The 355,255-nt window shown below is 71.9% G+C and carries 322 protein-coding genes and 5 pseudogenes; 178 read left to right on the top strand and 149 right to left on the bottom strand.

Annotation, left to right across the window (positions count from 1 at the left end; translation table 11 throughout):
* Positions 1-259 precede the first annotated feature (259 nt).
* Positions 260-1,468, bottom strand: coding sequence for an MFS transporter (locus Ari01nite_RS26090; protein WP_203784789.1), 1,209 nt, complete (start codon positions 1,466-1,468; stop codon positions 260-262).
* Positions 1,469-1,792: 324 nt separating this feature from the next.
* Between Ari01nite_RS26090 and Ari01nite_RS26085 the strand changes: the two genes are divergently transcribed.
* On the top strand, positions 1,793-3,133 hold the full coding sequence (locus tag Ari01nite_RS26085) for a carbohydrate-binding protein (RefSeq protein ID WP_239163035.1): 1,341 nt from the start codon (positions 1,793-1,795) through the stop codon (positions 3,131-3,133).
* A gap of 52 nt (positions 3,134-3,185) precedes the next feature.
* Here Ari01nite_RS26085 and Ari01nite_RS26080 read toward each other — a convergent pair whose 3' ends face one another.
* The gene (locus Ari01nite_RS26080) at positions 3,186-4,151 is read right to left on the bottom strand and encodes a helix-turn-helix domain-containing protein (RefSeq protein WP_203784787.1); all 966 of its coding nucleotides are present in this window, start codon (positions 4,149-4,151) and stop codon (positions 3,186-3,188) included.
* Positions 4,152-4,348: 197 nt separating this feature from the next.
* On the opposite strand from Ari01nite_RS26080, the gene Ari01nite_RS26075 reads away from it, so the two are divergent.
* The 4 genes from Ari01nite_RS26075 (at position 4,349) to Ari01nite_RS26060 (ending at position 6,830) form a co-directional block, all read left to right on the top strand.
* Positions 4,349-4,771: an STAS domain-containing protein gene (locus Ari01nite_RS26075; protein WP_203784786.1), complete on the top strand. Its 423-nt coding sequence runs from the start codon at positions 4,349-4,351 to the stop codon at positions 4,769-4,771.
* A gap of 6 nt (positions 4,772-4,777) precedes the next feature.
* Entirely contained in the window at positions 4,778-5,629 is an 852-nt protein-coding gene (locus tag Ari01nite_RS26070; protein ID WP_239163026.1) for a sigma-70 family RNA polymerase sigma factor, read from the top strand.
* Between the two features lie 73 nt (positions 5,630-5,702).
* Positions 5,703-6,071, top strand: a complete 369-nt coding sequence (locus tag Ari01nite_RS26065; protein WP_239163025.1) for a hypothetical protein — start codon at positions 5,703-5,705, stop codon at positions 6,069-6,071.
* A gap of 84 nt (positions 6,072-6,155) precedes the next feature.
* A complete protein-coding gene (locus Ari01nite_RS26060) occupies positions 6,156-6,830 on the top strand; it encodes a DUF6766 family protein (protein ID WP_203784783.1) in 675 nt (224 codons plus the stop codon).
* Positions 6,831-6,833: 3 nt separating this feature from the next.
* Here the strand turns inward: Ari01nite_RS26060 and Ari01nite_RS26055 are convergent, their stop codons facing one another.
* The gene (locus Ari01nite_RS26055; protein ID WP_203784782.1) at positions 6,834-8,240 is read right to left on the bottom strand and encodes an aldehyde dehydrogenase family protein; all 1,407 of its coding nucleotides are present in this window, start codon (positions 8,238-8,240) and stop codon (positions 6,834-6,836) included.
* Between the two features lie 140 nt (positions 8,241-8,380).
* Between Ari01nite_RS26055 and Ari01nite_RS26050 the strand changes: the two genes are divergently transcribed.
* From Ari01nite_RS26050 to Ari01nite_RS25975, 17 genes and pseudogenes are all read left to right on the top strand, one after another.
* On the top strand, positions 8,381-10,012 hold the full coding sequence (locus Ari01nite_RS26050; RefSeq protein WP_203784781.1) for a carbamoyltransferase family protein: 1,632 nt from the start codon (positions 8,381-8,383) through the stop codon (positions 10,010-10,012).
* Positions 10,009-11,208: a glycosyltransferase family 2 protein gene (locus Ari01nite_RS50965; RefSeq protein ID WP_275410872.1), complete on the top strand. Its 1,200-nt coding sequence runs from the start codon at positions 10,009-10,011 to the stop codon at positions 11,206-11,208. The genes Ari01nite_RS26050 and Ari01nite_RS50965 overlap by 4 nt, the downstream gene beginning before the upstream one ends.
* A complete protein-coding gene (locus tag Ari01nite_RS26040) occupies positions 11,205-12,776 on the top strand; it encodes an HAD-IIIA family hydrolase (RefSeq protein WP_203784780.1) in 1,572 nt (523 codons plus the stop codon). Before Ari01nite_RS50965 ends, Ari01nite_RS26040 begins: the two co-directional genes overlap by 4 nt.
* Complete coding sequence (locus Ari01nite_RS26035; RefSeq protein ID WP_203784779.1) at positions 12,773-13,699, top strand: glycosyltransferase; 927 nt, start codon at positions 12,773-12,775, stop codon at positions 13,697-13,699. Before Ari01nite_RS26040 ends, Ari01nite_RS26035 begins: the two co-directional genes overlap by 4 nt.
* Positions 13,684-14,889 (top strand): glycosyltransferase, encoded by a 1,206-nt coding sequence (locus Ari01nite_RS26030; RefSeq protein ID WP_203784778.1) that lies wholly within the window; start codon positions 13,684-13,686, stop codon positions 14,887-14,889. Before Ari01nite_RS26035 ends, Ari01nite_RS26030 begins: the two co-directional genes overlap by 16 nt.
* Positions 14,889-15,455 (top strand): annotated as a pseudogene (locus Ari01nite_RS50045) (D-sedoheptulose-7-phosphate isomerase); the annotation flags it as partial. The gene Ari01nite_RS26030 and the pseudogene Ari01nite_RS50045, both read left to right, overlap by 1 nt.
* A gap of 30 nt (positions 15,456-15,485) precedes the next feature.
* Entirely contained in the window at positions 15,486-16,877 is a 1,392-nt protein-coding gene (locus Ari01nite_RS26025; RefSeq protein WP_438872226.1) for a PfkB family carbohydrate kinase, read from the top strand.
* A 6-nt stretch (positions 16,878-16,883) separates the two neighbouring features.
* A complete protein-coding gene (locus Ari01nite_RS26020) occupies positions 16,884-17,564 on the top strand; it encodes an SDR family oxidoreductase (protein WP_203784776.1) in 681 nt (226 codons plus the stop codon).
* On the top strand, positions 17,561-18,499 hold the full coding sequence (locus Ari01nite_RS26015) for a glycosyltransferase family 9 protein (RefSeq protein WP_203784775.1): 939 nt from the start codon (positions 17,561-17,563) through the stop codon (positions 18,497-18,499). Before Ari01nite_RS26020 ends, Ari01nite_RS26015 begins: the two co-directional genes overlap by 4 nt.
* A 10-nt stretch (positions 18,500-18,509) precedes the next feature.
* A complete protein-coding gene (locus Ari01nite_RS26010; RefSeq protein ID WP_203784774.1) occupies positions 18,510-19,307 on the top strand; it encodes a GNAT family N-acetyltransferase in 798 nt (265 codons plus the stop codon).
* A 40-nt stretch (positions 19,308-19,347) separates the two neighbouring features.
* Positions 19,348-20,175, top strand: a complete 828-nt coding sequence (locus tag Ari01nite_RS26005) for an IucA/IucC family C-terminal-domain containing protein (protein ID WP_203784773.1) — start codon at positions 19,348-19,350, stop codon at positions 20,173-20,175.
* Positions 20,163-20,597, top strand: a complete 435-nt coding sequence (locus Ari01nite_RS26000; protein WP_203784772.1) for an SRPBCC family protein — start codon at positions 20,163-20,165, stop codon at positions 20,595-20,597. The genes Ari01nite_RS26005 and Ari01nite_RS26000 overlap by 13 nt, the downstream gene beginning before the upstream one ends.
* A 2-nt stretch (positions 20,598-20,599) precedes the next feature.
* Complete coding sequence (locus tag Ari01nite_RS25995) at positions 20,600-20,935, top strand: plasmid stabilization protein (protein ID WP_203784771.1); 336 nt, start codon at positions 20,600-20,602, stop codon at positions 20,933-20,935.
* Between the two features lie 121 nt (positions 20,936-21,056).
* Complete coding sequence (locus tag Ari01nite_RS25990; RefSeq protein WP_203784770.1) at positions 21,057-23,561, top strand: carbohydrate-binding protein; 2,505 nt, start codon at positions 21,057-21,059, stop codon at positions 23,559-23,561.
* A 69-nt stretch (positions 23,562-23,630) separates the two neighbouring features.
* Positions 23,631-24,293 carry a maleylpyruvate isomerase family mycothiol-dependent enzyme gene (locus Ari01nite_RS25985; RefSeq protein WP_203784769.1) on the top strand — a complete coding sequence of 221 codons (663 nt, stop codon included), beginning with the start codon at positions 23,631-23,633 and terminating at the stop codon, positions 24,291-24,293.
* Between the two features lie 112 nt (positions 24,294-24,405).
* Positions 24,406-24,816 carry a PRC-barrel domain-containing protein gene (locus tag Ari01nite_RS25980; protein ID WP_203784768.1) on the top strand — a complete coding sequence of 137 codons (411 nt, stop codon included), beginning with the start codon at positions 24,406-24,408 and terminating at the stop codon, positions 24,814-24,816.
* Positions 24,817-25,011: 195 nt separating this feature from the next.
* Entirely contained in the window at positions 25,012-25,425 is a 414-nt protein-coding gene (locus Ari01nite_RS25975; protein ID WP_203784767.1) for a CBS domain-containing protein, read from the top strand.
* On the opposite strand, the gene Ari01nite_RS25970 is transcribed toward Ari01nite_RS25975, so the two are convergent.
* Entirely contained in the window at positions 25,415-25,732 is a 318-nt protein-coding gene (locus Ari01nite_RS25970; protein WP_239163024.1) for an LLM class oxidoreductase, read from the bottom strand. The genes Ari01nite_RS25975 and Ari01nite_RS25970 overlap by 11 nt on opposite strands.
* A 216-nt stretch (positions 25,733-25,948) precedes the next feature.
* Here Ari01nite_RS25970 and Ari01nite_RS25965 point away from each other — a divergent pair, with 216 nt between their 5' ends.
* The 10 genes from Ari01nite_RS25965 (at position 25,949) to Ari01nite_RS25920 (ending at position 38,518) form a co-directional block, all read left to right on the top strand.
* The gene (locus Ari01nite_RS25965; RefSeq protein WP_203784766.1) at positions 25,949-26,245 is read left to right on the top strand and encodes a hypothetical protein; all 297 of its coding nucleotides are present in this window, start codon (positions 25,949-25,951) and stop codon (positions 26,243-26,245) included.
* A 33-nt stretch (positions 26,246-26,278) separates the two neighbouring features.
* A complete protein-coding gene (locus Ari01nite_RS25960) occupies positions 26,279-26,617 on the top strand; it encodes a hypothetical protein (protein WP_203784765.1) in 339 nt (112 codons plus the stop codon).
* A complete protein-coding gene (locus tag Ari01nite_RS25955) occupies positions 26,614-27,267 on the top strand; it encodes a hypothetical protein (RefSeq protein ID WP_203784764.1) in 654 nt (217 codons plus the stop codon). Before Ari01nite_RS25960 ends, Ari01nite_RS25955 begins: the two co-directional genes overlap by 4 nt.
* The gene (locus Ari01nite_RS25950) at positions 27,254-30,556 is read left to right on the top strand and encodes a WD40 repeat domain-containing protein (protein ID WP_203784763.1); all 3,303 of its coding nucleotides are present in this window, start codon (positions 27,254-27,256) and stop codon (positions 30,554-30,556) included. Before Ari01nite_RS25955 ends, Ari01nite_RS25950 begins: the two co-directional genes overlap by 14 nt.
* A 203-nt stretch (positions 30,557-30,759) precedes the next feature.
* Complete coding sequence (gene kdpF, locus Ari01nite_RS25945) at positions 30,760-30,849, top strand: K(+)-transporting ATPase subunit F (protein WP_203784762.1); 90 nt, start codon at positions 30,760-30,762, stop codon at positions 30,847-30,849.
* Positions 30,849-32,507: a potassium-transporting ATPase subunit KdpA gene (gene kdpA / locus Ari01nite_RS25940; protein WP_203784761.1), complete on the top strand. Its 1,659-nt coding sequence runs from the start codon at positions 30,849-30,851 to the stop codon at positions 32,505-32,507. Before kdpF ends, kdpA begins: the two co-directional genes overlap by 1 nt.
* Positions 32,504-34,531, top strand: coding sequence for a potassium-transporting ATPase subunit KdpB (kdpB, locus tag Ari01nite_RS25935; RefSeq protein WP_203784760.1), 2,028 nt, complete (start codon positions 32,504-32,506; stop codon positions 34,529-34,531). The genes kdpA and kdpB overlap by 4 nt, the downstream gene beginning before the upstream one ends.
* Positions 34,532-34,533: 2 nt before the next feature.
* Entirely contained in the window at positions 34,534-35,346 is an 813-nt protein-coding gene (locus Ari01nite_RS25930) for a potassium-transporting ATPase subunit C (RefSeq protein WP_203784759.1), read from the top strand.
* A 14-nt stretch (positions 35,347-35,360) separates the two neighbouring features.
* A complete protein-coding gene (locus Ari01nite_RS25925) occupies positions 35,361-37,850 on the top strand; it encodes a DUF4118 domain-containing protein (RefSeq protein ID WP_203784758.1) in 2,490 nt (829 codons plus the stop codon).
* Positions 37,847-38,518: a response regulator gene (locus Ari01nite_RS25920; RefSeq protein WP_203784757.1), complete on the top strand. Its 672-nt coding sequence runs from the start codon at positions 37,847-37,849 to the stop codon at positions 38,516-38,518. Before Ari01nite_RS25925 ends, Ari01nite_RS25920 begins: the two co-directional genes overlap by 4 nt.
* A gap of 7 nt (positions 38,519-38,525) precedes the next feature.
* Here the strand turns inward: Ari01nite_RS25920 and Ari01nite_RS25915 are convergent, their stop codons facing one another.
* The gene (locus Ari01nite_RS25915; RefSeq protein ID WP_203784756.1) at positions 38,526-39,095 is read right to left on the bottom strand and encodes a hypothetical protein; all 570 of its coding nucleotides are present in this window, start codon (positions 39,093-39,095) and stop codon (positions 38,526-38,528) included.
* A gap of 38 nt (positions 39,096-39,133) precedes the next feature.
* The gene (locus tag Ari01nite_RS25910) at positions 39,134-39,703 is read right to left on the bottom strand and encodes a hypothetical protein (protein ID WP_203784755.1); all 570 of its coding nucleotides are present in this window, start codon (positions 39,701-39,703) and stop codon (positions 39,134-39,136) included.
* A gap of 426 nt (positions 39,704-40,129) precedes the next feature.
* Here Ari01nite_RS25910 and Ari01nite_RS25905 point away from each other — a divergent pair, with 426 nt between their 5' ends.
* The 6 genes from Ari01nite_RS25905 (at position 40,130) to Ari01nite_RS25885 (ending at position 46,011) form a co-directional block, all read left to right on the top strand.
* Entirely contained in the window at positions 40,130-41,710 is a 1,581-nt protein-coding gene (locus Ari01nite_RS25905; RefSeq protein ID WP_203784754.1) for an acyl-CoA synthetase, read from the top strand.
* A 61-nt stretch (positions 41,711-41,771) separates the two neighbouring features.
* Positions 41,772-42,614, top strand: coding sequence for a TrmH family RNA methyltransferase (locus tag Ari01nite_RS25900; RefSeq protein ID WP_203784753.1), 843 nt, complete (start codon positions 41,772-41,774; stop codon positions 42,612-42,614).
* A gap of 134 nt (positions 42,615-42,748) precedes the next feature.
* A complete protein-coding gene (locus Ari01nite_RS50040; RefSeq protein ID WP_239163023.1) occupies positions 42,749-42,943 on the top strand; it encodes a type II toxin-antitoxin system HicB family antitoxin in 195 nt (64 codons plus the stop codon).
* Between the two features lie 88 nt (positions 42,944-43,031).
* Complete coding sequence (locus tag Ari01nite_RS50035) at positions 43,032-43,535, top strand: type II toxin-antitoxin system HicA family toxin (RefSeq protein WP_239163022.1); 504 nt, start codon at positions 43,032-43,034, stop codon at positions 43,533-43,535.
* Positions 43,532-45,178, top strand: a complete 1,647-nt coding sequence (locus Ari01nite_RS25890) for a serine/threonine-protein kinase (protein WP_203784752.1) — start codon at positions 43,532-43,534, stop codon at positions 45,176-45,178. Before Ari01nite_RS50035 ends, Ari01nite_RS25890 begins: the two co-directional genes overlap by 4 nt.
* A 53-nt stretch (positions 45,179-45,231) precedes the next feature.
* Positions 45,232-46,011, top strand: a complete 780-nt coding sequence (locus Ari01nite_RS25885; RefSeq protein WP_239163021.1) for a hypothetical protein — start codon at positions 45,232-45,234, stop codon at positions 46,009-46,011.
* A 189-nt stretch (positions 46,012-46,200) separates the two neighbouring features.
* Here the strand turns inward: Ari01nite_RS25885 and Ari01nite_RS25880 are convergent, their stop codons facing one another.
* A complete protein-coding gene (locus Ari01nite_RS25880; protein ID WP_203784751.1) occupies positions 46,201-46,851 on the bottom strand; it encodes a helix-turn-helix transcriptional regulator in 651 nt (216 codons plus the stop codon).
* 99 nt (positions 46,852-46,950) lie between these two features.
* Between Ari01nite_RS25880 and Ari01nite_RS25875 the strand changes: the two genes are divergently transcribed.
* The 4 genes from Ari01nite_RS25875 to Ari01nite_RS25860 all read left to right on the top strand — a co-directional run bounded on the left by Ari01nite_RS25875 (position 46,951) and on the right by Ari01nite_RS25860 (position 50,306).
* Positions 46,951-47,370, top strand: coding sequence for a hypothetical protein (locus tag Ari01nite_RS25875; RefSeq protein ID WP_203784750.1), 420 nt, complete (start codon positions 46,951-46,953; stop codon positions 47,368-47,370).
* 337 nt (positions 47,371-47,707) lie between these two features.
* Positions 47,708-48,475, top strand: coding sequence for a molybdate ABC transporter substrate-binding protein (gene modA, locus Ari01nite_RS25870; RefSeq protein ID WP_203784749.1), 768 nt, complete (start codon positions 47,708-47,710; stop codon positions 48,473-48,475).
* A complete protein-coding gene (locus Ari01nite_RS25865) occupies positions 48,472-49,263 on the top strand; it encodes an ABC transporter permease (RefSeq protein ID WP_203784748.1) in 792 nt (263 codons plus the stop codon). The genes modA and Ari01nite_RS25865 overlap by 4 nt, the downstream gene beginning before the upstream one ends.
* Complete coding sequence (locus Ari01nite_RS25860) at positions 49,260-50,306, top strand: ABC transporter ATP-binding protein (RefSeq protein WP_203784747.1); 1,047 nt, start codon at positions 49,260-49,262, stop codon at positions 50,304-50,306. Before Ari01nite_RS25865 ends, Ari01nite_RS25860 begins: the two co-directional genes overlap by 4 nt.
* A 16-nt stretch (positions 50,307-50,322) precedes the next feature.
* On the opposite strand, the gene Ari01nite_RS25855 is transcribed toward Ari01nite_RS25860, so the two are convergent.
* From Ari01nite_RS25855 to Ari01nite_RS25845, 3 genes are all read right to left on the bottom strand, one after another.
* Positions 50,323-50,904 carry a universal stress protein gene (locus tag Ari01nite_RS25855; protein ID WP_239163020.1) on the bottom strand — a complete coding sequence of 194 codons (582 nt, stop codon included), beginning with the start codon at positions 50,902-50,904 and terminating at the stop codon, positions 50,323-50,325.
* 128 nt (positions 50,905-51,032) lie between these two features.
* Positions 51,033-52,073 carry a DNA polymerase IV gene (locus Ari01nite_RS25850; RefSeq protein ID WP_203784746.1) on the bottom strand — a complete coding sequence of 347 codons (1,041 nt, stop codon included), beginning with the start codon at positions 52,071-52,073 and terminating at the stop codon, positions 51,033-51,035.
* Between the two features lie 144 nt (positions 52,074-52,217).
* Positions 52,218-52,778, bottom strand: a complete 561-nt coding sequence (locus tag Ari01nite_RS25845) for an HD domain-containing protein (RefSeq protein WP_203784745.1) — start codon at positions 52,776-52,778, stop codon at positions 52,218-52,220.
* Between the two features lie 149 nt (positions 52,779-52,927).
* Here Ari01nite_RS25845 and Ari01nite_RS25840 point away from each other — a divergent pair, with 149 nt between their 5' ends.
* Positions 52,928-54,055: a serine hydrolase domain-containing protein gene (locus tag Ari01nite_RS25840; RefSeq protein ID WP_203784744.1), complete on the top strand. Its 1,128-nt coding sequence runs from the start codon at positions 52,928-52,930 to the stop codon at positions 54,053-54,055.
* 308 nt (positions 54,056-54,363) lie between these two features.
* On the opposite strand, the gene Ari01nite_RS25835 is transcribed toward Ari01nite_RS25840, so the two are convergent.
* On the bottom strand, positions 54,364-55,443 hold the full coding sequence (locus Ari01nite_RS25835) for a LacI family DNA-binding transcriptional regulator (protein ID WP_203784743.1): 1,080 nt from the start codon (positions 55,441-55,443) through the stop codon (positions 54,364-54,366).
* A 157-nt stretch (positions 55,444-55,600) separates the two neighbouring features.
* Here Ari01nite_RS25835 and Ari01nite_RS25830 point away from each other — a divergent pair, with 157 nt between their 5' ends.
* The 5 genes from Ari01nite_RS25830 to Ari01nite_RS25810 all read left to right on the top strand — a co-directional run bounded on the left by Ari01nite_RS25830 (position 55,601) and on the right by Ari01nite_RS25810 (position 63,153).
* Positions 55,601-57,568 (top strand): beta-galactosidase, encoded by a 1,968-nt coding sequence (locus Ari01nite_RS25830; RefSeq protein ID WP_203784742.1) that lies wholly within the window; start codon positions 55,601-55,603, stop codon positions 57,566-57,568.
* Entirely contained in the window at positions 57,565-59,019 is a 1,455-nt protein-coding gene (locus tag Ari01nite_RS25825; protein WP_203784741.1) for a Gfo/Idh/MocA family protein, read from the top strand. Before Ari01nite_RS25830 ends, Ari01nite_RS25825 begins: the two co-directional genes overlap by 4 nt.
* Before the next feature lie 50 nt (positions 59,020-59,069).
* The gene (locus Ari01nite_RS25820) at positions 59,070-61,037 is read left to right on the top strand and encodes a right-handed parallel beta-helix repeat-containing protein (RefSeq protein ID WP_203784740.1); all 1,968 of its coding nucleotides are present in this window, start codon (positions 59,070-59,072) and stop codon (positions 61,035-61,037) included.
* A gap of 74 nt (positions 61,038-61,111) precedes the next feature.
* Entirely contained in the window at positions 61,112-62,083 is a 972-nt protein-coding gene (locus Ari01nite_RS25815; RefSeq protein WP_203784739.1) for an SMP-30/gluconolactonase/LRE family protein, read from the top strand.
* A 17-nt stretch (positions 62,084-62,100) separates the two neighbouring features.
* Positions 62,101-63,153 (top strand): PQQ-dependent sugar dehydrogenase, encoded by a 1,053-nt coding sequence (locus Ari01nite_RS25810; RefSeq protein WP_203784738.1) that lies wholly within the window; start codon positions 62,101-62,103, stop codon positions 63,151-63,153.
* Here the strand turns inward: Ari01nite_RS25810 and Ari01nite_RS25805 are convergent, their stop codons facing one another.
* Positions 63,154-63,615 carry a DUF1707 SHOCT-like domain-containing protein gene (locus Ari01nite_RS25805; RefSeq protein WP_203784737.1) on the bottom strand — a complete coding sequence of 154 codons (462 nt, stop codon included), beginning with the start codon at positions 63,613-63,615 and terminating at the stop codon, positions 63,154-63,156.
* Between the two features lie 172 nt (positions 63,616-63,787).
* Here Ari01nite_RS25805 and Ari01nite_RS50030 point away from each other — a divergent pair, with 172 nt between their 5' ends.
* Both Ari01nite_RS50030 and Ari01nite_RS25790 read left to right on the top strand, forming a co-directional pair.
* A complete protein-coding gene (locus Ari01nite_RS50030) occupies positions 63,788-65,245 on the top strand; it encodes a family 43 glycosylhydrolase (protein ID WP_239163019.1) in 1,458 nt (485 codons plus the stop codon).
* A 14-nt stretch (positions 65,246-65,259) separates the two neighbouring features.
* The gene (locus tag Ari01nite_RS25790; protein ID WP_203784736.1) at positions 65,260-66,711 is read left to right on the top strand and encodes a family 43 glycosylhydrolase; all 1,452 of its coding nucleotides are present in this window, start codon (positions 65,260-65,262) and stop codon (positions 66,709-66,711) included.
* A 70-nt stretch (positions 66,712-66,781) separates the two neighbouring features.
* On the opposite strand, the gene Ari01nite_RS25785 is transcribed toward Ari01nite_RS25790, so the two are convergent.
* The 5 genes from Ari01nite_RS25785 to Ari01nite_RS25765 form a co-directional block, all read right to left on the bottom strand.
* Entirely contained in the window at positions 66,782-69,304 is a 2,523-nt protein-coding gene (locus tag Ari01nite_RS25785) for a M14 family zinc carboxypeptidase (protein WP_203784735.1), read from the bottom strand.
* A 39-nt stretch (positions 69,305-69,343) separates the two neighbouring features.
* Positions 69,344-70,969, bottom strand: a complete 1,626-nt coding sequence (locus Ari01nite_RS25780; protein ID WP_203784734.1) for a GGDEF domain-containing protein — start codon at positions 70,967-70,969, stop codon at positions 69,344-69,346.
* 81 nt (positions 70,970-71,050) lie between these two features.
* Positions 71,051-71,851, bottom strand: coding sequence for an SDR family NAD(P)-dependent oxidoreductase (locus tag Ari01nite_RS25775; protein WP_203784733.1), 801 nt, complete (start codon positions 71,849-71,851; stop codon positions 71,051-71,053).
* Positions 71,852-71,935: 84 nt separating this feature from the next.
* A complete protein-coding gene (locus Ari01nite_RS25770) occupies positions 71,936-72,484 on the bottom strand; it encodes a hypothetical protein (protein ID WP_203784732.1) in 549 nt (182 codons plus the stop codon).
* A complete protein-coding gene (locus tag Ari01nite_RS25765) occupies positions 72,454-73,161 on the bottom strand; it encodes a GntR family transcriptional regulator (RefSeq protein ID WP_203784731.1) in 708 nt (235 codons plus the stop codon). The genes Ari01nite_RS25770 and Ari01nite_RS25765 overlap by 31 nt, the downstream gene beginning before the upstream one ends.
* A gap of 86 nt (positions 73,162-73,247) precedes the next feature.
* Here Ari01nite_RS25765 and Ari01nite_RS25760 point away from each other — a divergent pair, with 86 nt between their 5' ends.
* Genes Ari01nite_RS25760 through Ari01nite_RS25745 form a run of 4 tightly spaced genes read left to right on the top strand, consistent with a single transcriptional unit; the run spans position 73,248 to position 77,886 of the window.
* Complete coding sequence (locus Ari01nite_RS25760) at positions 73,248-74,783, top strand: ABC transporter ATP-binding protein (RefSeq protein ID WP_203784730.1); 1,536 nt, start codon at positions 73,248-73,250, stop codon at positions 74,781-74,783.
* Positions 74,780-75,817 carry an ABC transporter permease gene (locus tag Ari01nite_RS25755; protein ID WP_203784729.1) on the top strand — a complete coding sequence of 346 codons (1,038 nt, stop codon included), beginning with the start codon at positions 74,780-74,782 and terminating at the stop codon, positions 75,815-75,817. Before Ari01nite_RS25760 ends, Ari01nite_RS25755 begins: the two co-directional genes overlap by 4 nt.
* Positions 75,814-76,728, top strand: a complete 915-nt coding sequence (locus Ari01nite_RS25750; protein WP_203784728.1) for an ABC transporter permease — start codon at positions 75,814-75,816, stop codon at positions 76,726-76,728. Before Ari01nite_RS25755 ends, Ari01nite_RS25750 begins: the two co-directional genes overlap by 4 nt.
* Positions 76,729-76,740: 12 nt before the next feature.
* The gene (locus Ari01nite_RS25745; RefSeq protein ID WP_203784727.1) at positions 76,741-77,886 is read left to right on the top strand and encodes a BMP family ABC transporter substrate-binding protein; all 1,146 of its coding nucleotides are present in this window, start codon (positions 76,741-76,743) and stop codon (positions 77,884-77,886) included.
* A 45-nt stretch (positions 77,887-77,931) separates the two neighbouring features.
* Here the strand turns inward: Ari01nite_RS25745 and Ari01nite_RS25740 are convergent, their stop codons facing one another.
* Positions 77,932-78,567: a TetR/AcrR family transcriptional regulator gene (locus Ari01nite_RS25740; RefSeq protein WP_239163018.1), complete on the bottom strand. Its 636-nt coding sequence runs from the start codon at positions 78,565-78,567 to the stop codon at positions 77,932-77,934.
* Positions 78,568-78,710: 143 nt separating this feature from the next.
* Between Ari01nite_RS25740 and Ari01nite_RS25735 the strand changes: the two genes are divergently transcribed.
* The 5 genes from Ari01nite_RS25735 (at position 78,711) to Ari01nite_RS25715 (ending at position 84,272) form a co-directional block, all read left to right on the top strand.
* A complete protein-coding gene (locus Ari01nite_RS25735; protein ID WP_203784725.1) occupies positions 78,711-79,907 on the top strand; it encodes an oxygenase MpaB family protein in 1,197 nt (398 codons plus the stop codon).
* A gap of 253 nt (positions 79,908-80,160) precedes the next feature.
* The gene (locus tag Ari01nite_RS25730) at positions 80,161-81,075 is read left to right on the top strand and encodes an oxygenase MpaB family protein (protein WP_239163017.1); all 915 of its coding nucleotides are present in this window, start codon (positions 80,161-80,163) and stop codon (positions 81,073-81,075) included.
* Positions 81,075-83,288 (top strand): molybdopterin cofactor-binding domain-containing protein, encoded by a 2,214-nt coding sequence (locus Ari01nite_RS25725; protein ID WP_203784724.1) that lies wholly within the window; start codon positions 81,075-81,077, stop codon positions 83,286-83,288. Before Ari01nite_RS25730 ends, Ari01nite_RS25725 begins: the two co-directional genes overlap by 1 nt.
* A 16-nt stretch (positions 83,289-83,304) precedes the next feature.
* Entirely contained in the window at positions 83,305-83,766 is a 462-nt protein-coding gene (locus tag Ari01nite_RS25720) for a (2Fe-2S)-binding protein (RefSeq protein WP_203784723.1), read from the top strand.
* 74 nt (positions 83,767-83,840) lie between these two features.
* The gene (locus Ari01nite_RS25715; protein ID WP_239163016.1) at positions 83,841-84,272 is read left to right on the top strand and encodes a GNAT family N-acetyltransferase; all 432 of its coding nucleotides are present in this window, start codon (positions 83,841-83,843) and stop codon (positions 84,270-84,272) included.
* On the opposite strand, the gene Ari01nite_RS25710 is transcribed toward Ari01nite_RS25715, so the two are convergent.
* The gene (locus Ari01nite_RS25710; protein WP_203784722.1) at positions 84,262-85,860 is read right to left on the bottom strand and encodes a diguanylate cyclase domain-containing protein; all 1,599 of its coding nucleotides are present in this window, start codon (positions 85,858-85,860) and stop codon (positions 84,262-84,264) included. The two genes, Ari01nite_RS25715 and Ari01nite_RS25710, sit on opposite strands and share 11 nt — an antisense overlap.
* Before the next feature lie 67 nt (positions 85,861-85,927).
* Here Ari01nite_RS25710 and Ari01nite_RS25705 point away from each other — a divergent pair, with 67 nt between their 5' ends.
* Both Ari01nite_RS25705 and Ari01nite_RS25700 read left to right on the top strand, forming a co-directional pair.
* Positions 85,928-86,368, top strand: coding sequence for a MarR family winged helix-turn-helix transcriptional regulator (locus tag Ari01nite_RS25705; protein WP_203784721.1), 441 nt, complete (start codon positions 85,928-85,930; stop codon positions 86,366-86,368).
* 45 nt (positions 86,369-86,413) lie between these two features.
* A complete protein-coding gene (locus Ari01nite_RS25700; RefSeq protein ID WP_203784720.1) occupies positions 86,414-87,706 on the top strand; it encodes a BNR-4 repeat-containing protein in 1,293 nt (430 codons plus the stop codon).
* Between the two features lie 469 nt (positions 87,707-88,175).
* Here the strand turns inward: Ari01nite_RS25700 and Ari01nite_RS25695 are convergent, their stop codons facing one another.
* The 12 genes from Ari01nite_RS25695 to Ari01nite_RS25640 all read right to left on the bottom strand — a co-directional run bounded on the left by Ari01nite_RS25695 (position 88,176) and on the right by Ari01nite_RS25640 (position 105,405).
* Complete coding sequence (locus Ari01nite_RS25695; protein ID WP_203784719.1) at positions 88,176-88,709, bottom strand: GNAT family N-acetyltransferase; 534 nt, start codon at positions 88,707-88,709, stop codon at positions 88,176-88,178.
* 40 nt (positions 88,710-88,749) lie between these two features.
* Positions 88,750-90,633 (bottom strand): RiPP maturation radical SAM C-methyltransferase, encoded by a 1,884-nt coding sequence (locus Ari01nite_RS25690; RefSeq protein WP_239163015.1) that lies wholly within the window; start codon positions 90,631-90,633, stop codon positions 88,750-88,752.
* A complete protein-coding gene (locus tag Ari01nite_RS25685; RefSeq protein ID WP_203784718.1) occupies positions 90,630-90,839 on the bottom strand; it encodes a hypothetical protein in 210 nt (69 codons plus the stop codon). Before Ari01nite_RS25685 ends, Ari01nite_RS25690 begins: the two co-directional genes overlap by 4 nt.
* A gap of 6 nt (positions 90,840-90,845) precedes the next feature.
* Positions 90,846-93,716 (bottom strand): AfsR/SARP family transcriptional regulator, encoded by a 2,871-nt coding sequence (locus Ari01nite_RS25680; RefSeq protein ID WP_203784717.1) that lies wholly within the window; start codon positions 93,714-93,716, stop codon positions 90,846-90,848.
* A gap of 193 nt (positions 93,717-93,909) precedes the next feature.
* On the bottom strand, positions 93,910-94,725 hold the full coding sequence (locus tag Ari01nite_RS25675; protein ID WP_203784716.1) for a thioesterase domain-containing protein: 816 nt from the start codon (positions 94,723-94,725) through the stop codon (positions 93,910-93,912).
* Between the two features lie 4 nt (positions 94,726-94,729).
* On the bottom strand, positions 94,730-98,782 hold the full coding sequence (locus Ari01nite_RS25670) for a non-ribosomal peptide synthetase (RefSeq protein WP_203784715.1): 4,053 nt from the start codon (positions 98,780-98,782) through the stop codon (positions 94,730-94,732).
* A 6-nt stretch (positions 98,783-98,788) separates the two neighbouring features.
* On the bottom strand, positions 98,789-100,066 hold the full coding sequence (locus tag Ari01nite_RS25665) for an MFS transporter (protein ID WP_203784714.1): 1,278 nt from the start codon (positions 100,064-100,066) through the stop codon (positions 98,789-98,791).
* A complete protein-coding gene (locus tag Ari01nite_RS25660) occupies positions 100,063-101,250 on the bottom strand; it encodes an aspartate kinase (protein ID WP_203784713.1) in 1,188 nt (395 codons plus the stop codon). The genes Ari01nite_RS25665 and Ari01nite_RS25660 overlap by 4 nt, the downstream gene beginning before the upstream one ends.
* Positions 101,247-102,065: a homoserine O-acetyltransferase/O-succinyltransferase family protein gene (locus Ari01nite_RS25655; protein WP_203784712.1), complete on the bottom strand. Its 819-nt coding sequence runs from the start codon at positions 102,063-102,065 to the stop codon at positions 101,247-101,249. The genes Ari01nite_RS25660 and Ari01nite_RS25655 overlap by 4 nt, the downstream gene beginning before the upstream one ends.
* A complete protein-coding gene (locus Ari01nite_RS25650) occupies positions 102,062-103,441 on the bottom strand; it encodes a diaminobutyrate--2-oxoglutarate transaminase family protein (protein WP_203784711.1) in 1,380 nt (459 codons plus the stop codon). The genes Ari01nite_RS25655 and Ari01nite_RS25650 overlap by 4 nt, the downstream gene beginning before the upstream one ends.
* A 14-nt stretch (positions 103,442-103,455) precedes the next feature.
* Positions 103,456-104,730 (bottom strand): lysine N(6)-hydroxylase/L-ornithine N(5)-oxygenase family protein, encoded by a 1,275-nt coding sequence (locus Ari01nite_RS25645; RefSeq protein WP_203784710.1) that lies wholly within the window; start codon positions 104,728-104,730, stop codon positions 103,456-103,458.
* 186 nt (positions 104,731-104,916) lie between these two features.
* Positions 104,917-105,405: an LURP-one-related/scramblase family protein gene (locus Ari01nite_RS25640; protein WP_203784709.1), complete on the bottom strand. Its 489-nt coding sequence runs from the start codon at positions 105,403-105,405 to the stop codon at positions 104,917-104,919.
* Positions 105,406-105,457: 52 nt separating this feature from the next.
* On the opposite strand from Ari01nite_RS25640, the gene Ari01nite_RS25635 reads away from it, so the two are divergent.
* A complete protein-coding gene (locus Ari01nite_RS25635) occupies positions 105,458-105,793 on the top strand; it encodes a hypothetical protein (protein ID WP_203784708.1) in 336 nt (111 codons plus the stop codon).
* Here Ari01nite_RS25635 and Ari01nite_RS25630 read toward each other — a convergent pair.
* Positions 105,771-106,955: a zinc-dependent alcohol dehydrogenase gene (locus Ari01nite_RS25630; protein WP_203784707.1), complete on the bottom strand. Its 1,185-nt coding sequence runs from the start codon at positions 106,953-106,955 to the stop codon at positions 105,771-105,773. The two genes, Ari01nite_RS25635 and Ari01nite_RS25630, sit on opposite strands and share 23 nt — an antisense overlap.
* A 111-nt stretch (positions 106,956-107,066) precedes the next feature.
* Here Ari01nite_RS25630 and Ari01nite_RS25625 point away from each other — a divergent pair, with 111 nt between their 5' ends.
* Complete coding sequence (locus Ari01nite_RS25625) at positions 107,067-107,978, top strand: acyl-CoA dehydrogenase (protein WP_203784808.1); 912 nt, start codon at positions 107,067-107,069, stop codon at positions 107,976-107,978.
* Positions 107,979-107,988: 10 nt separating this feature from the next.
* Here the strand turns inward: Ari01nite_RS25625 and Ari01nite_RS25620 are convergent, their stop codons facing one another.
* From Ari01nite_RS25620 to Ari01nite_RS25605, 4 genes are read right to left on the bottom strand one after another with little or no spacing between them, the layout of a single operon-like run.
* Complete coding sequence (locus tag Ari01nite_RS25620) at positions 107,989-108,339, bottom strand: hypothetical protein (RefSeq protein ID WP_203784706.1); 351 nt, start codon at positions 108,337-108,339, stop codon at positions 107,989-107,991.
* A 59-nt stretch (positions 108,340-108,398) separates the two neighbouring features.
* Complete coding sequence (locus Ari01nite_RS25615; protein WP_203784705.1) at positions 108,399-109,208, bottom strand: carbohydrate ABC transporter permease; 810 nt, start codon at positions 109,206-109,208, stop codon at positions 108,399-108,401.
* A complete protein-coding gene (locus Ari01nite_RS25610) occupies positions 109,205-110,149 on the bottom strand; it encodes a carbohydrate ABC transporter permease (protein WP_203784704.1) in 945 nt (314 codons plus the stop codon). The genes Ari01nite_RS25615 and Ari01nite_RS25610 overlap by 4 nt, the downstream gene beginning before the upstream one ends.
* The gene (locus tag Ari01nite_RS25605; protein WP_203784703.1) at positions 110,146-111,381 is read right to left on the bottom strand and encodes an ABC transporter substrate-binding protein; all 1,236 of its coding nucleotides are present in this window, start codon (positions 111,379-111,381) and stop codon (positions 110,146-110,148) included. Before Ari01nite_RS25605 ends, Ari01nite_RS25610 begins: the two co-directional genes overlap by 4 nt.
* Before the next feature lie 156 nt (positions 111,382-111,537).
* On the opposite strand from Ari01nite_RS25605, the gene Ari01nite_RS25600 reads away from it, so the two are divergent.
* The 6 genes from Ari01nite_RS25600 to Ari01nite_RS25575 all read left to right on the top strand — a co-directional run bounded on the left by Ari01nite_RS25600 (position 111,538) and on the right by Ari01nite_RS25575 (position 116,088).
* A complete protein-coding gene (locus tag Ari01nite_RS25600; protein ID WP_203784702.1) occupies positions 111,538-112,320 on the top strand; it encodes a hypothetical protein in 783 nt (260 codons plus the stop codon).
* A 428-nt stretch (positions 112,321-112,748) separates the two neighbouring features.
* Positions 112,749-113,681: a DUF3500 domain-containing protein gene (locus tag Ari01nite_RS25595; protein ID WP_239163014.1), complete on the top strand. Its 933-nt coding sequence runs from the start codon at positions 112,749-112,751 to the stop codon at positions 113,679-113,681.
* A gap of 80 nt (positions 113,682-113,761) precedes the next feature.
* On the top strand, positions 113,762-114,169 hold the full coding sequence (locus Ari01nite_RS25590) for a class I SAM-dependent methyltransferase (RefSeq protein ID WP_203784701.1): 408 nt from the start codon (positions 113,762-113,764) through the stop codon (positions 114,167-114,169).
* Between the two features lie 48 nt (positions 114,170-114,217).
* Positions 114,218-114,790 carry a hypothetical protein gene (locus tag Ari01nite_RS25585; RefSeq protein ID WP_203784700.1) on the top strand — a complete coding sequence of 191 codons (573 nt, stop codon included), beginning with the start codon at positions 114,218-114,220 and terminating at the stop codon, positions 114,788-114,790.
* Positions 114,791-114,974: 184 nt separating this feature from the next.
* Positions 114,975-115,511 (top strand): RNA polymerase sigma factor, encoded by a 537-nt coding sequence (locus tag Ari01nite_RS25580; RefSeq protein WP_203784699.1) that lies wholly within the window; start codon positions 114,975-114,977, stop codon positions 115,509-115,511.
* Between the two features lie 235 nt (positions 115,512-115,746).
* Positions 115,747-116,088, top strand: coding sequence for a hypothetical protein (locus Ari01nite_RS25575; protein WP_239163013.1), 342 nt, complete (start codon positions 115,747-115,749; stop codon positions 116,086-116,088).
* On the opposite strand, the gene Ari01nite_RS25570 is transcribed toward Ari01nite_RS25575, so the two are convergent.
* From Ari01nite_RS25570 to Ari01nite_RS25560, 3 genes are all read right to left on the bottom strand, one after another.
* Positions 116,069-117,331, bottom strand: a complete 1,263-nt coding sequence (locus tag Ari01nite_RS25570) for a serine/threonine-protein kinase (protein WP_239163012.1) — start codon at positions 117,329-117,331, stop codon at positions 116,069-116,071. The two genes, Ari01nite_RS25575 and Ari01nite_RS25570, sit on opposite strands and share 20 nt — an antisense overlap.
* 22 nt (positions 117,332-117,353) lie before the next feature.
* Positions 117,354-117,956: a hypothetical protein gene (locus Ari01nite_RS25565; protein WP_203784697.1), complete on the bottom strand. Its 603-nt coding sequence runs from the start codon at positions 117,954-117,956 to the stop codon at positions 117,354-117,356.
* A 69-nt stretch (positions 117,957-118,025) separates the two neighbouring features.
* On the bottom strand, positions 118,026-119,483 hold the full coding sequence (locus tag Ari01nite_RS25560; RefSeq protein ID WP_203784696.1) for a vWA domain-containing protein: 1,458 nt from the start codon (positions 119,481-119,483) through the stop codon (positions 118,026-118,028).
* A gap of 141 nt (positions 119,484-119,624) precedes the next feature.
* Between Ari01nite_RS25560 and Ari01nite_RS25555 the strand changes: the two genes are divergently transcribed.
* Both Ari01nite_RS25555 and Ari01nite_RS25550 read left to right on the top strand, forming a co-directional pair.
* Positions 119,625-120,221 carry a hypothetical protein gene (locus Ari01nite_RS25555; RefSeq protein WP_203784695.1) on the top strand — a complete coding sequence of 199 codons (597 nt, stop codon included), beginning with the start codon at positions 119,625-119,627 and terminating at the stop codon, positions 120,219-120,221.
* A complete protein-coding gene (locus Ari01nite_RS25550) occupies positions 120,222-121,106 on the top strand; it encodes a hypothetical protein (RefSeq protein ID WP_203784694.1) in 885 nt (294 codons plus the stop codon).
* Between the two features lie 2 nt (positions 121,107-121,108).
* Here Ari01nite_RS25550 and Ari01nite_RS25545 read toward each other — a convergent pair whose 3' ends face one another.
* Entirely contained in the window at positions 121,109-121,813 is a 705-nt protein-coding gene (locus Ari01nite_RS25545; RefSeq protein WP_203784693.1) for a hypothetical protein, read from the bottom strand.
* Positions 121,814-122,028: 215 nt separating this feature from the next.
* On the opposite strand from Ari01nite_RS25545, the gene Ari01nite_RS25540 reads away from it, so the two are divergent.
* A complete protein-coding gene (locus Ari01nite_RS25540; protein WP_203784692.1) occupies positions 122,029-122,427 on the top strand; it encodes a DUF6188 family protein in 399 nt (132 codons plus the stop codon).
* On the opposite strand, the gene Ari01nite_RS25535 is transcribed toward Ari01nite_RS25540, so the two are convergent.
* The 5 genes from Ari01nite_RS25535 to Ari01nite_RS25515 form a co-directional block, all read right to left on the bottom strand.
* Complete coding sequence (locus Ari01nite_RS25535; RefSeq protein WP_203784691.1) at positions 122,412-123,029, bottom strand: SRPBCC family protein; 618 nt, start codon at positions 123,027-123,029, stop codon at positions 122,412-122,414. The two genes, Ari01nite_RS25540 and Ari01nite_RS25535, sit on opposite strands and share 16 nt — an antisense overlap.
* Positions 122,987-123,349 (bottom strand): ArsR/SmtB family transcription factor, encoded by a 363-nt coding sequence (locus tag Ari01nite_RS25530; protein ID WP_203784690.1) that lies wholly within the window; start codon positions 123,347-123,349, stop codon positions 122,987-122,989. The genes Ari01nite_RS25535 and Ari01nite_RS25530 overlap by 43 nt, the downstream gene beginning before the upstream one ends.
* A 31-nt stretch (positions 123,350-123,380) precedes the next feature.
* The gene (locus Ari01nite_RS25525) at positions 123,381-124,814 is read right to left on the bottom strand and encodes a hypothetical protein (RefSeq protein WP_203784689.1); all 1,434 of its coding nucleotides are present in this window, start codon (positions 124,812-124,814) and stop codon (positions 123,381-123,383) included.
* Positions 124,815-124,890: 76 nt separating this feature from the next.
* Positions 124,891-125,529, bottom strand: a complete 639-nt coding sequence (locus Ari01nite_RS25520) for an XRE family transcriptional regulator (RefSeq protein WP_203784688.1) — start codon at positions 125,527-125,529, stop codon at positions 124,891-124,893.
* Complete coding sequence (locus Ari01nite_RS25515; RefSeq protein WP_239163011.1) at positions 125,526-126,146, bottom strand: TetR/AcrR family transcriptional regulator; 621 nt, start codon at positions 126,144-126,146, stop codon at positions 125,526-125,528. The genes Ari01nite_RS25520 and Ari01nite_RS25515 overlap by 4 nt, the downstream gene beginning before the upstream one ends.
* Positions 126,147-126,222: 76 nt before the next feature.
* Here Ari01nite_RS25515 and Ari01nite_RS25510 point away from each other — a divergent pair, with 76 nt between their 5' ends.
* From Ari01nite_RS25510 to Ari01nite_RS50025, 10 genes and pseudogenes are all read left to right on the top strand, one after another.
* Positions 126,223-126,906, top strand: coding sequence for an SDR family NAD(P)-dependent oxidoreductase (locus tag Ari01nite_RS25510; RefSeq protein ID WP_203784686.1), 684 nt, complete (start codon positions 126,223-126,225; stop codon positions 126,904-126,906).
* 42 nt (positions 126,907-126,948) lie between these two features.
* Positions 126,949-127,593, top strand: coding sequence for a glyoxalase superfamily protein (locus tag Ari01nite_RS25505; protein ID WP_203784685.1), 645 nt, complete (start codon positions 126,949-126,951; stop codon positions 127,591-127,593).
* 80 nt (positions 127,594-127,673) lie between these two features.
* On the top strand, positions 127,674-130,556 hold the full coding sequence (locus Ari01nite_RS25500; protein WP_203784684.1) for an EAL domain-containing protein: 2,883 nt from the start codon (positions 127,674-127,676) through the stop codon (positions 130,554-130,556).
* 178 nt (positions 130,557-130,734) lie between these two features.
* Positions 130,735-131,292, top strand: coding sequence for a hypothetical protein (locus Ari01nite_RS25495; protein ID WP_203784683.1), 558 nt, complete (start codon positions 130,735-130,737; stop codon positions 131,290-131,292).
* Between the two features lie 61 nt (positions 131,293-131,353).
* On the top strand, positions 131,354-131,815 hold the full coding sequence (locus Ari01nite_RS25490; RefSeq protein WP_239163010.1) for a nitroreductase/quinone reductase family protein: 462 nt from the start codon (positions 131,354-131,356) through the stop codon (positions 131,813-131,815).
* Positions 131,816-131,935: 120 nt separating this feature from the next.
* Positions 131,936-133,966 carry a GDSL-type esterase/lipase family protein gene (locus tag Ari01nite_RS25485; protein WP_203784682.1) on the top strand — a complete coding sequence of 677 codons (2,031 nt, stop codon included), beginning with the start codon at positions 131,936-131,938 and terminating at the stop codon, positions 133,964-133,966.
* Complete coding sequence (locus tag Ari01nite_RS25480) at positions 133,963-135,792, top strand: rhamnogalacturonan lyase (protein WP_203784681.1); 1,830 nt, start codon at positions 133,963-133,965, stop codon at positions 135,790-135,792. Before Ari01nite_RS25485 ends, Ari01nite_RS25480 begins: the two co-directional genes overlap by 4 nt.
* A 900-nt stretch (positions 135,793-136,692) precedes the next feature.
* Positions 136,693-138,078 (top strand): hypothetical protein, encoded by a 1,386-nt coding sequence (locus Ari01nite_RS25475; RefSeq protein WP_203784680.1) that lies wholly within the window; start codon positions 136,693-136,695, stop codon positions 138,076-138,078.
* A 16-nt stretch (positions 138,079-138,094) separates the two neighbouring features.
* A complete protein-coding gene (locus Ari01nite_RS25470) occupies positions 138,095-138,907 on the top strand; it encodes a matrixin family metalloprotease (protein WP_203784679.1) in 813 nt (270 codons plus the stop codon).
* A 70-nt stretch (positions 138,908-138,977) separates the two neighbouring features.
* A pseudogene (locus Ari01nite_RS50025) lies at positions 138,978-139,841 on the top strand (alpha/beta hydrolase); the annotation flags it as partial.
* Here the strand turns inward: Ari01nite_RS50025 and Ari01nite_RS25465 are convergent.
* Genes Ari01nite_RS25465 through Ari01nite_RS25450 form a run of 4 tightly spaced genes read right to left on the bottom strand, consistent with a single transcriptional unit; the run spans position 139,818 to position 149,692 of the window.
* Positions 139,818-141,173, bottom strand: coding sequence for an MFS transporter (locus Ari01nite_RS25465; protein ID WP_275410876.1), 1,356 nt, complete (start codon positions 141,171-141,173; stop codon positions 139,818-139,820). The pseudogene Ari01nite_RS50025 and the gene Ari01nite_RS25465 overlap by 24 nt on opposite strands.
* Positions 141,174-141,198: 25 nt before the next feature.
* Positions 141,199-142,545 (bottom strand): crotonyl-CoA carboxylase/reductase, encoded by a 1,347-nt coding sequence (ccrA, locus tag Ari01nite_RS25460; RefSeq protein ID WP_203784677.1) that lies wholly within the window; start codon positions 142,543-142,545, stop codon positions 141,199-141,201.
* A gap of 12 nt (positions 142,546-142,557) precedes the next feature.
* Complete coding sequence (locus Ari01nite_RS25455; protein ID WP_203784676.1) at positions 142,558-148,023, bottom strand: type I polyketide synthase; 5,466 nt, start codon at positions 148,021-148,023, stop codon at positions 142,558-142,560.
* Entirely contained in the window at positions 148,016-149,692 is a 1,677-nt protein-coding gene (locus tag Ari01nite_RS25450) for a fatty acyl-AMP ligase (RefSeq protein WP_203784675.1), read from the bottom strand. Before Ari01nite_RS25450 ends, Ari01nite_RS25455 begins: the two co-directional genes overlap by 8 nt.
* Before the next feature lie 209 nt (positions 149,693-149,901).
* On the opposite strand from Ari01nite_RS25450, the gene Ari01nite_RS25445 reads away from it, so the two are divergent.
* Entirely contained in the window at positions 149,902-151,107 is a 1,206-nt protein-coding gene (locus tag Ari01nite_RS25445; protein WP_203784674.1) for a PucR-like N-terminal domain-containing protein, read from the top strand.
* Positions 151,108-151,110: 3 nt separating this feature from the next.
* Here the strand turns inward: Ari01nite_RS25445 and Ari01nite_RS25440 are convergent, their stop codons facing one another.
* The 3 genes from Ari01nite_RS25440 to Ari01nite_RS25430 all read right to left on the bottom strand — a co-directional run bounded on the left by Ari01nite_RS25440 (position 151,111) and on the right by Ari01nite_RS25430 (position 154,838).
* Positions 151,111-151,608, bottom strand: a complete 498-nt coding sequence (locus Ari01nite_RS25440) for a hypothetical protein (protein WP_203784673.1) — start codon at positions 151,606-151,608, stop codon at positions 151,111-151,113.
* Positions 151,609-151,645: 37 nt separating this feature from the next.
* Positions 151,646-153,259 (bottom strand): hypothetical protein, encoded by a 1,614-nt coding sequence (locus Ari01nite_RS25435; protein WP_203784672.1) that lies wholly within the window; start codon positions 153,257-153,259, stop codon positions 151,646-151,648.
* 88 nt (positions 153,260-153,347) lie between these two features.
* On the bottom strand, positions 153,348-154,838 hold the full coding sequence (locus Ari01nite_RS25430; protein ID WP_203784671.1) for a GGDEF domain-containing protein: 1,491 nt from the start codon (positions 154,836-154,838) through the stop codon (positions 153,348-153,350).
* Between the two features lie 190 nt (positions 154,839-155,028).
* Here Ari01nite_RS25430 and Ari01nite_RS25425 point away from each other — a divergent pair, with 190 nt between their 5' ends.
* Entirely contained in the window at positions 155,029-158,283 is a 3,255-nt protein-coding gene (locus Ari01nite_RS25425; protein ID WP_203784670.1) for a CARDB domain-containing protein, read from the top strand.
* Positions 158,284-158,313: 30 nt separating this feature from the next.
* Here the strand turns inward: Ari01nite_RS25425 and Ari01nite_RS25420 are convergent, their stop codons facing one another.
* Positions 158,314-159,900: a methyl-accepting chemotaxis protein gene (locus Ari01nite_RS25420; protein WP_203784669.1), complete on the bottom strand. Its 1,587-nt coding sequence runs from the start codon at positions 159,898-159,900 to the stop codon at positions 158,314-158,316.
* Between the two features lie 202 nt (positions 159,901-160,102).
* Here Ari01nite_RS25420 and Ari01nite_RS25415 point away from each other — a divergent pair, with 202 nt between their 5' ends.
* Genes Ari01nite_RS25415 through Ari01nite_RS25400 form a run of 4 tightly spaced genes read left to right on the top strand, consistent with a single transcriptional unit; the run spans position 160,103 to position 163,360 of the window.
* Complete coding sequence (locus tag Ari01nite_RS25415; protein ID WP_203784668.1) at positions 160,103-161,206, top strand: LacI family DNA-binding transcriptional regulator; 1,104 nt, start codon at positions 160,103-160,105, stop codon at positions 161,204-161,206.
* A 37-nt stretch (positions 161,207-161,243) separates the two neighbouring features.
* Positions 161,244-162,851, top strand: coding sequence for a histidine kinase N-terminal 7TM domain-containing diguanylate cyclase (locus tag Ari01nite_RS25410; protein WP_307837785.1), 1,608 nt, complete (start codon positions 161,244-161,246; stop codon positions 162,849-162,851).
* Positions 162,848-163,012, top strand: a complete 165-nt coding sequence (locus Ari01nite_RS25405; RefSeq protein ID WP_203784666.1) for a hypothetical protein — start codon at positions 162,848-162,850, stop codon at positions 163,010-163,012. Before Ari01nite_RS25410 ends, Ari01nite_RS25405 begins: the two co-directional genes overlap by 4 nt.
* A 9-nt stretch (positions 163,013-163,021) precedes the next feature.
* Positions 163,022-163,360, top strand: a complete 339-nt coding sequence (locus tag Ari01nite_RS25400) for a TraR/DksA family transcriptional regulator (protein ID WP_203784665.1) — start codon at positions 163,022-163,024, stop codon at positions 163,358-163,360.
* Here Ari01nite_RS25400 and Ari01nite_RS25395 read toward each other — a convergent pair.
* From Ari01nite_RS25395 to Ari01nite_RS25385, 3 genes are all read right to left on the bottom strand, one after another.
* Positions 163,357-163,941: an SAM-dependent methyltransferase gene (locus Ari01nite_RS25395; protein ID WP_239163009.1), complete on the bottom strand. Its 585-nt coding sequence runs from the start codon at positions 163,939-163,941 to the stop codon at positions 163,357-163,359. The genes Ari01nite_RS25400 and Ari01nite_RS25395 overlap by 4 nt on opposite strands.
* Positions 163,938-164,321, bottom strand: coding sequence for a hypothetical protein (locus Ari01nite_RS25390; protein ID WP_203784664.1), 384 nt, complete (start codon positions 164,319-164,321; stop codon positions 163,938-163,940). The genes Ari01nite_RS25395 and Ari01nite_RS25390 overlap by 4 nt, the downstream gene beginning before the upstream one ends.
* Positions 164,322-164,533: 212 nt before the next feature.
* Positions 164,534-165,118 carry a hypothetical protein gene (locus Ari01nite_RS25385; RefSeq protein WP_203784663.1) on the bottom strand — a complete coding sequence of 195 codons (585 nt, stop codon included), beginning with the start codon at positions 165,116-165,118 and terminating at the stop codon, positions 164,534-164,536.
* 156 nt (positions 165,119-165,274) lie between these two features.
* Here Ari01nite_RS25385 and Ari01nite_RS25380 point away from each other — a divergent pair, with 156 nt between their 5' ends.
* Positions 165,275-166,804, top strand: coding sequence for a GGDEF domain-containing protein (locus tag Ari01nite_RS25380; protein WP_203784662.1), 1,530 nt, complete (start codon positions 165,275-165,277; stop codon positions 166,802-166,804).
* On the opposite strand, the gene Ari01nite_RS25375 is transcribed toward Ari01nite_RS25380, so the two are convergent.
* The 5 genes from Ari01nite_RS25375 to Ari01nite_RS25355 form a co-directional block, all read right to left on the bottom strand.
* Positions 166,788-168,650 (bottom strand): glycoside hydrolase family 127 protein, encoded by a 1,863-nt coding sequence (locus Ari01nite_RS25375; protein WP_203784661.1) that lies wholly within the window; start codon positions 168,648-168,650, stop codon positions 166,788-166,790. The genes Ari01nite_RS25380 and Ari01nite_RS25375 overlap by 17 nt on opposite strands.
* The gene (locus Ari01nite_RS25370; protein ID WP_203784660.1) at positions 168,647-169,531 is read right to left on the bottom strand and encodes a carbohydrate ABC transporter permease; all 885 of its coding nucleotides are present in this window, start codon (positions 169,529-169,531) and stop codon (positions 168,647-168,649) included. Before Ari01nite_RS25370 ends, Ari01nite_RS25375 begins: the two co-directional genes overlap by 4 nt.
* Positions 169,528-170,364: a carbohydrate ABC transporter permease gene (locus tag Ari01nite_RS25365; protein WP_239163008.1), complete on the bottom strand. Its 837-nt coding sequence runs from the start codon at positions 170,362-170,364 to the stop codon at positions 169,528-169,530. Before Ari01nite_RS25365 ends, Ari01nite_RS25370 begins: the two co-directional genes overlap by 4 nt.
* Before the next feature lie 44 nt (positions 170,365-170,408).
* Complete coding sequence (locus Ari01nite_RS25360; RefSeq protein WP_239163007.1) at positions 170,409-171,620, bottom strand: ABC transporter substrate-binding protein; 1,212 nt, start codon at positions 171,618-171,620, stop codon at positions 170,409-170,411.
* Between the two features lie 396 nt (positions 171,621-172,016).
* Positions 172,017-172,706 (bottom strand): hypothetical protein, encoded by a 690-nt coding sequence (locus tag Ari01nite_RS25355; RefSeq protein ID WP_203784657.1) that lies wholly within the window; start codon positions 172,704-172,706, stop codon positions 172,017-172,019.
* Positions 172,707-172,848: 142 nt separating this feature from the next.
* Here Ari01nite_RS25355 and Ari01nite_RS25350 point away from each other — a divergent pair, with 142 nt between their 5' ends.
* The 6 genes from Ari01nite_RS25350 to Ari01nite_RS25325 all read left to right on the top strand — a co-directional run bounded on the left by Ari01nite_RS25350 (position 172,849) and on the right by Ari01nite_RS25325 (position 178,230).
* Positions 172,849-174,816 (top strand): sensor histidine kinase, encoded by a 1,968-nt coding sequence (locus Ari01nite_RS25350; RefSeq protein WP_203784656.1) that lies wholly within the window; start codon positions 172,849-172,851, stop codon positions 174,814-174,816.
* On the top strand, positions 174,804-175,451 hold the full coding sequence (locus tag Ari01nite_RS25345; protein WP_203784655.1) for a response regulator: 648 nt from the start codon (positions 174,804-174,806) through the stop codon (positions 175,449-175,451). Before Ari01nite_RS25350 ends, Ari01nite_RS25345 begins: the two co-directional genes overlap by 13 nt.
* A 129-nt stretch (positions 175,452-175,580) precedes the next feature.
* Positions 175,581-176,381 carry a 5-dehydro-4-deoxy-D-glucuronate isomerase gene (gene kduI, locus Ari01nite_RS25340; RefSeq protein WP_203784654.1) on the top strand — a complete coding sequence of 267 codons (801 nt, stop codon included), beginning with the start codon at positions 175,581-175,583 and terminating at the stop codon, positions 176,379-176,381.
* A complete protein-coding gene (locus Ari01nite_RS25335) occupies positions 176,378-177,136 on the top strand; it encodes an SDR family oxidoreductase (RefSeq protein WP_275410870.1) in 759 nt (252 codons plus the stop codon). The genes kduI and Ari01nite_RS25335 overlap by 4 nt, the downstream gene beginning before the upstream one ends.
* Positions 177,137-177,148: 12 nt before the next feature.
* On the top strand, positions 177,149-177,913 hold the full coding sequence (locus Ari01nite_RS25330) for an IclR family transcriptional regulator (protein ID WP_203784653.1): 765 nt from the start codon (positions 177,149-177,151) through the stop codon (positions 177,911-177,913).
* Positions 177,914-178,044: 131 nt separating this feature from the next.
* Positions 178,045-178,230, top strand: coding sequence for a tautomerase family protein (locus Ari01nite_RS25325; RefSeq protein ID WP_203784652.1), 186 nt, complete (start codon positions 178,045-178,047; stop codon positions 178,228-178,230).
* 58 nt (positions 178,231-178,288) lie between these two features.
* Here the strand turns inward: Ari01nite_RS25325 and Ari01nite_RS25320 are convergent, their stop codons facing one another.
* The 4 genes from Ari01nite_RS25320 to Ari01nite_RS25305 form a co-directional block, all read right to left on the bottom strand.
* Entirely contained in the window at positions 178,289-179,785 is a 1,497-nt protein-coding gene (locus Ari01nite_RS25320) for a sodium:solute symporter family protein (protein ID WP_203784651.1), read from the bottom strand.
* Positions 179,786-179,937: 152 nt separating this feature from the next.
* Positions 179,938-180,546, bottom strand: a complete 609-nt coding sequence (locus Ari01nite_RS25315; protein ID WP_203784650.1) for a carboxypeptidase regulatory-like domain-containing protein — start codon at positions 180,544-180,546, stop codon at positions 179,938-179,940.
* Between the two features lie 164 nt (positions 180,547-180,710).
* On the bottom strand, positions 180,711-181,514 hold the full coding sequence (locus Ari01nite_RS25310) for a class I SAM-dependent methyltransferase (protein WP_203784649.1): 804 nt from the start codon (positions 181,512-181,514) through the stop codon (positions 180,711-180,713).
* Positions 181,507-184,515 (bottom strand): BTAD domain-containing putative transcriptional regulator, encoded by a 3,009-nt coding sequence (locus tag Ari01nite_RS25305; protein WP_203784648.1) that lies wholly within the window; start codon positions 184,513-184,515, stop codon positions 181,507-181,509. Before Ari01nite_RS25305 ends, Ari01nite_RS25310 begins: the two co-directional genes overlap by 8 nt.
* A 307-nt stretch (positions 184,516-184,822) precedes the next feature.
* Between Ari01nite_RS25305 and Ari01nite_RS25300 the strand changes: the two genes are divergently transcribed.
* The gene (locus Ari01nite_RS25300) at positions 184,823-186,178 is read left to right on the top strand and encodes a cellulase family glycosylhydrolase (RefSeq protein WP_203784647.1); all 1,356 of its coding nucleotides are present in this window, start codon (positions 184,823-184,825) and stop codon (positions 186,176-186,178) included.
* 55 nt (positions 186,179-186,233) lie between these two features.
* Here Ari01nite_RS25300 and Ari01nite_RS25295 read toward each other — a convergent pair whose 3' ends face one another.
* On the bottom strand, positions 186,234-186,638 hold the full coding sequence (locus tag Ari01nite_RS25295) for an STAS domain-containing protein (RefSeq protein WP_203784646.1): 405 nt from the start codon (positions 186,636-186,638) through the stop codon (positions 186,234-186,236).
* 131 nt (positions 186,639-186,769) lie between these two features.
* Here Ari01nite_RS25295 and lexA point away from each other — a divergent pair, with 131 nt between their 5' ends.
* The gene (gene lexA / locus Ari01nite_RS25290; protein ID WP_203784645.1) at positions 186,770-187,408 is read left to right on the top strand and encodes a transcriptional repressor LexA; all 639 of its coding nucleotides are present in this window, start codon (positions 186,770-186,772) and stop codon (positions 187,406-187,408) included.
* On the opposite strand, the gene Ari01nite_RS25285 is transcribed toward lexA, so the two are convergent.
* From Ari01nite_RS25285 to Ari01nite_RS25275, 3 genes are all read right to left on the bottom strand, one after another.
* Positions 187,405-188,745 (bottom strand): PQQ-dependent sugar dehydrogenase, encoded by a 1,341-nt coding sequence (locus Ari01nite_RS25285; protein ID WP_203784644.1) that lies wholly within the window; start codon positions 188,743-188,745, stop codon positions 187,405-187,407. The genes lexA and Ari01nite_RS25285 overlap by 4 nt on opposite strands.
* A gap of 19 nt (positions 188,746-188,764) precedes the next feature.
* Positions 188,765-190,456, bottom strand: coding sequence for an MFS transporter (locus Ari01nite_RS25280; protein WP_203784643.1), 1,692 nt, complete (start codon positions 190,454-190,456; stop codon positions 188,765-188,767).
* 72 nt (positions 190,457-190,528) lie between these two features.
* Positions 190,529-191,026, bottom strand: a complete 498-nt coding sequence (locus tag Ari01nite_RS25275; protein WP_203784642.1) for a winged helix-turn-helix domain-containing protein — start codon at positions 191,024-191,026, stop codon at positions 190,529-190,531.
* A gap of 75 nt (positions 191,027-191,101) precedes the next feature.
* On the opposite strand from Ari01nite_RS25275, the gene Ari01nite_RS25270 reads away from it, so the two are divergent.
* Positions 191,102-191,902: a M23 family metallopeptidase gene (locus tag Ari01nite_RS25270; RefSeq protein ID WP_203784641.1), complete on the top strand. Its 801-nt coding sequence runs from the start codon at positions 191,102-191,104 to the stop codon at positions 191,900-191,902.
* 36 nt (positions 191,903-191,938) lie between these two features.
* Here the strand turns inward: Ari01nite_RS25270 and Ari01nite_RS25265 are convergent, their stop codons facing one another.
* Both Ari01nite_RS25265 and Ari01nite_RS25260 read right to left on the bottom strand, forming a co-directional pair.
* Complete coding sequence (locus Ari01nite_RS25265) at positions 191,939-192,595, bottom strand: response regulator (RefSeq protein ID WP_203784640.1); 657 nt, start codon at positions 192,593-192,595, stop codon at positions 191,939-191,941.
* Entirely contained in the window at positions 192,592-193,746 is a 1,155-nt protein-coding gene (locus Ari01nite_RS25260; protein ID WP_203784639.1) for a sensor histidine kinase, read from the bottom strand. The genes Ari01nite_RS25265 and Ari01nite_RS25260 overlap by 4 nt, the downstream gene beginning before the upstream one ends.
* Before the next feature lie 133 nt (positions 193,747-193,879).
* On the opposite strand from Ari01nite_RS25260, the gene Ari01nite_RS25255 reads away from it, so the two are divergent.
* Both Ari01nite_RS25255 and Ari01nite_RS25250 read left to right on the top strand, forming a co-directional pair.
* A complete protein-coding gene (locus tag Ari01nite_RS25255) occupies positions 193,880-194,449 on the top strand; it encodes a hypothetical protein (protein WP_203784638.1) in 570 nt (189 codons plus the stop codon).
* Complete coding sequence (locus Ari01nite_RS25250) at positions 194,418-195,326, top strand: MFS transporter (RefSeq protein ID WP_203784637.1); 909 nt, start codon at positions 194,418-194,420, stop codon at positions 195,324-195,326. Before Ari01nite_RS25255 ends, Ari01nite_RS25250 begins: the two co-directional genes overlap by 32 nt.
* A 22-nt stretch (positions 195,327-195,348) precedes the next feature.
* Here the strand turns inward: Ari01nite_RS25250 and Ari01nite_RS25245 are convergent, their stop codons facing one another.
* Positions 195,349-195,876 carry a pentapeptide repeat-containing protein gene (locus Ari01nite_RS25245; protein WP_203784636.1) on the bottom strand — a complete coding sequence of 176 codons (528 nt, stop codon included), beginning with the start codon at positions 195,874-195,876 and terminating at the stop codon, positions 195,349-195,351.
* Positions 195,866-196,567: a pentapeptide repeat-containing protein gene (locus Ari01nite_RS25240; protein ID WP_203784635.1), complete on the bottom strand. Its 702-nt coding sequence runs from the start codon at positions 196,565-196,567 to the stop codon at positions 195,866-195,868. Before Ari01nite_RS25240 ends, Ari01nite_RS25245 begins: the two co-directional genes overlap by 11 nt.
* Positions 196,568-196,604: 37 nt before the next feature.
* Between Ari01nite_RS25240 and Ari01nite_RS25235 the strand changes: the two genes are divergently transcribed.
* Positions 196,605-197,015 carry an integrase gene (locus Ari01nite_RS25235; protein WP_203784634.1) on the top strand — a complete coding sequence of 137 codons (411 nt, stop codon included), beginning with the start codon at positions 196,605-196,607 and terminating at the stop codon, positions 197,013-197,015.
* 197 nt (positions 197,016-197,212) lie between these two features.
* Here the strand turns inward: Ari01nite_RS25235 and Ari01nite_RS25230 are convergent, their stop codons facing one another.
* The gene (locus Ari01nite_RS25230; protein ID WP_203784633.1) at positions 197,213-200,224 is read right to left on the bottom strand and encodes an AfsR/SARP family transcriptional regulator; all 3,012 of its coding nucleotides are present in this window, start codon (positions 200,222-200,224) and stop codon (positions 197,213-197,215) included.
* A gap of 77 nt (positions 200,225-200,301) precedes the next feature.
* On the opposite strand from Ari01nite_RS25230, the gene Ari01nite_RS25225 reads away from it, so the two are divergent.
* Together Ari01nite_RS25225 and Ari01nite_RS25220 are read left to right on the top strand one after the other, a co-directional pair.
* Positions 200,302-201,153, top strand: coding sequence for a DUF1266 domain-containing protein (locus tag Ari01nite_RS25225; protein WP_203784632.1), 852 nt, complete (start codon positions 200,302-200,304; stop codon positions 201,151-201,153).
* The gene (locus tag Ari01nite_RS25220; RefSeq protein WP_203784631.1) at positions 201,150-202,013 is read left to right on the top strand and encodes a DUF1266 domain-containing protein; all 864 of its coding nucleotides are present in this window, start codon (positions 201,150-201,152) and stop codon (positions 202,011-202,013) included. Before Ari01nite_RS25225 ends, Ari01nite_RS25220 begins: the two co-directional genes overlap by 4 nt.
* Here Ari01nite_RS25220 and Ari01nite_RS25215 read toward each other — a convergent pair.
* On the bottom strand, positions 201,991-205,467 hold the full coding sequence (locus Ari01nite_RS25215) for a glycoside hydrolase family 3 C-terminal domain-containing protein (RefSeq protein ID WP_239163006.1): 3,477 nt from the start codon (positions 205,465-205,467) through the stop codon (positions 201,991-201,993). The genes Ari01nite_RS25220 and Ari01nite_RS25215 overlap by 23 nt on opposite strands.
* Positions 205,468-205,590: 123 nt before the next feature.
* Positions 205,591-206,337, bottom strand: coding sequence for a hypothetical protein (locus Ari01nite_RS25210; RefSeq protein ID WP_203784629.1), 747 nt, complete (start codon positions 206,335-206,337; stop codon positions 205,591-205,593).
* Positions 206,338-206,847: 510 nt separating this feature from the next.
* Between Ari01nite_RS25210 and Ari01nite_RS25205 the strand changes: the two genes are divergently transcribed.
* On the top strand, positions 206,848-207,531 hold the full coding sequence (locus Ari01nite_RS25205) for a S1 family peptidase (RefSeq protein ID WP_239163029.1): 684 nt from the start codon (positions 206,848-206,850) through the stop codon (positions 207,529-207,531).
* A gap of 61 nt (positions 207,532-207,592) precedes the next feature.
* The gene (locus tag Ari01nite_RS25200; RefSeq protein ID WP_203784627.1) at positions 207,593-208,231 is read left to right on the top strand and encodes a class I SAM-dependent methyltransferase; all 639 of its coding nucleotides are present in this window, start codon (positions 207,593-207,595) and stop codon (positions 208,229-208,231) included.
* Here the strand turns inward: Ari01nite_RS25200 and Ari01nite_RS25195 are convergent, their stop codons facing one another.
* On the bottom strand, positions 208,232-208,654 hold the full coding sequence (locus Ari01nite_RS25195) for a GNAT family N-acetyltransferase (protein ID WP_203784626.1): 423 nt from the start codon (positions 208,652-208,654) through the stop codon (positions 208,232-208,234). It lies immediately after the preceding gene.
* Between the two features lie 57 nt (positions 208,655-208,711).
* Here Ari01nite_RS25195 and Ari01nite_RS25190 point away from each other — a divergent pair, with 57 nt between their 5' ends.
* The 3 genes from Ari01nite_RS25190 (at position 208,712) to Ari01nite_RS25175 (ending at position 210,442) form a co-directional block, all read left to right on the top strand.
* A complete protein-coding gene (locus tag Ari01nite_RS25190) occupies positions 208,712-209,047 on the top strand; it encodes an ArsR/SmtB family transcription factor (protein WP_203784625.1) in 336 nt (111 codons plus the stop codon).
* On the top strand, positions 209,044-209,523 hold the full coding sequence (locus Ari01nite_RS25185; RefSeq protein ID WP_203784624.1) for an SRPBCC domain-containing protein: 480 nt from the start codon (positions 209,044-209,046) through the stop codon (positions 209,521-209,523). Before Ari01nite_RS25190 ends, Ari01nite_RS25185 begins: the two co-directional genes overlap by 4 nt.
* 454 nt (positions 209,524-209,977) lie before the next feature.
* Positions 209,978-210,442, top strand: coding sequence for an STAS domain-containing protein (locus Ari01nite_RS25175; RefSeq protein WP_239163005.1), 465 nt, complete (start codon positions 209,978-209,980; stop codon positions 210,440-210,442).
* Here Ari01nite_RS25175 and Ari01nite_RS25170 read toward each other — a convergent pair.
* Entirely contained in the window at positions 210,439-211,113 is a 675-nt protein-coding gene (locus tag Ari01nite_RS25170) for a GAF and ANTAR domain-containing protein (RefSeq protein WP_203784622.1), read from the bottom strand. The genes Ari01nite_RS25175 and Ari01nite_RS25170 overlap by 4 nt on opposite strands.
* A gap of 65 nt (positions 211,114-211,178) precedes the next feature.
* Here Ari01nite_RS25170 and Ari01nite_RS25165 point away from each other — a divergent pair, with 65 nt between their 5' ends.
* Positions 211,179-212,174: a chemotaxis protein CheB gene (locus tag Ari01nite_RS25165; RefSeq protein WP_203784621.1), complete on the top strand. Its 996-nt coding sequence runs from the start codon at positions 211,179-211,181 to the stop codon at positions 212,172-212,174.
* Here the strand turns inward: Ari01nite_RS25165 and Ari01nite_RS25160 are convergent.
* Both Ari01nite_RS25160 and Ari01nite_RS25155 read right to left on the bottom strand, forming a co-directional pair.
* Positions 212,119-212,832, bottom strand: coding sequence for a cytochrome c oxidase assembly protein (locus tag Ari01nite_RS25160; protein ID WP_203784620.1), 714 nt, complete (start codon positions 212,830-212,832; stop codon positions 212,119-212,121). The two genes, Ari01nite_RS25165 and Ari01nite_RS25160, sit on opposite strands and share 56 nt — an antisense overlap.
* Positions 212,829-213,257, bottom strand: a complete 429-nt coding sequence (locus tag Ari01nite_RS25155; RefSeq protein ID WP_203784619.1) for a DUF2243 domain-containing protein — start codon at positions 213,255-213,257, stop codon at positions 212,829-212,831. Before Ari01nite_RS25155 ends, Ari01nite_RS25160 begins: the two co-directional genes overlap by 4 nt.
* 514 nt (positions 213,258-213,771) lie before the next feature.
* Between Ari01nite_RS25155 and Ari01nite_RS25150 the strand changes: the two genes are divergently transcribed.
* Positions 213,772-215,292 (top strand): FAD-dependent oxidoreductase, encoded by a 1,521-nt coding sequence (locus tag Ari01nite_RS25150; RefSeq protein WP_239163004.1) that lies wholly within the window; start codon positions 213,772-213,774, stop codon positions 215,290-215,292.
* Positions 215,293-215,387: 95 nt separating this feature from the next.
* Here the strand turns inward: Ari01nite_RS25150 and Ari01nite_RS25145 are convergent, their stop codons facing one another.
* On the bottom strand, positions 215,388-216,038 hold the full coding sequence (locus Ari01nite_RS25145) for a DUF4360 domain-containing protein (RefSeq protein ID WP_203784618.1): 651 nt from the start codon (positions 216,036-216,038) through the stop codon (positions 215,388-215,390).
* A gap of 353 nt (positions 216,039-216,391) precedes the next feature.
* Between Ari01nite_RS25145 and Ari01nite_RS25140 the strand changes: the two genes are divergently transcribed.
* Positions 216,392-217,054 carry a DUF4360 domain-containing protein gene (locus tag Ari01nite_RS25140; protein WP_203784617.1) on the top strand — a complete coding sequence of 221 codons (663 nt, stop codon included), beginning with the start codon at positions 216,392-216,394 and terminating at the stop codon, positions 217,052-217,054.
* Here Ari01nite_RS25140 and Ari01nite_RS25135 read toward each other — a convergent pair.
* Genes Ari01nite_RS25135 through Ari01nite_RS25125 form a run of 3 tightly spaced genes read right to left on the bottom strand, consistent with a single transcriptional unit; the run spans position 217,011 to position 219,901 of the window.
* Positions 217,011-218,282 (bottom strand): glycosyltransferase 87 family protein, encoded by a 1,272-nt coding sequence (locus tag Ari01nite_RS25135; protein ID WP_203784616.1) that lies wholly within the window; start codon positions 218,280-218,282, stop codon positions 217,011-217,013. The two genes, Ari01nite_RS25140 and Ari01nite_RS25135, sit on opposite strands and share 44 nt — an antisense overlap.
* A 30-nt stretch (positions 218,283-218,312) precedes the next feature.
* Positions 218,313-219,353 carry a hypothetical protein gene (locus Ari01nite_RS25130; protein WP_203784615.1) on the bottom strand — a complete coding sequence of 347 codons (1,041 nt, stop codon included), beginning with the start codon at positions 219,351-219,353 and terminating at the stop codon, positions 218,313-218,315.
* Complete coding sequence (locus tag Ari01nite_RS25125) at positions 219,350-219,901, bottom strand: RNA polymerase sigma factor (RefSeq protein ID WP_203784614.1); 552 nt, start codon at positions 219,899-219,901, stop codon at positions 219,350-219,352. The genes Ari01nite_RS25130 and Ari01nite_RS25125 overlap by 4 nt, the downstream gene beginning before the upstream one ends.
* Positions 219,902-220,016: 115 nt before the next feature.
* Between Ari01nite_RS25125 and Ari01nite_RS25120 the strand changes: the two genes are divergently transcribed.
* The 3 genes from Ari01nite_RS25120 (at position 220,017) to Ari01nite_RS25110 (ending at position 225,100) form a co-directional block, all read left to right on the top strand.
* Positions 220,017-220,601, top strand: coding sequence for a DUF4360 domain-containing protein (locus Ari01nite_RS25120; protein ID WP_203784613.1), 585 nt, complete (start codon positions 220,017-220,019; stop codon positions 220,599-220,601).
* A 93-nt stretch (positions 220,602-220,694) separates the two neighbouring features.
* On the top strand, positions 220,695-224,798 hold the full coding sequence (locus tag Ari01nite_RS25115) for a SpoIIE family protein phosphatase (protein ID WP_203784612.1): 4,104 nt from the start codon (positions 220,695-220,697) through the stop codon (positions 224,796-224,798).
* Positions 224,795-225,100 carry an STAS domain-containing protein gene (locus tag Ari01nite_RS25110; protein WP_203784611.1) on the top strand — a complete coding sequence of 102 codons (306 nt, stop codon included), beginning with the start codon at positions 224,795-224,797 and terminating at the stop codon, positions 225,098-225,100. Before Ari01nite_RS25115 ends, Ari01nite_RS25110 begins: the two co-directional genes overlap by 4 nt.
* A gap of 44 nt (positions 225,101-225,144) precedes the next feature.
* Here the strand turns inward: Ari01nite_RS25110 and Ari01nite_RS25105 are convergent, their stop codons facing one another.
* Together Ari01nite_RS25105 and Ari01nite_RS25100 are read right to left on the bottom strand one after the other, a co-directional pair.
* Positions 225,145-225,435, bottom strand: coding sequence for a hypothetical protein (locus tag Ari01nite_RS25105; protein WP_203784610.1), 291 nt, complete (start codon positions 225,433-225,435; stop codon positions 225,145-225,147).
* 94 nt (positions 225,436-225,529) lie between these two features.
* On the bottom strand, positions 225,530-225,865 hold the full coding sequence (locus tag Ari01nite_RS25100) for a VOC family protein (protein ID WP_203784609.1): 336 nt from the start codon (positions 225,863-225,865) through the stop codon (positions 225,530-225,532).
* Positions 225,866-226,178: 313 nt separating this feature from the next.
* Between Ari01nite_RS25100 and Ari01nite_RS25095 the strand changes: the two genes are divergently transcribed.
* Positions 226,179-227,306: a pentapeptide repeat-containing protein gene (locus Ari01nite_RS25095; protein ID WP_203784608.1), complete on the top strand. Its 1,128-nt coding sequence runs from the start codon at positions 226,179-226,181 to the stop codon at positions 227,304-227,306.
* Positions 227,307-227,325: 19 nt separating this feature from the next.
* On the opposite strand, the gene Ari01nite_RS25090 is transcribed toward Ari01nite_RS25095, so the two are convergent.
* Both Ari01nite_RS25090 and Ari01nite_RS25085 read right to left on the bottom strand, forming a co-directional pair.
* Complete coding sequence (locus Ari01nite_RS25090) at positions 227,326-228,072, bottom strand: hypothetical protein (RefSeq protein WP_203784607.1); 747 nt, start codon at positions 228,070-228,072, stop codon at positions 227,326-227,328.
* A gap of 42 nt (positions 228,073-228,114) precedes the next feature.
* The gene (locus tag Ari01nite_RS25085) at positions 228,115-228,993 is read right to left on the bottom strand and encodes an AfsR/SARP family transcriptional regulator (RefSeq protein ID WP_203784606.1); all 879 of its coding nucleotides are present in this window, start codon (positions 228,991-228,993) and stop codon (positions 228,115-228,117) included.
* A gap of 129 nt (positions 228,994-229,122) precedes the next feature.
* On the opposite strand from Ari01nite_RS25085, the gene Ari01nite_RS25080 reads away from it, so the two are divergent.
* The 3 genes from Ari01nite_RS25080 to Ari01nite_RS25070 all read left to right on the top strand — a co-directional run bounded on the left by Ari01nite_RS25080 (position 229,123) and on the right by Ari01nite_RS25070 (position 231,248).
* Positions 229,123-229,785, top strand: a complete 663-nt coding sequence (locus Ari01nite_RS25080; protein ID WP_203784605.1) for a response regulator transcription factor — start codon at positions 229,123-229,125, stop codon at positions 229,783-229,785.
* A 91-nt stretch (positions 229,786-229,876) separates the two neighbouring features.
* Positions 229,877-230,503 carry a ClpP family protease gene (locus Ari01nite_RS25075; RefSeq protein WP_203784604.1) on the top strand — a complete coding sequence of 209 codons (627 nt, stop codon included), beginning with the start codon at positions 229,877-229,879 and terminating at the stop codon, positions 230,501-230,503.
* Between the two features lie 127 nt (positions 230,504-230,630).
* Entirely contained in the window at positions 230,631-231,248 is a 618-nt protein-coding gene (locus tag Ari01nite_RS25070; RefSeq protein WP_203784603.1) for a ClpP family protease, read from the top strand.
* A 105-nt stretch (positions 231,249-231,353) separates the two neighbouring features.
* Here Ari01nite_RS25070 and Ari01nite_RS25065 read toward each other — a convergent pair.
* Positions 231,354-231,596: pseudogene (locus Ari01nite_RS25065) on the bottom strand (helix-turn-helix domain-containing protein); the annotation flags it as partial.
* Between the two features lie 112 nt (positions 231,597-231,708).
* Here Ari01nite_RS25065 and Ari01nite_RS25060 point away from each other — a divergent pair.
* The gene (locus Ari01nite_RS25060) at positions 231,709-232,071 is read left to right on the top strand and encodes a PRC-barrel domain-containing protein (protein WP_203784601.1); all 363 of its coding nucleotides are present in this window, start codon (positions 231,709-231,711) and stop codon (positions 232,069-232,071) included.
* Between the two features lie 36 nt (positions 232,072-232,107).
* Entirely contained in the window at positions 232,108-232,704 is a 597-nt protein-coding gene (locus Ari01nite_RS25055) for a VOC family protein (protein WP_239163003.1), read from the top strand.
* Here Ari01nite_RS25055 and Ari01nite_RS25050 read toward each other — a convergent pair.
* Entirely contained in the window at positions 232,697-234,778 is a 2,082-nt protein-coding gene (locus Ari01nite_RS25050; RefSeq protein ID WP_203784600.1) for a M4 family metallopeptidase, read from the bottom strand. The genes Ari01nite_RS25055 and Ari01nite_RS25050 overlap by 8 nt on opposite strands.
* A gap of 366 nt (positions 234,779-235,144) precedes the next feature.
* On the opposite strand from Ari01nite_RS25050, the gene Ari01nite_RS25045 reads away from it, so the two are divergent.
* A complete protein-coding gene (locus tag Ari01nite_RS25045) occupies positions 235,145-236,452 on the top strand; it encodes a sensor histidine kinase (protein ID WP_203784599.1) in 1,308 nt (435 codons plus the stop codon).
* Between the two features lie 35 nt (positions 236,453-236,487).
* Here Ari01nite_RS25045 and Ari01nite_RS25040 read toward each other — a convergent pair whose 3' ends face one another.
* The gene (locus Ari01nite_RS25040; protein ID WP_203784598.1) at positions 236,488-237,234 is read right to left on the bottom strand and encodes a phosphotransferase family protein; all 747 of its coding nucleotides are present in this window, start codon (positions 237,232-237,234) and stop codon (positions 236,488-236,490) included.
* Positions 237,235-237,356: 122 nt separating this feature from the next.
* Between Ari01nite_RS25040 and Ari01nite_RS25035 the strand changes: the two genes are divergently transcribed.
* Positions 237,357-237,650, top strand: coding sequence for a hypothetical protein (locus Ari01nite_RS25035; protein ID WP_203784597.1), 294 nt, complete (start codon positions 237,357-237,359; stop codon positions 237,648-237,650).
* A gap of 44 nt (positions 237,651-237,694) precedes the next feature.
* On the opposite strand, the gene Ari01nite_RS25030 is transcribed toward Ari01nite_RS25035, so the two are convergent.
* Complete coding sequence (locus Ari01nite_RS25030) at positions 237,695-238,060, bottom strand: ATP-binding protein (RefSeq protein WP_203784596.1); 366 nt, start codon at positions 238,058-238,060, stop codon at positions 237,695-237,697.
* Positions 238,061-238,086: 26 nt separating this feature from the next.
* Entirely contained in the window at positions 238,087-238,914 is an 828-nt protein-coding gene (gene surE / locus Ari01nite_RS25025; protein ID WP_203784595.1) for a 5'/3'-nucleotidase SurE, read from the bottom strand.
* A gap of 57 nt (positions 238,915-238,971) precedes the next feature.
* Between surE and Ari01nite_RS25020 the strand changes: the two genes are divergently transcribed.
* Entirely contained in the window at positions 238,972-240,777 is a 1,806-nt protein-coding gene (locus Ari01nite_RS25020; RefSeq protein WP_203784594.1) for a glycoside hydrolase family 15 protein, read from the top strand.
* 49 nt (positions 240,778-240,826) lie between these two features.
* On the opposite strand, the gene Ari01nite_RS25015 is transcribed toward Ari01nite_RS25020, so the two are convergent.
* From Ari01nite_RS25015 to Ari01nite_RS25000, 4 genes are read right to left on the bottom strand one after another with little or no spacing between them, the layout of a single operon-like run.
* The gene (locus tag Ari01nite_RS25015; RefSeq protein ID WP_203784593.1) at positions 240,827-241,210 is read right to left on the bottom strand and encodes a VOC family protein; all 384 of its coding nucleotides are present in this window, start codon (positions 241,208-241,210) and stop codon (positions 240,827-240,829) included.
* A complete protein-coding gene (locus Ari01nite_RS25010; protein ID WP_203784592.1) occupies positions 241,207-241,902 on the bottom strand; it encodes an arsenate reductase/protein-tyrosine-phosphatase family protein in 696 nt (231 codons plus the stop codon). Before Ari01nite_RS25010 ends, Ari01nite_RS25015 begins: the two co-directional genes overlap by 4 nt.
* A 40-nt stretch (positions 241,903-241,942) precedes the next feature.
* Complete coding sequence (locus Ari01nite_RS25005) at positions 241,943-242,602, bottom strand: response regulator (RefSeq protein ID WP_203784591.1); 660 nt, start codon at positions 242,600-242,602, stop codon at positions 241,943-241,945.
* A complete protein-coding gene (locus Ari01nite_RS25000) occupies positions 242,599-243,699 on the bottom strand; it encodes a sensor histidine kinase (protein ID WP_203784590.1) in 1,101 nt (366 codons plus the stop codon). The genes Ari01nite_RS25005 and Ari01nite_RS25000 overlap by 4 nt, the downstream gene beginning before the upstream one ends.
* Positions 243,700-243,855: 156 nt before the next feature.
* Here Ari01nite_RS25000 and Ari01nite_RS24995 point away from each other — a divergent pair, with 156 nt between their 5' ends.
* Positions 243,856-244,167, top strand: coding sequence for a DUF6223 family protein (locus Ari01nite_RS24995; RefSeq protein ID WP_203784589.1), 312 nt, complete (start codon positions 243,856-243,858; stop codon positions 244,165-244,167).
* 216 nt (positions 244,168-244,383) lie between these two features.
* Here the strand turns inward: Ari01nite_RS24995 and Ari01nite_RS24990 are convergent, their stop codons facing one another.
* The 3 genes from Ari01nite_RS24990 to Ari01nite_RS24980 are packed head-to-tail and all read right to left on the bottom strand — an operon-like array spanning position 244,384 to position 247,309.
* Positions 244,384-245,847, bottom strand: coding sequence for a S8 family serine peptidase (locus tag Ari01nite_RS24990; protein ID WP_203784588.1), 1,464 nt, complete (start codon positions 245,845-245,847; stop codon positions 244,384-244,386).
* 20 nt (positions 245,848-245,867) lie between these two features.
* Positions 245,868-246,170: a hypothetical protein gene (locus Ari01nite_RS24985; protein WP_203784587.1), complete on the bottom strand. Its 303-nt coding sequence runs from the start codon at positions 246,168-246,170 to the stop codon at positions 245,868-245,870.
* A gap of 50 nt (positions 246,171-246,220) precedes the next feature.
* The gene (locus tag Ari01nite_RS24980; protein WP_203784586.1) at positions 246,221-247,309 is read right to left on the bottom strand and encodes a hypothetical protein; all 1,089 of its coding nucleotides are present in this window, start codon (positions 247,307-247,309) and stop codon (positions 246,221-246,223) included.
* Positions 247,310-247,366: 57 nt separating this feature from the next.
* Here Ari01nite_RS24980 and Ari01nite_RS24975 point away from each other — a divergent pair, with 57 nt between their 5' ends.
* From Ari01nite_RS24975 to Ari01nite_RS24955, 5 genes are all read left to right on the top strand, one after another.
* Entirely contained in the window at positions 247,367-247,831 is a 465-nt protein-coding gene (locus Ari01nite_RS24975) for a MarR family winged helix-turn-helix transcriptional regulator (RefSeq protein ID WP_203784585.1), read from the top strand.
* Between the two features lie 33 nt (positions 247,832-247,864).
* The gene (locus Ari01nite_RS24970) at positions 247,865-248,188 is read left to right on the top strand and encodes an ArsR/SmtB family transcription factor (protein WP_203784584.1); all 324 of its coding nucleotides are present in this window, start codon (positions 247,865-247,867) and stop codon (positions 248,186-248,188) included.
* A gap of 1 nt (position 248,189) precedes the next feature.
* Positions 248,190-249,002, top strand: a complete 813-nt coding sequence (locus tag Ari01nite_RS24965; RefSeq protein ID WP_203784583.1) for a VOC family protein — start codon at positions 248,190-248,192, stop codon at positions 249,000-249,002.
* Between the two features lie 7 nt (positions 249,003-249,009).
* Positions 249,010-249,735, top strand: coding sequence for a class I SAM-dependent methyltransferase (locus Ari01nite_RS24960; protein WP_203784582.1), 726 nt, complete (start codon positions 249,010-249,012; stop codon positions 249,733-249,735).
* 75 nt (positions 249,736-249,810) lie between these two features.
* On the top strand, positions 249,811-250,299 hold the full coding sequence (locus Ari01nite_RS24955) for an SgcJ/EcaC family oxidoreductase (protein ID WP_203784581.1): 489 nt from the start codon (positions 249,811-249,813) through the stop codon (positions 250,297-250,299).
* On the opposite strand, the gene Ari01nite_RS24950 is transcribed toward Ari01nite_RS24955, so the two are convergent.
* Together Ari01nite_RS24950 and Ari01nite_RS24945 are read right to left on the bottom strand one after the other, a co-directional pair.
* The gene (locus Ari01nite_RS24950) at positions 250,268-251,482 is read right to left on the bottom strand and encodes an MFS transporter (RefSeq protein ID WP_203784578.1); all 1,215 of its coding nucleotides are present in this window, start codon (positions 251,480-251,482) and stop codon (positions 250,268-250,270) included. The two genes, Ari01nite_RS24955 and Ari01nite_RS24950, sit on opposite strands and share 32 nt — an antisense overlap.
* Complete coding sequence (locus Ari01nite_RS24945; protein WP_203784562.1) at positions 251,479-252,027, bottom strand: winged helix-turn-helix domain-containing protein; 549 nt, start codon at positions 252,025-252,027, stop codon at positions 251,479-251,481. The genes Ari01nite_RS24950 and Ari01nite_RS24945 overlap by 4 nt, the downstream gene beginning before the upstream one ends.
* Positions 252,028-252,119: 92 nt before the next feature.
* On the opposite strand from Ari01nite_RS24945, the gene Ari01nite_RS24940 reads away from it, so the two are divergent.
* Genes Ari01nite_RS24940 through Ari01nite_RS24925 form a run of 4 tightly spaced genes read left to right on the top strand, consistent with a single transcriptional unit; the run spans position 252,120 to position 257,268 of the window.
* Positions 252,120-253,355, top strand: coding sequence for an SGNH/GDSL hydrolase family protein (locus Ari01nite_RS24940; RefSeq protein WP_203784560.1), 1,236 nt, complete (start codon positions 252,120-252,122; stop codon positions 253,353-253,355).
* A gap of 38 nt (positions 253,356-253,393) precedes the next feature.
* Positions 253,394-253,819, top strand: a complete 426-nt coding sequence (locus Ari01nite_RS24935) for a hypothetical protein (protein WP_203784558.1) — start codon at positions 253,394-253,396, stop codon at positions 253,817-253,819.
* Positions 253,816-254,985: a zinc-dependent alcohol dehydrogenase gene (locus Ari01nite_RS24930; protein ID WP_203784556.1), complete on the top strand. Its 1,170-nt coding sequence runs from the start codon at positions 253,816-253,818 to the stop codon at positions 254,983-254,985. The genes Ari01nite_RS24935 and Ari01nite_RS24930 overlap by 4 nt, the downstream gene beginning before the upstream one ends.
* Before the next feature lie 42 nt (positions 254,986-255,027).
* The gene (locus tag Ari01nite_RS24925; protein ID WP_239163002.1) at positions 255,028-257,268 is read left to right on the top strand and encodes a putative bifunctional diguanylate cyclase/phosphodiesterase; all 2,241 of its coding nucleotides are present in this window, start codon (positions 255,028-255,030) and stop codon (positions 257,266-257,268) included.
* Here Ari01nite_RS24925 and Ari01nite_RS24920 read toward each other — a convergent pair.
* From Ari01nite_RS24920 to Ari01nite_RS24890, 8 genes are read right to left on the bottom strand one after another with little or no spacing between them, the layout of a single operon-like run.
* Positions 257,247-258,812, bottom strand: coding sequence for an MFS transporter (locus Ari01nite_RS24920; RefSeq protein ID WP_203784554.1), 1,566 nt, complete (start codon positions 258,810-258,812; stop codon positions 257,247-257,249). The genes Ari01nite_RS24925 and Ari01nite_RS24920 overlap by 22 nt on opposite strands.
* A complete protein-coding gene (locus tag Ari01nite_RS24915) occupies positions 258,812-259,378 on the bottom strand; it encodes a hemerythrin domain-containing protein (protein ID WP_203784546.1) in 567 nt (188 codons plus the stop codon). Before Ari01nite_RS24915 ends, Ari01nite_RS24920 begins: the two co-directional genes overlap by 1 nt.
* A 52-nt stretch (positions 259,379-259,430) precedes the next feature.
* Complete coding sequence (locus tag Ari01nite_RS50020; protein ID WP_239163001.1) at positions 259,431-259,676, bottom strand: hypothetical protein; 246 nt, start codon at positions 259,674-259,676, stop codon at positions 259,431-259,433.
* A gap of 27 nt (positions 259,677-259,703) precedes the next feature.
* Positions 259,704-260,249 carry a glycosyltransferase family 2 protein gene (locus Ari01nite_RS24910; RefSeq protein WP_239163000.1) on the bottom strand — a complete coding sequence of 182 codons (546 nt, stop codon included), beginning with the start codon at positions 260,247-260,249 and terminating at the stop codon, positions 259,704-259,706.
* A gap of 33 nt (positions 260,250-260,282) precedes the next feature.
* Positions 260,283-261,569, bottom strand: coding sequence for a cation:proton antiporter (locus tag Ari01nite_RS24905; RefSeq protein WP_203784544.1), 1,287 nt, complete (start codon positions 261,567-261,569; stop codon positions 260,283-260,285).
* 49 nt (positions 261,570-261,618) lie between these two features.
* Positions 261,619-262,665, bottom strand: a complete 1,047-nt coding sequence (locus tag Ari01nite_RS24900; protein WP_203784542.1) for a glucose 1-dehydrogenase — start codon at positions 262,663-262,665, stop codon at positions 261,619-261,621.
* Between the two features lie 5 nt (positions 262,666-262,670).
* Entirely contained in the window at positions 262,671-263,069 is a 399-nt protein-coding gene (locus Ari01nite_RS24895) for a ChaB family protein (RefSeq protein WP_203784540.1), read from the bottom strand.
* Positions 263,070-263,096: 27 nt separating this feature from the next.
* Complete coding sequence (locus Ari01nite_RS24890; protein WP_438872225.1) at positions 263,097-263,816, bottom strand: hypothetical protein; 720 nt, start codon at positions 263,814-263,816, stop codon at positions 263,097-263,099.
* 120 nt (positions 263,817-263,936) lie between these two features.
* Between Ari01nite_RS24890 and Ari01nite_RS24885 the strand changes: the two genes are divergently transcribed.
* Positions 263,937-264,671: a Type 1 glutamine amidotransferase-like domain-containing protein gene (locus Ari01nite_RS24885; RefSeq protein WP_203784536.1), complete on the top strand. Its 735-nt coding sequence runs from the start codon at positions 263,937-263,939 to the stop codon at positions 264,669-264,671.
* A 110-nt stretch (positions 264,672-264,781) separates the two neighbouring features.
* On the opposite strand, the gene Ari01nite_RS24880 is transcribed toward Ari01nite_RS24885, so the two are convergent.
* From Ari01nite_RS24880 to Ari01nite_RS24870, 3 genes are all read right to left on the bottom strand, one after another.
* Positions 264,782-265,627 carry a toll/interleukin-1 receptor domain-containing protein gene (locus Ari01nite_RS24880; RefSeq protein ID WP_275410874.1) on the bottom strand — a complete coding sequence of 282 codons (846 nt, stop codon included), beginning with the start codon at positions 265,625-265,627 and terminating at the stop codon, positions 264,782-264,784.
* 71 nt (positions 265,628-265,698) lie between these two features.
* Positions 265,699-267,015: an FtsX-like permease family protein gene (locus Ari01nite_RS24875; RefSeq protein ID WP_203784532.1), complete on the bottom strand. Its 1,317-nt coding sequence runs from the start codon at positions 267,013-267,015 to the stop codon at positions 265,699-265,701.
* Positions 267,012-267,749, bottom strand: coding sequence for an ABC transporter ATP-binding protein (locus Ari01nite_RS24870; RefSeq protein WP_203784530.1), 738 nt, complete (start codon positions 267,747-267,749; stop codon positions 267,012-267,014). The genes Ari01nite_RS24875 and Ari01nite_RS24870 overlap by 4 nt, the downstream gene beginning before the upstream one ends.
* A gap of 127 nt (positions 267,750-267,876) precedes the next feature.
* On the opposite strand from Ari01nite_RS24870, the gene Ari01nite_RS24865 reads away from it, so the two are divergent.
* The 4 genes from Ari01nite_RS24865 (at position 267,877) to Ari01nite_RS24850 (ending at position 270,408) form a co-directional block, all read left to right on the top strand.
* Positions 267,877-268,785: a TetR/AcrR family transcriptional regulator C-terminal domain-containing protein gene (locus Ari01nite_RS24865; RefSeq protein ID WP_203784527.1), complete on the top strand. Its 909-nt coding sequence runs from the start codon at positions 267,877-267,879 to the stop codon at positions 268,783-268,785.
* Between the two features lie 9 nt (positions 268,786-268,794).
* A complete protein-coding gene (locus tag Ari01nite_RS24860; RefSeq protein ID WP_239162999.1) occupies positions 268,795-269,292 on the top strand; it encodes a DUF2975 domain-containing protein in 498 nt (165 codons plus the stop codon).
* Positions 269,292-269,516, top strand: coding sequence for a helix-turn-helix domain-containing protein (locus Ari01nite_RS24855; protein WP_203784525.1), 225 nt, complete (start codon positions 269,292-269,294; stop codon positions 269,514-269,516). The genes Ari01nite_RS24860 and Ari01nite_RS24855 overlap by 1 nt, the downstream gene beginning before the upstream one ends.
* A 577-nt stretch (positions 269,517-270,093) precedes the next feature.
* Complete coding sequence (locus Ari01nite_RS24850) at positions 270,094-270,408, top strand: hypothetical protein (protein ID WP_203784523.1); 315 nt, start codon at positions 270,094-270,096, stop codon at positions 270,406-270,408.
* Positions 270,409-270,726: 318 nt separating this feature from the next.
* Here the strand turns inward: Ari01nite_RS24850 and Ari01nite_RS24845 are convergent, their stop codons facing one another.
* From Ari01nite_RS24845 to Ari01nite_RS24830, 4 genes are all read right to left on the bottom strand, one after another.
* Entirely contained in the window at positions 270,727-271,005 is a 279-nt protein-coding gene (locus tag Ari01nite_RS24845; protein WP_203784521.1) for a hypothetical protein, read from the bottom strand.
* A 65-nt stretch (positions 271,006-271,070) separates the two neighbouring features.
* Entirely contained in the window at positions 271,071-271,235 is a 165-nt protein-coding gene (locus Ari01nite_RS24840; protein ID WP_203784519.1) for a hypothetical protein, read from the bottom strand.
* A gap of 10 nt (positions 271,236-271,245) precedes the next feature.
* Positions 271,246-272,721: a glycoside hydrolase family 43 protein gene (locus Ari01nite_RS24835; RefSeq protein ID WP_203784517.1), complete on the bottom strand. Its 1,476-nt coding sequence runs from the start codon at positions 272,719-272,721 to the stop codon at positions 271,246-271,248.
* Positions 272,718-274,025 (bottom strand): ABC transporter substrate-binding protein, encoded by a 1,308-nt coding sequence (locus Ari01nite_RS24830; protein WP_203784515.1) that lies wholly within the window; start codon positions 274,023-274,025, stop codon positions 272,718-272,720. Before Ari01nite_RS24830 ends, Ari01nite_RS24835 begins: the two co-directional genes overlap by 4 nt.
* 117 nt (positions 274,026-274,142) lie before the next feature.
* On the opposite strand from Ari01nite_RS24830, the gene Ari01nite_RS24825 reads away from it, so the two are divergent.
* The 3 genes from Ari01nite_RS24825 (at position 274,143) to Ari01nite_RS24815 (ending at position 278,218) form a co-directional block, all read left to right on the top strand.
* Positions 274,143-275,150, top strand: coding sequence for a LacI family DNA-binding transcriptional regulator (locus tag Ari01nite_RS24825; RefSeq protein WP_203784506.1), 1,008 nt, complete (start codon positions 274,143-274,145; stop codon positions 275,148-275,150).
* 138 nt (positions 275,151-275,288) lie between these two features.
* Positions 275,289-276,758, top strand: coding sequence for a pectinesterase family protein (locus Ari01nite_RS24820; protein WP_203784504.1), 1,470 nt, complete (start codon positions 275,289-275,291; stop codon positions 276,756-276,758).
* Positions 276,755-278,218, top strand: coding sequence for an RICIN domain-containing protein (locus Ari01nite_RS24815; RefSeq protein WP_239162998.1), 1,464 nt, complete (start codon positions 276,755-276,757; stop codon positions 278,216-278,218). The genes Ari01nite_RS24820 and Ari01nite_RS24815 overlap by 4 nt, the downstream gene beginning before the upstream one ends.
* 50 nt (positions 278,219-278,268) lie before the next feature.
* Here Ari01nite_RS24815 and Ari01nite_RS24810 read toward each other — a convergent pair.
* The 4 genes and pseudogenes from Ari01nite_RS24810 to Ari01nite_RS24795 all read right to left on the bottom strand — a co-directional run.
* A pseudogene (locus tag Ari01nite_RS24810) lies at positions 278,269-278,640 on the bottom strand (YybH family protein); the annotation flags it as partial.
* Positions 278,637-279,572 (bottom strand): sigma-70 family RNA polymerase sigma factor, encoded by a 936-nt coding sequence (locus tag Ari01nite_RS24805; RefSeq protein WP_239162997.1) that lies wholly within the window; start codon positions 279,570-279,572, stop codon positions 278,637-278,639. The pseudogene Ari01nite_RS24810 and the gene Ari01nite_RS24805, both read right to left, overlap by 4 nt.
* Entirely contained in the window at positions 279,557-280,132 is a 576-nt protein-coding gene (locus Ari01nite_RS24800) for a hypothetical protein (RefSeq protein ID WP_203784500.1), read from the bottom strand. Before Ari01nite_RS24800 ends, Ari01nite_RS24805 begins: the two co-directional genes overlap by 16 nt.
* Before the next feature lie 103 nt (positions 280,133-280,235).
* Positions 280,236-281,411 (bottom strand): glycosyltransferase family 4 protein, encoded by a 1,176-nt coding sequence (locus tag Ari01nite_RS24795; RefSeq protein WP_239162996.1) that lies wholly within the window; start codon positions 281,409-281,411, stop codon positions 280,236-280,238.
* Between the two features lie 58 nt (positions 281,412-281,469).
* Between Ari01nite_RS24795 and Ari01nite_RS24790 the strand changes: the two genes are divergently transcribed.
* On the top strand, positions 281,470-281,763 hold the full coding sequence (locus tag Ari01nite_RS24790; RefSeq protein WP_203784498.1) for a hypothetical protein: 294 nt from the start codon (positions 281,470-281,472) through the stop codon (positions 281,761-281,763).
* A gap of 123 nt (positions 281,764-281,886) precedes the next feature.
* A complete protein-coding gene (locus Ari01nite_RS24785) occupies positions 281,887-282,345 on the top strand; it encodes a lamin tail domain-containing protein (protein ID WP_203784497.1) in 459 nt (152 codons plus the stop codon).
* A 21-nt stretch (positions 282,346-282,366) separates the two neighbouring features.
* Here Ari01nite_RS24785 and Ari01nite_RS24780 read toward each other — a convergent pair whose 3' ends face one another.
* Positions 282,367-283,167 (bottom strand): helix-turn-helix domain-containing protein, encoded by an 801-nt coding sequence (locus Ari01nite_RS24780; protein ID WP_203784496.1) that lies wholly within the window; start codon positions 283,165-283,167, stop codon positions 282,367-282,369.
* Positions 283,168-283,237: 70 nt separating this feature from the next.
* Here Ari01nite_RS24780 and Ari01nite_RS24775 point away from each other — a divergent pair, with 70 nt between their 5' ends.
* Entirely contained in the window at positions 283,238-283,660 is a 423-nt protein-coding gene (locus Ari01nite_RS24775; protein WP_203784495.1) for a DUF6157 family protein, read from the top strand.
* Positions 283,661-284,262: 602 nt separating this feature from the next.
* Here Ari01nite_RS24775 and Ari01nite_RS24770 read toward each other — a convergent pair.
* From Ari01nite_RS24770 to Ari01nite_RS24760, 3 genes are read right to left on the bottom strand one after another with little or no spacing between them, the layout of a single operon-like run.
* Positions 284,263-284,730: a DUF4352 domain-containing protein gene (locus Ari01nite_RS24770; protein WP_203784494.1), complete on the bottom strand. Its 468-nt coding sequence runs from the start codon at positions 284,728-284,730 to the stop codon at positions 284,263-284,265.
* A gap of 50 nt (positions 284,731-284,780) precedes the next feature.
* The gene (locus Ari01nite_RS24765; RefSeq protein ID WP_203784493.1) at positions 284,781-285,536 is read right to left on the bottom strand and encodes an NAD-dependent epimerase/dehydratase family protein; all 756 of its coding nucleotides are present in this window, start codon (positions 285,534-285,536) and stop codon (positions 284,781-284,783) included.
* A 33-nt stretch (positions 285,537-285,569) separates the two neighbouring features.
* Positions 285,570-286,451 (bottom strand): alpha/beta hydrolase family protein, encoded by an 882-nt coding sequence (locus Ari01nite_RS24760; RefSeq protein ID WP_203784492.1) that lies wholly within the window; start codon positions 286,449-286,451, stop codon positions 285,570-285,572.
* A 181-nt stretch (positions 286,452-286,632) separates the two neighbouring features.
* On the opposite strand from Ari01nite_RS24760, the gene Ari01nite_RS24755 reads away from it, so the two are divergent.
* Complete coding sequence (locus tag Ari01nite_RS24755; protein WP_203784490.1) at positions 286,633-287,286, top strand: lytic polysaccharide monooxygenase auxiliary activity family 9 protein; 654 nt, start codon at positions 286,633-286,635, stop codon at positions 287,284-287,286.
* A 23-nt stretch (positions 287,287-287,309) separates the two neighbouring features.
* Here the strand turns inward: Ari01nite_RS24755 and Ari01nite_RS24750 are convergent, their stop codons facing one another.
* Positions 287,310-287,456, bottom strand: coding sequence for a hypothetical protein (locus Ari01nite_RS24750; RefSeq protein WP_203784488.1), 147 nt, complete (start codon positions 287,454-287,456; stop codon positions 287,310-287,312).
* A gap of 129 nt (positions 287,457-287,585) precedes the next feature.
* Between Ari01nite_RS24750 and Ari01nite_RS24745 the strand changes: the two genes are divergently transcribed.
* The 5 genes from Ari01nite_RS24745 to Ari01nite_RS24725 all read left to right on the top strand — a co-directional run bounded on the left by Ari01nite_RS24745 (position 287,586) and on the right by Ari01nite_RS24725 (position 290,996).
* Positions 287,586-287,996, top strand: coding sequence for an STAS domain-containing protein (locus tag Ari01nite_RS24745; protein WP_203784486.1), 411 nt, complete (start codon positions 287,586-287,588; stop codon positions 287,994-287,996).
* Positions 287,997-288,027: 31 nt separating this feature from the next.
* Complete coding sequence (locus tag Ari01nite_RS24740) at positions 288,028-289,050, top strand: Ppx/GppA family phosphatase (protein WP_203784484.1); 1,023 nt, start codon at positions 288,028-288,030, stop codon at positions 289,048-289,050.
* 209 nt (positions 289,051-289,259) lie between these two features.
* Positions 289,260-289,760, top strand: coding sequence for a hypothetical protein (locus Ari01nite_RS50015; RefSeq protein ID WP_239162995.1), 501 nt, complete (start codon positions 289,260-289,262; stop codon positions 289,758-289,760).
* Between the two features lie 87 nt (positions 289,761-289,847).
* Positions 289,848-290,723: an endonuclease/exonuclease/phosphatase family protein gene (locus Ari01nite_RS24730; RefSeq protein WP_239162994.1), complete on the top strand. Its 876-nt coding sequence runs from the start codon at positions 289,848-289,850 to the stop codon at positions 290,721-290,723.
* A gap of 3 nt (positions 290,724-290,726) precedes the next feature.
* Positions 290,727-290,996, top strand: a complete 270-nt coding sequence (locus tag Ari01nite_RS24725) for a hypothetical protein (protein WP_203784480.1) — start codon at positions 290,727-290,729, stop codon at positions 290,994-290,996.
* Positions 290,997-291,125: 129 nt separating this feature from the next.
* On the opposite strand, the gene Ari01nite_RS24720 is transcribed toward Ari01nite_RS24725, so the two are convergent.
* Together Ari01nite_RS24720 and Ari01nite_RS24715 are read right to left on the bottom strand one after the other, a co-directional pair.
* Complete coding sequence (locus tag Ari01nite_RS24720) at positions 291,126-291,890, bottom strand: SCO4651 family lipoprotein (protein ID WP_203784478.1); 765 nt, start codon at positions 291,888-291,890, stop codon at positions 291,126-291,128.
* Positions 291,891-292,225: 335 nt separating this feature from the next.
* A complete protein-coding gene (locus tag Ari01nite_RS24715; protein ID WP_203784476.1) occupies positions 292,226-293,434 on the bottom strand; it encodes an FAD binding domain-containing protein in 1,209 nt (402 codons plus the stop codon).
* 89 nt (positions 293,435-293,523) lie between these two features.
* Between Ari01nite_RS24715 and Ari01nite_RS24710 the strand changes: the two genes are divergently transcribed.
* Positions 293,524-295,227 carry a helix-turn-helix domain-containing protein gene (locus Ari01nite_RS24710; protein ID WP_203784474.1) on the top strand — a complete coding sequence of 568 codons (1,704 nt, stop codon included), beginning with the start codon at positions 293,524-293,526 and terminating at the stop codon, positions 295,225-295,227.
* A gap of 12 nt (positions 295,228-295,239) precedes the next feature.
* On the opposite strand, the gene Ari01nite_RS24705 is transcribed toward Ari01nite_RS24710, so the two are convergent.
* The 3 genes from Ari01nite_RS24705 to Ari01nite_RS24695 form a co-directional block, all read right to left on the bottom strand.
* Complete coding sequence (locus Ari01nite_RS24705; RefSeq protein WP_203784472.1) at positions 295,240-295,752, bottom strand: MFS transporter; 513 nt, start codon at positions 295,750-295,752, stop codon at positions 295,240-295,242.
* Positions 295,749-296,990, bottom strand: a complete 1,242-nt coding sequence (locus tag Ari01nite_RS24700; RefSeq protein WP_203784470.1) for a PucR family transcriptional regulator — start codon at positions 296,988-296,990, stop codon at positions 295,749-295,751. The genes Ari01nite_RS24705 and Ari01nite_RS24700 overlap by 4 nt, the downstream gene beginning before the upstream one ends.
* Positions 296,991-297,121: 131 nt before the next feature.
* Positions 297,122-298,168 (bottom strand): LacI family DNA-binding transcriptional regulator, encoded by a 1,047-nt coding sequence (locus Ari01nite_RS24695; protein WP_203784469.1) that lies wholly within the window; start codon positions 298,166-298,168, stop codon positions 297,122-297,124.
* 268 nt (positions 298,169-298,436) lie between these two features.
* On the opposite strand from Ari01nite_RS24695, the gene Ari01nite_RS24690 reads away from it, so the two are divergent.
* Genes Ari01nite_RS24690 through Ari01nite_RS24665 form a run of 6 tightly spaced genes read left to right on the top strand, consistent with a single transcriptional unit; the run spans position 298,437 to position 304,254 of the window.
* A complete protein-coding gene (locus Ari01nite_RS24690; protein ID WP_203784468.1) occupies positions 298,437-299,513 on the top strand; it encodes an ABC transporter substrate-binding protein in 1,077 nt (358 codons plus the stop codon).
* A 13-nt stretch (positions 299,514-299,526) separates the two neighbouring features.
* Positions 299,527-300,384, top strand: a complete 858-nt coding sequence (locus tag Ari01nite_RS24685; RefSeq protein ID WP_203784467.1) for an ABC transporter permease — start codon at positions 299,527-299,529, stop codon at positions 300,382-300,384.
* Positions 300,381-301,205, top strand: coding sequence for an ABC transporter permease (locus Ari01nite_RS24680; protein ID WP_203784466.1), 825 nt, complete (start codon positions 300,381-300,383; stop codon positions 301,203-301,205). The genes Ari01nite_RS24685 and Ari01nite_RS24680 overlap by 4 nt, the downstream gene beginning before the upstream one ends.
* Before the next feature lie 25 nt (positions 301,206-301,230).
* On the top strand, positions 301,231-301,995 hold the full coding sequence (locus tag Ari01nite_RS24675; RefSeq protein WP_203784465.1) for an ABC transporter ATP-binding protein: 765 nt from the start codon (positions 301,231-301,233) through the stop codon (positions 301,993-301,995).
* 1 nt (position 301,996) lies between these two features.
* Entirely contained in the window at positions 301,997-303,253 is a 1,257-nt protein-coding gene (gene hisD / locus Ari01nite_RS24670) for a histidinol dehydrogenase (RefSeq protein WP_203784463.1), read from the top strand.
* An 8-nt stretch (positions 303,254-303,261) separates the two neighbouring features.
* Positions 303,262-304,254: an amidohydrolase family protein gene (locus Ari01nite_RS24665; protein WP_203784461.1), complete on the top strand. Its 993-nt coding sequence runs from the start codon at positions 303,262-303,264 to the stop codon at positions 304,252-304,254.
* Positions 304,255-304,305: 51 nt separating this feature from the next.
* On the opposite strand, the gene Ari01nite_RS24660 is transcribed toward Ari01nite_RS24665, so the two are convergent.
* Genes Ari01nite_RS24660 through Ari01nite_RS24645 form a run of 4 tightly spaced genes read right to left on the bottom strand, consistent with a single transcriptional unit; the run spans position 304,306 to position 319,257 of the window.
* The gene (locus Ari01nite_RS24660) at positions 304,306-305,892 is read right to left on the bottom strand and encodes a GGDEF domain-containing protein (protein WP_239163028.1); all 1,587 of its coding nucleotides are present in this window, start codon (positions 305,890-305,892) and stop codon (positions 304,306-304,308) included.
* On the bottom strand, positions 305,892-311,942 hold the full coding sequence (locus tag Ari01nite_RS24655) for a beta-ketoacyl synthase N-terminal-like domain-containing protein (protein ID WP_203784456.1): 6,051 nt from the start codon (positions 311,940-311,942) through the stop codon (positions 305,892-305,894). The genes Ari01nite_RS24660 and Ari01nite_RS24655 overlap by 1 nt, the downstream gene beginning before the upstream one ends.
* Positions 311,939-317,617: a type I polyketide synthase gene (locus tag Ari01nite_RS24650; protein ID WP_203784455.1), complete on the bottom strand. Its 5,679-nt coding sequence runs from the start codon at positions 317,615-317,617 to the stop codon at positions 311,939-311,941. Before Ari01nite_RS24650 ends, Ari01nite_RS24655 begins: the two co-directional genes overlap by 4 nt.
* Positions 317,618-317,625: 8 nt before the next feature.
* A complete protein-coding gene (locus tag Ari01nite_RS24645) occupies positions 317,626-319,257 on the bottom strand; it encodes a PfaD family polyunsaturated fatty acid/polyketide biosynthesis protein (protein WP_239162993.1) in 1,632 nt (543 codons plus the stop codon).
* A gap of 124 nt (positions 319,258-319,381) precedes the next feature.
* Here Ari01nite_RS24645 and Ari01nite_RS24640 point away from each other — a divergent pair, with 124 nt between their 5' ends.
* The 4 genes from Ari01nite_RS24640 to Ari01nite_RS24625 all read left to right on the top strand — a co-directional run bounded on the left by Ari01nite_RS24640 (position 319,382) and on the right by Ari01nite_RS24625 (position 325,261).
* The gene (locus Ari01nite_RS24640) at positions 319,382-322,729 is read left to right on the top strand and encodes an AMP-binding protein (RefSeq protein WP_203784453.1); all 3,348 of its coding nucleotides are present in this window, start codon (positions 319,382-319,384) and stop codon (positions 322,727-322,729) included.
* Entirely contained in the window at positions 322,726-323,868 is a 1,143-nt protein-coding gene (locus tag Ari01nite_RS24635) for a DUF3419 family protein (RefSeq protein WP_203784452.1), read from the top strand. The genes Ari01nite_RS24640 and Ari01nite_RS24635 overlap by 4 nt, the downstream gene beginning before the upstream one ends.
* Positions 323,865-324,467: a class I SAM-dependent methyltransferase gene (locus tag Ari01nite_RS24630; RefSeq protein WP_203784451.1), complete on the top strand. Its 603-nt coding sequence runs from the start codon at positions 323,865-323,867 to the stop codon at positions 324,465-324,467. Before Ari01nite_RS24635 ends, Ari01nite_RS24630 begins: the two co-directional genes overlap by 4 nt.
* A gap of 74 nt (positions 324,468-324,541) precedes the next feature.
* The gene (locus tag Ari01nite_RS24625) at positions 324,542-325,261 is read left to right on the top strand and encodes an alpha/beta fold hydrolase (protein WP_275410873.1); all 720 of its coding nucleotides are present in this window, start codon (positions 324,542-324,544) and stop codon (positions 325,259-325,261) included.
* On the opposite strand, the gene Ari01nite_RS24620 is transcribed toward Ari01nite_RS24625, so the two are convergent.
* The 3 genes from Ari01nite_RS24620 to Ari01nite_RS24610 all read right to left on the bottom strand — a co-directional run bounded on the left by Ari01nite_RS24620 (position 325,230) and on the right by Ari01nite_RS24610 (position 328,534).
* Positions 325,230-326,936, bottom strand: coding sequence for a methyltransferase (locus tag Ari01nite_RS24620; protein ID WP_203784448.1), 1,707 nt, complete (start codon positions 326,934-326,936; stop codon positions 325,230-325,232). The two genes, Ari01nite_RS24625 and Ari01nite_RS24620, sit on opposite strands and share 32 nt — an antisense overlap.
* 22 nt (positions 326,937-326,958) lie before the next feature.
* Complete coding sequence (locus Ari01nite_RS24615) at positions 326,959-327,708, bottom strand: SDR family NAD(P)-dependent oxidoreductase (RefSeq protein ID WP_203784445.1); 750 nt, start codon at positions 327,706-327,708, stop codon at positions 326,959-326,961.
* 127 nt (positions 327,709-327,835) lie between these two features.
* Positions 327,836-328,534, bottom strand: coding sequence for a cyclase family protein (locus Ari01nite_RS24610; protein ID WP_203784444.1), 699 nt, complete (start codon positions 328,532-328,534; stop codon positions 327,836-327,838).
* 141 nt (positions 328,535-328,675) lie between these two features.
* Here Ari01nite_RS24610 and Ari01nite_RS24605 point away from each other — a divergent pair, with 141 nt between their 5' ends.
* Positions 328,676-329,533 carry an NAD(P)-dependent oxidoreductase gene (locus tag Ari01nite_RS24605; RefSeq protein WP_203784442.1) on the top strand — a complete coding sequence of 286 codons (858 nt, stop codon included), beginning with the start codon at positions 328,676-328,678 and terminating at the stop codon, positions 329,531-329,533.
* Positions 329,530-329,967, top strand: coding sequence for a GlcG/HbpS family heme-binding protein (locus Ari01nite_RS24600; protein ID WP_203784441.1), 438 nt, complete (start codon positions 329,530-329,532; stop codon positions 329,965-329,967). Before Ari01nite_RS24605 ends, Ari01nite_RS24600 begins: the two co-directional genes overlap by 4 nt.
* A gap of 63 nt (positions 329,968-330,030) precedes the next feature.
* On the opposite strand, the gene Ari01nite_RS24595 is transcribed toward Ari01nite_RS24600, so the two are convergent.
* Together Ari01nite_RS24595 and Ari01nite_RS24590 are read right to left on the bottom strand one after the other, a co-directional pair.
* On the bottom strand, positions 330,031-330,729 hold the full coding sequence (locus Ari01nite_RS24595; RefSeq protein ID WP_203784440.1) for an enoyl-CoA hydratase/isomerase family protein: 699 nt from the start codon (positions 330,727-330,729) through the stop codon (positions 330,031-330,033).
* Entirely contained in the window at positions 330,729-332,246 is a 1,518-nt protein-coding gene (locus Ari01nite_RS24590) for an aldehyde dehydrogenase (protein WP_203784439.1), read from the bottom strand. Before Ari01nite_RS24590 ends, Ari01nite_RS24595 begins: the two co-directional genes overlap by 1 nt.
* A gap of 144 nt (positions 332,247-332,390) precedes the next feature.
* On the opposite strand from Ari01nite_RS24590, the gene Ari01nite_RS24585 reads away from it, so the two are divergent.
* Genes Ari01nite_RS24585 through Ari01nite_RS24575 form a run of 3 tightly spaced genes read left to right on the top strand, consistent with a single transcriptional unit; the run spans position 332,391 to position 334,719 of the window.
* Positions 332,391-333,485 (top strand): LLM class flavin-dependent oxidoreductase, encoded by a 1,095-nt coding sequence (locus tag Ari01nite_RS24585; RefSeq protein ID WP_203784438.1) that lies wholly within the window; start codon positions 332,391-332,393, stop codon positions 333,483-333,485.
* Positions 333,482-334,042 (top strand): carboxymuconolactone decarboxylase family protein, encoded by a 561-nt coding sequence (locus tag Ari01nite_RS24580; protein ID WP_203784437.1) that lies wholly within the window; start codon positions 333,482-333,484, stop codon positions 334,040-334,042. The genes Ari01nite_RS24585 and Ari01nite_RS24580 overlap by 4 nt, the downstream gene beginning before the upstream one ends.
* The gene (locus Ari01nite_RS24575) at positions 334,039-334,719 is read left to right on the top strand and encodes an alpha/beta fold hydrolase (protein WP_203784435.1); all 681 of its coding nucleotides are present in this window, start codon (positions 334,039-334,041) and stop codon (positions 334,717-334,719) included. Before Ari01nite_RS24580 ends, Ari01nite_RS24575 begins: the two co-directional genes overlap by 4 nt.
* Here Ari01nite_RS24575 and Ari01nite_RS24570 read toward each other — a convergent pair.
* Entirely contained in the window at positions 334,712-335,704 is a 993-nt protein-coding gene (locus tag Ari01nite_RS24570; RefSeq protein WP_203784434.1) for a Gfo/Idh/MocA family protein, read from the bottom strand. The two genes, Ari01nite_RS24575 and Ari01nite_RS24570, sit on opposite strands and share 8 nt — an antisense overlap.
* Positions 335,705-335,822: 118 nt before the next feature.
* Here Ari01nite_RS24570 and Ari01nite_RS24565 point away from each other — a divergent pair, with 118 nt between their 5' ends.
* Positions 335,823-336,953 carry a flavin reductase gene (locus Ari01nite_RS24565; protein WP_203784433.1) on the top strand — a complete coding sequence of 377 codons (1,131 nt, stop codon included), beginning with the start codon at positions 335,823-335,825 and terminating at the stop codon, positions 336,951-336,953.
* Between the two features lie 139 nt (positions 336,954-337,092).
* Complete coding sequence (locus tag Ari01nite_RS24560; RefSeq protein ID WP_203784794.1) at positions 337,093-337,719, top strand: helix-turn-helix domain-containing protein; 627 nt, start codon at positions 337,093-337,095, stop codon at positions 337,717-337,719.
* On the opposite strand, the gene Ari01nite_RS24555 is transcribed toward Ari01nite_RS24560, so the two are convergent.
* Complete coding sequence (locus Ari01nite_RS24555; protein ID WP_203784428.1) at positions 337,701-338,279, bottom strand: dihydrofolate reductase family protein; 579 nt, start codon at positions 338,277-338,279, stop codon at positions 337,701-337,703. The genes Ari01nite_RS24560 and Ari01nite_RS24555 overlap by 19 nt on opposite strands.
* A gap of 720 nt (positions 338,280-338,999) precedes the next feature.
* Between Ari01nite_RS24555 and Ari01nite_RS24550 the strand changes: the two genes are divergently transcribed.
* The 9 genes from Ari01nite_RS24550 to Ari01nite_RS24510 all read left to right on the top strand — a co-directional run bounded on the left by Ari01nite_RS24550 (position 339,000) and on the right by Ari01nite_RS24510 (position 347,198).
* Entirely contained in the window at positions 339,000-340,016 is a 1,017-nt protein-coding gene (locus Ari01nite_RS24550; protein ID WP_203784426.1) for a zinc-dependent alcohol dehydrogenase family protein, read from the top strand.
* Positions 340,013-340,438 carry a (R)-mandelonitrile lyase gene (locus Ari01nite_RS24545; RefSeq protein ID WP_239162992.1) on the top strand — a complete coding sequence of 142 codons (426 nt, stop codon included), beginning with the start codon at positions 340,013-340,015 and terminating at the stop codon, positions 340,436-340,438. Before Ari01nite_RS24550 ends, Ari01nite_RS24545 begins: the two co-directional genes overlap by 4 nt.
* 76 nt (positions 340,439-340,514) lie before the next feature.
* A complete protein-coding gene (locus Ari01nite_RS24540) occupies positions 340,515-341,534 on the top strand; it encodes an AAA family ATPase (RefSeq protein ID WP_203784424.1) in 1,020 nt (339 codons plus the stop codon).
* Positions 341,535-341,548: 14 nt separating this feature from the next.
* Positions 341,549-342,508, top strand: a complete 960-nt coding sequence (locus tag Ari01nite_RS24535) for a DUF58 domain-containing protein (protein WP_203784792.1) — start codon at positions 341,549-341,551, stop codon at positions 342,506-342,508.
* Positions 342,505-343,455 (top strand): VWA domain-containing protein, encoded by a 951-nt coding sequence (locus Ari01nite_RS24530; protein ID WP_203784422.1) that lies wholly within the window; start codon positions 342,505-342,507, stop codon positions 343,453-343,455. The genes Ari01nite_RS24535 and Ari01nite_RS24530 overlap by 4 nt, the downstream gene beginning before the upstream one ends.
* A gap of 11 nt (positions 343,456-343,466) precedes the next feature.
* The gene (locus tag Ari01nite_RS24525; protein WP_438872224.1) at positions 343,467-344,312 is read left to right on the top strand and encodes a S1C family serine protease; all 846 of its coding nucleotides are present in this window, start codon (positions 343,467-343,469) and stop codon (positions 344,310-344,312) included.
* 7 nt (positions 344,313-344,319) lie between these two features.
* Positions 344,320-344,997, top strand: a complete 678-nt coding sequence (locus Ari01nite_RS24520; RefSeq protein WP_203784420.1) for a response regulator transcription factor — start codon at positions 344,320-344,322, stop codon at positions 344,995-344,997.
* A complete protein-coding gene (locus Ari01nite_RS24515) occupies positions 344,994-346,187 on the top strand; it encodes a sensor histidine kinase (protein WP_203784418.1) in 1,194 nt (397 codons plus the stop codon). Before Ari01nite_RS24520 ends, Ari01nite_RS24515 begins: the two co-directional genes overlap by 4 nt.
* Before the next feature lie 84 nt (positions 346,188-346,271).
* Positions 346,272-347,198 (top strand): AraC family transcriptional regulator, encoded by a 927-nt coding sequence (locus Ari01nite_RS24510; protein ID WP_203784416.1) that lies wholly within the window; start codon positions 346,272-346,274, stop codon positions 347,196-347,198.
* 48 nt (positions 347,199-347,246) lie between these two features.
* Here Ari01nite_RS24510 and Ari01nite_RS24505 read toward each other — a convergent pair whose 3' ends face one another.
* The 3 genes and pseudogenes from Ari01nite_RS24505 to Ari01nite_RS50005 form a co-directional block, all read right to left on the bottom strand.
* Positions 347,247-349,217 carry a SpoIIE family protein phosphatase gene (locus Ari01nite_RS24505; RefSeq protein ID WP_239162991.1) on the bottom strand — a complete coding sequence of 657 codons (1,971 nt, stop codon included), beginning with the start codon at positions 349,215-349,217 and terminating at the stop codon, positions 347,247-347,249.
* A 163-nt stretch (positions 349,218-349,380) separates the two neighbouring features.
* The gene (locus Ari01nite_RS50010) at positions 349,381-349,536 is read right to left on the bottom strand and encodes a hypothetical protein (RefSeq protein WP_239163036.1); all 156 of its coding nucleotides are present in this window, start codon (positions 349,534-349,536) and stop codon (positions 349,381-349,383) included.
* Positions 349,537-349,607: 71 nt separating this feature from the next.
* Positions 349,608-349,775, bottom strand: a pseudogene (locus tag Ari01nite_RS50005) (radical SAM protein); the annotation flags it as partial.
* A 170-nt stretch (positions 349,776-349,945) separates the two neighbouring features.
* On the opposite strand from Ari01nite_RS50005, the gene Ari01nite_RS24495 reads away from it, so the two are divergent.
* Positions 349,946-351,070 carry a SigB/SigF/SigG family RNA polymerase sigma factor gene (locus tag Ari01nite_RS24495; protein ID WP_239162990.1) on the top strand — a complete coding sequence of 375 codons (1,125 nt, stop codon included), beginning with the start codon at positions 349,946-349,948 and terminating at the stop codon, positions 351,068-351,070.
* Here the strand turns inward: Ari01nite_RS24495 and Ari01nite_RS24490 are convergent.
* From Ari01nite_RS24490 to Ari01nite_RS24475, 4 genes are all read right to left on the bottom strand, one after another.
* The gene (locus Ari01nite_RS24490; RefSeq protein ID WP_203784412.1) at positions 351,067-351,786 is read right to left on the bottom strand and encodes an ATP-binding protein; all 720 of its coding nucleotides are present in this window, start codon (positions 351,784-351,786) and stop codon (positions 351,067-351,069) included. The genes Ari01nite_RS24495 and Ari01nite_RS24490 overlap by 4 nt on opposite strands.
* A gap of 49 nt (positions 351,787-351,835) precedes the next feature.
* Entirely contained in the window at positions 351,836-353,698 is a 1,863-nt protein-coding gene (locus Ari01nite_RS24485; protein ID WP_203784410.1) for a CheR family methyltransferase, read from the bottom strand.
* Positions 353,699-353,731: 33 nt separating this feature from the next.
* A complete protein-coding gene (locus Ari01nite_RS24480) occupies positions 353,732-354,772 on the bottom strand; it encodes a chemotaxis protein CheB (RefSeq protein WP_203784408.1) in 1,041 nt (346 codons plus the stop codon).
* A gap of 188 nt (positions 354,773-354,960) precedes the next feature.
* On the bottom strand, positions 354,961-355,149 hold the full coding sequence (locus tag Ari01nite_RS24475) for a hypothetical protein (RefSeq protein ID WP_203784407.1): 189 nt from the start codon (positions 355,147-355,149) through the stop codon (positions 354,961-354,963).
* Positions 355,150-355,255 lie beyond the last annotated feature (106 nt).

Genomic DNA, 355,255 nt, shown 5'->3' with positions numbered 1-355,255 from the left:
CGCCGTGCGTGGACCGCACCACCTTGTCGTGCGCCCAGCGGTCGCGGTAGAACACGTCCGCCTGCCGCCCACCGATCTGGAACAGCGTCCGGTGATCCGCCGACACCTCACCCCGGGTGAAGAACCGCCGCGTGCCGACCAGCGCCTCGGTCAGCGGGTCGTCAAGACTCATCGTGCTCCTCCCACCGCGAGTGCGACCACCCGGTCGTGCTCGCGGGTCAGTTCGTCGATCACGGTGACGGCCTGGCCGCCGCAGTACTCACACATGGGCGGCCGTGCCCTGCCGGCGGCCCACCGCGAAGACGTCCAGCAGCAGGGCGGCCAGCGCCACGATCGCGAGCAGCACCAGGCCGAGCGCGTAGTTGCCCAGCTGGCCGTAGATCACGCCCATCACCAGCGGCGGCACGAACCCGCCCAGGCCGCCGGCCGCGCCGACCACGCCGGTGACCGAGCCGACCTGATGGGCCGGGGCCTCCTGGGCGACCAGCGCGAACGTCGCGCCGCTGCCGGCGCCCAGCGCGGCGGCCATGCCGAGGAACGCCATGGTGCCGACCGGGGCGAGGCCGGGGGTGAACGACTGCGCGACCGCGCCCGCCACCACCGACGCCAGCGACACCGCGAGCACCCGGGCCGGCGCGAACTTGTCGGAGAGCCAGCCGCCGACCGGGCGCATGATCACCGCGAGCACCACGAAGCCGGCCATCCGGTTGGCCGCGTCGGCCTGGGTCAGCCCGTACGCGGTCTTGAGGTAGGACGGCAGGTAGACCGAGAACGCCACATAACCGCCGAACGCGACCGCGTACAGCGCCGACGCCTGCCAGGTGATGCGCAGCCGCAGCGTGGCGGCCAGCCGGGCGGCGAGCGGCGCGGTCGGCACCGTGCGGCCCGGCGCGTCCCGCAGGACCGCGTACGCCACCGCCGCGTAGACGGCCAGCATGATCGCGGTCAGCACGAACGGGGTGGCGGTGCCGTACGCGTCGACCAGCTTCACCGTGGTGAGCGCGCTGATCGCGGTGCCGCCCATGCCGGCGCCGAAGATGCCGATCGCGGTCCCCCGGCGCTCCGGCGGGAACCAGGCGTTCACGAACGGGACGCCGACCGCGAACGCGGAGCCGCCGATGCCCAGGAAGAAGCCGCCGACCAGCAGGGCGGCCAGCGAGTTGTGCCCCCACAGGCCGAGAAACAGCACCGGCGCGATGGTGGTCACCGACACCAGCGGGAACATGATCCGCCCGCCGAACCTGTCGGTGAGCGCGCCCACCGGGATACGTCCCACCGAACCCACGATCACCGGCACCGCCACCAGCAGCGCCTGCTGGACGGAGGTCAGGTCGAGCGCGGTCGCGAACCGTACCGCGAGCGGGCTGAGCAGTGCCCAGGCCCAGAAGTTGACCGCAAAACCGACGGTGGCCAGGGCGAGCATCAACCCCGGGCGTCCGGCCGCCGGCCGCTGCGATGCACTGCTCATCGCCATCCCCAAGATCAGGTCAGCGCCCGGCCAGGCGTGCCGGGTCCCCCCCGTAGAGTCCCTGCCTGGACCGGCCCGCAGTAGGGCCTTTGTACCCATGACTTCCGGCCTCCTGCCACCGTTTTGCCCATTCGGACGGTCCGTGGCCCGGGCAACGGGCAGGGCCACAACGACATGGTTGACATCGCCCTGTAATACGCCGGAAATTTAAGAGAGCGCTCTCCCCCGTGCGCAGCCCGAAGAAGAAGGGCCTCGTTCATGACACTCCGAACCCGCCTCCTCGCCGTCGCCGCCGCGACCGTCACCCTCGGCGGATCGGTGGCCATGGCCGTCTCCGCCGATGCCGCCCTCCCCTCGCCCCCGTCCGGCTGGACCCAGGTCTGGGCCGACGACTTCACCGGTGCCGCCAACACCCTGCCGAACGGCGGCAACTGGATCATCGACCTCGGCACCAGCTACCCCGGCGGCCCACCGAACTGGGGCACCGGCGAGATCCAGAGCTACACGAACAGCACCAGCAACGTGTCCCACGACGGCTCGGGCAACCTGCGGATCACCCCGCTGCGCAACTCGTCCGGAGCCTGGACCTCGGCACGCATCGAGACCCAGCGCACCGACTTCAAGGCGCCGTCCGGCGGCGTGCTGCGGATCGAGGGCCGGATCCAGATGCCGAACGTGACCGGGGCCGCGGCCTCCGGCTACTGGCCGGCGTTCTGGGCACTGGGCGCTCCGTACCGTAACGACCGGTACAGCTGGCCGGCCATCGGCGAGTTCGACGTGATGGAGAACGTGAACGGCATCAACTCGGTCTGGGGCGTGCTGCACTGCGGCGTCAACCCGGGCGGGCCGTGCAACGAGACCCAGGGCATCGGCGCGAGCCGGACCTGCCCGGGTTCGACCTGCCAGTCGGCCTTCCACACGTACGCCTTCGAATGGGATCGCAGCGTCTCGCCGAACCAGCTGCGGTGGTACGTGGACGGCCAGCAGTACCACTCGGTCACCCAGACCCAGATCGGCGAGCCGCACTGGACCAACATGACCTCGCACGCCGGCTACCACATCCTGCTGAACGTGGCGATGGGCGGCGCGTTCCCGAACGGCGTCGCGGGCTCGGCCACCCCGACCGCATCCACCGTGTCCGGCCGGCCCATGCTGGTCGACTACGTGGCGGTCTACACCCGCGGCGGTGGCGGCACCACGAACCCGCCGACCACGCCGCCGACCACCGGGCCGACCACCCCGCCGCCGTCCGGCAACGTCCGGGACGCGTACGCGGTCATGCAGGCCGAGTCGTTCAACGCCCAGTCCGGGGTGATCACCGAGAACTCCAGTGAGGGCGGGCAGAACATCGCCGCCATCGCGAACGGCGACTGGGTGCAGTTCAACAACGTCGAGTTCGGAACGGGCGGCGTGCGCGACTTCGTGGCCCGGGTGGCCTCCGGTGCGGCCGGCGGGGTGAGCGGCCTGGTCGAGGTCCGGGTCGACAGCCGCAGCAACGCGCCGATCGGCAGCTTCGCCCTCGCCAACACCGGCGGCTGGCAGAGCTGGCGCTCGATTCCCGGCAACGTGTCCAACGTGTCCGGCCGGCACACCGTGTTCCTGACCTTCACCAGCGGCCAGCCGAGCGATTTCGTCAACGTCAACTGGATCCAGTTCCGCCGCTAGCCTTCCCCGGTACGGGCCGGGTGCGCCGCGCACCCGGCCCGTCGCCCGCGGGTCAGCGGTGCCGCAGCGTGGCCGAGGGGGCCAGGCCGTACGCGGCCCGGTAGTGCGCGGTGAAGCGGCTGTGGTTGTCGAAGCCCCAGCGGGCGGCCACCTCGCCGACCGTGGTGGCGGCCGGGTCGGCGGTCAGCAGTTCCCGGTGCGCGCGGGCCAGCCGCACCCGGCGCAGGTAGGCCAGCGGCGTGGTGTCGAGGTGCCGCCGGAACGTCAGTTGCAGACTGCGGATGGTGACCCGGGCGGCCGTCGCGATGTCCCTGGGACCGATGTCGCGAAACGCGTTGTCCTCGATGAACGCGACCGCCCGGCGCAGCGTGGCCGGCTGCGCATCGTGGTGGTCGGTGGCGGTGGGCTCGTCCAGGCCGTCGTGCGGGAAGGCGCTCAGCGCGGTGGCGGCCAGCAGCCGCGCCGCGTTCCCGCTGACCAGCGGCTCGCTGGCGACCGGTCCGCCGACGAGGTGGTCGCGGACGTAGTTGTAGGTGTTGGACCACCACGAGGCCGCCTCGGTCGACACCGGACGGCCGCCGGTGAACCGGACCGGGCGGGCGGCCCGGCTCGGCGCCGGGTCGGCCACCTGGGCGACGAGTTCCGGGTCGAGAAAGGCCAGTTCGAGGTCGGCGTCACCCAGAGTGGCCCGGTACGGCTGATCCGGCTGGGCGGCGACGAAGATCTCGCCGGCCCGGTCGTAGGTGCGCTCCCGGCCGCCGGTGCGGCAGGTGACCGAGCCGCCCGCCATCCGGCCGAAGCCCAGCATGCCGAACGGTGTCCCGTCGACGTCGACCGTGGTCCGGGCCGTGATCCGGTGCAGTTGTGCCGCGCCGAGCACGTGCCGGGTGAACCGGACGTGATGCCGCCCGGCCGGCACGGACAGGCGCAGCGGTCCATAGACCCCGCTCAGGAAATCCTGGGCGGCATCGACGTCCGTGGTCTCGAACACGGTGGTCGTCAAGGTGTCGGCTCTCATCAGCGGAACGCGCCGCATACCCCGGAAACGAACGTCCAACCCGGTTGGACGCGCCAAAGTTCGTGCCGATTCCCGTCCGGGCCTTCGCTGAGCGCGTAATCACCGCATACCACTTCGTATCCCGTCCTAGTCCGTTCGGTTGATTGACAACAGGATGGACGGAGGAAAAGCGGCACGTCAGCGCGGACGGGAGGATCATGATCGATTTAGGCGTTGTGGTCGTCACCGCCTCCGACGATCACACCACCCGGCTCCGGGCCAGCGGCGAATTCGACCGGGACAACCGGCACCTGCTGGCCGCCGCGGTGCAGCGTGCCCTGGACGGCGGACATACCACCGTGATCCTCGACTGCCGCCGGGTCACCTTCATCGACGCCGCGGTCGTGTCCGCTCTGCTGACCGAGATGCAACAGGCCGCCGAGCGGGGTTGCCGGCTCCTCCTGATCAACGTCCGGGGCGAAGTCGACCGGGTGCTCCGGCTGACCGGCACCGCGGCGGCCCTCTGCGGCCCGGCAGCGTCCCTCGGCTGGAACGCCTGGGCCCACCCGTTGCTCGGGCGGCTCCGGCGCACCCTCACCGCCCCCCGTCCCCGCCCTGCCCGGCCGCAACTCGAGAGGTAGGTGCACGTGATAACCCAGTCATCCCGCCCGGCGGACGGTGGACCCGAAGCCGATCTGGACGCCATCGCGACCACCTACGCCACCAACGTCGCGTCCGCCACCGCGCGGGAACAGTGCCGGATGCGCGACGAGTTCACCACCTACTGCCTGCCGTTCGCCCGGCGCCTGGCCGGCCGGTACCGCGGCCGCGGCGAGACTCTCGAGGATCTCGAGCAGGTCGCCCGGCTTGGCCTGGTCAAGGCCATCGCCCGGTACGACCCGGCGCGCGGCTCGTTCACCTCGTACGCGCTGACCACCGTGATCGGCGAGCTCAAGCGGCACTTCCGGGACACCACCTGGACCGTGCACGTGAGCCGCCGCCTGCAGGACCTCGGCCTTGAGGTCCGCCGGGCCGGCGGTGCGCTGTCCGCGTCCCTGGCCCGCACCCCGACCACCGAGGAGATCGCCGAGCACCTGCGGGTCCCGGTGGCCGACGTCCGGGACGCGATCCGCTCGTCGGCCTGCTACTGGGTCGCCTCGCTGAACGCCCCGGCCGCCACCGACCAGAAGGCCGAACTCGGCGACCTCATCGGCAGAGCCGACCCGATGCTCGAGACAGTCGACGACCGGATCACGGTCGCCGGTCTGGTCCGCCTGCTGCCGGAGCGGGAGCAGGTCATGATCGCGATGCGGTTCTCCGGCAACTGCAGCCAGTCCGAGATCGCCGCGGTGCTGGGCGTCTCGCAGATGCAGGTGTCCCGGCTGCTCAGCGCCGCGCTGGCCTGGCTGCGCGAGGCCATGCTCAACGACCACCTGCCGCCCCGGCGGGTGTCCACCGGCCGCGCGATCGCCCACATTCCCCTGGCGGCGGCCGCGTAACGCGGAGGAGCCCGCGTGAATCTGCACCGATCGGGGAATGTCACGTGGTGTGAAACGGTTACCGCTACTCCTCGTGTGTCTTGCGGTGCTGCCGGTCGCCGGCTGTGGCTCGGTCGACCGGCGGGCCGACGCGGCGGCCGCGGTGGCGGAGCAGCTCCGGCGGGCGGTCGCGAACGGTGACGGCGTAGCCGCCTGCGCACTGCTCGCGCCCTCGGCCGTGGCCGAACTCGAACCGGCCTGCCCCGAGGCCGTCATCGACGAGGACCTGCCCACCACCGGAGCGGTCCGCGGCGCCGACGTCTACGGTCAGTGGGCGCAGGTCCGGCTGGACGACGACACGGTGTTCCTGGCCGCCTTCGGAGGCGGATGGCGGGTGGTGGCGGCCGGCTGCCGGTCGCGGGGCGAGGCCGAGCCGTACGACTGCACGGTCCAGGGCCGGTGACCCGATGCGTCTGATGTTCATCCTGTTGTTGCTGGTGGTCGGCGGAGGCCTGGCCTACGTCATCACGCTCGGGGTGTTGCACCGATGAGGCGCCGGCTGCGGGACAACGCGCTCGGCCTGGTCTTCGGCCTGCTGTTCCTGGTCGTGCTGGCCGCGCAGGCGCTCGCCGGGCACGCCGACTACAACCAGCAGCAGGTCACCGAGGGCCTGGAGCCGATCTCGCTGGCCCGCTACGTCACCTCCGCCAGCTTCGGCGTCGACGTCGCGGAGAACTGGCAGTCCGAATACCTCCAGTTCTTCCTGTTCATCTACCTCACGGTCTGGCTGCTGCAGCGCGGCTCGCCGGAGTCCAAGCCGCTGGACCGGCCCGGGCGGGAGACCGACAAAGAGCAAAAAGTTGGGCCGTACGCCGACGACGACTCGCCCCGCTGGGCCAAGCTCGGCGGCGTCCGGCTGTGGTTGTTCGCCAACTCGCTCGGGCTGGTGATGGGCCTGATCTTCGTGCTGTCCTGGCTGGCCCAGTCGATCGCCGGGGTGGCCGCGTTCAACGAGGAACAACTCGGCAACCTGCAGGACCCGGTCACCTGGAGCCAGTATCTAGCCGAACCGGACTTCTGGAACCGGACCCTGCAGAACTGGCAGTCCGAACTGCTGGCGGTGGCCTCGATGGTGATTTTGTCGATCTATCTGCGGCAGCGCGGGTCACCACAGTCCAAGCCGGTCGGGACCGCGAACACCGCGACCGGCATCGAGGGCTGACCCTCACCACCCGCCGTACGGGGCCTCGACGTGCACGGCCTTGGTCACGGTCATCTCGTCGAGCAGTTCCGGCCCGTACCCGAAACCCTGCCCGCTGCCCCGGCGTGGATGCGCGGCACCGGCCGGTGCCCCGCCGAACACCGCGTTGACCTTGACGGTGCCGGCCGGCAACTCCCGCCAGGCCCGCTGCGCGTGGCTCATCGAACCGGTCAGCACGGTCGCGGCGAGCCCGTACGGCGAATCGGCGGCCCGCCGCAGTGCCTCGTCGAACGAGTCGACCGCCACCACCGGCGCGACCGGCCCGAACGTCTCGTCGCGCAGCACCGCCATCTCGTCGGTGCAGCCGGCCAGCACGGTGGGCGGGTACCAGGCGCCCGGACCGGCCGGTATCTCGCCGCCGCGGAGCACCCGGGCGCCGTCCTTGCGGGCCCGCCGCACCTGATCGTCGACCAGGTCGCGGTGCCGGCGGTCGACCAGCGGACCGAGCCGCGGCCGCCACTGCTCCGCCTCGGCGGCCAGCGCCTCCAGGAACGGCTCCTCGCTTGTGCGGTCACAGTAGATCCGCTCGACCGCGACGCAGATCTGCCCGGCGTTGGCGAACGCGCCGAGCGCGGCCTGCTCGGCCGCCCAGCACGGGTCCACCCCGGCGTCGACGATCAGCGGGTCGCTGCCGCCGTTCTCCAGCAGCGCCTTGGCGCCGGTGCCGGCGCAGGCCGCCGCGATCGCCCGGCCGGTGGCCGTGGAGCCCACGTGCGCCACCACGTCGACCGGCGCGGCGGCCAGCGCGGCACCCACCTCGCCGTCGCCGTTGAGCAGCCCGAACACGCCGTCCGGAAGATGCGGGGCGAGCATGTCGGCGAGCAGCCAGCCGGTCGCCGGGGTGCGCTCGCTCGGCTTCGTCACCACCGTGTTGCCGGTGACCAGCGCGGCGCCGATCAGGCCGCAGGCCACCGCGACCGGGTCGTTCCACGGGGTGATCACGGCGACCACACCGCGCGGCTGGTAGGCCATCAGGTCGATCGCGTGGTCGTTGCCGGCCAGGGTACGGCCGCGGTGCGCCGGGCCCAGTTCGGCGTACTGCCGCAGCGTGCCGGCCCCGGCCAGAACCGACTCCCGGGCCTCGCCGACCGGCTTGCCCATCTCGGCCGACGCGGCCGCGGCCAGCCGGTCGGCGCCGGCCTCGACCGCGGCGGCGGCCGCGTGCAGTGCCGCCCCGCGCGCGGCGGCGGGGGTGCGTGCCCAGTCCGGGGCCGCCGCGCGGGCGGCCCGGACCGCCATCGCGACGTCGACGGCCGACGACACCGGCACCCGGGTGACCGGCGCGTCGTCGCGCGGGTCCACGACGGTCAGTTCCCGGCCGGCGCCGCCCGGCTGCCGGCGGCCCGCGATGAGTTGCTCAACCTCGTACATGGCGCGACGCGTGCCCCACGACAACGACTTCAAACTCCGCTGTGGAGTAGGTATCAGTGCAGTTCAGCGCGCTCCGTTTTTCTTCGGAGAAGTCGACGATCAAGCGAATACCGGCCGCCGCGAGGGGTATGCGGCGCGCCATGCGAGTGCTGGGAATCAATGCCATCTTCCACGATCCGGCCGCGGCCGTGGTCGTCGACGGCCGGGTGGTGGCGGCGGCCGAGGAGGAGCGGTTCAGCCGTCGTAAACACGGCAAGCGGCCGGTGCCGTTCGCCGCCTGGGAGCTGCCCGAGCTGTCCGCCGCCTGGTGCCTGCGCGCGGCCGGGATCGAGCCCGGCGAGCTGGACGCGGTGGCCTACTCGTTCGACCCCGGGCTGTGCCGGGACGCGGCCGGCCTGGGCCTCGACGACCCCTCCGACCACCTGCGCGTCGACTACGCCCGCCGGGCACCGCAGTTCCTGGCCGCCGCGCTGCCCGGGCTCGACCCGGACCGGGTCCGGTTCGTGCCGCACCACGTGGCGCACGCGGCGTCGGCCGGGCTGTCGGTGGCCGAGGACAACGCGGTGCTGGTGCTGGACGGCCGCGGCGAGGTGGCCAGCCACCTGGCCGGCGCCTACTCCGACGGCGAGCTCGAGGTGTTCCGCACCCAGGAACTGCCGCACTCGCTCGGCCTGCTCTACGAAGACCTGACCCGGCACCTCGGTTTCCTGCACTCCAGCGACGAGTACAAGGTGATGGCCCTCGCCTCCTACGGCCGGCCGGCCTTCCTGGGGCTGCTGCGCGACCTGGTCCGGGCCACCGGTGACGGCGGCTTCACGGTCGAGCGGATCGACTGGGCGGCGCTGGCCAAGGCCCGCCCGGCCGACGGCGAGCTCACCGACGCGCACGCCGACCTGGCGGCCAGCGTGCAGGCGCGGCTCGAGGAGGTGCTGCTCGACCTGGTCCGATGGACGTACGAGGCGGCCGGCGGCCCGGCGACGCTGACCATGGCCGGCGGCACCGCGCTCAACTGCGTGGCCAACGCCCGGATCGCCGCCGAGGGCCCGTTCGAGCGGGTCTGGGTGCAGCCGGCGGCCGGCGACTCCGGCACCGCGCTGGGCGCCGCGCTCGCGGTCACGCCGGAGAAGGTCGCGCCGTTCGGTTCCGCGGCGCTGGGCCGCGGCTGGAGCGACGACGAGCTGGAGGCGGAGCTGCAGCGGGCCGCGCTGCCCTACGAGCGGCCGGCGTCGATCGCCGCGACGGCCGCCGAGGTGCTGGCCGGCAACGGCATCGTCGCCTGGTACCAGGGCCGCTCCGAGTACGGCCCGCGGGCGCTCGGGCACCGCTCGCTACTGGCCCACCCCGGCGACCCGCACACCCAGCGCCGGATGAACGACGTGAAGGGCCGCGAGCAGTTCCGCCCGATCGCGCCGATGGTCCGCGCCGAACGGTTCGCCGAGATCTTCGAGGGCGTCTGCCCCAGCCCGTACATGCTCTTCGTGCACCGGGTCCGGCCGGAGTGGCGCGAGCGCATCCCCGCGGTCGTGCACGTCGACGGCACCGCCCGGGTGCAGACCGTCCACACCGAAACCGAGCCGCTGGTGGCCGAGATGCTCACCGAGTTCGAGCGGCACACCGGCCTGCCGGTGGTCGTCAACACCTCGCTGAACACCGCGGGCCGCCCCATGGTGGACACCCCGCGCGAGGCCATGGAGCTGTTCGGCTCGGCACCGGTGGACCTGCTGGCGCTGGGCCCGTTCGCGGTCCGCCGGTCGAGGACGTTTGCCTCATGATCCCGGTGACGAGCCCGGATCGGATGCCGGTCACGATCCCGGTCACGGTCGTGGTGCCGACGGTCGGCCGGGCCAGCCTCACCCGCCTGCTCGACGTGCTGGAGACGGCGCCGGGCGACGAGATCCTGGTGGTCGACGACCGGCCGGAGCGCGACCGGCCGCTGCCCATCCCGCCCCGCTTCACCGTGCTGCCCGGCACCGGCCGCGGCCCGGCCGCGGCCCGCAACACCGGCTGGCGCGCCGCCCGGCGCGACTGGGTGGTCTTCCTCGACGACGACGTGCTGCCCGAGCCCGGCTGGCGGGCCGCCCTCGAGGCCGATCTGGCCGGCCTGCCGGACGACGTCGGCGGCGTGCAGGGTGACCTGCACGTGCCGCTGCCGGCCGACCGCCGGCCCACCGACTGGGAGCGGGTCACCGCGGGCCTGACCGACGGCGCCTGGATCACCGCGGACATGGCCTTCCGGCGGCTCGCGCTGGCCCACTGCGGCGGATTCGACGAGCGACTGCCGCGCGCCTTCCGCGAAGACGCCGAACTGGCCCACCGGGTGCACCGGGCCGGCTGGCGGCTGCACCGCGGCGACCGCCGCACCGTCCATCCGGTCCGCGCCGAGAGCCCCTGGGTCAGCCTGCGCAACCAGCGCGGCAACGCCGACGACGCGCTGCTGCGCCGCCTCTACGGCCGCTACTGGCGCCTGATGCTGGACATTCCGGCCGGCCGCCGGCACCGGCACGCCGCGGTCACCGCGGCCGGCCTGCTGGCCCTCTGCGCCGCGGCGGCCGGCCACCGCTCGGCGGCCAGGGCGGCCAGTCGGCGCTCGGTAACCGGGGCAGCCGGTCACCGCTCGGCAGCCGAGGCGGCCGGTCACCGCTCGGCAGCCGGGGCGGCCGGTCGGCGCTGGGCGGCCGGGGCAGCCGTGTGGCGCTCGGTGGCCGCGGTCGCCGGCGCCGCGTGGCTCGCCGGCACCGCCGAGTTCGCCACGGCGCGGATCGCCCCCGGCCCGCGCGACCCGCGCGAGGTGGCCACCATGCTGGTCACCAGCGCCGCCATCCCCCCGCTGGCGGTCGCGCACTGGCTGCGCGGCTGGCGCCGGTGGCGCGGCGCCCGCTCCATCCCGGTCCCACCGGTGGCGACGCGTCCCGGATTTTCCCCGGCACCACCCGCGCCGGGCGCCGACAGCACGGTGGCCGTGCGGTGAACCGCCTCTTCGACGCCGTCCTGTTCGACCGGGACGGCACGCTGATCGTCGACGTCCCCTACAACGGCGACCCGGACCGGGTGGTCCCGATGCCCGGCGCCCGCGCCGCCCTAGACCGGCTGCGCGCCGCCGGCCTGCGCCTCGGCGTGGTCACCAACCAGTCCGGCCTGGCCCGCGGCCGCTTCACCGCCGCCGACCTGACCGCGGTCAACCGCCGGGTCGAGGACCTGCTCGGCCCGTTCGACACCTGGCAGATCTGCCCGCACGACGACACGGCCGGCTGCCGGTGCCGCAAGCCCGCCCCCGGCCTGGTCGAGTCGGCCGCCGCCGCGCTCGGCACCACGCCCCGGCGCTGCGCGGTGATCGGCGACATCGGCCGCGACATGACCGCCGCCCTGGCGGCCGGCGCCGCCGGCGTCCTCGTCCCCACTCCCGTCACCAGGGCCGAGGAGATCGCCGCGGCGCCGGTGGTGGCCGGCGACCTCACCCAGGCCGTCGGCCACCTGCTGCACCGCGAGGAACTGATGCGACCCACACCGCGGTCCGGGCGGGCCGGGACCGTGCTCGTGGTGCGCTCCGACTCCGCCGGGGACGTGCTGCTCAGCGGTCCCGCCATCCGGGCCGTGGCGGCCGGGGCCGAGCGGGTGGTGCTGCTCTGCGGGCCGCGCGGGCGGGCCGCGGCCAGTCTCCTGCCCGGCGTGGACGAGATCGTCGAGTGGCGGCTGCCGTGGATCGACCCGCAGCCCGGGGTGGTCGAGCCGGACGACATCACGGCGCTCACCGAACGGCTGCGCGCGACCGGCGCCGACGAGGCCGTCGTGCTGACCTCGTTCCACCAGTCGGCGCTGCCGCTGGCGCTGGTGCTGCGGCTGGCCGGGATCGGCCGGGTCACCGCGATCAGCGAGGACTACCCGGGTTCGCTGCTGGACGTGCGGCACCGCGTACCGGAGAACCTGCCGGAACCCGAACGGGCCCGCAGCGTCGCCGCGGCCGCGGGATTCGCCCTGCCCACGGGCGACGACGGGGCGCTGCGGGTCGGTACGCCGGTCAGCCGGGTCCTGGACGGCCACGTCGTGGTGCACCCCGGCGCCAGCGTCGATGCCCGCGCCTGCCCGCCGCCGACGATGCGCCGGATCGTCGCGGCCCTGATCCTCGCCGGCCACCGGGTGCTGGTTACCGCCGGCCCGGGCGAATCCGGGCTGGCCACCGCGGTCGCCGCCGGCCGGGCCGAGGTGGTGACCCCGGCCGACCTGAGTGAGCTGGCCGCGATCCTGGCCGGCGCCGCCTGCCTGGTGGTCGGCAACACCGGCCCGGCACACCTGGCCGCCGCCGCCGGCACGCCCGTGGTCAGCCTGTACGCCCCGACCGTGCCGTACGGCAAATGGGGTCCCTACCGCGTGCCCGCCGTGCGTCTCGGCGTGCCGGACGCCGCCTGCCGGGACACCCGCGTCACCGCCTGCCCGATCGCCGGTCACCCCTGCCTGTCCACCATCGACCCGGGCGAGGTGGTGGCCGCGGTGCGGACCCTCGGCGCGCCGGTCGCCTCCCGAAACGAGATCGCCGCATGAACATCCTGCTCTGGCACGTGCACGGCTCCTGGACCACGGCTTTCGTCCAGGGCAAACACCGCTATCTGGTGCCGGTCAACGCGGAGCGCGACGAGTGGGGGCGCGGGCGGGCGCAGACCTTCACCTGGCCGGACAGCGTCGAGGAGAAGCCGCTGGCCGAGATCCGGGACGCGGACATTGCGATCGTGCAGCGGCCCGAGGAGCTCGACCGGGTGCCGCCGAGCCTGCCGGTGATCTATGTGGAGCACAATGCGCCGCGCGGGAACGTGCCCTGCACGCGGCACCCGCTGGCCGACCGGGACGACGTGATCATCGCCCACGTCACGCACTTCAACGAGCTGTTCTGGGACACCGGCGGCACCCGGACCACGGTGATCGAGCACGGCATCGTGGAACCCGCAACCCGGTGGATCGGTGAGCTGGACCGGCTCGCGGTGGTCACCAACGAGCCGATCCGGCGCGGCCGGGTCACCGGGACTGACCTGTTCGGCCGGTTCGCCGCGGTGGCGCCGCTGGACGTGTTCGGGATGGGCGTGGCCGGCCTGCGCGGCGACCGGATCGAGGCGTTCGAGGACCCACCGCAGCGGGCCATGCACCAGATGCTCGCCCGGCGCCGCGCCTACCTGCACCTGTGCCGGTGGACCTCGCTCGGGCTGAGCCTCATCGAGGCCATGCAGATGGGCATGCCGGTGATCGCCCTGGCCGGCACCGAGGCGGTGGAGGCCGTGCCGCACGACGCCGGCGTGCTGTCCACCCGGGTGGACACCCTCGTCGACGCCTGCCACTGGCTGCTCGACGACGCGGAGGCCGCCCGCCGGCTGGGCGAACGCGCCCGGCAGGTGGCGCTGGCCCGTTACGGCCTGGACCGGTTCCTCGCGGACTGGGACCGGCTGCTGGAGGAGGAAGCATGCGTATCGCGATGATCTCGGAGCACGCCAGCCCGCTCGCCGTCCTCGGCGGCGTCGACGCCGGCGGCCAGAACATGCACGTGGCCGAGCTGTCCGCGGCGCTGGCCGCGGCCGGGCACGAGATCCGGGTCTACACCCGCCGGGACAGCGCCGACCCGCCCGAGGTGGTGACGCTCACCGGCGGCGTCGAGGTGGTGCACGTGCCGGCCGGACCGCCGGTGCCGCTGCCCAAGGACGACCTGCTGCCGTACATGGGCGCGTTCGCCGAGTGGATGACCGCCGACTGGCAGCGGCATGGTCCACCGGACGTGGCACACGCGCACTTCTGGATGAGCGGCCTGGCCGCGGTCACGGCGGGCGGCCAAGGCGACGTGCCGGTGGTGCAGACCTTCCACGCGCTCGGCTCGGTGAAGCGCCGGCACCAGGGCCGCGCCGACACCAGCCCACCGCGCCGGATCGGGTACGAGCGGGCGCTCGGCCGCACCGTCGACCGGGTGGTGGTGCAGTGCCAGGACGAGATCACCGAACTGCTGCGGCTGGGCGTGCCGCGGGACCGGATGGCGCTGGTGCCGTCGGGGGTCAACACCGGGCGGTTCCGGCCGGACGGTCCGGTGGTGCCGCGCGGCATCAGCGCCCGGCGGATCCTCTCGGTGGCCCGGCTGGTCGAGCGCAAGGGCCTGGAGGACCAGATCCGGGCGCTGGCCAAGCTGCCCGGTACCGAACTGGTGGTGATCGGTGGCCCGCCGGCCGGCCGCCTGGCCTCCGACCCGTACGCCATCCGGCTGCTCGAGACGGCCCGGTCGTGCCGGGTCGACGACCGGGTCCGGCTGGTCGGAGCGGTGCGCGCCGAGGACATGCCGGCCTGGTACCGCTCGGCCGACGTGCTGGCCGCCACGCCCTGGTACGAACCGTTCGGGCTCACCGTGCTGGAGGCGATGGCCTGCGGCATCCCGGTGGTGGCGTCCGCGGTGGGCGGCCTGCTGGACACCGTGGTGGACGGGCTGACCGGCGACCTGGTGGCGCCCCGCGACCCGGACGGCCTGGTCCGGGTGCTGCGCCGGCTGCTGGCCGACGGACCCCGGCGGTTCGGGTACGGCGCGGCCGCGGTGGACCGGGCCGTGCACTCGTACGCGTGGCCCCGGATCGCCGAACGGCTCGCCGCGGTCTATGCCACGGTCGGGCAGCGGGCCGAGGCGGCGGCCTGATGGATCCCCTCGACCAGCATCTCGCCGCGCTCGGCGAGGCGATCGGCCCGTTCCGCCCGGTGGCCGCCCGCCTCGCCGACTGGGGCACCGAACTCGCCCGGCACCTGGGCACCGGCGGCCGGCTGCTGGTGGCCGGCAACGGCGGCAGTGCCGCGGAGGCCCAGCACCTGGTCGCCGAGCTGGTCGGCAAGCTGCGCGCCGACCGGGCGCCGCTGTCGGCCATCGCGCTCACCCCGGACTCCTCGGTGCTCACCGCGCTCAGCAACGACTACGGCTACGACGAGGTCTTCGCTCGGCAGGTCCGCGCCCACGGCCGGCCCGGCGACGTGCTGCTGGTGCTGTCCACCAGCGGCCGCAGCGCCAACCTGCTGGCCGCCGTGCGGGCGGCCCGGGAGTGCGGCATGCGCAGCTGGGCGATGGTCGGCCCGGGCTCGAGCCCGGTCGGCGACGCGTGCGACGAGGCGCTGCGGTGCCCGTCGCCGGAGAGCCAGGTGGTACAGGAGCTGCACCTGGTCGCGGTGCACGTCATGTGCGAGTACATCGACCTCGCCCTGCCCGAGGTGCTCGGCGGCGGGCGGCGGAAGGGGAGGATGGCCATGGACCGTCTGGTGATCGTCGGGGACACCCTGCTGGACCGGGATGTCGAGGGCGTGGTGCGGCGGATCGCGCCGGACGCACCGGCACCGGTGCTCGACGAGCAGCACGTGCACGAGCGCCCCGGCGGCGCCGGGCTGGCCGCGCTGCTGGCCGCCGCCGAGGGCCGGCCGGTCGCGCTGGTCACCGCGCTGGCCGGCGACGCCGGCGGGGCCCGGCTCAGCGCGTTGCTCACCGCGGCCGGCGTCGAGGTGCACGCGCTGCCGCTGCCCGGCGCCACCCCGGAGAAGAACCGGCTGCGCGCGAACGGGCAGGTCCTGCTGCGCCTGGACCGGGGCGGCGACCCGGTCCCGCCCGGCGACGCCCCGCCCGGGGTGCTCGACGTGCTCGGCGACGCCGCCGCCATCCTGGTCAGCGACTACGGCCGGGGCGTGTGCCAGCACCCGGCGGTGCGCGCCGCGCTGGCCGAGGCCACCGCGCCGATCGTCTGGGACCCGCACCCCAACGGCCCGCCGCCGGTGGCCGGTGTCCAGCTCGTCACCCCCAACCTTGCCGAGGTACGTGCGTTGTCCGGCGACGCCGGCAAGGGCTCGACGCTGTCCACCGCGCAGCGGGCCGGCCAGCAGCTGCGCCAGCGCTGGCGGGCCGCCGCGGTCGCGGTCACCTGCGGCGCCGAGGGCGCCGTGCTCTGCCACGCCGGCCCGACCCCGCTGGTCGTCCCGCCGGCCGAGGTCGCGACCGGAGACACCTGCGGGGCCGGCGACCGGTTCGCGGTGACCGCCACGGTGGCGCTCGCCGGCGGTGCGCTGGTGTCCGAGGCGGTGCAGGCCGCGGTGCGGGCGGCCACCGACTACGTCCGGGCCGGCGCGACGGCCGTGCTGGAACCGCCGGTGCCGCCCGCCGAGCCGGGCCGGATCGGCGCCGGGGAGGCCGGCCGGGTGATCGCCGAGGTCCGCGCCCGGGGCGGCACCGTGGTGGCCACCGGCGGCTGCTTCGACCTGCTGCACACCGGGCACCTGGCCACCCTGCGCGCCGCCCGGCAGCTGGGCGACTGCCTGGTGGTGTGCCTCAACAGCGACGCGTCGGTACGCGGGCTCAAGGGCCCGGACCGGCCGCTCACCGGCCAGGACGACCGCGCCCGGCTGCTCGCCGCGCTGGACTGCGTGGACGCGGTCGTGGTCTTCGACGAGCCGACGCCCGAGGCGGTGCTGGCCTGGCTGCGCCCGGACGTCTGGGTCAAGGGCGGCGACTACGCCGACGGCGGACCCGGCCTGCCCGAGGCCGATCTGGTGCGGCACTGGGGCGGCGCGGCCGTCGTGGTGCCCTACCTGGACGGTCACTCCACCACCCGGACCATCGCCGCGGCCCGTGCCACGGCCGACAGCAGGAGGTAATCCCCCATGGACGCAGTACTCGTCACGGGCGGCTCGAGCGGCCTGGGCGCCGCGGTGGTCGACGCGGTCGCCAAGGCCGGCGGCCGGCCGGTGGTCATCGACCGGCAGGCACCGCGGACCGGCGTGCCGTGGGTGGAGTGCGACCTCGCCGACACCCGCGCCGCCGAGGAGGCCACCCGCGAGGCGCTCGCCCTGGCCGGCGGCCCGCTCGGCGGCGTGGTGACGGCGGCCGGGACGGACGTGCCGGGCGCGCTGGCCGACATCCCCGGCGAGATCTGGGACCGGATCGTGGCGGTCGACCTGCTGGCGACCGCCGCGGTGATCCGGGCCGCGCTGCCCGAGCTGGAACGGTCGCACGGCAGCGTGGTCACGGTCGCGTCCACGCTGGGCGTCAAGGCCGTCGGCGACGCCACCGCGTACTGCGCCGCGAAGTTCGGCGTGGTCGGCTTCACCCGGGCGCTGGCCGCCGAACTGGCCGGGAAGGTCAACGTCACCCTGCTCATCCCGGGCGGCATGCGGACCGCGTTCTTCGACGACCGGGACGACCGCTACAAGCCCGGCGCGGACGCGGTCCTCAACGACCCGGCGCACGTGGCCGACGCGGTGGTGTTCGCGCTCACCCAGCCGCCCGGCTGCGCGGTCCGCGAACTGCTGATCGCCGCCGAGACGGAGACCTCGTACCCGTGATCCTCGCGCTGCGCGCCCTCGGCGTGGGTGACCTGGCGACGGCCGTGCCCGCGCTGCGGGCGCTGCAAGCCGCGCGGGACGATGAGCCGCTGGTGCTCGCGGCACCGGCCTGGCTGACGCCGCTGATCGACCTGATCGGCGGCGTCGACCGGGTGCTGGCCACCGACGGGCTGGCCACCGACGGGCTGGCACCGCGCGGCTGGGACCTGCCGCCGCCCCGGCTCGCGGTCAACCTGCACGGCAGCGGCCCCGAGTCGCACCGGCTGCTGCGGGCCGCCGCGCCCGGCGAGATGTGGGCCTTCGCCAACGCCGGGGCCGGCTGCCCGGAGGGACCGCCGTGGCGCGACGACGAGCACGAGGTGCACCGCTGGTGCCGGCTGCTGAGCTGGTACGGCGTGGACGTGGACGAGACGGATCTGGCGCTGGCGGTGCCGCCAGTCGAGGTTCCGAAGGACGTCACGATCATCCACCCGGGCGCGAAGTCGCCGTCCCGCCGCTGGCCGCCGGCACGGTTCGCGGCCGTCGCCCGGCGGCTGCGCGCGGCCGGGCACCGGGTGCTGATCACCGGCTCCCCCGCCGAGCTGGACCTGTGCGTCCGGGTCGCCGACCGGGCCGGGCTGGGCGCGTGGGCGGCGCCGTCCACCACCCTGGCCGAGCTGGCCGGCCTGATCGCGCACGCCCGGCTCGTGATCAGCGGCGACACCGGGGTGGCGCACCTGGCGACCGCGTACCGGACACCGTCGGTCGTTCTGTTCGGCCCGGTGTCGCCGGCTCGCTGGGGGCCGCCGGACCGCCCGTACCATCGCCCGATCTGGCACGGCACCCGGAGTGAGCCGGGTGATCGCCCGGACCCCGGCGTGCATCCGGCCCTGCTCGCGGTGAGCGAGGACGAGGTACTGCAGAATGCCGTCGCCGCGGCGGGGCGCGCTGACTAATCTGCCGGGCATGGGCTCCCTCAAGCGGCACCTCCTGACCCCTGCCGAGACCGGTCCGGCGCTGCGGGCGCTGAGCGAGTGGACACCGGCGGACGCGCCGGGCGGCGCCCTGCATCCCGGCGACGTGGGGTGGCACCTGCGGTTCGACGACGCGGAGTTCCTGCTGTGGACCGACGAGGGCGTGCCGGTGGCCGCCGGTTTCCTCGACGCACACGTGCTGCGGGTGACCACCGCGCCGGACGCCGACCTCGGCCCGCTGGGCGCCGATGCCGACCAGCTGCTCCAACCCGGCGACAACTGGTGCGACGGCCTGCCGATCCCCGGCTGGGAACGCGATCCCGACGACCCCTGGGTGGTGCTGTCCTGGACGCCGCGGCCGGTGGCCAGCCGCGCCGAGCCGGTCGGCGAGTCCGATGCGGCCGACCGGGTGCTGGTGCAGCGGTCCGCGTTCACCGGATCGACGTTCACGCTGGAGCGCTGGCAGACCATGAAGGCGTCACCGGCCGGCGACCTCGCGGTGGAGGCGCTGGTCCGCACGCCCGCCGGTGCGCCGGCGGCCGCGGCGACCGGCTGGTTCGCGGGCGCCGGCCGGTGCGGACTGCTCGAGCCGGTCGGCAGTCATCCGGATCATCGGGGGCACGGGTACGGCCGGGACGCCGTGCTGGGCGTGTGCGCGGCGCTGGCCGGCCGCGGGGCCAGCGCGGTGGCGGTCTGCACACCGGCCGGCAACGAGGCCGCGGTGGCGCTGTACCGCTCGGCCGGGTTCACGATCGTGCGCGAGAGCCACGATTGGGTACGCCCGGGGTAGCCACGGTTTACCGCCGCCGGGCGCCGGGAACGCCTGATCGATGTATCCGCTGGTACCGATCACGGCCCGGCTCGGTGCGCTGTTCGGCACCGCGCACGAGCTGCCCGGCCTGGCTCCGGGCCTGGTCGTCCGCGACGCCGACGGCTGGCGGCCGGCCGGATCGCTCGCGGGTCCCGCCCTGGGGGAACTGCTGCGGTCGGCCGAGCAGCAGTGGAACGCCCGGACCCCGGCGGCCGCGGCGCTCGCCTGGAAGGCGTACACGTACTGGTTGAGCCTGCCGGCCGTGGTGGGGCTGCTCGCCGTACGGCGGGTGCCGGTGCTGCGACCGGAGCACGTGCTGGTGCGGCTGGACTGGCCACAACGGCTGCTGGCGGTCGGGCTGCGGGCCGGCATCCCGGTGGCGGTGCTGCCGGACGACCCCCTGGCGGACACCGGCGACCGCTCGGTGATCGTGGTGCCGGACCAGGCGGCGCTGCGCGAAACGCTGCGGCAGTCGCTGATCGACGAGCACCTGACGCCGCTGATGGCGGCCATCGAGGGGGCGACCCGGCTGAGCCGGCGCACGCTCCTCGGCTCGGTGGCCGCGAACGTGGCCGGCGTCGCCCTGCGCCTGCCCGAGCCCGGCAGCACGCCGTCCGGCGCCGCACCGGCGCCCGAAAGCGCCGCAACCGACCGTGTGGGTCGCCTGCTCGGCGACCTCGGGCTCGCCGACCTGGTCGACCTCACCCCGGCCGGCACCGTCCGCCGGCGCACCTGCTGCCTCGCCTTCACCCTGCCCCGGCCGCGCATCTGCCGCGACTGCTGCATCCCGAAAGACGGTCGTTACCAGCGCCGACAGCCGGGTATTAACCAGTTATGGCGACGGTGACTCGGGACGTCCAAGCGTCCCCGGACCGGGTGTTCGCGGTGCTGGCGAACGGCTGGACCTACAGCGACTGGGTGGTCGGCACCACCCACATCCGCAGCGTCGACACGACCTGGCCGGCGGTCGGCTCCAAGCTGCGCCACAAGGCCGGCCCGTGGCCGATCTCGCTGCACGACGAGTCCACGGTGACCGCCGTGGAGCCCGGCCGGCGACTGACCCTCACGGCCGGCATCTGGCCGCTCGGTGAGGCGAAGGTCGACATCGTGCTGGAGCCGCTCGGCCCCGGCGCCACCCGCCTGACCATGCACGAGGACTTCCAGGCCGGGCCGCTGTACTGGGTCAAGAACAAGGTCAACGACCTGGTGCTGCACGGCCGCAACGAGGAAGCCCTGCGCCGACTGGCTGACATAGCCGAACGGAGGTAACCATGCCCGCAGGTTCGAGTCCCCAGCGGGAACGGCAGTACGAGCACATCAAGGACAGCGTGGAGAGCCGCGGCGGTTCCACCAAGCGGGCCAAGGAGATCGCCGCCCGCACGGTCAACAAGGAACGCGCCCGGTCCGGCGAGTCGAAGACCGCCAGCCGGTCGTCGGTGAAGGACGTGTCCTCGGGGCACCGCGGCGGCAAGCGGTCGCACACCGGCGCCCAGGGCCGCACCAAGGAACAGCTCTACAACGAGGCCAAGAAGCGCAACATCGCGGGCCGTTCCTCGATGAGCAAGGCCGAGCTGGAGAAGGCGCTCTCCCAAGGACGAAACCGGTAACAAAACCGTAACAGAGTTCCAGAGACGTCGATGTGACCGGTCACAATCCTCGGATGTGATCGGTCACATGGCGTTGAAAGGACTCTCCATGCCGACTCCGCTCCGATCTGCCCTGGGTTTGGTGACCGCCGTGATAGTTGCCGTACCGGCGCTCGCCAGCCCCGCACAAGCCGCCGACGCCGAGGCCGAGGTCCTCCGCGTCGACCTCGCCGCCACCACCGGGGAGGTGCGCGGCGGCGCCACCGGCATCCTCTACGGCCTCGGCGACCCGGGCGTGCCGTCCCGCGACCTGATCGCCGGGATGCGCCCGCACGCCGTCTCGCAGAAGGCACCGGACGGCGAACAGCACCCCAACGGCGACGCGCTGGTGGTCGCCGACGAGCTGTTCGACTCCGGCGGCAAGACCGTGCACATCTACGCCCAGGACACCTACAGCCGCTGGCCGTACCAGGACCTCGGGATCGACGACTACCTGAACCGGCTCCGCCCGCAACTCGCCAAGGTGGCCCAGCGCCCGGACCGGGCCCGTTTCGTCTGGACGATCTTCAACGAGCCGGACGGCATCTGGTACCAGGACTGGGCCACCAAGAAGGACAAGTTCCTGGCCGACTGGACCACCGTCTACCGCACGGTCAAGGACGCGATCCCGGAGGCCCGCATCGCCGGACCCGGCGACACCCACTACATCGAGAACCGGATGCGCGACTTCCTGGCCTACGCGAAGGCCAACGACGTGCTGCCGGACATCGTCACCTGGCACGAGCTGAGCGCCGACTCGCTCACCCATTACCGCGGCAATTTCCAGCGCTACCGCGCCCTGGAGCGGGAACTCGGCATCGCGCCGCTGCCCATCGAGATCAACGAGTTCACCAACCGCCGGGACACCTCGGTGCCCGGCCAGATGATCCAGTGGATCACGATGTTCGAGGACACCAAGGTCGACGCGCAGATGGCGTACTGGACCCTCGCCGGCAACCTGAGCGACCACGCGGTCCGCGCGAGCCGGGCCAACGGCGGCTGGTGGCTGACCAAGTGGTACGCGGACCTGACCGGCCGGACCGTCCGGGTCACCCCGCCGCAGCCCAGCGTCCGCGACACGCTGCAGGGCCTGGCCGCCGTCGACCGCTCCCGCAAACAGGCCACGGTGCTGCTCGGCGGCACTGCCGCGCCGGTGCGGGTGGCGGTCTCCGGGGTCGACTCACGCTTGTTCGGGCGCCAGGTCGAGGTGACCGTACGCAAGGCGGCCTGGTCCGGATATGAGGGCGACGCCGGTGCACCTCCCGTGGTCGCGGCCGCCCGCTCCACCGTGGCCGACGGCACGGTCCGGGTCGACCTCCCCGGCGGCGACAAGCTCGCCGCGTACCAGATAATCATCCGACCGGCTGCCGGCGCCCCGCCGAGGCCGGACACCACCTGGTCGGCGAGTTACGAGGCCGAGGCGGGCACCGTGACGGACGCGACCGTCTACCGCCAGGACGACGACAGCTGGAAGTACACGGCCTCCGGCGGCCACGACGTCGGCTCGATGAACCAGGCCGGCTCCCGGGTCACCGTGGACGTCGAGGTCCCGAGAAATGGCAAGTACAAACTCGGGATCACGTACGGCACCAACGCGTTCGTCGGCCAGCAGGCGCTCTACGTGGACGACGCCTACCGTCAGCTGGTCACCTACCCGGCGACGCTCAACTGGTCGTACCGCGGCCGCCTCGACCTGCCCATCGACCTGACCGCGGGCCGGCACACGCTGTCGCTGCGCACCTCCGGCCCGGACGGATTCCTGGGCGGCGTCAGCGACGTCACCCTCGACCGTTTCCAGCTGACCGCCGCCGGGGTGGAACGCGCCGAACACCCCGCCGTCACCGCCCGGCTCACCGCCGGCGCACGCCTCGACCCGCCCTCCGGTGCGGCCGTCCTGCCACGCAACGGCGCGGCGACGTTCTACCTGGCGGCGGCGGAGGACGGCTACTACCGGGTGAGCACCGACCTGGCGGCCTCGGCGCGGGGAACGGTTTCCTTCTCGCTGTCGGACCAGGCGGTCGACGCCTACACGATCCCCCGCCGAGGCGACTGGACCTCCACATCGACGGTCTTCCTGCGGGCCGGCATCACCCGCCTGAAACTGACCAACCGCGGCTCCGCTCCGGTCACCGTGGGCACAGTGAGCCAGCGACGCGACGCCGCCGCTGACAAGGCGGGCACCCTGATCCAGGCCGAAACCGGCACCCTCGCCGGCGGCGCCACCGTCGTCACCGGCCGCTGGGCCACCTACGTGGGCAACCTCGGCAACGGCGGCACGCTGACCGTTCCCCGCCCGGCCGGCCGCCCCGGCCCGCACCAGCTGACCGTCTGGTACGCCCAGGCCGACAAGAACACCGGCCACCCCTACAACACGGACGCCATCACCCGTTTCGCGGACGTGACCGAGGCGGGCTCGACGGCCGGACCCACCCGCCTGCCCTTCCGTCACAACTACACGTGGGACGGCTTCTGGCCGGAGTCCTACCGCCTCGACCTGACCACTGCCGACGGCGCCCTGACCCTGGGCAACGCCACGGCATGGGGCCCGAACATCGACGCGGTCCAGCTCTCCCCCTTGGTCGTCAGCACGGCCGTACACCGGCGCTGACGCTCGCGGGCGCGGCCGTGCGTCAGGCACGGCCGCGACCGCGGTCGCTGCGTGCGTAAGGTGTGGCGGATGGACTACCTCGCCATCCTGCGCCGGGAACTCGACCGATTTCATGGTCACCTGGGTGCGGACCGCACCGCGCCGGTCGCGCACTGCGGCGACTGGACCGTCCGCGACCTCGCCGTTCACCTCGGCCAGGGCAACCTCTGGGCGGCCACCGCCGTGACCGAGCGCCACAGCCGCTACGAGGTCCAGCCGCCGCCGGACGACCTTCCGGCCTGGTTCGCCGACACCTCGCGCGTGCTGATGGAGACCTTGGAGCGGGACCCGGACACCGAGGCGTGGACGTTCGCCGAGCCGCGGACCGTGGCCTTCTGGCGCCGGCGCCGCTGCCACGAGACCGTGGTGCACCGCTGGGACCTCGAGCACGCGCTCGGCCTGGCCAGCGACCTCGACCCCGCCCTGTGCGCCGACGGCGTCGCCGAGGTGGTCGAGATGTTCGTGCCGCGCCAGGTGCGGCTGGGCCGGATGGAGGCGCTCACCGGCGCGGTCCGCCTCACCGCCACCGATGCCGGGCAGTCGTGGCAGCTCGGGCCCGGCGAGCCGGTCACCGACCTGGCCGGACCGGCCGAAACCGTCATGCTGGCGCTCTGGGGCCGGGCCCGGTGGAGCGACCTCGACGGGGATCACGAGGCCGCCGCGCCGGTGCTCCGCGGGCCCCTGGTGCCCTAAGGCTCGCCGAGGTCCTGCCAGCGCTTCGCGGTCATCTCGACGCCGGGGCGTCGTTTCCCGTTAGTGCCGTCCTCATGCCGGGTAGGTAACCGGTAGATCGAAGGAGGACACCATGCAACCGTATGCGTTCAGCCCCTGGATCTGGCGTGACCCGGACGCCATGAGCGGTTACGGTCCGCCCGCCGGCGTCGACGACGAGGTGGCCAGCGACAGCGTGGCCGGTTACCACGTCGAGGCCACCGACGGTCACATCGGCTCGGTGGACGAGGCATCGTACGAGGTCGGAAGCTCCTACATCGTGGTCGACACCGGCCCGTGGATCTTCGGCCGCAAGGTGCTGCTGCCCGCCGGGACGGTTCAGCGGATCGACCGCGACGAGCGGAAGGTCTACGTGGACCGCACCAAGGACCAGATCAAGGACTCGCCCGAGTACGACAAGGACACGTTCGACAACGCGGACTACCGGGAGCAGGTCGGCACGTACTACAGCGACAGCTACCGAACCGCCCCGCCGTCAAGGTAAATCCCGTCAAGGTTGGCCCGGCGCCTGGGCATGCAGGCCGCCGAAGGCGGATGCGCCAGGTCGCCGGGCCGCACACCTTCTGCTGGACCGACCCGGCCGCCTGGTTCGGCGCCGACGATCCGGACCTTCGCCACCCGTGCATGCGCCGACCCGAACGGGGTATGCGCCGCACACGAGCGAAGGAAGGAACACCCGATGACCACCGCACGCGACATCATGACCCCCGACGCGGTCTGCGCCGGCGAGAACGAGAGCCTGACCGACGTCGCCCGCAAGATGACCGACCTGGACGTCGGCTCGCTGCCGATCTGCGGCGAGGACGACCGGCTCAAGGGCATGATCACCGACCGCGACATCGTCACCAAGGCGATCGCCCAGGGCCGCGACCCGGCCTCGGTGCGGGCCGGCGAACTGGCCCAGGGCAAGCCGGTCACGATCGGCGCCGACGACGACGTGACCGAGGTCCTGCGCACCATGGCCGCGCACAAGGTCCGCCGGCTCCCGGTGATCGACGGCCACAAGCTGGCCGGCATCGTGGCGGTCGCCGACGTGGCCCGCGCCCTGCCGGACCGGCCGGTCGGCGACCTCATCGACGCGATCAGCTCCTGAGGAACTCCCGCCGGTACAGCTCGATCATGTCGCGGTAGTGCGGCCCGATGTCGGCCACGTACACCTCGTCGAACCCGGCGTCCTCGTACGCCTTGAGCTGCTCGGCATGCTTGGCCGGGTCGGGACCGCAGGGCAGTGACGCGCGGGTCATCTCCGGGGTGACCAGCTGGGCGGCCTGCTCGAAGTGCCGTGGCGACGGCAGCACCTGGGACAGCTCGCCCGGGACGCCGGACGTGCCCCAGAGTCGATGCGCGGTCTCGACCCCCTCCCACAGCTGCCGCATGACGTCGACGGCCTTCTCGAGCATGTCGAGCCGCTCGTCCGCGAACGGCCACCGCTCCCCCGGTTACCCGGGCGGGGCTAACTCGGGCGGGGCTTACCCGGGCGGGGCTAACTCGGGCGGGGCCTGCATCGGCGTGGCCACCAGTTCCGGGAGCACGGCCTGGCCATCCCTGGCGGATGAAGCCCGCGCCCTCCCCCGGCCGCGACCATCAAGGCCGGAGTGCCCGACAGGAGGACGACCATGGGCTGTCTGTTCGCGCTGTTCGCCGGAATCTTCCCCCGGCTCGGTCTGTTCATCATCTGGATCGCCCGGCCGGCCCTGGTCAACGCGGCCTTCGACACTTTCATCTGGCCACTGCTCGGCATCATCTTCCTGCCGTTCGCCACCCTGATCTACGTCGTTCTCTACACCCCGGGCATCGGCCTGACCGGCTGGGAGTGGTTCTGGGTCGTGGTCGCCGGCCTGCTCGACCTGGGGCACTGGGCGGCCAGCGCGGCGCAGCGCCGGCAGATCCCGGGATATCCCGCCGCGCGGTGACGCCAGTCCGTCCACATAGGTGAGAATGGCGGCATGGACTGGGCGGTCGCGGCGGCACTCGGCATGGTCGGCGGTGGGCTGGTCGAGGCGGTCGCGGTCTGGGGCAACCTGGCCGCCTGGCAGCAGGCCCGGCACGAGGCCCGGCGCCGGGGACGCCGGCTGCCGCCGCTGACCCGATACCTCGATCCGGCCGCCGACTCGCTGGTTGCCGTCACCCGGCTCCTGCTCGGCGCGACGGCCGCCGTCGTGCTGCACACCCAGATCTCCGGTGTGCTGACCGCGATCGCGGTGGGCGCCTCGGCTCCGGCGCTGCTCGCCCAGCTGGGCGCGTCGCGGCCGGCGGTCGCGGCCGAGCGGGAGACGACGCCGTGAGCACGCTCCGGCGCCGCTACCGCGACCGGCTCCTCGGTGTCCGGCCGGCCGCCGAGCGGGCACCGGCGAGCCTGTGGCAGCGCTACTGGATGTCGCTGCTGGGTTTCCGCCGGCCGCCACCGGCCGGCGTCGCCGAGCCGGCCCCGGTCAACCCGCTCACCCGGCCGTCCGCGCACGGCAACCGGCTGCGCCTGCCCCGCTTCGACCGGTCCGGCGTGCGGCTGGCCGCGTCCACCGAGGCCGACCGGGCGGTCGACGAGTGGCGAGCCGGGGGGCGCGAGATCACCGTGCGGCAGTCCGGGCCCGGTGAGATCGAGTTCCTGGTACGGGTGGAGCACGCCGTCCCGGCCGGCACGGTGCTGCCGGTCGAGGTCGCCACCGAACGCGACGACCTGCGCTACTTCCTGGTGTTCGTGCCGGATGCCGGCGGCGGCGCGGTCGCCGCGCTGCGTCTCGGCACCACGGCCGCGTGGTTCGACGTGACGGTCGACGAGCCGGCCGACGTGGCCACCGTCGACCCGCACGACGCCGCGGTCGCCCGGTCCGTGCGGGCGACGCCCGACCCGGCGATGACGGGATGGTGGCAGATCCTCGCGGACCGCCCGGCACACGACCCGCTCGGCCAGGTGATCCGGGATGCCGCCCGCTGAGCCCACGGCCGCCGACCGGTATGCCCTGTGCAGCCGGTTGATGTTCGGCCCCGGCACCTGGTTCGAGCTGTGCCGGGCCGCGGCCGGGAGTCCGGCGGCGACCGCCGGCCTGCTCGCCCGGCTGGCACCGGACGGCGACGCGGCCCTGGCCCTGGCCACCCGCTCGGCCTGGCCCGGCCAGTCCCGCCTCCGACCGCCGTCCACACCGGACACCGGCCCGGCGCTGTCCGCGGCACGCGCGGCCGGCGACCTGCTGTCCCTGCTCTCCGGCATCCCACCGGACGCGGATCGGCGGCTGCGCGCGGCGGCCGGCCATTGGCGCCGGGCGAACGTCCTGCCCACGCTGCCGCTGACCGGTGCCGGCATCGAGGCTCCGCGGGCCGGTGCGGTCGCCCGCCGGCTGGCGGTCCTGACCGACGACGCCGCAGCGCGGGACCGCAGCGCGTACGGCATCCTCTGTCTGGTCCTGCTGGGATTGACGGACGCCTGGCCGGGCCGGCGCCGCGAAGCCGAACTCCCCGTGCTCTTCGACCGCCGCTCCAGCGGCGCGCACGGCATGCTGCGCCTGACCCTGCTGGACGGCGGCCCGCCCGGCCTCTACCCCGATCCGCGCCGGATGCTGTTCCTGGCCGCCGACACCCGCTTCGCCGAGGCGCTGGACGTCGCCTGGCGCACCGGCCCGCTCCACGACCACTGTGTCGTGTGGACGCTCACCACCGACGGCCTGCCGTGCGACGAGGTGGCGGGCGGTTCGCTGGGTGCCGCGTTCGGGGTGGCGCTCGCCGACCTGGCTCGCCGGCCGCCGCCGGCGCTGCGGCTGCGCAACCTCGACCGGCGCTGCGCGATCACGGCCGAGCTCCACCCCGATCGTGGGTTGCGCCCGGTGGGTGGCCTCCGCAACAAGCTTGATGAGGCCGTACGCCAGGGACTGCGCGCGATCCTGGCCACTCCCACCGACCGCGACACGTTGCCGGAGCCGCTGCTGCGCGACGCCCGGGTGCGTTTCGCCGCCGACCTGACCGCCGCGGTCCGGCTGAGCCGTACCCGGATCAATCCGGTCTTCGCCGCGCTGGTCGCCGTGCTGATGCTCGCCACCGGCGGTGCCGTGGCCGCCGTCCGCGAATCCCGGACCGCGCACCAGCGACAGGTCGCCGCCGGACTGCTGCCGGCCGCCGCCACCCTGCGCCCGGCCGACCCGACGAACGCGTTGCTGCTCCAGGCCCTCGCCCTTCGACTGGGCGCGCCGGGCGCCCGGGCCGCGCTGACCCGCGCCCTGCTGACCAACCGCTACGCCGGCGCACTCACCGAGCGGGACGACACCCCGTGCGGCGGCCGGCAGGCCTGGTCGCCGGACGGCACCCGGGTCGTCACCCGGCTGAACGACACGGTCCGGGTCTGGGACACCGCCCGCCGCACCGTCGACCGGACCATCGAGGTCCCCGGCCGGGTCGAGGGGTGCGCCTTCGCCCCGGACGGCCGGACCATCGCGCTGGCCGTCGACGACCGCCTCACCCTGGTGTCGGCCGACCGGGCGACCGCCACCGGCATCCCCGCCCACCACGTCCAGTTCGCGCCCGACGGCCTGCTGGCCACCCTGATGCCGGACCGGCCGATGCGGTTCTGGTCGCTCGCCGATCCGGACCGGCCCCGCGCCCTCGGCACACTCGCCGTCACCCGCCGGGACGTGTCCGGCACGCCCCCGCGACCGCCGCTCGCCTTCTCCGCCGACTCCCGCACGATGGTGGTCGCCGCGAACGGCCGCGTCGTCCTCGCCGACCTGACCCGGCCGGAGCAGCCCCGTATCACCGGCACGATCGAGATCTCGGCGAGCAGCGTCGCGCTGGCACCGGACGGCACCCTCGCGATCGGGCGCACCGACGGGATCGTCGAGCTGTGGAGCGTACGCGACAACGCCGTGCCCCACCGCACCCAGGCCCTCCGCCCGCCGGGTCCGGTCGGCCTCGGTGCCGACTCGGTGGCCTTCACCCCGAACGGGCGGCACCTGGTCACCGCGACCGGCGGCGGCAGCGAGATCTGGCAGCTCGGCGACGGCACCCCGCGGTCGCTTCGCCAGCTGGTGCTGAGCAACCACCAGGTCACCGGCGCCGATCTCGCCCCGGACGGCACGGTCGCGCTGGTCACCGACGGCTCCGGCCCGCCCTCGTTCTGGCGCCTGTCCGACCACACCGTGCCGTCGGCGCTGGCCACGTTGCCCCTTCCGCTCACCAACATCAACGGCCTGGCCTTCCGGCCGGAGGGCTCGCATCTGCTGGTCACGGCCGTCGTGGGTCCATCCCTTTGGGAGGTACGCGACCAGCACGATCCCCGGCGCACCGGGCCGGCCGGATCGGGGCCCTCGGGCAGCGACGCGCACTGGCCGGCCGTGTTCGACGCCGGCGCCCGCCGATACGCCGCGACCGACGATCAGGGTGGTGTCGGCGTGTGGTCGGTCACCCCGGACGGCCGCGTCGAGCGGACCGCCTCGCTCCCCCGGACCGGTCCGGAGGAGTTGCAGCCGCTCGCCCTGTCGCCGGACGGCACCCTGCTCGTCGTGCGCGCCGCCGAGCCGGACTCCTCGGCGTTCCTCTGGGACGTCCGGCACCTTCCCCGGCAGCTGGCCACCCTGCCGTCGAGCCACCCGGCGCCGGCCGTCGCCTTCACCCCCGACGGCCGGACGCTGCTGACGGTGACCGCCCCGAGGGCCGCCGACCCGACGATCATCTGGTGGAACCTCACCGATCCGGCTCGGCCGGCCCGGCTGGCGCAGCGCGGTGTCGCCGACGGCGAGAGCCCGATCGTGGTCGCCGCCGACGGCCGCCGCACCTTCGTGACGGACGGCACCGGCCCGGGCACCACCTGGGACACCGCCGACCCGGCCGGGCCGGCACTGCTGAGCCGGCAGGAGCCACCGGACGGCGCGGACGCCAGCCAGGGCCTGCTGCACGGCAACGCCCTGATCCTGGCCGTGCCGGGCGCCATGAACGTCTGGGACGTCACCGACCCGGCGGCGCCGTACCGGGCCGCCCAGCTCACCACCGGCGACGGCACCGTTTACCACCGGCACGTCGCCATGACAGCCACCGGCCTGGTTGCCGCCACCCACACCCCCGACCTGGTACGCAGCCAGTACACCAACGAATCGGTGGTCCGCCTGCACGACTTCCGCCCGATCCTGGACGTGCTGGCCGACCCGGTGGCGGCCGCCTGCCGCTTCGCCGGCCACGACCTGCCGGCGGAGCTGTGGGACCGGCACGCGCCCGGCATCCCGCGGCGCCCGGTCTGCGGGTGAGACGTCAACAACGCGTGAATATCCGGGCGGTACGCGTACCTAAGCCGTCAACGCCGGTGACAACGGCCGTCCGCGAGAGCTCAGCTGGAAGCGCAACCCCCGCCTTCCGTTGAGGAGTCCTTCGTGGCTGATCTCGTGTTCGTCCTGGTCACGGTGGTGCTGTTCGCAGCGTTGACCGTGCTGATCCGGGCGGTCGAACGCTGGTGAGCGCCGTCAACGCCATCGGCCTGATCCTGGCTGTCGTGCTGACCGGCCTGCTGGTCGCGGCCCTGCTGTTCCCGGAGCGGTTCTGATGAGCCCCACCGCAGCCGGTGTCCTCATGCTGGCCCTCCTGGCCGCCGCCCTGATCGCCGCCTACCGGCCGTTCGGCGACTACCTGTTCCGCGTGGTCTCGGGCACCTCGCCGTCCCGCGTCGAGCGGGGCCTGTACCGGATCGTCGGCGTCGACCCGGCCGCCGAGCAGTCCTGGGGCGTGTACGCGCGCAGCGTCCTGGCCTTCTCAGCGGTCGCCGTCCTCTTCCTCTATCTCTTTCTGCGCGTTCAGGACCGGCTGTGGCTGTCGCTGGGCCGGCCGGCGGTGCCGGACCACGTCGCGTGGAACACCGCGGTCAGCTTCGTGACCAACACCAACTGGCAGGCGTACGCCGGCGAATCGACGATGGGTCATCTGGTGCAGATGGCCGGCCTCGCGGTGCAGAACTTCGTATCCGCCTCGGTCGGTATCGCGGTCGCCGTGGCGCTGGTGCGCGGGTTGGCCTCGGCGCGGGGCGGTCAGCTCGGCAACTTCTGGGTCGACCTGATCCGGATCACGCTGCGGGTGCTGCTGCCGATCGCCGTGCTGGGCACGGTGGTGTTCGTCGCGGCCGGCATGGTGCAGAACCTGTCCGGCGGCACCGACGTCACGACGCTGACCGGCGCGACCCAGCACCTCACCGGCGGACCGGTGGCCTCCCAGGAGGTGATCAAGGAGCTGGGCACGAACGGAGGCGGCTTCTACAACGCCAACTCGGCGCATCCGTTCGAGAACCCGGCGGGCTGGACCAATCTGCTCCAGCTGTTCCTGATCCTGCTGATCCCGGTCAGCCTGCCGCGGGTGTTCGGCCGGATGGCCGGGCAGAACCGGCAGGGATACGCGATCGTCGCGGTCATGGCGATCCTCGCGATGGCGAGCATCGCGCTGACGAACGCGTTCGAACTGGCCGGTGACGGCACGGTGCCGCAGGCGGCCGGTGCGGCGATGGAGGGCAAGGAGACCCGGTTCGGCGTCTCGCAGTCGGCGTCCTTCGCCGCGATCACCACGCTGACGTCGACCGGGGCGGTCAACTCGTTCCACGACTCGTACACCGCCGCGGGCGGGATGATGCCGCTGGTCAACATGATGTTGGGCGAGGTCGCACCGGGCGGCGCCGGCGCCGGGCTCTACGGCCTGCTGATCCTGGCGGTGCTCACCGTGTTCGTCGCCGGGCTCATGGTCGGCCGGACCCCGGAATACCTGGGCAAGAAGATCGGCGCCCGCCAGATGCAGCTCGCGTCGCTGTACCTGCTGGTCACGCCCACCATCGTGCTGACCGGCACGGCGGCGGCGTTCGCCACCGGCAACAACGCGACCGCGCTCAACACCGGGCCGCACGGCCTTTCCGAGGTGCTGTACGCGTTCACCTCGGCGGGCAACAACAACGGCTCGGCGTTCGCCGGCCTCACGGTGGACACGCCGTGGTGGGACACCGCGCTGGGCCTGGCGATGCTGCTCGGCCGGTTCCTGCCGATCGTGCTCGTGCTGGCCCTGGCCGGTTCGCTGGCGCGGCAGCAGCCCACGCCCGCGACGGACGGCACCCTGCCGACCCACCAGCCGCTGTTCGTCGGCATGCTCGCCGGGGTCACCGTCGTGCTGGTCGCCCTCACCTTCCTGCCCGCCCTCGCCCTCGGCCCGCTCGCGGAGGCCCTGTCGTGACCGGGCTGCTCGATCCGCGGCAGCTGTGGCGGTCGCTGCCGGACGCCGCGCGCAAGCTCGACCCGCGCACGTTGTGGCGCAACCCGGTGATGCTGATCGTCGAGGTGGGCGCCGCGTTCACCACGGTCCTGGCCGCCACCGACCCGAGCACCCTGGCCTGGATCGTCACGGTCTGGCTGTGGCTCACCGTGCTGTTCGCCAACCTCGCCGAGGCCGTCGCCGAGGGCCGCGGCAAGGCACAGGCCGCCGCGCTGCGGGAGACCCGGTCGGACACCGTAGCCCGGCGCCCGACCGGCGAGGTCGTCCCGGCCGCCGACCTGCGGCCAGGCGACACCGTGGTGGTCGAGGCCGGCGACGTCATACCCGGCGACGGCGACGTCATCGAGGGCATCGCCAGCGTCGACGAGTCCGCGATCACCGGCGAGTCCGCCCCGGTGATCCGCGAGTCCGGCGGCGACCGGTCCGCCGTCACGGGCGGCACCCGGGTGCTCTCCGACCGGATCGTCGTACGGATCACGCAGCGGCCCGGCGAGAGCTTCATCGACCGGATGATCGCTCTGGTCGAGGGCGCCGACCGGCAGCGAACCCCGAACGAGATCGCTCTGCACATCCTGCTCGCCGCGCTCACGGTCATCTTCCTGCTGTCGGTGGTGACCCTCCAGCCGCTGGCCGTCTACTCGATGGCGTACCAGGCGGCCGCCCCGGACACCGCCGCGATCAACGACGACGGCGTCACCGGCATCGTGCTGGTCTCGCTTTTGGTCTGCCTGATCCCGACCACCATCGGGGCGCTGCTGTCCGCGATCGGCATCGCCGGCATGGACCGGCTCGTGCAGCGCAACGTGCTCGCCATGTCCGGCCGGGCCGTCGAGGCGGCCGGCGACGTGGACACCCTGCTGCTCGACAAGACCGGCACGATCACCCTGGGCAACCGGCAGGCCGCCGAGTTCGTGCCGGTGGACGGGGTCACCGCCGCCGTCCTGGCCGACGCGGCGCAGCTGTCCAGCCTGGCCGACGAGACCCCGGAGGGCCGGTCCGTCGTGGTGCTCGCCAAGACCGCGTTCGGGCTCCGCGATCGCGAGCCGGGCCAGATGGCGCGGGCCACGTTCGTGCCGTTCACCGCACAGTCCCGGATGAGCGGGGTCGACCTCGGCGACCGGCAGATCCGCAAGGGGGCCGCGGCCGCCGTCCTGCGCTGGGCGAAATCGTCGTCGGCCGAGGTCGCCGAAATCGTGGACGGGATCAGCGCCGCCGGCGGCACCCCGCTGGTGGTCGCGGAGAACGACCGGGTGCTCGGCGTCATCCACCTCAAGGACGTGGTCAAGTCCGGCATGCGGGCCCGCTTCGACGAGATGCGCCGGATGGGCATCCGCACCGTGATGGTCACCGGCGACAACCCCCGCACCGCGAAGGCCATCGCCGACGAGGCCGGCGTCGACGATTTCCTGGCCGAGGCCACGCCGGAGGACAAACTCGCCTACCTCAAACGGGAACAGCGGGGCGGCCGGCTGGTCGCGATGACCGGCGACGGCACCAACGACGCACCGGCGCTGGCCCAGGCCGACGTCGGGGTGGCCATGAACACCGGCACGTCGGCCGCCAAGGAGGCCGGCAACATGGTCGACCTCGACTCCGACCCGACCAAGCTCATCGAGATCGTCGAGATCGGCAAGCAACTGCTGATCACCCGGGGCGCGCTGACGACGTTCTCGATCAGCAACGACATCGCCAAGTACTTCGCGATCATCCCGGCCATGTTCGCCGGCGTGTATCCCGGCCTCGACGCCCTCAACGTCATGCGGCTGCACTCGCCCGGCTCGGCGATCCTGTCCGCGGTGATCTTCAACGCCCTGGTCATCGTCGCGCTGATCCCGCTGGCGCTGCGCGGCGTGCGGTACCGGCCGGCCGGCGCGAGCGCCCTGCTGCGCCGCAACCTGGCGATCTACGGGCTCGGCGGCGTCGTCGCGCCGTTCCTCGGCATCAAGCTCATCGACCTGCTCGTCCAGTTCATCCCGGGAATGTGACCATGCGACTACCCCCCTGGCTCGCCCGGCACCTCGCGGCGCTGCGCCTCCTGCTGGCCCTCACCGTCGTCCTCGGTCTCGCGTACCCCCTCGCCATGGTGGGGGTGGCCCGGGCGATGCCCGGCCGCGCCGACGGCTCGCTCATCGCGAACGCGTCCGGCCAGGTCGCCGGCAGCCGGCTCATCGGGCAGGCGTTCACCGATGCCCAGGGCAACCCGGTACAGCGGTACTTCCAGAGCCGGCCCGGCACGGCCCCCAGCAACCTCGGCCCGGAAAGCGTCGTCGACACGGACACGCCCTCGCTGCTCACTCAGGTCTGCGTCCGCAGCCTGGCCGTCGGCGAGCTGGAGGGCGTCGACGGCCGGCGCCCGTACTGCACCGCCGGTGGGGTCGGCGCGGTCCTCGCGGTGTTCCGGCGGGACGGCTTCACCGGCCCGGTCACCCGCGCCGTGTCGGTCAACGAGACCGGCACGCCGTTCCTGGCGACCTACGAAGGCGTGCCGGTGGAACCGGCCCGGACCGGCACCGACTACGTCGCCCTGGGCGGCGTCATCACCCCGATCCGCGGCGACGCACCGGCGAACCCCGCCGTGCCGGCCGACGCCGTCACCGCGTCCGGCAGCGGACTCGACCCGCACATCAGCCCGGCGTACGCCGCCCTGCAGGTGCCGCGGGTCGCCCGGGAACGCGGCCTGACCGAGGCGGACGTGCGCACACTGGTGAGCGAGCACACCGACGGCCGGGCGCTGGGCTTCCTCGGCGAACCCGGCGTCAACGTCCTCGAACTCAACCTCGCGCTCGACGCACGCCAGTAGTAGGGAGGACCCGGATGGCAGACGGGCAGTTGCGCATCTACCTCGGTGCCGCCCCGGGCGTCGGCAAGACGTACACCATGCTCGAGGAGGCCCACCGGCGCGCCGAACGCGGCACCGACATCGTCATCGGGTTCGTCGAGACGCACGGCCGGCAACACACCGCCGCCATGCTCGGCGAGCTCGAGGTGATACCGCGGCGCGCCGTCGCGTACCGCGGCACGCATTTCACCGAGATGGACGTCGACGCCGTCCTCGCCCGCCACCCGGAGGTGGCGATCGTCGACGAGCTGGCACACACCAACGTCCCGGGCAGCCGCAACGCGAAGCGCTGGCAGGACGTCCGGGAGTTGCTCGACGCCGGCATCACGGTGCTCACCACCGTCAACGTCCAGCACCTGGAGTCGCTCAACGACGTGGTCGCCCGGATCACCGGCGTCGAGCAACGCGAAACCGTGCCGGACGCCGTCGTCCGCGCCGCCGAGCAGGTCGAGCTGGTCGACATGACGCCGGAGGCGCTGCGCCGCCGGATGGCGCACGGCAACATCTACCGGCCCGAGAAGGTCGACGCCGCCCTCGGCAACTACTTCCGCACCGGCAACCTCACCGCGCTGCGCGAACTGGCCCTGCTCTGGCTCGCCGGCCAGGTCGACGACCAGCTCGACCGGTACCGCGCCGACCACGACATCGAGGACACCTGGGAGACCCGGGAACGGGTGGTGGTAGCGCTCACCGGCGGGCGCGAGGGCGACACGCTGATCCGCCGGGCCGCCCGGATCGCCGCCCGCACCAAGGGCGCCGACCTGCTCGCGGTGCACGTCGCCCGCAACGACGGCCTGGCCGGCGCCGACCCGGCCGCCCTCGCCCGGCAGCGGGTGCTGGTGGAGAGCCTCGGCGGCACGTACCACCAGGTCGCCGGCGCCGAGGTGGCCACCGCGCTGCTCGACTTCGCGCGCGGCGTCAACGCCACCCAGATCGTGCTCGGGGCCAGCAGCCGCGGACGGTTCGCCCAGCTGTTCGCCGCCGGCGTCGGCGTCACCGTCACCGCCCGCTCCGGCAGCATCGACGTCCACCTGGTCAGCCACGAGCGCGCCGGGCGCGGCCGCCGGGACCGCCGCCTGCCGCCGGCCCTGTCCCGGGGCCGGCGGGCGGCCGGGTTCGGCGCCGCGCTGGCCGGGCTGCCCGCCCTGACCGCGGTGCTGCTGGCCGTACCCTCGCTCGCCCTCGCCAACGACATCCTGATCTTCCTGGTCGCGGTGATCGCGGTCGCGCTGATCGGCGGCCTCTGGCCGGCGCTGCTCGCCGCGATTGGCGGTTCGCTGCTACTGAACTGGTACTTCACCCCGCCCACCGGCGGCCTCACGGTCGCCGCCCGGGACAACCTGATCGCCCTCGCCGTCTACGTCGTGGTCGCCGTGGCCGTCAGCTGGGTCGTCGACACCGCCGCCCGGCGCACCCGGCAGGCCGCCGAGGCCGGAGCCGACGCGCAGACCCTCGCCGCCGTGGCCGGCAGCGTCCTGCGCGGCGACCGGCCCCTGCCCGCGCTGCTGGAACGCCTCCGCGAGACGTTCGGCCTCGACGCCGTCACCCTGCTGGAACGGGGCACCGTCGTCGCCACGGTCGGCGGCACCCCCTGCACCGCCACCGCGGACGCCGACGCGGAGGTTCGCGTGGACGACGACCTCACCCTGCTGATCCGCGGCCGCCCGCTCGCGGCCGGCGACCGCCGGATCGTCGAGGCGTTCGCCGCCCAGGCCGCCGTCGCGCTGCGCCAGGAGCACCTGACCGCCGAGGCCGCCGCCGCGAAGCCGCTCGCCGAGGCGGACCGGATGCGCACCGCCCTGCTCGCCGCGGTCAGCCACGACCTGCGCACGCCGCTCGCCTCCGCCAAGGCCGCCGTCGCCGGCCTGCGCGCCGGGGACGTCACCTTCGACGAACAGGACCGCGCCGAACTGCTCGCCACCGCCGACGAGTCCCTCGACCGGCTCGACCGTCTGGTGGCCAACCTGCTCGACATGAGCCGCCTGCAGGCCGGCGTCGTCGGCGTCAACGCGGTCGACGTGGGCGCCGAGGAGGTCATCCCGCGCGCCCTGGACGACCTCGGACCGGTCGGCCGCACGGTCACCGTGCACGCGCCGGACGACCTGCCGCCGGTCCACGCCGACCCGGGTCTGCTCGAACGCGTCCTCGGCAACCTGATCGCCAACGCGCTGCGCTACAGCCCGCCCGGCCGGCCGCCCGCGGTCACCGCCAGCGCCCACGGCGACACCATCGAGGTTCGCGTCATCGATCACGGCCCCGGCATCGCGCCGGACCGGTGGGACGATGTCTTCATGCCGTTCCAGCGCCTCGGCGACCGCGACAACCACACCGGCGTCGGCCTCGGCCTCGCCCTGTCCCGCGGCCTCACCGAAGCCATGGGCGGCACGCTCACTCCCGACGAGACACCCGGCGGCGGCCTCACCATGGTCGTCGCGCTGCCCACCCGGCCGGGCCCGGCAGCATGACCCGCGTCCTGGTGGTCGACGACGACCCGCAGATCCTCCGCGCCCTGCGCATCAACCTGCGCGCCCGCGACTACGAGGTGCACACCGCCGCCGACGGCGCCACCGCGCTCAGAGCCGCCGCCGAGCACGCGCCCGACCTGGTCGTCCTCGACCTGGGCCTGCCCGACGTGGACGGCGTCGACGTCATCCGCGGCCTGCGCGGCTGGACCACAATGCCGATCGTCGTGCTCTCCGGCCGGGCCGACAGCCACGACAAGGTGGACGCCCTGGACGCCGGCGCCGACGACTACGTCACCAAGCCGTTCGGCATCGACGAACTGCTGGCCCGCATCCGCGCCGTGACCCGCCGCGCCCGCCCCACCGACGAGACGCCACCGGTCGTAGCGGTCGGCCCCTACACGATCGACCTGGCCGACCGCACCATCACCGGCGGTGACATCAGGCTGACCCCCACCGAGTGGGAGCTGCTGGACCACCTGCTCCGCCACCCCGGCAAACTGATCAGCCAGCGCGCCCTGCTCCACGACGTGTGGGGCCCGCAGTACTCCACCGAAACCAACTACCTACGCCAGTACATGGCCCGGCTACGCCGCAAACTCGAACCCGACCCGGCCCATCCCCGGCACTTCATCACCGAGCCCGGGATGGGTTACCGCTTCCACCCCTGACGTCTCGTCAGGTGGTGGTGATGGTCAGGTCGTCGATGATCACCGTGCCCAGGTAGGCGGAGATCTCGACGGTGAAGGTGCCGGCCGGGCGGGCCGGGTGGAAATTGTGCACTTCCCAGAGGGCCGTGCCGCGGACCACGCGGACCTCGCGGACGGCTCGGCCCATGTTCGAGATGATGCGGCCGGTGCGGCCACCCTGGCGGACCCGGAACTGCACCTGGACGGATTCGTCGTTTTCGTTCTGGTAGGCGAAGCGGCGGACCCAGACCTGCACCTGGACCGAGGAGGGTGTCGTGTCGGGGGTGATCGTGCGGAAGATCGAGGCCTGCGCCGGGGCGTCCGGGTAGGAGGTCAGCATCGCTACGTTCGTACCGCTGCGGGGTTGAATGTCGGGGTTGTTGCCCAGGAACACGCTGGTGATGGTCGGCACCGTGAAGGTGGTCCACCGGGCGGACGGGGTGCCTTCGAAGCCTTCGGTGATCGGCAACGGCTCGGCCTCGGCCGGGGAGGCGATGGTCAGGCTGCCGGCCGCGGTGAGGACGAGGGCGGCGGTGACGGCGTGCAGACGACGGATCACGGTAGGTCCATCCTTTCGGTCATTCAGCCTTCGGGCGTTCAGCGCGGATCGAGCAGGCATCGCACGGACAGGTCGTCGACGTAGGCCAGCCCGCCGGTGACCGAGATCTCCACGGTCATGACCGGGTTCCGGTAGGCGAAGGTGGCGAAGGCGGCGCGCCCGTACTCGAAATTCGCGAGGTCGTACGTGTTGCCGCCGAGGACGACCGTGCCGAACGCGCCGCCGTCCTTGATGAAGATGCGGACCAGGGGCTGTTTGTCCGTTCCCGGCATGCCGCGCAACGTGGGAGCCCGCTTCAGGTACGCCTCGCCGTAACACGTCACCGGGCCGCCGATCGGCCGGTCCACGGTGATCGTGCGGTAGGCCCGCGCGGGCACGTCGAACGGCGCCCAGAGCTGGGCGGCGTGGGTTCCGGTCCGGGCCTGGGTGTGATCGCCGAGCCAGACCAGGCTGTCGCCGGGCGTGTCGCGGGTCGTCCACTGCTCGTACGGGTTGCCCTCGAAACCCTCGTAGACGGCCGTGTCCGCCCGGGCCGGGACGGCGAAGAAGACGCCCAGGGTCAATGCCGCCGCGGCGACTATCGCGGTTTTACGGAGGCGTCCGGACATGGCAGTCAGATTCCTTCCACTCATGAGAAGCCGATGCAACGGAAGATCAGGTCGTCGGTCAGCGGGCACGGCACGGCGTACGCCGGACCGGTGGTGCGCCGGACCGCCCGAGCGGATACGCAGCGTCACCCGCGGGTTCCCGGTCCGCATCTCCGTCCACGACCCGACCGGCTTGATCCGCGGGGAAGGTGGGCCGCCACAGCCACGCCGAGGCGTAACACCACACCGCGCCGCCCGGCGGGGTTCGCCCAGTTCGTCGATGTCGAGACATGCCACGTAGCGTCGCGATGCCGTTCATCGGTCCTGCACCGGAACTGCACCGGCGCGCGATGACGCCCGCTCCTTGCCGTAACCGGGTTCATTCATTACGGTCACGCCAACCTCTCGGGATCACCGTCCGCCGCCCCTCGAACAAGGGCTCCGAAGATGATCGAAAATCTGCAGGCCGTCCTCCGGATGCACCAGATCGGCATCGTCAATCTGCTGCGCCCGCGCCGGCTGCTGCGCGCGGCCGTCAACAACGGCCGGCTCGGCCCGCAGGCCGCCCTGATCATGAAAGGGGCCGCCGAGCACCCGGACGCCCCGGCGGTGACCGACGAACTCGGCACCCTGACCTACCGCGAGCTCGACGAACAGTCCAACGCCCTGGCGCACGCCCTCAAGGAGCTCGGCCTGCCGGACCGCTCGGTGGTCGGTGTGCTGGCCCGCGATCACCGCGGCCTGCTGCTGGCGATCAGCGGCACCGCCCGGGCCACGCTGCGCCTGGCGCTGATGAACACCGGCCTGGCGAAGCAACAGCTGGCCGAGCTGGTCACCCGGGAGAAGGTCCGGGTGGTGCTGTACGACAGCGAGTTCGCCGACCTGGTCGACGGCCTGCCCGCCGACCTCCCGCGCTATCTCACCTGGGGTTCCGCCCCCGGCACCCACCTCGACGAGCTGATCGCGGCGCACCCGGTGACCCCGTTGCCGCTGCCCGACCGGCCGGGCGGCTTCATCATCCTGACCAGCGGCACCACCGGACTGCCCAAGGGCGCGCCGCGCACCAAGGTGTCGCCGCTCGCGAGTGCCCTGATCGCCGACCGGATCCCGTTCCCGCGGCAGGGCGCGGCGGTCTTCGCGTCCCCGCTGTTCCACAGCACCGGCTTCGGCGCCTGGACCGTCGGGCTGTCGCTGGCCAACCACGCCGTGCTGCTGCGCCGCTTCGACCCGGAGAGCATCCTGCGCGCGATCGCCGAGCATCGGGCACAGATGCTGGTCGCGGTGCCGACCATGCTCACCCGGATCCTCGCGTTAGGACCAGAGATCATTGAGCGGTACGACACATCGTCGTTGAAAACCGTCTTCGTGGCCGGCTCCGCCCTGGCGCCCGAGCTGACGAACCGTTTCCACGACACGTTCGGCGACGTCATCTACAACGTGTACGGCTCGACCGAGGTCGCCGTCGCGTCGGTGGCCCAGCCGGCCGAGTCACGCCGCGCGCCCGGGACGGTCGGCAAGCCACCGGTGACCGTGCACGTGGCGCTCTTCGACGCGAACGACCGCCGGATCACCGAGCCCGGGGTGACCGGCCGGGTGTTCGTGCGTACCGGAATCCCTTTCGAGGGTTACACCGACGGCCAGCACAAACAGGTCGTCGACGGCTACATGGCGACCGGCGACCAGGGCCACTTCGACGCCGAGGGCCTGCTCTTCATCGACGGCCGCGACGACGACATGGTCATCTCCGGCGGCGAGAACGTCTACCCGGTCGAGGTGGAAAACCTGCTGGCCGAACGCGAGGACGTGCTCGAGGTCGCGGTGATCGGCGTCGACGACCCGGAGTTCGGCAAACGACTGCGCGCCTTCATCGTGCCCACCGACGGCTCCGCCCGGGATCCACAAGCAATCAAGGACCACGTACGGTCGAGCCTGGCCCGCTACAAGGTGCCGCGCGACGTGGTGTTCCTGGACGCGCTCCCCCGCAACGCCACCGGCAAGGTGGTCCGCCGCGAGCTGCCCGTGGACTGACCCGCGACACCAGGCCGGTAACCTGGGGACGCTCGGACCAGCAGCGACCGGGAGGACCGGGTTGGCGCCCACGCGGCAGATCACGTCGAGGAATGCCCGTTTCCAGCAGTGGCAGGCCCTGCTGACAAACCGCAACAAGCGCCAGCGTTCCCGCGAGTTCCTGGTGCAGGGCGTCCGGCCGATCAACGTGGCCGTCGAGCAGGGCTGGCCGATCCGCACCCTGATCTTCGACCAGGAGCATCAGCTTTCGACGTGGGCGCACGACCTGCTCCGCACGACGCGCGCCGAGCAGGTGGGCATGTCCGCCGAGCTACTCGCCGAACTGGGTGAGAAGAACGAGGAGGCGCCCGAGGTGATCGCCGTGCTGGAGATCCCGGACGACGACCTCGGCCGCATCAGGGTCCCGGACGACTTCCTCGGCGTGCTGTTCGACCGCCCGGCCAGCCCCGGCAACATCGGCACCATCATCCGTTCCGCCGACGCTTTCGGAGCCCACGGCGTAGTCGTGACCGGCCACGCCGCCGACGTCTACGACAGCAAGTCGGTCCGGGCGAGCACCGGCTCCCTTTTCGCGCTACCCACCGTCCGGGTGCCCTCGGCCCAGGACGTGACATCCTGGCTCGACCACCATCGGTCCGCCGGCACCCCGGTGCAGCTGGTCGGCACCGACGAACACGGCGACGTGGACATCTTCGACTGCGACCTCACCGTGCCGACGCTGCTCCTCATCGGCAACGAGACCAAGGGCCTGAGCGCGGCGTGGCGCGACCTGGCCGACCGCATGGTGCGGATCCCGATGGTCGGCAGCGCGAGCTCCCTGAACGCCGCGAATGCGGCAACGGCGGTGCTCTACGAGGCCGCCCGCCAGCGCATCACCCGGCAGCGACAGTCGCCCCTCCGGTGAACCCCTTGATCCTCCCTAGTCTCACGACTATAGTCGCGTGATCGAAGGCGTGGCGGGAGGCAAGCCGCGCTCGGTACAGACCTGGGGAGCGTTCATTGTCGCGCTATGGTGCCTTCATAGCCGAGTTTCGCACCGTGACCGTGCCGGTAGTCGTCGAGCGCGACGAGGACGGCATCTGGTGCGCTCACGCCCAGCTGCGTCCCGGAGTGGGTGCACATGGCGAGGGTGACACCGAGGAAGCCGCACTGGAAGATCTCCGCAATGCGCTCATCGGCCTGATCGAGGAGTTCGGCGTTCCTCGGGAGCTTTCGGTCACCGTGGCTGCCTGATGCCTCCGCTTCCCTCCGTCCCCCGGCTCCCGGATCGTTCGCGCGCTGGATACGCGCGCTGGAGCGACATGGCTTCAAGATCGCGAGAGTGAGCGGCAGCCACCACATCATGCGCCACCCGGACGGACGCGGAACCACTGTCCCGATGCACGGCAGCCGCGACATCCGGTCGGCGCACGCCCACGGGTCGTCCGACGTGTCGATGAACGCCGGCCTCGCCAGGCCGGCAACGGCGCGGTGGAACGCCGCCCCCGCCCGGATGACATCGGACACGCGCTTCTCGTCCGCGGCACCCGGGACCCACTGCAGCGCTTCCCACCCGTCGACGACCCACTGTCCCGACCGGGCTCTGACCGGGCGCGGCGTCCGGAACTCACGAGCGTGCGCCAGGCGGTCGAGCACGTCCGCTCGCCAGTCCGCCTCCGGCCCGCCGGCGGTCGGGCGGTCACGCCCGCATCGTATCCGGGTGGGGTCGCCCGTCCGGTTGGCGAAAGCAGCCGTTGCGCGGATCCCCGGTAGCCTCTCGGCGACCAGAATGATCGGCGCGGCGGAGGCAGACATCCGCCCCTTGACGGTGGAGTGCCTCGCATGAGCGGCTGGCAGCTGTCCGGCTACACCCCCGTTCGTCAGCTCGGCGCCGGCGCTTCGGGCAGCGTCGTGCTCGCCACCCACGACGCGACCGGCACCCCGGTCGCGATCAAGTATCTGGTGCGCAGCCTCGGGGACGACGCCTCGTTCCGGGCCGCCTTCCGCAACGAGGCGCGGCTCCTCGGGGAGATCGACGACCCGCACATCTCCCGGCTGTACGAATACGTCGAGTCCGCCGACGGCGCGGCGATCGTCATGGAGCTGGTCAACGGCGTGTCGCTGCGGCAGATGCTGCGCGAGCACGGCCCGACCACCCCCGAGTCGGCGCTCTGCGTGCTGAAGGGTTCCCTGGCCGGGCTCGGGGCGGCACACGCACGCGGCGTCGTGCACCGCGACTACAAGCCGGAGAACGTGCTCGTCACGGGTGAAGGGCGGAGCAAGCTCGCCGACTTCGGCATCGCCACGTCGGTCGGCGACGGCGCCGACACCGTCGTCACCGGCACGCCCCGGTACATGGCCCCCGAGCAGTGGATGGGCGTCCCGGCGACCCCCGCCTGCGACATCTACGCCGCCACCGCCACCTTCTTCGAGTGCCTCACCGGCAAGCCGCCGTACGACGGACCGAACCTGTTCGTCCTGCACGAGCAGCACGCCAACGCGCCCATCCCGACCGATCCGGCCCCGGCCGTGGTGCACGACCTGCTCCGGCACGGCTTGGCCAAGCAGCCCGCCGACCGGCCGCAGCACGCCCTCGCCTTCCTCGACGTTCTCGAGCGGGTGGCCGGCACCGCGTACGGCTCAGATTGGGAGGAGCGTGGTCTCCGCGAGCTGGCCCTCCGCGCCGCCCTGCTCGCCGCGCTGTGGCCGTTCCCCGAAGGCGCCGGCGGCGCCATCAGCCTCGCCTCGACGACGGTCGGCAGTTCCACCGCGAGTGGCTGGCGGCGCGGTCGCAAAAGGACGGCGCTGGCCAGCAGCGCCCTCGCCGCGGCGCTGCTGCTGGGCGGCGTGGGATACCGCTACGCCGCCGCCGACAACACGGCCGTCGCGGGCGGCCAGGCCAACCCGGCCGCCGCCCTTCCCGCGGTCGCCGGCCCGTCCAGCGTGACTCCCCTTCCGTCGCCGGCTTCGGTAACGCCGCCGGCCTCGGCGACCCCGGTCCCGACCGCGACGACCGGACCACCGCCGGCCGGCCCGGGCACCACGCCCAGCCGGTCCGCGTCCGCCTCGCCGACGCCGTCGACCACCACGCCCACCCCGACCCCGTCGACCAGCACCTCACCGACACCGCGTCCCGACACCACCGCACCCACGGTCGGCACCGCCTCGGCGAGCCCGTCGACAATGGAGTCGGAAAACTGCCAATACGGCAACCGTACGAGCACCATCACGGCCACGGTCACCGACGACCGGAGCGGGCCGGCCGAGCTGAAGGTCAGCTTCACCTACACGCTGGGCGGCACCTCCTCGACCGTCGCGATGAAGTCGAGCGGCCGGGGCGTCTTCCAGGGCACGCTGGGCCCGCTGCCGATGCCGAAGTCGGCCACCCGCATCCCGATCTCCGTCACCGCCGCCGACGCCGCCGGCAACTCGGGCAAATCCCCGTCGACGACGTTCGTGACCCTGTACAACACCTGCACCCCCGGTTAGGAGGACGCCGTGCTTGCTACGCAGAGGCCCGTGTCGACCCGGGGACGGCGGGCGTGACCCGCCGGGAGGACCCCAACGGCGACCGGGCGATGCCGCCGCCCGCCGACCCGTGGGCAACCATCGACCGCCCCGCCCCCACCGTGTACCTGGGCGACCCGGGCCGGACCGTCAACCTCGGCGCGTCGAATCAGACCGTCAACCTCGGCGCGCCGGATCAGACCGTCCATCTCGGCCCTTCCCACCGGACCGTCCGCCTGCCCCGGCCCGATCCGACCGCACAGGTCCCGCCGACTGCCCCGACCGTGCACGAGAGCGCGTCGGCGCCGACCGTGCGCGCCCACGAAGAGTTGCGTTTCGGACCGGGCGTACCGCCAACTCCGGTAACCGCCCCCGCCTGGCCCTCCACCACCGCGCCCAGGCGCCCGCTGTTGCGTCGACTGGTGTCGGCGCTCTCCGGCCTGCTGACCCTCGCGCTGGTCGTGGTGCTCGGGCTCTACCTGTGGCAGCGGCTCAGCCCGCTCGAAGTGGAGAGCGCCGCGGTGGCGGTACCCACGCCGGCCGGAAACAAATGCGACGTCACCGTCGACGTGGTCGCCACCGTACGCACCAACGGCCGGAGCGGCGAGATCCGCTACCAGTGGCTCCGCTCCGGCACCCCACCGGGCGCCGTACTCACCGAGCAGGTCGGCAGCGGCCAGCGAACCGCCGCCCTCACTCTGAAATGGACGTTCAGCGGTGTAGGCACAACCACCGAGACCGCCACCGTCAACATCATCGAACCGTCCCCGCTCCAGGCCGGCACCGAGGTCGTCTACAGCTGCCAACCAGGCTGACCGGGCGCCCGGGGCGGTGTTCGGCACGCGTCGATAGGCGGCGGCTTGGTGACGGCCCGTTATCTGGTCGGCCGGGAGTCGGTGGTGGCGTCGTAGAAGCCGTCCTCCTCGGCGTCCTCTGTCATTTCGTCGAGGGCGTTGCGGCGTTCGGTTCGGGTGCGTTCCGCGTAGTGTCCACCACCCGGCGGATCAGCGGCCGATGCGTACGCAGCAGGTGCGCGGCCGGGGCGCCAGGTGAGCCTCGACCCGCGTCTCCCCCAGCCCGTCCAGGATGCCGGCGACGAATGCGTGGTTGAGCCCGCACACCAGCTCGGTCCGGCGAACGGCGAGCACGTGGAACGGGCAGTTGTGCAGCACGATGGTCCCGTCCGGGTCACGCTCCGGCTCGAAGCCGAGCCGGGCCAGCGCACCGGCCAGGTCGCGGCCGGTCTCGGGCAGCCGGGCGCCGATCTCCCGGCCCCGCTGGTGCGCCAGCCGTGACGCCTCACGGCCGGCGTCGGCCGGCGAGGTGGCGACGGCGTCGGCGAGGATCTCCGCGATCAGCTCGTAGCGCCGCTCGGGGATGGCCACCGCCACGCCGGTACTGGCCGGCTCGTACACCTTGGGCATCCGGCCCCGGCCCCGCGGCCGGTGGGGCGGCATCTCGTGCCGGGCCCGCAGCAGTCCGGCCTCGACGAGCTTGTCGAGGTGGAAGGCGGCCAGCCCGCGCGAGATGCCGGTCGCGTTTCCGGCCTCGTCCCGGCCGACCGGGTGCCCCGCGTGCCGGACGTACTCGTAGAGCGCCCGGCGCGACGAGTCGGTCAACGCCGCCACCGCGGTCCAGCGGTCCGGCGAATCCATCAAAACATCACCAACATCCACTGTTTAAATCGGGTTTTCTCTGGGTAGCCGCCGCTTCATGTCAAGTTTCACTGTTTAAAAGGTACGAGTGAGGTGCCCATGCTCCGATCATCCCTCCGCCGGATCACCATCGTGGCAGCCGCCGTGCTGCTGTCCCTCCCGCTCGCCGCCGGCACCGCCTCGGCCGCTGCGGACACCACCCCGCCGACCGCGCCGCGCATCGGGTACGCCCAGGGCTTCCAGTGCCTGATGGTCATCATCGGCGCGAACCGCTCCACCGACAACGTGACACCCCAGCCGAACCTGCGGTACCAGGCGTTCGCCGACGGCCAGTCCATCGGCTTCCTCACCGATCAGGGCCACATCTCCGGCGCCTGGGGCGTGCTGCACGTCGTGAAGCCCGGCCCGAACACGATCACCGTCCGGGCGATCGACGCGGCCGGCAACCGGTCGGCGGCCAGCACCGGAGTCGGCGTGAACGGCTTCTACACGCCCGGCTGCACGCCGGGACATCTCTGATCCCATCGGCCCGTCACCCGGCAACGACATCCGCCGGATCATACGAAAAATCCCGGCGACCCGGAAAAGGGCCGCCGGGGGTTATTCCTCGTTCCGATCAGGGATTGATGGTGCTGCAGCGCCACCGCGACAGTGGCTTGTGGACGCGCTTCGCCGGATTCGATTCCGCTGTTTTCCGTTGCGCGGGCCGCCGCCGAGGACTTGAGCAAGAATCGCAAGGCAAAACGCCAGGCGAAAGGCGGTTGGGCGCGCTTGCGGCCCGTTGCCTCACCGCAGGGCCGAAGATGCGTCTGATCGGCGGGTTTCTGGCCGCATCTGCACGAACTAGAGTGGCGCCGTGGCACAACAACAGCTGAGGGCCCTCGCCGCCGCTCTCCTCACCGTCAGCCTGGCCGGGTGCGGGGCCGACCAGACGGAAGCCGCCGCCTCGAGCAACCCGGGCACCACCACGGTCACCGTCTTTGCCGCGGCCTCGCTGACCGAGTCCTTCACCACGATCGGCAAGCGGTTCGAGACGGCCAATCCGGGCACCACGGTCACGTTCAACTTCGCCGGGAGTTCGGCTCTCGCGACGCAGATCAATCAGGGCGCCCCGGCGGATGTATTTGCGTCCGCCGCGCCCAAGAACATGGCTGCCGTCACCGACGCCGCGGCGCCCGCCACATTCGTCAAGAATCAGCTCGTCATCGCGGTGGCCAAAGGCAATCCGAAAGGCATCACCGGACTCGCCGGCCTGACCGCGGCCGGCCTCAAGGTGGCCCTCTGCGCCGAAACCGTACCGTGCGGCGCCGCGGCCAGAACCGCCCTGGAAAAGGGCGGCGTCGAACTCATCCCGGTGACCCTCGAACAGGACGTCAAAGCGGCCCTCGCCAAGCTCAAGCTCGGTGAGGTCGACGCCGCGCTGGTCTACCGCACCGACGCCAAGGCCGCGTCCGCGGACGTCGACGCGGTGGAGTTTCCGGAATCCGCGCAGGCCGTCAACGACTATCCGATCGCGGTGCTGAACGGCGCCAAGAATCCGGCCGGCGCGCAGAAGTTCGTCGACTACGTGCTCTCGCCGGATGGTCTCGCGGTGCTCACCGAAGCCGGCTTCCAAAGCCCATGACCACCAGGAAAAGCGTGCCGGTGGCATTGCTGCTGCCGGCTATCGCCGGGGTGGTGTTTCTGACGCTGCCGTTGGTCGGGCTTTTAGCACGTACGCCGTGGGCGACGTTGCCGGAGCGACTGGCCGAACCCGAAGTGCTGGCGGCCCTGAAACTCTCCCTGCTCACCGCGACCCTGGCCACCGTGCTGTGCATTCTGCTGGGCGTGCCGCTGGCCTGGCTGCTCGCCCGCGTCAAGTTTCCCGGCCGGCGCCTGGTGCGCGCGCTGATCACGGTTCCCCTCGTGTTGCCGCCGGTGGTCGGTGGCATCGCGCTCCTTCTGGCGCTGGGCCGGCGCGGGCTGATCGGCTCGTGGCTCGACGAGACGTTCGGGATCACGTTGCCGTTCAGCACCGCGGGCGTGGTCGTCGCCGAGTCGTTCGTGGCCCTGCCGTTCCTGGTCATCGCCGTGGAGGGAGCGCTGCGTGGGGCCGACACCCGCTACGAGGAGGCCGCCGCCACGCTCGGCGCCAGCCGGCTTGTCACCTTCACCCATGTCACGTTGCCGCTGGTCGCCCCGGGCATCGCGGCCGGCGCGGTGCTGTGCTGGGCCCGGGCGCTGGGCGAGTTCGGCGCCACCATCACGTTCGCCGGAAACTTTCCGGGCATCACCCAGACGATGCCGCTCGCCGTGTACCAGACCATGGAGAGCGGCGACCTGGAAGGCGCCGTGGTGCTCAGCCTTATCCTGCTCGCCGTGTCCGTCACCATCCTCGTCGCGCTCCGCGACCGCTGGCTGACCGCGCCGTGAACGACCGGCTCCTGGACGCGCACCTCGTGGTGCGGCGCGACGCGTTCCGCCTCGACATCAGCCTGCGCATCGACCGGGGTGAGACGGTCGCCCTGCTCGGGCCCAACGGGGCCGGGAAGACCACCGCGCTCCGGGCGCTCGCCGGGCTCACCGCGCTCTCTGCGGGGTACCTCACCCTCGACGGCCGCGACCTCGGCCAGGTCCCGCCGGAGCGCCGGCCGATCGGCGTCGTCTTCCAGGACTACCTGCTGTTCCCGCACCTGAGCGCGCGCGACAACGTCGCCTTCGGGCCGCGCCGGCACGGGGCCGACCGGCGCAGCGCGCGCGCCGTCGCCGACCGCTGGCTGGAGCGCGTCGGGCTCGCCGAGTACGGGCGTCGCAAGCCGCGGCACCTGTCCGGCGGGCAGGCGCAGCGGGTCGCGCTCGCCCGGGCGCTCGCGGTCGACCCCGTACTGTTGCTGCTGGACGAGCCGCTCGCCGCGCTGGACGCCCGGACCCGCCTCGAAACCCGCGCCGAACTGGGCCGTCACCTCGCCGCGCACCCCGGCGCGGCCCTGCTGGTGACCCACGATCCGCTCGACGCGCTGGTGCTGGCCGACCGGCTCGTGATTATCGAAAGCGGTCAGATCGTGCAGGAGGGCGACGCCGCGACCATCACCGCCCGGCCGCGAACCGATTACGTCGCTCAACTAGTCGGGCTCAACCTCTACCGCGGACACGGCACCGGCCACGCCGTCGAGTTGGCGGGCGGGTTCACCCTGGCCACGACTGACATCGTACGCGGTGATGCTTTTGTGGCTTTTGCTCCTGCAGCGGTCGCCCTGCACCGGAGCCAGCCGGACGGCAGCCCGCGCAACGCCTGGAAAGCCGTGCTGGCCGACCTGCAGAGCCACGGTGACAACATGCGGATCAGGCTCGACGGCCCGATCTCGGTGGCCGCCGACGTCACGCCCGCGGCGGCCGCCCAGCTCCATCTCGAACCGGGCCAGGAGCTGTGGGTCGCGGTGAAGGCCGCCGAGACCCGCGCCTACCCCGCGACCTGACGGACGGCCCGCACGATCAGAACCGGACATTGGGCGTGGTGCAGCAGATGCAGCCCGGCCCGCGGCTGCCCACGATCACGAGCTGCGCCCGCTCCGAGGCGGTGACCAGCGCGGATGCCGCCGTCTCGTGGGTCAGCACCGGCTGCACCGGCACCTCCGGAAACCTCGCCCGCCACGGCGCCGGCTGCTCGGTCAACCCGGCCCGCTCCTGCCCCTCGGCGACCGCCGTGGCCACGTCACCCAGCCACAGCGGCGCCTCGGGCAGATAGGACCGCACCACGAACAGCCCGGTGTCGCGCCCGGCCGCCGCTTCGAACGCCGCCCGGCGAACGATGTCGGCACCCGGCGAATCGTCCACGCCCGCGACGACCGGACCCTCGTCGCGCCCGCGCACCACGACCACCGGCCCCGCCGCATGGGTGGCGACCCGCCGGCTGACCGACCCGAGCAGCAGGCTCCCGAGCCCGCCGCGCCCCCGGCTGCCCAGCACGGTGAGCTCGGCGTGCGCCGACTCCTCGAGCAGTCGCGCCGCGGCGTTGCCGATCAGCGGGTTGCCCTCGACCTCCAGGTCGCCGGCCACCGCACGGGCCTCGTGCACCGCGCCCGCGATGATGCCCTCGGCCTGCGTCCGGGCCAGCTCCAGGTAGTCCCGGCTCAGGTCGTACCGCGCCCCGCGCCACTCCCAGTCTCCCGCGCACGGGTTCCGGCCGGCAGGGTCGGAGGGCCTCAGTCGACGTGCAGGTCAGCGCGGACGCCCAGCAGGCGAACCGGGCGTTTCAGCTCGAACTTGGTCAGCACCTCGCGGGCTGCGGCGGCGATCACGTCGGGGTCGGTGGTGGGGCCGCCGCGGAGTTTGGCCTCGCGGGTCTGGGTGAAGAAGGTGGACGAGCGGACCTTCACGCCGACCCGGATCACCTGGCGGCCGGCGGCGGCCACCTCGGCGGTCAGCGCGCGGGCCAGGGTGGTCAACTGGGTCTCGACGTCGGCGCGGTCGGTGAGGTCGTGCGGGAACGTGACCTCCTTGCTGCGCGACTTCGCCACCCACGGCTCGGTGACGATCTCGGTGTCGCCGCCGCCACGGGCGATCACGGTGAGCCACCGGGCGGCCCGGGGCGGGAAGCGTTCCTGGAGCCGGTCCGGGCCGGCGGCGGCCAGGTCGGCCACGGTGGGCAGGCCGAGTTCGTCGAGCTTCCGCACGGTCTTCGGGCCGACGCCCCACAGGTCGCCGGCCGGGCGCGCGCCCATCAGCGGCATCCAGGTCTCGTCGGTCACGGTGGCGATGCCGGTCGGGTCCTGCTTGGCGAACCGGGCCGCGATCTTGGCCTGGTTCTTGTTGCGGCCGATGCCGACCGCGCAGGTCAGGCCGGTCTGGTCGAGGATCGCGGACTTGAGCTCGGCGGCCAGCCGCTGCGGGTCGTCGACGTCGCCGCCCACGAACGCCTCGTCCAGGCCCCACACCTCGAGGCGTACCGGAAAACCGCGCAGCGCCGCCATCACCCGGGCCGACGCCTGCTCGTAGGCAGGCATGTCGGTGGGCAGGAACACTGTGTCGGGACACTTGCGCGCGGCGAGCCGCAGCGGCATTCCCGACCGTACGCCGAACGCACGGGCCTCCCGGGAAGCCGTGGCGACCACAGTACGCGCCTGCGCCGGGTCGCCGGAGCCACCCACCACGACCGGCCGGCCCCGCAGCTCAGGGCGGCGCAGCACCTCGACCGACGCGAAGAACTGGTCGAGGTCGACGTGCAGCACCCAGACGCCGGCCACCGAACCAGTATGGTTCGGTGGCCGGACTCGGGTGATCAGTTCGGGAGGAGCTGCTCGTTCACCGTGGTCAGCAACCGGTCATTGGCGCGCAGCGTGCGGCCGGTAGGCCACTGTGGAGTTGTTGCCGGCGGTGTCACCCCGCATTCAGGCGGCGGGCACCAGCCGGGCCAGCGCGAGCCGGTCCTCGACCCGCAGCACCGCGGCGCGCAGCAGTGGCGCCCGCTCGTGATGCGCGGCCGCGTGCGGCGACCCGGTCCCGTGCCGGTGCAGCATGTCGGCCAGTCGGTCCTCGAACGTCATCACCACGCCGTCGGGCCCGACGGTCTGATCGGCGTACACCAGCGCGTCGGCGGTCGGCGAACTCTCCTGCGGGAACTCGGCCAGCTGATCGGCCAGACCGCGGCACCGGGCCACGCACATCGCACCGGAGTGATGAGCAACCAAACCCGTTATCCGGTACGACCAGCCGGCGGCCCGGACATGCCGGGCACCGTCCAGCGGGTGGAAGCCGGTGTCCCGCAGCGGCGCCGCGTAGCCGACGTCGTGCAGCCAGGCGGCCGCCACCAGCACCGCACCGTCACCGGCCGGCAGAGTCCCGATCAGGCTCTCCGCCCGCCGCGCCACACCGACCGTGTGCCGCCAGCGTTCCGGTAGGTCCGCCAGGAGAAACCTGGCAAGGTCGCGGGCCGCCCCGACGCCGTCCATGGCGTCACCTTAGCCAGCCGTGGCCGAACAGCAGGTGAACGAGAGATGGCCAGCTTGCGGTTTCCCGCCACCCGACCGGGGGTTAACCCCACCCGAGAACGGGGGCTCACCGGATGGAGCCAACCGGCACCCCTCAATAGCGTCAAAGCATGCATATTCAACTAGGCAAATGGGGCGTCGTCGTCGCGACCACGGCCGCGCTGCTGGCCGGATCGGTGGCGCCGGCGGTGGCCGCCGGCCGGTCCACGCTCCAGACCGGCGTCGACGACCTGCACGCCCTCGGCATCACCGGGGTGCAGGGGCTGACCCGGGTGGACGACCGCACGGTCCGTGCCCGGGCCGGCGCGGTACCGCTCAACGGCTACTTCCGGATGGGCAGCAACACCAAGACCTTCACGGCCGTGGTCGTGCTGCAACTGGCCGGCGAGGGGCGCCTGTCACTGGACGACACCGTCGAGCGGTGGTTGCCGGGCGCGGTGGCCGGCAACGGCAACGACGGCCGCCGGATCACCGTCCGGCAGTTGCTCCAGCACACCAGCGGCCTGTTCAACTACACCAACGACCTGGCCGGCCTGGCGTCGTACGAGGCGTTCCGGGCGCACCGGTTCGACCACTACGACCCCGCCGACCTGGTGGCGATCGCGATGAAGCACCCGCCCACCTTCGCACCCGGCACCAGCTGGGACTACTCCAACACCAACTTCATCCTGGCCGGGATGGTGATCGAACGGGTGACCGGCCGCCCGTGGGACGCCGAGGTGCGCGACCGCATCCTCCGCCCGCTCGGCCTGCGGCACACCTCGTCGCCCGGTGACCGGCCCACCCTGCCCCGCCCGCACGCCCGGGGCTACCACCAGTGGGAGCCGGGCGGCCCGCTGACCGACACCACCGAGTTCAACACGTCCGTCGCGGGCGCAGCCGGCAACCTGGTCACCACCCCGGCCGACCTGTCCCGCTTCTGGCAGGCGCTGCAGCGCGGCGAACTGCTGCGGCCGCGGCAGATGGCCGACCTGCACCGGACCGTCCTGGCCGAGACGTTCCAGGACTACATCCCCGGCGCGCGCTACGGGCTCGGCATCATGTTCGTGCCGAACCGCTGCGGCGGCTACTGGTCACACGGCGGCGACATGCCCGGCATGAGCACCGCAAACGGCGTAAGCCCGGACGGCACCCGGGTGGCGGTGCTGGCCCTGAGCACCCAGCTGGCCGACCCGCAGCCCGCGCAGGCCGTCCAGAAACGCACGCTACGCCTGATCGACGACGCACTCTGCGGCTAACCACAGCCCGTCACCCGCGCGGCCCCGCGGAGGGGCCGCGCATGGGTGCGTTGGGGCCAGCGGGCCTGGTCCTGCCGCCGTTCCACCGCTGCCCGCCCGATGTGGACACCGACACCACCCGAGCCCGGTGGTCCGCGTCGCCGTGGCCGCACGGGCCGCGCAATCTCCTTGCACCTCCGAGGATCCTGGATCGCGGGAAGATCATCCACTTCTCGGGACGGCCGCTGCGTTGCGGATCCGGTGCCGGCAGGCGACGCAGGATCCGCGGCGGGCGTGAGCGGAGTCGCGCGGACTCGACCCGGGGCTGTCTAGCGGGCCGGTGCCGGGCCGGTCGACTCGCGCCACTTCACGGTGGTGACGGGTCGGCCGCGCTCCGGTGCGGCGGTGCCGGTCAGGGTGGCCAGCAGGGTGGTCACCGCGTGGCGGCCCAGCAGGTCGTGGTCGACGCGGACGGTGGTCAGCGCGGGGGTCATGGCGGCGGCTACCGGGTTGTCGTCCCAGCCGGTGACGCTCAGGTCGCCGGGGACCGACCAGCCGCGGCGGACGGCGCCGGACATCGCGGCCACGGCCAGGATGTCGTTGGCGGCGATCACGGCGGTGGCGGGACGGTCGGCGGGCAGGTCGAGGACGGCCTGGCGGGCCGGGTCGGTGCGCCAGCCGCAGTCGGCTACGCCGGCCGGCTCGAGGCCGAGGCGGTCGATCGTCGCCAGGAAGACGTCGCGGCGGCAGCGGGCCGAGGTGTGCGCGTAGTCGCCGGCCAGGTGCAGGAAGCGGCGGTGGCCCCGGTCGGCGAGCCCGACGATCAGCTCCTCGATCGCGGACGCGTCGGCCAGCTCGCCGATGCCGCGCATGTTTTCGTCGTAGTGCGGGCTGACCACGACCGGGGTGCCGGTGTCGGTGCGGGTGGCGTCGGCGGGCAGCGGGGTGAACGACACGATCGCCTCGAAGAAGCCCGAGTCGGCCAGTTCGCGGACCCGGTCGGCGCGGGTGGCGGCCGGGCCGTCCAGGGTGACCACCTCGACCGCGTAGCCGGCTTCGTGCGCCACGGCGGTCGCCCCGGCCAGCACTTCGAGCGAGCTGATCGCGGTGCCGGGCGGCAGCAGCAGGGCCAGCCGGCCGGTGCGGCGGTTGCGCATCGCGCGGGCCACCAGGTTGGGCCGGTAGTCTAGCTGGGCGATAGCCTGGCCGATGCGCTGCTGGATGGCCTCGTTGACGGTGCTGTCCAGCCGCAGGTAACGCGACACGGTCTGGTGCGACACCCCGGCCAGCCGCGCCACCTCGCGGATGGTGGGCCGCCGCCGGCGCGCCCGCTCCACTCCGACGGCGGCAGCCGGCCGGGAGGACTGATCCACCCCGACGGCGGCAGCCGGCCGGGAGGGCTGATCCACCCCGGGAGCCGAAGCCGGCCGGGAGGGCCGGCCCGTTTCGCCGGGGGGAGTGGGCCGGGGCGACTGGGGCATGCGGTCATCTTGACACACCCGGCAAGTGACCGTTCACTTAAGTCGTTTCAAGCCGCCGTTCGGGCGGAGAGTGAACGGTCACGCAGTGAGGGAGCACATGTTTTACGGCGGCGACTACAACCCGGAGCAGTGGGGGCCGGAGGTGTGGGCCGAGGACGTGCGGCTGATGCGTGAGGCCCGGGTCAACCTGGTCACGGTCGGCGTCTTTGCCTGGTCGGCGCTGGAACCCTCGGACGGCACGTTCGACTTCGGCTGGCTGGACGCGGTCATGGATCTGCTGGCCGGCAACGACATCGCGGTCAGCCTGGCCACCCCGAACGCGTCGCCGCCGCCCTGGCTGGCCGAGGCGCACCCGGAGTCGCTGATGGTGGGCCGGGACGGTACCCGGGTCGGCGTCGGCAGCCGCGGGCACTTCTGCCCGTCGGCGCCGGCCTACCGGGACCGCAGCCTGCGCTTCGCGCGTACGCTCGCCGGCCGGTACGCCTCGCACCCGGCGCTGGCGCTCTGGCACGTCGGCAACGAGTATCACGCCGAGTGTTTCTGCGATCTCTGCGACGAGCGGTTCCGGCAGTGGCTCCGGGACCGGTACGGGACGCTGGACGAGCTCAACGACCGCTGGGGCACCCTGATGTGGGGCCAGCGCTACAGCGACTGGTCGCAGGTGCATCTGCCGCGGCCGGTGCGCGGGCGGGTCAACCCGGCCCGCGAGCTCGACTTCTCCCGGTTCAACTCGGACGTACAGCTGGATCTTTACAAAGCGGAACGGGACGCGCTGCGCGAGGCCACCCCGGATCTCCCGATCACCACGAACCTGATGCAGTACTTCCGGCTCAACGACTACCGGAAGTGGGCGCCCGAGCTGGATGTGATCGCGTACGACTCGTACCCGGACCCGGCGCAACCGGCCGCTCTCGCCGACGCCGCACTGCAGTACGACCTGATGCGGACGCTCGGCGGCGGCGCGCCCTGGCTGCTGATGGAACAGGCCGCCGGCGCGGTGAGCCAGTGGCCGCTCAACCTCGTGAAGCCGCCCGGCCGGATGCGGCTCGGCTCGTACCAGGCCGTCGCGCGCGGCTCGGACGCGGTCATGTTCTTCCAGTGGCGGGCCTCGCGCTACGGCCAGGAGAAGTTCCATTCGGCGATGCTGCCGCACAGTGGACGCTCCTCGCGTACCTGGAAAGAGGTCTCCGCCCTCGGCGCCGAGCTTGCGGCGCTCGACCGGATCAGCGGCGCGCGCACCGAGGCCCGGGTCGCCATCGTCTGGGACTGGCCCAACTGGTGGGCGGTCGAGGGCTGCTACCACCCGCGGCACGACTTCAGCTATAAGGACACCGTCACGGCGCAATACCGCGCTCTCTGGCGGCGCAACGTCCCGGTCGACGTCGTCTCGCTCGATGACGACCTGAGCGGCTACCGGGCGCTGATAATTCCTAACCAGTACGCGATCACCGACGCGCAACGGGCGGCCGTGCGCGCCTTCGCCGAAGGCGGCGGACACGTGCTGATCTCTTTCTTCTCCGGCATCGTCGACGAGAACGACCGCGTCCACCCGGACGGCTACCCGGGCGGTCTGCGCGATGTGATCGGCGGCCACGTCCGGGACTTCTCCCCCATGCCGGACGGCGCCACGGTCGAGGTCGACGGCTTCGGCACCGGCTCGTGCTGGCAGGACGACCTGGTCGCCGAGACCGCGAAGCCGCTCGCCGCGTACCCGGACGGCCGGCCCGCGATCCTCGACCACGCGCTCGGCGCCGGCAGCGTCGTCTACCTCGGCACCCGGCTGGACGAGGCCGGGTTCGACCGGGTGCTCGGCACCGTGCTGGACCGCGCCGCGGCCGGCCCCGCGCATCCCGCACCGGACGGCGTCGAGGCCGCCGTCCGGCAGACCGCCACGCACCGCTACCTGTTCCTGCTCAACCACACCGACAGCCCGGTCACGGTACGGCTCGACCGGGCCGGCCACGACCTCCTCACCGGCCGCGACCACCGGGCCGGTGACCCGCTCCCGCTCGACGCCGCCGGCGTCGCCGTACTCGAACAGGATCTTTCATGAGCACCGCCGACCAGAACCCGACCGCCCCGCGCCCGGCCGCCAGCCGCAACGTGACCGCCGGCGACGGCGTGATCCCCCAGTTCCGTGAGCCCGGACCGGACCGGCCGCGGCGCCGCTACGCCATCGCCGGCACCGGGCACCGCGCCGGCATGTACGTCGGCGCACTCCGGGGTGAGCACGCCGACGTCGGCGAGATCGTCGCCTGGCTCGACCCCAACCCGGGCCGGATCGACTACTACGACCAGCAGGCCGGGCCGGGTCTGGCCCGGTACACGCCGGACGCGCTGGAGAAGATGGTCGCCGAGTCCGCGGTCGACGTCGTCATCGTCACCAGCCCCGACCACACCCACGCCGACCTGGTCGAGCGGTCGCTGCGGGCCGGCGCGGACGTGGTGGTGGAGAAGCCGCTCACCACCACGCTGGACGGCTGCCGCCGGATCACCGCGGCCATCGCCGAGACCGGCCGCGACGTGGTGATGACCTTCAATTACCGGTACGCGCCGCGCAACTCGACGCTGCGCGAGGTGATCGCGTCCGGCGAGATCGGCCGGGTCACCGGCGTGCACTTCGAGTGGGCGCTGGACACCGTGCACGGCGCCGACTACTTCCGGCGCTGGCACCGGGACAAGGCCAACTCCGGCGGTCTGCTGGTGCACAAGTCCAGTCACCACTTCGACCTGGTCAACTGGTGGCTCAACGACATTCCAGCAAGGGTGTACGCGTCGGCGGCGCTGCGCTTCTACGGCGACGAGAACGCTGCCGCCCGCGGCCTGGGCGAGCGACCGGCCCGCGGCACCGGGGTGGAGGGCGATCCGTTCGCGCTCGACCTGCGCCGCGATCCCCGGCTAGAGGCCCTGTACCTGAACGCCGAGCAGCACGACGGCTATGTGCGCGACCAGGACCCGTTCGCGCCCGGTGTGACCATCGAGGACAACATGGCGGTCCTGGTCGACTACCGCGGCGGCGCGACGCTGACGTATTCGCTGAACGCGCACAGCCCGTGGGAGGGCTACCGGGTGACGGTGAACGGCACCGCGGGCCGGGCCGAGCTGGAGGTGGTCGAGCGCGGCCACATCACCCTGGACGCGGACGGCAACGTGGTGCTCGACCCGTCGGCGACCGCGGTGTCCAGCGCGGACCGGGTGCGTCCCGAGGGCGACCGGCTGGTGGTGCAGCGGCACTGGCAGCCGGCCGGGCGGGTGACCATCCCGGCCGGCATCGGCGGCCACGGCGGCGGCGACGCGATCCTGCTGAAGGACGTCTTCCGGCGCGACCTGCGGATCGGCGGGGACCCGCTGGCCCGGGCGGCCGGATGTGTGGACGGGCTGCGGGCGGTCGCGGTGGGCATCGCCGCCAACCAGTCGCTGGTGTCGGGCCAGCCGGTGCTGATCGACGAGTTCGGCCTCGACCTGGGTCCGGTTTCTGCCCATCTGGCCAGCCCGAGAGATTGATTTCCGGCAGTAATTGCCGCACCGTGGCCGGACCCGAGCACAATTGACCCATGACTAGCGTCTTCCACGTAGCGACCAGCGGCTCCGACGACGCCGACGGCTCGGCGGAGCGGCCGTTCCGGACCATCAACCGGGCGGCCGCTCTGGCCGGGCCCGGTGACACCGTGACGGTGCACGCCGGCGAATATAGGGAGTGGGTCAAACCCCGCCGCGGCGGCCTCAGCGACAGCCGCCGCATCACATACCAGGCGGCCCCCGGCGAGCACGTCGTGATCAAGGGTTCCGAGCGGGTGACCGGCTGGACCACGGTCGGCGGCACGGTGTGGACCGTAACCGTCCCGAACGCGCTGTTCGGCTCGTTCAACCCGTTCGGCGAGGAGATCGCCGGCGACTGGATCGTCTATCGTCCCGGCACCCCGGCCCGCAAGCACCTCGGCGACGTCTATCTCAACGGGGTGAGTTTCTACGAGGTGCACAGCGCCGACGAGGTCGCCGACCCACCGGCCCGCAAGGAGATGGTCGACGACTGGACCGGCGTCACCGTCGGAGTCGAGCACCCGGCGCAGACCCAGCTGGTCTGGCACGCCGAGGTGGGCGCGACCGAGACGACGCTGTGGGCCAACTTCCAGGGCTTCGACCCGAACGCCGAGCTCGTCGAGATCAACGTACGGCGTTCGGTCTTCTACCCCGAGGTGCCGCACCTCGACTACATCACAGTCCGCGGCTTCGAACTGTGCCAGGCGGCCTGCCCGTGGACGCCGCCGACCGCCGACCAGCCCGGCCTGATCGGGCCGAACTGGGCCAAGGGCTGGATCATCGAGGACAACCACATCCACGACGCGAAATGCTCGGCGATCTCGCTCGGCAAGGAGGCCTCGACCGGGCACAACTACGCCACCGAACGCGGCGACAAACCCGGCTACCAATATCAGCTGGAGTCGGTGTTCGCGGCCCGCCAGATCGGCTGGGACGCCGAGCACATCGGGTCGCACGTGGTCCGGCGCAACACCATCCACGACTGCGGGCAGAACGGCATCGTCGGCCACCTGGGCTGCGTGTTCTCCACTATCGAGGACAACCACATCTACCGGATCGCCACCAAGCGCGAGTTCTACGGATACGAGATCGGCGGCATCAAGCTGCACGCGGCCATCGACGTCGAGATCCGGCACAACCGCATCCACGACTGCACGCTGGGCACCTGGCTGGACTGGCAGACCCAGGGCACCCGGGTGTCCCGCAACGTGTTCTACCGCAACAACCGCGACCTGTTCATCGAGGTGAGCCACGGCCCGTACCTGGTCGAGCACAACATCCTCGCCTCGCCGGCCGCGCTCGAGCTGTTCAGCCAGGGCGGCGCGTTCGTGCACAACCTGATCGGCGGCACGGTCCGGCTCGAGACCGTCCGCGACCGGGCCACGCCCTACCACCGCCCGCACAGCACGCAGGTCGCCGGCTACGCGGTGATCGAGGGCGGGGACGACCGGTGGGTGGGCAACCTCTTCATCGGCGGGGACTCCGGTACCGCGTACGGGAAAAAAGCCGAAGGAAAGACGCCCCCGCTCGCCGGCACCGCGGGTTATGACGGCTACCCGGCCTCCTTCGAGGAGTACCTGGACCGCATCGAGGCCCGGCCGCCGGGCGACCACCAGCGCTTCCTCGGGCTGGAGCAGGCTGTGTACGCGCGCGGCAACGTCTACGCCGCGGGAGCCCGGCCGTTCGCGGGTGAGCGGGACCCGCTGGTGCTGGACGCCGCGACCGCCACGATCGTCGAGGAGGGCGACGCCGTGTACCTGACGACGCAGTTGCCGGAGGCGTTCGACGACCGGCACCTCGACCCGGTAACCGGCCGTGACCTGGAGCGGGTCCGGTTCGCCGACGCCGAGTTCGAGGAGCGCGACGGCAGCCCCGCGGTGATGGACGTCGACCTGATCGGCGCCGCCAAGACCGACGGCCCGTTCCCGGCCGGTCCGCTCGCCGGCCTCGGCGCGGGACGGGACCGTACCCGCCTCTGGTGATCTCCGATTTGACACCCTCGGCCGGCCATAGAGAATGACAGGCGTCGATATTGGCTGGCCGAGGGGTGTCCGGGATGAGATTGCGCACCGCCGGGATCGTGACCGCAGCGACCGCACTGCTGGTCGCCGGAGCCGTCCGGCTGGGGACCGCGGGCTCCGCAGCCGCCGCCGAGTGCACGGGCGACCCACTTCCCAGCCCCACGGTGGCGGCCCAGCCGCTGCGCACCGGCTTCACCTTCACCGAGGGCCCGACCTGGGTCGCCGACCCGGGCGTCCTGCTGTTCTCGGACATGCAGAACCCGTCCGGCGCCGAGGGCGTCCAGGCGTCCACGATCTGGCGGTTCACGCCGCCGGCCACGTTCGAGGAGTTCATCCCGGACGCCGGCAGCAACGGGCTCGCGGTCGACGGCGACCGGATCGTCGCGGCCACGCACGACCAGCGCAGCCTGTCCACGTACGCGCTCAGCGATCGCAGCCGCGGCGTGCTGGCGGCCGGCTTCCAGGGCCGCAAGTTCAATTCGCCGAACGACGTGACGATCGCCGCGGACGGCACGATCTACTTCACCGACCCGAACTTCCAGCGCGCCAACCGCCCCGACGAGCAGTCCGGGGTCACCGGCGTCTACCGGCTGCGCAACGGCGTGGTCGACCTGATCGACGGCACGGTGGCGCAGCCGAACGGCATCGCGCTGTCCCCCGACGGCACGACCCTGTACGTCGGTGGGCTGGCCAGCAACCAGATCTTCGCCTATCCGGTGCAGGCCGACGGCAGCGTCGGACCGCGCCGCAACTTCGCCCGGCTGACCAGCCCCGACGGCGTCGGCATCGACTGCGCCGGCAACCTCTACTGGGCCTCGTACAACGACGGCCGGGTGCACGTCATCACGCCCGGGGGCACCGAGATCGGCTCCATCACGGCGGGCCGCAACACCACGAACGTCGCCTTCGGCGGCCCTCTCGGCAAAACCTTGTTTATCACCTCGGGCACTTCGGGCAATTTCGGGATCTACAGCGTCGAGCTCCCCCTCGCCGGGCATCCGTACTGACGAACTAGGGAGAACGAATGCGCAAGCTCATCGCGGTGGCCGCGGCTGCCGCCCTGACCTTCACCGGCGTCAGCGTCGCCTCGGCCGCCGCGCCTGGCGACTTCGACTTCTCGGCGCCGCAGACCCTGGCCACCGGCCTCGCCGTGCCGTGGGGCCTGGCGTTCCTGCCGGACGGCAGCGCCCTGGTCTCGGAACGCAGCAGCGCGCGGGTCCTGCAGGTCACCGCCGACGGCACGGTCACTCCCCTGTTCACCCTGCCCGGCGTGGTGGTCGACTTCGAGGACGGCCTGCTCGGACTGGCGGTCTCCCCCGACTACGCGACCGACAATTACGTGTACGCGTTCTACAAGTCCAGCACCGACGACCGGATCGTCCGCTTCCGCCTGGACACGCCGGATCAGCAGGAGCCGGTCCTCACCGGCCTGAGCACGGCCCCGATGCACAACGGCGGCCGGATCGCGTTCGGCCCCGACGGCAAACTTTATGCCGGGGTCGGCGACGCCACGGTCACCGCCAACTCGCAGAGCATGACCAGCAACAACGGCAAAATCCTGCGGATGAACGCGGACGGCACCGTCCCCGACGACAACCCGTTCCCCGGCTCGCTGATCTACAGCCTCGGCCACCGCAACGTGCAGGGCCTGGCCTGGGACGCGCAGGGCCGGCTGTGGGCCACCGAGTTCGGCCAGAGCACCTGGGACGAGATCAACCTGATCCGGGCCGGCGCGAACTACGGCTGGCCCACCGTCGAGGGCACGTCGACCGACGCCCGCTTCACCAACCCGATCCTGCAGTGGCGCCCCGCCGACGCCTCCCCGAGCGGCGCCGCGATCGCCGGCGACAACCTGTTCGTGGCGTCCCTGCGCGGCCAGCGCCTGTGGCAGGTCCCGCTGGCCGGCGACGGCACCCTGGGCACCGGCGTGGCCCAGTTGCAGCGCACCTACGGCCGCCTGCGCACGGTCGCGGTGGCTCCGGACGGCCACCTGTGGGTGATGACCAGCATGCGCGACGGCAAGCTGACCCCCGGCCCCACCGACGACCGCATCCTGCGGTTCCCGCCCGCCGCCTAGCTAGGTGCTGAAGAGCAGCAGCAGGAAGCTGAAGAAGCCGATCGGGACGACGCCCAGCATCATGCCGCCGATGACGGCGTTGCGGTCGAAGCGGGAGTTGTCGCCGACGCCCAGCGCGAACGCGCCGAGCACCAGCGCGGCGCCGCCGAGCACGCCGGCCCACGGCGACGAGAAGGTGACCGGCACGGCGGCGGCGCCCAGGCTCAGCACGGTCAGCGAACGCACCCGGGCCAGCCCGGCATGGGTCATCTCCTCGACCGGGGCGGGCTCCTGGTACACCGGCTCGGGCAGGTCGTCGACGACCTGCTCGAGTTCGGCCCAGGTCACGGCGGCGTAGGCCTCGGCCATCCGTTCGTCGAGTTCGTCCAGGCTGAGCCGGCCCTCGACGGCAGCCTGCTGCAGCTCCGCCACGATCGCGTCACGGTCGGCGTCCGACACCCGCATCCGGCTCACGTCCGTCATCCGATGAAGGGTACTTAATTCGATGCTTGTGGGCACGAGTGGCCTTGACCTGGCGTGAGTTAGCGTTAACACTGCCTCTGCATAGATAGATGTGGATAGCCACCGCGTCGCGCTCTTGGCGTCGTGGGAACAGCTTGCGGACCGGCGGCTCCCAACTCGGAGGGAGTTCCGTGTGAAAGTGCGTGCAACCAGGCGCCGGGCGCTGCTGGCCGGCGCCGTGGCGGTCACCGCGGCCGCGGGTGCCGGAGTGGCGGTCGCCGTCGCGTCGGCCGCCGCCGCCGGATGCAGCGTGGTCTACAGTGTCGGCTCGCAGTGGAACAGCGGGTTCACCGGCAACGTGGCGGTCACCAACCTCGGTGACCCGCTCGACGGGTGGACGCTGACCTGGTCGTATGGCGCCGGCCAGACCGTACAGCAGGCCTGGAACGCGAGCGTGACGCAGAGCGGGGCGCAGGTTACCGCGACGAACGCCAGCTGGAACCGGGGTCTCGGCACCAACGCGACGACCTCGTTCGGCTTCAACGGCTCGTGGACCGGCAGCAACCCGGCGCCGACGTCGTTCGCGCTGAACGGCGTGGCCTGCACCGGAGCAACGGCACCGACGACGGCCCCGACCACGGCGCCGCCGACGACAACGCCGACCACGGCCCCGCCGACGACGGCTCCCACAACGGCCCCCCCGACCACGCCGCCGACCACCACCCCGCCCACGGCGAACCCGGTCGCCACCCCGACCGTGCCGCCCGCGTCCTACCCCGGACCGGGCCCGGTCACCGGCGCCGTCGGCACCCACGACCCGACGATCGTGAAGACGTCGGGCGGCACCTACATCGTGGCCCAGACCGGTAACAACATCCCGCTGTCCACCTCGACGGACCGGACCGCGTTCCGGGCCGCGGGCACCGTCTTCCCCAACGGCGCCTCGTGGACCACCCCGTACACCGGCGGCAGCAGCAACCTGTGGGCACCGCACATCTCGTTCCGCAACAACCAGTACTACCTGTACTACTCGGCCTCGACCTTCGGCTCCAACCGGTCCGCGATCTTCCTCGCCACCAGCCCCACCGGCGCCAGCGGCTCCTGGACCAACCAGGGCCTGGTCATCGAGTCGCAGACCTCGGACAACTTCAACGCCATCGACCCGGACCTGTTCGTCGACGACGCCGGCCGGTGGTGGCTGAACTTCGGCTCGTTCTGGTCCGGCCTCAAACAGGTCGCGATCAACCCGGCCACCGGAAAGCGTTCGGACACTACGATCCGCGCCATCGCCGGCCGTAACGGCGGCGCCATCGAGGCACCGACCATGTTCAAACACGGCAACTACTACTACCTGTGGGTCTCGTTCGACCGCTGCTGCGCCGGCGCCGACTCCACCTACCGCATCATGGTCGGCCGCTCGACCAGCCCGAACGGCCCGTTCGTCGACCGCAACGGCACCGCCATGAACTCCGGCGGCGGCACCGAGGTCCTCGCCGGCCGCGGCAGCATCCACGGCCCGGGACACCAACACGTGTTCGCCGACACCGACGCCGAAGTCCTCACCTACCACTACTACACCGACAGCGGCGCCTCCCGGCTGGGCATCAACCTGATCGGGTACGACACGGCCGGCTGGCCGTTCGCCTACTGAGAGTGGATTCCCCCATGACCAATCCCCAAGTTCTGCGCCGCTGGCTCGCGGCCGGCGCGGTCGGCGCGGTAGCCGCCGGCGCCGGCGTGATCGCCGCGGTGACCGCGAACGCGGCCGCGGCGGGCTGTTCGGCCCGCTACACGGTCACGTCCCAGTGGAGCGGCGGCTTCACCGCCGACGTCAGCGTCACCAACCTCGGCGACGCGCTCAACGGCTGGTCGCTGACCTGGAGCTTCGGCGCCGGGCAGACCGTCAACCAGGGCTGGAACGCGACCATCACTCAGTCCGGCGCGGCGGTGACCGCGGCCAACGCCTCCTGGAACGGCGGCCTGGCCACCAACGGCACCACGACGTTCGGTTTCAACGGCAGCAACAGCGGCTCGACCAACCCGGTCCCGACGTCGTTCGCCCTCAACGGGGTGGCCTGCACCGGCACGGCGGCCCCGACCACCGCGCCGACGACCGCGCCGACCACCGCCCCGACCATCGCGCCCACCACGGCTCCGACGACGCCGCCGACGGCCAACCCGACCGCGACGTTCACGAATCCGATCAAGCGCAACGGCCCGGACCCGTGGCTGCAGTACCACAACGGCTTCTACTACCTGGCCACCACGACCTGGAACTCGACCATCACCATGCGCCGGTCGGCCACCCTGGCCGGGCTGGCGAACGCGACCGACCAGGTGATCTTCAACCTGTCCAGCCGGCCGAACGGCTGCTGCAACATGTGGGCGCCGGAGTTCCACCTGCTCAACGGCCGCTGGTACTTCTACTACACCGCCGGACAGAACGTCTCCGACTACAACCCCACCCAACGCCTGCACGTCCTCGAGTCCGCCGGCACCGACCCGATGGGCCCCTACACCTTCAAAGCCGACCTCGGTAACGACTGGTCGCTCGACGCCAGCGTGCTGCAGGTCAACGGCAACCTCTATTTGATGGCCACGTACGGCGGGGACGGCGCGGGACAGTCCAACTTCATCCAGCGGATGTCGAACCCGTGGACGCTGTCCGGCTCCCGGGTCCGGTTCATCTCACCGACGCTGTCCTGGGAACGCCAGACCGCACCGGTCGCCGAAGGACCCGAGCCGCTCTACCACAACGGCAAGGTCATGGTGGTCTACTCGGGATCGGCCTGCTGGGGACCGGACTACAAGCTGGGCCTGGTGACCCTGACCGGCACCGACCCGATGAACCCGAGCCACTGGACCAAGAAGTCCACCCCGGTCTTCGAACGCAACGACGCCAACAGCGTCTACGCACCCGGCCACAACGGCTTCTTCAAATCCCCCGACGGCACCGAAGACTGGATCGTCTACCACGCCAACAGCAGCGCCTCCGGCGGCTGCGACATGAACCGCTCCACCCGCGCCCAGAAGTTCACCTGGAACGCGGACGGCACGCCGAACTTCGGCACACCGGCCCGGCTGGGTACGGCCCTGACCGCACCCTCCGGCGAGTAATCACGAGGGACGCAAGAAGGAACGGGCGCGCCGGCAATTGGCGCGCCCGTTCTGTCTGTTGCGGCAGCGACTACGGCGCGGACCAGTAGATGGCCCGCGCGAACTGCGCGTACAACCCCTTGGGGTGGGCCCGGAACAGCGGCTCGGTGCCGAACAGCACCGCCTTCCCGCCGCGGGCCGTCGCCCCGGAGACCACCGAGGCCTGGCCGGCCGCCTGCTCCGGCCCGCCCACGCCGGCCGCGTTCGGCACCCAGTGCCCCGCGACCAGCGGATCGGCCGCGTAGCGCTGCTCCACGGTGAAACCGGACCCGGTGAACCAGATCGGCGAGTAGACGAACGAGTGCGGCAGCGAGCCGGCACCGACCACCGCGCCGGTGTTCTGCACCGACACCACGCCGTTGGCGTCGCCGCGGCCGAGGACCGCGGTGGCCGGCAGCAGCCCGGCGGCCGTGTTGAAGGCCGCGCCGGTGCCGCCCCGGGTCACCACTCCCCCGCCGGCCAGCAGGCGGTCGACCGCGGCCTTCGCGGTGGCGTTCAACCCGAGGTAGGACAGGCCCGACGAGACCAGCAGCACGTCCACACCGGACAGATCGGCGCCCGCGTTCAGCAGGGCGGTGGACACGGTACGGACCTCGAAGCCCATGTCCCGGAGGGCGAACAGTTCGTCGGCGGACACCGCGGCGGCCAGCACCGGCTTCTCGAACGGGGTGCGCGGCACACCGCGGGGCGCCGGCTCAAAACGTACGCCGAACTGCTGGGAAACCGCCTTGGCCGAGGCGCGCCCCGCGGCCGGAACCACGACGGTGGCCGCGGATGTGCGGCTCAGCGGGACACCGAGGTCGGCCAGCGCATTGACGGCCCGGATGTCGGCCGCGTCGCGCAGGGTCAGCGCCAGATCGCCACGACCGCTGGGCACAAAACCGGTGCCGGCAGCCACGGTCACCGGACGTGTGGACACCCGCGGAGCTGCCGAGCGGCTGATGTCGACCGAGGCGCCCCAGAGCAGCCGGTGACTCCAACCCGAGATGTCATACATCTGCGGCACCAGCTCGGAGATGTCCCGGCCGGCCTCGAGCAGCACGTTGGCCAGACCGCGCTTCGGCTGGTGCATGTCCACGACGTAGGAGCCGGCCGGGTAACGCCGGCCGTTCAGGGTGAAGTCGCGGCGGGCCTGGGTCACCCGCACATCGTGCGACACCAGGTGGTCAACCAGGCGAGCGGCGGCGGGGGCGGAGCGCTGGGCCGGACCCACCGGGATCACGTACGCCCGCGGGAACTCGGTCGAATAGCGGTCCTCGGGCCCGAAGCCGTCCACGAAGCCGTCCGGGATCTGCGGCGACGGCGCGCCCGCCCAGCCCTGGCGGAACTGCTCGATCTGGTCGGCCAGCAGCGTGGCCCGGTTGGTGTCGGAGTAGCGCAGGGCGGCCTCGATGGTCGCCTCGGCCACGTCGGTGTTCAGCGCGGACCGGCGGCGCAGTTCCTCGACCGGCAGGTTGTCGTAGTCGGCCCGGTTGACCCGCAGCGGGATCTCCACGGTGTGCCCGATCGCGCCCTGGTACATCGCGTACATCGGGGTGAAGATCGGCGGCCAGTCGTCCCAGTCACCCGGCGCGTAGTCGCGGAACGGGATGTCGGCCCGCGCGGTCTCCGGCTTGCCGAGCGCCTGGATCGCGGCCTCCATGCCGAGCGTGTTCGGCAGCGCGTGCTTGATGTAGAGGTCGTACTCGTAGTTCTGGCCGTGCGGCGGGGTGGCCGGCTCGATCAGCGTGGTGCCGGTGTAACCGTGCTCGTCGAGCATCACGAACGGCTGGGTCGCGATCACCACGTCCCGTACCGCCCGCGACTCGGGCTGCGAGCTGGTGGCGTGGTCGCGGTTGATGTCGAAGCCGGCGCCGTTGGCCCGGGTGCCGGCGATCCGGCCGTCCGGGTTGTTGGTCACGGTCACGTACACCCGGCTGCGGCGCAGAAACGCGGCGGTCGCGGCGTCGGTGGCGGTGGCCAGCCGCTCGATGACCCGCAGCGAGCCGTCGGTGCCCTCCCACTCGTCGCCGTGGATGTTCGCGTTGATCCAGACCGGCGTCTTGTAGCCCTTCGCGAGCGCGCGGTCCCGCTTCGCGGCGGCCGGGTCGTCCTCGATCTGTTCGCGCCAGCGGTCCTGCCGGGCGCTCTCGGCCGCGGACTCCGGCGCGGTCAGGGTCACCAGGTAGAGCTCGCGGCCCAGCGCGGACTGCCCCACGACCTCGGCCGACACCCGCTGCGAGGCGTCCTGCAGCGCGTTCAGCCGCGGCGCGATGCCGTGGTACGGCACCAGGCCCAGCTTGATCGACCGGTCGTCCGGGTTGACCGGGTATTCCCGCAGGTCGTTCTGCCTCGGGTAGCCCCGGCGCGGCGGCGTCCAGCGGGTGTCCGGCGCCGCCAGCGTGGTCAGGGTGCCACCCTCGGGAATGGTTGCGGCTATCTCGTTGCGCTCCGGGCCGTTGCCGAAGTCGCGGGTGGACGGCTCGGCGGGCGGGGCCGCCGACACCGGGGTCACGAGCAGGCCGGCGCCGAGCAGCGCCGCGGACAGTCCGGTCACCGTGCGAAACAGATTCACCAGCCCACCCTGGTCCAGGATGGAGCCGCGTGCAACGACTTACCGGGATACCGACTCAGTCATCGCACCCGCCGCGCTCAGCCCCTTGCGCTCCAGGTCGGCGATCCGGCTGCGCAGCCGGTCGAGCTCGGCGAGCTCGTCGGTGGACAGGCCGGGCATCGGGGTGGGCTCGGGGACCGAGTCCGGGTCGATGTCCATGCTCAGGTCATAGAGGTACGCGTTGCCCGCGCTGTGCTGCTTGGCCCGGTACATCGCGACGTCCGCCCGGCGCAGCAACTCGTGCCCGGTCAGCGGCTCGCCGTCGCCGTTGATGCTGACGCCGATGCTCGCGCCGACCAGCACCTCGTGATCGGCCACCGTGAACGGCTCGACGCAGGTGGCGATGATCGTGTCGGCGACCCGCAGCGCGGACATCGCGTCGGTGACGTCCGGCAGCACCACCGCGAACTCGTCGCCGCCCAGCCGGCCCACCGTGTCGCCAGTGCTCACGCAGGACCCCAGCCGGGCGCCGAACGCGGTCAGCAGTTCGTCGCCGGCCGCGTGCCCGTACTTGTCGTTGATCGGCTTGAAGCCGTTGAGGTCGATCAGCAGCACCGCGGTGGGTCGCGAGGTGCGCTTGGTGCGCTCGACCGCCCGGTGCAGCATGTCGTGCAGGAAGATCCGGCTGGCCAGCCCCGTGAGGGCGTCGCGGACCACGAAGTGGTGGTTCTCGCGCAGCGCGAAGATCTGCCGGGCGGCCACCGCGCCGGTCATCACCAGCGCGCCGCCGATCATGCCGGCCCACAGGCCCGCTTCCCGGCCGAATGCCGCCGCGACCAGGCAGCTGTAACCAAGACCCAGGGCCACGTACGGGACCAGCGCCGGTCGCCGGGTGTTCGGGCCGGCCACCGTCTCGGCGTCGGTCCGGCCGGCGTTGCGCACCTGCACCGCCATGCCGAGCACCAGCAGGTAGGTGCCGCCCTGGAGGACCAGGTCGAGCGGGACGCCCGGCATGGTCCCGCCCTGGACCATGAGGTAGGCCACCCAGACCACGCCGACCGCGATGACGGCCTGCCCGCTCAGGATGATCGCCAGCGGGTGCCGCACCGAGGTGATGCCGGCCCGCAGCAGCACCGCGGAGGCCACGAAGATCAGCAGCAGGTGTTCGATCGGCTGGGCGATGGTGAACGCGTGCCGGGTGTCCCAGTCGCTGCCCACCACCGGGGCGAGCACCAGGAACCACAGCGGGATGAAGCCGCCGCCGCACACGGTCGCCATGTCCAGCCCGAACCGGATCCGCTCGGAACCGGACATCCTGCGCACCGGGAACGACAGCAGCGCGAGCAGCGTCGGGATGCCCGCCGCCACCCACAGCATCGCGCCCGGGATCATCATCGTCATGTCCTGGTGCGCCGGGTCGCGGAACGCCGCCATCATGAAGGTCGCCGAGGCCAGAAGCAGCATCCAGTACGCCGCGAAGAACTTCCACGGGCGGCGCTGCCGGGCCGGCACGCCGCGCTGGAAGGCGGCCCAGAGCGTCACACTCAGGCCGATCACGTTGGCGACGAGGCCGAGAATCCACTTACGGGCCTCGTAATCCGCGCTGCCGCTCATGGCGAGCAGGAGCGCCGAGTTCAGCCCCAGCAACACCAGCGGCCACACCGGCAACCAGCCACGTCGCCCCATCGGGTGTCTCCTCAACCTCGTGCTCGGCGTACGACCTCCGCTGATCGGAACCCCGCCGCCCCGGTTGAGGAAAACCGGGTGTTACTCCGCGCTGCCCGGCTCGGCCATCTTGCGGTGCATCTCGGCCTTGACCCGGTCCGGCGTCACCTTGCTGGCCACACCCTGCGCCTTGGTCTTGAGCGAGCCGGCGACCACCTTCTCCTTGTCCTTGCGCATCGCCTCGAAGCCCTGCTTGGCGACCAGCGCCGGGTCGTCCTTCTGGCCGGCGCCGACCTTGGTGTCGTCCATCTCGGCGCGGTGGAAGAAGTTGGTGTCGGTCGGCCCCGGCATCAGCGACGTCACGGTCACGCCGCTGTCCTTGAGCTCGGCCCGCAACGCCTCGGCGAACGACTGCACGAACGACTTGGACGCGTTGTAGACCGCCTGGTAGGTGCCCGGCATGGTGGACGCGATCGAGGACGTGAACAGCACCTGCCCGGCGTCGCGCGCCACCATGTCCGGCAGCACCCGCTTGGCCAGGTGCACGGTCGACGTGACGTTGACGTCGATCACGTCCAGTTCCTCGGCCAGGTCGGTCTGCCGGGTGAAGTCGCCGCCGATGCCCCGGCCGGCGTTGAGCGCGATCGCGTCCACCGGCCGCCCGGTGCGCCGGATGGCGTCCCAGACCTGTTCCACCCCGTCGTAGGTTGCCAGGTCGGCCCGGACCGCGGTCACCTGGGTCCGGCCGTCCCGGCGCAGATCGGTGGCGGCCTGCTCGATCGCGGTGTCCTCGGCGGTGATCAAAAGGTCGTACCCGTGCTCGGCGAACTGCCGGGCCAGCTCGTACCCGATACCGCTGGACGCACCGGTAACCACCGCGAACTCATTGGTCGACGTTGTCATAGTGGCCGGGTGCCCCGGGGCAGCGCGATTAACCGTCCCCGCCCTCCTGCCGCTCTTCGCCCGTGCCCGCCGCGCGGTCTGCCGTCATGGGCGGCAGGAGCCGTCGGCGGCCAGCGGGCCGATGGTGAAGTCGTCGGGCAGGGTGCCGTGGATGCAGGCGTAGCCGGTGGACGCGGTGAAGGCCGGGCCCGAGGTCACCTCGATGGCGGTCAGGCCGGCCGCGCGCAGCGAGTCCTCGACGCCGCGCTCGTCGGCGGAACCGCCGGCGGACCGCAGCGAGAAGTCCATCCGCAGGCGCATGATGCAGGACTCGGCGCCGGGGATGGCGTCCGGCGGGACCGCGCCGCGCAGCGGGGTCGGCGGGTTCGCGGCGATCAGGGCGCGGCGGGCCCGCTCGCGTGCGTCGTTCACGTCCCAGGACTCCGACGGGTTCGCGGACGGGCGCGGGCGGGCGCCGATCCCGCACGACGCCTCGCCCGGGCGGGGCGGCCGGGTGACGGCGACGGCCGACGCCGTGGCCTCGCCGCTGCGGACGACCAAGGGCGACAGTTGGGCGCCGGGGTCACCGGGGCGGGCGCAGCCGGTGAGCAGCACCGCCGCGGCTACGACCAACGACCATCGACCGACTCGCATGCCGGTGACGATAGCGAAGTCCGGCTCAGCGAGCGGGACACGTCCAACCGGGTGCTGGTGACGTGGGCGCGGCCGATCCGTTCCGCCTCGGTGCTGTCGCGGCGGCGCAGTGCCTCGACGATCGCGCGATGGTCGCGCAGCGACTGCTCCTTGCGGTGTGGGGCGACCGCCGAGAAGTAGAAGCGGGCCCGCATGCTCAGCGTCCGGATGAAGCCGGCCATCAGTTCGTTCTGCGAGCAGGCCGCGACCGCGATGTGGAACTCGGCGTTGATGCGGGCCAGGGCGACCGGGTCGTCGGCGGTCGCCTGCCGGGACAGGATCTCGTCGAGGTCGGCCAGTTGGTCCGCGGTGCGGCGTTCGGCGGCCAGGGCCATCGTGCGGCACTCGGTTTCCAGGCGGGCCTCGAAGAGATCGGCCAGTTCGTGTTCGGTGCGGGCCCGGACGTACGCGCCCAGGTGTGGCCGGTAGTCGATCCAGCCGTCGGCCCCCAGGGAGCGCAGCGCCTCGCGTACCGGGATGTGGCTTGTTCCTAGTTGTTTTGCCAGCGAGTCGGCGTTGAGGTGGGCGCCCTCGGGCAGCAACCCGCTGAGGATCGCCTCGGCCAGCATGTCGCGGACCCGGTCGCCGGTGCTGCCCGCCGCCGCCCGCTCGAGCCGGGGCAAACCCGTGATCGCCATGCCCGCATCCTATAGGCCAACCGCGAAACATCACCCGTTACGACCGTGACACGTGGCCGAAACGATCGAGCAGTCCTATAGGACGCATGACCACGCATCCATCGCTCGATGCACCGCCCGCCACCGCGCCGGCGCTGCTCGCGGTACGCGGGCTGACCTGCCGCTTCGGTGACGTCGTCGCCAACGACGGGGTCGACTTCGAGGTGGCTGCCGGCGAGGTGCACGCGGTGCTCGGCGAGAACGGTGCCGGCAAGAGCACCCTGATGAAGCTCATCTACGGCGTCTACCGGCCCGACGCCGGCGAGTTCCACGTCAACGGCGTACCGACCCCACTCACCTCGCCGGCGGCGGCCCGCGCGGCCGGCATCGGCATGGTCTTCCAGGACATGCGGCTGGTGCCGGCGTTCACCGTGGCCGAGAACATCGGGCTGGCCCTGCCGCTGCGCGGGCCACGCTTCAACCGGCGGCGGCTGTCCCGCGACATCGCCGGGGCCGCCGACCGCTACGGCCTGCCGGTGCACCCGGACGCCCTGGTCCGCCACCTCTCGATCGGCGAGCGGCAGCGCGTCGAGATCCTCAAGGTCCTGATGAGCGGCTGCCGGCTGCTCATCCTCGACGAACCGACCAGCGTGCTCGCCCCGCAGGAGGTGGACGCGCTGTTCGCCGCGATGCGGGCGCTGCGGCAGGCGGGGCTCTCGCTGGTGATCATCACGCACAAGCTGAACGAGGCCCGCGCGATCGCCGACCGGGTGACCGTGCTGCGCGGCGGTCGGGTGGTGCTGCGCAACGCCGACCCGGCCGGCCACACCGACGCGGAACTGGTCGAGGCGATGGTCGGCCGTGCGGTGCCGCCGCTGGCCCGGGACCGCCGGACGCACGAGGCCGCGGCGCCGGTGGTGGAGTTGTCCGGCGTGCACGTGGCCGGCGACCGTGGCCACACCGCGCTGTCCGGCGTCGACCTGACGATCCGGCCCGGCGAGGTGGTGGGCGTTGCGGGCGTGGCCGGCAGCGGTCAGCGCGAGCTCTGCGAGGTGATCCTCGGACTTCGGAAAACCACCGAGGGCACCGTACGCCTGGCCGGCCGCCCGGTCGGCCGGCCGCGGGACGCGATCGCCGCGGGCGCCGTCGACATCCCGGAGGACCCGGTCACCGATGCCGTGGTGCCGGGCCTCACCGTGCTCGAACACCTGGCCCTGGGTGACACACCCCGCCGCGGGCTGGGCATCGACTGGCGCGCGGTGGCCGCCGGGGCCGACAAGCGGGACGCCGCCACCGGGCTGCGGATGGCGGCCCGGACCCGGGTGCTGGGCGAGCTGTCCGGCGGCAACATCCAGCGGGTGGTGCTGACCCGGGCGCTCGGCGAACCGGCCTCGGTGGTGGTCGCCGCGTACCCGAGCCGGGGTCTGGACATCGCCACCACCCGCCGGACCCAGGAGCTGCTCATCGAGCAGCGGGACGCGGGCGCCGCGGTGCTGGTGGTCTCCGAGGACCTGGACGAGCTGCTGTCCATCTCGGATCGCATCGCGGTGCTGCACGACGGCCACCTCGCCGGCGTGGTCCGCCCCGCCGAGACCGACCGCTATGCGATCGGCCAGCTGATGTTGGGAGGCGTGGCGGCATGACGGCCATTTCCGTGCCACGCTTTGTCGACAATCGACAGGCGCCACGCTGGATCGTCGCGGTTCTCGGCGCCCCGGTCATCTTCGGGGCCTTCGCCGCGGCAAAAGGCATCAACCCCCTGACCATGTACGGGGACATGCTGCTCTCCCTGGCCGACCCGGTGCAGGCGCAGACGGTGCTGGTGCGCGCCGCGGTGCTGCTGCTCGCCGGCCTGGCGGTCGCGGTACCGGCCCGCGCCGGGCTGCTCAACGTCGGCGGCGAGGGTCAGATCGTGATCGGCGCGGTCGCGGCGGCCGGCGTGGGCCTGATCGCCGACCAGCGGCTGCCCGGCGGCCTCGTGCTGCTCCTGATGATGGTGGCCGCGATGGCCGCCGGCGCCGCCTGGGCCGGTCTCGCCGCCGGGCTGCGGCTGACCGTCAAGGTGAACGAGGCGATCAGCACGCTGCTGCTCAACTTCGTGGCGATCGACATCATGCTCGGGCTGATCTACGACCCGTGGAAGGACGCGTCCGGGTTCGGTCAGCCGTCCTCCCGCCCGCTCGAGGAGACCGCCCGGCTCCCGCTGTTCGTGACCGGCGGCACGGTCAACGCCGGGATCGTGCTCGCCCTGCTGGCCATGGCCGGGGTGTGGTGGGCGCTGAAGTACACGTCCTGGGGCTTCAAGCTGCGGGTGGTCGGCGGCAACCCGGAGGCGGCCCGCCGCGCCGGGCTGCGGGTCGGCCCGCTGCTGCTGTCCGCGATGCTGGTCGGCGGCGCGCTGGCCGGGCTGGCCGGCCTGGTCCACTTCGCCGGCACCGAGTTCAAGCTGCGGCCCGGCCTGGCGCTCAACTTCGGCTACATCGGCTTCCTGGCCAGCTGGCTGGCGATGCACCGGCCGCTGCGGATCGGGCTGGCCGCGCTGCTGCTGGCCGCGATCGCGATGGGCGCCGACAGCCTGCAGATCGACGCGGGCCTGCCGGCCGCGTCGCTCAACGTCCTGATGGCCGTCGTCCTGCTGGTCGTCCTCGGCAGCCGGCTCGCGAGGAGCAAGTCATGATCGTTGTCGAGGTGCTGGCCGGCGGCGTCCGGGGCGGCACGGCCATCCTGTACGCGGCGCTCGGCGAGACGCTCGCCGAACGCGCCGGCGTCATCAACCTCGGCACCGAGGGCAGCATGCTGGCCGGCTGCCTGGCCGCGTACGCGATCACCGCCGAGACCTCAAGTCCCTGGGCGGGCCTGGTGGCCGGCATGCTGGCCGGCGCGCTGCTGGCCGCGGTGCACGCGTTCATGGTGCTGGCCCGGGGCGCGAACCAGCTGGCCACCGGCCTCGTGGTGCTGTTCCTGGGCGGCGGGCTGACCGCGATGTTCGGAGCCGCGTACGTCGGCAAGGCGATCGAGCCCTTCCGGGCGTACCCCATCCCGATTTTGTCCGATCTCCCGGCGGTCGGTCCGATTCTGTTCAACCACGACCCGCTGGTCTACGCCTCCTACCTGCTGGCGCCGGCGCTGTGGTGGCTGCTGTTCCGCAGCCGGTGGGGCCTGGTGGTGCGCGGCGCCGGCGAGCGGCCCGCGGCGCTGGCCACCTACGGGCACTCGCCGGTGCTGGTCCGCTACCTCGCGGTGGTCGGCGGCGGGCTGCTGGCCGGGATCGGCGGCGCGCACCTGTCCACGGCGTACGCGAATGCCTGGTTCGAGAACATGACGGCCGGGCGCGGCTTCATCGCCGTCGCGCTGGTCATCTTCGCCGCGTGGCACCCGCTGCGCGCGGTCGGCGGCGCCTACCTGTTCGGCGCCGCGCTGGCCCTCTCCCCCGCGCTGCAGGCCCGCGGCTTCGGCTTCAACCAGTTCGCCCTGGACGCCCTGCCGTACCTGGTCACCATCGCCGCGCTCATCGTGCTCGGCCGCCGCCGTGTGAACGCGGCGCCGGAAGACCTGTCCCGCGTCTTCGATCTCACCCCCGCCCGATAAAGAGGTGTCCCCATGCGTTCGTTGAGAAGTGTGCTGGCGCTAGCCGCGGCCGCGACCCTGCTCGCCGCCTGCGCCACCAACAGCAGCACCGCCGCCCCCGGCGGAGCGTCGTCCGCCGCGCCCGGCACCGGCGGCGACAAGATCGGCTTCATCTTCGTCGGCCCCAAGGACGACTACGGCTACAACCAGGCCGCGTACGAGGGCAGCCAGGCGGTCGCCAAGGCGTACCCGGACCTCGAGGTGCTCACCGCGGAGAACGTCCCCGAGGACGACAACGCCGCGCGCGTGATGGAGGGCATGATCCGCAAGGGCGCAAAGATCATTTTCGCGACCTCGTACGGGCACAAGGACCCCGCCCTCAAGGTGGCCGCCGCGAACCCGGACGTCGTCGTCCTCCAGCAGGGCAACATCGTCGACGGCGCGGTGCCGCCCAACTTCGGCACCTACTTCGGCACCGTCTACGAGCCGGTCTACCTGGCCGGCATCGTGGCCGGAAAGACAACCAGGACCAACAAGCTCGGGTACGTGTACGCCTTCCCCATCTCGCAGACCCTGGACAACATCAACGCGTTCCAGCTCGGGGCGGCCTCGGTCAACCCCGCCGCCAAGACGTACGTGGTGAACACGTCCAGCTGGTGCGACCCCGCCAAACAGGCCGAGGCCGCCAAGAGCCTGCTCGCCCAGGGCGTCGACGTGATCAGCCAGCACCAGGACTGCACCGCCACCGTGATCCGGGCCACCGAGGCCGCCGGCAGGTTCACGGTCGGCTACCACGCCGACGCCACGGCGCTGGCCCCGAAGGGCTGGCTGACCGGCTCGCAGTGGAACTGGGGCCCGCTCTACACCACCATGGTCAAGACCGTCCTGGCCGGCTCGTTCACCGGTTCCCCCTACAACGCGAACTTCCGCGTCGGCCTCAAGACCGGCGACAACCCGTTCGTGCAGTCGCCCTACGGCCCCGCCGTCACCGACGAGACCAAGAAACTGGTCGAGACCGCGATGGCAAAGATCAGCAAGGACGGCTCGCCGTTCCTGGGCCCGGTCGTCGACCAGGACGGCAAGGAGCGGGTCCCGGCCGGCACCGTCCCCGACTACAAGACCATCGAGTCGATCGACTACTTCGTCACCGGCGTGGTCGGCAAGATCCCAGCCTCCTGACCAGTTTTGACACGCGGCCCGGGTGCTTCGGCTCCCGGGCCGTTGTCATGGTTCCAGCATGGGCACGATGAAGCGGCGGGCCAACGCGCGCAACTGCTCGTCGTCGTCGAGGTCGATCACGTGGCTGGGGATCACCAGGAAGGACGCGCACAGCCGGGTCATCAGCTCGGCCACCACCTCGACGTCGACCTCGGCGGAGATGTGGCCGGTGGCCTGCTCGCGGCGCAGTTGGCCGGCCACGAAGCGCTGGACCGTGGACAGGGTCTGGCCGCCGTCGCCGATCATCGACGGGAGCAGCACGTCGGGCTCGACCGCCATCAGGCCGCCGATCAGCGGGTTGCGCCGGATCACCTGCAGCGACGAGACGAAGCCCGCCACCACCCGGTCGGCCGCCGTGCGCGCCTCGCTGATGTCGATCAGGAACTGGTCGAAGTAGCGCCGGAACTCGCGCCGGACCACCTGCGCCACCAGCGCGTCCTTGTTGGTGAAGCGGCGGTAGGCGGTGATCCGGGAGACGCCGGCGCGGCGGGCCACGTCCTCCATGGTGGAGCGCCGGATCCCCATCCGGCAGAACTGGTCGAACGCGGCGTCCAGCAGGCGCGTGGTGACCTCGTCGTGTGCGCCGTCGGCATCGGGCTGTTCGAGCACTTCGGCCAGCGCTCGGCCCAGTAGCGACTCCATCGCTCTCCCCGACATGCCTTGACGCAATTTGTATCACTGTATCAATTCCGTCTTGTGAGCGCCGACACACTGTGTTCTCATGTGTGATACATCGAAGCACTTCTTGTTTCAGCGTATCACCGCCCTCACGGAGGAGGAGCGACGTGAAGCCACTCTCAAGACGCAATCTGTTGAAGGCGGGCGCGCTGGTCGCCGCGGCGCCGGTCCCGTGGACGTGGTCCCCGAAAGGCTCGGTGGCGGGCACGGGGGCCGGCGCCGACCCGCGATGGGTCTGGGACTCCGAGGCCGACCCGCTGGTCGCCTCGCTCATCGACCGCGGCGACGTACCCCGGGTCAACGCGCTGCTGCGCACCTGGACCAAGAACGGCCAGCCGCTGCCCGACGGGTTGCCGGCCGACCTGCGCGACTTCATGACCCGCGCCCGGCAGCTCCCGCCGTGGACCGACCAGCGCAAGCTGGCCACCGCGGTCACCTTCAACCAGAAGCGCGGGCTCTACCTCGGAGTCCTGTACGGGCTGGCCAGCGGCATGATGAGCACGGTCATCCCGAAGGAGGCCCGGGCCGTCTACTACTCGCAGGGCGGCGCGGACATGAAGGACCGCATCTCCAAGACCGCCAAGCTCGGGTACGACATCGGCGCGGTCAGCGCGTACCAGCCCGACGGTGAAATGATCGTGACCGGGGTCAAAACCCGGCTGGTGCACGCGGCCGTGCGCCACCTGCTGCCGCAGTCGCCGTACTGGGCGCAGGTGGCCGACGAGGACATCCCGATCAGCCAGCGCGACATCATGGTCACCTGGCACAGCCTGCCCACCACCGTGATGCAGAAGCTGGCCGCGTGGCGGGTGCCGATCCCGGCGGCCGAGTCCGAGGCGTTCCTGCACTCGTGGCAGGTGGGCGCGCACCTGCTCGGTGTCCGGGACGAATACATCCCGGCCTCGTGGGACGAGGCGAACACCCAGGCCGCGCAGGTCCTCGATCCGGTGCTGGCACCCACCCCGGAGGGCATCAAGCTGGCCGACATCCTGCTCAACCTGGGCTCCTCGATCGACCTCGGCATCCTCAGCAAGCCGGTGCTGGGCGCGTTCACCCGGTTCATGCTCGGCGACGAGATCGCCGGCTGGCTGCGGATCCCGCGCGAGCCGGTCTGGGATCCGCTGCTGCGTACCGCCTGGGGCCCGTTCATCGCGGTGCGCGAGGGCCTGCTGCCGTTCCCGCTCGCGCCGGAGGCGTACTGGCTGTTCGACGAGTTCCTGCGCCGGGCCGCGCTGCTGTTCCTGTCCGAGGCGCGGCCGATCAGCATCGAGATCCCGGTGACCAACCGACCGACGGGAGCCTGAGCATGGCCGAGATGAGCAGACGCAAGGTGCTGGTGTCCGGCGGGGCCCTGGGAGCGCTCGGCGCGCTCGGGATCGCAGCCCCGGCCCGGGCCGCCGACCCGGCCCGCGGGGCATCTGGGACGCCGAGGCCGACCCGGTCTCCGCCGAACTGCTCGACAGCGGCGCGGTCCCCGAGGTCAACCGGCTGCTGTGGAACTGGACCCGCAACGACCAGCCGCTCCCCGACGGGCTACCGGGCTATCTGCGGGACTTCATGGAGAAGGCCCGTCAACTGCCGCCCTGGGCCGACCGCGCCAAGCTGGAGGCCGCGGCGCAGTTCAACAAGTCCCGCGGGCTCTATCTCAACCTGCTCAACGGGGTCGGCGGCGGCATGTTGAGCACCGCGATCCCCAAGGAGGCGTGGTCGGTCTACTACTCCAAGGGCGGCGCCGACATGGAGGACCGGGTCGCCAAGACCAGCCTGCTCGGCTTCTCGGTCGGCTCGCTGAACGCGTACCGGCCGCAGGGCGACTGCATCGTCCAGGCGGTCAAGACCCGGCTGGTGCACGCCGCGGTGCGGCACCTGCTCCAGCAGTCGCCGCACTGGCGCTGGGGCGTCCCGATCAGCCAGGAGGACATCCTGGTCACCTGGCACACGCTGCCCACGTACGCGATGCGCAAGATGCGCGACTGGCAGGTGCCGATCACCGCCGCGGACTCCCAGGCGTACCTGCACGTCTGGCAGGTCACCGCGCACCTGCTCGGGGTCCGCGACGAGTACATACCGGCCACCTGGGCGGCCGCCAACACGCAGTCCGACCGGGTGTTGCCGCCGAACATGGGCCCGACCCGCGAGGGCGTCGAGCTCACCGACATCCTGCTCGGACAACTGGCCGAGCAGACCAGCCCGGCGAGCATCAGCCGGCCGCTGGTCAACGCCCTGGCCCGCTATCTGGTCGGCAACCAGGTCGCGGACTGGGACCAGATCCCCCGCGAGCCACTGTGGGAGCCGCTGATCGCCACCGCCTGGCCGCTGCTGGTGAAGTTCCGCGAAGGGCTGATCCCACTGCCGCTGGTGCCGGAGACCGCCTGGGTCCTCGACGAGGCCGCCCGGCAGTACATCCTGTTCTATCTGACCAAGGGCCGGGAGACCAAGATCGAGATCCCGGCCGTCAACCGCCCCGAGTAATGACCGGTCCCCTGCCGCGACGGCGGTTCCTCGGATATGTGCTGGCGGCCCCGATCCTGGTGACCGCCGGCTCCGAGCTGCCCTCACCCGATCTCACCGAACTGCTCGACCTCAACGACATCATGACCGCCGCCGCGCTGCCGACCTCCGGCCTGATCACCGTCGAGGTCGGCACCGACGGCACGGTGTCGTTCGCGCTGCCCCGGGCCGAGGTCGGCCAGGGCATCACCACCTCGACCGCGATGCTGATCGCCGAGGAACTGGGCGTGCCGGTGAGCCGGGTCCGGGTGAGCCTGGCCGACGCCCGGCCGGAGCTGCTGTTCAACCAGCTCACCGGCGGCTCGAACACGACCATCGCCACCCATACGCCGATCCGGGTGGCCGCCGCCGTCGCCCGGTACCGGCTGCTGGCCGCGGCGGCGAACGAGTTCGGCACCACGGTCGCCGACCTGCGGCTGGCGGCCGGCGTGATCACCGACCGGACCGGCCGCAGCATCGGCATCGGCGCGCTCGCCGGCAAGGCCGCCAGCCCCGGCACCCTGGCCGTGCCGGTGGAGCTCACGCCGCGGGAGAAGCTCACCGTCATCGGCAGGCCGCACGGGCGCATCGACGCGCTGGACGCGGTGACCGGACGCAAGAAGTTCGCCATGGACCTGGCCGTCCCCGGCGCGAAACCGGCCATGGTGTGCCGCCCGCCGACCATCAACGGCAAGGTCGGCACAGTCGCCAACCTCGGCGACGTACGGGAAATGCCCGGCGTAACCGACGTCCAGGTCATCTCCACCGGGGTGGCGGTCCGCGCCGACACCTTCGGCCAGTGCATCGACGCCGTCCGCGCGCTGCGGGTCAGCTGGCGGCCCGGCACCGCGGAGGGCAAGTCCGACGACACCGTGCTACGCGAACTGGCCGCCGCGGAGCTCCCGCTCGGCCCGCGGCCGCCGACCCCGTACGTGGAAGGAAAATTCACCTTCGCGTTCCGCAGCAACAGCGCGCTGGAGCCGAACTGCGCGATCGCCGACGTGCGCGCCGACCGGGCCGAGATCTGGTCCTCGCTGAAGTCGCCGATCGTCGCCCGGCAGGCCATCGCGGCCCGGCTGGGGCTGCCGGTCAGCCGGGTCACCGTGCACGTCGTCGAGGGCGGTGGCTCGTTCGGCCGAAAGCTCTTCTTCGACGCCGCCCTGGAGGCCGCCGAGCTGTCCCAGAAAATCGGCAAGCCGGTCAAGCTGATGTGGCACCGGGCCGACGACACGCGCCAGGGCCGCACCCACCCGATGGCAACCTCGCGGGTGCGCATCGCCTACGCCGGTAACGTGGTGCTCGGCTACGAACAGCGGCACACCAGCGTCAGCACGGACCTCGGACACGGGCTCGGCGAGCTGCTCACCGCGATGGCGGCGAAACTGCCGATCGGGGACGCCGCGTTCGCCCAGACGTTCTTCCAGTTCAGCCAGACCTCGCCGTACCGCTTCGGCAGCGTGAGCCGGCTGCTCAGCGAGACCGACCGGGGTTTCAACACCGGCAGCATGCGGGCGGTGTACTCACCGGACGCGACGTGCGCGCGGGAACTCGTGGTCGACCAGGTCGCCGCCCGGATGGGCCAGGACCCGTACCGCTTCCGCCGGAACTTCCTGCGCGACGAGCGCTCCCGGGCCGTGCTGGACCGGGTCGCCGAGGCCGGCGGCTGGGGCCGGCCGATGCCGCCCGGCACCGCGCAGGGCATCGCCTTCCACTCCGAGTACAAGTCGGTCAGCGCCGCCCTCATCGAGATCGACTGCCGGCCCGCGACCACCGGCCGCCCGATCCGCGACGGCGTCGGCGGCCCGCGCGTCACCAGGGCGGTGTTCGCCGTGGACGTGGGCCTGGTGGTCAACCCGCTGGGCCTGCAGGCGCAGATGATGGGCGGCATCATGGACGGCATCGCGCTGGCCCTGACCGCGAGCCTGCACCTGCGCGACGGCTATTTCCTCGAGGCGAGCTGGGACAACTACTTCTACACCCGGATGTGGAACACCCCGCCGGTCGTGCAGATCATCGTCCTGCCCAGCACCGCGGACAAGCCCGGCGGCGCCGGCGAGTTGGGCGTCCCCACGGCCTTCGCGGCGGTCGCGTGCGCTTACGCCCGGGCCACCGGAACGATGCCGACCACGTTTCCGATCAACCACGGCACGCTGTCGTTCACCCCGAAACCGACGATCCCACCCCTTCCCGCGTGACCTGCTTGGAGGAAAAGTGCCCTCGTTCCGGGTCAACGGCACCCCGGTCACCGTCGACGTGCCCGACGACGTACGCCTGCTCTGGGTTTTGCGCGACATCCTCGGCATCACCGGCCCGAAATACGGCTGCGGCATCGACGTCTGCAAGGCGTGCACCAGTCACCTCAACGGCGAGGCGGTGAGCCCGTGCGCCATCCCGGTCGGCGATCTGAGCCCCACCGACGAGGTGGTGACGATCGAGGGCCTGGCCGGCTCCGCCCTGCACCCCATGCAGCAGGCGTGGCTCGACCTGGACGTGGTCCAGTGCGGCTACTGCCAGCCCGGCCAGATCATGACCGCGGTGGCCCTGGTCCGGCGGGTGGCCGCCGAGGGTCGCGAGATCACCGAGGCGGACCTGGACGGCATCCGCAACATCTGCCGCTGCGGCACCTACCCCCGGATCCGCGAGGCGATCAGGGCAGCAGCCGCCCGCATGTGAGCTGTTGCTTGCCCCGGGAGCCGGTGGTGGAATCGGCCGACCCCGAAACCCTTCAGCTCGGAAAGCGAGTCCCGGTGATCGTGCGGATGGCCGGCGAGGCGGATGTGGCCGCGCTCGCCGAACTGCGGGACATCCCGCCGGACCAGGTCGGGGCGTTCGGCGACTGGGTGGCCGCCCACGCCGGGACGCACCTGCCGTTCGTCGCCGAGGTCGGCGGGTGCGTGGTCGGTTGCGCCTGGCTGCTCGTCGCGGAGCGGGTGCCCGGCAACGGGTCGCTGGAGCGGCGGTACGGCGACGTCCAGTCGGTGATGGTCCGCGCGGAGCACCGCAACCGGGGCGTCGGGGCCGCGCTGATGGCCGCGATCCTGGCCGAGGCCCGCACCCGCGGCCTGCTGCACGTCACCGTCCACTCCGGCCGCCGGGCGGTCGGCTTCTACCTGCGGAACGGCTTCGGCCACCACCGGCAGCTGTTGCTCTGGGAACCGGCCGCAGCCGCTACGCGGTAGCGCCCTGCTTGGCCGCGTACATGGCGGCGTCGGCGCGGGCGATCAGCTCGTCGGCCGCGACGCCCGGGGCGGCCATCGCGACGCCGATGCTGCCGGTGGTGGACATCGTGGTGTCGCCGATCCGGATCGGCTCGGCCAGGGTGGCCTCCAGCTTGCGGGCCACCGCGCGCGCCTCCTCGGGGCCGCGCACCCGGCGGCAGATCACCAGGAACTCGTCGCCGCCCCAGCGGCCCAGGTGGTCGTCCGGGCGCAGCGCCTCGGTCAGCACCGCGGTGACCGCCACCAGCAACTGGTCGCCGGCGTGGTGGCCGTGGGTGTCGTTGATCTCCTTGAACCGGTCGAGGTCGATGAACAGCACCGCGGTGTCGGCCGCCTCCGCGGAGCCCAGCGCGTGTTCCAGCTCGGCCCGGATCGACGCGCGGTTGCGGCAGCCGGTCAGCGGGTCGCGGGTGGCCCGGGCGGTCAGCTCGTCGCGCAGCCGGCTGCTGGCGGTGACGTCGGCGATCGACAGGACCGCGCCGCGGACGCCCTCGTCGTCGGTGAGCGCGGCCAGCGTGAACAGGCAGCGCCGGGACTCGCCGCCGCCGGGCACCAGGCCGGCCTCCAGGCTGCGGTCGGCGCGCCGGTCCAGGGTTGCTGCCACCGCCTCGGCCAGGCGCGGCCGGTCGTCGGGGTGCACCCGGGCCAGCACCGCGTCGAAGTCCGGGATCGCTTCCGCGCCGAGCACGGCCGGCAGCCCGGCGTTGACGAAGACCGTGCCGCGGTCCTCGGCCAGCACGATCAGGCCGAGCGGGAGCGAGTCGGCCACCCGGCGCAGCAGCCGGCCCTGCCGGCGTACCACCTCGTGCGCGGCCATCTCGTCGGAGATGTCGGTGACCAGGGTGTCGACCACGGTGGCGTCCGGGTCGTCGAGGCTGCGGAACGTGTTTTCCACCTCGACCCACACCCAGTGGCCGTCACGGTGCCGGTGCCGCAGGCGGATCCGCTGGGTGGCCCGGCTGCTGCGCACCTCGAGCCACTGCGCGATGGCCCGCTCGTGGTCGTCGGGGTGCATGAAGTCCAGCGACCGGCGGCCGACCATCTCGGCGGCGTTCCAGCCGAGCATCTGGGTGAACCGCTCATCGACCGCGGTGATCACGGCATAAAGATTCTTTCCGAGCATTCCGGTACGCGGCCGGCGCGTCGTCAGCATCGCCGGGTCGAGCGGTTCGGCCGTCGCGTCGGCCTGCCACGGACCCTGGTCGGCGAGCAGTCCGATCCAGACGCCGAAGAACTCCCGGGCGTCGACCAGCCGCAGCCGCATGGCCCGGCCCGGGTCGCTCAGCATGCGTACGGTGTCCTCGGCCATGCCGGTGCGCTGCGCGCGCTCCCAGGTCTCCACCACCACCATGCGATCGGCCGGCACCACGCTGTCGACAAAGGTCGCGTGGGCGCCCGGCAGGCTCGCCACCCCGTCGAAGCAGTCCACCGCGGGCAGCGGGACCCGGACGCTGGACCGGTCGAGGGCGATGGCAACGGCGTTGGGCGCACCTCGCAGCCAGGTGCGGATCGCGGACTCTCGGGTGTTCGCGTCACTCCGGGTGGTCACCCCAACATCATTGAGGAACGGCCTCGGGAAGGTCCAGTGTGTAGAACGCCGGCAACGCGACCATCCCGTGCTCGCGCAGCGTACGGCGCACGTCGAGATGCCGCCCGACCTCCGGGAAGCGTTCGGCCGGCACCGGCTGACCGCCCGGCACGGCGCGGTCCTCGGGCAGCTGGCCGTGGCCGACGAGAACACCGGGGTCGGCGACCTGGCCCGGGCCATGGGCGTGTCGCTGTCGACGGCGAGCGAGCTGGTCGGCGACCTCAGCCGGGCCGGCATCGTGGAACGCCGGGAGGACCCCGGCAACCGCCGCCGCACCCTGGTCCGGCTGGCCGACGCATACCGGCCCAGCGTCGAGCAGCTGGTGGCCGGCCGCGCGGCACCGCTGCTGCGGGTGCTCGACGGGCTCTCCGAGCGCGACCGCCAGGGCTTCGCGGCCGGCCTGCGCGCCTGGGCCGCCGAGGTGCGCAACTGGACGCCGCCCACGGTCGACCCTCCGAAAACCCCTTAGGAAAGCCCTTTCCTGCCATGGCCGCCGGATGGCAGGATGGCGAAAGTGGCCTCCCCTGTGGTGATCAACGACAACGGCGCGTGGTGCTGGTTCCAGGACGAGCGGGCGCTGGTCGACCCCGAGACGAGGACGCTGGTGGTCGGCTCGATCGCCGCTGCGGACGGTCCCGGCGGCGCGATCCGGGCCGGCAACGTCGAGCTGACGGTCGTCGACCTGGACACCGGCCACAGCGAGGTGGTGGTGCTGCACCGCAACCTGGAGGCGGACGACCACAACGTGCCCGCCCTGTGGCGCCGCAGCGACGGCCGGTGGCTCGCCGTCTACACGAAGCACAAGACCGACGACCTGACCCGCTGGCGGATCAGCGAGCCCGGCAACCCGCGCGCGTGGGGACCGGAGAGGACGTACGACTGGAGCCCGCTGACCGGCGGCCAGGGTGTCACGTACGCCAATCTCCATGCTCTTGACGGTCGTCTCTACTGCTTCACGAGAGCCGTGAACGACGACCAGTGCGCCCTGGTCTCGGACGACGAGGGCGACACGTGGGCGTACGCCGGAAAGCTCTTCACCCGCCCGAAGGTCGGCTACGTGAACGGCTACACCCGCTACGCCTCGGACGGCAACCGCATCGACCTGATCACCACCGACCACCACCCGCGCGACTACAACAACTCGATCTACCACGGCTACCTGCAATCCGGCGCCCTGCACCGCACCGACGGCACCGTCGTCGACCCGGTCGCCCTGGACGACGAGGCACCCTCCCAGGCCGAGCTGACGACGCTACTGGCGGCCGGCTCCCGCTGGGACGGCGACGAGATGACCCACTGCTGGACCACGGACATCCGCCGCTCCCCCGACGGCACCCTGGCCGCGGTGGTGACGGCCCGCGGTGCCGACCATCCGGCCCAGCCGTCGGACGCGTTCGAGCGCATGCGCCCGGTGCTGGACCACCGCTTCTTCTACGCACACCTGGCCCCCGGCGGCACGTGGCAGGTGACCCAACTGGCGAAGGCGGGCCACGGCCTGCTCCCCCACGAGCAGGACTACACGGGTTTGGCCGCGATAGACCCCAACAACCTCAATATCGTGTACGTGTCAACGCCGCTCGACCCACGCGACGACACCCCCTTGCGCCACCACGAGATCTTCCAGGGCCGAACCACAGACGCCGGCAAGTCCTGGACCTGGACCCCGATCACCGAAAACTCCGGAGCGGACAACTTCCGCCCGATCGTGGCACCCGGAGCCGCGGACCTCTCACCGCTGCTGTGGTTCCGCGGCAGCATGACGGCGTCGCAGCACTACCGCTGCCAGGTTCTGCTCCAGCTCCCCTGACCGCCCCACCACCGATCGAGCCGGCGTCCAGAAAACGGGCCGGCGTTCCCGCGCACAAATCCACGCCGCCACACATAAACAGGCACCGGCCATGTCCCAGTCCGCAGCCAGCAGCCGACGCAGCCAACATCCGCGCCCGGCACGAATCGATTTGGCGTAAACGGCCCAGGCACACGTTGCGTAAGCATCCTAGGAACCTAGTTCTTTGGGTGACGGCCGCTCTCGCCGAGGCGGAAGGGCAAGCGCGCGTCGCGGGAAAGGCAGGCGGAAGGGCAAGCGCGCATGGCGGAAAGGGCAAGCGCGTCGCGGGAAGGGTAGGCGCGTCGCGGGAAGGGCAGGCGCCCGTTGCGGGCTGCCGGTAATGGGAAGGCAAGCACGGGAAGGAAGGCGCTCGTCGTGGAAGGGCAAACGCGCCGCGACCGAAGCCGTACTGAAAAGAGCAACCATCGCGACGCCGGTGATCCGCGGATCACTCCAGTGGCACCGTCACCTCGTCGCGGAGTAAGCCGTAGATGACCATGTCGCGCCAGACGCCGTGGCGGAAGCGCACCCCTCGCAGCAAGCCCTCCCGCCGGAAGCCGATCCGCTCCAGCGCCGTCTGCTCCGCGATGTTCTCGGCGTCGGTCTGGGCCTCCAACCGGTGCGCCGCCGTGAACCGCAGCAGGTGCTGCACCAGCATCGTCTGCGCGGCCGTGCCGTAGCCGCGGCCCCGGTGTTCCGGCAGCAGCGCCAAACCTATCTCGTAGCAACCGCCGATCGGGCCGCCCCGCGGCTTGGCCTCCCAGCTGGCGATGCCGAGCACCGTTTCGTCCGCGCCGACCACCGCGAGGGCCGTCGACTGCGTGCCCACGTACCCGTCGTTCTCCCAGCGCCGGCGGCGGGCCCGGCTGTCCGTGAAGCCCGCCCACTCGTACGGCCCCAGGGCATCGGGGTCGGTGTCCAGGCGGGCCAGGAACGGCAGGTCGGTCTCGAGGAACGGGCGCAGGGCCAGCAGGTCGTCCATGATCACCTCAGGGAAGAAGCCGGTCAGAGGGGGAAGCCGGTCAGAGGGGGAAGCCGGCCGGCAGGGCTAGCGCCAGGGCCAGGTTGTCGTCGAGGAGCATGAGGCCGCGCTGGGCGAATTCGGCGAAGGCCTCGTGGATCTGCGGCTCGGTCAGGGTTGCGCCGATCCGGTCGCGGGCCGCGGCGGCGGTGATCGGGCGGTCGCTGCAGGCGGCGTAGAGGTCGGCCAGGGGGCCCTCGAACGTGTAGGTCCCCTCGCCGCCGTCGTGGCGGGTGTCGTAGATCTGCACCAGGCCGGGCGACGACCAGAAGGTCAGCGAAGGGCCGGGCCAGGCGGTCGACCAGCTTTCAAAACCCTTCAAGAGGCCCTCGTACGCCGCGGCCGGCAGCGCGCCGGGCAGGTCGTACTCGAAGAAATAGGCCGCCCGGCCCAGATCGACCGACTTCGGATACACGTACCGGTATGTGGTTTCCGGAATTTTGCCCGGGGACTGCTCGAACAGGGGGCTGAACCGTTCGATCCACACCCGGCCGGCGCTGGACGGTGGTTGCAGGTGGGCCAGGTGCGGCATCAGCGCGGCCTGCGACGCGTAGTCCTCCTCGGTCTCGCCGGGGAAGCCCCAGATCAGGTTCCAGCCCACCTCGATGCCGTAGTACCTGGCCCAGCGCAGCAGGTTGACGTTCTGCGACGCGCGGGCGCCCTTGTTCATCAGGCGCAGCACCCGGGAGCTCAGCGACTCGATGCCGGGCTGGATGTGGGTGACACCGCCCTGGGCCAGGGTGCGCACCTGCTCGCGGGTCAGGTTCGCCTTGACCTCGTAGAAGATCTCGTACGTGACGCCGGCGCCGGCCAGCACCGGGAAGAGGTCGCGCAGGTAGCCCATGTCGACGATGTTGTCGACGCCGTGGAACCGGAAGCTGCGGTACCGCCGGGCCTGCGCCACCAACTCGTCGGCCATCCGCTGCGGCGACTTGGCCCGGAACTTCATGGTGGAGCCGTTGAGGCCGCAGAACGTGCAGTGGTGCTTCTCGCCCCACCAGCAGCCGCGGGACGACTCGAACGGCAGCCGCACGGCGCTCGGCCCGGTGCGCGGCAGCAGGTCGAGGCGCCGGGCCCGGTCGAAGTACTCGGTGTAGTCCGGGACCGGGAGGCCGTCGAGCGTGCGGGTCGGCGGGCCGGGCGGGCGGCCACCCGCCGGGCCGAACACGCCGGGCTCGTCCGTCGGCGGCAGGCCGGCCACCAGGCGGTCGAGGAGGCGGGGGAAGGCGACGTCGGCCTCCCCGGACACGGCCAGGTCGACGCTCGGCACCGAGCGCGCCCACTCCGGGCCCATCTCGCCGTCGAAGTTGGCGCCGCCGAACACCGTGGTGATCTCCGGGTAGCGCTGCTTGAGCCGGCGGGCCAGCGCGAACGACGCCGCGTTCTGCTGGAAGGTGGAGGTGAACCCGGCCACCCGGCAGCCGTCCCAGACCGGGTCGGCGGCCAGCGCGTCGAGGTAGGCCGGCACGTCCTCGTGCCGGGCCCGCAGCAGCCGCTCCCGGCCGCCGTCCAGGTCGGCCAGTTCGGCCGCGAAGTCGTCCAGCAGGCGGTTGTCCGGGTCCGGCGCCGACAAACCGAACGCCGCCACCGAGAACAGCCACTCCGCCACCAGCCGGGCCTTGCGCAGACCGAGTTGCCGGTAGTAGCCGGCGCCGATCCGGGCCGCGAAGTCCAGGTTGGCGTGCAGGGTCCGGACCGGATAGCCGTGCCGGCGGACGATCTCGCTGAGCAGTCCGAGCTGGATGGACGGCCAGTCGACGTCCATGAACGGCATCGTGACGAGGACGACCGGCCACCGGGCGCGCAGGCTCGGATCCACCGGGAGGGGGTCCGGTGCGGATTCCGTGCCACGCGCGCCCAGCAGCGGCAGCCGGGTGCCGGTCACGACGGGTCGCTGATCACGATCGACTCGGGCCGGTACGCGGCCGGCTCGGCGACGCCGGGCGTGAAGGCGTCCCGGAACTGCTCGCTGATCGGCTGGTCGGTGTTGGCGCTCAGCGCGGCGCCGAGCACCGCGCCGGCGGCCAGCCCGCCCAGCAGGACGACGGCGGAGCGCCGGTGGCGTGAGCTCGCCGCACCCGTTTCGGACATTGAAGGTCACCTTTCCAAATCGGACGGGAAGGGGTTGGTACCGGCAAGCCGGGACTGGAGCAGTTCGGCTTCCGGATGGCCGAGATCGTCGAGGATCTGGCTCGCCTCCTGCCACAGCGCGCAGGCCGCGTCGGGGTCACCGTACGCATGCCGGGTGTCGCCGAGCCGGAGCAACGTGGTCGCCACCTCGTAGCGGTCGCCGAGGCGCCGCCACAGCGCGAGCGCCTGCTCGTAGCAGGCCGTCGCCTCGTGGTATTCGCCGAGGTGGTGGTTGGCGTAGCCCAGGGTGTCCCAGGTGTCCGCCTGTCCGGGGTAGTCGCTGACCTCGCTGTGCAGCCGCAGCGACTCCCGGCAGTGCCGCAGCGCGTCGTGGTACCGGCCGAGGTGCGCCGAGTAGAGGCCGACCCAGTTCAGCGCGTCGGCCTCGCCGGCCGGGTCGCCGGCCTCCCGGAAAAGCTCGAGGGCGGTACGCGCGCGGTCCAGCGCGGCGGCGTGGTCGCCCTGGCGCTCCGCGATGCGGCCCAGGTCGAGGTGCAGCCGGCCGCTGTGGGCCCGGTCGCCTAGCCGGTCGTAGCGGGCCAGCGACTCCTGCGCGTGCCCGACCGCGATCTCGTGCCGGCCCAGTTGCAGCAGCGCGACGCTGAGCAGCCGGTGCGCCAGCGCCTCGCCGACCAGGTCGCCGGTGCGGGTGCAGGCGTCCAGGGCGGCCGCCAGGCAGATCGCCCACTCGTGCCATTTGCCCTGGTAGTTGAGGAACGCGGTGATCGTCCAGGTGAGCCGGGTGGCGTGCGCCGGGAAGCCGGCCTCGGTGGCCCGGCCGATCGCGTCCACCAGCACCGCGCGCTCGGTGACGAACCAGGACAGCGCGGCGTCCGGGTCGGCGAACTCCAGCACGGTGGCCGCCGGGTCGCTCGGGTCGACCTCGCGCCGCTCCCGGTAGGCGTACAGCAGCCGGTCGGCGCCGTGCGAGGTGTGCAGGTAGTGGTCGAGCACCCGCTTGGTGGCCGCTTGCCGCTCCGGCTCCGGGTCGACGTCGTGCGCCTGCTCGGCCGCGTACGCGCGGAGCAGGTCGTGGAACGTGAAGCGGCCGGGCGCGCACTCCTCCAGCAGGTGCGCGCCGGACAGGTCGGCCAGCAGCCGCCGCACCTGCCGCACCGGCACGCCCGCGAGGCTGGCCGCGGCCGGATAGGTGATCTCCGGGCCGGGGTGCAGCCCGAGCAGCCGGAACAGCCGGGCCGCCGCGTCGCTGAGCTGGTGGTACGACCAGGAGAGCACGGCCCGCGCGTCGCTGTCCTCGGTCTCGCCCAGGAACGCGTCCAGCCCGCCGCGGGACTGCCGCAGCTCGGCGGCCAGCGCGGCCAGCGAGTGGTGTGGGAACGCGGCCGCGCGGGCCGCCACGATGGCCAGCGCCAGCGGCAGCCGGGCGCACGTGGTGACCAGGTCGGCGACCGCCGCCGGCTCGGCCGCGGCCCGGTCGGCGCCGAACCGGCGGGCCAGCAGTTCGGCGGCGTCGTCCGCGGTCAGCAGGTCCAGCGTGACCGGCACCGCGCCGGCCGCGGCCACCAGCGCCGACAGCCGGCTGCGGCTGGTCACCACGGCGGCGCAGCCGGGCGTGCCGGGCAGCAGCGGGCGCACCTGCTCGGTGTCCCGGGCGTTGTCGAGCACCACCAGCACCCGCTTGCCGGCCAGCAGGCTGCGGTAGTGCGCGGCCCGGTCCGGCAGCCCGGCCGGGATCTGGGTGGCCGGCACGCCGAAGGCCTCGAGGAAGCCGCGCAGGGCCTCGGTGGGTTCCAGCGGGGAGCCGTACGGGTCGAAGCCGCGCAGGTTCACGTAGAGCTGGCCGTCCGGGAAGCTGGGCGCCACCCGGTGCGCCCAGTGCAGCGCCAGCGACGTCTTGCCCACCCCGGCGGTGCCGGTGATCGCCGCGATCGGCATGCTGCCCTCGTCGCCGGCCAGCGCGACGAGCCGGTCGAGTTCGGCGGTCCGCCCGGTGAAGTTCGCCAGGTCGTGCGGCAGTTGAGCGGGCCGGTGCTGGGCTGGCCGGTCGGCGGCCGGTTTGACCGGCTTCACCACCGGCCGGGGCGCCGGGGGCGGCGGATCCTCGTCACCGCTGAGGATGCGCCGGTGCAGCGTCTGCAGCTCGGCGGTGGGCTCGATGCCGAGTTCGGCCAGCAGATACTCGCGGGCCTCGCGGAACACGGCCAGCGCATCGGCCTGCCGGCCGGCCCGGTACAGCGCCCGCATTAGCAGCCCACGCAGCCGCTCGCGCAGCGGGTGGTCGGCGATCAGCCGGCGCAGCTCGTCGACCAGGCCGTCGTCGTTGCCGAGGGTGAGGTCGATGTCGATCCGGTCCTCGAGGGCCAGCACCCGGCGCTCGGCCAGCCGGTCCCGCTCGGCGTCCAGCAGCGGGCTGGTCAGGCCGTCCAGGGCCGGTCCGCGCCACAGTCCGATGGCGGCGTGCAGGCTCGCCGCCGCGGCCGGCAGGTCACCGGCGGCGCGGGCGGCCCGGGCCCGGGTCACGTTCTGGTCGAACACCTCGAGGTCGAGGCAGTCCGGCGGCACCGACAGCAGATATCCGGCGTCGGTCCAGGACAGCACCTGCGAGCGGGTCCGGGCCGAGTGCACCGGGTCCAGCACCTGCCGCAGGCCGGACACGTGTTTCTGCAGGAGATTGACCGCGTACGCGGGCGCGGCGTCGCCCCAGACCGCGTCGATGAGCTGCTCCCGCCCGATCGGGCGGTTGGCATGCAGCACCAGGACACCGAGCACGACCCGTTGCTTGACCGAGCCGAGCGGCACCGGGTTTTCCCCGTGCCATGCCTCGAGCTGCCCAAGTATGCCGAGCCGGACCGGTGCGTCGTGGCGACCCCTCACCACGATCGCTCGCACCCCATTCGAACGACCACTCCGATCTGTCCCGCGCGGCCGCCGTCCCCCCGGCCCGTGACCACGCGCTCCACAGTGGATGACCGAAGCCCCACGGTCGTCCATCAGTGCGTGACTATCCCATACCGGGTCATGGCGGTTCGGACAGAGTCGATTTCCCGACTGGGCGCTCATGACTGGCCGCTCATCTCAGGAACCCCCGGATCGCGGCGGCCACCGCACCCACGGCCGGCGCGTGCAGGCAACCATAGTGGCCCGCGGTGGTGGAGATCTCCCGGACCGGGCCGCGGAACCGGGCCCGCCAGTACGGCGCCCAGTCCTGCGAGCCGTGCGCCGAGACCAGCACGGCGGCTGCGCCGAGCAGGCCCTCGGCGCGGTATCCGGCGAGCGCGGCACCGTGCGCCACGAACACGGCGTACCAGCGTTCCAGCGCCGCCCGCAGGTCGCCGGCCCGGTCCGGGTGCAGCCGATCGGCGAGCAGGCTCAGCTGCTGAGCCGCGGACAGCCCGGCCACCGTGCCGGCCGGGCGGCCCAGCCCGCGCAGCACGTCGCCGGCGAACATGGCGGCCAGGTCGTCGGCCGGGTCCGGCCGCCACCGGCCGGTCCGGCTCGGCGCGTCGACCAGCACGACCAGCGCCACCTCGGCGCCGTCCGCCTCCAGCAGCCGGGCCGTCTCGTACGCCAGCACCCCGCCGGCGGCCCAGCCGAGCAGCCGGTACGGCCCCTCCGGCTGGGTGCTCCGGACCAGGCCGGCGGCCCGCTCGACCATTACCGGCAGGGAGGTCAGCGGCCCGTCGGCCTCGATACCCCAGACCCGGCAGGCCCCGTCCAGGCGGCCGGCGAGGGCGGCGTACTCGTGCACCGTGCCACCCATCGTCGGCAGCGCGAACGCGGCGACCGGCCCGGTACGGCCGAGCGGGACCACCGGCCCCGGCTCGGCCGGACCGCGGCCGCGCGGCCGGAGCCGGGCGGCCAGGGCCTGCCACTGCGCGTCCTCCACCGGGTCAGTCCAGAGTTCCGGTTTCCAGGTACGCGCGCAGCACGCCCGCCACCTCGTCCACTCCCGGCACCTGGAGGAACGAGTAGTGGTCGCCCGGCACCCGCCGCACCGGCACGTCCGGGCCGAGCACCCGATGCCAGTCCGGCGTGAAGTCGTACGACTGCTCGGCCACCACCAGCAGGGTGCGGGCGGTCACCGGGCGGGGCCGGTAGCCGGCGATGATCCGCAACTGCTCGCGGAACACCGCGAACCGCCGCTCGATCTCGGCCCGGGCCGCGCTGACGTCGCCCGAGCCCTGGGTGAGCTGCCCGGCCAGCCAGTCCAGCTGGTCACCCTCGGCCGGCGGCCGGACGTCCGGCCCGAGGGCGCGGGCGGCGTCGGCCACGAACTGCGCGGCGGCCTCCTGGTCGGACAGGCCGGTCAGGTCGGCCGGCTCGCTCGGCGCGTCGAGCAGGGCCACGAAGGAGGCCTCCGGACCGAGCCGGCGGGCCATCTCCAGGGCGATCAGGCCGCCCATCGACCAGCCGCCGAGCCGGTACGGACCGGACGGCTGGACCGCCCGGATCGCGGCCACGTACCGGGTGACCATCTCGTCCAGGTCGGCCGGCCCGGTGCCGGGTTCGGCGGCTGCCAGACCGTACAGGCGGCAGGTGTCGTTCAGCAGGCCGGCCAGCCGCGCGTACCCGTAGACGGTTCCGCCGACCGCGTGGATCAGGAAGAACGGGCGGTCCGCCGGCCCCTCGTTCATCGGCACCGGCCGGCCCGCCGTCGGGGGCGATGAGGACGGCGGTCCGGCCGGTGCGGTCTCGGTGGCTGCCGGCTCGGGCTGGTTCAGATCCGGCTCGTCGAGGTCGAGCTCGTCGAGCCGGCTGTCGGACAGCCCGTGCTGGTCGCGCAGCACCTCGGTGAGCTGCGCCGGGGTGGGGGCCAGGAAGATCGCCGCGACGTCCGAGTCGACGGCCAGCTCGGTGCGCAGCTGGGCGATCAGCTGCATGGCCTGCAGCGAGTTGCCGCCCAGGTCGAAGAAGCTGTCCTCGACGCCGACCCGGTCCCGGCGCAGCAGGGTGGCGAACATGTCGGCGAGCACGGTCTCGATCAGCGTGCGCGGCGCCACGTAGCCGCTGTCGTCGCCGGTCTCGTCCGGGGCCGGCAGCGCCGAACGGTCCACCTTGCCGTTCGCGTTCAGCGGGAACGACTCCAGGACCACCAGGTAGGTGGGGACCATGAAGGCCGGCATCCGGGCGGCCAGGTGGGTCCGCAGGTCGGTGGGGTCGGCGTCGCCGCGCACGTAGCCGACCAGCTGCTGCTGCCCGGCGCTGTCGGTGCGCACCACTACCAGGGCCTGCACCACCGACGAGTGCTCGGCCAGCACCGACTCGATCTCGCCGAGCTCCACCCGCAGGCCACGGATCTTGACCTGGTCGTCCGAGCGGCCGAGGTACTGCAGGTTGCCGTCCGGCAGCCGCCGCACCACGTCGCCGGTCTTGTAGAGCCGGCCGTCCGGCGAGCGGTCGAACGGGTCCTCGATGAACTTCGCGGCGGTCAGCTCGGGCCGGTTGAGGTAGCCGCGGGCCACCCCGGCGCCGCCCAGGTGCAGCTCGCCGGGGACGCCGACGGGCACCGGCTGCAGGTGCTTGTCCAGCACGTACGCGGTGTAGTTGGTCAGCGGCAGGCCGATCGGCGGCGGGTCCAGCGGCGAGTCCGGGTGGCACTCGGCCATGGTGGCGCCGACCGTGGTCTCGGTCGGCCCGTAGCCGTTGATGAACTTCATGCCGGGCCGGGCCCACTTGCGTACCAGTGCCGCATTGAAAGCCTCGCCGCCGGCGATGACCACCCGCAGGGCCGGGAACTCCTCGTCGGCCAGCAGGTTGAGCACGGCCGGCGGCAGGCACATGAAGGTGATCCGCTCGCGCCGGATCAGGTCGGCCAGCCGGGGCGGCGACAGCAGCGTCTCGCTGGAGCCGAGCACCAGCGCGGCGCCGGACAGCAGCGCGCCGAAGATGTCGAGCACGGACACGTCGAAGTTGAGCGACGCGAACTGCAGCACCCGGTCGCCGACGCCGAGCGGCCAGTGCTCGATCTCGGCCAGCGAGAAGTTGACCGCCTGCCGGTGCTCGATCACCACGCCCTTGGGCCGGCCGGTCGAACCCGAGGTGTAGATGACGTACGCGGCGTTCGCCGGGGTGGCGGTCGCTCCCAGGTCGGTGCCGTCCAGGCCGGCCAGTGCGGCCCAGTCCCGGTCCAGCGAGACGACCTCGGCGCCTCGGGTCGGCAGCGACGGCTCGCTGGCGTCGTCGGTGAGCACCACCGGCAGGTGCGCGTCCTCCAGCATGAACGCGATCCGGTCGGCCGGGTACTGCGGGTCCAGCGGCACGTAACCGCCGCCGGCCTTGAGGATGCCCAGCAGCCCGGCGATCCGGCGCAGCGACCGCTGCGTGCAGACGCCGACCAGCACCTCGGGGCCGACGCCCAGCTCGCGCAGCCGCCGGGCGATCCGGTTGGCCTGCGCGTTGAGTTCGGCGTAGCTGACCCGCTCGCCGTCCAGCTCGACGGCGACCGCGTCCGGGTGCGCCGCCGCCTGCTCCTCGAACCGCTCGTGCAGGCAGCGGGACGGCCAGTCGGCCCGGTTGGCGTTCCAGTCGTGCAGTTCCCGGCGCAGCTCGGCCCCGGTCAGCACCGGCAACCGGGACAGGTTGCGGTCCGGCGCGGCCACGATGCCCTCCAGCAGCACGCGGAAGTGGCCGAGCATCCGCCGCACGGTCGCCGGGTCGAACAGCGCGGTGGCGTAGGACGCGCCGACCACCAGCCGGCCGCCGTCCTCGACCGCCGAGACCAGCACGTCGAACTTCGCGGCGGTGCCGGCCAGTTCCTCGGTGGTCCAGACGACCTCGCCGGTGGCCAGGTCGTGCCGCTGGTTCTCGGCCAGCATGAAGCCGACCTGGAACAGCGGGTGCCGGCTGGCGTCCCGCGGCGCGCGGACCGCGTCCACGATGGCGGCGAAGGGCAGATCCTGATGGGCGTACGCGTTGACCGTCGCGTTCCGGACCCGCTGCAGGAACTCGCCGAACGCCGGGTCGCCGGACAGGTCGCCGCGCACCGGCAGGGTGTTGACCAGGTAGCCGATCATCGAGGCCAGCTCGGGCCGGGTGCGGTTGGCGCTGACCGTGCCGACCACCACGTCGTCCTGCCCGCTGTACCGGTGCAGCAGCACCTGGAACGCGGCCATCAGCGTGACGAACAGCGTGCTGCCCTCGCGCCGGCCCAGCGCCTTGAGGCCGTCCAGCACCTCGGCCGGGATCTCGATCTGCTCGGCGGCACCGTCGTAGCTCTGCACCAGCGGCCGCGGCCGGTCGGTGGGCAGTTGCAGCACCGGCGCGCCGGTCAGCGTGGTCCGCCAGTATTCCTGGAGGTCCGCGAGCACCTTGCCGGTCAGCCGGTCCCGCTCCCAGACCGCGTAGTCGGCGTACTGGATCGGCGGCTCGCCGGTCAGCCGGCCCTGGTAGGCGGCGCTGAGCTCCTGCACCAGGATGCCGAACGACCAGCCGTCGAACACGGTGTGGTGCACGGTGACCACCAGGACGTGCCGGTCGGCCGCGAGCCGCACCAGCAGCGTGCGCAGCAGCGGCCCCTGCTCCAGCGAGAACGGCCGGGCCGCCTCGGCGCGGGCCAGCTCCCGGTAGCGGTCCTCCGCGTCCGGCGCGCCGGTCAGGTCGGCCAGCGGCACCTTGACCTCGGCCGGCTCGTCGATCACCTGGTGCGGGCGGCCGTCCCGGCCGGCGAACCGGGTGCGCAGCGACTCGTGCCGGGCTGCCAGCTCACCGACCGCGCCGTGCAGCGCGGCCACGTCGAGCGGGCCGTTCAGGTGGATGGCGCCGGCGATGTTGTAGGTGGCCAGGCCGGGGGCGAGCTGGTCGAGGAACCAGAGCTGCTCCTGCCCGTACGACAGCGGGATCTCGGTGAGCCCGGCGCGCCGCCGGGGAATCCCGGTGCTGCCGGCGTCGGCTCGCCCCTGGCGCAGGCGGGCCGCCATGGCCGCGCGCTGAGAGTCGGTCAACATGGCGGATCAGTTTCCTTCCGTGGATGAGCCGGCGAGAGCGGGCTCCGGTTCGTCCGGGCTGTCGGGGATCTCGGCGAGGCGGAAGACCGGTGAGAACAGCAGCCAGGCCACCGGGGAGGCCACCCCGAGCACGCCGGCCACCAGCGCGGTACGCGGGCCGAACAGGCCGGCCAGCGAGCCGCCGAGGAACGCGCCGAGCGGGATGGTGCCGAACAGGATCAGCCGGTAACTGGCGTTCATCCGGCCGAGCAGCCGGTTCGGGGTCACCGATTGGCGCAGGGTGAGGGCGTTGACGTTGAAGACCGCGAGGTTGGCGCCGTGCACGGCCAGCGCCGCGGCGAGGATCAGCAGCGACACCGGGTCGTTCCCGCCGGGCAGCAGCAGGAACAGCGGCGACAGGCAGGCCAGCACGGTCGACCAGCGCAGCGCCGGGCCGATGCCGAGCACCGTGCGGGCCTTGTTGGCGGCCAGCGCGCCGAGCAGCGCGCCGACCGAGCCGGCGCTGACCACCAGGCCGATCGCGGCCGGGCCGATCCCGAGCTCACGCACCGCGTACAGCAAAAACACGGTGACCACGACGTTCTCGAACAGGTTGAAGGTGGCCGACTGGGTGGCCAGGTGCCGCAGCACCCGGTTGCCGAAGACGGCCCGCAGCCCCTCGGCGATGGACGACCGCACCGATTCCCGGTCGGCCGGCCTCTCCGGTTCCGGTTCGCGCCGGCGGATCGAGGCCAGCGCGCCGGCCGAGGCCAGGTAGGTCACCGCGTCGATGACCAGGGCGACCGGCGCGGTCAGCACCCCGATCAGGAAGCCGGCCAGCCCCGGACCGCCGATTCCGGCGATCGAGTAGCTGACCGCGATCTTGCTGTTCGCCTCGCCGAGGTCCTTGCGCTCCACCACGCTGGGCACGTACGACAGCACGCCGACGTCGAACAGCACGGTCAGGATGCCGACCAGGAACGCGATCAGATAGAGCCACTCCATGGTCAGCAGGTGCAGGAGGCCGGCCACCGGGACCAGGCCGATCAGCACGGCCCGGCCCAGGTTGACGCCGATCAGGGTGGGCCGTCGCCGGTGCCGGTCGAACCAGACCCCGGCGAACAGCGACAGCAGCACGAACGGGGCGTACCGCGCCACGTTGAGCAGGCCCACCTCGAACGCCGTGGCCTGCAGCGTGAGGATCGCGACCAGCGGCAGGGCCAGGTCGGTGACCTGGGAGCCGACCAGCGAGACGGTCTCGCCGCCCCACAGCTTGACGAAGTCCCGGTTCCGCCAGACGCTCATCCCCGTTCCCCGACGGGTTCGGCGTGCAGATCGAACTCGTCGTGCAGCAGCTCGGCGGCCCGGTCCACCACCTCGGTACCGACGTGGCAGGAGACCCGGCCCGGCGTGCTGGTGACCAGCTGCGGTTCGATGCCGCCGCGTTCCAGCACGGCCAGCATCCGGGCGCTGATCTCCGGCCGGTTGCCGACCGCCGGGCACACCACGCTCACGCTGCCCAGGTCGTCGCGTACCTCCGCAACCGCACCCGCCTCCGCGACCGCGGCAACCACGTCCTGGACCTCCGCGCCCGGCGCGGTGAACCGCAGCCGCCCGGCCTCCGGCATCATCGAGCCGATCGCGGCCCCGCGTTGCGCCAGCGCGCCCGAGACCGTCGCGGGCGACAGGCCCCGCACGGTGTAGACCGCGTCCCGGCGCCGGTGCGCCACCCCGGTGATGTGCGCCTGCTCGAACACCGTCGCTTCCCTCCTGATCCAGGTGCCCTCCGCCGCCGTGAAGGTGGAGCGCACGTGTATGTCGACCCGGTGCTTCGCGGCGAGCTCGACGGCCCGCGTCTGGAGCACCTGGGCGCCCGCCTCGGCGAGCTGGAGCATCTCCTCGTGGCCGAGGCGGTCGAGCCGCCGCGCGGCCGGCACCACCCGGGGATCGGCGGTGAACACCCCGGGCACGTCGGTGTAGATGTCGCACTGCTGGAGCCCGAGCGCCGCGGCCAGCGCGATGGCCGAGGCGTCCGAGCCGCCCCGGCCCAGCGTCGTGACGTCGTCGCCGGACGAGGTGCCCTGGTAGCCGGTGACCAGCACGATGAAGCCCTCGTCGAGGGCCTGCGCCACCCGCTGCGGGTCCATCCGCAGCAGGCTGGCGTTGCCGTGCGCGTCGTCGGTGTGAAACCCGGCCTGCCGGCCGTTGAACGAGATGGCCCGCTCGCCGAGTTCGTGCACGGCCATCGCGGCCAGCGCGCACGAGGTCGCCTCGCCGACCGAGAGCAGTGCGTCCAGCTCGCGCGGCTGCGGCCGGACCGCCACCTCGTACGCGCGCCGGACCAGGTCGTCGGTGGTGTCACCCATGGCGGACAGCACCGCGACCACCCGGTGGCCCTGCCGGTGTGCCTCGACCAGCCGCCGGGCGACCGCGCGCAGCTTCTCCGGGCTGCCGACCGAGGTACCGCCGAACTTCCAGACGACGGTCACCGGGCCGGCACCCGTTCGTTGACCAGGCGCACCCAGCTGGCAAAGAAGATCAGGCTGTGGCTGCGCCACCGGTTCACCGGCTGTGACAGGTCCACGTTGGCCGGTGGCAGCACGTCGGTGAGGCCGGCGCTCATGTCCCGGCGGTACTCGTCGGCGAGCCGGCAGCCCTCGTACTCCGGGTGCCCGATGTGCATTAGCACGTTGTGGTCGAGGGACTCGGCGATGACCGTGCCGGCGCCGACCGCCCGGGCCACCGCCCGCACCTCGGCCGAGCGGTCCAGCGCCTCGTCGTCGAACCCGGCGTAGCGGCTGTGCGTCGACCAGAACCGGTCGTCCAGCACCGAGGCGATCGGGCCGTCGGCGACCAGCCGGTCGGTCTCGTACATGCCGGAGACCTTGGTCGGGTAGACGTTCTTGGGCAGGCCGTAGAGCAGGTGCGCCACGGCCAGGGCGCCCCAGCACAGGCCCAGCACCGGGATGCCGCGGTCGGCCGCGGCCCGGACGATCGGGTCCAGTTCGCCCATGAACCGGACCTGCTCGTACGGCAGGTGCTCGACCGCCGCGCCGGTGACGATCAGGGCGTCCAGCGGGGCGGCCGTGATCGCGTCGGCGTAGGAGACGTAGTTCTGCGCGATGTGCGCCGGGTCGTCCAGCGAGAACTTGCGCTCGTTCAGCCGGATCCACACCGGCTCGAACGGGCTGGCGGCGGCGAGCTGCGGCATCAGCCAGCGCTCGTACTGCTCGGCATGCGGCATCAGGTTGACGATGCCGATCCGCGGTACCGGAAGCGTGGCGTACCCGATCGACGTGATCACGACAGCACCTCCTTCTCCACGGCCCGGGTCGCGTCGCGCATGATCGCCAGCGCCTCGTCGGTGGTCTCCCGGGACACGTTCAGCGCCGGCAGCAGCCGGACCACGCAGTCCTCCCGGCCGCCGATCTCGACGATCAGCCCGCGGCGCAGCGCCTCGCGCTGGAAGCGGGTGGCCACCTCGGTGGCGCTCGCGACGGCGGTGCCGGCCATCTCCATGCCGAGCATGAGGCCGCGGCCGCGCACGTCGGCGACCAGCACGGTCTCCCGCTGCAGCTGACGCAGGGCGGCGAACAGGTAGTCGCCCGTCTGGAGGACGTGGGCCAGCAGGTTGTCCCGTTCGAGCACGTCGAGGTACGCGTTAGCGCTCGCGAACGCCAGGTTGTTGCCGCGGAAGGTCCCGATGTGGCTGCCGGGGCTCCAGACGTCCAGCCGCTCGTGATACATGATCACCGAAACCGGCAGACCCATCCCGGACAGGCCCTTGGACGCCACCACCACGTCCGGCTCGATGCCGTACTGCTCGAACGCGAACCAGGTGCCGGTGCGGCCGCAGCCGGTCTGCACCTCGTCGACGATCAGCGGGATGTCCAGGGTGCGGGCCAGCCCGGCGACCCGGTGCACGAACTTCTCCGGCGCCGGGATCGAGCCGCCCTCGCCCTGCACCAGTTCCAGGATCAGCGCGGCCGGCTTCTGCACACCGCCGTGTGTGTCGGTGAGCGTGTTCGCCAGGAACTCGGCGCAGTTCGTCGCGCAGGTCTCCGGCCGCAGGCTCAGCGGGCAACGGTGGCAATACCCGTACGGCGCAAAATGAATGCCCGGCAGTAAGTTGTGCAGCCCGGTCTTGGGCGAGGTCTCCGAGGTCAGCGACATCGCGCCGTGCGTGGAGCCGTGGTACGAGCCCTGGAACGCGACGACCGTGCCGCGCCCGGTGGCCTTCTTGCACAGCTTCACCGCGGCCTCGACGCCGTCCGCGCCGGTCGGTCCGCAGAAGTGCATCTTCATCGAGCCGCGCATCGACTCGGGCAGCATCCCCAGCTGGCGGCGCCGGAACTCGTCGCGCACCGGGGTGGGCAGGTCGAGGCCGTGGGTCAGCTTGGTGAGCTGCCGGCGCACCGCCTCGATCAGGTCGGGGTGGTTGTGGCCGAGCGCCAGCACGCCGGCCCCGGTCAGGAAGTCGATGTAGCGGCGGCCGTCCACGTCGGTGAGGTAGGAGCCGGACGCCTCCGCGACCGCGACCGGCAGCCGGCGCGGGTAGGTGCGGGCGTTGGACTCGGTCCGGGCCTGGTGGTCCAGCAGGGTCCGGCCGATCGGGCCCGGTTCAGCCAGGTCTGCAATGGGGTCGGCCGTGGTCTCGGCCGGAATCGCTGCCAAGGTCATCTCGGAACTCCCCTTCAGACCGTCGCCGGCGCGGCCAGCCGCTGCCGGAGACTGTCGACGATGGCCTTGGAACGCAGCGCGAGCAGGCTGAACGAGCCGGCGTCGCCGAGTCCGTGCGTCGACTCGCACAGGCCGTTGATGTAGATCGGCGGCGCGCCCGCACCGGCCGCGCTGTTCTCCACCCGGTAGTCGATGCCGACCTTCAGGCCGGTCTGCGGGTCGACCTGGAGCACGTCGGCGACCTCGCGCAGCAGCGGCGGCAGCTGCTCGGTGCGGCCCTTGGTGCCCAGGTCGCGGTAGCCGGTGGCGAGGATGACCCGGTCGGCGGCCAGCTGCTCGCGCGCACCGGTGATCCGCTCGGTGAGGTCGAGCACCACGCCGCTCTCGCCCGGCCGGGCCGCGGTGATCAGCCGGTTGCCGAGCATCGTCATGCGGTTGCGCTCGTCCAGCTCGTCCTCGTACATCCGCATGTAGAGGGCGTCGATCACGTCCCGGTCGGCGGACGAGTAGTTGGTCGGTCGCAGCTGGTCGCGCAGCCGCTGCTTGCCCTCCTCGGACGCGGCGTAGTAGTAGTCGACGAACTCCGGGAAGTAGACCTCCTCGGAGAACGGGCTGGTGTCCTTGAGCCGGTACCCGTAGCCGGACATCACGTTGACGACCCGCGCCGACGGGAAGCGGGTGGACAGGTCGAGCATCACCTCGATGGAGCTCTGGCTGGCACCCACCACGGCGAGCGTGCCGGCCCAGTCCCGGTCCAGGTCGGCGATCCCGGGCAGGAAACGCGACGTGTGCACGGCCCGCGGAAATTCAAGACCACCAAAAACGTCAGGCACGTACGGGCTGCGTCCGGGCGCGACGACGACGGAGCGACCCGGGTAGACGGTGCCGTCCGCGGTGCGGACCTCGACGCCTCCTTCGGCCAGCCGGATCGCCGTGACGTCCTGGCCGTAGTCGATGTCGGCCGGCACCGTCTCGGCCACCCACTGGATGTAGCGCGCGAACTCCTTGCGCAGCGGGTGGTGCGCCGGGAGGTTGAGGTGCTTGAACAGCCGGCCCTGCTCGTGCAGGTAGTTGACGAACGTGTAGCGGCTGCGCGGGTTGCGCGGCGTCACCAGGTCCCGGACCGGGTTGTTCTGGATGTCGGCACCGTCGAGCATCATCGCCGGCTGCCAGCACGGCGCGGGTTCCCGCTCCACGAACTTGACCCGCGCCGCGGGCCAGATCTCGTCGAGCGCCACGGCGAGCGCGATGTTCGCCGGGCCGAACCCGACACAGACGACGTCGAACATGAAAGTCCCCCTACTGACTGACTCGGTTGCCCCGGGTACCGATGGTCGGGGCGAGGTTGGACCGAGCGCTGGAGTCAGTACTGGACTTCGTTGGAGCCGGACCTGGAGGTGCCCGCGGTCAGGAACTGACCTGATAGCCTGCCCGGCTCATCAGAGGGCGCCGCGGATCCACGACGGGCCGTCGCGTCAGTCGTCCCCCGTGCGATCGAGGGCCAGGTCCAGGGCCAGCGCGCTCGCGATGATCAGCAGCGGCTCCACGCCGGAGGCCACCTCGACCGCGTACGTGTCGCGAATCGTGAGCCAGCGCTTGGACACCTGGGCCACCTCGCGGCCGTCCTGCTCGATCACGTATTCGTGGTCGAGCAGGTTGCCCTTCATCTCCAGGTCGTCGGGGCCCGGCACGTCGATGGTGAACTTCTCGCGGAACGGGGTGAACAGCTTCTTGCGGACCTCGGCCGCTTTCTCGCCGCCGATCCTGATCTCGTACGTCGGCCGCAGCGCGACCAGGTGCCGGTGCACCGAGGCCACCTCGTCGCCGGACGCCGGATCCTCGATGACGAGCCGGCCGCGCGGGCTGAACACCTTGCCGTCCACGTGCAGGACCTTGGTGCCGTGCTCGTCCAGCACGTCGAAGTCGTCACCGATGGCGAAGAACCGCTCCCTGATCACATACATCCGGCAATTCTCCGCCGACCGCGCCGGGGCCGCACCCGGTACGCTCACCGCCATGCCACTCCGGTACGCCGCCGCCATCGTGATCTTCGGCCTGCTCGCCGCATCCGCCGTCGGCGCGCGTGACCTGCTCGTGCCGACCGTGCTCACCGGGCTGGCCGGCGCGCTCGGCGCGGCGATCATCGGAGTCGCCGGCGCCCGGCCGCAGCGGGCCGCCCGGATCGGGATGACAGCCGCCGCGGTCGTCGTCGTGCTCTCCGGCGTGGCGTTCGCACCGGACGGCGACGAGCGCGGCTTCGTCATCGGGGTGGCCGCCTTCTACGCCCTGCTGCTGGCGGCCTTCGCCCTGGTGGCCGGGCCGCGACCGGTCAAGGCTTCAGCACGACCTTGATGCAGCCGTCCTGCTTGTTCTTGAACATCTCGTAGGCCTGCGGAGCCTCCTCGAGCGGCACCCGGTGGGTGGTCAGGTCGTCGACGCCGAGCGGGTCGCCGTCGCCGGTAAGCAGCGGCAGGATGTCGTCGACCCAGTTCTTCACGTGCGCCTGGCCCATCCGCAACGTCACGCCCTTGTCGAACAGGTCCAGCATCGGGAACGGGTCGGCCTGTCCCCCGTACACCCCGATGATCGAGATGGTCCCGGCCCGGCGGACCGCGCCGAAGGCCGTGCGCAGCGCGGCCATCCGGTCGACGCCGGCGGTCTCCATCACCTTGCGGGCCACCGCGTCCGGCAGCACCCCGGCCGCCTTCTGCGCGGCCGACTGGAACGGGTTGCCGTGCGCCTCCATGCCGACCGCCTCGATCACCGAGTCGGCGCCCCGGCCCGCGGTCAGGTCGGCCACCGCGGCGGGGATGTCCTCGACCTCGTCGAAGTTGAGCGTCTCGATGCCGTGCCGTTCGGCCATGGCCAGCCGCTCGGGCACGTTGTCGACCGCGACGACCCGGCCGGCGCCCAGGTGGCGGGCGATCCGGGCACTCATCTGGCCGATCGGGCCGAGGCCGGTGACCAGGACCGTGCCGCCCGGCTCGATGTCCGCCCACTGGGCCGCCTGCCAGGACGTGGTCAGCACGTCGGAGAGGAACAGGAAGCGCTCGTCGGGGTGCCCGTCCGGCACCTTGATCGGGCCGAACTGAGCCTGCGGCACCCGGAGATACTCGGCCTGGGCGCCGGGCACCTGGCCGTACAGCTTCGTGTAGCCGAACAGCGAGGCGCCTTTGCCGTACTGGCGCACCTGGGTGGTCTCGCACTGGGCGAAGTAACCCTTGCGGCACATCCAGCAGTGCCCGCAGGAGATGTTGAACGGGATGACCACCCGGTCGCCGGGCCGGATGTGGGTGACCTCGGACCCGACCGCCTCGACGATCCCCATCGGCTCGTGCCCGAGCACGTCGCCGGCGTCGAGATACATACCGAGAACGTCGTAAAGGTGCAGGTCGGAGCCGCAGATCGCGGTCGACGTCATGCGCACCACGGCGTCGGTCGGCTCCTGGATGACCGGGTCGGGGACCGTCTCCACCGAGACCTTGCCGGTGCCCTGCCAGGTAAGTGCGCGCATGGAATCGCCTCCTCGTTCGCTCCTGCGGCGGGTACCCCGGCGTTCCCCGGCTATGCATTTGATCTTCCAGGATTGAGCCGCCCGGCCCGGGGTACCCGCCCGCGGGTGATCATGATCGACCTGCCCCTGCCCGGCGGCGGGGACACCTGGAAGCGCTGGTCCGGCCTGGCCGCGACGGCCCGTAAGGACCTGGCAGAGGCCCGTCTCGGCGAGGGTCACGCCGACGCGGTGGCGATCCTCGCCGAGGTGGGTGGTCCGGCTCCGGAGCCGGGCGCACGCTGGGGCGTCTGGACCGCAAAACCGTTGGCCGTACGCGCGGAGCGCGGCCCGGACGGCTGGCTGCTGACCGGCGACCGCCCGTGCTGCCCGGGTGCCGCGTGGTGCACGCACGCCCTGGTCACCGCGGCGGCGGGCGACGAGATCCGGCTGTTCGCGGTCCGCACCGAGCCACCGCACGCGCTCCCGCTCGACGGCACCCGACCGGCCGCCGGGATGGCGACCGGCGGGAAAGCGGCCGGCGACAGCCGGACCGTCCGGTTCACCTCGGCGCCGGCCCAACCGGTCGGCGGCCCCGGCGCGTACCTGGACCGCCCGGGTTTCTGGCACCGCGGCATCGGCGTGGCGGCCTGCTGGTTCGGCGGCGCCCAGGGCATCGCCGACCCGCTCTACGCCGCCGCCCGGGAGCGCAACCTCGGCCCGCACGCGTTCGCCCACCTCGGCGGCGTGGACGCGGCGCTCGGCGCGGCCCGCGCGGTGCTGCGCGAGGCGGCCGGGACCGTCGACCGCTATCCGAAGGCCGACGCCCACCGGCTGGCGCTGCGCACCCGCGCCACCGTCGAGGCCGCCGCCACCGAGGTGATCGACCGGGTCGGCCGCGCGCTGGGCGCCGACCCGCCGTGCCACGCCGAGGCGCATGCCCGCCGGGTCGCCGACCTGATCGTCTATCTGCGCCAGAGCCACGCCGAAGCCGACCTCGACCAGCTGGGCCGCCTGGCCGCGAAGCACGGCGAGCTCGCCTGGTGAGGCCGGCCGGTCAGGCGGCCCGGTCCTCGTTCCAGTAGAGCTGCGCGGACGAGTGCCGGCCGGGGTGTCCGTCGTACAGCACGCAGGCGTTGTCGTCCTCGGCCTTGCCGTCGGGGTGCTGGGCCGAGCACCACTTGTACGGGTTGATCTCGGAGGCGCTCAGCGTCCAGTGCACCCACCACATGCAGTCGTCGGCGTGCTGGCCGAGCGCGGCGTGCGACCCTGGATGGCCCCGTTCCAGCTCGCAGTTGAGCTCGGACTGCAGGCTGGGCGCCTGGGTCGCCAGCTCGTCCAGGAACGCGGCCTGCTTGGCGTCCAGGGTGATCCGGGCAGGGCAGTTGAAGGTGTCATCGATTGACATACGTAAATGTTATGGGTGGAACGTAGGATCCGCATGTCGAAGCAACCTTTGAGGCCGCTTCAGCCTTTGACGCCGCCGGAGAGCAGCCCGCTGACGATGTGCCGCTGGGTCAGCACGAAGAACAGCACCATCGGCAGCAGCACGATCACGGTCAGCGTCATGAAGGCCGGCCAGTCCGTGGTGAACTCGCCGACCGCCGAGTACACCTGCAGGACCAGCGTCCGCTTCTCCGCCGACGAGATGAACACGTTCGGCAGGATGAAGTCATTCCACACCCACATCGTTTGAAACACGCCCACCGTGATCAAAATCGGTTTGATCAGCGGCAGCACGATCCGCCAGAAGATCTGCCAGACGCCGGCGCCGTCGATCCGGGCCGCCTCGACGATCTCGAACGGCAACGTCTTCATGTACCCGTGGATCAGGAAGAACGAGAAGATGGCGCCGCCCGCGTACATCACGATCAGGCCGTTGAGCGAGTCCACCAGGTCGACCTGCACCAGCGTGCGATAGAGCGGGATGAGTGTGGCCTGGCTCGGCACCACGAACGCGACCAGCAGCAGCACGCCGAACGCCCGGTTGAGCCGCGAGTCCCGCATGATGATCCCGTACCCGGCCATGGCACCCACCGCAAGCTGCACGAACACCGAGCCGAGCGTCACATAGAGGGTGTTGGCAAAGCTTTCCAGCACGGGTACGCGGTCGAAAACCTCCGCGTAGTTGCCGAAATACCACTCCCCCGGCAGCCCCAGCGGCGACGCCGTCATGTCGGCCATCGTCTTGAACGTGTTGACCACGATGTAGTACAGCGGCAGCCCGACCACCGCGGCCAGCGTCAGCATCACGGCCGGGAGTACGATCCGTCTCACAGCACCCTCCGCTCGATCCGGCGGGACAGCAGCAACTGGCCGATCGACAGGATCGCGACCGCCACGGTGAAGACGACGGCGAGCGCGGACGCCAGCCCGTACTCCCCCTGCCCGACGCCACTGGTGATCAGCTGCTGGGTGATCGTCTGGGTGGCGAAGCCCGGCCCGCCCTTGGTCAGCGTGTAGGGCAGGTCGAACACCTTGAGCCCGCCGGTCATCAGCAGGAACTGGCTGATCACGATGGCCGGGGTGAGCAGCGGCAGGGTGAGGTGCCGGAACTGCTGCATGGTCGACGCGCCGTCGATCGTCGCGACCTCGTACAACTCCGCCGGGATCGACTGCAGATAGGCCAAATAGAGCACCGCGTGCCAGCCCGCACTTCCCCAGACGGCGACCACGATCACCGAGAGCCGGGCCAGGCTCGCGTCGGACAGCCACGGCACCGGAGCAACATCAAAAAGCTTTCCGAGTACGGTGTTGAGCACGCCGGAGCCCAGTGGCGACAGGATGTATCCCCAGACCAGGCCCAGCACGGCCAGGCTCGGTACGGCCGGGAAGAAGAACACCGACCGGACCAGGTTGCGCGCGAAGAAACGCCGGTCCAGGGCCACCGCCAGCGGGATCGCGATCACGGTCACCAGCAGCGTGGTGCCGACCGCGAACAGCAGCGTGAAGGTCAGCCCGGCGAGCATCGCCGCGTCGGTGAACAGCACCCGGTAGTTCTTCAGGCCGACGAAGTTGACCTCGGCCGAGTAGCCGCCGAAGTCGGTGAGGCTCCAGTACGCGGTCTGCCCGAGCGGGATCACGAACAGCACCAGGAAGACGGCGGCCACCGGGACCAGGAACAGCTGGTTGGCGGTCAGCGTGCGCCAGCCGCCGTGCCGCCCGAAGCGGGTGCTCCGGGCGGGCGCGGCGACTTTCTCTGCGGTGGCTGTGGTCAAGACGCTGCTAGCTTCTTGTCCAGCGCCGCAGCGACCTGCTCGGGGGTCGCCTTCTTCTGCACCATGAGCTGCAGCTGCGCCACCGCCTCGACGTTCAGCACGTCCTCGGCCCGGGTCCAGGCGATCTGCGGCAGATAGAACTTGCCGGCCCGGACGTCCTCGACGATCGGCTTGAGCGCCTCGTCGATCGGCGGCTGGAAGTTCTCGGTCACGGTGATCGCGTTCGAGGATTTCTGGTACGTCTCGATGGCCGGCGCCGAGGCCAGGAAGGTGAGGAAGGTCTTGGCCGCGTCCAGGTTCTCGCTCTTCGAGCTGATCGCCCAGCCCGGCCCGGCCGCACCGGACAGGAACGGCTGCCCGCCGGGCGCCGCCGGTACCGGAGCCAGCGAGATCTTCAGGTTCGGCGCCTTCTCCCGGATCGCGCCCACCGCCCACGGCCCGGTCGGGATCATCGCCACCCGCCCGTTCGCGAACTCGTCGTTGACCTGGTCGCCCTTGAGCCCGACCACGGTGGCCGGCTCCAGGCCGTCGGTGAAGATCCGGTTGTACTGGCTGAGCGCCTCGGTCCACTCGGCCGCGAACGTCGACTGACCGCCGAAGATCTTGGCGTCCATCTGCAGGTTCTGCGTGGTGTTGCGGGCGCCGAGGAATGCGGAGAGCACGATCGGCATGCCGTCCAGCGCCTCGAGGATCGGCGGTATCCCGGCCGCCTTGAGCTTGCGGCACAGGTCGAGGAACGCGTCCCAGGTCGCCGGCGGTTCGGTGGCGCCCACCTTGGCGAGCAGATCCTTGTTGTACATGATCCCGGCGCCCCACGAGCTGAGCGACAGCCCGTAGACCGCGCCGTCCCGCCCGTACGTGGTCTTGTTGATCTCGGGAAGCCCGGCCAGGAACGGCTCCTTGGCCAGGTCCACCACGAGCTTGCCGTCGATCAGCTTGGTCTTGTTCTCGGCCGCGATCAGGAAGACGTCCGGCGCCTTGCCGGACAGCACCCGGGTCTGCAGGGTCTGGATGTACTCCGCAACCGGCGGCGAATACGACACGTTGAGCTTGATGTCCGGGTGCGCGGCCCGGAACGCGTCGAGCACCGGCTTCATGGTGGCCTCGTTGTCCCAGGAGAGCACGGTCAGCGTGGTGCCACCGCCCCCGCCGCTGTCGTCGTCCGAGCAGGCCGCCACCGCGAGCGTGGCAGCGGCGAGTATCGCGGTAAGCAGAGCCAAAGGTCGTCGCATGGATGTTCCTTTGCTACTCCTGGTGCAGGTTTAGTTGCTTCGCGCCCTAGTTAACGTTCACATCTACCAATGTCAATATTGAAAAACTCGTACTAAGCGGATCCGCGCCGCGACCGATGCTGAGGTGGTAACCCCGTGGCGACCCAGAGGAGAACCGTGAACCCGACCTTTCACCCGCAGCACCCGGCGTCGTGGTGGGCCCAGTTCGAGGACTGCTCGGAGAAGTTCGACCGCGGGTCGATGACCGAGCTGCTCGGCGACGAGATCATCGCCCGCATCCCGTCGCTGCTGCTGCGTCGCGAGGCCGAGACCGCCACGGCGATCGTGCTCCGCCACCTGCACCGCCCGTCCAGCACCGACCTGGCCGAAATGGCCGCCGACGCAACCGCCCGCCTGGTGGCCACGGTCGAGCGCCTCGACGAGCGCGCCACCGGCGACGACGCCGGCACCGCGGAGGCGTCCGCGCTGTGCCGCCTGCTCCAGGGCGACTGGGCCGAGGCGGCGGCCCAAGCCGAGGCGAGGATGGGCACCCTTCCCCTGGTCCAGGCCGTGGTCACCGCGCTGCGCCTGGAGTCGTTCGGGGCCGACCTGGTGGTACGCCTGCTGACCGCCGGCCAGCCGCCGGCCGCCGCCGTCCGGACCGGCCGCGCCATCGCCCGCTACAGCTGGTGGCCCAACTGGCTGCTGACCATCGTCAGCGAGCGCGTGATGGCCGGCACGCTGACCTCGGACACCATCGCGGCCCTGCAGCGCTGCGCCTTCGCCGGCCTGAGTCCCACCCAGGCCCGGATGGCCAAGCGCCTGATAGCCGCCGAGCCCCAACTGATCGAGGCCACCGCCCACCGCCTGGAAACCTTGGGCGAACACCCAGCCGCCACCAAGCTCCGCGCAGGCTGTCTCGACACGGTGGCTTTCGCCGCCCGCCTGATCCCAGTCTGACCACAACGGCCGTCGCCGGGACCCGTCACATGGCCCCGGCGACGCCCGTTCTCCCCACTCCAGCCAACGCCCCCGCACCTCAACAAGATCGGCCCACAACCAGCACAGCACCGCCCCGCCGCCACAGCCGCCCCGCACCTGCCGCCCCACCGCCCTAGCTCAACAAGATCCTCCGCGCCGCCCCCACCCGCGCCTGACAAGATCGACTCACCCCCGTCACGACGGCGATGCGGTCGATCTGCTGTCGCTCGACGCCGCCGAACCGACAAGATTCGCCCCGCGACCCGTCACCCGGCGGCGACCCTGTCGATCTGGTGTCGCTCGACGACGCCAACCGACAAATCTGGGACTGAGGCGGGTGGGCGGTTTGTCGCCGCGCGCGGGCTGGGGGGCGCACGGGAGGGAGCAGCCCGTGCGAGGGTGGGCATGTGGCTAGCGAAGAGATGACTACCGCCGCCCGGGCATTCGTCGCGAGTCTGGACGACCGGCAGCTCGGTCTGGTCCGGGGGCAGCTCGCCGATCCGGGTCTTCGACAGTGGACCTATCTGCCGGGTGAGCGGCCCGGCCTGCCGATGGAGCACCTCACCGGGCGGCAGCACGATCTGGTGGTCGAGCTGCTGCGCTCGGCTCATTCGGCCGAGGGTGCGACGCTTGCGGTGGGTGCCGTCGAGGTCGAGAGGGTACGCCGGGAACTGGTCACCGGGTCGCCACCCGCCGGTGACCGGTACTGGTTGCGGGTGCTCGGCGAACCCGGCGGGGACGAACCGTGGGGCTGGCGGATCAACGGGCATCACCTGGCCGTGCACGCCGTCGTGACCGCGGGCGGGTGCACGGTGACGCCGCACTTCATCGGGTCCGAGCCGGCCGTGCTGCCGTCCGGGCGGCGTCTCCTGGGGCCCGAGGAGGATCTGGCCCGGGAACTGGCCGCCAGTCTCGACCCGGACCAGCGCAGCCTGGGCATCGCCGGGGACCGGGCCCCGGACGACATCCTGACCCGGTTCGACCCGGTGGCCGACCCGACGGTGCTGCCCGCCGGTATCGGCCGCGACCGGCTGCGGGCCGATCAGCAGGAACTCCTCGACCGGCTGATCCGGCGTTATCTGGATCGCGCTCCCACCCCGTACGCCCAAAAGGTTTGGCGCGAAGCGCTCGAAGCCGGACCGGAGCGTATCCGTTTCGCGTGGGCGGGCCCGACCGCCCGGGGCGAGGGGCACTACTACTGCGTGCGGGCGCCGGAGTTCCTGATCGAGTACGACAACACCCAGGATGACGCCAACCACGCGCACTCGGTCTGGCGGCACCTGCGCGACGACTTCGGCACCGATCTGCTGCGCGAGCATTACGCCCGGAGCCACGGATGAAGCTGGGCCACGGATGAAGCTGGGCACGGATGAAGCTGGGCCACGGATGAAGCTGGGCCACGGATGAAGCTGGGTCACGGATGACGCTGTCGCCCCGGCTGGCCGCGATCGTCGAGGCGCTGCCGCTGGAACCGCACCTGCGCGTGCTGGAGATCGGCTGCGGTCCCGGTGCGGCCGCCCGGGCGGTCGCGGAACGGCTGACCACCGGGCACATCCTGGCGATCGACCGGTCGGCGGCCGCCATCGCGCAGGCCTCGTCGGCCGCGGCCGCTGCGATCGCGGCCGGCCGGATGAGCGTCCGGCAGGTCGCCGCCGAGGATTTTGCGCTCCGGGAGCGGGAGCACCCGTTCGACCTGGTTTTTGCCGTACGCGTGGGCGCGCTGGACGGCCGGCACCCGCAACTCGGCGACCGGGTCATGCAGCGGATCGCGGCCGCGACCACGCCGCGGGCCCGCCTGTTCATCGACGGTCACGAACGTCACTTCTGAGTACCCGTACCCATCCGCGGTCCGCCCACGATGGACAGGATGGTCCGCATGCGAAAGACACTGTTGGTGATTGCGGCCGTGATCGCGGGCCTGCTGGCGGCGAGCGCCGCCGCGACGGCCCAGGCGCGGCCCCGGGGGATTCCCGATCGGGTCATGTTGCAGGCGGAAGACCTTCGCGGCGTCGAGCCGGGTCCGGTGGAGGACGGTTTCGCCTGGCCGCTGCTGCCCCAGCCGTGCGCGGACACGCCGGTGCCGCAACCGGTGGCCAGCCGTTCCCAGGCCGCCGCCCTCAACGAGCGGCACCGCGCCTACCAGTATGTCGGCCGGTACTCCGGCGACGGCGCCCGCGCGTACCTCAATGAATTGAAGGCCCAGCTCACCCGCTGCCGAGCCGGCGGCGGCAGCAACGGCTTCCGCACGGTCGCCGAGGACCACCTGGGCCCCGACACGGTCCTGTTCAACCTCAACTACGACGAGGGTGACCGCACGGTCGCGTATGTGGCCGCCGCGACCGGCCATTACGTGGTGGTCATCCTGGTCACCGACTCGCTCCTGAACATCGGCGACCTGACCCTGGCCAACGACCTGGCCGGCAGCGCCATCCGCCGCGCGGCCGGCTGACCGGGTGCTCCCGGTCCGCCCACGGGCGGACCGGGAGTCTCCACCCCCGGCAGCCCATCCCCGCGCCGCCGGCCCTGGATCTTGTTGAACTCGTGGCGCCCAACAACGCCCGACAACAGCAGATCGACACAACCGGACGGAACTGGCCGCGCCGGCCGTTGAACGGCCCGCCTAGGCTTACCTCGTGGACAGCGTCGAAGACCTGGCGCGGGCGGCCGCCGCCGGGGATGCGGCCGCGCTCGACGCGCTGCTGACCGTGCTGCGGCCGGACGTGCTACGGGTGTGCGCGCGGTTCCTGCCCAACCGGGACGACGCCGAGGACGCCTGCCAGGACACGCTGCTGGCGCTGACCCGGTCGATCGGGCGGTTCGAGGGGCGGTCGTCGTTCCGCACCTGGCTCTACCGCCTGACCGCCAACCGGGCCCGGTCCACTTACCAGAGCCTGCGCGGCCGCTTCCTGGCCGAGTCGGGCGGTGTGCCGCTGCCGGACCGGCCCGACCCGCGGCGCACGAGCGTGGTGGCCGGCACCCGGATCGACCTGCTGGAGGCGCTCGAGACGCTGCCGCCCGACCTGGCCGAGGCGGTGGTGCTGCGCGACCTGGTCGACCTGAGCTATGCGGAGATCGCCACGCTGACCGCGGTGCCCGAGGGCACCGTGAAATCCCGGATCCACCAGGGCCGGTCGACGTTGCGGCTCCGCCTCTCCACGACAGGCCCCTGACATGCCGATCCCGACAAGTCGGCCGGCGCAAGGGCCGGGTGCGAAGCGCGCGGCCGGGACGGGCGCGCGGTCCGCGTCGGCGGCACTGCTTCTCCTGTGCGCTGCGCTCGCGGGTTGCGCCGCCGAGCCGCCGGTGGCTCCCCTGCCGACCGAGGCGCCCAGTTCCGTCGCGGCTCCGGCTCCGTCGGCGCCCACCTCGGCGCCCGTTTCGTCCGCTCCGACGACCTCCACCACCGTGACCCGGCGGCCCGTGGAGTCGTCGCGCCCCACCCACACCCGGACCACGCCGCCACCGCCGACCACCGAGCCCACGTCGGCGTGCCAGGGCGCGGTGGTGCACGTCATCGACGTCGCCAACGACGAGCTCGCGCTGGTCCCCGCGCTCTGTGTCGCCACCGGGGCGGTGCTGCGCATCGAGCACATCGGGCCCGGCGAGGTCACCAACGACAGCCCGGACCTGGTCGAGCAGCGCTACGAGGCGGGCATCGTGCAGATCCGCATGATCCGTCCCGGCACCGTGGTCGTGACGATCGTGCAGAACGGCACCCCGCACGACATCACCGTGGTGGTTCGTTAGCCACCTCGATGCGGGCCAGCAGCGCGTCGACGTCCTGATCGCCGGGGGCGATCTGCGCGTACACCAGCACGCCCGCGGTCACCGCGGCCGCCTCGAAGAGCACCGGCTTGCCAGTGGCGCAGGTGAAGCCGGCCACCACCCAGTCGAGGCCGGCCTGACGGGTCTGCCGCAGCGGCGACGCCGTGCAACTGGCGTGTGGGCGCTCGGCCACGAAGCCGGCCGCCGTGGTGCGCGCCGCCGCCGACCGGGACAGGCCCACGAAAGCGCCCGGCACGTCCGGGTCGGTGTGCCAGCGGCCCGGGTCCGGCGAGACCACCAGGGCCGGCTCGCGGTGGCCGTCGACGTCGAACCGGCCCGCCCAGCCCGAGCCGGCACCCTTCCAACCGGTGGGCAGGGTGACCGTGATCTGCCCCGTACCGTCAAATGCTTGGTGAATCTCCTCGGGCTGGATCATGTCGGAGGTGACGCCGGCGAGCACGACCAGGACCGCCACGACGCCCACCGCGCGCTGTCCCCAGGTCAGCGCGCCACCGCTGCGCGCCGCCCGGTCGAGCGCCTCCGCGAAGGCCGACGCGTCGGGATAGCGGTCCGCGGGGTCCGGCGCCGTCGCCCGCTGCAGGACCGGAGCAATTTTGGGCGGTACGCCGAGCCGCTGGCCCAGCTTGCCGAGCCCGTAGACGTCCGCCGTCGTGCTCACCGTGGCCAGTGGGTCGTCCTGCTCCGGAGCCATGTAGCCGGGGGTGCCGGCGCGCGCGGTCAGGCCGGACGCGGCGGCCAGCGCCTTCGCGAGCCCGAGGTCGGCGATCAGCACCCGGTCGCCGTCGAACACGATGTTGCCCGGCGTGAGGTCGCGGTGCACGATCCGGTTCCGGTGCAGCACCGCGACCCCCGCGGCGATCTCCCGCAGCAGGCGCAACCCCTCGGCCGGCGGCACCCCACCCTGCGCGATCCGGTCGCGCAGGCTACCCCCCGAGGCAAATTCCATGACCGAGTACGGGCGGCCGTCCGCCAACTCGCCGACCGCGTGGACGCGCACGAGACGCTCGTCGGACAGCCGCCACAACAGCCGGGCCTCCTGCTGGAACCGTTCGCGCACCCGCAGGTCGTGCGACCAGTTGTCGGCCAGCACCTTGATCGCCACGTCCGCGCCCAGTGCCGGGTCGTGTCCGAGCCACACCGTGGCGAACGACCCGGCACCGAGCAGCCGGACGATGCGGTACGAGCCGATCTGCTGTGGGACCACGCCTCGACTCGACCACATGCGGCTAGCGCACCGCCACCGCCGTCACGTGCCGGGTGAGATCGTCGAGCGTGGCGGTGAAGTCGACGCTGCCCGTCCGGCGGAACTGGCAGGAGTGGATGCCGGCCGCGTACCGGCAGGTCACCGCGCTGGCCGGGTTGGCCGTGAGCAGGCCGGGACCGAGGTACACGAAGCGCAGCGTGGCCCCGAGCCGCAGGCACGGCGCCCACCAGCTCAGCTCGTCGGTGGTGTCGAGGTCGACCACGCCGCCGGGCGGGGTGCAGGCGGGCGAGGGCTGACCGGCGACCGAGGCGGGCACCCGGACGGTCATCTGGCGCGTGCCGACCGTGAACGTGACCGTGCCGGTGCGGAGCAACCGGCACATGTGGACGCCGCCGGCGTAGTAGCAGTCGACCATCGTGTCCGGCTGGATCGCCACCGTGCCGGGGCCGGAATTAGCGACCCGCACCACGCCGCCGACCGCGATGCAGAGCTGAGGCAGCGCCCCGCCCTGCGACACGTCGACGGTGTGCACCACCGCGCCCTGACAGGTGACGGCCGCGTGCGCCGGGCCGGCGACCACGACGGCGCCGCCCAGCATGAGCACAACCGCAAGCAGAAACTTCACGACGTTCACTCCTCGTCGGTAGGGACTGTGCTTAGTTCGTCCCATCCCGCCGCGGTTTTGTTCACCAGTTCACAGGTGTTGAGAAAGAAGCTGGTACGCCGCCTGAATGCCGCGCTCGTCGGTGACGAGTGAGTGGCCGCCGCAGGCCTGCGCCAGCCGCTCGAGCACACCTCGCCCGGCGTCGCCGCCGTACGCGATGCCGAAGAAGAGAACGTCCGTGTCGCCCAGGCGCCGCTCGACCTCGGCGACCGTGCATGACGACCCGTTCTCCTCGCCGTCGGTCAGCGCGACCACAGCCCGCAGGTTGGCCGGGTCGGGTCTGCCGTCGAGCACGTCAAGGGCAGCGTTCACGGCGTCCAGCAACGCCGTCGAGCCACCGGCGAGCAACCGGCCCAGCACCGATGGAACGGCTGCTCGGCTGGACTCGACCGGCTGGAGCGGCACGCGCAAGTTCACCTGATCGGCAGAGAAGATCACACCAGCGTTCGCCGTTTGACCCTCGAGGCTGTCGAGAAACGCCGTCAGGCCCTGTTTGGCAGCGCTCAGACGATTACCGGCCATGCTTCCCGACGTGTCGACGACGAGGCACACATCTGCGGACCGCTTGAGTCGTGCCCCACGCTTGCGAAGTGTGCGCATCAGCCGGCGGGCCGGCAGGTGAGGTGCAGGCTGTGCCGGACTGCCGATGACCTGCGCGGATGAAGCCGGGGCCTGGCCGGCCATCGGCCGCACGGCCCGGGACAGGTAGACCTGGTTCATCGCCGGGTCCACCAATGCGGCCGCGAGCTCGGCAAATGCTTCGTCCTCGCCCGGCCGCTGCGAGCCGGTCCGGCCCAGCACGGAGTGCACCCAGGCCGTGCCGTCGTCCGGGTGCACCAGCACGGCGGGCAAGTCCGGGTGCCGGGACACGGCCGCGATCGCGGAGTGTTCCTGTAGCGCCAGGACGTCGGCTCGCCATTCGCCGTCCGGCATACCGCGCTCGACGACCCCGACGTCGTTCGGCGCGTATTCCATCACCTGGCGCTGCAACGCCTCGATGAACTCGTCGGAACGTCCGCTCTCGAACTCGTCGTGGTCGATCTCCGGCGATCCGCCGGCAGCCGTGGCCATGGCCGCGAGGACGGCCAAGCCGTCCGCGGAGTGGGAGTGCGCGTGCATCAGACGCAGCCAGTCGGACGACAGCAGTGTGCGCCAGCCGATCGGGCCATGTGCCCGGATCTCGGTGTAAATCTCGGGCCGCATCAGCAGCACGACCGGGGAAGCGGCGAAGGGAACTAACCCGACCTCGCGGTCGTCATCGGCTCGGCGGTAGAGGTCCAGGTGCTGCTCGAGCTCCGCCAGCGAGAAAACCGACGACGGACAGAAGATCCGAAAGTCACGGCCCGCGACGAAGCGCATGACGTCGGTATCGGAGTAGTAGCGGAACTCATACGGCGGGTTCGGCCTGCCGCGATGCACCATGTTCGACGCGGCGGCCAGGAACTCCCGCTTGTCTTCCGTCGCAGCAATGCTGATCAGCTCAGACATATTTGATCCAGAAATAGTGGCTCCGGTGCTGCCATCCTACCGACCCAGTCGAGCGTATAGTCACTCCGGACAGCCGCTCGCATCCATCCATTCGATCGGCGGTGGGACGTGTTCGTCCAGTGGTGCGTAAAAGGTCTTTCGTTGCAGGACGACGACGCCGCCTGCCGGATCATCGATGATCGGCAGGGCCTGGTATGCCAATGGTGGCGCACGTCGGTGGACATTGATCCGGCCGAGGTCGCCGACAAGCTCACGCCGCAGGCTCTCGACCAGCACGTCAACCACTTCACCGACCCGGATCCGAGCACTGGCCGGCCGTTCAATCAGGTCAGCCCGTTCATCTCGCTGTCCGCGGGCACGGTGGAGCGGGACGCCGTGGCACGCACGAACTGGGTGCGCCGGGCGCGCCGCACCGCGCTGCATTTCGGCACCGAGTTCGGCTGGAAAACGACAGCGTACCTCTATCCGTGCTGGGTGATCCTGGCCCCACGGAATGCGGTCGAAATCCAGCACGTCGCGGAGGAGGTCCGCGATCTGAACACGTATCGTCATTACTCGCCGTTCCAGACCGAGGGCGAGATAGTTGCCAAGATAGAGGTTCCCGACAATCACATCCAGTGTTGCGAGAAATGGGAACTCGTCGGCGGTCCGGCGGGCTTCTACCGACGCGTGTGGTCACACCCCAACCCACGCTTTGTACGCCCGGAACGGCTCACCAACGTCCGCGAGTTGATCTGAGTGGCGACCCGTTATCTGCAAGCCATGGGCCTGGACCCCGAGCAGGTCCGCGCCACCGCCGATTTTCTCCAGGCGTATGCCAGGACGTGCCTGGCGGAGCTGGAGGAGGCCGTACACCGGCAGGCCGGTCCCCGAGACCTCGCGCTGCAGCAGGATCCGGCATTCACCATCGCGGCGGACGCCGCGACGGCGCTTCGTGAGGCTGGACAATGGCTGCTCTATTCCGATCTCGCCGGCTCCCGGGGGCTGCTGCAGCGCGCCGGCGACCTTCTACTCGAGCTGCGGCAGCCGTTTGGCGCATACCTCATGGCGGTCGCAGCGGCGGATCCCGGCGAGTCGTCGTACCGGGACATGCTTCGCGCCATGCGGGACGGTCGGAGCGACGACGAAACCGGCCGCGACGACTGGCCGGCGCTGCGATACCCGCAGCAGCAGGCCTATCTGATGCTCGCCGTCACCGGCGGCGCGGCGGCTGAGCCCTTGGCGAGCAGCGCCGCCGCCACCCTCTCGCCCTCGCCGCATCAGACGGGAGTGGCGCCCGTCGGTGCGCTGGGTACCCCGATCCGGCGCCTCTGGGACACCGCCGCGCATCTGCTCGCCCGGGAGCCCGAGTCGGCCCAGGTCATCGGCGATCATCTGGCCGACATGGCCCGCCGCTATGCGGAAACCATGAGTCTCGCCCAGGTGAACAAGTACCTGTGGCGCCACGCGGCCGCGCCCGTTGACGTCGGCGACATCGACGTCGCCGGCGTCGCATCGCTCTTCGCCCGACGGTTCGGTGCGGAAACAGTGCTGCGCAGCGTGCAGGAGGCCGGGCTGTCCGCGGAACGCAATCCGATCGCGATGGCCCCGATAGAAGCCGGCGTCGCACTGTCGCTGTCGTGACGTCAGCGCGGCTGAACCGACCGCGCCAGACCGGTCCATCCGTCCATTTCGGCCTGAGTCAGCACACCGTCCGTCAGCGCGAATCCGAGAATCTCCTCGGCCAGGAACCGGCGAGGCGCATCGGTGATGATGTAACTTGCGCCGGATGCGTCCTCCAGTATTTTGTCCACAGCCGATCTTTTCGTTCCGCGGACCAGTACCGACCAGCCGTCGTGCGCCGCTTTCAGTGCGTGATACTGTTCCATACCGCTCTTTGACGAGCCGATCGAATTGATGATGACTTCATCCTTAATGAGCCTGTGGTCGCCCTGCATGATGGCCAAAGCGATCATGCGAGTCTCGTCGTCACCGTCCAGCAGGCGTGAAATCTCCGGCGCGGAGTAGTAACCCGCCCGAGCCTGCTCCGTCACCGCGCTCAGCAGCCGATCGAGGACGTATGTTCGCGCATCGCCCGGCGGCAGGAGCCCTCGCATCAGGCCGTAGGACTTCCGAAGCTGGTCGAATTTCTCCTCCAATGACACCACCCGACTCCGCAGCATCTCCTCGATGAAGAACAGCGGACCCAGCAACGCTATTGCGGCACCGACCTCGACACGCCACGCCTGTTCCCAGCCGTCCTCATTCTTGGCCCAAAGAACAAGCACCACTCCGGCGATCAACAGAACGGCCGAGATCAATAAATTCCTACGCCTCGCGAACCACGACATGATAATCACCGAGCTTTCCCGGAATAAGGCGCGACGGTGTTGCGTCATCCTACCGCCCGGAAATGATCGAAGGTGGGGTTCTGCCACCGCCGGCGCCCACCCGGCCACCGCCGGCTCCTACCCGGCCACCGCCGGCCGGCCCCGCTCACCGCGCGCCCGACAATCACCGGCGGGATTTAAGGCCCTCTTATGACAACCCGGCCTACGGTCCTGCCATGTCGCCTGTCACGATCACCGCCCGGCCGCTCAACCTGCTGCTCGGGCAGAAGCTGGAGTACGTACGACTCGACGACGCCATCGTGCTGGGGTTCGCCGGCGGTCATCAGGTGCTGATCGAGACCGTCGTCAACCTGACCGGGCCCGCCGGGCGCACCGAGATCGAGCCCGGCACGCACCCCTCGGACGTCCTGGCCACGCTGCTCGGCGACGTGGTCCGCGCGGCCCGCACCGGCGAGTCCGGTGAACTGCGGATCAGCTTCGACGGCGGCGCCGAACTGCTGGTCGAGGTGGACGCCGAGGTCGAGTCGTGGGCGGTGGCCGGGCCGGACGGCTTCCTGATCGTGTGCCTGCCCGGCGGCGAGATCGCCACCTGGGGCCGTCAGCCGGCCGAGTAGAACTCCAGGGTCCGGGTGGCCGCGGCCTGCGCGGTGGCCCGGTCGGCGCCGGCCTCGACGTGAGCGGCCTGCCACGCGGCGACCGAGTGCCGGGCGAACTCGCGGCCCTCGTCGGTGGTGGCCAGCTCGGCCATCTCGGCGGGCCCGGACCGGGGATCGCCGGCCAGGTGCAGGCTCAGCGCCAGCAGCGACTCGTCCCAGCCGGCGCCGCCCGCCGCGGGGCCGTAGTCGCGCCAGTAGTCGCTGTCCGCGGCGGTGTGCTCCAGCCGCAGCACCGTGCCGGCACCGGCCGGAGCCGGGGTCAGGGTCAGCGCGACGTGGCTGACATCGCCGCCGTACTCCCAGGTGATCGCGAGGCGGGCCGGCGGTTCGCAGCGTTCGATCGTGCCCTCGGTGCCGCTGCCGGTGAGCCGGTAGCGCCCGCCCGGCCGCAGGTCGCCGGTGACCGGCTCGAACCAGCGGGCGAGCCGGCCGGCCTCGGTGCAGGCCGCCCACAGCTCCCCGGCCGCGACCGGGAACTCCTGCTCGACGACGATGGTGTGCCGCTCCCCCGTGCTGGTCACTCGGCGGATGACCCGGTTGATCTGCTCGGCAAGGTGCATGACTGGCCGTCCTCTCTGGTGACCTCGGCCCGCAGCGCGTCGAAGCCCGCGGCCCACAGGCTGTGGAACTGGTCGAGCCACTGCTCGGCCTCCCGGACCCCCTCGGGTGCCACCGCGTAGTGCCGGTGCCGCCCGTCGGCCCGCGCCCGGGTCAGCCCGGCCTGGCGCAGCAGACGCAGGTGCCGCGAAGTGGCCGGCTGACTGATCCCGAACTCGGCCCGGATCGCCGCGGTCAGGTAACCGGCGTCGCGCTCGCCACCCGTCAACAGCTCGAGAATCCGCCGGCGGACCGGATCCGCGAGGGCATCAAGCGCGTGCATGCCGTCATCGTATAACATTTTTGTTATACGTCTAGCCCAGCGGACTCCGCCCGGCGGCCACCTGGAGAATTCCGCAGCTGAGCACGGCCGCGGCCGGTTCCAGGTCGAGCCCGCGGCCGGTCAGATGCCGGCTGATCGCGGCGGCGATGGCGGCGTCCGCGAACGGCGTGATCGCCATCAGCGCGGCACCTCCCGCGTCGACGGCCAGCGCCGGGTCGGCCCGCAGCAGGGTGCGCAGCGCGTGGGCCACCTCCGTCCACTTCGCCGCCGCGGCCGAGAGGACAATCAAACCCCGGCCCGCGTACGCGGGAACGCGTCCGCCGGTCCGGGCGAACACCGGCCCGGTCAGCGCGTCGGCACACCACGGATCGGCGCCGGCGGTGAGCCCGATGAAGTCCTCGGCCAGCCGGTCCGGGTGCAGCGGTTCGAGAACCGTGCCCGCGGTCGTGGCCGGATAGCAGCGGGCGTGCGCGTCCAGGATCCGTTGCGCGCTGGTCCCGGTCACCGCCGGCAGCCCGGTGCGGGCGAGCAGGTCGATCCCGGTCGCGCGGTCGACCGCCCCGGTCACCGCCGCCAGGAACACCGCCCGCGCGTCGGTGCCGTCCGGCGTCTCCCAGTAGAGGTGTTCGCGGTGCAGCAGGTAGCGGGACAGATCGGCCGGGTCCGGCGGCGGCGCCTGCCCGCGGGCGTACGCGTCCACCGCCGCGAGCGCCGCCATGTGGACGGTGAGCACCGACCCGTACGCCCGATCGTCGAGCCCGCGCGGCAGCGCGATGCCGGCCTCCAGCCGGTAGATGTCCCGGAAGCGCCGGGCGGCCGCGGTGAAGTGCTCGGCCCGGTCCTCGGCGCGCAGGTCCAGATACTTCGGCGCACCGGTCAGGATGCCGAGGTTCTCGCAGACCGCATCCGCGGCGGCCCACCAGCCCATCGAGCGCGCCAGCAGCAGCACGCGCAACCGCCCCGGGTGCGGTACCTGGCCGGCGAGCAACGCGCGCAGGTCGGACATCGGCCACCGCTCGGCGTAGTCCACCACGATCAGCAGCGGTGCCCCGTCGTCCGTCGCCAGCGGTGGCCCGCCCAGCGGCGTGTCGGTGCGGTGCCGGGCCCACCCCACCGTCCAGCCCTCGCCGGCGGCGATCGCGGCGGCCTGCGCGGCCAGCCGGGTCTTGCCCCGCCCGCCGGGCGCGTAGATCAGCCGGGCCGCCCGCCGGGGCCCCTGCTCGCGCCAGGCCGCCAGGTCGCCGAGTTCCCGGCCGCGCCCGGTGAACGCCACCGTCTGCCGCCGGGCGTTGAGCAGCTTGCTGGGCTGGCCCGCCAGGTCGGCCGTGCCGTCCGGCGGTCCGGCCGGCGGCATCTCCACCGTGAAGCGGGCTTCGCCCTGGTAGAAGACGTTGGTGGTGATCGGCCCCCGCACGTTGCCACCGACCGCGACGGCCCCCGCGCCGCCGGCCCGCACCTCGCTCACCGGGCCTATTAGACGGGCCCGGGCACCGCGCGAGAAAGGCAGGTCACCTGAACGGTGGTCGCGCGGCCGCACCCACCTACGAGCGGCGGAGGGCGCGGGCTCGGGCCAGGATCTGTTCGGCCTGGGCGGCGGTCAGGCGGCGGGCGTCCCACAGCAGGGCGGCCACGTCGGGGCGCGACGGTGGCGGGTTGCCGGGCCAGGAGATGCCGGTTGCCTCGCTGAGGTCGGCGGGTGGGATGTCCAGGAACGTGGCGAAGGCGGCCAGCAGGTCGGGGGTCAGGGGTTTGCGGCCGCCGCCGAGCATGCCGATGGTGGAGGCGGAGAGCATGGGGCCATGGCCTACGCCGAACAGGAACTTGGCAGCGCCGGACCAGTCCAGGTTGCGGTTGTGCAGCAGGCCCACCAGGACGGCGCCGGGGCCGTCCGGGTACTGCCAGCGCCGGGGCGGCGCGGCGTCCGGTGGGCGGGGCTCCTGGGGCAGCGACCGGATCAGGTCGTGCAGTTCGGGGACGGCGCTGGGCAGGTAGGTCAGCGACCACGCCAGCCAGCCGATCGCGCCGGACGCGGCCGGATCCAACGGGCGCAGGTCGGCCGGCACCGGACGGCGGCCGGCCAGCACGAACAGGTCACTCCGGTGCAGGCCCAGGTCGGGAGCCAGCCGGCGCAGGCCGGACGGGTCCAGGTCGTCGAGGTCGACGCCGCGGAGGCGGATCATCGGCGGGGGCCGGTCAGCACGGCGGCCAGCTGTGCGGGGGTCAGGGGTGGCTCGGGGACCGGATGCGCGGCGTCCGCGCGTACGCCGTCAAGGAAAAAGCCCAGCGTGCGTCGCCACGCCTGCGGGGCCACCGCGGTGGTCTCGCGGATCACCTGGGACATCGCCCAGATCAGGGCGGCGAAGTCGGACACCGCGAAATCGTGGCGGAGGCTGCCGGCGCTCCGGGCCCGGTCGATGAGCTGCTCCACGTAGCCGAAACAGCGGTGGCAGGCCTCCAGCAGCGTGGGCGACAGCGGCACCCGCTGGGCCAGCGCGTCGTTGAGGCCGCGGTCCTCGGCGTGCAGGGCGAACAGCGCCTCGGTGAAGGAGGCGAAGCCGGACCACGCGTCGGGGTCGGCCAGTGCGGACTGGGCGGCGGCGTCCAGCACCGCCATCCGGGCCGGGAAGATCGCGTCGCACAGGGACTCGCGGGTCGGGAAGTGGTTGTAGAGCGTGCCGATGCTCACGGTGGCGCGGCGGGCGATCTCCTCCAGGGGGGCGTCCAGGCCGCGTTCGGCGAAGACCTCGCTGGCGGCGCTCAGCAGGCGGTCCCGGTTGCGTGCGGCATCGGCCCTCATGCCGTACATCATACGAAGTTGAGGGTTGCCTCATTTTAAGGTTTAATTTGAGGCCAACCTCAACTTAAGGAGTGACATGGGAACGGTGGCTGTGCTGGGAGCCGGGCCGGGGCTGGGCATGTCGATCGCGCACCGGTTCGGGCGGGAGGGGCACCGGATCGCGCTGGTGTCGCGCAGCGCCGAGCGGCACCCGGGTTATCTCGCGGAGCTGGGCGCGGCCGGGATCGAGGCCGAGGCGTTCGTGGCGGATGTGCGGGACCGGGAGCGACTCGTGGCGGTGCTGACCGGAATCGCGCCGGAGGTTCTGTACTACGGGCCGGCGGCACTCGACCCGGCGGACTGGCCGAAACCGATCACCGAGGCCGACAGCGGGGCCGTCCGGCACGCGATGAGCTGGGTCTACGCGGCCGTCGACGCCGTCGGGGCGGTGCTGCCGGGGATGACCGAACGCGGGCGCGGCGGGATTCTGCTGGCCGGCGGCCTCAGCGCGGTGGTGCCGATGCCGGCGCTCGGCAACCTGGCGCTGTCCTCGGCGGCCCTGCGGAACTACGCGATCACGCTCCACGCGGCGCTCGCCGAGCAAGGCGTCTACGCCGGGACGCTGACCATCGGCGGGCTGATCGAGCGCGGCGACATCCACCGGTTCGTCGGCGCGGCCGCGGTGCACACGCTCAACCCGGACGACATCGCCGAAACAGCCTGGGAGATGTACGCGAAGCGGGAGCGCGCGGAAACGGTGTTCAACGCACTAGGATCGTGACCGGCCCCGGTGCGGCCGGCCGCTCGCGCCCGTGAGGGTTGGGTGAATGCACCGGACGAGTCGCCCGACCTCGGCGCTCTCCCCCGCGGCACCCGCCGGCAACGCGAGCATCGGCACGGACGCGCCGCGGAGAAGGCCGACACCATGACGACTCCGAGCACCGACCACGCCAAGCGCCTCGCCAAGCTGTTGCGCGAGGACCTCGCGGCGGGCGGGTTCGACATCCCGCACAGCCTCGCCCTCGAACTCGTCGCCCACCAGCTCGGCACCCGGGACTGGAACGTGCTCGCGGCGGCACTGCGCAAAAACATTTCCCGGTACGAGATCAGCCCCGGCGTGCCGGTGCTGCGGGTGATGTCGATGACGCACGCGCTGCCCTTCTACGTCGGTTATCTCGGGTTCCGGCTGGACTGGGAACACCGGTTCGAACCCGGGACGCCGGCATATGCGCAGGTGTCCCGGTCGCAGGCCGTACTCCATCTGTCCGAACATCACGGCGACGGCAGCCCGAACGGGGTCGTCTGGCTGCCGGTGGCCGACGTGGCGGCGCTGCAGCGTGAGCTGCACGCGCGGCCGGACGCCCCGATGCGGCCCGGCATCGAGCGGGACGCACCCGGCGGGCCGACACTGGAGGTGATCGACCCGTACGGAAACGTACTACGGTTCGCCCAGGCCGGCTCGGACTGACAAAGCTGGGTCGAATACCTCAGGCGCGGACGCCCCTCGACGAAAGGAGCTGAAGGCTTCGGCGAGAGGGGCGTCCGGACGTGTCGCGAGCTTTCACCCTGGGTGTCCTGTCGCCCTTCATCGGTGGCTGGTACTTCGGTGGGCTGCTGTCCGGTGTCACCCGGGTGGCCGCCGCGCACGGTGCTGCCATGATCGCGGTGCACACCCTGGACGCCGGCACCGACCAGGTCGAGGTGGTCGACCCGGAGCCGACCGGCAACCACATCGCGCTGGACCACGCCGACGGGCTCGTCGTCATCATCAACGCGGTGCCGGCCGCCTACCTGGCCGCGGTCCGGGCCAGCGGCAAGCCGGTGGTGACGATCAGCCACGAGTACGACGGCATGGGCTGCCAGCTGGTGCAGCCGGACAACAGCACCGGCGTCCAGCAGGCGGTCGAACACCTCATCGGTCACGGCCATCGGCGGATCGCGTTCGCCGGGTACCTCGGCGCCGAGGACATCCAGCTGCGCTATGACGCGTACCGCGAAACGCTTCTGACCCATGGCATCGAGCCCGACCCGGGCCTGCTGTACCACGCCGTGGACAACATGGAGGAGGGCGGCGAAGCGGCGGCCAGGCAGATGGTCGCGGCGGGGCTGCCCTCGACCGCGGTGATCCTGGGCACCGACGCGAACGCGATCGGGCTGATCCGGGTGCTCAAGGCGGCCGGCTACTCGGTACCGGACGACCAGGCCGTCATCGGCTTCGACGACCTCCAGGCCGCGTCCTACTCCGAGCCGCGGCTGTCCAGCGTCAAGCAGCCGGTCGACGCGCTCGGTGCGGCCGCCGCGGAGATGCTGCTCGAGCGGCTGACCACCGGCACGTCCACCGAAGAACGCCGGTACGTGCCCACCGAGCTGGTGGTCCGCGAGTCGTGCGGCTGCGTGGGCGGCACCACCGACATCCGGCTGCCACCCGACCTGATCACCCGGCTGACCCGGCCGATGGGGCCGGCCGACGTGCGGCGGCTGATCGACGAGTTCGACACCCGGCGGCCGGAGGCGCTGCTCGGCGTCGCGCACCAGGTGCGCAAGGTCGCGCGCACCGCACTCGCCGGCCTGCCGGCCGACTCCCCGATCCGGCAGGACACCGTGACCAACGTGGGCGAGGTGATCCTCTCGCTCATGGAGGCGCAGGGGCGGGCCCAGTACGCGGACTCGACGTACCTGCAACGCTCGGTCAGCATGCAGTACGAGGTGAGCATGGGCCTGCTGCGCGGCTACGAGGAGGACCCGCGTCAGCTGGGCTGGCTGGGCCGCACCCACGTGTGGGCCGGCTGCCTCGGGCTGTGGCAGAACCGCGGCGAGCCGGTCGGGCCGGACTCGCCGCTCGAACTTGTCGGCGCGTTCTGCCGGGACGACGGCACCCCCGGCGACCACCAGAGCCCGATCGCCGGGCTGACCGGCAGCACCGTGCCGGTGACCTCGTTCCCGCCGGCCGAGCTGCTGGAACTGGCCCACGAGCACCCGGAGCGGGCGCTGTTCGTGGCGCCGGTCAAGGTGGACGACAGCGACTGGGGCCTGCTCGCGGTGGTCGACGGCGTCGAAAACCGGGTGAGTACGGGACGCGAGCCGCTCAACCAGTGGGCGGCCCTGCTCACCGTCGCGCTCGAACACCAGGCCGTGCTCGGCGCGCTGCGTGCCCAGGAGGACCAGCTCCGGGTGGCGGCGCTCTACGACCACCTGACCGGGCTGCCCAACCGGACCCTGTTCCTCCAGCGACTCGGCGAGGCCATCGACCGGGGCCGCCGCTTCGGCGTGCTCTTCCTCGACCTGGACGGCTTCAAGCTGGTCAACGACAGCCTCGGCCACGCCGCCGGCGACCGGCTCCTGGTGCAGGTGGCCGGCCGCATCTCGGCGCAGCTGCGGGACACCGAGACCGCGGCCCGGTTCGGCGGCGACGAGTTCCTGATCCTGGTGGACGAGGTGGAAAATCCGCACGACCTGAGCCTGATCGCCGACCGGCTGCAGGCGTCGCTGTCCCGCCCGTACCGCCTCGAAGGTCATGACGAGGTCGTGGTGGTGGGCGCCAGCATCGGCATCACGGCCGGCACCAACCGCTACCAGAACGCCGAGGACGTGCTGCGCGACGCGGACATCGCGATGTACACCGCGAAGTCCCGGCAGAAGGGCTCGCAGGCCATCTTCAACGTGGCCATGCACACCCGGGCCGTGGACCGGCTGCGCATCGAGACCGAGCTGCGGGCCGCCCTGGAACGCCAGGAGTTCGGCCTGGTCTACCAGCCGATCGCCGACTTGCGCACCGGCCGGACCCGCTCGTACGAGGCGCTGCTGCGCTGGCAGCACCCGACTCGCGGCTGGCTCACCCCGGACCGGTTCCTGCCGGTGGCCGAGGAGGCCGACCTGATCCAGCCGATCGGGCTGTGGGTGCTGGCCGAGTCGTGCCGGCAGCTGGCGACCTGGCAGCGGCCCGCACATCTGGCCATCAACCTGTCCGACCGGGAATTCTGGTCACCGGGCATGGTCGACACGATCGCGGCCCGCCTGTCGGCACACAACCTGCCACCGGGCAGCCTGGCCATCGAAATCACCGAAGGCGTCATCATGCGCAACGCCGGCGAGGCACGCACGATCCTGCGGCGCTTGCACGCCCTGGGCTGCGAACTGCACATCGACGACTTCGGTACGGGCTACTCCTCGCTGGAGGCACTGCTTCAATTGCCGATCGACGCCCTGAAAATCGACAAATCCTTCGTGGCCGGGCTCGGCCAGGACGCCCGAAGCGAGGAACTCGTCAACACAATCGTGCGGCTGGGCCGCAACCTCAACCTGGACCTGATCGCCGAAGGCGTGGAAACCGAGGAGCAGCGAAGGTTGTTGCTGGAACTGGGCTGTGCGTACGGGCAGGGCTATTTGATAGCCGAGCCGGCGGCGGCGGAGTTCCACCCCGCGGCGGCGTAGCCGGGTTCGGTCTTTTGCGCGCCGCGCGTGATCGCGGGGTGACGGGGCGCCCGATGACCGAGGGCGCGGCGACCGAGGGCGGCGGCGCGGACCTCCCGCACGGGGGCGTGGGGTCACCCGCTGATTCCTGGCTTGTGGTGGGATTTTCCGGGGGCGGGCTGCGGCGTACGGTGGCAGCGTGACTGAGGTGTCGCGGATCAAGCCGGTTGAGCGGGCCACCAACCGCAGTTGGGATGAGTGGGTGGCGTTCATGGAGCGTGTTGATGCGCGCAGCCTTGACCATAAGGGCATCGCGCTCAAGGTCTACGAGGAGCTCGACGGGTCGGGGGTGGAGCCGCTCGGGTGGTGGACGCAGGCGGTGACCGTCGCCTATGAGCAGTACATCGGGCGGCGGATCCCGGGGCAGCGGCCGGACGGCACGTTTCAGCTCAGCGTCAGCAAAGCCACCAAACTTGGCATGCGGGAGCTGATGGATGCCTGGGTGGCGTTTGCGGGGCGGGACGCGTTCGTGGCGGGGCTGGACACCGGTGACGTCAAGGTCAGCGGCACCGGCAAGCGGATCACCTGGCGGGCCAAGGTGGGTGACGGGTCGTCGATCATCGTCACCAGCGAGCCCAAAGCCAACGGGACGGCGTCGATCGTGGCTACCCAGCTCGGGCTGGCTACCCTGGAGCTCAACGACGAGGCGCGGGCCGGCTGGGCGGCGGCGGTCTCCCGGTTCGTCGGGGGCCTGTGATCATGCAATGGGCGGGGCGGAGCTTCTCGCCCGCGCACAACCTCGCAGGGATCTCCTGACCATGTGGCAGCGGATGTGGCGGGCCGTCGGGTCGTGGCCGGGGTTCACGCCGGTGGCGCGCAGTCTGGTGGGGCTCGACCGGCAGCTGGGGCGGCTGACCCGGGGGCGGGTCGTGGCGCTGGGCATGGCGCCGTCGCTGATGCTGATCACCATCGGGCGGCGCAGCGGGCAGCCGCGCAGCCAGCCGCTTCTCTATCTGGCGGACGGGGACGACCTGGTGGTGATCGCCTCGAACTGGGGCGGCGAGCACCACCCGGCCTGGTCCTACAACCTGCGCGCCGAGCCACGGGCCCGCGTGACACTCGGCGGTAGGGAGATCGCGGTTACCGCCCGCGAGGTCGAGGGCGCCGACCGGGAGCGGCTCTGGCGGCTGATCGTCGAGCAGTGGCCCGGATATCGGGTGTACGAAAGCCGGGCATCGCACCGCCAACTGCGCATATACCGATTAACGCCGGACAGCTGAGCGCGCGCCACGCCGCCGAAACACCGCGACACGCCGGGCGGGTAACCGCTTGCCGCAGGGTGGGGACCACTGCTCGCAAGGACTCTATGAAACGGTTCAATCGCCTGTTGTCATCGACGGATGTCACTGTTAATACGGCTCGCGGGGGTTCTCGCGATGGCGGCCGGCATGCTCGCGGCGCCCGTGCCCGCGGAAGCCAGCGCACACCGGCAAGGACCGCCCGCGGAAGCCAGCCCATACCGGCCAGGATCTCTGACCGATCCGAATCTTCGCTTCGTCGGCCGGTGGGACACCAGCGATCCGGCCACCTACATAGGCAACTGGGAATCGCCGTACGTCGAAATGAGGTTCACCGGCACCACGCTCAAGGCCACCATCCGGGACGCCGCGACCGTGTACGCCAGCATCGACGACGGGCCGGTCGCCACCTACTCCGGCGTGAGCGGCACGATCGATCTCACGCCCACGCCGCTCGCCGGCGGGACGCACACCGTCTGGCTCTCCTACCGGACCGGCGAGCTGGACACCTGCGCGACCTGGCCGAGCCCGTGCGCCACCTTCCAGGGTTTCACGCTCGACCGCCGGGCCCGCACGCTGCGCCTGCCGCCGCGCCGCAAGCTGGTCGAGTTCGTCGGCGACTCGATCACCGTGGGCGCGCTGTCCAGCAAGAACACCGTCACGTCGTACAGCTGGCTGGTCGGCAAGCAGCTCGGCGTCGATCACACCAACATCGCCCGGTCGGGCGCGTGCCTCGTACAGCTCAGCAATTGCTTTGGCCTTGACACCAACTTCGGCAAGCAAACCATCGGCGGTACGACGGACTGGGACTTCACCCGGTATGCCGCCGACGCCGTGGTGATCAACCTGGGCACGAACGACGCCGGGCGCGGGGTCAGCGGGCCGGACTTCCAGGCCGCGTACGTGAATCTGCTGCGCCAGGCCCGGGCCAGGTACCCGCACGCCGCCCTGTTCGCGTTCGAGACCTTCCGGCAGCGTTTCCTCGACGAGACCCGGGCCGCCGTGCGGACGCTCGCCGACGCTGGCGACGACAACGTGCACTACATCGACACCGAAACCTGGCTGACCGCCGAGGACTACGTGGACGGCGGGCACCCGAACGACGCCGGCCACGCCAGGATCGCGCAGCGGCTGGCCCCGATCCTCGCGCCGCACCTCGGCGTCGCGCTGCCGGGCTCGACGGCCGACCGGAACATCGACTTCGCCGGCCGCTGGGACACCACGAATCCGGCCGCCTTCGTGCCGCAGTGGGCCGGCGCCTACCTGCGGACCGGGTTCACCGGCAGCCGGGTGGCGCTGGAGCAGCGTGGCGCGATCGACTTCTGGTACAGCATCGACGGCGGGCCGTACACGAAGGCCACCAACGTCAGCGGGCGGGTCGACCTCACCCCCACTCCGCTGACCGAGGGCCGGCACACGCTGCTGGTGTCCTACCGGATCGTGGCCGGCAGCTACACCGGCGACGCCGTCTTCCAGGGACTGAGCCTGGACGCGGGGGCGCGCACCTACCGGCTGCCCCGGCCGCGGCAGTCCACCGAGTTCATCGGCGACTCGATCACCGCGGGCTACACCGCCACCAACATGTCGCTCAGCGCGTTCCCGTGGATCATCGGCGAGAACCTGGGCGTCGCGCACACCCAGATCGCGCTCAGCGGCTCGTGCCTGCGCGAGCTGAGCGCCACCGAGAGCATCCGGGGCATCCGCTGCTACGGGCTGGAGGGCCGCTACACCAAGCTGGGCTTCGGCGACGGCGCCGCGGACTGGGATTTCCGTCGCTACCGCCCGGACGTGGTCGTCGTGAACATCGGCACCAACGACGTCGGTCACGGGGTCAAGAGCGCCGACTTCCTGGTCGCGTACGAGAAACTGCTTTTGACTGTGCGCCAGCGCAACCCGCACGCCGAGATCCTGGCCCTGCGGATCTTCAAGGGCTGGTGGGCCGCCGAGACCGAGCAGGCCGTGCAGGCCCGGCGGGAGGCCGGCGACCGGCGCGTGTCCTTCGTCGACACCACCGGCTGGTGGGATCCGGCGACCATGACCAACGACGGCACCCACCCGAACGACCACGGTCACCGGGTGCTCGCCGATTATCTGCAGCCGTACGTCGCGGCCGCGCTGGAGCGTCGCTCATGAGGAAGCTGGCAGCCGCGGTCGCCGCGGTGCTCACCCTGATCCCGGCCGGAGCGGCTCAGGCCGGCGGCCGCCATGACACGATCACGATCGAAGGGCGACAGGCCGAGCGGCTCGATCGCGGGCTGGTCGCGGTGCCCACTCCCGATGGCGTGCTGGTCAGCTGGCGCCTGCTCGGCAACGAACCGCGGCGGCTCGCCTTCCAGGTCTTCCGCAATGGCCGTCTCATCACCCCGCGTCCGATTTCCGGCAAGTCCAATTTCATCGACCGGCAGGGCAAATCTGGTGACCGGTACGCCCTCGCGCCGGTCGGCGGGCGGCGGAGTCACACCACGGCGTGGGACACGGACCACCTGGACATCCCGCTGCAGAAGCCGGCCGACGGCGACGGTTACACCTACGTGGCCAACGACGCCAGCATCGGCGACCTGAACGGCGACGGCCAGTACGAGATCGTGCTCAAGTGGGACCCGTCCAACGCCAAGGACAACTCGCAGTCCGGGGTCACCGGCGAGGTGTTCCTGGACGCCTACGAACTCGACGGCACCCGCCTTTGGCGGATCGCGATGGGCCGCAACATCCGGGCGGGCGCGCACTACACCCAATTTCTGGTGTACGACTTCGACGGCGACGGACGGGCCGAAGTGGTGGCGAAGACCGCCGACGGAACGACCGACGGTGCCGGGGTGGTGATCGGGGACGCGGCGGCCGACTATCGGAATGCGGGCGGCTACGTGTTGTCCGGGCCGGAGTTCCTCACGGTGTTCGACGGCCGCCGGGGTTCGGCGCTGACCACGATTCCGTACGAGCCGGCCCGGGGCGACACCTGCGCCTGGGGCGACTGCTACGGCAACCGGGTCGACCGTTTCCTGGCCGCGGTGGCCTACCTGGACGGCAAGCGGCCCAGCATCGTGATGGCGCGCGGCTACTACACCCGCACGGTCCTGGTCGCGTACGACTGGCGGGGCGGCGAACTGACCCACCGCTGGACCTTCGACAGCGCGATTGCCGGCAAACAGTACGAGGGCCAGGGCAACCACAACCTGTCCCCCGCCGACGTGGACGGCGACGGCAAGGACGAGATCGTGTACGGCGCGCTGACCCTGAACGACGACGGCAGCGTGCTCTACGGCACCGGCCTGGGCCACGGCGACGCGCTGCACGTCGGCGACCTGAACCCGGCCCGCCCCGGCCTGGAGGTGTTCGGCGTCCACGAGAGCAAAACCGCCGCCTACGGCATGGAACAGCACGACGCCGCCACCGGCGAGATCCTGTTCGGCCAGCAGACCGGCCTGGACACGGGACGAGGCGCGTCCGCCGACATCGACCCGGCGTATCCCGGCGAGGAGGCGTGGGCCATCAACGGCGCCTGGAACAGCCCGACCGGCTGGCTCTACAGCGCCGACGGCACCCTGATCTCCAACAACATCCCCGCCGCGAACTTCGCCATCTACTGGGACGGCGATCCGGGCCGCGAAATCCTCGACCACGACTGGGACCCGGCCACGTCAACCGGGGTGGGCACGATCGGCAAGTGGGACCCGGCCACCGAAACGACAACCCGCCTGCTGACCGCAACAGGCACCCTGTCGAACAACCACACGAAGGGCACTCCCGCCCTACAGGCCGACCTGCTGGGCGACTGGCGCGAGGAGGTCCTCTGGCGAACGGCGGACTCGTCAGCGCTGCGCCTGTTCACCACGTCGCACCCGTCCCGGCACGGCTTCACCACGTTGGTACACGACCCGCTGTACCGGCTGGGCATCGCGTGGCAGAACGTGGCCTACAACCAGCCGCCACACGTCGGCTACTACCTGGGCACCCGCTGACCAACTCGGCGGACGCGGCCCGCCCGTCAAATGCCCGGCGATCCCCGGGCGATGACACTCCCCGCGTCCGCCGAGCACGCCCACCCGCCCCAAGCGCCCCGCCCTGTCCTTCCGCACCGCACCGCACCGCACCGCACCGCACCGCCCCGCCGGCATCGTCCTTCCGCACTGCCCGCCCTGCACCGCACTGCCCCGCCCTGCACCACACCGCCCGCCCCACCTTTCCGTGATCTTGTCGATTTCTTGTTCGTCAGATGCAGGAACTCTTCTTTAGTGCTGACCGCCAGAAATGATCACAGGCAAAGTTGTAGATCTACTGACCGCCGAGATAGACCGCCGAGTGCCGCAGAATCCACAAGATCGGGACCAACCGCACAGTGGAGGTTCCCGCTCGGCGACACACCCAGTTCAGCCCACGCTGCGGCCGGCCGAATACGACGGGCCCCGCCCTGGCGACTCCGGCAAACCCCACGTCGCTACCCTTCCCGCCACACCCACCCCGCGATCTTGTCGATTTCCTGTTTGCCAGTTGCAGTTCCGCAGTTGCAGTTCCGCAGGCGCTGGGAAATCTCCAAGATCGGGCTCGGATTGCCGGGTAGCGGGTGGCGGTTGGCGGGCATGAGCCGCCTTGGACCAGGTTCATTGTCGGCGCTCCCCGCCAGTTCGGACGGAATGTGGCCGAGCCGCCACTACGGGCGGAACAAGGCAAACCGCCACTACGGGCGGAACAAGGCGAGCCGCCGCTACGCGCGGACTGGGGCGGGCTGTAACGATCATGGGATACGGGTTGGGGCTTCTAACGGGTTCCCATTTTCCGACTGAAATGGCGTCGGATTGTAGGTATCGGGGGTGGGGGGCGGCGGTCTACTTTCGACGCACAGGGGAAAAGTGAGGGCTGCCATGAGCCTCTTTGACGCGGCCGTGTATCGGCTGCGCGCCCGGGTCGTCAGTTTTGACGATGATCTGGAGCGGTGGGTTGAGCGTACGTCGGACCAGGGTGACCTGCCGCAGCACCGCACCCAGGTGTTGCGGCTCCGGGACTATCTCGGGGGCATGCTCGACGCGGTGGTGCAGGGTACGCCGGTCGACCCCAAGACGGCGCCGCCCTTCGCCGGGACCGTGGATGCCATCCCGGATCTGCGGCGTGGCGTGGGCAGCGTGCACCTGGTCTGGGACTTCTTCCGGGACAAGCTCACCCAGCGCGACACCGACGACTTCGCCGACCACCTCGGTGCGGCCGACGGGTTGGCCTGGGCCTGCTATCAGCCGTTCCTGCGGGCGGCCAGCGCACCGGACGCGCACGCGGTCGGCGCCGACGAGGTGCGCGAGCCTCCGCTGGTCTTCTACAGCACCGACCGGACGCCGTTCGCCCAGGCGCGCACCAAGACGCTGCACCCGCCGGGGCTGGACGCCAAGGATCTCGAGGTGTTCGCGGCGGCGCTGCAGCGGCTGCCGGTGCCGGTGATCGGGCTGCCCTGGGACCTCGCCCGCCGGATGCCCGAGACCTGCCTCGTGGGTCACGAGACCGGCCACGTGATCGCCGAGGATCTGCACCTGGCCGAGGAGGCCAGGGCTGCCCTGCGCGAGGCCGGGCTGAGCCACGTCTGGCTGTCTTGGTGCGACGAGATCTTCGCGGACGTGATCGGGGTGCTGGCCACCGGCAGCGCCTACCTGGAGGGGCTCACCGTCGAGTTGGCCGGCGCGCGCGACGAGGTCCGCACCGCGCCGGTCGACGAGCGCAAGCCGGGGCGATATCCGACGCGGATGCTGCGGGTGGCGCTGTGCGAGGAGTTCCTCGGCCGGGTGGAGGTCGCGTCGGAAAAGGCCTGGACCGGGACCTACGGCCGGATCGCCGGGCCGTACGCGAATGACGTCCCGATCGTGGCGGCGGCGCTGATGGACCGGTCGTGGGCGGCGCTCGGCGGCCGGAAGCTCGCCGAGGTGCTGCCGTGGAACGCCGAGCGGGAGCAGAACGCACAGACCGTGGGCCGGCAGGAACTCGACGGGCGGCCGGTTCCCGTTCCGTTCGACACGCGGGTCTGGGTGGCCGCCGCGATGCATGCGTACCGGGAAGATCCTGGCCGTTATGCCAGCCGGGAACTCGACCGGAAGCTGGCCGCCGCCATCGTGGCGCGACGCGAGCCGGCCAAGCGGTCCTCGGCGGCGACCCGGGAGGTGCTGTTCGAACGGGAGCGCACGCTCGAATCCGTGGTGCTGCCCACCCAGCTGCGGGAGGCGGACCGGCGCGCCGGTGCCGCACTGGCCCGTGAACTTGGCCTGACCTAAAAGGGGGGATATAGCAGTGATCAAGACCAGTGAACTGGTGGAGCAGATCAAGGCCGACGCGCCGCGCGTGCACCTGACCTGCAAGGCGCTCGGCATCGACACCGAGCGGATCGTGGTCGAGGGGGACATCGGCCTGCGGGACAGCGCGGTGCTGGCGTACGCGGCCCGCCGGATCGAGATCGCCGAGGCGCTGCAGAGCGACCCGGACGCCGAGAAGCAGGGGCTGCTCGGCATCGAGCGGGACGGTAGGACGCTGCGCTGGCGGCCCGGCACCAAGCTGACCTACGCGGTGTGGCGGCCGTCGTTCGGCAGCGACGAGGAGTACACGGCCGTCGTGGACGGGATGGCCGCGGCGACCGCCGACTGGCAGGCGATCTGCGGCGTCGAGTTCGAGCATGTGGTGGCCAAGGACACCGACGAAAACCTCGCGTTCGGCGACGTGAGTTTTCCGGTGCTGCGGCAGGAGGGCGGCGGCTCGGTGGTGGCCATGGCGTTCTTCCCGGACTCGCCGATCGAGGAGCGCATCGTGTGGGCGTTCGACGGCTACTTCGACCCGGACGGCGCGTTCGAACCGGTCGGGGTGATGCGGCACGAGCTCGGGCACGCGCTGGGTTTCCGGCACGAGCACATCCGCCCCGAGGCGCCGGACGTATTCAACCCCGAGTCGCTGGAGCACACCGTCGAGATCACCCGGTACGACCCGAAGTCGGTGATGCACTACGTGGCGGCCGGCATCGGCGACCCGCAGCTCCGGTTCACCGAGTTCGACCGGGCCGGCGCCCGGATCGTCTACGGCGGGCCGCACACCGAGTTCTCGTACGCGGACTGAGCATTTTCGCGCCGCACGTTGTCACCTCGGGTGGTAGCACCGCTCGCCGACGGTCCGCAGGCTGTCCAGCATGCGACTGCGGCGAGCGGTACTTGTCCTGGGATTGCTGGCGGCGGTGCTCGGCGCCGCGCCCGCCTACGCCGACGACGACGGCGCGGCCGTGGTGGCCGAGCGCTGGCTCGGCGAGCGCGAGGTGGACCTGACCGTCCACTCGCCGGCCAACGGGCGGGACCTCCCGGTGCGGCTGCTGGTGCCGCCCGGCTGGTCCCGCACCGCCGACCGGACCTGGCCGGTGCTCTATCTGCTGCACGGCGGCAATGACGACTACACGTCGTGGACCCGGGAGACCGACGTCGAGCAGTTGAGCGCCGGCGCCCCGGTCCTGATCGTGATGCCCGAGGCGGGCCGCAACGCCAACTACGCCGACTGGTACCGCCCGGACGGCGGGCCGAACGGCGGGCTCTGGGAGACGTTCCACCTCACCGAGGTGTGGCAGGTGCTGCGCGACAACTACCGGGCCGGCACGGCACGCGCGGTCGTCGGCATCTCGTCCGGCGGGACCGGGGCGATCACGTACGCGGCGCGCCGGCCCGGCACGTTCCGCTACGCCGCCGCGTACAGTGCCCCGGTGAATTTGTTCGATCCGGTGTTGCAGGCCATCCTGCTGAAGACCGTGGCGGACAACGGCGACGACCCGCATGCGGTGTGGGGTTCGCCGCTCTGGCAGGCCTCGAACTGGCGCCGGCACAACCCGCTCGACTTGGTGCCGGACCTGCGCGGCACCACGCTCCACCTGTCCAGCGGCACCACCGGGCTGCCCGGTGACCTCGACCCGAACGGCTCGTGGAGCCTGCTGCAGTTCGGCGAGGCGGTGATCGGCGCGAACACCGCCCGGCTGGGGCTGCGGCTCTCACTCGCCGGCATCCCGGCCACCGTCCACCTGTACCCGAACGGGACGCACTCCTGGCCGTACTGGCAACGGGAACTGCACACCACCTGGCCGGCGCTGCTGCGGTCGCTCGGCGCCGGGTAGCGTCCGGCTGCTGATCACCGCGCCGCCGAGCACCAGGACCGCCGCGGCCGTCAGGCCCGCCGGATAGCCCCAGCCCAGCACGATCACGCCGAGACCCGCGATGCCGAGCACGCCGGACACCTCCCGGGCCACCGCGAAGACGCCGGAACCCAGGCCGGACCGGTCGGCGGGCACGGCGGCGAGGGCGACGGCGGCCAGCGGCACCGTCAGCGCCGAGCCGAATCCGATCACGACAAAGGCGGCCAGCAGCACGACCGTCCTGGTGCTGCCGGCCGCGACGGCTGCCACTCCCAGACCAACCAAGATCAAACCCCAGGTGACCGTACGCGCGGCGCCGCGCCGGCGGACCAGGAGCGGCGCGACCGGGGCGCCCACGGCGACGGCGGCCGCCACGGCCACGAACGCCAGTCCGGCGTCCACCGGGCCGAATCCGCGCACGTCCTGGAGGAAGACGGCGGTATGGAAGCAGACGCCGGTGACCGCGAGACCCCACAGCACCTGCACCGCGAGCGCACCGCGGTAGGCCCGCTCGGCGAACAGCGCGGCGTCGAAGACCTGACCGGCGGTGCGGACCGTGAGCACGGCGGCCGCGGCGGCCACGGCCAGCGCCGCCGGGACGGCCGGGCCGCCGGTCAGCACGTAGGTCACCGCGGCCAGCGCCACGGTGGCCGCGACCAGCGCGGTCAGGCCCAGCGCCGGCGGACCGGGGCGGCGGGCCGGGTCCACTGCGCGGGCCGCGACCGCGAGGGCCGCGACCCCGACCGGAACGTTCAGCAGGAAGATCCACGACCAGTGCAGGTGCTCGCTCAACACGCCGCCCACCACCGGGCCGGCGGCCAGCGCGACGGCACCCGCGGCGGTCCAGGCGGCCGCGGCCCGCAGCCGTTCGCGTTCCGGGCGGCCGGCCACCACCGCGAGGGTGGCCGGCACCAGCAGCGCGGCGCCGGCACCCTGCACGGCCCGGGCGGCGACCAGCACGGCGAGGTGCCCGGCCAGGCCCGCGGCCAGCGAGGCGGCGGTGAACACGGCCAGCCCGCCGAGCAGGATCCGGCGGTCGCCGTACCGGTCGGCGAGCCGGCCACCGGCCAGCAGGAGTCCCGCGTACGGGAGCATGTAAGCCGTGGCCACCCACTCGAGTGACCGCACCGACGCGCCGAGATCGCTCGCGATCGACGGCGCCGCCACCGTCACCACCGTGTTGTCCAGCATGGTCAGGAAGGCGGTGGCGACCACCACCGGCAGCAGGCCGCGCCGCACCTCAGCCGACCGCGACCAGCGGCGGCGCGACCGGCACCGGCTGGCGGAACAGCGTGAGCCGCTCCTCGCCGATCTCGGCCCGCCGCACCGGGTCGTCGACGCCCAGCCCGGCGGTGGGTGCCAGGCACAGCACGCCCACCTTGCCGACGTGCTGGTTGAGCTGCACCGCCCGGGTGGCCTCGCCGACCTCGCCGAGCGGATAGACCCGGGACAGCGTGGGCGCCAGCCGGCCCAGCTGCAGCAGCCGGTTGACCTCCCACGCCTCCTGGTAGTTGGCGCCGTGCGAGCCGACGATCCGCTTGAGCCGCATCCACAGGTAGCGGTTGTCGTAGCTGTGCTCGTAGCCGCTGCTGGAACCGCAGGTGACCACCGTGCCGCCGGTGCGCGCCAGATAGACCGAGGCGCCGAACGTGTCCGCGCCGGTGTACTCGAAGACGATGTGCGGGTCCTCGCCGGCCGTGGCCCGGATCTGCCGCCCCAGCTGCCGGAAGGTGTCCGGGTCGCGCATCCCCGACGGGAGCTCGGACCGGTCGATCACGTGCCGGCAGCCGAGCTTGTGCAGCAGGTCGGCCTTGGCCGCCGAACCCACCACGGCCACCGGAATCCCGCCGCCGGCCAGCACGAGCTGCACGGCGTACCCGCCCAGGCCGCCGGCGGCGCCCCAGATCAACACCACGTCGCCCTGCTTCATCCCGGCGCCGCGCGGGCTCACCAGCATCCGGTACGCGGTCGACGCGCACAGCGACGTGCAGGCCGACTCCTCCCAGGTCAGATGGGCCGGCTTGGGCATCAGCTGGCTGACCTTGACGACCGCGAAGTCGGCCAGCCCGCCGAAGTTCGTCTCGAACCCCCAGGCCCGCTGGTCACCGGTCATCGCGTCCTGGTGGGTGACCGGGTCCTCGGAGTCCACATACGCGGGCGCGACCACCACCCGGTCGCCGACGGACCAGCGGCGTACTGCCGAACCGACCCGGACCACCACGCCGGACGCATCCGAGCCGATCACGTGATAGGGCTGGTCGTGCCGCGCCCCCCAGCGGTCCTGCCGCCCGAACCGGCTCAGGAACGCGAACGTCGGCACCGGCTCGAAGGTGGCCGACCACACGGTGTTGAAGTTGATGCTGGACGCCATCACGGCGATCAGCGCCTCGTCCGGCGCCAGCTCCGGGGCCGGCACCTCCCCCACGTGCAGCGCCCGCCGCACGTCGCGGTCCTGGTCTTTCGCGGCACCGAAGATGTCGACGTCCTCCCGCCGCAGATGAGCGGCGCGGATCCGGGCCGGCACCGGGCAGGCGAGCAGTTCCGCACCCGACGCACCGGCCAGCACGGCCTCGGCGAGCTCCGACATGCTTGACTCCTTTCACAGCAGCCGACGCAGGTCCGCCGCGATCGTGTCGACCGCCGGCGGGTCCAGCAGATTCAGGTGATGTCCGTCGACCGGCACGATCCGCAGGGCGGTGCAGCAGCGGTCCCAGCCCCGCGCCGCGTCGGTGTGCTCGTAGCGCGGGTCACGGACGGCCCAGGGCGTGGGCCGGGTGCAGCGATAAAGCGTGACCGGCCCGCCGTAGCCTTCCGGTCGGTAGTCGTCCAGCGCCCGGGTGTCCCGGTGCGAGTCGACCTGGTGCCGCAGAACCGCCGGCGGCAACAGATCCTGCATCCTGTCCAGCACCCGCTCGATCGGCTCGTCCGGCCGGAACCGGGTGCCGTAGGTGGCGTTGAGATACCGGACGAACCCGCGGAACCGTTCGGCGAGAAGTTCCGCCGCCCGCTCCGCCGGCATCGGAATCGGCAGACCGGCATCAATGAGGGCCAGCGTGGTCACTTCCGCGCCGTCGTGCGCGAGCTGCCTGCCGATCTCGTACGCGAGCACCCCGCCGAACGACCACCCGGCGAGCCGGTAGGGCCCGTCCGGCCAGACCCGCCGGATCCGGCCGACATAGCGGGCGGCCCGCTCCGGCACGCTTTCGCCGTCCCCGAGCCGCTCCAGCCCGAAGACGGGAAACCCGCCGTCGAGCAGGTCGACCAGTTGCCGGTAGACGAAGGTGCTGCCCCCGGCCGGATGCGCCAGAAACAGCGGCGGCCCGTCCCCGGCAGCGCGCAGCGGCGTGAGGCCGTCCGTTTCAATGACCGCCTGCTCGGCCTCCCGCAGAGGCACGGCAAGCGCGGCAGGCGTAGGTGCATCAAGCTTTACCGGTACGCCGAACTCGCGCCGGGCAGCCTCGACAATCCGCAGCAGCTCGCCGGGCTCCGCACGCCAGTCGATCCCCGGCACCCGCCGCCCCAGCACGGTTTCAAACAGCCGGACGGCGGCCCGCTCGGCAGCATCCCGGGCCTCAACACCGTGGCTCCCGCCACCCTCACGACCGCCGGGGTCCTCGCCGCCGCGGCCCCCGCCACCGCCACCCGCACGACCGCGGCCCTCGCCGCCCTCGCTTGCCCCCCACCCATTCCCTTCGCCGAACATTTCGGAAATGTCCGGCGGTTCGTGCCTCACGGCGGAGGCGGGCGTCTCCAGGGCGCCTGCCACCTCGGCAAGGGTGGCGCCGCGTACCAGGAGGGCGGTGGGCAGGGCCTGGCCGAAGTCGGTCTCGATCAGGCTCTTGATGCGGATGGCGGCCAACGAGTCGAGGCCCAGGTCGATCAGCGGGATGTCGCGCGGCGGTGCCTCGCCCAGGACGTTGCGGAGGTGGCCGGCCAGGCGCTCCTCGATGGTCCCGCCGGGTTGGCCGGGCGGGCGGGCGGTGGCGGGCGCCGGACCGCCCGCCACCGCGGCGAAGAACGGCAGGCGGCCCGCCTCCGGGAAGGCGGCCAGCGCGGCCGCCGGGTCGAAGTGCAGCACGCCGGCCGTGACCGGTTCGCGGGCGGCCAGGCCGGCCAGGGCCGCGATGCCGTCGCCGGGACGGATCGGGTCGAGGCCGGGCAACTGGACGCCGGTCGCGCCGCCCACCTCCGACCAGGTGCCCCAGGCGAGCGAGGACGCCGGCACCCCATGCGCCCGCTGCCAGCTCGCGAAGGCGTCCAGCCAGGCGTTCGCGGCGGCGTAGGCGGCCTGCCCGGGCGAGCCGAGCAGCCCGGCCGCCGACGAGAACGACACCCACCAGTCCAGCCCGGCGCCGGATTCCTGCACGGCCCGGTGCAGCCGCCAGGCACCGTGGACCTTAGGCGTCCACACCCTTTCCAGGGCAGCCTCGTCTATTTGCGACACCAGCCCGTCGTGCAGCACCCCGGCCGCGTGCACCACCCCGGCCAGGCCGTCACCGGCCGCGGCGACCACGCGTTCGGCGGTGTCACCCGCGGCCAGGTCGCCGAGCACCACCCGGACGTCGACACCCGACCGGGTCAGCGCGTCGATCTCCGCCCGGGCCTGCGCCGAAGGCCCGGACCGCCCGGCCAGCACGAGCCGTCCCGCACCGGCCGCGGCCAGCCAGTGGGCCACCCGGAGGCCGAGCCCGCCGTAGCCGCCGGTGATCAGGTAGGCCGCCCCGGCGCGCACCGCCCGGCCGGGCCGCCGGGCGGGTGCGGGCCGGGGCATCAGCCGAGCCACGTAGCGCCGGCCGTCCTGCCAGGCCACCTCGTCGTCGCCGGTGTCCGCGGCGCGCTCGGCGGCCAGGCGCCCGGCCCGGATTTCCGGCGGTTCGGCCGGGTCGAGGTCGAGCCAGGTGGCCCGGCTCAGCGGTTGCTCGAACGCCAGCGTCCGCACCAGGCCCCGGGCCCATGCCAGGTCGGGCCGACCCGCTTCCCCGCCGATCGCCGCACCACCGCACGTAACCAGCCACAACCGCCGCCCGGTGGCGGCCGCCGCAACGGCCGCTGCCGCAAACCGCAGCGCTTCCGCCGGATCGGGCAGCGCCCCGGCCGCCGGCGCGGTGACCACCAGGGCGCCGTCCTCGCTGGCCGGCGCGTCCGGAACACCCGGCGTCTCCTGCCAGGTCACGCCGAGCAGACCGGCCAGCAGCGCCGGGCGCGTGGATTCCTCCGGTGTGGGTGGCGGGTCGATCCAGTGGCGGTCGCCGCGCCAGGGCGGCGCAGGCAGATCAAGGACGCGGGCCGGAGAGGGCGGCGGGCGGTGGCCGTGGGCGCACAGCGTGGCCAGAGCCCGGTCGAAGGCGGACGGGTCGTCGCGGCGCAGCGTTCCGGTGACCAGCGGGTCCGGGACGCCGGCCTCGGCCAGGGTGGCGCGCAGCGGGCGGACCAGCACGGGGTGCGGCGAGATCTCCAGGAAAAAGCCGTAGCCGTCGGCGGCCGCACGGCGCACGGCGTCGGCCAGCCGCACCGGGCGGCGCAGGTTCGCGGTCCAGTAGGCGGCGTCCAGCGGCAGGCGATCGGTGGTCACCGTCGAGTAGAAGGGCAGCCGGGGCTCGCCGGGGCGCAGGTCGCGCAGGGCGGCCCGCAACTCCGGCAGCAGCGGGTCGACCGCGGCGGAGTGGCCGGCGCCCTCGGTGGTCAGCGTGTGCACGGCCCGGCCCAGGGCGGCCGCGCGGCTGGTCAGCGTGGCCACCGCGGCCGGGCGGCCGGTGACCACCAGCTGACGCGGGGCGGCCACCACGGCGACCGACAGTTCCGGCAGGTCGTCGGCGAGCTGGCCGAACTCCTCCTCGGCCAGTTCGGCGACCGCCATGGCGCCGGGGCCCACCCGGGACAGCAGGCCGGCCCGCCGGTTGATCAGGCGGATGCCGTCGGCCGGTGCCAGCGCGCCGGCCACCACGGCCGCGGCCACCTCGCCCATCGAGTGCCCGATCACCGCGGCCGGGCGGACGCCGTACGAGCGCCACAGCGCGGCCAGCGCCACCTGCATCCCGAACGTCACCGGCTGCGCCCGCCGCACCGGGAGCGCGGACTCGTCGAGCAAGCCCTCGCGCAGCCCGAAACCGCACTCGGCACGGAATTCGGCCTCGAGCTCGTCCACCGCGGCGGCGAACGACGGCTCGGCGTCCAGCAGATGCCGGCCCATGGCGGGCCAGTGCGCGCCGTAGCCGGCGAAGACCCACACCCCGCGCTCCGCGCCCCGCCGGCCGTCGCCGGTGGCCAGCGCGGGGTGGGACCGCCCGTCCGCGAGGGCAGCCAGCGCCCCGGCGAGCGACCCGGTGTCCCGGCAGACCACGGCCGCGCGCGCGGTGCCGCGCTCCCCCCGCCGTGCGAGCGTGCCCGCCACGTCGGCGGGATCGGTGCCGGCGTGGTCCGGCAGCCAGCCGGCCAGGGCGGCGGCCTGGTCGCGTACCCGGTCCTGGTCCCGGTCGGTGAGCACGCAGATGGCCGGACCTTCGGCGGGAGCGCTGCCGGTGGGAGGCGGCGCCGATTCGAGGACGACGTGGGCGTTGGTGCCGCCGAAACCGAACGCGGACACCCCGACCCGCCGGGGCCGGTCCCGATCCGGCAGCGGCCGGCCGGCAGCGGCGATCCGCAGGCCCCAGCCGGCCAGCGGGATGCGCGGGTTCGGGCGTTCGGCGTGCAGGGTGGGTGGCACCTCGCCGTGCTGCAGTGCCAGCACCGCCGTGATGAAGCCGGCCACCCCGGCGGCCGCCTCCAGGTGGCCGAGGTGCGACTTCACCGAGCCGATCAGCAGCGGATCGTCCGGGCGGCGGCCGGTACCCAGGACCGCGCCGAGCGCACCGGCCTCGATCGGGTCGCCCAGCGGCGTCCCGGTGCCGTGCGCCTCCACGTAGTCCACCGCGGACGGCGGGCAGCCCGCGTCCGCGTAGGCCCGGCGCAGCAACGCCTCCTGGGCGCGCGGGCTCGGCGCCACCAGGCCGTTCGAGCGGCCGTCCGAGTTCACCGCGCTGCCACGCAGCACGGCGAGGACGCGATCGCCGTCGCGTACGGCATCGGTCAATCGCTTGAGCACGACGACGCCGCAGCCTTCGCCCCGGACGATGCCGTCGGCCTCGGCCGCGAACGGCCGGCAGCGGCCGCCGGCCGCGAGACCGCCGGCCCGCTCGAACGCCACCGTGAGCGCCGGATCGAGCATCAGGTTGACCCCGCCGGCCAGCGCCAGGTCGGTGTCGCCGGCACGCAGGTCGCGGGCCGCCAGATGCACCGCCACCAGCGAGGACGAGCAGGCCGTGTCCACCGCGAGGCTGGGGCCGTGCAGGTCGAGCAGGTACGAGATCCGGTTCGCGGCGATGCTCAGCGCGGCCCCGGTGGCCGTCCAGCCCTCAACCCGGTCCAGCGCCGCGGTGGTCAGGTGCGCGTACTCCCCCGCCGAGATCCCGACGTAGACGCCGGTGCGGGTGCCGCGCAGCGCGGCCGGGTCGAGCGCCGCGTGGGCCAGCGCCTCCCACGCCACCTCGAGCAGCAGGCGCTGCTGCGGGTCCATCAGCCGGGCCTCGCCGGGCGCGATGCCGAAGAACGCCGCGTCGAAGCGGGCCACCTCGTCGAGGAAGCCACCGGGCGGCGAGAAACCGGGCGCGCGGTGCCACCGTCCTTCCGGCACCGGGCGCACCGCGTCCCGGCCGGTGATCAGCATCTGCCACAGGGCCGAGGGGCCGTCGGCGCCGCCCGGAAAGCGGCAGCCCACGCCGACCACGGCGAGCAGCGGGCCGTCCGCGGCCGGCTCCGGCGGCGGTGCGGCGGCAAACCCGGCCGCACCGGTCAGGGCGGCCTCGATCTGGTTGACCGTGGGGTGTTCCCACAGCAGGGTGGGCGGCACCGGGCGGCCCAGCCGGGTCTCCAGGCGGCCGGCCAGTTCGACCGCGTCCACCGAGGAGACGCCGAGCTCGACCAGCGGGCAGTCCCGGTCGACCCGGTCCGGGTCCAGGTCGCAGCGGCGGGCCACCCAGGCCACGATCGCGTCGCCGATCGGGCGGTCGCCGCCGAGCTCGTCAGGCATCGCTGGCCGCCCGCTGCCAGGTGCCGGCCAGGTAGCGGGCGCGGCAGCCGGTGCGGGACACCTTGCCGCTGGTGGTCCGCGGCACCGCACCCGGTTCGGCCAGCACCAGGTCGTGCAGGGCCAGGTCGTGCCGGCGCCAGACGGCCTGCCGGACGGCCCGGACGATCTCGGTGGGCTGCCACTCGACGTCGAGGCGGGAGCGGGAACGCTCGGCCACCACGACCGCCCGCTCCTCGCCGTCGATCAGGACGGCGAACGCCGCGGTCCGGCCCAGGGCGGGCGCGGCCTCGCGGACGGTCTCCTCGACGTCCTGCGGGTAGTGGTTGCGGCCCGCCACGATCAGCAGGTCCTTGAGCCGGCCGGTCACATAGAGCTCGCCGCCGACCAGCGTGCCCAGGTCACCGGTGCGCAGCCAGCGGTAGCCGCCCAGGTCACCGAACAGGCCCGGGTCGTCGCGGCGCCAGTAGCGGCGGGTCACGTTCGGGCCGTTCACCCAGATCTCGCCGACCCGGCCGTCGGGCAGCGTGCTGCCGGATTCCGGGTCCACGACGGCGACCCGCTGACCGGCCGGCGGGCCGCACGAGACCAGCACCGAGCGGTCCGAGTCGGCGGTGGCCCGCACAGCCCGGCCGGCGGCCAGCCGGTCCCGGTCGAAGGCGACCTTCCGGGGTGGATGGTCGATGCCGTGGCCGGCCACGTAGACGGTGGCCTCGGCCAACCCGTACGCCGGGCACATCGCCCGCGGTGCGAGGCCGGCCGGGGCGAGTTGCGTGGTGAACCGGTCGAGGGTGGCGGCCCGGACCGGCTCGGCGCCGTTGAGCCAGAGGAAGACCCCACTCAGGTCGAGTCCGTCCAGGTCGCCCTCTTCGAGGCGGCGCAGGCAGTAGTCGTACGCGAAGTTGGGCGCCGCCGTGTACGCGTCCGGCCGCCCGGACAGCAGCCGCAGCCACCGCACCGGCTGCATGAGGAACGCGGCCGGGTCGAACAGCACCGCGTCGGTGCCGGCCCGCATCGGCACCGCGACGCTGGCCAACAGGCCCATGTCGTGGAACAGCGGCAGCCAGTTCACCCCGGTGAAGTGCGGCCGGTTGCCGGTCAGCGTCTCGCACAGCTGGGTCACGTTCGCGGTCAGGTTGCCGTGGGTGATCTCCACGCCGGCCGGGGCCCGGGTCGAGCCCGACGAGTACTGGAGGTACGCGACGTCGTCCCGGCCCACGCTGCCCGGCCGCCATCCGGTGTCCGGCTCGTCGTCCGCGTCGGCGACCAGCACCGCGGCCCGGCCGGCCACGAAGTCGTGCACGTCGGCGGCGTGCGCGGCCACAGTAACCACGCCGGCCGGATCACAGTCCGCGTAGGTGGCGGCCAGCCGCTCGGTGTGCCCGGGCAGGCCCGGCGCGAACAGCGGCACCGCGATGGCGCCGGCGTACCAGGAGGCGTACATCGCCAGCACGTAGTCCAGGCCGGACGGTGCCAGCACCGCGACCCGGTCGCCCGGCGCGACGACCCGGCGCAGCCGCTGAGCCAGCCGGATCGAGCGCCGGTGCACCTCACCCCAGGTGCACACGACCGTCGGCCCGCCGGGGTCGGCGAGATAGTCGACAAAGGTGTACGCGGCCGCGTCGGGTTTGGTGCCGGCCCAGATCGCGACCCGGTCGAGCAGCGGCGTCACGGCCCCTCCCACGGTGGTCTGGGGTGGACCGTAACGACGCTCGCGATCAGCCGGATCGATCGCGCCTGCGCCTGTTTGTGAGGAAAGTTGTCAACGCGGTGACACTGCGTGTGCCGATGTTACTGACCAGTGTCGTTCAAATGACATTCGTGGATATAATCCCGCCGCGACCCGTCTCCCACCAGCGACATCGCAGCTGAAGGAGCGCCATGGGCACATCACCGTTGACCACTGCCGTGCCGGTCGGCCGGATTCTGCACCGGGCCGCGGCCAACCTGCGCGCGGACATCGACGCGCTGACCGAGGCCACCATGGGTGCCATCGAGGCGGGCATTCCGGAGTACGCGCGACCGGCCGACGAGAACTACCGGCGCACCATCCGGGCCGGCGTCGAGCAGGCGCTCCAGGGCTTCCTGAACGTGATGGAACGGCGCGCCGACACCGCCTGGCGCGATGTCTACCGGGCCATCGGCGCCGGCGAGATGCGCGAGGGCCGCAGCCTGGACGCCCTGCAGGCGGCCATCCGGATCGGCGCCCGGGTCGGGCTGCGGCACCTGGTCGAGTTCGCCGAGTCGGAGTCGCTGACCGCGACCGCCACCGGCTCGTTCGCCGACGCGATCTGGTCGCACGTGGACGACCTGGCCGACGCCGCCGCCCAGGGTTACGCCGAGGCGGCCGCGGCCGAGGTGGGCGAGCTGGACCGGCGCCGCCGCCGGCTGCTCGACCTGCTGGTCGCCGACCCGCCGGCGGGCGAGGAGGCGGTCGCGGCCGCGGCGGTGACCGCCCGCTGGACCATGCCCCGGCGGCTGGCCGCGGTGGCGCTGGCCCCGGAGGCCGTGCACGCCACCCCGCCGGTGCTGGCGCCGGACGTGCTGGCCGACCTGGACCGGCCCGACCCGGCCCTGATCGTGCCCGACCCGCAGAGCCCGGCCCAGGTCCGCCAGATCGTGCACGGCCTGCGGCGGTACCGGCTCGCGGTCGGACCGGCGGTGCTGCCGGCCGGGGCCGCCGACTCGCTGCGCTGGGCCCGGCAGGCCCTCGACCTGGCGGCCCGCGGCATCATCGGAGGCGACCGGCTGATCTGGTGCGAGGACCACCTGGCGGCGCTGACCATCTTCCAGGACGAGGCGCTGCTGGCCTCGGTGGTCGACCGGCGCCTGCGGCCGCTGGCCGGGGTGCGGGCCAACCAGCGCGAGCCGCTGGCCGACACGCTGCTGTCCTGGTTGCAGCACAACATGAACGCGAACGCCGTGGCGGCCACCCTGCATCTGCACCCGCAGACCGTCCGGCGGCGGCTGCGCCAGCTGGACCGGCTGTTCGGCGACCAGTTGCGGGACAGCGACGTGCGGTTCGAGCTGGAGATCGCGCTACGCGCCGAGCGGGCGCACCGACCGGCGCGCCCGCTCGCGAAATGACGGTCAGCTGACGGTCAGCGTCTCACCCACCGGCCGGGGGTCGACCGGCGTGCAGGTCAGCGAGATCGAGCCGAGCAGCACGACCTGGGCCGTGATGGTCACGTCCCCGCCGGTGATCTCGTCGGTGCCGGCCGCCGTGGGCGTCCAGGTGCCGGTGAGCGTGCCGGTGATCGGCTGGTTGGCCGGGATCGGGCCGCCGGTACCGGTCAGCGTGAACTGCGCGGTCTCGGCACCGCTCACGTCCAGGTCGACGGTGCCGCTCCAGGACGAGACCGTCAGCGGCGCGGTCAGGCCGAGGTCGGACACCTCGAGGTCGAAGGTCACCGGCGAGCCGACGGTGGCCGGGTTCGGGGTCGCGGTGAGGGTGGCCGTGATGGTCACGCTCTGCGCGCCCAGCGGGCTGGTGCACTCGTACGGTGCGGACACCGGAGCCGCCGAGGCGGGCAGTGGCACGGCTAGCAGGCCGAGCGAGACCAGAGCGATCAAGGCCGTTCGTCGCATGGTGCTCCTTTCGAAACCGAAACAGGGGGATGGGGGATCAGCCGGCGGCGAAGGCCGCCAGGGCGGTCGAGACGATCTCGGGCCGCCCGCTGTTCTGGGTCGCGGCCGCGGTCAGCACGTCCAGGTGCTGGTATCCGGGCGCGACGGTCACGTGGTACTCGGGCGGCAGGTCACGACCGGCGAGCAGGCCGTCGCCGGCCAGCAGCGTGACGATCGGGTTGGCCCGCAGCCCTTCCGGGTGCCGCACCGAACCGGCGATCTCCGGGGCGGTGCTCATCTGGATGTCGGTCACCAGCCGGGTGGGGAAGTAGTGCTCGGTGAAGTCCAGCGGGTGCTCGGACAGGCTGCGGGCCAACTGGGCCAGGTCGGTCACCTCCTGGCCGGGCGTGCTGAACGGGACGCCGTCGCGGGTGCGGTGCACCGGGTCGTCCGGCGCGCCGATCCGGTCGTAGTTGCGCCAGGTGTAGAGCGGGCCGTCCGGCCGGTCCGGGATCGCCATCGGCCGGGTGCCCAGCACCCCGTCCAGGTCGGCCAGGCCCGGGAAGTCCTTGTCCACGATCGGGCCGCCGTCGTAGAAGCCGACGCTCGCCTCCAGGAAGGCCAGCGGCTGCGAGTTGTCGTCCAGCAGGCCGCCGAGCACCGCCGCGTTGGTGAGCCGGAAGTCCCGGGCTGACGGCCGGCCGGTGACGAAGGTGGGGAAGTCCTTGGAGAACAGCAGGCGCTCGGTGGCGGTGATGTTGTCGTTCACCGGCAGGGCCGGCAGCAGCGTGCCGGCGTCCGGCTCGGTGCGGGCGGCCAGCCCGGCGATGGCCAGCAGGTTCATCGTCTCGGCATTGATCAGGACAGGAGCGGACAGGGTACGGGTGAGCAGCCCGCTCTCCAGCCCGGCCTTGATCGCCGCGTAGCCGAGCCCGAGGTCCGGCAGCATGTCGTCCGGCGTCGTGCCGCTCAGGTCGGACAGCGAGTTGTTGATCGTGGTGTCCAGCGCGAAGTAGCCGCCGCACTGCCGGTAACCGGGGTCGCCGCCGAAGTCCCAGACCGCGAAGAACCCGGTGATCACGCCGCCCAGCGAGTGGCCGCCGCAGAGCACCTTCTGCCGTCGCAACGCCCGGTCCGGTAGCTCCGCGGAAAGGATGTCGTACTGGTCGCGTACGGTCTGGGCCAAACCCACGTGGGCGAGAAAGCCGACCTGCTCGTTGCGCAGAAAGCCGGCGAACTGCCGGCCCCGGTAGTAATAGTCGATCGCCGACCGGAAGTTGCCGGTGTCGATGCCGGTGTGGTCCTCGAGGCAGTTGGAGCGCCGGTCGAGCGCCCAGAACTCGATGTGCCGCCCCTGCCGGGCGGCCGCCGCCACGGTGTTGCGGGCGACGCTGTCGAAGGCTCCGGCCCCCTCCAGCACGCCGGGCTGGGCCACCAGGATCCGGTCGGCCTGCGCCGAGCGGGCCGGCCCGGCAGCCGACCGGTAGCGCAGGTAGTGCAGCCAGTCGCAGGCCGCCGGGCGCGGGCCCGCCGTGGCCGGCAGCGGTATCCGCAACGCGACGTGCGACTCGACCACGCCGGTGACCGGACTGCTGCCGGTCACCAGGGTCTCGGTGCGCGGCACCGCGGCGGCCGCCGGAACCGCGCCGGCCGGGATCAGAAGGAGGGCCACGAGGCCCGCTGTTGCCCATCGAAGGCGCATCAACCGGGTCTATCAACCCCATCGACGGACGTCTGTGCACAGCCGTGACAGAACGGAACTACCGAATTGTCACCCGCATGCTCGGGTGGTGCCGCTTCCAGGTGCCCTTGCCCTCCCGCTTGGCCGCGTACATCGCCAGGTCGGCGTCGTGCAGCAGGCTGTCCACCCGGTGGCCGTCGACGGCGCAGGCGATGCCGATGCTGGCGTTCGCGCACACCGCGGTGTCGTCGAACGGGATCGGCTCGGTCATCGCATGCAGGATCCGCCGGGCCATGCGTTCGGCGTCGTCGCCGTCGCAGTCGCGCAGCAGCACCGCGAACTCGTCGCCGCCGAGCCGGGCCACCAGGTCGTCCGGGCGCACCGACGCGCGCAGCTTGTCGGCCACCCCGGCGAGCAGGACGTCGCCGGCCGCGTGGCCCAGCGTGTCGTTGACCGCCTTGAAGCCGTCCAGGTCGATGAGCATCAGCGAGGTGCTGCCCGGCCGGCCGGCGTCCAGCGCGGCGGTGACCTCGTCGTGGAAGTGGGTCCGGTTGGCCAGCCCGGTGAGACCGTCGAACAGCGCCTGCTGCCGCAGCCGGACCTCGTGTTCGCGCAGGTCGGCCAGGGTGGCGTCGAGCTGGTCGATGAGCCGGGTGTTGTCGTGGAACGCGGCCAGCTGGCGGCACACCACGAGCACGAAGATCAGGCCGAGGCCGGTCATCGCGCCCCAGAGCCGGGCGTGCGGGCCCTCCGGCGTCACCACCAGCACCGCTGTGAAGGCGACCGCGATGGATCCGTAGGGCAGCAGGCTGTAGGGCTTGCGGCGGCGCGAGCCGAAGGCGGTGGTCTCGTCGAACCGGGCCAGGATCTGCTGGATCCGGGGGCCCATTCCGATCAAGAGCGAGGGCAGGAGTCGTACGGCGTAGACGTAGGCCGGCATCGGGCCGTCCGCCCCGGGTTCCAGGAAGAAGCCGATGCTGTTCACGCCGGCCGACATGACCATCGGGATGGCCGCCGCCTTGTGCATCGGGGCGTTGCCACTGAGCGCCAGCTTCACCGCGGCGAAGCCCGAGGTGAGGATGACCGCCCCGGCGGCCAGCGTGCCGACCACGTTGTCGTTGCCGTCCGGGCCGACCGTGAAGCACCAGGCCACCACGGCGCCGCCGACCAGCACGGTCGCGGAGTCGAGCCAGAACGCCAGCTTTTCGCGCCGGGACCGGCCGGGCATCGGGTGCAGGAGCATCGCGAAGATGGTCGCGCTCATCCCGATCCCGAAGCAGACGCCCTGCACCACGCCGCCGGTGGTGGACCACTGGCCCTCGCCGGTCAGCGCGACGATCGCCTGGGTGAGGTCGCCGATCGTGAACAGCGCCCCGGTGAACGCCAGCACCAGCCAGAACCGGCGCAAGGCCCCGGTGGCGACCCGATAGACCCGCCAGGCCGAGTACGCGAGCAGGGCGTCGAGCGGTGGCTGGAACGCCCAGAAGACCTTGACCTGCGTGTTGGCCTGACCGGCGAGCAGGAGCAGGAGCGCCATCCCGGCCAGCGTCCACAGCACCGCCGCGATCATAACGGGATCACGGCGAAAGTCTCGAATCACTTCGTCGCTATCGACGCGGAGCCCGACGACCTGAGGATCGCGCGGAACCGTTGACTTTTTGGACACACATCTGAAACCTTGAATCCCTGCCGACGCAAGAAGTCAGCAAGAGTGTGAAATTTCGTGGCAGGCTCCCCCCTCCCCCGATTCGAGGTTCCCGATGAAACTCCTCAGATGCGCGCTGGCGGCCGGGCTGGCCGCCGTCGCACTCGTCGTCCCGGGCAGCGCCGCGCAGGCGGCCGGCGGCCCCAACCTGGCACTGGGCAAGAGCGCGACGGCGAGCGGAGCGAACGGCTCCTACGTCGCGGCGAACGTGACCGACGGCAATGCCGGTTCGTACTGGGAGAGCCCGGCGTTCCCGCAGTGGGTGCAGGTCGACCTGGGCGGCAGCGTGGCCGTCGATCAGGTCAAGCTCAAGCTGCCACCGTCCTGGGAGTCCCGGACGCAGACGCTGAGCGTGCAGGGCAGCACCGACAACGCAGGCTTTGCCGTGCTCGCCGGTTCGGCCGGCCGGGTCTTCGGCGACACCGTGACGATCGATTTCTCCGCCGGAAATTTCCGGTACATCCGGGTGCACATCACCGCAAATACCGGGTGGCCAGCCGCTCAACTTTCGGAGCTGGAGGTCTACGGCGTGGCCGGTACTCCCCCGGCCGGCACCAACCTCGCCGCCGGCAAGGCCATGGAGGCGTCCTCGTCGGTCTTCGGCTTCGTGGCGGCCAACGCCAACGACAACAACGTCGCGACCTACTGGGAGTCGAACGGCTTCCCGGCCACCCTGACCACCCGCCTCGGCGCGGACGCCGACGTCACCTCGGTGGTCGTCCGGCTCAATCCGGATCCGGCGTGGGGCCCGCGCAGCCAGGCGATCCAGGTGCTCGGCCGGCCCGTGGGCGGCTCGTCCTACACCTCGCTGCGGGCGCGTGCCGACTATGCGTTCAGCGGCCAGAACACGGTCACCATCCCGGTCACCGGCCGGGTCGCCGACCTGCAACTCCAGTTCTCCGCCAACACCGGCGCACCCGGCGCTCAGGTCGCCGAGATCCAGGTGCTCGGCTCCTGGGCACCGGCCGCGGACCTGCGGGTCACCGCGCTGACCTGGGCACCGGCCGCGCCGGACGAGGCCACCGCGATCTCCGTCTCGGCCACCGTGCGTAATGCCGGCACGCTGGCATCGGCGGCAACAACCGTGGAGGTACGCCTCGGCGGCACCGCGGCAGGCAGTGCGAATGTGGCAGCGCTCGCCGCCGGCGCCTCGACCACGGTCACGGTCGACGCCGGCCGCCGCGCGCAGGGCAGCTACCCGGTCTCGGCGGTGGTCACCGGCAACACCTTCACCGCGCCGTCGCCGCTGGTCGTGAGCCAGGCACCGGGACCTGACCTGCAGGTGCTCAGCGTCGGTTCGACCCCGGCCAGCCCGGCGGTGGGTGCGGCCGTGACGTTCTCGGTGGCGGTCCACAACCGGGGCACCAGCACCGCCGCGGCCAGCGTCACCCGGGTGGTGGCGGGCGGCACCACGCTGAACGCGAACACCGGCACGGTCGCGGCCGGCGCCACCGTCACCGTCTCGTTGGGTACCTGGACCGCCACCAGCGGCGGTGCCACCGTGACGGCCACCGCCGACGCGACCAATGTGGTGGCGGAGACCAATGAGAGCAACAATTCCCGTACGCACGCGATCGTCGTCGGCCGGGGCGCGGCCGTCCCGTACGTCTCGTACGAGGCGGAAGCCGCCCGCTATCAGGGCACCCTGGTCGAGGCCGACCCGCTGCGCACGTTCGGGCACACGAATTTCGGCACCGAGTCGTCCGGCCGCAAGTCGGTGCGGCTCACCGGCACCGGCCAGTTCGTCGAATTCACCTCGGTCAACCAGGCCAACTCGATCGTGGTCCGCAACGCCATCCCGGACGCCCCAGGCGGCGGCGGCCTCACCGCCACCATCAGCCTCTACGCCAACGACCAGTTCGTGCGGAAGCTGACCCTGTCGTCGCGCAACTCATGGCTCTACGGCACCTCGGACGACACCGAGTCGCTGTCCAACACCCCGTCGGTGGACGCCCGGCGGCTGTTCGACGAGTCGAACGCGCTGCTCACCCAGTCGTATCCGGCGGGCACCCGGTTCAAGCTGCAGCGCGACGCCGCGGACAACGCCTCCTACTACATCATCGACCTGGTCGAGTTGGAGCAGGTCGCGCCCGCTGCGGCCCAGCCGGCCGGGTGCGTCTCGATCACGAACTACGGCGCCGTGCCTAACGACGGTGCCGACGACTCGGCCGCCATCCAGCGGGCGGTCACCGACGACGAGAACGGCGTGATCGGCTGCGTCTGGATCCCGGCCGGTCAGTGGCGGCAGGAGAAGAAGATCCTCTCGCCGGACCCGAACCGGGGGCAGTGGAACCAGAAGGGCATCCGGAACGTGGTCATCCGCGGCGCCGGCATGTGGCACTCGCAGCTCTACACCGAGACCGAGCCGCAGAACGCAACCGGCGGCATCAACCACCCGCACGAGGGCAACGTCGGCTTCGACATCGACGACAACACCCAGATCTCCGACCTGGCGATCTTCGGCATGACCACCAACCGGGCCAACCGCGGGCACGCCATCAACGGCCGGCTCGGCGCCGACACCAAGATCAGCAACGTCTGGATCGAGCACGTCAACGTGGGCGCCTGGGTCGGCCGGGACTACTCGGACACCCCGGCGTACTGGAACCCCGGCAACAACATCGAGTTCTCCGGGATGCGCATCCGGAACACGTACGCGGACGGCATCAACTTCAGCAACGGCACCCGCAACTCCCGGGTGTTCAACTCGTCGTTCCGCACCACCGGCGACGACTCGCTGGCGGTCTGGGCCAATCCGCGGGTCCGCGACACCTCGGTGGACGTGGCGTCCAACAACCGGTTCGTCAACAACACGGTCCAACTGCCCTGGCGGGCCAACGGCGTCGCGATCTACGGCGGCTCCGGCAACACGATCGAGAACAACCTGATCGCCGACACCATGAACTACCCCGGCATCATGCTGGCCACCGACCACGACCCGCTGCCGTTCTCGGGCACCACCCTGATCGCGAACAACGGCCTGCACCGGGCCGGTGGCGTCTTCTGGAACGAGGACCAGGAGTTCGGCGCGATCACGCTGTTCCCGGCGTCGAAGGACATCACCGGCGTCACGATCCGGGACACCGAGATCATCGATTCCACGTACGACGGCATCCAGTTCAAGACCGGCGGCGGCAACATGCCGAACGTCGCCGTCACCAACGTGCGCATCGACAAATCGAACAACGGCGCCGGCATCCTGGCCATGGCCGGCGCCCGCGGTAACGCCACCCTCACCAATGTCACCATCACCAACTCGGCGGACGGCAACATCGTCATCCAGCCGGGTTCCCAGTTCGTCATCCGTTGACGGCGTGGGCCCGCCTCCGGGCGGGCCCACTCACACCCGGTAGGCCGCGATCATCTGCCGTAGCTGCACCGCCATCTGGGCCAGTTCCTGCGCGGTGGCCGAGGTCTCGGTGGCACCGGTCGCGGTGGCGCCGGCCGCCTCGGCCACCCCGGAGATGTTGCCGGCGATGCTGTCCGCGCTGGTCGCCGCCTCGTTGACGCTGCGGGCCATCTCGCTGGTCGTGGCGGTCTGCTCCTCCACCGCGGCGGCGATCGTCGAGGTGTGGTCGTTGATCCGCGCGGTGACCGCGGTGATCTCCCCGATCGCCGCCACCGCCTGGCCGGTCTCCTGCTGGATGGCGCCGATCCGCTGCGAGATGTCCTCGGTGGCCCGCGCGGTCTCCTGCGCCAGGTCCTTGACCTCGGACGCCACCACCGCGAACCCCTTGCCCAGTTCCCCGGCCCGGGCCGCCTCGATCGTGGCGTTCAGCGCCAGCAGGTTGGTCTGCTCGGCGATCGACGTGATCGTCTGCACCACGCTGCTGATCTCGTTCGACGACTCGCCCAGCTTCCGGACGATCGCGTTGGTGCGCACCGCGGTCTCGGCCGCCTGCCCGGAGACCATCGCGGCCTCGGTGGCGCTGTCCGCGATCTCGCGGATCGACGTGCCCATCTGCTCGGCCCCCGCGGCGACGGTCTGCACGTGCCGCGACACCTCGCCGGCCGCGTCCGACACGGTGCCCGCCTGCGCCGAGGTCTCCTCGGCCGCGGACGACATCTCGGTGGAGACCGCGGTCAGCTCCTCCGAAGCCGCGGCCACATGATGCGCGTTGTCGCCCACCTGCTTGACCATGCCGGCCATCGACGCGGTCGACGTGTCCAAGGCCTGAGCGAGTACGCCGACCTCGTCGCGCCCGGTCAGGCCGGTGCGCACCGTCAGGTCACCGTCCCGGATCCGGGTGAGCACCTCGACGCACTTCGACAGCGGCCCGGTGATCAGCCGCGCGATCGCCACCGCCACCACGATCCCGATCAGCACACCGGACACAATCGCGATGATCACGAGCGTACGGGCCTGGCGGTAGGTGCCGGAGGCGGCGTCCTTCTGCTCCTGGGCCACGTCGACGGTGCGCGCGGTCACCGTGTCCATCGCCTCCCGGGCGGCCCGGACCAGCGGGTCGATCTCGGCCTTGCGCACCGCCGCGACCCGCCGCCGGTTCCCCTCCCGGCTCAGCGGCAGCAACTTGTCGTCGAGCACCTCGAGGTAGGCGCTCCAGGCGGTGTCGAACTCGGCCAGCGCGGCCTGCCGGATCGGCCCGAGCTCGAACGTCCGGTACCGCTCCTCGGCCTCCGCCAGCGTGGCCGCCTCGGCGGTGATCGCCTCCTCGGCCTCCCTCTTGACCGCCGCGTCGTCGGAGGAGAAGTGGTTCAGCGATTCGATCCGGACCCGGTTGAACGAGTTCCGCATCTCGGCGATCGTCCGCAACTGCAGGCTGCCGTTGTAGACCGACTCGGTACTGCGGTTGATCACCGACATCTCCAGGACGCCGAACGACGCCACCCCGGCACCCAGTGCCGCCACGATCAGGACCGCGGTGAGGATCTTCGTGATCACCCGCCGGTCAGCGAACCACCCCATAGCACGCCCCCGCCCCGTCCCGACGGCGTCGTCTTCACCGTTCTGGGTACGTTCACGCTAGGTGACCCACCGGCCCGGTGAGTCCTTTTCCTTCGTCCCCGCAGGCCGCTCCGGGCGCCGCCGGCCCCACCCGACCCGCGTTTCCCACCAGCCATGAAATCGTATGCATACACGGCGTTCGCTGGATGTTAGGCTTCCGTCGATGCCGACTTCTGCGCCCGGTGCGCGCGCCGAACCGCCGAGCGTCCCCCCTGTGGTCGTGACGCCGGTGCCGACCGGCCGGGTGCCGGTCACCATGCGGGACATCGCCGCCGCGTCCGGCGTCTCGCAGAGCACCGTGTCCCGCGTGCTCAACAACGCGCCGACCCGGGTGCCGATCGCCCGGGACACCCGCGAACGGGTCATCCAGGCCGCGCGCCACCTGGGCTACCGGCCCAACCCGCTGGCCCGCGGCCTGCGCGGCGCCCCGACCAACCTGATCGGCGCCGTGGTCCGCGACTTCAGCGACCTCTTCTACGCCGGCGTCATCGAGACGCTGATCGTCGAGTCGATGGCGCACGGCTACAACGTGGTCCTCGGCCACGTCCACGGCCGCCTCGACGAGGGCACCCCGCTCACGACGGTGCTCGAGACCCGGCACACCGACGCCGTGGTCCTGCTCGGCGACATGCAGGCATACCCGGAACTCCTGGCCGACCTCCGCCGCTCGACGGTCCCGGTGGTGGCGCTGTGGCAGGGCCTGAGCCCGCTGGAGTTCCCCACCGCGAACCCGGACGACCGGGCCGGCGTGCTGGCCGGCCTCGAACACCTGGCGTCGCTGGGACACCGCCGCATCGGTTACCTGAGCGCCGAACTCCCCAACGGCTACCGCATCCGCGAGGACGCGTACGTGCATTTCATGCGCACCCACTTCGGCGGCGTCCCCGACGGCTACCTGCAACGCTGTGAGGGCACCCTGGACGGCGGCGAGTCCGCGCTGACCAGCATCATGAGCGTGGCCGACCCGCCGACCGCGGTGGCCGCGTCCACCGACCTGGTCGGCGTCGGCGCCCTGCACGCCGCGCACCGCCTGGGCGTCACGGTGCCGGCCCGGCTGTCGGTGGTCGGCTTCGACGACATCCTGATCGCGGCACACACCGTGCCCGCGCTGACCACGGTCCGGATGCCGATCACCGAGATCGTCGGCCACGCGGTGAGCCAGGCGGTGTCGCTGGCCCGCGACCCCTCGGAGGCCCGCGGCCCCAGCCTGGCCACGTTCCCGTTGCCCCTGATAGTCCGCGACTCCACCGCCCCGCCCGACCGGTAAGCCTCAAGTCCAGCTGTCCGCCGCCGATGGGAGGCGCGTGGTGCAGTGGCAGCCGCTCGCGTTGCTCTATCTCCCGGCGACCATCGCATCGTTATGGTCGGCGCGGGTGATGCTTCGGCGCCGGCGGGCCACCCCGGCGGCCGGTGCGCTGACCGTGGTCATGCTCGGCGTCGCCTGGTGGTCCACGGCGACCGCGGTGGGCAGCCTCAGCGACCAGCGGAACGTCCAGCTGGCCTTCTCCACGGCCATCTTCCCCGGCGTCAGCGCGGTCGTCGCCGGCTACTTCTGCCACTCGCTGGCCATGGTCGACCGCAGCTGGCGGCTGTCCCGGCGCACGCGCGGGCTGCTGCTCATCGAGCCGGTCCTGGTGGTGGCGCTGTCGGCGAGCAACGCCGGGCACCACCAGTTCTTCCGGGACGCCACACTGGTCGGCGACCCGGCGCTGCTCATGCTGCAGCCCGGACCGCTGTTCTGGCTGCACACCATGTACAGCTACGGATTGCTGGCCTGCGCGATCCTGCTCGTGCTGCACGCCTGGGTGCACGCGCCTGCCGCGTACCGCCGGCAGTTCATGTGGCCGCTGGTCTCGGCGGTCCCGCCGATCGGCGGCAACCTGCTCGGCATGTTCTTCCTGCCGAAGAACCAGACCACCGACCTCACCCCGATCTTCTTCCTGGCCACCGCGGCGGTGTGCTGGTGGGCGCTGACCCACCAGGCCCTTCCCGACCTGGTCCCGGTCACCCATCAGCAGGTGCTGGCCACCCTGCACGACGGCGTGCTGGAGGTGAGCCGTTCCGGGCGCATCGTCGACCTCAACCCGGCCGCCGAACTGCTGCTGCGCCGCATCGTCACCGACCTGCCGGACAATCCGCGCGGCCAGCCGTTGCCCGCGGCGGTGGCCCGGCTCGGCTTCGAACCGGACCGGGACACCCAGGTCGAGATCACCGACGTGCTGGACAGCGGCATCGACCTCGACGTCCGGATCACCTCGCTGTACGACCAGCACGGCACCTGCATCGGCTGGGTCCTGGTGGCCCGCGAGATCACCGAGCACAACCGCCGGCGCGCCGTCCTGCGCGACGCCAACGCCAAGCTCACCCACCAGCTGGCCACCATCGAGAGCCTGCGCGCCGAACTGGCCGAGCAGGCCGTCCGGGACGAGCTCACCGGCCTGCACAACCGCCGCCACCTGCTCGGCACGCTGGCCCGGTGGCCGGCCGACCGGCAGTCCAGCCTGCTGATCCTCGACATCGACCACTTCAAGCGGGTCAACGACACCTACGGCCACCGCGCCGGCGACCAGGCCATCCGAGCCGTCGCCGGCATCCTGGCCGGCGCGATCCGCGGCGACGAGATCGCCGCCCGCTACGGCGGCGAGGAGTTCGTGGTGGTCCTGCCGGACACCGACCCGGCCCGCGCGGTGGCCCGCGCCGAAGAGATCCGCGCCCGCTGCGCCGCCACCCCCGTGCCGACCGACGCCGGCCCGCTCACCGTGACGATCAGCCTGGGCGTAGCCGCGGGCCGCAACGGCGATGCCGAATACGTGCTGGAGGCGGCCGACCAGGCGCTGTACCGCGCCAAACAGTCCGGCCGCAACCGCGTCGAGGAGAGCGCGATGACCGCGACCCACCGGACGCCCGCGTGAAGCTCCTGCTCACGTCCGCCGGCGTCACCAATCCGAGCATCGACGCGGCGCTGACCCGCCTGCTGCGCAAGCTGGTCGCCGACTCGAACGCCCTCGCCGTGGCCGGCGGCGCCGCCGAGGTCGTCGCCGAGGGCGACTGGAAACTGTTCCCCGGCCGCTAGGCTGCCCAGATGGCCCGCGACGAGCTGCTGCGCTTGCGCGCGAACGCCGAGGCCGAGGCGGCCACCCTGGCCCGCGACCTGGAGGCGCTGTTCGCGGCGTCCCGCGACTCGAACGCCGACGACGAACACGACCCCGAGGGCGCCACCATCGGCTTCGAACGCGCCCAGCTGACCGCCCTGCTGTCCGCCGCCCGGGCCCGGATCACCGAGGTCGACGACGCGCTGCGCCGGGTGGCCGAGGCGACCTACGGCATCTGCGAGAGATGCGGCCGCCCGATCGCCGAGGAACGGCTCGCGGCGAGACCGTTCGCCCGCTGCTGCGTGGCTTGCGCGGAGAAGACGGGCTAGGGCTTACGACCGACGGCCCCGAACTGATCGATTTCGCGCCCCTCGGCGTCCGGCCGCCACCGGGTGACCGTCACCAGGCCGGGCTCGACGAGTTCCAGCCCGTCGAAGAACCGGGCCAGCCGGGCCGGGCTGCGCAGGTGGTAGGGCAACGCGGCCGACTCGTTCCAGATGCGAGCCGACTCGACCGCCGCGGGCGTGAGGTCGGTGCCGTCGTAGAGGGCCAGGTAGCTGCCGGACACCACGGCGTCCAACGCCGCGCCGACCAGGCCGAGCGCGACGGCATCCTCCGCGACATGCCCGAGTACGCCCATGAAGAGCACCGCCACGGGCTGGGAGAAGTCCAGCGTGCGGGCAGCCTCCCGGAGAACCAGCTCCATGTCGTACAGGTCGGCGTCGAGGTATCGGGTGGCACCCTCGGGCCGGCTGGTGAGCAGAGCCCGGGCGTGAGTCAGCACCAGCGGGTCGTTGTCGACGTAGACGAACGCAGGATCCTTTCCCTCCGGCGCCACCCGCCGCAGAAAAGCGTCGAGCGGCTCGGCGGACATCCACCATGAGCTGTAGTACTCCCGGAAGGAACTCACCGACGAGTGACGCCCTGCATTTCTTGCCGATGACCCGCCAGCCACCGCAGCATTTCTGCCCGGTGGGGCTCCGACGACGGAATCCCGATGATCCGATGGAATGCCGCACCGGGATTGCGCCGCATCCACTGGGCGGCGTCGTGAAAATACTTCTTGGCCGCCGGAGATTGGAAACTCGATGGCGGCGTCTTTCGAATGTAGGTGGTAGAGACACGACGCTCAGCAGACAGCACGAGACGGCTGAACGAGGTGAAGAACTCGTCGCTGTCGTTGTAGTGCGTAAAAGCGGAGGGTTTTGACCGGCGCGGATCTCCATCAGGAGAGAAAGCACGATGTAGAGAGCAGCAAAGATCAGAGGTATTTGTCACTTCGGATCCCATGAGAGCGCGTTCGAAACAATCGAGCCGCCTACCACGATCGGCAGAGAAATCAGAAGCGCTTTGCGTTCGACCGTCTGAACGTTCATTTTCAGTTCACCGAGCCCTCGTGCCGAGGCCAGTCGCCGTAGAGTACCAGCCGAAGTCAGCTGTCCCCCGCACCCATTTCCGGGTGCGCCGCGATCGCCGTACGCCGCCCCGGCCGGATTACCGGGTCAGAGGTCGGCTGCGGCGTCGTAGCGGCGGCGCAGGTCGTCCATTTCCGCCTTGGTCAGCGCTTCCTTCTGCGCCAGGTCCGCGTACTTGGGCGGGAACATCTCCTTCAGCCGGTCGATGTACTTCACGGTGGCGGTCGCCTCGACCACCTGGATGCCCGGCGGGTTCTTGGACATGTCCAGGATCACCGGGCCGGCCAGCTTGACCGCCACGTCCCACGGGTATTTCGGCTGCGCGACACCGCAGAGGTGGAACCCGTAGACCGTCCGCACGTCGGCGAGCGCGGTGACCGTGGCGGGCTCGTAGCCGTAGACCCGGACCCCGCAGATCACCGCCGGGTTCGCGTCCTTGCCAGCGGCCGCCTGCTGGGCGGTGTGGCCGCCGTGGTTGTGCTGGCCCGGGTCCGACTGCTCGAGCGTGGTCCGCATCTGGTTCATGATCTGCGTCTGCAGATCCTGCGGCTCGGCCTTAGAGCCGGACGAGTTCAGCAGTACGGTGACGCCGACCGACACGGTCAGCAGGATTACCGCCACCCACACGAAGCGGTTGCGGTACCACCCCGCGAGGCTTGCCCGGGAAATCATGGTCGCTTCTCACCTCGTCGCCGTTCGTTTTGGGAGCGCTCCCGGTCAGCTTTGCACTCGGGTGGCCAGATATCAATTGGCATCTATGCCGCATCAGCAGCGAAACGACCCCTTCGCGGCAACCGGGCTGAACCCGGGCCGGCGGAGTCTGGGTCCATGAGGCGTGTGGCATGGCCGGTGCTCTGCGTGATCCTGGTCGCGGCATATCTGCTGGTCGACCAGGTGTGGCGCGGCGGCGACGCCTGGACGATCCTCAGCCACGGCAGCATCGTCACCCTGTCGTCGCTGGTGGCGGGAGTCGCCTGCGTCGTGGCCGGCCGGCACGCCCGGGGCACCGAGCGACTCGGCTGGCACCTGCTGGCGGCCGGGCTCGGGTCGACGACCGCGGGCAACGCCCTCTGGCTGTGGCTCGAACTCACCTCGCCCGGCGGGGCGCCCTTCGCCTCCGCCGCGGACTGCCTGGTCCTGGCCATGGTGCCGCTGTCGCTGGCCGGCGCGGCGGCGCTCGGTGGTCTCGGACGCGTGGGTGTCCGGGTGGTCCTCGACGGCCTCATCGTCAGCGGCTCCCTGCTGTTCGTCAGCTGGTGCACCGTGCTCGGCCCGATCCTGGCCGCCACGCCCTCGGCCGCGTACACGGCTTTCGTCTTCGCCACCCCGCTCGGTGACGTGGCCATGGCAAGCATGGCGTTCGTGCTGCTCGCCCGCGCCGAACCGCGGCGCCGGTCCACGTTCGCGCTGGTGGGCTGCGGCATGGTCGCCGTCGCCGTGGCCGAGAGCGGCTTCGCGTACATGACCCAGATCGGTGCCTACAGCGCAGGCAACCTGGCGATGAACGGCTGGATCGTGGGCTTCCTGCTGATCGGCACCGGCGCGCTGCACTCGCGCGGCAGCGCCGGGCAGCCCGGCCGGCGACCCGAGACCGTCAGCTCGCCGGCGTGGAGCCTGCTGCCGTACGTGCCGCTGGCTGTCGCCCTGATCACCGGTGTTTGCGTGGACATCGTGCGGGACGGCATCGGCACGTTCGGCTACGCGCTGACGATCGTCGTCGTCGTGCTCGTCGTCGTACGCCAACTGGTGGCGCTGCGGGACAACGCGGCGCTGACCCGCGACCTGCGCGTCGCCGTCCGCGACCTGAGGCGCCGGGAGGCCGAGCTCGAACGCTTGGCCTCGCACGACCCGCTGACCGGACTGCCCAACCGTTCGCTGTTCCGCAGCCGCACCGAACAGGCCGCGCTGCAGTCGCCGGCGCCAACGCTCCCGGCCGTGATGTACATCGACCTCGACGGCTTCAAGAAGGTCAACGACACACTGGGCCACGCCGCCGGGGACGCCCTGCTGGTCGCCGTCGCCGACCGGCTGCGCACCTGTGTGCGCGCCACCGACACGATTGCCCGGCTAGGCGGCGACGAGTTCGCCATCCTGGTCTCCGACCCCGCGGCGGCCGAAGCGCTCACCGCCCAGGCCGGCCGGATCGTCAGCGCCATCGGCCAGCCCTACGACATCGCCGGCGAGCAGGTCACCGTCGGCGCCAGCGTCGGACTCGCCTGCAGCGAACCGGGCGCCCAGACCGGCGTCGACGACCTCCTGCACCGCGCCGACCAGGCGATGTACGCCGCCAAGAACGCAGGCAAGAACCGCTACGTGGACGCCGTAGCGGCCGGCCACGCGCCTACGGCGTTGATCTAGGTATCCATACGCGCATCCCTCCGAGCGTCCGGTTGGCCCAGGCGAAGTACGGAATCGCCCCCGTGGTGAGACCATCCGCCGCGGACTCGCCGGGCCGGTGCCGCACCACCGGCACGGTGATGCCGACCAGCGACTCCTCGAGGTCGGGCCGCGGCACCGTCGCCAGGTCGCGCCGCGGATCCCAGGACAGTTCCTCGATCTCGGTGCGTTCCGGTGCGTCGGCCGCCTCGATGCAGTAGACGAGCGGCCCCCGCTCGACCGCGACGCAGCCGCGCACCGCATCCACCCGCGGGTCGGGTTCGGTGACCCGGGGCGGCAGGTCGAGGCTCAGGTCGACGACGTCGCCGGGCCGCCACCGCCGGTGCCGCTTCACCGTGCCGGTGCCGGTGCCCAGCGTCTCGGTGCCGTCCGGGCCGGTGATCGTGGCCGAGTGACACCAGCGCGGGACCCGCATCGACAGCGTCCACGGCTCGGCCGGCGTCCGGAGCAGGCGCACCAGGATCCGGCCGTCCCACGGATAGTCGGTACGGATCTGGACCCGGACCGGGCCGGCCCGCAGTTCCGCATCAACCTCCGCCGAGGCGTACTGGTGCAATTGAAGCCCGCTCTCGTCGTGAGTCGCGAGATATTGCTGCCACGAACTGAGCATGCGCATGAGATTGGGTGGGCAGCAGGCGCACGGGTACCACGGGCGCCGCTCGCCGGCGCCGCCGGGCGTGCGGTGCGTGCGGCGCTGCAGCGGGTTGGTGTAGAAGAAGCGCCGGCCGTCGAGCGCGAGGCCGGGCAGCACCCCGTTGAACATGGTGCGCTCGATCGTGTCGGCGTAGGTCACGTCGCCGGTGGCCAGCAGCAGGCGCCAGGCGAGCATCACGCTGGCGATGGCCGCGCAGGTTTCCGCGTACGCGCGATCGGGTGGCAACTCGTACGGATCACCGAACGCCTCGTCACGGTGCCGGCTCCCCATGCCGCCGGTGAGGTAGGTGCGCGTCCGCATCAGGTCGTCCCAGCGGCGGCGCACCGCGGTGAGCAACTGGTCGTCGCCGGCTTCGACCGCCACGTCCACGGCGCCGCAGTCCAGGTAGAGCTGCCGGACCGCGTGCCCGGCCACCGAGGCCGCGTCGCGCACCGTCTCGTGGTCCTGCCAGTAGGTGGCACCGAACCGGTCGGCGCCGGGCAGCGTCCGCCGGCCGCGCTGCTCGATCATGCGCGCCGCCAGCGCCAGGTAGCGCCGGTCGCCGGTCACCCGGGTCAGCTCGACCAGCGCCATCTCGATGCCGGGATGTCCGTCCATGATGCCCGGCGGCAGGTGGTCGGTGGCCCGGACCGCGACGGCGAGCAGCCGGTCGTCGGCCAGCGCCCGGTGCCACGCCACGGCCGCCTGGATCAGGTGGGCGACGCAGTACAGCTCGTGTCCCCACGACAGATCCCGATACGGTACGCCGCCGCCCAGCTGGACGTAGCTGTTGAGATAGCCGTCGGGCCGCTGCGCCGCGGCCACCACGTCGATCACGCCGTCCGCCGCCGCCGCGAGGGCCGGATCGGGCTGCCGGCCGAGTTCCCAGCCGACCGCCTCGAGCCACTTGTAGACATCGGAGTCGAGGAACGGCAGGGTGGCCCCCACCGAATCGGCGGCGGCACGGTAGTCCCCCGCTCCGGCCGCCGCGAGACGCAGGTTGCCCAGGGTCCCGGCGTTCCGGATCTGGTCGAGGCCGTGCGGGATGGTGTGTTCCCGGTTGATCCGGATCCGGTCGGCCCAGAACCCGTCCACGAGCCCGACCTGCCGGGCGTCGAACGGCTGCAGGCGGGCCCGCGCGGTCCGGGTTGGCTGTACTACTACGACGCTCATTTCACGGCTCCGCTCATCAGGCCGGCCATGTAGTACCGCTGAAGCAACAGGTAGACGAGCACGCACGGGATGATCGAGATGGTGACGCCGGCCTGGAGCATGCCCCAGTCGGTGCCGCCGAGACTGGTCTCGGTCCGGGCCGTCGCCAGGATCACCGGCAGCGTGAACTTCGCGCTCGAACTCATCATCACCAGCGCGCCGAGGAACTCGTTCCACGACGTGATGAAGGCGAACAGGGTCACGGTGACAATCGCCGGCACCGTGGGCGGAATGAAGATCCGAAGCAGGATCTGCAAGGACGCCGCGCCGTCCATGACCGCGGCCTCCTCGATCTCCCGCGGCACCGCGGCGAAGCTGTTGCGCAACAGGTAGAGGCTGAACGGCAGCTGGATCGCGGTGTGCAGGACGGCCAGCCCGACCAGCGAGTTGGTCAGGCCGATCTTGGCGAACATCAGGAACATCGGGGTCAGCAGTGCCTGGTACGGGACGATCAGCGAGAGCAGGAGCACGATGAAGATCAGCTCCTTGGCCGGGATCGGGAACCGGGCCAGCGCGTACCCGGCCGGCACCGTCAGCACCAGGGTGAAGACGATCGTCAGCACCGCCGTGCCGAAGCTGTTGCCCAGGTAGGTGAGCAGGCCCTCCTGGTATCCCCACAGCCGCTGGTAGCTGTCCAGGCTGACCCCGTGCGGCAGATAGGTCGGCGGGGCGGCGGCCGCCTCGGCGGTCGGCTTGATCGAGGCCAGCACCGAGTAGAGCAGCGGCAGCAGCATCACCGTGGTGATCGTGATGCAGCCGGCCGCCACCAGGTAGCCGGTGCGCCCGGCACGGGCCCGTATCGCAGCGGTACGGACCCGCACCAGGCTCAGCGTGGCGGTCACGACTCGCTCCGCCGGGTGAGCACCAGCTGAACCACCGTGAACGCCAGGATGGTCACCGCGAGCACCAGCGACAACGCGGCGCCATACCCGAGTTTCAGGTACGGGAAGGAGTTGAGGTAGACGAAGAACACCGAGGTGGCGGTCTCATTCTGCGGCTGCCCGGCGGTCATGATGTAGAACTGGTCGAACGCCAGCAGCGATCCGATCACGCTGATCAACGTGACCAGCAGGACCGTACGCAGCGTCAGGGGCAGGATCACCCGGCCGACCCGCTGCCAGTACCCGGCTCCGTCGACCAGGCTGGCCTCGGTGATCTCGGTCGGCACGGCCTGGATGGCCCCGACGAACAGGATCATCCCGAAGCCGATCACCTTCCAGACCACCGAGGTGCTGATCGCGAAGTTCGACGTGTTGGCGTCGACCCCGAGCCAGAGCACCGGCTGGTCGACCAGGCCGAGGTCCAGCAGGATCCGGTTGATCACCCCGAAGTCCGTGCTGAACAGCCAGTACCAGAGCAGGCTGGACGCGCCGAGGCCGATCACCACGGGCACGAACACCACGGTCCGGGTGACCGCGCGGATCCGCGAGGCCGGGGCGGTGAGCAGCGCCAGCAGATATCCGCCGACGATCAGCACCGGCGTGATCAGCGCCGTGTACTTCAGGGTGAACAGGAAGGACACCCAGAACTGCCGATCGCCGAACGCCTGCCGGTAGTTGTCCAGGCCGAGAAACCGCGGCTCGCTGATCAGTGACCAGTCGTGCAGCGACATCCAGGCCATCTGCCCGAGCGGGTAGACCGTGAACGCCAGCACGAACACGAGTGCCGGCGCCACGTAGGCCAACCCGATCAACCGATTCCGCCCCGTCCGCTGCATGGCTACGACTTCGCGGCGATGTCTTTCATCGCCTTCTTAGCGTCGGCGATGACGGTGTCGAGATTGTCGTCGGAGTAGTAGGCCCGCTGGAGCATCTTGAGCCACGGCCCCTGCGGCGAGTTGATCTGCTCGAAGAACGTGAGCGTGTACGGCGTGCGGCCGACGGTGAGTGCCTTGGCCACGTCCTGCACCAGCGGCTCGGCCTGGAAGTACTTGTTGTCGACCATGTCGGCGCGGGTGGTCAGGTTGAGCGCCTTGGCGTAAACCTCGACCTGGACGTCGTCGGAGAGCAGGAACTTCATGAAGTTCACCGCGTCGTTGACGCGCTTGCTCCCCTTCGGCACCACGACCAGGTCGCCCCCGATGAACGACGCTGAGGAGTTCGGAGCCACCCCGGGAAGCAGGGAGATACCGAACTTCATCGACGGGTTCTGCTGGCGCGCCAGGGTGATGTTGAAGTTGCCGGTGCCCATCATCCCGACCTTGCCGGACCCGAACTGCAGGTGGAACGTCTCGCCGTTCTCGGTCCGGGCGCCGTCCGGCACGTTGCCGGCCTTGACCATGTCCCGGGTGAACTGGAGCACCTGCTTGACGCCGTCGCCGACTAGCGGCTCGTCGCCCGGCCCGGCCGCCTCGATCTTGGCGTCCGAGGCCCACATCAGCGGGCCGACCGTGAAGATGTTGCACCCGGCGCAGTTGCCCGGCAGGTAGTAGCCCTTGACGCCACCACCCAACGCGGTGATCTTGTCGGCGTACGACCGCAACTCGGTCAGGCTGGTCGGCGGCTTGTCCGGGTCGAGCCCGGCCCGGGTGAACAGGTCCTTGTTGTAGAACAGCGCCGACACGTCGGCGTAGAGCGGCACGCCGTACAGCTTTTTCTCGTACGTCGCGACCGTCATGTGACCCTTGCTGGCGGTGGCCAGTTCGGGCCAGCCGTTCAGGCGCTCGGTGAGGTCGACCAGCTGGCCGGCCTTCTCGAACTGCGGTGCGTAGATCAGGTCCATCCCCAGCAGGTCGGGAACCTGACCCGAGGCGATGCCCTGAGCGATCTTGCCGACCATCTCGGTGTGCGGAATGTAGGTCAGTTTGATCTGACAGTCGGGATTCTTGGTGTTCCACGCCGCGACCAGCATGTCCACCATGTCCTTGTTGCCACCCGAGCGCTCCCACATGGTGAGTTCGCCGCTGCTGGCACAACTGGTTGTGGCCGCCACGTTCTGACCGGCGGTGGATTCCGGTGACTCAGCCCCCTGGGAGCAGCCCGCGGCCCCGATCATGGCCGCGGCCGTCAGGAGGGACCACCGTCGAAGGGTCCTCATCCCACGTGCCTCCTGTCGAGATATCCCGACCCGAGAGCCGGGTACCGGGGACCGTACTAGTACCGCATACGTTTGCGTACATTCGTTTGCGCATCTCGCTCCGGGAAGTGACTCCCGACTTTTGCTGAGAACTCGTGTAAAACTTCCCGTTCGGGTTCACACTTCCCCGGTTGCCCGGCCTCCACTGGGCCTCCACTGTGCCTCCACTGTGCAGAGTCACCACTGATGCCGAGGCTCGGGTGGTGCCCCCGCGGCCGGCCCGTGCCGGCTCGCGGGGGTGCCGTCCGGCGGTCATGTCGCGGTTCGGCCGCCCGCGCGCACCAGGTAGAACCCGATCACCGGCAGGAGCAGGAACTGGGCGGCCTCGACGACGTTGAGGGCGACGCCGCTCAGGGCGAACAGTGCGACCGTGAGAACCAGGAAGGCGACCGGCAGCCAGCGCGGCACGGACCGGGCTCGCCACAGGGCGGCCATCAGGATCAGCGAGCCCACCGTGAAGAGCAGGAAGCCGGTCATCTGGACCGCCATGAGGTGACCGGGTGCGCCCTCGACCCGGCTCATCAGGGCCGTCCCGGCCGCCGCCGGCAGCGTGCTGGTGTCGGTCGCGAACCAGGCGAGCGCGCCGAACGAGAACATGCCGGTGCCGAACGCGATGCCGCCCAGTCCGGTCGCCACGGCGCCGATGGCGGCCGGCGTCGAGCCGCGTTTCGGCGCCAGGATGCAGACGGCCAGGCCGAGGGTCACGCCCACCACCGCGAAGGCGAGGCCGTCGACGAGGGTGCCCAGCCAGGCGGCGTCCCGGTGCGGCGCGATGTCGGCATAGCCGAGGGCGTCGCGCTCACCCCACGGCTGCCAGAGGACGACGACCGCGACGGCGAGTGAGGCCAGGGACAGCAGCGTGGCGATCAGCGTGGCCCGGGCGGTGCCGGGGCCGGCCGGGGTGACGGTGGTGGAAGGGGTCGCGGCGATACCTGTGGACATCTCGGTTTCCTCCTCGATCGGGGCTCTGTGCGACGCCTTCAACCTAGGAATTTGTGGCCGGCCTGCCATCGTGGACAGCACCCGGAAAACCTCCGTGCTGGCACGGAGCCGCTCCGGGCCGGGCAGTCGTAGAGTGCCCCGCATGAGATGGCAACCACGACTCGCACTCGCTGCGGCCCTGCTCACCGGGGCCGTGCTGAGCTGCACCGTGGTGCTGGTCGCGCTGGCGCCGGTCGCCGGCGCCTTCCTCAATCTGGCGATCGGCCTGGCCGCGGCGCCGGCCTCGGCCCTGCTCGGCGTCATCGTCGCGCGTCGCCGCCCGGGCAACCTGGTCGGCCTCATGCTCACCCTGGTCGGACTGACCACCGCGGTCAACGCGTGCCGCGACGTCTTCTGGTGGTATCTGGCCGACCGTCGTCCCGCGGCCCTCCCCGAGCTCGACTGGCTCGCCGCGGTCGGTGACCAGAGCGCCGTCTGGATCTTCGTGGCGGTCGCCCTGCTTCTGCTCTACTTCCCCGACGGCGAGTTGCCGGGGCCGTGGTGGCGGTGGGTGCCGCCGACCCTGGTCGCGGCTGCGGCGGCCGATCACCTCGGCGCGTCGTTCGACTCCCTCCCGTTCCGCGCGCCACTGCAGGACATTCCGCGTCCGTGGGGACCGCTGCCGCTGGTCCTCGAAGTGCCCGCCCTGGCGGCGTTCGTCCTCGAACTGGCGCTGGTGCTGGCGTGCGCGGCGTCGCTGCTGGTCCGGTTCCGGCGCAGCGACCGGCTGCAGCGGCAGCAGATCAAGTGGCTGGCGCTGGCCGGCTTCGCGATCCCGCTCTATCCGCTGCTCTGCCTCGTCGAGATCCTGCTGTGGGGCCGCCCGCTGTGGTTCAGCGGCGCCGTCGGTCTCGCCGGACTGATCGGCGTCCCGGTGGCGACGACGGTGGCAATGCTTCGCCACGACCTGTACGACGTCGACAAGGCGCTGGCCGCCACCGTGACCTACGGACTGGTCACCACGATGCTGGTGGGCACCTACGCGGTGCTGTCGGCGGTCGGTGGCCTGGTGTTCGGCCGGGGCTCCGAGTTCGCCGCCGCGGGCGCCACCGCGGTCTGCGCGATCGCGCTGTCGCCGTTGCGCAGCAGGTTGCAGCGGGTCGTCGACCGTCGCCTGTACCCGATCCGGCGCGCGGCGCTCGCCGCGATCGACGCACTGAGCCGGGAGACCCGCGGCGGCGAGGCGCGCCCGGAGCAGCTGCAGAGCCGGCTGCGCCTCGCCCTCCGCGAACCGGATCTGCGGATCGGCTTTCAGGTGCCGGGCACCGCCGGATACATCGACGCCGACGGGGCACCGGTCGAGCCGGCCGGCGCTGTCCCGGTCGAGCTCGGCGGCCGCACGATCGGAGTGCTCCGGCCCGGGTCCGACGCGCTGCGACCGGAACTTCTGCGGCAGATCGCGGGGGCGGCCGCGACGCTGGTCGAGGTGATCCGGCTCCGGCTCGAGGTGGCGCAGGCGCTGCGCGAGGTGGAGTCCAGCCGGGCGCGGCTGGTGCAGGCGGGCTACACCGAACGCCGGCGGCTCGAACGCGACCTGCACGACGGCGCGCAGCAGCGGCTCGCCTCGCTGGGCATGGCGTTCCGGCTGGCGCAGCGGCACCTCGGCGACGGCTCGGTCGACGTCAACGCGCTGCTCGATCAGGGGGTGGCCGAGCTCGGCACGGCGCTGGCCGAGCTTCGCAAGATTGCCTACGGACTGCGGCCCGGCCGGCTCGACGACGGCCTGGACGCCGCGCTGACCGAGTTGGTCCGCACCGTGCCGATCGCCGTGGAACTCGACATCTGCGACGACCGGTTGCCCGACGACGTGGCGACGACGGCCTACTACGTGGTGAGCGAGGCGATCACCAACGTGGTCAAGCACGCCACCGCCGACCGGATCGCCTTGCAGGTCAACAGATCCAATGGCCGGTTGACGATCAGCGTCAGCGACGACGGCTGCGGCGGGGCGGCGCTCTCCCAGCGGTCGGGGATGGCCGACCGGGTGGCGGCGCTCGGCGGGACGCTGCGGGTACACAGCCCGACCGGGGCCGGCACGGTGGTCGAGGCGGTGCTGCCGTGCGCATCGTGATCGGGGAGGATTCCGCTCTGTTCCGGGAGGGCCTGGCCAGCCTGCTCGCCGATGCCGGGCACGAGATTGCCGGCAAGGCGTCCGACGCGACCTCGCTGGTCGAGGTCGTCCTGGCCGAGCGGCCCGACCTCGCCATCATCGACATCCGCATGCCGCCGGACCGCACCGACGACGGTGCCCGCGCCGCGCGCCGCCTGCGCGACCTGGACCCGCAGCTCGGCATCGTGCTGCTGTCGCAGCACCTGGAGACGCGGCACTCGATCGCGTTGGTGGCGCGGGGCTACTTCGGTTATCTGCTCAAGGACCGCGTCTTCGACGTCGACGACTTCCTCGACGCCCTGCGCCGCGTCGCGAGCGGCGGCTCGGCGCTCGACCCCGAGGTGGTGGCGGGCCTGGTCAGCCCGCGCCGCAACGATCCGCTCGCCGCGCTGACGTTGCGCGAACGCGACGTTCTCGCGCTGATGGCCGAGGGCCGCACCAACCGCGGCATCGCCCGCCGCCTCTGCCTCACCGACCGCACCATCGAGACCCACGTCGGCAGCGTGCTGGCCAAGCTGGGCCTGGCCGAGACCGACGAGGACCACCGCCGCGTCCTCGCCGTCCTGGCCTGGCTCGGCGAGCGCTCCCCCACCTGAGCCGGCGCCGGCACCACCGACCGCGCCAGCGCCGCTGTTCACCCCATTGTTCTACCGGAACGCTATGCTGTTCTATGTAGCGATAGCGCGTCCCGTGTAACGGGACAGCAGGACCAGACGGGAGGCCCTATGGACGTACGGCACGCCACGGCCCCGGACCACGCGGCGGGCATGACCACCGAGCAGCTCAGGGCACGGTTCCTGGTGGAGGAGTTGTTCGTGCCCGGCGAGGTGCGGCTCACCTACTCGCACGAGGACCGCATGGTGATCGGCGGGGCGGCCGGGCCGGCCGAGCTGCCGTGCCCGGACGAGTTGCGCTCGGAGTACTTCCTCGAGCGCCGCGAGCTCGGCGTGGTCAACGTCGGCGGGCCGGGCACGGTGACCGTCGACGACGTGCGGTACGAGCTGGGTGGTAAGGAATGCCTCTACGTCGGGCGCGGCGCTCGGCGGGTCAGCTTCGACGGGCGGTTCTACCTCGTTTCCACGCCGGCGCACGCCAGCTTCCCGACGGTCAAGGCGACGCTGGACGACGCCGAACCGGTGCGGCTGGGCGGCCGGGAAGGCTCCAACGAGCGCACCATCTACAAGTACATCCACCTCAAGGGCATCCAGAGCTCGCAGCTCGTCCTCGGCGTCACCGTGCTCGAGCCGGGCAGCATGTGGAACACCATGCCGTGCCACACCCACGAGCGCCGGACCGAGGTCTACTTCTACTTCGATTTGGCCGAGTCCGACCGGGTGGTGCACCTGATGGGCCGGCCCGACCAGACCCGCAACCTCATCGTCGCCGGCGATCAGGCCGTCATCTCGCCCTGCTGGTCGGTGCACTGCGGATTCGGCACCCGCAGCTACGCGTTCGTCTGGGCGATGGGCGGCGAAAATCAGGCGTACGAGGACGTGGAGCCGGTGGCGATCGGCGACCTCCGGTGACCTCCCCCGCGGAGTCGATGTTCTCGCTGCGCGGCCGGACCGCCCTGGTCACCGGTTCGCGCAGCGGGATCGGCCGGGCCGCCGCGGTGGCCCTGGCCCAGGCCGGCGCCGACCTGGTGCTGCACGGGCGCACCGACGACCTGGACGAGGTCGAGACCGAGGTGCGCAAGGCCGGCCGCGAATCGACACGCTGGATTCTCGACCTGGCCGACACCAGCGCCATCCCGGACGCGGTGGCCCGCCTGCCCGAGGTCGACATCCTGGTCAACAACGCCGGCATCATCCGGCGCGCGCCGGCCGCCGAGCACTCGTTCGGTGACTGGCGATCAGTGCTTGACGTCAATCTCGACGCGGTTTTTCTGTTGAGCCGTACGGTGGGCGCGCGCATGCTGGCGCGGCGGCGCGGGAAGATCGTCATGGTGGCTTCGATGCTGTCGTTCCAGGGCGGGGTGCAGGTGCCCGGATACACGGCGGCCAAGCACGGCGTCGCCGGGCTGACCAAGGCGCTGGCCTGTGAGTGGGCCGCCGCGGGCGTTCAGGTCAACGCGGTCGCGCCCGGATACATCAGCACCGACAACACCACGGCCCTGCGCGCCGACCCGGTCCGCGAGGCGGAGATCCGCTCCCGGATACCGGCCGGGCGGTGGGGCCGGCCGGACGACGTGGCCGGCGCCGTCGTCTTTCTCGCATCGTCCGCATCCGACTATGTCAACGGCCACGTGCTCGCGGTGGACGGGGGCTGGCTGGCCCGATAGTAGGCTCGATTCGTGGCTAGGGAAGGCAGTTCCATCGACAAGACGCTGGCGGTGCTGGAAGCACTCGCCGAGCACCATCGCGTCACCGACATCGCGGCGGCGACCGGCGTCTCCAAGTCGACCGTGCACCGGATCCTGCAGGCGCTGGTGCTGTGGGGCTTCGCCCGCCCCGACGGCTCGGGCAGCTACGAGCCGGGGCCACGCATCCTGACCCTGGCCGGCCGGGTGATGCACCGCTTCGACCCGGCCCGGCAGGCGTCAGCGGCCCTGCGCGCGCTGCGCGAGACCACCGGATACACCACGCACTTCGCCATCCGCAGCGTCGACGAGGCGGTCTACGTCGACAAGCAGGAGGGCCGCCGGCCGTTCCAGATGCCCTCCCGGATCGGGATGAGCGTGCGGCTGCACACCACCGCCATCGGCAAGGCGGTCCTGGCCGAACTGCCGGACGAGGAGGTGCTGGCCATCTGCCGGCGCACCGGCCTCAGCGCGCGCACGCCGAACTCCTTGATCAGCGAGGAAGACCTGCTCACCCACCTGGCCCGGGTCCGCGCCGTGGGTTATGCGGTCGACGACGAGGAGAACGAGCCGGGCATCCGCTGCGTGGGCGCCGCCGTCTTCGACCACACCGGGCAGGTGCTCGGCGGCATCTCCATCTCGACGCTCGCGATGGACCAGGACATGGCCGGCCTGGAGGAGCACGCGGCCGACGTGATCGCCGCGGCCCGCGACGTGTCCGCCGCCCTGGGCGCCGCCGCCCCCATCGCGAGGACCTGACCCCAGCCGCCTGACCCCAGCCGCCTGACCCCAGCCGCCTGACCCCAGCACGCCTCAAACAAGCGCACCTTGTTCCATGTAGCGGAATGTGGTCTCATTACATGCAACAAGTCAGAGACGAGAGGACCACCATGCCCAACATCACCGTGGAACTGCTGTCCGGGCGCACCATGGATCAGCGCCGGGAGTTCGTGGCCGCCGTGACCGAGGCCGCGGTCAACATCCTGAAGGCGCGTCAGCAAGCGGTCCGGATCGTGTTCACCGAGATCGAGAAGAGCGACGTTGCCAACGGCGGGGTCCTCGAGTCAGACAAATAACAGCCGACGGGGGCACGACGAGGGCCGGAGAGCGATGCTCCCCGGCCCCTCGCATGCGTCAGACAGCCGGTACCGGCTTCGTCTCGACCGGGTCCTCCTCGAGCGAGTCGATCAACTCGTCGCGGTCCGGAGTCCGCTCGGGCTTCAGCAGGCCGATCGCCACGTACAGGATCAGCGAAGTCACCAGCGGCACGCCGACCACCATGGTCTGGCTGGTCTCCTCCAGGATCCACTTGACCACGACCCAGACACCCAGGCCGGCCGCCCACGAGACGATCGCGGCCAGCGGGCCGCTGCGCCGGAACCAGGGCAGCATGCCGAGCATCAGCGGGATCGAGATCGGGCCCATGGTGGCCGCGACCAGGTCGATCACGATCTTCAGGACCACACCCTGACCCTCGGTGCTGATCGCGATGATCATGCTGATCAGCACGAAGGTGAACGTGGTGATCCGCGCGAACTTCAGCGCCGTCCGCTCGCTGAAGTCGCGCACCTTGCGCACCAGCACCGGGGCGATGTCACGGGTCACGACCGACGAGATCACGTTGGCGTCCGAGGACACCATCGCCATCGTGTGCGAGAAGAAACCGGCCAGGACCAGGCCGATGATGCCGGGCGGCAGCAGGGTCTGGGAGAGTTCCACGTACGCCTGCTCGGGGTTGGCCAGGCCGGGAACGATGAGCGGCGCGGCAAACATCGGCAGGAACAGGATCAGCGGCCAGACCAGCCACAGGCCACTGGAGAGCAGCGCGGACCGCTTGGCCTCCGAGCCGGACGGGGCCGCCATGTAACGCTGGGCCAGGTTCCACATGCCGCCGTTGTACTCGAACGTCTTGATGAACAGCAGCGCTATGAAGAAGGTGACCGTGTACGGCCCGGCGAACGGATCACCGCGCCCCGCGGGCAGGTCGTCCCACATGGTCCACAGTGCCGAGACGCCACCGAGGTGGGACAGGAACGCGAAGAACATCGCGACGCCGGCCACGCCCTGGATCACGAACTGGCCGAAGTCGGTGAGCACGTCGGCCCAGAGCCCGCCGAGCGTGATGTAGATCAGGGTGACCGCGCCGGTGATCAGGATGCCCCAGACGATCGGGACACCGGCGAAGCCACGCAGCAGGATCGAGATGGCCACCCACTTGGCCGCGATGTCCACGACCTTGAGCAGGGCGCCGCTGTACGCGAGCACCTGCTGGGTGGGCAGGTTGTAGCGGCGGGCCAGGTATTCCAGCGGCGATGCGACCCCGTGCTTGGACCGCAGGCGGTTCCAGCGGGCCGCCCAGACGAAGGCACCGATGCCGACGCCGAGGCCGATGGTCAGCGCCCACCACACGTACATGGCGAGCCCGTAGTTGTATGCGACGGCCGCGAAGGCGACGAACATGATGGCGCTGTAGCCGGACATGTGATGCGAGATTCCGGACAGCCACCACGGAATCTTGCCTCGCGCGGTGAAGAAGTCGGCGACGCTGTGGATCCGTCCCTTGGACCACAGGCCGATACCGACCATCACCACGAAGTACCCACCGAGTACCAGCCAGTCAAGCGTGGTCACGTGCCCTCCCTCCGGTGATGTAACGCGGGCATTGCTTGGATGTTCCGGTACATGAAACGTGATGTCAATACATAGAACGCACCGGAAATAGGCGCCCATCAAAAAGCCGGCCCCGCCCCTGTTGGGGCGAAGCCGGCGACCTGCGGAAGCGACTAGGTGGGAACGATTTCGAGCGGCGTGACGGCGTCCTCGGTGACCTCGGCATCGCCCCAGCCGACCAGGTTCTCGTCGACCAGTGCGGTGACCATGTACAGGTTGACCGGCAGGTCGGTCAGCGCCACCTCGCCGCTGGTGGTGCAGGCGTAGCTGAGGAACCGGTCACCGATGGCCTCCACGCAGAAGTCCGTGTGACCGGCCAGGGTGACCGTCATGCCGCCGGTCGGGAAGAGCACCTCGTCGACGACGGTCGTCCCGCCCTCGGTGACCGTGAACCAGGTGGCGCGGCTGTCCCGGGTGGCGCGCGGGACCCACTGGGTGGACATGGTCGCGTGGAAGTGGAAGCCGACCTTGTAACGGCCGGGCGGCAGGTCGAGCGTGTAGTGACCGTTCTCGTCGGTCCATGCCTGCGGGAGCATCCACACGTCGCCGACGGCCGGTTTCAGCTCGAGATAGACGCCGGCGGCGGGGGCACCCTTGGCGGTGGTCAGGGTGCCGGTGAGGGTCCCGGTCGCGACCGCCGCGGCGTGGGCAGCGGGCGCCGGAGTGAGAACGAGGGCAACAGCGAGGGATGCGGCAAGCGCGCGCAAACGGTTCGTAGACATCGACGATCACGGTAGGCGTGCGGCTCCACCGGCGCTGACCGGACCGTCAAAAGCGATAAATCCGATATAGATACGCGACGAGGCAGCGCGACCGGCAACGCGGGGCGGGACAAACGGCGAGTCCCGTGGCAAAAAGGGCCGGAGGCGCGGGGCAAGACGGCGGGTCAGGCGGGCATCAGCCGGGCCGTGACCAGGTACGCCGCGGCCTCGACCCAAACTCCGTCGGGGCGGGTGCGGGCGGTGAACTCGGCCTCCATCTCCGCGCGCACGCGCGCGGCCACCTCCGGCCCGGCCGCGGCCACCAGGTCACGCACCTGGGAACTGCCGAAGGCGTACCCCATCACGTCGGGCACGTCGCTGCCCAGGCGGGCCGGTTCGCGCAGTGCATCCACCTGAACCTCGGCGAAACCGGCCTCGGCCAGCATCGCGGAGATCGCCCCCGGATCGGCGAAGGAGTCCCGGCTTATCGGGTCGGGCGCGAAGCCGTACCGCCTGAATGCCCGCAGCGGAATCGCAAAGATCTCGTTCGCCAGGGGGTCCTGCCAGCACAGGAAGGCCAGCCTGCCGGAGGCCCGCAGGGCCGTGCGCAGATTGCCGAAGGCGGCCACCGGATCGTCGAAGAACATCACCCCGAAACTGCTGACAATCAAGTCGTACGCCGCGGGCGGCAACGGATACGTCTGTGCGTCACCGCGCCGGAACTCCACGCCCGGCACCGAACGGCGGGCCACCTCGAGCAGCGGCTCCGAGACGTCCAGGCCGGTCACCGAGCCGGCGAGTGCGCGGGTCAGGTCGCCGCAGCCGCAGCCCACGTCGAGCACCACGTCGTCGGGGCGGCTCAGCGCCAGCAGGTGCGGGAGCAGCCGATGGCGGATCGCGGCGTGCCGCTCCCGCTCGGCGAGCCAGCGCTGCGCGGCCGGACCGTTCCACCGTTCGATCTCGGATCTGTTCGCGAGGGAGTCAGGCATCGAGCCGGTCCAGTTTGGCGCGGACTTCCAGGGCGTTCGGATGGTCGAGGTCGGTGAGGATGTCGAGAGCGTCCCGCCAGCACGCGCCGGCACCCCGCGGATCGGCGGCCAGCAGGTGGGCGTCGCCGAGGCGGGTCAGCGTGTCGGCCTCGTTGTACCGGTCGCCCACCTCGCGGAACACCGCGACCGCCTCCCGATAGCTCCGCATCCCGGCGTCGTGCGAGCCGCTGTGGCTGTACGCGTAGCCGAGACTGTCCAGGGTTTTCGCCTGGCCGAAGCGGCTGCCCATCCCACGGTAGACCTCGAGCGCCTCGGTGCAGTGCGCGATCGCCGCCGGGTAGTCGCCGAGCAGCGCCTGGTACCAGCCGACCGCGTTCAGCGCGATCGCCAGCCAGCGCGGCCGGTCCATCTCGCGCAGCATGCCGAGCATCAGCGTGGCGTGTTCCAGCGCCCGGTGCAGGTCGCCGCGCCGCCAATGCACCTGGGCCAGGATGCGGTGGGTGAAGGCCATCGAGAACGCGTCGCCGGCCGCCGCGGCCTGGTCGAGCGACGTCTGCAGCTGGTTCTCGGCCTCGTCGTACTTGCCGAGGACCAGGTAGGCGTGTGCCAGTCCGCGCCGGGCCCGCCCCCGCGCGTCCGGCAGGCCCATCCGGTCGGCGGCCTCGGAGGCGATCTCCCAGACCTCGATCAGGTCCTGGCGGTTGCCCCGGCGATGGATGTACGTGTCCAGGCACCACCCGAGCTGCCAGGCGTGGGTGTCGAACCCGGTGCGCGCGGCCTGCCGCAGCACACCCAGCAGGGCCCCGCGCTCGGCGGTGCACCAGTCGATGGCCTCCTGCGGCGTCGCGGGCCGCCCCGGCCGGACCCCCTCGGCGGGCTCCCCCATCGGCAACGGCATGGGTTCCCGGTCGGGGCTGAGCTGGCGGTCGCCGACATAGGCCGTGTGCACGTAGTGGTCGAAGAGGCGGTGACTCGCGGCCCGGCGGTCCGCTTCCGGCTCGGCGTCGGTCAACACCTCGACCGCGTACGCGCGCAGCAGGTCGTGGAACGTGTAGCGGCCGGCGACCCGCTCGGTGAGCAGGTTGGCGTCGAGCAACTCGGTGAGCAGGGTCGCGGCGTCCCGGCCGGCCAGGCTGGACGCGGTCGCGGCGTCCAGGTCGGGGCCGGGGTGCAGGCCGAGCAGCCGGAACAGCCGGGCCGCGGCCGGCGACAGCGCCGAGTACGACCAGGAGAACACCGCCCGGATCCGGCTGGCCGGGTCGCCGGCGTCCAGCGCGTCCAGCCGCCGCGCGGTGAGCTGGCTGGCGACCGAGGCCAGCGAGCCGGTGGTCTGCTGTGCCCGGGCCGCCGCGATGGCCAGCGCGAGCGGCAGGTGGGCGCACGCCGCGACGATGTCGCCGACCGCGTCCGGTTCGGCCTCGACCCGCTCCGGGCCCAGGCGCGACGCCAGCAGGTGCCGGGCCTCCTCGGCCGACAGCATGTCCAGCGCGAGCGGCCGGGCGGCGTGCGTGGCGACCAGCCCGCCGAGCTGGTTGCGGCTGGTCACCAGCGTGAACGCGGTGGCCGTGCCGGGCAGCAGCGGCCGCACCTGGTCGGCGTCCCGGGCGTTGTCGAGCAGGATCAGCACCCGCCGGCCGGCCAGCATGCTGCGGTACAGCGCGGTCTGCGCGTCGGCCTCGGCCGGCACCTTCTCGGGGGCGACGCCGAGCGCGTACAGGAAGCCGCGGACCGCCTCGCCGGGCGTGGTGATCTGGCCACCGTGGTCGAAGCCGCGCAGGTCGGCGTAGAGCTGTCCGTCCGGGAAGTGGTGCGCGACCCGGTGCGCCCAGTGCACCGCGAGGCTGGTCTTGCCGACGCCCGCGGTGCCCGAGACGGCCGTGATGATCACCGCGCTGGGCAGGTCGCCGAGCAGTCCGTCGAGTTCGGCCACCGCGGCGTCCCGGCCGGTGAAGCCGCGCACGCCGAGCGGCAGCTGAGCCGGCACCGGCGCGACCAGAGCCGGACCGACCAGAGCCGGTCCGGCCAGAGCCGGTCCGGCCGGCGGCTTGGCGGCTCCGGTCTGCTGCCGCAACACCCGCAGGTGGGCGTCCTGCAACTCGTCGCCCGGGTCGACGCCGAGCTCGTCGCCGAGCCTGCTGCGGATCCGGTCGTACAGGGCCAGCGCGGCGGCCTGCTCGCCGGTGGCCGCGAGCATCAGCATGAGCCGGGCCGCGAGCGCCTCGTGCAGCGGCTCGTCGTGGGCGAGTTCGCGCAGCCACTGCGCGGCCCGGGCGTACCCGTCCCGGTCGGCGGCCCGGTCGGCGAAGGCGAGCGCGGCGTCGATCCGCTGCCGGGTCAGGGCCACCGCCTCCGGATGGCTGCCGAGGACCGCCACGTCGGCGAGGACCGGACCGCGCCAGAGACCGAGCCCGTCCGCGTGCTGCTGGGCAGCCACCGCCTGGCGGAACGCGGCGGCGTCGGATTCCTCGTCGCGGAGCTGCAACTGATAGCCGTCGGCCGAGCGCACCACCCGGTCCGGCGGCCGGCCCGGGCCGCGGTCCGGCTCGATCAGCTGACGGAGCTGCGTCGCGTACACCTGCACCTGATTGGACGCGCTGAGCGGGGCGCCCTCGCCCCAGAGGACCGTGATGATCTCGTCGATCGGGACGGCGCGGCCGGCCTTGAGGGCCAGCAGGGCGAGCAGCGCCTTGAGTTTCGGCCGGGTGACGGCGACCGGGACGGCGCCGTTGCGCACCGACAGCGGGCCGAGGATGCCCACCGAGAAGCCGGCCGTGTCACCGGCGCCGACCGCGGTCAGCAGCGGCTGCGCGTCGGGCGGCGGCAGGTCGAGCGCGTTCACCAAGCGATGCACGGTGCGTGACTGCGGGCGGGCCACCCGGCCGGACTCCAGCTCGCGGACCGCGCGCACGCTGAGCCCGGAGCGCTGGGCAAGCTCGTCCTGGCTGAGCCCGGTCCGGATGCGGAGGCCACGCAGGATGGCACCGAACCCGCTTCCGGTCATCCGCAGCCCCTCATTTCCGCCTCATCGTGCGGAGAAGAACTGCCCGATTCTGCCGCCCCGGAGCCGCCGCCCGCTCGCCCGGACGAAGGTTAGCGCACCTGAACCACCCCGCGGACGCACGCGATCACGGGGTGTTGCGCGGCAAGTATTGGGCAAGCCCCGGTCCGTAGGGTTTGACCTCAGGAAACACGGTCGGGCTCGCGACGGGGGCGAGCCCGGCTCTTTCCCCGCTCCGGCGTGCCCGAGTAGACATCGATGAGCGTAAGTCCTAGACATCGATAGTAAGACTGCCTAATAATCCTGCCCCATGCGCCCCTCCCGTTCCCTCTTACTCTGCGTAGCCGTCGCGGTCGTCACCGCGGGCCTGGCTCTCGTCGCCCCATCCCCCGCCTCGGCCGCCGCCACCCCCACCCTGGCCGCCACCTTCGCCAAGGTCTCGACCTGGGGTTCCGGCTGGCAGGGCGAGTACACGATCACCAACGGCGGCTCGTCCGCCATCACCTCCTGGCGGGTCGAGTTCGACCTGCCGGCCGGTACCGCCGTCGGCTCGCACTGGAACGCGCTGCTCACCACGTCGGGACAGCACTTCACGTTCGCCAACCAGTCCTGGAACGGCACGATCGCCCCGGGTGCCAAGGTCAAAATCGGCTTTATCGGTACGGGATCAGGCAGCCCGGCGGGATGCAGACTCAACGGTGTGTCCTGCACCGGCGAGACCACCCACCCCGGCACCACCCCGGTGGCGATCAACGGCCAACTCGCGGTCTGCGGCCGGCAACTCTGCAACGCCCAGGGTAGGCCGATCCAGTTGCGCGGCATGAGCACGCACGGCATCCAGTGGTACGCGGACTGCGTGAACGACGCTTCGCTCGACGTCCTGGCCGGCGAGTGGAACGCCGACATCCTGCGGATCTCGATGTACATCCAGGAGGGTGGCTACGAGACCGACCCGGCCGGGTTCACCGCCAAGGTCAACGACTACATCGAGAAGGCCACCGCCCGGGGCCTGTACGCGATCGTCGACTGGCACATGCTCTCCCCCGGCGACCCCAACGCCAACCTGGACCGCGCCCGCACCTTCTTCCAGCAGATCGCCTCCCGCCACAAGGACAAAACCAATGTCCTGTACGAGATCGCCAACGAGCCGAGCGGCGTGCACTGGGATTCCATCAGGTCGTACGCGGACCAGATCATCCCGGTGATCCGCGCCGAGGACCCGGAGGCCGTCGTGCTGGTCGGCACCGAGGACTGGTCGTCGCTGGGCGCCTCGGGTGACGGCCAGGGCGTCGCGCGCATCCTGGCCAACCCGGTCCGCGCCGGCAACGTGATGTACACGTTCCACTTCTACGCCGCGTCGCACGACGACTGGTACCTGGACACGTTCACCGACGCCGTCGCGAAGCTGCCGATGTTCGTCACCGAGTTCGGCACCCAGGAGTACAGCGGCGACGGCCCCGACAACTTCGACCGGGCCCAGCAGTACCTCGACCTGATGGCACAGCACCGGGTGAGCTGGACGAACTGGAACTTCTCCGACGACTTCCGCTCCGGCGCGGTCTTCACCGAGGGCACCTGCGCGGCCGGTGCCTACACCGGCACCGCGAACCTCAAGCCGGCCGGCGCCTGGATCCGCGACCGGATCCGTACGCCCGACGATTTCTGATCCGCCCGTTCTGGTCCCCTCGGCCGGCCACGCCCCCCGTGGGCGTGGCCGGCCGCTACCCGTCACGGCCGGCGGCGACCGTGCGATTTATCCGCTCGACGGGCGAGGTGGCACGCGCCGTCGCCGGCGCGCCCGGTCCGCACAGGACCGCCATGGTTCCGGTGGCCCGGAGCACCCGGCCGGGTGAACCGTGGACGTTGACCAGCCGGAGGGTGCGGCCCAGGTCTGCGGCCCGGCGCCGCTCGGCAAGCAGCACGTGCACGACCGAAGCGTCGATGAAGGTGAGCCGCCCGCAGTCGATGAGGACGGTGGTCCAGCCATCGGCCAGGGCGGTCCGGACCGCGTCGGCGAGCAGATGCCGGTTGTCCCGGTCGAACTCGCCGCCCGGCTGCACCCGCGTGGTGCGGGCCCCGGAAGTCACCAGCGAGAAGGCGTCGTCGGATGGAGGAGCGCCACTCATTCCTGAATCCTGTTGTCCGCTGACCGAAACCACAAGGCCGGAAAACGAAATGGAGAGGTGGGGATTACACGGATAACGAAGCGTCGGCGAGCCTCCCAGCGAAGTGGGCCGCGACCAGGCAAGATCTTGGAGTGCTACCGGACGAGGACCTCGACACGCCGATTCTGAACGAGCGACAGCGCCAGATCCTCACGGTCATCCAGAAGTGGGCCCTCCGGTACGGCTATTCACCCTCCACTCGCGAGATCGCCGACGCGATCGGCGTCGCCTCGTCCTCCACCGTGAGCCGGCATCTGCGTACCCTCGAAGATCTGGGGCTTCTGCGCCGTGGCCGGTCGACCCGGCCGATCGACGTCCGCATGTTCCTCCAGCCGGCCGAGCGGCGCCCCGAACAGGTGACCGTCGGCGTGCCGGTGCTCGGCGACATCGCGGCCGGCTCGCCGATCCCGGCCCAGGAGCACGCCGACGAGGTGCTGCCGCTCCCCCGCGACCTGGTCGGCCGGGGCACGCTGTTCGGCCTGCGGGTACGCGGCGACTCGATGATCGACGCGGCCATCTGCGACGGCGACATCGTGGTGGTCAAGCAGCAGCAGGAGGCCTACAACGGCGACATCGTGGCCGCCATGATCGACGACGAGGCGACGGTCAAGGTCTACCGGCGCACCCGGGGCCACGTCGTGCTCGAGCCGCGCAACCCGAGGTACGACACCATCGACGGCGACCGGGCCGTGGTGCTCGGCAAGGTCGTCTCGGTGCTGCGCCGTACCTAGCCCATCGTCACCCGGTAGATCGCGCCGGCGTAGTCGTCGCTGACGTACAGCGCCCGGTCCGGACCCTGCACCGCCATGACCGGCCGTCCCCAGCGTGACCCGTCGGCCAGCTGGAAGCCGGACAGCAGCGTCTGCTGCGGGCCGAGCGTGCCGTCCCGCCAGGCGAAGAACGACACCTCCGGGGGACGCGGCGGCTTGCGGTTCCACGAGCCGTGGATGCCGACCAGCGCGCCCGGGCCGTAGGTGCCGCCGATGCCCGGCGCGGCCACGAAGGACAGGCCCAGCGGCGCCGAGTGCGCGCCCATGCCCTGCTCGACCGGCTTGAGCGCGGCGCAGTCCAGCTTGCTGCCGTCCGCGTTCATCTGCTGGTCGCGCACGTACGGGCGGTTGGCGTAGTCGAGTGGCGAATCCTTCTCGCCGGGCTGCACGTCCGGGTCCGGGTTGCAGTACGGCCAGCCCAGGTCGTCGCCCTCTTGCACGCGCGCGAGCTGCTCGAGCGGGTGGTCGTTCACGTACGGCATCATCACGTCGTTGCGGTCGACGCTGCCGTCGCCGTCGTAGTCGCGGTCGAACGGGTAGGCGATGTTGTCCCGGTGGTTGACCGCGGTCCACACCGCACCGTCCGGGTCGAGCGCCAGCCCGGTGCCGTTGCGCACGCCCCGGGCGTAGACGGCCGGCTCGCCGCCGCCCGGCGGCACCCGCAGGATCGAGGCCCGCTCCGGGTCGGCGTCGCGGTCCTCGGCCGACACGTTGCCGGTCGAGCCGATCGAGAAGTAGACGGCGCCGTCCTGGCCCACGGCCACACTCTTCAAGGCATGGGCGTACGCACCACGAAGCTCGGCGCTTTTCTCGTCCGGCAGGCCGTCGGCCACCACCCGCTTGCCGGACAGCTGGCCGGACCGGTAGGTGAAGCTGTCGACCTGGTCGCTCTCGGCCACGTAGAGCGTGTCGCCGGCGAAGGCCAGCCCGTGCGGCTGGTTAAGCCCGGAAATCAGCGTGCGCTCGGCCGGCCGCGCGTCGCCCCGCGCCGGGGTGAGCTCGACGATGTCGCCCTCCTTGGGCCGCGACACCAGCAACGTGCCGTCCGGTGTCCAGGCCAGCAGCCGGGCGCTGGGCACCCGGGCCCAGACCGTGACCTGCCAGCCGGCCGGGGCCTGCACCTGCCGTTCCTGGTCGAACGGGAAGTCGCCGGTGCCGTCCAGCGGCCGGACCGTCGTGGCGGTCAGCCCCTCCGGCACGGTGACCGCGGGCGGCGGCCCGACCGGCTCCTCGGCGGAACACGCCACCAGGGCGAACGTCATGCTTGCGGCCACCACCGCGCGCGCGATCGTCGTCATCGCTGAACTTTACCCAGGGTCAGGCGGGGTGCAGCGCGGTGCCCTCGGCCAGGTCGTACGAGACGGTCAGCACCCGGTCGGCCTGGAGATAGATGGCGAGGTCGCCGGCCACGTCGGCGAGGCTGGCGACCGGGGTGACCGCGATCGCCAGGGCGCCGGCCTCCATGTGCTCGGTGAGCAGCAGCGCGTCCTTGCCGAGCAGTTCCGGGTGGTCGGTGACCCGGATCGCGACCACGCTGTGCCGGGGCAGCCGCGCCCGCAGCCCGGCGGCCAGCCCTTCCGGGGTGAGTCCCGGGCCGTCGCCGGCCCCGTACACGATCACCACCTCGTCGCTGGTGGCCAGTTCGGCCAGGCCGGCCACCACAGCGGCGGCGCCCACCCGGGTGTCCGGCTCGGCGAGCACGGCCACGGTGGTCGCGGTCGGGCTCGGGTCGGGGCGGAAACCCACCGGCAGGCCCAGTCCTACGTAGAGGCCGCGGGTGTGCACGTACAGCCCGGCGGCCAGCAGCACCGCGCCGAGCAGGGTCCACGCGGTGAGGAACGAGCCGGTCACCCGAAAGAGACCGGCGAGCAGCAGCGCCGGGAAGATCGCACCGAGCGCTCCCGCCGCGCCGGTCACCCCCAGCACGGCGCCGACGTTGTACGGCCGGGCCGCCTTGCCGATCAGCGCGAGCAGGGCGCCACCGGCCACGCCGTCGCAGACCGCGATCCCGGCGATCACCGGCCACCACTGCGGCGCCAGCCCGACGGCCACGCAGAGCGCGGCGGCGCCGCCGTAGCAGAAAACGAGCAGCCGCGCGGTCGGCCGCCGGTCGGTGCACCAGCCACCGGCCAGCCGGGCGACCGCGGCCGTCATCACCAGCGACCCGGTGACCACGAGCGCGTCGAACCAGCTGAGGTGCTGCGCCGACACCAGATAGACCGGCAGGAAGAGCCCGATCGAAACCATGCCGCTGAGCGCAACCACGTAGAGCAGCGTGACGGACGAGGTGGCGGCGAGCCGGACCAGCGCGGCACACTCACGCAGCGCCGAGCCGGAGCGGTCGGCGTCGCCGAACTTCACCCCGCGGGCACGGCCCATGGCGGCGGCCACCGCGGCCGCCTCGTCCCCTTCGCGTGCTTCTTCCCCGCGCGCCTCTTCCCCGCGCGTCTCTTCCCCGCCCGGGCGGCCCATTGCGGCGGCCGCGGCGGCGAAGGCCATCAGCAGGCCGCCCAGCACGATGGCGGCCACCCGGCCCTCGCGGTCGAGGAACCAGGAGACGGCCGAGAGCGCCACCGCCAGGGCCACGCCCAGGCCGTAGACGCCGAGCAGCCGCCCGCGCCGGCCGTAGGGTGCCAGCCGGGCGACGAAGGCCGCACCCACCACGAAGGCCGAACTGGACGCGCCCGCCGCGGTGCCGGCCACGACGACGGCCGGCAATGACTCGGCCAGGCCCAGGGCGATCACGGAGACCGCGCCGAGCAGGCTGACGGCCGGGAACATCACGCGGGCGCCGTAGCGGTCGGTGAGCACGCCGGCCGGGAGCCGGGCCACCGCCGCCACCAGGACCGGCAGGATGATCAGGAGGAGGTACGCGCGCGGGCCGGCGTGGAAGCGCGCGTGCAGGTGCGGACCGAGCAGGATCGAGGCCCGCAGGTTCAACCCCAGCCCGACGGTGACGAGCGCGAGTGCCGCGCCCGTCCGCGGCAAGGCCTTTCCGGGGAAGGTCATCTCACCCCACCGATCCGTGGCAGTCACTCTCCATGAAAGCAGCCGGAGGGTCGTACCTCGAAGCCGGGCCACTCAATGGTGAGCGCACGCCACGGTGATCAGGAGGGGGATGACACGTTCCGCCGGAATTGCGTACCGGGCCCGGCCGGTGGTCCGCAGCCAGCCGGCCGCCACCAGCTGCCGCAGGTGGTGGTAGAGCTGCCCGGTGCTCTCGATGCCCTCGATCGACTGGAGCTCGGCGGCCGAGCGGGTGCCGCGCAGCACCTCGCGCAGAATCAGCAGCCGGGCCGGGTGGGCGAGCGCCGCGAGGGTGGCGGCCTGCAGCGTCCAGTCGGCCTCCAGGAGGCCCTCGGCCGGGAGAGTCTGCTGCCACTCGTACCGCTCCCCGGTGGGCAGGCCGACCAGTCCGGTGAACAGCACGGCGCCCGGGTCCTCGGCCAGCGTCTCCAGGTGCCGCAGCGCCCAGAACTGGCCCTGTCCCGGCGGCGGCTCGGGTGCCGCCGCGGCCCCCTCCAGCGCGGCCAGCCGCTCCTCGATGCGGGCCAGCCGATCTTCCTGCGTTTGGCGCACGGCGCATCCCTCGTTATGTTGGAAGTACGTAATTTCGAAATCTTAGCGTTGTCTCGTTCTGGAGGGGAGAGGGTCATGGGCCGCCTCGTTGCCCGCATCCGGCTGCCGCTGCTCGTCGCCACCCTGCTGGTCGTGGTTACCGCGCCCTGGACCGGGTTGCCGCTGCCGTGGTGGGCGGGCTTCCTCGCGATCACCGCCGCGGTCGTGGTCTACGGCTTCGTCGGCCGGGTCGACACCGAACCCGTGCCGGTCGGCCCGCCGGTCCGCGGACCGTGGCGCGCGCTCAACAGCCCCGCCAGCCGGGTGCCCAGCCACGGCACGCACGCTTACGGTCAGACGTACGCCATAGATCTTGTCTTTGATCCTCCCGGCCGTGCTCGACCGGGCTTCGGCTGGCAGCCGCTGACGCGACCCGCGGGCGACTTCCCCGCCTTCGGCCAGCCGGTGCTGTCCGCCACGCCCGGCCGCGTGCTGCGGGTGCGGCAGGGCCAGCGCGACCATCGGAGCCGCACGTCCTGGCCGGCACTGCTGTACATGCTGGCCGAGGGCATGATCCGCGAGATACTCGGCGCCGGCCGGGTGGTCGGCAACCACATCGTGATCGACATGGGCGAGGGCCGGTACGCCCTGTATGCCCACCTGAAGCGCGGCAGTGCGTCGGTCCGCCCCGGCGACCGGGTGGAGACCGGCCAGCAGATCGCGGAATGTGGCAACTCCGGCAATTCGAGCGAGCCGCACCTGCACTTCCAGGTGATGGACCGGTCGTGGCCGAGTTTCGCGGCCGGGCTGCCGTTCGTCTGGCCCGCCGGTCCCCCGCCGAAGAACGGCGGCCTGCTGACGGAGGTGCACGAGCTCCGCCCCGATCCGGTGGAGTGACCCGGCCGACGAGAGCCGCCGCGCGACACCGCGATGCTATTCCCCGGGTGCCACCAAGCCGTTCTCGTACGCGTAGACCACCGCCTGCACGCGGTCGCGCAGGTCGAGCTTCATCAGCACCCGGCTCACGTGGGTCTTGACGGTCGCGTCGGAGAGGTGCAGTTCGCCGGCCATCTCGGCATTGCTCAGGCCACGGGCTATCAGGCGCAAGACCTCCAGCTCGCGCTCGGTCAGCTTCGCCGTGGCCCGGGCCTCGGCGGCGGCGGGCGGTGGCACCCGCAGGAACCTGGTGATCAGGCGGCGGGTGACCACGGGGGCCAGCAGCGCCTCGCCGGCCGCCACCGTGCGCACCGCCTCGGCCAGTTGGCCCGGCGGCGCGTCCTTGAGCAGGAAACCGGCCGCGCCGGCGCGCAGCGCGTCGTACACGTACTCGTCCAGGTCGAACGTGGTCAGCATCAGCACGCGCGGGGCGTCGTCGCGGCGGCGGATGCGCCGGGTGGCCTCGATGCCGTCCAGGACCGGCATCCGGATGTCCATGACCACCACGTCGGGCGACAGCTGCGCGGCCAGGTCGACCGCCTCGGCGCCGTCGGTGGCCTCGCCGACGATCGTGAGGTCGGGCTGGGCGCCCAGCATGCCGGACAGGCCGGAGCGGATGAGCGCGTGATCGTCAGCGACCAGCACGGTGATCATGTGGTTCCTCTCGGGAGTTTGGCGCGTACGGCGAAACCGTCGCCCTCCGGTGCGGCGCTGACCGTGCCCCCGTACAGCCTCGCCCGCTCGCGCATGCCGACCAGGCCGCGCCCGCTGCCCGCCGTCTCGGCGCCGCGCCGGGTGCCGGCGCCGTTGCGTACCGCTATCTCTATGCTCCGGTTGGCGTAGCCGATCTTGACGGTTGTCTCGGCCTCGCCCGCGTGCCGGCGGACGTTGGTCAGCGCCTCCTGCACGATCCGGTAGCCGGCCAGGCCGACGCCGGCCGGCACCTCGCCGCGGTCGCCGTCGATGGTCAGCGTGACCGGCAGGCCCGCCGCGCGCACCTCGGCGATCAGGTCGGCGATCCGTTCCAGGGTGGGCTGCGGGGTCAGCGACGCCTCCTCGTCCGCGGCCTCCCGGCGCACGTGCAGGACGTGCCGCATCTCGGTCAGCGCCTCGCGGGCGGTCCGGCGGGCGGCCGCCACGTGCTGGCGGGCCTGGTCGGGGTTCAGCGCGATCAGTTCCTCGGCGGCGCCGGTCTGCACCGCGACGATCGACAGCGAGTGGGCCACCACGTCGTGCAGTTCGCGGGCGATGCGGTCCCGTTCGGCGGTCACCGCCTCGGCCGCGGCCCGGGCCGAATCCCGGCGGGCCGCCGCCGTCTGCGCTGCTCTGATGCGTACCAGATAACCCCCGGTCCAGGCGCCGGCGATGAAGAACGTCAGGATCAGCACCTGGCCGACGGTCGGGTCGGGGTAGTAACCCAGCGGGTAGAGCGCCAGCATCGCGCCGAGCGTGAGCACGCCGCCGGCCCCCGCCACCACGACGTGCCGCGCGTACAGGGCCACCGAGACCACCGCGACCAGCAGGCTCGGGAACGGAAAGGTGCTCTCCTCGACCCCGTCCAAGGCAAAAACACGGAGCATGAGTACGGCGACGAGCGCGCACACCGCCAGCAGCGGCCGTTGCCGCCGCACCAGCAGGGGCACCGTGACCCCGGCGGCGAACGCGAGCCGCTGTGCCAGGCTGCCCGGGCCGGTGGCCGCGAACGCCTCGACGACGGCCCACGCGAACAGGCCCGCGGTCAGCGCCAGGTCGATCGGCGGGGGCCGACGCGGGACGCTGACCAGCGTATTCAGTGCGGCATCCACGGGATGGAACCCTATGATCCGCGGGTTGGCGGACGCGTCATCCTTAGGTCGCGATCATGTACGCCGCGCGGAGTACATCCCGGCGACCAGCGGCCGACGACGCTCTGACCTGCACGTTCGTAGATTCCTCGGCATGCAGAAAACAACCTCTCCGGCCGGCTGGGCCGGTCTTGCGGGCGGCGTCGCGTCCGCCGTCGTCGGCGCCATCCAGGCGGTACGCGTCGAGGACTTCGACCCCGTCGTCAACCGCACCGAACACGTCATGCTCGGGCTGTTCGCCGTCGCGCTGGTGCTCTGGATACCCGCGTACCTGAAACTGGGCCGGCTCACCGGCACCCGCGCCGGCTGGATCGGCGGCTGCCTGGCCGCGTTCGGCTGCGCCCTGCTCGCCTTCGGCAGCACCTCCACCAACCTGCACGACCAGGACTACGCCTGGTTCAGCGTGGTGGCCGTCCCGGCGAACGCGGCCTGGCTGATCGGCTCGCTGATCCTGGCCGTGGTGTGCTGGCGCCGGCGGGTGCTGCCGCGCTGGCTGGCGGTCGGCCTGGCGCTGGTCTGGGTCACCTCGATCATCCTGTCCCAGGCGGGCGGCAACCTGGTGGCCGGCCTGATCTGGGGCATCGTCGGGTGGCTGATGATCGTCCGCGACCGGGAGCCGGCGGCGGCGGCCGATGACGACGCCCGTTCAGTGCGGCAGGGGTAGCACGCTCGCGGTGCTGTCCGTGCCGCTGGCCCAGGCCGCCGGCAAACTCAGCGGCCCGCACATCGTCGCGGTGGCTGCGGCGCTCGGCACCGCGTTCTGCTGGTTCGACGCGGCCGCCTGGGGCGCGCTCACCCGGGTGGCCGGCCGCGACCGGCTCACCGCGGCGAACAGCCTGATCTGGGCCACCGCCACGGTCACCGGCATCGCGGTGCCGGCCCTCGCCGGGGTGGCCGCGACGGTCTGGGACCCGGGCGTCGTGCTGGTCGCGGACGCGCTGAGCTACCTGGTCTCGGTCGCGCTGCTGTACCGGATCGGCACCGCGCTGGAACCGGACGGCCGCGGCCACCCCGGTCCGGGCCCGGAACGCCGGTCGCTGCGGCACGACATCGTGGGCGGGCTGTCGTACCTGTGGCGCCAGCCGGTCATCCGCACGCTGAGCCTGACCGGGTTCGCGCTGTCGACCACGGCCGGCGGCGCGTTGGGGCTACTGGTGGTGCACGCCCGGGAACAACTCGGTCTGAGCGCCGGGGACCAGCGGATCGGCCTGCTCTACGCGGGCGCCGCGGTGGGTGCGTTCCTGTCCGCGCTGGCCCTGCCGGTGGCGGTGCGCACGCTGGGGGTCGGTCCGCTGTCGATGGCGGGTTACCTGATGTTCGGGCTGTCGGTGCTGGCGCTGGCGGGCGTGCGGGAGGTCGGGCCGGCGCTGGCGCTGTGGGCGGCGGGCAACTTCGCCAGCGCCATGGTCATCACCAACGGCATCACGGTGCGCCAGCAACTCACCCCCGACGACCTCCAGGGCCGGGTGAACACCACCGGCCGGATGATTGCCTGGGGCGGTACGCCGGTGGGCGCGGCCCTCGTGGTGCTGGCGCTCTAGCCGGTGCGCCGCCTGCGCGTCCTCAGCGGATCGACAGGTTGAGGGCCACCGCGATGTCCACCGCCTGATCGGCGGTGATGACGCACTGGCTCAGCTCGACCCGGCGCGGGTCGAACGCGGTCAGCACGCTGCCCCGCAGGTCGGCGCCGGTGAAGTCGGCGCCGTCCAGCACCGCGTTGGCGAGGTCCACCTCGGCGAAAACCGCGCCCTGGCACCGCGTTCCGGTGAGGTTCGCGCCCTGCATGCCGACCCGGCGGAACTCCACAGTGGTCAGGTCGGCGCCGGCCAGGCTGGTGGACCGCCAATCCCCGCCGGAGACCTCGGTGCCGCTGAACGAACACCGGTCGAAGACGCACTCCCAGAGCTGGCAGCCGGTGAGCACGGCGTCGAAGAAATTGCACCCGGTGAACCGGCAGCCGACGAACTTCACGTCGGTCAGCTCGGCGCAGTTGAACCGTACGTTCACAAATTCGCAGTCCCGGTAGAGAACTCCTTCGACACTCTCCTCGGTCAGGTCGGTGCCCGCGAACCGCTCGCCGTCATGCTCCATCCGGATCGACCTCCCGGACGGCGATGCCGAGCGCTCCCGCCAGCGCGTAGGAGAGGGCCAGCAGGTCGTCCGGGTGCACGACGGCGCCGGCCCAGCTGGTGATCCCGCCGATGCCAGCCAGCTCACAGGCGCGGAACCGGGTCCCGCCCATGGTCGCGTTGCTGAACTGCGCCCCGCTCAGGTCACACCGCAGAAAACTGGCCCCACGCAGGTCGGCGTCGGTGAAATCGGCTCCGGTCAGGACACAGTCCTCGAACGCCACCGCCTCGAACCGGGCCATCCGCCAGTTGGTCAGATCAACCTTGCACCCGCGGAACGCCACGTCGCTGACCAGCCCGCCGTGGAACGCCAGCCCGGTCATCCGCGAATCCCCGAGCGTCACCCGCTCCAGCACGCCGTCCTCGGCCCGCAGATTGGACAGATCCGAGGTGCGAACCACGCAGTCGCTGAACCGGACCTTGGCAAGATGCGCCCCGGCGAGCTGCACCCTGTCGAACTCGCACTCCCGGAACTCGACCCGCTCGGCCTCGATCCCGACCAGGTCGACGCCGTGGTAGGCGGCCTCCTCCACGGTCTGCTCATGCTCCAGCTCACGCTGGATGTCGGTGGCCGCGCGCAGCCCCGGCGGGAGGGCAGGCGGGCGAGGGGGCCCGGGTCTGGGCTTACGCGAGAGGCTCCGTCGAGTCGGCACCCCAGCACCTTACGGAACAACGGTTAGCATTCCCGCGATGCGACTTCGGCTGCGGCATGTCCGGGTGGATGACCACACCTACCTGTGGACCGCCCAGATCCGCTGCATCCAGGGCTCGGGCGACTGTCATCGCGGCATCCGGGTCCGGGTGTGGCGGGACGGCAAAACCAGCCGCGCGCTGCAGGCCGACCTGCTGTCGCTCGCCTGGCCGGCGCCGCTGGGTGCCTGCGCCACCGACGGTTCCTACCCCACCGCGGACGACGTCCGGCAACTCGTCGACTACGCGCTGGCGCACGGCTGGCTGCCGGCCGCGCGGGGCGGCACCCACGCCCTGTCCGAGACCGGCGACGCGGCTTTCCGGCTGCCCGGCTTTCTGCTCACCGACCGGCTGACCACCCCGTCGGCACCGGACCCGACCGAACGGGTCATCCGCGCATCCGGCGCCTAGCTCGTTTCCGGCGCGCCTTCGCCTGGCCAGATCGACTTTCGCCGCACGAATATCCCCAGCCTTTTCACTCCCCCGCTTAGCCGGCAAACGTCCTGGTGCTGGCGCCCGGTTAAGCAATCGCGATTTGTCCCGGGTGGGCTGTCGAAAGCCGGGTCGCCCGGGGCTGAATCTGACGTCCCCGGCATCCGCCCGATCGGTCATTGCGCCTCGGGCACGTCCAGATCCGCGTAGATGACCAGCGCCCGCTCCCGGTGATCGCCCGGATCGTCGAGTGTCCGGGCCAGCCCGTCGTGGGCCCGCGCCTCCTCGTGCCGGTCGCCGATCTCCTGGGCCAGTCGCAACGCCGCCGCATGTCGCTCGCTGGCCTCCCGCGGCCGGGCCAGGGCCGCCAGCGTCTCCCCCATCCCGTTCAGGGCCTGGATCTCCAGGCCACGGTCGCCGATCTCCCGCGCGATGGACAGCGCGAGCGACAGATCGTCGAGGCTCTCCGGGTGGGAGCCGACCAGCCGCCGGATCACGCCGCGGTCGCTGAGCGTCGCCGCCTCGTCGGCCCGTTCGCCGCTGGCGCGCTGGATCGCCAGGGCCCGGTCGCAGTGGTCCAGCGCCTCGCCGGGCCGGCCCAGGCTGGCCAGCACGTTGCCCAGGCTGGTCAGGGTGTGCGCCTCCCAGCTCGGGTCGCCGCTCTCGCGGTGCAGCACCAGCGCCCGGCTCAGGCTGTCCAGCGCCTCGTCGTAATCCCCCAGGCGCCACAGCGCGTTGCCCGCATTGTTGAGCGCGTGGGCCTCGCACAGCCGGTCGCCCGCCGCCCGGTAGATGTCCAGCGCCCGCCCGCAGATCTCCAGCACCGACCGGTAGCGGCCCTGCCGCTCGTGGATCACGCCGATGTTGTTCAGCGCGGTCGCCTCGGCCACCGGGTCGCCGGCCGCGCGGTGCATCTCCGCGGCCCGCTCGTAGTTGTCGATGGCGTCGTCGTAGCGGCCCAGGCTGTAGCAGGTGGCGCCGAGGGTCTCCAGGGTGCCGGCGTCCTGGTGGATCGGCAGCGCCCGCTGCAACAGGTCGTACGCCTCGTCGTACCGGCCCAGCCGCCAGCACGCCTTGGCCAGGTTGTGCAGCGCGGTGCCGCGGTCGGCGACCGAGCTTGCCGCGCCCAGGGCATGGCGGTGTACGGCCAGCGAGTCGACCAGGTGGGTGCCGGTGTCCAGATAGAGGCGCAGGGTCGCGGCCAGCCCGACGGCGTGCGCCGGCCAGCCCTCGGTGGCGGCGTGGGCGACCGCGGCGACCAGGTTGGCCCGTTCGGCGTCCAGCCAGGCGCGGGCGTCGGCGGGCGGTGGCACCTCGGAGACGGGACGCGGGCGCTGGTGGCGGGTCCGCGGAAAGAGGGTGTCCACCGCCGCACACGCCACCGCGAAGTAGTGGTCGAGCATCCGGCCGACCGCCGCATGCCGCGCGGCCGGGTCGTCGGTCTCCTGCGCGGCGGTGTGGGCGTGCTGCTGCAACAGGTCGTGCAAGCGGTAGCGGCCGGGCGCCGGCTCCTGCACCAGGTGCGCGTCGAGCAGGTCCTCCAGCAGGCGTTCGGCGCGTTCGACCGGCAGGCCCGCCGCGGCCGCGGCCAGGCAGGCGTCGAAGTCGGCGACCGGGGCCAGGCCCAGCAACCGGAACAGGCGCTGCTGCGGCTCGGTGAGCTGGGCGTAGGACAGGGCGAGCGAGGCCGCCACGCTGCGGTCGCCGACCGCGAGTTCGGTGAGCACCCGGCGGCGGTCGCGCAGGCGCCGGGCCAGGTGGCCGACCGTCCATGCCGGACGGGCGCGCAGCCGGGCGGCGGCGATCCGGATCGCCAGCGGCAGGCGGTCGCAGAGGGCCACCACCTCGGCCACGTCGCCGTCGGCGCCGATGCTGCGGTTGAGAATGATGCGGTTGAACAGCGCGGCCGCCTCGTCCGGCGGCAGCACGTCGAGCGAGACCACGTCGGTGCAGTCCAGGTCGGCGAGGCGGCGGCGGCTGGTGACCAGGGTGAGGCAACCGGCCGAGCCGGGCAGCAGCGGGCGCACCTGGGCGGCGCTGGCCGCGTTGTCGAGCACCAGCAGCAGCCGGCGGCCGGCCACCGCGGCGCGCCACCGGGCCGCCCGCTCGTCGAGGCCGGCCGGAATCGTCTCGCCGGGGGTGCCGAGGGCGCGCAGCAGCAGGTCGAGCGCGGCGGCCGGGTCGACCGGGGGCCGGCCCTCGCTGTGTGCGTGCAGATCGAGGAAGAGGCGGCCGTCGGGGTAGCGGCCGGCGAGCCGGTGTGCGACGTGAACGGCCAATGTGGACTTTCCGACGCCGGCCATGCCGTCGACGGCCAGCACGACGGCCGCCGTGGGCGGTGCGGCGCCGGGGGCGGCCAGCAGGCGGCGAAGTTGCGGCTCGCGGCCGGTGAAGTCGGCGACGTCGCCGGGCAGGTCGTTGCGGGTGCCCGCGGCCGGCGCCAGGGACGGGTCGCCGGTGAGGATGCGGTGGTGCATACGGGCCAGGCCGGCACCCGGTTCCACGCCCAGTTCCTCGATCAGCAGGGCGCGCGCGCTCGCGTACGTCTGCAGGGCCTCGGCCTGCCGGTCGGCCCGGTAGAGCGCCAGCATCAGCAGCGCCCACAGCCGTTCCTGCAGCGGAAAAGCCTGCACCAGCCGGGTCAGCTCGGCGATCGCGTCGGCGTGCCGGCCGGCGTCCAGGTCGACGGTGATCCGCAGTTCCAGGGCGGTCAGGTGGCGTTCGGTGAGGCGTTGCCGGGCCGCGTCGACGGCCGCGCCGGTGAGCCCGCCGAGCGGTTCGCCGCGCCACAGCGCGAGTGCCGCGGCGATCTCGGCGGCGGCGAGGGCCTGGTCGCCGCGCTCCCGGTGCTGGGTGGCCGAGGTCAAATGACGATCGAACGAGGTCAGGTCCAGCTGCGCGGGGTCGAGGCGCAACAGATAGCCGGCTTCGGTCGAGACCAGATCCCGGCCCAGGTCGAGCGATTGGCGCAGGCGGCTCGCGTACGTCTGCACCAAATGCGTGACGCTCGGCGGTGGCTGGTCGCCCCACACGGTCGCGACGATGCGGTCGACCGGGACCGGGCGACCCGCCTCGAGCAGCAGCACCGCCAGCACGGTCTGCTGCTTGGCGCCGCCCAGCGCGACCTCGGCATCGCCGCGCCACGCCCGCAACGGCCCGAGAAGTTCGAAGCGCAGCGAGTCGGCCACCGCGCGACCCTAGTGCATGAGCTGGCGGTATAGCGAACTGCGAGCGAAGTTCGCGCCGCCGGTTCTAGGTTGCGCGCGTGGAGATACCTACCTTCGTCTATGTCGTCGCACCGCTCGTGGTCCTGCTGTTCGTCGCGCAGATCGTGTTCAAGGCGCGGTCGGCGGCCCGCAGCGCGCGGGGCATGGCCCGCGCCTTCCGCAATGTGGTGGCGGTCAACCAGCAGCAGCCGACCACCGGCGACCTGGCCGCCGCGCTGGCGGTCGGCGCGCACATGTCGCTCAACCACGGCGTGTCCTGGAACGCGATCAAGGACGACGCGAACAGCGCGCAGAAGACCTACAACCTGCTCAAGAGCCAGTGGGACGTGAGCAGCGCCGGCGAGTTCCGGGAGTGCATCGAGGGCCTGCTCGACGACGAGACGGCCGACCCGGTGGCCGATTTCGTCCTGGCGGTACGCCGCGATCTCGGCACTCCGGACGTGGACACCTGGCGGCGGGCGGTCACCGACAGCGCCCGCGCCCAGGGCGTACCGGAGACCACAGTGGACGAGATGACCGCGACCATCGAGCGGGTGCTCAGCTACGAGGAGCGGTTCCGGGCGGACGGCCTGCTGACCGGCGACGCGGTGGTGCGCAGCCTGCTGGCGTACGACTGGGCCCGGGCCGTGAACATGGCCCGCTGGGGCCTGCAGGTCCGCTACATCAAGGAACCGCAGGCGCGGGAGTACGTGCTGCGGGCCGGCAAGCAGGCGTTCGGCCACTACGACTCATGGGCCGACCTGTCCGCCGGCTACGCGCTGGGCCGGGTGCTGCGCTTCGACAACGACGAGTTCGACGTCTGGTACTCGACCGTGCTGGAACCGCACCAGACGCTGTTCAGCGACCCGGCCAGCCCCTGGCTCAGGCTCCCCTGGCCGGCCCGGCCATGACCCACCGCCACGCGGTGCTGCTGGCCGTGGTGGGGGCGATCCTGCTCGGGTCGGCTTTGCGGGAGGCGTACAAGTGGTGGCGCCGGCGGCCGCCACCACCGGCGGTGGTCGCCCGGTACTCGGCGGGCGTGCCGCTGCCGGTGACCCTGTACGCGCCGGCGCTGGCGGTCGGCGCACTGGCTTCGGTACGGGCCGGCGAGGTGCTGGACACCGTGGCCTGCCGCCGCTCGCGCGGGGTGATCAGGCGCGAGCTGCGGCTGGCGGCCGAGCCGCACCGGCAGTCGGTGCTGGGCGAGGAGGACGTGTCGACCGCGATCGGCCGGTGCGTGAACGACCTCCTCGGCCCGGGTGCGGAAACCGTGGGGGGACAGCTGGCCCGGGTCGAGGAGGTGATCCGGCACCGCACCCGTGGCGGGCCGGAGCTCTGGCCGCACGCGATCGACGAGTGGGCGGCCCGGGCCGGACTGCCGGCGGAGACGGTCGCGATGCTGCACGACACCGCCGCGGCCGTCACCACCGCCGAGGAGGAGCTGCGCCGGATCGGCATCCTCGGCGAGAACGAGGTGGTGCCGACCCTGCTGGCCGTCCACTGGGGACCGGGTGTGCACCTCTGCCGGGGTGCGGTCCAGGCCGGCTGGCTGGACCGCACCCGCGGGCTGAACTACCTGCGCCGGACCGGTGAGCTGGCCCGGCGCTGGTATCCGTCGGCCGGCAGCATGCTCGCGGCCCAGCTGATGCCGGCGTTCCTGAGCGGCGACGCGAAGGCCGCCCGGTGGGCCCGGGCCGCCGCACCGCCGCTGCTCGCCGATCCGCGCAGCCCGCTGCTGACCCAGGAGCTCACCCGCCGACGCTCGCCGTGAAGATGTGCATGCTGGTCTGCGCGGCGGCCACCCCCCGGCTCACGTCCGGCAGGGTGAGGTAGCGGACTGTCTTGGCGGGGTCGAGCGGCACCGACGCGTAGTACAGGCTGACCTTGCGGTCGCGGCGGCCGGTCGCGGTGTTGTGATAGGCGAACGACGCCACGATCGAGCCGCCGGCCGCCGGGTTGTTGGCGTACCAGTCGGTGTAGGTCAGGGTGAACTCCTGCGTGCTGCCGTCGGTGTAGGTGACCGTCGCCGGACCGGACGCGGTGCCGCTCGTTCCCGTGCCGATCAGGCCGAGCTTGGTGCCGGAGCCGCCGATCACAACGGTCTGACCGCCGGCCACCACGTTGTCGGGCGGACCGGCCGGCCAGGTGAAGTCCAGGCCGTCGTGGCGGAAGGCCAGGCCCAGCGTCGAGGCCAGCGCCTGCGCCGAGTAGGAGTAGCCGCCGCCGTCCAGATTTCCGGCGGCGGGCTGCGCGTCGTCGCTGACTCCGGTGTTGCCGTACGCCTCGGCCAGCGAGGCGAACGGCACCGCGATGGTCCGGCCAGTCGCGACGGTCGCGCTTCCATTCCTGCTGGTGTACGCGGCCCGCCCGGTCACCTGATACGCGCCGGGCCGCTCCGCCGCGGTCAGCGTCCAGGACGCGTGCACGGTCTGCCCGGCGGCCACCGTGCCGAACGCGACCGGCCCGTCCGGGGTGGCCGTCCAGCCGTCCGGGACGTCCAGGCCGAGCGTCACCCCGGTCAGCGGGACCCGGCCCGGGTTGGGCAGGCTGACCCGGGCCGTGACCGTGCCACCGGCGGTGGTCAGGGCCGGCGCGTCCAGGGTGAACGGCTGCTTCACCACGATCGGCGCGGTGCCGGTGACGCCGCCGGCGGTGGCCGAGATGGTGGTGACGCCGCCGGCCACCGCGGTGATCCGGCCGGCCGGGCTGACCGTGGCGACCCGGGGATTGCTGCTGCGGTAGGTGATCCGGGCCCGGTCCGCGGGCGACTCGTCGTTGTGCACCGCCACGGGACGGATGTCCAGCCGGTCGCCCGGGGCGAGCTGCACCCGGTCCGGCTGCACGGTCACCGCCGCGACCCGCGGGGTGAGGCGTCCCCGGATCAGCACGTCGGCCGAGCCGGCCACGGTCGCCGCGTCCGGGCCGGCCAGGAACCGGTAGCGGCCGTTGTAGACCACCTGCTTGCGCTGCCGTTCGTCGTAGCGGGCCAGGTCGGCGGCCCGGATCGGGATCGCGATGGACTGCCGCTCGCCGGGCTGCAGCACCCGCGTCTTCTGGAAACCGGCCAGCCGCTTGGCCGGCTGGTCGACGCCCGGCACGGCCGGGGTGGTGGCGTACACCTGAGCGACCGTGGCGCCCGGCACGGTGCCGGTGTTCGTCACGTCGAGGTGCACGGTGAGCCGGCCGTCCGGGGTGGTGGCCGCGCGGTCGGCGCGGATGTTCGCGTACCGGAATGTGGTGTAACTCAGCCCGAAGCCGAAGGGATAGCTCGGCGTGCCGGTGAAGTACTGGTAGGTGCGGCCGAGGCCGCCGGTCTGCGCCGGGGTGAGTCCGTAGTTCTGGATGTCCGGCAGCTGCGTGTGGTCTTTGAACCAGGTGAAGCTCAGCCGGCCGCTCGGGTTGTGCTTGCCGAACAGCACGTCGGCGAGCGCGGTGCCCTGGCTCTGCCCGTTGTAGGCGCCGAACACCACGGCCGGGAACCGGTCGCGGACGTCCTCGATGGCCAGCGGTGCACTCGCCTGGATGGCCAGCACGCTGCGCGGGTTTCCGGCTGCGCCGACCTGGTCGAGCAGCGACCGGTAGTTGCCGGGCAGCGCCAGGGTGGCCAGGTCGGTGCCCTCGTCGGCGACGTTCAGGTCGGTGCCGGCGACCACCACGACCAGGTCGGCCGCGGGCAGGGCCGCCAGGGTCCCGGCCGAGCAGGCCGCCACCCCGGTCGCCGTGGTCGAGGTGCCGCAGGCGTCGAACGTGATCGTCGCCGACGGGTTGGCCGCGCGTACGGCCGCCGTGATGCCTTGCACCGCACTGACCTTGATGGTCGGATCGCCCGAGTAACCACCGAGGGTCACCTTGTCGGCGAGATCGCCGACCACCACGACGTGGTGGAGGCTGGCCGGATCGGCGGGCAGCACCGGCGTACCGGACACCGGTTTGTTCTGCAGCAGCACCAGCGAGTTGGCCGCCAGCTCCTCGGCGAGCCGCTGGTGCTCCGGGCTCTCGATGGCATCCTTCGTGATGGACGTGTAGCTCACCCGGTCGGCCGGGTCGAACTCGCCGGTGGCCATCCGGGTGGTGAAGACCCGGACCAGCGCGGCGTCAAGCACGCCCTCGGTGAGCACGCCGGCCGCGAGGGCCTCCTGGATGTTGGCCAGGGTGAATTCGTCGCCCCGGCAGTTGAGCTGGGTGCCGGCCCGCAACGCGTAGGCCTGCGCGCCGGCCGCGGCGGTGACCCGCTTGCCGGTGGCGGTCTCGGTCCAGACCGAGCCGTCGGTGGCCCAGCCCGGCGGCGCCCACTTGTGGCGGGTCGGCGCCCACACGTCGTAGATGGCACCGCAGTCCGATGTGGAGTAGCCGGTGAAGCCCCAGGTCTGCTCGGCCAGCCCGCGCACCAGTCCCGGATCGGTCGCGGCCGGCGTGCCGTTGACCCGGTTGTAGGACGTCATCAGGCCGGCCACCCGGGCGTCCCGGATCAGGCTGCGGAACTGCGGGGTGTAGTAGTTACGGATGTTCGCCTCGGTGGTGTCCGAGCTGCCGGTCTCGCGGGTGGCCTCGACGTTGTTGAGCGCGAAGTGCTTGGCCGTCGCCGCGGTTTTCAGGTACGGCGTCAGCGGCTCCCCGGTCCGGCTCTGCCCCTGATAGCCGTTCACATACGCCCCGGCGAGCCGCGACACCAGCAGCGGGTCCTCGCCGAAGCCCTCGTCGTTGCGCCCCCAGCGCGGGTCCCGGGCCATGTTCACCGTCGGAGCCCAATAGGTCAGGAGCCCGTACGCGTCGCGGTCCGGCCCGATGTTGTTCTGCCCCACTCCCCACAGCGCCTTGTCCAGCAGGCCGCGCGCCTCATCCGAGATCGCCGTGGTCTCCCGGTAGATCAGTTCCGGGTCCCAGGACATCGAGGTGGCCAGGTTGGTCGGGAAGCTGGTCGCGTGCACGCCGCCGCCGACGCTGCCCCGCCGGGCATTGCCGCCGAGCCGGTTGATGCCGTGCTGCCCCTCGTTCCAGTACGTGTACTGCTGCACGCCGAGACGCGCGATCGGCGGCGCCGTGTTGGTGCGCAACTGGCCCACCTTCTCGGCGAGCGTCATCCGGGACACCAGGTCGGCGGCCCGCTCGGCGAACGAGTAGCCGGTGTCCAGATAGGCGGGAACGGGTGGCTCGGCCGCGTGGGCGTGGACCGGCGTCGCGAGGCCGGTACCCACGGCCAGCGCGACGGCAAGAACTGCGCGCACCATCTCTCTCCTCTTCGCAGGGTTCGCGAGGAGGCTAGGTCGACACATGCAATTACGTCAATCCGTGAAACTAATCTCTCGCCGCAGCTCAGGTAATTTATTTCTGGCCTTGACTTAATCCGTTCACTTCGGCATGGTGACCGCGACGTCCATCGCCACGTCCCTGGCCGCCATCCTGGTGATCACAACGAGCGCCCAGCGGCCGGCGCGGGTGCGGACGCAGAACGTGGTGCCCTTCGTCGCCGTGTCCAGCGAGACGAAGCCGCCACCCGCGGTCGACTTTCCGCTGCACGCCGACAGGCCGGATCCGGCCGGGACGGAGACCACCGCGTTCATCTTCCGCGTGTCGGTGGTGTCCACTGGAACCTGCACGCCCTGCAGCCGGTTGTTTCCCGCGGTCTCGCTGGTCCGGTACAGGTCCCGGTCGGCATATCCGGCATCGCTGCCTTCCCAGCCATAATTGCCGAGATCTTCCAAGTCGTACGCGATGCCCGGTTCGACGGAAAGCGCAAACTTCCGAGTTTGCGCCGCCGGCCGCGTCGTGGGCCGCGTGGTCGGCTGCGCGGTGGGCTCCGGGTCGTCGACCGGCCGCAGGTTACCCGGTGGGACGGTGACCTCCGGTGGGGTCGTCGGCGCCGCCGGCTTCGTCGGCTCCGTCGGCTTCGCCGTCGCAACCGTTGTCGGGACGGTGGACGACGGCCCCGACGCGCTCGGCCCCGGCAGCGCCTGGTCGCGCTCCTTGGACCAGGTGTTGTAGAGCCCGTACAGGGCCACCACGATGGCCACGACACCGCCGATGGTCTGGACAACCAGCTGCACCGTCTTGAGGCGGCCGCGCTTGCGCTGCGGCGACGTCACAACGTCCGACACGTATGCATCTCCATCCATCGGCGGACCTGACAACTCCGACAGTGGAACGCGGCGTCAAGACCAATCGTTCAGTGTGGATCTCCGACAACTGCGCTCCACGCCAGCGATGCCGAGGGAACGATGTTGCGCGCCCCGCCGTCCTGCCGCCCTGCCGCCCCGCGCCGGGCATTTATCCGATAAAGGCGCGGTGTTTGGTCGGTCGCCGGACGGGGACTGGCGGGAGCCGCTCACGGCAGGAGGCCGGCCACCTCGCCCGCACAGCGCTGCCACCACTGCTTATTGACGTGGCTCGATGTCGTTGTTATGTTCGAAAACGTTTTCGGGCTGCGTGCGGTGGGGCACGTGGGCTGACCGGCGTGCACTGTTCAGGCAATGCAGCGGGCCACGCTCGCCGGAGTTTGGCATCCCCCGCCTTCCCGCTGCCTGGACCACCACGAGGAATCCCCCATGTCACGACGCCTCGTCCCGCTTCTGCTCGTGCCCCTGATCGCGGCGTTCGTCGCCTCCGGCATGGCCATCGCGCACGCTGCCACCAAGGACGACCCCGGGCCCAGCATCCTGGTCGTCAACGGGCGGCCGGCCACCGAGAACTACTCGTTCATGGTCTACGTCGCCGGATGCACCGGATCGCTGATCACGCCCACCTGGGCCGTCACCGCCAAGCACTGCCCGACGCCGCGCACCGTGCGGGTCGGCAGCACGAACCGCACCACCGGCGGCACCGTCGCGACCGTCACCAGCGCCGTCAACCACCCGAACATCGACGTCAAGCTGCTCCAGCTGGCTGCCGCCGTGCCGCACGCGCCGGCCATCATCCCGGACACCTCCGGCCCGGTGGGCACCCCCACCCGCATCATCGGCTGGGGACAGACCTGCCCCCAGCCCAACTGCGGCGGCGCCCCGGCGGTCGCGCACGAGATCGACACCTCGATCGTCGAGGACAACCGCTGCGGCGGCATCAACGGCCCGTTCGAGATCTGCACCAACAACAACGGCGGCACCGCGGGCGCCTGCTACGGCGACTCCGGCGGCCCGCAGGTGCGCCAGGTCAACGGCACCTGGCAGCTCATCGGCGTCACCAGCCGCGCCGGCAACAGCGACGCCACCTGCGCCACCGCCCCCTCGGTCTACGGCGACCTGCCGTCCATCCGCGCCTGGGTCAACCAGCAGGTCGGCGGCCTGCCCCTCAGCTAGTGGTCACGGCCGCCCCGGCCCCACCGCCGGGGCGGCCTGGCACCGCTGGTAGAACGGTCCGATGGATTGGCTCGAGGACACCCGGCGCTCGTACGACACCGTGGCGGTCAGTTACGCCGACATGTTGCGGGACGCGCTCGCCGGGGAACCTTTTCAGCGCGGCATCCTCGGACTCTTCGCCGAACTCGTGCGCGCCGCCGGTAACGGGCCGGTGGCCGACGTCGGGTGCGGGCCGGGCCGGATCACCTCCTTCTTGCGGGGCATCGGGCTGGACGCGTACGGCATAGATTTGTCGCCCGGCATGATCGATGTCGCCCGGAGTGACCACCCGGGGGTTTGCTTCGAGGTCGGCTCGATGACCAGCCTGGACGTCGCCGATGCGAGCCTGACCGGACTGCTCGCCTGGTTCTCGCTGATCCACGTGCCCGACGACGAGGTGCCCGCCGCGCTCGCCGAGTTCCACCGGGTGCTGCGGCCGGGCGGGGTCGTGCTGCTCGGCTTCCACCTCGGCGAAGACAGCCGGCTCAAGACCGAGGGCTACGGCGGCCACCCGATGAACGTCTACGTGCACCGCCGCCGGCCGGAACGGGTCGCCGGCTGGCTCGAGGCGGCCGGCTTCACCGTCGAGGGCGAACTCGTGCACCGCCCCGCGCCGGACGTAGCGGGCGCCTTCCTCTTCGCGAAGACGCCGAACCGCTGATCACGGACGCACGAAGACGCCGATCCGCTGCGCCGGCCGGAAACCGTTCCGCTCGTAGAACGCCGCCGCCCCGCTGTCCCGCGCGGTCAGCAGGTACCACTGCCGCACCCCGGGCAGCCGCGCGGCCAGCCCGTCGAGCAGCGCCGTGCCCAGCCCTTCGCGCCGGCGCCCCGGCCGGACACACATCTCGCGCAGGCAGAAATGATCCTCCGCACCCACCCGCTCCAGGTTGCCGAGTGCGAACCCCAGCAATTCACCATCAAAAATACTGACGCCGTACGCCCGCGGGGTAGCGAGCAGATCGGCCAGGCGCTGGACGGCGTCCGGGACCGACCACGACTCGTTCCACGGCGGCGCGCTGAACGTCTCCGCATACAGCGCGGCGCACCCGGCCAGGTCGCTGTCACCCAGGTCGCTGATCATCCCTGCTCCCATACTTAGCCCTTGCGCTAACTATCCCGGACGCCAATACTTAGCCGCATGGCACAGTATTCGGCTCAGCTCGACGACGTGTTCGTCGCCCTCGCCGATCCGACCCGGCGGGGCGTCATCCGGCGCCTCGGGCAGGGTCCGACCAGCGTCGGTGAGCTCGCCCGCGAGTTTCCGATGACGCTGCCGTCGTTCATGAAACACGTCCGGACGCTCGAGGCCAGCGGCCTGATCCGCACCGCCAAGTCCGGCCGGGTCCGCACCTGCGTCCTCAACCGCGAGCGCCTGGCCCTGGTCGACGACTGGCTGGCCGAGCAGCGCCAGGTCTGGACCGGCCGCACCGATCGCCTCGAATCCTTCGTCACCGCTGAGGAGAACCCATCGTGAACCCCGACCTCGACCTGCTCCTGGAGCGGGTCATCCGCGCTCCCCGTTCCGCGGTCTGGAACGCCTGGACCGACCCGGCCCGGTTCGCGAAGTGGTGGCTGCCGGCGCCCACCCTCTGCCGCGTCGAACGGCTGGAGGTGCGGCCCGGCGGCGCCCTGGTGACCCGGCTCAGCGACGACGGCGTGGAGTTCCACCCGCACGTCGACGCGACCTTCCTGGTGGTCGAGGAGCTGGAACGGATCGTGTTCACCAACGCGATCGACAGCTCCTGGCGGCCGGCCGTCCCGGCGCCGGTGCCGATGACCGCCGAGGTCACCCTGGCCGACCACCCGGACGGCGGAACCGACTACCGGATCGTGGTGCGGCACGGCGACCCGGCTGCGCGCGAGAAGCACGCCGAACTCGGTTTCGCCGACGGCTGGGGCCTGGTCACCGGTCAGCTGGCTGAGGTAGCCGCGGGGGTGGCCGTGCGCTGAGGGCCACAACATCTTCCACCACGCGGCGGGACGATTCCGGGCGCGCACGGCCCGGTGAGCGGCTCCGCGGCGAGTGCCGTCGCCCAGGCCGCGTCCAGGCCCTCCGGATCGGTGACCCGCAGGCCGCGCAGCCCGAGCAGGCCGGCGAACTCCGCGTACGGCACCTCCGGCAGCCGCTGGGAGACGGCGAAACGCCGGCTCGCCCTCCACCTCCCGCTGCTCCCAGCTGACCTCGCTGAGGTCGCGGTTGTTGAGCACGCAGATCACGAACCGGGGATCGGCCCAGCCCCGCCACCGGCCGGCGACGTGACCAGCTCGGCCAGGCCGGTCATCTGCATCGCGCCGTCGCCGGTCAGCACGACCACCGGGCACCATCGCAGCCCTCTATCGGTCGTTTCGGGACGACTACCCGCTGTCGCGCCGGGTATTACCGCGAGCCGCGTGGCAGAATGGGTTGGCCGGCCGCAGCCTCGACACCCCCGGGCATGCGACCGCGACCAGCTCATCGAGGCTTCCCATGGATCCGGCAAAACTGTCCGATTTCTTCCCCTTGCTCGAGGCCAGCATCATCGTCACCGAGCGGTCGTCCACGTCCGTAACCGTGGAGTTCCGCGGAGAGCTCGACACGGACAACATGGCTGAGGTCGAGTCCGTTCTGTCTGGTTTGCTGCCGGAAAAAGGCGATGTGTTCGCTGACCTTGCCGGGGTGACCTTCCTGGGGTCCTCCGGCATCCGGGCACTCGTTCAGGTCTACAACGAGTGCGAGACACGCGGCGTCCGGTTCCACGTCCGTAATCCCGCACCGATGTCCCGCCGGGTCCTGGAGATCTCCGGCCTGACCGAGGCGTTCGACGTGCCCCCCGGGCCGCCCGCGCCCGAGCCGCGCCTGGTCGACGTGCTCTTCCGCGCCCGCACCTAGCTGTCCAGTTCGCCGGTCCGGGCGAGGTGCTCGGCGACGTCCCGCAGCTTGGTGTTGGTGCTGCGGCTGATCTGCACGAGCAGCGCGAACGCCTGGTCGCCGGTGAGCTTGAACCGCTCCATCAGGATGCCCTTGGCCTGGCCGATCACATCCCGGGTGGTCAGCGCCTGACCCATCCGCTCATGCCGCTGTGCGCCGGCCAGCACCACGCCGGCGTGCAGCGCGAACAGTTCGCCCACCGACCGGGCGTCGTCGCCGAACGCGTGCCGGCGGGCGGCATAGAGGTTGAGCGCGCCCAGGGTGTCGTCCGCCGCGAACAGCTGGAACGACAGCATGCTCAGCACGTCGCTGCCGGCCAGGCGCGCGATGAACTGCGGCCACCGGGTCTCCCGGTCGCGGTCCGGCATGCTCACGACGGCCTCGTCGAACAGCGCGGTCAGGCACGGGCCCTGCCCGGTCTCGTACTGCGCCAGGTCGACGGCCACGGCCCGCGGATCGGTGGCGGCCCGGGTGGTCACCGTTCGGCGTTCTTCGATGTAGGAGACGCCCGCGAACTCGGCGCCCGGTATCGCGTCCAGGGCGGCCGCGACGAGGGCGTCCAGGCTGTCGCCGACCCCGGAGTCGAGCCGAACCGACCGGCTCAGCTCACGCAGGGAGGCCGTCAGGTCCATGCCCGGCAGCCTATCGAGATCGCGGTACGACGTTTCGGTTGCCGTCCACCGGGGATGCGCGCCGCATGGCAGTCGTGGTGGCCGGGGCTTCCGCCGGCGGGGTGGCGGCGCTGACCGCGTTCGTCGGGGGGTTGCCGGTGGACCTGCCGGCGGCCGTGCTGGTGGTCATGCACCTGCCCGAGGGCGGTCAGAGCGAGCTCGCCCAGATCCTGGACCGGTCCGGCCCGCTGGCGGCGGCGACCGCTCGGGACGGGGAACCGATCCGGTCCGGCCGGGTCTACGTCGCCGCGAACAACCGGCACCTGCTGGTCAAACGCGATCATGTGCTGCTGAGCCGGGCGCCGAAGCAGAACCGGGCCCGGCCCTCGATCGACTCGCTGTTCCGCAGTGCGGCCCGGTGGTACGGATCCCACGTGGTCGGTGTGGTGCTGTCCGGCTCTCTCGACGACGGAGCCTCGGGGCTGGCCGCCATCGCCTCGCTCGGCGGCGCGGCGGTCGTCCAGGAACCGCGGGAAGCCTCGGTGTCCGGCATGCCGCGGTCCGCGCTCGCGGTCGTACCGCAGGCCGTGGTGTCCCCCGCCGCACGGATCGGCGCCGTGGTGACGGCGCTGCTCGAGCGACGGGCGGAGGCGCCCGGTGAACCGCCGGGTTTCGATCTGATTCGGGAGACTGAGATGCTGGAGACGCCCAGATCAAGCGGCCACGGCCCGGTGCCCGGCGAGCCGGTCGCGCTGAGTTGCCCGGACTGCAGCGGCGGTCTGTCGGCCATCCAGACCGGCCCGGCGACGCACTACCTCTGCCATGTCGGCCATTCCTGGTCGCCGCGGGCGCTCGCGGCGGCCCAGCAGGAGAAGGTCGAACAGGCGATCTGGATGGCGATCAGCATGCTGGAGGAGCCGGCCGCGGTCTTCCGCCGGCTCGCCGAACGAGCCGTCGGGCCGGACGGCGCGCTGACCGTCCGGCATCAACTGGCCGCGGCCGACGAGGCGATGCGCGCGGCGGGCGTCATCCGTAAGAACTTCCCGGAGCTGCTGCCGGATGCCGGAGCGGGGACCGCCTGACCCACCACTCCCGGCCGAGCCGGACGATCAGGACCAGGTCGACCAGGTCGCCGCCGTAGTACATGAACTGCGCGGCCTGGAGCGAGACGTCCTCCGGCGCGGCCATCGGCGGGTGGGCGTACAGATGTTTGGCCAGGATGCCGTGCGCGGTCAGGAAGGCGAACAGCACCGCGGCCCGGACCGGCAGCGCCGGCCGGTGCGGCATCGGGTCGGGACCGGCGATCGACGCGGTGAACAGGCACCCGGCGGCGAAGACGTGGATCTGCACCAGGGCGTGCAGCCACGGGCGGTCCGCGGTGTGGCCGAAGAGGCCGGTCGCGTACCAGAGCCACAAACCACCCGCGTTCAGGACGGCGGCGGTCACCGGATGCGTCAGCACCCGCACCGGGCGGGTGCGCAGCAGCCGCACGAGGCGCCGGGCCGCGCCGACCGGCAGGATCCGCAGCGCCAGCGTCACCGGGGCGGCCAGCACCAGGAGCAGCGGCGCGACCATGCCGAGCAGCAGGTGGCCGAGCATGTGCGCGCGCAGGTCGTGGTGGTCCAGGACGGCGCCGCCGGCCAGCGCCACCAGGCCGGCGCACCAGGAAACCTCCCGCCAGTAGTCCCAGGAGCCGCCCCGCCTGCGTACTACCTTTGCGGCGGTCAGATAAAAGATCATCTCGTACGCACGAGCAGCGCCACCCCGGCGACCAGGAGCAGGACCGCCACAATGTTCCAGGTCCAGTCGTACGGGGTGACGTCCACGTCGTACCGGATCTGGTGCAGGCGCATGAGCTTGTGCTGGACCGTGCCGTCGTAGAGCTGGAAGGCACCGGCCCCGGCGAGCAGACCGCCCCACCACGGGCCGCGCCGGAATGCCTGCCGCCGCCGCAGATCGGCGAACAGGAACAGCGCCGCCACGGTGGCGAAGAAGCCGGCGGCGTGGAAAATGCCGTCGGAGACCAGCCCCATCGCCGGCGTCGACCGGTCGTAGAAGTGGTGCCAGTGCAGCAACTGATGGAACACGGTCTCGTCGACGAAGGCGGCTATCCCCAGTCCGAGCAGGACGCCGGACAGCACATTGCGGCCGCGCACGGATGCCATGCGGGGACGTGTCCCCGGCGCCGGCCGTCCGAAACGGTCCGTTTACCCACCGCCGGTCCGGGAAGCCTCCGGTCATGCGAGCGAGCGTGACCTTCATCGGCAACGCCACCGCCGTGCTGCGGCTGGGCGGTTTCACGCTGCTCACCGACCCGGCGTTCGGGGCCGGCAGGCAACCGGGTCCACCTGGGCTACGGCGCCCGGACCCAGTGCCACGAGTGGACCCGGGACCGGGAGCGGCTGCGGGTCACCGCGGTACCCGGCCGGCACGGTCCGGGCCTGGTCGACACGCTGCTGCCGGACGTCATGGGTTCGGTGCTGGAGCTCGCGGTGGACGGCCGGAACGCGCTGATCCGGCCCCGGCTCACGGTGCCGGTGCCGGTGCACTACGACGACTACCAGGTGATGAACTCGCCGCTGAGCGCCTTATCTCACGCGCGCCCGCGACCAGGGTCTGACCGGCATCAAGCCGGTCGCCCGCGGGCGACGCCCTCGACCTCCCGCTACGGATTGGCTGATGAGCATGCACGAGTCGTACTGGATGGAATCGGCGCCGCCGGCCACCACCTACCCGGCGCTGGCCGGTGACCTGGACGTCGACGTGCTGGTGGTGGGCGGCGGCATCGCCGGCCTGGCGACCGCCTGGGAACTGACCGGGGCCGGCCGCAGCGTGGCGGTGGTGGAGGCGGACCGGATCGCGGCCGGCGTCACCGGGTACACCACCGCGAAGCTGTCCGTGCTGCACACCCTGATCTACGCCCGGCTGCGCGACTCGTTCGGCAAGGACGAGGCGCGGCTGTACGCGCAGTCGCAGCAGCAGGCCGTGGAGCGGGTCGCCGAGGTGACGGCGCGCCTGGCCGTCGACTGCGAGCTGGAACGGGTGCCGGCCTTCACCTACGTCACCGCGCCCGACGGCGTGGAGCAGATCCGCGCCGAGGCCGAGGCGGCGGCCGAGGCCGGGCTGGACGCGTCGTTCGTCACCGGGACCGGCCTGCCGTTCCCGGTGGCCGGCGCGGTGCGGGTCGACGGGCAGGCCCAGTTCCACCCGCGCAAATACCTCCTGGCGCTGGCCGACGACCTGGTGCGGCGCGGTGGCCGGATCTTCGAGCGGACCCGGGCGGTCGGCCTCGACGAGGGCGACCCGTGCACGGTGACCACCGAGGGCGGGCACACGGTCACGGCCCGGCAGGTGGTGGTGGCCACGCACTATCCGGTGTTCGACCGGGCGCTGCTGTTCGCCCGCCTGGAGGTCCGCCGGGAACTGGTGGTCGCGGCGCCGATCGCGGCCGGCCGGGACCCGGGTGGCACGTTCATCACCACCGAGCTGAACACCCGGTCGGTGCGCACCGCGCCGTACCGCGACGGTCAGCGCCTGCTCATCGTCACCGGCGAGCACTTCACCCCGGGTGGTGGCGAGGACGTCGCCGAGCGCTGGGACCGACTCACCGCGTGGACCGGCGAACAGTTCCCCGGTACCGAGATCGCCTACCGGTGGGCCACGCAGGACAACACCACCACCGACCGGGTCCCGTTCATCGGCCGGTTCCACCCCGGTGCGAAAAACGTCTACGTGGCCACCGGCTTCGGCGGCTGGGGCATGAGCAGCGGCGTCATGGCCGGTCAGCTGCTCGCCGCCACGCTCACCGGCACCGAACTCCCGTGGGCCGGGCTCTACGACCCGCGCCGGCTCGGCCTGGTGCGGGAGGCCGGAACGGCGTTGAAGCTGCAGGCCAAGGTGGCCGGGCACTTCGTCGGCGACCGGCTCCGGCCGACCCACGTCGATTCGGTCGACGACATCGAGGCCGGCAGCGGCGGCGTGGTCCGGGTGAGCGGCGATCGGTGCGCCGTCTACCGCGACGGGGCCGGCCGGCTCCATGCCGTTTCGGCCCGCTGCACGCACCTGGGTTGTCTCGTGCACTTCAACGACGCGGAAAAGGCCTGGGAATGCCCGTGCCACGGCTCCCGGTTCGGCATTGACGGCGAGGTCGTCCAGGGTCCCGCGATCAAGCCTTTGTCCCGCGTCGAGCTGCCGGACTGACCTTACCGTCCAGTACCCGCAAAATAAGAGTGTTTTTCACGGCGATTACCGGGCCTGGTCTTTCGACCAGGCCCGGTGCTCTGCAGTGACTAGCGTCAGCAGTTCGCCCAGGAGAACTGGACGAGCGTGTACGCCTGGCCGTCGGAGCCGCGCATCGAGACCCAGTTACGCGTGGTCGACGTACCGGCGTCCACCCGCAGCTCGGTGTTGATGTTGAGGTTCCGCACCTCGCCGCACGGCGCCCAGACCAGCTCGGTGACCGGGGTGATGTCGGTCGACCGCCAGGTGCCGTTCAGCGGACCGGCGATCGGGTGGTCGACGAAGTTGTTCTCCGACGAACCCTGGTAGTAGTAGTTCGTCCGGTGCAGCGCGGAGGCACCGGCGGCAAGACGCGCCCGGCCCCAGTAGTCCGCCCGGGCCACCGCGAAGGTGAAGCCTTGCGGGATGTGTACATTCACGTTGACCTGGCAGTTCTTACGGAAGGCGGTCGGTGCGGCACCGCCGCCGTCCTCGGCGCGGAAGGCCGAGTAGTCGATCCGGAAGCCAGTGTTGTCGGGCAACATGTTGACCGCGGCCGTGCCGGCCGGGCAGCCGGAGCCGTTTACCGTCACCACGTCGAGGGTGATCCGCCCACTGGGCGGTGCGGCCAGCTCGTCGGCGTTCGCCACGCCCGGGAGGAGCACTGCCGCGAGGGCAACCACGGACGCGAGGGCAGCCCACCTCGCGCCGGACAGCTTGGGGGTCATGAAGGGTTCCTTCCTGGGGCAATTCCAGAATAGATATTGATCGACACGAATGTCCTAACGGGATGCTAGCGGGCCTCACCCGAAAACGACAAGAACCTGTTCTGAAGGAGCCGGGAAGGGCGTCCCCAACTCTCCGTAATGACCGATTTACCCTCAATCCCCCACCTCCCAGCCAGGGCAGACTCAGCCGAACGTTTAATTGACCATCATCGATCCCCCTGCCACGCTGATGGGCTGAGCAGCCTTTAACCGTTCCAAATAGCTGCCACATTTACATATTGACGTGTTTCGATCGCGTAAATAGCATGACGGCATCTCGAGGCTTTCCGCTGGCCTCGCCGAAGGGAGCATTAATGCGTAAGGCTCTGTACGCTTTCTGTGCCACGTTGGCCGTTGCGGCGACCACTTTGATCGGCAGCCCGGCCCAGGCAGTCGGCTTGGTACTTGAGGTGCCGCCTCCATCAGACAAGATCGTCATCGACGTCGTGACGGTCAACGGCTCCGGCTGTCCGGTCGGCACCGCCGCGGTCGCCATGTCGCCCGACAACACCGCGTTCACCGTGACGTACTCGAACTACATGGCCCAGGTCGGCGTCGGCGCAGCCAGCACCGACTTCCGCAAGAACTGCCAGATCAACCTGAAGGTGCACGTCCCGTCGGGCTTCACCTACGCGATCAGCAAGGTGGACTACCGCGGTTTCGCCGCGATCGAGAGCGGCGCCAACGCCACCCAGCGGGCGAACTACTACTTCCAGGGTCAGTCGCAGACCGCGTACGCCAGTCACACCTTCCGCGGCCCGTGGGCCGATGACTGGCAGACCTCGGACGAGGTTCCGCTGGCCTCGATGGTCTGGCACCCGTGTGGCGCGCTGCGCAACCTCAACATCAACACGGAACTCCGGGTCGCGGCGGGCACCTCGAACCCCCGCACCACGACGAGCTTCATCTCGATGGACTCGACGGACGGCGAGATCAACACGATCTACCACTTCTCGTGGGCCCGCTGCCCCGCGTAAGAACGCTGGAAACCCCGTCACGCCGGCCGGATTCTTCCGGCCGGCGTGCCGCGTCTCCGGCCACCGGCAGGCGCCACACCAAAAAGATGATCATGAGCACGAACGTGTTGGCGGCCAGGAACGGCAGCAGCCCACCCGGCCCGTCGGCGACCCACCAGACCGGGGACAGCACGCACAGCACGTAGCAGACGCCCACCGCCACCCCGTCGCGGCGCCGGCCGGACCGGCCGAGCAGGATCAGCGCCACCGGCAGGAAGGTCAGGTGGTGCGTCCAGGCGACCGGCGTGACCAGGTTGGCGGTGAGTCCGGCCAAGGTCAACCCCGTCATTTCATGGCCGTACGCATGGGCCCGCGCGGCCCGGCGCAACCCGGCCACCACCGCCACCGAGCACAGAGCCAGCCACCAGTAGCGCGGCGCCGCCGGGCTGTCTGACAGCCGGGCGAGCAACCCCGCCAGCGACTGGTTGGCCACCGCGTCGGCCGCACCCACCCGCTCGGTCCGCCACAGCAGGTCCCCGAAGTACTGCATCGTCTCCCGCGGCGCGACCACGGCAGCGGCGGCGGTAAGCACGGCCGCGGTGCCACCGGCCACAGCGGCCGCCCGCCACCGCCGGGTGACGAGCAGATAGACGATGAAAAGCCCCGGAGTCAGCTTGACGGCGGTGGCGATGCCGACCCCGACCCCGGCCCAGCGCGAACCCGCCCGCCCGAGCACGCCCAGATCCAGCACGACGAGCGCGAACAGCACCAGATTCACCTGCCCGAGCCCCAGCGTCTGCCGCACCGGCTCGGTAGCCAGCGCCAGCACGAGGACCAGCGCCACCGGCAGCGCCCGCCCGGCAAGGAGAGCCCGGCCGGCTGGAAATCCCCGCCCGGCAGTGAGAGCCCAGCCGCCCTGGAGCGGCCGGCCGGGCCCGGCTGCCCGGCTGGTGACCACTGCCAGCGCGGCAGCCAGGGACGGCAGGCTCAGCAGCACGTTCAGCCAGCCGGCCACGTTCAGCGGGACCAGGCCGGCCGGCATCAGCAGCAGCGCGGCGAACGGCGGGTAGGTGAAGCCGAGCGCGCCGCGGACCGGGGCCTGGTAGGCGTACAGGTCGCCGCCGTCCGCCCACCACCGGACCGCGCCCTGATAGATGGCCATGTCGAAGAACCGGAAGTGCCGGTCGAACGCCCACACCACCACCAGGGCGAGCAGCGCTAGTACACAATGGACGGTGCGGCGAGACATGCGGGTCCCCTCGGCGGGCGAGACGGCGGGCTACGGGGTGTCGCTGTGGACCACGTCGGTGACCGCGGTGCTGTACTGCACCACCCCGGGCGCGAGGGTCTGGTTGGCCGGGCCGGGCCGGCGCACCACCGCCTGGGTGAACACGATCTGGTCGGTGCCCGGGCGCAGGAAGATCTGCCAGTCGATGAGCCCGTAGCGGACCGTCTCGCCGGTATAGGCCAGCCCGACCGCGGGCCGTCCCATCGGGTCGGTGCCGGTCCCCAGCGTCCGTACCCCGGTCAGCGCGCCCAGCGCGCGGAACACCTTGGCGCGGTCCACCCCGCTCAGCGAGTTGGTGAAGACGTCCAGCAGCCGGGTGCACTCGCGGAACAGCCAGCCCTGGCCGTCGGGCGGCGCCGCGGACGGCGTACCGATCATGGCGGCGACCGCCGCGGCCGGGTCATCCGGCAGGTCACCCACGTCGCCGGTGAACTCGGGGTCGCCGGCCAGGTTCGGGGTCAGGTCGTCGCCCTCGTTGCCCGGCAGGTCGGCGGCGGACGGCGAGCCGTCGCGCCGGTACGCCGCCGCGTCCCGCTCGGTCAGCGGCCGTACGCTCGCACCCTGCTCCCCCACCGCCAGCCAGCCCTCGCCCGGCCGGCCCTCGGCCGGTTGCACGCTGCGCACCGAGTCGACCCGGATCAGGTCGTAGCCACCGGCCGCGGGCACGTGCACGATCCGCCCGGCGGTGCCCGCGACGTGCACGAACTCGCCCTGGCCGGCGCTCTTGCCGGCGGCTCCGGCGGCAGCCGCGAAGATGGCCGACGGCGCCGCGACGGTGTTGCGCGGCGGTTCCGGCCGTTCCGCCCGCAGGTGCCGGGCGACTACCGTGCCGCCGCCGGCGACCAGCGCGAGGGCCGCGGCCGCCAGCACCATCCGCCGGCCCCGGTGCCGGCCCGGCTGGGCGACCGGCTGGGCGACCGGCTGGGCGAGGACCGCGCGGAGGCAGAAATGGGCCTGCGAGGTGGGTGCCGCGATCGGGTCGGGCACCGGGTTGGCGGCGGCTAACCGGGCCATGGCGTCGTTCTCGTTCATGCCGACCGCGCCTTCCTGTGCGCCGGGGCTGGACTGGGCAGGACAGCCGGAGCGGGCTTCTCGTCGCGGTCCGCGGCGGCCAGCAGTCTGGTGAGGCGGCGCCGGGCGCGGTGCACGCGCACCTTGAAGGTGACGGCGGAGCAGCCCAGCACGGTGGCCGCGGCGTCGTGGTCCAGGCCCTCCCAGCCGATCAGCAGCAGCGCCTCCCGGTCGGCCGGCGACAGCCGTTGCAGCGCCTGCCGCAGCCCGGTGTCGGCGATCACCGACAGCGCGTGGTCGGGCTCCGGCTCCAAGCCGTGCCCGGCGATCTTCTCGGCCACCCGGGCCTGCCGCCGGTCGGCGCGCAGTTCGTTGGCGAGGCAGTTGCGGGCCACCCGGTACAGCCAGGGCAACGGCTCGGCGGGTAATCGGTCGAAGTGCCGCCACGCGGTGGTGAAAGTGTCGGCCACCACGTCGTGCGCCCGAGCCGCGTCGGTCCGCCGGGACACGAAGGCGAGCACCAGCGGATAGTGCACACGGAACATCACCGTGAACTGCTCATGCCTCATCCCCGCGCCCCCTCGCTGCGCTCATCCTCACCCCCTTTAGGTCCGGAACCCACCGCCCGGTTACCACGGCTATCAATCCGATACATTGAAACTCATCAATGCGAAGGGGGTTCCCATGTTCCTGAACCTGGCCGTAGCCGCCCTGCTGACCCTGCCCGCTCCGGTGGTCGTCGACGTCATCACGCTCAACGGCACCGGCTGCGCGCCCGGCACCACCGCGATCTCGGTGCTGCCGGACAACAGCGGCTTCCAGATCGACCACACGGACTTCCGGGCGGTGGCCGGCGGCGACGCCCCGGTCACCGCGTTCCGCAGGAACTGCCAGCTGAACCTCGTCGTGCACGTGCCCGACGGCTGGACCTACGCGATCTCCCGCATCGTGCACCAGGGCTCCCTGCACCTCGAACCCGGCGCGACCGCCGTCCTCCGGTCCCTCTACTACTACGCCGGCGGCCCGCTGCCGGCCTACCGCACCCACACCTTCACCGGACCGCTCGACCAGGACTGGCAGGCGATCGACACGATCGAGCTCGAGGCGCAGGTCTTCGTGCCCTGCGGCCAGCAGCGCAATCTCAACGTCAACGCCGAACTGCGGGTGACACCCGGCGACACTCCCGCCGTGTCCAGCTGGATCGCGATGCGGGCGTTGAGCACCGACGTCCGGACCACCTACGAGTTCGCGTGGCGGGAGTGCGCCTAGTTCGGATGATGCTCTGACGAGCGTTACCGGGCTCCTCCGCATATCCTTTGAGCGGCTGCCGCGGCGGTGATCGACAAGGGGAGTTCCGGGCACATGAGCGAGGACGCCGAGGTGTTCGCCGGCGGTGGCGATGTCGGCCGTGATCTGGCTGCCGTCTCGTGGGAGGCGACACCGCTCGGGTCGCCGTCGGGGTGGCCGCAGAGCCTGCGTACCGCGGTCAGTATTTTGCTGTCCTCCCGATTCTCGATGTGGATGGCGTGGGGGCCGCAGCTCACGTTCTTCTGCAACGCCGCCTACCGGCGCGACACCCTGGGCCGCAAATACCCGTGGGCGCTGGGCAGCCCGGCCAGCGAGGTGTGGGCCGAGATCTGGAGCGACATCGGCCCGCGCATCGAGGCGGTCCTCACCACCGGCGAGGCCACCTGGGACGAGGCGCTGCTGCTGTTCCTGGAGCGCTCCGGCTACACCGAGGAGAGCTATCACACGTTCTCCTACAGCCCCCTGCGCGACGACGACGGCGCGCTGGTCGGCATGCTCTGCGTGGTCAGCGAGGAGACCACCCGGGTGATCGGCGAGCGGCGGATGGCGACGCTGCGCGACCTCGGCTCGGACCTCAGCGCGATCCGCACCGAGCAGCAGATGCTCGCGTTCGCCGGCACCCAGCTCGGCCGCAACCTGCGCGACCTGCCCTTCACGCTGACCTACCTGTTCGACGACGAGGACGGCGCCCACCTGGCCGGCTCGACCGGCATCGCCGCCGGGCACCCGGCGGCGCCCGCGTCGCTGGCCGGCTCCGGGGTGTGGCCCGCCACGGCCGCGGGCGGCGGCGAGTCGCTGCTGGTGGCGCTCGACGGCGAGGCGTTCGCCGGGCTGCCCCGCGGCGACTGGTCCGAGCCGCCGGTGCAGGCCCTGCTGGTGCCACTGCTCCAGCAGGGCGGCGCCCCGTACGGCTTCATGGTTGCCGCTCTTAATCGCTTCCGGCAGCTGGACGACGGCTATCAGGGGTTCGTCGAACTGGCTGCCGGGCACGTCGCGGCCGGCATCGGCAGCGCCCGCAGCTACGAGGCACAGCAGCGGCGGGCCGAGGAACTGGCCGAGCTGGACCGGGCGAAGACCGCGTTCTTCTCCAACATCAGCCACGAGTTCCGCACCCCGCTCACCCTGATCATGGGGCCGGTCGAGGAGCTGCGGACCCGGTGGGGCACCGCCGATCCGGCCGTCCGCGCCGAGCTCGACGTCATCCACCGCAACGGGCTGCGGCTCGGCAAGCTGGTCAACACGCTGCTCGACTTCTCGCGCATCGAGGCCGGCCGGATGCAGGCCCGCTACGAGCCGCTCGACCTGTCCGCCACCACCGCCGAGCTGGCCAGCGTGTTCCGCTCCGCCGTGGAGCGGGCCGGCCTGGCCTTCGAGGTGGACTGCCCGCCGCTGGACCAGCCGGTGTACCTGGACCGCGGCATGTGGGAGAAGGTCGTGCTCAACCTGCTGAGCAACGCCCTCAAATTCACCTTCAAAGGCAAGATCCGGGTCGCCGTACGCACTGAGCACGGGCGCGCCGCCGTGACCGTCGCCGACACCGGTATCGGCGTCCCCGCGGACGAGATGTCCCGCCTGTTCGAGCGGTTCCACCGGATCGAGAACGCGAAGTCGCGCTCCAACGAGGGCAGCGGCATCGGCCTGGCCCTGGTCAAGGAACTGGTCGAGCTGCACGGCGGCGACATCACCGCGGACAGCACGGTCGGGGCGGGCACCGCGTTCCGCATCCGGCTGCCGTTCGGCGCCGAGCACCTGCCGGCGGACGCCCTCGCCTCGGCCGGCAGCACCTTCGCGGTGACCGACACCGCGGCGCCCTACGTTCAGGAGGCGCTGCGCTGGCTGCCGTCGGACGCCGGCGCCGAACCGGAGCCGCGGCTCGTCACCGGCGACGCACCGGCGACGAGCCGGCCGGGCCGGCTGCTGGTCGCCGACGACAACGCGGACATGCGCGACTACCTGGTGCGGCTGCTGCGCTCGGCCGGCCACCGGGTGGCGGCGGTCGGCGACGGGCAGGCCGCGCTGGAGGCGGCCCGGGTACAGGACCCCGACCTGATCATCAGCGACGTGATGATGCCGCGCCTGGACGGCCTGCAACTGGTCGGCGCGCTGCGGGCGGACCCGCGGACGGCGAGCACGCCGGTCCTGCTGTTGTCGGCGCGGGCCGGGCAGGAGGCCTCCATCGAGGGCCTGGAGGCCGGTGCCGACGACTATCTGGTCAAGCCGTTCTCGTCCGCCGAGCTGCTGGCCCGGGTACGGGCCAACGTCGAGCTGGCCCGCCTGCGCAACCATCACGCCCGATGGCGTACGGCCTTGGTGGATTCGCTGCAGGAGGCGTTCTTCGTCTGTGACGAGGACGGCGCGATCATCGAGATCAACTCCACGTTCACCGACATCCTCGGCTTCGGCCCGGAAGGCCTGCCGTACGCGCCGGTGCATCCCTGGTGGCCGGACCGGGACACCGACCCCGCGGGCTACCGGCAGGTCGAGGTGGCGTTCGCGCAGCTGATCGAGCAGTCCAGCGGCAGCTACACGATTCCGGTGCGGCACCGCGACGGGCGCCGGATCTGGGCTGCCGCCGCGTTCAGCCAGGTCGAGGACCCGGACACCGGGCGGCGGGTCATCGTCGGCACGTTCCGCGACGTCACCGCCGAGCACTACGCGGTGCAGCGGGAGACCGCGCTGGCGGCGATCAGCGTGCAGCTGTCCCAGGCGGACAGCCTGACCGGCGCGATGGACGGCGTACTGGATGCTTTGAAAGATCTTTGGCAGGCGGCCCAGGTGTACGCCGTCGTGTTCGACGAGTCCGGCAGCCCCAAGGTGACCACCACGGCGCCGCATCAGCCCTGGGACGGCCTGCGGGACCGGCTCACCGCGCTGCGCGACGGGCCGCTGCTCACCCCGGTGATCGAGCCGGCCGGCGGCGCCGGGATCGCCCTCGAACACCCCGACGGCACCCTGGTGCTGTGGCTCGAGCTGGGCGGCAACCGCCCGTTCACCGAGCAGAACCAGACACTGCTCGCCCTGCTGGCCGGGCACCTGGGCCAGGGTCTGCACCGGATGCACCAGATCGACCAGCAGCGCGAGACGGCGCTCGCCCTGCAGCGGGCCATCCTCGGCCCGGCCCAGCTCCCGGCGGGATTTGCGGTGCGCTACGCGCCCGCGACCCGGCCGCTGAAGGTCGGCGGCGACTGGTACGACACGGTCACGCTGGCCGACAGCCGGATCGGCATCGTGGTCGGCGACTGCGTCGGGCACGGCCTCGATGCGGCCACCGTGATGGGCCAGCTGCGCAGTGCCTGCCGGGCGCTGCTGCTGCAGAACGCCGACCCGGCGCAGACCCTGACCGCGCTCGACCGGTTCGCCGCCCAGCTGCCCGGTGCGATGTGCGCCACCGTGTTCTGCGGCGTGCTCGACCCGGCGACCGGCGAACTGACGTACGCCAGCGCCGGCCATCCCCCGGCCGTGGTCAGCCACGCCGACGGCACCGCCGACCTGCTCGACCAGGGCCGGTCCCGCCCGCTCGGGGTGCGCTCGCCGGCCGGCCGGCCCGGCGCCCACTACACGGTGCCGACCCGCGCCACCCTACTGCTCTACACCGACGGGCTGGTCGAACGCCGCCGCCAGCCGCTCACCACCGGCATCGACCGGGTCACCGACACGGTCCGGCGCGGCCGCGGCGCCGCCCTGGAGGACCTGGCCGCCGACATCATGGACCGGATGGCTCCCGACGCCGGCTACGACGACGACGTGGCGCTGCTGCTCTACCGCCACCCCGCCCCGCTGGAACTGGAGTTTCCGGCCGAGGCCACCCGGCTCGCCCCGGTCCGGTCGGCACTGCGCGGCTGGCTGGCCCGGTGCGGCATCGACCCCACCACCACGCAGAACGTCCTGGTCGCGGCCGGCGAGGCGTGCGCCAACGCGATCGAGCACGGCCACCGCCACCTGCCCCGTGGCGGCCGGATCCGGTTGCGCGCCGCCGCCACCGCCGAGAACCTCCAGCTGACCGTGACCGACAGCGGTCTGTGGAAGACTCCACAACCGGCCGAGAACCCGCACCGCGGCCGCGGTTTCACCCTGATGCGGGCGTTGATGACCGAGGTAACCGTCACGACCGGCACCGCCGGCACCATCGTCGGCCTGAAGGCTTGGATTCCCCGATGAGCACCGCACTGACGTGCCACACGGCCCGCCGCCCGGACGGCACCCTGGTCCTCACCGCCGCCGGCGAGGTCGACATGAGCAACGCCGCGTCGTTCGCCGAGGCGCTGACCGCCGCCCGCTCGGACGCGCCGGAGGAGACCCTGGTGGTCGACCTCACCCGGGTGGAATATCTGGACAGCGCCGGCCTGGCCGCCCTGTTCCCGCACGTCGACCACCTGCGGCTGGTGGCCGGCCCGCTGCTGGCCCCGGTGCTGACGATCGCCGGCCTGGACGACCTCACCACCCTCCAGGAGAGCCACTGACCCACCGCCCGGCGCCGCCCGGCGGCGGGTCTGCTCACGAGCGGCTACGCCTGCGGGTACCACGTGTAGGTGACGGCGCCCGGCGGGTACTGGTTCGCGTAGAGGTTGGCGAAGGCCCGGCACAGGCCCTCGGTGACGAAGGAAGCGCCGTCGAAGTAGCGGCCGTAGAGGTAGATGCTGCAGACGCCGGTGATCGCGGCGGCCGTCAGAACGTTCGTCTCGGTGGCTTGATGAGGCTTGGGGGTGGCGGCCTGCGCCGTACCGGCCAGGCCGCCGACGGTCAGAGCAACGGCAAACGACGCCGTGGCCAGGGCACGGGCGAGGGTGCTTCGCATCGGTGACTCCTTCGAGTTGACGTTGCGAAGAAGGGTGCCGCCGGTGCTTCATCGGAGCTGCACCGAATTGTTCATCGCTGCCGACCGCGACGGTCTAGACCGGACCGCCGATGCCGGTCTCGTTGCCGTCGGCGTCGTGGAAGACGTACTTCCAGACCGAGCCGTGCTTCTCGATGTCCACCGGCTCCAGGCCCTGCCCGGCGATCCGCGCCACCTCGGCGGCCGGGTCGTCGACCCAGACCATGCCGACCGCGCCGCCGGCCCGGACCGGGTCCTGGATGATGTACACGTACCGGTCCTCGGCGAGCTGCCAGACCGCTTCGATGTCGTTCGGATAGAACGCCGGCTCCGCGCCGAACAGCCGCTTGTACCACTCCAGGGCGCTGCCGTAGTCGCGCACCGGAATGCCGGCGAAGATGCCGACCGCCATGCCTGCCTCCTCCGTTTTCCGTACCGTACCCGGCCGCTCCCGACCCCCTGGCGAGCAGGCCAAAGTCGGGTCGTAACGGCCGGACCAAGATGAGCGGTGGCGTCGAGAGCGTCTCTATCGGGCAGGCCTTGACCAGACCGGCTGAAATGGTGGCGTGGCCACATCGCGATGGCGTTCCTTCACGAATCGCCGGTCCGTGCCGGTGGTTGTGGTCGGGCTCGCGCTCCTCGCCCTGGTGCCGCCGGACTGGTGGTTACGGGCCCGGGCAGCGGTCCCGCATCTCGGCTGGCGATGGCTGCCCGCGTTGATCGCGGTGGCCGGGCTCGCCGTCATCGCCGGGCGGAGTGCGGCACGCTGGCGCCGGGGTGGCGACGACCGCCGCCGTCCGGTCGCCGAGCGGGTCCCGCTCTTCGTCCATGTGGCCGCCCTGCTGGCGTTGGCGTTCCTGGTGGCGGTCGTTGCCGGGCTCGGCATGTGGGTCGCGGTGGGCCGGCCCGACCTGAGTTCCGCGACCACTTCCGGAGCCGGAACGGCGGCGTGGAGCATCGCAAACACCTTCGATGCACTGAAGATCGTTCTGGCGATCGTCGCGGGCATCGGAGGCGTCGTCGCGCTCACCGTGGCCTATCGCAGACAGGACCACAGCGAGGCCGCCGAGCACCGCGAGAACACCAAGTTGTTCAACGAACGGTTCGGCAAGGCCGCCGAGCAGCTCGGGGCGGACAAATCCGCCATCCGGCTCACCGGCACCTACGCGATGGCCGGGCTGGCCGACGACTGGGAGGAGGGCCGCCAGACCTGCATCGACGTGCTTTGCGCCTATCTCCGGGCACCATACGACAGTGCGGCCCGCGACGAACAGCAGGTCCGGCACACGATCGTCATCCTGATCCGCGCCCACCTGACACCGGAGTTGATCGATACCTCCCGTCGCCCGCGCTGGCACGGCTACCGGTTCGACCTCCGGGGCGCGACTCTCGACGGTGGCGATCTCTCCAGGATCGATCTGCGCGAAGGCACCTTCCTCAACCTGCGCGGCGCGGTAATCACCGACGGCGAGGTGTCGTTCAGCGGCGCGAAGTTCTCCGGCGGTACGGCTGCCTTCAACGAAGCGAGGTTTCTCGGCGGCACGGTGTCCTTCGTCGGCGCCCACTTTTCCGGCGGCACGGTGTCGTTCAGCGACGCGGAGGTGTCCGGCGGCACGGTGTCCTTCATCGGAGCGCAGTTCTCCGGCGGCGCGGTGTCGTTCAGCGACGCGAGGTTCTCCGGTGGCACCGTTGCCTTCAACAGCGCGGACTTCGCCGGCGGCACCGTGGCCTTTCGCGACGCGGACTTCGCCGGGGGCCACGTGGACTTCTCCACTCCCCGCTCCTGGTCGGCTCCACCCATCGGTGTCGTCTCGACCCAGCGGGGAGTGTCGTGGCCCGCGACCGCGTCGTAGAACGTTGATCAGCGCATGATCAGCGCAGCCAGCCCGGCCACCAGATGCCGTTGCCGAAGCCGGTGGACCACTGGTGGTCCGTGCACGACAGCTTCGTGGCGAAGCGCTGGTCGTCGAGGATCGCGATGACGCCGGCGTTGTAGGTGCCGAGGCCGAAGCCGATGCCGGTGACGGTCATCTTCGGGTTGGCGGCGACCACCTGGGCGAAGGTCAGCGTGGCCGGGCCGCCCCCGGTCTTCGGCAGGCCGGTGATCGTGGTGGACGAGGTCCACAGCGGGCCGTTCAGCACGTCCCACTCGGTGCGGACCTGGCGCTGCGGGTTGCCGGCGCCGATGTCCCTGAGGTACCAGTACGGCTCGTAGATCAGCACGCCCTCGCCGGCCGGGGTGCGGACGTAGATGTGGTACGCGGGCAGCGCGGCGTCGTTGACGACGGCGTTGTCGCCGGCGGTCTGGTCGAGCTTGACGGTCTCGTAGTTCATCTCGGTGACCGTGCTGGCCGCCACCGGCAGCAGGAAGTTCTTCTTCCAGGACACCTTGTCCACGTTGGTGGACTTCGCCGTGGTCAGCTTGATCCCGTCGACGCCCACGGTGGCGGTGGCGGTGCCCACCTTCTCCACCCCGGCGGTGGTGCCGTGCTTGTCGACCCCGCACGGCCGGTGGGAGGACGCGCCGGCCGGCTGAGCGGTCACCGCCAGGCTCGCCGCGGTCAGTGTGGTAAGCGCGGCAGCGGTGAACAGCCGCTTCTTGAGGTTTTCACGGTTCATGTCCTTAGTATACCAATATTGTATTCTTTGTCTGTTTCGTGGTCAGCTCGCGGCGACCAGCGGGCGCACCCGGGCGGCGACCAGCTGCTGGGCCAGCTGCTCGGCATGGGCCAGCAGCACGACCGCCGGCCGCTCCGCGGCGACGTCGCCGGCCAGTTCGCGCGCCGCGGTCAGTACCGCCTTGACCAGCTCGGACAGGTCGACCGGCGCGGGCTCGTCGCCGAGGATCGCGCGGAACAGCGCGTGCGTCGCCGGCGCCGGGTCGATGCCGCGCTCGTCGGCCAGGATCTGCCGGCACGCGTGGTAGCAGCGCAGCGCACCCGCCCGGTCCCCGTCGGCGGCCAGGGCCGACATCCGGATCCGCCAGGCGTCCTCGGCCGCCGGGTCGAGGTCGGTGGCGAGCGCCGCATGGTCGTGGGCGCGCTGGTGGGCACCGACCGCCAAGGCGTGCCGGGACGCGCTGGTGGCGGCGGCCACCACCCGCTGCCGGTAGCGCTCGCGGACCTCGTCGGCCCAGTGCCGGCCGGACTCCTCGGCGAGGGGCAGCTGGCCGGCCAGGCCGAGCGCGCGTTCGAGCAGCGGCAGCGCGCTCGTGGCCGACAGTCCCCGGGCCCGGTTGAGCAGGTCGTCGAAGTCCCACAGATCGACCGCGACCCGCTTCTCGTCCAGCCGGTACCCGGCCCGGTCGGCGACCACGACTGCGGAACCGAGGTGGTGGCGCAAGCCGGACATGTAAGCGGACAGCGTCGCCGCGTAGCCGTCCGGGGCGTGACCGTTCCACAGCAGCTCGGCGAGGGCGGACTTGCTCAGGGTCCGGTGGACCGCCAGCAGCTGCAGAATCCGCCAGTGCTGGGCGCCGCCAAGGCTGCGCCGGTCCATCCCCCGCACCCGTCCGGTGCCGAACAGCTGAATGTCGATCATCATGCGCTCCATCACTCTCGGTGATGTGAACTCTGCCCTGGCGGTGCCCCGGCGCGGGAGCCGGAGGTGAGGGGTGTGCGGCTACCCAATCTTGGGGGCAGAAGCTCGCAAAACGGATAAAATTGTCAGATGGCGGAGGAGCTGGAGTCCATCCGGGTACTGGTGGTCGATGATCACCAGACCTTCGCCGAGCTGCTGGCCATCGCCCTGCAGAGCGAGCCGTCGCTGAGTTTCGTGGGGCACGCGCAATCCAGCTCCGAGGCGCGCGAGCTGGTCGAGCGGCTGCGCCCGGACGCCGTGCTGATGGACGTGGAACTGCCCGACGTCGACGGGATCAAGACGACCGGGCAACTGATGGCCGACTACCCGGAGTTACGGGTGATCGTGTTGACCGCGCACGCCGAGCCATCCCTGGTGTCCCGGGCGGTGGCGGCCGGCGCCTGCGGGTTCCTGCCCAAGGGCGGCGCGCTCGGCGACGTGCTCCAGGCGCTGCGCAGCGCGCACCGGGGCGGCATGGTGATACCGGCCCACCTGCTGTCCGGCGCGCTCAACCCGGCCGCGCCGCGGGCCGCGCACGCCGAGCCGGTGGCACTGCTGACCGCCCGCGAGCGGGACGTCCTGCGGATCATGGCCCTCGGCCGGGACGCCCGGGCCATCGCCAACGAACTGGGCATCAGCCTGCACACCTGCCGCGGCTACGTGAAGAGCATCCTCGCCAAGCTCGACTCGCACAGCCAGCTGGAGGCCGTCATGAAGGCGATCCGGACCGGCCTGCTCGACGCCATCAGGTAGCCCGTCTGCTAACAGCAGATCGGCTTGGCGACGGCCGCCCACCCGCCCGAAGGTTGGTTCCATCAGGTCCGGCCGCGAGCGAGGAGAGGCCATGCCAACAGCCACCGGGACGACCCCGTGGACCGCGGGGTCCATCGACGACCAGGTAGCCGCCCGGCTACTGCACCAGCGCATCATCGTCCTCGGCACCGAGGTCGACGACCAGATCGCCAACCGGCTCTGCGGCCAGTTGCTGCTGCTCTCGGCGGAAGACCCGCGCAGCGGCATCAGCCTCTACATCAACTCACCGGGCGGCTCGGTCAGCGCCGGCCTGGCCATCTACGACACCATGAGGCTGATCCCGAACGACGTGAGCACGCTCGCGCTCGGGCTGGCCGGCAGCATGGGCCAGTTCCTGCTGACCGCGGGCACCCCCGGCAAGCGGTTCAGCCTGCCGCACGCCCAGATCCTGATGCACCAGGGCTCGGCCGGCTTCGGCGGCACCGCGGCCGACGTCGAGATCTACGCCGAGCAGCTCGACCGGGTCGGCAGCACACTGCTGCGGCTCACCGCCGAGCACACCGGCCAGCCGGTCGAGCGGGTCGAACTGGACAGCCGGCGGGACCGCTGGTTCAACGCCGACGAGGCCCGGGCGTACGGCCTCATCGACCACATCCTGGACAGCGTCGACGACGTGCGTCCGGCGATGTCCCGCCAGCCGATGGGACTGAGCGCATGACCGCCTGCACCGAGCGGCACCCAGCCGCACCTGACGAGCCTTCAGTCCGTTTCTGGGCGGCGGGTGGGGCGGTTGGATGGGGCGTCGCAGGCGAGGGCCAGAAGGGCATGCCCAAGGGAGGAACAGCATGAGCCAGTACACGATCCCCACCGTGGTGGAGAAGACGCCCACCGGCGAACGTGCCTTCGACATCTACTCCCGGCTGCTGGCCGACCGGATCCTGTTCCTCGGCACCGAGATCGACGACGGCGTGGCGAACGTCGTGATCGCCCAGCTGATCCACCTGGAGTCGGCCGGCGAGCAGGAGATCGGGATGTACATCAACTCGCCCGGCGGCTCGTTCAGCGCGCTCACCGCGATCTACGACACGATGAACTTCGTCCGCTGCGACATCGCCACGTTCTGCGTCGGGCAGGCGGCGTCCGCGGCGGCGGCGCTGCTGGCGGCCGGCACCCCGGGCCGGCGCTCGGTGCTGCGGCACGCCAAGGTCACCCTGCACCAGCCGTCCAGCCAGGCCCGGGGCACGCTGCCCGACCTGGCGGTCGAGGCCAAGGAGGTGGCCAAGGTCCGCGCCGAGATGGACCAGATCCTGGCCCAGCACACCGGTCATCCGGTCGCCAAGATCCGGGCGGACACCGACCGGAGCATGACCCTGTCGGCGGCGGACGCGGTCGCCTACGGACTCGCCGACCAGGTGATCACCCAGCGACCGGGCCGCGCCTACCGATTGAGCGGCGCCGCCTGATCAGGCGGCCATCATGAGGACGTCGCCCGAGCGGTGCAGCGGCGGGGAGACCTGCCGCTGCAGCTGGGCGGTCGCCAGCCGCAGGACCGGGGCGCGGTAGCCCACCAGGTCGGCCCGCACCTCGGCGAGCAGGTCGGACAGCTCGATGCCGAGCGAGTCGCAGACCGCGGCCAGGATCTCGGAACTGGGTTCCTTGCGGCCGCGCTCGACCTCGGACAGGTATTGCACCGAGACGCAGGCCTCCTTGGCCACCTCGGCCAGCGTGCGGCCCTGCTCCTGGCGGTGCCGGCGCAGCACCTCACCGACCACCGTACGGAGCAGGGGGCGAGGTCGCGCGATGTCCGCCATCCGCTCACCGTACCGGCGCGGTGGCCGTGCCAGTAGCCGCCGGCAGCCGGTTCAGCCAGCAGCGTAGAAGCCCGCCCCGTTTGGCGTTCGGGGCCATGGGTAGATCTCGATGATGACCCCGCGGCCCGGCACGATGATCCGGTTGACCCAGTCCCCGCATCGGGCCGCGCCGCCGGCCCGACTCCTCGGCTGCCGGGTCACCGACCGCGACGGCCACCCCCTCGGCACCGTCGACGACCTGTTGGTCGACGCCGACGAGCAGCGCTACCGGCTGATCAGCGTGGAGCACGGCGGCGTGACCGGCTTCGGCGCCACCCCCTCGTTCATCCCGGTCGAGGCCGTGCACGGTGTGGTGGGCGACACGATCCGCGTCGGGCGCAGCAGTGCCCAGGTGGCGGACGCTCCGCTCTACGATCCGAGCCGGATGGCGGCTGGGCAATTTTGCGAGAGCCTGTACGGCTACTACGGATGCTGATACGACGGTCATCGAGCCTACACATAGGAGACTGCGATGACCGTGGATCTGAAGCTCGAAGTAGTCACCATTCCGGTCCGGGATCTCGACCGGGCCAAGGAGTTCTACGCCGGCCTCGGCTGGCGGCTCGACGCCGACTTCCCGCTCGGCGGCGGCCGGGCGATCCAGTTCACCCCGCCCGGTTCCCCGTCGTCGATCCATTTCGCGCCGGGCACCGACGCGGTGCCGGCCGGCTCGGCCCAGGGCATCTACCTTGTGGTCAGCGACCTCGAGGCGGCCCGCGCCGACCTGCTCGCCCACGGCGTGGAGGTGAGCGAGGTCTTCCATGTCACCCCGGACGGCCGCGGCGACGGCCCGGCACCCGGCGGCGCCTCCTACGCCTCGCTCGCCGGGTTCCGCGATCCGGACGGCAACGGCTGGTTGCTGCAGGAGGTCACCGACCGGCTGCCGGGCCGCGTCGACCCGGCCACCGCCACGTACGCGTCGGTGCAAGACCTGGCGAGCGCGCTGCGCCGGGCCGAGGCCGCGCACGGCGAGCACGAGCAGCGCACCGGCGTCCGCGACGAGAACTGGCCCGAGTGGTACGCCGAATACATGATCAGCGAGCAGGCCGGGACCGAGCCGCCTAAGTGACGGTCCAGCCGAAGCTGATCGTGGTGGACCGCCCCTCGCTGTCGGTGACCGTCACCCGGGTGGTCCAGGTGCCCGCCTTCTCCGGGTAGCCGTAGATGAACGTGCTGGTGCCGAGGAGGCCGTCCGGCATGCCCTCGAAGGTATAGGTGAGCTCGTAGTCCGAGTCGTCGTCGGTGGCCTCGATGTTCAGGAAGACCCAGTCGCCCACCCCGGTCGTCTGGTCACCCGGGTTGGTCACCGCCGGCGGCCCGAAGATGTCCCAGAAGAAGTACGTGACGCCGACGTGGCCCGCGCTGTCGGTCACCGAGATCTTCACGTACTCCCAGCCCGTGGTGGTCGGCGAACCGGTGATCAGGCCCGTCGCGTCCATCGACAGCCCGGCCGGCAGGTCGGTGGCGGCGAACGTGATGTCGTCGCCCTGCGGGTCCTCGGCCCGGATCTGGAGGCGGACCGTGTCGCCCACGACGCTCTCCTGGTTGCCGGGGCGCCACACCGCGGGCTCCTGCGGCACCGGGTCGGAGCCGTCGACGTTCACGGCCTTCCAGGCGGCGTCGACCGCGGCGTACTCGGTACCGCCCGCGCCGTACAGGTCGGCCGCCGCGGTGAGGGTGGCCTGCCGGGCCGCCGCGTAGTTCGTGTTCGACAGCATGTACACGGTCAGCGCCCGGTACCAGATCTGGCCGGCCTTGTCGTTGCCGATGCCGGTCACCGGCGGCGCACCCGCGCACGGCGTGCTCGTGCCCCACCGCGACTCGCCGCTGCCGACCGCCAGGTTGTAGAAGAACTTGTTGGCCACGCCGGACGAGTAGTGCACGTCCTTCACCCCGATCGCCGAGTTCCAGCACGAGGAGGACTGGCCGTCCCGGATCGGCTCGTCCATGTAGCGCAGCGGGCTGGTGCCGAGCTTCTCGGCCACCAGGTAGTCCGGCGGGTCGTTCGGGTTGTTCGCCGCGAACTCGACCAGCGTGCCGAAGATGTCGCTGGTGGCCTCGTTCAGCCCGCCGGACTCGCCGTCGTACACCAGTCCCGCGGTGCCGAAGGTGACCCCGTGCGCCCACTCGTGCGCCACGATGTCCAGCGAGACGAACGGGCCGCGGGTGTCGTCGCCGTCGCCGAAGGACACGCAGTAGCAGTCGCTGTAGAAGGCGGCGTTGGCCTCGTTCTCGTGCACCATGGCGACCGGCGCGCTGCCGTCGTCGCGTACGCCGGTGCGGTTGAAGTTGCCTTTGAAGTAGTCGAAGGTCTGCGCCACGCCGTAGTGCACATCGGCCGCGACCGTGGCCCGGTCGGCGCGGGTGCCGTCACCCCAGACGTTGTCGTCGTCCAGCAGCGGCACGCTCCCGGCCGGCTTCGGATAGGTGCTGTCCAGCGCGTCCAGCGTGCGCGCGCCACCCCGGTCCGGGTCGGTCAGCGTGAACCGGCCGTCCTCGGTGCGGCTGGTGCTGAGCGGCACCTCGCCGCTGTAGAGGCTGTGCCCGGTGCCGTCCGCCCGGTGCACGCTGTCGAAACGGCGCCGGACCTCACCGCTGCCCGCGTCGACGACGACGGTGCGCCCGTCCGGCCCGGTGACCTGCCAGGCCAGCACGGGTGTGCCGGGCGCCGCGTCGACCACCAGGCGCGCGGCGGAGTCTTTGCCCGGCAGGGCGCGCTTGGCCCGCTCGGCATCGACGACCGGCGTGGTGCCGACCGCAATCGTCTGGCGCTGCGCCACCGACGTGTCCCGGAAGCTGCCGTCCGGGTTGGCGTGCACCACGTAGTCACCGCCGAGCACCGGCAGCCCCCGATAGGTCCGGTCAAACCGCACGTGCCGAGACCCATCAGGATCAACAACAACACCCTTGAGCTGGTACGACTCACCGGCCGCGGCCCGGATCGCCCGGCCGTGCCGGCCGACGAGCGCGCGGGCGTCCTGGACGGCCCGGTCGCGCGACGGCGGCTCGATGCCGGCGCGGGGCGGCGGCTCCTGGTTGGCGCGGGGCTTTTGTCCCGCGCCGGCCTCCGCCCCTTGCCCGGGGTGCGGCTTTTGTCCCGCGCCGGCCTCCGCCCCTTGCCCGGGGTACGGCTTTTGTCCCACGCCGGCCTCCGCACCTTGCCCGGGGTACGGCTTTTGTCCCACGCCGGCCTCCGCCCCTTGCCCGGGGTACGGCTTTTGTCCCACGCCGGCCTCCGCACCTTGTCCGGGGTGCGGCTTTTGTCCGGCGCTGGCGGAGGGTGCCGGGTCGGGTGCCGCCGCGGCGGGCCGACCCTCCGCCGCCTCCGCCGCCACCGCCGCCGCCGCCCCCGCCGCCGCAACCGCGGCCACCAGCGCCGCCGTCAGGCAGGCTGAAATGCGCATGCTGATGTGCACAGTGATTCCCCCGTGGTCGCTGTTGCGTGGCACCATATCGCGCACTGTCGATATCCGGGCGCCCCGCGGCCACCCACCGGAACAATGGCGATCATGGGAGCTCGCCGCCGGCTCGCCGGGTCGGAGTCCCGGCGTACGCTCGCCTGGTTTTTGGCTTTGAGCGCACTTGCCCTGGTCGGAGTCGCGGCCGGGGCGGCCGCCTGGAGCGTCCACGTTGCGCAGGCGCAGGCGATCAGCACCGCGGCCCGGTCCGGCCGGGCGTTCGCCGCCCAGGTGGTGGCGCCGCTCTGCACGGCCGGCCTGCGCCGCGGTGACCCGGCCGCCGTCGTCGCGCTGGACCAGGCCGTACGGCCAAGAATGTTGGACGGCTCGATCCTGCGGGTGAAGGTCTGGACCCCCGAGGGCACCATCGTCTATTCCGACGCGCACGCCCTGATCGGCAGCACCTTCGACCTCGACGCGGAACACCACGACCTGCTCGGCGGCGACCACGCCGAGGCCGAGATCACCAACCTGAGCCGCCCCGAGAACCACCTGGAGACCCCGCTGGGCCGCCTGGTCGAGACCTACGCCGCCATCCAGGACGTGTCCGGCCGGCCCCTGCTGGTGGAGACCTACTTCCCGGCCGACCCGGTGGACGCCGACGCCGACGCGATCGCCCGCAAGCTGACCCCGCTGGCGCTGGCCGCCATCGTCGCCCTCCAACTGCTGCAACTGCCGGTGGCCCTGGCCGCCGCCCGCCGCCTGGACCGCGCCCACGGCGAACGACACCGCCTGCTGGAACACGCCGTGGCCGCCTCCGAGCTGGAACGCCGCCGCATCGCCCGAGACCTGCACGACGGCGTGGTGCAGGACCTGTCCGGCGCGGTCTACCTGCTCGAGTCCATCCAGCGCAGGCTGCCCACGGACAGCCCGCTGGCCCCGTCGATCACCAAGGTCACCGGCCTGGTCCAGGCCGACGTCCAGCAGCTACGCCAGACAATGATCAACCTGGCTCCCCCACAGCTGACCGGCGAGAGCCTGGAACTGGGCGTAGCCGGCCTGGCCGGCCCACTGGCCGAGGCCGGCGTGACCGTGGAGATCTCGGTGGACGACACTGCCGATCTGCCGCAGCTCACCGTCCAGCTGCTCTACCGCGCATGCCGCGAACTGCTGCACAACGTCTTCAAGCACGCCAACGCCAGCAAGGTGACGGTAACCGTGACGGTCGCACCCACCGAGGCGGTCCTCACCGTGGCCGACGACGGCACCGGCTTCGACGCCGACGCGGTCGACCGCTCCCAGCACATGGGCCTGCTGCTGCTCACCGAGGCGGTAACCGACGCCGGCGGCACCCTGGAAGTCCACCAGTCCCCCGGCGCCGGCACCACGGTCGTGATCTCGGTGCAGAAGGATCCCTGAGACAGCGCCGGACGAGTTTGAGGCCCGGCTCCTGCTCACATGCGGGATCTCAGCACGTCGAACTCGCAGCCCGGTGCGGACGGGTCGAAGCCGTGTTCGGCCAGCCACCGGAACGCCAGCAGGCTGCGCAGCGCCCACCACCCGCGGATCACGTCGAGGTCGACGTCGGTGCCGTAGCCGGCCACGACGTCGGCCAGGCATTCCTCGTGGCCGAGCGTGAGGATCGCCAGGTCGAACAGGGCATCGCCCTGGGCCGCCTCGGACCAGTCGATCACCCCGGTGACCTCGTCGCCCTCGACGAACACGTGGGTGATCTGCAGGTCGCCGTGGATGAACACCGGCGTCCACGGCCGCAGCACGGCCCCGGCCACCTCGCGGTTGCGCGTGACCAGGTCGGCGGGCAGGACACCGTCCCGGATCAGCGCGTGGCATTCGACGTCGAGCTGCGCCGCCAACTCGTCCCGGCCGGGAGCGTGCCAGGGCGGCAGCGGCGCCTCATGCAGCTTGCGGATGGCGGCACCCGCCGCGGCCCAGGCCGCGGGCGACGCGGGCGACGGCTCGCCGAGGCGGCCGAGCGCCGTGCCGGGGACGGCGGCGACCGCGAGCACCGGCGGCCGCCGCCACAGCACCGCCGGGGTCGGGATCGGCACCATGGCCATCGCCGCCACCTCGACGTCGATACGCCGCTGATCGGAGTCCACCTTCAGGAACACATCACCGACGCGCAGGGTGGCCCGCTCCCGATGGGCCACGAGGACCTCGACCTCCTCCACGACGGCCATCCTCGCCGGGACGCCCGCCCACGTCACCGGATTTACCACCGGGCCCGATCACCCCATCGGGATGAGCCGGGCCGACCGCCGGCGGGCTCTAATTCGGTGAAGCGAAATCCCGTGGAGGACTTGTGCGATACGTGGCCAATTCCCGGATGGCCGAGGGTGCTTCCCGCGACCAGCTCGTGCAATTCTTCGAGAAGAACGGATTCTCGTCGGTCGCGTGGAATCTCGTCCGGCACCGGATCGTGACCGAGTACGCGTTGAAGACCGGGGACGTCCCCGGCGTGCTGATCTTCCTGGAGGCCGACTCCCCGGAGCAGGCGGCCGGACTGATCAACGAGTTGGTGGCGGTCAAGCAGGGTCTTCTCACCTTCGAGATCGACCCGCTGGGAAAGACGATGCGTCTGCAGGCCGACGGGTAAGAGCCGAGCTGGCCGAACGGGTGGAGATGACCGAACTCCGCTGATCAGGCCAGGTCGACCTGGGCCCACACCATCTTGCCGGTCTCGGTCGGCCGGCTCCCCCAGGACTGCGCGATGGCGGCCACCAGCAGCAGGCCGCGGCCACCGGCGCGGCGCAGGTCAGGGCGCTGCAGCTGGGGGAACGAGCGGCTGTGGTCGTGCACCTCGACGCGCAGGGTGCCGGCGGCCGGGACCACGTGCAGCTCGCCGCCGCTGTCGGTGTGCTGGACGACGTTGTCGACGAGTTCCGTGATCAATAGGAGCACGTCCTGGACCAGCTCGGCGGGCTGCCCGGCGAGCAGGTCGGCTGCCCGGCGGCGCATCACGGCGCTCTCCTGCGCGCAGGTGAAGGGCAACCGCAAAAAGTCCATCACGACGTCTTACCCGGGAAAAGCCGTCACACGCCACTCGACCGGGGAACAGATCCGCGTTGCGCGGGAATACGGACCTCGGGTATGGCCACCGGCGGCTGGAGCGGGGTGACCGTGGCGTAGCCGTCGGCCAGCCAGGCGATGTCGGTGCCCTCGACGAGCTCCTCGCCGCTGCGTTCCACCGAGGTGCGCACGAAGTCCTCGCCGCTCTCGGCCACCGCCATCTGCACCTGGCCGAAAGTCGCGAGCGACGCCTGGCGCAACCCGGCCACGGCGGATTTCTCCCGGTCCGGGACATTCAAATTCAGCACGGTACGCGGCGGCGCCTCGACGAGCCAGCCGAGCAGATCGGCGGCCATCTCGGCAGCCGTGCGCCAGTGCAGGGCGGCGGCGTCCGGCACGGTGATGGCCGCCCCGCCGCTGGACACGGTGGCGACGGTCGGGTTGAGCACGTCCAGCGAGACCGCCATCGCGTGCCGGACGCCGTTGTTGACCGCGGTCAGCGCCGCGCCGACCGTGCCCGAGTGCAGCACCGCGTTGCCCGCGTTGGCGCCCAGGTTGATGCCGGACAGCACCACGTCCGGCGGCGGGCCGAAGACACCCAGGCCGGCGAGCACCGCGATGTACGCGGGCGACGCGCTAACGGCGTACCCGGGAATGGTGTTGAAGTTGCGTTTTTCCATCACGACCCGGCCGGAGACGGTGACCGCGGTGAGTGCGGCGCTCATCCCGCTCGCCTCCTCGCGCGGCGCCGCCACCACGACCTCGTGGCCGGCCCCCGCCACCGCTTCGGCGAGCACCCGGATGCCCGGCGCGTCCACCCCGTCGTCGTTGGTGATCAGGATTCGGGTCATGCCCACATTCATACCCGTCGCGTTCACCCCACGGGATTGCGGGTAACCAACCGGGACATGGCGCTTCCGATCGAGGACTACGCGATCATCGCGGACACGCAGACGTCGGCGCTGGTGGGCCGCAACGGGTCGATCGACTGGCTGTGCGTGCCGCGGTTCGACTCCGGGGCGATCTTCGCGGCGCTGCTCGGCGACGAGTCCAACGGGCACTGGACGATCGCGCCGGCCGCTGCCGAGGTAGCCGTCCGCCGGCGCTACCGGGACGAGACGCTGGTGCTGGAGACCGAGTTCGAGACCGCCGACGGGGTGGCCCGGCTGATCGACTTCATGCCGCCGCGCGGCGACACCGCGCCGTCGGTGGTGCGGATCGTCGAGGGCGTCCGCGGCCGGGTTGAGATGACCATGCTGTTGCGGCTGCGCTTCGACTACGGCCACGTGGTGCCGTGGGTCTACCGCGAGCAGGGCGACCTGGTCGCGGTGGCCGGACCGGACGCGGCCTGGCTGCGGACACCCGCCGAGCTGCACGGCGAGAACCTCGCGACCCGCGCCGACTTCGTGGTGGAGGCCGGCGACCGGGTGCCGTTCGAGCTGACCTGGCGGCCGTCGCACCTGACCCGGCCCGAGCCGCTCGACCCGGCGCACGAACTCGGCGTGACCGAGGGCTACTGGCGCGGGTGGATCTCGGCGTGCACGTACGAGGGCGAATGGCGCGACGCGGTGGTCCGCTCGCTGCTCACCCTCAAGGCGCTCACCTACGCACCGACCGGCGGGATCGTCGCGGCCGCCACCACCAGCCTGCCCGAGAAGCTGGGTGGCGTGCGCAACTGGGACTACCGGTTCTGCTGGCTGCGCGACGCCACCATCACCCTGCAGTCGCTGCTGTTCTCCGGCTTCCAGAGCGAGGCCACCGCCTGGCGCAAGTGGCTGCTGCGGGCCATCGCCGGCAACCCCGCGGAGCTGCAGATCATGTACGGGGTGGCCGGTGAGCGCCGCCTCGACGAGTACATCGCGCACTGGCTGACCGGTTACGACGGCAACCCGGTCCGGATCGGCAACGCCGCCGCCGAGCAGTTCCAACTCGACGTCTACGGCGAGGTCATGGACGCGCTGCACCAGGGGCGCCGGGCCGGGCTCAAGGCGGACGACCCGGCCTGGGGGCTCCAGATCAAATTGATGGAGTACGTCGAGGAGCACTGGACCGATCCGGACGAGGGCATCTGGGAGGTCCGTGGCGGACCGAAGCAGTTCGTGCACTCGAAGCTGATGGCCTGGGTGGCCGCGGACCGTGCGGTCAAGGCGGTCGAGGAGTTCGACCTGGACGGCCCGGTCGAGCGGTGGCGCCGGCTGCGCGACGAGATCCGCGAGGACATCCTGGCGAAGGGCTACGACCGGGAGCGCCGGACATTCACCCAGTTCTACGGCTCCGAGGAGTTGGACGCCGCGTTGCTGATGGTGCCGCTGGTCGGCTTCCTGCCGGCCACCGACGAGCGGGTGGCCGGCACGGTAGCCGCGATCGAGGAGAACCTGCTGGCCGACGGTTTCGTGCAGCGCTACACCCAGCACCCCGGCACCGACGTGGACGGCCTGCCACCCGGCGAGGGCGCGTTCCTGGCCTGCACGTTCTGGCTGGCCGACAACTACGCGCTGATGGGCCGGCACGACGACGCCCGGCAGACGTTCGAGCGGCTGCTGGCCCTGCGCAACGACGTGGGCCTGCTCTCCGAGGAGTACGACACCGAGGCGGGCCGACTGGTCGGCAACTTCCCGCAGGCGTTCAGCCATGTACCGCTGATCGACACGGCCCGCACCCTGACCAGCGCACTGGCGCCGACCGAGGCGCGGGTGCGCGAGGGTCTCAAATGACTACCCCCGACAACGAGGCCGGGCAGGATGAACGCGAGGCCGCCGGCATTCAGCGACCGGCCGGCTGGAACAACTCGACCGGGTTGCCGGCCGGGTCGTCGAGCACGATCTGCCTACCGCCCGGCCCGGTCACCACGTCGCTGCGGAACGGCACGCCGGCCGCGCGCAGCTTGGCCACCGCGGTGTCGATGTCGTCGACCAGCAGGTGGATCCGGTTCCAGCCGCCCGGCCCGGGCTTGCGGCCGTCGGGCATGGCGCGGCCGGCCGAGCTCTCCGGCCCGGACAGCAGCAGCCGCAGGTTGCCCCGCTGCACGTCGGCGAACGCGGGCAGGAACGTGGTGTTCGAGGTGAAGCCGAGGTGGGCGGTGTAGAAGTCGATGGCGGCTGCCACGTCGTCCACCAGGTAGCGCACATGCACGGTCTCGTCGGTCATGACGTCTCCTCCAGGGTGTGCAGCAGAAAGGTGATCCGTTCGTCGAGCTCGGCGGCGACCCGGTCGAACGCCGGGCGGTCGTCCGGCTCGGGGATGCTCCAGTGCGCCGCGCCGGGGAACTCGGGGCAGACCTCCTTGACCCGGTCGCACAGGGTGATCACCCGGTCGAACCGCCGGCCGGTGAACTCGCCGAGGTGCTTGGGCCGGGCGCCGGCGAGGTCGATGCCGCGCGCGGCCATCGCGGCGACGGCGTGCGGGTGGACCGGCTTGGGCCGGCTGCCGGCGCTGTGGGCCTCGACGCCGCGGTGGCGCAGTAACGCCTCGGCCATCTGCGACCGGGCGCTGTTGCCGGTGCACAGGAACAGCACCCGCTTGGTGGCCGGCGCCGGGCGGCCGGGCGGCCGGAGCCGTAGCGCCGGGTGCAGCGCCGCGCCGGTGCCGGCCAGCAGATCGCCGCAGCGGGCCAGGTCGAGCGCGTAATAGGTGTCGCGCCGGTCGGCGCTGCTGCGCCGGGCCGAGACCAGGTCGGCCCGGCGCAGCTTGCCGAGGTGGTACGAGACCAGGTTCTGCGGCTGGCCGAGCAGTGCGGTCAGCTCGCGGACGGCTCGGTCGCTGCGGGCCAGCTCGGCCAGCAGTTGCCAGCGCACCGGGTGACCGGCGGCGGTCAGGAAGGCCGGAAGTTCCCGCTCCATGGCCCCGACAATACATCAAACCGATTTGATGCATCGGACCCTAGCCGCCCGGCACCACCAGGCCCGACTCGTAGGCGAGGATCACCAGTTGCGCGCGGTCGCGGGCGTGCAGCTTGGTCATGGCCCGGTTGACGTGGGTCTTCGCCGTGGTCGGGCTGATCACCATGCGGGCCGCGATCTGCTCGTTGGACAGGCCGCGGGCGACCAGGGCGACGGCCTCGCGCTCGCGGCCGGTGAGGTGCCGGAGGGCGGCGCGGGCGTCCCGGTGCGGCGGCTGGGTCACGTACCGGTCGATCAGCCGCCGGGTGATCGCGGGGGCCAGCAGCGCGTCGCCGCGGGCCGCCACCCGTACGGCGTGCAGGAAGTCCTCCGGCTCGATGTCCTTGACCAGAAAGCCGGCCGCGCCGGCGCGGAGCGCGTTGAACACGTACTCGTCCAGGCCGTAGTTGGTCAGGATCACCACGTGCACGGCGGCCAGCGCGGGATCGGCGGCGATCCGGCGGGTCGCCTCGATGCCGTCGACGACCGGCATCTGGACGTCGACCAGCGCCACGTCGGGCAGGTGCTCGCGGGCCAGGGCCAGGGCCGCGTCGCCGTCCGCGGCCTCGGCCACCACCGCGATGTCGTCCTCGGCGTCCAGCAGCGCCCGGAACCCGCTGCGGATCAGCGGCTGGTCGTCGACCAGCAGCACCCGGATCACGACGAGCGCTCCACCGGCAGTTCGGCCCGGACCGTGAAACCCCCCTCGCTGCGCGGCTCGGCCCGCAGCCGGCCGCCGAGCGCGGTCACCCGCTCGCGCATCCCGAGCAACCCCACCCCCGGCACCGGCGCCGCGCCCGGGCTGGCGGTGCCGTCGTCGTCGACCTCGATGGCCACCGCGCCGGGCCGGTAGTCGATCCGTACCTGGGCGCTCGCCGCGGCGGCGTGCCGGGCCACGTTGGTCAGCGCCTCCTGCACGATCCGGTACGCCGTGCGCTCCACCGCGACCGGCAGGTCACCCCGGTCGCCGCCCACCGTCAGCGTGGCGTCCAGGCCGGCCGACCGGGCCCGCTGCACCAGATCCGGTACGTGGTCGAGGCCGCGCGGCGGGTTCCGGTCGTCGTCGCGCAGCGCCTCCAGGGTGGCCCGCAACTCGCGGGCCGCGTCCCGGCCGGCGTCCCGGATCACCAGCAGCGCCTCCGGCACCTCCTCGCCGCGCTTGTGGGCCAGGTGCACGGCGGCCTCGGCCTGCACCTTGATCACCGAGATCTGGTGGGTGAGCGAGTCGTGCAGTTCGCGGGCGATGTGCAGCCGCTCCTCGCCGGCCCGGCGCAGCGCGGTCTCCTCGCGGGTGCGTTCGGCCTCCTCGGCCCGGCGCTCGGCCTGCCGCAACGCCTCCCCCGCCGCCCCCGCGGCGATCAGCCAGGCCAGCTCCAGCACATCCCGGGCCTGCGCGAACGCCTCACCCGCCCCGCTCACGCCGGCGGCCAGCACGGCGAGCGGCAACACCCCCAGCATCACCACGCTCACCGCGACGGTGACCAGCCGGTGCCCGGCGCGCACGGCCCCATAAACCCCGATGAGGTACGCGACCGCGGGTACATCGAAACCGGCGGCCTGATAGCCGAGCGCGCACAACCCGGTGCCCACCAGGACGGCAACCGGGGCGTGCCGGCGCGCGGCCAGAACCAGGCCGCCGGCCACCAGCAGCGGATAGCCGGCCGGCGCCGCACCCGGGTGCTCACCGGTCAGCCCGGTGATCAGCAGAATCGCCGCCACACCGACGGCGATCGCCGCGTCGCCGACACCGATCCGCATGGCCGCACCCTAACCGGATTTCCACCCCCGCGACTCCTGCCCGCGCGGCAGAAACCGCCTACCGCAACCGCGGTATGCGCTGCCCGCACCGGCACGACGACAGAAGGCGGCCCGGCGAACACCATCGAATAAGTCCCCAGACAAAGGAGAGACACGATGAACGTAGCCGTGCAGGCGTACACCCTGACCGGAGGCCGGCTAGCGGGCACCGCGGCCGCCCTGATCGCCCTGGCCGGCCTGGTGCTCGGCGGCCTGGCCCTGGTCCGATCCGCCGCCGGCAGCCGCCGGCCCCTGATCGCCATGGCGGCCGGCCTGCTAGGCACGGCCGGCGGCGCCGTGGTGATCGCCGCAGCCGACGGCGGACCGGGCTCCGGTTCGGGCATCGTAGGAGGCTTCGCGGCCGTCGTCATCGGGCTGCTGGCCTGCGCGTCCGGCTGGCTGGCGGCAGCCCGGTCCCGCCGGACCTGAGGTGCTCCCGGCGGGTCGGCGCGACCCGCCGGCCCCGCACCGCGCCCGCCCCGCTCCGCGACCGCGTGGGCGCGGGCGTGCACTTCGGGTTCGGGATGGCGGCCGGCGGCTTGGGAAGCAGACGGGCCCGGGGACGGCGGCCGGATCGACTGCGGTGCGGCACACGGGCGCGGCTGTCCCGGGCCGCGTTCGCGGTCCGGGACAGCCTGTCCCGCGCTACCGGGGTGACGGCAGGGTGTACAGCTGCCGGGGCGTGACCGAGCGGGCCAGCCGGTACGCGCCGAACGCGTCGACCAAGCCGTAGCCGGTGGCGCCGTCGACGCCGTCGCCGGCCGGTTCGCCGGTGGCGCTCTTGCCGGTCGTCACGTCCCGGGCCGACGCCTTCAGCAGCGACTTGATCAGGTCCGGCGAGAGGCCGGGCTGCACCTGCTTGAGGAGCGCCGCCACGCCGGCGATCTGCGGCGAGGCCGCGCTGGTGCCGCTGATCACGGCCCAGCCGTCGTTCGGCTTGGTGTCGTCGCCGTTCGGGAACGCGCCGGCCAGCTGGGTGTCGATCGCGTCGCCGGGCTCGACCGGCAGCATGATGTAGACGGCCCGGGGCAGCCGGCCGACCAGCCCGCACACGTCCGGCACGTGCCGGCCGGGGTAGATGAGGCTGGTGAAGCTGCTGGCGTAGTCGGACGCCTCGAGCGGGAAGTCGTCGCCGAGCTGGGTCTGGTCGGCGTACACGCCGCCCGCCGAGATGACGTCGGGCATCATGCCGGGGAACGCGATGTGCCCGTTGCCGGCCGAGAAGCACACCGTGATGCCGCGCATCCGGACCGCCTCGATCACCGCGGCCTCGAGCGGCCGCAGGAAGTTGGGCAGTGTGGTCAGCAACGGCAGGTGGTAGCCCCAGCTGTTGGTCATCACGGCCGGGTGCAGGTCGGCGGCGGCCTTGAAGGCGAGCGTCGGGTTGGCGCCCATCTTGACGCCCACGAAGTCGACGTCCCGGGCGCTGGCGAAGATGTTCGCCGCCTCGGCGGTGCCGTGCCCGACCTCATCGTGCTCGACGCGGATGGCGTCCGGCGCGAGCATCGCGTTGTAGTTGTAGCCGTGCGCCCGATAGAACGGGTGCTTGTAGAACCCGGTGTCGGCCATCGCGACCAGCACGCCGCGCCCGGTGATGCCGCGTTCGTTCACCGCGGAGGCCCGCAGCACGACGCCGACGTCGTCCGGCACCCGCAGGTGGTGGTAGGCCACCCGGGGCGGCAGCGCCGACTCGAAGAACAGCGGCGGGAACTGCGGGTAGGCGCGTTCGATCAGCGGTTGCAGGGAGTCGGGTACGACGAAGGGCGCGTCCGGCACGTGCGCGAGGAACGTGACGGCGGCACCCTCGGGCTGCGCGGTGCCGGCGTTCAGAGTCTGGGTGCGCCGCTCGACGCGGGTGCCGAAGGTCGACTCCCAGAGCGTGCGGGACGCCTCGCCGCTGATCGAGTACGTGCCGATGTGCCGCACGGTGAACCCGATCCGCTGGAGTTCCAGGGCGGCCGCCTCGGCACGGCCGGGTGCGGGCGCGAGGGTCTCGATGGACGCGTTCTGGGTGGCGGACGCCTCGTCGAACATCGAGGAGCCGCTCTCCGAGCGTACGGTCGCCTCGAAATGGACGTGGTCCGAGCGATTTTCTACGACGGTGGTCATGTCAGTGCCTTTCGAGAGCGTCAATAGAGCTCCGGAGGCTCGACGAAAGAGACGCCGGCGATGAGGTCGCGGAGGCCGGTGGGGATGGCGAGCGCATCGGGTGCCGGTCGTAGCCAGCCGGTCACCTGCGCGTGCCCGATCTCTTTGGATGCCGCCGAGAAGGACACGCCGAAGTGCTGGTTCCACAGTTCGGCGGGTCCGTCCGCGCTGATCGTCGATCCGATGTGGTGGATGCGGAAGCCGAGTTCCTGGAGGACGGCGGCGGCCCGCCGTTCCTGTCCGGGACGGGCCTCGATTTCGGCGGAGACAGTTTTGGTAGCCATGGCCTCCAGGACGTTACGCCGACCGCCTGATCACCGAGTGTGACTGTCCTTCATCTGTCTCGGCGGTACTGTTCGAGCAGGAAGCGGGACATCGACACCCGTTCATCGAACGCGTGTCGTGACTCCTCGTCATCACGGCCGAGCAGGTCGTAGAGGAAGCCGTCGAAGCCGCTGCGCAGCAGCACCGAGGTGGTGAATCCGTCGCGGACTCGCTCATCCATCCCGTCCACCCCCTCGTCGGCGAGGCCGCGCAGGTAGGACGGCAGGATCACGTCGCTGACCTTGGGCAGCATCGCGGCCGGCAGCTGGCCGGCGTGGGTGAGGCCGATCAGCAGCTGGCCCAGATCGAAACCGAGCGCGTGCGCGGTGCGGAAGGACAGGTCGATCACCACGAACTCGACGCTGCCGTCCAGCGGCACCAGCAGATTCTGCGGGCTGGCGTCGCCGTGCGGCAGAGCCTGCGGCAGGGTGTCGAGCCGGGCCAGCATCTCCGGGATCAGGGCGCCCAGCTCGAGCAGGCCGGCCCGCAGGTCGCCGTGGCCGGCCAGCCACGGGTGATGCCAGATCTCGTCGCTGCGCAGCGGGGCCAGCCCGCGGTACGCCACCGCCCGCTCGGCATACATCCGCAGCCCGTAGCCGTTCGCGTAGCCGGACAGGGCCAGCAGGTCCGGCGTCATGGACCGGGCGTTCCAGCGGCCGAGCAGGTAGGCCGCCCGCTCGAACAGCGCCAGGTCGCAGGAGGCCGGCGCCTGCTCCACGTCCTCCTGCCAGAGTGCGAGCCGCTCGTCGGGCAGTTCGACCAGCCGGTGCAGCACCGGGCTGCGCAGTCCGGGCGGCAGCGACGCCTGCACCAGCGGGTGCCAGAGCTCGGTCTCGGTGCGCCACGGAAACTCCGCGGCGAACGTTTCGGCGATCTGGGGCGGCATCTGCGACAGCGCCGGCCAGTGCTTGACGTGGTGCAACTGCTTCACGAACATCGACCAGCCCGCGCCGCGCACCCGCCAGAGCCCGCCGGTGGCCGGCGACCCGAACGAGTACGGCACCGCCTCGACGCTCACCTCGGCGGGGTCGACCGGCCGGCCGACAATGTCACCGAGCGCGCCCGGCGCGTCGAGCAGTTCCGACAGGATCGCCGACATACCAGCCCCCCAGATGGTCAGGTTACCTTTCTACCTTCGAGATAGTAAGGTAACCGTATGAACGACGTCAAGGAGCCCGGGCCGGACCACATCATGGCCCTGCTCGGATACCTGATGGACGGGTTGCGCCGCGACGTGCTCGCCGCCACCCGGGCCACGGCCAGCGAGCGGTCCGTCCCGCCGGTGCTGCGCGACCTTCGCTTCTCGCACATCCGGATGCTCAGCCTCACCCCGCCGGACGGCATGCGGGTCAGCGACCTGGCCGAGCGGATCGGGATGACCAAGCAGGCGCTGGGCGAGTTCGCCACCGCCCTGGAGGGGCTCGGCCTGATGGAGAGCGTGCGGGATCCGGCCGACCGCCGGGTCCGCATCGTGCGGCCGACCGCACTCGGCCGGACCGTCGTGGACGCCAGCGCCGGCCTGATCACCGAGGTGGAGGCCGCCTGGCGGGACCGGGTCGGCGCCCGGAACTGGGATCGGCTGCGCGACCTGCTGGCCGCCGCGGTCGCGAAAGGCGGTTGACAATAGTTAGCTCTACCCATAACTATTGGCGATATGGAACACGTGGATGAGCTCTTCGCCGTCCTCGCCGATCCCACCCGCCGCCGCGTGGTCCAGCTGCTCGGCGAACAGCCGAGCCGGGCCGGTGACCTGGCCCGCGCCGTCGGCGTATCGGCCCCGGTGATCAGCCGGCACCTGCGGATCCTGCTGGCCGCCGGCGTGATCGCCGACGAGCGGGTGCCGGACGACGCCCGGCTGCGCGTGTTCCGGCTGCGCCCCGAGTCGCTGATGGCGCTGCAGGCCTGGCTCGACCAGGTGCAGGCGCACTGGACCGAGCAACTGAGCGCCTTCAAACGACACGTCGAAGGGAAACCCTGAAATGACGACCCTGTCCGCGTCCGCGTCGGTGGATGTCGCCGTCGACCCGCCGACCGCCTTCCGCGCGTTCACCGAGGAGATCGACCGCTGGTGGGTGCCCGGCCCGATCAACGCGTGGAACTTCGCCCGGGCCGTCACCCGGCGCATCGAGCCCGGCGTCGGCGGCCGGGTGCTCGAGGTCTACGACGACGACGGCGACGGCCTCGAACTCGGCCGGATCACGGTGTGGGAGCCGGGCAGCCGGCTGGCCTACCGCAGCAGCGTCGACGACACCGAGGTGGACATCCGCTTCGAGCCGGTCGACGGCGGCACCCGGGTCAGCGTCGAGCACTTCGTGCGCCCCGGCGGCAACCCCGAGCACGGCGGCCTGTTCTGGCCCAACGTCATCCGGTGGCTCGAGCCGTGGTGCCGCGACCACGACCCGTCCCGCCCGGCGCGCCGGCTGGCCCGGCTGGCCGTCGCCCTGTACTACCAGGACCCGGCCGCCGCCGCGCGCTGGCTGGCCGCCACGTTCGACCTGCGCTCCTGGGACCGCATCCCGGCCGAGGGCGAGTCGGCGGGCTGGATCGAGCTGCACGCCGGCGAGGTGTCGGTGCTGCTGTTCGCGGCGGACGGGAAGTGGTCACCGGAGCCGGTCAGCCACAATCTCTGGGTCTACGTCGACGACCTGGACGCGCACCTGGAGCACGCCCGGGCCGCGGGCGCGACCATCGTGACGCCGATCCAGGAGCACGGCTATCGCGCGTACACCGCCGATGATCTCGAAGGTCACCGCTGGACCTTCGTCCAGACCTCGCCGGCGGTCCGGGGCTGACGGGGCGATGGACTGGGTCAAGGGCTTCTATTCGCGGACCGGTAGCTGGTGGGGCCGGGCCGAGTCGCGCGGCACCGAGCGGGACCAGCGGCGGGTGGCGCTGCTGCACGAGTACGCCGGTCCCGGGCCGCACCGGGTGCTGGAACTGGGCGCCGGCTACGGCACCACGGCCGCCGCGACGGCAGCGGCCGGACACGACGTCACCGCGGTCGAGATCACCGACCGGGTGGACTTCGCCACCGCGGACACCTACACCCTGGTGCGCGACGACTTCTACCGGGTGCGGCTGCCCGGGCGGTTCGACGTGGTCACGTACTGGAACGGTTTCGGGGTCGGCTCGGACGAGGATCAGCGGGTGCTGCTGCGCCGGATCGCCGGCGAGTGGCTGCGGCCGGGCGGCGTGGCGCTGATCGACATCTGCAACCCGTTCGTGTGGGCACGGTGGGACGGCGACGAGGAGCACCGGCTGCCCCGGCCCGAGGACGGATACGAGTACGAGTTGTTCGAGCGGACCACCTTCGACCCGGAGACGTGTACGGCGTACGACACCTGGTGGGAGGCCGGCCGCCCGGACGACAAGATCACCCAGGTGCTGCGCTGCTACACCCCCGCCGACCTCGACCTGCTCCTGGCCGGCACCGGCCTGCGCCGATCCGCCATCGCGGGCGGCGGCCGCGCCCTGCTCGACGACAACCACGAGTATCTGGCCGTCCTGACCCCGACAGTCGCCTAGCCGATCGAACACCGCCCGCCGGGCCGGCCGTTGGGAGCGTGGGTCTGACACGAACCCCGTTCACAGGAGGCATACATGACCCGGTACTCCAGGAGGAAGGCACTCGGCCTCGCCGCGGCGGCCACGCTGGTGGCGACCGCCGCGCCGGCCGCCGCGCCGGTGGCGGTCGCCGCCCCGCGCCAGCCCACCGACCAGCAGATCCGCGACCTGTTCACGCTCTGGAACCGGGCGCTCCTCACCCTCGATCCGGAGCAGGTCGCCGACCGGTACTCCCCGGACGCGATCCTGGTGCCGACGCTGTCCAACCGGGTGCGTGCCGACCGCGCCGGGATCGTGGAGTACTTCGAGCACTTCCTGGAGAACCGGCCGCAGGCGATGATCACCGAGTCGCACGTCCGGGTGCTCGACGCCACCAGCGCGCTGGACACCGGCACCTACCGGTTCCGGCTGATCGGGCCGGACGGCAGCCAGCGCTATGTCGACGCCCGGTACACCTTCGTCTACGAGCGCCGGCACGGCACCTGGCTGATCGTCAACCACCACTCGTCAGCGATGCCGGAGTGACCCGCAGGCCGCGGCCGAACGTCGCGGCCAGCGCGGAGCCGGCCACCGCGGCCGCGAACACCAGGATCGCGACCGGTGCGGGCCAGAACGTGAGGATGGCACCGCCGGCGATCGGGGCGGCGGCGGCCATCGACGTCGCCACCACCATGACCACGCTGATCACCCGGCCCTGAAGGTGGTCGGGGGTGATGGCGGCCTGGAAGCCGAACAGCGCCGCGTTCGCCGCCGGGCCGAGGAAGACGGCGAGCGCCAGCGGCACCGCGGCCGCGATGCTCGACGTGAGCAGGGCGGCGGTGGCCAGCAGCGCGGCCGCCGCCCAGCAGATCGCGCGGACCAGGACCGGCAGGCCGAGCCGGCTCTGCAGGGCCGGTGCGCAGGCGGCGCCCAGCAGGCCGCCGGCCGCCACGATCGTCTCGACCAGGCCGATGACCGCCGGCGTGGTGCCGGCCCGCTGCAATGCGACGATCAGCGTGAACAGCACGCCGGCGATGGCGAAGTTGATCGGGGCGGCCACCAGCAGCAGGGCGCGCAGGAAGGGGTGGCCGAGGACGAACCGCACCCCTTCGGCGAGTGCCGCGGCGTACCCCTGCTGGTTTGGGGTCTGGTTGCTCTGCAGTGGCTTGCGGATGCACCACACCGCAACCACCGAGACCAGGTACGAGAGCACATTGCCGAGGAACGGGACGGCGTGCCCCAGCCCGAACAGGAAGCCACCCAGCGGCGGACCGGCGAGCGAGGCGCCGTACGAGCGGGCCTCGTTGCGCGCCACCGCGTCCGGCAACTGGGCGACCGGCACGATGCTGCGCAGCGACGCGTCCTCGGCGGTGCCGAACAGCGCACCGGCGGCCGCGTCGACCAGCGCCACCGCCAGGATCAGCGGCAGGCCCGCCCGGCCGGTGCACACCGCGGCCGTCAGCGCGGCGAACGCGGCCAGCCGGACCAGGTCGCAGACCACCATGACCCGGCGGCGGTCGAGGCGGTCGGCCAGCACACCGGCCGGCAACCGGCACGCCAGCCGGGCGAGATGGGTGGCCGTGCCGACCAGGCCGGCGCTGACCGGCGAGCCGGTCAGCTCCAGCACCAGCAGGGTGAGCGCCAGCGACGCGACGCCGTCGCCCAGGTCGGACAGCGACTGCGAGGTCCACAGGAGGTTGAACTCGCGGTTGCGCCAGAGGCTGGTCACCCCGGGGCCCGCAGCGGGTAGGTGTGCAGGACGACCAGGACCTTCTCGGTGTCCGCCGCCTCCTCGCCGGCCCCGCGGACCAGCCGCTCGATGTCGGCGCACAGGCGGTCGAGCCGCTCCGGCGTGGTCCGGATGACGTAGTCGGAACTAGCTGCCACGCGCTGCCAGCCGGCGCTCCACTCCTGCCGGGCGACCTCGGCGTGATATGTGTCGATCGCCTGGTCGTAGACCTGCCGGGCAGCGTGCTGCACGGCCCGCATCGTGTCGGCGCCACCGACGCCCAGATCGGACCAGACCGTCGAGTCGTGCACCGCCTTCCACCAGCGCTCCCGGCCGCGGCGGTGCTGCTCGGGCGCGTCGGCCACCAGCCCGTGCCGGGCGAGCAGCCGCAGGTGGTGGCTGGTCTGGCCGGTGTCGGTGGCCAGCCGGCGCGCCAGGATCGCCGAGGTCGCCGGGCCGTCGACGCGCAGCGAGCCGAGGATGCGCATCCGCAGCGGGTGGGCCAGCAGCCGCATCATCGCGGCGTCGGCCAGCAGAGTCTCCATGCAGAGATTCTATGCACATAACCTCTGCATCGGTACCGATGATTTTCCGGGGCGCCTACTGTCTACATCGGCAAACACTTAGGAGGCTGCTCATGAGCATCACCCGACGTTGGCTCGCCGCACTCGCCACGGCGGTGGTCGCCGTATCCCTCACCGCCACGCCGGCCTCGGCGCACACCGGCCGCGCCTGGAACGGGACCTGGTCCAGCTCCATGATCGCGGCGTTCCCCGACTACTTCGGCACGCCCAACTGGTCCGGCGGCTTCGAGAACCACTCGGTGCGCCAGCCGGTCCGGGTCAGTCGCGGCGGTTCGTCAATCAAGATCAAAATCTCCAACGTGTACGGGACCAGCCCGCTGCACCTGACCGGCGCGTCGATCGGCCGGGCCGGGGACGGCGCCGCCATCCGCCCCGGCTCGTTGCGGACGGTCACCTTCCATCACCGGCGCTCGGCGGTGGTGGCCGCCGGACGGCAGCTCAGCTCGGACGTCGTCGATCTGCCGGTGGCCCCGCTGGAGCGGCTGACCGTGACGCTCTACTTCGCCGGCGCCACCGGCCCGGCCACCTTCCACCCGTTCGCGCTGGCCACCTCGTACCGGGCCACCGGCGACCACCTGCGCGACCGGACCGGCGACGCGTACACCGAGACCTCGCAGTCCTGGTACTACCTGTCCGGCGTCGAGGTCACCGGCAACCGCCGGGCCGGCACCGTGGTGGCGTTCGGCGACTCGATCACGGACGGCTCGTTCACCACTCCGGACGCCGACAACCGCTACCCCGACGAACTGGCCGAACGCCTGCAGGCCGCGGGCCGCAACCTCGGCGTCGTGAACGCCGGCATCGGCGGCAACAAGGTGCTGACCGACACCGACGGCTTCGGCGAACGCGCCACCGCCCGCTTCACCCGGGACGCCCTGGACCAGCCCGGCGTCCGGACGGTCATCGTGCTGGAGGGCATCAACGACATCGGCACCGGCGCCACCGCACCGCAGCCGCTCACCGCCGAGGCGCTGATCGAGGGCCACCGCACGCTGATCCGGGCCGCACACGCCCGCGGCGTCCGGGTGATGGGCGCGACCATCCTGCCGTTCGCCGGCACCGTCTACCCCGGCTACTACACCGAGGAGGGGGAACGGATCCGGGACGCCGTCAACGACTGGATCCGCACCGGCGGCGAGTACGACGCGGTCGCCGACCTGGACCGCGCGATGGCCGACCCGGCCGACCAGGACCGGCTCAACCCGGCCTACGACGCCGGCGACGGCCTGCACCCGAACGACGCCGGCATGCGCGCCATGGCCGACGCCATCCCGCTGCACCGCCTGTAATTCGTTTAGCGGGTACGGCAAGTGGTATCCGCCGGACCATGGGAGTTATCAGGAAGGCACTGTTGATCGTCGCGCCGCTCGCGGCCGGCACCGCGGTGACAGTCGTGCGACGTCGCCGCGCCCGGACCGCGGCGGTGCGCCGCACGCACGTCATCACCGTGTTCCGGCCGCCGGCCGAGTTGCAGGCCGAGCAGTTGCCCGGCTCGCTCAAGGAGATCGCCGACGACGTCGAGATCCGGCTGCGGGCCGCGCCGGGCGACCGGGGCACCGAGATCGTCGTACACATTCCCGAAGGGTCCCCGGTGACCGAGGGTGAGGTGCGGCGCGCCCTGCGGGAGACCCGGTCGCTGCTGGAGGCCGGCGACGTGCTGCTGCCGTCCGGGCCGCCGACCACCACCCCGACGCTGCTGAACCGGCCGTTGCAGGCGGCCACCCGGCACGGCCGGGAGGGAGGACTGCTATGAGGGCACTCCAGTGGCAGGGCGTCAACAAGCTCGCGGTCGGCACCGTGCCGGACCCGGAACTGCGCAACCCCGGCGACGTCATCGTCAAGGTGACCAGGACCGTGACCTGCGGCTCCGACCTGCACCTGCTGGGCGGCTACATCCCGTTCATGGAGAAGGGCGACGTGCTCGGCCACGAGTTCCTCGGCGAGGTGGTGGAGACCGGGCCGGACGTCCGCCGGCACCGCGCCGGCGACCGGGTGGTGGTCTCGTCGTTCATCTCCTGCGGTAACTGCTGGTACTGCGACCAGCAGCTGTTCTCGCTGTGCGACAACGGCAACACCAACCCGGCGATCACCGAGACGCTGTGGGGACACGCGCCGAGCGGCTGCTTCGGCTACTCGCACGCGATGGGCGGCAACGCCGGCAGCCACGCCGAGTACATCCGGGTGCCGTTCGCTGACGTGGGCGCGTTCGCGGTGCCGGACGAGGTGAGCGACGAGCGCGCGCTGTTCGCCTCGGACTCGGCGGCGACCGGCTGGATGGGCGCCGACCTGAGCGGTGTGGGGCCGGGCCAGGTGGTCGCCGTGTGGGGCGCCGGCGCGGTGGGCCAGATGGCCGCCCGGGCCGCGGTGCTGCTCGGCGCCGACCGGGTGATCGTCATCGACCGGCTGGACAACCGGCTCGAGCAGGTGGACCGTCACGTCGGCGCGGAGACGCTCAACTACGAGCGCACCGACGTGGCCGCCGAATTGCGCGAGCGCAGCGGCGGCCGCGGACCGGACGTCTGCATCGAGGCGGTCGGCATGGAGGCGCACGCCCCCGGCCCGCATTTCGGCTACGACCAGATCAAGCAGCAGTTACGGCTGCAGACCGACCGGCCGATCGCGGTCCGAGAGGCGATCCACGCCTGCCGCAAGGGCGGGACGGTCTTCGTGCTGGGCGTCTATGCCGGGTTCGTCGACAAGTTCCCCCTGGGCGCGCTGATGAACAAGGGCCTCACCGTGCGCGGCGCGCAGATGCACGGCCAGCGCTACATCCCGATGCTGCTCGACCGGATGGCCAAGGGCCAGCTCACCACCGAGCACCTGGCCACGCATGTGATGCCGCTGGACCGGGCACCCGAGGGTTACCGGATGTTCAAGGACAAGGAGGACGACTGCGTGCGCGCGGTGTTCGTGCCGTAGCGAAACGCTCAGCTCTACCGGACCGGTGCCGATCGAAGGCCCGTGTTATCGAAGCGGGGCTGTTGGGGTTGGTTGCTGGCGCTGTGCGGCGGGACTCTACCGGTCGGCATCTATTTCCTGCTGCCGGCCGGCAGCCTGGCGCAGAACCTGACCTACAACGCGGTGGGCCTGCTGTCCGCGGTGTTCATCGTGGCCGGGGTACGGCGGTACCGCCCGGCCCGGCCGGCCCTCTGGTACCTGTTCGCGGCCGGTCAGCTCGCCTCGGTGGCCGGCGACGTCACCTGGGAGATCTACGCGTACGTCCTGGACCAGGAACCCTTCCCCTCCCTGGCGGACGTGTTCTACCTCGGCACGTACCCACTGCTGCTGGCCGGTCTCGTGCTGCTGGTGCGGGACCGCCGCGGCCGGGACCTGACCGGGCTGATCGACGCCGCGATCCTGGCGACCGGCCTCGGGCTGGTGTTCTGGGTGTTCGTGCTGCACCCGATCGCCGCCGGGGAGGCCGGCTCCCCGCTCGAACGGATGATCAACACGGCGTACCCGGCGGCCGACGTGATGCTGCTGGCGGTGCTGGCCCGGCTGTTCACCGGCCGGGCGGTGCCGACGGTCAGCGGCCGGCTGCTCGGCACGGCCGCGGTGCTGCTGCTGATCGCCGACGTCGGCTACGCGGTCCTCAGCCAGTACGGGTCGTACGACGGCGGCCACCCGCTCGATTCGCTGTGGCTGCTGTCGTACTTGCTCTGGGGCGTGGCCGCGCTGCACCCGTCGATGGCGTTCGCCCAGCCGGCCCGGCCGCCGGCGATGCGGACCCGGGTCGCGGCCGGCCGGCTCGTGCTGCTCACCGCCAGCTCACTGCTGGCGCCGTGCATGCTGTTCCTGCCCGGGATGACCGAACGGCCGGGCGACTGGATCGTGGTGACGGCCGGTGCCGTGGTGCTGTTCCTGCTGGTGGCGGTGCGCATGTCGGGCCTGGTGACGCAGGTGCAGCGGCAGGCCGGCCAGCTCGAGCAGCTGGCCATGCACGACGAGCTCACCGGGCTGGACAACCGCCGGCAGTTCGAGCACCGGCTGCGTACCGCGTGGGAGACCGGGCAGCCCTCGGTGGCCCTGCTCGACCTGGACGACTTCAAGAACGTCAACGACCAGCTCGGCCACGCGGTCGGCGACCGGCTGCTGGCCGAGGTCGCCGGGCGGTTGGCCGACGCGGTCGGCGACACCGGATCGGTGGCCCGGATGGGCGGCGACGAGTTCGCCGTGCTGCTGCCGGACGCCGGCGACGAGACGGTCGCGTCGGTCACCGACCGGCTGCTGCGCGCTCTCCAGCAGCCGGTCCGGGTGGGCCGGCACGAGCTGCTGGTCGGCGCCAGCATCGGCCTGGCCCGGGGCACCGGGGTGACCGAGCCGCTGGAGGCGCTGCGCCGCGCCGACGTGGCCATGTACGCCGCCAAGGAACGCGGCGAGCCGTACTGCTGGTACGTGCCGGAGATGGACCGCCGGGCCGGCGAGGAGGCCCGGATCGGCGCCGAGCTGCGCACCGCGCTGGACACGGGGCAGCTCCGGCTCGCCTACCAGCCCATCGTCGAGCTGCCGCTGGGCCGGCTCGTCGCGGTCGAGGCGCTGGTGCGCTGGGAGCACCCGGAGCGGGGCCTGATCAGCCCGGCCGCGTTCATCCCGGTGGCCGAGCGCAACGGCATGATCGTCGAGCTGGGCGCGTGGGTGCTCCGCGAGGCCTGCGGGCAGGCCGCCCGCTGGCGTGCCGAGCTGGGCGACGCCGCGCCGCAGCGGATCAGCGTCAACGTCTCGGCCCGCCAGCTGACCCGGCCCGGCCTCGCCGCGGTGGTGGCCGGCGCGCTGGCCGACAGCGGCCTGCCGGCGTCCTGCCTGACCATCGAGGTGACCGAGACCGCGGTGTTCGAAGGCGGCCGCGCCGTCGAGGCGTTGCACGAGCTGCAACGGCTCGGGGTCCGGATCGCGCTGGACGACTTCGGCACCGGGCACTCGTCGCTGACCCTGCTGCAGACCGTGCCGGCCCAGGTCCTCAAGGTGGACAAGTCGTTCATCGACGAGGTCACCATGCGCGGCCGGCAGGCGGTCATCTGCACCGCGCTCATCCAGGTCGCCGACGGCCTCGGGATGACCGCGGTGGCCGAGGGCGTCGAGACCGCCGAGCAGGCCGCCGAGCTGTACCGGCTGGGCTACCGGCTGGCACAGGGCTACTGGTTCGGCCGTCCGGCCGCGGACCTGCCGGTGGTCCGCGACCTTCAGCGGGCCGACAGCAGGTGACGCACCTCGGGCGGGCCGTCGGCGAGCGCCAGCGCCCGCTGCTCGATCGCCTGGTCGGCGCCGGTCAGCCGGCCGGTGTGCTGGCGCAGGTGCTCGTCCCAGCTGGGCACCACGTACGCCTCCACGAAGCGGCCCGGGTCCTCGCCGTCCCGGAACAGGCCCCAGCGCACCGCGCCGGTCCGTAGCCGGGTGCGGCGCACGTCCTCCATGGCCGCGACGAAGGCGGCCTCGTTGCCGGCGCTCACCGGGTAGCCGGCCAGCACCACCACCGGGCCGTCGTGCTCCTCCGGGTCCAGTTCCAGGTGCGGTTCCGGCCAGTACACCGCCGGTTCCCGGTCCAGGCCGCTGGTGTCCCGGATCGGCCACCGGCGCAGGGTGAGCGCGCCGGCCAGCATCAGCCCGGCGGCCGCCACGTGCGCCGGCATCAGGCCCCACAGGTCGGACAGCGCGCCCCAGGCCAGCGCGCCGGCGGCCTGCGCACCGGCGAACACCATCTGGTAGATGGCGAGGCCGCGACCCCGCACCCAGCCCGGCAGGAACAGCTGCATGGCCGCGTTCACACTGGACAGCACCATCACCCAGGCGACGCCGGCGGGCAGCAGCGCCAGCACCACGACCGCCGGCGAGCGGCCCAGCACCAGCACGGCGAGCACCGCGGCAAAGGTGACGCTCGCGATCAGCAGCAGCCGGTTCAGTGACCAGCGGGACCGCATCCAGGGCAGCAGCAGCGCGCCGATCACCGCCCCGGCGCCGACCGCGCCGAGCAGCACGCCGTAGCCGCCCGAGCCCAGACCGAGGCCGCGGCTGGCGACCAGCGGCAGCAGCGCCCAGAGCGCGCTGCCGGGCACCAGGAACAGCGCGGCGCGCAGCAGGATGCGCCGCACGACCGGCGAGTGCCGCACGTACCGGCCGCCGGAGCGCACGGCGGCCGCGAACCGCTCGGGCGCGCCGGTCGAGCCCGCGGCGGCCGGTCGCCAGCGCCACAGGACCAGCGCGAAGATCGCGAAGGTGACCGTGTTGAGGCCGAACACCACCCCGGCGCCGGACTGCGCGATGAGCAGGCCGGCCACCGCCGGGCCGACCGCGCGGGCCAGGTTCATGCTGATCGCGCCGAGCGCCGAGGCGGAGGCCAGTTGGGATCGCGGCACCAGTTCCGGGATGACCGCCTGCCAGGCCGGCGCGGTCAGCGCCTGCCCGGCGCCGAGCACGAAGGTGAGCGTCAGCAGCAGGGTCGGCGGCATCCGGCCGGCCAGGGTCAGCACGGTGAGCAGCACGCCCACCGCGGACAGGAACACCTGGACCGCGATCAGCAGCCGGCGCCGGTCGAACGTGTCGGCCAGCGCCCCGGACGGCAGCGCGAGCAGCACGATCGGCAGCGTGCTGGCCGTCTGCACGACCGCCACCAGGGTGTCCGTGCCGGACTGCTCGACCAGCAGCCACTGCGCGCCGACGGTCTGCATCCAGGTGCCGATGTTGCTGGCCAGCAGGGCCAGCCACAGGCTGCGGAAAGCCGCGACGCGCAGCGGGGCCCACGCCTCGGGCACTACTTGGTGGCGCGCTTCGTGATCATGTCGCGCAGCCGGTCCACCATGCCGACGCCCGGTCCGGCCAGCTTGTGGAACAGCTCGTTGTTCGGAGCGCCGGGGTGCGGCCGGGTCGGCGCGAGCTTCTTGGCGGTCTCCACCTTGCCGGCCAGCTTCACCAGTTCCTCGTGCGGGATGACCCGGCGCAGCTCCGGGAACTGCTCGGTCTCCTCGTCCTGCACGTGGTCGGCCAGAATCTCCTCGAGCCGGCGCAGGGTGGTGTCGAACTCGGTGCTGGAGATCTCGAGACCCTCCAGCTCCTTCATCGCGCGCTCCAGCTCCTGGTGCTCCTCGACGTCGTGCTCGACGGCCTTCTCCCCGTCCGGCAGGTGCTTGCGCATGGCCGGGTAGACGTACATCTCCTCGGCGACGGCGTGCCGGACCAGCTCGCTGATCGCGGTGTCGGTGAGGTCCCGGCGGACCATCGGGTCGCGCACCGACCAGATCTCGCCGATCAGCGCGGTGACGTCGCGGTGGTCGGCGGTCAGGACGTCCACCACGTCCGCTTCGGTTTCGCTGTGCGCCACGGTTTCCTCCCAGGGTTGGCTCAGGTCCCGCGGATACCCGGGCGGCGACCGGCTACACCCCCAGCCGGAGCACCGCCCGCTCGACGACGGCCGGCAGCCGGCGACGGTTGCGCACCGCCCAGGCCGCGTGCGGCAGCAGGTCGCGCAGCACGGCCGGGTCCGCGCGCACCGCGCCGGCCAGGATGCGGGCCGCCACCGCGGGCGGGCGCCGCAGCACCGCGGTCAGCACCCGGTTGCGGGCCTCGATCCGGTGGCGCGCCCGGGTGTCCCGTCCGGCCGGCTCCGGCAGGTGGTGCACGGTCAGCTCCGGGACGTAGGACAGCTGCTAGCCGGCCGCGGCCAGGTCCATGGCCAGCAATGACTCCTCGCCGTAGACGAACAGCCGGGGGTGGAACCCGCCGGCCGCCAGGAAGGCGTCCCGGCGCACGATCACCGAGCAGCTCAGGAAGCCGAGCACGGCCGGTCCCGGTGCGCCGGCCGGCCAGCCGAGCGGTGCGGTGGCCATACCGGCCGACACCGGGTCGAGACGGCCGTCCGCGCCGACCCGCACCTGGGCGGCCAGCAGCGCGGCCCGTGGATGCTGGCGCAGCACCCGGGCGGCCCGGGCCAGCGAGCCGGGCGACCAGTACGAGTCGTCGTCCGCGAACGCCACGTACGGCGTACCGGCCCGCTCGACCCCGACGTTGCGCGCCGCGGCGCCGCGGTTGTCGGCCAGCCGCACCACGTCCGCGCCGGGGACCCGGATCGGTTGGTCCGAGGCGTTGTCCACCACGACGACCGGCGCCCGGTGCCGGGGCACCGTGTCGCGCAGCCGGTCGTGCCGGTTGCGGGTGGCGACCACGACGGTGACCTGATCGGTCTCGATCTTCATGGCCGCGCGGATACCCCTCGGACGCGGCGTCAATCAGGCCGGCTCGCGGCTCGCGGCCTCCTGACCGGTGCGTTCGTGCGCCCGGTCGAGCAGCCGCATGACCGGCGTCGCGCCCACCCCGTGCAGCACCACCGACACCAGCACCACGAATCCGATGGTGGCCCACACCAGGTCGGCGCCGGGGAACTCGGCGTGGGTGAGCGCGTAGGAGAGGTAGTAGAACGACCCGATGCCGCGGATGCCGAACGATGCGATCACCCAGTGTTCGGCGGTGTGCCCGGGCGCGCCGCGCAGCGACAGGAAGCCGGTCAACGGCCGGACCAGGAAGATCAGCGCCAGCCCGGCCAGCGCCGCGGGCCAGGTCAGCGGCGCCAGCAGCCCGGACACCACGGCACCGCCGAACAACAGCAGCAGCAGGACCGTCAGCAGGCGTTCGGTCTGCTCGGCGAAGTCGTGCAGCACCTGGTGGTACTCGTGGGAGTGCTCGGCCGTCCGGATCGCCCGCGCCGCCACGAACACGGCCAGGAACCCGTACCCCTGCAGAACTTCGGTTATCCCGTACGCGAGAAGGGTCGCGGCCAGCGCCAGGAAGCCCTCCGAGTGGCGGGCCAGTCGCAACGCGTCCAGCCGGGCCCGGAAGAACAGCTTGCCGAGCAGCCTGCCGACGACCAGGCCGGCGACCACCCCGACCACGACCCGGTAGACCAGGTCCTTCCAGGCCCACTCGCCCATCCAGCCCAGTTCGGTCCAGCCCAGACCCAGGCCCGCAGCGCCGGCCATCGCGATCGCGGCGTACACGAACGGGAAGGCCAGCCCGTCGTTGAGCCCGGCCTCCGAGGTGAGCGCGAACCGTACCTCGTCCTCGGAATCCTCCTCGTCGGTCGGCTCGCCGACCTGCACGTCCGAGGCCAGCACCGGGTCGGTCGGTGCGAGCGCGGCGCCGAGCAGCAGCGCGGTGGCCGGCACCAGCCCGGCCCACCACCAGCCGAGCAGCGCCATCGCGGCGATGGTGACCGGCATCGCGATGATCAGCAGCCGCCAGGTGGAGGCCCAGCCGCGCCGGCTCAGCGGCCGGTCGATCTTGAGGCCGGCACCCATCAGCGCCACGATCACGCCGACCTCGGTGAGGTGCTCGGTGACCTTGGGATGGGCCAGCGGATCGGGGTCGGGCATGCCGATCGGCAGGGCGAAGACCAGCATGCCGAGGGCGAGGAAGGCGATGGGCATGGACAGCGGGCGGCGTTCCAGCACCCGCGGCAGGATCCCGGCCAGCAGGGCCCCGAATCCGATGACCGCGAAAACCACGTCGGACGTTTGCACGGCTGCTATCTGCCCCGCCGCGCGGCGATGCATTCCCGGTGGTTTCGCATCACAGCTCGAGGACGACCTTGATGTCGGCCGGGTGCGCCTCGAGGGCCTCGGCGTAGCGGTCCAACGGCAGCCGCCGGGTGATCAGCCGCGCCAGCCACTCCGGATCGGCCTCGGCCAGGGCGCCGGCCGCCGCCGCATAGTGGCTCAGGTTGGCGTTGACCGAACCCACCACGACGTCGTTCTCCAGCACCATGTCGCGTCCGGCGGCGCCGAGGTCCACCGAGATCGCGCGGCCGACGGGCGAAACCCCGGTCAAACACACGATCCCGTACGCCGCGGTGCTCGCCATCGCCTCGAAGACCACCGCGGACACGCCCGTCGCCTCGATGATCACGTCCGGCTTGGCGCGCGCGGTCACGTCGCCGATGCCCGAGCTGTGATAGTGCGCGCCGAGGGCCCGCACCACCTCCGGCTTCGGGCCGTCGGTGACCACGTCGAGCACGTGCACGTCGAGCCCGCGCTGCACGCCGAGCAGGGCGGCCAGCAGCCCGATCGGGCCGGCGCCGGTGACCAGGACGCACCGCGGCTCGAACCAGGACCGGCGGCCGACGCGTTCGATCTGGTCCCAGGCCTTGGCCACCACCGAGGTGGGTTCCATCAGCACGCCGACGTGCTCCAGCCGCGGGTCCAGCTTCACCGCGTAGCCCGGCTCGACGGTCCAGTGCTCGCTCGCGTACCCGTCCAGGTCTTTGATGCCTCTTTCGGTGTAGCCCCCGTTGCGGCACATGTCGAACTCGCCGTGCGCGCAGGCACCGCACGGCTCCGGGTCGGGCCGGCGCACCACCCCGACGACCAGGTCGCCCGGCGCGAAGCTGCTGTCCGGCGGCGCGGTCAGTACCCGGCCCAGCGACTCGTGGCCCAGCACCAGGCGGTCCCGCCCGGCCGGTGCCCAGCCGTATTCGCCCGCCACGATCTCGCGGTCGGTGCCGCAGACACCCACCGCCAGTCCGTCGACGAGCATCTCCCCCGGCCCCGGCGACGGTTCCGGCACGTCCCGGAGTTCGGCCGAGCCGGGCTTCAGCGGTTGCACGGTCAGCGCGCGCATGACGGCTACCTCTCGCGGGCCTTGCGGGTGCTCCGGTCGTTGGCTTTCTGCAGCGCCTCGACCAGTTCGGCCTTCGTCATCCGGCTGCGCCCGGGGATGCCGAGCTTCTTGGCCAGGTCCAGCAGGTGCTGCTTGCTGGCGTTCGCGTCCACGCCGCCGGCGGTCTCCGCCCGGGTGCCGCGCCCGCCCGCCGCCTTGGCGTCGCTGGGCCCCTGGTCCGCCTTGGGCTCCCAGTGGTCGCCGACCTTCTCGAACGAATGCTTGACCGCGGAGAAGGCGGTGCGATGCGCCCGCTCCCCCTCGCCGTACTGCTCGACCGCCGAGTCGTGCGTCTTGACGAACGTGTCCTGCGCCTTCTTGGACGACCGCCGGAGCGTGCTCGGCAGTTCCTCGCGTCCCGGCATGGCGACCTCCTCGCGACGGTGACCGGACTATGTCCGGCGTGCCCCCTGGCGGCTCAGCTCAAACGACGGCACCCGGCGCCACCGCTGACTGGCCCGGTAGGCGAACGCCCGGACGCCGTGAATCAGGCCGGTCGGATGCAGTTCCGGAAGCGAGTTGAGCACCGGGTTGAACGCCAGCCCCGCATCGGCGTCCGCCGGCAGCGCCGCACCGAGGCGGACCCGCCCGAACGGCAGTTCGATGTCGTCCCGCAGCATGCCGAGCCGGAAACTGTCCTCCTCGGCGAGGCCGGCCAGGCTGTCCCCGGCGCCCACCCCGGTGGCGGTCAGGTAGACCTTCCGCCCACCGATCCGGTAGGCCGTGATCGACCCGTAGAACGTGTCGAAGGTCCGCCGCGGCGCCGGCAGATGCCGGGTGAGCGGACCGGTCCCCGAGGTGGAGAGCAGCAGGTCAAGATCACCCTCCGGCAGATGTACGCGGATCGCCAGCCCCCGCACGTCGAGCCGGCCGCCGCGGGTGCCGGCCCCTTTCGAGACGCGCACGGTCGCGGGATACCGGCCGCCCGCCTCGAACTCGAAGCCGGCCCCGGACTCGAAGCCCGCCCGGGACTCCAACCCCGCCTCGAACTCGAATTCCGCCTCGAACGAGCGGCCCGCCGGGTGCAGGAACCGGCGCCGGCGTGACCGGACCACCCGGACCGCCAGGGCGGCAGCCGCCCCGGCCGCCACTACCCTGATGGCCACCGACATGACCGGGAAATCCCCGCTGGGCGGCGGCTCAAACGCCTGATTCATTCGCGGGGCAGGATGTCACCGGCCGTCCGGTCGATGGCCGGTGGCGGCGGTGACCATCTGTCCGAGGAGGGGTTAATGACAGGCCACATCGTTCCGATCGGTGCCGGGCGGGCCGTCATGGACCGGGTCTACGACCCCCTGCACGACTACGTGCTGGACCTGACCGGCAAGGACGATCCGGTGGTGCTGTTCCTGCCGACCGCGACCGGCGACGACGCGAGCTACATCGTGTCGTTCTACGAGACGTTCCACTCGGGGCGCTGCCGGCCCCGGCACCTACGGCTGTTCCACCGCAACCTCGACGACCTCACCGATCTCGTGCTCGGCGCGGACGTCATCCACGTCGGCGGCGGGAACACGGCCAACATGCTGGACGTGTGGCGCCGGCAGGGGGTGGACGCCCTGCTGCACCGGGCGCTGGCCGGCGGCGCCGTGCTCACCGGCGGCAGCGCGGGCGGCCTGTGCTGGTTCGAGGGCGGCACCACCGACTCGTACGGACCGACCCTCCAGGTGCTGCACGAGGGCCTCGGCATGATCGAGGGCAGCTACTGCCCGCACTACGACGCCGAGGACCAGCGCCGGCCACTCTTCCACGCCGCACTGCTCGACGGGTCGCTCGCCACCGGGTACGCGTCCTGGAACCGGGTCGCGATCCGCTTCACCGCGGCCGGCGAGGTGGTCGAGGCGGTCTCCTCCGAGCCGGGCGGCCGGGCGCTGCGGGTCTTCGCCCAGGACGGCCGGATCGTCGAGGAGGACATCCCCTGCCTCCTGCTCGCCGAGCGGACCCCCAGCCGCAGCGTCTCGGCCTGACGTCAGGCGGTGGCGGCCGGCGGGGCGAACAGCACGATCACCACCCGGGCCGGGGGCGGCCCCGGACCTGTTCGCCATCGCGGTAGGCGCGCTCGGCGGCCGCCGGGCTCTCACCCAGGTAGCGTTCGCGGAACTCCGGTGGAAGGCAGCCGCTGACAACCTCGCGCATCTCGGTCCACAGCCGGTCGGCGTCCGTCCACCAGCGGCGAGCCGTGCCGTCGACCGAGGCGGTCGCGATTGTCTCGTTGTCGGAGCTGAACGACACCGTGTTGACGGCTCCGCGATGCCAGAGCATCAACGGTTCGCCGGTCCCGTCGGCGCGCCAGACCCGGTGGTCGTCCCGTCGTCTTCGAGCAGATCGCGCAGCTCGTCGCCGACGCCGTCGCCGGCCGCCGTGCGCAGCACCCGTTCGGCCTCGGCCCGCCGCGACCGATCTCCGGCCAGCGCGAGCGCGGCCTGCCGGAACGGTCACGGGCCGGCCGGATCGGGCCCATCGGCCGCCAGTCCGCGGCGTCCCGGCGCAAGCGGGGCAGCAGGCCGGCCCGCAGCAGCGACGACTTGCCGCTGCCCGAGGCGCCGAGGATCACCGCGAGTCGTGCCTCACCGAACCGCCGCAGCCGGTTCAGCAGGTCCACGCCCCGTTGCACGTCATCCTCGCGCCCGAAGAACATCGGCGCGTCGGGCTCCTGGAAGGACACCATGCCCGGGTACGGCGGCCGGCGCTCGTCCCACCCGGACTCGGCAAAGACCCATTGCGATGCCATCGACGCCGCGCTGCACACGAGGACGACCGCCCGGCACTGCCGCAGACGCTGGTAGATCTCGCGCTCCCAGGCACGTCCCGCCGGAATGCCGAACTCCGGGTCGAAGTCGACGAACAGGGACCGGTACCCGCGCGCCACGAGCCGCTCCCGCAGCTCGTCCACGAGTCCCGTGTCCCGGCTGCTGTGGCTCACGAACACCGCGCTCACGCCTCAGTGTCGCCGCGCCCGCCGACTGTGGACAAGATGCGGATCGCCCGCCCCGCTCAGGCCCGGACCGCCGCGGTGGCCGGGCCGCGGACCGCCCGCCGGGTGGTCTGGATCAGCGCGGCCCCGGTCAGCGCCACCGCGACCGCCGCGACCGCGCCGAAGGTCAGCGGTGACGCGTCCGGCCAGACCTGGTCGGTGCGGGCCGCGCCGAACGGCAGGATGGTGAACAGCGACGCCGCGGCGCCGCCCAGCACGCCGGTTGCCGTCACCAGCACGCCCTCCAGGCTCACCATGGCCAGCAGCTGGCCCCGGGTGGCGCCGGCCAGGCGGTGCTGGGCGAACTCGCGGCGGCGGTGGGTGGTGGCCGCGATCAGGGTGTTGACCAGCATGATCGCGACAAACAGCGTGATCATGCCGACCACCACGTAGTTCAGGGTCTGGATGTCCTGTGCGTAGTCGGGTTGCGGCTGGCCGGCCGCCGCGCGGTCCTCGATGTCCTGCATGTAGACGGTGCCGGTGGCCACGCCGGTGAACAGCAGGACCGGCATGACGGCGCCGGCCAGGAGGCGGGTGCGGGCGGCCACGCCGGACACCGCCAGTTCGCCGGTCGCGCCGCAGCGGCGCACCGCGGGGCCCACTACGGCCGTGACCAGGCGCAGGAGTTCCGGCGCCAGCAGGGCCAGGCCGATCGACGCCCAGATTCCCGCCTGGCCGGCGGTCTGCATGGCGTCGATGCCCTTGCCGTCCATGAGGGTCGCGGTCAGCGCCGCACAGTTGCCGCCGACCAGCAGGAACAGCAGGCCGGCCAGGCGGCGCAGGCGGGGACGAGCGGGACGGGTGCGCGGCGGGCCGGCGGTGCGGCGGCCGGTGGCGATTCCCGCCGCAAGCGCGCCGAGCAGGGTGACGCCGAAGCCGATGCCGAGCGCGAACCGGCCGAATGCGGGGTGCACCGCGTCCGCCACCTGTCCGGTGTTCTGCAGCAGGCCGACCAGCACCCGGCCGAGCGCGTACCCGGCCGGCACCGCCACCGCGGACGCGACCAGGGCGACCGCGGCCGCCTCGCCGACGATCATGCGGCGCAGCTGGCGGGTGGTGGCGCCGACCCGGCGGAGCAGGGCGACCTGATCGGCGCGCTGGCGGACGGCCAGGCTCAGCGTCGAGGTCACCGCGAAGGCCACGATGATCAGGCACCAGCCGCCGCCGACGCCGGCCGTGGTGGTCAGCGACTCGCTGCTGGCCGGGTCGGCGCCGGCCGCGGTGTCGAACAGGGACGCGAACGCCATCAGCAGGGTCGCGCCGAGAAAGGCGGACAGGAAGGTGGCGACGAAGCCGCCCGGGCGGTGCCGCAGGTTGCGCAGCGCGACGGCGATCATGCGACGGCTCCCATCGCGCGGTCGCCGAGGTGGGCCAGGCGTTCGGCGACGGCGTCCGCGGTGGGCGCGCGCATCTCGCCGGCCAGCCGCCCGTCGGCCAGGAAGAGCACCGAGTCCGCGTACGCGGCGGCGACCGGATCGTGGGTGACCATGACGACCGTGCGGCCGTGCGTGTGCACCACCTCGCGCAGCAGGGTGAGCACCTCGCCGGCGCTGCGCAGGTCGAGCGCGCCGGTCGGCTCGTCGGCGAACACGACCGCGGGCGCCGTGACCAGCGCCCGGGCCACCGCGACACGCTGCCGCTGGCCGCCGGAGAGGCGCTCCGGCAGGTCCCGCATCCGGTCGCCGAGGCCCAACTGCTCCAGGACCGCCCGGCTGCCGGCCCGGTCGGCGCGGCGGCCGGCCAGGCGCAGCGGCAGCACCACGTTCTGCTCGACGGTCAGCGACGGCAGCAGGTTGTAGTCCTGGAAGATGAAGCCGGCCCGGAGCCGGCGGAACTTCGTCATGGCGGTGTCCCCGGTGGCGGTCAGTTCGGTGCCGTCCAGGAACACCCGGCCGGCGGTCGGCCGGTCCAGGCCGGCGGCGCACTGCAGCAGGGTGCTCTTGCCGGAGCCGGACGGGCCCATCACCGCGGTGAAGGTGCCGGCGGCGAACCCGGCGGTGACCCCGTCGAGCGCCGTGACACCGCCGTCATAGGTCTTGTAGAGCGATTCCAAGCGGACCGCGTCGGTCATCTCGTGTCTCCGTCCCGTGTGGTGTTGGATACACCGTACGAGCGCACTATCACGCTGTCAGTGGTGCTAGCACCACAATCCAGCTAGTGCATTAGCATCAGATGCACTAGTGCACTAGGAGGCAGGCGTGGACACACCGGTGTACCGCCGGATCGCGGCCGGGATCGCGGCGCGGATCGAGGCGGGCGAGTTGCCGCCGGGCAGCCGGATCCCGTCGACCCGGCAGATCATGGCCGAGCACGGGGTGGCCATGGCGACGGCCACCAAGGTCATCGCCCACCTGCGCGACGAGGGCCTGGTGCGGGCGAAACCGGGCGTCGGCACCGTGGTCGCCGTGGGCGCACTGCCGCCGGGCACCGGGCCGGACCGGGACCACGTGGTGCGTACGGCAATTGTCATCGCCGACGCGGAGGGCCTGCACGGACTCTCGATGCGCCGGCTTGCCGGCGAACTCGGCATCCCCACCATGTCGGTCTACCGCCACGTGGCCGACAAGGAGGAACTGGTGCTGCTGATGACCGACCGGGTGATGGCCGCCAACCCGCCGCCGCCCCGGCTCGACCCGGAACGCGACGACTGGCGCACCTGCCTCGAGGCCGTCGCCCGGTTGCAGTGGTCGATGCACCGCCGGCACACCTGGCTGGCCCAGGCGATCTCGTTCACCCGCCCGCTGTTCGCCCCGCACGCGATGGCGCACACCGAGTGGGCGATGCGCGCGCTGGCCGCCCACGGCGCCGACCCGGGCACCCAGTTCCGGGTCGCCGTGACCATCGCCAACTACGTACGCGGCACCGCGGTGAATCTGGAGGACGAGGCGCAGGCCGAGCAGGAGTCCGGCCTCACCGAGACCGAGTGGATGGACCGGCAGCGGCAGCACTTCGCGGCCGTGCTGGCCACCGGCCGGTTGCCGATGCTGGCCGGCTTCATGGCCGGCGACGACCGCGACTTCGACCTGGACGTCCTGCTCGAGTTCGGCCTGCAACGGCTGCTCGACGGCGTCGACTTCTACTTGCGGGCACCTATCGAATTTCGATAGTTTTGACCCGTGAAACGATTGGTAGTGCTTGCCCTGCGCGCGGTCCTGGTGACCGGCCTCGTGGGATCGCTGTTCGTGCAGACGGTGATGGTCGCCCTGTTCGGCGCCGACCTCGACGACTTCGGGCCCGAGCTGCTCGCCCGGCGGGTGCCGATCCTGTCGATAATCGTGCTCGGCATCATGACGGTGCAGGTCACGATGATCTGCGTGTGGCGGCTGCTCACCATGGTCGGCCGCGACACGGTGTTCTCGCACGGCGCGTTCCGGTACGTCGACGTGGTGATCGGCGCGATGGCCGCGGCTGCGGTGCTGGCCTTCGCGATGGCCGTCACGCTGGCGCCCGGCGAGTCGGTGGCCCCCGGCATCGTCCTGCTGATCTGCGGCGCCTCGGTGCTGATCGGCGGGGTGGGACTGCTGGTGTTCGTCCTGCGGATGCTGCTGGCCCAGGCGGTCGCCCGGGACGCCGAGGCCAGCCACCTCCGGGCCGAGCTGGACGAGGTGATCTGATGCCGATCATCGTCGACATCGACGTGATGCTGGCCAGACGCAAGATGTCGGTCGGCGCGCTAGCCGACCGGGTCGGCATCACCCCGGCCAACCTGGCCGTGCTCAAGAACGGCCGGGCCAAGGCCGTACGCTTCACCACCCTCGAGGCGCTGTGCGAGGTGCTCCAGTGCCAGCCCGGCGACCTGCTGCGCTGGGAACCCGGCGACGGCGACGCGGCCGCATGATCAGCGTCCAGGGGCTCGTGAAGCAGTACGGCCAGATGAGGAAGCTCGCCCGAACCGATGGCGGAGCGTGCCGGAGCCGCAGTCGCGCAGGTCTGGCAAACCTGGAACCTACGCTCGACGTGTGGAGACTGTCGTGGCGACTGGCTGGTGGATGTACGACGGAATCGTTCCGATCCCAGTCCGGGTGGTCATGCTGGACTACGACTTCTGGTATGCGCTTGGTGAGGCGGACGGAGACCTTGACCCCGATGAGGCGCCCCGGTTGAATCCCGATGGGCGGCTCTACTATGTGCGGCACCGACCGGGATGGCCAGAGGGAGACCAACACTTCTGGCCGGACTCTCAAGGTTTTCTGACCTTGGAGGAGGCTCTCGCTGCTGCGGAAGCCGCTATTTCCGGCCCAGTCAGGTGGCAGTAAGCATTATGCCGAGCGGCCGCCTGACCGTCGACTGCCACGCGTCACGAACTCGACAAAGGGCGACGCATTTCAATGCGCGCTGGGCGCCGTCGCCGTCAGTCTCCGGAAAAGATCTGCCCGCGGTGACCAAATAGGAATGGCATCAACTTTTCCTTACACTTGACGACTGGCGCGGAGGATGATTATGGCATGACTCAACTCTCATTCTTCAGCCCGGCCGAATTGGCTCCGATGCGGGACCGGACCAAGGCTCGGAACCATTCACCCGAACGTGACGCAGCCCGCCGCGCCCAGCAGCGCCGGCGCGACCACGGCAAGGCGCAGCGGCACGCCGCGCGCATCTACCGCGACTTCCAGCAGTCGTGCGACGGCAAGGCTCCACAAATACCGGACCGCATCCAGAAACCAGATGACCTTCTCGTGAACAACTCCTCCGAGTCAGGATCGTCTCCATCCGGCTCCAATCTTCGGTGAGATCGATCGGTCGCACAAGGGCCGGCATTTCCGACAGTGATGGTCCAAGGGCAGAGGCTGACGTTGCGTAGGGCTTTGAACGTGGTTTTGAGTAGGGAGTTCCCGCGTCGCCGATAGCGCGGACCGCGTTGTGGGCTCGGTTGAATTGCTGCTCGATGTGGTGCAGGACCGGTTGGCCGGTTTCTTGAGGTCCTGCGTCACCATGAGTGTCACATACACCGCCAGCCTGCCCGTATCCGCCGACACCGTCGTGTTCGGGCGGTACCCGGCCCTTGAAGCTTCGGTCGGTGTCGGATCGTGGAATGACCAGCGAACGTCCTACTCGTAGGGTGACAGCGACGCGGAAACAGCATTGATGGCGATGATCGCCACGCCGATCAGTGCCGGCCACAGCACGACGCCGGTGAAGGCGCCCACCGCCGTGTCCGCGCGCTGCCGCCGGGCGTGCCACTTGCCGAGCAGCACGGACGCCAGCAGGGCCGCGCCGATGCCGGACCAGAGCACCGCTGCCCGAGGCACGAGCAGGGCGAGCAGCACCACGGCCAGCCAGATGGCCGCGGTCTGGCCCAGTCCGTGGCTTAGGTGCCCGCGCCGCATCGGCCCACTATGGCAGGTCACTGCCCGGGTCACCGCCCGGGTCACCGCCCGGGTCACCGCCCGGGTCACTGCCCGGGCGGCTCCGCGGCGAACGGGCCCGAGTGGTCGCCGGGTGCGCCCTCGTCGGGGTGGTGCTTCGGCATCGGGGCCGGGCCGGGGCGGTTGTCCGTGCCGGGCAGGTCCGGCGACTCGATCGGGCGTTCGGGGTCGGTCGGGTCGGAAACGGTCATGGCGTACGCCCTACCCAGCCGGGCGGTAGTCGAACCAGTCGGCGGACACCGTCCCCTCGGTGGCGTACAGGCCGATCACCCGTCCGGTGAAGCCGGTGGCCACCTCCGTTGACAGGTAGCGGCCGTCGAGTTCGGCCAGCACCGTGGTGGCGGTGCCTAGCGTGATCGTGTCGGGGGCCGCGGCCGCCACCCCGTACGGCTCCTCGGTCAGGTCGGTCCGCGCGGTCACCGTGGGCGGCAGGATGCCGGTGGTTCGGGTCGCGATCACCAGGTCGACCGGGCCGGGCGGGACCGGGATGCGGGCCACGGTGTCGCGCAGCGGTCCGATCCGGCAGACGGCGCGCACCTCGCCCGCACCCGCCTCGATGTCGTAGTGGTGGGCCTCGTCGATGCGGATGGTCAGGCCGCCGCGGCCGTCGCGCGGGTCGAGGCGGGCGGTTACCCGTACGTCATGATGTTGTTGACGCCGGGCCAGAATCGTTGCGCCGGGACGGTCGAGCGTGGGGCCGGTGGCGTGCAGGGTCAGCCAGCCGGGGCGCTCGGTCAGTGACCAGGGCGGGCGGCTGCGGGGTGAGATCCAGCGCGGCGAGAGTTCCGCCGCGTCGAAATCGTCGCGGTCCGATTCCTCCAAAAGCGGTTGCTCGTACGCCTCCACCGACGCGACCACCGGCCAGTCGTCCACCCAGGTCAGCGGTGCCAGGAACGTCTCCCGGCCGAGCACGTGCTGGCGGGGGAAGCGGCCCTTGGGACGGGTGCCGAGCAGCACCATCCACCAGTCGCCGCCGGGGGTCTCCACCAGGTCGGCGTGGCCGAGTGCCTGGACCGGCCGGTCGGTGCTGCGGTGCGAGAGGATCGGGTTCCGCGGCGCCGGCTCGAACGGTCCGCGCGGCGAGCGGGAGCGGGCCACCGAGATGGCGTGCCCGGTGTGCGTGCCGCCCTCGGACATCAGCAGGTACCACCAGTCGCCGCGGCGGTGCAGGTGCGGGCCCTCCGGCCAGGCCAACCCGGTGCCGGACCAGACCGGCCAGGGTCCCTCCAGGATCTTGCCGCGTTTCGGGTCGATGACCGCCTGTTGCAGACCTGAGAACGTGCAGTAGCAGTTGTGCTCGTCGTCCCAGGCCAGGTCGGGGTCGATGCCGGGCAGGTCGATCGGCACCGGGTCGCTCCACGGGCCGTCCGCGCGCTCGGCCGTCACGATGAAGTTGCCGGCGCCGCTGACGTCCTTGGTGATCAGCCAGAACTGCCCGTCGTGGTGGCGCAGGGTGGGCGCCCAGATGCCACCGGAGGCGGGTACGTCCGCCGGCAGGTCGAGCTGTCCGGGGCGGTCCAGGACGTTGCCGATCTGCCGCCACCGCACCAGGTCACGGCTGTGGAAGATCGGCACGCCCGGGAAGTACTCGAAGCTCGAACACGCCAGGTAGTAGTCGTCACCCACCCGGCAGATGCTGGGATCGGGATGGAAACCGGGGATCACCGGGTTGATCACGCGCCGAGCGCCTTCGTCGCGGCCTCGGTGAACTTCTTGGCGCCCGCGGCCGGGGTCAGCCGCTTGAACTCGATCTCGGTGGCGATCGACTTGAGCGTGCCGGGCAGCGTGCTGGCCCCGGCCGGGTAGAGGTAGGACGGTGCCAGCTTCTCGCCCTGCAGCTCGGTGAGATAGTCGGTGGCCGTCTGGTCGTCGGGTTCGAGTGTGTCCTTGATCTGGTCGGCGACGGTCTTGCTGGCCGGCACGCCGCGGGTGGTGCCGGTGGCCCTGGCCGCCTCGACGTCGTTGATCAGGAAGTTCAGCAGCTTGCGGGCCTCGGCCGGGTGCTTCGAGCCGGCCGCGACCGACCACAGCGCGGGGGTGTCGACGGACTGGCCGGGCCGGGTGCCCTGCTTCTCCCCCGGCATCCGGTGCAGCACCAGCGTGCCGTCGACCAGCTTGTTGTAGCCGAGGAAGTTGTTGGTCGGGATGATCTGCGACGCGATCACGCCGCGGCCCAGGTACATCTCGCCGCCCGCCGAGCCGGCGTTCGGGTCGATGACGCCGGCCTTGGGGAAGCCGCCCTCGGCCCGCATCGCTTCGACCATGGTGAACCAGGCGGCGATCGTCGCCTCGGTGAAGCCGACCTTGCCGGCCTCGGTGAAGAAGTCCTCGCCGCGCTGCCTTGTGAAGATCATCAGACTGGCCAGCGTCGCCGGGTCGAAGTGCGTGCCGTACACCTTGCCGCCGCTGGCCCGGTTGATGTCCCGGGCGAACGCGGCCAGATCTTGCCAGCTCCAGCTGTCGCCGTCCGGGATGGCCACCTTGTACTTGTCGGCGAGCGCCTTGTTGATGACGAAGCCGCTGGAGTTGAGGCCGACCGGGACGCCGAAGTTCTTGGCGCCGACCGCGCCGAGCCGGCGGGCCGCGTCGCCGACTCCGGTCAGGTCGATGTCGGCGGCGCCCGCCAGGTCCAGCAGCGCGCCGCGGCTCACGTACTCCTGCAGGCTGTCGGTGCGCATCGCGAGCAGATCCGGGGCGTCGCCGGCGGCGAAACGGGTGGCCAGCTTGTCCTTGTACGGGCCGCTGTCCTGGTACTCGGTGGTGACCTTGAGGCCCGGGTTCTGCTTCTCGAACAGGTCCAGGGCCTTGCGGGTGCGTTCGGCGCGGGCCGCATCGCCCCACCACACCATGTTGATGGTGACCTTGCCAGCCTCGTCCTCGTCGCCGCCACCGCCGAAACCGCGGCCGCACGCGGACAGGGACGCGGCGGCGCCGGCCAGGCCGGCCATCCTGAGCAGGTCGCGCCGGTTGAGGGTGTACACGCTGTCGCCTCCGGGGATCGAGAACGGATCGATGGCGATGCTCGCAGAACGTTTCGTGAATATCAAGCTTAAGTTTCGCCGTTCAGGCGCGGCGTGGGCACCGTCTAGACTGCGGCCATGCCGCCGACCAGCGCCCTGACCGCCGCGGAGATCGCCGAACTTGCCGGAGTCTCGGTGGCCACCGTCTCCAAGGTGCTCAATGGCCGGTCGGACGTCGGCGCCGAGACCCGCCGCCTGGTCGAGGGCGTGATCAACAAGCACGGGCACCGGCGCAAGCGGCGGCCCACCCCGGCGGCACCGCTGGTCGAGGTCGTGCTCAACGTGCTCGGCGGCGCGTACGCCATGGAGATCATCGCGGGCGTGGAACGCGCGGTCCGGCCGCACCACCTGGGCGTGGTGGTCTCCGGGATGGAGGGCGCGCAGACCCTGAGCGACGAGTGGATCGAGCGGATGCTGGCCCGCCGCCCGTCCGGCATCATCACGGTCTTCTGCAGCCCGACCGCCGAGCAGCGCGACCGGCTGAGCGCGCGGGAGATCCCGTTCGTGGTGGTCGACCCGGTCGCCGAACCGGCCGGGGTGCCGTCGGTGGCCGCCACCAACTGGAGCGGCGGCCTCGAGGCGGGCCGCCACCTGCTGGCACTCGGGCACCGCCGGATCGGCGTGGTGGCCGGTCCGGAGGGGACGCTGGCCAGCCGGGCCCGCCTGGACGGCTACCGCGCGGCGCTGGACGAGGCCGGCATCGCGTTCGACCCGGCCCTGGTCCGCGCCGGGCAGTTCCGGATCGACCAGGGCGTGACGGCCGGGCACGACCTGCTCGCCGGCCCGGACCGGCCGACCGCGATCTTCGCGTTCAGCGACCCGCTCGCGGTCGGCGTCTACAAGGCCGCCGCCGAGCTGGGCCTGCGCATTCCCGGCGACCTGAGCGTGGTGGGCTACGACGACACCGCGCCGGCGAGCTGGCTGCACCCGGCGCTGACCACGGTGCACCAGCCGCTGGCCGAGATGGCCGGCGAGGCGGCCGCGATGATCCTGGCGACGGCCCGCGGCGAGGCGCCGGCCCGCACCCGGGTGGTGCTGGCCACCGAGCTGACGGTGCGCGCGAGCACCGCCCGCCGCGAAAATTAATTTCTATCCTTAGCTGGGGTAACCGGGTCCTTTCGGGCGCCTGCGCGCACGACTTTCCGAAACTTCACCTTGAGAGCTGCGAAACGTTCTGGCACCATTCGTGGCCATCGATACGCGTCCTCGTGGAAGAGGTTCCCCATGCCCAAACCCCGGCTTCTCGCCGCCGTGGCCGTGGCGACACTCGTGCCGGTGACGGCCGTGGTGCTGGCGGCGCTGCCCTCGGCAGCGGCCACCACCCCCGTCGCCGGCGGTGTCTACACGCTCGCCTCCGGCTCCAGCGGCAAGTGCGTCGACGTGACCGGTTCGTCCACCGCGAACAGCGCGCTGCTCATCCAGACCTCCTGCGCGGCCGGCGCCACCGACCAGCAGTGGAAGGTGCAGGGGTCGAGCTCGTTCAACCTGGTCAACGTCAACAGCAACCGCTGCGTCGACGTGCCCAGCGCATCCACCGCGTCGGGCACCCAGTTGCAGCAGTACGGCTGCGGCGACGGCACCAAGACCAACCAGCTCTGGACGTTCTCCGCCTCGTCGGCCGCGGCCGGCAAGTTCCTGGTACGCAGCGCGGCGACCGGCCAGTGCCTGAGCAACAGGGACGGCTCGACCGCCGGCAACAACCCGATCGTGCAGGAGACCTGCTCGGACATCTCCCGCATGCAGTGGTCGTTCAACTACGTCTCGGGTCCCACCGGCCCGACGACCGGCCCGACCACGAACCCGCCGTCCGGACCGGCGACCGTCGCGAAGGACGGCACCGGCCAGTACACGACCGTGCAGGCCGCCATCAACGCGGTGCCGGCGAACAACACCGCCCGCCGGGTCATCACCATCAAGCCGGGCACCTACCGCGAGGTCGTCACGGTCCCCGCTAACAAGCCGAACATCACCCTGCAGGGTCTGGGCGGCGGCCCGTCGGACACCCGGATCGTCTACAACAACTACGCCGGCGCGGTCGGCACCTCGAACAGCGCGAGCGTCTTCGTCTACGGCCGCGAGTTCATCGCGAAGAACCTCACCATCGAGAACGACCTCGACGAGGGCTCGATCAGCTCGGGCGGCCAGGCCGTCGCGCTGCGGGTGGACGCCGAGCGGGCGGTCTTCGACAACGTCCGGGTGCTGGCCGACCAGGACACCCTGCTGCTGCAGAACTCCGCCCGGGCCTACTTCGTGAACTGCTACGTGGAAGGCACCGTCGACTTCATCTTCGGCGGCGGCACCGCGGTCTTCAACGCCTGCCGCATCCACGAGAAGCGCACCACCGGCGGTCCGATCACCGCGGGCAGCACCCCGCCGGAGAAGACGTACGGCATCCTCTTCTACCGCTGCAACGTCACCGGCACGGGCACCGGCAACACCTCGCTGGGCCGGCCCTGGTATCCGAACGCCCAGGTCCTGTACCGCGAGTCGACGCTGAGCAACACCATCGCGACCGCGCAGCCGTGGACCAACATGTCCAGCAACACCTGGCAGAACGCCCGCTTCCGGGAGTACCGGAACACCGGTCCGGGCGCGACCGTGAACGGCAACCGCCCCCAGCTGTCCGACTCGCAGGCAGCCAACTACACACCGCAGAAGTACCTGGCCGGCGCGGACGGATGGAACCCGCTGTGAGAATCAAACTCGTTGGCGCGGCCGCCGTCGCGGTCGCCGTCACCGCAGTCACCGCCGTAACGATGCTGCCGTCCGCGGCGGCCACCACCCCGGTCGCGAGCGGCGTCTACACGCTGGCCTCCGGCTCCAGCGGCAAATGCGTCGACGTGACCGGCTCGTCGACCGCGAACAGCGCGCTGCTCATCCAGACCTCGTGCGCGGCCGGCGCCACCGACCAGCAGTGGAAGGTGCAGGGGCCCGGGCCGTTCAACCTGGTCAACGTCAACAGCAGCCGGTGCGTCGACGTGCCCAGCTCGTCGGCCGTCTCCGGCACCCAACTTCAGCAGTACGGGTGCGGCGACGGTTCGAAGGTGAACCAACTGTGGACGTTCGCCGCGTCCACGGCAGCGGCCGGGAAGTTCCTGGTGCGCAGCGCGGCGACCGGGCAGTGCCTGAGCAACCGGGACGGCTCGACGGCCGGCAACAACCCGATCGTGCAGGAGACCTGCTCGGACGTCGCGCGGATGCAGTGGTCGTTCAACTACGTCACCGGGCCGACGAGCGGCCCGACCACCCCGCCCGGTAACGGCGGCCGCACCTGGTCCAACGTCGCGGACGGCTTCGCGCAGGGCACCACCGGGGGCGCGGGCGGAGCGGCGGTGACGGTCACCAACTACGCCGACCTGCTGAAGTACGCGACGGCCAGCGAGCCGTACGTGATCCGGGTGAATGCAACGATCACCGTGACCCCCTACGGACACGAGATCGCGGTCAAATCCAACAAGACGATCATCGGGGTCGGCACCGGCGGCCGGATCCGGAACGGCGGCTTCTTCCTGGGCGCCGGCGTCAAGAACATCATCATCCGGAACCTGACCATCGGCGACACCGCGATGGCCTCCGACGACCCGGACGACAAGGACTTCGACTACGACGGCATCCAGATGGACACCGCCGACCGGGTCTGGATCGACCACAACACGTTCACCAACATCAACGACGGCTACATCGACAGCCGCAAGGACACCAACAACGTCACCATCTCGTGGAACCGGATGGGCGACCACAACAAGACGCTCGGCATCGGCTGGACCGAGAACACCATCCCGAGGATCACGATCCACCACAACTGGATCTACAACAGCAACCAGCGCAACCCGAGCGCCGGCAACGTGCTGTACGCCCACCTCTACAACAACTGGCTGCAGAACGTCTCCAGCTACGGCAACTGGGCCCGCGGCACCACCAAGATGGTGGTCGAGAACAGCTACTTCGAGAAGGTCAAGGACCCGTTCTTCCCGGACCCGACCGCCGAGCTGCGGCAGAGCGGCAGCATCCAGGTGAGCTGCACCGGCAAGGCGGAAACCCGCGGCTCGGCGTTCAACCCGTCGTCGTTCTACGCGTACACCCTCGACCCGGCAGCGAGCGTCCCCGGCCTGCTCAGGACCTACTCCGGTCCCCAGGCGAACATCAGCATGTGACCGAACGGTCGCGCCGGGCTCCCGGAGCCCGGCGCGACCCCGGCTCAGTCCGCCAGCGGGAACGAGTGGTGCTCGTGGGCGATGACCCACCGCCCGTCCTCCTGGCGGAGGCCGACCGTGACCCGCAGCCGGTTGGGCGGATTCCCGCACCGCAGCAGCGCATGGGCGTACGCGACCTCGGCGCCCGCGGTCACCTCGAGCCGGTCCAGCTCGAACACCGCGCCGCTCTCCAGGAACTTGAAGAACGGCGGCCAGGTCTCCCGGTAGGCCGCGAGACCGCGCACCCCGTCGTCCGGCGGCGGCACGTCGAACATCACGACGTCACTCGCGTGCCCGGCGACCACCCCCTCCAGGTCACGCGCGACGATCGCGCTCACCCAACCCTCAACCAGCTCGGTGACGAGCCGCTCATCCTCTGTCATCCGTGCCTCCCTTCACCGGTACAACCCGGCGGGAGCGGCAAACTCATCGGCAGCCCGAAGGCCGCGAAGTCCGCGTCGAGAAACGACACCACCTCGGCGATCCGGTGCCCGCGCAGGGTGAGCACGTCCAAACCGCAGGGCACGTACGCGCCGAGGCCGTCGTCGCGGCGGTAGGTGCCGAACGCGACCTGTCCGTTCGCGGCGACCGGCCGGAAGCGCCAGCCGAGCGCCACCGTGCCGTCGAGCAGGAAGCCGCGGATCGCGTCCCGGCCGGTGAAGCGGGCCGGCTCCGGCGGCATCGAGTACTTCGCGTCGTCGGTGAGCATGGCCACGATCGCGTCGACGTCGCCGTTCTCCCACGCGGCCGCGTATCGGCGGGCGAGGTCGCGTACGGCATCATCGCCCAGCGCAAGCATCGCGGCCTGCTGGGTCATCGCGGGTTTGTCCTGGTCGAGCGCCTTGCGGGCGCGCTGCATCGCGCTGTTGACCGCGGCCACCGTGGTGCCGAGCTGGCCGGCCACCTCGCGCGCGCTGAAACCGAGCACGTCGCGCAACAGCAGCACGGCCCGCTGCCGGCCGGGCAGCCGCTGCAGCGCCGCGACGAACGAGAGCTCGACGCCCTCCCGCGCGACGGCCTGCGCCTCGGGCCCCACCCGCTCCTCCGGATAGGGCTCGAGCCAGCCGTCCTCGGCGGGCAGTTCCCGGTGGCGGCCGCGCCGCTCCAGCATCGTCAGGCAGCGGTTGGTGGCGATCCGGTACAGCCAGGGCCGCAGCGTGCCCCGGTCCTCGAACCGGTCGAGCGCCCGCCAGGCCCGGATCACCGTCTCCTGCACCGCGTCGTCGGCGTCGTGTGCGGATCCGAGCATGCGGTAGCAGTGCGCGTGCAGTTCCCCGCGCAGCGCCTCGACCGCGTCCACTATGCCAGTCGCCACCGGTACTCGGCGTCGTCGGCGGTGGCGATGCAGATCACCAGCTGGCCCGCGTCGGTGACGGTGAACTCGCCGAAGTCCTCGCAGAGCGCCCCCAGTCTGATGACGGCGAGGCCGGGCGGCTCCAACCCCGGCGGAACGGGTTTGCCCGGCGGCGTGGCCAGGTCGTCGGTGGGCAGCGCCGGCGGCGGCACCACCGGGTTGGTGGTCGTGGCCAGCGGCGCCGGCGTGGTGCCGGTGGTGGCGACCGGAGGAACCGGACCGGGCGTGGTGGCGGTCGGCGCCGGAACGCCAGTGCCGGTGCCAGTGCCAGTGCCGGTCGGCCCGGCCGGGCTGGCGGCTGTGGGCACCGCGGCGGCGCCACTCAGCCCCGGGATCGGCTTGGCCGGCAGGGACGGGTCGATCGTGGACGCGGGCGCCACCCCCGGCCCGATGAGGGCTTCCTCCACCTGCCCGGTGCCGGCGCCGTCCGCACGTGGCCGGCTGCTGCCGGCGCTCCGGTCGTCGCGGCCGCTGCGGTCGAGAAGCTCCGAGCCGGCGAACATCGCGGCGAACACACCCAAGCCGATCAGGATCGGAGCGACGGGCCCTCTCCAGGTCCTCAGTTTGGTCACCCGAACACTTTTGTGCCCGCGCGACCTCAGCGGAATCCTTCGATCGGACCGGTCACCCGTCAGAGCGGGCGGCGAGTTCGGCGAACAGTGCCTCCCACTGGGCCGCCACCACCGGCATGGCGTAGTGGGCTGCGGTCTCCCGGGCGGCCAGCGACATCTTTTCGCGTTCGCCCTCGTCGGCTATCAGGCGGGCGAGGCCGGCGGCCAGGCCGGCGACGTCCTCGGCGGGGATCAGCAGGCCGTTGACGCCGTCGTCGACCACCTCGGCGGGGCCGGTCGGGCAGTCGAAGGAGACCGCGGGCACGCCGGCGCCCATCGCCTCGAGCAGGACCATCGGCAGGCCCTCGCGGCGGGAGCTGAGGACGAAGATCGAGGCCTTGGCCAGTTCGGCGTCCAGGGTCCGGGTGCGGCCGCGCAGGTGCACCACTCCGTCCAGGCCGCGTTGGCTGATCCGGGCGGTCAGGTCGGGGCGGCACTTGCCCTCGCCGAAGATGTTCAGCTGCCAGCCCGGGTGGTGGCGGTGGACCTGCTCGAACGCGTCGATCAGCAGGTCGAAACCCTTCTGGCCGACCAGGCGCCCGGCGGCCAGCACGGTGCGCGTCCGTTCCTGGGCGGGAGCGTCGGCGGGCACGGGAATGCCGTTCGGGATCTGCACCAGTCGCACCGATTCGCCCAGCGCACGCCGGTAATCGGCGAGGTCGGTCGAGGTCAACACCGAAACTGCATCAAGGCGGGGGTACGCGCGGACGATCGCCCGCTGGAGTTTCGGCCGGTAGCTGCCGAAGTTCAGGTGGTCCTGGCCGATCCGGATCAGGCGGCGCGGCGCGCACCAGGCGGCGAGCAGGTTGAGCGCCGGGCGGGTGGTCACCAGGACCGCGTCCCGCTGCGCCCGGAAGTACCGGAGCACCGTGAGGTCGACCAGCGGATCCCAGCGGCGGTAGCGGAAGTCGCGGCGGTGCGGGAACGGGTTGGGCAGCCGCCGGGTCTTGCGCCAGAACCGCGAGTTCGTGCCCCGCTTGTCGGTCCAGCGGCAACCCTCCTCGCGCAGGTCGGTCAGCGAGACCAGGCGCACCCGCGGATCGATCGCGAAGACCGGTGCCTGCGCGGAACGGTAAACACTGGCGATCTCGACGTCATGCTCGGTACACAGAGCATTGGCCTGGTTTACCACGGTGCGGATCGTGCCACCGGTGCCATAAGCGTTGTGCAGCACATATCGGATCTTCACCGGATCCACTTTAAGGGCCGGAGGCAAAGAATCCGGGGACGCCGAAAAGGAGATCATAATGGTCGATCTCAGCAAACTGACCGAGCTTGATCTGCGAATCCTGATCGCCATCGATGTCACCTCCACCGACGACACTTCCGAAATCGTGGACGAGATCAAGGAACACGGATACGCAAGGGTCGACACCCGCAAGGTGGGGGAGGCACTGCGGTCGTTCAAGCGCAGTCCCAAGTTGATCAGGACGGATGACCACGACCGCTATCAATTGACGCCCGAGGGGCAGCAGGCGACTCGTGGGCTGATCGAAAGGTTCCGCCATTTGACTGCCTATGCCGATCGGACTCTTCGATAGCTGCCCATCCCCCATTCGGGTGATCACGGATCGGTGGAGTCCAAACTGGATGAACGGCCGACGGCGGCGGTTGTCGCGGTGTCGTTAAGTGGTCCGGCGACCTCCACCACCGAAGGGCAACCGATGAAACTGCGTCACGTTCTCATTTCGCTGGCGTCGGCCGGGACCGTTGCGGCCGGGGTCGGACTGGCCTCGACTGCCGAGGCGGCCACGCCGGCGGTGTCGTTCACGCGGGTCTACTACAACTCGCCGGGCGCGGACAATCGGAGCGTCACCAGCCTGAACCAGGAGTTCTTCCGGCTCACCAACAACACCACCGCGGCGATCAACCTGAACAAGTGGACCGTGCGCGACAAGGCGAACCACGTCTACACGTTCCCGTCGTTCAGCCTGCCCGCCAAGGCCTCGGTCATCGTGCACACCGGCAAGGGCACCAACAACAAGCCGGCCTGGCACCGCTACTGGGGTTCCGGCAATTACATCTGGAACAACACCGGCGACGCGGCGACGCTGAAGAACGCACAGGCCAAGACCATCGACACATGCTCATGGGGCAGCAAGGGGGAACACACGTACTGCTGAAACCGCGCCGCCGCGATTGGTTTACCAAGCGTCCGCCAAGCGGGCCAGGTATTCGCCGGGCGTCAGGCCGACCGCCGCGCGGAAGTCGTTGACGAGGTGCGACTGGTCGGCGTAGCCGAGCCGGGCGGCGATCGCGGCGGCACCGGCCTCGCCGTCGACGGCGAACTGGCGGGCCACCTCCTGCAGCCGCACCCAGCGGCGCACCCAGGACGGGCCGTGACCGATGGTCTCCCGGAGGGCACGTTGGACGGTGCGGGTCGACGGCCCGGCCGGCAGCGGGCCGCCCCGGTGGATGGCCGCCAGGACGTCGTTCGCCAGCAGGTGGCGGGCGGGCGGCGGCCGTTCCGCGGCCAGCACCTTGATCAGCGCGGTGGCCCGGCCCTGGCGATCGGACGCGTCCCGGATCTCCCGCAGCAGCGCATGGAGCCGGGCGTCCAACTCGGGGGTGACGGCCAGGGTGCGGTCGGCGATGGCAGCCGGGGCCAGGTCGCTCACCACGGCCAGCCCGGCGGGCCGCAGCCGGATCGCGAACGCGCTCCCCCGCCCCGCGATCTCCCGCTGCCAGGCCCGCCGGTGCACGCCGGTCAGCACCAGATCGGCGGGCACGTTGCCAGCCTCGATGGTGAGCGTGACCGCGGGGTCGGCGATGATGCGCTGCTCGATGCGCTCGCCCGCGGGCAGATGCCAGGCCACGGTCCAGAAGTGGTCGACCACCGCACCGATCGACGCGTCCGCCTCGTGGAGCGTCGCCGCGTACCGCTCCAGGTTTTGCGGATGCAGCACGCCCGAGCGCTCCTCCCGGCCGAGCGCGCGCGAGGTCATGCCCGCCAGGCTGCCAGCCCGTGTCGCGAATTTCCAAGACCTTCGCGGTCACCCGATGGAGGATGCGGCCATGCACAGCACCAACTACCAGGACACATTCATCCAGGTGGCCGAGGACTGCCCCGCCGCGAGCGCCACGGCCCCACCCGCGCGCGCCACCCCCAGCGTCGCCGAACGCACCTTCCGCATGATCGCCGACGCCCCTTACCAGCACACCTCCGACGACGTGATCTTCACCGTCTGGGCCGACCGCAACGCCCTCCCCCAGACCGACCGGCCGACCGCGCGGGCGACGTTCTTCGCCAAGGGCCAGCCCTGCCTGCGCTCCAGCGATCTGGGCAAACGCTACGGCTGGGGCATCCACGCCGACGCCGAGGGGCGGGTGGCGCTGGTGGCGGTGGGCTCCGCCGCCTACACCGACCTGGCCGCCGGCAAAGCCCCCGACGGCACCCCGGTCACGGTGACCCGGGCCATGCGCAGCCGCCGCCGGTAGCCACCCGCCGGGCGGCGGCCCGCCTGCCTGCCTGCCCGCCTGCCCGCCTGCCCGCCTGCCCGCCCGCCTGCCCGCCCGCCCGCCTGCCCGCTCGCCTGGCATATCTGATAAGTACCGCTTTAGCCGGATGCAGATGGGCCGCCGGGTCAGATCATGAGGCTATGTTCCATCCTCAAACCATCCTCGAACAGCAAGTCGAACAACATCGCGTCGCGGACACGCACCAACGAGGACGTTTGCGGCAAAGGGCTGGGCGAGCGCGCCAAGATCGTCGCGGAGGGCGCGGCGCGGGCGCGGCGTGGAGGGGGCGGGGGTGCGGCGTGGAGGGGGCGATGGCGCGGCGTGGAGGGGGCGATGGCGCGGCGTAGAGGGGGCGGGGGCGCGGCGTAGAGGGGGCGAGGAGGCGGCGCGGAGGGCGCAGAGGCGCGGCGCGGAGCGCGCAGAGGCGCGGCGCGGAGCGCGCAGGGGCGCGGGGCGCGGCGCGGAGGACGCGGGGCGCGGCGTGGAGCGGGGCGCAGGGGCGGCATGAGGGCGCGCGGCGCGGGAGCGTGCGGCGCGGGGACGGCCGCCGAGCCGGGTGGGGGCGCAGGGGCGGACCAGCTTCAGGGGGTCGCGGGGGTTTTGGTCAAGGTTATGCGGATGGCCGGGTTCGGCGGTGACTGGCGGAGGACCAGGGTCGTCGGGGTCACGGCCTTCGGGACGTCGTAGATCAGGCGGTCGGTTATCTGTGTGCCGGGTGGCAAGTCGTTCAGCAGGGCTGATTTGGCTCGGATCTGGGCTACCGCGTCGGGTAGGTATTCGGCGCCCTGGGCGTCCTGTGCTCGGGCGAAGGCTATTCCGGGCCTGGTCGCCGTACCGCTGATGTTTTTGACGGTGAGGCCGACGGTGCAGAAGTGGCCCTTGGCGCCGGTGCCGCCGCACTCGAAGGATGTCACCGTGTATTGCAGGGCGCCGTCGGGCGTCACCGGCTGGCCCATCGACGCGGTCGGGATGGGAACCGCGGTCGGGGCGGCCTCGCTGGGGCTGAACGCCAGGACCAGACCGGCGCCGGCGACCACTGCACCGGCCACGAGCCAACGCTTCTGCATACCGCTGTGTTTCGGCAGCGGCTGCCGCGCAGTCAACGACTTCCGAGCGGTTTCCTCGTCATCGGGCCGCCCACCAGGGAGTCGGTCGGATCCGCGGCGGGTACCGACGATGCCCACGTCTCGGCGTCGTCCGACGGATGGTAGCCGATCGCGTCGCCGCCGGCCGGCGACCACCAGCGCCGGGTGTTCGCCGAGACGCCCCAGACCAGGCGCCAGCCGGTGGCGGTCAGGGCGGCCTCCACCAGGCGGGCGGCGTCGTCCGGCGAGAGCCACACCGCCAGGTCGCGGGCGTCGGACGGGTGCGGCGTGCAGGAACCGATCCGCAGGCAGACCACGTGCAGGCCGAGGCGGTCGTGGTAGAGGCGGCCCAGCGACTCCATCGCCGCCTTGCTCCAGCCGTAGTACGAGTCGGGCCGCGCCGGCACGTCGTCGGGGAGGCCGCCGGGACCGGCCTCGGATTGGTCGTACAGGCCGGCCGCGTGGTTGCTGGACGCCAGCACCACGCGTGGCACCCCGGTGGCGGCCGCGGCGGCCAGGACGCGTTCGGTGCCGCGCACGTTGACCGCCAGCACGTCCTCGAACGGGCCCTCGCCCGCGATGCCGCCCAGGTGGACCACCGCGTCGACGCCCCGGCAGGCGGCCGTCACCGCGTCGGCGTCGGTCACGTCCAGGGCCTCGATACCGTTGGCGGCGTGCACGTCGGTCAGCCGTAACTCGTGGTGGCCGAGCCGTGCCCGCAACATCCGCCCGATCGTGCCGGCCGCGCCGGTCAGCAGAATCACCGCCATGGCACCCCTTTTGCCCGGCTGGTGAAGCTTCAATCAGGCCCGGTGCCGGTTGAAGAAGTCGACGATCACCGCGAGTGCCTCCCGCTGCACCTCGTCGATGTGCAGCACGCCGCCGGCGTCCGTCTCCGGATAGATGTAGCCGTGGATGTCGTGGCTCCAGGAGCGCCACTCCGCGTCCGCCCGCTTCTCGGCCAGCAGGTCGTACGTGAGACGGAAAACGCCCTGGAGTTCGTCCTGGTCGCGGCCGAGCACCAGGATCGGGATGTCGACGCCGTCGAGGCGCCGGGAGACCTCGCCGGGGTCGGTGATGCGGGCGCGGGCCCGGTCGACGCTGCGTATCTCCAGGGTCTCGATGTTGCGCAGGCCGTCGGTGGTGGTGACCGACGGGTCGTCCAGGCGCAGCGTGAGAAACTCGTGCGACGCCGGTTCGGCTGCCACACCGGCGCGCAGCAACCCCGCGTACTGGGAAAGCATTTTGAAAAGCATCTCGCCGGCGTGACTGACACCGAGGTGGAAGAGCCGCTCGCCGTCGATGGCAGGATGCCCGGCCACGTGGCGCAGCACCGCGACCTCGTCCTCATACTCGAGCGGCGCCCGGCTCATCAGTTCCATGCCCTGCCGGATGTCCGTTTTGAGTGGGCCGCCGGTCTGGTAGCCCAGTTCGACCTCGGTGCGGTACCGGCTCCATGCGCACGCGTAGCCGGCCTCCAGCAACACGTCGGTCACGTGCCGGAACCGGTGCACCCGATCCCGCAGCCAGGAAAAACCTCCACCCCCATTGCCGTACGCGATGAAGACGAACGGGTGCGGCCCGGTGCCGGGCGGAAGACGCAGTGCATACGGCGTATACAGCCCGTCCAACGTCTCGGCGAGCAGGTAGTCAGCGAGCTCGTCCGTCTGGAATGCATCCATCATCCGGGCACGCTAAATCAGGGCACAAACGATTGCAATCAGCGGTACGGCTTCATCTAGCCGTTGCTGAAAGTCGGGGAGCAATCGTTTGCGGCCAGCCCTTCGCAATTCGGGCACTAGCGGACGGAGCCCGGCATCCGTAACATCGATCAGCATCAATGCCCCCACCGACATTGGAGCCATCATGTCTGTTCGCACCACCCTGCGCCGCGCCGCGGTCATCGCGGCGTCCGCAGCCGCGGTCCTCACCACCGGGCTGGTCGAGAGTGCCTCGGCGCACGGCTCGGTCTCCGACCCGATCTCCCGCAACTACGGCTGCCTCCAGCGCTGGGGCAGCGACCACCTGAACCCCAACATGGCCGCGACCGACCCGATGTGCGCGCAGGCCTGGAAGGCCGACCCGAACGCGATGTGGAACTGGAACGGCCTGTACCGCGAGAATGTGGGCGGCAACCACCAGGCCGCGGTGCCGGACGGCCAGCTCTGCAGCGGCGGTCGCACCCAGGGCGGCCGGTACGCGGCGATGGACGCGGTGGGCGCGTGGGTCGCCACCACCAAGCCCCGCCAGTTCACCCTCAACCTGCGCGACGAGGCCCAGCACGGCGCCGACTACCTGCGCATCTACATCACCCGGCAGGGCTTCAACCCGCTCACCCAGCCGCTCACCTGGGGCAGCCTCGAGCTGGTCACCAGCACCGCGCGGATCGCACCGGGACCCAACTACACCGCGCAGGTAAACGCCGGCAACCGCACCGGCCGCCACGTCCTGTTCACCATCTGGCAGGCCAGCCACCTGGACCAGCCGTACTACATCTGCAGCGACGTGATCTTCAGCTGACCGGACCGGCCAGTTGAGGCCCGTCAGTCGGGCGGCTCGACCTGCGCGGGCTTGCCCGGGTCCTCGTCGGGCACATGCACCTCGTCGTAGCTGAGATCGCCGCCGGCGTCGTCGTCCTCCTCGGGCGCGGCGCCGGTGTCGCGTTCGAGATCGTCCTTCGGATCCGTCATGGATGCCGTAATACCCGCAAAATGAACGACGTCACCTGTTCGTGCTGGTCCCGTTGCTCGCGGTTGGTTACGGTCGGGCCGGGTCAAGCAGTGTGCCCGTCCTGCTGACAGCGACGACGGGCGCTTCCCATGATCGATCAACTGTGGCACCGGGTGTGGCTCAGCCTGCCCGAGGATGCCGGCGTGCTCCTGGACGAGGGCGCCACCGTGGTCGTCCAGGATCGCGGCGTCGCCGTTCTCACCATCGATCAACGCCACTGCGAGGAGTGCCCCCGGACCGAGGTCGCACTGGCCGGCGACATCGACCACCACACCGCGCCGTTCGTGGCGTTCGCCCTGTGGCGGGCACTGTCCGGGCACCGGCCGGTGCGCTGCGACCTCCGCGACGTCACCTACTTCGGATCGGCGGCCGCCCGTACGATCGTGGAGGCACAAAGCTTGGCGGCCCTCCTGGGTCGCGACTTCGAGCTCCGGGGAGTGCACGGTCTCGCCGCGCAGGTGCTGGACATCCTCGATCCGGAGAGGCTGATCCGCAGGTGAGACCGGTCGAATTTGGGGGTAGCCGACTCCGATGCGCCTCGCCGTGCTCGATGTGGGCTCCACCAGCGTCAACCTGCTCGTCTCCGACGGCGGCACCGACATGCTGGCCGCGGACACCTGGAAGCGGCGCACGATGCTGGCCGAGACGCTGCGGCCGGACGGGACGATCGTGGCCGAGGGCCTGCGCCGCATCGTCACCGCGGTCGCCGACGCCGGCAACGAGATCAGCCGGATCGGCGCCGAACTGCTCTGCGCGTACGCGACCGCCGCGGTCCGGGATGCGCCGAACCGCGAAGCGGTCCTGGACGCGGTCGAGCTCACCACCGGAATCCGCCTCGGCACCCTGTCCGGCGTCGAGGACGCGGAGCTGACGTTCCTCGCGGCCCGCCGGTGGATGGGCTGGCAGGCGGGTCCGATGCTGCTGCTCGACATCGGCGGCGGCACCCTCGAGGTGGCCTTCGGACCGGACCGGCTGCCCGAGTCGGCGATGTCGCTGCCGCTCGGTGCCGGCCGGCTGACCCGGCAGTTCCTGGGCGACGGCGACCCGCCGCCGCGCCGGGCCGTCGCCGAACTGCACCGGCACGTCCGCCGGGAGGTCCGGCGGATCACCGCGCACGCCGACTGGGATGCGACCCGGACCGCGGTGGCCACCTCGTCGGTGCTGCGCCAGCTGGCCCGTCTCACCGGGGCGGCGCCGCTGCGGCACGGGCCGTTCGTCGAGCGGGAACTCCGGCGGGCCGCGTTGCGCCCGTGGATCGAGCGGTTCGCGGCGATGCCGTCCGCACACCGGGCCCGGCACCCCGGAGTGTCCAAGCACCGGGCCCGGCAGAGCCTGGCCGGCGCGATCGTCGCGTACGAGCTCATGCGGGGTTTGGGGATCGACCGGGTCCGCGTGTGTCCGTGGGGCCTGCGCGAGGGCGTACTCCTGCGGCGTCTGGAAACCGACCAGCGTGAGCCCGCCCTCGCACCCTGGGTGCGCTGGCTGCCGACGTCGCTGGCGGCGCCCACGCTCACCGACGGGCGGCGAAACGGCTCCGCCGCCGGCCGTAGGTGAGATAGACGGCCGGGGCCCGTCGCCAGCCAGAGCGGCACCCGGAACGGCCCGTGGGCCGGCATGCGGTTTCGCTGACCGCACAAACGGACGTCCGATGTTCGCGCTGTGCCCTATTCCCGTCCACCGCCGCCCGGCGACCATGCACATGATGCCGCAGCCGCCCGATCCGCTGCCGCCACCCACGGCGGCGTCTGGGCTCGAGACGTCGCGTGCGCTTGGTGGCGGCCGCCCGGGAGATCACCGCCGGCGCGCGGGCTCGGATCGCCCGCCCGGCCCGGCTGCGCCACGAACGCGCGGCCGCCGCACACTCCCCGGCGGCGGCCCAGCGCACGGCCCACCGGCCCGGCCCGGTGGGCGGATCAGGTTTTCCGGCGGCCCGGGCGGGCATTCTGCCCCGCATGCAACCACAGACGCCGACCGAACCGCTGCCCATCGCCACGGTCACCGTGGGGATGACCGTCGTCGACCCCGCCGGCCAGGAGGCGGGCACCGTGACCGCCGTCCAGATGCCCGGCACCGACGTACGCCCCGACGTCGTCGCCGGCGTGGCCGAGGACCTGATGGTCACCGGCTACCTGCGGATCGACGGCACCGGCCTGCTGTCCAACGACGTCTACGCGGGCGGCGACCAGCTCCGCGACACCGTCGAGGGCGAACCGGGCGTGGTCAACCTGCGGGTGCCGCGCGAGGATCTGCACCGCGCGACCTAGTTTTCCGGCCGCGGTAAACGTACGGCCATCTGGGCGCCCTAACTTCGCGGCATGCCCATTCGCGTACGTCTATCTGGTTGTGCTCTGATGTTTGCTGCGGCGCTCGTCGTGGCCGGCACCCCGTCACCGGCCGCCGCCGCCGGCTCCGCCATGGACGCTCTCGCCGGTGCCGCACAGGCCGGCGACCTGGACGTGATGACCTTCAATCTGCGGTACGCGAGCAACAGCACGCCGAACTCGTGGACGCAGCGCCGGCCGGCCATGCGCACCCTGCTGACCACCGAGCGGCCCGACCTGATCGGCACCCAGGAGGGCCTGCTGGCCCAGTTGCGCGACATCGAGGGCGACCTGGGTTCCGGGTACGACTACATCGGCGCCGGCCGGGAGGGCGGCATCCGGGGCGAGTTCATGGCCGTCTTCTACGACACCACGCGACTGGAAGCACAGACGTACGGGCATTATTGGCTCTCCGACACCCCCGCGGTCCCCGGCTCGAACACCTGGGGCGGCGGCTCGATCCGGATGGTCACCTGGGTGCGTTTCCTCCACCGTGCGACCGGCCGCCAGTTCTACGCCGTCAACACCCACCTGGACAACGTCAGCGAATACGCCCGCCAGCGCGCCGCCCAGCTCATCCGCTCCCGGCTGGCCGCGCTCACCCCGGTGCTGCCGATCGTCCTGACCGGAGACTTCAACAGCCCGGCGGGGTCGAGCAGCTACGTCCACACGCTGCTGGCCGGCCAGTCCGGGCTGGCCGACACCTGGAACACTGCCGGGGTGCGCGGGCCGGCGTACGGCACCTATCACAACTACCAGGCGCTGGTGGCGAACGGACCACGCATCGACTGGGTGCTGGCCAGCGAGGGTGTCACCGCGAGGGCCACGCTGACGAACACCTACCGGCGCGGCAGCCAGTACCCGAGCGACCATCTACCGGTACAGGTTCGGCTGCGCCTTCCGTGAGGTTTGCCGCGCGACGGCGATCCGGCGGTCGCCTTCGACTCGATGCGCGCGGCGGGCCTGGACGTGGCCGCGCCGACCGGCCACGCCACGCTCCTCTCGATCGGCGGGCTGTCCACCGCGGAGTGGAACCGCACCGGCCGGCTCGCCGACGCCGCCAACGAGCCCGGCGACGTCAACGTGTGGTTCACCGGCGGCTTCACCGACCTGGCCGGCTCGAGCAGCATGGGCAAGCTCTACGACTGGGTCGCCGCGCGCCGAAGGTGGCCGACGTGATCGAGACGTCGGCCGGCCGCACCACCGAGTTCTCCGTCCCGCTCGACCGGGCCGACGGCGCCTGGGTCGTGGTGGCTGACCGCCCGACCCCGATCCCCGGGAGGCACCGGCCTCCCGGGGCAGCCGGGCTCAGCCCTTGGCGATCTCGGCGGCGGGCGGGGCCGCCACCTTGACCGGCAGACCGAAGTCCGAGTAGGTCATCTCCATCTTGGTGGCCGCCTCGGAGCCGACCGCCGGCATGGTCAGCGCGTACCGGACGAGCCGGCCCTCGCTGTCGAAGCCCGCCTCGAACGGGATGGACTTGGTGGTGATCTTCTTGAGGTCCGCGGCGCCCATGCCCAGCTGCTCGCCGGCCTTGTCCAGGTCGATGGTGCCGGTCACCGCGTTGTCGCCGGCCCACTTGACGTCGGTGGCCGACTCCAGCGTCTTGGCGGTGTCGGTGGCGTCGAAGTTGCCGAGCGTGCCCGGGCCGCCCTTGGCGTCCAGCTTGCGCCAGGTCTTGCCGTCCATGCCCGGGATGTCGGTGCCCGGCATGGTGATCCGCATGTAGGTGGTGCCGTCGACCATCCGCATCTCGGTCTTGAACTCGGTGCCGTCCGCGGCGCCCACCATGGTGAACTCGCCGACCTTGGTCTTCGGGTCCATCACGCCGGTCATCGTGCCGTCGTCACCGATCTTGATGGCGGTCTTGAAGGAGTCCTCCTGCAGCCTCTTGGCCGCGCCCACCAGCGCCGCCGTGGCGTCCTTGGGCGTGTCGGCCGGCTTGGCGTCGCCGGCGGCCGTGCCAGTGCCGCCGGTGTCGCCGCCGGACGTCCCGTTGTTCGCGCAACCGCTCATCGCCAGCGCCGCGGCCAGCACCAACGCCGCGCCACCACGCATCATCCGCGTGCTCATCAAGGCCCTCCCCGTAACGCGCGCCCCCACCCGGAGGCGCCAAAGTGGGCCACTGTAGCGGCATCGGTTGATCGCCCGCAGACCCCATTGTGGGCTTTTCCCCGAGCGCTTACCGACCCCGACCTCGGCGATCCCGGCCCGCGAGAGTTCCCCACCCAGATCCATAACGTCTTGGCGTCAACTCACCGCGCGACCAGGCCGTATCCGAAGGGTCGCGGCCCGTGACGCCGGCTACGCAGCACGGTCCCCATGAGACGGCATACCGGCCTGCCCGTTCCCGATCTTGTGGATCTGCCGCGCGGAGCCGCGCCGTCGCGGTGATCAGGAAACGTGGATCAGCGGTCCGGGCCGTACAAGCCGAAGTGGAGCTCCGGGTCCGCCGGGTCCCAGGTGTTGGTGAACTGGGAGCGCGCGCCCATCTGCGCCACCCGGCTCAGCAGGTCGTTGCCGAGGGCCAGCCGGGGCGGCTCCCAGGCGGCCAGCGCGGTCGGGATGTCGGTTTCGGCGGCCAGCGCCTCGGCCAGCGACCAGGCGTCGGCCGCTGCCTTGGCCGTGCCGGCGGCGGCGTGTGGGCGGGCCGCGAAGGCGGCGTCGCCGATCAGGGCCACCCGGCCGAAGGCCATGTTGCGGACCGCGATGTCGAGGACGATTTGGATGTACGGCTCGGCCGTGCGCTCGATCAGCTCGGCCGCGGCGGGTGGCAGCTGCTCGGCCGCCTCGGTGCGCATCCGGTCGACGAAGCGCTGCTGCACCTGGCCGGGGTGGACCGAGACCGGTGCGGTGAAGCCGCGCAGGTCGGTCACCATCTCGTCGAGTTCGGGGCCCTCCGCCACGTTGCGGTACCAGACGTAGTTGAGCTGCTGGTCGCCTCGGGCCAGGCTTTCGTCGGCGCCGGGGATGGCGTACATGCAGATGTGCGAGTTTTCCATGACCGCGTACGCCAGGGCGTCGTGGATCAGGTCGGCGGTCTCCGGCGAGACGGCCCGCTCCGGAACCGTGCCGCGCCAGCCGATGTAGCCGGCGTAGCGGGGCTGGACCCGGGGCTGCAGGCGGCGCCGGCCGACCGAGGTGATGCCGTCGGCGAAGACCACCAACTCGGCGCGTTCGGCCCGGCCGCTGGTGAAGCGGACCTCGGCCCGGTCGTCGTCCTGGCTGACACCGACCGCGTACTCGCCCAGGTGGTACCGGTCGGTGCCGAAGTCGTCGAGCAGGACGCGGTACATCGTGGTCCACGAGCTGAACCGCCACGCGGCCGGCTCCTCGTACACGATCTTGTTGTTTTCGCCTAGGTAGCGCATGACCGACGAGCCGATGCTGACGTCGTCGACGCCGAACGGGTGTGGGCGCTCGGTGATCCAGCGGACCGTGTCGGGCTGCAGCACGATGCCGCCGCCGCGGCCGTTCAGGTGCTGCGGGGTACGTTCGAAGACGTCGACGTCGAAGCCCTGTTCGCGCAGCAGGAGGGCGGCGGTGAGCCCGGCGAACGAACCGCCGACGACGATCGCGCGGCCACGGCCGGATGCGGACAGATCCTGGTCGCTCATGGCGCCTACTTTGGCCTCCGGCCGGTCGGCGCAACATGTGTCGCCACACAGCCGTAGCGCGGACTCAGTTGTCGTGGCACAGTCAGCCGATGCAAACGACCGTTCAGCTCAGGCCGTGGCTGGAGGCCGTCGCGACCATCGCGACCGCGCTCAACCGGCCGGTCTCGCTGTCCGAGGTGCTGGACCTGGTCTCGGAGACGGCGTCCCGGCTGTTCGGGTTCGACTTCTGCGCCGTGCTGCTGGTCGACGCGGACCGCCGCAACCTGGTCATCACCGGCGCGCACGGCCTGTCGCCGCACTACATCGAGCAGGTCAACGCCGACCATCCGGTCATGCTCGACCCGGACGAGGAGCCGATGGCGCCGTCCAGCCGGGCCTTCCTGACCGGTACGTCGGTGCAGGTCTTCGACACCCTCGCCGACGCGGCCTTCCTGCCCTGGGGCGGGGTGGCGCGGCAGCAGGGCTACCGTTCGATGATCTCGGTGCCGGTGTTCTCGTCGGGCGCCCCGGTCGGCACGCTGAACTGCTACACCCGGACCCCGCACGAGTTCGGCCCGCACGAGCAGGAACTGCTCACCCTGCTGGCCGACCAGGCCGGCATCGCGATCGAGACCACCCGGCTGCGCGATCGGGAGGCCGCCACGATCGCCGACCTGCGCACCGCGAACACGGCGCTGCGCCGCGGCGAGGAGATCCACGAGCAGTTCACCCGCGTCGCCCTGCGCGGCGGCGGGGTCGCCGGGGTGGCGGCCGCGCTTTCAGATCTTCTGGGCACGTCGGTGGTGGTGACCGAGGAGCCGTCCGGCATCGAACTGGCGGCGGTCCGCCGCGACGACAGCGACATGGCAGACGAAGGGCGGCCCACCCCCGTCGTGCTGGGGAACGAGACCGTGGCTCGGATCTGGGTGCCGCGGGGGCCGGCGCCGCTGGCGGCCATCGACGTCCGGGCGCTGGAGCACGCCGCCACCGTCTGTGCGCTCGAGGTGCTGCGGGCCCGGACCGCCCTCGAGGTCGAGTGGCGGCTGTCCGGTGAGGTGGTCACCGACCTGCTCGTCGGCAGCCCGGCGGGGCTGGTCACGGCCGCCGAGCGGGCCGCGCGGCTCGGGCTCGACCTGACCCGGCCGCACGCCGTGATCGTGGTCGCCGGGGGCGAGCGGTCCGGGGCTGCCCGGGTGCTGTCCGTCGCGCGGTCGGTGGCCGCCACCGCACAGCCTCGGGCGCTCGTCGGTGCGATCGCCGACGACGTGGTGCTGCTGTGGCCGGCCGCGGACTCCGCCGAGGCCGTCGAGCGGGCCGCCTCGTTGCACAGCCAGTTGCGCCGGATCGGGGTGGGGCCGGAGACCGCCGTCGCGGTGTCGCCGCTGTGCACGGCCCTGGCCGACTATCCCTCGGCGTACCGGCGGGGCCGGGGCGCGGCGACCATCGCCCGGCTGCGCGGGCAGACCGGGGCCGTCGCCAGCTTCGAGTCGCTCGGCGTACATGGCCTGCTCTTGCAGTTGGAAGATGTTTCCGAGTTGCGCCGGTTCGCCGCCGAGACGCTGGCCCCGGTTCGCGGGTATGACGCGGCGCGCGGCACTCATCTGGAGCGCACGCTGCGGGCATACGTGACCAATGATCTGAACACGGCCGCCACGGCAGCGGCCCTCTTCGTGCACCCGAACACCGTCAATCTGCGCATCCGCAAGGCCGAGCAGTTGCTCGGGGTCTCCACCGGGCAGGTGCGGGTGCTGGCCGAACTCCAGGTCGCGCTCAGCGCGGACGACGTGGCCGACGCCCTGACCGGGCCAGGATGAGGCGGGCTGGGGTCAGGCGGGCTGAGGACGGAACGCGCGCGGCAGGGCGGCCAGCGGCGCCAGCCAGAGCAGCGCCACCCCGAGCAGGGTCGCCGAGGCGTACCCGTGATCGGCAGCCCAGCCCACCACCGGCGTGGCCGCGACCACCAGGCCGAACGCCGCGGTGTTCAGGACGCCGACGGCGGCCGCCGGGCGCCGCGGCTGCCGGGACTGGCCGGCGCCGACCACGCTGGCGAACGGCAGGCCGCTGAACATGCCCAGCACCAGCACGGCGAGCACCGCGACCACCGGCGTGCTGGGCCGGGACAGGGCCGCGGTCGCCGCCGCGCAGGCGACCAGCGCGACGACCCAGACCGCCCGGCTGTGCCGCGGCCACCGCGCCACGAAGTAGCCGCCCAGCGGCCGGCTCACCATCGACAGGCCGAGCACGCCGGAGCCGATCACCGCCGCGGCAGCCGGCCCGAACGACCAGATGTCGACCAGCAGCGTGGTGGCCCAGGACGACAGCAGGAGTGACCGGCTCACGCCGCCATCAGGAGGCGGGCCAGGCGCAGCGCGACCTGCAACTCGGTCCGCCGCTCGGTGAGCGGGCGGCCGAGCAGTTCGGCGGCCTTCTGCAGCCGGTTGCGCACGGTGTGCTCGTGCAGGTGCAGGTGGGCCGCGGTGGTCACGTGGCTGCCGAACCGGTGCGACGCCTCGACGGTTTCGCGCAGCCGGGCCGCCACCTCGTCGTCGGCGCCCAGCTCGCCCAACTCGGTGCGGACGAACGACCGGGCCCGCTCGGGGTCGGACATCAGCAGGATCTCGAGGCTCACGTCCGGGTAGCCGAGCACCCCGGGGCTGCCCGCCGGGCCCCACGCCGCGCGGACCTGTTGCACGTCGGTGACCTGCCGGAACCCGGCCCGGACGCCCTGCACGCCGACGTGCGGCTCGCTCACCGACGCCTCCACGCCGAGGGCGCGCAGGCACTCGGCCAGCGCGCCCACCTTGGCGGCGTGCCAGCCGGCCTGGCGCGGCTGGGCCAGCCAGACCAGCGTGCCGGTCAGGTCGGCCGGGTGCACCAGGGTGTCCCGGATGTGGCAGGTCTCGCGCAGCGTGTTGAGCAGCTGCCGGGCCGCGCCCTCGCCGGTGCCGGGCAGCAGCACGGTGACGTGGCTGGCGTCCAGCGGGTAGTCGAGAAGTACCAGGTCGGACGGCGGCAACGGGGTGGAGTCCGCGCGCAGCAGGTGCTGCACCAGGCCGGCCCGGACGTGTTCCCGGGAGCGGCTCAGCGCGTCGTCGGCCCGGGCGAAGCTGTCGGCCACCTGCGAGGCCACCTGGTGCTGGTAGGCCAGCAGCAGCGTGGTCATCGCGCGCAACGCCTCGAGGCTCTCCCGGCGCGGCACGTCGTCCCGGTCGGCCCGCTCGACGAGCTGGTCGCTCCACTCCTGCCACATGGTCTGGAAGCCCACCCGGTAGGACCGTTGCAGGGCGGTCTGCGGCAGCCGGAGCCGGGCCTGCAACACCGCGAGCGCGAACGGCTCGGTCAGGCGTACCTCGGCAATCCGCGCCCGCCCGGAGATGACCTGCCGCAGCGCCTCCAGGTTTTCCACCACGCTGGCCCGCAGCCGGGCAACGAACTCGTCGTTGTCGCGCTGGGCCTCGAAGGCGGCCGCGAGGTCGGCCTCGACCACCCGGTCGGTCAGGGCCACCAGGTCAACGTCGTCGGAGGCCTCGCGGGCCCAGCGGGGCAGGGCCCCGCGCTGGAGTACGGCAGGCGTCATGGAACCACGGTGCCGTCGCGCCGGGCCGGCGCCGATGTGCGGGTCACCACACTGTCACCCCAAGAATGGTTGGCCACACATGGTGGCGCCTCCGGGCCCCGGTGAGGCTGTGCCTTGTGACACAGATGGGATCAGAGCCGGCGGGTCGTCGACCGCTGCACCAGGCTGGTGGCGAACAGCCGCTCCCGGCCGGCGCCGATGTCGCCCTCGTGCTCGATCCGCTCGACCAGCAGCCGGGCCGCGGCCCGGGCCATCTCGGCGAGCGGCTGACGGACCGTGGTCAGCTGGAAGACCTCCCAGGAGGCCATCGGCACGTCGTCGAAACCGAGCACCGAGACGTCACCGGGCACGTCCAGGCCGAGCGACTTGGCGGCGTCGATGGCGCCGAACGCGATCACGTCGTTGCCGCACAGCAGCGCGGTCGGCGGGTCGGGGAGCCGGAGCAGTTCTCGGGCGTTCTGGTAACCGGACTGGTGCGAGAACGGCCCCTCGCGGACCAGTCGCTCGTCCAGTGCGACGCCGGCCTCGGCGAATCCCTCGGTCACCCCGGCGTGCCGGTCGCGGCTGGTCGACGTGTTGGCCGGGCCGCGGACCACCCCGATCCGGCGGTGGCCCAGGTCGAGCAGGTGCTTGACGGCGGTGCGGCCGCCGTGGTGGTTGTCGGCGGTCACCCGGTCCACGTCCATCCCGTCGATGTACCGGTTGAGCAGCACGATCGGCAGGTCCCGCCCGGCCAGCGCCGCACCCAGGTGCGAGTCGAGCGTGGCGGTGGTGACCAGGACCCCGTCGATCGCCTGGTTGAGCAGGCTGAGCAGGGCCTCCTGCCCGGTCGGCAGGTCGGTGCGCTCGGCGAACAGGACGAACCGATAGCCCATCAGCTGCAACTCGTCGTGCACCGGGTTGAGCAGGGCCGGAAAGAAGGGGTTCGTGAGATCAGAGGCAACAACCCCGATCGATCTCGTACGCGGCCGCGCCTGCGCCGGTGCCGGCGGGGTCCAGGAGGGGTGATAACCGAGCCGCTCGGCGGTCTCGAAGATCAGCCGGCGGGTGTCCTCGCGGACCCGGGGGTCGCCGCGGAACGCCCGGGACACGGTCGACTGGGCGACTCCGGCCGCCTGCGCCACGGTCGAACTGGTCGCGCCGCGGGCCGGGCCGCGCCGGCGTTCGATCTCAGTCATGAACCCTCCCGACTGCATAAATTATGCACCGCCACGGTAGGGCGTGCACATGCGACTGTCAACGTGCCTACGCGGCACTTTTACCGGTCGACGGGCGGCTCGTGGCGATCCGCCGAATGCATAAACTTCGCAAGAATGCTTGACTTGCAAACTTGCCCTGAGGCAGGGTCGGGCGTCACAGACCCGAAACAAGTTCGACTTCTTTCCTCTCGGATTCACTCCGACTCCCCTACGGCGACGTGCTGAACGACTCGTGAGAGGCAAATACATGAATGCATCACGCATCCTCCGTTCGCGACGCTGGCGCTTCGTAGCCGCCACCAGCGCGCTTGCCCTGGTGGCCGCCTCCGGCTGCGGGGCCCGTCCGGGCGCCTCGGGCGGCGAGAACGCCGAGGCCAAGGACGCCAACGGCATCGTCAACATGGTCATGGCCCCGGACCCGGTCTGGAAGTGGATGGAGTCGCAGGGCATCAAGCAGGAGCTGGAGGAGGCCGCGAAGATCCAGATCCTCACGTCGTCCTCCTGGGACGAGTTCGGGGTCTACGCCGGCGGCCACGCGGACGTCGTCTCCGCCGCCTCGTACGAGGTACCGGAACTGGAGAAGCAGACCGGCGAGAAGACCACGATCTTCGGCAAGTTCAACTCCGACCGCAGCATCCTGGGCGTCGGCAAGAACAGCACCGCCACCGACATCTGCCAGCTCAAGGGCAAGAAGATCGTGACGCACAGCGCGGTCTCGATCACCATCATGTGGGGCGTCTTCGCCCGCAAGTGGTGCAACCTCGACCTGCGCGCGGGCGGCGGCGACTACGAGCTCGTGGTGACCGACCCGCAGAACGCCGCCGGCCTGATCGAGCGCGGCGACGCCGACGCCGGCCTGCTGCTGCCGGACTTCTCGATCCCGCAGCTGTCCAGCGGCGCGGTCAAGCCGCTCTACGACTCGAAGTCGGTCTCGCAGATCTACGCCGAGAAGTTCTCCACCGAGCCGACCGTGCTGACCCACCCGCAGAACAACGTGTTCGTCGCCCGGAAGGCCTGGGTCGACAAGAACCCGGAGGAGGCGGCGTTCCTGATCAAGCTGTGGGACCGCGGCGTGCAGGAGTGGAAGGCGAACCGCGACAAGATCATCGAGGCGTACCCCGAGGACTTCGCGGCCGAGTCGGACAAGGACAAGGCGTTCATCCGGGACTGGCTGACCAACAAGTACGACTGGTTCGTCGACACCACCTTCCTCGACCAGGCCTGGGTGGACAGCGAGACCAAGCTGTTCAACCTCATGAAGGAGGCCGGCTACGTCGAGAAGGACGTCGCGGACCCGCACTTCACCATCCTGCCGAAGTCCTGACGAGGAGCTGTTCATGACGGACCAGCTGGTAGGTGCGGCCCCGGCCGCACCGCCCGCGGACCCCGACGACCGTGAGGCGGGCGCCCGCCGGACCGCGAAGATGCGACGCTGGCGGCGCACCGGCCTGGTCCTGCTGGGCTGGGTCGCGATGTTCGCCCTGTGGGAGTTCGGCTCCTGGTGGTTCGGCTCGCGCCTGCTGCCGAGGCCGTACGAGGTCTTCCAGTCCGCCGTCGAGATCGTGGAGAGCGGGAACTTCCTCACCGACTTCACGGCGAGCGTGCTCAAGACCTTCGCCGGCTTCGCGGTCGCGGCCGCGGTCGGTGCGCCGGTCGGCTACCTGATGGGCCGGTACAACTACTGGCGGGCGTTCTTCCACGACGGTGTGACGATCGCCGGCACGATCCCCGCGATCGTGTACGCGGTCATGTCGCTGATCGTGTTCGGCCTCTCCAACCTCGGGCCGATCCTCGCGGTGGCGCTGGTCTCGGCCCCGTACATCGCCCTGAACGTCGCCGAGGGCATCCGCGGCGTCGACAAGCAGCTCATCACGATGAGCGAGGCGTTCGGCCGGTCGCCGCAGCAGATCCGGCGCGAGGTCCTGATGCCGACGATCGTCCCGTACGTGTTCGCCGCGATCCGGATGTGCTTCGCGGTGGCCTGGAAGGTCGAGGCGCTGACCGAGGTGTTCGGCGGCCGCAACGGCGTCGGTTTCCAGATCCGTACCGAGTACCAGCTCTACGACATCGCGGCCGTGCTCGCCTGGATGTTCCTGTTCATCGTGTTCATGCTCGTCATCGAGCGGCTGGTGCTGGCCAAGTCCGAGGCCCGCCTGCTCGCGTGGCGCCCGCAGGAGAGGAGCTCCGCGCTGTGAGCACCACGATGACCCCCGTGAAAGCCCGCCGCTCCACCGCCGAGATCGAGCAGAGCATCCCGGCCTGGCGCAAGCGGCTCACCTCGGACAACGCGGCCCGGGTCGCGGCACTGCTGTCCTTCTTCCTGTTCTGGGTGCTGATGTCGGCGATCTTCGCCCGGGTACCCGGGCCGGTCGAGGTGGTGCAGCGGCTCGTCGACGAGTTCTCGCGCGGCGAGGTGTTCGGCAACTTCGGCTCGACGCTCTACCGGTTCGGCGTGGGTGTGGCGCTGGCCACCGTCGTCGGCATCGCGGTCGGCGTGGTGATGGGCCTGTCCCAGCTGGGCCGGGCGTTCTTCGAGAGCCCGGTGCTGGTCGGCCTGTCCATTCCGGCGATCATCTGGTCGTTCCTGACCGTGATGTGGTTCGGCTTCGGCGACATGAGCCCGATCATCACGACGTTCCTCACCTCGGTGCCGTTCGTGGTGGTCAACGTGGCACAGGGCGTTCGCGGCGTCTCCCGCGACCTGCGGGACATGTCGACCACGTACCAGGTGCCGCTGTCCCGCCGGATCAAGGATCTGGTGCTGCCGGCGGTCACCGGATACGTGGCGGCCGGCGTCCGCTTCGCGATCATCATCGGCTGGAACGGCGTGCTGCTGGCCGAGTGGTTCGGCGGCGGCGGAGGCGTCGGCTACCGCGCCCGGTGGTGGTACGACGCCAACCGGTTCGGCGGGTTCGCGGCCTGGGTGGTGCTGTTCGTCGGCTTCATCGTGATCCTCGACCGGTTCGTGCTCGACCGCATGATCCAGCGAGCCTTCCGCTGGCGGGACGCCGCCTGATGACCCTCTACCTCCAGGAGTTCCCGTGGCAGTCCTGACCATCAAGAACCTCGCCAAGACCTTCGGCGTCGGCACGGCCAAGGCCAGCCGGGTCCTCGACGACATCTCGTTCGAGGTGCGCGGCGGGACGTTCGTGTCGATCGTCGGCCCGTCCGGATGCGGCAAGAGCACCCTGCTCAACATCATCTCCGGCGTCGAGGAGCACACCTCCGGCGACATCAGCCTGACCAGCGACTCCGGCGGGCCGGCCCGGATGGGGTACGTGTTCCAGGACCCGCGCCTGCTGCCGTGGCGCAGCGTGATGCGCAACATGATGTACGTGCAGGACGACCAGAGCGAGGCGACCAAGGCCCGGGCCCGGAAATACCTGGACATGGTGGGCCTGGCCAAGAACGCCGACTTCTTCCCCGGCCAGCTCTCCGGCGGCATGCAGCAGCGGGTCGGCATCGCCCGGGCGTTCGCGGTCGAACCGGACCTGCTGCTGATGGACGAGCCGTTCAGCCACCTCGACGCGATCACCGCCCGTGGCCTGCGCGCCCAGCTGCAGGACATCTGGGCCCAGTCCAAGAAGACGGTCGTGTTCGTGACGCACGACGTGGTCGAGGCGGTCGAGCTGTCCGACCGGATCATCGTGCTCCAGCCCGGCGGCAAGATCTACGAGGACATCAGCATCGACCTGCCCCGGCCGCGGCGGCAGACCGACCCGACCGTGGCCACGCTGCAGGCCGAGGTGCTGGGGCGGTTGGAAGCCATGAAAGCCATCAGCCGTACGCCCGAGGCGGTGGCCTGACATGAGCGTCTCTGACGTCGTCCGCGGCGTGATCGAGGACATCCGGGCCGACGGTGACCCGGCGGTGCGCCGCTACTCTTCCCAATTTGATCGGTGGACTCCTGATTCGTTCCGGCTCGATCAGGCTCAGGTGGAAAAGATCGTGGCGTCGGTGCCGGATACGGTCCTCGACGACATCCGGACCGTGCAGGCCAACATCCGCGACTTCGCCCAGGCGCAGCGCGAGACGATGCTCGACCTCGAGGTGGAGAGCCAGCCCGGCGTCTTCCTCGGGCACCGGCACCTGCCGATCGTGGCGTCCGGGGCATACGTGCCCGGCGGCCGGTACCCGCTGACCGCCTCGGCGCACATGACCGTGGTGACCGCGAAGGTGGCGGGCGTGGAGCGGGTGACGGCCTGCACGCCGCCGCTGCGCGGGGAGATCCCGCCGGCCACCATCGCCGCGATGCACCTGGCCGGCGCCGACGAGATCTACGTGCTCGGCGGGGTGCAGGCGGTGGCCGCGATGGCGCTCGGCACCGAGACGATCGGCCGGGTCGACCTGATCGCCGGGCCGGGCAACGCGTATGTGGCCGAGGCGAAGCGGCAACTGTTCGGCGAGGTCGGGATCGACCTGTTCGCCGGCCCCACCGAGATCCTGGTGATCGCCGACGACGAGGCCGACCCGTTCGTGGTGGCGGTCGACCTGCTCAGCCAGGCCGAACACGGGCCGGACTCGCCCGCCGTACTCATCACGACGTCGGAGGCCCTGGCCCGGGAGACGGTGGCGCACATCGAGGCGATCCTGCCGGACATGCCGACCGCCGACATGGCCGGACCGGCCTGGCGCGACCACGGCGAGGTACACGTGGTGGCCGACCTGGATGCCGCCTACGCGCTGGCCGACTCCTACGCGAGCGAGCACGTGCAGGTGCTGACCCGCAACCCGCGCGAGGCGCTCGACAAGATGCGGCACTACGGCGCGCTGTTCCTCGGCGAGGGCACCTGCGTCTCGTACGGCGACAAGGTCATCGGCACCAACCACGTGCTGCCCACCCGGGGCGCCGCCCGCTACACCGGCGGCCTGTGGGTCGGTAAGTACCTGCGCACGGTGACCTATCAGGAGGTCCGGAACCCCGCCGCCAGCGCCGCGTTGGGCGAGTTGTGCGGCCGGGCCGCACGGGTGGAGCTGTTCGAGGGCCACGCCCGCTCCGGCGACGTCCGAGCCGCCAAGTACGGCGGTGCCGCCCTGCCCTGGGCGCCCGCACTCACGAGTTAAGGAAGTAGATGCGTACCGTTGACATTCACGGCCATGTGATCCTGCCCGACTGCCTGCCCCTGGTCGACGGCCTGATGGCGCCGGAGTGGGAGCCGTTCACCTATTTCGGCGGCGACGAGACCAACGCCTACCAGGTGCAGCACGTCCGCGACATCATGCCGAAGGCGACCGACCCTCAGACCCGGATCGCCGACCTGGACCGGATGGGCATCGACGTGCAGGCCATCTCGGTGGCGCCGGCCGGCTACTTCTACTGGGCCGACCCGTCGCTGGCCCGCGACCTGGCCCGGATGCAGAACGAGAACCTGGCCAAGATCGTCGCCGACCACCCGGACCGATTCGTCGGCCTGGCCACGGTGCCCATGCAGGACGTGGCCGCCGCCGTCGAGGAGCTCGAACGTTGCGTGCGCGAGTACGACTTCCGCGGCGTCGAGATCAACACCAACGTGATGGGCGTCGACCTGGACGACCGGCGGTTCCGCCCGTTCTTCGCCAAGGCCGAGGAACTCGACGTGGTGGTGATGCTGCACCCGAACGGCTTCACCGGCGGCGAACGCTTCCGCAAGTACTACCTGACCAACGTGATCGGCAACCCGCTGGACACCACGGTGGCGCTGAGCCGGATCATCCACGGCGGCGTCCTGGAGGAGCACCCCGGGCTCAAGCTGGTGGCCGTGCACGGCGGCGGCTACCTGCCGTTCTACTCGTCGCGGATGGACCACGCGTACGAGGAGCGTCCCGAGGGCCGGCACCACATCACCCGCCCGCCGTCGACGTACCTCAAGCAGATCTACGTGGACTGCCTGGTCTTCGACGCCCCGCACCTGGAGTTCCTGGTCCAGCAGATGGGCGCCGACCACGTCATCATCGGCACCGACTACCCCTTCGACATGGGCCACTACGACCCGCTGGGCCAGATCGCCTCGGCCCGGCTCGACGAGGAGACCCGCGACGCCATCCGCGGCGGCACCGCCGCCCGGTTGCTGAAGCTGGATTCCTGAGGACCGCCCGCCCGCCGACCGGCAACGGCGCCGGCCGGCGGGCGCGGCACCTCAGCGGCCCCGGCCGCCTCCGCTGCCGGCGGGCTCCGGCCGGCGACTTTCTCCCGTTTTGTTCTTTTCGTGGTGCAGGTAGGCGGTGCCGTCGACCTCCTTGGCCAGGTACATCGCCACGTCGGCCCGGCGGCGCAGCACGGCCGCGTCGTCACCGGCCCGGCCGGTCGCGAGGCCGATGCTGGCCCGCAGCGGAACGTCGTGGCCGTCAATGGTCGTGGCCGGCCGCAGCGCCGCCACCATCCGTCCCGCCACCCGGTCGGCCTCGGCGCGGTCGGCGCCGTCCAGCACCGCCACGAACTCGTCCCCGCCGAGGCGGGCCACCGTGTCGCCGTCCCGCACGCAGCCCGCCAGCCGCCGCGCGAACTCGATCAGCATTTGGTCGCCGGCGTCGTGGCCGAGGGTGTCGTTGATCTCCTTGAAGTCGTCGAGGTCGATGAGCGCCACCGTCACAAGCCGGTCGTCGGCGGCGGCGAGACTGCGCTCGAGACGCTTCTCGAGCAGGGCGCGGTTGGGCAGCCCGGTCAACGCGTCGTGGGTGGCGCTGTGGTCGAGGCGGGTGAGCAGCCGGCTGTTCTCCCGGAGCACGAGCACCTGCCGGGCCATGACAAGAGCGGTGAGGAACACCGCGCCCATCACCACCGCGATCTGATCCGAGTGGTCGCCAACAAGGGCGAGCACCACCAGCAGGGCGTCGACGGCGGCCACCGCGCCGTACGGAAGCAGGCTGTACGACCTGCGCCGGTCCCCCTCGGTTGTCGTCGCGCCGCCCACCGCGGCCGCCCGCTGCCGATGCGCGGCCCAGCCGCCAAGACACATGATCACCGGCACCGTCACCTGGGTGACCTCCAGGAACGACCGGTCCACCGGGATCAGCGGCCGCAGCAGGGTACCCGTCGCGCCCACGAAGATGGCCAGCGCCAGCCAACGCAGCGCCGACCGGTCCACGAACTCACGGCCGACCAGCATGGTCTTGGCCACCGCGAGAACGACGACCAGTGCCAGCACCATCAGCAGCCCCCGGATGAGCAACGCGCGAGCGTCGTTCGCGGCGAGGCTCAGCCGGGTGTCGAAATGCCAGATGAAGATGCCGGCGCCGGTCGTCACCGTGGCGCTGTCCAGCATGAACCGCAGGCGCTCACTCCGGGTACGGGCGGCGATCGGCAACCGGAACAACGCGAAGATGACGACGGACATCGCGAGGCTGCTCAGGACCAGGTAGGCCGGGATGTTGTCGACGCCGTTGCTGCCGGGCTGCCGGAAGATCCCCAGCGCCTGTACCGTTTTGCCCGCCGCGACCAGCATGGCGGCAACAGCGATGTGCCGCCAGAACCGCCGTGTGGGCACCGGCAGCGCGACGATTCGGCTCACCTGCCAGAAGTTCACCGCGACCACGAGGGCGGCCAGCGGCCCGCACAGCCACAGCAGTCCCGGCGGCCCCACCGGCGTGATCAGGTTGAGCACGAACCAGAAAGCACCAAGACCCAGCACGCCGAACGACAACCGCAGAAGCCCGGAATCACCACCGGGCTCTCGCCGCCACCGGCCGGACCGGCGCTCGTCCACCACGTCCGCCAATTCGGCCATCACGGCCCAAACCTGAGCGCCGCCCGGGCGCCGAGCCGGTCGACCCGATAGATCCGGCGGCCGTCCACCCAGAGCCAGCCCCGGGCGAACGCGGTCCGGTCGCCGACCTCGAGGATTTCCAGCTCGACGGTGATCAGCCGGTCGGTGGGCACCACCTGGCCCCGATAGGTCCACCTCAGCGGCTCGTCGAGCGCGACGGGTTCGAAGTGCGTCCCGAAGCCACGCTCGATCAGATACCACTGCAACAGCTGGCACATCGCCTCGACGCCGAGCGAGCCGGGCATGACCGGGTCCTGGAAGAAGTGCGCCTTGAAGAACCAGTCACCGGCATCGACGTCCTTCTCGGCCCGCACGCGGCCCAGACCGGCGGCCCCGCCCTCGGGCCAGTAACCGGTGATCCGGTCGAGCATCAGGAGCACAGGGTCGGCCGGGTGACGCAACTCCGGCACGTTGTCGCACCGCTCGGTCAGGCGTTCGCGCTCGGCCGGGGCCGGCGGCAGGCCGGGCTGCTGCGCGAAGGCCGTGGTCAGGAAGTACCCGAAGACCGCGGTCCCGCTAAGCAGCGGCTCGCCGTCGGCGTGGCACTCGATCCGGAACGACTCGATGATCATTCCGGCGGCCCGGGACACGTTGGTGAGCTCGGCGCGGGTGCGCACGACCCGGGCACCGGGCCGCACCTCGCGCCGGATGCGCAGTTCGCCGTCGAGGTTGCGGAACAGCAGCTCCGCGTCGATCTGCACCGGGCTGCCGACATAGCAGCCCAGCCAGCCGCAGGGTTGCAGGGCGATCTCCATCAGAGCGGCGGCCGGCATCGTGCCGAGTTCGAAGAACCAAGCCTTTTCCGGTACGTCGTACTCCGCGACAACCGCACTGCCGGCCACCATGCCCTGATACGGGCCCTCGACCGCGGTGACCCGGCTCATGAAGTGGTACGGCGGCCCCGGCAGACGCGGTCCGCGGCGGGCGCCCAGGAACGCCTCGGCCATCGGTCCGAGCCCGTCGGTCGGCCGGCCCCAGGCGCAGGCCAGCAGCGAGGCGTAGTCGAGCGGGAGATCCGCGATCCGCGCGACGGGCCGGGTCTCGTGGTGCCCGGCGAGCCCGCCGAGCCTCGCGAGCGGCTCGGGTTGCACGGTCCGTTGCACGGCGGGCGGCCCGAGATGCCGCCAGTGGTCGAGCGGCCAGTCCGGCACCAGTCGCACGGCGCAGCCGGCCACGTGCAGCGCCTTCACGCCGTCGACGGTGACCAGCACGTCCGCGACGGCCGTCGGGTACGGGTCGGCCGAGATCGAAGAGATGAAGACCTCGTACGTCAACCTGCGGCTCCCGGGAGTGACCTGCCCCCGGCACCGCATGCGGGCGACCTGCCCCGGCACCGGTTCGAACCGCCAGCCGTCGCGGTCGATCGTGTGCCCACCGGCGGCCAGATAGAACGAGACTGCTTGGAAGCAGGCCTCCGACATGAGGGTGCCGGGCATGCACGGGTCGTTGTGGAAGTGGCCGTCGAAGAACCAGTCATCCGGGCGGACCGCCGTCTCGGCCCGGAGGTATCCGCGGTCGGGGTCGACGACCGGAACCTCATCCAGCAGCCGCAACCGCCCCGATCCGATGCGCGGGGTCCGCACGTGGGCGCGGGTCACGTCCCATCCCGGCCCGAAACACTCGTCGGGTCGCCCGCGCGCGAATGCGCCGACCGCACCGGCGCCGAATCTCGGCTGCGGTACGGCTTCCGGCCGCCGGTCGCCGGGATCCCAGAGCACGCCGCCGGTGCGGCTCAGCTCGTCATCGGTGAAGAAACCCGCCTGGCCATTCCGCACCGTGAGCAGCAATGCGTCGCCCACGTGGCAGTCGTACTCGAAAGAAAAAAGCCGGACCGGACCGTGTACGACGTGCCCGAGCACCCGGATCTCGAAGCGCAGGGTCTGCCCGGCCCCGGGTGGCGAGCCGTGGAAGGTGACATCGCTGCCGAGCAGGCGGTAGACCCGCTCGCCCCGGTTGTGCAGGTCGGCGCCGAGCCAGCTGATCAGCAGCAGGTCGGCCTGCCCCGCCTCGACGACCAGTCCGGCGGGCATCCGGCCGGCGGCGTCGAGAAACCAGGAATCGTGGTGCACGTCGGTCTCGGTCCAGGTGACGCCCCGGCCCAGCGAGCCCGGCGCCGCGTCGATGCCGAGGACCCGGTCGGCGAGCAGCAGCGGCGGACCGGGCATCCGGGTCTGCCGCACGTCGTTGTCCTGCCCGGCGAACGCCGGTCCGAACAGCTCGGAGATCCGCCCGGAGGCGAGGTGCTCGAGCTGCGCCCGGTCGAACTTCGGCCCGGGAAAGCCGTCGGCCGCCTGGATCGTCTCGGGCTCAGCCGGACGGGGCAGCGCGGAGATGGCCGCTGCCCGGCCGCTCAGGAAGCGCGCGTGCGCGGCGGCCTGGATCTCCAGGTATTGGTGGTGTGCGGCCGCGATCGAGGTGCGCCAGGCCAGAGCTGCCGAGACCGCCGGATCGGCTGGCGGTGGAGGTGCCGGCATCGGCGCGAGGTCGGGGGCCGGGTCCATCACCGTGTATTCGCCGGGCGCCGGGAGCACTACCGGGGCCGGAAGCCGCTTGGGCAGGCGGACCGTCGCGCCTTGGTCCGCCGGTGGGACCGTGGCGAAACAGGCCTCGAGCGCGTCCTGCCGCACCGGGACGCCGGCGGCGGCCAATTCCGCGACCGCCACCGACAATGACCACAGGCCCTGGCCCGGCGCGTTGTCCAGGGCCACCGCGACGTGCGGCCGCTCCCCCAGGATGCGCCGGATCCAGCCGGTGCACTGCGCGGCGGGACCGTGTTCGATGAAGACGCGTACGCCGTCCTGCCAGGCCCGCTCGATCAGGTGGGGGAAGTCAACCGGGGCGATCATCTGCTCGGTGATCGCGTCGGCGGCCGACTCCTCGTCCGGGTGGTACCAGTCGCCGGTCGCGCCGCGGTAGAACCGGATGCCCGGCACGCTCGTCGTGGGCCGCCGGTGCAGGGCGTACCACCGGTCGCGCACCTCGGCCACCTCGGGGACATGGGCCACCAGCAACGGGAGCCGGATGCGGGCGGCCTGGTCGAAGCGCTCGGCGAAGGCCGTACATGCTTTCTCCTCCCCCGCAATCACGCAGATGCCGGGAGCGCACACCGCCGACAAATACACCGCCCGCTCACCGGCGACCATGCGCCGCACCAGTGCCACGTCCGCCGCGAGGAGGTAGCCGGCCCAGCGCTCGCCGTCGATGCCGTGGCGTTCCCAGTACCGGCGGACCGCGCGCAGGTCGCCGCTCAGGTCGTGGGTGAACAGCCCGTCGGCCCGCGCGTCGGCGGCCAGAGCCGGCACGTCGGTCCACGCCCCCAGCGCGACCAGCGCGGCCGATTCGCCGGAGGAGTAGCCGAGCGCGGCCTGCGGTTCGATGCCGAGCACGTCGCGCGAGATCCTGGTGTGCAGGCCCGACAGGAAGCCGGCGGCCAGGATCTCGTCGAGGGGTTCCGGCGCGGCGCGGCCCTGGTAGAGCCAGGAGACCAGCGGGGCCCCGTCGGTGGCGGCGACCAGCGGGGCGAACGCGAGCGCGAGATCGGCGCCCATACCGGCGTAGAAGGACGAGCTCATCGGGTAGACGAACGCCGTCTCACCGCCGATCGGGGTCTCCCGGAAGGCCACCCCGGGCGGGCGAGGCGCCTCCCCACCGAGCCAGGCGCGGGCGTTGTCGAGGAGGCCGGACAGCTCGGCGGGGTGGCGGGCGAGGACGGCCAGGCGGGCCGGGCCGGTGTCACTCTGAACGCCGGCCGCGGCGGCGGTGAGCACCGCCGACCGGTTCGCGCCCGAGTAGAGGTGCAACCGGGGCACCGGAGCCGGCGCCCACGGCGCGACGTCGGCGGCGCGCAGCCGGATCCGGGCGGGTGGCGCACCCAGCACCGGCGTGACCACGTCGGCGGTCGCGGCGCCGAGGTGCGGCTGAGCGGGTTGTCCGGCCCGGGGCCGGGCCCGGTGCCGCAGCGCCACGGCCGCAACAGCGACGTCGAGCAGCCCGGCGGCAGCGTGCGGAGAGCCGAACAGGCCACTGGGGACGGAGCCGGCCGCCGCACTGGCCGGCGCTTCGCGGTCGAGCAGCGCGAGGATCTGATCGCCGTCCCGGCGTGCGTCGTCGCGGCGTTTGAGCACCAGGACGACGGCCGCGTCGGCCGGCTCCGCCGTCCGTTTGAGCGCGGCGACGGCGGCGTGGTGCACCGGTTCGTCGGAGAGGTCGACCGCGCCGACGAGCGCGGCGTCGATCTCGCCGGCCCGCAGCGCCCGCGCCGCCAGCTCCAGCGCCGCGATTCCGGACGCCTCCTCGGCGCTGACGGCGAAGCCCGGTCCGGAGAGTCCGAGCTGGCCGCCGATCCGGTTGGCCGCGATGTTCGCCATCGCGCCCAGCACGCGCGCGGCGGTGAGCGGCGGACTGAACTCGTCGCCGGCCCCGAGGCGCCGGCGGGCGCCGGCGCGGGCGACCTCGGGGTCGCACCCCAGGCCGACGAGCACGGCCGTGCGCTGCGGCGGAAGTGCGACGCCGCGGACCGCCTCGCGGGCGGCCTCGAGCACCAGGAGCTGCTGGCCCAGCGTCTCTTCGAGGTCCCGCGGCGGGTACCGCAGGCCGTCGAGCGCTACCTCGACGGTGTCCGGCGCCGCACCGGGAATCTGCCCGCTCAGCACGGCGTCCCGGAATCCGTCGGCGTCCAGGCCGCCGACCCGAGCGCCGATCGCGACGATGGCGACCTCCGCCGGTGCCCGGCGGCCGGGCACCGCGACCTGGAACGCCGGCCGGCCGTCGAACGCCTCGACCACCAGGTGCGCATTGTTGCCGCCGAAGCCGAACGCGCTGATCGCGGCGCGCCGCCGCGGCCCGGCCCACGGTTCGTTCGCCTGGAGCAGGCGCAGCGGGCCGTCGCACAGCTCGTCGATGGGGTCGGCGGCGCCGGCCGTCGCCGGCCGCGTCCCGTGCTGGATCGCGCCGAGAAGCTTCAGCAGGCCGGCCGCGCCGGAGGCGGTCAGCAGGTGGCCGACGTTCGACTTCGCCGAGCCGATCGGCAGCGGCTCCGGCCGCTCGCCGAAGTACCGCGCGGTCGACCGGGCCTCCACGGCGTCGCCGATCGGGGTGCCGGTGGCATGCCCCTCCAGCAGTTCCACCGTCTCCGGCCCGAACCCCGCCAGCCGGTACGCCGTACGCATGGCCTGAATTTGACCTTCCTCGGCGGGCACCAGGAACCCGCCGGTCCGGCCGTCGTTCGACAGGCCGATACCGCGCACCACGCCGAGGACCGGTACGTGCGCGGCCACCGCGTCGCGCAGCCGCATGAACGCGAGCAGGGCCGCGCCCTCGGCGGGGATCAGCCCGTCGGCACCACGCTGGAACGGCCGGCTGCGGCCGGAAGGACTCAACGCGCCGAGCGCCGCGAAGCCGGCATCGATGATCAGCCCGTCGCAGCCGCTCACCGCGCCGGCGAGCATGAGGTCCGCGGTGCCGTCGTGCAACCGGTCGCAGGCGATCTTGATGGCGTACAGCGCGGAGGCACAGGCGGCGTCGAGCGCGAGCGACCCGCCGCCCAGTCCGAGGTCGTTCGCCGCGGTGTGCGCCCACAGCCCCGAGCAGAAGCGGGCGCGCGGGTCGGTCGCGCCGGGCGGTTCGCCCAGCCAGATCTTTTCCGCGTACGCGGCCAGGCCGCGGCTCGGATAGCCCAGGTTGCCGAGGATCAGCCCGGAGCGCTCCGGGCGCGCGCGGTCGCCGGCCTCGCGCAGGGCGGCCCGGCCGGCGTGCAGCACCCACTGCAGTGCCGGGTCGTAGCCGGCGGCCTCGGCGGGGAAGCCGCTCGGATCGAAGGTGAAGGCCCGGACGATCCCGGCCGTCGCGCCGAGCGAGCCCGGCGGCAGCCGCCAGTCGTCCGGCCGCACCTCATCGAGGTCGACCCGGCCGGCCGCGATGTTGGCCCAGAACTGCCCGGGGCTCAGCGCCCCGGGCAGCACGCAGCCGCGACCGACGATCGCGATCGGCTCGAATTCCGCGCGATCGGTCACGCGCGGTCCGCCGGCGGGATGTCGGGCCGCCGGATGAGGCTGACACCGAGCAACTCGGTGCGGACCTCCCCGTCCGCGTCGAGCAGCGCGATGTCGCAGCGCGTCGCGTCGGTGGCGACGTCCGCGCCGCGCACCAGGCAGCGCAGTGTCGCCGGCGCCGGTCCGGGGCGGTGGACGTGCACGGCGCCGACGCCCATCGGCAGGGTCGCGGCCCCGGTGACGTGCCGGGCCCACAGCACGGCGGCCTGGAGAGCGCCGTCCACCGCGGCCGGGTCGGTCCACCAGGGCGCGTCCGGCCAGCCGGCTTCCCGTACGCCGGCGACCTGGGCCTCGGCGCCGTCCCGGGACAGCCCCAGCACCCGTCGCAGCACCTGGAACCGGGGACCGTGGAACAGCGCGGCGGACTCGTAGACGGAGCCGGTGAAGGGCTCCGCCGCGGCCGGTGCGGTCCACTGCTGCGGCCGTTGCGGGGTGACCAGCCGGGCCCGGTAGTGGTTACCGGCCCGCAGTTCGCCGTCCCCGGTCAGCTCGATCGGGAAGCGGTGACCGGACGTCGCGAGGTCGGGGAGTTCGATCCGGTGCAGCACCCGGAGGTCGGCCAGCGCGGTCGTGCGGCCCGGGTGGCGGGCCTGCCCGGCGGCGGCGAACCACTCCACCGCCATGGCCAGCGGAAGCACCGGCACCCCGGCCGGCGCGTGATCGGCCAGGAAGCCGTGCGTCCGGGCGTCGACCGTGGACTCGGCGGCGAACCGCGGCTCGCCCGCCCCGGCATAGTCGCCGCCGGTCAGCAGCACCTGGGCCGCGTCGCCGGGCGTGCCCAACTCGGCGACGAATGCGCGGGCGCCCGCGTCCAGCGGGATGAGCGGGACGCCGAGCTTCCGGAACTGGGCGGCATGCGCCGCGGTGACCATGCCGGCCTCCCACGGTCCCCAGCCGATCGCGCGGACCCGGCCGGACGGCCGCCGCCGCTGCTCGGCGTGGGCCACCTGGTTGAGCACCTCGTTGGCCATCGCGTAGTCGCACTGACCCGGGTTGCCGTACCGGGCCGCGACGGACGAGAACAGGCAGAGCAGCTCGAGCGGATCGGCGGCGGTGGCGTCGAGCAGGGCGCTGAGCCCGGCGACCTTGGTGTCGTAGACCCGGTCGAACTGGTCGTCGGTCTTGTCCGCGATGCGCTTGTCGGCGAGGACTCCGGCCCCGTGCACCAGCCCGGTTACGGCGCCCCACTCGCGGCGGACCCGGTCCAGTTCGCGGTCGAGAGCGGCCCGGTCCGTGACGTCGACCGCCGCGTACCGCGCGGTGGCCCCGGCCCGCTCCAGCCCGGCAAGCGTCGCGCGGACCTCCCGGGCGGCCAGGATGCCGCGGGCCCGGGCGGTGAGTTCGGCCGGTGTGGCGGTGCGCTCCCGGCCGGACAGCAGCCGGGTGATGGACGGCTCGTCCCGGGCCGGCGCCAGGAACTCGGGCTCGTCGGCGAGTGGCGTGCGCCCGAGGAGCAGCATGCGGGGCCGAACCGTCGCCGCCAGCGCGAGCAGGGCGGCAGCGGTGACGCCCCGCGCGCCGCCGCTTACCACGAGCACCGAATCAGCGGTGACCGGCAGGCCGGCCGCGGGCGGAGCGGTTTCGCTCTCCGCGAGAGTCCACCGGGTGCCGTCGGCGCGCAGGCCCACGTCGGGGCTCGGCCCGCCGGTCAGCAGTTCGGCGACGATCGCGGCGGCCACCTCGTCCGGACGGCGGCCACCGCGCGCGCAGTCGATCGCCTTGCCGGCCACCGCCGGCCACTCCCGGGCCGCCGTCCTGGTGAGCGCCGCGAAGCCGCCGAGCCAGGCGCGCCGGGGATCGGGGTCGGCCAGCCCGAAGCAGCCGCCGGTGTCCTGCACGGTCACGAAGACGCCGCCGCGTTCGGCCATGCCGGGCGCCACCGCCCGGGCGACCCGGAACGCCTGCCGGCTCACCGCACCGGCCCGGGCGGCATCCGGCACCGGTGCCAGCCCGCCGAGCAGGATCACGCCGTACGCACCGGGCGCGGGCATGTCCGCGGCGGTCGCGGTGATGCCGTGCGCCCGCAACTGCTCGACCACCGCGGGAGCGAGCCCGCTGCCGCCGTCGACGACGGCGACCGGTCCGTCCCGGAGGCCGGCCAGGGCCAGCCCGCACGCCGGCGTGGCGACCGGCTGGACCTGTAATCGAGGCAGCCCGGGACGGCCCGGCTCGGCGGCGTCCGCGGTGACGCCGCGCATGACCTCGTCCAGGGTGCGCGCCTGGAACAGGTGGGCCATCTGCTCCGAATCGGTGTCCGGCAGTCCCGCCGCGCGCTCCCGGACCGCCGCGAAGATCTCCACTTTCTTGATCGAGTCGATGCCGAGATCGGATTCCAGGTCCATGCCGCCGTCGAGCATGTCCGCCGGGTAGCCGGTCTTGTCGGCGACCACGGACAGCAGCAGCCCGAGGCTCACCGGTGCGGTGCCGGCGACCGGCGCGACCGGCGGAGGTGCCGGTGCTGGCGCCGGGGATACCGGAAGGGGTCGGTGCAGGACCGGTGCCTCGACCGGTGCCTCGACCGGTGCCTCGACCGGTGCCTCGACCGGCGGCGGCTCTGACCGGGGCGGCTCGGCAACAGGCGGCGGGGGGAGCCGTGGTTGGTCCGGCCGGGGTGGCTGCCCGGTGAAGGCGGCAAACGTGTTCTCAGCCATCTGCAGGAAGGCCTGGTGGGAGTCGGCGAGCACGCGCTGGAAGTGCATGTGCGCCTCGGCCGTCTGGCGCTGCATCTCCTGCACCGCGGTCAGCCACTCGGCGCTGGGTTCGGGCTTGGACATCGGGGCGACAGGCTCCAGAGGGCTCGGCGAAATGGGGACCGGCAGCATGGGGACCGACAGAATCGGGGCCGGCGCGATCCGTTCCGGCGCGATCCGTTCCGGCGCGATCCGTTCCGGCGCGATCCGCTCCGCCGGCATCCGCTCCGCCGGCATCCGCTCCGGCGCGGGAGGCGCGACGTAACCCGTGCCGTTGACGCGGACCGGCATCCGGGGACGCGCCACCGGCGCCGGATGCCCGGCGACCGGCAGCCTCGTCAGGTCGATCGCGACCCCGTGGACCGCGAGCCGGCCGAGGCCCTCGAGGCACGCGGTCAGGCCGGCCCCACCCCGCCGGTCGAGGCTGACCGCGGCGTGTGCCCGGTCGCCGAGGATCTGCGCGATCAACCCGCTGAGCACGGACGACGGGCCCACCTCGACGAAGGTCCGCACGCCCGCCGCGTACATCTCCCGGATTTGATCGTGAAAAAGGACCGGAGCGCCGGTATGCCGGGCGAGCGTGCGCCGGATCGCCGCGGGCTCACTGTCATAGATCGCCGCGTCGGCGTTCGCGAAGACGTCGATACGCGGGGTGGCCAGGTCGAGCGTCGCCAGGAAATCGTGCATCGGCGCCTCGGCGGACTGCATCAGCGGGCTGTGGAAGGCGGCCGAAACCGCGAGGCGGCGGGCGGTGATGTCGTTGGCGGAAAGCCGCTCGTGCAGCGCCTCGACGGCCGGCACCGTGCCGGAGACGACGGTCTGCCGGGGCGCGTTCCGGTTTGCCAGCCAGACATCCGGGATCGCCGCATCCTTGATCGCCGACGCCACGGTGTCCGCGTCCGCGTCGACCGCGAGCATCGTGCCCGGCTCGGCGTCGATCCGCGCCATCAGTTCGCCCCGGTGCCTCGCCAGCCGCAGCAGGCTCCCGGCGTCGAGGACACCGGCCGCATGCAGCGCGACCAACTCGCCGAGACTGTGGCCGGCCACGCAGTCCGGCGCGATCCCGATCTCGGTGAGCAGCGCGAGCAACGACAGGCTGTGCGCGGCCAGCGCCGGCTGCGCCCAGCGGGTTTCGGTGAGCCGGCGTTCCTGCGCCGCGCGCTGCTCGTCGGTGCGCACCGGCGGCGGGAAGACGACGTCGGCCAGGTCGGGGCCGGCCACGAAGTCCCAGACGTCCTGCGCCGCCGGCAGGGCCAGGGCGATGCCGGCGCCCATCCCGACGTACTGCGACCCCTGCCCGGGGAAGACGAACGCGATCCGGCCCGGGTCGGCGGGACCGCAGGCATAGTGGATGCCGCCGGGCAGGGCGAACGGCACGCCGGGCTGCCGGGCCAGCATCTGCGCGGCCCGGTCGAGTTTTTCCCGCCGGTCGGCGGCGTCGGTCGCGACCACGGCCAGCCGGCACGGCTCGCCGGGGTCGAAGTGGTCGCTCGCGACGAGGTCGCCGGCCGAGCCGGCGCTGAACAGCAGGAGATCGCCGGCCCGGATCCGGTCCGGAGCCGTGCCGCCGCGGTGTTCCTCGAGGGTGACGTGGAAGTTGGCGCCGCCGAAGCCGAAGCTGGAGACCGACGCCCGCCGCGCGTGCGAGGCGCGCCGCGTCCACGGGCGCGCGACCGTGTTCAGATAGAACGGGCTGTCCTCGATGCCGAGGCGGGGATTGGGTTCGCGCACCTTGATGGTCGGCGGCAGGGCTCGCTGGTGCAGGGCCAGCACCGTCTTGACCAGCCCGGCCGCGCCCGCCGCCGCCTTGGTGTGCCCGATCTGCGACTTGATGCTGCCCAGCGCGCACCACCCGTGGTCCGGCCGGCCGGTCTCGCCGAAGACCCGGCGCAGCGACTCGAACTCGGCGGCGTCCCCGGCGCGCGTCGCGGTGCCGTGCGCCTCGACCAGATCCACCGTGTCCGGGCCGTAACCGGCGGCCTCGTACGCCCGCCGCAGGGCGCGCACCTGCCCGGTGGCCATCGGCGCGTAGATGGCCCCGCCCCTGCCGTCGGACGAGGTGCCGATCCCGCGGATCACGGCGTAGACGCGGTCACCGTCCCGCTCGGCGGCGTCCAGACGTTTGAGGCCCAGCATCGCCAGGCCCTCGCCGAGCAGCGTGCCGTCGGCATCTCCGGCGAACGGGCGCACGTCGCCGGTGGGCGAGAGGGCCGGCGTCTTGCTGAAGCAGACGTACATCAGCGGGTTGTTCGTCACGTCCACGCCGCCGGTGACGACCAGGTCGGCCTGGCCCAGGGCCAGCTCGTTCGCCCCGGCCGCCACCGCCGCGAGCGAGCTGGCGCAGGCGGCGTCCACGGTGCAGTTGGTGCCGTGCAGGTCGAGGCGGTTCGCGATCCGTCCGGCCACCACATTGGACAGCAGACCCGGGAACGAATCCTCCTGCCAGGGCACGTACTGCTCGGCGATCCGATCGCAGATCCGGCCCGCCTCGGCGTCCCCGATCCCCTGTTCCCGCAGGGCCTTGAGCCACAGCGGGCGCTGGATGCGCGCGTCCATCGTGCCGACCCGGCTGAGCGTGGAACTGCCCAGGATGACGCTGACGCGTTCCCGGGCGAGCGGGGCGGCGAGATTGCGGTCGAGGTCGGCCAGCAGCGCGTCGGCCACGGTCAGGCCGAGCAGCTGGGCGGGGTCGATGGCCGCGAGCGTGGCCGGTGGCAGCCCGTGCGCGAGGGCGTCGAACTCGATGTCGGGCAGGAACGCGCCGCGGCGGCTGTAGCTCGTGTCCGGCGTCGCCGGGTCCGGGTCGTAGAACCCGTCGGCGGGCCAGCGACCGGGCGGCACCTCGGTGATCAGATCGCGGCCCGCGACGATGTTGTGCCAGAACTCGGCCGTGTCGCGCGCCCCGGGCATCAGGGCGGCCACCCCCACGACGGCGATCGGATCCATGGCCCTCCTCAGGACAGCAGACGTGGTCGCGGGGCAAAGGCCTCCCCGGGCACCGGGACGCCGTAGGAACGCAGCTGGTGGGCGCGGGTCACCATGGCCGCGCCCTCGAGCAGGTTGAGGGCGATCTGCACGACCGTACGCCGCGCGGTCTGAGCGAGCGGGCTGCCCGCCACCCACCGGTTGAAGGCGCCGATCGCCGGCCCGCACCAGATCTGGTAGTCGGTCAGCCGGGTCGGCTCCCCGGTGATCGCCCACCGGCTCGACAGTCCCAGGTAGGAGCGGAAGACCAGCGCCATCCGGTGCCGCGGATCATGCTCGGCCCGGTCGACCTCGCGCGGGTCGCGGTCCAGCCAGAACCGGCGGGTCTCCTGCCAGCAGTCCTCGAACGTTGCGCGGAACACATCCTTCTCGAGGCGCTCCCGGGTGGCGCCCGGAATGTCGGCGAGCGTCTGGTGGGCCAGGAAGGTCTCGTAGAGCTGGCCGGCCCGCGCCGCGAACAGCGTGCCGCGCCGCAGCACCTGCACCTTGACCCCGTACTCGAACATGTCCGCGGCCGGTGCCATCGTGACGTCGGCCAGATCGGCCTGCGCGAGCAACCCTTTCGCCGCGTCCGACAGCCCGGCCTCGCGGGCGAGCTGGTTGACGGTGCCGGTCACGACGTACGCGGCCCCGGCGGCGAACGCCGCGGCGACCCCGGCCGGGTCGCCCAGCCCACCGGCCGCACCGATCCGGATCGGCCGGGCGTATCCGTGTCGCCGATGCAGCTCGTCACGCAGCGCAGTGATCACCGGGAGCACCACGGCCAGCGGCCGGTTGTCGGTGTGGCCACCGCTGTCCGCCTCCACGGTCACGTCCTCGGCGAGCGGCACCCGCGCCGCCAGGCCGGCCTCGTCGGTCGTGATCTGCCCGCGTTCCACGAGCCGCCGCAGGATCTCGGGCGGCGCCGGGGAAAGGAATTTCGCGGCCACCTCGGGCCGGGAGACCTTGGCGAACAACTGCCGGGCGCGGGCGATGCCGGCGTCCGCGCCGGGATCCGCTCGCAGTCCGGCGACCGCGCACCGGACGACGGCCGGGGTCAGGTCGAGGTAGGCGGAGGCCGAGACCTTCGGCACCCCGGCGCGGATCAGCACGTCGGCCAGGCGCTCCTCGTGGCCGGGTTCGGCCGGCGAGTGGATGAGGTTGACGCCCCAGTTGTCCCGGTCGGGCAGACCTTGCCGCAGTTCCCGCACCGCGGTCTCGACGGCCGGCACCGCCAGCCCGGCGGCTCCGAAGAATCCGAGCATCCGCGCGCGGGCCATCGCCGTCACCGAGGCGACGGTCGCGATGCCGTTGGCCATCTCGCCGGCCACGTACGGGAACCGCACGCCGTGGGTCCGGTTGAAGGACCGGTCGCCGAGCCACTCGGGGTAGAGCGCGGGCAGCACGCCGACCAGCTCGTATCCCGGACTCGCGCCGGCCGCCGGCGGCTGCACCCGCCCGCCGAGTCCGAGCCCGGGCTCGTGGCCGGCCCGGCCGCGCACGATGTGGACCGGCTCGCGGAACCGGCGGACGCACTCGACGATGCCCGCCGGCGAGAAGTCGGCCGCACGCTCCCCCGGCAGCCAACCGAGCGCGGGCGCCAACGCGTATGCGTCCACCACAACACATCTCCCCGTAAGCGGCGTGCGGACCAGAGAGGACGGAAGCCTACCGCCGGGTTCGCCGGGCAGCGAACACCGGCGTCTGTTTGCAATGATGCCTGCAACGTCCGCAACGGAGTCAGGGATGACCGCGAGCCTCCTCACCACCATGGTCGACCGCCTCGACACCGCTCCGCGGGCGCCGCTCTACTCGTTCCTCGACCGCCACGGCCGGGAGCACGAGTCCGCCGACTGCGAGGAGGTCGTGCGGCGGGCGGCGGGGGTCGCCGACCTGCTCGAGTCGGCCGGGGCCGGCAGCGGCGACCGGGTCCTGTTGATCTTCCCACCGGACGACGGTCTCGATTTCGTGGCGAGCTTCTTCGGGTGCCTGCTGCTCGGCGCGATCGCGGTTCCGGTGGCCAGCCCCGATCCGCGGCACCTCGACCGGGAACTGCCGAAACTCCGGCACGTCGCCGCGGACAGCGGCGCGCGCGTCGCGCTCACCCATGCCAGATACCGCGCGCTCAGCAGGCTCGCGTCGGTGCGCGACGGCGTGACCAGTCGGCTGCGCGGCCGCGAGACCGCGAGCTGGCCGGAGCTCTCCTGGCTGCCGGCGGACCGGGCCGCGCGGGCGAGCCGGTCGGCGGCCGCCGACCGGCTCGCCCGCGCGGCGAGCGCGTTCGGCGCCGACCACACCGTCTACCTCCAATACACGTCCGGCTCGACGTCGGCGCCCAAGGGCGTCGTGGTGCGGCACGCCAACCTCGCGCACAACCTCGAGCTGATCGCGCGCAACACCCGGGTCGACGGCGGGTCGGTGCTGGTCGGCTGGGTGCCCCTGTTCCACGACATGGGGCTCGCCGGGGGCATCCTGAACGCGATGCACACCGGGGCCCGGTGCATCGCCTTCTCGCCGCTGACCTTCCTGGCCGAGCCCCGCCTCTGGCTCGAGGCGATCGACCGCTATCGCGGCACGCACATCGCCGCCCCGAACTTCGGTTACGAGTACGTGCTGCGCGGGCTGCGCGACGGCGACGCGTTCGACCTCTCGTCGCTGCGCGCCTCGCTCCAGGGCGGCGAGCCGATGCTGGCGGCGACGATAGACCGCTTCGCCGCCGGACTCGCCCCGATGCGCTTCGACCCGGCGTCGTTCTGCAACGTCTACGGCATGGCCGAGGCCGTGTTGTTCGTCTGCGGCCGGGTCGGCGACAAGCCGACCCTGCTCCACGGCGACCGGACCGTGCTCGACCGGGACGGCCGGATCGTCCCGGCCGCTCCGGGCGCACCGGTGGTGACGCTCGTCGGCAGCGGCGTCCCGGACGCGGAGCTCGGCGTGTCGGTGCTGGCCGTCGACCCGGTCACGCGGCGGCCGCAGCCACCGCACGTGGTGGGCGAGCTCTGGGTCTCGAGCGCGAGCGTGTCGAGCGGCTACTGGGGACGGACCGGCGAGGAAAATGCGGCCACCTTCGCCGCGCGCCTGGCCATCGACGACGAACGGCGATTCCTGCGCACCGGCGACCTCGGGGTGATCGGCACGGACGGCGAGGTGTTCGTCTGCGGCCGTCTCAAGGACCTCATCATCGTCGGCGGCCGCAACATCTATCCGCAGGATCTGGAGGCGGCGGTGGTGGCGGCCGATCCGGCCCTCCGGCCGGGCAACGCGGTCGCCTTCGGCGTGCACGTCGACGGCGTCGAGCGGGTGGTGGTGGCGGCCGAGCTGCGCCGCAAGGTCCTGGAGAGCGGCGAGCCCGTGCCGCTCGACCGGGCCCGGTCCGCGATCCGCGCCGCGGTGGCCGCGCACAGCGGCGTACAGTGCCACGAGATCCTCCTGATGAAGCCCGGCAGCCTGCCCAAGACCACGAGCGGCAAACTGCAGCGCGGCGAGTGCGCCCGGCGGTGGGCCGGCGGCGCACTGCGTTCGTCGGCACTCGCCGGGCCGGTGCGCGCCAAACCGGAGGCGGAGCCGGCTGCGCCGTACGTGCTCTGGTTGCTCCGCACCGAAATCGCGGCCGCCGTGCAGCTGGCCGATCCGGGCGCCGTGCCGGTGGATGTGCCGCTGCGCGACCTCGGCCTGGACTCGCTCGGCATGATGGACCTGGCCAGGCGGATCGAGGATCGGACCGGGGCACACGTGCCGCCGGCGAGCCTCTCCGACGGCCTGACCGTGCGGACGCTGGCGACCCTCGTCGGGCGGTTCGAGCCGGACGAGGCGGCGCCCGCGGAGCCGAACGAGGGCGAGGTCCCGCTGAGCGCCGCCCAGGTGCACGCCCTGCAGCTGGGGCAGTGGAACTGGTGGAACCGCGCGGTCCTGCTCGACGTGCACCGGCGGCTCACCCCCGAGCGTCTGCACCGGGCCGTGTCCGCGCTGGTCGAACGGCACGAGGCGCTGCGCCTGCGGGTCCGCCGGGAGGACGGCCGCTTCGCCCAGCACTACGGCGACATCGAGGGCAGCTTCGCCGTCGAGTCGGTCAGCGAGCCCGGCGAGCTCCGGCCGCTCCTGGACGACCAGCATCGCCGCCTCGACCTCGAAAACGGTCCGGTGATGCGGCTGCTCCTGGTGGCCGCGGGCGCCGGGCAACGCCTGTTCCTCACCGTCAACCACCTCGTCATGGACGGCGTCACGCTGGGCATTCTCGTCGACGAGCTGGACCGGCTCTGCCAGCTGGACGAGCGGGACGCACCTCTTCGGCTCGCCCGCGCCTCGGCGCGTTTCGCGACGTACTCGCGCTGGATGAACGACTTCGCGCACACCGGCGCGGTCGCCGATCTCGATTTCTGGCGCGCCCAGCTCGACGCGCCGCCGCCGGCCGCCTACGACTCGCGGATCCATCCGGGGGTCACGATGAAAGACCTGGCGAGCACCCGGCATCACCTCACCCCCGACGAGACCCGCGCACTCCGCGACGTGCGCACCGGCGGACGCCGCTCGCCGATCGCCACGACGCTGCTCGCGGCCCTGGTACGGACCGCTCAGCGCCAGTGGGGCTGCGGCCGTCTCGCGGTCAAACTCTCCAGCTCCGGCCGGCAGGCGGCGGTGCACGGCCTCGATCTCTCCCGGACCGTCGGCGATCTGCACTGCAGCTTCCCGCTCGCCTTCGAGGACAGCTCCGCCCAGACGCCGGCAGAGACGCTGGCCGCGGTGAGCGAACGCCTCAGCCTGGTGCCCTCCGCGGGCATGTCGTTCGACTGCCTGACCTATCTGAACGGGGAAAAGGGCATCCTCGATGCGCCCGCGCCGACGCTCTGGTTCAACTTCCAGGGCGAGCTGCCGACCCGGAGCCGGAGCGGCCTCTTCTCGCCGCGGGACGCCCCGCTCGGCGACATGTGGGATCCCGAGTGCGGCGTGAAGCAGCCACCGCTCTACCTCGAATGCTCCATTGTCGAGGGCGTCACCCGCCTCGACTGGTACTACTCGCCCCGCCACCTGCGGTGGGCGGGCGGGGAGATCGATGAATGGGTGAACAGCTTCCGGGCCGAACTGCGCCGCAGATGACCGAACGGATCCAGCAAGTCGCCGATCGCGCCTTCGCCGCGACCTTCAAGCGTCTCTTCACCTTCGCCCTGCTCTACGAGGACTCGGAGGTGGACAACCGGGTCCTGGGGCTGGACTCCCACTCGCGGGTGCTGGCGGTGAGCGGGGCCGGCTGCGGGGTGGCCGGCCTGCTGGCCGCTCACCCGGCGCGCATCGACGCGATCGACACCAACCCGCACCACCTGGCGCTGGCCGCCCTCAAGGTCGCCGCGACGCGACGGGTGACGTCCTATGGCGAGTTCTACCAACTGCTCGGCCGGGGCCGGCACGGCGATCCGGAACGAACTCTCCAGCCGTTGATGAGCGACCTGCCGGCCTGGGTAGGGCAGTACTGGAGCGCGAATCACCGCCGATTCCGGCACAACCTGTACGCCGAGGGACTGGTCGGAACCCTGCAGCGGTGGCTCCGGCGGAAGGTGCGGGTGGATGCCGATTTCCTGCACGGCCTGCACCGGCTCCCGCCCGCCGACCGTCTCGCGCGCCTGTCCCCGATCCTCACCTCGATCGAGCGAGCCTGGCCGATGCGTGCCCTGGTCAACACGCCGCTGTTCCTGCTGGGCATCGGCGTCAACTTCGAGCAGCGGCAGCGCAACCTCCGCGAGAACCGGGCGGCGACCATGATGGAGGTCGTCACCGCGCATCTCGGACGACTGGCACAGACCGATCTGGAGACCAACTGGTTCGTCTGGGTGGGCCTCACCGGCGAGTTCAACCACGATCACCCGGAGGCGGTTCCGCCCTACCTGCGGGCGGAGAACCACCAGCGGGCACTCGCGGCTCCCACCCGGGTGGCGTTCCACCGCCAGTCGCTGCAACGGATGATTGCCGATGCCGCGCCCGGGCAGTGGTCCCACTTCTCCCTCTGCGACGTGCTGGACTGGTTGCCGGCCGCGGCGCAGCGGCAACTGCTGCACGGGATCGCCAGGGTCGGCGGCCCCGGTGCCCTCGTGCTCACCCGCAGCGTGGAGAGCGGGTGTGTCGTCGACCGCGCCGGCCTGTCGGATCGGTACGAACGCGTCGAGCCGGCCTCCAGCCAGGCGAGCGAGCAGGAACGGACGCGGCTCTACGGCCGGGTCGACGTCTACCGGGTGCTCGGATGACGCCCGAACATCAGGCTTTTCTCGATCGCTATTACCGCCTCACTCATCACGTCTATGACGTGTCGCGGAAGTACTTCCTGTTCGGTCGCGATCCCCTGCTCCATCGTCTTCTGGCCGGCGACTGGACGACGCTCGTGGAGATCGGCCCGGGCACCGGACGCAACCTCGCCCGGCTGCACGGCAGACGGCCGGGCGCGACGCTCGGCGGGATGGAGGCGAGCGACGTCATGCGCGCGCACGCCCGGCGCCGCTGCCCCTGGGCCCGGATCGATCCGGGCTTCGCCGAGGACGGGGACATCGGTGCCGTGCTCGGCGTGCCGCCGCAGCGCATCCTGATGTCGTACTGCCTCTCGATGGTCATCGACCCGGACCGGGCGATCGACAACGCACGCCGGCATCTTGCGCCCGGCGGCGAGCTGTGGATCGTCGACTTCGCCGATCTGGCCGGGCTGCACGCGCTGCCCCGGCGCGCGATGCGGAAGTTCCTCGCCGCGTTCCATGTCGAGGCGGTGCCGGACGATCTGCTGCACCACCACCGCGCGAACCTCGTCGAGCACGGTCCGCTCCGGTATTACGTCGTCGCCCGGTTCACGGCGTGACCGGGCTGTCGCGCCGACGGGTCGGCCGGCTTTCCTACCAGGTATCCGGCGACGGCGGCGATCCGGTGCTCCTGATGATGGCCGGCTACGGGCGATCGGGGAGCAGCTGGATACCCTGGCTGGACCGGGTGGGTCCGCTCCCGTTCCGGGTCGTGCTCCTCGACCACCGCGGCACCGGCGAATCGGCGCGTACGTGGCGGCCGTACACGATGGCGACGCTCGCCGATGACGCGGCCGAGGTACTCGGGGACGCACGCGCGATCGTGGTGGGCGACTCGATGGGCGGTATGGTCGCGCAGCACCTCGCCCTCCGGCACCCGCACCGGGTCGCCGGGCTGGTGCTGTCGGCCAGTTCGGCCGGCGGCGGCGCCATCTCGCCGGAGTTCCTCCGCTCGCTGCCAATCACCGTCGCGGCCGCGTTGTCCAAGGACGTCCGCGTGTGGAGGAAATGCGACCGTTTGCTCGTCCACGAAACAGCGGATCCGGAGCTGCTGGCGCCTCTCCGGGCAGTTCAGCGGCAGGAGCCGTATTCCCGCCTCAACTCCCTCTTGCAGGCGATCGCGATGTCGGCGCATCGCACTGCCCGTCGCCTGGGAGCCGTCCACGTGCCGGTCGAGCTCATCGTCGGCGCCGGCGACCGGGTGCTCTCGCCGCGCAACTCACGCGTGCTGGCGGAGCGCCTCCCCGACGCGCGGCTGACGGTCCTGCCGGACACCGGTCACGCGATCGCCTTCGAACGGCCGATGGAGATCCGGCACGCCGTCAGGCGGCTGGTTGCCCGCTCGGGTCTCTGATCGCCGCGCGAAAGAACGCCGCCCGGCACAGTAGCGGCACCAGCAGCACGCTGTGCAGCACGAACTGCCCCCAGGCCCCGCGTTGGCCCTGGTAGGAACTCAGGTAGGTCCGTTCGCGATACACGACGTGGGACAGCTCCTGCGCGAGCGTGCCGGCGACGAGCAGCCCGGCCGGGACGAGCCAGCCGAGCGGCGGGAGAACGAAGTACGCGGCCAGCACGACACCCACGTACAGGATCGACATCAGCGCCGTCTGATCGGGCGCCGTGTACGCGCAGAAGAACGCGTAGAGGGCCGCGGCAAAAGCCACCGCGGACGGCGGCGCGGACGCGCCGATGAGGCCGAGGATGCCGAGCAGGCCGATCCCCGTGGTGACGAGATGGACGACCACGTTCCCGGTCCGCTGGTGGAAGCGGGCGAAGTCCCGGTACGTCGCCTCGAACCGATAGCTGTCCCCCAGGTGCCGCCCCGCCACCTCCTGGCACAGGACGAGCAGGTAACAGACCACGTGGGCGACCAGCAGCGGCCACCACGCCGCGCGGAACGGGGCATGCAGCGCGAGCCCGGCGAACCCGATGAGCTTGCCGGCGATCATGGGGTGGGGGATGACGCCGTACGGGAATCCCGAGACCCGGCCCGGCGCAACGATGCCGAACTCCGCCCCGAAGTACGTCCGGTCCGCGCCGAGCCGCAGGAACGCCAGCCCGGACAGCCCGAACCCGGCCGCCGCGACCGCGAGCGACGGCACATCGAGCCCCATCCGCCCGTATTGATAGAACAGAGTGCCGAGCGCGATCAGCTGGAACAGCGTCGCGTCGCGCGCGAACTTCCCGGGCTCGACCGCCCGGAACGCGTAGGCGACGAAGTAGAGGAAGTAGTGGACGAAGCTGAAGACGTAGGTCCGCTCGACCGGTTGCCCCGCGGTCACCTGCCAGAACAGGAGAATGACGAGCAGGTTGAGCACGCCGACGTACCGCAGGAACAGCGGGTAGAGGAACGTGCCGCCGTTTACCACGGCGCCGAGGAACTTGCCGATCGCCGACTGCGGATTTTTGCTCGCGAGGAAAAGCTGCCGCGCCCGCCGGTTGTAGGTGTCGTTCCACCCGGCGAAGAGACCACGGACCGGCCCGATCCATTGCGGGGCGACCGCGTAGTGCACCTTGAGACAGATGCGGCTGTCGTCCAGAAGTTCTTCCTGGTCGCCGCTCTTGGTGATGTAGTGGATGTCCCGGTTGTAGTCGAACCAGCAGAACTGCCCCGTGCGCAGCGTGCTGGCCCGCTTCTGCGCCACGAACACCGTCGCGACGCGGTCGTTCCCCCGGATCACGACCAGGCACCGCAGGAGGGTCAGGAACGGGAAGAAGCCGAACGGCCCGTCGATGTGGTGCTGGAGAAACGCGTTGTCGGAGCCCTTGGCGCCCATGTTCGAGACGTAGACCTCGTCCATCGAACTGACATTGTGGACGGTGCAGCCGGGGAAGGCCTCGAGGATGCTCTCCCGGATCGCGGCCGACTCCGCGAGCGCGCCGAACGCCTCGCGCTCGGCCGGCGGCAGCTCCGCCTCCCAGACGTGGAAGGTCTCGCGCCGATCCAGCTCCTTGCTGTCCACGAAGGACAGCAGCGTCTCGAGGTGGCCGGCGTGCGCCTCCTCGACGGATCCCATCCCCGGCTTCATGCCGTACTTGTATCACCCTGGTTCAGGGCGCGACCATCCCCGCCGAGAGATCGATGTCGGCGGCGCAGAGGCCGGGCATGTGCAGCATGGCGATGGCGGCTGCGGCCACCTCGTCCTCGGTGAGCATGCGGTGCAGGGCGGCGCGCGAGACGAAGGCCTCGTGGGCCTGCTCGTAGGTGGTGCCGGTGCGTTCGGCCTCGAGGGTGAAGTTGCGGGTCATCCGCGGGCCCTCGACCGGACCGGGTGAGAGCGAGTTGACCGAGACGCCGGCCGGGCCCACCTCGTAGGCCAGTGTTCTGGTCAGGCCGATCACGGCCATTTTGCTGGCGGTGTACGGGGTGCGGCGGATCAGCGGGCGCTTGCCGCTGACCGAGGCCACGTTGATGACGTCGCCGGAGCCCCGGGCGACCATGGCGGGGAGGAAGGCCCGGCACATCAGGTAGATACCGCGGACGTTGACGGCGAAGACCTCGTCCCAGTCGTCCGGTTCGATGTCGGTGAGGGCGGCCACCGGACCGGGGATGCCGGCGTTGTTGATCAGGATGGAGATCGTCTCGCCGCCGAGGGTGCCGGCCAGGGCGGCCACGCTGGCCGGGTCGGCGACGTCGACGGTGGCGGCGACGACCGAGGGCCCGGCCACCTCGTCCAGCCGCGCCCGGTTGCGGCCGGCCGCGATGACCCGGACGCCCTGCCCGGCCAGGGCGAGCGTGATCGCCCGGCCCAGGCCGTTCCCGGCACCCGTGACCAGGGCGGTCCGGCCCGCCAGGGTCATGCTGTGTCCTCCTTAGGCATGCCCTTCTGGCCCTCGCCCGCGGCGCCCCATCCAACCGCCCCACCCGCCGCCCAGAAACGGACTGAAGACTCGTTCGGTGCGGCTGGGTGCCGCTCGGTGCAGGCGGTCACGCCGCGTCGTCCTCGAGCAGAGCTACCGCGCGGGTCGGGCCGCCGTGGGCACCGATCACCTTGAGCGGGAAGCCGATGAACGTGAAGCGCCTGCCGATCAGCTTGTCCAGGTTCGTCAGGTTCTCGTAGTGGGTGATGTGGTGCCGGCGGCACATCATGTGGCAGGGGTACGACTTGCTGGTCGGGTTGTCGGGGGTGGGGCTGTCGACGCCGAACGTCTTCACGCCGTGCTCGACGATCCACTCGCTGCCGGTTTCGCCCAGGCCGGGGAAGTCGGAGAGGTACTGCGGCTGGCCGGCGTAGCGACCGTGGGTGCCGGTGTGCAGCAGCAGGATGTCGCCGCGCTCGACGGTGACGCCGCCGGTCTCCTGCGCCGCGTCCAGGTGCTCGGCGGTGATGTCCTGGTGGGCCGGCACGTGCGAGACGTCCAGGCAGACCGCGGGACCGTAGAACAGGTCGAGCGACATCTGGTCGATGCTCTGCGCGGACGGGTCCGGGTCGAGGTGCGAGAACGAGTCGACGTGGGTCGGCCCGTTGTCGTTCATGATGATGCCCTTGGTCTGGAACGAGAAGCCGCCGACAAACCGCAGCGCGGTCTCCTCGTGCGTCGCGTGGTCGAACACCACGGTCTTGAGGTGCCCGGGGTACACCTGCATGCCCTGGTAGATGTCCTGTGACAGGTCGACGAGCTGCACGACGCGCTCCTTGAAGGTTGAGGTACCGGAACCCTAGGTTCGTCCGGCGCCGAAGGGACTCCCGTCGACCAGCAGTTCGCCGCCCGCACACTGACGGCTCGCGACACCCGGGCCGGCCCCGGACCGCCCTACGGTGACCGGATGACGACAGCGAAAACGGTCGGCGTGGTCGGACTGGGCATCATGGGGTCGGCGATCTCCGGCCACCTGCTGACGGCCGGCTTCGACGTGCTCGGCAGCGACGTGGATCCGGCCGCGGTGGACGCGCTGGTGGCCCGCGGCGGGCGGGCGGCCACGCTTGCCGATCTGGCGCGCGAGGCGGACGTGGTGGTGACGTCGCTGCCCGGTCCCGAGGCTGCGCTGGCGGTGTGCGGCGAGCTGGGCGGCGTCACCGTGGTGGAGACCTCGACGCTGTCGCCGGCCGTCAAGAACCGGTGCCGCGAGCTGATCGAGGCCGCCGGAGGCACGCTGCTGGACTGCCCGATCAGCGGCACCGGCGCCCAGGCCCGGACCCGTGACCTGGTCGTGCTGGGCAGCGGCGACGCCGAGGTTTTCGCGACCGTGCGCCCGGTGCTGGAGGCTTTCGCCCGTTCCGTGCAACACCTGGGCGCCTTCGGCAACGGCACCACGATGAAGCTGGTGGCCAACCTCCTCGTCTCGATCCACAACGCCTCGACCGCGGAGGCCTTCGCCCTGGGCACCGCCGCCGGCCTCGACCCCAAGCTCCTGTTCGACGTGATCCGCGACGGCGCCGGCGGCTCGGTCATCTTCGACAAGCGCGGCCCGCTCATGGTCGACCGCACCTACCGCCCCGCCACCGCGAAGGTGTCGATGTTCCTCAAGGATGTCGCCCTGGTCCGCGAGCTGGCCGGCACGGTGGGCGTAACCACCCCCGTCCTGGACGCCACGCTGCCCCTCTACGCCCGGGCCGCCGACGAGGGCTGGGCCGACGCCGACGCGGCCGCCCTGTTCGAAATCCTCCGAGGTGACGAGCGATGAGACTGGCCCACGCCGAATCCCTGGCCGACGCGACCCTGAAACACGCCCGCGAGATCGGCGCCGCCCCGCTGGCCGTCGTGGTGCTCGACGCCGGCGGCCACCCCGTCGTGGTCAAGCGCGAGGACGGCGCCGGCATCCTGCGCGTCGAGATAGCCACGGCCAAGGCCTACGGCGCCCTGGGCATGGGCATGTCCTCCCGCGAGATCGCAACGCGCGCCGAGCGCCAGCCGGTCTTCTTCGGCACGCTGGCCGCGGTAACCGGCGGCCGCCTGGCGCCCGCCCCCGGAGGCGTCCTGCTGCGCGATGCCGCAGGCACCGTCGTGGGCGCAATCGGCGTCAGCGGCGACGTGTCCGATGTGGACGAGAGATGCATTTTAGAGGGTACGCGCGGCGCCGAGCCGGACGGACCAGTGACCGACCGAGCGGGTGACTGAGGCCGCACCCGGCCGCACTGGGAAGCGAAGGCGATCGCGGAAAGCGGTCGGGGGCTGGCTCGGTCAGGGGTCGTTGCGGCGCAGGGAGCCGACCACCAGGCGGTCGATGCTGACGTCCAGGGCGCGCTCGTCGCCCACGTCGGCGAAGACGCGGAGCATGTCCTTGATGTCGGCGTGCACCCGCGGGCTGTGCGAGCGCAGCTCGGTGACCATCTCGTCGACGCGCTTGGTCAGGGCCGACGGGGAGTCGGCCACCTCGTTGAGCAGGCCCAGTTCGACCGCCCGGGAAGCTTCCAGGGGCGAGCCGGTCGCGGTCAGCCAGAAGGCCTCGCGGCGGCCCACCACGCGGGGCAGCCAGGCCAGGACCAGGGCCGGTGCCAAGCCTATGCCCACCTCGGGGAAGCGGAACGTGGCCTCACGGACCGCGACGGCCACGTCGAAGGCGGCGATCAGGCCCACCCCGAAGCCGGCCGCGTCGCCCTGCACCTCGGCCACCGTCACCAGGCTGGTGCGCTGGGCCGAGCGGGTCAGGGCGGCCAGCGCCGTGGCTTCGGCTCGGATCTCGGCGGGGGTGGCGCCGCCCCGGTCGCGGCCCAGGCAGAAGACGTCGCCGGTGGCCCGGAAGCGCAGCACGTGGGCGCCGGAGGGCGGGTTGTCCAGCACCGCGGCCAGTTCGGCGCAGAGTTCGATGCTGAACAGGTTCTGCGGGGGGCGCGAAAAGGTGGTCAGCAGCACGCCGTCGGCCAGGTCGAAGGTGAGCATCAGTTCAGCCTTCCGGTCGCTACTCCGCCGTACCAGTCGATGTCGTCGGGGGCCGTGCGGACCGTGACCGCGCGGACGTAGGTGAAGTCGTGGAACGACTCCCAGCCGCCCTCCCGGCCGGTGCCGCTCTCCTTCAGGCCGCCCCACGGCGAGGACGGGTCGAGGCGGTGATGGTCGTTGACCCAGACCATGCCGGCCTCGATCCGGGACGCCACCCGGTGGGCCCGGGCCACGTCGCGGGTCCAGATCGCCGAGCCCAGCGCGAACGGGGAGTCGTTGGCGATTGCCACGGCCTCGTCCTCGTCGTCGAACGGGATCACCACGACGACCGGGCCGAAGATCTCGGAGCGGGCCACGTCCATCTCGTTGGTGACGTCGGCCAGCACCGTGGGCTGCACGAAGAAGCCACCGGACAGGCCGGGCACCGAGGCCGCGCCGCCGCCGGTCACCACCCGGGCGCCGGCCGCCACGCCGGATTCTACGCAGCCGAGGATGCGGTCCCGGGCCCGCGCCGAGATCACCGGCCCCAGCTGGGTGGCCTCGTCGTTCGGGTCGCCGATCCGGATGCTCTCGGCGATCTTCGCGAGCGACGCCACGAACTCGTCGTGGATGCTGCGCTGCACCACCAGGCGGCTGCCGGCGATGCAGGTCTGGCCGGCGCCGATGAAACCGCCGAACGCGGCGCCGCGGGCGGCCACCTCGACGGGGGTGTCGTCGAAGATCAGCACCGGGGACTTGCCGCCCAGTTCGAGGGTGGTCTTGGCGAAGCGCCGGGCGGCCGCCACCGCGATCGAGCGGCCGGGTTCGGTGCCGCCGGTGAAGACCACCTTCTTGACCAGCGGATGTTCGCAGAGGGCGGCGCCGACCACCGGGCCCAGGCCGTTCAGCACGTTGAGGACGCCGTCCGGAATGCCGGCCTCGTGGGCGATGTCGGCCAGCAGCATCGCGGTCAGCGGGGTCTGCTCGGACGGTTTCAGGACGATCGAGTTTCCGGTGGCCAGGGCGGGGGCCAGCGACTTCGACGCGATCATCATGGGGTGGTTGAACGACGCCAGGATCGTCACCACGCCGAGCGGCAGCCGGGACGTGTACGAGTGGTACGGCCCGGGCATCGGCACCACCGCGTCCCGGTCGGCCAGCAGCAGCGAGGCGTTGTAGCGGTACCACTCGGGCAGGCGGGTGATCTGGGCGCGGGTCTCGGTGAGCGGGCGCCCGTTGTTGGCGGTCTCCAGGCGGTACAGGTCGGTCATCCGGGCCGCGATCCCGTCGGCGAACCGGTGCAGGATGCGGGACCGTTCGTGGATCGGCATCCGGCTCCAGGCCCCGGAGTCGAACGTCGCCTGGGCCACCCGGACGGCCTCCTCGACGTCAGTCGGGTCGGCGCTGTCCGCCACCGCCAGCACGCCGCCGGTCGCCGGGTTGACCACGTCGAGCCGCGGTCCCCGGCCGGTCACCACCCGGCCGCCGATGCGCAGCCCGGTCGGCAGCGGCCCCGAGGAAAGCTCCAGCGTTGTCATGACCTGGACATTAGGCGCGAGAAAAAAGGCGGTCACTGACGCCGGACGTCATTCACCGGCGGCGGAATCACAGGACACGCCAGTGTGCGCTGCCAGATCCCGAACGAGACTGCGGTTTGACCAAGAGGAAAGCGAGGCCACGCCGTGAGACTGGGTTACTTCTCGATGCCCCTGCACCCGCTCGGCCGCACCTGGGCCGAGACGCTCCGGGAGGACCGGGACGCCGTGATCCTGGCCGACCAGCTGGGCTTCCACGACGCGTTCATCGGGGAGCACCTCACCGACCAGCACGAGAACATCACCAACAGCCTGCTGTTCCTCGCGACGCTGATCTCGGACACCCGGCAGATCCGGCTGGCCACCGGCACCACCAACCTGTCCCAGCAGCACCCGGTGCTGGTCGCCGCGAACTCGGCGATGTTCGACCACCTCAGCGACGGCCGGTTCATCCTCGGCATCAGCCCGGGCGCGCTGACCTCGGACGCCGAGGCGCTGGGCATCCTGGCCGAGGACCGCAACAAGATGTTCGCCGAGGCGATCGACGTGATCACCGCGATCTGGGAGTCCGAGGCGCCGTACGACATCGACCTGCCGGACAACCGCTTCACGGTGACCACCGCCAGCACCATGGACCTCGACTTCGGGGTGGGCATCCTGCCGAAGCCGCTGCAGCAGCCGCGCCCGGAGATCGTCGGCACCGTGGTGGCGCCGTTCTCCAAGGGCGTGATCGCGATGGGCAGGCGCGACTTCCACCCGCTGTCCGCCAACTTTTTGCTGCCCCAATGGGTCGCCACCCACTGGCCCAACTACGTGCAGGGCAAGGAGGCCGCGGGCGAGGTGGCCGACCCGGCCGACTGGCGGATCGCGCGCACCGTCTTCGTCGCGGACGACGCGGCGGTGGCCGAGGCGTACGGCCGCGGCAATGCGGACAGCCCCTACCGCTTCTATTACTCGCAGATGCTCAAGAAGATGCGCAAGCTGGGCCGGCTCGAGCTGTTCAAGACCCGGCGCGACCAGCCGGACGACGAGGTCACCCTGGACTACGTGCTGGACAAGCTGGTGATCACCGGCACGCCGGAGTCGGTCACCGAGCAGATCCTGTCGTTCCGCGAGGAGGTCGGCGACTTCGGCGAGCTGGTCTACGCCGGCCTCGACTGGGTCGACCCCCGGCTGGCCAAGCGCTCGATGGAGCTGATGGCGCAGAAGGTGATGCCGGACGTCAACGCGGCTCTCTCGTGAACCAGGACCGCCTGCCGCTGCCCGCCGAGCTCACCGCGGAGCAGCGGGCGGCGGCCGAGCGGATCTCGTCCGGCCCGCGCGGCGGCGTCTTCGGCCCGTTCGTGCCGCTGCTGCGCAGCCCCGAGCTGATGACCCGGCTCCAGCTGGTCGGCGAGTACCTGCGGTTCGGCAGCGTGCTCGACGACGACCTGGTGGAACTGGTGATCCTGTACGTGGCGCGGCGGTGGGACCAGGATTTCGAGTACGGGTTCCACCAGCCGCTCGCGTTGACGGCCGGCCTGCCCGCCGACGTCGTCGAGGCGGTGTCGCGCGGGGTCCGGCCGAGTGGCGGGCGGCCCGAGATCGGGGTCGTCTACGACCTGGTCGACGAGCTGCACGAGACCCGGCAGGTCTCCGATGACACGTACGCCGCGGCGGTGGCGGCGCTCGGCGAGGCGCGGGTGATCGAGGCGGTCGGCACCGCCGGCTACTACACGACGCTCGCGATGACCATGAATGTGGCGCGCACTCCCCCGCCCGACGGCGCGCCCCGGCTGCCGGCTCGGGAGGGCTCGTGACTATTCCGCTGGTTCTCCTGCATCCGCTGGGGGTCAACCCCAAATTCTTTGATCCGGTACGCGACCAGCTGCCGGACTCGATCACGCCGGAGCTGCCCGGACCGGCGGGTGCCACGGTCGAATACTTCGCCGGTACGGTCGAGGCGGCCCTGGCCGGGCACCAGCAGGTCGACGTCGTCGGCATCTCGCTGGGTGGTCTGGTCGGTCAGGTGCTCGCCGCCCGGCGGCCGGATCTGGTGCGCCGGCTCGTGGTCGCGGATGCCGTCGCCGTCTACCCCGAAGCCATGCGCGCGATGTGGCGGGACCGGGCTGCGGGCGTACGGCGCAATGGTCTTGATTTTGTGGTGGCGCCGACCGAGGCGCTGTGGTTCACCGACGACGCGCCGCCGGAAGCCCGGGAGCGGGTGCGCGAGATGCTGCTGGCCGGCGACCCGGACAGTTATGCCCGGACCTGCGAGGCATTGGCCGCGGCCGACACCACCGCCCTGGCCCCCTCGATCACCTGCCCGACGCTGGTCGCCTGCGGCAAGGACGACGCTCGCCCGTTCCGGGAAGCCGTCGACTGGTTCGCCGCAAATCTCCCCGACGCGAGCGTGGCCTGGCTGCCTGGAAAGCACGCCACCGCGTATGAACACCCTCGGGCGTTCGCCGGCGCGGTGACTCGCTTCCTCAGGTGATCCGCTCGATCTGACCGCTGCGGGCCGAGCGGGTGATGGCCTCGAAGGCGTCCGCGTTGGCCAGCATCTCGTCGTAGGAGACCGGATATTCGGCCTTGCCCTCGGCGGACTGCGCGAACGCCTCGAGGTTGGCCCGGACGCTCGGCTGCGGCGGGAAGAACTTGGTCTCCGGCTCGCCGCCCCGGTAGACCGTCGTGACGTCCCAGCCGCGTGGCAGTTCCGGGTGGTTGCGGTCCCGGATCTCCATCCAGCCGCGCGAGCCGAGCAGCGTGACCCGGCCGGCGAACGGCGTGGTCAGCACCGCGGTGATCAGCGCGGTCCGGCCGTTCGCGAAACCCATCGTCACGGTCAGCGTGTCGCCGTTGCCGAACGAGGTGGCGTGCGTGCCGAGCCGCGCCCACACCTCGGTCGGCCGGCCGAAGACCGCGATGGCCAGGTCGACCATGTGGATGCCGGTGGCCGACAGCGGCCCGACCGGCGCGTCGGTGGCGGACAGTCGCCAGTTGTCCTCCGGCAGGTCGAGGAACTTGTCCTGGCTGAAATTCCCTTCAAAAACAAGGGGTGCGCCGAGCTCGCCGTTCGCGCACATGTCCCGCAACTGCTGGATGGCCGGCTCGAAGCGCCGCTCGTGGCCGATGCCGAGCTGCACGCCGGCGGCCCGGACCGCGTCGATGGCGGCGCGCGCCTCGCAGCCGTTCGTGGTCAGCGGCTTCTCGCAGAACACGTGCTTGCCGGCCTGCGCCGCGAGGACGATCTGCTCGGCGTGCCTGCGGTGCGGCGTGCAGAGGATCACCGCGTCGATGCCGTCGCCGGTCAGCGCCTCGTCCAGCGAGGCGGCGGCGCGGATGCCGTGCCCGGCCAGGCCGGCGCGGGCCGGCTCGTCGACGTCGACGCCCAGCACCACGCGAAGGTGCTCGCTACCGGCCAGGTCGGTGATGATCTTCTGGCCCCACCATCCGAGGCCGACAACCGCTGCGTTGATCATGCCTATGAGTCAAGCCGGAACGCCGGACGGGCGTACTGTCCCGGACCGTCATATTCGGCGGCAGATGTGACGGCACACGTGAGTGTGTCGTCAGGTGTTCGCGTTGTGAGATGGCGGCATGGATGCACCCTCGGTAGACGCGGCGCACTTCCGGCACGTCGTCGGCCACCTCGCCAGCGGGGTCACGGTCATCACCACCGGCACCGGCGAGAGCCGCAACGGCATGACCGCCAGCTCGGTGACGTCGCTGTCGGCGGACCCGCCGATGATGCTGGCCTGCATCAACAACGCGGTGCCGACGGCGGAGGCGGTGTCGAAGTCGGGCCGCTACGCGGTGAACGTGCTCGGCGACGGCCAGGGCGAGCTGGCCCGGCAGTTCGCCACCGCGGCGGCCGACAAGTTCCGCGGCGTCGCGGTGCACCCGGGCACGCTCGGGCTGCCGCTGCTCAGCGACGCGCTCGCGCACATCGAGTGCGAGGTGGTGGAGGAGGTCACCGGCGGCACCCACACCATTTTTCTGGGCCGGGTACGCTCGGCGACCGCCGGCAACGGGCAGCCGCTCACCTATTTCCGGGGCGGGTTCGGCCGGTTCGCGTTCGCCAGCGACGACGAGGTCTACGGCCGGGCCCGCGAGCTGGTGCTGAGCCGGGCGTACCCGGCCGACAAGGCAGTGCCGCTGGAGGATCTGGCGACCCGGCTCGGCGTCGACCAGGCGGCCGCGTTCTATGCGCTGACCCGGCTGTCCTCGGACGGGCTGGTGCGCCGCGACGCCGACCGGGGCTACGTGATCGCGCCGCTGGACGTGCGCACGTCGGACGAGACGTTCGACGCCCGCCTCACGGTCGAACTGGGCGTGCTGGCGCTGGCCCTGGACCGGATCACCGACGACGAGGTGGCCGGGTTGCGCCGCCGCTTCGACGCGATGGCCGCCCAGCTGGTCGGCGACCGTTTCGTCGACTTCCACGGCTACCTGGACGCCAACTACGCCCTGCACGAGTACCTGGTGTCGCTGGCCGGCAATCCCCTGCTGACCGCGACGTTCGGCCGGCTCAGCATCAAGAGCGTGATGACCCGCTCGTTCGGCGCCACCCCGTCGACGTCGCAGAAATTCGTCGAGGTCCAGGGCCGGCTGGTCGACGCGATCGCCCGGCGGGACGCGGACGGCGCCCGCCAGGCCGCGATCGACTACTGCGAGGCGGCCAAGGAGCGGGTCCGCGAAATCTTGTCGCTGACCGGCGGCCACCTGTAGCTTTCGCCGGGTGGGTGGTGGTGTTCCGGTCGTCGGTGAAGACCATACCGGGTGCCACGGACTGCGGTTCGAGACGCGCCGGTCCGACTCGCCGTGGGTCGACGCCGTGTGGACCTGCGCGAGCGAGCGGGTCAGCGCGATGACGTCGGTCGCCGGGGCGCGGTGGGGCCTGGTGTTCTGGGAGCACGAGGGCCGGTCGCATGCGGGCATCACCGGCCCCGAGACCCGCACCGGCACGGCGCCGGTGCCGGAGGGGGCGACGTTCACCGGCATCGAGTTCGCGGTCGGCACGTCGCTGCGGGCGGTGCCCACCGGGACGCTGGTCGACGGCGGCATCGGGCTGCCCGACACCACCCGCCGGACGTTCCGGCTGGACGGCGCCCGCTGGGAGACGCCCGGCCCCGACGACGCCGAGGCCCTGGTCGACCGCCTGGTCCGGGGCGGGATCGTGGTCCGGGACCCGCTCGTCGCCGAGGTGCTGCGCGGTCACCACCCGGCGGTCTCGGGGCGCACCGTCGAACGCCGGTTCCGCGCCGCGACGGGCCTGACCCGGGGCGCGGTCCGGCAGATCGAGCGGGCCCGCACCGCGGCCGAACTGCTGGCGGCCGGCGACCCGGCCGCCGACGTGGTGGCGAAACTCGACTACTTCGACGAGCCGCACCTGGCCCGGGCGCTGCGTGCGTACGTCGGGCGTACGGTCGGCCAGCTGCGCGAGGGCACCGGCGGTGCGATCGCCCTCGACCTCGATCAGCGCTTGACGTCGTAGACGAGCTTCAGAATCCCGTTCGGGTAGCTCTCCGACTCGCGCAGCGTCAGCATGTGCTTGTCCCGGTCGGCCCGCCCGAACAGGCTCTTGCCCGCACCGAGCAGAACCGGGAACACCAGCAGGTTGTACTGATCGATCAGCCCCGCGTCGGACAGCCGCCGGGCCAGCTCCGCACTACCGTGTATGAAGATCGCCCCACCCGCTCCCTCTTTGAGAGCCGCGACGTCCGCGGTGGAGCGCAGAATCGTGGTCGGCCCCCACCCGTCGACGAGGGCATCCTCGGACAGCGACGAAGACACCACATACTTGGGCAGCTCTTTATAGCCAGCGTGATCTTCCGACCTAGGCCAGACCGGGGCAAAAGCCTCATAACTGCGTCGCCCAAACATCAGCGCCGTCGTGTCGGCCAGCTCGTCGCCCTTCAACGACCAGGCTTCCGGCACGAACTCAAGGTCCTTGAACACCCAGCCGCCGCTGCGGTGCTCCTCCCCCGGCCCGCCGCCGGGCGAGTCCACCACGCCGTCGAGCGACATGAATCCGGTGTAGACGAGGTCACGCATGGTGCTGACTCCTCCTGCTGGGTGCGGGCTGCCGGCTACACGCTAGGTCACGCCCACCCCACCCGTCTTGGACGGAAACGACATCACCCTCGGCCAATCGCCTGGGCCCCCGCACCCCCCGAGGACCCCACCGCCCAGCGCGATCCGTAGGAAACGGCTCCCCACGAACTCAATCAGGGCTCGTGCCAACCCTAGAATCCGCCCGATCTTGCAAAATTAACGACTCGACGGGAGCGCAACTCCGCACGATTGAAGCCCCGCCTACCGACGAATCCCGAGCACGCCTCATCCCGGAATAAGTTAAGAATCCCGGTTTCGATGCCACTTCATTGTTAACGACACCTCAGACCGCAGCATGTGGCGGTTTGAAGCCTCCCCCCGAATGGGCGGCTCCGAAGGGCCAGAGCCTTCATCTCTCTCGCACAGCACCAACTCCAGAAACCACCTACAAACACGTCTCCTTCACTGTTCAGGGCACACCTGACTCGGCAAGATCGGGGCTCCGCTCCGGGGAGATGGCGGGCGGGCAGCGGCTGGGGGCACAGGGGTGACGGCGTGAGCGGCGGGACGCCAGGAAGCCGCGGACCTCGGAGCGGTTGTCCGCGCCTCGACGGGGTGTACGGCTGAAGGGTGCCCTGCCAGTACACGTTTCGGTAGAAACTCCCCGCGGTACCCGGGGCGCGGTTAGCTGGATCCATCGCTGTCGTAGAGGAGTTCAACATGCGTGGCACTGTTCTGCACGCCCCCGGTGACGTCCGGGTGGAGGACCTCGAGGTTCCCCGTATCCAGGCGCCGACCGACGCTGTCGTCCGGCTGTCCGCGGCCTGCGTCTGCGGCTCGGACCTGTGGCCGTACCGGGGCATCGAGAAGCTCGACGGGCCGCGGCCGATGGGGCATGAGTACGTCGGCGTGGTCGAGGAGGTCGGCCGGGACGTCGCGACCGTACGGCCGGGGCAGTTCGTGGTCGGTTCGTTCTTCGCCTCGGACAACACCTGTGAGATCTGCCGCACCGGTTACCAGAGTTCGTGCGTGCACCGCGAAGGGGTCGGCGGGGCCCAGGCCCAGTTCATGCGGGTCCCGCTCGCCGACGGCACCCTGGTCGCCACCCCGGAGCAGCCGCCGGACGACCTGATCCCGAGCCTGCTGGCCGCGTCCGACGTGCTCGGCACCGGCTGGTTCGCCGCGGTCGCCGCCCAGGCCGGGCCCGGTAAGACCGTCGCCGTGGTGGGTGACGGCGCGGTCGGCCTGCTCGGTGTGCTCGCCGCCCGCCAGCTGGGCGCGGAGCGGATCATCGCGATGAGCCGGCACGAGTCCCGCCAGAAGCTCGCCCTCGACTTCGGGGCCACCGACATCGTCACCGAACGCGGCGACGAGGGCGTGGAGCGGATCAAGGAGCTGACCGGTGGGCTCGGCGCGCACTCGGTTCTCGAGGCCGTCGGCACCCAGGAGTCGATGATGCAGGCCATCAAGTCGACCCGCCCGGGCGGTCACGTGGGCTACGTCGGCGTCACGCACGACGTACAGCTGCCCGGTCTTGATCTTTTCTTTTCGCACGTCCACCTGCACGGCGGCCCGGCGCCGGTCCGGCAGTACCTGCCCGAGCTGATCGATCTGATCTGGCAGCGGCAGATCGACCCGGGCAAGGTGTTCGACCTGCGGCTGCCGCTCGACGAGGCGCCGGAGGCCTACCGGGCGATGGACGAGCGCCGCGCGGTGAAGGTGTTGCTGCAGCCGTGATCATCCGGAGTGGTTCCCAGCCCGCCGCGCCCGGACCGGCGGAGTACTTCACCGGCGACGTCGTGGTCCAGCCGCTTTTCGCGGCCGGCGAGGAAGCGGCCGAGGAGGAAGCGGCCGAGGTGGGGGCGGCGTACGGCGGCGCGTACGTCACCTTCGCGGCCGGCGCCCGGTCGGCGTGGCACGTCCACCCGGCCGGGCAGCGCCTGGTCGTCACCGAGGGCGCCCGCCGCACCCAGCAGTGGGGCGGGCCGGTCGAGGAGATCCGGCCCGGCGACGTGGTCTGGTGCCCGCCCGGCGTCAAGCACTGGCACGGAGCGGGACCGGACGGCCCGATGACCCACCTGGCGCTCACCGGCGTCCGCGACGGCCGGAACGTCGAGTGGCTGGAGAAGGTCACCGACGAGGAGTACCGGGGCGCCTGAGCTTCCTTCGGTTCGCTTTCGGTGGTGGTTGGTGTCATGGGTGCCTGAGACGCGAAGCCTGCGACTAGGGAGACTCATGACTGACGTGGCGACCGACGCCGATGCGCGGCTGCTGGAGCAGACGCTGTTCGAGGTCAAGAAGGTCATCGTCGGGCAGGACCGGCTGGTCGAGCGGCTGCTGACCGCGCTGCTCGCCGGCGGGCACTGCCTGCTCGAAGGGGTTCCGGGGGTGGCCAAGACGCTCGCCGCGGAGACGCTCGCGGTGGCGGTCGGCGGCAGCTTCCACCGGATCCAGTTCACGCCGGACCTGGTGCCGTCGGACATTCTCGGCACCCGCATCTACCGGGCCAGCCGGGAGGCGTTCGACGTCGAACTCGGCCCGGTGATGGCCAACCTGGTGCTGGCCGACGAGATCAACCGGGCGCCGGCCAAGGTGCAGTCCGCCCTTCTCGAGGTGATGGCCGAGGGCCACGTCTCGATCGGCGGGCGCACCTACCCGGTGCCGCAGCCGTTCCTGGTGCTGGCCACCCAGAACCCGATCGAGAGCGAAGGGGTCTACCAGCTGCCCGAGGCGCAGCGCGACCGGTTCCTCATGCGGGTCGTGGTCGGCTACCCGGACGACCAGGACGAGCTGGGCATCCTGTACCGGATGGGCGGGCGGCGGCCGACCGCCCGGCCGGTGCTCGACCCGGTGCGGCTGCTCGGGTTGCAGGCCCGGGCGCGCGACGTCTTCGTGCACCATGCGCTGGCCGAGTACGTGGTGCGGCTGGTGCTGGCCACCCGCGAACCGGCCCGCTTCGGCGCCCCGGAGGTCGCCGGCCAGCTCGCGTACGGCGCCAGCCCCCGCGCCACCCTCGGTCTGGTGGCCGCCGCACGGGCCCTGGCCCTGCTCCGAGGCCGCGGCTATGTGCTGCCCAACGACGTGCTCGACGTGGCCCCGGACGTGCTGTCGCACCGGCTCGTCCTCGCCTTCGACGCGGTCGCCGACGGCGTGCAGCCGGAGTCCATCGTGCACCGTCTGCTGAGCACGGTGACCCCGCCGGTGATCGCTCCATCGCAGGAGAACACCGGTTTCGGGCTGGGGGTGGCGGCGTGAACTCCGGCGCGGCGATGAACGAACTGGCCCCGGAACGAAAACTGAAAAGATTGGAACTGGTCATCACGCGCCGGCTGGACGGCCTGCTGCACGGCTCGCACCTCGGGCTGCTGCCCGGTCTCGGCAGCGAGCCGGCCGGCAGCCGCGAGTACCGGCCGGGCGAGGACCAGGTGCGCCGGATGGACTGGTCGGTGACCGCCCGCACCACCGTGCCGCACGTCCGCACCGACGACGCCGACCGGGAGTTGTCCACCTGGGTGCTGGTGGACGCGACCGCGAGCATGGACTTCGGCACCGCCGAGTTCGAGAAGCGGGAACTGGCCACGGCCGCGGCGGCCGCGGTCGGCTTCCTCACCACCGGGACCGGCAATCGCCTCGGCGCGCACCTGCTCACCTCGGACGGGATCCGGCGCTTCCCGGCGCGCGGCGGGCGCACCCACCTGCTGGGCGTGCTGCGGACGCTGCTGGCCGTGCCCCGGCAGTCGGCCGAGCCGCCGGCCACCTCGCTGGCCGGCGCGATCGACGGGGTGAGCCGGTCGGAGCCCCGGCGCGGGCTGGCCGTCGTGGTCTCGGACTTCCTGGACGGGCTCGACCAGGACGGCCTCGGACCCGCCGAACCGGCCTGGGAGCAGCCGCTGCGCCGGCTCGTGGCCCGGCACCAGGTGCTGGCCGTGCAGGTCGGCGACCCGCGCGAGCAGGAACTGCCGGATGTCGGGCTGCTCGCCCTGATCGACCCGGAGACCGGCCGGCGCCGCGAGGTGCACACCGCCAGCCGCAAGCTGCGCGAGCGCTACGCCGCCGCGGCCCGGCAGCAGCAGACGACCATTGCCGCGGCGATCCGGCGGGCCGGCGCCGGGCACCTGACGCTGCGCACCGACCGCGACTGGGTCGCCGACATCGTCCGGCACGTCCACGCGCAACGCCGTTTGGGACAGGCCACACACAAGCCGATGAACGCAGGAGGCACTGGATGAGCTGGCTTTCCCCGGAACGCCTCTGGCTGCTGGCCGCGGTCGCCGCGCTGGCCGTGGGCTACGTGCTCGCCCAGCGCCGGCGCAGCCGCTACGCCGTCCGCTTCACCAATCTCAAGCTGCTGGACCGGGTCGCGCCGAAGCGGCCGGGCTGGCGCCGGCACGTGCCGGCCGGGCTCTTCCTGGCCATGCTCGGCCTGCTGGTGGTCGGGTTCGCCCGGCCGCAGGCCGAGGTGCAGGTGCCCCGGGAACGCGCCACCGTGCTGGTCGCGGTCGACGTGTCCCGCTCGATGCTGGCCGACGACGTGGGCCCGGACCGGCTCACCGCGGCCAAGGCGGCGGCCCGCGAGTTCGTGGCCGGGCTGCCCGAGCAGTTCAACGTGGGCCTGGTCGGGTTCGCCGGATCGGCCTCGGTGTTCGTGCCGCCGGTGACCGACCGGGCCGCGGTGGACGCCGGCATCGACCGGCTCGTCGAGGGCGCGGCCGGCCAGGCCGGCACGGCCATCGGGGACGCCATCGCCACGTCGCTCGATTCGATTCGTACGCTTGACGCGCAGGCCGGCGGCGACGTGCCGCCCGCCCGGGTGGTGGTGCTCTCGGACGGCGCCAACACCTCCGGCCAGGACCCGGTCCAGGCCGCGCGGCTGGCCACCGACCTGGGCGTGCCGGTCGACGCGATCTCGTTCGGCACCGCGGCCGGGATCATCCAGGGTGGCCAGCCGGTGCCGGTCGACGGCCAGACCCTGCGGTCCGTCGCGGATGCCACCGGCGGCAACTACTTCGAGGCCGGGAACACCGACGAACTGCGGGCCGCGTACGCGGACATCGGCAGTTCGGTCGGTTTTGAGACGGAGACCCAGGACGTCTCGGCCCGGTTCATCGGGATCGGCCTGCTGCTGGCGGTGCTGGCCGCGGTGGCGTCGCTGTTCTGGTTCGCGCGCCTGCCTTAGAGGGAGAAATCGTGATAATTCAAGGATTGGGCGGTACGCCGCGGGGGCCGGAGTTTGTGGCACCCGGCATCGAGCAGCGCACATCGGAAGAAGTCGGAAACATACCCCCGAAGCGGCGCCAATGGCCACTGCTCGCGGTCGCGGCCGGCATGGTGGTCGTCGGCGTCTCGGCCAGCACCGGGGGTGCTGCCGGATATGTCGCGGGACGGGCTGCGGAGCCGACGACAGAACCCGCGCCGGCGGGCCCGGCCGGCGACCTGGTAGGTGCCGCCGCCCGCGCCCTACCCGGCGTCGTCTCGGTGCAGGTCCGCTCCGGCCAGGGCGCCGCCTCCGGCTCGGGCTTCGTGTTCGACGACCGCGGCCACATCGTCACCAACCACCACGTGATAGCGGGCGGATCCGGCGGCGCCGTCAGCATCGTCGGCTCGGACGGCCGCCGCCTCAGCGCCCAGGTCATCGGCTCGGACCCGAGCAACGACATCGCCGTCCTGCGGGTCACCCCGTCCGCCGCGCTGCAACCACTGGGCCGCGCCGACCTGAGCACGGTGCAGGTCGGCGAGCCGGTGCTGGCCCTCGGGTCCCCGCTCGGCCTGTCCGGGACGGTGACCGCGGGCATCGTCAGCGCCGTCGACCGGCAGGTGCGGCTCGGCGGCGGCGCCCGGCAGTCCGCCGTGCAGACCGACGCCTCGATCAACCCCGGCAACTCGGGCGGCCCGCTGGTGAACGCGCGCGGCGAGGTGGTCGGCGTGAACACCGCGATCGCCTCGCTGGACGGCGGCGGCTCGATCGGGATCGGCTTCGCCGTACCCATCGACCGGGCCCAGCAGGTGGCCACCACCCTCATCGGCCGTGGATAGTCGACAGATGAGGCTGCTCGTGGTGGAGGACGAGGAAGACCTGGCCGAGGGCCTGCGGGTGGGGCTGGCGCGCACCGGGTACGCGGTGGACGTGGCCGGCGACGCGGCGCAGGCGCACGAACGGCTCAGCGTCAACGCGTACGACCTCATGCTCCTGGATGTGAATCTGCCGGACGGTGACGGGTTCACGCTGTGCCGATCGCTGCGCAACGGCGAACTGGACACCCCGGGCGACGTGCGCGTGCTCATGCTCACCGCCCGCGGCGGCCTCGACGACCGGGTGCGCGGCCTGGACGGCGGCGCCGACGACTACCTGGTCAAACCGTTCCACCTGGCCGAACTGCTGGCCCGGGTGCGGGCGCTGCTGCGCCGGGACACCGGCGGCGCCACCGCGACGCTGACCGTGGGGCTGATCGTGCTCGACACCGCCCGGCACACCGCCGCCCTCGGCGGGGTGCCGCTGACGCTGACGCCCAAGGAGTTCGGCGTCCTGGAATACCTGATGACCCGGCCCGGGCACGTGGTGTCCAGCGAGGAACTGCTCGAACACGTCTGGGACGCGAACGCCGACCCGTTCACCCAGACCGTCCGGGTCACCGTCGGCACGTTGCGCCGCAAGCTCGGCGAGGGCTCGATCGAGACGGTGATCGGGCGCGGCTACCGGCTGACCGAGGCGGCGCCGTGAGACTCCCCGAGCTGTTCCGGTCGATCCGCTTCCGGCTCACCGTCATCTATTCCACCCTGCTGTTCGCGCTGGCCGGCCTCACGCTCGCGGTCACCTACTTCGCGGTCGACCAGGCCACCTCGCCGCAGCCGATCACCGAGCGCACCGCGAAGGTCTACAACGACAACCGCCAGTTCGTCGGCACCATGACGGTGGCGGACGTCCGGCAGATCGAGGCTGCCGTCAACTTCAACACCCTCCAGGACCTTCGCACGTACGCTCTCATCGCCCTGCCCGCCCTCTTCCTGGCCAGCCTGGCGATCGGCTGGGTGCTGTCCGGCCGGGTGCTGCGGCCGGTCGGCGCCATCACCCGCACCGCGCGCGACATCCAGGCCACCGACCTGAGCCGCCGCATCCACCTGCGCGGGCCGCGCGACGAGTTGCGCGACCTGGCCGACACCATCGACAGCATGCTGGACCGGCTCAACCACGCGTTCAACGCCCAGCGCCAGCTGATCGACGACGCCTCGCACGAGCTGCGCAGCCCGCTGGCGATCATCCGGACCCATCTGGACGCCACCCTCAACTCGCCGGAGGCCACCGAGGACGAACGCCGCCGCGCCGTCGCCACCGTCGACCGGGCCACCACCCGGATGTCCCGGCTGGTCGAGGACCTGCTGGCCACCGCCCGCCGGGACGCCGACGCGCTGACCGACACCGACCTCGACCTGAGCGCGGTGGCCCGGGAGGCCGGCGAGGAGTCGTTCCTGCCGGACCGGCCGCTGCGCCTGACCTATGACACCGCAGATGCGCTGCGTCTGATCGGCGACGCGGATGCCTTGCGCCGGGCGGTGGGCAACCTTCTGTCCAACGCCGTACGGCTGGCGCCGACGAGCTCGACGGTCACCGTGTCCACGGGGCGTACCGGCTCCTGGTTGTGGCTGGCCGTCACCGATCAGGGGCCGGGCATCACGCCGGACGACCTGCCGCGGGTGTTCGACCGGTTCTGGCGCGGCCGCAACGGCAACGGCACCGCCCGGGAACGCCGCACCGGTCTGGGGCTGGCCATCGTCCGGCAGATCGTCGAGTCGCACCACGGCCAGGTGGCCGTCTTCTCGACGCTCGGCGAGGGCAGCACCTTCGTGCTGTGGCTGCCGGCCGTCGACCGCCGCGACGACCGGCCGCCGCCGTCGATCAACCCGGTGCGCTGAGGCGCAAAATCCAATGTTTCGATTCGCCGTACGCGGGAACGCGGGGGCATTTTGCCGGTGCGCCACGAACGCGGGGAGATCGAAATGGCGATCGTGTTGGAAACCACGGACAGGGACGACGTCCGCCGGTTCCTCCGTGACTCCTGCGGAGCCTTCCTGCTGCGGGTGTCCGGCGACAGCCGGGAGCCCGTCCGGGTCAGCCGGTGCGACCTGGGTCCGATCCAGCTGCTCCGGATCGCCGGCCGGCTGGGCCTGGAGGTGGGCGGGCCGCTGAGCGCGTACGCGGTGGCGCTGGTGAACGACGGCGAGGTGATCTGCCGGAGCGGCCCGCAGGACTGCCGGCACCGGGCCGGCGAGGTCTTCCTGGCCGGCCAGCCCGGACAGCAGTACCGGGCCGTCCTGCACCGTCCCGACCTGCGGCTGGCGTTGCTCGACCCGGAGCTGGTCGGTGAGATCGTCGGCCGCCCTCCGCGCCCGCTGCGCTTCACCGGCGGGCGGCCGGTGTCCGCCGAGGCCGCGGCCTCGTGGCGGACCACCTACGACTACGTGCACGCTGCCCTGGTCGACCAGCCGGGCGCTGCCGGCGACCCGATGGTGGCCGACTCGCTGGCCCGGATGCTCGCGGCGGTCGCCCTGACCACCTTCCCGCACAACGGTGTCCGGCCGCCGCCGCCCGACGACCGGCGGCCGGTCACGCTGCACGAGGCGGTGGACTTCATCGACACCAACGCGCACCGCGACATCGACCTCGGCGCGATCGCCGGCGCCGCGCACGTCACGGTCCGCGCCCTGCAGCTGTCCTTCCGCCGCCATCTCGACACCACCCCGATGACCCACCTGCGCCGGGTTCGCCTCGCCCACGCGCACCGCGAGCTGCTCGGTGCCGACCCGGCCACCGGCTCGGTGAGCGAGGTGGCGGCCCGCTGGGGATTCAGCAGCCACAGTCGCTTCACCGCGATGTATCACGCCACGTACGGCTGCTCGCCGTCGGCGACACTGGGCAGTCGATGATCTGGGCAGTCGATGATCTGGGCAGTCGATGATCTGGGCAGTCGATGATCAGCCGTCGTGCGGGTCGCGGGTGGTGTGCGGCAGGCCGACCAGGCCGAGCACATGATGGGCAGTGCTGCCGGCGGACGCGTACAGCTGCAACGGGTAGTGCCGGTCGCTGCCGCGCGGCCCGCTGCGGTACAGCTCGGCGACGGCGGCGCTGGACAGGTGGGTGACCGCGGTAAGGTCGACGATCAACTCGTGGGTGCCACCCAGGGTGCGCCGGTCGAGCTCAACACCCAGTTCCTCGACGTTGCTCGCGTCGAGCGGCCCGTGGATCGCGATCCGGTTGCTGGGCGCGTTCGGCTGGTCGAGGACGAGCATCAGGCTCGCCGCCTCGTCCGGTGCGCCGCGGACGCCGACGCTGATCTCGTCTCCGGTGAGCAGCCGGGCCGGCCGGGACAGCCGGCGACGGACCGTGACCGTGGTGCCGGCCGCCCCGCGGTCGATGTCCAGGTGGTCGGTGAAGGCCGCGGCCATCGCCAGCCCCAGCCCGTGATCCGCGCCGGCCGGGTCGCCGGCCGGCCGGCTCGGCTCCCGCCATCGGCCGTCGTCCGCGACGCTGAGCTGGGCCTCGCCGTCGTCGCGCAGTTCGGCGGTGACCGTGACCGTGCCCGGGCCGGTGTCCGGCCGGCCGTGGGTGAGGGCGTTGGTGACCAGTTCGGTCACCGCGTGGGTGAGCGCGACCCGGTCCTCCTGGCGCGTCTCCTGCACGGTCAGCCACGCGTCCACGGCGGAGCGGGTGGCGCGGGCGGTCAGGGTGGTGCCGGGACCGCCCAGCCGCAGCGGCGGCGCCGGCGCCCGGCGTTGCGCGGCCAGCAGGGTGATGTCGTCGGTGTGCCCGGTCTGGCGCACCAGCAGTTCCAGCGTGTGCAGGCAGATCCGGTCGGCCGGGGTGAGGCCGGCGCTGTTGAAGATCCGCCCGGCGAACGCGTCCGCGGCGACCTGGGACAACTCGACCGTGGCCGCGGCCGGCTCGCGCCCGGGCCGCTCGATGATGCCGTCACTGTAGAGCAGCACCGCCTCGCCGGGCTGCAGCCGATCGGTCGCGGTGGTGTAGCCGGCGCCGGTGCCCAGCGGCCCGGACCCGGACACCGGCAGGAACCGGGTGCTGTCCGCGCCGACCAGCAGCGGCGGCGGGTGCCCGGCCGAACACCAGGTCAGCGTGCCGTCCGCAGGGTCCAGCACGACCACGCAGACCGTCGCGGCGTGCGCGGCCGGCACCCGGCGAGCCATCCGGTCCGCCGCCCGGATCGCGACCATCAGGTCGCCGGCCTCGTCGAGCCGGTCCTGCAGCACCGCGCGCAGCTGCCCCATCGCCGCGGACGCGGCCACGCCGTGCCCCACCACGTCGCCCACCGCCAGCGCGACCCGGCCGCCGGTCAGCGGGACCGCGTCGAACCAGTCGCCGCCCGCGGCGTCGTCCGCGTCGGCCAGCAGGTAGCTGCCCGCGATCCGCAGCGCGGGCAGCACCGGCAGTCCCTGCGGCAGCAACTGTCGCTGCAGAGCGGTGATCACATCGCGGGCGTGCGCGTAGCGCAGCTCGGCGTCCACGGCCCGGTCCTGCGCGGTCTGCCGGCGCTGGACCTCGCCGGTCACGTCGATGCCGATGCCGGTGATACCGACGATCGTGCCGCCGACGTCGCGGTAGGGCTCGATGACGAAGTCCAGGTAGAACTCCCGCCCGCCGCCGACCTGGACCCGCCACTCCCGCCCGGTCTGCGGCTCGCCGGTGGCGAAGACGCTCGCCATCACCGGGCTGAGCCGCTGCGCGGCGAGCCCCGCGAAGAGCTCGTCGAAGCTGCGCCCCAGCACCGTTTCGCTGCCGGCGAACGACCGGAAGGCCGCGTTGGCGGCGACCACCCGTAGCTCCGGGCCGTGGTAGCAGGCGACCATCACGCTCAACGCGTCGAACCGGTCCCGAACGATCCCGGTCTCACCCACCCGCGCGCCGGCGTCGTCGCCCCTCGCGTATCCCACCTTCCAGGCTTACCGCATTCGCCGCCGGTGCGCAGCGCGACGCGCACGACCGGCGGCCCGCGGGTCCGGCCTGTGGCGGTAGAGCGAGCAGTCCCGGCACACCTCGGGCGGATCGTTGCCGGCGAGCCGGCGCCGGAACTCGCGGTAGGGCTCCCATCACCATTCAGCACGGCTGGACGATGCCGGTGCCGGTCCACAGTGCCTGCCGGGCGGTGAACTGGCGGATGCCGTCGTACGCACCGGCCGGGTCGGTGTCGTCGAAGGTGCGCGACAGGTTCTGCACCCGCAATCCGTCCACGCCGAGGTCGCGCCTCGCCACGAACACCACCCTGATTCACGGCGTGGCGCTGCCGGCCGCCCGCTTCGCGCGACCAGGCCGGCCAGGTTGGCCAGCACCCGGTCGAGGGAGGCGCCCCGGATCGCCGCGTACACGCCGGGCGTCGCGCCGTCGATCGAGACGTGCAGCCAGTCCACGCCGGCGGCCACCAGTTCCTCGGCTCGGCGCCGGCTGAGCAGGGTGGCGTTGGCGTTGAAGCCGACCCGGATGCCGCGGCGCACCGCCAGGCCGGGCCCGCCTTCCCGCCCTTCGGTGCGGCAAACTGGCCGATCCCGATGGTTTGCACCAGTGTCGAGACGGGTAGGGCCCGTGGAGGCCCAGGTTGGCAGGGTGAATTCCGACCGGGACCCGACGACAGCGCAATACTGAAGCCGAAGGGATGCTCCTGCCGATGCCGGACGACCGTGGGTCAGCTGTTGCGGAGCCGCTCGAGGATCTCGACGCGGTCGCGGCAGTCTATGCGGATCGGTATTTCAGCGCCCCGGACGGTGATCGCGCCGCCCTGCGTGATGCATTCGTCGGTGCGTGCCTGCCGATGGCCGGCCGGCTCGCCCGTCGCTTCCGCGGACGCGGCGAGCCGTTGGACGACCTGGAACAGGTGGCACGCCTCGGATTGATCAAGGCGATCGTCCGCTTCGAGCCCGACCGGGGGTCGTTCACCGCGTACGCCGTGGTCACCATCCGCGGCGAGATCAAGCGCCACTTCCGGGACCGTGCCTGGGCGATGCACGTGCCGCGGCACGTCAAGGACCTGCATCTGGCGGTCCGCCGGACGACCGAGGAGCTCACCGCCGAGCGGCCGCACACGCCGACCATCACCGAGATCGCCGAGCGGCTCGGGGTGAACGAGGACGAGGTGGCCGACGCCATGGTCTCCGGCGGCGGTTACTCACCGATGTCGCTGAACTCCCCGGTCAACGGCAGCGAGCAGACGATCGAGCTCGGCGACCTGCTCGGCGGCACCGACCCGGCGCTCGAACTGGTGGACGACCGGGTCACCGTGGCCGGCCTGCTGCAGCGGCTACCGGCCCGGGAACGGCAGATGCTGGCCATGCGGTTCCAGGGCAACCAGAGCCAGTCGGAGATCGCCGCCACGTTCGGCATCTCCCAGATGCAGGTCTCCCGGCTGTTGGCCCGCGCACTGGCCTGGCTCCGCGAGGCGATGCTGAGCGACGAGGTGCCGCGCTGGACCGGCGCGAGCGCCGCGCACGAATTGGCCGGCCTGGACATCACCAGCCGCGGCACAAACGGCGTGCTGACCCTCCGCTGCCGTGGCGAGATCGACCGCGACTCGGCGCGCCGGCTGCGGGCCGCCCTGCGGCAGGCCGTCGCGGCCCGGCCGCAGCAGCTCACCGTCGACCTGTCGGGGGTCGCCCTGGTGGACGCGGCCGGCGTCGCCGTCCTGCACGACGGCGTTACGGCCGCCGAGCGGGCCGGAGTACGCATGCGGCTCGCCGGCGTCCAGCCGTACGTCCGTCACATCCTCGACGTGTCCGGGCTCGGCACCTCGTTCTAAACGGAGAGGGACGCCCAGACGACCTTGCCGCCCTCGGTCGGCATCCAGCCCCAGCTGTGCGCGCTAGCCTCCACCAGCAGCAAGCCCCGGCCCCGGCCGGCGGCCGGTCCGGGCGCGATGACCGGCGGGGCCTGGGATCCGTCCTGCACGGCGACCGTCAGATAGCGGGGCCGGAGCGCCAGCCGCAGCGTCGCCATCGTGTTGGCGTGGTCGGACACGTTGCTGACCAACTCGTCGGCGATCAGGCTGGCCGGCGCGATCAGGTGTGGAAGCTCCCAGCGCAGGCACGCCTCGGTGGCCACGTTGCGCGCCTGCCGGACCGCCCCGGTCATCGGCAGCAGCTCGTCGGACAGTGAGGGCAGGCTGCGCCGGAAGGACCCCACGTCGGCCGCGGCCGCTTCGACGTCGGGGAACACCGCCAGCCGGCGGTACGGCGCCTCGGCCAACATCGTCCGGGTGGGTGCGGTCGGCCCGCACAGCACCACCGGCGTGCCGGGCCACCGGGCCGCCTGGCGGGCCACGACGGCAAAAACCGTGAGCGCCAGCGGCTGGCTGACGGTCAGGCCGGCGATATCGACGAAGACCGCGTCGGGCTGCTCGGCGAGGCACTTGAACAGGCGCAACCGCAGGCGTCCGACGTCGGCGAGCTCCAGCTGGCCGCTCAGGGCCACGTGCAGACCGGCATCGTGGTCCGAAACCACATACCTGATCGCCATGTCCGGTGCCCGCCTCTCTGACGCCGCCGATTCCCCGTTTCGGGCCAGCTCAAACGCGCTCCGGCCGGCCGATCGACTCGGTGGCTTCCATGGCAATGATGGCACCCTCGTCGGCGGCCCCTCCACCGTCCCGGCCACCGAGTGGGGCGCACGACACCCGCACCAGCACGGCCCGGCCGCGCCGGTTGACCGCGTCCACGTCGGCCTCACCCGCCTCGCCGGTCAGCGCGGAGCGCAGCAGCGGGCGCAGTTTCTCGAACGGCAGCCCGATGTCGAGGTTGAGCAGGTGCTGGCCGACCGCCTCCTCGGAGCGCAGCCCCCAGAGATCCTCGGCGCGCCGGTTCCACATCCGGATCCGCAGGTCATGGTCGACGACGGCGACGCCGGCCTGGAGGCTGGTGAGTACCGCCTCGAGGAAGGAGTTAGCCTCGTCCAGCTGGTTGGTGCTGACCCGGAGCTGGTCGTTGATGCTCTGCAGCTCGTCGTTGGTCGACTGGAGCTCCTCGTTCATCGTCTCCAGTTCCTCGTTGGTCGACTGCAGCTCCTCGTTGGTGGTCTCCAGCTCCTCGACGGTCGACTGCAGTTCCTCGTTCGTGGTCTCCAGCTCCTCGTTGGTCGACTGGAGCTCCTCGTAGGCCGCCTCGAGCTGCTGGTTGGCGTGCTCGAGGTCGTCCTGGAGCCGGCGCGCGGCGCTGACGTCGTGGAAGATGACGTTGACACCCAGCAGGCTGCCGTCGGCGGCGGTCAGCGGGCTGAGCTGGACCTCGATGTGGATGAGGTCGCCGCCGCTGCGGCTCCACTCGACGTCGGAGATCCGGACCGTACGGCGTTCGACCTGGGCCTGTTCGATGTGCCGGCGCAGTTCGACCGGCCGGTAGGACAGGTCGAGGTCGCGGAACGGGCGGCCGATGTCCCGGGAGGACACGCCGAAGACCTTCTCCAGCTGCCGGTTCGTGATCGCGACCAGGCCGTCCGAGGTGAGCACCAGCTGGGCCAGCGGGTTGGCCGCGAACGCCTCGCTGCGTAGCTGGTCGAGGTGGGTCACCGGGGCGACGACCAGCGACGGCGGACCGGCCGGCAACCCGCCGGGCGGCGGGGTGGGCCGCATCGCCCGGCGGAACACCCGGCGCTTGAGGTCCATGGGCGCGAACAGGTTGCTGTGGCTGAGCAGCATCTCGGCCTTGCCGAGGAACAGCACACCGCCCTCGTTGAGGGCGAAGTGGAACCGGTTGAGGATCTTGGCCTGCGTCTCGGCGTTGAAGTACATCAGCGTGTTGCGGCAGGTCAGCAGGTCGATCCGGGAGATCGGCGCATCCTGCACCAGGTCGTTGCGGCCGAAGATCACCGAACGGCGCAGGTCCTTGCGGAACGTGAACCGGCCGCCGGCCGCCTCGAAGTAGCGCTCCTGGAGCTCGGGCGGCACCGCCTGCATCTCCCGGTCACCGTAGGTCGCCTGGCGCGCCTCGTTGAGCTGCTCCTCGTCCACGTCGGTCGCGTAGATCTTGACCCGGTCCCGGAACACGTCCGGCCCGAGGACCTCGGCCATGGCCATCGCCAGCGTGTACGCCTCCTCGCCGGAGGCGCAGCCGGCGCACCAGATCCGGATCACCGACTCGGCCGGCTTGGCCGCCACCAGCGGGCCCAGCACCTCGGCGCGCAGGTAGTCCCAGGCGTCGGTGTCGCGGAAGAACGCGGTCACGTTGATCAGGATGGTGTTGAACAGCGCCGTGAACTCATCCGGGTGCACCTGGAGGAAGTCCAGGTAGTCCGCATAGTCCGACACGTCGATCTGGCTCATCCGGCGGTTGACCCGGCGCATGAGGCTCGATCGCTTGTAGCCGGTGAAGTCGAAGCCGCGCGCCTCCTTGAGATAGGTGAGCAGCGCTTCGAAGTGGGGGTCGGTCGGTTGCATGAGGCCTTCCGGTCGCGTCACTGGCCGGTGACGTTAGCGCAGCTCGGATGCCGCGGCAGCGGACTCGCCCGGATCGTTCGGCGGTACCGCCGAACCCAGCTGGGCGATCAGCCGCCGGATCGCCTCGCCGGCCGTCTCGGCGTCGGCGGCCATTTCCCGGAACCGGGCACCGCTGGACCGGTGTTGCGGGCCCTGGGTCGCGGCCATCCGCCGGCTGAGCGCCGATTTTTCCTCGAGGGCCCGCAGCGCCATCCACAGCGCGCCCTCCAACGCGATCGCCTGCTCGTCGAGCAGGCTCTCCGGCGACCAGGCGTGCCCCACCCGGCAGCGGTACCGCGGCACCGGGTCGTCGGTGACCTGGAACAACGCGCCGCCGCAGGACGGACAGCCGTAGCCGGCCGGCGGCACCGCCAGCTCGTCGGACGTGAGCGGACCCAGCTCGGACATGCTCACCTCGGCATCGAGCAGGGCGTCCTCATCAGTGGTGGGAACGTGGTCGGGCAGTTCCATGGCGGTGATCCCGGCGATCAGGCCGCCGAGCTTGGCGGCAGGTTCGACATGGTCGGAACGGACCTGGGCCAGTGCGGCCCGCGGCATCCACGGATAGAGCGCATCCGCCGGATCCTGGACCAGTGCGGCGCCCCCGCGCCGGACGATGCTGGTCAGCCCGGCCGCGCCGTCGTCGCGCGAGCCGGACAGCACCACCCCGATCGCCCGCGGGCCGAACGCCCGGGCCACCGAGCGGAACAGCGGGTCGATGGCCGGCCGGTGGCCGTTCTCGGCCGGTCCGCGGGTCAGCCGGACGTGTCCGTCCAGCACCAGCAGGTGGTGGTCGTTGGGCGCGACGTAGATCCGGCCGGGCAGCAGGCGTTCACCGTCGACGGCGGACGTGGCCGGCAGCGGACCGCTGCGGGACAGGATGGCCGGCAGGGCACTCGGGGCGTCCCGGGGCACATGCAGCACCACGAGCACCGCGCCCGGATAGTCGGCGGGCAGCCCGCCGACGAGCGCCCGGAGTGCTTCGACGCCACCGGCCGACGCCCCGACCGCGACCACGTCCCGATGCTGGGCCATGCCGCGAGCCTACTCGCACCTGGGGTCTCAGGCTTCCAGGCCGAGCTGGAGAAGTATCCGGTCACCCGGGCGTTCTCCGCGCTCCGGAAGGCGCCGGGCTCGCCGGCCGCCAGTGTGGCCGACACGCAGCCGGGCCATCGCGCCGTCCAGTTCGGAACGCCCGGCCTCCGGGCCGGGCGGCGGGGACGTCACCGACGCTGCCGGCGCCTCAGCGTGACCACCAGGGCACCGGCGAGGGCGCCGGCGAGCGCGCCCAGAAAGCCGGTGCCGATCATCGAGTCGTTGGCCTCGTAGCCATCGGACGCGACCCACGCCCACACGACGCCGCCCACGGCGCCGATCAGCGCGCCGAGGAGGACCGCCACCGCAGCCATCATCTCGATCACCTCCGTCGCGACGACAGGACTCCGATCCCGGACCATTGGCCTCCATGGTCGCAAAGATCCGGGGTGGGCGCGGCACCGTGCCGAGCCCACCCCGTGC

Source organism: Paractinoplanes rishiriensis (assembly GCF_016862375.1).
Classification (GTDB): domain Bacteria; phylum Actinomycetota; class Actinomycetes; order Mycobacteriales; family Micromonosporaceae; genus Actinoplanes; species Actinoplanes rishiriensis.
This window is presented reverse-complemented; position numbering and strand designations above follow the sequence as displayed.

Coding starts and splice junctions, on each gene's coding strand:
- Ari01nite_RS26090 (WP_203784789.1), bottom strand. CDS start 1,468: ATGAGCAGTGCATCGCAGCGGCCGGCGGCCGGACGCCCGGGGTTGATG.
- Ari01nite_RS26085 (WP_239163035.1), top strand. CDS start 1,793: ATGGCCGTCTCCGCCGATGCCGCCCTCCCCTCGCCCCCGTCCGGCTGG.
- Ari01nite_RS26080 (WP_203784787.1), bottom strand. CDS start 4,151: ATGAGAGCCGACACCTTGACGACCACCGTGTTCGAGACCACGGACGTC.
- Ari01nite_RS26075 (WP_203784786.1), top strand. CDS start 4,349: ATGATCGATTTAGGCGTTGTGGTCGTCACCGCCTCCGACGATCACACC.
- Ari01nite_RS26060 (WP_203784783.1), top strand. CDS start 6,156: ATGAGGCGCCGGCTGCGGGACAACGCGCTCGGCCTGGTCTTCGGCCTG.
- Ari01nite_RS26055 (WP_203784782.1), bottom strand. CDS start 8,240: ATGTACGAGGTTGAGCAACTCATCGCGGGCCGCCGGCAGCCGGGCGGC.
- Ari01nite_RS26050 (WP_203784781.1), top strand. CDS start 8,381: ATGCGAGTGCTGGGAATCAATGCCATCTTCCACGATCCGGCCGCGGCC.
- Ari01nite_RS50965 (WP_275410872.1), top strand. CDS start 10,009: ATGATCCCGGTGACGAGCCCGGATCGGATGCCGGTCACGATCCCGGTC.
- Ari01nite_RS26035 (WP_203784779.1), top strand. CDS start 12,773: ATGAACATCCTGCTCTGGCACGTGCACGGCTCCTGGACCACGGCTTTC.
- Ari01nite_RS26030 (WP_203784778.1), top strand. CDS start 13,684: ATGCGTATCGCGATGATCTCGGAGCACGCCAGCCCGCTCGCCGTCCTC.
- Ari01nite_RS26025 (WP_438872226.1), top strand. CDS start 15,486: ATGGACCGTCTGGTGATCGTCGGGGACACCCTGCTGGACCGGGATGTC.
- Ari01nite_RS26020 (WP_203784776.1), top strand. CDS start 16,884: ATGGACGCAGTACTCGTCACGGGCGGCTCGAGCGGCCTGGGCGCCGCG.
- Ari01nite_RS26010 (WP_203784774.1), top strand. CDS start 18,510: ATGGGCTCCCTCAAGCGGCACCTCCTGACCCCTGCCGAGACCGGTCCG.
- Ari01nite_RS26005 (WP_203784773.1), top strand. CDS start 19,348: ATGTATCCGCTGGTACCGATCACGGCCCGGCTCGGTGCGCTGTTCGGC.
- Ari01nite_RS26000 (WP_203784772.1), top strand. CDS start 20,163: ATGGCGACGGTGACTCGGGACGTCCAAGCGTCCCCGGACCGGGTGTTC.
- Ari01nite_RS25995 (WP_203784771.1), top strand. CDS start 20,600: ATGCCCGCAGGTTCGAGTCCCCAGCGGGAACGGCAGTACGAGCACATC.
- Ari01nite_RS25985 (WP_203784769.1), top strand. CDS start 23,631: ATGGACTACCTCGCCATCCTGCGCCGGGAACTCGACCGATTTCATGGT.
- Ari01nite_RS25980 (WP_203784768.1), top strand. CDS start 24,406: ATGCAACCGTATGCGTTCAGCCCCTGGATCTGGCGTGACCCGGACGCC.
- Ari01nite_RS25975 (WP_203784767.1), top strand. CDS start 25,012: ATGACCACCGCACGCGACATCATGACCCCCGACGCGGTCTGCGCCGGC.
- Ari01nite_RS25970 (WP_239163024.1), bottom strand. CDS start 25,732: ATGCTCGAGAAGGCCGTCGACGTCATGCGGCAGCTGTGGGAGGGGGTC.
- Ari01nite_RS25965 (WP_203784766.1), top strand. CDS start 25,949: ATGGGCTGTCTGTTCGCGCTGTTCGCCGGAATCTTCCCCCGGCTCGGT.
- Ari01nite_RS25960 (WP_203784765.1), top strand. CDS start 26,279: ATGGACTGGGCGGTCGCGGCGGCACTCGGCATGGTCGGCGGTGGGCTG.
- Ari01nite_RS25950 (WP_203784763.1), top strand. CDS start 27,254: ATGCCGCCCGCTGAGCCCACGGCCGCCGACCGGTATGCCCTGTGCAGC.
- kdpA (WP_203784761.1), top strand. CDS start 30,849: ATGAGCCCCACCGCAGCCGGTGTCCTCATGCTGGCCCTCCTGGCCGCC.
- Ari01nite_RS25930 (WP_203784759.1), top strand. CDS start 34,534: ATGCGACTACCCCCCTGGCTCGCCCGGCACCTCGCGGCGCTGCGCCTC.
- Ari01nite_RS25925 (WP_203784758.1), top strand. CDS start 35,361: ATGGCAGACGGGCAGTTGCGCATCTACCTCGGTGCCGCCCCGGGCGTC.
- Ari01nite_RS25920 (WP_203784757.1), top strand. CDS start 37,847: ATGACCCGCGTCCTGGTGGTCGACGACGACCCGCAGATCCTCCGCGCC.
- Ari01nite_RS25910 (WP_203784755.1), bottom strand. CDS start 39,703: ATGTCCGGACGCCTCCGTAAAACCGCGATAGTCGCCGCGGCGGCATTG.
- Ari01nite_RS25905 (WP_203784754.1), top strand. CDS start 40,130: ATGATCGAAAATCTGCAGGCCGTCCTCCGGATGCACCAGATCGGCATC.
- Ari01nite_RS25890 (WP_203784752.1), top strand. CDS start 43,532: ATGAGCGGCTGGCAGCTGTCCGGCTACACCCCCGTTCGTCAGCTCGGC.
- Ari01nite_RS25880 (WP_203784751.1), bottom strand. CDS start 46,851: ATGGATTCGCCGGACCGCTGGACCGCGGTGGCGGCGTTGACCGACTCG.
- Ari01nite_RS25875 (WP_203784750.1), top strand. CDS start 46,951: ATGCTCCGATCATCCCTCCGCCGGATCACCATCGTGGCAGCCGCCGTG.
- Ari01nite_RS25865 (WP_203784748.1), top strand. CDS start 48,472: ATGACCACCAGGAAAAGCGTGCCGGTGGCATTGCTGCTGCCGGCTATC.
- Ari01nite_RS25845 (WP_203784745.1), bottom strand. CDS start 52,778: ATGGACGGCGTCGGGGCGGCCCGCGACCTTGCCAGGTTTCTCCTGGCG.
- Ari01nite_RS25840 (WP_203784744.1), top strand. CDS start 52,928: ATGCATATTCAACTAGGCAAATGGGGCGTCGTCGTCGCGACCACGGCC.
- Ari01nite_RS25825 (WP_203784741.1), top strand. CDS start 57,565: ATGAGCACCGCCGACCAGAACCCGACCGCCCCGCGCCCGGCCGCCAGC.
- Ari01nite_RS25820 (WP_203784740.1), top strand. CDS start 59,070: ATGACTAGCGTCTTCCACGTAGCGACCAGCGGCTCCGACGACGCCGAC.
- Ari01nite_RS25815 (WP_203784739.1), top strand. CDS start 61,112: ATGAGATTGCGCACCGCCGGGATCGTGACCGCAGCGACCGCACTGCTG.
- Ari01nite_RS25810 (WP_203784738.1), top strand. CDS start 62,101: ATGCGCAAGCTCATCGCGGTGGCCGCGGCTGCCGCCCTGACCTTCACC.
- Ari01nite_RS25805 (WP_203784737.1), bottom strand. CDS start 63,615: ATGACGGACGTGAGCCGGATGCGGGTGTCGGACGCCGACCGTGACGCG.
- Ari01nite_RS25790 (WP_203784736.1), top strand. CDS start 65,260: ATGACCAATCCCCAAGTTCTGCGCCGCTGGCTCGCGGCCGGCGCGGTC.
- Ari01nite_RS25780 (WP_203784734.1), bottom strand. CDS start 70,969: ATGGGGCGACGTGGCTGGTTGCCGGTGTGGCCGCTGGTGTTGCTGGGG.
- Ari01nite_RS25775 (WP_203784733.1), bottom strand. CDS start 71,851: ATGACAACGTCGACCAATGAGTTCGCGGTGGTTACCGGTGCGTCCAGC.
- Ari01nite_RS25770 (WP_203784732.1), bottom strand. CDS start 72,484: ATGCGAGTCGGTCGATGGTCGTTGGTCGTAGCCGCGGCGGTGCTGCTC.
- Ari01nite_RS25765 (WP_203784731.1), bottom strand. CDS start 73,161: ATGGCGATCACGGGTTTGCCCCGGCTCGAGCGGGCGGCGGCGGGCAGC.
- Ari01nite_RS25760 (WP_203784730.1), top strand. CDS start 73,248: ATGACCACGCATCCATCGCTCGATGCACCGCCCGCCACCGCGCCGGCG.
- Ari01nite_RS25755 (WP_203784729.1), top strand. CDS start 74,780: ATGACGGCCATTTCCGTGCCACGCTTTGTCGACAATCGACAGGCGCCA.
- Ari01nite_RS25750 (WP_203784728.1), top strand. CDS start 75,814: ATGATCGTTGTCGAGGTGCTGGCCGGCGGCGTCCGGGGCGGCACGGCC.
- Ari01nite_RS25745 (WP_203784727.1), top strand. CDS start 76,741: ATGCGTTCGTTGAGAAGTGTGCTGGCGCTAGCCGCGGCCGCGACCCTG.
- Ari01nite_RS25740 (WP_239163018.1), bottom strand. CDS start 78,567: ATGGAGTCGCTACTGGGCCGAGCGCTGGCCGAAGTGCTCGAACAGCCC.
- Ari01nite_RS25730 (WP_239163017.1), top strand. CDS start 80,161: ATGGAGAAGGCCCGTCAACTGCCGCCCTGGGCCGACCGCGCCAAGCTG.
- Ari01nite_RS25725 (WP_203784724.1), top strand. CDS start 81,075: ATGACCGGTCCCCTGCCGCGACGGCGGTTCCTCGGATATGTGCTGGCG.
- Ari01nite_RS25695 (WP_203784719.1), bottom strand. CDS start 88,709: ATGGACGACCTGCTGGCCCTGCGCCCGTTCCTCGAGACCGACCTGCCG.
- Ari01nite_RS25685 (WP_203784718.1), bottom strand. CDS start 90,839: ATGTCCGAAACGGGTGCGGCGAGCTCACGCCACCGGCGCTCCGCCGTC.
- Ari01nite_RS25670 (WP_203784715.1), bottom strand. CDS start 98,782: ATGTTGACCGACTCTCAGCGCGCGGCCATGGCGGCCCGCCTGCGCCAG.
- Ari01nite_RS25665 (WP_203784714.1), bottom strand. CDS start 100,066: ATGAGCGTCTGGCGGAACCGGGACTTCGTCAAGCTGTGGGGCGGCGAG.
- Ari01nite_RS25650 (WP_203784711.1), bottom strand. CDS start 103,441: ATGACCTTGGCAGCGATTCCGGCCGAGACCACGGCCGACCCCATTGCA.
- Ari01nite_RS25645 (WP_203784710.1), bottom strand. CDS start 104,730: ATGTTCGACGTCGTCTGTGTCGGGTTCGGCCCGGCGAACATCGCGCTC.
- Ari01nite_RS25640 (WP_203784709.1), bottom strand. CDS start 105,405: ATGTATGTGATCAGGGAGCGGTTCTTCGCCATCGGTGACGACTTCGAC.
- Ari01nite_RS25635 (WP_203784708.1), top strand. CDS start 105,458: ATGCCACTCCGGTACGCCGCCGCCATCGTGATCTTCGGCCTGCTCGCC.
- Ari01nite_RS25630 (WP_203784707.1), bottom strand. CDS start 106,955: ATGCGCGCACTTACCTGGCAGGGCACCGGCAAGGTCTCGGTGGAGACG.
- Ari01nite_RS25625 (WP_203784808.1), top strand. CDS start 107,067: ATGATCGACCTGCCCCTGCCCGGCGGCGGGGACACCTGGAAGCGCTGG.
- Ari01nite_RS25620 (WP_203784706.1), bottom strand. CDS start 108,339: ATGTCAATCGATGACACCTTCAACTGCCCTGCCCGGATCACCCTGGAC.
- Ari01nite_RS25605 (WP_203784703.1), bottom strand. CDS start 111,381: ATGCGACGACCTTTGGCTCTGCTTACCGCGATACTCGCCGCTGCCACG.
- Ari01nite_RS25590 (WP_203784701.1), top strand. CDS start 113,762: ATGACGCTGTCGCCCCGGCTGGCCGCGATCGTCGAGGCGCTGCCGCTG.
- Ari01nite_RS25585 (WP_203784700.1), top strand. CDS start 114,218: ATGCGAAAGACACTGTTGGTGATTGCGGCCGTGATCGCGGGCCTGCTG.
- Ari01nite_RS25560 (WP_203784696.1), bottom strand. CDS start 119,483: ATGTCTGAGCTGATCAGCATTGCTGCGACGGAAGACAAGCGGGAGTTC.
- Ari01nite_RS25545 (WP_203784693.1), bottom strand. CDS start 121,813: ATGTCGTGGTTCGCGAGGCGTAGGAATTTATTGATCTCGGCCGTTCTG.
- Ari01nite_RS25540 (WP_203784692.1), top strand. CDS start 122,029: ATGTCGCCTGTCACGATCACCGCCCGGCCGCTCAACCTGCTGCTCGGG.
- Ari01nite_RS25535 (WP_203784691.1), bottom strand. CDS start 123,029: ATGCACCTTGCCGAGCAGATCAACCGGGTCATCCGCCGAGTGACCAGC.
- Ari01nite_RS25530 (WP_203784690.1), bottom strand. CDS start 123,349: ATGCACGCGCTTGATGCCCTCGCGGATCCGGTCCGCCGGCGGATTCTC.
- Ari01nite_RS25520 (WP_203784688.1), bottom strand. CDS start 125,529: ATGATCCGCCTCCGCGGCGTCGACCTCGACGACCTGGACCCGTCCGGC.
- Ari01nite_RS25515 (WP_239163011.1), bottom strand. CDS start 126,146: ATGAGGGCCGATGCCGCACGCAACCGGGACCGCCTGCTGAGCGCCGCC.
- Ari01nite_RS25510 (WP_203784686.1), top strand. CDS start 126,223: ATGGGAACGGTGGCTGTGCTGGGAGCCGGGCCGGGGCTGGGCATGTCG.
- Ari01nite_RS25490 (WP_239163010.1), top strand. CDS start 131,354: ATGTGGCAGCGGATGTGGCGGGCCGTCGGGTCGTGGCCGGGGTTCACG.
- Ari01nite_RS25485 (WP_203784682.1), top strand. CDS start 131,936: ATGTCACTGTTAATACGGCTCGCGGGGGTTCTCGCGATGGCGGCCGGC.
- Ari01nite_RS25480 (WP_203784681.1), top strand. CDS start 133,963: ATGAGGAAGCTGGCAGCCGCGGTCGCCGCGGTGCTCACCCTGATCCCG.
- Ari01nite_RS25475 (WP_203784680.1), top strand. CDS start 136,693: ATGAGCCTCTTTGACGCGGCCGTGTATCGGCTGCGCGCCCGGGTCGTC.
- ccrA (WP_203784677.1), bottom strand. CDS start 142,545: ATGTCGGAGCTCGCCGAGGCCGTGCTGGCCGGTGCGTCGGGTGCGGAA.
- Ari01nite_RS25455 (WP_203784676.1), bottom strand. CDS start 148,023: ATGCCTGACGAGCTCGGCGGCGACCGCCCGATCGGCGACGCGATCGTG.
- Ari01nite_RS25445 (WP_203784674.1), top strand. CDS start 149,902: ATGGGCACATCACCGTTGACCACTGCCGTGCCGGTCGGCCGGATTCTG.
- Ari01nite_RS25440 (WP_203784673.1), bottom strand. CDS start 151,608: ATGCGACGAACGGCCTTGATCGCTCTGGTCTCGCTCGGCCTGCTAGCC.
- Ari01nite_RS25430 (WP_203784671.1), bottom strand. CDS start 154,838: ATGATCGCGGCGGTGCTGTGGACGCTGGCCGGGATGGCGCTCCTGCTC.
- Ari01nite_RS25425 (WP_203784670.1), top strand. CDS start 155,029: ATGAAACTCCTCAGATGCGCGCTGGCGGCCGGGCTGGCCGCCGTCGCA.
- Ari01nite_RS25420 (WP_203784669.1), bottom strand. CDS start 159,900: ATGGGGTGGTTCGCTGACCGGCGGGTGATCACGAAGATCCTCACCGCG.
- Ari01nite_RS25415 (WP_203784668.1), top strand. CDS start 160,103: ATGCCGACTTCTGCGCCCGGTGCGCGCGCCGAACCGCCGAGCGTCCCC.
- Ari01nite_RS25400 (WP_203784665.1), top strand. CDS start 163,022: ATGGCCCGCGACGAGCTGCTGCGCTTGCGCGCGAACGCCGAGGCCGAG.
- Ari01nite_RS25390 (WP_203784664.1), bottom strand. CDS start 164,321: ATGGGATCCGAAGTGACAAATACCTCTGATCTTTGCTGCTCTCTACAT.
- Ari01nite_RS25385 (WP_203784663.1), bottom strand. CDS start 165,118: ATGATTTCCCGGGCAAGCCTCGCGGGGTGGTACCGCAACCGCTTCGTG.
- Ari01nite_RS25380 (WP_203784662.1), top strand. CDS start 165,275: ATGAGGCGTGTGGCATGGCCGGTGCTCTGCGTGATCCTGGTCGCGGCA.
- Ari01nite_RS25375 (WP_203784661.1), bottom strand. CDS start 168,650: ATGAGCGTCGTAGTAGTACAGCCAACCCGGACCGCGCGGGCCCGCCTG.
- Ari01nite_RS25355 (WP_203784657.1), bottom strand. CDS start 172,706: ATGTCCACAGGTATCGCCGCGACCCCTTCCACCACCGTCACCCCGGCC.
- Ari01nite_RS25350 (WP_203784656.1), top strand. CDS start 172,849: ATGAGATGGCAACCACGACTCGCACTCGCTGCGGCCCTGCTCACCGGG.
- kduI (WP_203784654.1), top strand. CDS start 175,581: ATGGACGTACGGCACGCCACGGCCCCGGACCACGCGGCGGGCATGACC.
- Ari01nite_RS25325 (WP_203784652.1), top strand. CDS start 178,045: ATGCCCAACATCACCGTGGAACTGCTGTCCGGGCGCACCATGGATCAG.
- Ari01nite_RS25315 (WP_203784650.1), bottom strand. CDS start 180,546: ATGTCTACGAACCGTTTGCGCGCGCTTGCCGCATCCCTCGCTGTTGCC.
- Ari01nite_RS25310 (WP_203784649.1), bottom strand. CDS start 181,514: ATGCCTGACTCCCTCGCGAACAGATCCGAGATCGAACGGTGGAACGGT.
- Ari01nite_RS25305 (WP_203784648.1), bottom strand. CDS start 184,515: ATGACCGGAAGCGGGTTCGGTGCCATCCTGCGTGGCCTCCGCATCCGG.
- Ari01nite_RS25300 (WP_203784647.1), top strand. CDS start 184,823: ATGCGCCCCTCCCGTTCCCTCTTACTCTGCGTAGCCGTCGCGGTCGTC.
- Ari01nite_RS25295 (WP_203784646.1), bottom strand. CDS start 186,638: ATGAGTGGCGCTCCTCCATCCGACGACGCCTTCTCGCTGGTGACTTCC.
- Ari01nite_RS25285 (WP_203784644.1), bottom strand. CDS start 188,745: ATGACGACGATCGCGCGCGCGGTGGTGGCCGCAAGCATGACGTTCGCC.
- Ari01nite_RS25280 (WP_203784643.1), bottom strand. CDS start 190,456: ATGACCTTCCCCGGAAAGGCCTTGCCGCGGACGGGCGCGGCACTCGCG.
- Ari01nite_RS25270 (WP_203784641.1), top strand. CDS start 191,102: ATGGGCCGCCTCGTTGCCCGCATCCGGCTGCCGCTGCTCGTCGCCACC.
- Ari01nite_RS25265 (WP_203784640.1), bottom strand. CDS start 192,595: ATGATCACCGTGCTGGTCGCTGACGATCACGCGCTCATCCGCTCCGGC.
- Ari01nite_RS25255 (WP_203784638.1), top strand. CDS start 193,880: ATGCAGAAAACAACCTCTCCGGCCGGCTGGGCCGGTCTTGCGGGCGGC.
- Ari01nite_RS25250 (WP_203784637.1), top strand. CDS start 194,418: ATGACGACGCCCGTTCAGTGCGGCAGGGGTAGCACGCTCGCGGTGCTG.
- Ari01nite_RS25245 (WP_203784636.1), bottom strand. CDS start 195,876: ATGGAGCATGACGGCGAGCGGTTCGCGGGCACCGACCTGACCGAGGAG.
- Ari01nite_RS25235 (WP_203784634.1), top strand. CDS start 196,605: ATGCGACTTCGGCTGCGGCATGTCCGGGTGGATGACCACACCTACCTG.
- Ari01nite_RS25220 (WP_203784631.1), top strand. CDS start 201,150: ATGACCCACCGCCACGCGGTGCTGCTGGCCGTGGTGGGGGCGATCCTG.
- Ari01nite_RS25205 (WP_239163029.1), top strand. CDS start 206,848: ATGGCCATCGCGCACGCTGCCACCAAGGACGACCCCGGGCCCAGCATC.
- Ari01nite_RS25200 (WP_203784627.1), top strand. CDS start 207,593: ATGGATTGGCTCGAGGACACCCGGCGCTCGTACGACACCGTGGCGGTC.
- Ari01nite_RS25195 (WP_203784626.1), bottom strand. CDS start 208,654: ATGATCAGCGACCTGGGTGACAGCGACCTGGCCGGGTGCGCCGCGCTG.
- Ari01nite_RS25190 (WP_203784625.1), top strand. CDS start 208,712: ATGGCACAGTATTCGGCTCAGCTCGACGACGTGTTCGTCGCCCTCGCC.
- Ari01nite_RS25170 (WP_203784622.1), bottom strand. CDS start 211,113: ATGGACCTGACGGCCTCCCTGCGTGAGCTGAGCCGGTCGGTTCGGCTC.
- Ari01nite_RS25165 (WP_203784621.1), top strand. CDS start 211,179: ATGGCAGTCGTGGTGGCCGGGGCTTCCGCCGGCGGGGTGGCGGCGCTG.
- Ari01nite_RS25160 (WP_203784620.1), bottom strand. CDS start 212,832: ATGATCTTTTATCTGACCGCCGCAAAGGTAGTACGCAGGCGGGGCGGC.
- Ari01nite_RS25155 (WP_203784619.1), bottom strand. CDS start 213,257: ATGGCATCCGTGCGCGGCCGCAATGTGCTGTCCGGCGTCCTGCTCGGA.
- Ari01nite_RS25150 (WP_239163004.1), top strand. CDS start 213,772: ATGAGCATGCACGAGTCGTACTGGATGGAATCGGCGCCGCCGGCCACC.
- Ari01nite_RS25145 (WP_203784618.1), bottom strand. CDS start 216,038: ATGACCCCCAAGCTGTCCGGCGCGAGGTGGGCTGCCCTCGCGTCCGTG.
- Ari01nite_RS25140 (WP_203784617.1), top strand. CDS start 216,392: ATGCGTAAGGCTCTGTACGCTTTCTGTGCCACGTTGGCCGTTGCGGCG.
- Ari01nite_RS25135 (WP_203784616.1), bottom strand. CDS start 218,282: ATGTCTCGCCGCACCGTCCATTGTGTACTAGCGCTGCTCGCCCTGGTG.
- Ari01nite_RS25130 (WP_203784615.1), bottom strand. CDS start 219,353: ATGAACGAGAACGACGCCATGGCCCGGTTAGCCGCCGCCAACCCGGTG.
- Ari01nite_RS25125 (WP_203784614.1), bottom strand. CDS start 219,901: ATGAGGCATGAGCAGTTCACGGTGATGTTCCGTGTGCACTATCCGCTG.
- Ari01nite_RS25120 (WP_203784613.1), top strand. CDS start 220,017: ATGTTCCTGAACCTGGCCGTAGCCGCCCTGCTGACCCTGCCCGCTCCG.
- Ari01nite_RS25115 (WP_203784612.1), top strand. CDS start 220,695: ATGAGCGAGGACGCCGAGGTGTTCGCCGGCGGTGGCGATGTCGGCCGT.
- Ari01nite_RS25110 (WP_203784611.1), top strand. CDS start 224,795: ATGAGCACCGCACTGACGTGCCACACGGCCCGCCGCCCGGACGGCACC.
- Ari01nite_RS25105 (WP_203784610.1), bottom strand. CDS start 225,435: ATGCGAAGCACCCTCGCCCGTGCCCTGGCCACGGCGTCGTTTGCCGTT.
- Ari01nite_RS25100 (WP_203784609.1), bottom strand. CDS start 225,865: ATGGCGGTCGGCATCTTCGCCGGCATTCCGGTGCGCGACTACGGCAGC.
- Ari01nite_RS25090 (WP_203784607.1), bottom strand. CDS start 228,072: ATGAACCGTGAAAACCTCAAGAAGCGGCTGTTCACCGCTGCCGCGCTT.
- Ari01nite_RS25085 (WP_203784606.1), bottom strand. CDS start 228,993: ATGATCGACATTCAGCTGTTCGGCACCGGACGGGTGCGGGGGATGGAC.
- Ari01nite_RS25080 (WP_203784605.1), top strand. CDS start 229,123: ATGGCGGAGGAGCTGGAGTCCATCCGGGTACTGGTGGTCGATGATCAC.
- Ari01nite_RS25075 (WP_203784604.1), top strand. CDS start 229,877: ATGCCAACAGCCACCGGGACGACCCCGTGGACCGCGGGGTCCATCGAC.
- Ari01nite_RS25070 (WP_203784603.1), top strand. CDS start 230,631: ATGAGCCAGTACACGATCCCCACCGTGGTGGAGAAGACGCCCACCGGC.
- Ari01nite_RS25060 (WP_203784601.1), top strand. CDS start 231,709: ATGACCCCGCGGCCCGGCACGATGATCCGGTTGACCCAGTCCCCGCAT.
- Ari01nite_RS25055 (WP_239163003.1), top strand. CDS start 232,108: ATGACCGTGGATCTGAAGCTCGAAGTAGTCACCATTCCGGTCCGGGAT.
- Ari01nite_RS25045 (WP_203784599.1), top strand. CDS start 235,145: ATGGGAGCTCGCCGCCGGCTCGCCGGGTCGGAGTCCCGGCGTACGCTC.
- Ari01nite_RS25040 (WP_203784598.1), bottom strand. CDS start 237,234: ATGGCCGTCGTGGAGGAGGTCGAGGTCCTCGTGGCCCATCGGGAGCGG.
- Ari01nite_RS25030 (WP_203784596.1), bottom strand. CDS start 238,060: ATGGACTTTTTGCGGTTGCCCTTCACCTGCGCGCAGGAGAGCGCCGTG.
- surE (WP_203784595.1), bottom strand. CDS start 238,914: ATGACCCGAATCCTGATCACCAACGACGACGGGGTGGACGCGCCGGGC.
- Ari01nite_RS25020 (WP_203784594.1), top strand. CDS start 238,972: ATGGCGCTTCCGATCGAGGACTACGCGATCATCGCGGACACGCAGACG.
- Ari01nite_RS25015 (WP_203784593.1), bottom strand. CDS start 241,210: ATGACCGACGAGACCGTGCATGTGCGCTACCTGGTGGACGACGTGGCA.
- Ari01nite_RS25010 (WP_203784592.1), bottom strand. CDS start 241,902: ATGGAGCGGGAACTTCCGGCCTTCCTGACCGCCGCCGGTCACCCGGTG.
- Ari01nite_RS25000 (WP_203784590.1), bottom strand. CDS start 243,699: ATGCGGATCGGTGTCGGCGACGCGGCGATCGCCGTCGGTGTGGCGGCG.
- Ari01nite_RS24995 (WP_203784589.1), top strand. CDS start 243,856: ATGAACGTAGCCGTGCAGGCGTACACCCTGACCGGAGGCCGGCTAGCG.
- Ari01nite_RS24990 (WP_203784588.1), bottom strand. CDS start 245,847: ATGACCACCGTCGTAGAAAATCGCTCGGACCACGTCCATTTCGAGGCG.
- Ari01nite_RS24985 (WP_203784587.1), bottom strand. CDS start 246,170: ATGGCTACCAAAACTGTCTCCGCCGAAATCGAGGCCCGTCCCGGACAG.
- Ari01nite_RS24980 (WP_203784586.1), bottom strand. CDS start 247,309: ATGTCGGCGATCCTGTCGGAACTGCTCGACGCGCCGGGCGCGCTCGGT.
- Ari01nite_RS24975 (WP_203784585.1), top strand. CDS start 247,367: ATGAACGACGTCAAGGAGCCCGGGCCGGACCACATCATGGCCCTGCTC.
- Ari01nite_RS24970 (WP_203784584.1), top strand. CDS start 247,865: ATGGAACACGTGGATGAGCTCTTCGCCGTCCTCGCCGATCCCACCCGC.
- Ari01nite_RS24965 (WP_203784583.1), top strand. CDS start 248,190: ATGACGACCCTGTCCGCGTCCGCGTCGGTGGATGTCGCCGTCGACCCG.
- Ari01nite_RS24960 (WP_203784582.1), top strand. CDS start 249,010: ATGGACTGGGTCAAGGGCTTCTATTCGCGGACCGGTAGCTGGTGGGGC.
- Ari01nite_RS24955 (WP_203784581.1), top strand. CDS start 249,811: ATGACCCGGTACTCCAGGAGGAAGGCACTCGGCCTCGCCGCGGCGGCC.
- Ari01nite_RS24945 (WP_203784562.1), bottom strand. CDS start 252,027: ATGGAGACTCTGCTGGCCGACGCCGCGATGATGCGGCTGCTGGCCCAC.
- Ari01nite_RS24940 (WP_203784560.1), top strand. CDS start 252,120: ATGAGCATCACCCGACGTTGGCTCGCCGCACTCGCCACGGCGGTGGTC.
- Ari01nite_RS24935 (WP_203784558.1), top strand. CDS start 253,394: ATGGGAGTTATCAGGAAGGCACTGTTGATCGTCGCGCCGCTCGCGGCC.
- Ari01nite_RS24930 (WP_203784556.1), top strand. CDS start 253,816: ATGAGGGCACTCCAGTGGCAGGGCGTCAACAAGCTCGCGGTCGGCACC.
- Ari01nite_RS24910 (WP_239163000.1), bottom strand. CDS start 260,249: ATGAAGATCGAGACCGATCAGGTCACCGTCGTGGTCGCCACCCGCAAC.
- Ari01nite_RS24900 (WP_203784542.1), bottom strand. CDS start 262,665: ATGCGCGCGCTGACCGTGCAACCGCTGAAGCCCGGCTCGGCCGAACTC.
- Ari01nite_RS24895 (WP_203784540.1), bottom strand. CDS start 263,069: ATGCCGGGACGCGAGGAACTGCCGAGCACGCTCCGGCGGTCGTCCAAG.
- Ari01nite_RS24890 (WP_438872225.1), bottom strand. CDS start 263,816: ATGTCGGTGGCCATCAGGGTAGTGGCGGCCGGGGCGGCTGCCGCCCTG.
- Ari01nite_RS24885 (WP_203784536.1), top strand. CDS start 263,937: ATGACAGGCCACATCGTTCCGATCGGTGCCGGGCGGGCCGTCATGGAC.
- Ari01nite_RS24875 (WP_203784532.1), bottom strand. CDS start 267,015: ATGATCGCCGTCGCGCTGCGCAACCTGCGGCACCGCCCGGGCGGCTTC.
- Ari01nite_RS24870 (WP_203784530.1), bottom strand. CDS start 267,749: ATGACCGACGCGGTCCGCTTGGAATCGCTCTACAAGACCTATGACGGC.
- Ari01nite_RS24855 (WP_203784525.1), top strand. CDS start 269,292: ATGCCGATCATCGTCGACATCGACGTGATGCTGGCCAGACGCAAGATG.
- Ari01nite_RS24845 (WP_203784521.1), bottom strand. CDS start 271,005: ATGCGGCGCGGGCACCTAAGCCACGGACTGGGCCAGACCGCGGCCATC.
- Ari01nite_RS24840 (WP_203784519.1), bottom strand. CDS start 271,235: ATGACCGTTTCCGACCCGACCGACCCCGAACGCCCGATCGAGTCGCCG.
- Ari01nite_RS24825 (WP_203784506.1), top strand. CDS start 274,143: ATGCCGCCGACCAGCGCCCTGACCGCCGCGGAGATCGCCGAACTTGCC.
- Ari01nite_RS24820 (WP_203784504.1), top strand. CDS start 275,289: ATGCCCAAACCCCGGCTTCTCGCCGCCGTGGCCGTGGCGACACTCGTG.
- Ari01nite_RS24790 (WP_203784498.1), top strand. CDS start 281,470: ATGGTCGATCTCAGCAAACTGACCGAGCTTGATCTGCGAATCCTGATC.
- Ari01nite_RS24785 (WP_203784497.1), top strand. CDS start 281,887: ATGAAACTGCGTCACGTTCTCATTTCGCTGGCGTCGGCCGGGACCGTT.
- Ari01nite_RS24780 (WP_203784496.1), bottom strand. CDS start 283,167: ATGACCTCGCGCGCGCTCGGCCGGGAGGAGCGCTCGGGCGTGCTGCAT.
- Ari01nite_RS24775 (WP_203784495.1), top strand. CDS start 283,238: ATGCACAGCACCAACTACCAGGACACATTCATCCAGGTGGCCGAGGAC.
- Ari01nite_RS24765 (WP_203784493.1), bottom strand. CDS start 285,536: ATGGCGGTGATTCTGCTGACCGGCGCGGCCGGCACGATCGGGCGGATG.
- Ari01nite_RS24760 (WP_203784492.1), bottom strand. CDS start 286,451: ATGATGGATGCATTCCAGACGGACGAGCTCGCTGACTACCTGCTCGCC.
- Ari01nite_RS24755 (WP_203784490.1), top strand. CDS start 286,633: ATGTCTGTTCGCACCACCCTGCGCCGCGCCGCGGTCATCGCGGCGTCC.
- Ari01nite_RS24750 (WP_203784488.1), bottom strand. CDS start 287,456: ATGACGGATCCGAAGGACGATCTCGAACGCGACACCGGCGCCGCGCCC.
- Ari01nite_RS24745 (WP_203784486.1), top strand. CDS start 287,586: ATGATCGATCAACTGTGGCACCGGGTGTGGCTCAGCCTGCCCGAGGAT.
- Ari01nite_RS24740 (WP_203784484.1), top strand. CDS start 288,028: ATGCGCCTCGCCGTGCTCGATGTGGGCTCCACCAGCGTCAACCTGCTC.
- Ari01nite_RS24730 (WP_239162994.1), top strand. CDS start 289,848: ATGTTTGCTGCGGCGCTCGTCGTGGCCGGCACCCCGTCACCGGCCGCC.
- Ari01nite_RS24720 (WP_203784478.1), bottom strand. CDS start 291,890: ATGAGCACGCGGATGATGCGTGGTGGCGCGGCGTTGGTGCTGGCCGCG.
- Ari01nite_RS24715 (WP_203784476.1), bottom strand. CDS start 293,434: ATGAGCGACCAGGATCTGTCCGCATCCGGCCGTGGCCGCGCGATCGTC.
- Ari01nite_RS24710 (WP_203784474.1), top strand. CDS start 293,524: ATGCAAACGACCGTTCAGCTCAGGCCGTGGCTGGAGGCCGTCGCGACC.
- Ari01nite_RS24700 (WP_203784470.1), bottom strand. CDS start 296,990: ATGACGCCTGCCGTACTCCAGCGCGGGGCCCTGCCCCGCTGGGCCCGC.
- Ari01nite_RS24695 (WP_203784469.1), bottom strand. CDS start 298,168: ATGACTGAGATCGAACGCCGGCGCGGCCCGGCCCGCGGCGCGACCAGT.
- Ari01nite_RS24690 (WP_203784468.1), top strand. CDS start 298,437: ATGAATGCATCACGCATCCTCCGTTCGCGACGCTGGCGCTTCGTAGCC.
- Ari01nite_RS24685 (WP_203784467.1), top strand. CDS start 299,527: ATGACGGACCAGCTGGTAGGTGCGGCCCCGGCCGCACCGCCCGCGGAC.
- hisD (WP_203784463.1), top strand. CDS start 301,997: ATGAGCGTCTCTGACGTCGTCCGCGGCGTGATCGAGGACATCCGGGCC.
- Ari01nite_RS24665 (WP_203784461.1), top strand. CDS start 303,262: ATGCGTACCGTTGACATTCACGGCCATGTGATCCTGCCCGACTGCCTG.
- Ari01nite_RS24660 (WP_239163028.1), bottom strand. CDS start 305,892: ATGGCCGAATTGGCGGACGTGGTGGACGAGCGCCGGTCCGGCCGGTGG.
- Ari01nite_RS24650 (WP_203784455.1), bottom strand. CDS start 317,617: ATGGATCCGATCGCCGTCGTGGGGGTGGCCGCCCTGATGCCCGGGGCG.
- Ari01nite_RS24640 (WP_203784453.1), top strand. CDS start 319,382: ATGACCGCGAGCCTCCTCACCACCATGGTCGACCGCCTCGACACCGCT.
- Ari01nite_RS24635 (WP_203784452.1), top strand. CDS start 322,726: ATGACCGAACGGATCCAGCAAGTCGCCGATCGCGCCTTCGCCGCGACC.
- Ari01nite_RS24630 (WP_203784451.1), top strand. CDS start 323,865: ATGACGCCCGAACATCAGGCTTTTCTCGATCGCTATTACCGCCTCACT.
- Ari01nite_RS24625 (WP_275410873.1), top strand. CDS start 324,542: ATGATGGCCGGCTACGGGCGATCGGGGAGCAGCTGGATACCCTGGCTG.
- Ari01nite_RS24620 (WP_203784448.1), bottom strand. CDS start 326,936: ATGAAGCCGGGGATGGGATCCGTCGAGGAGGCGCACGCCGGCCACCTC.
- Ari01nite_RS24615 (WP_203784445.1), bottom strand. CDS start 327,708: ATGACCCTGGCGGGCCGGACCGCCCTGGTCACGGGTGCCGGGAACGGC.
- Ari01nite_RS24605 (WP_203784442.1), top strand. CDS start 328,676: ATGACGACAGCGAAAACGGTCGGCGTGGTCGGACTGGGCATCATGGGG.
- Ari01nite_RS24600 (WP_203784441.1), top strand. CDS start 329,530: ATGAGACTGGCCCACGCCGAATCCCTGGCCGACGCGACCCTGAAACAC.
- Ari01nite_RS24595 (WP_203784440.1), bottom strand. CDS start 330,729: ATGCTCACCTTCGACCTGGCCGACGGCGTGCTGCTGACCACCTTTTCG.
- Ari01nite_RS24590 (WP_203784439.1), bottom strand. CDS start 332,246: ATGACAACGCTGGAGCTTTCCTCGGGGCCGCTGCCGACCGGGCTGCGC.
- Ari01nite_RS24570 (WP_203784434.1), bottom strand. CDS start 335,704: ATGATCAACGCAGCGGTTGTCGGCCTCGGATGGTGGGGCCAGAAGATC.
- Ari01nite_RS24565 (WP_203784433.1), top strand. CDS start 335,823: ATGGATGCACCCTCGGTAGACGCGGCGCACTTCCGGCACGTCGTCGGC.
- Ari01nite_RS24560 (WP_203784794.1), top strand. CDS start 337,093: ATGACGTCGGTCGCCGGGGCGCGGTGGGGCCTGGTGTTCTGGGAGCAC.
- Ari01nite_RS24555 (WP_203784428.1), bottom strand. CDS start 338,279: ATGCGTGACCTCGTCTACACCGGATTCATGTCGCTCGACGGCGTGGTG.
- Ari01nite_RS24550 (WP_203784426.1), top strand. CDS start 339,000: ATGCGTGGCACTGTTCTGCACGCCCCCGGTGACGTCCGGGTGGAGGAC.
- Ari01nite_RS24540 (WP_203784424.1), top strand. CDS start 340,515: ATGACTGACGTGGCGACCGACGCCGATGCGCGGCTGCTGGAGCAGACG.
- Ari01nite_RS24535 (WP_203784792.1), top strand. CDS start 341,549: ATGAACGAACTGGCCCCGGAACGAAAACTGAAAAGATTGGAACTGGTC.
- Ari01nite_RS24530 (WP_203784422.1), top strand. CDS start 342,505: ATGAGCTGGCTTTCCCCGGAACGCCTCTGGCTGCTGGCCGCGGTCGCC.
- Ari01nite_RS24520 (WP_203784420.1), top strand. CDS start 344,320: ATGAGGCTGCTCGTGGTGGAGGACGAGGAAGACCTGGCCGAGGGCCTG.
- Ari01nite_RS24510 (WP_203784416.1), top strand. CDS start 346,272: ATGGCGATCGTGTTGGAAACCACGGACAGGGACGACGTCCGCCGGTTC.
- Ari01nite_RS24495 (WP_239162990.1), top strand. CDS start 349,946: ATGCCGGACGACCGTGGGTCAGCTGTTGCGGAGCCGCTCGAGGATCTC.
- Ari01nite_RS24490 (WP_203784412.1), bottom strand. CDS start 351,786: ATGGCGATCAGGTATGTGGTTTCGGACCACGATGCCGGTCTGCACGTG.
- Ari01nite_RS24485 (WP_203784410.1), bottom strand. CDS start 353,698: ATGCAACCGACCGACCCCCACTTCGAAGCGCTGCTCACCTATCTCAAG.
- Ari01nite_RS24480 (WP_203784408.1), bottom strand. CDS start 354,772: ATGGCCCAGCATCGGGACGTGGTCGCGGTCGGGGCGTCGGCCGGTGGC.
- Ari01nite_RS24475 (WP_203784407.1), bottom strand. CDS start 355,149: ATGATGGCTGCGGTGGCGGTCCTCCTCGGCGCGCTGATCGGCGCCGTG.